Origin of the sequence: Brakhagea baltica (genome assembly GCF_052161605.1) — a bacterium.
GTDB lineage: Bacteria > Planctomycetota > Planctomycetia > Pirellulales > Pirellulaceae > JBKCUI01.
Window position 1 is genome coordinate 2,710,561 of sequence record NZ_CP197409.1, and the last position, 461,373, is coordinate 3,171,933.

Annotated in this window: 346 protein-coding genes, 3 tRNA genes, 1 rRNA gene, 2 pseudogenes and 1 CRISPR repeat array (2 of these 353 cut by a window edge); of the genes and pseudogenes, 180 read left to right on the forward strand and 172 right to left on the reverse strand. The window is 52.0% G+C overall.

Going from position 1 to position 461,373, the window contains the following annotated elements; all coding sequences use genetic code 11:
* The 4 genes from SH449x_RS10000 to SH449x_RS10015 all read left to right on the forward strand — a co-directional run.
* Nucleotides 1–666, forward strand: the end of a protein-coding gene (locus SH449x_RS10000) for a prenyltransferase/squalene oxidase repeat-containing protein (protein WP_482381197.1). Its footprint begins 1,284 nt before the window's first position; only the last 666 of its 1,950 coding nucleotides appear in the window; its start codon lies off the left edge, out of view; its stop codon occupies nt 664–666.
* A complete protein-coding gene (locus SH449x_RS10005) occupies nt 654–2,522 on the forward strand; it encodes a polyprenyl synthetase family protein (RefSeq protein ID WP_482381198.1) in 1,869 nt (622 codons plus the stop codon). Before SH449x_RS10000 ends, SH449x_RS10005 begins: the two co-directional genes overlap by 13 nt.
* Nucleotides 2,519–3,076: a hypothetical protein gene (locus SH449x_RS10010; protein ID WP_482381199.1), complete on the forward strand. Its 558-nt coding sequence runs from the start codon at nt 2,519–2,521 to the stop codon at nt 3,074–3,076. The genes SH449x_RS10005 and SH449x_RS10010 overlap by 4 nt, the downstream gene beginning before the upstream one ends.
* Before the next feature lie 68 nt (nt 3,077–3,144).
* Nucleotides 3,145–3,630 carry a hypothetical protein gene (locus SH449x_RS10015; protein ID WP_482381200.1) on the forward strand — a complete coding sequence of 162 codons (486 nt, stop codon included), beginning with the start codon at nt 3,145–3,147 and terminating at the stop codon, nt 3,628–3,630.
* Nucleotides 3,631–3,686: 56 nt separating this feature from the next.
* Here SH449x_RS10015 and SH449x_RS10020 read toward each other — a convergent pair whose 3' ends face one another.
* The 8 genes from SH449x_RS10020 to SH449x_RS10055 all read right to left on the reverse strand — a co-directional run bounded on the left by SH449x_RS10020 (nt 3,687) and on the right by SH449x_RS10055 (nt 13,369).
* Nucleotides 3,687–5,291 carry an NRAMP family divalent metal transporter gene (locus SH449x_RS10020; RefSeq protein WP_482381201.1) on the reverse strand — a complete coding sequence of 535 codons (1,605 nt, stop codon included), beginning with the start codon at nt 5,289–5,291 and terminating at the stop codon, nt 3,687–3,689.
* Between the two features lie 525 nt (nt 5,292–5,816).
* Nucleotides 5,817–6,920, reverse strand: a complete 1,104-nt coding sequence (locus SH449x_RS10025; protein ID WP_482381202.1) for a glucose 1-dehydrogenase — start codon at nt 6,918–6,920, stop codon at nt 5,817–5,819.
* Nucleotides 6,921–7,275: 355 nt separating this feature from the next.
* The gene (locus SH449x_RS10030) at nt 7,276–7,851 is read right to left on the reverse strand and encodes an RNA recognition motif domain-containing protein (protein WP_482381203.1); all 576 of its coding nucleotides are present in this window, start codon (nt 7,849–7,851) and stop codon (nt 7,276–7,278) included.
* Nucleotides 7,852–8,089: 238 nt separating this feature from the next.
* Nucleotides 8,090–9,250: an aminofutalosine synthase MqnE gene (mqnE, locus tag SH449x_RS10035; RefSeq protein ID WP_482381204.1), complete on the reverse strand. Its 1,161-nt coding sequence runs from the start codon at nt 9,248–9,250 to the stop codon at nt 8,090–8,092.
* A gap of 24 nt (nt 9,251–9,274) precedes the next feature.
* Nucleotides 9,275–10,216, reverse strand: a complete 942-nt coding sequence (locus SH449x_RS10040) for a UbiA-like polyprenyltransferase (RefSeq protein ID WP_482381205.1) — start codon at nt 10,214–10,216, stop codon at nt 9,275–9,277.
* On the reverse strand, nt 10,216–10,935 hold the full coding sequence (locus SH449x_RS10045; RefSeq protein WP_482381206.1) for a UbiX family flavin prenyltransferase: 720 nt from the start codon (nt 10,933–10,935) through the stop codon (nt 10,216–10,218). Before SH449x_RS10045 ends, SH449x_RS10040 begins: the two co-directional genes overlap by 1 nt.
* Nucleotides 10,936–10,948: 13 nt before the next feature.
* Entirely contained in the window at nt 10,949–11,794 is an 846-nt protein-coding gene (gene ubiE / locus SH449x_RS10050) for a bifunctional demethylmenaquinone methyltransferase/2-methoxy-6-polyprenyl-1,4-benzoquinol methylase UbiE (RefSeq protein ID WP_482381207.1), read from the reverse strand.
* A gap of 66 nt (nt 11,795–11,860) precedes the next feature.
* The gene (locus SH449x_RS10055; RefSeq protein WP_482381208.1) at nt 11,861–13,369 is read right to left on the reverse strand and encodes a 30S ribosomal protein S1; all 1,509 of its coding nucleotides are present in this window, start codon (nt 13,367–13,369) and stop codon (nt 11,861–11,863) included.
* Nucleotides 13,370–13,646: 277 nt separating this feature from the next.
* Here SH449x_RS10055 and SH449x_RS10060 point away from each other — a divergent pair, with 277 nt between their 5' ends.
* From SH449x_RS10060 to SH449x_RS10080, 5 genes are all read left to right on the forward strand, one after another.
* Nucleotides 13,647–14,747 (forward strand): TerC family protein, encoded by a 1,101-nt coding sequence (locus tag SH449x_RS10060; protein WP_482381209.1) that lies wholly within the window; start codon nt 13,647–13,649, stop codon nt 14,745–14,747.
* A 77-nt stretch (nt 14,748–14,824) separates the two neighbouring features.
* On the forward strand, nt 14,825–15,358 hold the full coding sequence (gene hpt, locus SH449x_RS10065) for a hypoxanthine phosphoribosyltransferase (RefSeq protein WP_482381210.1): 534 nt from the start codon (nt 14,825–14,827) through the stop codon (nt 15,356–15,358).
* A 15-nt stretch (nt 15,359–15,373) separates the two neighbouring features.
* Nucleotides 15,374–16,555 carry a hypothetical protein gene (locus SH449x_RS10070; RefSeq protein ID WP_482381211.1) on the forward strand — a complete coding sequence of 394 codons (1,182 nt, stop codon included), beginning with the start codon at nt 15,374–15,376 and terminating at the stop codon, nt 16,553–16,555.
* 1 nt (nt 16,556) lies between these two features.
* A complete protein-coding gene (locus SH449x_RS10075; RefSeq protein WP_482381212.1) occupies nt 16,557–17,660 on the forward strand; it encodes a glycosyltransferase in 1,104 nt (367 codons plus the stop codon).
* Nucleotides 17,660–18,838, forward strand: a complete 1,179-nt coding sequence (locus SH449x_RS10080; protein ID WP_482381213.1) for a lactate racemase domain-containing protein — start codon at nt 17,660–17,662, stop codon at nt 18,836–18,838. Before SH449x_RS10075 ends, SH449x_RS10080 begins: the two co-directional genes overlap by 1 nt.
* Before the next feature lie 3 nt (nt 18,839–18,841).
* Here the strand turns inward: SH449x_RS10080 and SH449x_RS10085 are convergent, their stop codons facing one another.
* Nucleotides 18,842–19,147, reverse strand: a complete 306-nt coding sequence (locus SH449x_RS10085; RefSeq protein WP_482381214.1) for a hypothetical protein — start codon at nt 19,145–19,147, stop codon at nt 18,842–18,844.
* Nucleotides 19,148–19,377: 230 nt separating this feature from the next.
* On the opposite strand from SH449x_RS10085, the gene SH449x_RS10090 reads away from it, so the two are divergent.
* The 3 genes from SH449x_RS10090 (at nt 19,378) to SH449x_RS10100 (ending at nt 24,401) form a co-directional block, all read left to right on the forward strand.
* Nucleotides 19,378–20,487, forward strand: coding sequence for a hypothetical protein (locus SH449x_RS10090; protein WP_482381215.1), 1,110 nt, complete (start codon nt 19,378–19,380; stop codon nt 20,485–20,487).
* Nucleotides 20,487–23,000 carry a tetratricopeptide repeat protein gene (locus SH449x_RS10095; RefSeq protein WP_482381216.1) on the forward strand — a complete coding sequence of 838 codons (2,514 nt, stop codon included), beginning with the start codon at nt 20,487–20,489 and terminating at the stop codon, nt 22,998–23,000. Before SH449x_RS10090 ends, SH449x_RS10095 begins: the two co-directional genes overlap by 1 nt.
* 309 nt (nt 23,001–23,309) lie before the next feature.
* On the forward strand, nt 23,310–24,401 hold the full coding sequence (locus tag SH449x_RS10100) for a dockerin type I domain-containing protein (protein WP_482381217.1): 1,092 nt from the start codon (nt 23,310–23,312) through the stop codon (nt 24,399–24,401).
* A gap of 343 nt (nt 24,402–24,744) precedes the next feature.
* On the opposite strand, the gene SH449x_RS10105 is transcribed toward SH449x_RS10100, so the two are convergent.
* The 3 genes from SH449x_RS10105 to SH449x_RS10115 form a co-directional block, all read right to left on the reverse strand.
* Nucleotides 24,745–25,674, reverse strand: coding sequence for an Rpn family recombination-promoting nuclease/putative transposase (locus SH449x_RS10105; RefSeq protein WP_482381218.1), 930 nt, complete (start codon nt 25,672–25,674; stop codon nt 24,745–24,747).
* Between the two features lie 441 nt (nt 25,675–26,115).
* Nucleotides 26,116–28,209 carry a hypothetical protein gene (locus SH449x_RS10110; RefSeq protein WP_482381219.1) on the reverse strand — a complete coding sequence of 698 codons (2,094 nt, stop codon included), beginning with the start codon at nt 28,207–28,209 and terminating at the stop codon, nt 26,116–26,118.
* Nucleotides 28,210–28,258: 49 nt separating this feature from the next.
* Nucleotides 28,259–29,227, reverse strand: a complete 969-nt coding sequence (locus SH449x_RS10115; protein WP_482381220.1) for a glycosyltransferase family 2 protein — start codon at nt 29,225–29,227, stop codon at nt 28,259–28,261.
* Between the two features lie 280 nt (nt 29,228–29,507).
* On the opposite strand from SH449x_RS10115, the gene SH449x_RS10120 reads away from it, so the two are divergent.
* Both SH449x_RS10120 and SH449x_RS10125 read left to right on the forward strand, forming a co-directional pair.
* On the forward strand, nt 29,508–32,672 hold the full coding sequence (locus tag SH449x_RS10120) for a DUF1553 domain-containing protein (RefSeq protein ID WP_482381221.1): 3,165 nt from the start codon (nt 29,508–29,510) through the stop codon (nt 32,670–32,672).
* A gap of 64 nt (nt 32,673–32,736) precedes the next feature.
* Nucleotides 32,737–34,221 carry a DUF1501 domain-containing protein gene (locus SH449x_RS10125; RefSeq protein WP_482381222.1) on the forward strand — a complete coding sequence of 495 codons (1,485 nt, stop codon included), beginning with the start codon at nt 32,737–32,739 and terminating at the stop codon, nt 34,219–34,221.
* Between the two features lie 86 nt (nt 34,222–34,307).
* On the opposite strand, the gene SH449x_RS10130 is transcribed toward SH449x_RS10125, so the two are convergent.
* Nucleotides 34,308–34,877, reverse strand: coding sequence for an alpha-ketoglutarate-dependent dioxygenase AlkB family protein (locus tag SH449x_RS10130; RefSeq protein WP_482381223.1), 570 nt, complete (start codon nt 34,875–34,877; stop codon nt 34,308–34,310).
* A 200-nt stretch (nt 34,878–35,077) separates the two neighbouring features.
* On the opposite strand from SH449x_RS10130, the gene SH449x_RS10135 reads away from it, so the two are divergent.
* Nucleotides 35,078–36,667: a methyltransferase regulatory domain-containing protein gene (locus SH449x_RS10135; RefSeq protein ID WP_482381224.1), complete on the forward strand. Its 1,590-nt coding sequence runs from the start codon at nt 35,078–35,080 to the stop codon at nt 36,665–36,667.
* 18 nt (nt 36,668–36,685) lie between these two features.
* On the opposite strand, the gene SH449x_RS10140 is transcribed toward SH449x_RS10135, so the two are convergent.
* Complete coding sequence (locus SH449x_RS10140) at nt 36,686–37,009, reverse strand: hypothetical protein (protein ID WP_482381225.1); 324 nt, start codon at nt 37,007–37,009, stop codon at nt 36,686–36,688.
* Nucleotides 37,010–37,014: 5 nt separating this feature from the next.
* Nucleotides 37,015–40,434 (reverse strand): DUF7133 domain-containing protein, encoded by a 3,420-nt coding sequence (locus SH449x_RS10145; RefSeq protein WP_482381226.1) that lies wholly within the window; start codon nt 40,432–40,434, stop codon nt 37,015–37,017.
* 207 nt (nt 40,435–40,641) lie between these two features.
* On the opposite strand from SH449x_RS10145, the gene SH449x_RS10150 reads away from it, so the two are divergent.
* Complete coding sequence (locus SH449x_RS10150; RefSeq protein ID WP_482381227.1) at nt 40,642–41,361, forward strand: zinc ribbon domain-containing protein; 720 nt, start codon at nt 40,642–40,644, stop codon at nt 41,359–41,361.
* A gap of 206 nt (nt 41,362–41,567) precedes the next feature.
* On the opposite strand, the gene SH449x_RS10155 is transcribed toward SH449x_RS10150, so the two are convergent.
* The 4 genes from SH449x_RS10155 to SH449x_RS10170 all read right to left on the reverse strand — a co-directional run bounded on the left by SH449x_RS10155 (nt 41,568) and on the right by SH449x_RS10170 (nt 47,576).
* On the reverse strand, nt 41,568–43,031 hold the full coding sequence (locus SH449x_RS10155; protein ID WP_482381228.1) for an alkaline phosphatase D family protein: 1,464 nt from the start codon (nt 43,029–43,031) through the stop codon (nt 41,568–41,570).
* 156 nt (nt 43,032–43,187) lie between these two features.
* Nucleotides 43,188–44,555: a basic secretory protein-like protein gene (locus SH449x_RS10160; RefSeq protein WP_482381229.1), complete on the reverse strand. Its 1,368-nt coding sequence runs from the start codon at nt 44,553–44,555 to the stop codon at nt 43,188–43,190.
* Nucleotides 44,556–45,225: 670 nt separating this feature from the next.
* Entirely contained in the window at nt 45,226–46,380 is a 1,155-nt protein-coding gene (locus SH449x_RS10165; protein WP_482381230.1) for a PDZ domain-containing protein, read from the reverse strand.
* A gap of 218 nt (nt 46,381–46,598) precedes the next feature.
* Complete coding sequence (locus tag SH449x_RS10170) at nt 46,599–47,576, reverse strand: acyl-CoA desaturase (protein ID WP_482381231.1); 978 nt, start codon at nt 47,574–47,576, stop codon at nt 46,599–46,601.
* 398 nt (nt 47,577–47,974) lie between these two features.
* On the opposite strand from SH449x_RS10170, the gene SH449x_RS10175 reads away from it, so the two are divergent.
* The 4 genes from SH449x_RS10175 to SH449x_RS10190 all read left to right on the forward strand — a co-directional run bounded on the left by SH449x_RS10175 (nt 47,975) and on the right by SH449x_RS10190 (nt 57,699).
* Nucleotides 47,975–49,474 (forward strand): hypothetical protein, encoded by a 1,500-nt coding sequence (locus tag SH449x_RS10175; RefSeq protein ID WP_482381232.1) that lies wholly within the window; start codon nt 47,975–47,977, stop codon nt 49,472–49,474.
* A gap of 25 nt (nt 49,475–49,499) precedes the next feature.
* A complete protein-coding gene (gene mfd, locus SH449x_RS10180) occupies nt 49,500–53,120 on the forward strand; it encodes a transcription-repair coupling factor (RefSeq protein WP_482381233.1) in 3,621 nt (1,206 codons plus the stop codon).
* A 98-nt stretch (nt 53,121–53,218) separates the two neighbouring features.
* Nucleotides 53,219–54,532: a peptidylprolyl isomerase gene (locus tag SH449x_RS10185; RefSeq protein WP_482381234.1), complete on the forward strand. Its 1,314-nt coding sequence runs from the start codon at nt 53,219–53,221 to the stop codon at nt 54,530–54,532.
* Between the two features lie 5 nt (nt 54,533–54,537).
* Entirely contained in the window at nt 54,538–57,699 is a 3,162-nt protein-coding gene (locus tag SH449x_RS10190; RefSeq protein WP_482381235.1) for a YCF48-related protein, read from the forward strand.
* Nucleotides 57,700–57,704: 5 nt separating this feature from the next.
* Here the strand turns inward: SH449x_RS10190 and SH449x_RS10195 are convergent, their stop codons facing one another.
* Entirely contained in the window at nt 57,705–58,160 is a 456-nt protein-coding gene (locus tag SH449x_RS10195) for a hypothetical protein (RefSeq protein WP_482381236.1), read from the reverse strand.
* Nucleotides 58,161–58,340: 180 nt separating this feature from the next.
* Here SH449x_RS10195 and SH449x_RS10200 point away from each other — a divergent pair, with 180 nt between their 5' ends.
* Both SH449x_RS10200 and SH449x_RS10205 read left to right on the forward strand, forming a co-directional pair.
* Nucleotides 58,341–59,309 (forward strand): sensor histidine kinase, encoded by a 969-nt coding sequence (locus tag SH449x_RS10200; RefSeq protein ID WP_482381237.1) that lies wholly within the window; start codon nt 58,341–58,343, stop codon nt 59,307–59,309.
* Nucleotides 59,310–59,311: 2 nt separating this feature from the next.
* Nucleotides 59,312–60,346, forward strand: coding sequence for a Gfo/Idh/MocA family protein (locus tag SH449x_RS10205; protein ID WP_482381238.1), 1,035 nt, complete (start codon nt 59,312–59,314; stop codon nt 60,344–60,346).
* Between the two features lie 77 nt (nt 60,347–60,423).
* Here SH449x_RS10205 and SH449x_RS10210 read toward each other — a convergent pair whose 3' ends face one another.
* From SH449x_RS10210 to SH449x_RS10235, 6 genes are all read right to left on the reverse strand, one after another.
* Nucleotides 60,424–60,945 carry an OsmC family protein gene (locus SH449x_RS10210; protein WP_482381239.1) on the reverse strand — a complete coding sequence of 174 codons (522 nt, stop codon included), beginning with the start codon at nt 60,943–60,945 and terminating at the stop codon, nt 60,424–60,426.
* 21 nt (nt 60,946–60,966) lie between these two features.
* Nucleotides 60,967–61,830 (reverse strand): type III pantothenate kinase, encoded by an 864-nt coding sequence (locus SH449x_RS10215; RefSeq protein WP_482381240.1) that lies wholly within the window; start codon nt 61,828–61,830, stop codon nt 60,967–60,969.
* Entirely contained in the window at nt 61,827–62,834 is a 1,008-nt protein-coding gene (gene obgE / locus SH449x_RS10220) for a GTPase ObgE (protein WP_482381241.1), read from the reverse strand. The genes SH449x_RS10215 and obgE overlap by 4 nt, the downstream gene beginning before the upstream one ends.
* A 184-nt stretch (nt 62,835–63,018) precedes the next feature.
* Nucleotides 63,019–63,273 (reverse strand): 50S ribosomal protein L27, encoded by a 255-nt coding sequence (rpmA, locus tag SH449x_RS10225; RefSeq protein WP_482381242.1) that lies wholly within the window; start codon nt 63,271–63,273, stop codon nt 63,019–63,021.
* 72 nt (nt 63,274–63,345) lie between these two features.
* Nucleotides 63,346–64,767 (reverse strand): hypothetical protein, encoded by a 1,422-nt coding sequence (locus SH449x_RS10230; protein ID WP_482381243.1) that lies wholly within the window; start codon nt 64,765–64,767, stop codon nt 63,346–63,348.
* Between the two features lie 209 nt (nt 64,768–64,976).
* Nucleotides 64,977–65,858, reverse strand: coding sequence for a YdjY domain-containing protein (locus SH449x_RS10235; protein WP_482381244.1), 882 nt, complete (start codon nt 65,856–65,858; stop codon nt 64,977–64,979).
* A 230-nt stretch (nt 65,859–66,088) separates the two neighbouring features.
* On the opposite strand from SH449x_RS10235, the gene SH449x_RS10240 reads away from it, so the two are divergent.
* From SH449x_RS10240 to SH449x_RS10265, 6 genes are all read left to right on the forward strand, one after another.
* Entirely contained in the window at nt 66,089–68,020 is a 1,932-nt protein-coding gene (locus SH449x_RS10240) for a hypothetical protein (protein WP_482381245.1), read from the forward strand.
* 127 nt (nt 68,021–68,147) lie between these two features.
* The gene (locus SH449x_RS10245; RefSeq protein ID WP_482381246.1) at nt 68,148–68,897 is read left to right on the forward strand and encodes a PIG-L family deacetylase; all 750 of its coding nucleotides are present in this window, start codon (nt 68,148–68,150) and stop codon (nt 68,895–68,897) included.
* A gap of 60 nt (nt 68,898–68,957) precedes the next feature.
* Nucleotides 68,958–69,030 (forward strand) — tRNA-Ala (locus SH449x_RS10250).
* A gap of 541 nt (nt 69,031–69,571) precedes the next feature.
* A complete protein-coding gene (gene mtnB, locus SH449x_RS10255) occupies nt 69,572–70,270 on the forward strand; it encodes a methylthioribulose 1-phosphate dehydratase (RefSeq protein ID WP_482381247.1) in 699 nt (232 codons plus the stop codon).
* 55 nt (nt 70,271–70,325) lie between these two features.
* On the forward strand, nt 70,326–71,720 hold the full coding sequence (locus SH449x_RS10260) for a serine/threonine-protein kinase (protein ID WP_482381248.1): 1,395 nt from the start codon (nt 70,326–70,328) through the stop codon (nt 71,718–71,720).
* A gap of 448 nt (nt 71,721–72,168) precedes the next feature.
* On the forward strand, nt 72,169–72,762 hold the full coding sequence (locus SH449x_RS10265; protein ID WP_482381249.1) for a Uma2 family endonuclease: 594 nt from the start codon (nt 72,169–72,171) through the stop codon (nt 72,760–72,762).
* A gap of 252 nt (nt 72,763–73,014) precedes the next feature.
* On the opposite strand, the gene SH449x_RS10270 is transcribed toward SH449x_RS10265, so the two are convergent.
* The 3 genes from SH449x_RS10270 to SH449x_RS10280 form a co-directional block, all read right to left on the reverse strand.
* Nucleotides 73,015–73,995: an SGNH/GDSL hydrolase family protein gene (locus SH449x_RS10270; RefSeq protein WP_482381250.1), complete on the reverse strand. Its 981-nt coding sequence runs from the start codon at nt 73,993–73,995 to the stop codon at nt 73,015–73,017.
* Nucleotides 73,996–74,130: 135 nt separating this feature from the next.
* Nucleotides 74,131–75,954, reverse strand: coding sequence for a SulP family inorganic anion transporter (locus SH449x_RS10275; protein ID WP_482381251.1), 1,824 nt, complete (start codon nt 75,952–75,954; stop codon nt 74,131–74,133).
* Between the two features lie 92 nt (nt 75,955–76,046).
* On the reverse strand, nt 76,047–77,552 hold the full coding sequence (locus SH449x_RS10280) for a hypothetical protein (RefSeq protein WP_482381252.1): 1,506 nt from the start codon (nt 77,550–77,552) through the stop codon (nt 76,047–76,049).
* Between the two features lie 257 nt (nt 77,553–77,809).
* Here SH449x_RS10280 and SH449x_RS10285 point away from each other — a divergent pair, with 257 nt between their 5' ends.
* Together SH449x_RS10285 and SH449x_RS10290 are read left to right on the forward strand one after the other, a co-directional pair.
* Nucleotides 77,810–79,366 (forward strand): MFS transporter, encoded by a 1,557-nt coding sequence (locus SH449x_RS10285; RefSeq protein ID WP_482381253.1) that lies wholly within the window; start codon nt 77,810–77,812, stop codon nt 79,364–79,366.
* A gap of 107 nt (nt 79,367–79,473) precedes the next feature.
* Entirely contained in the window at nt 79,474–80,316 is an 843-nt protein-coding gene (locus SH449x_RS10290) for a hypothetical protein (protein WP_482381254.1), read from the forward strand.
* 223 nt (nt 80,317–80,539) lie between these two features.
* Here the strand turns inward: SH449x_RS10290 and SH449x_RS10295 are convergent, their stop codons facing one another.
* Nucleotides 80,540–81,532 (reverse strand): DUF1207 domain-containing protein, encoded by a 993-nt coding sequence (locus tag SH449x_RS10295; RefSeq protein ID WP_482381255.1) that lies wholly within the window; start codon nt 81,530–81,532, stop codon nt 80,540–80,542.
* 60 nt (nt 81,533–81,592) lie between these two features.
* Complete coding sequence (locus tag SH449x_RS10300; RefSeq protein WP_482381256.1) at nt 81,593–81,760, reverse strand: hypothetical protein; 168 nt, start codon at nt 81,758–81,760, stop codon at nt 81,593–81,595.
* Between the two features lie 165 nt (nt 81,761–81,925).
* Here SH449x_RS10300 and SH449x_RS10305 point away from each other — a divergent pair, with 165 nt between their 5' ends.
* Nucleotides 81,926–82,192, forward strand: a complete 267-nt coding sequence (locus SH449x_RS10305) for a hypothetical protein (protein WP_482381257.1) — start codon at nt 81,926–81,928, stop codon at nt 82,190–82,192.
* A 189-nt stretch (nt 82,193–82,381) separates the two neighbouring features.
* On the opposite strand, the gene miaA is transcribed toward SH449x_RS10305, so the two are convergent.
* Complete coding sequence (gene miaA / locus SH449x_RS10310; RefSeq protein ID WP_482381258.1) at nt 82,382–83,350, reverse strand: tRNA (adenosine(37)-N6)-dimethylallyltransferase MiaA; 969 nt, start codon at nt 83,348–83,350, stop codon at nt 82,382–82,384.
* Between the two features lie 154 nt (nt 83,351–83,504).
* Here miaA and hisE point away from each other — a divergent pair, with 154 nt between their 5' ends.
* Nucleotides 83,505–83,960: a phosphoribosyl-ATP diphosphatase gene (hisE, locus tag SH449x_RS10315; RefSeq protein ID WP_482381259.1), complete on the forward strand. Its 456-nt coding sequence runs from the start codon at nt 83,505–83,507 to the stop codon at nt 83,958–83,960.
* The gene (gene hisG, locus SH449x_RS10320) at nt 83,957–84,820 is read left to right on the forward strand and encodes an ATP phosphoribosyltransferase (RefSeq protein ID WP_482381260.1); all 864 of its coding nucleotides are present in this window, start codon (nt 83,957–83,959) and stop codon (nt 84,818–84,820) included. Before hisE ends, hisG begins: the two co-directional genes overlap by 4 nt.
* Here hisG and SH449x_RS10325 read toward each other — a convergent pair.
* Nucleotides 84,817–85,830, reverse strand: coding sequence for a hypothetical protein (locus SH449x_RS10325; protein WP_482381261.1), 1,014 nt, complete (start codon nt 85,828–85,830; stop codon nt 84,817–84,819). The genes hisG and SH449x_RS10325 overlap by 4 nt on opposite strands.
* Entirely contained in the window at nt 85,827–89,084 is a 3,258-nt protein-coding gene (locus SH449x_RS10330) for a secretin N-terminal domain-containing protein (protein WP_482381262.1), read from the reverse strand. Before SH449x_RS10330 ends, SH449x_RS10325 begins: the two co-directional genes overlap by 4 nt.
* Before the next feature lie 321 nt (nt 89,085–89,405).
* Here SH449x_RS10330 and SH449x_RS10335 point away from each other — a divergent pair, with 321 nt between their 5' ends.
* Nucleotides 89,406–90,131 carry an RNA polymerase sigma factor gene (locus tag SH449x_RS10335; protein WP_482381263.1) on the forward strand — a complete coding sequence of 242 codons (726 nt, stop codon included), beginning with the start codon at nt 89,406–89,408 and terminating at the stop codon, nt 90,129–90,131.
* 58 nt (nt 90,132–90,189) lie between these two features.
* Nucleotides 90,190–91,236 carry an anti-sigma factor gene (locus tag SH449x_RS10340; protein ID WP_482381264.1) on the forward strand — a complete coding sequence of 349 codons (1,047 nt, stop codon included), beginning with the start codon at nt 90,190–90,192 and terminating at the stop codon, nt 91,234–91,236.
* Here the strand turns inward: SH449x_RS10340 and SH449x_RS10345 are convergent.
* Nucleotides 91,211–91,747 carry a dihydrofolate reductase gene (locus SH449x_RS10345; protein ID WP_482381265.1) on the reverse strand — a complete coding sequence of 179 codons (537 nt, stop codon included), beginning with the start codon at nt 91,745–91,747 and terminating at the stop codon, nt 91,211–91,213. The two genes, SH449x_RS10340 and SH449x_RS10345, sit on opposite strands and share 26 nt — an antisense overlap.
* Nucleotides 91,748–91,916: 169 nt before the next feature.
* Here SH449x_RS10345 and crtI point away from each other — a divergent pair, with 169 nt between their 5' ends.
* The 7 genes from crtI (at nt 91,917) to SH449x_RS10380 (ending at nt 97,397) form a co-directional block, all read left to right on the forward strand.
* Nucleotides 91,917–93,464, forward strand: coding sequence for a phytoene desaturase family protein (gene crtI / locus SH449x_RS10350; protein ID WP_482381266.1), 1,548 nt, complete (start codon nt 91,917–91,919; stop codon nt 93,462–93,464).
* Nucleotides 93,465–93,469: 5 nt separating this feature from the next.
* Nucleotides 93,470–93,964, forward strand: a complete 495-nt coding sequence (locus SH449x_RS10355) for a glutathione peroxidase (RefSeq protein WP_482381267.1) — start codon at nt 93,470–93,472, stop codon at nt 93,962–93,964.
* A 249-nt stretch (nt 93,965–94,213) separates the two neighbouring features.
* Nucleotides 94,214–94,828, forward strand: a complete 615-nt coding sequence (locus SH449x_RS10360; RefSeq protein ID WP_482381268.1) for an HNH endonuclease — start codon at nt 94,214–94,216, stop codon at nt 94,826–94,828.
* 130 nt (nt 94,829–94,958) lie between these two features.
* Entirely contained in the window at nt 94,959–95,429 is a 471-nt protein-coding gene (locus tag SH449x_RS10365; protein ID WP_482381269.1) for a MarR family winged helix-turn-helix transcriptional regulator, read from the forward strand.
* A gap of 68 nt (nt 95,430–95,497) precedes the next feature.
* Entirely contained in the window at nt 95,498–96,124 is a 627-nt protein-coding gene (locus tag SH449x_RS10370; protein ID WP_482381270.1) for an FMN-dependent NADH-azoreductase, read from the forward strand.
* A gap of 94 nt (nt 96,125–96,218) precedes the next feature.
* On the forward strand, nt 96,219–96,917 hold the full coding sequence (locus tag SH449x_RS10375) for a pirin family protein (RefSeq protein WP_482381271.1): 699 nt from the start codon (nt 96,219–96,221) through the stop codon (nt 96,915–96,917).
* Between the two features lie 27 nt (nt 96,918–96,944).
* Nucleotides 96,945–97,397 (forward strand): DoxX family protein, encoded by a 453-nt coding sequence (locus tag SH449x_RS10380; protein ID WP_482381820.1) that lies wholly within the window; start codon nt 96,945–96,947, stop codon nt 97,395–97,397.
* Nucleotides 97,398–97,460: 63 nt separating this feature from the next.
* Here the strand turns inward: SH449x_RS10380 and SH449x_RS10385 are convergent, their stop codons facing one another.
* The 9 genes from SH449x_RS10385 to SH449x_RS10425 all read right to left on the reverse strand — a co-directional run bounded on the left by SH449x_RS10385 (nt 97,461) and on the right by SH449x_RS10425 (nt 112,260).
* Nucleotides 97,461–100,460 carry a protein kinase domain-containing protein gene (locus SH449x_RS10385; protein ID WP_482381272.1) on the reverse strand — a complete coding sequence of 1,000 codons (3,000 nt, stop codon included), beginning with the start codon at nt 100,458–100,460 and terminating at the stop codon, nt 97,461–97,463.
* Nucleotides 100,420–101,334: a GGDEF domain-containing protein gene (locus SH449x_RS10390; RefSeq protein ID WP_482381273.1), complete on the reverse strand. Its 915-nt coding sequence runs from the start codon at nt 101,332–101,334 to the stop codon at nt 100,420–100,422. Before SH449x_RS10390 ends, SH449x_RS10385 begins: the two co-directional genes overlap by 41 nt.
* Nucleotides 101,335–101,371: 37 nt before the next feature.
* Nucleotides 101,372–102,727, reverse strand: a complete 1,356-nt coding sequence (locus tag SH449x_RS10395) for a tetratricopeptide repeat protein (protein WP_482381274.1) — start codon at nt 102,725–102,727, stop codon at nt 101,372–101,374.
* A gap of 195 nt (nt 102,728–102,922) precedes the next feature.
* Nucleotides 102,923–104,656, reverse strand: a complete 1,734-nt coding sequence (locus SH449x_RS10400) for a caspase family protein (protein WP_482381275.1) — start codon at nt 104,654–104,656, stop codon at nt 102,923–102,925.
* Nucleotides 104,657–104,660: 4 nt separating this feature from the next.
* Nucleotides 104,661–105,815 (reverse strand): hypothetical protein, encoded by a 1,155-nt coding sequence (locus SH449x_RS10405; RefSeq protein ID WP_482381276.1) that lies wholly within the window; start codon nt 105,813–105,815, stop codon nt 104,661–104,663.
* The gene (locus SH449x_RS10410) at nt 105,812–107,302 is read right to left on the reverse strand and encodes a hypothetical protein (protein WP_482381277.1); all 1,491 of its coding nucleotides are present in this window, start codon (nt 107,300–107,302) and stop codon (nt 105,812–105,814) included. The genes SH449x_RS10405 and SH449x_RS10410 overlap by 4 nt, the downstream gene beginning before the upstream one ends.
* A gap of 326 nt (nt 107,303–107,628) precedes the next feature.
* Complete coding sequence (locus SH449x_RS10415) at nt 107,629–108,303, reverse strand: ribonuclease H1 domain-containing protein (RefSeq protein ID WP_482381278.1); 675 nt, start codon at nt 108,301–108,303, stop codon at nt 107,629–107,631.
* 124 nt (nt 108,304–108,427) lie between these two features.
* Nucleotides 108,428–111,637, reverse strand: coding sequence for a protein kinase domain-containing protein (locus tag SH449x_RS10420; protein ID WP_482381279.1), 3,210 nt, complete (start codon nt 111,635–111,637; stop codon nt 108,428–108,430).
* A 41-nt stretch (nt 111,638–111,678) separates the two neighbouring features.
* Nucleotides 111,679–112,260, reverse strand: coding sequence for a sigma-70 family RNA polymerase sigma factor (locus SH449x_RS10425; RefSeq protein ID WP_482381280.1), 582 nt, complete (start codon nt 112,258–112,260; stop codon nt 111,679–111,681).
* Between the two features lie 215 nt (nt 112,261–112,475).
* Between SH449x_RS10425 and SH449x_RS10430 the strand changes: the two genes are divergently transcribed.
* Nucleotides 112,476–125,876, forward strand: coding sequence for an FG-GAP-like repeat-containing protein (locus SH449x_RS10430; RefSeq protein ID WP_482381281.1), 13,401 nt, complete (start codon nt 112,476–112,478; stop codon nt 125,874–125,876).
* A 405-nt stretch (nt 125,877–126,281) separates the two neighbouring features.
* Nucleotides 126,282–127,214: an SRPBCC family protein gene (locus SH449x_RS10435; protein WP_482381282.1), complete on the forward strand. Its 933-nt coding sequence runs from the start codon at nt 126,282–126,284 to the stop codon at nt 127,212–127,214.
* A gap of 29 nt (nt 127,215–127,243) precedes the next feature.
* Here SH449x_RS10435 and hemP read toward each other — a convergent pair whose 3' ends face one another.
* Complete coding sequence (gene hemP / locus SH449x_RS10440; RefSeq protein WP_482381283.1) at nt 127,244–127,471, reverse strand: hemin uptake protein HemP; 228 nt, start codon at nt 127,469–127,471, stop codon at nt 127,244–127,246.
* Nucleotides 127,472–127,645: 174 nt separating this feature from the next.
* On the opposite strand from hemP, the gene SH449x_RS10445 reads away from it, so the two are divergent.
* A complete protein-coding gene (locus tag SH449x_RS10445; protein WP_482381284.1) occupies nt 127,646–128,707 on the forward strand; it encodes a glycosyltransferase family 4 protein in 1,062 nt (353 codons plus the stop codon).
* A gap of 22 nt (nt 128,708–128,729) precedes the next feature.
* Here the strand turns inward: SH449x_RS10445 and SH449x_RS10450 are convergent, their stop codons facing one another.
* The 3 genes from SH449x_RS10450 to yajC form a co-directional block, all read right to left on the reverse strand.
* Complete coding sequence (locus SH449x_RS10450) at nt 128,730–130,385, reverse strand: CehA/McbA family metallohydrolase domain-containing protein (protein ID WP_482381285.1); 1,656 nt, start codon at nt 130,383–130,385, stop codon at nt 128,730–128,732.
* Between the two features lie 92 nt (nt 130,386–130,477).
* Nucleotides 130,478–133,714 carry a protein translocase subunit SecD gene (gene secD / locus SH449x_RS10455; protein WP_482381286.1) on the reverse strand — a complete coding sequence of 1,079 codons (3,237 nt, stop codon included), beginning with the start codon at nt 133,712–133,714 and terminating at the stop codon, nt 130,478–130,480.
* Nucleotides 133,715–133,762: 48 nt separating this feature from the next.
* Nucleotides 133,763–134,236 (reverse strand): preprotein translocase subunit YajC, encoded by a 474-nt coding sequence (gene yajC / locus SH449x_RS10460; protein WP_482381287.1) that lies wholly within the window; start codon nt 134,234–134,236, stop codon nt 133,763–133,765.
* A gap of 473 nt (nt 134,237–134,709) precedes the next feature.
* On the opposite strand from yajC, the gene SH449x_RS10465 reads away from it, so the two are divergent.
* The 4 genes from SH449x_RS10465 to SH449x_RS10480 are packed head-to-tail and all read left to right on the forward strand — an operon-like array spanning nt 134,710 to nt 138,326.
* On the forward strand, nt 134,710–135,417 hold the full coding sequence (locus SH449x_RS10465) for an OmpH/Skp family outer membrane protein (RefSeq protein ID WP_482381288.1): 708 nt from the start codon (nt 134,710–134,712) through the stop codon (nt 135,415–135,417).
* Between the two features lie 44 nt (nt 135,418–135,461).
* Nucleotides 135,462–136,334: a UDP-3-O-acyl-N-acetylglucosamine deacetylase gene (gene lpxC / locus SH449x_RS10470; protein WP_482381289.1), complete on the forward strand. Its 873-nt coding sequence runs from the start codon at nt 135,462–135,464 to the stop codon at nt 136,332–136,334.
* A gap of 58 nt (nt 136,335–136,392) precedes the next feature.
* A complete protein-coding gene (lpxA, locus tag SH449x_RS10475) occupies nt 136,393–137,226 on the forward strand; it encodes an acyl-ACP--UDP-N-acetylglucosamine O-acyltransferase (protein ID WP_482381290.1) in 834 nt (277 codons plus the stop codon).
* 38 nt (nt 137,227–137,264) lie between these two features.
* Complete coding sequence (locus SH449x_RS10480) at nt 137,265–138,326, forward strand: Gfo/Idh/MocA family oxidoreductase (RefSeq protein ID WP_482381291.1); 1,062 nt, start codon at nt 137,265–137,267, stop codon at nt 138,324–138,326.
* A gap of 8 nt (nt 138,327–138,334) precedes the next feature.
* Here the strand turns inward: SH449x_RS10480 and SH449x_RS10485 are convergent, their stop codons facing one another.
* Nucleotides 138,335–139,882 (reverse strand): DUF4912 domain-containing protein, encoded by a 1,548-nt coding sequence (locus SH449x_RS10485; RefSeq protein ID WP_482381292.1) that lies wholly within the window; start codon nt 139,880–139,882, stop codon nt 138,335–138,337.
* 251 nt (nt 139,883–140,133) lie between these two features.
* Between SH449x_RS10485 and SH449x_RS10490 the strand changes: the two genes are divergently transcribed.
* The 10 genes from SH449x_RS10490 (at nt 140,134) to SH449x_RS10535 (ending at nt 148,551) form a co-directional block, all read left to right on the forward strand.
* Entirely contained in the window at nt 140,134–140,424 is a 291-nt protein-coding gene (locus SH449x_RS10490) for a hypothetical protein (protein ID WP_482381293.1), read from the forward strand.
* On the forward strand, nt 140,421–140,927 hold the full coding sequence (locus tag SH449x_RS10495) for a hypothetical protein (RefSeq protein WP_482381294.1): 507 nt from the start codon (nt 140,421–140,423) through the stop codon (nt 140,925–140,927). Before SH449x_RS10490 ends, SH449x_RS10495 begins: the two co-directional genes overlap by 4 nt.
* 1 nt (nt 140,928) lies before the next feature.
* Complete coding sequence (gene atpB / locus SH449x_RS10500; RefSeq protein WP_482381295.1) at nt 140,929–142,257, forward strand: F0F1 ATP synthase subunit A; 1,329 nt, start codon at nt 140,929–140,931, stop codon at nt 142,255–142,257.
* 103 nt (nt 142,258–142,360) lie between these two features.
* The gene (gene atpE, locus SH449x_RS10505) at nt 142,361–142,663 is read left to right on the forward strand and encodes an ATP synthase F0 subunit C (protein ID WP_482381296.1); all 303 of its coding nucleotides are present in this window, start codon (nt 142,361–142,363) and stop codon (nt 142,661–142,663) included.
* 54 nt (nt 142,664–142,717) lie between these two features.
* Nucleotides 142,718–143,353, forward strand: a complete 636-nt coding sequence (gene atpF, locus SH449x_RS10510) for a F0F1 ATP synthase subunit B (protein WP_482381297.1) — start codon at nt 142,718–142,720, stop codon at nt 143,351–143,353.
* A 91-nt stretch (nt 143,354–143,444) separates the two neighbouring features.
* The gene (gene atpH / locus SH449x_RS10515) at nt 143,445–144,071 is read left to right on the forward strand and encodes an ATP synthase F1 subunit delta (RefSeq protein ID WP_482381298.1); all 627 of its coding nucleotides are present in this window, start codon (nt 143,445–143,447) and stop codon (nt 144,069–144,071) included.
* A 104-nt stretch (nt 144,072–144,175) separates the two neighbouring features.
* Nucleotides 144,176–145,681, forward strand: coding sequence for a F0F1 ATP synthase subunit alpha (gene atpA / locus SH449x_RS10520; protein WP_482381299.1), 1,506 nt, complete (start codon nt 144,176–144,178; stop codon nt 145,679–145,681).
* Between the two features lie 34 nt (nt 145,682–145,715).
* Complete coding sequence (atpG, locus tag SH449x_RS10525) at nt 145,716–146,612, forward strand: ATP synthase F1 subunit gamma (protein ID WP_482381300.1); 897 nt, start codon at nt 145,716–145,718, stop codon at nt 146,610–146,612.
* A gap of 72 nt (nt 146,613–146,684) precedes the next feature.
* On the forward strand, nt 146,685–148,142 hold the full coding sequence (gene atpD, locus SH449x_RS10530) for a F0F1 ATP synthase subunit beta (protein ID WP_482381301.1): 1,458 nt from the start codon (nt 146,685–146,687) through the stop codon (nt 148,140–148,142).
* A gap of 10 nt (nt 148,143–148,152) precedes the next feature.
* Entirely contained in the window at nt 148,153–148,551 is a 399-nt protein-coding gene (locus SH449x_RS10535) for a F0F1 ATP synthase subunit delta/epsilon (RefSeq protein ID WP_482381302.1), read from the forward strand.
* Nucleotides 148,552–149,017: 466 nt separating this feature from the next.
* Here the strand turns inward: SH449x_RS10535 and SH449x_RS10540 are convergent, their stop codons facing one another.
* From SH449x_RS10540 to SH449x_RS10550, 3 genes are read right to left on the reverse strand one after another with little or no spacing between them, the layout of a single operon-like run.
* The gene (locus SH449x_RS10540) at nt 149,018–149,377 is read right to left on the reverse strand and encodes a DciA family protein (protein WP_482381303.1); all 360 of its coding nucleotides are present in this window, start codon (nt 149,375–149,377) and stop codon (nt 149,018–149,020) included.
* A 32-nt stretch (nt 149,378–149,409) separates the two neighbouring features.
* Nucleotides 149,410–150,561, reverse strand: a complete 1,152-nt coding sequence (locus SH449x_RS10545) for a trans-sulfuration enzyme family protein (RefSeq protein ID WP_482381304.1) — start codon at nt 150,559–150,561, stop codon at nt 149,410–149,412.
* A complete protein-coding gene (locus tag SH449x_RS10550; protein ID WP_482381305.1) occupies nt 150,558–151,847 on the reverse strand; it encodes a trans-sulfuration enzyme family protein in 1,290 nt (429 codons plus the stop codon). Before SH449x_RS10550 ends, SH449x_RS10545 begins: the two co-directional genes overlap by 4 nt.
* Nucleotides 151,848–152,229: 382 nt before the next feature.
* Between SH449x_RS10550 and SH449x_RS10555 the strand changes: the two genes are divergently transcribed.
* Complete coding sequence (locus SH449x_RS10555; protein ID WP_482381306.1) at nt 152,230–153,576, forward strand: hypothetical protein; 1,347 nt, start codon at nt 152,230–152,232, stop codon at nt 153,574–153,576.
* A 4-nt stretch (nt 153,577–153,580) separates the two neighbouring features.
* Here the strand turns inward: SH449x_RS10555 and SH449x_RS10560 are convergent, their stop codons facing one another.
* The 4 genes from SH449x_RS10560 to SH449x_RS10575 form a co-directional block, all read right to left on the reverse strand.
* Nucleotides 153,581–154,624, reverse strand: coding sequence for a linear amide C-N hydrolase (locus SH449x_RS10560; RefSeq protein WP_482381307.1), 1,044 nt, complete (start codon nt 154,622–154,624; stop codon nt 153,581–153,583).
* Nucleotides 154,625–154,899: 275 nt separating this feature from the next.
* On the reverse strand, nt 154,900–155,730 hold the full coding sequence (locus SH449x_RS10565; protein ID WP_482381308.1) for an inositol monophosphatase family protein: 831 nt from the start codon (nt 155,728–155,730) through the stop codon (nt 154,900–154,902).
* A 44-nt stretch (nt 155,731–155,774) separates the two neighbouring features.
* Complete coding sequence (locus SH449x_RS10570) at nt 155,775–156,911, reverse strand: LptF/LptG family permease (protein WP_482381309.1); 1,137 nt, start codon at nt 156,909–156,911, stop codon at nt 155,775–155,777.
* Nucleotides 156,912–156,971: 60 nt separating this feature from the next.
* Nucleotides 156,972–158,180, reverse strand: a complete 1,209-nt coding sequence (locus tag SH449x_RS10575) for a hypothetical protein (protein ID WP_482381310.1) — start codon at nt 158,178–158,180, stop codon at nt 156,972–156,974.
* 355 nt (nt 158,181–158,535) lie between these two features.
* Here SH449x_RS10575 and SH449x_RS10580 point away from each other — a divergent pair, with 355 nt between their 5' ends.
* On the forward strand, nt 158,536–159,591 hold the full coding sequence (locus tag SH449x_RS10580; RefSeq protein WP_482381311.1) for a methyl-accepting chemotaxis protein: 1,056 nt from the start codon (nt 158,536–158,538) through the stop codon (nt 159,589–159,591).
* A 58-nt stretch (nt 159,592–159,649) separates the two neighbouring features.
* On the opposite strand, the gene SH449x_RS10585 is transcribed toward SH449x_RS10580, so the two are convergent.
* A complete protein-coding gene (locus SH449x_RS10585; RefSeq protein WP_482381312.1) occupies nt 159,650–160,126 on the reverse strand; it encodes a hypothetical protein in 477 nt (158 codons plus the stop codon).
* A gap of 37 nt (nt 160,127–160,163) precedes the next feature.
* Nucleotides 160,164–162,920 carry a 2-oxoglutarate dehydrogenase E1 component gene (locus SH449x_RS10590; protein WP_482381313.1) on the reverse strand — a complete coding sequence of 919 codons (2,757 nt, stop codon included), beginning with the start codon at nt 162,918–162,920 and terminating at the stop codon, nt 160,164–160,166.
* A 162-nt stretch (nt 162,921–163,082) separates the two neighbouring features.
* Between SH449x_RS10590 and SH449x_RS10595 the strand changes: the two genes are divergently transcribed.
* From SH449x_RS10595 to trpA, 3 genes are all read left to right on the forward strand, one after another.
* Nucleotides 163,083–164,381, forward strand: coding sequence for a cysteine desulfurase family protein (locus tag SH449x_RS10595; RefSeq protein WP_482381314.1), 1,299 nt, complete (start codon nt 163,083–163,085; stop codon nt 164,379–164,381).
* Nucleotides 164,382–164,485: 104 nt separating this feature from the next.
* Nucleotides 164,486–165,709, forward strand: a complete 1,224-nt coding sequence (trpB, locus tag SH449x_RS10600; protein WP_482381315.1) for a tryptophan synthase subunit beta — start codon at nt 164,486–164,488, stop codon at nt 165,707–165,709.
* A gap of 136 nt (nt 165,710–165,845) precedes the next feature.
* Complete coding sequence (gene trpA / locus SH449x_RS10605) at nt 165,846–166,640, forward strand: tryptophan synthase subunit alpha (RefSeq protein ID WP_482381316.1); 795 nt, start codon at nt 165,846–165,848, stop codon at nt 166,638–166,640.
* A 340-nt stretch (nt 166,641–166,980) separates the two neighbouring features.
* Here trpA and SH449x_RS10610 read toward each other — a convergent pair whose 3' ends face one another.
* The gene (locus SH449x_RS10610; RefSeq protein WP_482381317.1) at nt 166,981–167,154 is read right to left on the reverse strand and encodes a hypothetical protein; all 174 of its coding nucleotides are present in this window, start codon (nt 167,152–167,154) and stop codon (nt 166,981–166,983) included.
* Between the two features lie 851 nt (nt 167,155–168,005).
* On the opposite strand from SH449x_RS10610, the gene SH449x_RS10615 reads away from it, so the two are divergent.
* On the forward strand, nt 168,006–168,977 hold the full coding sequence (locus SH449x_RS10615) for a potassium channel protein (RefSeq protein WP_482381318.1): 972 nt from the start codon (nt 168,006–168,008) through the stop codon (nt 168,975–168,977).
* 19 nt (nt 168,978–168,996) lie between these two features.
* Here the strand turns inward: SH449x_RS10615 and SH449x_RS10620 are convergent, their stop codons facing one another.
* The 5 genes from SH449x_RS10620 to SH449x_RS10640 form a co-directional block, all read right to left on the reverse strand.
* Nucleotides 168,997–169,812, reverse strand: a complete 816-nt coding sequence (locus tag SH449x_RS10620) for a site-2 protease family protein (RefSeq protein ID WP_482381319.1) — start codon at nt 169,810–169,812, stop codon at nt 168,997–168,999.
* A gap of 65 nt (nt 169,813–169,877) precedes the next feature.
* Nucleotides 169,878–171,299: an aminotransferase class III-fold pyridoxal phosphate-dependent enzyme gene (locus tag SH449x_RS10625; RefSeq protein WP_482381320.1), complete on the reverse strand. Its 1,422-nt coding sequence runs from the start codon at nt 171,297–171,299 to the stop codon at nt 169,878–169,880.
* Nucleotides 171,296–171,796 carry a pantetheine-phosphate adenylyltransferase gene (gene coaD / locus SH449x_RS10630; RefSeq protein WP_482381821.1) on the reverse strand — a complete coding sequence of 167 codons (501 nt, stop codon included), beginning with the start codon at nt 171,794–171,796 and terminating at the stop codon, nt 171,296–171,298. Before coaD ends, SH449x_RS10625 begins: the two co-directional genes overlap by 4 nt.
* 21 nt (nt 171,797–171,817) lie before the next feature.
* Nucleotides 171,818–172,459, reverse strand: a complete 642-nt coding sequence (locus SH449x_RS10635) for a hypothetical protein (RefSeq protein WP_482381321.1) — start codon at nt 172,457–172,459, stop codon at nt 171,818–171,820.
* A 57-nt stretch (nt 172,460–172,516) separates the two neighbouring features.
* Nucleotides 172,517–173,737 (reverse strand): aminotransferase class V-fold PLP-dependent enzyme, encoded by a 1,221-nt coding sequence (locus tag SH449x_RS10640; protein WP_482381322.1) that lies wholly within the window; start codon nt 173,735–173,737, stop codon nt 172,517–172,519.
* A gap of 276 nt (nt 173,738–174,013) precedes the next feature.
* Here SH449x_RS10640 and SH449x_RS10645 point away from each other — a divergent pair, with 276 nt between their 5' ends.
* Together SH449x_RS10645 and SH449x_RS10650 are read left to right on the forward strand one after the other, a co-directional pair.
* Nucleotides 174,014–174,211, forward strand: coding sequence for a hypothetical protein (locus SH449x_RS10645; protein ID WP_482381323.1), 198 nt, complete (start codon nt 174,014–174,016; stop codon nt 174,209–174,211).
* A 7-nt stretch (nt 174,212–174,218) separates the two neighbouring features.
* Nucleotides 174,219–174,995, forward strand: coding sequence for an alpha/beta hydrolase (locus SH449x_RS10650; protein WP_482381324.1), 777 nt, complete (start codon nt 174,219–174,221; stop codon nt 174,993–174,995).
* A 50-nt stretch (nt 174,996–175,045) separates the two neighbouring features.
* On the opposite strand, the gene SH449x_RS10655 is transcribed toward SH449x_RS10650, so the two are convergent.
* The 5 genes from SH449x_RS10655 to SH449x_RS10675 form a co-directional block, all read right to left on the reverse strand.
* Nucleotides 175,046–176,113, reverse strand: coding sequence for a ThuA domain-containing protein (locus tag SH449x_RS10655; protein WP_482381325.1), 1,068 nt, complete (start codon nt 176,111–176,113; stop codon nt 175,046–175,048).
* A gap of 55 nt (nt 176,114–176,168) precedes the next feature.
* Complete coding sequence (locus SH449x_RS10660) at nt 176,169–177,830, reverse strand: outer membrane protein assembly factor BamB family protein (protein ID WP_482381326.1); 1,662 nt, start codon at nt 177,828–177,830, stop codon at nt 176,169–176,171.
* Nucleotides 177,831–177,895: 65 nt separating this feature from the next.
* Nucleotides 177,896–178,618 (reverse strand): hypothetical protein, encoded by a 723-nt coding sequence (locus SH449x_RS10665; RefSeq protein WP_482381327.1) that lies wholly within the window; start codon nt 178,616–178,618, stop codon nt 177,896–177,898.
* A complete protein-coding gene (locus tag SH449x_RS10670; RefSeq protein WP_482381328.1) occupies nt 178,615–179,202 on the reverse strand; it encodes a CPBP family intramembrane glutamic endopeptidase in 588 nt (195 codons plus the stop codon). Before SH449x_RS10670 ends, SH449x_RS10665 begins: the two co-directional genes overlap by 4 nt.
* Nucleotides 179,203–179,314: 112 nt before the next feature.
* Nucleotides 179,315–181,864 (reverse strand): ATP-dependent helicase, encoded by a 2,550-nt coding sequence (locus SH449x_RS10675; protein WP_482381329.1) that lies wholly within the window; start codon nt 181,862–181,864, stop codon nt 179,315–179,317.
* Nucleotides 181,865–181,999: 135 nt separating this feature from the next.
* Between SH449x_RS10675 and SH449x_RS10680 the strand changes: the two genes are divergently transcribed.
* Nucleotides 182,000–183,436, forward strand: coding sequence for a magnesium chelatase (locus tag SH449x_RS10680; protein ID WP_482381330.1), 1,437 nt, complete (start codon nt 182,000–182,002; stop codon nt 183,434–183,436).
* On the opposite strand, the gene SH449x_RS10685 is transcribed toward SH449x_RS10680, so the two are convergent.
* Nucleotides 183,420–184,541, reverse strand: a complete 1,122-nt coding sequence (locus SH449x_RS10685) for a serine hydrolase domain-containing protein (protein WP_482381331.1) — start codon at nt 184,539–184,541, stop codon at nt 183,420–183,422. The genes SH449x_RS10680 and SH449x_RS10685 overlap by 17 nt on opposite strands.
* 704 nt (nt 184,542–185,245) lie before the next feature.
* Here SH449x_RS10685 and SH449x_RS10690 point away from each other — a divergent pair.
* The 6 genes from SH449x_RS10690 (at nt 185,246) to SH449x_RS10715 (ending at nt 197,126) form a co-directional block, all read left to right on the forward strand.
* Nucleotides 185,246–189,217 (forward strand): PVC-type heme-binding CxxCH protein, encoded by a 3,972-nt coding sequence (locus tag SH449x_RS10690; RefSeq protein WP_482381332.1) that lies wholly within the window; start codon nt 185,246–185,248, stop codon nt 189,215–189,217.
* Nucleotides 189,218–189,389: 172 nt separating this feature from the next.
* Nucleotides 189,390–190,676: an alpha/beta hydrolase gene (locus tag SH449x_RS10695; protein WP_482381333.1), complete on the forward strand. Its 1,287-nt coding sequence runs from the start codon at nt 189,390–189,392 to the stop codon at nt 190,674–190,676.
* A 104-nt stretch (nt 190,677–190,780) separates the two neighbouring features.
* Nucleotides 190,781–193,594 (forward strand): DUF1592 domain-containing protein, encoded by a 2,814-nt coding sequence (locus SH449x_RS10700; protein WP_482381334.1) that lies wholly within the window; start codon nt 190,781–190,783, stop codon nt 193,592–193,594.
* Nucleotides 193,595–193,633: 39 nt separating this feature from the next.
* Nucleotides 193,634–194,923: a DUF1552 domain-containing protein gene (locus tag SH449x_RS10705; protein ID WP_482381335.1), complete on the forward strand. Its 1,290-nt coding sequence runs from the start codon at nt 193,634–193,636 to the stop codon at nt 194,921–194,923.
* Nucleotides 194,920–195,510 carry a hypothetical protein gene (locus SH449x_RS10710; protein ID WP_482381336.1) on the forward strand — a complete coding sequence of 197 codons (591 nt, stop codon included), beginning with the start codon at nt 194,920–194,922 and terminating at the stop codon, nt 195,508–195,510. Before SH449x_RS10705 ends, SH449x_RS10710 begins: the two co-directional genes overlap by 4 nt.
* A gap of 290 nt (nt 195,511–195,800) precedes the next feature.
* Nucleotides 195,801–197,126, forward strand: coding sequence for an endo-1,4-beta-xylanase (locus tag SH449x_RS10715; protein WP_482381337.1), 1,326 nt, complete (start codon nt 195,801–195,803; stop codon nt 197,124–197,126).
* Between the two features lie 7 nt (nt 197,127–197,133).
* On the opposite strand, the gene SH449x_RS10720 is transcribed toward SH449x_RS10715, so the two are convergent.
* From SH449x_RS10720 to SH449x_RS10755, 8 genes are all read right to left on the reverse strand, one after another.
* Nucleotides 197,134–201,201 (reverse strand): chemotaxis protein CheB, encoded by a 4,068-nt coding sequence (locus tag SH449x_RS10720; protein WP_482381338.1) that lies wholly within the window; start codon nt 201,199–201,201, stop codon nt 197,134–197,136.
* Nucleotides 201,202–201,534: 333 nt separating this feature from the next.
* On the reverse strand, nt 201,535–201,963 hold the full coding sequence (locus SH449x_RS10725; protein WP_482381339.1) for a hypothetical protein: 429 nt from the start codon (nt 201,961–201,963) through the stop codon (nt 201,535–201,537).
* Nucleotides 201,964–202,214: 251 nt separating this feature from the next.
* Entirely contained in the window at nt 202,215–202,421 is a 207-nt protein-coding gene (locus tag SH449x_RS10730) for a hypothetical protein (RefSeq protein ID WP_482381340.1), read from the reverse strand.
* Nucleotides 202,422–202,527: 106 nt separating this feature from the next.
* On the reverse strand, nt 202,528–203,613 hold the full coding sequence (locus SH449x_RS10735; RefSeq protein WP_482381341.1) for a DUF1559 family PulG-like putative transporter: 1,086 nt from the start codon (nt 203,611–203,613) through the stop codon (nt 202,528–202,530).
* Nucleotides 203,614–203,716: 103 nt separating this feature from the next.
* Nucleotides 203,717–204,097, reverse strand: a complete 381-nt coding sequence (locus SH449x_RS10740; protein ID WP_482381342.1) for a hypothetical protein — start codon at nt 204,095–204,097, stop codon at nt 203,717–203,719.
* The gene (locus tag SH449x_RS10745; RefSeq protein WP_482381343.1) at nt 204,081–204,527 is read right to left on the reverse strand and encodes a hypothetical protein; all 447 of its coding nucleotides are present in this window, start codon (nt 204,525–204,527) and stop codon (nt 204,081–204,083) included. The genes SH449x_RS10740 and SH449x_RS10745 overlap by 17 nt, the downstream gene beginning before the upstream one ends.
* On the reverse strand, nt 204,524–204,976 hold the full coding sequence (locus SH449x_RS10750; RefSeq protein WP_482381344.1) for a hypothetical protein: 453 nt from the start codon (nt 204,974–204,976) through the stop codon (nt 204,524–204,526). Before SH449x_RS10750 ends, SH449x_RS10745 begins: the two co-directional genes overlap by 4 nt.
* Complete coding sequence (locus SH449x_RS10755; RefSeq protein ID WP_482381345.1) at nt 204,973–205,737, reverse strand: TIGR04255 family protein; 765 nt, start codon at nt 205,735–205,737, stop codon at nt 204,973–204,975. The genes SH449x_RS10750 and SH449x_RS10755 overlap by 4 nt, the downstream gene beginning before the upstream one ends.
* 368 nt (nt 205,738–206,105) lie before the next feature.
* On the opposite strand from SH449x_RS10755, the gene SH449x_RS10760 reads away from it, so the two are divergent.
* Nucleotides 206,106–206,333, forward strand: coding sequence for a hypothetical protein (locus SH449x_RS10760; RefSeq protein ID WP_482381346.1), 228 nt, complete (start codon nt 206,106–206,108; stop codon nt 206,331–206,333).
* Nucleotides 206,334–206,559: 226 nt separating this feature from the next.
* On the opposite strand, the gene csb2 (SH449x_RS10765) is transcribed toward SH449x_RS10760, so the two are convergent.
* The 7 genes from csb2 (SH449x_RS10765) to csb2 (SH449x_RS10795) form a co-directional block, all read right to left on the reverse strand.
* Nucleotides 206,560–208,047, reverse strand: coding sequence for a type I-G CRISPR-associated protein Csb2 (gene csb2 / locus SH449x_RS10765; protein ID WP_482381347.1), 1,488 nt, complete (start codon nt 208,045–208,047; stop codon nt 206,560–206,562).
* A gap of 14 nt (nt 208,048–208,061) precedes the next feature.
* On the reverse strand, nt 208,062–209,327 hold the full coding sequence (gene cas7g / locus SH449x_RS10770) for a type I-G CRISPR-associated RAMP protein Csb1/Cas7g (protein WP_482381348.1): 1,266 nt from the start codon (nt 209,325–209,327) through the stop codon (nt 208,062–208,064).
* Nucleotides 209,320–210,150: a hypothetical protein gene (locus tag SH449x_RS10775; RefSeq protein WP_482381349.1), complete on the reverse strand. Its 831-nt coding sequence runs from the start codon at nt 210,148–210,150 to the stop codon at nt 209,320–209,322. Before SH449x_RS10775 ends, cas7g begins: the two co-directional genes overlap by 8 nt.
* Nucleotides 210,147–212,684, reverse strand: coding sequence for a type I-G CRISPR-associated helicase/endonuclease Cas3g (cas3g, locus tag SH449x_RS10780; RefSeq protein ID WP_482381350.1), 2,538 nt, complete (start codon nt 212,682–212,684; stop codon nt 210,147–210,149). Before cas3g ends, SH449x_RS10775 begins: the two co-directional genes overlap by 4 nt.
* 110 nt (nt 212,685–212,794) lie before the next feature.
* Complete coding sequence (locus SH449x_RS10785) at nt 212,795–212,995, reverse strand: hypothetical protein (RefSeq protein WP_482381351.1); 201 nt, start codon at nt 212,993–212,995, stop codon at nt 212,795–212,797.
* A gap of 150 nt (nt 212,996–213,145) precedes the next feature.
* On the reverse strand, nt 213,146–213,382 hold the full coding sequence (locus SH449x_RS10790) for a DUF433 domain-containing protein (RefSeq protein ID WP_482381352.1): 237 nt from the start codon (nt 213,380–213,382) through the stop codon (nt 213,146–213,148).
* A gap of 134 nt (nt 213,383–213,516) precedes the next feature.
* Nucleotides 213,517–214,356: a type I-G CRISPR-associated protein Csb2 gene (gene csb2 / locus SH449x_RS10795; protein WP_482381353.1), complete on the reverse strand. Its 840-nt coding sequence runs from the start codon at nt 214,354–214,356 to the stop codon at nt 213,517–213,519.
* 435 nt (nt 214,357–214,791) lie between these two features.
* Here csb2 (SH449x_RS10795) and cas2 point away from each other — a divergent pair, with 435 nt between their 5' ends.
* The 5 genes from cas2 to SH449x_RS10820 all read left to right on the forward strand — a co-directional run bounded on the left by cas2 (nt 214,792) and on the right by SH449x_RS10820 (nt 221,602).
* Complete coding sequence (cas2, locus tag SH449x_RS10800; RefSeq protein ID WP_482381354.1) at nt 214,792–215,082, forward strand: CRISPR-associated endonuclease Cas2; 291 nt, start codon at nt 214,792–214,794, stop codon at nt 215,080–215,082.
* 98 nt (nt 215,083–215,180) lie between these two features.
* Entirely contained in the window at nt 215,181–217,052 is a 1,872-nt protein-coding gene (gene cas4g/cas1g, locus SH449x_RS10805; protein WP_482381355.1) for a CRISPR-associated endonuclease Cas4g/Cas1g, read from the forward strand.
* Between the two features lie 368 nt (nt 217,053–217,420).
* Nucleotides 217,421–219,791: a CRISPR direct-repeat array (repeat unit 36 nt; unit sequence CCTTCCATGATCATTCGATCATGGCCTCATTGAAGC).
* 161 nt (nt 219,792–219,952) lie between these two features.
* Entirely contained in the window at nt 219,953–220,342 is a 390-nt protein-coding gene (locus SH449x_RS10810) for a hypothetical protein (RefSeq protein ID WP_482381356.1), read from the forward strand.
* Between the two features lie 293 nt (nt 220,343–220,635).
* Nucleotides 220,636–220,992 (forward strand): hypothetical protein, encoded by a 357-nt coding sequence (locus SH449x_RS10815; RefSeq protein WP_482381357.1) that lies wholly within the window; start codon nt 220,636–220,638, stop codon nt 220,990–220,992.
* A gap of 37 nt (nt 220,993–221,029) precedes the next feature.
* Nucleotides 221,030–221,602: a hypothetical protein gene (locus tag SH449x_RS10820; RefSeq protein WP_482381358.1), complete on the forward strand. Its 573-nt coding sequence runs from the start codon at nt 221,030–221,032 to the stop codon at nt 221,600–221,602.
* Between the two features lie 89 nt (nt 221,603–221,691).
* Here the strand turns inward: SH449x_RS10820 and SH449x_RS10825 are convergent, their stop codons facing one another.
* The gene (locus tag SH449x_RS10825; RefSeq protein WP_482381359.1) at nt 221,692–223,032 is read right to left on the reverse strand and encodes a Gfo/Idh/MocA family protein; all 1,341 of its coding nucleotides are present in this window, start codon (nt 223,030–223,032) and stop codon (nt 221,692–221,694) included.
* Between the two features lie 80 nt (nt 223,033–223,112).
* The gene (locus SH449x_RS10830; RefSeq protein ID WP_482381360.1) at nt 223,113–225,113 is read right to left on the reverse strand and encodes a hypothetical protein; all 2,001 of its coding nucleotides are present in this window, start codon (nt 225,111–225,113) and stop codon (nt 223,113–223,115) included.
* A gap of 315 nt (nt 225,114–225,428) precedes the next feature.
* Here SH449x_RS10830 and metK point away from each other — a divergent pair, with 315 nt between their 5' ends.
* The 8 genes from metK to SH449x_RS10870 all read left to right on the forward strand — a co-directional run bounded on the left by metK (nt 225,429) and on the right by SH449x_RS10870 (nt 232,383).
* Nucleotides 225,429–226,592 (forward strand): methionine adenosyltransferase, encoded by a 1,164-nt coding sequence (gene metK, locus SH449x_RS10835; RefSeq protein WP_482381361.1) that lies wholly within the window; start codon nt 225,429–225,431, stop codon nt 226,590–226,592.
* Nucleotides 226,593–226,618: 26 nt separating this feature from the next.
* Nucleotides 226,619–227,608 carry a lysylphosphatidylglycerol synthase transmembrane domain-containing protein gene (locus tag SH449x_RS10840; protein ID WP_482381362.1) on the forward strand — a complete coding sequence of 330 codons (990 nt, stop codon included), beginning with the start codon at nt 226,619–226,621 and terminating at the stop codon, nt 227,606–227,608.
* A gap of 50 nt (nt 227,609–227,658) precedes the next feature.
* Entirely contained in the window at nt 227,659–228,324 is a 666-nt protein-coding gene (locus tag SH449x_RS10845) for an FHA domain-containing protein (RefSeq protein WP_482381363.1), read from the forward strand.
* A gap of 53 nt (nt 228,325–228,377) precedes the next feature.
* Complete coding sequence (gene dapF / locus SH449x_RS10850; RefSeq protein WP_482381364.1) at nt 228,378–229,235, forward strand: diaminopimelate epimerase; 858 nt, start codon at nt 228,378–228,380, stop codon at nt 229,233–229,235.
* Nucleotides 229,228–229,968, forward strand: a complete 741-nt coding sequence (locus SH449x_RS10855; RefSeq protein WP_482381365.1) for a lysophospholipid acyltransferase family protein — start codon at nt 229,228–229,230, stop codon at nt 229,966–229,968. Before dapF ends, SH449x_RS10855 begins: the two co-directional genes overlap by 8 nt.
* Complete coding sequence (xseA, locus tag SH449x_RS10860) at nt 229,965–231,290, forward strand: exodeoxyribonuclease VII large subunit (RefSeq protein WP_482381366.1); 1,326 nt, start codon at nt 229,965–229,967, stop codon at nt 231,288–231,290. Before SH449x_RS10855 ends, xseA begins: the two co-directional genes overlap by 4 nt.
* Before the next feature lie 302 nt (nt 231,291–231,592).
* Nucleotides 231,593–232,078 carry a 3-hydroxyacyl-ACP dehydratase FabZ family protein gene (locus SH449x_RS10865; RefSeq protein WP_482381367.1) on the forward strand — a complete coding sequence of 162 codons (486 nt, stop codon included), beginning with the start codon at nt 231,593–231,595 and terminating at the stop codon, nt 232,076–232,078.
* A gap of 47 nt (nt 232,079–232,125) precedes the next feature.
* A complete protein-coding gene (locus tag SH449x_RS10870) occupies nt 232,126–232,383 on the forward strand; it encodes a DUF485 domain-containing protein (RefSeq protein ID WP_482381368.1) in 258 nt (85 codons plus the stop codon).
* A 19-nt stretch (nt 232,384–232,402) separates the two neighbouring features.
* Here the strand turns inward: SH449x_RS10870 and clpB are convergent, their stop codons facing one another.
* Together clpB and dprA are read right to left on the reverse strand one after the other, a co-directional pair.
* Nucleotides 232,403–235,060, reverse strand: coding sequence for an ATP-dependent chaperone ClpB (clpB, locus tag SH449x_RS10875; protein ID WP_482381369.1), 2,658 nt, complete (start codon nt 235,058–235,060; stop codon nt 232,403–232,405).
* A 122-nt stretch (nt 235,061–235,182) separates the two neighbouring features.
* On the reverse strand, nt 235,183–236,454 hold the full coding sequence (gene dprA / locus SH449x_RS10880; RefSeq protein ID WP_482381370.1) for a DNA-processing protein DprA: 1,272 nt from the start codon (nt 236,452–236,454) through the stop codon (nt 235,183–235,185).
* A gap of 576 nt (nt 236,455–237,030) precedes the next feature.
* On the opposite strand from dprA, the gene SH449x_RS10885 reads away from it, so the two are divergent.
* Nucleotides 237,031–238,527, forward strand: a complete 1,497-nt coding sequence (locus tag SH449x_RS10885) for an ISKra4 family transposase (protein ID WP_482376812.1) — start codon at nt 237,031–237,033, stop codon at nt 238,525–238,527.
* Between the two features lie 118 nt (nt 238,528–238,645).
* On the opposite strand, the gene SH449x_RS10890 is transcribed toward SH449x_RS10885, so the two are convergent.
* Both SH449x_RS10890 and SH449x_RS10895 read right to left on the reverse strand, forming a co-directional pair.
* On the reverse strand, nt 238,646–238,837 hold the full coding sequence (locus SH449x_RS10890; protein WP_482381371.1) for a hypothetical protein: 192 nt from the start codon (nt 238,835–238,837) through the stop codon (nt 238,646–238,648).
* Between the two features lie 48 nt (nt 238,838–238,885).
* Complete coding sequence (locus SH449x_RS10895; protein WP_482381372.1) at nt 238,886–239,104, reverse strand: hypothetical protein; 219 nt, start codon at nt 239,102–239,104, stop codon at nt 238,886–238,888.
* Nucleotides 239,105–240,325: 1,221 nt separating this feature from the next.
* Between SH449x_RS10895 and SH449x_RS10900 the strand changes: the two genes are divergently transcribed.
* The 5 genes from SH449x_RS10900 (at nt 240,326) to SH449x_RS10920 (ending at nt 243,210) form a co-directional block, all read left to right on the forward strand.
* A complete protein-coding gene (locus SH449x_RS10900) occupies nt 240,326–240,628 on the forward strand; it encodes a hypothetical protein (RefSeq protein ID WP_482381373.1) in 303 nt (100 codons plus the stop codon).
* Nucleotides 240,604–240,906 carry a group II intron maturase-specific domain-containing protein gene (locus SH449x_RS10905; RefSeq protein WP_482381374.1) on the forward strand — a complete coding sequence of 101 codons (303 nt, stop codon included), beginning with the start codon at nt 240,604–240,606 and terminating at the stop codon, nt 240,904–240,906. The genes SH449x_RS10900 and SH449x_RS10905 overlap by 25 nt, the downstream gene beginning before the upstream one ends.
* Nucleotides 240,907–241,080: 174 nt before the next feature.
* The gene (locus tag SH449x_RS10910; protein ID WP_482381375.1) at nt 241,081–241,332 is read left to right on the forward strand and encodes a hypothetical protein; all 252 of its coding nucleotides are present in this window, start codon (nt 241,081–241,083) and stop codon (nt 241,330–241,332) included.
* Complete coding sequence (locus SH449x_RS10915) at nt 241,329–241,694, forward strand: hypothetical protein (protein ID WP_482381376.1); 366 nt, start codon at nt 241,329–241,331, stop codon at nt 241,692–241,694. Before SH449x_RS10910 ends, SH449x_RS10915 begins: the two co-directional genes overlap by 4 nt.
* Nucleotides 241,695–241,896: 202 nt before the next feature.
* A complete protein-coding gene (locus tag SH449x_RS10920; RefSeq protein ID WP_482377360.1) occupies nt 241,897–243,210 on the forward strand; it encodes an IS110 family RNA-guided transposase in 1,314 nt (437 codons plus the stop codon).
* A gap of 697 nt (nt 243,211–243,907) precedes the next feature.
* On the opposite strand, the gene SH449x_RS10925 is transcribed toward SH449x_RS10920, so the two are convergent.
* The 7 genes from SH449x_RS10925 to SH449x_RS10955 form a co-directional block, all read right to left on the reverse strand.
* The gene (locus SH449x_RS10925; RefSeq protein ID WP_482380512.1) at nt 243,908–244,033 is read right to left on the reverse strand and encodes a hypothetical protein; all 126 of its coding nucleotides are present in this window, start codon (nt 244,031–244,033) and stop codon (nt 243,908–243,910) included.
* Nucleotides 244,034–245,245: 1,212 nt separating this feature from the next.
* Entirely contained in the window at nt 245,246–245,785 is a 540-nt protein-coding gene (locus SH449x_RS10930) for a hypothetical protein (protein ID WP_482381377.1), read from the reverse strand.
* 394 nt (nt 245,786–246,179) lie between these two features.
* The gene (locus tag SH449x_RS10935; RefSeq protein WP_482381378.1) at nt 246,180–246,611 is read right to left on the reverse strand and encodes a hypothetical protein; all 432 of its coding nucleotides are present in this window, start codon (nt 246,609–246,611) and stop codon (nt 246,180–246,182) included.
* A 365-nt stretch (nt 246,612–246,976) separates the two neighbouring features.
* Nucleotides 246,977–247,444 carry a hypothetical protein gene (locus SH449x_RS10940; protein ID WP_482381379.1) on the reverse strand — a complete coding sequence of 156 codons (468 nt, stop codon included), beginning with the start codon at nt 247,442–247,444 and terminating at the stop codon, nt 246,977–246,979.
* A 125-nt stretch (nt 247,445–247,569) separates the two neighbouring features.
* Entirely contained in the window at nt 247,570–247,989 is a 420-nt protein-coding gene (locus SH449x_RS10945; RefSeq protein ID WP_482381380.1) for a hypothetical protein, read from the reverse strand.
* A gap of 98 nt (nt 247,990–248,087) precedes the next feature.
* Nucleotides 248,088–248,642 (reverse strand): hypothetical protein, encoded by a 555-nt coding sequence (locus SH449x_RS10950; RefSeq protein WP_482381381.1) that lies wholly within the window; start codon nt 248,640–248,642, stop codon nt 248,088–248,090.
* Between the two features lie 76 nt (nt 248,643–248,718).
* Nucleotides 248,719–249,051: a hypothetical protein gene (locus SH449x_RS10955; protein ID WP_482381382.1), complete on the reverse strand. Its 333-nt coding sequence runs from the start codon at nt 249,049–249,051 to the stop codon at nt 248,719–248,721.
* A 1,178-nt stretch (nt 249,052–250,229) separates the two neighbouring features.
* On the opposite strand from SH449x_RS10955, the gene SH449x_RS10960 reads away from it, so the two are divergent.
* Nucleotides 250,230–250,481: a hypothetical protein gene (locus tag SH449x_RS10960; protein ID WP_482381383.1), complete on the forward strand. Its 252-nt coding sequence runs from the start codon at nt 250,230–250,232 to the stop codon at nt 250,479–250,481.
* Between the two features lie 186 nt (nt 250,482–250,667).
* Here the strand turns inward: SH449x_RS10960 and ltrA are convergent, their stop codons facing one another.
* The 8 genes from ltrA to SH449x_RS11000 all read right to left on the reverse strand — a co-directional run bounded on the left by ltrA (nt 250,668) and on the right by SH449x_RS11000 (nt 258,856).
* Entirely contained in the window at nt 250,668–252,119 is a 1,452-nt protein-coding gene (gene ltrA, locus SH449x_RS10965; RefSeq protein WP_482378603.1) for a group II intron reverse transcriptase/maturase, read from the reverse strand.
* A 445-nt stretch (nt 252,120–252,564) separates the two neighbouring features.
* On the reverse strand, nt 252,565–253,380 hold the full coding sequence (locus SH449x_RS10970) for a hypothetical protein (RefSeq protein ID WP_482381384.1): 816 nt from the start codon (nt 253,378–253,380) through the stop codon (nt 252,565–252,567).
* Nucleotides 253,381–253,745: 365 nt separating this feature from the next.
* A complete protein-coding gene (locus tag SH449x_RS10975; RefSeq protein WP_482381385.1) occupies nt 253,746–255,179 on the reverse strand; it encodes an IS91 family transposase in 1,434 nt (477 codons plus the stop codon).
* On the reverse strand, nt 255,122–256,048 hold the full coding sequence (locus tag SH449x_RS10980; protein ID WP_482377426.1) for a tyrosine-type recombinase/integrase: 927 nt from the start codon (nt 256,046–256,048) through the stop codon (nt 255,122–255,124). The genes SH449x_RS10975 and SH449x_RS10980 overlap by 58 nt, the downstream gene beginning before the upstream one ends.
* Before the next feature lie 489 nt (nt 256,049–256,537).
* Nucleotides 256,538–257,074, reverse strand: coding sequence for a cytochrome P460 family protein (locus SH449x_RS10985; protein ID WP_482381386.1), 537 nt, complete (start codon nt 257,072–257,074; stop codon nt 256,538–256,540).
* Nucleotides 257,075–257,187: 113 nt separating this feature from the next.
* On the reverse strand, nt 257,188–257,592 hold the full coding sequence (locus tag SH449x_RS10990) for a hypothetical protein (RefSeq protein ID WP_482377899.1): 405 nt from the start codon (nt 257,590–257,592) through the stop codon (nt 257,188–257,190).
* A gap of 269 nt (nt 257,593–257,861) precedes the next feature.
* Complete coding sequence (locus SH449x_RS10995) at nt 257,862–258,305, reverse strand: Imm50 family immunity protein (protein ID WP_482381387.1); 444 nt, start codon at nt 258,303–258,305, stop codon at nt 257,862–257,864.
* 107 nt (nt 258,306–258,412) lie between these two features.
* On the reverse strand, nt 258,413–258,856 hold the full coding sequence (locus SH449x_RS11000; protein WP_482381388.1) for an NADAR family protein: 444 nt from the start codon (nt 258,854–258,856) through the stop codon (nt 258,413–258,415).
* Nucleotides 258,857–259,798: 942 nt separating this feature from the next.
* Between SH449x_RS11000 and SH449x_RS11005 the strand changes: the two genes are divergently transcribed.
* Nucleotides 259,799–261,151, forward strand: a complete 1,353-nt coding sequence (locus tag SH449x_RS11005; protein WP_482377413.1) for an IS110 family RNA-guided transposase — start codon at nt 259,799–259,801, stop codon at nt 261,149–261,151.
* 868 nt (nt 261,152–262,019) lie between these two features.
* Here the strand turns inward: SH449x_RS11005 and SH449x_RS11010 are convergent.
* The 7 genes from SH449x_RS11010 to SH449x_RS11040 all read right to left on the reverse strand — a co-directional run bounded on the left by SH449x_RS11010 (nt 262,020) and on the right by SH449x_RS11040 (nt 267,411).
* Nucleotides 262,020–262,361 (reverse strand): hypothetical protein, encoded by a 342-nt coding sequence (locus tag SH449x_RS11010; RefSeq protein WP_482381389.1) that lies wholly within the window; start codon nt 262,359–262,361, stop codon nt 262,020–262,022.
* 140 nt (nt 262,362–262,501) lie between these two features.
* Complete coding sequence (locus SH449x_RS11015; protein WP_482381390.1) at nt 262,502–262,861, reverse strand: hypothetical protein; 360 nt, start codon at nt 262,859–262,861, stop codon at nt 262,502–262,504.
* Between the two features lie 378 nt (nt 262,862–263,239).
* Complete coding sequence (locus tag SH449x_RS11020; protein ID WP_482381391.1) at nt 263,240–264,673, reverse strand: IS91 family transposase; 1,434 nt, start codon at nt 264,671–264,673, stop codon at nt 263,240–263,242.
* The gene (locus SH449x_RS11025) at nt 264,616–265,542 is read right to left on the reverse strand and encodes a tyrosine-type recombinase/integrase (protein ID WP_482377426.1); all 927 of its coding nucleotides are present in this window, start codon (nt 265,540–265,542) and stop codon (nt 264,616–264,618) included. The genes SH449x_RS11020 and SH449x_RS11025 overlap by 58 nt, the downstream gene beginning before the upstream one ends.
* 505 nt (nt 265,543–266,047) lie before the next feature.
* Entirely contained in the window at nt 266,048–266,422 is a 375-nt protein-coding gene (locus SH449x_RS11030; RefSeq protein ID WP_482377421.1) for a hypothetical protein, read from the reverse strand.
* A 108-nt stretch (nt 266,423–266,530) separates the two neighbouring features.
* Nucleotides 266,531–267,103 (reverse strand): hypothetical protein, encoded by a 573-nt coding sequence (locus SH449x_RS11035; protein ID WP_482381392.1) that lies wholly within the window; start codon nt 267,101–267,103, stop codon nt 266,531–266,533.
* The gene (locus tag SH449x_RS11040; protein WP_482381393.1) at nt 267,100–267,411 is read right to left on the reverse strand and encodes a hypothetical protein; all 312 of its coding nucleotides are present in this window, start codon (nt 267,409–267,411) and stop codon (nt 267,100–267,102) included. Before SH449x_RS11040 ends, SH449x_RS11035 begins: the two co-directional genes overlap by 4 nt.
* A gap of 563 nt (nt 267,412–267,974) precedes the next feature.
* Between SH449x_RS11040 and SH449x_RS11045 the strand changes: the two genes are divergently transcribed.
* The 5 genes from SH449x_RS11045 to SH449x_RS11065 all read left to right on the forward strand — a co-directional run bounded on the left by SH449x_RS11045 (nt 267,975) and on the right by SH449x_RS11065 (nt 274,721).
* A complete protein-coding gene (locus tag SH449x_RS11045) occupies nt 267,975–269,027 on the forward strand; it encodes an integron integrase (RefSeq protein ID WP_482381394.1) in 1,053 nt (350 codons plus the stop codon).
* Between the two features lie 496 nt (nt 269,028–269,523).
* Nucleotides 269,524–270,879 (forward strand): sugar porter family MFS transporter, encoded by a 1,356-nt coding sequence (locus tag SH449x_RS11050; RefSeq protein WP_482381395.1) that lies wholly within the window; start codon nt 269,524–269,526, stop codon nt 270,877–270,879.
* 2 nt (nt 270,880–270,881) lie between these two features.
* Complete coding sequence (locus SH449x_RS11055) at nt 270,882–271,769, forward strand: carbohydrate kinase family protein (RefSeq protein WP_482381396.1); 888 nt, start codon at nt 270,882–270,884, stop codon at nt 271,767–271,769.
* A gap of 2 nt (nt 271,770–271,771) precedes the next feature.
* Nucleotides 271,772–273,865 (forward strand): glycoside hydrolase family 32 protein, encoded by a 2,094-nt coding sequence (locus SH449x_RS11060; protein WP_482381397.1) that lies wholly within the window; start codon nt 271,772–271,774, stop codon nt 273,863–273,865.
* A 25-nt stretch (nt 273,866–273,890) separates the two neighbouring features.
* The gene (locus SH449x_RS11065; RefSeq protein ID WP_482381398.1) at nt 273,891–274,721 is read left to right on the forward strand and encodes an SIMPL domain-containing protein; all 831 of its coding nucleotides are present in this window, start codon (nt 273,891–273,893) and stop codon (nt 274,719–274,721) included.
* A 305-nt stretch (nt 274,722–275,026) separates the two neighbouring features.
* Here SH449x_RS11065 and SH449x_RS11070 read toward each other — a convergent pair whose 3' ends face one another.
* The 4 genes from SH449x_RS11070 to SH449x_RS11085 form a co-directional block, all read right to left on the reverse strand.
* Nucleotides 275,027–276,727: a glutamine--tRNA ligase/YqeY domain fusion protein gene (locus tag SH449x_RS11070; RefSeq protein ID WP_482381399.1), complete on the reverse strand. Its 1,701-nt coding sequence runs from the start codon at nt 276,725–276,727 to the stop codon at nt 275,027–275,029.
* 30 nt (nt 276,728–276,757) lie between these two features.
* Nucleotides 276,758–278,821 (reverse strand): S46 family peptidase, encoded by a 2,064-nt coding sequence (locus tag SH449x_RS11075; protein WP_482381400.1) that lies wholly within the window; start codon nt 278,819–278,821, stop codon nt 276,758–276,760.
* Between the two features lie 71 nt (nt 278,822–278,892).
* On the reverse strand, nt 278,893–279,264 hold the full coding sequence (locus SH449x_RS11080) for a DUF3127 domain-containing protein (protein WP_482381401.1): 372 nt from the start codon (nt 279,262–279,264) through the stop codon (nt 278,893–278,895).
* A gap of 147 nt (nt 279,265–279,411) precedes the next feature.
* Nucleotides 279,412–280,050, reverse strand: a complete 639-nt coding sequence (locus SH449x_RS11085; RefSeq protein ID WP_482381402.1) for a cytochrome c oxidase subunit 3 — start codon at nt 280,048–280,050, stop codon at nt 279,412–279,414.
* A gap of 648 nt (nt 280,051–280,698) precedes the next feature.
* Here SH449x_RS11085 and SH449x_RS11090 point away from each other — a divergent pair.
* Entirely contained in the window at nt 280,699–281,490 is a 792-nt protein-coding gene (locus SH449x_RS11090; protein ID WP_482381403.1) for a hypothetical protein, read from the forward strand.
* A gap of 37 nt (nt 281,491–281,527) precedes the next feature.
* Here SH449x_RS11090 and SH449x_RS11095 read toward each other — a convergent pair whose 3' ends face one another.
* From SH449x_RS11095 to SH449x_RS11105, 3 genes are all read right to left on the reverse strand, one after another.
* Complete coding sequence (locus SH449x_RS11095) at nt 281,528–282,655, reverse strand: NAD-dependent epimerase/dehydratase family protein (RefSeq protein WP_482381404.1); 1,128 nt, start codon at nt 282,653–282,655, stop codon at nt 281,528–281,530.
* A gap of 90 nt (nt 282,656–282,745) precedes the next feature.
* On the reverse strand, nt 282,746–283,381 hold the full coding sequence (locus SH449x_RS11100; RefSeq protein ID WP_482381405.1) for a hypothetical protein: 636 nt from the start codon (nt 283,379–283,381) through the stop codon (nt 282,746–282,748).
* Between the two features lie 162 nt (nt 283,382–283,543).
* Nucleotides 283,544–286,672: a protein kinase domain-containing protein gene (locus SH449x_RS11105; protein ID WP_482381406.1), complete on the reverse strand. Its 3,129-nt coding sequence runs from the start codon at nt 286,670–286,672 to the stop codon at nt 283,544–283,546.
* Between the two features lie 89 nt (nt 286,673–286,761).
* Between SH449x_RS11105 and SH449x_RS11110 the strand changes: the two genes are divergently transcribed.
* From SH449x_RS11110 to metG, 7 genes are all read left to right on the forward strand, one after another.
* A complete protein-coding gene (locus SH449x_RS11110; RefSeq protein ID WP_482381407.1) occupies nt 286,762–287,340 on the forward strand; it encodes an RNA polymerase sigma factor in 579 nt (192 codons plus the stop codon).
* An 80-nt stretch (nt 287,341–287,420) separates the two neighbouring features.
* Nucleotides 287,421–288,641: a class I SAM-dependent methyltransferase gene (locus tag SH449x_RS11115; RefSeq protein WP_482381408.1), complete on the forward strand. Its 1,221-nt coding sequence runs from the start codon at nt 287,421–287,423 to the stop codon at nt 288,639–288,641.
* Nucleotides 288,642–288,743: 102 nt separating this feature from the next.
* A complete protein-coding gene (gene yacG / locus SH449x_RS11120; protein WP_482381822.1) occupies nt 288,744–288,893 on the forward strand; it encodes a DNA gyrase inhibitor YacG in 150 nt (49 codons plus the stop codon).
* Between the two features lie 45 nt (nt 288,894–288,938).
* Nucleotides 288,939–290,123 (forward strand): hypothetical protein, encoded by a 1,185-nt coding sequence (locus tag SH449x_RS11125; protein WP_482381409.1) that lies wholly within the window; start codon nt 288,939–288,941, stop codon nt 290,121–290,123.
* Between the two features lie 36 nt (nt 290,124–290,159).
* The gene (locus SH449x_RS11130) at nt 290,160–290,717 is read left to right on the forward strand and encodes a PH domain-containing protein (protein WP_482381410.1); all 558 of its coding nucleotides are present in this window, start codon (nt 290,160–290,162) and stop codon (nt 290,715–290,717) included.
* The gene (locus SH449x_RS11135; protein WP_482381411.1) at nt 290,714–291,463 is read left to right on the forward strand and encodes a PH domain-containing protein; all 750 of its coding nucleotides are present in this window, start codon (nt 290,714–290,716) and stop codon (nt 291,461–291,463) included. Before SH449x_RS11130 ends, SH449x_RS11135 begins: the two co-directional genes overlap by 4 nt.
* Nucleotides 291,464–291,568: 105 nt before the next feature.
* Nucleotides 291,569–293,629: a methionine--tRNA ligase gene (metG, locus tag SH449x_RS11140; RefSeq protein WP_482381412.1), complete on the forward strand. Its 2,061-nt coding sequence runs from the start codon at nt 291,569–291,571 to the stop codon at nt 293,627–293,629.
* Nucleotides 293,630–293,993: 364 nt separating this feature from the next.
* Here metG and SH449x_RS11145 read toward each other — a convergent pair whose 3' ends face one another.
* The 4 genes from SH449x_RS11145 to SH449x_RS11160 form a co-directional block, all read right to left on the reverse strand.
* Entirely contained in the window at nt 293,994–294,893 is a 900-nt protein-coding gene (locus SH449x_RS11145) for an N-acetylglucosamine-6-phosphate deacetylase (protein WP_482381413.1), read from the reverse strand.
* A 120-nt stretch (nt 294,894–295,013) separates the two neighbouring features.
* Complete coding sequence (locus SH449x_RS11150; protein ID WP_482381414.1) at nt 295,014–297,242, reverse strand: TRAP transporter permease; 2,229 nt, start codon at nt 297,240–297,242, stop codon at nt 295,014–295,016.
* A gap of 2 nt (nt 297,243–297,244) precedes the next feature.
* A complete protein-coding gene (locus tag SH449x_RS11155) occupies nt 297,245–298,297 on the reverse strand; it encodes a TAXI family TRAP transporter solute-binding subunit (RefSeq protein WP_482381415.1) in 1,053 nt (350 codons plus the stop codon).
* Nucleotides 298,298–298,651: 354 nt separating this feature from the next.
* Nucleotides 298,652–300,152 (reverse strand): 16S ribosomal RNA (locus SH449x_RS11160).
* Nucleotides 300,153–300,792: 640 nt separating this feature from the next.
* On the opposite strand from SH449x_RS11160, the gene SH449x_RS11165 reads away from it, so the two are divergent.
* Nucleotides 300,793–302,361, forward strand: a complete 1,569-nt coding sequence (locus SH449x_RS11165) for an AAA family ATPase (protein ID WP_482381416.1) — start codon at nt 300,793–300,795, stop codon at nt 302,359–302,361.
* A gap of 163 nt (nt 302,362–302,524) precedes the next feature.
* The gene (locus SH449x_RS11170; protein ID WP_482381417.1) at nt 302,525–304,003 is read left to right on the forward strand and encodes a DUF1570 domain-containing protein; all 1,479 of its coding nucleotides are present in this window, start codon (nt 302,525–302,527) and stop codon (nt 304,001–304,003) included.
* 5 nt (nt 304,004–304,008) lie between these two features.
* Here SH449x_RS11170 and SH449x_RS11175 read toward each other — a convergent pair whose 3' ends face one another.
* Complete coding sequence (locus tag SH449x_RS11175; protein ID WP_482381418.1) at nt 304,009–304,818, reverse strand: DNA alkylation repair protein; 810 nt, start codon at nt 304,816–304,818, stop codon at nt 304,009–304,011.
* Between the two features lie 133 nt (nt 304,819–304,951).
* Nucleotides 304,952–305,038 (reverse strand) — tRNA-Leu (locus tag SH449x_RS11180).
* 267 nt (nt 305,039–305,305) lie between these two features.
* Here SH449x_RS11180 and SH449x_RS11185 point away from each other — a divergent pair.
* From SH449x_RS11185 to SH449x_RS11205, 5 genes are all read left to right on the forward strand, one after another.
* A complete protein-coding gene (locus tag SH449x_RS11185; RefSeq protein WP_482381419.1) occupies nt 305,306–306,010 on the forward strand; it encodes a hypothetical protein in 705 nt (234 codons plus the stop codon).
* Between the two features lie 4 nt (nt 306,011–306,014).
* Nucleotides 306,015–308,033: a flotillin family protein gene (locus SH449x_RS11190; protein ID WP_482381420.1), complete on the forward strand. Its 2,019-nt coding sequence runs from the start codon at nt 306,015–306,017 to the stop codon at nt 308,031–308,033.
* A 12-nt stretch (nt 308,034–308,045) separates the two neighbouring features.
* A complete protein-coding gene (locus tag SH449x_RS11195) occupies nt 308,046–313,346 on the forward strand; it encodes a DNA repair ATPase (RefSeq protein WP_482381421.1) in 5,301 nt (1,766 codons plus the stop codon).
* A 455-nt stretch (nt 313,347–313,801) separates the two neighbouring features.
* The gene (locus SH449x_RS11200) at nt 313,802–313,993 is read left to right on the forward strand and encodes a hypothetical protein (protein WP_482381422.1); all 192 of its coding nucleotides are present in this window, start codon (nt 313,802–313,804) and stop codon (nt 313,991–313,993) included.
* A 9-nt stretch (nt 313,994–314,002) separates the two neighbouring features.
* The gene (locus SH449x_RS11205; RefSeq protein WP_482381823.1) at nt 314,003–314,422 is read left to right on the forward strand and encodes a type II toxin-antitoxin system VapC family toxin; all 420 of its coding nucleotides are present in this window, start codon (nt 314,003–314,005) and stop codon (nt 314,420–314,422) included.
* Nucleotides 314,423–314,521: 99 nt separating this feature from the next.
* Here the strand turns inward: SH449x_RS11205 and dapA are convergent, their stop codons facing one another.
* From dapA to SH449x_RS11220, 3 genes are all read right to left on the reverse strand, one after another.
* On the reverse strand, nt 314,522–315,409 hold the full coding sequence (dapA, locus tag SH449x_RS11210; protein WP_482381423.1) for a 4-hydroxy-tetrahydrodipicolinate synthase: 888 nt from the start codon (nt 315,407–315,409) through the stop codon (nt 314,522–314,524).
* 105 nt (nt 315,410–315,514) lie between these two features.
* Nucleotides 315,515–316,018: a Fur family transcriptional regulator gene (locus SH449x_RS11215; RefSeq protein ID WP_482381424.1), complete on the reverse strand. Its 504-nt coding sequence runs from the start codon at nt 316,016–316,018 to the stop codon at nt 315,515–315,517.
* Nucleotides 316,019–316,150: 132 nt separating this feature from the next.
* The gene (locus SH449x_RS11220) at nt 316,151–317,071 is read right to left on the reverse strand and encodes a DUF72 domain-containing protein (RefSeq protein WP_482381425.1); all 921 of its coding nucleotides are present in this window, start codon (nt 317,069–317,071) and stop codon (nt 316,151–316,153) included.
* Between the two features lie 222 nt (nt 317,072–317,293).
* Between SH449x_RS11220 and SH449x_RS11225 the strand changes: the two genes are divergently transcribed.
* Entirely contained in the window at nt 317,294–319,072 is a 1,779-nt protein-coding gene (locus SH449x_RS11225) for a hypothetical protein (protein WP_482381426.1), read from the forward strand.
* Nucleotides 319,073–319,168: 96 nt separating this feature from the next.
* On the opposite strand, the gene SH449x_RS11230 is transcribed toward SH449x_RS11225, so the two are convergent.
* The 6 genes from SH449x_RS11230 to SH449x_RS11255 form a co-directional block, all read right to left on the reverse strand.
* Nucleotides 319,169–319,597: an NUDIX hydrolase gene (locus SH449x_RS11230; protein WP_482381427.1), complete on the reverse strand. Its 429-nt coding sequence runs from the start codon at nt 319,595–319,597 to the stop codon at nt 319,169–319,171.
* Between the two features lie 57 nt (nt 319,598–319,654).
* Nucleotides 319,655–322,546, reverse strand: coding sequence for a DUF1553 domain-containing protein (locus SH449x_RS11235; protein ID WP_482381428.1), 2,892 nt, complete (start codon nt 322,544–322,546; stop codon nt 319,655–319,657).
* A gap of 5 nt (nt 322,547–322,551) precedes the next feature.
* Complete coding sequence (locus tag SH449x_RS11240) at nt 322,552–325,011, reverse strand: hypothetical protein (RefSeq protein WP_482381429.1); 2,460 nt, start codon at nt 325,009–325,011, stop codon at nt 322,552–322,554.
* Between the two features lie 169 nt (nt 325,012–325,180).
* Nucleotides 325,181–326,629 carry a DUF1501 domain-containing protein gene (locus SH449x_RS11245; protein WP_482381430.1) on the reverse strand — a complete coding sequence of 483 codons (1,449 nt, stop codon included), beginning with the start codon at nt 326,627–326,629 and terminating at the stop codon, nt 325,181–325,183.
* A 7-nt stretch (nt 326,630–326,636) separates the two neighbouring features.
* On the reverse strand, nt 326,637–329,834 hold the full coding sequence (locus tag SH449x_RS11250; RefSeq protein WP_482381431.1) for a DUF1553 domain-containing protein: 3,198 nt from the start codon (nt 329,832–329,834) through the stop codon (nt 326,637–326,639).
* 173 nt (nt 329,835–330,007) lie between these two features.
* Nucleotides 330,008–330,874 carry a response regulator gene (locus SH449x_RS11255; RefSeq protein WP_482381432.1) on the reverse strand — a complete coding sequence of 289 codons (867 nt, stop codon included), beginning with the start codon at nt 330,872–330,874 and terminating at the stop codon, nt 330,008–330,010.
* Nucleotides 330,875–331,233: 359 nt separating this feature from the next.
* Between SH449x_RS11255 and SH449x_RS11260 the strand changes: the two genes are divergently transcribed.
* Nucleotides 331,234–335,190, forward strand: coding sequence for a chemotaxis protein CheB (locus tag SH449x_RS11260; RefSeq protein WP_482381433.1), 3,957 nt, complete (start codon nt 331,234–331,236; stop codon nt 335,188–335,190).
* 59 nt (nt 335,191–335,249) lie between these two features.
* Here SH449x_RS11260 and SH449x_RS11265 read toward each other — a convergent pair whose 3' ends face one another.
* The 4 genes from SH449x_RS11265 to rlmN form a co-directional block, all read right to left on the reverse strand.
* Nucleotides 335,250–336,644 (reverse strand): glycerate kinase type-2 family protein, encoded by a 1,395-nt coding sequence (locus tag SH449x_RS11265; protein WP_482381434.1) that lies wholly within the window; start codon nt 336,642–336,644, stop codon nt 335,250–335,252.
* A gap of 89 nt (nt 336,645–336,733) precedes the next feature.
* On the reverse strand, nt 336,734–337,039 hold the full coding sequence (locus SH449x_RS11270; protein WP_482381435.1) for a hypothetical protein: 306 nt from the start codon (nt 337,037–337,039) through the stop codon (nt 336,734–336,736).
* 129 nt (nt 337,040–337,168) lie between these two features.
* Nucleotides 337,169–338,212, reverse strand: a complete 1,044-nt coding sequence (locus SH449x_RS11275) for an FAD:protein FMN transferase (RefSeq protein ID WP_482381436.1) — start codon at nt 338,210–338,212, stop codon at nt 337,169–337,171.
* Nucleotides 338,213–338,279: 67 nt separating this feature from the next.
* Nucleotides 338,280–339,401, reverse strand: coding sequence for a dual-specificity RNA methyltransferase RlmN (gene rlmN, locus SH449x_RS11280; protein WP_482381437.1), 1,122 nt, complete (start codon nt 339,399–339,401; stop codon nt 338,280–338,282).
* 165 nt (nt 339,402–339,566) lie between these two features.
* Here rlmN and SH449x_RS11285 point away from each other — a divergent pair, with 165 nt between their 5' ends.
* The 8 genes from SH449x_RS11285 (at nt 339,567) to SH449x_RS11320 (ending at nt 350,763) form a co-directional block, all read left to right on the forward strand.
* Nucleotides 339,567–340,379, forward strand: coding sequence for a 3-keto-disaccharide hydrolase (locus SH449x_RS11285; RefSeq protein WP_482381438.1), 813 nt, complete (start codon nt 339,567–339,569; stop codon nt 340,377–340,379).
* Between the two features lie 125 nt (nt 340,380–340,504).
* The gene (locus SH449x_RS11290) at nt 340,505–343,432 is read left to right on the forward strand and encodes a hypothetical protein (protein ID WP_482381439.1); all 2,928 of its coding nucleotides are present in this window, start codon (nt 340,505–340,507) and stop codon (nt 343,430–343,432) included.
* Nucleotides 343,432–344,979, forward strand: coding sequence for a serine/threonine protein kinase (locus tag SH449x_RS11295; RefSeq protein ID WP_482381440.1), 1,548 nt, complete (start codon nt 343,432–343,434; stop codon nt 344,977–344,979). Before SH449x_RS11290 ends, SH449x_RS11295 begins: the two co-directional genes overlap by 1 nt.
* Before the next feature lie 211 nt (nt 344,980–345,190).
* Nucleotides 345,191–346,186 (forward strand): DUF1559 family PulG-like putative transporter, encoded by a 996-nt coding sequence (locus SH449x_RS11300; protein ID WP_482381441.1) that lies wholly within the window; start codon nt 345,191–345,193, stop codon nt 346,184–346,186.
* 134 nt (nt 346,187–346,320) lie between these two features.
* Nucleotides 346,321–347,484, forward strand: coding sequence for an esterase-like activity of phytase family protein (locus tag SH449x_RS11305; RefSeq protein ID WP_482381442.1), 1,164 nt, complete (start codon nt 346,321–346,323; stop codon nt 347,482–347,484).
* Nucleotides 347,485–347,662: 178 nt separating this feature from the next.
* Nucleotides 347,663–348,028, forward strand: coding sequence for a hypothetical protein (locus tag SH449x_RS11310; protein WP_482381443.1), 366 nt, complete (start codon nt 347,663–347,665; stop codon nt 348,026–348,028).
* On the forward strand, nt 348,028–348,348 hold the full coding sequence (locus SH449x_RS11315) for an RHS repeat-associated core domain-containing protein (protein ID WP_482381444.1): 321 nt from the start codon (nt 348,028–348,030) through the stop codon (nt 348,346–348,348). Before SH449x_RS11310 ends, SH449x_RS11315 begins: the two co-directional genes overlap by 1 nt.
* A 1,512-nt stretch (nt 348,349–349,860) precedes the next feature.
* Nucleotides 349,861–350,763 carry a DMT family transporter gene (locus SH449x_RS11320; protein WP_482381445.1) on the forward strand — a complete coding sequence of 301 codons (903 nt, stop codon included), beginning with the start codon at nt 349,861–349,863 and terminating at the stop codon, nt 350,761–350,763.
* Here the strand turns inward: SH449x_RS11320 and folK are convergent, their stop codons facing one another.
* The 6 genes from folK to dxr all read right to left on the reverse strand — a co-directional run bounded on the left by folK (nt 350,764) and on the right by dxr (nt 358,189).
* The gene (gene folK / locus SH449x_RS11325; protein ID WP_482381446.1) at nt 350,764–351,621 is read right to left on the reverse strand and encodes a 2-amino-4-hydroxy-6-hydroxymethyldihydropteridine diphosphokinase; all 858 of its coding nucleotides are present in this window, start codon (nt 351,619–351,621) and stop codon (nt 350,764–350,766) included.
* Between the two features lie 2 nt (nt 351,622–351,623).
* Entirely contained in the window at nt 351,624–352,358 is a 735-nt protein-coding gene (locus tag SH449x_RS11330) for a hypothetical protein (RefSeq protein WP_482381447.1), read from the reverse strand.
* A 141-nt stretch (nt 352,359–352,499) separates the two neighbouring features.
* A complete protein-coding gene (locus tag SH449x_RS11335) occupies nt 352,500–353,369 on the reverse strand; it encodes a DMT family transporter (RefSeq protein WP_482381448.1) in 870 nt (289 codons plus the stop codon).
* Between the two features lie 44 nt (nt 353,370–353,413).
* On the reverse strand, nt 353,414–354,718 hold the full coding sequence (locus SH449x_RS11340; protein ID WP_482381449.1) for an outer membrane protein assembly factor BamB family protein: 1,305 nt from the start codon (nt 354,716–354,718) through the stop codon (nt 353,414–353,416).
* Nucleotides 354,719–354,773: 55 nt separating this feature from the next.
* Entirely contained in the window at nt 354,774–357,011 is a 2,238-nt protein-coding gene (locus tag SH449x_RS11345) for a site-2 protease family protein (RefSeq protein ID WP_482381450.1), read from the reverse strand.
* Complete coding sequence (gene dxr, locus SH449x_RS11350; RefSeq protein ID WP_482381451.1) at nt 357,008–358,189, reverse strand: 1-deoxy-D-xylulose-5-phosphate reductoisomerase; 1,182 nt, start codon at nt 358,187–358,189, stop codon at nt 357,008–357,010. The genes SH449x_RS11345 and dxr overlap by 4 nt, the downstream gene beginning before the upstream one ends.
* A 249-nt stretch (nt 358,190–358,438) precedes the next feature.
* Between dxr and ftsH the strand changes: the two genes are divergently transcribed.
* Nucleotides 358,439–360,535: an ATP-dependent zinc metalloprotease FtsH gene (gene ftsH, locus SH449x_RS11355; RefSeq protein ID WP_482381452.1), complete on the forward strand. Its 2,097-nt coding sequence runs from the start codon at nt 358,439–358,441 to the stop codon at nt 360,533–360,535.
* 77 nt (nt 360,536–360,612) lie between these two features.
* Here ftsH and SH449x_RS11360 read toward each other — a convergent pair whose 3' ends face one another.
* Complete coding sequence (locus SH449x_RS11360; RefSeq protein WP_482381453.1) at nt 360,613–361,620, reverse strand: helix-turn-helix domain-containing protein; 1,008 nt, start codon at nt 361,618–361,620, stop codon at nt 360,613–360,615.
* Nucleotides 361,621–361,716: 96 nt separating this feature from the next.
* On the opposite strand from SH449x_RS11360, the gene SH449x_RS11365 reads away from it, so the two are divergent.
* From SH449x_RS11365 to SH449x_RS11380, 4 genes are all read left to right on the forward strand, one after another.
* Nucleotides 361,717–363,411 carry an arylsulfatase gene (locus SH449x_RS11365; protein WP_482381454.1) on the forward strand — a complete coding sequence of 565 codons (1,695 nt, stop codon included), beginning with the start codon at nt 361,717–361,719 and terminating at the stop codon, nt 363,409–363,411.
* Nucleotides 363,412–363,432: 21 nt separating this feature from the next.
* The gene (locus SH449x_RS11370; RefSeq protein WP_482381455.1) at nt 363,433–364,410 is read left to right on the forward strand and encodes an MBL fold metallo-hydrolase; all 978 of its coding nucleotides are present in this window, start codon (nt 363,433–363,435) and stop codon (nt 364,408–364,410) included.
* Between the two features lie 125 nt (nt 364,411–364,535).
* On the forward strand, nt 364,536–364,904 hold the full coding sequence (locus SH449x_RS11375; protein WP_482381456.1) for a cupin domain-containing protein: 369 nt from the start codon (nt 364,536–364,538) through the stop codon (nt 364,902–364,904).
* Between the two features lie 16 nt (nt 364,905–364,920).
* Nucleotides 364,921–365,787, forward strand: a complete 867-nt coding sequence (locus tag SH449x_RS11380; RefSeq protein WP_482381457.1) for an SMP-30/gluconolactonase/LRE family protein — start codon at nt 364,921–364,923, stop codon at nt 365,785–365,787.
* Nucleotides 365,788–365,868: 81 nt separating this feature from the next.
* Here the strand turns inward: SH449x_RS11380 and SH449x_RS11385 are convergent, their stop codons facing one another.
* The gene (locus tag SH449x_RS11385) at nt 365,869–367,734 is read right to left on the reverse strand and encodes a patatin-like phospholipase family protein (protein WP_482381458.1); all 1,866 of its coding nucleotides are present in this window, start codon (nt 367,732–367,734) and stop codon (nt 365,869–365,871) included.
* Between the two features lie 605 nt (nt 367,735–368,339).
* Between SH449x_RS11385 and SH449x_RS11390 the strand changes: the two genes are divergently transcribed.
* From SH449x_RS11390 to SH449x_RS11415, 6 genes are all read left to right on the forward strand, one after another.
* On the forward strand, nt 368,340–369,230 hold the full coding sequence (locus tag SH449x_RS11390) for a YybH family protein (RefSeq protein WP_482381459.1): 891 nt from the start codon (nt 368,340–368,342) through the stop codon (nt 369,228–369,230).
* A gap of 40 nt (nt 369,231–369,270) precedes the next feature.
* On the forward strand, nt 369,271–370,629 hold the full coding sequence (locus tag SH449x_RS11395) for a hypothetical protein (RefSeq protein WP_482381460.1): 1,359 nt from the start codon (nt 369,271–369,273) through the stop codon (nt 370,627–370,629).
* A 148-nt stretch (nt 370,630–370,777) separates the two neighbouring features.
* On the forward strand, nt 370,778–373,138 hold the full coding sequence (locus SH449x_RS11400; protein WP_482381461.1) for an arylsulfatase: 2,361 nt from the start codon (nt 370,778–370,780) through the stop codon (nt 373,136–373,138).
* Nucleotides 373,138–374,682: a DUF1254 domain-containing protein gene (locus SH449x_RS11405; RefSeq protein WP_482381462.1), complete on the forward strand. Its 1,545-nt coding sequence runs from the start codon at nt 373,138–373,140 to the stop codon at nt 374,680–374,682. The genes SH449x_RS11400 and SH449x_RS11405 overlap by 1 nt, the downstream gene beginning before the upstream one ends.
* Before the next feature lie 304 nt (nt 374,683–374,986).
* Nucleotides 374,987–375,304, forward strand: coding sequence for a hypothetical protein (locus SH449x_RS11410; protein WP_482381463.1), 318 nt, complete (start codon nt 374,987–374,989; stop codon nt 375,302–375,304).
* Between the two features lie 37 nt (nt 375,305–375,341).
* On the forward strand, nt 375,342–376,862 hold the full coding sequence (locus tag SH449x_RS11415; protein WP_482381464.1) for an esterase/lipase family protein: 1,521 nt from the start codon (nt 375,342–375,344) through the stop codon (nt 376,860–376,862).
* Here the strand turns inward: SH449x_RS11415 and SH449x_RS11420 are convergent.
* The 3 genes from SH449x_RS11420 to SH449x_RS11430 all read right to left on the reverse strand — a co-directional run bounded on the left by SH449x_RS11420 (nt 376,831) and on the right by SH449x_RS11430 (nt 380,704).
* Entirely contained in the window at nt 376,831–378,060 is a 1,230-nt protein-coding gene (locus SH449x_RS11420; protein ID WP_482381465.1) for a DcaP family trimeric outer membrane transporter, read from the reverse strand. The two genes, SH449x_RS11415 and SH449x_RS11420, sit on opposite strands and share 32 nt — an antisense overlap.
* An 83-nt stretch (nt 378,061–378,143) precedes the next feature.
* Complete coding sequence (locus tag SH449x_RS11425) at nt 378,144–378,962, reverse strand: transporter (RefSeq protein ID WP_482381466.1); 819 nt, start codon at nt 378,960–378,962, stop codon at nt 378,144–378,146.
* Between the two features lie 269 nt (nt 378,963–379,231).
* Nucleotides 379,232–380,704 (reverse strand): L-serine ammonia-lyase, encoded by a 1,473-nt coding sequence (locus tag SH449x_RS11430; RefSeq protein ID WP_482381467.1) that lies wholly within the window; start codon nt 380,702–380,704, stop codon nt 379,232–379,234.
* A gap of 105 nt (nt 380,705–380,809) precedes the next feature.
* On the opposite strand from SH449x_RS11430, the gene SH449x_RS11435 reads away from it, so the two are divergent.
* The 7 genes from SH449x_RS11435 to SH449x_RS11465 all read left to right on the forward strand — a co-directional run bounded on the left by SH449x_RS11435 (nt 380,810) and on the right by SH449x_RS11465 (nt 387,869).
* Nucleotides 380,810–381,496: a redox-sensing transcriptional repressor Rex gene (locus tag SH449x_RS11435; protein WP_482381824.1), complete on the forward strand. Its 687-nt coding sequence runs from the start codon at nt 380,810–380,812 to the stop codon at nt 381,494–381,496.
* A 255-nt stretch (nt 381,497–381,751) separates the two neighbouring features.
* The gene (groL, locus tag SH449x_RS11440; RefSeq protein WP_482381468.1) at nt 381,752–383,446 is read left to right on the forward strand and encodes a chaperonin GroEL; all 1,695 of its coding nucleotides are present in this window, start codon (nt 381,752–381,754) and stop codon (nt 383,444–383,446) included.
* Between the two features lie 106 nt (nt 383,447–383,552).
* Nucleotides 383,553–383,849 (forward strand): co-chaperone GroES, encoded by a 297-nt coding sequence (gene groES, locus SH449x_RS11445; protein ID WP_482381469.1) that lies wholly within the window; start codon nt 383,553–383,555, stop codon nt 383,847–383,849.
* A 42-nt stretch (nt 383,850–383,891) separates the two neighbouring features.
* Nucleotides 383,892–385,511: a chaperonin GroEL gene (gene groL, locus SH449x_RS11450; RefSeq protein WP_482381470.1), complete on the forward strand. Its 1,620-nt coding sequence runs from the start codon at nt 383,892–383,894 to the stop codon at nt 385,509–385,511.
* A gap of 164 nt (nt 385,512–385,675) precedes the next feature.
* Entirely contained in the window at nt 385,676–386,830 is a 1,155-nt protein-coding gene (gene dnaJ, locus SH449x_RS11455) for a molecular chaperone DnaJ (protein WP_482381471.1), read from the forward strand.
* Nucleotides 386,831–386,894: 64 nt separating this feature from the next.
* Entirely contained in the window at nt 386,895–387,458 is a 564-nt protein-coding gene (grpE, locus tag SH449x_RS11460; protein ID WP_482381472.1) for a nucleotide exchange factor GrpE, read from the forward strand.
* A gap of 78 nt (nt 387,459–387,536) precedes the next feature.
* Nucleotides 387,537–387,869, forward strand: coding sequence for an FmdB family zinc ribbon protein (locus SH449x_RS11465; protein ID WP_482381473.1), 333 nt, complete (start codon nt 387,537–387,539; stop codon nt 387,867–387,869).
* A gap of 343 nt (nt 387,870–388,212) precedes the next feature.
* Here the strand turns inward: SH449x_RS11465 and SH449x_RS11470 are convergent, their stop codons facing one another.
* Nucleotides 388,213–388,449: a hypothetical protein gene (locus SH449x_RS11470; RefSeq protein WP_482381474.1), complete on the reverse strand. Its 237-nt coding sequence runs from the start codon at nt 388,447–388,449 to the stop codon at nt 388,213–388,215.
* 117 nt (nt 388,450–388,566) lie between these two features.
* Between SH449x_RS11470 and SH449x_RS11475 the strand changes: the two genes are divergently transcribed.
* The gene (locus SH449x_RS11475; RefSeq protein WP_482381475.1) at nt 388,567–389,355 is read left to right on the forward strand and encodes a carbon storage regulator; all 789 of its coding nucleotides are present in this window, start codon (nt 388,567–388,569) and stop codon (nt 389,353–389,355) included.
* 14 nt (nt 389,356–389,369) lie between these two features.
* The gene (locus SH449x_RS11480) at nt 389,370–390,839 is read left to right on the forward strand and encodes an NAD-dependent succinate-semialdehyde dehydrogenase (RefSeq protein WP_482381476.1); all 1,470 of its coding nucleotides are present in this window, start codon (nt 389,370–389,372) and stop codon (nt 390,837–390,839) included.
* A 148-nt stretch (nt 390,840–390,987) separates the two neighbouring features.
* Here the strand turns inward: SH449x_RS11480 and SH449x_RS11485 are convergent, their stop codons facing one another.
* Nucleotides 390,988–391,986 carry a hypothetical protein gene (locus SH449x_RS11485; RefSeq protein WP_482381477.1) on the reverse strand — a complete coding sequence of 333 codons (999 nt, stop codon included), beginning with the start codon at nt 391,984–391,986 and terminating at the stop codon, nt 390,988–390,990.
* A gap of 546 nt (nt 391,987–392,532) precedes the next feature.
* On the opposite strand from SH449x_RS11485, the gene SH449x_RS11490 reads away from it, so the two are divergent.
* Entirely contained in the window at nt 392,533–393,405 is an 873-nt protein-coding gene (locus tag SH449x_RS11490) for a sugar phosphate isomerase/epimerase family protein (RefSeq protein WP_482381478.1), read from the forward strand.
* Nucleotides 393,406–393,509: 104 nt separating this feature from the next.
* On the opposite strand, the gene SH449x_RS11495 is transcribed toward SH449x_RS11490, so the two are convergent.
* Nucleotides 393,510–394,535 (reverse strand): zinc-dependent alcohol dehydrogenase family protein, encoded by a 1,026-nt coding sequence (locus SH449x_RS11495; protein WP_482381479.1) that lies wholly within the window; start codon nt 394,533–394,535, stop codon nt 393,510–393,512.
* A gap of 78 nt (nt 394,536–394,613) precedes the next feature.
* On the opposite strand from SH449x_RS11495, the gene SH449x_RS11500 reads away from it, so the two are divergent.
* The 3 genes from SH449x_RS11500 (at nt 394,614) to SH449x_RS11510 (ending at nt 397,154) form a co-directional block, all read left to right on the forward strand.
* Nucleotides 394,614–394,695: transfer RNA gene (locus SH449x_RS11500), tRNA-Ser, on the forward strand.
* 573 nt (nt 394,696–395,268) lie between these two features.
* Nucleotides 395,269–396,804: a DUF4062 domain-containing protein gene (locus SH449x_RS11505; protein WP_482381480.1), complete on the forward strand. Its 1,536-nt coding sequence runs from the start codon at nt 395,269–395,271 to the stop codon at nt 396,802–396,804.
* Entirely contained in the window at nt 396,801–397,154 is a 354-nt protein-coding gene (locus SH449x_RS11510) for a type I restriction endonuclease (RefSeq protein WP_482381481.1), read from the forward strand. The genes SH449x_RS11505 and SH449x_RS11510 overlap by 4 nt, the downstream gene beginning before the upstream one ends.
* Before the next feature lie 33 nt (nt 397,155–397,187).
* On the opposite strand, the gene SH449x_RS11515 is transcribed toward SH449x_RS11510, so the two are convergent.
* Both SH449x_RS11515 and gnd read right to left on the reverse strand, forming a co-directional pair.
* A complete protein-coding gene (locus tag SH449x_RS11515; protein WP_482381482.1) occupies nt 397,188–398,108 on the reverse strand; it encodes a hypothetical protein in 921 nt (306 codons plus the stop codon).
* 11 nt (nt 398,109–398,119) lie between these two features.
* Nucleotides 398,120–399,595 (reverse strand): decarboxylating NADP(+)-dependent phosphogluconate dehydrogenase, encoded by a 1,476-nt coding sequence (gene gnd / locus SH449x_RS11520; protein WP_482381483.1) that lies wholly within the window; start codon nt 399,593–399,595, stop codon nt 398,120–398,122.
* A gap of 303 nt (nt 399,596–399,898) precedes the next feature.
* On the opposite strand from gnd, the gene SH449x_RS11525 reads away from it, so the two are divergent.
* The 3 genes from SH449x_RS11525 to SH449x_RS11535 all read left to right on the forward strand — a co-directional run bounded on the left by SH449x_RS11525 (nt 399,899) and on the right by SH449x_RS11535 (nt 404,325).
* Complete coding sequence (locus SH449x_RS11525; protein ID WP_482381484.1) at nt 399,899–402,358, forward strand: hypothetical protein; 2,460 nt, start codon at nt 399,899–399,901, stop codon at nt 402,356–402,358.
* A 165-nt stretch (nt 402,359–402,523) separates the two neighbouring features.
* Nucleotides 402,524–403,594, forward strand: coding sequence for a prenyltransferase/squalene oxidase repeat-containing protein (locus tag SH449x_RS11530; protein ID WP_482381485.1), 1,071 nt, complete (start codon nt 402,524–402,526; stop codon nt 403,592–403,594).
* Between the two features lie 347 nt (nt 403,595–403,941).
* Nucleotides 403,942–404,325 carry an RNA recognition motif domain-containing protein gene (locus SH449x_RS11535; RefSeq protein WP_482381486.1) on the forward strand — a complete coding sequence of 128 codons (384 nt, stop codon included), beginning with the start codon at nt 403,942–403,944 and terminating at the stop codon, nt 404,323–404,325.
* Nucleotides 404,326–404,441: 116 nt separating this feature from the next.
* Here the strand turns inward: SH449x_RS11535 and SH449x_RS11540 are convergent, their stop codons facing one another.
* Nucleotides 404,442–405,980 (reverse strand): YifB family Mg chelatase-like AAA ATPase, encoded by a 1,539-nt coding sequence (locus SH449x_RS11540; RefSeq protein ID WP_482381487.1) that lies wholly within the window; start codon nt 405,978–405,980, stop codon nt 404,442–404,444.
* 688 nt (nt 405,981–406,668) lie between these two features.
* Entirely contained in the window at nt 406,669–406,803 is a 135-nt protein-coding gene (locus SH449x_RS11545) for a hypothetical protein (protein WP_482381488.1), read from the reverse strand.
* Between the two features lie 38 nt (nt 406,804–406,841).
* Between SH449x_RS11545 and SH449x_RS11550 the strand changes: the two genes are divergently transcribed.
* The 5 genes from SH449x_RS11550 (at nt 406,842) to SH449x_RS11570 (ending at nt 410,557) form a co-directional block, all read left to right on the forward strand.
* Nucleotides 406,842–407,081, forward strand: a complete 240-nt coding sequence (locus tag SH449x_RS11550) for a hypothetical protein (protein WP_482381489.1) — start codon at nt 406,842–406,844, stop codon at nt 407,079–407,081.
* A 37-nt stretch (nt 407,082–407,118) separates the two neighbouring features.
* Complete coding sequence (locus SH449x_RS11555; RefSeq protein ID WP_482381490.1) at nt 407,119–408,426, forward strand: outer membrane protein assembly factor BamB family protein; 1,308 nt, start codon at nt 407,119–407,121, stop codon at nt 408,424–408,426.
* A gap of 30 nt (nt 408,427–408,456) precedes the next feature.
* Nucleotides 408,457–409,227, forward strand: coding sequence for an SDR family NAD(P)-dependent oxidoreductase (locus SH449x_RS11560; protein ID WP_482381491.1), 771 nt, complete (start codon nt 408,457–408,459; stop codon nt 409,225–409,227).
* Between the two features lie 26 nt (nt 409,228–409,253).
* A complete protein-coding gene (locus tag SH449x_RS11565) occupies nt 409,254–410,060 on the forward strand; it encodes an SDR family NAD(P)-dependent oxidoreductase (protein WP_482381492.1) in 807 nt (268 codons plus the stop codon).
* A gap of 65 nt (nt 410,061–410,125) precedes the next feature.
* On the forward strand, nt 410,126–410,557 hold the full coding sequence (locus tag SH449x_RS11570) for a VOC family protein (RefSeq protein WP_482381493.1): 432 nt from the start codon (nt 410,126–410,128) through the stop codon (nt 410,555–410,557).
* Between the two features lie 104 nt (nt 410,558–410,661).
* On the opposite strand, the gene SH449x_RS11575 is transcribed toward SH449x_RS11570, so the two are convergent.
* The 4 genes from SH449x_RS11575 to SH449x_RS11590 form a co-directional block, all read right to left on the reverse strand.
* Nucleotides 410,662–412,278: a hypothetical protein gene (locus tag SH449x_RS11575; RefSeq protein ID WP_482381494.1), complete on the reverse strand. Its 1,617-nt coding sequence runs from the start codon at nt 412,276–412,278 to the stop codon at nt 410,662–410,664.
* A 249-nt stretch (nt 412,279–412,527) separates the two neighbouring features.
* Entirely contained in the window at nt 412,528–412,749 is a 222-nt protein-coding gene (gene infA, locus SH449x_RS11580) for a translation initiation factor IF-1 (RefSeq protein ID WP_482381825.1), read from the reverse strand.
* A gap of 264 nt (nt 412,750–413,013) precedes the next feature.
* Complete coding sequence (locus SH449x_RS11585; protein WP_482381495.1) at nt 413,014–414,534, reverse strand: alpha/beta hydrolase-fold protein; 1,521 nt, start codon at nt 414,532–414,534, stop codon at nt 413,014–413,016.
* A gap of 116 nt (nt 414,535–414,650) precedes the next feature.
* Nucleotides 414,651–415,103 carry a ferritin-like domain-containing protein gene (locus tag SH449x_RS11590; RefSeq protein WP_482381496.1) on the reverse strand — a complete coding sequence of 151 codons (453 nt, stop codon included), beginning with the start codon at nt 415,101–415,103 and terminating at the stop codon, nt 414,651–414,653.
* 212 nt (nt 415,104–415,315) lie between these two features.
* Here SH449x_RS11590 and SH449x_RS11595 point away from each other — a divergent pair, with 212 nt between their 5' ends.
* Nucleotides 415,316–416,302: an aldo/keto reductase gene (locus SH449x_RS11595; protein WP_482381497.1), complete on the forward strand. Its 987-nt coding sequence runs from the start codon at nt 415,316–415,318 to the stop codon at nt 416,300–416,302.
* A gap of 9 nt (nt 416,303–416,311) precedes the next feature.
* On the opposite strand, the gene SH449x_RS11600 is transcribed toward SH449x_RS11595, so the two are convergent.
* A complete protein-coding gene (locus tag SH449x_RS11600) occupies nt 416,312–417,757 on the reverse strand; it encodes an MBL fold metallo-hydrolase RNA specificity domain-containing protein (RefSeq protein WP_482381498.1) in 1,446 nt (481 codons plus the stop codon).
* A gap of 137 nt (nt 417,758–417,894) precedes the next feature.
* On the opposite strand from SH449x_RS11600, the gene SH449x_RS11605 reads away from it, so the two are divergent.
* From SH449x_RS11605 to SH449x_RS11660, 12 genes are all read left to right on the forward strand, one after another.
* Nucleotides 417,895–419,055, forward strand: coding sequence for a DegT/DnrJ/EryC1/StrS family aminotransferase (locus tag SH449x_RS11605; protein ID WP_482381499.1), 1,161 nt, complete (start codon nt 417,895–417,897; stop codon nt 419,053–419,055).
* Between the two features lie 16 nt (nt 419,056–419,071).
* Entirely contained in the window at nt 419,072–419,851 is a 780-nt protein-coding gene (locus SH449x_RS11610) for a PIG-L deacetylase family protein (RefSeq protein ID WP_482381500.1), read from the forward strand.
* Nucleotides 419,852–420,420: 569 nt separating this feature from the next.
* Nucleotides 420,421–421,092 carry a FadR/GntR family transcriptional regulator gene (locus SH449x_RS11615; protein WP_482381501.1) on the forward strand — a complete coding sequence of 224 codons (672 nt, stop codon included), beginning with the start codon at nt 420,421–420,423 and terminating at the stop codon, nt 421,090–421,092.
* A gap of 131 nt (nt 421,093–421,223) precedes the next feature.
* Complete coding sequence (locus SH449x_RS11620; RefSeq protein WP_482381502.1) at nt 421,224–423,695, forward strand: DUF1592 domain-containing protein; 2,472 nt, start codon at nt 421,224–421,226, stop codon at nt 423,693–423,695.
* Between the two features lie 140 nt (nt 423,696–423,835).
* Nucleotides 423,836–425,188 carry a DUF1552 domain-containing protein gene (locus SH449x_RS11625; protein ID WP_482381503.1) on the forward strand — a complete coding sequence of 451 codons (1,353 nt, stop codon included), beginning with the start codon at nt 423,836–423,838 and terminating at the stop codon, nt 425,186–425,188.
* Between the two features lie 131 nt (nt 425,189–425,319).
* Nucleotides 425,320–426,549, forward strand: coding sequence for a hypothetical protein (locus tag SH449x_RS11630; protein WP_482381504.1), 1,230 nt, complete (start codon nt 425,320–425,322; stop codon nt 426,547–426,549).
* Nucleotides 426,550–426,609: 60 nt separating this feature from the next.
* A complete protein-coding gene (locus tag SH449x_RS11635; protein ID WP_482381505.1) occupies nt 426,610–429,552 on the forward strand; it encodes a PSD1 and planctomycete cytochrome C domain-containing protein in 2,943 nt (980 codons plus the stop codon).
* A gap of 82 nt (nt 429,553–429,634) precedes the next feature.
* Nucleotides 429,635–430,444 (forward strand): GxxExxY protein, encoded by an 810-nt coding sequence (locus SH449x_RS11640; RefSeq protein ID WP_482381506.1) that lies wholly within the window; start codon nt 429,635–429,637, stop codon nt 430,442–430,444.
* A gap of 111 nt (nt 430,445–430,555) precedes the next feature.
* Nucleotides 430,556–431,941, forward strand: a complete 1,386-nt coding sequence (locus SH449x_RS11645; protein WP_482381507.1) for a DUF1501 domain-containing protein — start codon at nt 430,556–430,558, stop codon at nt 431,939–431,941.
* A 485-nt stretch (nt 431,942–432,426) separates the two neighbouring features.
* Entirely contained in the window at nt 432,427–433,923 is a 1,497-nt protein-coding gene (glpK, locus tag SH449x_RS11650) for a glycerol kinase GlpK (RefSeq protein WP_482381508.1), read from the forward strand.
* 4 nt (nt 433,924–433,927) lie between these two features.
* Nucleotides 433,928–435,511, forward strand: a complete 1,584-nt coding sequence (locus tag SH449x_RS11655; RefSeq protein WP_482381509.1) for a glycerol-3-phosphate dehydrogenase/oxidase — start codon at nt 433,928–433,930, stop codon at nt 435,509–435,511.
* Between the two features lie 114 nt (nt 435,512–435,625).
* A complete protein-coding gene (locus SH449x_RS11660; protein ID WP_482381510.1) occupies nt 435,626–436,801 on the forward strand; it encodes an FG-GAP repeat domain-containing protein in 1,176 nt (391 codons plus the stop codon).
* On the opposite strand, the gene SH449x_RS11665 is transcribed toward SH449x_RS11660, so the two are convergent.
* Nucleotides 436,788–436,958 (reverse strand): hypothetical protein, encoded by a 171-nt coding sequence (locus SH449x_RS11665; RefSeq protein WP_482381511.1) that lies wholly within the window; start codon nt 436,956–436,958, stop codon nt 436,788–436,790. The two genes, SH449x_RS11660 and SH449x_RS11665, sit on opposite strands and share 14 nt — an antisense overlap.
* Nucleotides 436,959–436,995: 37 nt before the next feature.
* Between SH449x_RS11665 and SH449x_RS11670 the strand changes: the two are divergent.
* From SH449x_RS11670 to SH449x_RS11690, 5 genes and pseudogenes are all read left to right on the forward strand, one after another.
* A pseudogene (locus tag SH449x_RS11670) lies at nt 436,996–437,685 on the forward strand (DUF1587 domain-containing protein); the annotation flags it as partial.
* Nucleotides 437,686–437,853: 168 nt separating this feature from the next.
* A complete protein-coding gene (locus SH449x_RS11675; RefSeq protein WP_482381826.1) occupies nt 437,854–439,635 on the forward strand; it encodes a DUF1592 domain-containing protein in 1,782 nt (593 codons plus the stop codon).
* Nucleotides 439,636–439,777: 142 nt separating this feature from the next.
* Nucleotides 439,778–441,142, forward strand: a complete 1,365-nt coding sequence (locus tag SH449x_RS11680) for a DUF1552 domain-containing protein (protein WP_482381512.1) — start codon at nt 439,778–439,780, stop codon at nt 441,140–441,142.
* A 174-nt stretch (nt 441,143–441,316) separates the two neighbouring features.
* Nucleotides 441,317–441,685 (forward strand): four helix bundle protein, encoded by a 369-nt coding sequence (locus SH449x_RS11685; protein ID WP_482381513.1) that lies wholly within the window; start codon nt 441,317–441,319, stop codon nt 441,683–441,685.
* Complete coding sequence (locus SH449x_RS11690) at nt 441,678–442,997, forward strand: hypothetical protein (RefSeq protein WP_482381514.1); 1,320 nt, start codon at nt 441,678–441,680, stop codon at nt 442,995–442,997. Before SH449x_RS11685 ends, SH449x_RS11690 begins: the two co-directional genes overlap by 8 nt.
* A 375-nt stretch (nt 442,998–443,372) precedes the next feature.
* Here SH449x_RS11690 and SH449x_RS11695 read toward each other — a convergent pair.
* The 5 genes and pseudogenes from SH449x_RS11695 to SH449x_RS11715 form a co-directional block, all read right to left on the reverse strand.
* Nucleotides 443,373–443,702 (reverse strand): annotated as a pseudogene (locus SH449x_RS11695) (hypothetical protein); the annotation flags it as partial.
* A 100-nt stretch (nt 443,703–443,802) separates the two neighbouring features.
* Nucleotides 443,803–445,131 carry a DUF1444 family protein gene (locus SH449x_RS11700; protein ID WP_482381515.1) on the reverse strand — a complete coding sequence of 443 codons (1,329 nt, stop codon included), beginning with the start codon at nt 445,129–445,131 and terminating at the stop codon, nt 443,803–443,805.
* Nucleotides 445,132–445,668: 537 nt separating this feature from the next.
* On the reverse strand, nt 445,669–447,078 hold the full coding sequence (locus SH449x_RS11705; RefSeq protein ID WP_482381516.1) for a DUF1501 domain-containing protein: 1,410 nt from the start codon (nt 447,076–447,078) through the stop codon (nt 445,669–445,671).
* Between the two features lie 234 nt (nt 447,079–447,312).
* On the reverse strand, nt 447,313–449,829 hold the full coding sequence (locus SH449x_RS11710) for a PSD1 and planctomycete cytochrome C domain-containing protein (protein ID WP_482381517.1): 2,517 nt from the start codon (nt 449,827–449,829) through the stop codon (nt 447,313–447,315).
* Nucleotides 449,826–450,317: a hypothetical protein gene (locus tag SH449x_RS11715; protein WP_482381518.1), complete on the reverse strand. Its 492-nt coding sequence runs from the start codon at nt 450,315–450,317 to the stop codon at nt 449,826–449,828. Before SH449x_RS11715 ends, SH449x_RS11710 begins: the two co-directional genes overlap by 4 nt.
* Nucleotides 450,318–450,584: 267 nt before the next feature.
* Between SH449x_RS11715 and SH449x_RS11720 the strand changes: the two genes are divergently transcribed.
* Together SH449x_RS11720 and SH449x_RS11725 are read left to right on the forward strand one after the other, a co-directional pair.
* Nucleotides 450,585–451,136, forward strand: coding sequence for a sigma-70 family RNA polymerase sigma factor (locus SH449x_RS11720; protein WP_482381519.1), 552 nt, complete (start codon nt 450,585–450,587; stop codon nt 451,134–451,136).
* On the forward strand, nt 451,133–452,758 hold the full coding sequence (locus SH449x_RS11725; RefSeq protein ID WP_482381520.1) for a FecR domain-containing protein: 1,626 nt from the start codon (nt 451,133–451,135) through the stop codon (nt 452,756–452,758). The genes SH449x_RS11720 and SH449x_RS11725 overlap by 4 nt, the downstream gene beginning before the upstream one ends.
* 148 nt (nt 452,759–452,906) lie before the next feature.
* Here the strand turns inward: SH449x_RS11725 and SH449x_RS11730 are convergent, their stop codons facing one another.
* Nucleotides 452,907–454,670: a SulP family inorganic anion transporter gene (locus tag SH449x_RS11730; protein ID WP_482381521.1), complete on the reverse strand. Its 1,764-nt coding sequence runs from the start codon at nt 454,668–454,670 to the stop codon at nt 452,907–452,909.
* A gap of 470 nt (nt 454,671–455,140) precedes the next feature.
* Between SH449x_RS11730 and SH449x_RS11735 the strand changes: the two genes are divergently transcribed.
* Complete coding sequence (locus SH449x_RS11735; RefSeq protein WP_482381522.1) at nt 455,141–455,416, forward strand: hypothetical protein; 276 nt, start codon at nt 455,141–455,143, stop codon at nt 455,414–455,416.
* Nucleotides 455,417–455,438: 22 nt separating this feature from the next.
* On the opposite strand, the gene SH449x_RS11740 is transcribed toward SH449x_RS11735, so the two are convergent.
* Entirely contained in the window at nt 455,439–457,103 is a 1,665-nt protein-coding gene (locus SH449x_RS11740; RefSeq protein WP_482381523.1) for a calcineurin-like phosphoesterase C-terminal domain-containing protein, read from the reverse strand.
* Nucleotides 457,104–457,348: 245 nt separating this feature from the next.
* On the opposite strand from SH449x_RS11740, the gene SH449x_RS11745 reads away from it, so the two are divergent.
* Nucleotides 457,349–459,742, forward strand: coding sequence for a VIT domain-containing protein (locus SH449x_RS11745; RefSeq protein WP_482381524.1), 2,394 nt, complete (start codon nt 457,349–457,351; stop codon nt 459,740–459,742).
* Nucleotides 459,743–459,773: 31 nt separating this feature from the next.
* Here the strand turns inward: SH449x_RS11745 and SH449x_RS11750 are convergent, their stop codons facing one another.
* Together SH449x_RS11750 and SH449x_RS11755 are read right to left on the reverse strand one after the other, a co-directional pair.
* The gene (locus SH449x_RS11750) at nt 459,774–460,769 is read right to left on the reverse strand and encodes a 2-hydroxyacid dehydrogenase (protein ID WP_482381525.1); all 996 of its coding nucleotides are present in this window, start codon (nt 460,767–460,769) and stop codon (nt 459,774–459,776) included.
* A 7-nt stretch (nt 460,770–460,776) separates the two neighbouring features.
* A protein-coding gene (locus tag SH449x_RS11755; protein WP_482381526.1) for a 3-keto-disaccharide hydrolase crosses the window boundary here: on the reverse strand, nt 460,777–461,373 show its 3' portion. It continues 195 nt past the right edge of the window; the window shows 597 of its 792 coding nt (coding positions 196–792); its start codon lies off the right edge, out of view; the stop codon is at nt 460,777–460,779.

A 461,373-nucleotide genomic window follows, 5' to 3' on the forward strand; every position in this document is an offset into this window, starting at 1 on the left:
GGGCAGTTGCCATTTGATCGGAGCGGCTCAGATTTAACGGCCCACGCGATTCGTGCCTTGTTTGTTTGGCGGGACCAACTTCCCGAGGCCATGCAAAGATCGATCTCGACATCGATCCAAAAGGGCTGGAAATACCTCCAAAAACACCAGCAAACCGATGGTAGCTGGCTCCCTCTGTGGTTCGGCAACCAAGATCGAGTTGAAGAAGACAACCCATTTTACGGAACCGCCAGGGTCTTGCTGGCGTACTCCCAATGTGGCCGAGCCGAGGACCCGTGCGCCGTCGCCGGTGTTAAGTTCCTGCAAAGTCAACAAAACAGCGACGGAGGCTGGGGTGGCGGTGCGTCGATCTGCTACCCTAAGCCAGATGACGGAGTGTACAATCCAAATCTCACGGCCGGTAAGCAATCACACGCGAACGTCAGCACCATCGAAGAAACCGCAATAGTATTAGAAGGAATCATGGCTTGCAGTGGCAAAATGGTGGACTCTCGCATTATAATGAGGGGCCTCGAGTGGTTGTCACAGGCAATTCATTCTGGGCATCACCACACGAGCCAACCCATCGGCTTCTATTTCGCGAAGCTCTGGTACCACGAACGTCAATATCCTCTCGCGTTCTCACTCAGTGCACTAAGAAAAGGACTTGAGTTTTGTCAACGGTAACACAACCCGCTATCGCCAACACCGAGATTGCAGCCACAGGTAAGAGCGAGAAGAAAACACGCCGCAAGACCAGCCACCTCAAATTAGTACCGGAGACGAAAGAGCTTCGAGAAGCACTACGGGCTAAGTGCGCAGAGGTCGCTGGCAAACTCAACAAAGATCTGCCCCCCACCAAGGATCAGCTCGAACAGATTGCTCGACGGGCGCTCGAGGAAGCGAACATGCCCGAGGGGTATGTTGGATGGGCGATGGTCATGATTTCCTCCGAATTCTTCCGAGACTCGGTAGCATCGATTCCTCCCAGTCGCCGTTTGTTCCTGTTGCCGCACTGCCTCAAGCATGCTGAGGGATGCCCAGCAGACTACGACGAATTCGGGATGGATTGCAAAAAGTGTGGAGCGTGCAGCATCGCAGACTTTCGCACCATGGCAGAAGAGATGGGGTACAAGGTGCTGGTCGCCGAGGGATCCCCGGTTGTTCTCAAGATCATCGTCAGCGGCTATGTCGACTCGATTGTCGGTGTGGCTTGTTTGAATGTCTTGGAAAAAGCCATCGACAAGATTCTGCTTGCCGGAATTCCGTGCATGGCGGTGCCGTTGCTATCGAGCGATTGCCGCAACACCAGCGTCGATGAAGACTGGGTTCGGGATATGATCTTGACCATGGCTCCTGCTGCCGAGCAGCAAACCAAATCGTATGTTCACCTGATGCGTGCCGCGAGCGAATTATTCCAGCAACCGCAGTTGAACGATCTCGTCGGTCGGCAACGCAGCCAGCAACCGATTAGCCAAACCGCAGCTAATCCGCTGGAAGGGATCGATCCAATCGCCGCCACCGAAGCGATCGCAACTGACTTCTTAGCCCGAGGTGGCAAGTACTCTCGTCCGTTTATCACTTTGGCGGCATACGATGCTATGACAGGGGGGAACGCAACTGGTGCTGGTGGACCAAACGTCGTTCAGAATCTTTCGCGAGGTGTTCGCTGTGCAGCTATGAGCATTGAATGCTTCCACAAAGCGAGCTTGGTGCACGACGACATCGAGGACAACGATTCCTTCCGATACGGCGTTCCAGCGGTTCATCAACAGTTTGGTTTGCCCACAGCGATCAACATTGGAGATTACATGATTGGCTTAGGTTATAGGCTGATCGGTCGTGAAATCGAAACCATAGGAGCGGCTGCTGCCGCCGACATTTTGAATTGTTTGTCGTCAGCCCACATGCGACTGGCGGAAGGACAAGGAGCAGAGTTGCTTTGGCGCGACGCATCGGACAAACGGCTCGCTCCTATCGATGCCTTGAAAATCTATGCACTCAAGACAGCCCCTGCCTTTGAGGCAGCACTCTACACCGGCATACGGCTTGCCGCTGACGCCGCAGCCTATACCGAGCCAGTGAAACTTTTCGCTCGCAACATTGGTGTCGCGTTCCAAATTATCAATGATCTTCAGGACTGGTATGGAGACAATGATAACAAGCTCGGGACTGCGGGCGATATCCTCGCAGGTCGGCCAACCATTCTGTTGGCGCTGGCTTTGCAATCGTTGAATGCAGAGGACCAAGCGAAATTGTTGAGCATTCTCGATTCTGCATGCGAACTTCCGGATAATCTCCGGATTGTGAACGCTCGTGAGTTGCTCGAGAAGGGGCGTGTGTTTGAGCAAGCGGAAAAGCTCATCGAGAAGCACCGTGAGCGGGCAGTCGATATAGCTCAGGCTATTGAGCCAGAGCCATTGCGTCGTCTCATGTTGTACTTAATCGATACCGTGCTAGACCAATCAGCGATTGTTAAGGAGCAGCACGTACACGTACCAGCTCTCCACACCATTCAGATAGGATTGACTCCGGTCCAATGAGCCAGCCTCAGATGGAATTCTGCGGCGACGAGTGCTTGAGCGCGGAGTCGCTGATTGGAATCTATTACGACCAACCTCGGGATTTGGCATCATTCCGTTATCTACCGGCGCTCGAGGTTCCGCAGCCGTACCGTGGGCTACTCGCCCACGAGAATCACATGACGGTGACCGTGGAGCGATTTCACCGAGACACGGTCGATGTAGAGGTTTTGCGGGATGATTTCAAAGAGAGCGTTTACCATCGCGAGATACTTTTGAAGACGCATCATACTGGCGTCGTCGTGCAGTATGGCATTGTGCGGTTGTTCCCAAAGTTTCTTCCGGAGAAGGCACTGCAAGAAATCCTAGCTCGTCAGAAGCCACTGGGGCGAGTGTTGATTGAGCACGACGTGCTTCGGCACATTGAGTTGTTCGATCTTTTGCAAGTGCGCTGTGGACGTGTTTTGGCTGATTTTTTTTCTGTCCCGATCGGCACTAAGACCTACGGTCGAACAGCGATCCTGCATTGCAACAACGAACCGGCTATTGAACTTCTCGAGATCGTACGGCCATAATCGAGGATTAGTCTGTTGTATCCATACCAGCCCGCTGCGTAAGTAAAGGGAACAAACGGGCCGTCTATATGGCATTTCTAAGGAGTCATCGCTACTGCCGATTCGCATTGCTGATGGTCTTATCATGGACCGTAATGACGTTCACACATGAGATGGGTCATATTGTGGGTGGACTCTGTGGTGGTGGGAAGTTGACTTCTGCCAGCGTTGTGCCCTGGCGGATACCATACAGCATCTTCGATCCGGATCCGTTTCCTTTGGTCACTCTTTGGTCAGGTTTAAGTTTCGGAGCTATGATGCCGGTAATTGCGGCGACTGTGATTAATCGGCCTTCGGTCTGGTTTGTTGCCCATTTCTGCCTGCTTGCCAACGGCAGTTACATTGCGGTCGCTTGGCTAACCGGAGATAGTTACTTGGATACAGCGAGGCTATTGGCCCATGGAGCGAGTCCGCTCTCGATCGCCGTTTATTGCATGATCACCATAGGCTGGGGATATTTCGGTTTTCGAAACTCCTGCATACGAGAACTAAGTCTCACTGTTCTCGAGCGATGATCGGGCAGCAGACGCGAGATCAGCGGAGGCGGGTATACGATTTTTTCAGGGGCTGATTACCTTCCTGCAATCTGTCTTATTTCAAGCACCAATGATCCAATTCCAATTCCAAAGAGAATCAAAACGCTGAGAACAAGAAACAAATCAAAGATCTTGGAAGGAGTTAAGCCGGGACGACAGCCAGTCCATCGGAAATGCAATGCTGCATAACCAAGCATCGGTAACATAATGGCCTGAGCTGCACCACTTAGTAATACGAGCTTGGTAGCTGACTGAACAATCCAGTACATCAGCAAACAAAGAAGGGGAAAAACGAAGCTCAGGATCTTAACCATACGACGCTGCGCAGCCTCGTCCGTTTTGGCTAGTCCTATGATACCCATCGCATCCGCAAACGTCCGAGCATGACTGGCATTGGCAACATAGAATGTGGAATACAAAACAAACAATGCTCCTACCAAAAAAATACTCTTGGCCATACCACCCAAAACCGGTTCGTACATCATCGAGAGGGTAATCAGGAGCTTGCTCCCCTCAGGCACAATTCCGGCCCTATGCAAAATACCTGCTCCGAGCACAAAGAATGCAATGGTCGCTACGGTATAAATAACCATGGAGAACCAGATGTCGGCCTTCATGACACGTAGCCAGCCACGCGCGCGATTGGTCCACGCCTCCGAACCATCGTAAGTACCGGTCTTTTTCGCATAACCCTTCTCCAAACACCAATAGGGATACTGTATCAGTTCCGCTGCTCCGACACCGATGATGCCGATCGTGGCAAATGCGATCATAAGTGCGTTTTTTCGATCACCCTCGGGCAATCCGAAACTGAGCCCATCAATCCAATCTTGCGTGGAAAAACTCCAAGCCGGAATGAACTGTAGACCAATCGCATTTCCCAAGGTCACCAGCGTAAAGACTGCGACCATGACGGTTGCAAACCCCTGGATAAACCGATACCCACCCCATACCAGCATCAGCGAAGTACCGAACGCAATCGGTGCAGCCCAGATCAAATCATCGCGATAGACGAGTTTCGCTTCGAGTGCCTCCTTATCGGTTGGCTCTGGTATCGCCAGATAATCGCGTAGGAAGTTTCTACGACGTTCTAAAATTTCCGCTTGAGTCGACTCGCGCTCAGTATCCCAAGCAATCGGCAGCATGCTCGCTTCTCGTTCAGTCTTCCTAGCAACCTCTTCGATTTGCAGCTTCGTTTCTAACGCGATGATGGCTTGGCTTTCTTTCCCTTGTGCGGTGATGGGAGCGACTAAGGCCAATGCCTGTCCCACGCCACCAGCGATGCCACCTAACTGACCAATGCTCAGGAACCACATAACAAACCAATACCAGACGATCCAATTCCCCTTCCCCTCGACTCGCGGACCGGGAACGGTATTCAAAGCGGTAAGAGTTGGCATGCCATGCGCAATCGTGAACCGCCCGATTTCTATTTGAGCAAAGACCTTAATCACACAGCCTACGATGATAAGCCACAACAGGGACAGCCCTGAGTTAGCCCCGGTCATGGTAGTGGCTATCAGTTCTCCGGAGCCTACGATGGACGCCGCGATGATGAGGCCGGGCCCTAGATGGGAAACGATCCCCCAAAACGTACGAGGGGGATCGGAAATGGCGATTTCGTGCTGCGGAGAAGACATCGGCACAACGATTTGTTAAAGGTGGGAGGCGGGGCTTGTGAGTGAGCCACCCAGTATAAGTCCCCTGGCAGGGCTGTATGCGGGCACAACGACCGTCTCAACTAAAAAATCTTCTGATTAGAAGGGGTGAAGGGTGAAGGATCGGTCCGCTGACGCGAGGTGGATGGAGCCGGAGGAAGGGGGGATTTGCTCTCCATTGAGCTTGTCTCAGTGGGAGCGTGACTAAGGGGCTAGAACGTCACGGCCCCCCAACCGCCTTTGGCTCTCCACCGAGTTGACTCGGTGGGAGCGTGACTCGTCGGCTACGCAGCGGTTGTTCGGGGTGTTGGTGCGTGCTTTAGCTAACGAGTCATGCGTTCCACTGAGCAAGCTCAGTGGGGGCGAAGAACGCGCGGGCGTTGTTTGAGTCTAGCCGGGGAGTCAGCGGTCCACTGACGCGAGGTCAATGGAGCCGGAGAACCGATGGGCGGTGGAGAGAGAGGCCCTCACCGTATGGCTCGCGACATTACGCTCACATTCAGGGGGTTATTCCGATGCGACGTTGACGTAGACTTTGAGTGCAGAGTTATCCTCCACCAGCAACCGCATCATTTCTTTGTAGTTCTCAAGACCTGCCACGGGGTTAGTGAGAATCTTTTCCGAGACTCCAGGGTACATCACTTCACCCAAAGCAAGATCCTTGATGCCGGACTCAAAGTGCTCGCGATTGGCGTTGACGCTGCCAACCAGCAACTTGTTACCGAGCACCCACTCTATATTGATCTTGTCCGATGGAATCTCGGTATGATGCTTTCCTCCCGTGATACTGGTCCAAACGAGAACCCCGTTATGCCCCAAAGCTTCCATTGCGTTAAAGGCAATCTTGGAGGAGCCCGTAGCATCGATGATTAAATCGGCTTTGCCCACTTTCTTCGCTAGATCTTGAAGCGAAGTCTGTTCAGTGGAGATGTACGTCGCCTCCATTCCTTCGACAATCGAGCTCTTGAGATGCGGCCCCTTGGCACGAGCCAGTGTAAAGACTTCGAGCCCTTTAAGACGAAGCACGAGAGTGGAAAGCAAACCAATTTGGCCAGCTCCGAGCACAAACGCACGCTTGGGGCTCCAAACTTTCATCCGTCGCTGCGCTTCGAAAGCTTGTTGAATCGCTTTGGCGGCGCAACTCATCGGTTCCATGAGAACATGCAAGTGCTTTAGTCCTTTTGGAACACGGACGATATAGTCTTCATGATCGACAAAGAATTCGGTGAGATATCCATGCAAGAGGTTGATGCCTCTCTCATAGTAGATCTCTTCGCTCGTCATGTCGTAGGTACCAATCTTATCGTAGATCGATCCGCCAGGACGTCGCACTGTGGCGGTGACGTAGTCCCCTGGTTTCACCGAGCGAACGTTTGGGCCAACGGCTTGAACAACACCGAACGACTCGTGGCCCAGGACTAAATAATCATCCCCCGGAGGTGCGTTGCCGTAAAGGGCGTCATTGATTTCGCGGTCCGTCGCATCGACGCCGACCTTGAGCACTTTGACCAAGATCCCTTTGCCGTCAGGTACCTTGTCCAGGCTAGGCATAGGAACATCGCGTTCGTGGACGCTATGAGGAACTCCAGGCCGTACGGCAATCGCTTTCATGGGAAATTCGGTAAGGTGTTAGGAAGCAAGGATACTCGATGGAAACGGCGGTTGATTTTCCGCCGAGGTTGGCAAAAGAGTATAGTCACTTTCCGAGATTGCGTAATGTCGAATGAGGGTGATGGACGGTGAAGTAGGTGGAGCCCTACCAGAGGTCTCGCGCCCGTACCGCTTTAGTTGGGGGCGTTACGAGTAGAAACGAAAAACGGCCGGTTGCCCGGCCGTTTTGTATTCGATCGAGTTTTGTATTCGATCGAGTTTTGTATTCGATCGAGTTTTGTATTCGATCGAGTTTTGTATTCGATCGAGTTTTGTATTCGATCGAGTTTTGTATTCGATCGAGTTCTGTGTTAGCCTAGTATCGGTCTCTTCCACCGCCACCGCTGCCACGGCTGTTGTATCCGCCGCCATCTCCTCGGTCACGATCTCGGTAGCCGCCGCCACCTCCGCCGCCACCGCCACCACGACGTCCACCGCCGCCTCCACCACCACCGCCGCCACCGTAAGATGGCTTCGATTCTCGCGGACGAGCTTCGTTACAAGAAATTCTTCTGCCCCCGACCTCTTGGTCGTTCAAGGCCTCAATTGCCGCCTGAGCCTCATCTGCATTCTTCATTTCGACGAACGCAAAGCCTCGGGAACGTCCGGTCTCTCGGTCGTTGATGATACTAACCTTAGTCACCTCACCGAAACGACTGAATGCATCACGAACTTCGTCTTCCGTCGCGCGGAACGAAAGATTTCCCACATAAATATTAACCACGAAACCAAACCCTTTACGACAACGCCATCTTTCGCCTGCAACGGAACGGAAGACGACGAAACCAAAAACTGTGAGCAAGTCGTTAGAGAGAATTGAGCCAACACGGTTGGACCATCCCTGCTGATACTGCTCCCAAAAACCAAACCATTGGAGCGTCAACCACGTCAACTATTAATCCAAGCGTAAAAAACGCCCGAATTTGAATAGCAGGTTGGCAAACCTAAGGCAAACAATACACCGATTATCGGAACTGGAGCATACCGAGTCAACTGACAAAATTCCGAGATGTTGGGGAAAAGGGGGGAGGAAGTTTGAAGGGTGAAGTTTGAAGGGTGAAAGGTGGGGCGGAGGGATCTTTGGCAAGATCCACTACGTAGTTGCGGTGTTACGCTGGGTAGTTGCGGTGTTACGCTGGGGCTGCGAGGAGTACGGGGACGTCTTCGCCTACGGACCAACTCTTGAAATCGCTGGGGTCGCGATGGACTTTGCGGTAGACGGTGTCTCGCTCTAACGGTTCCCGACCTGCCTCGACTATCAGTTGCTTGATCTGCTCGACCGATAGCATTTCCGGCGTGGTCGCTCCTGCGTCGTGATAGATCAACTCGTGCCGGACAGTTCCGTCAATATCGTCTGCGCCGTAAGAAAGAGCGGTCTGCGCAGTCCCGATCCCGAGCATGATCCAGTACGCCTTGATGTGAGGAACATTGTCCAACATCAGGCGACTAATCGCCATAGTTCGCAAATCCATCAATGCCGACGGTTTCTTCAAATGCGATAGCTTTGTGTTCTCAGGATGAAACGCGAGAGGTATGAACGTCTGGAAGCCACCCGTCTTGTCTTGTAAATCTCGAAGCTTGAGCAAATGATCGATTCTGTGATAGGCTTGTTCAACGTGCCCGTACAGCATCGTGCAGTTAGTCTTTAAACCGACTTCATGCGCGGCCTGATGGATCTCGAGCCACTTGTGCGAGTTAGCCTTATGCTCGCAGATTTGGTCACGCACCTCTGGATGAAAGATCTCTGCACCACCACCGGGCATGCTGCCCAACCCTGCATCTCGTAAGTCTTGCAAGATGTCTTTCAAGGAATTCTTCGTCAAGAACTCAAACCAATTGATCTCAACCGCAGTCCATCCTTTGAGGTGCAATAGCGGATAAGTGTTGTGCAAGATTTCGATGATGTGACGGTACCAATCGTAGCCTCGTTGATGGTGCAATCCACCCACGATGTGCATCTCAGTACACCCGTTGTCCACCGCTTCTTGCCCCCGAGCCAAGATCTGCTCATCGCTCATGACATAGCCTTTGGGATCCCTGAGATCCGACCTAAAAGCACAAAAGCGACATCGATACACGCAAACGTTCGTAGGATTGAGGTGCGTGTTGATGTTGTAATACCCAACATTACCGTTGATTCGCTCTCGAACCAAATTGGCCAGCTCGCCCAATTCGTGCAGCGACACCTCAGGGGAATACATGAATATCCCGTCTTCCATGCTGAGCCGCCCGCCCCCCTCGACGGTATCTCGGATCCGTTTCATTCGACTGCGAACATCTGGAGCAATCATGATTGTACCTTTAATTCATCCATATTAACGAGACCACGCATCCACGCTTCCCACCGCGAGGAAGAGAATGCTGATCACTGAGTTCAGTTGAAAAAATGCTAAGTTGATTCGTTCGAGCGATCGATCCGATACCACGCTGTGCTGCCATACGAGAAGCACCGCAATCACGCCGAGAGCAATCCAAAACAGCAGCCCCAGACTCAATTCTGGTACCGCTACTGTCATACCAGCCGCGATGATCCACATCACGGCATGGCTTGCACGAGCCACCAATAAAGCGTTTCGCACTCCCAGTTTGGCTGGAATGCTGTACAGCCCCAAGTCTCTGTCGACGTCGTAATCCTGGCAAGCGTAGATGATGTCAAAGCCCCCCACCCAAAATAAAACAACACCGCCCAACCAAACCGCCGGCATCACGTCTGACGGTTGGACGAGCACTTGTTCGCCCCTCAGCGCAAGCCATGCACAGATCGGTGCCAACATCAGTGCCACACCCAACCAGTAATGAGCGAGTCGCGTAAAACGCTTCGCAAGGGAGTAACCCGCCAGAAAAAGCAGTACAGGGATCGCTGCCACCACGGGGATCGGGTTCGGCCAGAACATCGCACAACCGAAACCAAAAATGATCGCGCACAGCAACGCGAAAGCCCAAACACCTTTTCGCGTGAGCTGACCAGCAGGCAAATGCCTCGCCTGCGTGCGCGGATTTGCAGCATCGATTTTGTGGTCCAGCAACCTGTTGATTGCCATGGCGAAGCTCCTAACTGACACCATACAAATCAGAATGCCGGTCAAATGAACCCAATTCCAACTCAGAAACGTATTGTCTGGTAACGGAACCAAAAACGCCCAGACGGTTGCGAGCAATGCAAACGGTAATGCGAAAATTGTGTGACTAAACCGAACTAGCCCCAGGTACCGACTGATGATTTCTGCGAGAGTAGGCGATTTCGCAAAGGTTTCCACTATTGGCCTCCTCGACTCTCTGCATCATTTTCAGCAGGTGCGTTTTCCAAGGTCGGGCTCGGAGGCACACCCCAACGCCGGATGAGTTGATGCGGAATATCAAAATGATCAAGGATACGGGCTACGATAAAGTCCACCAGATCCAAGAGTGACTCTACGCCGTGATACCAACCAGGTGAAGCAGGCAAGACAATCGCGCCAGCTTGTGCAGCCCGGTGTAAATTCTCCAACTGGAAAACAGAAAGGGGGGTTTCTCTCGGAACTAACAACAGTTTGCGATGCTCTTTCAAATGAACATCCGCTGCTCGGACGACGAGGTTGTTGCTCGCGGCGTGAACGATGCCCGAAAGAGTCGAACCTGAGCACGGGCAAATTACCATACCGCGAGTCAAAAAGGACCCACTGGCGATCGGGGTAAGATAATCGCCGTGATTGTGTATTTGGCACACGGATAAAAATTCCGCCACCTCTGACTCAGCCAGAGGCTCCCATCGAGGCTCTCCAGGCCACGTATAATTTAATAACGCGTTGATGCACCGATCTGCTGGTGAAGCGGGTAGCCGTAGTTCCTGACGAATAACTTCGGCGCCAGACGGGCTGATCACGATGTGTGTAGGAATGCGAGCTCGTGCGGCGCATTGCAATAGACGGGCCGAGTAGACCGCTCCGCTAGCCCCCGTTATGGCTAGGACCAAAGGTAGATTGGTGGATCGGTTCATCTAGTTGTTCCACTCAATGTTTGCTAGCTTCGGAGGCAGGAGCGATAGTCGAACTTGTGTTCGCAGGCATGTGCGCGTCCGGGTTAGGTTTACTACCCAAGTAAAGGGTAACAACACCGAGTGTCATCGGTTGCATCTCGATGTTGATAAGCCCAGATTGCCGCATGATCGCAGCCAAAGCTTCCCCACTTGGAAATTGCTGTACGCTCTGAGGCAAATACTCGTATGCAGCGCGATTATTCTTCGCCATCGCTTGTCCAATACGAGGCAGCACAAACTGAAAATAGGTGTTATACAGTTGTTTGAGCCCGAACATGGTCGGTTTGGAAAACTCGAGGACTGCCACTGTTCCGCCCGGTCTCGTGACGCGAATCATTTCACGGAGTCCCAGTAGGGTATCGTTCACGTTTCGTAGACCAAATGCAACGCTTACGCACTGGAAGTAATTGTCTTCGAAAGGCAACCTTTGGGTGTCTGCTTCTAGAAAGCGGAGCACACCGTGCTCGGGCAAAGCTTTGGTGTGTTTTTCTCTGGCAATATCGAGCATTTGAGGGCAGAAATCGGTTCCGACGACCTCGGTTCCTTTGCCAAGCTTGCGAGAAATCGCGAGAGCCAGATCCCCCGTTCCGGTACAGACATCTAAAACTGGGACTCCTGGCGTGAGATTTAATCGCCGTAAAGTCTTGGCTCTCCAGCGTTTATCAATATTTAGAGACAAGAGATGATTGAGCAAATCGTACCGTGGTGCGATTTGTGCGAACATGTCCCGCACCCGTTCGGAGGATTTGTCTAAAGCCCGCTCGGCGGATTTGTCTGAAAGTGTCGAGCTTTGCATGGGACGAATACCAGTGCTGGTCATAGTGATGTTTCGATGAATCAATTCCTAATGACCGTTGAAACCGCCCTCGGGATAACAGAAGCCGTATTAAAGCTTGAGGCCGAACAGTTCCCCGCTATTTCCGCTACCGGTTCCTCCCTTGAGCGGCCCCTGGTGTTTTTTGACAGCAGGAGTTCTTGGCGCTTCTTCCGCCTCAGGCTGTGCTGCCTTTTTGTTTTCACCCTCTGGCTTGGCTTGAGTGGCGCGGAGGGAGAGACCGATTCTCTGTTGATCTTTTTCCACCGAAAGGACCTTTACCTCGACCTCTTGCCCTTCGCTGAGAACTTGGGCGGCGCTCGCGACGCGGCGATGAGCCAATTCGGAGATGTGAATGAGCCCTTCGATACCGGTGGAGAGTTTGACGAAGGCCCCAAAATTGGCTAATCGGGACACTGTGCCTTTGACAACCGAACCGATCGGAAATCGCGTATCCACATCAAACCAAGGGTTATCCTCGGCAGAGCGATAGGAGAGTCCGATCTTGCCGGTGACGGGATCAATCTTGTCGATTCGGACTTTGATTTTGTCCCCTTCCTGCAAAACTTCGCTGGGATGCTTGATTTTCTCCCAGGAAAGTTGCGTGATGTGTATCAGCCCATCCAAGCCGCCGATATCGACGAAGGCCCCAAACTCCATAAGTTTTCGGACGGTGCCCTCGCACATTTCGCCGACTTCTATGGAGGCCAATCTTTCTTGACGCTTCTCTTCCTTCTCTCGTTCGAGAACCGCCCGATGGCTCAGCACCAGATTGCCTCGCCTGGGGTTGGCTTCGGTAACAATGCAAAGGAGTTTTTGGCCGATGTAATCCGCAGCGGATTCGATACGGAAGACTGAAAGTTGACTAATGGGAATGAATCCTCGGACGTTTCCGACTTTGCATTCCACGCCGCCGGTGTTCGCGCTTTCGATTTTCGCTTCGACAACGGCCCCTTCGTTGAGGTCATCCCAGTCGTTAACAGCAACCGTTTCGCCAGGGATCGCAAGATCGTAGAGACCTTCTTCCGCGTTGAAAGCTCGTATGAGCACGTCAACTTGCAGGCCCGGTTCGGGTGGCGTTTCAAATTGGAGGAGAGGCACGACTCCTTCGTCCGGGCCTCCGAGGCTGATGAAGACGTTTTGGTTGTGGACTTTGATAACTTTACCAGGGTATCGCGCACCATCCTCGAGTCGGCGACCAACCTTTAGGTTGCGATCTCCGATCATTAGTCCGTCGAGGTCAGCGCCGGCCAAGACCTCGTTTAGCAAGGCGTCTTCGTCTTCGGATCGATCGCGGGTGCTGGGCACGGGGACCTTGGGAGTAACCGCAGGTGCCGAATCCTTGTTGGACTTGTAACGTGCGGGCATCGCCTCAGCATCTACTGCTTCGGGAGCAGATTCTTTACTGTGTTCGGGGGATGCAGCAATTTGTTCGATTGTCGTGGGATTTGGGGCACGGTCCCGTTTGCCGGGCGATTCGGGTTTTGCCGTCTGAGCTTCTCGCATCCGTCGGATCGCTTCAAGATTAATCGGGCCGCCCGCTGCTGTAGCTGGGTCGATAGGAGCATTCGAATCGGTCATAAAATCAAGTTATAAATACGAAAAGACATCGAAACAGTACTACATAAGTGTAGCATCAGAAACCCAATATGCACAGACTTGGTTCCTGATGTCTGTTTTTTAAGGACTTTTGGGGCTGGAGCCTTTCCCGGGGGACTTTGCACGTTATCCTTTGACCAGCTTGTGGGGCGGGTCTGGCTATCGCTGCATCGAGACCGACCGCTTTGAAGATCCAGAGGGACCTGGATTTCCGACCGTCTCGGGAGCCCCCGCCTAACCTTTTTTGCCAATCATCTAAATGGTCGACTCGTTGTTTGGGGTAATGATTTTCAATCAGGAAGTGGTTCCTGGTGATCTCGCGGTTGTCGGACTTTTGATCGTTTTGGAGGGATTGCTCTCCATCGACAACGCTCTCGTGCTCGGAATGTTGGCGAAACGTTTGCCCAAAAGCATGCGAGCCCGGGCACTTTCCTGGGGTTTGATCGGGGCGTTCGTTTTCCGCACTCTAGCCATTTTGTTGGCGGCATCGCTTCTGAAATATACGTTCATTAAGTTTTTTGGTGGTGCCTATCTCGTATTTATTGCAGTCAAACACTTATGGTTTGAAACCGGCGAGGACGAAGAACAGGTCGTTCTCGACACCGAGGGAAACCCCAAGCTGGTAGATGCCACCACGGGTGAGAGTCTCGATATTGCTCGCGAAGATATCGAGATTGAGCAGCGCGTCCCCGTCGGAGCCGAGTTGGTAGTCCACAATCCCGAACTGGAAGCTCTCCGCTTGGCAGAGACCAAAGCGTTGAAGGCGGGCAAAGAGTTCGAGGCTTCCTCGGCTGGTTTTTGGCTTTTTTGGCGAACGGTAATAGTCATTGAGATAACCGACATTGCATTTGCCGTAGATTCGATACTTGCAGCTTTGGCGCTCGCGGGAACGAATGAGAAAAAGCTGTGGGTCGTTATCACGGGGGGGATTCTAGGGCTGGTGTTGATGCGTTTCGCCGCTGCGGTGTTCGTCAAATTGCTGGATCGGTTTCCCAAGTTCGAGCTAGCCGCCTATCTGCTGGTCTCTGTGATCGGCATCAAACTGCTCGCCGATTGGGCTTTTAATAGCGACTGGAGTTTTGATGGTTCGACATGGCTCGGAGCATGGCAGCCATGGTTTGCATCACTGGAAGAAAAACGAGAGCAATTGGTAGCTGCCTACGAGGCTTGGCTCACGACATCATGGCCCTTTGGTATGGCTCCGCACCATGCACCGGACCTGGGTATTCGGATTGCACCGAAGCTTTTGGATTTCCACGATTTCCGTCGCCCAGAGTGTTCAGGCTTTTGGATCATTATGCTAAGTTGTTTTTGTGTTGGATTTCTTCCGAGGAAGCAACACAAATCGGCGAGCGAATGAGCATCCTAGTAGATAGGCTGGGATAGACAGACAAAACTCTGAATGGTGCTAGTTTTTTGGATTGTACGGAAAGTCCTGTGAAAATACTGCTTGATGAAAAACGAATTGGCGAGGGAATCGATGAGCTCGCTGCAAAGCTGAACAGCGACTACGCAGGTAGATCGCTTACCATTGTTTCTATCATGACTGGTAGCTTAGTCATGCTCGCGGACCTCATTCGACGACTGGAGATGCCAGTACGGATTAGCCTGATTCAGGCCAGTTCTTATAAAGGTACGACTCAATCTGGTGATCTCACAATTCAGGATCAGATGATGCTCGATATCTCAGGCCGAGAGGTGCTCCTTATCGACGACATTTTCGATACGGGAAAGACCTTGGTCGAAGTCACCAAGCGTTTGCATTCGCTTGGGCCACAGTCGATCAAGACAGCCGTATTTTTGAACAAGTCGGGGACGTCTCAGGTGGATACGACGCCAGACTACGTTGTATTCCATATTCCCAACGCATTCGTCGTAGGTTACGGCTTGGACTACCAAGACCTTTACCGAAACTTACCGTTCGTCGCCGTTCTTGAAGAGTCGGACATCGCTCAGCACTCGGTTCAATAAGCCCGGCGTGAATCTATGTCGGTTTCAGAGTCCAGTTATTCTCGGTTGCTAGTCGTCACAAGGCGTTTTTGGCCACTTTCGGATGGCAGTTGTCATCGAGTGCTAAACTGGGCGCATCAGCTAAGTGCAAAGGGAATTCGCCCTAGTATCCTGACAGCTAGATGGGGCACAGTTTGGCCAGAAACGACCGATATCCGGCACCTTGCGGTCCACAGGATATTGCCTTCTCCGCATTCCAACTGGAATGAGTCATACTTTCAAAAGAACGTCGTCCAATGGATACAACATCATGCTAGCGAGTTTGATGCAATCTACGTGGATCAAACGGATGCCTTGCTACAAGTTTTGATAAGCAAAGGTACACAATGGGGATTACCCATCATTGGAAGATTCGCACCGAGCGAATCCGCGATCGGTGCCGCTCCTGCCTCACGTTTAAGTCCCCAGGTGGTTGCGGACGTTTGCAAAAAGTGTAGCGTCGTAATGGTTACCAATGCGACCGATCATCGCTACCTTATCTCGCAAGGCGTACACCAAGGAAACATTGTCAGACTCGAAGATCCACCTTTTATCTGGCTCAACCGTTCCAGCGAAAGGAGGATTATCAGCAAGCGATCGCTGGCTAATCTATCTTCGGATTTTGTAGTCCCTAATCAGACCCTAGTCATTACCCATATTGGAGCTACCGAATGGGGCACTCTCCGTCAGGCTTTGGATTGTATTTGTGATCTGTTAGATGCTGGTGGGGCTCTGCGTATGTGGATTATCAATCCTAACCTTTCCCATGCCATGATCTACGAGTATCTTAAAGACCGAGGTTGGCATCGAGAAATCCTTATCTTTGACAGCTTCGATGATTTGGAGGAATTAGCGCACGCCGCCGATTTGTTGTGGGTCACCAACCCTGAGGAATCAGCCCAGTTTGCGTTACCAATGTTCTTGGCGGCTAGCGTGCCAGTTATTGTTCGGGAAACCGATTCCTGGCCAGCGTTGATGCAGGATTTATTGCAGGGGAGCCTGTACGGCTCGCCGACCGATTTGGCGTTAATGCTCCACGGCTGGTACGCTGACGTCAAACATGGGCAGGAGAGAGCCGCAAAAATCAGAACCAGTTTGGCCCTTCACTACGGCGGTTTGGACAATGGACTTATTTGGCGAGATTTGCTGGAGCGAGTATGCGTAACAAGGCATGCGTGACATGAATCGAATTGCATTAGTCATTCCAACGTTGGATCAAGGTGGAGCAGAGAAGCAGATCTGTTTGCTGGCGGCCGGACTGCCGCGAGATCTCTTTGAGCCCCATGTTATCGTTTTGACTCGAACTGGTCCTAGGGAGGAGTGGCTGAGAGAGCGTAACATCCCGTTGCACCTAATTAACAAGAAGCAAAAATTTGATCCATCCGCTTGGTGGAACCTCAAGAAACTACTGGTGGAGCTCGCACCTGATCTCGTGCACACCTGGCTTTTTGCGGCCAATGCCTACGGGCGCTCCGCAGCTCTGAGCGCAAGGGTCCCTGTCGTTGTCGGTTCGGAAAGATCTGTTGACCCATGGAAATCGAGTTGGCAGTTTTGGGTTGACCGCTACCTCGCCAAGAAAGCCCCTCGCATTACAACCAATAGCTCGGGAGTCATCGACTTTTACGAGAAACACGGAATCAATCGAGGCTGCTTTACCTTGATACCAAACGCGGTCGTGAAACAGGAATCGCCGTCGACAACTCGAGAGGAGGCCGCACAACGTTTGGGAATTGATCCTGCACGCAAATGGATTCTATCCATCGGTCGACTCTGGCCTCAAAAAGGGTACAAAGATCTTATTTGGTCTGCGGAAACGTTGAGAGCACTGCGAGGAGACACCACTTATATCATTATCGGCGATGGCCCGGAACGCTCACGGTTGGAACTTTATCGGGACAACGTCAAAGCAGCATCGCAAGTTGTTTTTGCAGGTGAACGATCCGACGTCGTTCAACTCCTACCCCATGCCCATTTGCTTTGGAACGGGAGCTTGTACGAAGGGCAATCGAACGTCATTCTAGAGGCCATGCTGGAGGGTGTGCCGGTGATTGCTTCTGACATACCGGGCAACCGCGACATGATCGCGAGCGGCGAGCGAGGAATGCTCTTTCCTCTGGGCGATGTGAACAAACTAGTGCAGATTTCTCATCGATTACTGGGCGAGCCCGAGACTTTGCAAAGGCTTAGTGCATCCGCAAAGCAGTTTGTTGCGGAACACCATTCCATCGAAACGATGATTGGCAAGCACGTGCAGTACTATCAAGAATGTTTGGAGAGTGCGTGATGAAGGAAACGTTGTTACAATTAGCATCAGGCGAGATTCGAGCTGAACTACATTTTCACTCAGAAGTGGAATTGGTTACGCACGGACGGAGTGAGAGTCGATCGAACTATTCCGAGCTCATTAAAATACAGCTTGATGCACCTATCGGCTATCCTCCTTTTATGTCGGGTTTGCTGGAGGAAGACAAAGTCGCGATCGCACTCGAGGATGATGTGCCCGACGGGGCTGCCGTCGTGAAGGCCACCATTGGTTATTTGTGCGCTAGAGGGGTAAATGCAGAGCAAATCTCGCTCGTGTTAGGATCAGGCAGAAGCTCACAGGTCTCCGAAATCGTGGAACAATTCAGCCTGATTTATCCAGGTTTGAGGGTTGTGGTTCACGATCCAAAGGACCAGGAATCGCATGCTTACATTGCTGCCAGCGATTCGGCGGATCCCATTTACATTCAACGAGAGCTAGTTGAGGCTGACGTCACCGTTCCAATCTATTGTTTGAGAACGTCTGAATGCCCTAATGCTAGCGACATGTTTGGAATAGCACCGAACTTCACTGACCTGGCGACTCAGAACCGCTGGAACTTGGCATGGCTCGAGGATAACGAGACGCATTTGGATATGCACAGCAAGCTAAGCTTAGAAATCGGTTGGTTGGCTGGTATACATTTCGCTATTGCAGTTATCCCTTCTGTCACCGGACAGGTTTCCGATATCATTGCCGGAAAACCAAGCGATGTGTTCGAGCAGGGGATGAAAGGTTTGCCCTCTGGAACGGAGCAAAGCTACGATTTGGTAGTGGCTGTTGTGGAGGGAGGGGACGATCAGCAGAACTGGTTGTCGGTGGCGAGAGCGGCCGCCCAAGCAGATCGGCTCTGTAATCGAGACGGACGGATTGTCGTCATTTGTGACGTCAAAAAGGTAAGTCGAGGTATTCGCGATCTCGCTCGCGATGACTTGGCAACCAGCACAAATCAGAGTTTGCTCAAATCGAATGCAGAGGACGCATTCCCTGCTGCCATACTCCGTTCCATCCGGGAGGGGAGAAGCATTTATTTGTTTTCGTCTATCAGTGCAGCGCAGACGGAAGCGATTGGTTTGGCGCACATTGGAAAACCTGAGACATTACAGCATTTGATGGAGCAGTCAGCTAGCGTCTGCGTCATACGCGGGGCTCAGTACTAAGGCTCAATCGATCTCGTATCCAGCCGAGACAACCAACCCAACCCCGTCGTCATATTCCTCAAAGCTAACCGCAGATAAGTCCTCGTCGAGGATTTCTATGGTACTGCGCGAAGATTCTTGGAACGAGTTAAGCGAGGGGTCGCTGAACGGCGAGCCAACGCGTCCGTTTGTTCGGTCTACTCGCGGAGTTTTCGTTCCGTAAGCACCGTAGTCATCGAGATGGGGTTGGCAGCACATCGTGCAACCAGACAGCACACTCAAGCAGAACGTTGCTAGCATTCCCACTTTTGATACCGCTTTGCAATTCATGTTTGTTACGCCTTTGAGACACGATGGAATTCGCTTTGGGACTTTATCGGCCCTTTTACCTGGGGGGATTAGGTAAACTTTGCGGATTCAGAAAGTTGGCGCACGAGAACTTTGATTGCGGGTAAGTTCAACTTTGACGCTTGCTCGGTCGACACAACTTAGTACCAACACACAAGAGCTTGCAACAGCAATGCTTGCAATTCGTCAGAATCCCGCATGTGTAGCAACAGATGAAAAAAAATCGCGTACTGTTTGCGACCGCTATCGTTCTGCTATGGACGATGAATACGCTCGATCTGCAGCCATTCGAATTTGAGTTGAGGTCAACGGTAGCGTTATCCAGCCACCGCGTGGATTTACTTCGCGATCTTGCCAAGCGGAAACCCGAGTCAAGCCAAAATCAGGATCGCGATAACATCAGGCTAGTGGGGGTCAACCTGGTTGATGTAAGCGAGAGTGCTCCATCCGCACCGGTAGATTCAGAGTTGCAGACCGCTAGAATCCGTGTGAGATTTCGACGGTTCACGGAAACAGAGGCGATCGAGAAGTGGCTCGAATTTCGGACCCGACCTCAAAGCTTTTCGGATGCTTGCACATCGCTGAAGACCAAGATAAACATCGCGAAATGGCGTTTGGATAGTTACGAGCATACGCAGCGAATCGTGATGGCAGATTTGAAGCGGCAGGAGGAGCAACTGGCCCTTCAAGAACCAGAACAACCGGGAAAAGTCCGTTTCGTTGGGTTTCAGAAAACGGTAGTGACCGATCCGACAGCCCAACATGTTATGAATTCCCTAGCAGCGCAGATCGAGTCCGAGAGACAAAATATAGATAAACTCTCCAAGGAGTTCGAGCGTGAGTTGATAGCCTCCCAGGGATTCTTGCAATTCTCAGGTGCACCGAAGTGGTTTCCAGTCGCCGAATCTATTGGTTGGAGACGAGGCATTGCATTCTTGCTACTTTCTTTGTCAATCTGGGGAGTCTTGCGATATTTCTCTCGAGAGAAAGCTCTCCTCCACAGGAGTTGGAATGGTTTATTTGCGATCACAGGAACGCTCACAAGGCCGTCGTTATCGATTCCTCACTTTGGCCATGTAGAGCTTGGTGTAGAGAATTCGAGTGAAGAGCTGAACTCACTGCTTTGCGATACTGCGAGAGACACTCCAACCCGCGTGCCTCACTCGATAGAGAGGCTCATTCATTTTGGCTTGGTCGGTGGCTTCACCGCCTGGGGAGGAGTATTGTTGCTCCGTTTTGTTTTCGATCCCGCATGGAGATCGCTCTTTATCACAGCCCCCCTTTCCGCTTTGACTCATTTGTTGACCGGAGTTCGGATGTGATGGGGACAGATAGGCATAAAAAATGGGGCACTTTGGCGAAAGATCGCAACCCTAGGCGATACCAACTGAGAAGGGGTATTAGTCGGAAGCTACTATTAGGTGTGCTGGGTGGGCTGGTTCTTGGCTCGTTTGGGATCTTCGGACTGTATCTCTATGCCATGAGAGATTTGCCTCCGTCAGTAAAGCTGGAGGCAGCACTTCGGTGGATGAACAAGGGGGAGATAAGCACTGCTGCTCGGATCGCAGAAGCAATCCCGCTAGCATCGCTAGAGAAGCGAACTGACAAGGCTACGAGAGCCTTTCTTTTGGGTGTTGAGGCCAGGACCAAAGTCCAGGGAATCGAACAGTACAAAGTCAAAGTGCAACTCAATGAAGAAGCGGAGAGATATCTTAAGCAGAGTCGTGATCTATCATTTCCTCCTGGGTTTGCGGGAGTTGGGAATTATCATCTCGGAATGGCTCTCTACGAATTGTCTAAGTGGAACGAAGCGGTTGAGCCTCTCCAAATCGCATACGAACGCTATCCGATCGGACGCGTCGATGCACTCGAGTGCCTGGTCGATATCGACTTGTCGCGAGAGAAGCAAGACCCACGAGGTGCTCTCGCCCGGATCACACACTGGCGATCCTTGCCGGCCTCGGGCGATTTGAATAAACAGCGTGCGGATTTAAAAGAGATACAAGCGTTGATCGCGAGCAATAAACACCGTGAAGCGATTGAGATTGGGAAAAGAATTCCCTCGGATTCAGCGCTTCGCCCAAAATGTGATCAATTGCTCGGAAAGGCATATCGAGAGTTAGCTGCGAAACAGACAGGTACCAATTCGATCGATGCCAGAAACGAGTTTCTTGCAAAGGCGAGAGCTCATCTTCAGGACTGCATTAAATCGACGGTGACAATTGTCCCAGTCAGGCGGCTAGCCAATCTAGAACTGGGCTTGGTTCAACGTGACATAGGCCAATTGACTGATGCCATCAGTACGTTCAGTATGCTTCGATTATCGTCTCCCTTTGAGCCCGAGGGGCTTGCAGCCGGCGTGGAAGAGCTGGACGCATTGGTTCAGACAGGTCGCTTCAATGAGGTGATTGCAACGCTCGACCAGATCAATAACTTGCTCTTTGATCTCAAGGTCTTTGATACAGATGCGTTACCTCTCTCGGTGGTTCGAGAACGCCTTTTGAAAATCGGAAACGAGCTCATCGATCGTAAAGCTTACTCCGTGGCAGATACATTCATTCAGCGACTCCCCAACGTCTGTAATCCCCTGGATCGTCTAAAATTAAGCAGTCGAAACTACAACAATTGGGCGTTGGAATTAGACTCGGATCCCTCAGCCGAGTTGCAAAGGCTGGAACTCTATCGAAAGTCTGGAGCTGCCTACCGAGAATTGACTCGCAAGCTCCCCTTGGATGATCAATATGATGAGTGGCTTTGGATGGCGATCGAAAACTTTCGCAAGGGGCGTGCCTACAAAGAAAGCAACGAAGCACTCAATCAGTATTTGGCGCACGAAAGTAGAGACAATCGACCCAAGGGGCATTTGATTCGAGCTCGCAATTTTACGGCGTTGGAGAAACCCGCTGAAGCAGCCAACTCTCTAATGCAGATCGTGGATAGCAACGTCAGGAGCCCGCTGATTTATGACGCCCGCTACGAGCTGGCAAAGATTAAATCGCTCTCCGAGAAATACGACGAAGCCGAACAGTTACTACTCGAGAATCTGAGTGGTGACTTGCAGCCTAGCAGTACGATTTGGCGAGAGTCGCTGTACACCTTGGGTTCGATGTTGTTCGATCTCGGGGAAAAGATGCTCATCGATACCAAAAATACGATCGAACTCAATCCTAGCCAGACCCTTAAAAACCTTTCTCAGATCGAAGCGGCACACAATACACTGAAGAAGAGCATCGTTCGTATCGAAGACTTTTTGAGACGTTTTGACAAAGATGACCGCCGGTTTCACCTACTGTACAAAATCGCAAAAGGCTATCAGTTGGCAAGCTACTGGCCGGAGATCCAGTTGAGGGAGAATACTGCTGCCAGCGAGGATTCGATTGAGAATTTAAAATCTCAACGCAAAGCGGATTTGATCAATTCTAGGAACTCCTACAAACGATTGAGACAAGAGATTACGCAAGACAACGTCAGGGACCCCAAATCTGCCAGTCAAAAGGAACTACTGAGAAACAGCTACTTCGGTGAGGCGGATCTCTACTTTTACGACGGTGCCTACGAAGATGCGATGGCGGCCTATCTGGAAGCAGCCAACTGGTTTGTCAACGAGCCTGAAGCACTGGAGGCTAGAAAACAAATCGCTGTGTGCCTTAAACATCTCGGAAAATATGCAGATAGTAGACGTTCCATTGAATACGCACGGAGCATGCTACAACGCATGCCAGCCGATAAAGACGACCGATTTCGAATGACTACAGCCATGGATCGTGCCGGCTGGGAAGCCTATCTGAACTCCATGCTCGCGGAGCTTGACAAACTAGAAGGCCGGAAACCCTAGGGGAGGTTCGGTGTGGCCTGACGAAACGGTGTTAAGCCATAAGCGAAGTGTGGCGTGGCACTTTCTGATTATCGGGTGGTGCTTGGGGCTGCGGGGAAAACGTCAACACCACGCCCATCGCAAAGCCTCTGGACGTGCCGCCCGGAACTGATGCTTCCGAAGCCCCCCTGATCGAGGGGCAATCGAGGAAGCTTTATGAGAAAAAAGGCAGTATGAAAATAGTGGTAGCCGCCCCCAGGGCTGGATATACTGGATTGGTTAGCGTTCCAGGCATGTTTTGATTTTTGTTAGATCGGGAGGAAGCTTAAAGTGAACCGCAGACCACAGCATAGGCGACTTGTCGTTGAGAGCTTAGAAACCCGAAAGCTATTAGCAGGAGACATCCTTCATAATTTTGTGTCTCCAGAGGATACAACCGGTTCGGGAGACGTCGGCCCGCTCGACGTGCTCGCGATCATCAACGAGATCAATCGGCCTGGTACCGCGAACTCGAATCTGATGCTAGATGTGGACGGCGACCAAGTGTTGAGCCCTCTGGATGCCTTGGCGGTGATTAATCATATCAATCGAGGTGCGCGTGAAAGCTCCGTACCGATCACCCAGCGTATCCAACGAATCGAAACGGCAATTCAAAAGGGAGAGTTCCCGAGTCGAATCACCGAATCTGATGCCTTCGAGATCTTGGCAACACTTAGGTCAGGCGGTAGGCCCGAGTTAGGTGATCGGGTTGTTGCAGGGCGGCTGATTCGAGAGGTGGAGCAGGCTCGTGATCCGCTCGAGCGAGAAATCGTCAAGACGGAGGTGGATCGGGCTCTGCCTGTGGCGAGTCAAGTGCTAACAAGACTCGTTGCAATTGGTGCTGCGACCGAAGTGGTAGAACAGACCCGCGATCTACTACGAGACCTTTCGCAAGACTCGGTCTCGGTGGTAAGGGAACGCATTCAAGAAACGCTTGCCGAACACAGGGTTTCGATGGAACGAGTCATCCCTGATCGGCTATCAAACTCGGAAACCGAACGTGCAGAGCGGCTTGAAGGACTCATCGCTGGGATGAAGGGCCGCTTGGAGGCCGCTGGAGTTGATAGGCAATTAATCGATCGTGCCGTCAGGTTCTATGCGGAACGGTATGAAATGGGCAAACCACTATCAGTCGAGGAAGTTGGGGCACTTCTTCGATCCCTTGGGATCGATGCCGACAGATTGTTCCCGCAAGCCGCGACTCGCCCAGTTCCGAGCGAGGTTCAGTTCGATTTTCCTAGACTCATTAGTTACTTGCAGGATATTGGGCTGGACCGAGCGAAAATCAGTGTGGTCATACGTGAAGCGGGTCTTCATATAGCCATGGGCCGGCCCATCACCGGAGAAGTGATCCAGAACTGGTTGCGTCGCTTGCAGTCTTAAAGCGTCGTTCTACCGAGACTTGGTACGGCCTAAATCACAGACCGAATTCGGTGCAACAAACTGCTCGAACACGGTATCTAACGGCTCGCTTGAGCCTCGATCGGGACTGTAGGAAATCCTAAACACCCTTTGGAAATCTTATAGGGAAAAGATTGGCCTTCTTTCAAACTTTCAACTTCACCCTTCAAACTTCTTCCGCCCGACCGCAGTTAGCGGAGAAATTACTGACTAAGTCTATCTCTTATTCTTTGAACCCGTAGCCGCTCATCGTTCCGCCAATGGTCTCGGAAGTTTTGTTCCTGTTCGCTTTTTGCGTCTCCATTTATTGCCAGCCAGCGAAAACTCAGGTTTTACGATCTCGTAATTTCGCCTGCACAGTCACAATTGCTTCGGAAAGCCGACCGATGGGCCACTGCTTTATCTCTTCTTCGGTCGCCAACGTTTCCCCAAGAATCTCTTGAAGGGCAAGTAGACGTCCCAGCAGAACTCCCTTTTCCAGCCCCTTTTCCAGCCCCTCTTCACGGCCCTTTTCCAGCCCCATCTCCAGGCCCTCCTCGCGGGCATCTAAGATGCTCGATTGCCAATCAAGGTAGCCTTTTTCTCGGGAATCGTACATTTGTTTCTCCTCCGTTATTTCTTGGATCCTACGTAGCTCTCGGGTGGCCAGCAAAAACTCCAGACCCGGTAACAACTCTCTCAACTCTTCTTCGCTGTGCTCGTGCGAATGAATTATCCAGTAACACCATTGCTCCAAGACACTTGCGGCCCCAAGCGATTCTCGCGTTCCTTTATACTTCCCTAATTCTACCGTGTGAATCTCGATCGAGTCCAGTAAAACCTTGCCCGATTCCTTTTCCGTCATGCGAAAATGGTGATGCAATCTGTCATCCGCCCAAATGGAGCCCGTCAGCAAACAAACCGCGTAAGTGGCCTTTAACGAATTATAGGCCCCGCCTGACGGCAATTGCTCCGTATAGGTTTTGGCTGCGTAATAGGTAGCACGCTTGATAAAACTGGTTATTGGTGCGATCTGAACCTCGACGACGAAAATTCGTCCCTGGGAGTCTGTGGCTTTGACATCCACGCAGATGAACTTGTCTTCTTGGAATTCTTTCAAGGAAAACGGATTGAGATACTGCACCGATTCTATGGGGCGCGGTAGATCGAGAACGGAATTGAGCAAACTAACCAGGCATATTTCATTGCCGAGTTTACCGAAGATTTTCTTGAAGGCAAAATCGATCCAAGCTCGGATTCCGATCTTCATGGACATAGGCGTTTTCGTATGGAATTGGGTGTCGAAAGGGGAATGACCAGTCTCTGATGATTGTATCACGGGCACGAAGAGGGGGGGGATCGGCTAACCGCTTCTCGAAACTCTACTACGAGTTTTTTAGCTGTCGAACCAGCAGGAGTAAGGGAACAGTAATCTTCACTAATGGACACTAATCTCGAAGCCTGTTGGATTGCGACAACGTAGGCCGTAACAAGGCTTTGCGAAGTTACGGCCCTCATTCTCCCTCGAGGGAGAGTCGAGCGTAGCTCCGAGAGGGTGAAAGGCACAGCATCGTAGAATGGCTCCGGCTGGTCAGCGATTTTAAAGCCCCCTCCCCTCGTGATCGTTTCTCGCCTCGACCTTCCCGAATTCTTCGGGAGGGTGAATAAGAAGGCAACTCCAAATGCAGGACTGGTGACGCACGAGCCAAGAATTGTGTCAAGACTGACTTAACGGACTCAAGCCAAACCAAATCATTAGGTTCCATATCCAATTTTGCGACCAGGGATTCCAAGTGGGATAACTCACCGAAATCATCGATACCAACGCACAAATCGCGAACAACCAAAGACCTGATCTGCTTGCTAGTACCCGCTCAAGCACCGGAACCGATGCCAATAGCCACAGCGGATGAAGCCAGAGGAGTTGCCGGAACGCAATTGTCGTTCCTCCGTAATTTCGCTGCCTGACATCCAGAAAGAACAAATAAAACGCTAAACACGCGAGGCTGGTCAAACTCAGTACTATGGCAAAGTACCGCTGCTCCGCGCTCGGACTCCTCAACAACACCAACATGCCGAGAAATCCGAATACCAGAATCGGCGTTAACGAAAATAAACCATGATGCCCGATCAAGCTGTGAAGTAAATAGTGCGGTGTCGAAGCCTCACCTAGGTCCAACGGGTTGTTCGGATTTCGCCAGTAACTATCGACTTTGCGTCCATCGAATTTGCGAATAAAGTCGTAATCGTACCAATTGTCCGCTTGCTTACTTTGCTCTGTGTTGACATCACCCGCGCCGTACGAATAAGGAGGCTTCCAGGACTCGTGTGCTACGTAATTAACTCCAAAATAAAGGGCGAGGACGATTGCGACCGCTGGAACTCCGAAGAGGAGTGTCGCCTTGGGTGATTTTATGAGCACGATGAGGCCGACTAAAGCTAACAAGCTAGCTGCTGGCAATTCGCAGGTGAAAGTCGCCGCTGCCCAAAAACCAACCCAGGCGAAATCTTGCCAACGGATGGAACCTCGCCAGCATCGCGTCCCGTACCAAACGGTGCCGAGCGCTGCGACGGCACCCCATAAGTGGTTATTGAGGGCGACGGCAAAGGTCGAAAGCATGGTAGCAAACACGATCGAACTTAAGGCGACCACAAACACGGAATCCGATTCCGTCCATTCGTCGAGCAAGCGTACGCACCACCACCAACCCACACCCAGAGGGATGACGTTGAAGAGGATTAATAGCACGCGTCCTACCTCGAAGGGATGGCTTTCCAGGGTGCATCCCGTTGATTTGGCGATGAGCCAATAGGGAGCCGCGACGAGGGCTGCATGCAAGGGTGGCTTGCTGGAATATAGTCTTTGCTCTCCGGCTGCGTTCATGTGACTGACCACATCGACGGAATCCCAAAGAGGTTCCAATTCTACAATGTTATTGATTTCAAAGGTGCCAAACTCAACCAACGAGCGAACCGTTAGCCATCGGCTTCGGTCATTCCCGCTGAGAAATGGGCGTTGCCGCTTACTTTCTCTGATCGCAGTTGCTACCACAGCCTCTTCGCTAAAATTGGCTCGCATCCATTCCTGGTCTTGTTGACGAAGGGCGATCGGCCAGTGGTGCTTTCGCGTTTGGTAGAGGCTCTTCAAACTTTCTACAAACGTCGGCTCCTTGAGCTCGGAAGGATCATAAGAGTTGGCCACGTCTGAGGGCAGGCTCTCCTGCACCAAAAGTTTCAGCACTCGGGGGATCGCATCCACAAAGGGTTGTGCCGCTGCGTCATCTTCCCGTTCGTAGGCGAGTGCCGCTGACCATTTGAGTTCAAGTAGTAAATCTTCGCGACGGTATTTTGTCTCCGAGATCACCTTGTTGACAAGGGCTTCGGTAGTCAATTCTTTTCGGCGTGATTCCCAGTTCTGTCGGCGAGTCTCGATCGGCCAGCGACGAGGACTACGCTCTTTGATAGATTTCGCTGCCTGGGCCGCAGAGGGACTGGATTCCAAAGCTGAAACATCGAATTGAAACTCGTCTTTGAGTGCTTGGGTGTAAAGTGTTTGCTTCTCGGTATCGCTATCGTCGCGAGCCACCACGTACAAGTGCTTTAGTTCGTCGCTAAGATCGGTACGAACCGTTTGCTCCAGTGCGAGATTGTTGAGAGAGTTTACTGAGAAGATTCGACCAACGATCTGTCCGAGTGACAACAGAATCAAAACGATGGCAATCGCCTTTCGTTTGTCGTTGCGGAACGTTGGGAGGCTCGATACCTGAGTATCTGTCGTTTCAGCCGTTGCTGGTGAGTTGGACTGAGTCATGAGGTAATGTTCCTGGCTCGATGGAAAGGCGAGGGGTTACGATTCTTACTCAGAGCTCTTCGTCATTCGTGTTAATCGTATCCCGAATGGAGAAGGCGGGCAGTCGTCGATTCGCATTCGCCACGACGAGTTCGGCCAACAAACCTGTGCTCAAGAATTGTAGGCCCGCGATAAACAAAATGATCGTTAAGTAGAAGATAGGACGCTCGTGTAAGTGGATCGGTGTCCAACCCTCGAGAACTCTGCTGAGCAGCCAAAGCAACGACAGAATGAAGAGCAACAGACCTGCCAAGCCGCAGGCCATGATTCCTATGCCTCCGAGCAAGTGCTGAGGTCGATATCGAAAACGGGTCAAGAAAACGACAGTAAACAGGTCGAGAAAGCCCTTTAGTATGCGTTCCACGCCGTACTTGGACACGCCGTGCACGCGAGGGTGATGCTGCACAGCGAGTTCGGTAACCCGGTAGCCTCGGGTGCTAACGAGTACAGGAATAAAGCGATGCATCTCTCCGTAGAGATCAATTTCGCTGAGAGCTTCCCGTCGGTACGCCTTTAAGCCGCAGTTGAAGTCGTGCAGATTGAGCTTGGTAGCTCGCCTGAGGATTCCGTTAAAGACTAGTGATGGGTAGCGTTTGTGCCAAGGATCGTAGCGCGTTTGTTTCCAGCCACTGACACAATCAAAACCGGACTCTAGCCGTTCGATAAGCCTCGGGATTTCGGCGGGGTCATCCTGCAAATCGGCATCCATGGTGATTATATAACGGCCGCGAGCCTGGCGAAAACCGGCCGCCAAACCGGCTGCCTTCCCGAAGTTTCGTCGGAATCGGAGTCCCTTAAAGCGAGCATCTACCTCGCAAATGCCCCGGATCATGTCCCAGGATAGGTCGGTCGAACCATCGTCGACGAATAGAACTTCAAAGTCCCCCAGGCCCGATTTTTCGAGGGTTTCTTTGATTTTCTGTGAAAGTTCTTCCAGTGAATTCTGTTCATTGAACAGCGGAACGACGATCGAGATCATGCTCAACAGATTTAGTGACGATAAAAGGCTGTAGTTTAACCGAGAATGCTCCGTTTCGGAGAGGAACTAGCGAACCAATTTGGATTATCTCTCTTGCTTATGGACAATTCTCGTTAAAATAGATGGTGTGGAGTAAATCAACCATCCACCCCCGCCAGTAGCTGCTGTGGTCCTCTCCGGCTCGGCTAAAAGATTGCCGAACTCCGCGTTAGCTCACAGGAGTCTGAAACCCCTCCCATTTTTGTCGCATTTTCCAACCCTTAGACTGTTTGTCTGATCTATGCGTCACCAATCGTTTGTTTTTCAATCACTCGCTATCGTCGGTCTAGCACTTCATTCGGCAGCCTCGTTTGCCGGTGGGATGGTGCAATACAACCGAGACATTCGCCCCATTCTTTCGGACAATTGCTTTGCTTGTCACGGTCCCGATGCCAACACCAGAGCCGCCGATTTACGACTCGATCAACGAGAGGATGCACTCAAGAATTCGGCGATTGTTCCAAACCACCCCGATCAAAGCGAGATTCTAAAACGTGTTGTGTCGACCGATCCTGACACAGTCATGCCGCCCCCCGAATCCCACAAAAGCCTCACGGAAGCACAGATCGATCTTTTGCGACAATGGATCGCAGAAGGAGCCGAGTATCAAGGCCACTGGGCGTTCTCTGCTCCCACCAAACCTGAGCTGCCTCAAGTTCGTAACAAAGACTGGATTCGAAACCCGATCGATCGCTTCGTGCTCAGCGAACTAGAGAAGCGAGGTTTGCAGCCTTCACCGGAGGCTGAGTTGCGAACGCTCATCCGCCGTGTTTGCTACGATCTCACCGGGCTTCCTCCTACCACCGAAGAAATCCAACAAGTCCTCTCAGACCCCAGCCCGGATCGCTATGAAAACTATGTCGAGGAACTGCTCAAACGTCCCGCTTGGGGGGAGCATCGCGGTCGCTACTGGCTCGACTATGCTCGCTACGCAGATACTCACGGCATCCATTTCGATAACTTCCGAGAGATGTGGTCGTATCGCGACTGGGTGATCAAGGCGTTTAACAACAACCAACCTTTTGACCAGTTCACCATCGAGCAACTCGCGGGGGACTTGCTGCCTGGCGCAACGTTGGACCAGCGTATCGCTACCGGTTTTAATCGCTGCAACATTACCACCAATGAAGGTGGCATTATCGATGAGGAATACTATGTTCTCTACACCCGTGACCGCGTGGAAACGACGGGTCAAGTATGGATGGGTCTCACGGTAGGCTGCGCGGTCTGCCATGACCACAAATTCGATCCCATTTCCCAAGCCGAGTTTTACCAACTGGCTGCGTTTTTCAATAATACGACCCAGGGGGCTCGTGACGGGAACATAAAGGATACGCCCCCCATCGAGTTGGTACCCCTCGACGAAGACCGCGAACGATTCTTCGCCCTGGACCCGCTTATCGCTGAAGCCAATGCCAAAGTGGCGACGCGAAGAGAGGCAGCTCGGGAATCGTACAAAGCCTACATCAACGATCCTGTTCGCAAGTCCGAGGCGGCTTGGCCAGCTATGCAGGCATCCCCAACTACGCACTTGCCCCTCGTGTCCAGCGATCCAAAGTGGCTTGATGTGGTTCACGATTCCCAATACCGACGAGTGCCGCTTGCAGCCGATGCGACTCTTGTAGAAGGACACGTTGGCGCCAAGGCTTGGCAAGTGAATAGCCTTTTTCCCACAATCGATTACGCTGGGGACCTAGAACGCGACCAAGCCTTTACGGTTTCGCTTTGGGTGAAACCAAGCAATGCCAACCAAGGGGGAGCACTGATCGCTCGCATGGACGAATCCAAAGATTTCCGGGGATGGGATATTTGGATGGAGAACGGCGCCATCGGCATGCATCTCATCAGCAAGTGGCCTGAAAACGCTCTCAAAGCGGTTTCTCAGAAGCGATTGACCGAGAATCAATGGCATCACGTTGCCGTCACATACGACGGATCGTCGACGATCGAAGGGCTCAAAATCTATATTGATGGCGAGCAATCTGGCCAAAACATTCAGGCCCGAACACTGAGCGACAGTATTCGAACGACTGTTCCATTCACGATTGGTCGCCGCAGCGCAGGCTCACCGACGACCGGTGCACAGCTTCAAGATGTTCGAATCTACAACGCTGTTCTCGATAAACCGACTCTTTCCCTATTGGGGGACTTGCTTCGGCGCAGCTATTTGTTGGCAAAAGAGACTCGGACCGAAGCAGAAGAGAACGATCTTTATGAATGGTACTTGCGCAGCGTCGATTCCGTGTACGGTGAACTTTTTCAATTAGCTAATCAACTTTCTCGCGAGAAAGAGAAGTTGAGGCGCCGCGGAACGGTCGCACACGTGATGCATGAGTCGGACAAAGAACCGATGGCCCATATTCTTCTTCGAGGGGATTATGATAAGCGCGGTGAGGTCGTAAAAGCTGCAACTCCAGCCGTTCTGCCCGCTATGGCAGACGATCTGCCTACGAACCGACTTGGTTTCGCAAAGTGGTTGCTGCAACCCGAACACCCGCTGACGACCCGGGTTACCGTCAATCGCTTCTGGCAGGAGGTGTTCGGACGGGGATTGGTGGGTTCCTCAGGAGATTTTGGAGTAACCGGCGAACTCCCCTCGCATCCGGAGTTGCTCGACTATTTGGCCGTGACGTTCCGTGAGAACGGTTGGAACGTTAAGGATCTATTCCGTACCATTGTCACTAGTTCGACCTATCGCCAATCCTCGGCCATTTCGCCAGAGCGGGCTGCTACCGACCCGAGCAATACTCTACTAGCTCGTGGACCGCGATTCCGAATGGATGCGGAGATGATTCGCGACACCGTACTTGCGACGAGTGGTTTGTTGGTCGGCAAGATTGGCGGTCCTAGCGTCAAGCCTTATCAACCCCCTGGTGTTTGGGAAGCGGTCGCCATGCCGGAAAGCAACACACGCAACTATGTAGCGGACAAGGGTGAGAGTCTTTACCGGCGCAGCTTGTACACGTTCCTCAAACGGGCCGCTCCACCTCCGAACATGGAAGTTTTTAACGCGACGGCCCGAGAAGTTTGCATCATCAAACGCGAAAGAACCAATACCCCTCTTCAAGCTTTGGTAACCTTGAACGATACGCAATTCGTTGAAGCAGCACGAATTCTGGCTGAGAAAACATTGCTTGATCCCGAAATAGCATCGGATAATTCGGCTCGTGTTCAGTCGATTTCGGAAAAGCTCATTGCTAGGCCCCTTAGAGTCGAGGAAATGCAAGTGGTTCAAGCGATCCTGAGCGATTTGCACGAATACTACCAAGCCAACTCCGAGGACGCCAAAAGCTTGCTCGCCGTTGGTGACACTCGCTCGAGCGATCAAATAAACCCGAGTGAACTCGCGACCTGGACGATGCTGGTCAACAAATTGATGAACCTGGACGAAGTGTTAACCAAGTAACGTTCTTCATACTGCTCCAAAACAGCTAACAAACCAATCAGATACCATACAAAGTGAAATAGCGATGATTCATCCACTCCTTGAAGAATACGTTCGCAGTGAAACAAGACGGCAATTCTTTCGACGCGGTGCCAACGCCCTAGGGATGGCAGCATTGGCTTCGCTCGGAGGCGGCCATGTTTTTGGTGCGAGTGACGATGATGGTTTGAGCGATCCCAATCGAGTCGGTGGACTCGGAACTCTCCCTCACTTTGCCCCCAAGGCCAAGCGAGTGATCTATCTGCACATGGTCGGTGGACCGTCACAGATGGACATGTTCGATTACAAACCACAGATGGACGAGTGGTATGACAAGGATTTGCCTGATTCGATCCGTCAGGGGCAGCGTCTGACAACCATGACGAGCGGGCAAGCACGGTTCCCTATCGCTCCCTCCAAGTACAAGTTTGCGCAGCACGGCGAATGCGGCATGTGGGTAACCGAGTTGCTACCTGAAACAGCCAAAGTGGTCGATGATTTATGCTTCATCCGATCAATGCACACCGAGGCTATCAATCACGAGCCAGCTATTACTTACATGCAGACCGGAAACATGGTAACGGGTCGACCCTGTATGGGTTCCTGGTTGTCGTATGGTTTGGGATCGATGAACAGCAATCTGCCAACATTCGTGGTCCTCGTGGCACAGCCGACCAACACCGAGCAGATCCAAGCGATCTCGGCGAGACTCTGGTCCTCGGGAGTACTGCCCGGCGAGCATGCTGGTGTGAGCTTTCGGTCGGCGGGTGATCCGATCCTTTACATCAACAATCCTGACGGTGTCCCCACGGCAGTTCGCAGAAAGACGCTCGATGGGCTCAAGCAACTTAACGAACTCAATTTCCGAGCAGTAGGTGACCCTGAGATTCACACAAGAATCCAACAGTATGAGCTCGCGTTCCGCATGCAAGCCAGCGTACCCGACTTGACCAATATCGCGGATGAACCTGAAAGCACCTTTGAATTGTACGGTGATGAGGCCAAGAAACCCGGCAGCTTCGCCAACTCGGTACTGCTTGCGAGACGCATGGTGGAAAGGGACGTTCGATTCGTTCAGATTTATTTGAACAACTGGGATCACCACGGGAATGTTGCATCCAGGCTACCATCGCAGTGCAAGGATATCGATCGCGCGACCTATGGATTGATCAATGATCTCAAGTCGCGGGGACTTCTTGATTCAACCTTGATCATCTGGGGTGGTGAGTTTGGACGAACGATTTACTCCCAAGGTGGTCTGAGCAAAGACAATTACGGACGGGACCACCATCCGCGATGCTTTACCATGTGGATGGCAGGAGGAGGAACCAAGGGAGGTACGATTTACGGCGAGACCGACGATTTTTCTTATAACATCGTCAAGGATCCCGTTCACATTCGGGACTTCCACGCGACCGTGCTGCATCTGCTTGGTATCGATCATCAACGATTTACCTATAAGAGCCAGGGGCTCGATCTCAAGTTGACCGGGGTAGAAGAGGCAAAGGTCATCAAAGAACTCCTCGCTTAGAGATACCAATTGCCCCGTACTGGGCGAGGCAACGAGGGCCCCCTTAGTGGATGAGGCAACGAGGCCATGCGTTTCTCGACGCTCAGCTACCGAGAACTCTTAATCTCTCGAAAAGTGAGATTAATCCTTTCTCCAACCTTCTGTTTCGTCTTGGGCACCTCGTGCTGCCAATGCCGCTGCATGGTTCCCGCCATAATGATCAGAGTTCCATGCCCCGTTGGGAAACTCGTCGTCTCACGAGTCGCGTTGTGACGTATCCGAAACTTGCGAATTGCACCGAGCGACAGCGACCCGATAATCTCCCCCATTTCAGGCTCGTCATCGGCATGCCAGCCCATGCTGTCAGCCCCTGAGCGATATCGATTGACCAAGCAGTAGTTAAAGGAACCCATGACCGACTCGATACGCTTCTTGATCTCCAACAAGACCTCCAGCCACGGCAAAGCAACGTTCACGACATTGGAGTAGCGGTAGTGAACCCCTGGATCGCCGTAGGAAGCAATCAATCGGGGCTGCATATGTCCGAATATACCTGGCTTTTGCTCCCAAACGCATTGCTCCATTAGTTTCTGAAAGTAGACATCGGCGAGCTCCTCGGACAGAAATGCGTTGTCCACGATCATCAATCCGCCACCCTTCAATTCGATCGTTCGCATACTAGCTCCACATTTGCTCTTTCTGGTAAAACTGTCCGTACCGTCTGGTGAAACAATTAGCACTGTCGACTATTGCGCCTCGTCAAGGAAATGCTAGCCTTCCACGATTCGGTATGGATTCGTGACTTGCTTTGGGTGTACAACGGGGCCAAATCACACGAAAAGTCTCGCTTGCCGATACTCGGTACCAGGAATTCCTCATGTCTACCGTTCCACAAAGTTCAACCCATCCAGACGACTCCAATCCCGGGAATCCCTCGGCCTCGACGTATGACGACGTTCCCTATGGCAGCTACCCCGTTTCGGCCAGCCATCCTGATCGACTATATAGCATGGCCAAGCTCTTTGGTATGGAGCCTGTTTTGCCAGAGAACGCTCGGATTCTAGAGATTGGCTGTGCTGGCGGTGGAAATCTGCTTCCCCTAGCGAGCACGTTTCCCAACGCGGAGTGCGTGGGAATTGAGCTCTCGCAGGTTCAGTGCTCGTACGCCGCAGAAGCCATCAAATTCATCGACTTCAAGAACGTCTCGATCCGACAAGGTAGCGTTACGGATATCGGTGCATCTTATGGCAAATTCGATTACATCATCTGCCATGGAGTATTTTCATGGGTTCCAGACGTTGTTCGAGATGCCATTCTACGTGTCGCTGCAGAAAATCTTTCAGATCAAGGAGTCGCGTTTATAAGCTACAACACCCTTCCGGGCTGGTATATGCGTGGCATGATTCGCGGCATGATGATTGAACACGTAAAGCACATCGAAGAACCAATCAAAAAAGTGGCGCAGGCACGTGCTTTGATCAAGTATCTCGTCGATGCGAATGCGAATGTCTATACGCCTCATGCTATCTATCTTCGCTCGGAGGCGGAGTTGCTGGCTACCGTTCCGGATAGTTACATTCTGCACGAACACCTAGAAGACATCAATCAAGCCTTTTATTTTCGTGACTTTGTCGCTCTTGCCGTCCAATCTAACTTGCAGTTCCTTGGCGAAGCAAACATAGCTTCGACGTGGATGGGAAATCTCTCAGCAGAGGCGCAAAAAGGACTCAATGCAATCAACGATGCCATATTGCGTGGACATTACATGGATTGCATCACAGGCAGATCCTTTCGGGAAACCTACTTGGTAAAGGCGTCGGCAAAAGTAGATCGCAATTTAGAAAACGAGAAGCTGAGAGGTCTCAAGTTCTCTGGAAAGTATGATCCGGTCAACGAACCGAACGTTACAGATGGCAGCACGAGCTATAAGCTCAAGAACGGCCAAACCATCCACACAAGCGATCCAATCGTCAAGGCAGCTTTCGCTGTTTTGACTGCGGCCTACCCCGAATCGCGAACTGCTGATGAAATCGTAACAGCGATGGAGACGAGCGGCAGTCCTGTCGATTCTCGCGATGGGGCAGTCAATAAAGTTCTTCACACACTCGTGAATGGTGTGCTTGGTGGATGGGTAGATTTTCGATATCTTCCAGACCGGATGCAAAAGCAGATCAGCACTCGCCCCCGTGCAACCCCCTGGGCACGGGCTCAGGCCCTTGCAAACAAGTATGTGACTACTCAGCGACATGAGTTCATGATTATTGACGAGCTTCTTAGACAAGTACTCCCCCTGCTCGATGGATCTCGAACCATTGAAGATCTCTGCTCCGAGGTGTCTGTCTTGCTCAGTACGGGATTGCTCAAAATCGAGATCAAGGGAAATACCGAATCGGTCGATGTCCCGAGGGTCTTAGTTACCAAAGCACTAGCGCAGCTCGCCAATGATTCGCTTCTCATTCCTGGTTAAGGGCCCCTGATTCGGCAATCACAACTCTTCCTCTACGGTCTCGCGAATCTTATTGACGAGATCTCGTCGGCTGAAACTACTTTCGACGAGTCTAGCAATATTCAAACCTAATTGCTTAGCAATCAGGCAAGCGATGTCCACATCGCGGACTCCTTCGAATTGGTTAACGATTCGATCACGGTAATAGATCGTTTGCGAATCATGGTCAAAGCCGCTCTCATAGGCATCGACGCAGTCCGCGACCCAAGTATCTGGAACGCGGACCCGTCGACAATGCTCAATCGACCAAATATCGTCCCCCGTACAATCGGACAGCAGCATCAACAGATGACTCCGATTCATCGACGTTATTTGTGACCTCCGACGTCGCCAATGCTACCTGTCGCGGCAAGCGAACCATCGAGCGATTTGAGGTAGGCGACGAGGTCTCGAAGCTCACGCCGATTCATATACTTCATCAACCCGGCTGGCATCGAGGAAAGTCCTTTCTTGCGGGCCGCGATCGAATCTTTGTCGATTGAGACAATCGCTCCTTGCGCGTCCATAATCTGAACCCGTTCATCATCCTCCGATTTGAGGATTCCGGAGAAGCTCTCGTCATCTTCTGTCAGGATCACAACGGTCTCATAACCGATCGCGATCGCTGCATCGGGGGCAACGATGGATTCCAACAAATAGGCAGCATCCTTTTGTGTGCCAATCTGACTGAGAATCGGACCGACTTCACCTCCGACGCCTCCAACTTTATGGCATCTCACGCATGACAAACTGCTTCTCGTAAAGAACAACTCGCGCCCGGCTGCGATGCTACCACCTTCCATACAATCCGAATAAGCTAATCGAGGATCGGATTCAATCTGTCGATCGCGCGCGTCCACATAGGCTTGAACCCGTTCCTTAGTTTTATCAGAGCCGCGACTCAATGCCGCCTCGATTGCATTGAGTTGGGTATCGACTGGTAGCTTGCCAGCCAGAATGGAATCCACTTGAGCGTCGATCAACGACTCCACCAAATCGGTGTTCAGTCGACTCTCGGTTCCTAACAAATCCCATGCGGCTTGTCGCTCTGCGGTGTCCGTAGATTGCAGAGCCTGCTTTAGATACTTAATAACATCGCTGTTCCCCAAAGCAGCGAATGACTGTAGAGCAGCCACGCGGACCGCACTGTTGGGGTCTGTCAAAAGCGACAGCCCCAATTCAACCACCCGTTCAGGTCGCAAGCGTGTGAGGGCTCGAATCGAATCGGCTCGCCGAGATGGATTGGCAGAGGAATCCTGCACGATTGCTTCCAGCAGTCTAGAGATCCCTCGAATCTCCATTTTTGCCCCGACCTTGAAGAACTCGTCTCTTACTTCATCTTCGGTAGAAGCGAGAACGGCGATGTTCTCCTGAACCAATTGCTTGACGAATTCCGCATCGCGATCTTCCAGGGGCAGGTGTCGATTGAGAATTCGCTCACGGAGGCCTGGCTTGCCCCAGTCCCCCAGAAGCCGAATAGCTTCAGTGCGTAGTGCCGTCGTGCTCAATTTCGACGACGCAAATGCGATTAGTTTGGCTGCGTTCGCTTCACCACCGATACGATAATTGGCGTGAATAATGCGCTCGACGATGGCTGGGTCAAACTCTTCTGCAATAGTCAGGTCGGCCAAGCTCGCGAGTTCACTGTGAAGGTCCGTGACGTCATAAATCGCCCGCGCGGCTTCACGGACTACGCGTACGGCCGAGTCATCCAGCATGGCGGTAATTCCAGGGTTCTTGGCCTTGCGCAAACCAACTGCGACAGCAATCCTCACGGATTCGTTGTTGTGCTTGATCCAACGGTCCAAAGAATCGCCGATAGCACCGGCAAAAGCCATGATACCAGCGTGTCGCACTATGGGATCACGATCTTCATTCTCTATCAGGACCCTTGCTACATCATCCAAACATTCTGATGCACCGATTTTCCCAACGGCCATCATGGCTTGAGTCAAAACGATCGGCGAGGGATGAGAGAGAAGCTTCTTGAGTTCCTCGACTCCAACAGAATGCTTCGAATCGGTCAGGACTTCACATGCTCGGGCGACGACTGTCTCATCGCTGTCCGCTAGTGCCCCAGCAACCGCCTCTGTAGCTGTTTCGTTCTCGCCGAGGCGTATAATTTGCCCGAGTCCCCATACCGCGTGCAATCGAGATTGGGAATCTTCGGAATTGAGCAAACCGGACAATACTTCTACTTCATTTCTAGCCGCCAACTCCCACTGTGCCTCTAGCCGGATGCGTCGATCAGGATTCTCGATTAGAGCAACCAGATCTGCCACACCTAGTTCTTTAAAGCCCGCTTTGAGAATCTCTGCAGAACGTTTGCCAGCCTCGATAGCTCCTTCGGCAGCTTTGTCAGTGTTGGATGCAAAACGATAAATCCTGCCTTTGTTCTCGCCATCCCAACCGTTCACCCAGTCGCTCAAAAACAAGCTCCCGTCTGGTGCAAAGTCTACGTCGGTCGCCAAGACGTTCCAGATGTACTCTTCATTCGTGGTGACTTCAAAGTGTGCTCCCTTTGGTGCAAGCTTGATGCGTCGGATACCACTATTGGAGGCTTGGCCACGGAAATCGCATAGGAAGAACGAGCCTTGCAAATCTGGGTTGCCATCCAATCCAACACCGGGATAGTACGCCAATCCCGAGGGGCCATCGCTCAAATTGGCAACCGGCGGCACAACGTAGGCAGGAGTTTCAGGACCGTAGGGATACCAGATCTTTTCTCGATTAAACGGGCCTCGGTCAGACAAATACTGATACATCATCCGCCAACCAGTATCCCCCCCCTGCACGACCTGCACCCAACGAGCGCGATCCCCCGAGTCGGAATTGTTGTCTCCGGTGAACAAATTACCATGATCGTCGAAGGCTAGTTCCTGAGGATTTCTCAAGCCCGTGGCGAACACCTCCAGATTTGCCCCGTCCAATTCACATCGAAACACGGCTCCGCTCTCGGGATCGTGGAGTTTGCCATCAGGCGTCTGGACCGAGTACCCTCGATCGCCAATCGAAAAGTAGAGACGCCCATCAGGCCCCATCACCAGGCCATGCATATCGTGCCCACGAAACGCAACTCGAACACCAAAACCTGTGTGCAATGATGTGCGTTCGTTCGATTGAAAATCTCCGTTGGTTTCTTTCAAAGACCAAAGGTTAGGAATGTTGGTAAAGTAAACTTGATCGTCACGGATCAAGACTCCTGCTCCGGTTCCTTCCTCGAGGCCATTGAATCCAGAGGCGAACACTGTGCTCTCGTTTGCTACTCCATCCCCGTTCGTATCGCGGAGGACGCGGATTAAATCATCATACTTTTCGTATTCGCTGGCTTTGTCACCGAGCAGTTCTCGGTGATATTCAATTCGATCTTCAACGGTCATCGCAGCGAGGTCTCTAGCCAACCACTTGTCATCGTGCCCGCGATTGTCAGTCACCCCTTTATTCTGTCGGTACGATTCGCAGACGTAGAGGTTTCCGGAACGATCCACTCCGAAAACGACTGGATTACCGAGCATCGGCTCCGCAGCGTAGAGCGTACATTCCAGGGAACTCGGGAATCGGAAGGTCGAAATTGCCGCTTGTCCATCACCGGATGCAGCAGGCAATACTGGCACTTCGGGCTTTGAGCTTGAGTCATCGTTCGTAAACGAAGGGGATTTGGCAAAAACGGGAACACAAAGCGAAAAGCCACCCAGGAGGGTCGAGAGCAGCAAGTGTCGGAACATTCGTTTGCGGGAGGATTTCTTCATGACTTGATAAGGCTCTAAACTCTAAGAACAAGTAAACTATCCATTTTAAACGCGAGATCTCAAAACGCCAAAGGCATTCTTAAGGAGTTACGCCCCAGCTATCCCGCCGGAATGTAACTGCCAATTGCGCTGAGAAACAACGGTTAACGAAAACCCATGAGTTTGCGTTCGGCAGTCTCTTGTGTGGATAGCTTTTAGGAATGGGAAATGAGAATTTTGTTTTTACATGGCTGGCAAAGTGTCGTTGGTGGCGTGAAACCAACCTATTTGCGCAACGCTGGACACACAGTCCTCAATCCTGCCTTGAGCGACGACGATTTTCAGTTGGCGCTTTTGACCTCGCAACGAGCCTTCGACGATTTTCAACCGGATGTCGTTGTGGGCAGCTCGCGCGGTGGAGCGCTGGCAATGAACCTCAAACTGGTTGACACCCCTTTAGTTCTGCTCTGCCCAGCATGGAAACGATGGGGTAGCGTGCAGACCACAAGCTCAAGGACAGCGATCTTGCATAGCAGGAGAGACGATGTCATTCCCTTTGAAGACTCTGAGCTCCTGATTTCGCGAAGCGGACTGGGAAGAGAATGTCTAATCGAAACGGGAACTGATCATCGCTTGGCAGACGACCAGTCCTTGGCCATCATGCTTTGGGTTAGCGAGCTGCTAGGTAGTGGCGGACAGTTGCCGCCACTAGAAGTGGAGTTTGACTTCGGAGCACGTGATTCCAAGGTATCGAGTTCGCAGTGCGAAGGAGCTTATGTGTGCGACTCATGCGGTGAAGAGATTGTTATTCCACTCGACATCACAGAGGGGATGTCGCAAACATACGTCGAAGACTGCCCAGTTTGCTGCAATGCGAATCGAATTCACGTTTCCGTTGTTGACGAGCAGATTGAGGTATGGGCAGAACCTGAACAAGATCGCTATTAAGGCGAGGCAAGCAGCAAATGAAAAACCACCGAATGAATTCAGGGGCGATTCGCGAAGCGACGCCCATAGTAGCGGAATGGGCGCGAGCCCTCCGATAGGGGTACCGCACTCTCACCGCCCATCAGTCCTCCCGGCCCCACACCCTCACCGTACGACTTGCGCGGTGCCGCTCCTATCCGTTGCGTCTCGAATCATGGCAGCCTGAATTAATCGAGCACTTCCAATCCAGCGCTGTCGTTTATCTGGACTTGTTTGGTGCCGTTGTACAGACTGATCACACCACTAGCCTTTATGGTTTTATTGATCAACGTACTCGGATCCAAATCGGCCCATGGACCGGTCAAGGCCGATCTCTCCAAAACGACCGTCAGGTTTTTTGGACTGCGATTGTCCTTTTCGGAGTTGATCAGAACTCTAGTACCACCTGCGATGGCCCGAGCAGAGCGGACGGCGAATTGCACGTTGGCAGCCTCGCCGACTTCGATTTGAAAGGCCTGGGCTGGAGTTACAAATCCGTCAGGAAGAGGCTTGTCCGCTGGCAAGGCTTGGAGTTGGCTTAACAGAACTCTAGCCTGAACGGCGATCTCACCGTCTTCATGCCGCAACTGCAGCTTGATCAAGGGATCTTTTAGCGACCAGTCGATTTCCACCGATCCGAAATGGTTGCCGTACGCTAACGAGGCAACTTGGTATTGGTTTGGTTCGGGGCTCCTCCAGCCGCTGTTCGCCTGATTCAAGCCGCTCGCTGTGATATCGTACAGCGGGTAGCTGATCGCTTCGGGATCGAGCGAAATTTCGCCAAGATGCCGATCGCCGCTCAAGAGGATGACGCCGCCGGCCTCCGTTTTTCGGAGAAGATCAAACAGTCTCTGTCGTTCGCGAGGAAAGTTGCCCCATTTTTCGAACGGATGATCGTTGCTCAACACTTGAATGCTGCTGGCAATCAACCGAACTTCCGCTGGCTTGCGTAGCTCTTGCTCCAGCCATTTCCATTGAGCATCTCCCAGCATGGTGGCCGACTCATCGGTCGCAGGGATATAGGGACGGGCTCGGAAACCGGGCAATGGTTGCCCACCCTTTTCTAGCTCAGAGCGAAAGTAGCGAGTGTCCAGCATGATAAACTGCACTCTCTTGCCTGGAGGGCCGACAATCTCGGAGCTGTAAACTCCTCGTTGTTTTCGAAGTTCGGAGTCCGCTGGGGTTCGGATAAAATCGTGAAACAGTTTGGCCGCGATATCTTTGTGTTCCCACTCCACACCAGCATCGTTGTTGCCGTAATCGTGGTCGTCCCAAGTCGCAAGAATCTTGGTCTGATTTCGCAAACGCTGAAAATCTGGGAGCTTCTCAAGTGCTTCGTAAGCAGCCGCGATCCGTTCTGGAGTGGCAGGCTTGAGCTGCCCACCGACGAGATCTGCGTAAATATTATCGCCTAGAAGGAGAAGACGCTCGGGCTGGTAACCAGCGATGGAGCCCCAAATCGGACATGGCTTCTGCTGATCGGCACAGGAGCCAAAGGCAATCCGTGAGACCGAGGGCTCGTCGTTCGGTGCTACCTGATAGCCTAACGAAGGTAGCGTCAACCCAGCAGCGCAAAGAATTCCCCACAGGGCAACCCCTGCCACACCCTTACTTTTGTAGAGCGTTGCGATGGAACGTTGCAATGTTTTCATCAGTTTATTTGTTCTAGAAACCAGCATTCATCTAATGTAGGAAAAAGAGTGTTGATCCGGCAGCGATTCGCGGCCCCATTTGCTCGGGACCGTATTGTAGTCACCTGCAAGTGCCTGGAACGGTGAATTCTTTGCGAAGCCGAGGTGAATCCCTGGTTACTGATTTCGCCATTGATCGGCCAGTTCCAATTCCGATTTACCGGTCAGCTTTAGCCAAATATCGGCTGTGTATCGCCCCTCTCGTGCGGCTGCGTTTAGCTCTCGAAGCAGCGATCCGTCCTGGTCGTAGGTTCGAATGACCCAGTCAATAAAATTGGCCGAGACGCGATAACTGGCGTCATGTTTGGCCTGAGCAAGGGCAGCTCGACCAAGCTTAGCTCCCTGAGATTGCGGTTCGTACAAAAACCAGCGGATATAATCAGGAATCCCCTCGACGATCCAGCCGGGCGTTGGGGAGCGACGCACGCCCCGTTCCCGCCGTCCCTGATAGCTTTGCACCACGTGCGCCATCTCATGAACCACTGCCCCTTTGGCCTCGCGATTCCTTTCTCGAGCCATCCACTCGGTGTTGAGAGTAATCATGCCACCTTGCGCGTAAGCAGGGGTGCCGTTCATCGTCGAATTAGGCTGATAGCGAAATCGTACTTTTTCGGTTGCTGTAAAGTTTTCGCTCGGCAGTAGCTCTACGATTTTAGGGTACCACTGGAGGATGATCGGCTTCAGATCCTTCTCCGTCCATTCCGCCATATTTGGGGCAGCAGTTAAGTCGACGGAATACCGGAACCGCCCATCGTCCGAAGCGAATTCGAGCAGCTCCGTCCGAGGTAGCTCGATTCGCTTCAGGTCCTTTATCTCCTCCGAGACAACATCGATTTCGCTGAAGAACGTGTTGCCGAAGGGATCTCTAGCATCGGTACTTTGGATATCGAAAAGCAAGTATCGATAGGTTCCAAGCGATTCCGAAGCGGTGATGCGGCTGGCATGTTGGCCTCCCACGACACCCTCTTCACGCGTGTCGACGTCTGCGATCTTGATCCAACCTGCCGCTTCCGGATCCACGGAATCATCCAATCGATTCCAAGAAAAGGAGTCGTTAGATCCTTCTGCTCCATAGAGTGTGTAAACCTGTGATGCTCGCACACCGGGATGCCATGAATAGACGACAACTTCCGCGAGTTCGGTTGGTTTGCCGAGATCAACAGCGAGACTCTTCGCCCGCGAACCCGATGCAAAAAAGAAATTCTCTTTGGGGCTATCTTCGGTAGAAGGAATCTTCCCATCGCTCAGTGCGACCAACCCCAGCGAGTTGCTATCGATTCGTCCCCTCGCGACGGCCCAGTTTCCTGTCGACGCCGAGTCGTTCAACGCTGGGGGAGGAATGTTCGGAAACTGAAAGAATGAGGAGTCCGAACTGCGTTCTATGATGACATCTATCGCCAGGCTTGATGTACCAGAGAGAAACGCGGCCAGTGCGCAAAGCGGAAAAATTACCGCGAGAGTCTTTCGTCGATGCTGTCTTTGCATGCTCAATTGCATTCGTACTCTGAGGGTGCTTGCTGTGAGTTGGCGCTCGATCCGTTATACCCTAAAGAATGATGATATACCTCAAAGAATTCTCGTAGTCATAATAGTTGAAAATGACTCGCAACGGCAGCACTGTTTTTCACCCTTGCTCAACACAAATACCGAGCTTTCTAATTCACAAACTACGCCTAATGAACCAGTTTCGCAAGGCGCGGAGCCTCCGGCTAGTTTCCTGTTTGAAAATCCAGTTAATCACGGACTGCGCCCGGCATTGCTGCCAGCCAGGGCGAGCAACAAAGCTGTACGTATACTCGATCCGCGAACCTCCATAATCCAAATCTTGATGCTTAATAGTAGCGGCAAAAGATTCAAATATGGGTGGGCTATTCACCAACTTTACAGCAGCAATTCTGGGTGGAACAAAGGTTATGTACTCAGTCTCGAAAGCGAAACCTCCCAAGTACCACTTACCTATGCAAACAGACTTTGCTCCAAGTTGCGACTCCACGTGTTCAGGACAGAGGTAAGCGTTCTGCAAAAGGGAGTCCCAATCCATACGACGTTTGTAATCGTGAAATAATTGGAAAACCTCTTCACTCGAAGCCGGAATTGTCTCAGTCAAAGTTTCGCGAGACATCGTCAGCCGTTGACCGTCGACCAAAGAACGCATCTAACGCTGGCGTTCGAGCTGTCGGAGTCTGGTCTCGAGCTGCTGCATTCTTTGCTGCGACTCACGCAATTCGAAGTTCAATCGATCTAGCTCGGCGTGCAACTCGGCAACATATTCGGCGCTCAGCATATCTTGCGTGATCTCTCTCGATAGTTTTGGCAGCGTCAATCCGTCAGCTCGAGAGAGGACCGCAGATCCTTGCCGGAGCGTCATGCCTCGGTAGTAGGACACGGTGATTACCTCGCCTGGAGCCGATCGGAGAACAGCTTCCATGATATCGTTGGCGCTCTGAACCTCTTTGCCGTTGAATCCAACTATGCAGTCCCCGGGTCTAAGGCCAGCCGAATCTGCCGGTGAGCCGCGTGTTACATCGGTAACAGAGGCACCGCGGTAGGCAGGGATCGCAAACTGCTTTCTAAACGCGGACGACATGTCGCTGACATTGACCCCAAAAAAAGCTTGCCCGTCTAAATTCGTTGGCTCGTAAGGAATTGGGAAGGATTGTGCACCATTGATTTTTGTCGCAAGCTCCCTATCCATAAGAACAGCCGTCAGAGTCACATTCTTTCCTTTCCGGTCGACCAGAAATTTCACAGCACTGCTGGCTGGGAAAATAGCCAGCGATTCCGCGAAGGAGTCGACCGAGGTGACGGCAGCGCCGTTGACCGCAATGACTCTGTCTCCAGGTTGAAAGCCAGCTTTCCAGGCAGGCGAGTTTTGGGTCACCGCTACGACACTTAGTCCGAATCCCCCGCCAGCCAGCGACTCGACTGTCATGCCAAGATATCCAGGATTGGCAACAGGTGCCGTTTTCATCGGCTTCGCGTCAAGAATCTCGGATGAATCGGACTCCAGGACGCTGGGCTGAGATCTTCGGTTCGGCCTGGGAGCCGGTTTTGGAGGTGGAAGCAATTCCTCCTTCCCAACGGGATCACCAATGATCAAAGGGGGTTGTGCGTTCTCCCCCGCCTTGGCGGCGTCACCGTTTTCGCCAGCCTTAGACGAGTCTCCCTTTTCGGAGGCGTCCTTGTTGGGGGCTGTTTGCTTTTGCAGCAGCTTTTCTTCTAACTGTTTTAAGAAATCCTGCGCAAAGAGAGTTGGGCATGAAATCCAGAAAACCAGAGCTACGAATCCGACTAGGCGTTTGTGAACCATTGGTTTCATCCCACTGGGCTAAATGTTGACACGCCGCAATTGACTTCGCGATTCGGGCCTGCTGTGCAAAAAGGACCTTACACAGCAAACCGACCTCGCGAGCTACCTCTTAGATAACTTAAGCCATATGCCTAGATTTTCGCAACTGCTATTCCAGAAGCAAGTATGCTCTCTTGCGATTACCAGCGAAGCCGCAGTGGGCCCCCCTAAGACCCGAACTAGTGATCGTGGATCATCGGAAGCTTTTTCGCCCGGACGACGTCTTTCGCTAGCCCTACCGACTCGAGGAGCCGGATCACCCACCAAGACATATCGAACTCGAACCAACGGTGGCCATGGTGAGCAGCGCGGGGTTGCGCATGGTGATTGTTATGCCAGCCTTCTCCGTGCGAAATGAGAGCCACAAACCAATTGTTGCGGCTATCGTCTCGCGTTTTGTAATTTTTATAGCCGAAGACGTGGCCAATAGAGTTAACGCTCCAGGTGCCATGCAAAACAACAAGTGTTCGTACGAAAACACCCCACACGAGCCAGCTCGCTGCCATCTGGATTGCTCCTGACGCTCCCACCGTTGCTAGCCCATACAAGCCACCTAATAAGGCGATGATCGCGGCGTGCAGCCAGAATATCTTGACCCAGAGCCCTCGCCGCTCCAATTTGAGATAAAAGGGATCTTTCAGTAGATCGCGAGCATATCGTTCAAAGCTGGTAACGGAGTCATGGTCCCGATTGTGATAAAGAACCCAGCCCATATGGGACCAGAAAAGGCTAGCCATCGGCGTGTGCGGGTCGGGTTGATGATCGCTATGTTGGTGATGCATGCGGTGAATCGCCACCCAGCGTGCCGGGCTATCTTGCAAATTACAGATCCCAAGCAAAGCAAAAGTGTGTTCCAACCATTTCGGACAGGTAAAACCTCGGTGGGTCAGCAGCCTGTGGTAACCCACAGTAATACCCAACATTCCGAAAACAAAGTGCCCCAGAATGCCAACAATCAGTCCTGACCAAGAGAAAAACCAAGGCACGAAGGCAAGCAGTGCCAGCAAATGCAAGATGACCAAGGGAATTAAGTACAGCCAATAAATCCGGAGGGGTTGGGCGGTCTTGGGAACGTCGACGCGACTGAGCTGTTCGGAAACATTGATGTCTGCAATGGAGTCAGCATTGCTAACGTCTACTAAGTCGCTTGTACTCATCTGGTCCTTGTCCTAACCGAATCAATTTGAGATTGTTCCGCCATTATGGAGCAACCCCTGTTCCACGTCGACTCCAACCGAAAAAAATGGGGAAAGGAAACACCCGGTTGGTCAGGACCAGTGAATCCTCCCATGTTTTTTTGATTTCTCTGTCTCGAAGCAAGACGTTCTCGCGATTCACTCCAGGGTTGTTACAATAGCCGGAGTGTCTTTTCGTTGGATTCGAGGCAGATTAGAGGGGTTGCATTGTGCCAAACGAGGCATCCGGTGTCCTGAAGTTTGAGTGTCCGAAATGCTCCAAGCGTTTACGCGCTCCTGAAAAACTGGCAGGGAAGAAACTTACTTGCCCCCATTGCGGCGCTTCAATCCTAGTCCCTGGAGTGGTACGTAGCGTCTCCGTGGAAGATGATTGGCTGGAAATGGCCCCCCCCCCTCCCCCGCCAGAATCTAGTTTGCCCCTGGAATCGCCGAGCAAGAAAGACTCAGGTGTGCCAGTTCAGCCGAGCAAAAAGAGCACGGCAACCAGTATCTTTGATGACGATCTCCCCGACCTCGCTCCTTTGGATTTTCCAACCGAAACTCCAGTCTCCGCCACCAAGAGCCCACCATCGAAATCTCAGCCAGCACCCGAACAACCCGCCAAAAGCAAGCCGTCCGAAGGGCCGGGGACTTCGAAGTCGATTTTGGATTCACTCGACGACGACATACCTCTCGCACCTCTCCCGACGGAATCGAAAAAGGCTGCCACGGAATCGAAAAAGCCCGCGACGAAATCGGCTCTCGAGGATCTCATGCTCGAGAGCGAAGCGTTGATTAAAACCAGCGATCTGGATGTTGGAGATGAATTCTCGTTCAAGTGCAAAGTATGTGGCACGTTATTGTACGTACGAGAGTCACAAATCGGAAAAATGACTCGCTGCCCTGATTGCTACTCCGAGTCGCTTGTTCCCAAACCGAATGCGCGTCCTAAGAACCTAGGGAGCGCGAGGATCAGAGAAACAAGCAGCATGTCGCTGGCTCCGGTCGATGCCAAATCGGTGCGTGATCCTAAGGCAGGCCGAGCCGAAAGCGAAGTCATCCTGGAGCGGGCGAGGGAAGAACTGGATAAACAAAAAGAAGATTTGGACGGTATCCAAGGATCGTTTGACTCGAAGCGATGGATCTCGCTCATTTTTTGGTTTTGCCAGGACCTGTCGTTGGTCATTGTCACGATTGTGCTGAGCATCGTTTGCGCTCTTTGGATGTTAGCCGTCTCCTGGATCCCTGAGGCACTAGAATTAACCGACCAGATGGCTGGCATGGTTCGAGGAATCGTTTTCTTTGTTCCGTCTATTCCTCTGGTGGGGAGCTGCATCCTCTTGGGATTGTCGATCTTTATGATGGTCGCGAATCAATTAAAAAGGCTAGACGATTGGCCGTTTAGCAGAATTGGAGATTCGCTCGGGGAACTGTTCATGTTCCTGGCTTCCGTTTCGATTGCTGCTGTGCCTGGAGGTATCATAGGTTTACCCCTTAATAGTTTGTTTGGTGGAGTTCTGGGAACGATTGTTTTCTCCTTTCTCTCCATTTGGATCTTATTTCCCTTTTTCTTCCTCAGCATGGCGAACAACAATCGAATTACGGAACCCTTTTCTCGAGTCGTATTCGATTCCCTAAAAGGTCGCGCGGATGCTTGGGGTGCCATGTACCTGCAAACGATGCTTGCCTATGGTGGCTTCTTCGTGCTCATCAATTTTGCCATGCAGCCGGGACTCATAGGTGAGGCAATTCTAGGTCTGATGCTTCCTTTGTTTGTCTTCTTTGTTATGAATCAGTACGGCCTTCTCGCGGGACGACTCAGCGACATCACCGAACTGGGATTCGAAGGGGATTTTTCGCAAGACACCTCAGAAGAGTAATCGGTTCACTCAAGGATGGTTACTCATGAAATCCCCTAAACCCAAATCTAGAACTCTCGCGGACTTTATTAAGCGGGGTGCCGATGCAGAGATCGAAGAGTCCTCGTTTCACGACGACCCTGATGCGATGGAGTCGGTTCAATTGACGTTGGAACGACATGAACAGGAAAAGAAGGCAAAGAAGTCCCCGAAGCGAACGAAAAAATCGCAATCTAGCGCAACCAATCGCTCCGACAGTGTTGACGAAGTTTCCACGGCTGAGAAGCTAGCTCAGCGAGAAGCACAGATCGCAGAATCCGCTAAACTGGATCGGGTCGATCATGCCAAGAGCGTCCGAGCAAAGGGGCCAGAGCTGCTGGACGCGATAATCGACCTACCCGATTTTCAGCGAGTAACCGGCCAGTGGAACCAAAAGGAGTCAATCTGCTGGGAAGGAGCTTGGCCGGGTGCCATCGCCCCCTTGGTTGCCGCTACTTGGAAACGTTTCCAGCGTCCGATTGTGATCATTCTCGCGCAGCACCAAGATGCCGACGGTGTGGCTCGCGACCTCGATTTTTTTCTTGAAGATAATGCAGACATTTTCCCACCCGCCTCGGATGAAATTCTCGAAGATGCTTTGCAACAGGTCGAGGTCATCCAACGCCTCCAAGTCCTTTCGCATTGGGAGTCGTACCGCACTGATCCCAAGCGGATCGCTCCACCGGTTGTGGTTACAACTCTTCAAGCGCTGATGCACAATGTCCCGAGTCGTCATCAACTGCAGAACGATCGGCGAAGCCTTAAAGTAGGGCAACGAATCGATCTGGCGGAATTGAAAAAATGGCTCGCGGAAAACGGCTACCGAACGACGACGAGCGTGCAAATGCCTGGAGAGTACACCGCGCGAGGCGGCATTATCGATGTGTTTCCTCCCGACTGCTCCGAGCCTCGGCGCATCGAACTGTTCGACGACGAGGTAGATTCGATTCGCTCGTTTGATTCGATCTCGCAACGGTCTATGGATCGCCTTGATCGCGTCGATTTGATCGCGGCCGATGAGGCCATCAAAGACGAAGCATCTTTTCTAGAGTATCTCACCGAGGATACGATGGTCGTCGTGCACGAACCGATAGCCGCCCTGCATCATGCGGAAGCTTATTTGACTCGCGTTCCCTTTCCGGATCGATTTCAACAGCCATCAGCCATTTATAGCCAACTTTGTCAATACGCATTCGCTCAGATGGCTCAGTTGGCGGGCGAGGGTTATCTAGGCTCCTTGGAGCGAGTCCCGATCCAAGACGTACAACGAATCGGGGGTGAATTGGAAACGCTCGCGCGCGATCTGGACAGTGCCATAGGATCGGATCGCACCGCATTGTTGGCTTGCGTCAACGAAGGTGAACTGGCGAGAATGCACGATCTTTTGCAGCATAGCGAAGCGTACCGCTCGCAGAGAATTCACTTGGAGATTGGACTCCTTAGCAGCGGATTTGAGATCGCACCCAAGGGGCCTTTTGTTCTCACCGTTAGCCAATTGCTGCGACGAACCACGTTGCGCAGAGCGGCCAAAAAGCATTCGTCGCGAGCCATCGATAGCTTTCTGGATTTGAAACCAGGGGATCTGGTCGTTCATCTTTCGCATGGCATCGGTATCTACCTCGGTATGGAGCTTATCGAGAAGAGTGGACAAAAGTTTGAGCATCTCGCCATTGAATTCGATGGCGGAACCAAGCTCTTTGTTCCGAGCAGCAAAATCGATTTGGTACAACGCTATGTAGGCGGCACCAAGACACGTCCCAAACTAGCCAAGATAGGTGGCCAGACATGGGGCCGTCAGAAGAAAGCTGCCGAGGAAGCCGTCCACGACATGGCAGCCGATTTGCTCGAATTACAAGCCCAGCGGCGTGGTGAATCAGGGATTTCCTTCAAACCCGATTCGGTCTGGCAAACTCAGTTCGATACTTCATTCCCCTATGAAGAAACGCCCGATCAGCTCTCCGCCATAGCTGCCACCAAGACAGATATGATGTCGACGCGCCCGATGGAGCGATTGATCTGCGGGGATGTCGGGTTCGGCAAAACCGAAGTCGCCATGCGAGCTGCGTTCAAGGCTGTGGAGAGTGGTTATCAAGTCGCAGTACTTGTCCCGACGACGGTGTTGGCGGAACAGCACTACAAAACCTTTATTGCGAGAATGGCGGAGTTTCCTTTTGAGATCGCCAAGCTGAATCGATTTGCGTCAGCCGCGCAGCAGCGAGAGACCGTCAAACGTTTAGCAAAAGGCCAGATTGATATCATCATCGGAACGCACCGCGTGGCCTCAGCCGATGTCAGGTTTTACAACCTGGGGTTGCTCATTATTGACGAGGAGCAAAAGTTTGGGGTAGAGCTCAAGGAACGCTTGAAAAGGGTTGCGACCAAGGTAGATGTGTTGACGTTGTCGGCAACTCCTATTCCCCGAACGTTGCACATGTCGCTGGTTGGAGTGAGGGATATTTCCAATCTGGAAACAGCACCTCAAGAGCGAATGGCGGTAGAAACGCGGGTCGCGAGATTTGACGAGAAACTGATTCGCAATGCGATTTTGCGTGAGTTGAATCGAGATGGCCAAATCTACTTTGTTCACAATCGAATCGAGGACATGCCCGCTCTCTACTCTCGGCTACAGAGAATCGTACCCGAAGCAAGAATCTTGATCGGCCATGGTCAAATGGAAGAGGGAGAGTTGGAGCAAGTTATGATCGAGTTCATCGAGCATCGTGCTGACATTTTGCTTTCGACCACCATTATTGAGAGTGGGTTAGATATCCCCAATGCCAACACGATGTTTATTGACGACGCCGACCGGTACGGGCTCTCGGAGTTGCATCAACTGAGAGGTCGGGTCGGTCGATACAAGAACCAAGCTTACTGCTATCTGCTGGTTGATAAGTCCAAACATTTGAATCCCGAGGCAGCGCGACGGCTTCACGCAATCGAGGAGTTTTCTCAGCTCGGTGCGGGCTTTGGCATTGCGATGCGAGATCTCGAGATTCGGGGTGCGGGCAATCTGTTGGGAACCCAGCAGAGTGGGCATATCGCTGCCGTGGGATATGAGTTGTATTGTCAGTTGCTTGAGAATGCTGTTCGAGAGCTTACCAAACAGCCACCGAAATTAAGCATTGATGTCGAGTTGAATCTGCCCATCGAAGCATATTTGCCGGCTGAGTATGTCCCTGAGATGCGACACAAGATCGACATCTACCGTCGACTGAGTCGTGTTCAGGATGTTCAGGCCATTCAAGATATCCGAAAGGAAATGGAGGATCGATTCGGCAAGCTTCCCAAGGCGGTCGAGCGGCTACTGTCGGTTGCTGAACTCAGAATGGACGCAACGATTTGGTCGATTCGCTACATTGGAATAGAGGAGGAGCACCTCGCATTTCACTTCACGGATCCCCGTCGCATTGATCAGTTGGCGAGAACCCACCAGGGCAAGTTGCGGATTGTCAATTCGACGAGCTGCTATTGGCCCTTGCGTCCTGCCCCTGCTCCCGCCGTTGCATCTATGAAACCTTCGGGGCGATTGCCAGCAAAACCCGCGCCCCCGGTTCCGCAGGAACCGATGGAGTCGATCATTAAAAGGATCGACTTTATCTCTCTTCTCCAATCCATCTTGCACGTATAGGGAGGGTTACGCTACAAGCCATCGGTTAGGAAAATTGGAGTTGCGAAATGCGCGCTGGAAATCCCATGAAACACAAACGGTGGAAAATAGGAAGGGTGATGAGTTCCTGTCGCTGGGCTTGGATAATACCGTTATTCGTTTACATCTGTGGTGCTTCGCCTATTCTTGGGCAGAATCGATATCGGCCCAATCAGCCGGCTTCGGCGCCAGCAACAACAACGCAATCTCCTGTTACCGAAAGCCTGGTCCCAGCGGGACAGCTACCGGTGGACGGCAACGGAACGGTCGCCAAGAACTTGGAACAACCGGTATTCGTCGCAGACAGAAGTCCATTGACATCGCCAACACTAGAGTCGTTTCGCTGGGAGAACGGCATGAATGATGTTGCAGATGGTCTCGAACAAGGGCTGCTCAACAGCTCTCAACCAATCGACTTTACCAAGTTTGAGGGGGGGACTCTGCTCGCCGTCGTTGATAAAGAACCAATTCTGCTGGGAGATCTAATCGATCCTAGAAAGGTTCCTGCGCATCAGAGAGAGCATCCTTCGTTTGAAGCCACTCTGAGGAAGATGCTTTCCGAGAAGATTGTCAAAAAGTCCCTAGTTCAAAGATTTTTTAACGACCAGCTAGTCGGTAAGACACTCAAAGAGAGAAGAGATATCGAAAGTAAGATGAAGACCAAGGTGACTCAGGTCTTCTTTAACGAGGTGCTACCGGGCATCATGCAGGATCAGAATTGCGAGTCGCTCGATGAGTTTTGCGACTTGGCTGAGCAACAAGGCATGAACTTGCAAACTCTCAAAGAAACGTACACTGAAACCATTTTGGCTCAGCAATGCATTCGTGAGAATGTTCCCAACAAGCCATCGGTAGATCTAGAGGAGATGAACACGTACTACAAAGAGAATCAATCAGAGTTTTATCAGATTGCTAAGGTACGATTTCAAATATTGACGGCTGCTTTTTCCAAGTACAGAAATCGCGACGAGGCGGATCAGGCCATTCGTGAAATGGGTGACGAGGTTTTTTACGGAACACCCTTTGAAACCGTCGCGAAAGCTAAGTCGTCGGGGATGAATGCTGAATCAGGTGGGTTCGTGGATTGGACAAGCCAGGGGGCGTTAAAGAGTAAGGAGATCAATGACACCATTTTCTCGATTGAACCGAACAAGCTAAGCCTCATCATTGAGGATGAAAATGGTTTGCACATTGTTCGCGTCTTGGAGAGAAAAGAAGGCCGATTGATTACCTTTGCCGACGCGCAGCCCGAGATTAAAAAGAAATTAAGTGAATCCAAACGCAATAAGCTTTACAAGGAATTTGTTGATAAAGTCAAGGCAGAGACTTCGGTATGGAGTCGATGGCCCGAGGATTACCCCAACGCCCGGTCCTTAACCGAATTGGAGTGGTAGGCTCGATGTCGCACGGGATGTACGCATGGATCTTTTTCATTCCCGTCTGGTTGGTTGCCTGTGTGGCTCGAGGATTGCCCCAGGGAATAGATTACAGTTCGTTGGCTGATGGAGAGTTGTACGACATTCAAGTCGTCACCTTAGATAGGATCGTGGCGGTCGGTGACCGCGGACTGATTCTTGGGTCCGACAATGCGGGTCGCACATGGAGTGTGCGTCACCCCCGCTCCGAGTTCATTCTCTATAGTGTTGTTTTTCGCTCCGAACTCGAGGGTTGTGCCGTTGGGGGCACGATTGACCCGTTTACTCATCGCAGCCGAGGCATCGCACTGGTTACCGCGGACGGTGGAAAAACTTGGAGTCCTAGCAAGAGCGTTTTGCCACGTCTGACTGGAGTGACGCTAGAGGGCACAAAGAACCTTGTAGCTTGGGGAGATTGGTCGACCACTGCCCAAACATCACTTTATCAATCCGCCGATGGAGGTGTAACCTGGACCCCGAACGTATCGCCATGCGGACATATCGAAAGCGTTGCAATTTTTAGGGCTGAATCTGGGGAAGACTCGCGAACTGCGAATCGCTTCGGGGGTTGGGCAAAGGGGCGTCTCGTACTCGATCGTCTAAGTCGGTGCTTCTTTTCCGAAGATGGTGTCCAATATGAGTCCGTTTTTTTGCCGGGAGTATCGTCTGACGAGCCTCTGCATTCCTGTTGCCATAGCGGAACGAAGTGGTGGATATGCGGAGAAAACGGACAAGTCTTTAGTTCAACCGATGGTAGGGAGTGGGAACGTCATCGTCTGCCTGGTAAATCATCCGACTGGAGTTTGTTGTCACTGAATCGAGTAGTCGCTCGCGGCGATGACGTTTGGATTTGCGGGAGACCTGGATCTGTAGTTTGGCATTCGGATGACTCGGGTGCTTCTTGGCGAGTCCTGCCAACAGGATACGAAGTCTCATTACGATCGATAGACGTCTTCGGGAATTCGGTGGTTGCAGTCTGCGGACCTTTAGCGACGATTAACATTTCCAGAAACCAAGGAGCAGCGTGGCGATTATCGCATCAATCCAGTGTTCGACTAAGTACCCTGAATATTGCGGGTACGTATGATCGTATCGCTTGGGATATTTTGGCCGTAGTCTCCAAGGATGCACGGCAAACAGCGGGTTGTTTGGTTGTTCACGATCAGAACCTAGAGCAGCGATCCGCCTATCGACCGGAACATGCTTCGAGAACTTCGGTTGCCGGAAAGCGAGTTGGGCTGTCGATGGTAGAGACTTTCGCGACGTTCCCCGTAAGCGATTCCGCCGCGTTACCTCGCGGGACAGATCTTGTTCATTATCCACAAGCGGGCAGCTTGTTGCAGGCACCTGAAACCAATCTCTTTCGCAAAGTCGTTCAAGTGCTTCGGTGTACAAAACCCGACTTGTTGATCAATGAGTGCGGAATATCGGGAACAGCCGTCAGCAAAAAACTGTCGCAAACCGTTGAGTTGGCCACCACGTTTGCAAGCCGCCTTGACTACGTCCTCTACTCTCCCGAATCAGGAATCCCCAACAACTCCTGGTCTGTTCAGCGTACTCTCTATCGCAGTGAACTTAGCAGCGGTAGACAGTTCCACCCTTCTACGGTGCTGAAGGGGGTGGGAATGGTGCTCGGCGAAGTGATAGGACCGGTGCTGGCTATTGCGAATTCTGCCGAGGCTGCTTCCTTAAGTGCCCATGCCGAGTATCGATATCGATCTGGAACGAATACGCCAGCCAGCCTTTTAAATCCGTTGGACGGAATTCCGTTGGACCCCCAGACTCTGCAAAAAGAAAAGTCTCATGGAGCGACCAGAGCCGCGCTCCTAGTGTCGACTGCGAATTGGTTTAATGCAAAACAAACGCTCAAGCATCAAGTAGTCAATCCATTGGTCCGCGACTCCCAATGGGAGTCCAAGCTGACCCAATCGGCCAAAATGATCGAACCTGAATCGAGGGCTATTGTTCTTTTGGAGTTGGCGAGAGAAGCTCGAAGAGCTGGCGATTGGAACCTCTGGTCTAGTTCCTTAGAGTTTCTCATCGCGCACGATAACAAATCAGCCTATGCCGAGTACGCTCAGCTTGAATTGATGCGATTCACGGGTAGCGCGGAAGTGAATCAAATGTTGCTCAAGCAAACGGGAGTTGCGGAACAAAGGATCGGGGAAGAACAACCTTCGATCTCCTTAGCGTTCCAGTCATCCCCCTTCGGAACCGAGGTGGGCGGCAGCGTAAAACCCGCTAGCTATGCCCATAGGCCACAACGAATTCCCATTGCGACTGATTCAGGCATTCCCGAGTTCTATCGTCTGCTGGCCAATCTTCCGGATGCATGGACGTCCTACCGTCTGGATCCCGAATGGGGCTGGTTGATTGCCTCGCGATTCAGGCAGTATCAACGAGCTAAGAATTCCTCCACAACGTTGGATTTGCACCAAGTGCAGGTTGAATCTGCCAATTTTTTCCCAAGCCTCTCGGATAACTTGCTGAATTGGCAACTTGTTCAGTCGCAAGAAGCCACACTCAGCCGTAAGGTAGAATTCACCCGAAACTCCCAGATTCAAAACATTCCTTCGATTGGAATGGCAGCAGACAGACCTTTCTTGGACGGAGAACGAACCGAGAGCTTCTGGCAGTCGGCCCTTCACTTAGCTCTGGCTGATCCATGGGGAGAGCCAGGCACAACAAGTTTATGGATCGCGCGGGATGACGAATTTTTATATCTCTTTAGCGAATCTATTGACGCTGATCTATCAGGCCCTAGCTCGGCAAGCTCTCATAGAAAAAGAGATTCCCTGCGTGATGATCAAAACGGTATTCGTTTGAGAATCGACCTAGACCGAGATTACTCGACATGGTTTGAGTTTGGCTGGAGCAGTTCAGGGGATATGCTGGATGCTTGTAATGATATGCTGCATTGGAACCCAGACTGGTTTGTTGCAACGAAACAATCCGACTCGGGATGGAACGCTGAAATCGCAATACCAATACGGGAGCTTGTTTCCAGCGATAATCCGTTCTCCTCGATTTTGTCGCACGTCGCTGTTAACGTCCTGCATACCATCCCCGGTCGAGGAGCTAGAGTTATCGCCCCGGCTGTATCCGATAGATTCCAGTCTGACCAATGGAGCCTAATCAAGTGGTGAATCGGCTAGGACCTTAAGAAATTGATTGCGGCGACCGTCCATACGGCAGCGAGGGTTAGAAAGAGAGCGGCAACGACACAAATCCACGCCATCCTCGATCCACGGGACGGAAAAATACCGCTGACGTCGTAGGTCGCCGGGGCAGCGTATCGGTCCCGCATCTCCTCTTCCTCAAAAAGAGCCGCTGTGGCAGACTCGAGCAGCCCGAATTGTATCGAGAATTCCAGCAGACCGAATAACATATGTCGACGCCCCATCGCATCGACTCCCACCCCTTCAAAGAACCAAATCTGTTTACCGAAACTCAAATCGGTTTCCTCGGTAAATTCCATGCACCGTAGATTCTCTACGCGTGATTGCTCTGGGCAAAACTCTCGGCGAAGCAAGCATCCGTGAGCGTACTCCGAGACTGCTTGCCAAATCTGCCTTGAAAACTGAATTTTTGGTGCGTCTGGAGTCATGAATCGAATCCTTCGACTAAAGGGGATTGATTTGCCGCAAAGCCTGCGCTGCAACAAACACGACGTCATTATACTTTTTTGACAAGTGTAAAGTGAGTATGGAACATCCGGATTTTAGCAATTTTCTGAGAATTGCTCCTACGGGTTTCCACAAGCCGCACCAGAAGTTAGGCTAGTACTATGTTTGAGCGGAAGAGCTTTAAATGGCCGATTTTCTTGGCCGTCGTCATGATTGTGTTGATCGTTGGCCTATCGATCGCATGGGTCATTTTAAACGTTTTTGGAGCCGTTACCAACGAACGTCCAGCACTTTATTGGACATTATTGGCTGTTGGTTCCGTCATGTTCGCATTGGTTCTGACCGGCGTGATCCTTTATTTAGTCTGGAGTATCCAGCAGATCGATCTCAACCGCAGACAAAGCAATTTCCTCGACGCTGTTACTCACGAACTAAAAAGCCCGATAGCATCCTTAAAGCTCTACCTGCAAACCTTGAACCGCAGATCACTACCGGAAGAGCAGCGGGCTCAATTTTATGTTTCGATGATGGAAGATGTCGAACGACTCGACCGTACCATTTCCCAGTTGTTGGAGGTCGCGAAATTGCAGCAGCACCAGTCGCTCCAGGATGCGCCAGACTGGGTCCGAGTCGACGAAATCGTCCTTTCCATATCTAGCAAGTTGTGCGACGAACATAGCTTTGATCCCGAGGAATTGCATATTGACGTTCCTGCTTGCGAGCTGAAAACCCTCCGATCCGATATCGAAATACTAGTGCGAAATTTGCTCGACAATGCAATGAAGTATGCCGGCAACCCGCCAATGGTCTCCATCTTAGGTGCCCTATCTCAAGACGGCACGGAGCTGAGGCTAGTATTCCAAGACAACGGAGCCGGAATCCCCCGGCATCTGCGTCGGGCCATCTTCAAGCGTTTTTATCGGATCGGAAACGAGCTGGAACGACGAAAGCCTGGAACAGGTCTCGGTCTGTTTTTGGTAAGATCGTTTCTCAAGCGTTTAGGGGGTTCCATTCATTTGGATGAAACCTCGAAACAAGTTGGCTCAAAGTTTGTTGTCCAAATACCAAATGTTCGCGTTCCTTCCGCTGCCCCCCCCACAGCTCCTTCCACCCTTCCACCTGGAGATTAGTCATGGCCAATCATTCTGTAATTGTTAGGCGTGCGTTTCTGCTAGCCGTCGTTTTCCTGAAGCTTACTGCAACCATGTACTCCCAAACTCCTCTGCGGATCGGCGTCATCGGTCTGGATACATCTCATGCCCCAGCCTTCGCTAAACTTTTTAACTCCGACAATGCCACAGGCCTTCTCGCAAACCAGATTGTGACGCACGCCTTTCCTGGAGGCAGCCACGACATTGAACAAAGCCATAGTCGCGTGCCAGGGTATACGAACGAGCTTTCCAACATGGGAATCAAAATCGTTGATAGCATCGACAGCATGCTGCCAGAGATTGATGCGGTGTTACTACTCAGTGTCGACGGACGAAAACACCTTGAGCAGGTGGCACCGGTATTCAAGGCTGGTAAACCAGTATTCATCGATAAGCCACTAGGTGGAACGCTAGCGGAATGCATTGCCATCAAAAAACTTGGGGATCATTACAATGCAGCATGGTTTACAAGTTCTTCGCTTCGATTTTCACCGGAAATGATCCGATATCGCGAGGATCTGAGTCGACAAGGAACGGTGATCGGCGCCACGTCTTGGGGCCCATGCTCGCTCGAAGCAACTCATCCCGATCTGTACTGGTATGGTGTTCACGGTGTGGAGGTTCTCTATACAGCTATGGGGAAAGGTTGCGAAACCGTGACGCGCATCGCGACTCCTGATACCGATGTCGCGGTCGGAGTATGGAACGACGGACGTATCGGAGATTTTCGTGGCCTGCGAGCAGGTGCATCAGGATACGGGCTGGTCGTCTTTGGCAAGCAGGCCATCGAGGTTGGGGGCAAGTACGAAGGATACGGCCCACTCGTGAATCAAATTGCACAGTTTTTTCATGATCGCACCGGCGGCGTTGATCATGGCGAATCCATCGAAATGTTTACGTTTATGGAAGCGGCTGACGAATCAAAACGTCTGGGTGGAACGCCTGTCAAACTCTCCGATGTCTATTCCAAAGCCGAGCTTCAAGCTAACGAGTTGATCAAACCTTGGCTCAAATAAGACTGCGTTGCACTGAAGCGTTGCCAGACTGCAAGCGGGATCCATCGCAGAATGGTCGCTCCTGGCCACCTTGAGTCCTATTCAGACTTTAGGTTTATGACCGGCTCTTTGATCGAACCGATGCCAGCTTTCAGCGTTTGATAAATCACGCAGTAGCGTTCAGTCAATTGAACAAGCTTGGCCAGCGCGTCGGCTGGCGCCTTGGATCGCACATCAAACGACAACTGCAATTCCGTTAACCCCACAGGAGCCGTTCGATCGACTCCTAGCGTGCCGCGAAAATCCATTTTCCCGACCGCTGTAATCTCACACGAGTCAATCTCCAGCGACATATTGGTTGCTACGGCTGAGAAAGTGACTCCGGCGCACGCCACCAATGCCTCGAGTAGCATCTCGCCCGAGCAGGCATCTAGACCTGTGCCGCCAGCCGCGACGTGTAAGCCTGCAACCGTCTCGCCAGCATGAGTGCGAAGCGTGCACTGCTGCCCATCCACTACGACTCGGCCAGTAGCCTTGAGTTCGACCAAGGCTTGTTCTGGCGACACCTTGTAGCTTTCCTTGATGGGTAACTGTTTAGCTCGGAGTTCTTCTAAATTCATCTCAACAACTTTCTTGCGTTATCAGAGCGGAGGTTGTGCTAAAGAATTGAGGTAAAGGCGTTTCAGTCCACGCAACACCATGTGATCCATTTTTTGGCATGGCGGGTTAACGTGTTTTTGCAATACATCGGCGTCACCACCTGTTACGACAACCGGAATTCCAGAATCGTTCAGTTCCTGCCTGTAGCGTTCCACAAGAAAGCTGGTTCCGCCAGCTAGACTAGCGTGAACCCCTGAGGCAATCGCTTGGGCAGTATTCTTTCCAGGTAGTAGTGGATCCTGATGGCTTACAATTCCATTTGCGAGCCAAGGCAGCTGCTCGGTACCAGCTGCCAGCAACTGCAACGATAGCCCCAGGCCTGGCATGATCGCACCACCGCGATAGACTCCGTCACCACTCACGTAATCCACCGTGACCGCAGTCCCGGCTTGAACGGTGATGACTGCGTTACCTGACGTTGATTCGTTTACCACATGCCATGCTTCCCAACTGGAAAGCAGTCGATCCATGCCGACTCGATCGGGGGCATCCACGTCTAACTGCATGGGCAAATCGGAGTAAACAATCTTGCGAAACGAATGATCATCGCCTTCTTTGCCCACAGCGACTCTCAGTAGATCCATGGCGGACTGCTTGACCGACGAGATCATCCATGAGTCCGATTGATTGCTGCCAATCGAATTTACGAGCCATCGAAATGCTTCTAGATCGTCCTGGTCACACCACCTTTGATTGGCCAGTGGCTGTTGCTGTGGTTTGTGCTTGCCCTGCACGGAAAAGCTTGCTGGCCAGGATAGTTTCCAGACGGTTTCCGTCGAAGACGGTGCGTTTGGTTGAAAGCGAATCGCTCTTAGGCCGCTATTCCCAATATCGACCAGAATCATGCCTGCGCGGGTTCCCTAGCCTTCAAACACTCTGCAATTCGAGTCACGAGCTTGTTGAGACCAACACCGGTCACAGCGCTTACGAGCAGAACATCGTCTCGCCCCGTGAGTTCCACGAGTTGCTTGTGTACATCCTCAGCCCCAGGCAATTCAGCCTTGGTCACCACCAGAATCTCTGGTCTCGCTGCGAGCTCTTCACTGTACTCAGCAAGCTCGCTCCGGATCGCTTGATAGTTTTGAATAGGATCTGACTCATCCATCGGTGTTGGTTCGACCAGATGGACCAAAATCCCAGCACGCATAATGTGCCGCAAAAAATCGTGCCCTAGCCCGTGACCTTGCGCTGCTCCCTCGATTAGACCGGGAATGTCTGCCAGAACGAAGGTGCGGTCAATGTCGACCGAGACCAAGCCCAGGTTCGGAAACTTTGTTGTGAATGGGTAGTTTGCGATTTCGGGCCGAGCGCGGGACAGTCGGCTGAGAACGGTACTCTTGCCTGCATTGGGCATTCCGATCAAACCAACATCTGCGATCGATTTGAGCTCTAAGATGATGCGACGCCGCTCCCCTTTGCCGCCATCGGTTGTATCTCGTGGCGCTTGATTAGTAGACGACTTAAAGTGAGTGTTACCCCAACCGCCTCGTCCACCGCGAGCGATGACAATTTCGTCACCTTCCTGAACCAGATCTCGGATCACGACTCCAGAATCTCGATCGATGAGCACGGTGCCAGGGGGGACGTTCAGCACCATGTCTGCACCATTTTTGCCGTGGCAATTGGAACCCAACCCGGGCCCTCCCGGAGAAGCTCGCCAATGGCGTTGGTGCGCAAATTCCGTCAATGAGTTGACACCACTCTTGGCGCGAATGAGCACGCTGCCCCCGTCACCGCCATCGCCGCCATAAGGCCCTCCGCGCGGTACGTGCTTTTCCCGACGAAACGCCATACAGCCGTTACCGCCGTCACCTGCAATAACTTCAATCTCGACGCGGTCAACGAACATACTCTTATTCCAAAACAAGAACCCGAAGCGGCAGCGAGTCAAACCTCGCACCAGCCCCGGGTTTATCAAGTAAAAACTAACACTTTGTGATTTCGACCGCCCCGAATTCGGTACGTCGGCAGTCTTAGCCGGTCGTAGCTAGCGAGCTATGACTAAGGCCCGCTCCAGGAAGGGAGCGACTTTTCTAGGACGCCTCGGCGACCTTGACGTTGATACGTCGTCCTTCACGGTCGAAGTAAACATTGCCTTCGACCAAAGCGAAAATAGTGTAATCGTTGCCGATGCCGACATTGCGACCTGGATGCCACTTTGTTCCCTTTTGGCGAATCAAAATATTACCCGGGAAAACCTTTTCGCCACCAAACTTTTTCACCCCAAGACGCTGCGCATTCGAATCACGTCCGTTTCGCGTGGAGCCCTGACCCTTTTTGTGTGCCATTTGAATCCTAAGCCAAAATCGATAGTTATTTGAAAAAACCCGCGAAACTACTGCCGCTCGGGGCAGAAAAGTTTAGCGATAGACCCACTGATAATCAAGTCGTCCTTCGAGATTGAATTTGTCGAGCGTATCTTTCATTCGCAGTGTCTTATTAAGTTCGGATGCTAAGTCCCTCAAATATAAGAGCCTTACCGACAAAACCGACCGAATTAGTTTTTCCGATGTGTCTGCAATCCGAGGAATTAGGGAGACGGCTGCTCGATAGGCATCTCGGTTTTCGGCAGCGGACAGTAACGCTCTCTCCGTTTCTTCGACCATTTCTTGCAAAACAGGCCCGGAACCACTGTCGTCAGGCAAAATCCGCATTGCCTCACCAGCGAATACCTTCGCGACAGAAAATGCCGTTTCAAGCTCCTCTGGACTCGCGTTTCGCAGAGTATTTGCAAGCATTTCCGTGTCGATTTTTTCTTCCGAAAGCTTGGCTAGACGCATTTCGATAGCTGTGATCTCCGATAGCACTTCTTCCCGATCATTGAAAGTATACGCAACTTCCAGTCGGTCCGGTCCGACGTAGGGTGGCAGCCCCAGACGAATCCGATGCTTTTCTGGTTCGAGATCATCACCCGCTCGCCAGTGGTAAATACGGAGCGTTTTGCGATCAAAATTGGCCTTGGCATCCTCGTCGACCCGAATTCGATAGGCACTAGTGAGGCCTCGCACGTCGACCGCAAAAAAGTCTGCCTTGGGATCGACATCCATCCAAATGGCAACCCCCCAAACGGGCGTTCCATCCGCAGGAATCTGAACCTGACTCATTTCGATCGGGTCGAGCAACGGCTGGCCGACACGTTCCTTGGCTTCTATAAATGTTTTCGCGATAGGCTCAATCGAGGAGTCCTGCATAAAGCCACGCTCCTTGCTCACGATCTGAAATCTCAGTAGAGTCCGAATCGGGGCGGCGGGCAGATCAACGATTCGAACCTCCGCGTTCGCATCGCTGGCCTCGGACCGTACCCCCTTGCCCGGGTTGCGAACGGAATAAACCATGTAGTAGGCGATTCGCTTTTGCAGTTCTCCCTGGGCATTGGGGATCTCAACCGCGATGCTGCGGACGGGCTTAAACGCGAAATCGAGCGACCAAACCCGCTTGGGGCGCAGCGTTACGCCACGAGAGAGTTGATAGAGGGTTTCCTCCGAAGATGCAAAGTTCGGCTTGCCTTCGGGGAAGTTTGGCTCGCCCCAAGCTAACTCAGGAAATCGACTCAGCAATTCTAGGTCGTACGGCCCCAGAGCCGTATCCTGGGCGTCGAAGGTGGCGGGGACAACTGTCAGGACCCCCGGTGCAAGCTTTCGAGGCCCCAAGCCTCCTTCATCTTGACCAGACAAGCCGAGATCGAGCGCGCCGCTTTCGCTGGGTTGTTGAGCAAATGCCGACACCCCACATCCCAGTAAAAACAGAAAAAAGCAGCGAAAGACCATGGATTTCACGTTCATCGAGCCTTGGACCCCTAACGACTACAAAACCATCCTATGCCCATAATAGCTCCCGGAGAGCCAGTAAACGCAAAGGAAACCTGCTCGGCAGTATAATTCGGAACAAGTTCAGCAGGAAACGAAAACCTGTGCGAGAATCCCGAATTGGGGACGGTGCCGGTCGCGAGTGTCGGTCGCAAGGGGTGGCGGGCCCTTCAGATGCCATTACCTTATTTGGGTGATTCTGGCTTTAGTTCCTTGCTCGATTTGGCGGGAGCTTCCAGCCATTCGAGGACAAAGTCCGGAGTCTGCTGGCTCAAAAACTCCGGCTCTACTTTGGCGTCGTCGCCGTCTCCTCCGTGCGGTTTGTCGCTGCTGAGCAAAAAGACTAGCCGCACAGGTGTGTTCCGCTTTGGAATGCGATCTGTGTAAGCGTCGAAGGAGAGAATGTCATTCCCCTGGTCGCTGCGCACCACAAGGTCCAGAGTCGACGTGCCAAAATTTGCGACGCAGACCAGCTCGCCGCTATCGGCCAAATAGTGCCGCTCCTTTGTGGTTTCATCGACATACTCCCCGCTCCCGGCAAAGACCCAGTCGGAAGTCAGATTCTCCTTGGTTCCCATTTTTCGGACCCACTTTTGGGCGATCGTAGACTGCTTTTCCCCCTTTTCATCGAACCAAAGAGCATAGATCCGAACCGTTGTTCCAGTGGCCGGCTTAAAGGGTTCGAACTTTGCAGGCGATCCAGGCTTCCCCCCAACCGCTAGCAAACCTGCATGCACAAAGCGGGATCGCGCAAAGATGGCGACCACAGACTCGTGCTCTTTGGTACCTGCCGGGCAAGCGAACATCTCCAGCGGAGCTTTTTGCTGAGCGATAAAACCATCGGCGATCACCGCTTGCTGGTCTTTGTGGATCCAAATTCGATCATTTGGGTGCAAGGCCCGCGATTCTTTGGGAGGGCCGAAGGCTTTGTTGACCTTCGCCCGCAACTCCGCCGGGGAAAGCCACGCGTCGCCATCGTCGGATTGGGCCAATGCTTGACACCCCCCTGCTACTCCAAGACAGACGGACGTCATACAAAACAGCATCCGAATCCAAATTGTGCGCATGGCAAAAATTCCTCTAAGCAACAACAGCAAGCATGGTCGATTTGCGACCAAAATAATGGGCTAGTCGTATGAAGCATCAATTGTAGTCGTTGTCTACACCCCAAAGTGCAATTTTTGCGATTTAGGAAACAGTTGCCAGATTCCCGCCCCGGAAGCTTGCATCTTGAAATTCTGCAACAACAATTGGCTCTCGACATCTTATCATTTTTCGAATTCGGGACGAGTGACCTATGGACTGGGTGAAACCCAAACAACGTGCGCGACATCGCAAGCATCAAACCGCAGGTAGCAGCGAAATTACTGCGGAGATGTGGCTCAAGCAGTTGTGCGATGAAAGCGTCGCGCTCCTGCAAGCGTCGTTGCCTATAGATGCCCGAGAACAAAAGCTGACCAAGCACCGCAGGACTGTAGAATCCTACGTCAACGCATTGAACTGGGGTGTCGGTGCATGGGAAACGACCTCAGATGAGGGATTGTCGAAGCTGCAAGATTTCGTCCACGCGTTCGGAACACACTATCGACGTCGCAAAACAGGCCAGACCAAAACGTCCGGCGACCCATTGAATCCAACCCAGGTCGCCACCGCAAAAAGCGTGGGTGTATGGATCTCTAAGCAACTCCCCAAGGCGAGCTACGATCCCTATGTTGCATTGCTGAGTGCCGGCTGGATTCACGCACTGCCCAACGTCGGCAGAGATATCCCTCCCGGTATGTGGATCGATGTGTTGCAGTCGATCATGACCCAAGTTGATCGAGCCTGGAGCCAACCTCCTGAAGAAGGCCTGTTTCCATGGCTGATCTGGAGCTGCGAGATTCCGCTTGCTCTCGCGAGGCAATTGTCTCATCTCGGTGGTAAGGATCGCATCGTAAGTGACTCGCTGAATCGTATCGCAGAGTTGCTAGAAGAGTCCGCCGAGTCACCCAATCATGTTCTCCAGCGCGGTGGCTTGGACCTGCGGGCGATTATCGGTTCGCTGGTTCGAAGCCGTTGGTCGGCGAACGAAGTGGGAGCTCGAAAATGGTATCCGCCACAACGAAAAGCACTCTCCAAGCTGATACTGCACGCCGTGTCTCTCACGGATGTTAACGGTTCGCAACTTTTATTCGATGAAGCTGATACTCGTTTTGACGCCAGCTTTTGGTTATCAGCCTATGAACTGGCCGAGCAAACGAAAAAGCTCACGACCACGATGGCTTGTGCGTTGCCTGCTCAGGTCGGTAAAGGACTTGGTGAGAGACCCGCTAGACTGTGCAAGGATGAGACGAACGACTCCATTATGTGGAAGCCGAGCCACTATTGCGATCAGACCTCGATCGTCACGATGCGTCGCACTTGGCGAGAAAAAGGAAATCGAGCGGCTCTCGATTTCTCTTCGGATGTGATCTGGCTTGATATGCTGGGTGAGGATGGATCTCGTATCTTTTCGGGTGATTGGGATCTCGGCATTGAAAAGGATGGCAAGGAATTAACGATCGAGAACTCTTGGGAAGAAGTCTGTTGGTTTAGCGACGACGATGTGGACTACTTGGAGCTCGAGTGTTCCATCGATGATGTTTGCAAAGTGCAGCGACAGATCATGTTGATGCGGAACGAGGGTATGTTCTTCACGGCAGATGCTCTAATGGCCAACACCAACGGAAACTGGAAGATGAGGTCCACGTTGGATTTGGTTGACGGGCTCTCACTAAAGCAGGACTCAGAGACGACCGAATGCCGATTGACCAGAGACCGGGCCGACAAAGAATCGGACACCGTCGCGCTGTTGCTACCCGTTTCCTTGCCCGAATGGAAGCGAGCGAAATCCAATGCATCGATTCGGCAGATCGGGGACAAACTCGAAATGACATCCCAGATCGTTGGCAATCGAATCTATGCCCCTATGGTTTTCGCACTGAAAAAGCTGAACAAGCCGCTAGCCTACACTTGGCGGCAACTGACCGTTGCAGAGGACTTGAGAATTCAGCCTCGAGAAGTCGCGGAAGCGTATCGATTGCAAATCAATCAGGAGCATTGGGTCTTTTATCGCTCCTTAACGCCGTGCACCCGCCGTACGGTTATGGGACTCCATCTGAACAACGAATTTTATGCGGGACGTTTTTCTCCCTCGGATGGACAGTTTGAAGCCATGATAGAAGTCTCGCAGGACGAATCTCAAGCGTAAGGGCGCAAGCCGTACGGTAACGTGCGATGCGAAGCGAGCAGGGAGTCGCTTTTTGCGACGGTATACAAATGGCTGTGGAAATAAGGATTGTTAGGTAGTTGCCCAAGCATCGTAAAGGAAGCGAAACATGAATGAAGCGATTACGCTAATCGACCGAGCCAAGGAGCTCGACGTTATAGTTGTCGGAGCCCACCCCGACGATGTAGAAATCGGTGTCGGCGGAACCGTAGCCTCCCTGGTGGATCATGGCTATCGAGTGGGAATCATCGATTTGACAGACGGAGAACCAACCCCCAATAGCCCAGGGCCTCACGTTCGCTTGGAGGAAGCGAGACAGGCCGGGGAAATCCTCCAAGTTCATTTGCGTAAAATCCTGCCGCTGACCAATCGCCGCTTGATGGATGGCTTTGAAGAGCGTGTGGCCTTGGCGACGGAATTTCGGCGTTACAAACCGAAAATGGTCATCGGCTTGGGCGGCAAGACCCCGCTCGCATCTCCCGACCACTTCCAAGCGGTTCAGATTACCGATGCGGCCGTTTTTTACTCCCGGTTGACGAAGTGGGACGAGCATTTTTCGGGGCTGCCCGTTCATGCGATTACAAAGCAGCTTTACTATCGATTGCAATTCGAGCCGCAGTTTGGTGGAGAGAACTTTATCACAGCCGACGTTTCCGAGCAGCTCGAGCGAAAAATGGCTAGCATAGCGTGCTACAAAACGCAGTTTCCGCCAGAGAAAGCCTACGTGTTCGAACGGGTCCGAGCGTTAGCAATGGCGGCGGGGGCGGCCATTGGAGTTCGTGCCGGTGAGGTGCTGTCCTCCGTCCGGCCGATCGGCACCAGCAACCTCGGCCAGGCCATGGATATTCAGTTGGCTTGACAACCAAACCGGCCTGGGATACCCTCATCGAACTAGTGACTGGGCGGTGCCCAGAATGCTGGGGAATTAGCTCAGTTGGGAGAGCGCTTGCATGGCATGCAAGAGGTCAGGGGTTCAAGTCCCCTATTCTCCACTCCCAGTTAAAACACGGGACCGTAGCTCAACGGTTAGAGCAGGGGACTTAAGCGGGATGGCCTAAGTCGATTCGATGCGAGAGATCTCGTGGAGTCGATATGGCGGTTTCCAAATGGGTTGCTCTCGGTATGGTTCGATTCCCGATGACGGGATCACTGCACATACGCTGCCAATCGGCTTTTTATGTGCGGAATGATCGCGGCGGTGCAACAACAATTCCGTTAGTAGAATCTGTCAAACTCGGGGAAGGCTTCGGAGCTGTATGCGTTATGGCTTCATGCTAATCCCGAGCCAAGCTGCAAGGGAACAGGGCGATCGATTTCGCTCTAGTTCGTATTGCGGAAGGTGTAGAGGCCAGACGGCAGACACTGGAGGAAAAGGGGCTTAGTACGATAAGCCCGCTTCCACGGTGAAGGTATGGTCCAGACCACAAACCCGAAAGGGGCGACGAAAGTCGTAGTCGGTAAGCATAATCCCTTGGTTGCAGGTTCGAATCCTGCCGGTCCTATTTGTGACTCCTAAGTCGATTGGAATATCGAGTGAATTCTTCTGAGTCTCTGCTATCTTCACACGCTAACGCGTTGACATCTTCGGATCCCGCGATTCCCGAGCATTTGAAGAACTACGCCGATGCAGTCGCCGGTTTGAGACAAGCTGGACACCAATTCTGGTCGCGAGGTTGGTCTCTGGGGACCTCGAGCAATTACAGCGTGCTAGTCGAAAAAGAGCCCCTCACACTTCTCCTGACAGCCAGTGGCAAGGATAAAGGGCACCTGCAAGCAGGCGATTTCGTGCTAGTCGATGAAGCGGGAACTCCAACTTTGCCTGACCAACCCAAAAGCAGTGCCGAAACACTGCTGCATTGTTTGGCGGTAAAAAAATGCCAAGCGGGAGCAGTACTGCACACGCATTCCGTATGGTCCACCATTCTCTCGGAGCACTATTTTTCGTTGCGAGGGCTCCGGATCGAGGGCTTTGAGATGCTCAAGGGGCTCGAAGGTGTTACAACCCACGAGACGACTTTCTGGCTGCCGATTTTCGATAACACCCAAGATATCCCCGCACTCGCATCCGAAGTATCAGCATACCTCGACGCCAATCCAAACCAGCTTTGCGTCGGGTACCTCATTCGACAACACGGACTGTATACTTGGGGCAAGGATCTCCCGTCCGCCGTTCGGCACATGGAGGTCATCGAGTTTCTTTTGGAGTGCATTGGCCGAAAGACCAAGCTCTAAGTCTGGCCCGTTTCAAAGGGGCCACATTCACTGGGACCATGAAGAGGTCTGACGCATGGAAAGCAAGTTCAAGCGAGCGGTCTTAGCCAGCGGTGTCGTGCCTCCAACGCAGTGGGATTATTGCCTCAGACTTTTACGACATCGACTGACCGTAGAGTCCAACACGAGAACGACCGTCGACGAAGATTGGCTGTTGCGCGAAATCTTGTTGGATCAGGGAGCCGTCACGGAGTACCAAGCGGACAAGTTGTTCGAAGGCCGCAGTAAATTGAACTTGGGTCCGTACGTTATCACGGACTTCATCGGGCAAGGCGGGATGGGAATGGTCTTTAAAGCAGTCCATCAAGTCATGGGTCGTGAGTGTGCCGTGAAGGTGCTTCCGCTAGCCAAAGCAACACAAGAAGCCCGTGATGGGTTTATTCGCGAGATCCGACTCCAGGCCAAACTCGACTGCGAGTATCTCGTTCGTGCTTACGACGCAGGCCAAGACGGTAGTGTGCACTATCTAGTTACCGAATATGTGCCGGGCATGGATCTGCGTAGGCTCGTCAAGTCGGAGGGGCCGCTGAGCCAAGAGCGAGCGGCCAAGATCATCAGACAAGCGGCCTTGGGATTGAATTACGCGCATCAGCAAGGTTTGGTGCATCGAGATGTAAAACCTGGAAACATTTTGGTGACCCCTGATTGGTTTGCTAAGGTGTCTGATGTTGGCTTGGCAGGTTTTACCTCCGAGTTGATCGATGACCCTCGAGCAGGCAAGATTGTTGGAACGGCTGATTACTTGTCCCCTGAGCAGATCAAGACGCCGCTCCATGTTGGGGCGGCCAGCGACGTGTATTCATTGGGCTGCACTCTTTACTATGCAGTGTGTGGCAAGGTCCCCTTTCCAGGTGGTGATACAGCGTCCAAGATCAGGCGTCATCTCGAGGAGACCCCGATGCACCCACGTCGTTTCGCCGCCGGGTTGCAAGACGAGTTCGTTGACATCATTGCCGAGATGATGGAGAAAGACATTACCAAGAGGATGGCGACATGCGCCGAGGTCGCGTTAAGGCTAGAGCCATGGACAGAGGATGCACCTGATCTTTTCAGTTATCCCACCATGACCCGCAGTCCTTGGGCATCACCACCGCCCCCTGTTTCCGAGCTTGAGCCTTTGCCCAGCGATGATCTTGCGCTCGACAATGGAACTCTATTGCAAGACACGAGTCTTTCGAACGGTGGGCTTTCCAACACAGGAACATCGGAGACGAGTGCAGTGAGGCGTGCGGTAAGCCCCCCTCCTCCGGCGGACAGCGCATCGTTTGGAGGGTTATCGCAAAGAACTGAGTCCGTCAATCGGGACAGTTATTCGGTCGGGATAACCATCGCCTTAACCGCAGCCGCACTAGTTCCCCCCGCCTTGCTGATCGGTGCCATAATCGGCTATTTGCTCGCCACGCGCAGTTAGCCGATCGGCCCAGTGAATTCTTTAGGCAACTCACTGGATCCCCCTCGCCCCCATCAGCCCTTCGGCTCGTCGCCGAGTTCACTCGATGGGAGCATGACTCATCGGCCACCCAGCGATGAACCGGGACGTCGGCGATTCCCCCAGCCAACGAGTCATCGGTCCGCTGACACAAGGTCAGTGTAGCCGTAGCACGAAAGAAAGTGGACTATTACAAATAAACTCAGGATCTCTGCCACCGTTCAAGGCCTATAAGGCGGTGAACGGTGATAGCAGAACGGCCCGAGGGAAAAGGATTGATCGTTCGGCTCCTCGCTAAAGACACGATCGCCAGTCCTACCGCTCCAATCCTGTTGCTTCTGACTGATAGTCATCTACAATGCAAGTCGGTAGTGCAGTTATTTTGTTTGCTTAGCAGCTAGACCTTAATGACGAATTATGGACCTGCAGGATGTCATCAATAGAGCTTCCTAAAACCCTTCCTTTTCAACCCGTTCGCTTATCCGTCTTGCGATATCACGAGTTGGTCCAGGCTGGCGCATTTTCAGAGCATGATGCAGTAGAACTATTAGAGGGAGTGGTCGTTGAAAAAATGCCCAAGAATCCTCCGCACCGACTCGCTACGCGAAAATGTGATTTGCTTCTTTCCGAACTTTGTCCTTTGGGCTGGCATGTCCAGAATCAAGAGCCCATCACACTCGCAAATAGCGAACCAGAGCCCGATGTAGCGATCGTGCGTGGTCGATTGGAAGATTATGCTGATCGGCATCCGCTGGGTCACGAAGTTGAGCTGGTCGTCGAGGTGGCGGATACCTCCTTGGTTACAGATCGCTACAAAGCAGAACTCTACGCCGAAGCAAAAATCCCCACCTACTGGCTGGTCAATTTGATAGACCGATGCATCGAGGTGATGAGCCAGCCGACAACGCCCGATGCTCGCTCTACCTATTCGAAACATCAGATATTCAAGCTGGATAAACAAGTCCCTGTGTGTATTGCAGATCAATTTGTAGGAACCGTATCAGCGAGTGACATCCTAGGTTAAGTATTCCTAGAGAGAGAAATCTACGAAGGAATCGAGGCCAAGATCCTGTATGCCCGTGTCACGTTTGATGCCGATTCGGTTCGAGAGAAACTGGCCAGGTACATGCTCTAACGTATTCCGAATCAAGAACTAGGTGCGTTTTACATTCGATGGTTTGCTGGGCTAGGCATTTGCATCAACGACCACCGATACTGAGAAAAGATTCAAGTTTGAAAGAGGTGGATTTAGCGTTTGGCGATGTTAGCCGGATAGTCATCGGTCTGCCACCAATAGGTTAGCAATCGATACTTCTATGGTCTTCACCTTCGCCTCTACTTGATCCATGGGTAGGCCTATTTCGATACCTGGTCTGGTGTGTTTTGTCTTGGTGAGCCAAGCGTGCTTGAGGATATGTTGCCGCTTAGATACTAGCTCATACAGCTTAGCACGAACCGAATCATCCTTTGCATGGAGCAGTTCGACCGGCAAGCCCCATGCCTTGGCGATTGCCTGCGCGATAACTTGATGGCCATCCGAATTCGGATGCACACCGTCGGACGCGAATGTGAAGTTCGGATCGTCTTTGCGTCTTGCGAGAACAGCCCGTTTCATAGCTGCGTGAATATCAATGACCAGGAGTTCTTCTGTTTGACGAGAAAGCAGCCAGGTCGCATACGTCTCCAATACATCATCGTATCCTATAAAGGGTTGAGGATAACTGTCCAAACCTGCTGGGAGCAATCGAGCACGGATGGGGTGATTATCGAAGAATGCCGGCGTCATTAGGATCAGCTTGATTTCGCGAGCCTTCGTTTGCTCGATCAATTTTTGGATCCCTTGCTGATAGGCTTGAAACCGAGCCTCACTTAACGGGTAATAGATACCATCGTTCATGCCGTAGCATGCCACGACGGTTGTCGGTCGAATCTCGTCCAGAACTCTAGCTAGTCGTTCGTGCAAGTCGGGGCGTGGGAACGCTCCTCCAGCGTGGCCTGGCTCCGATAGGCCGGATACGGTTTCACTGGGCAACCCTGCATTAACAAATCGGGCCTCGCGACCAGGATGATGAATCCTCCAAGCGGTCTCGAGGTGATTCACGTACTCTCCAGCGTAGGTGATGCTATCACCCAGGAAGAGAATCGTGCCATCAGATGGGGGCTGGTTACCTTGCCCCATAGAGGACAAAAAGGCAGCTATCGTCAGGCAAATAATTAGGAATCTGCCAGTGGATTTGCAAAGCCGAAGGCCACACATAAGCGGGGTCCATTTCGTTTGAGAGGTAGAGGCATTTCTGAGCAACATGAAGGAATCTATCGCCAGCATTGAGTATAACCGAAATCAATATGCTCCGTCCGGGCAGTCGGCCGATTTAGGTTACTCGATCCGCGACTAAATCATATACGACCAATCGCTACGCTGCTCGGTCGCTATGCCTCGATTGGGGCAATGCTCGCATCGCTTGTCGCCAATCTTGACGTAGGCCTTCTTGACTGCATTAAAGGTGCTAGCCCATACCTCGGCTTCCTCGCGGAAGATGTTGTCTTTGCCAACCAGCAAGTCGAGCCCGACGTTTCGCATGACTTCCGCCATGTTGGATTGAACACCGGAAAAGACCAGCGTGACGCCTCGAGACTTCATTCTCAATACAAAATCTTCCATGATCTTGATGCCTACTGCATCGGGATTGTTGGCTCGCCTAAGCCTTAAAACAACAGTCTCGAGCGTATCCGGCAAATTGCTTTCAAATTCGCGGATCTTTTTTTCCAGATCCGGCGCGCATCCAAAAAACATCTCTCCTTCGATGTTGAGGATCCGAACATAGGCACACAGAGGATCATTCTTGGTTGCTTCCCGAATGATGCGAGTGCTCGTCAAAGTTAACTCGCTGACATGAATCTTGGCCGCCCTCGGAACATACAAAGCAAACGACAGAACAACTCCGATCAGAATGCAAAACTCGATCGAAATGAAGATAGCGGACAGCGCCGTTGCCACCATGATGAACAAATCAAACCGCGTCGCTTTCACGGCATAAAGAACAGCTCTCGGTTCGATCATTCTCGAAGCGGTGAGGATCAGGACGCCACTCAAAGCCGCACGCGGGACATACTGTGCCAGAGGTGCAAAAAGCAAAATCGTGGCCGTAACCCCGGCGGCACTTATGACCCCCGACCACTGACTCACCGCTCCCGCTGCATGGTTAATATAAGACCTTGTCAGCGATCCCGAGCCGGGGAAGCAGCGGAAAAAGCTGCCGACGAGATTCGCAACACCTTCGCTCAAGCACTGCTGATTCATATCCAGCTTCTGCCCCGTCTTGGAGGCAATCGCTTTGGCCATCGCCATGGCTTCCAAAAGCCCCAAGAAGGCAATGGCGAGTGCACTGCTCGACAAGGTTCTCAGCAAATTCCAATCGATGGTCGGTATTTCAAATGCCGGTAGCTTGCGAGGAACCTGATCGAGCAACTCGACTCCCAGCTCTCGCTTGGAATCGACTAGCCAAAGCAGGGTGCCAGAGGCAACCAACGCGAGCAACAACGCAGGTAATGACCATCGAAGCCGCTTGTTGATGGCATTGATTGTGAGGACAGTGGCAATGGTAAACAGGGAAATACCAAGAGTCGGCCAATGGACGCTACCCCCTTCGGTCATGGTGCGGTAGAAGCGAACTATAAAATGATCGTGAACATCGCCCACCGATTTCAACCCACAAACCGATTTGATTTGCCCCAGCAAAAGCAAAATCGATGCACCGATGGTAAAGCCGATAATCACCGAGTGGGAGATGAACCGAGAGAGATCGCCAAAACGAAACAAGGCAATTCCGGTTTGGATCGCTCCGATCATTAACGCCATCATGATCGCCGCGTTTTGCCATTCCTGTTGGCGTTCCGCCGTTAGGCTCGAATACTCACCAAACGCCAGCGTCAGTGCGCTCAACATGGCGATCGAGATCACGTTTGTCGGCCCGTTGATCAATTGCTTGGAAGAGTCCAGCAGTGCCCCGACTGCCGTCATGACGATAGCCGTGTACAGCCCCATTTCCACTGGCAGATGAAAGATCAATGCGTAAGCCATGGCCTGAGGCACAGCCACAGCAGCGACCGTCAGCCCGGCAAAGAAATCTTTCCGCAAGCTTTGTAGGCTGTAGGTTTTGAGAGACTCAATCGCCGGCACATATTGGCAAAGAGCATCAAAGTACGTAGACGGCATTCCGCTTCACAATTCGAGTAATAAGACCAGCTTTTTTGCTTTCCCTGCAAAATGCTAGACGGGAGGATGCCTGATTGTAATCTAGAGTCCCATCATTTGGACTGCCCCAGCCAGCGGAATATGTTGTCCCAAGCGACCTGAACAATTCCCAAGTGTTCCGTGTTGTCGAAAATCTCGAACTCGTTGGTAATGCCAGCCGACTTCATTGACTTTGCGAACGCTTGAACTCCCCCCAGGCCAAAGTCTTTATCACCTCCCGCCGCATAAGTCCGCATACCCTTCCATGCATCGGGTTTAGCCACGGCTCTGCCTCCACCGAGAATCACGGCCGCTTGAGCGGTCCCTGGACTTCGATCGAGTTGACTGATCGCTTGCCCTGCTCCCATAGAATGCCCCATCACCACGATTCGATCCCGATCAATCGGAGCGAGCGCATCCAGCTTGTCGAGCAATGCCGGTAGTGATAGCAAGACTCCCATAAGGGGCTGCCTGGGTGTGACCAACAGATATCCATTATCGTCAGCCAACTGAGCAAGCCTACCCGCACCGTAGGCATCGAAGAACATGTTCTCGCTCCCCCCGGCACCGTGATACGCCACAATGACCGGCAACTTGGAGTTTTCTTGCACAGAACTGGGTAGCTGCATTCGGACGACACCCGATCGACCAGCGTCACTCATGTCCAGCCAGAATTGCTTGGGCCCCTCGCGATCCTTTAGAATCTCACCGCTACCTTCCGCAGCGAGCCCTTTTTCGAGCCACTGTAAGATTTGATGAACCGGGTAGTCGGTTTCCAACAAGCTGTTTCGAGCTGTCGATCGTAGGACGGCTGCGTTCAGCTTGAGAGTTGCCCCAAACCAATTCGACTTCCAAGCGTTCTTCTCTTTGGATTGAGTCAGGATGCTTTCCAGTCTTTCGTCTCGATTGCGAGTGGCCGAGACGATGTACCACGGTAAAGCGAGATGTTTCTCCCCCACGCTCAACATCGGTCGCAACACAAAATCTCCTTCGCCAGGAAGTGCGAGCGAGCCTTTCCAACTGCCGTCCGGAATCGAAAATGTTTCGCGGGCGGAATTGTCCTGGTTTGCTCCTCCGGAATTAACGTTTTTCCACCCCTTGTCATCAAAACGAAAGAGATCGATCGTAAGCGACAGCGACTTGGGAAATGGGGCTGCCCCTGATTCGTACGCGTCGACCAAAGACAATTCCACGGTAGGTGGCTGATCGCCCGATGATTGAATTTCAACCCAACGCTCCGCGATCTTCAGCCTCAATCCAGCGACTGCCGCGACCGCTTGCCGATCCTCTTTTGAAAGTAACGACAGTCGCGATTGATCGATTGCTCGTTCTGCTTCGGGTAGGGAAAGGGCAAAGAACAAACGAACGGCTTTTTGAAGGTCCCCGAGTGGTTTGGCTCGTTCTTGGGAGTCCGAGCAAATCGCTTCGAATGCCTCTTCAAAGGCAATCACTTGTTTGCCAAGTTGATAGCGAGCCGCTTGCCCGTGGGCGGTCGGCCAATTTGGAACCAGAAGCGAGATCGCACAGCAGAAACCAGCAAACACAGAGACGCGATGAGTCGGCATAGCAAACACAACCATTAGAAATCGGAGTCCTAAGCGGCTCGGGATGAAACAGGCTCCCTAAGCACTGAGCAAACCGTCTAGATTACCAAATCGGAGCGTTCGTCGCATTGAAAGAGGTGAAGAAGTTCAAAAAACGTGCTTTTGGGTGACTTATCCACTGTAGCGGAATGATCTGTGGCGGATTACACTTCACTCCTCAAAAGATCGTTCCTCTTACTTCCTTCATGACTCAGAGAAAAATGACAGACTCTCAACCTACTGAGAAGCCCTCCATGCTAATGTTTTGGGGCTGCTTCATCGCGTTGATTACCACCGCTTTCGCGTTTATCTCGCGGGCCTTTATGTGTAACACGGCTGAAATGTGGCCGCGAGATTTCGGACTTGATACCGTTCAAGCCGGAACGTTGTTTGGACACGGGATTTGGTCGTTTTCTATCAGCATCATTCTCTTCAGCCTCGTCATCGATAAGATCGGCTATCGAACCGCTATGTTCTTTAGCGTAGTCTGCTATTCGCTTTATGCAGCGTTCGCACTTTATGCTTATGGGATCGTCAAGGCTCCGGGGCTTGAAGGGCAAGCGTTGCTCGACGCGCAGGCCAAAGGGCTCAATTTTCTCACAATCGGCTCCATCATCCTGGGGCTCGGCAACGGAACCGTAGAGGCGTTCATCAATCCGGTCGTTGCCACGTTGTTCAATAAGGAAAAGACCAAGTACCTCAACATGCTTCACGCTGGTTGGCCCGGTGGATTGGTGATTGGTGGTCTGATTACTCTGGGACTTGGTGAAGCTGCTCAGAAGGATTGGCGACTACTGGTCTACATCATCGCGATTCCCGCGATCATTTACATGGTCATGCTGGCTAGAGCCAAGTTCCCTGTCAGCGAACGAGTTTCGATGGGAGCGACCTATGCGGAAATGCTGGGTGAGTTTGGCGTGATCGGAGCTGCGATTGCATTGTTCCTGATCTTCCGTAACTTGGGCGAAACGTTCGCTTGGCCAGCGTACGCCGTGTACACTCCGATCATTGTTGGAACGGTTATCTACGGGGTTTATTGTAAGTCGCTCGGACGTCCGATGATGATATTTTTGTGCTTGATCATGATGCCGCTTGCTACGACCGAACTCGGCACCGACGGTGCGATCACCGGTATTATGGAAGAGCCGATGAAGCTAGCTGGTTTCAGCCCGCTTTGGGTGTTGATCTATACCTCGGCGATCATGATGGTTTTGCGATTCTTCGCTGGCCCTATTGTGAAAGCGTTGTCGCCCCTTGGTCTCCTTGCTGCTTGCTCTGTCCTCGCGATTATCGGGCTTTATAGCTTATCGATGGTCAAAGGAATGGCTTTGATCTTTGCGGCAGCAACTTTGTACGGCGTCGGCAAAACCTTCTTCTGGCCGACCATGTTGGGTGTTGTTGCTGAGCAATTCCCCAAGGGTGGTGCACTGACGCTCAATGCGATCGCGGGGATTGGTATGCTCACCGTGGGTGTTCTCGGGAACCCAGTCATTGGCTTTATGCAAGAGCAATCGGCTAAGACAGCTATCGTTGCAGAGATGCCCGGTGTCTACGAGGAAGTCTCCAAAGATGCGACTTACTTCTTAGGAAGTTATCAAGCAGTTGACTCGGATAAGGTTGCGAAGCTGGATGAAGAGAAAAGAAAGCAAGTGGAAGAATTAGCGACTGGTGCCAAGCAATCTTCATTGGCCAAGATCACGATCTTCCCAGCCTTTATGTTGGTCTGCTATCTGATTCTCATCGGCTACTTTAGGTCAAAGGGTGGCTACAAGCCACAAACGATCAACGGACAGGCAGCGAGTGGACACTAGACCACAATTTCTCTTATACTAAGAATTGTGCGAGCCGAGGTGGAATCGACCTCGGCTCTTTTTATTTCTGCTTCGATGCAATCCTGCATCCATCCCAAAGTTTCGTCATGCTAGACCGTGAAGAGTTCATCGAACAATCGCACTTCTTTGGCGTCCTGCTCGAAAGGCTTGGTCAAGACGTTACGCTACAAGAACTCCTCGAACTCTGTCGCTATGAAGTTCTGGCCACGACGAAACTGCCGATGGCGATCGCATTTCTAACCGCCGAGCTCAAGCATTCCGGCGTTATGGCGCCCGGCATGAGGAAGATAAGCCATTACTTCACTCCGTTTCAGTCCTTTATTGTAGAGCAATCGGAGTCGGATAGCGGCCGGTTCGACTTCAAGACCGCACTTAAGATTCTGAAACACGAGGCGGACTATCGCGGTCGGTCCGACAATCGCCAAGGTTTCTTTTTCTATCAGTTCGAGACTTTATGTCGCAATCGGCTCAACTATGACCAAGGCTTAAAGGCGATGAGCGAAGATCCTCTTTACGATGCGAACTGGAAGGAGTGGATCCTCATCGTCAGGCGGCAGCTCGGATTTGTCGATCTAGCCGACTTGATCTACGGACGAAGCGAAGAGTTTGTCACCTATCGCAAAAGGCATCTCGGGCAGGATGCGGAGGCGGAGTATCCGATTCTTTTCGGAGAGCGAGAAGGCAAGATTGCGTTCGCGAATCGTCGCAAAGACCCTCTATTTTTGTTTGCAGCCATGCAGCGACATCTAGGTTACCCAGCGGTACCTCGTCACGAAGTCGTAACCAACACGCTCGAGATGATACCGCAGTTGCAAAGGCGAATGGAGCGTCTAGAGCTCAGGATCAAGCTTATGGAAGACGAGCAACGCCACGGTATCGACATTACCAAGTTCTACGGCGGTCGCGGCGCGGTACCACTCGATGACTAGCACACCAACCCACGTTAAGATCGAAGCCCAGTAATCTTCGCTAATCATGGATCGGTGAATGATTCTAATGACCATCCCAAATGAGCGAACTGGAATCAACAGGAACCCAAGCGAGACACTAGACCTAAGCAACTAGGTGCGCCGTACCAGATTAAATTACTTAAACCTTTACAAATGCGAACTTTCGTATTCTTTGTGATTTGAGGTCGTAAGGGAGTGGTCATTAAAAGTCATACGTCAAGCCGCCACCGACGAGCCGTTCCAGTTTGTCGTAGAAGGAGAACTGCAACGACGGTCCTCGATAATACTGCACGCCGACTTTGAGTTTACTGCCGTTGGATCGACCCATGCAATTCCAACCGCACTCGACATTCATGCTACCTCGGAAACGAAAGTCTTGCCGCATCATCGTATTGATGCCAGCGTAGGGCGCCCCAGCCCCGGAGCCTTGGCCAACAGGTGCCCATTGGGTGCCGAATTGCAGTTCCAGCGGTTTTGCACCGCCCGATGTCCCAACGGCATAAGCCACTTCACCATACCCCTGCCAATCATCCGAAAGATCGACCATGGTTCCGAAAATGGCTGCATCTCGAACGTAATTGAGCCGCGGAAAGTCGGGAAATTCGATCAGGAACTCGTCGCCAAGATGAGAACTTATATGGTAGTAACCCGCCTTGTAAGTCATATTGCCGCTTCGCCATGTGTTCAATAAACCGAAACGAAAATCGGCCCCTTCCATCATGGTGCTCGGCTCTTCAGGTAACAGACGTGTCTGCACGGCCCCCTCAAAGTCAAGCTGGTAACCGGTTGGGCCTCGTTCATCTCGACCGCCGTACCGGAGCAGCCCAACTCGTCCCCCTAGACAGGCCTCGGTTACGACCCGCTTATCGATCAAGTCGTAGAGCATGCGGCAACCCATCCGCGGCTCCTTTTCGCCTGCTAGATACGATCGATAAATCAAACCGGTTGGAAGCCATTCAAAGCGAGACTCTTCGCTCTCGCTAGTGAATTCATTGTGGTCCAAATGCGGCATCGATAGATCCCAAAACTTGCGATCGCTATCTAAAAAGTCAGAAGGGGACAAGTTCGTATCGTGAACAAACGCTCGGTCGTCCGCAAAGGAAATCCCACAGCACCGGACAGTCAGGCAGAAAATGGCAACACACAAGGCAAGGCAGCCCGATGCTTTTGGAATTCTCAGTTGCCTTGTTCCCATAAATTTTAACGCCGGGGAAGACTGTCACATCTCACAGGATGACTCCGCCAAGTGCCTATATCAAAACGAATCAGGCAGCACACCCCCAAAGTTCGATTCTGGTAACTGAACGACGGAGCGGTCAGCGACAATGTCGCGGATCGCTCCGCCGATCCGAGTCTCCGTATCCCAGTTATCCCCACAACTAATTCTGCCACCAAGCCATGAACGAATAAAAAAATCTTTCAAGATTCTTTGCCTCCTATCAAAAGTTGACCTAGATTTCCTGTTGCCAACGCAGTTTCGGTTGAACGCGGTGGCCGACAGATTTGGTCAACCAGCTTGGGAGCATTTGGTGCAGTTATGTACTCGCATAAAAATCATCTTCGATTGCCTCTCAGCAGGAATGAGTTCATGCAACTTGTTCTTAAAGCCTTTGACGCAGCCATCCCTCGTGCTGCGTCCGACGGTCATGCTGAAGAAGTGCTAGAGATAGCCACCCATCTGCGAGCTGACAGACGATACCGTTTGCTCCCATTTGGTTTGACCGATCTTAGCAGTGTGGTTCCGAGATCGAAATCGTCTTCCAGGGGAGGCTCGCCACTGTCGCTCCTAGGCTGCTCGGGGTTGGGTATCTCGTCGCATATCGGTGCCGGCAGGTCTCCACCTCAGGTCCGGTAGGCTGCCACTCTTCAACTTCTCCCTCTTCTCAACCTCGCCACTTGATGGGGCTTTCGAGTCGTGAGGTTGCAGAAGTGAGATTTGCATCGAGCAAGAATTGTCTCCTCTTTCTTGTGCGAATCTCTTCCAGCGGTCGGGGTTCTAATCCCCCCGGCCGCTGTTTTCTTCTCTGGTATCGTCAATTGCTCTCTAGTAGGCTGCGGCAATCTCAATCTGGTTGGCTTGTTGTGCCTGAGAAATATTTGAATTGACTTCTAATCGTTGCAGAAGCGGCATGGACCGGAACCAAATTTCTTGGCGACGCACAAATTGACGAGTGTGAGCTTTTACTTGATCGATAAGCATTCTTTCTGTTAAGCGTCCGCTCAGGAACTCGATCGTTTCTTTGTAGCCAACCGCTTGGGATGCCGTTCTGCCCAAAGTCCCGTGCTTCTCAACGAGAGACTTTACCTCTTCTAATAGGCCGGCCTGAAACATCGAATCCACTCTCTCATTCACTCGTGCATGCAATTCGCTCCTTTCCCAGGAAAGAACGAATGCAGAGCAGTTTTTGGGGATCGAAAATCGTTCGAACTGCGTTTGCCAGTGACTCAACGGGACCCCGGTTGCACGAGCGACCTCCAAGGCTCTTGCCGTGCGTCGCACATCGTTGGGCAGGATTTTGTGAGCCGAAAGAGGGTCTACTTGAAGTAATCGGTGTCGCAAAGCATCAATGCCGTGTGTTGCGACATCCTCGTCGACTTGTTTTCGAAAGTCCCAATCAGCAGGCGGTCCCAGAAACATTCCGCAAAGAAGCGATTTCAAATAGAGCGGAGTCCCGCCAACCAATAGGACTCTTTTCCCTCGCGAACGAATCTCTTGGGCTTTGGCGTGAGCTTCGACCACAAATTGGGACACGCTGTAATCGTCTGTAGGATCGACCAAATCGATAAGGTAATGCGGAATTCCACCCCGTTGGTCTGGGGCGGGCTTGGCTGTCCCGATGTCCATGCCTCGGTAAACTGCCATCGAGTCCACCGAAAGGATCTCAGCATTGAGCCGGTTTGCGACCTCGACCGCTAATCGGCTTTTGCCCGATGCCGTTGGTCCTGTGATGTATATGGCATCCTCGAGGGGAGGGCGGATCCAAGATTGATCGATTGTGCTTAGATTTGGCATCTTCATTTCCGCCTGTTGGAATCGACAAAACACGCAATTCCACTTAGGATTGAGTCGCGAAATACGGCCTTCAGGTCGATTCCGAATAACTCCCAGGATCGATAAGTACTATTTATTGCGAGCAACTCGAGTAGGTCTCAAGCGGGCTGAACTCATGGTCCGTTCCAGTTTAGTATTGCGAAAAGGGCTTGTTCGGGGCATTTCGAACACCAAACCTTTAAATCTGTCCCGCGAAAGCCGTTCTAACTCACCAACCGAAAACGACGTTGACTACATGCAAGACGATGTTCTCGATCGGCTTTTAAGCCAGCTAAGCGAGCGAGCTACTACGTTACCCGAAGGCTCCTATACAACAAAACTCCTTCGGGGGGGAATTCCGAAAATCGCCGAAAAAATCCTTGAGGAAGCCGGTGAGGTTATCGAGGCCGCTGGTGAGCCTGGCTCTGAGGGCCTGGAGCACACCGTACGTGAGGCAGCGGATCTCATTTACCACCTCTGGGTTTTACTGGCCTTTCGTGGAGTGGAACTGAACCAAGTTCGGGAGGAATTGGTTCGACGCGAAGGTACGTCCGGTCTCGAAGAAAAACGTCGAAGAACAGAACCAAAATGACTAACTCGAATCAGCAACTACGAATCGGTGTCCCGAGCAAGGGACGGCTCAGTGAACTCGCTACGGAACTCCTGCATCAAGCTGGCTTGAGCTTTCGGCGTCAAGATCGCTCGCTATTCGCTAGAGTTAACGGCTTCCCAGCTGACATTACCTTCCTTCGTACGGACGACATTCCTACTCTCTGTGCCGAAGGGGCCATTGACCTTGGTATCACAGGAAGCGATTTGGTTGACGAGGCGGGAGCAGATGTGGCCGTCCGGATGAAATTAGGGGTAGGCCGTTGCCGACTGGCCATGTGCGTTCCGATCCAGTCCGACATACAAACGCCAGCAGATCTCAAGGGAAAACGAGTCGCGACCAGTTTTCCTAACACGACTAAAAAGTTTCTTGATCAACACAATGCGCCGGTGAGATTGGTCAAGCTGAACGGTTCGGTCGAAATTATGGTCTCGCTCGGAGTGGCGGATGCCATTGTGGATTTGGTCGAAACCGGGAGCACATTAGCCGCGAACCAACTTCGAATCCTGACCGACATTGGCAGCTATGAAACGGTGCTCGTACAAAGCCCGAATTGTCGCGACCTGACAACAGCCGACCGAATCGTGCGGCGACTCGAGGGTGTCGTTATCGCCCGAGATTATTCGCTTCTGGAATACAATATCCCTCGCGAGAAATTAGTGGATGCAGAACAGATCACCCCTGGATTTACCTCGCCAACAGTGACGCAGTTGGAGAACTCGAATTGGTTCGCGGTGCGAGCCATGGTAAAGAGCAAAGAGATTATCGGTATCATGGAAAAGCTAGAAACGCTGGGAGCCAAAGCGATCCTGGAGACCTCCATCAACAACTGCCGACTCTAGCGTTGGATTCCGTCCTTGAGACGTTTTTCTGCCTTGAGCCAAGAACCTTGTCGAATGTTGCTGCGGTCAGGGCGTGATGACGAGAAGAGCCTGGCCTCCGACTCTCCCTCGTTGGAACCTGAACTCTTTGCAGCTGCTGAACTATCCCATCGTGGTGTCGAATTCTTAGCATCGAAAACCTGGGTGCTTGTAACGCTATTGGCCATCGAGGGGTTATTCCGTATCGAATCGAGGGAGTTGGCATCGAGCCCTTTCCGCATAGATTGAGAATCGAGCAAATGCCGTTGGAAACCCGGCGGCAACTCGATGGTCTCGATAGGTCGTATCTTTTCGGATTCCGAGGACTTGAGCTCCTTTGCCTCGGAGAAGGATGCTTGCTGAACCCCTTGATCGGAAGCCGATTTGCTCTCGTCCGCCCTCGTCCCCTTTCCATTGGTATCCGATTTCTTTGCCACTCCAGGAAGAAGTTTGATCACGGGATCGGAAATCGTGGTTCCACCCTCGACGCCTTCAAAACGTGTAATCAAGCTCAGCTTTTGAGCCGGCTCGCCAACGGCTGACCACGGAAGCCAAATGTTGTACGACGGGCCCATTGAAGTTTTGCTCATGCTGTCAGCCAGTTGTTCGGTGGTAAACACGAATTTGCGAAGTGGTTTCTGAGAATCAATCGCATCGTTGTCGGCATCAAAAGCATAGACCGCGAGACTACCCTCGACTTCAATGGGATCGGTTTTCTCTTTCTCGTAGAAGTAGACGCGACCACCAAACCCGCGCACGCCTGGTTGTCCCTGTTGATGAAGAACCGTATCAGTCCAAACGGCGAGGATGCGGTCTGGAATAACCTTGGGAGCATCCTTTTTACGTCCCCATGGGAAGACGCTTTTCTTATTCATAAAGGGTTGGCAGCCGCACACGGACGACAAAAGTATCATCGCCAAAACAACTAACCGTGGTGACATGCTTATATGTTTCATCTGCAATGATGGTGGGATTATCTTGATCAGATTCATTGTGGTTTCCCTTCGACGTAGGGACCGATGGCAACATAAGGCGAGGATGGATTCCTTGTTGAACTCTCAGAATCAGGGGCTGGTATGAGCTCTGCGGGGCGAGAGTAGGCGGGTGACTCTTCTAGAGGTGAAGTGATAACGCCTGGACGTTTGTTGGAGTCGAGGATTCCTCGTGGAGTTACCGCTGGGTAAACGACAGGGCAATCGTCATCCGCTCCAAATTGATCCAGCAGACCTGTCCGTGGGAACACGTCACCGTGAATATCGAACACATCGGCTTCACACCAACTGACGCGAGCAAACTCTGCTTGCTTCAATCGTTCCATATCACCAGCCGATCGCACAACATGTGGTGTCATGATGATGACCAATTCGGATCGCTTTGTCTCATTAAAGTCGTAACTAAAGAAATGCTTGATAATGGGAATATCCCCGAGCCAAGGAACCTGGCGATGTATAGTTCGCGTGCTTTTTGAGATCAAACCGCCGAGGATAATCGTTTCCCCGTCAGCGGCACTGACGGTTGCTTGGGCTGTGACTACGTCTACCCTAGGGGCTCGAACGATTTGCCCGTCGGGGGAAACGGAAATCGGGATGCCTTCGATGTCAGGTCCCAGTTTGGAATTCTCTGCATCGATCTCCATCACCACATTACCGTCTGGGCTTATGCGTGGGGTAACGCCAATAATCAAACCGACATTCTCGAGTTCGATATCGCTCTGCTGAAAACCTTGTACTGTGATGTTCGACCGAACGATCCGTGGAACTCGCTGACCAATTTGAATAAAGGCCTGTTGGTTGTCGAGTGTAAGCACTTGGGGGCGACTCAGGATCTCAAGCCTTCTCGTATCCTGCAAGGCCCTGAGCAAGAAGCTTATGTTCTCGCTGCTAGCGGAGAGGACCAGCCCACCAAAACCAAGGGTGTCATTGCCGCGACCTACCGAGAAATTGGAAAGACCTTGTCCACCGACTCGTCCAGAAGAATTGAGGGCACGACCGGACCCGCTATTTCCTAATGGCAAAGAGCTGTTAAAGTCGAAGCCTGGAGTGTTGGTCGCGGCGACGATCTCCTGCGTCGTATCTGTTACGACACCAGCAGGTGTAGAGGTCTGGGTGGTATTGGTTCGCGTTAACAACCCTCCCAAGAGACTTCGATCGAATAGGACCGAATCCTGAAGCCCCATCTCGATCCCGAACTCATCGGTATTACCGAGTACGATCTCAGCAATAAGGACTTGGATCATGACCTGTGGCGGCTGTTGATCAAGATCTTCGATCAGCCTGCTGATCTCGTCGTAGTAACGCGGTGTCGCACTCAAAATCAATTTGTTCTGAACTGGCTCTGGTACGATGACAACCTCCTTTTCGAGTTGCTCGAATGGGTTGCTGGCATCGGGACCGATGTTTTCTACTTGACGCTTGCTCCTCAAGAATTCATTGATGGCGAGAGCCACATCGACCGCTGGAGAATTCTTGAGTCGGTATACTGAACTCTTTCGCTGCGCGGCATCGCTTTCGTCTAATCGAAAGATAATAGCCTCAACGATTTTCAAGTCCCCTTCGGAACCGACTGCGATGATGTTGTTACCACGAACATCGACCGTAAACCGCAGCGGTAAGAGAGAGGATTCATCAGGTGAGCTAGAAAGTTGTGGAGTGGCAGCCGTTCCGCCCGCCGTCGGCAAAAGCGAACGTAATGTTTCGACTAGCGACGCCGCCGTGGCGTTTTTGATGGGAAAGATTTTAATCTTAGCCACTGCGCCGGGGCTATCCAGTTGCTCGATAAACTGCTCGATCAAAGACATGTTTTCAGGTAAACAGGAAACGATGATCGAGTTGGTGCGGTCGTTCGTAGAAACTTGGACGGCGCCCAAGAAACCGCTGGTTGCCACGCTCCGATTTTGGTCGTCGTATAGTTCGATGCTTTTGTTCCTGGTTCCGGTTGCCGTCGAGAGAGCTTGTTGAAGTGCTCGGGCTGTATCGGCGGCGAGAGTGTGTTTTAGCTGAAACACCTTGGCGACATGTTTGTCCGCATAGGGCTTAATATCGAGTTGCTCCACCAGCCTACGAATCTCGAGCAGATCTCGCGGTGAGGCGTGTACGATCAATAAATTAGAGCGACTGTCGGACGCGGACTGGATAACCGGTCCGAGCCCGGGCCGAGATCGGAAAAAGGTCTGAAGCTGCGTTTGAACCTCGGCAGCCAGGGCCTCCTTGAGAGGAATGACGGTAAAGGAACTATCAGTGGTCGATGGCTGATCCAGCTTGAGAATCAGTTCCTTCATAGCGGTCATCGATTCTCCCCAGCCGATCAACAGCAGAGCGTTAGGAGAGCCGAGTGGGGAGACCGATACTCGCCCCTGCCTGCCGCCGATGAATTTTTCTTGGGAGGTTGCAATCAATGTGGCAAGGGATTCCGAATTAACATGGTTGAGCGGAATCACTTCAATTTCAGGTCGCGAGAGTCGGCTGGCTTCATCCAGGCGTTTAATGATCTCGGCGAGGTCGGTGAGTTGACGATCACGGCCACGCAAAATCACGGCATCCAATTCCGGAAGCATTTGCAGTTGGACTCCTTCGAACTGCGGGAGCGGAAGAGAGACCGGAGCGTCTGGGTCCTGGATTTGGTTCGGCGCAGCCGTCTGTTCGGCATTTGGAATAGCGGGGATGATGGCGGGAGGTTGCCCCACGGATTCTTGAGCGGATGCCAGGGAAACTCCGCCCGCCCCATTTTGTCCATCGCCGTTTTGGAACGACCTGTCCTGTGAAGTTTCCGACTTGCGCAGCATGTTTAAGAACGGATTAGTGGGGGCGTACGAACTGCTCCCATTCCGTGAACCCTGGGCCAGTTGCAGTAAGGAGCTTTGGCCGTTGCCGTTCAGCGAGAGAACCCTGAGAGAGTTTTGTGTGGATCGATCGGAGACGGCAGTCCCTAGCCGTGCTATATCCGCAACCAGTCGCTTTGCTCCCTCCAGACGGAGGGTTCGCTGGGGCGCGAGAAATTCCACCGAGATGGTCTCGGAACCAATCTGTATCAGGATGGCGTTCAGCTTGGCAGGATGCGAGTGAACACGGCCCTGAAATAACTGCCTGAATGCTGTTTCGATAGTACCCAATTGTTCTGGAGTGAATGCTAAGTCTCGACGGACGACTGTATCAGCGGAGTCGAGCTGTTGTCCGATAAGTCGACCACTGAGAAACGTGACGCAAAGAAGGGCACAGATAGTGCCAAGCAGGCTCCGAGTCGGAAACATAGTGGCGGGGAGGGGGAAAGAGTTTGAAAGAGCGTGTTCACGTCGTATAGCGTATCTAGCGAAACCAGCAAACCCGGGTCAATGCCGTTGATGGAGCGGGGGGAAGCATGAGGCCGAAACTTTAATCTTTTTATGCAAACCCACCCCGCCAGAAGTAGCACGTCTAATGCTATCTTTACTAAGTTAGTGTGAAACCGGTCTGGTTCTTTGACTTGGGGGGCTGGGTTGGACTAGAATCAGGGATGTCTAAATGAGACGTAGCGTTTGATTCGCGGCAGCCTGATGCCCAAGTAACATGGAAGTCAGAAAGGAAATTTGCCAATGAACCGGCTGAAAAGATCCCTACTAAAAGCGAAGAACAGCTTAACCAAAGCCAAGTCCGTCCCTGCGGAGGAGAGCAGCACACCGACTTTCGGAATCGACATGGGCTGCGACACCGAATCAATTGTCAGCGATGAAGAGATCGTTGGTACTTATCTCAAGACACGTTGTCCCCAGACTTTTGAGCAGCTAGTCCGCCGCTATGAGCGAGAAATATACACCTACCTCAGGCGTTTTTTAGGTGATGCACAGGAAGCCGAAGACGTTTTTCAGGCTACTTTCCTAAGTGTCCACCTGAGAATCGAACAGTTCGAACAGGGTAGACGATTCCGACCTTGGCTCTATGCCATCGCCAGCAACAAAGCAATTGACTTTATGCGTCGGAATAAACGCCACCAGATTGGCAGTTTGAATACCGCACTATCGAATTCCGATGGTGACGAGACGTTGATGCATAAATTGGCGAGTAATCAAGCTTTGCCGGAGGAATTTGCCGAAAGAAACGAGAATGCGGCTCGCGTCAGAGAGGCACTCAGTCAATTAAACGAGCCAACACAGCAACTCATTCAACTCGCGTTCTTCCAAGAAATGAAGTACGCCGACATTTCCGAGATCCTCCGGATTCCTGTCGGGACGGTAAAGAGTCGAGTTTTTACGGCTATTCGTAAACTGAATGCGATTTGGATGCGTATGGAAGAGAACGATGGCAAACAGGACGACTCCTAGTCCCTTTTGTTTTGCCTCACCTTAGTTTGACTCCTTCGAAATTTATCGCATCACGCGCATGCATTCTCCCAGTGATCACCCAACTGACGAAGACCTCATCGGCTATCTCATGGATAGCCTCGATGATTCGGAGCTAGCTAGGATCGAGGAGCTTCTCGCTGCTAGCCCGGACGTGCGACTGAGGTTATCAGATTTGCGGGGTTTGATCCTACCCTTAGCTGGAACCAAAAATGAGGTTTTTGAACCGGACCATACGTTGGTCGGCAGGACTATGGAGTTGATTCATGTCTATGACCGTCCTGCTCAGGAACCACCCCCTAAATCCGTGATAGCTGGATTGTCTTCGGTGGTCGATGCGGCGCATCGGACTGTTCGGATGGCTTGGGTTGATAGTTTGGCGCTCATGGCGGTAGGGATCACGCTTCTGTGCATGTTGTTGCCAAGTGTTTGGTACACTCGTGAGGAGTCTAGACGATTCGCCTGCTCGAATAACCTGAGGGAGATTGGGGAATCGCTTCATCGATTTACGGACACGAATCAGCGTCACCAGTTTCCCAAGATCGAAACTCAAGGTCCCATGTCGTTCGCGGGCATATACGTAGTCAGACTTCACGAAGCGGGTCTGTTGGGATCCACACAGTTCCTCTGGTGTCCCACCAGCCCTAGAGCAACGTTCCAGGTTTCGATTCCAAGTACGGCTCAACTGATCCAAGCTCCAGTGGACCTCCACGATTCGTGGCGACGATTTGTGGGAGGCTCTTATGCTTACAACCTGGGCATACTGGACAAAGGCATATACCGAACACCGAGCTCTCATGATTCCGATGTTCCGATCTTGGGGGATCTCGTTTGTGAGGAAGATATAAAAGCCAATCTGAGGCCCATCATTCACGGTGCTTGCATTACGAATATCTTGTATTCGGACGGTAAAGTTCGGGCGGTTAGGTTACCAAGTTTAGCTCCTAGCACATCGAACGTAGCTAGCGATGTCGATCATCCTTACTTGAACCGAGCACTCATGAACGCAGCGGGTTTGGACACCAATGATTGGTGCCTTGGCCCTAGCCATCGATCGCCACTCACAGTAATGCCACTTGCGAGATAGCCTTACCAGCGTACCCGCGAGAGCGTTGCCAGCGTTGGTAGATTGACGGCCAATCGTTCTCGGTGTTTGCTGGCAAGTACATCTGTTCTGTGCAGCGATAGTCTTCCAACGGAATAGGATCCAGCGTGGCATCCCCCTCGGGCTCCGCTAGGACACGCGTGATATGAATCACCCCGCAGATCGGAAGCAATTGACGGTAGATCTCTGCCCCCCCCACCACGAATAGGGATCGGTTTCCCAACGACTCATACACCTCTTCGACGCTTTGAACCGTCTGAACTCCTTGGATCTCAAGACCGAACTGTTTGGTCAGCACGAAGGTTCGGCGTCCCGGCAACGGCTTCCCAATCGATTCGTACGTTTTGCGTCCCATCAACAAGGCGTGTCCCATCGTCAAACGACGAAAGAGTTGCAGATCAGCACGCAAATGCCACGGCAACGCTCCGCTGCGTCCAATTGTGCCATTATTAGCCATAGCAACGACCGCTTGAATCTGTGAGGCTGGGGGCATCCTGATTTACCGTGTTTCACAAAAGGAACGAGGTTAAATTCCGTGGCTGGGATTCTTGCCAAGTCATGAAAGCAGGGGAATCCCAATGCTTGCCGATCGGCTATAACATAGCTGGGTAGGATACTCGGAAACGGAACTTGCAGCCATACACGAAGCGCAACAGTAAACTATGCGAAACAAACGAGTGGTGATCATCGGGGCGGGACCTGGGGGCTTGGCTGCGGCGTTGCAGTGTGCTCACGCTGGAGCCGAGGTCACAATTCTCGAGGCTCGCTCGCAGGTGGGAGGTCGCTGTGCAACGTTGCGTGAAGAGGGGTTTTCCTTTGACACGGGGCCGACTTTCTATCTGTACCCTCGCATTCTCAAGGAAATCTTTCAGTCGGTCGGACGGGATATTGAGCAAGAGATCCCGATGAAGCGGCTCGATCCGCAGTACCGTATCTCGTTCGGAGCAGGCGGCAAGCTAGACTGCTGTCCGGATATGGATGAGATGGATCGTCAGGTAGCTGCTCTTTCCCCAGCGGACAAAGGGGCCGTAAAGCGATACATGGATCGAAACCGGACAAAGCTCGAGAAGTTCCGTCCAATTCTTGAGTCCCCCTTCAATAGCATGCTGGACTTGCTCCGACCGAGCTTGGCAGCAGCCGCAGCCTATGTGAAGCCGTGGAAGTCGCTCGGACACGATTTGGAAAGCTATTTCAAAGACCCTCGGCTGGTAATCGCCTTTTCGTTCCAGGCTAAGTATCTCGGAATGTCTCCGTTCCGATGTCCTAGTTTGTTTTCGATCTTGTCGTTCCTAGAATACGAATTCGGTGTCTATCATCCGTACGGTGGCTGCGGACGTGTGAGCGAGCGCATGGCAGAGATCGCAGAGGAAATGGGCTGTGCCGTTAAGATCAATGAGCCCGTGCAGCGACTGGAGTTCGACGGTCGAAGAGTTAAGACTGTCATTACGGATCAAGGTTCCTACGATTGCGATGCGATTGTGATCAATGCCGATTTTGCACACGCGATGAAGTCATTGGTGCCGGCAAATCTTCGCAAGCGATGGTCGGACAGCAACTTGGAAAAGAAACTGTACTCTTGTTCCACGTTCATGATGTATCTCGGCGTGGATGGGGCTTATCCTGATGAGCAGCACCACACCATTCATATCGCAAAGGATTATCAGAAGAATCTGTACGAGATCGAGCAGGCCAAGGTTCTTCCCTCGGATCCATCGATCTACATTCAAAACCCGTGCGTCACTGACGATTCACTCGCTCCACCGGGAAAGAGTTCGATCTACGTTCTAGTCCCCGTCCCTCATTTGAGTCCCAACACACCGTGGGATGCGGCTCAAACAGCCATGTATCGAGAGGTGACTTTGAAGAAGATGGAGGCCCTCGGATATCACGACATACGCCAACGAATTGTGTACGAAAAGGTTTGCACTCCGGCGAACTGGAAAAGTGACTTTCACGTGTTCCGTGGTGCGACCTTCAATCTCGCTCATAACTTGGGGCAGATGTTGCACCTAAGACCACACAACAAATTCGAAGAACTCGACGGTGTCTATCTTGTGGGTGGCGGAACACACCCCGGCAGCGGCTTGCCCGTGATTTATGAGTCGTCCCGGATCACATGCAAGCAATTGCTACCAGACCTAGGACTACCGAGCCGTTTCATTCACGAAATGGCTCCTATGTCTGAGGCGTCTGAGTTAGTGAGTGCGTAGGGCCGATGGACCAATCGATATTTACCTTTTCAGCGAGGCTCAGTGACGGTCAGGAGATTTCCATGGACCGTTATCGAGGCAGGGTTCTGCTGATCGTCAACCTGGCAAGTAAGTGCGTCTTCACACCACAGTACGGCGACTTGCAGGCTCTGCATGAAGAGTTTGGAGAACAGGGCCTTTCCGTGCTTGGTTTTCCATGCAATCAGTTTGGAATGCAGGAGCCAGGAACGGACTCGCAGATTCGCGAATTCTGTTCCCTCACGTACAACGTTACATTTGACGTGTTTTCCAAGGTAGACGTCAACGGTAGCGGTGCTCACCCCGTCTTCCAGTACTTGAAGAATGCCAGCAAAGGGCTGCTGGGAACAGAATCCATCAAATGGAACTTCACCAAGTTTCTCGTAGGGAGACGCGGAGAGGTGATCGGGCGATACAGCCCAACGACGAATCCAAAAAAGTTACGCTCTGCGATCGAAAAGGCTCTCGCCAGACCGGCGTGAATTTCTCGTCAATTTAACCAGAATTCTTGGTGCTAGTTGGTAACCTCGTGCGCCGTGCGGTATCATTGGAAGTACTGGTCGGTCCTCAGCCCATAGCGCAACCGCGATTGAGGTCGTTGTTGCGCTTTGTGCTAAGGAAGTTCGCGGCACAATGCTTTTTGGTAGGGGTTCAGTGTTGTTAGCAAAGTTTGGTGAAACTTTGCATCGCTGGATTCGTTGGTAGCGTTTTGCACAACCGGGAGGATCAAGGTGAGTGATGTCTCTGCGTTAGATTGTAGCGTCTTGGTTTTGAACCGATTCTACATGGCGGTTCGCGTTGTCGATGTACGTCGAGCGATGACGCTTCTTTATCGAGGTTGTGCCGAGGTTATCACCATCGAGGAAGACCAATACTCCAACTATGACTTTGAGAGCTGGTGCGAGCTATCGGAACTCAAGTCACTGGAAAAGCAGGAGGGAGAAGACTATCTGCGAACTCCCACCTGCGAGCTTCAGGTGCCCCGTATCGTTCGCTTGGTTTTATTTGATCGCTTGCCCAAAGCGACAGTGCGTTTCAATCGGAAGACTTTGTTTGCTCGCGATGGTTACAAGTGCCAATACTGCGGCCAGACCAAGCCGATGAGCCAGTTAAGTCTGGATCACGTCACACCGCGATCACAAGGTGGCAAGACGACCTGGGAAAATGTTGTCTGCTCCTGTTTGGGGTGTAACAGTCGCAAAGGAGGCAGAACTCCTGCCGAAGCCAATATGCGGCTCTTGACCACCCCAGCCAGACCGAACACGAACCCCGGAATTGCGGTCACGCTAAAGGATCCTCGTTATGAATCGTGGAAGACCTTCTTAACTGCGAACACAGCTGGCTAGTCGCTAACCCTGCGTGGGCTCGAGAGTTATTCAGGACCGGTCCCGTACCTCTGCAAACCACTTGACATGAAAACTATTTACATGTAAAATAAAAGCGGGAGCAATCAAGACACTCGGGCGGCGTAAGCTTATGGCAAAGACACTTAAAGACGAGTTGAAGAAACGAGGGCCGTTTGGCTCGGTGGAGCAAGAAGCAACGTTGGCGATCATGCGAACCAGCGACTTGCTCGAAAATCGCTTGGCAAGGTTGTTGCGAGAGCACGGCCTGACGTTGACCCAATACAACGTGCTGCGAATTCTTCGTGGCGAAGGTAAGCCCTTGCCTTGCTTGGAGGTTGCCAGCCGAATGATCCAAGTTGCTCCGGCCATCACTCGAGTGGTCGATCAATTGCTGGCGATGGAGCTCATTACTAAAAACCAATCGCCGACAGATAGGCGAGTGTTCGAGATTGAATTGACTCCGCAAGCGATTCGTTTAGTGAAAACGTTGGATGAACCGGTACTTAATTTGCACAAAACGTTGTTGTCCAATGTGTCCCAGGGAGATTTGAAATCCCTGATTCGTATATTGGAGATCGTTCGATCGGGTATATCGATCTAACTGTTTTCGTCAGCCTGTCGTTAATTTTGAATAGCAGTTTTGCAAACTTTGATTGAAAGGGAATCGTTATGGCCAAGTTACTCTATGTAGAGTCGTCACCGCGCAAGGAACGCTCTAAGTCTATTAAAGTCGCACAAGCGTTTATCGAGAAATACCGAGCAGTTCATCCTGGCGATGAGGTGATCACGCTCGACTTGTGGGAAAAGAAGCTACCTGAGCTTGATGGATACACGATTGATGCCAAGTATCAGGTCTTGCACGGACAGCAATTTGATCCGCAGCAACAAGCCGCCTGGCAAGCGGTGGTGGATGTTTGCGAAGAATTCAAGGCAGCTGACAAGTACGTTTTTAGCTTGCCGATGTGGAACTTTGGCATCCCTTACAAACTCAAGCATTATATTGACGTTCTCGCCCAGCCTGGCTTGACCTTTAGCTTTGATCCAGCGACCGGCTACTCCGGTTTGGTAACCGGTAAGCCTGTTGCGGTGATTTATGCTCGCGGTGGAGCTTACGGGAGCGACGCGGCGAAGGGGATGGATCTCCAAAAGGGATACATGGATTTATTGCTTGGCTTTATCGGATTCACCAACATTCAGTCAATTCTGATCGAACCAACACTCGCTTCTCCTGATGATGTTGCCAAAACCGAATCGACTGCGATCGCAGCCGCACAATCGATCGCTTCCGAATTTTGAGCGGCTTCCTTAGAGCTGCTAGCAGTTGTCGTCGATAACTGCTTTTTTTTCACCAAATAGATTACATGTAAACAATAAAACGAGGAGATAGAGAATGATTGCAGTAAGAAAATCAAGTGATCGAGGGTCAGCGGATCATGGCTGGCTCAAATCGTTCCACACGTTTTCCTTTGCCGGGTATCATGACGCAGATCATATGGGCTTTCGGAGCCTACGCGTCATCAACGAGGATCGCGTAGCTGCGGGGCAAGGTTTCGGCACCCATGCGCATCGGGATATGGAGATTGTGTCGTATGTCCTGGCCGGAGAACTCGAACACAAAGACTCGATGGGGAACGGAGAGATATTGAAACCAGGTGAGTTCCAACGTATTACAGCAGGAACAGGGATAACACACAGCGAATTCAATCCATCAAAATCCAATCCCACACACTTTTATCAGATTTGGTTACTACCGGAACGCAAGGGGCTAGATCCCAGCTACGAACAAAAGAGCTTTAATTCGGCAAGTCGACTGAATCGATGGCAATTGGTTGCGTCTCGAACAGGCGATAACGGATCGCTAATGATTCACCAAGATGCCCGAATCCTCCTGGCGGATCTCACTAACGGACATCGCTTGGATTACGCCATCCCCAACGGACGCCATGTGTGGTTACAGGTACTGCGAGGTACGTTAACTGCAAATGGACACCGGCTTGAGACTGGCGATGCGATCGCCCTCAGCGATGAAGCCCGCTTAGAAACAGCTACTGACAGCACGGCAGAAGTCTTGCTGTTCGACTTGGCATAAACTTAGATCAATATTCTCCGATAAACTATACTCCCCCATTCCGATAATCAGAGGAAAACCACTATGCAATCTCTATTGTCCCTTACCGGTCGGATCATGATCACCTTGATCTTTCTTATGAGCGCTATCGGGAACAAGATTCCAAACTTTAGTGCCGTTACCAAGTATATGGCTAGTGAGGGAGTGCCGTTCCCCTCAGTCATGCTTGTGGGCGCTATTTTGTTTTTGATTATCGGTAGCTTGTCTATAGTAACGGGTTACCGAATACGAATTGGTGCCGGGATGCTCCTGGTCTTTCTCGTTCTTGCAACCTACTTTTTTCACGACTTCTGGAATTTCGAGGGAGAAGCCTCGCAACAACAAATGATTCAGTTTTTAAAGAATCTGTCGTTGATGGGGACAATGGTTTTTCTCATGGCGAATGGCGGTGGTGCATGCTGCTTGCCCTCTAAGCAGAAGCCTGAACCCCTAGCTAGTTGATAGATTTCCAAGGAGGGGGTTAAGTGGGTAGCGAGCAACGAGGAGTGTGAAACATTAGGTCGATTATGGAGTTTGCATAGCAATTTGCAGTTCGACGAGATAGCCGCGAACGGCTTCATAGTCGGGGCGGATCTGCAATGCTGCTTGATATTCGTGGAGTGCACTGGAGCTGTCACCGGAGTATTGCAATGCAATTCCATAGTAGAATCGAGTCGCCGCATCCGTTGGATTGCGACGGGCGGCATCCGATAGGGTAACCTTAGCTGCGACGTAGTCCCCAAGCTCTATCAAAACGGCACCACGAACCCGCAGTAATCGCGGGTCATCCTGAAATGGTGCACCATGTTCCCTCAGGAATTTCAACGCTTCCGATCGCGATTGAGAACGCGCAAGCTCTCTCGCTCGGGTCTCAAAGTCTTCGAATGCGATCGAACCATCCTGCCCTTTTAGCTCCGTGTTTCTCGTCTCTGAGGTTACATCTATCGTTGTCGTGCTCGCGGAGACTTTCCCATTGGCATCCACCTCCACGATAACGCTTGCTTGCTTATCGATTCGCGAGAACCATTCGGCACCGAGTTCCGAGGAAGCCGCTGCGAGCGACTTGGCAACTGCGATCGTTTCCTTGGCCCGATCATGCTCACCGAGTCGTACCAGCACTTCAGCCAGACTCATACGTGCACCCAAACTCCTCGGACGGAGCGAAACGGCAGCGGAGAGATATCGCACTCCCTCCTCAGGGGATGCGGGAACCGTCGCAAACGCAGTTGATAAGCCAAGATAATGATTTACCCAAAAACTCTCAGGATGCTTTCGCTGTATTCGTCTTAAGGTGTCGATCGACGAGGAGTCTCGTCCGAGCAGAAACAACGTGCCCGCAAGCTGAACGGCTGAGAATACAGGCTGCTGCTCAAAAACATCATCGTCGTGCATTCTTTTAAGCCGCCCACCATCGAGAGCTAAAACAGCCTGTCGTAGCTCACCTCGCCACGGGTCGGGATCGAGCTCCCGGAGCACCTCGGCACACCAATACGCCTCCTTGCCGGTGCATTCGAGCGATACCTTTACCGGTTCGGCGATGCCTCGCGAGATGATTAATTCGATCGACGTTCCGGGAGCACCATTCAGCAACTCGTAAGTCTTTCCAAGCATCTCCTGAACTGTGAACGATTCGACTAAGTCGACCTGATCAACCTTGAGAATTCGATCCCCTTTTTGGATCGCGCCGGAACGATAGGCAGCTCCTCCAGGAACCATATCAGCTACGGTAACTCGCCCACCTTGGTGATGCAAATAGATGCCGGATCCGACCGGTGATTCATAGATCATGAAATCGAGCGATTCCACTAAACGACTTTGAAGCCACGAGGGGGCAGCCGCGAATCGGTCTACCAACCTCGATGGTTCTGTCTCTCCCATCTTGATGCCAAACTCTTCAAAGCGATCAACGATTCCTTGGAGTGTGTCGTTACGCCCGAAAGGATCGCTGCTGGACAAGGACGAGATATTGCTCCCCCCCAGTCCGTTCTCTCGAATCCGTTCAATCTCTTCCACGAATTGAAGGTTCTTTTGATTGGCTTCAATCTTCGCTCGCAAAAGTCCTGTTTGTTCTAGCAGTAGATCCGCGTCCAAACGATCTTTGGTCAGTGCATCCGCCTGTGCCAAGGCGGCAAGCGCTTCGAGCCATCCTCTTTCCGCCGTTTCGTTGCTTGAGGAGGCGTGCGTGTCTGCTCGATTCGACTGCTCCCAAAGCTCCTTCACCACCATGCTGATTCGCTCCGTCTCTCGAACCGCTTGCCAATGTTCAGACCATCGCGTACCTGTCAGGTAGATGGCAAAGCCGAATAAAGCTACGAACGCGACACAAGCTGGTATCAACCAAGACTTGTTTCGATTGGTCCACTTCTTTAGCCGATATACACGGCTTGGTGGAACCGCAGTGACCGGCTCACCCACAAGGTAACGTTCCAGATCATCTGCCAAATCCCCCGGTGTCGCATATCGTCTCGTTCGATCCGACTCGATGGCTCGCAGGGTAATCCAATCCAACTCACCACGCACCTGCGACAGCCAACGCGCAGGACTCTTAAGCCCACAAGACTCCGCGATTCGAACTTGTGTCGACCGCTCCAAGGATACAAAACGGGTTGATGGATAGTCCGGTTGAAAGGTTCGAATATAAGTTAAAAGATCAGCGATCCCGGTGAGCGCAGTCTCTGGTGGCACAAGAGGAGTCGTTCCGGTCAAGAGTTGGAACAAGATTGCTCCTAGCGAAAAGACATCGACTCGACCATCGATCGGACTACTCGATGCCTGTTCAGGACTCATGAACGCGGGAGTCCCCACTAACTCGCCAACCTGAGTATGGTACGCATCATCCCCGGCAAGTGCCGGATCGCTAAACTTTGCGATTCCAAAGTCGATGACTTTGACTGCAGGCTGGCCATCGCACATGGAAACCAAAACGTTCCCAGGCTTTAGGTCGCGATGAATGATCCCAACTTGATGAGCGGAGCTCACAGCTCTTGCGACTCGGATCACCAGTCGAACTCGATCCACCAACGCGAGATTTTCGGAACTGCAAAATACATCGACAGGAACTCCTTGGCAGAATTCCATGGCAAAGTACGGATTGCCATCCGGCGTCGTATCTGCCTCGAAGACCTTTGCTACAGCGGGATGATCCACTCGCGCTAACGCCTGGCGTTCGGCGTGAAAGCGTCGCAATGTGGCATCGTCCGCAATCCCGCGCTTGATCATCTTTAACGCGACGGTACGACGAATCGGCTGAAACTGTTCCGCTTGGTAGACCGTTCCCATTCCGCCCGTTGCAATGATGGAAACAATACGATAGTTCCCAACCGTTCTACCTATCCAGGATTCGCAGGAATCGGAACGACGATCCATCTTGGGAATTGTGGCACCCGTCAAGATACCAGTATTTGACACAGCCCTATCTGTTTCAACGGTATGGCTGGGTGGCAGAACCAGAGGTGTTGCAAAGCCCGCCAGGGTTGATTGAGCGTTAGCTACTGACACGATTTCGTCCTGCTCGTTTCGATTCATAGAGCTTTTCGTCAGCTGCCTGAACCAACTGGTTGGCATCGGTCGGTGCTTCTAAATCGCGAAACTCACTTACACCGAGGCTAATGGTGATGGGTAATGGTCCGACAGAGGTTGTGAAAGGAGACGACTCAATGATTTGGCGGCAGCGTTCCGCCATGTCGACAGTTTCTTTCTTAGAGATTCCCGTCAAAAGGATTGCAAACTCCTCCCCCCCGTAACGAGCGAAAACATCATGCTCAGCGATCACCGAATCAATCCTGTTCGCGACTTCTTTGAGAACTTCATCTCCCGCGAGATGTCCATAAGTGTCATTTACCGATTTGAAGTGATCGATATCAAACAGGATGAGAGTGAGCGGAGTCTGCCGATGGGCTGCTTTGCGAAACTCTCGTTCCAGCAAATCTAATAGGTAACGTTTGTTCAACGTGCCCGTCAATCCATCGCGGGTCATCATTGAGTAAACCGCCTCATGGTATTGAAGTTCGATATGATTACTGGACAAAAACTTAAAGATATAACCGCCCAACTGGACTCGATCTCCTGGAACGAGCGGCGAACGATCGACTCGCTTTTCATTAACAAACGTTCCGTTCGTGCTACCCAGGTCGGAAATCCAGTACCCTTGTTCTGTGCGTTCAATGCTCGCATGCCGCCGAGAGATTGAAGCGTCTGCCACAACGATGTCGGCCGAATCGTCGCGCCCTAAAACTTGCATAGCTTCGTTTAAGGGAACCAGTTGTCTTTCCAAGCTCACAGGATAAATCTGAAGCAGACACCCGGTGGAATCAGAATCCTGATCGAGCACCTGATGGTTCTGTGCAACGGTTTGCTCCCAGGGTGTGGGATATGCTGTAGGTACGGATGAAGTTGTCATAGGGATATGGTTGTTTGTGTTTATGCGAGTTCAATTTCTACTTAACGAATCGCTGAATGTTCTTCAACTGTTGTTGATAAGTCGCGTTGCCTGGCTCGTACTTGATTGCGTTATCGAGTTCCATCTTGGCAGATTCATAGTCTTTCTTCGCGATGTATACGAGTGACTTTTCGAAATAGGCTCGGCCCAAATGTTCTTTGTGTCGTGTCGCTCGGTTTAGATGGATGAGCGCTTCATCAAGCTTACCCTGTTGTATGCAAACCATTCCAATACCCATGTGCGCTTCTCCATAGCCGGGGTTGATCTCTAATGCTTTTTGGAATGCATCAATAGCTTGAGAGTATTGACGATTCGAGTAGTGATTGAATCCTTTTCCTTGCCAAAGATCTGCAGACTGGGGATTTGATTGGAGCCCCACGGCGATGGTCTGACCAGAATGGCCGTATCCCTTTTGCTTCTGAGTAATCATGGCTCGCGCCGAAGCGACATCAAAATAGGTTGGCATAATCGATTCGGCGGCATCGACATCTCGTAAAGCAGCACGAAAATCGCCTGCATTGCCGAGACTGATTGCTCGCCTGCAGAAGTAGCCCGGGATCTGATCGTTGATCTCAATGGCCTTGGTAAAGTAATCCACCGCCTCGCGGTGTAAGCCTTTTTTCTCCAAAGCGTAGCCCTTGAGAAAGTACAAGGCGGCCATCTTCGGAGTTGTTGCAATGGCGCGATCAAGTTGTGAGATACCCTCGTCAAGCTTACCTTTTGCGAAAAGATAGGCGGCTAGCATAGCTCGAGATTCCGGATGCCTCGGATCAATCTCAAGTCCGATCTTTGCCTCACGCCCCATGCCTTCCAAGTCGTGAAGATGGTGGCAAGCAAATCCACGAATCACGTGTGCCATAGGAAAGTTTGGATCGCATTGTACAGCCGTCGTTGCATCGGCAAAGGCTTTCTCATATCGTTGTGCAATTCGATGAGCATTGGCGCGTGCAATGTACGGGAGCGGATCGTTGGGCAACAATTGAATCGATCGTTCCGCAATCTCCAAAGCTTCATTTATTCGAGAGTTGTCACGAAATTGTTCAGCTCGGTAGGTGAGAATACGAGAGCGATTCGCAAGAGCACGTCCGTCGTCGGGATGGGTTTGTAAGCGTCCCTCAACGATGGCTTCCGCTTCATCGTAGCGATCCTCGCGAATTAGGTTCTGTATGATTTCAACATCGGTTTCGCTCAAGATTGCATCAATACCAACCACCGAGATGGCTTTTTCCTCTGCCGATGCGATTCCGTCAAAATCCTGGGCCGTTGCCAAGACATGTGTCCAAGGAGCTAGGGCTCCAAGAAAGGCGATTCGCATCAATTGTTGACGAACAGTAGAAAGCAAGTGGCTCGGCATAATGAATTCTCTGCTAAGGATCGGCTGAACAATAACTGAAGCATATTGCTACCCTCCCCGCTTCGTCGTGCCTCCTCAGCGACCCTCCCAAAGGGAGGGTGATTACCCTCCCTTTGGGAGGGTCGAGCGTAGCGAGGGGAGGGTAAAACGCAGGTCAAGCTGTCAGTTATTGTTGAGCCGATCCTAAATTGGTTGTTAGGGGGAAACGATCATTCGTTCCCAACGTTGAGTAGGTTCGGAACGTGTAATTTGGGTTTTAGATACGGGGCGTTTGGCATTCGCGTTGGCTGGCTTTGATAAGAACTCTCGAATCGATGGTAGATCGGGACGAGCTGGATTCAACTGAGCTGCTTTTTGAAAGTCTTCTGCCGCAGCGAGCGAATCTCCCACTCGGAACAGACTGACGGCACGTCGCAGATAGGTCTCATCATCTTGGTTGTCCAAGCGAATGGCTGCAGTGTAGGAGAGGATAGCTTTGTTGTAGTCTCCTACTTGATCCAATCCATATCCCTTTAGAAAATGGAACATGGGAACGTCGGGATAAATCGAAAGCCCTTGTTCCACAGTCTGAAATCCGTCTGCAAAGTCTTCCTTTGCGAACTGCAAACTTGCCAGGAATCCCATACAAAGGGGATGGGTGCTGCGTCTCTCAATCAACAGATCTACATCTACTAAAACCTCGCGATCACGCCCCATCGTCTTGTTAAGCATCGCACGATAGGCGTAACCTAATGGATCGTACGGATCGAGTTCGATCGCTCTCTGACATGACTCAAAGGCTTCGGGTAGTTTTTCTTGGATACGAAGAACGTTACTCAATGCTAAGTGAGTCGCAGGATTGGTCGGTTCCGCAGCGACAGCACGCAATGCGATCTCGTATGCGTCTTGTACGAGTGACGGGGTATGACGAGACTCACCCCTCTCGCTAAGGATCCTGGCCTTCTCCGCTAGTACGGAGGCGTTGTTGGGCCAACGAGTAAGAAGCTGCTCGAGAACTCTCTCTGCCTGCAGAATCTGACCTCGTATCCAGAAATCGAATGCACGTTTGACTTCACGATCTGCTAAGGATGTTGGTAGGATTTGGACAGGACCTGAAATGCGGTTCCTCAGGGCCGGTTGCTGTTTGGCACCGTAGGCTTTCCAAACGAACGTCTCAACATCCTTGGTTACAAACCGCTCGAGATCCTGTAGCGTAACCCCTCCATCGGCTCCTGCGGCAGCTCCTTCCAAACCTCGAATCACGGAGTGAAAGAACACGCCATGCGTTGCCAGCGCTGATTCCCGCTCGTATGCAAATTGTCCGGGGGAGCAACTCATAAAGACTGCTGTATTCTCAGGTGGTTCTGGCGATGGCTTAATCTCGGACATCAAGCGATTAACGGATGCTTGATCTTCACGACATGCGTCTACGAGCAAGATCTTGTTATGCGAACCCGACGTCGAGAATGATTGAAATACGTCAGCAAGGGAAATCAGGGAGGTGAGATCGCGGGGTTTGGCATCGGAAGGACAGAAGTACGATTCGTTTTCACGCACATCGGAAGCCGCTTGTATACCATGTCCAGCAAATGCGATGACGACAACATCGTCGGCGCTCTTGTCGGCAAGTACCTTCGAGAGTTGAAATCGAATGTTCTGGGCGTTGGGGAGCAAGCGTTCGTCCTGCGAGCCAGTCTTTTGCGTCATCAGCACCAAGTGCGATGGTGCAAATCCATTGGCAGAAAAGAGTCGCCCCAGTTCGAGCACATCCGCTTCGGATCCAGGTAGCGGGTTCAACTCTGGATTCTCGTACTCTCCCACTCCGATCAACAGAGCATATCGCTGAACATCTTTTGACTCGTCGGATGCACGAATTGCAAACCCATACCCCAGGGAGGTGGCTGCGAATGTTAGACCTATCCAAACTGAAAGTGTGAGGGAACGCAACATGTGACTATTCCCCCGCTCGTTGACGTAAAGCGACGGGCTGCGAACGATCGTCAAACATTGGTTTTTCGTATCGCACCGAGACAACATCGCGGACGACACCTACTTGACGCTTGACATGCGTTTTCTCATCGACGATTTCCTTGCCAAAGCCCGTAGCGCGCGTGCGTCCCTCGCTCCGAGGTCGATCCTTTTCGTCTTCCCAACAAGCGTGAAACGATACGGAAATCATGCCGGTTGCGGGCGAGGGAGCTAACTGGATGCGAGCAGCGGCACCATCCGGAAAATCGACGACTTTGAATTGCGTCGAGCGACTTGCGGTACGATCCCAACCATGAATCGTGATCGCCCCAGGCTGGGTTCCTTGACTTCGAGGTATGACCCAATAATTAGGCTTGGGATTCTGTTCGCTAAACTCGAAGACATTCACGCCATCGATAGTCACCGCCGCAGCGGCTTCATGATCCGAATGATTTAGTAAACGGATGGCATATACATCGTTACGCTCGAGTTGCACAAAAGGCCAGCGTGAGGATTCCGAATCGATACGACGAGGCACATACTTGCCTCGCTCCAACACGAGGATTTCAATGGAATACTCCGAGGTTGGAGTCGTTGCGATCTGACTGGCGACCACGTAAGACTCTGGTGATTTGACCGCTCGTTGAAATGCGACGGATTGCAGCTTAGGTTGAGTTGTTCCATGCAACGAGACGTTGAGCCCAAGTAGTCGCGGGACGGCCTCGGTGTCAAAAAGGAAACGAGAAAATTCTCCGAGGGTTGAACCGCTCTCCGCATCGATAAGGCGGGACACGAGCTTGACTCCATAGAGCCCCGAATCGTTGTCATTGTAGGGTAGGTAATTTCCTGTAAGCTCGAAACGGTAGTCAACTGGATCAAGTGACATTCCCGCCTCTTCCAGAAGCTTGGCTAGCTTCAATTGCAATTCTGGGCCAGCGGTCCCTTGGATATTGCTCGAGGCCGTGAAGCCTCCGACTGCAACGGTTCCTCCTCCGCGTTTGTCGATCATCGGGATCACTTGTTCCTTGACAAGCGACTGCAATTCAACCTCCAAACCATCGTTCGCATTGGCATGACCTTTGACGCAAAAAAGCAGATGGAGAACCATTGTGAGGAGGATCATTGGTATCGATTGACTCATGGCTCAATCCTATTGCGAGTGTAACGTGATTGGTCTTTAGCCGACGATGGCAGCCCGCCACACAGGATGGGAGTTCCTAGACGGAGATCGACCGCGACATCTTGGAAAAGGGAGGTGCCATCGAGGGCTTCCCAACGTGATCGTTTCAATTTGGCATCTGGCAGATGAATGAGGGGGGCTAGGCCGAGCTTGCGTAGAGATATTTCAAAAGGGGAGTCCTTTTGGAAAGGAGCCAAGTTAACGAGCCCGAGTTCGTATCCAGCGGAATGTTGATCGAGGTCTTCGAGATATTGACAAACAACGTGAGAGATGGGTTCGACATCTTGAGCAACACTGCCGTCCAACATTACGGTTCGCATGGCCGTGAAAAATTGCTTCTGATCGCGAAGGATGATCGCATCCAATTTTTCGGGATCGATATGGCTTCGTTTCAAATGCGCGAGGGCATCGCCAGAGAAGGAATTGATCACTGAGAAGTCGTCTCGATATCCACCCTGGATTCCTCGTTCATGGCATTGAATGCACGAAGCCGCCATTCTGATTTCAGGTGTTCCCGTTCGAGCTTGGGAATCGAATGCGATTTCTAAGGGAACGGGCGCCGTAACGAGTTCTCCATGTTTATTGAAAACGGCGAATGCGAGAAAGCTGTTTGGGAGACTAAACAGGACTTCTACGAAATCGTGTTCGAATGCAAGTCGAGGAAAGGGATTGTTCGGAGAACATGGCCCGAAGGGATAGCGAAGCAAGTCGCCTCGGCCGCGTCGGGGCAGAAAGTCAAAGGCCAGCCACAGTGCACCGAAATCGGTATCATGACGTTCGATCATCCGATTTTGTTGTGCAATTTTGGAGTGAGAGACGCTCGCACGAATCGCTTTTCCGGTTTGCAGGTTCGCTTCGGTGGATACTCCAAGACGCAGCTCGAGATCCTCGAATCTATGAGACATCCCCAGGATTGACTCGTAGATAGGTGAGTGCATCGAATGATGAACGAACCAGTCTGCACGCAGGATAGGAACATCGCATTGCGCCAGTTGCTGCAGGTCGCGAGCCGCTTGTAAAAGCTCGGGAGCGGAAACAGTCTCTAGTCTCAGCCCGTAGGGATAGTTTCTCATCAGTGCATTCCATTGTTCATGATCCTTCCAGCCCAGCTTTTTTAGATTGATGACTAGAAGAGTACCATCGGTTCCGTCGACGACTTCAGGAACGTAGAGCCGAGGCTCCCAAGTCAAGCTGTTCAGACACTTTGCAACGGCGTTTTTCGTTATCGCTAGATCGGATGAATTGTATTTTTTTGCGTTCTGGCTTTGATGGCGTAACGAGAGGAAACGGTAACCCGTTCGCTCTTTTGGGTCTGCTTCCAACAGGAATTCCCGGGCTGCAGAAAGCTCGCGGTAGACCGATGCGTCTAAAGAGTTAGTGGCCCCGTCGTAGCCTAGCAGCGAGTGAGTCCAAACACATGCGAAAACAAAAAAAATGATTGATCGCATGAGCCAATCACGAGAGACTGCCGACCAAGTGCTTCGGCGAATAGAACGCGCCGTCGGTGTATTTCGTGTTGTGAAATAGGGCATGTAAAATCCCATGCATTTTTGTTTTGATCGATTGTCCGTGGTTTCGGTTGGGCTTCGTTCGGCATTCTCAAGAATACCAATGTGCGCGAAGCGATGACGTGAAACCAGCGAAACCTAGGTCAAGGTGCTAGGGGTGGTTCGAAGAATCATCGAGCAAAAATAGAAAAACATCCTCGCATGGAAACGAATAATCGTCACAACCGAACCTTGTTGGGGGCGTAAGAGCGTGCCACCCGGACATGTCATTTGCGCCCGAAATCAGCGGGGTTTTCTCCCCAGACTTTGGTTTCCCATTTGAGTATCGGATTCGTCCAAGAGTTATTCGCCAACCACTTCTCGGCCCTGCGTACCAAATCAAACAGACGTTGATTACTCCCACTAGGAGGCAGTTCGGTTTTGCATTTGCCCTGCTTTACCCAAGAAATCCCGATGCGAGAATCGGAGTAGATCGCCGTGTTCGGTTCTTTTTCATGAAGCAGCGCAAGCGCATGAACGATTGCTAGAAACTCGCCAATATTGACGGTTCCTTCAGGATAGGGCCCCATATGAAACATATTGGTCCCAGTTGCGAGATCGATGCCTTGGTACTCCAGTTCACCGGGATTTCCTTTACAGGCCGCATCGACGCACCACGCCGTCATGTCGACCCCCAGCCCGGCGAGCTCCTCGGTTGCCACCACTGGTGTAGGGGCAGATCGCTTGGATTCGCCTTCACCCTGTCCCCAGTGCTTCTCATGGGATTCGTTCCATGCTGTCTTTGCCTTGGCCATACTGTCAAAGGACTTGTATTTCGCGCCCGAAAAGCCGTTGATTTGCTCCTGACAAGCCGCCCAGTCCAGATAGATTCCCGGTGTTCGCCCAATCCAAACGACGTAGAACTTAGGTTTCTTTTTCGACAAAGTTTCGTAGCGCTCCATTTACGTGATACTTGCATCCGAGCCGATCGCAGTGTGTTCCCCATGATGGGAATAAAATCCACTCGTTGCAATATCATCGCTTGTGAAGTACCGAGTCGTCAATCACTGAAACCCATCAGTCTAGTTAAGGTATCCGATTCTGTATCTCGCTTTTCAATTTCAACGCACGTTCTAGCACTTGGTTTCGATGGGAGGTGGAATCGCTTGCAACGTCCTGATCCTGCTCCATTAAACTTAGCGACTCGTTAACGAGCTCATGGGCCTGCGTGAATTCGTGCTTTTCCATGAGCACCTCGGCATGGTTTAGCAACGCAATCGCGAGCTTGGGCGGAAACTCAATCGATTCTGGGGAATCGTTGACCAGGTCGCGGGCGAGCCTTACGGAAAGAACGCTGATGGCTTGCAATGCGTCAAAATCGATTTCCTCCTTGGTTTCCTCGATCTCGAATCGCATTAGATGGTTGTCTAAGCGTTGATTTATCGCAGAAATGAACGCATGATCTCTTTCCAGAATCTTATCGACGACCTTATCGCAATCTGCCAGTTCCAGCTCAGCCTCCTCTACCCTCTCCAGCTTTAGGAGTGTCTGCGCCAATTCAAAATGATTCAATGCCACAGGTAGATACGACTCGGGGGAGAAATCAAGCGCCTCGGATTGGAACCGAAGAATGGACGTAGCGGCCCGCAACGGGGCAATAGCAGCTTCGAGCTGTCCCAAATCTCTAAGGATTATGGCAATGTTGCTTTGCAGCATCGCTTGCACTTGACGATATCGCTGATTCTCTGGCTCACTCGCGATCAATCTTTCCAGAACCGGAACGGTTTCTTGCCAACGCAAAACCAATTCATCGTGTAAACCTAGCTCCATATCGGGACCACCTGAATTGAGCGATGCGACCACGAGATTCCACTGATGACTGGTCACACTTGGCTCCAATTCCATCAATCGTTTCGTTTGCTCCATCGCTGATTGATAGTGGGCTTTTGCGACTGAATTGTTGCCTAGCCTCCGTTCCGATAACGCCAGATTGGTAAGCAATCGAATGCGCATTTCACGAACTCGTAGAGAGATAGCATCGTCCTCCGGAATCTTGGCAAGAAGTTCATCTGCATCGAGTAAATGCCTTCGCCCCTTTTCGGGATGCTGCATATCTAATGCGGTCGTCGCTAACGTGATATCACAGGCAGCAGCATTTCTAAGAATGGAGGGCTTGTCTCCACATCGGGCTAACAAGGCCCCGTAAGTATCCTTGGCCTCTTCTAGCATGGGCATTGCTTTATCACGCTGACCAATCCATGTATATGCATTGGCAATACCAAGAAGCGAAGTTGCATAGGTCGATAGCCACTCATCCTTTAATGTGTCGCTATCCTCCAAACCTATGTAGGGAAGTAAGTCATAAAGGGATACATCGAACAGCGGGATCGCAATTTTAGCCTCCCCAGACTCCACCAGGTAATTGGCCAGAACGATTCTTGTGTCGGCGATTAGTATTGCTCGTTGGAGTGGCGATATCTCGACATCGGGAATTTCCTCCATCAGTTTTAGAGCGGCGTTCGTTTCTCGTTCCAGCTCCTCTCGTTCTCCAATTCGCGAAGCAACTTCGGCCAATCCCGCATGAGCTTTGGCGAGTTGTAGCTTTAGACCTGCATTGTCATTGTTGGTTGACAGAAAATCTCTGTAGTAGTCGCGTGCCTTTTCTAATAGTTTTCGAGTCACTTGCTGGGAGCCTGTCGTTTGCGGCAGGAATTCTGTTTCGGTAGTCACGGCCAAAAGCAAATCATCGGCCGCAGCGATAGAGGAGCGCAGCGCGCGCAAAGCAGACTCCTTAGCCGTCCGCTCGTTGGCTTCCGAAGCGATCAATCGAGTTTGCTGAGATTGCAAAATGAGGGCGGCAATAACACTACCAACAGTAATGGCCATTAGTAATAGGGAGCAAATCGCGATTAAACTCGCAAGACTCTTGTTGCGACGCATGAAGCGAACGGCGTGAGACAACGGCGATATCGGTTTGGCCTTAATGGGTTGCCCATTGTTAAATCGCCGCAGGTCTTCGGCAAACTCCGACATGTCGCGATACCGATTTCTCGGTTCATGCTCCATCGCTCGCAAGCAAATCGTTTCAAAATCGACTGGAATCGACGGGAGAATCAGCCGCGGAGCGACCGGCCTCGAGTCAACAATTTGTCGCAGAACAGATGCCGTCGTACCTTGATAGGGGAGAACTCCCGTCAGCATTTGATAGAGCGATGCACCGAGAGAGTAAACATCACTCTGCGTTGTTATGCGACCTATATCTTGAATTTGTTCAGGGCTCATGAAAGCCGGGGTGCCCATGATGTCCCCCGTCTTCGTGGCAAGAGAGGCCTCGGAGTCGAGGAAGCGAGCCAATCCAAAATCCGCCACCTTGATCTGATTACGATCCGCGTTGAGCAGTAGATTACCGGGCTTCACATCACGGTGAATCATTCCTCGACCGTGTGCAAATGCAAGCCCCTCAGCTGCTTGAGCCACTAGCGACGCGAGCTCTGTAAAGCTATCGTTCGCACCTTTATTCTTAGCACTTGAAGCGTTCTTAGCACTTGAAGAAATCACCTGTGAGTCAGGGGTACACAAGGAACCCGCACTCCCACCAGCCATATACTCCAGCACAAGATACAAAGGTTGTGCGTTTGTCTCCCCGGAGTTCGATGTGGGCTCATCACATTGCGTCGAGTGTTCGTGAACGTTCAGTGTCCCAACGTCAAATACTCTTACGATATTTGGATGCTCTAAATCTGCAAGAATCTTTGCTTCTCGCAAAAATCTCTGTCGGTCCCGCATTGAGTTACGCGACAGCACTTTAATCGCGACCTCTCGCGATAACTTCTTATCGTAAGCTTTGTACACTGCGCCGGTCCCGCCGACCGCGAGTAGCTTTTCGACAATAAAGCGATCAATTGGTAGACCATCTATTACCTCCTTCAGACCGAGTCTGTTCGGATGATTATCGACTGTCTCGACTGACGGATCATGCACTGGATCCGTTTTACACAGAGCACCAGCTAGCGAATTGGACGCACCCAAGATTGCGTTTAACTGTTCCTGCACACGTTGAAGTTCAGGCTCTCCACAGTACTCCGATCGAATCTTGGCATGCGAAAACGATGCCAATTTGCTAAGGGATGGGTCATCCGTGAGAGTCAGTAGGATTCCCTGACAACGAGAGCACCTCTCAATATGTTCGAATTCTTCGGGCGATAATTCCTCGCGATTATTGAGCCATTGACTCAAACGCATGGTCGCTGGACATGCTAGATTCGAATGAGCATTTTCCTCATGCCTCTCGCTCATTATTGGTCTCTTGGGTAGGACGTTAGGGACTGGCTTTTAATTCACCATGTTTCATCGACTATCGCTGCAACTTCGAAGCGAAGACGATTCAAAACGCGACTCCGAGCGACGTACACTTGTTGCAAACTCACTCCAGCTAACTCCGCCACTTCGCCGACCGGCTTCTTTTGTAACCAGGAAAGTTCAAATAAAGTCCACGTGTGGTCGGTAAAGTGTGACTGGGTTCGTTCCAACGCCGTTTGAAAAGCGTGCTGCTGAAAGCTCTCGTTCCATTCGTTCTGCATGCTAGTCAAATCGAGTTTCCCTGTATCGAGCGATATGGGATTCGATTTCGTTTTGCCAATATGACGACGAAGCTCATTTAGAACGATTCGGGCCAACCAATCGCGGAAGAGGCCGAGTTGCCGGTCGTACTCGAACGAGCGAATGGCTTTCGCTACTCGCAGTAATACCTCTTGCGAGACATCGCCTGCGTCGGAAGCAGGTAACCCTCTTGCTCGGCAAAAATCGTAAATCAGCGGAGTGTACACTTCAACAAATCGGCTCCATGCAGTGGCATCGGAATGGTCTTTAAGCCGTACCAACAAGCTTGGCTGAGTTGTCTCGTCAATCTTACGGCTCAAACCTAGTTATCCTTTCTTTGTCTGGTTCTTGCGCGAAATCACAAGATTCCGAGAACGATTTTCGCGATCGAGTTGTCGAGGTTTTTTTGTAATAAGCAGAAAAATTCCATTTTCTCTGCAAGAAAAGGCAAGATCACAGGTGACACGAGCAGGTTGGAACCACTTCCGAACCAATTCCTAGTTTAACCTCCTCGCCCATTGATCGCAATTTTATTATGTCCCAGCCATTCCGATCACGAATCCGCGAGTCGCTGTCCCGCTTCCGAAAAGTGCCCAAACGGAAACTCAGCCCATCTCGCATCTGCCGATTTGAGCAATTGGAGGCGAGGCGAGTCTTGGCGGCGGCCATTTGGCACAACGCCATGCAGCCCTTCGACGTCGACGGCACGGATCGCATTGTGTCACCGTTAGATGTTCTCGTCTTAATCAACGAAATCAACAATCCCAGGTATTCTGATTCCTCTGGCAGATTGCCCCGTCAAGTTGAGGTCCCTCAGCGCGGACCTTTTTTTGATGTCGATTGTGATGGTGCCGTAACCCCCCTGGACGTGCTGAATGTCATCAACTATCTCAATAATCCAATTGGTCCAGGCGGCGAATATAGTTCCTCCGGAAGTGGGCTTTATGCCTCCGCAGCTTGCTCCCCGTTGCTTATCGAGGAGAGTGCTTTTGCGACCGAGTTCTCTCATATCCTGGTACTTCCAGACGACAGTTCTGCCGTTCGAGTGCACTTCGAGACTCCGACTTTCGATACTACTTCGAATCGGACGATTCGAGACGCATTTGAAATCGAAGTGACCGACTTAGCCGGGAATGTTATCGCTCTACCGTTTGCTCCCGATTACCGTGCGGTATTCAATTGGACCGAAGGACAACAGAAGATCTATGCTGATGGTGTTTCGCTGCTTGGGCCGAATTTGCCTGGGGAGGTTGCAGTCACGATTAATTTGGGAGGGGTCCCGGCTGGTTCACAAGTCCGTGTTACCGCAAGACTTGTCAACAACGACTTGGATGATACCTCCTCGGTGCTTCTCCGTGGCTTTGAAGTGATCGGCTCACCAACAGTCGCTCCAACCGCATTCCGCTCTTCAAGCAGCCGGCCCCTTGCCCAACCGCCTGTCGATTTTTCTAAACTCACCGATCTGACAGGAAGCCTGATTCCCAGCTATGGCCGTACCACTCTCTTCGATCAAAATACTCGGCTAGCCAGCGAGTTTGTGGCTACCAATGCAAGCGGATACACGGTTCAAGGTGATTTGATCGTCGTGATCGAGAATATCTCGACACTGGATGCTAATGTGCTGCATCCCGATGGGTTCACCCCGGATGGAAAACCGTACTGGAACCTATCGGGTGAAATGAACTCTCAGCCTCTCGGACCAGGTATGTCGATTCGCTCTCGAGAGATTCGTTTTCTAAATACCAGCGACTCTCGCTTCCAATACGAGTTGAAGACCTACGGCAGGATCAATCGAGCACCAGCTGGATTTGAATCCCTTCCCAATACTTCGATCGAGGCTGGTAAGCGATATCTTTATTCCGCGATCGCTTCTGATCCTGATTTAGACTTACTTGCATTTTCGTTGGTTTCGAGTCCAGAAAACATGTCGGTGAACCCAGTGACGGGTCAAGTGCGGTGGGACACCGAGTTGGACGACGTTGGTTCCCATCGCGTCATCCTACGAGCTACGGACCCTCATGGCTTGTTCGTCGAGCAAATGTTTTCAATTGACGTCGTCGAGTCGTTGCAGAATCGCCCACCGATATTTATAAGTGATCCCGTGACCGAGGCGATTGCATCGAGCGGATTTGAAATAACCACCGTGGCAGTTGGCCCGATGCCGAATGGGGTCAGTGTGATTAGTGGTTTCCGAAGTCCACGTTTGGTTTCTATCAACGCCGGGGACCAGACGGTCAGTGTGCATGCGGGTCAGAACAATGATCGGTTCGACGATACCACCGTCTACTCCACGGGCGAACCCCGACCTACCGGTGCTGCCATTGACGTAGGTTACAGCGTTGATATCGGCTTGCCACCGTTCCTGGTTCCTAACGATACCAATGATGTGTTGGGAATGGACCAAGGAGATCTTAACGGGAATGGGATTCTTGATTTGGTCGTAATGACCAAGCGAACCGAATCGACTAAGCCGCAAGGGCAAAGAGATACGATCGAAATCACGCGCATGTTGGGAGATGGCGATGGCAACTTCAGCCCGCCTCTCGTGATCGCCACGATTCCCATTGTACCAAACACCCAAGCCAAGCATTTGCGTGTAGCCGACATCGATGGCGATGGTCGTCTGGATGTGATTGCGATCGAGGAAACGTCATCGCGGTTGATAACCGTGCGTGGCCTTGGCAATGGCGAATTCGAGTCGGCTGTGCTGACAACGCTAGCCACATCACTCAACGACTATCGGCTGGTAGATCTCGATGGCGATGGGCAGCTCGATATCGTTGGACGCAATGCAAACGTTACTGACTTAGGTTGGATGCGCGGCGTGGGTGATGGGTCATTTGAGCCCTTTGTCCGCTTGGCAGATGGAGGTGACATCACGGTGGGTGCGAGCAACTATAGCACTCGCTCTTATGACTTCGCTGATCTCAATGGCGATGGCCACTTGGACATCGTGCTCGGTGAATACAATAGCGGCAATGTGGTTGTGTTACTCAATGACGGCGAGCAGAACTTTAGCATTGCACTTACGATCGATCCTCCCGGCGGCTTTCAGGGACCACTGGTCGTTCACATTGCTGACTTCACCGGCGATGGCGAGCTCGACATCTTCACGATCAATCATTGGCAAAGCCGCGTCGATCTGTTTGTTGGTGACGGAACGGGAACTGGTTTCACACATCAGCCGGGAGCCGATTTATACGGTTTAGCTGGAAATGCAGCCGGCAGTGATGGTCCGGTGGACATCAATGGCGATGGACATTTGGATATCGTCTTGACCAACACCGGGACCAACGATCCCACTTCGCCGCAAGTCTTGATCAACGACGGGCAAGGAAACTTCACTCGCAACGATTACCCGATGCTGAGCTTTCCAGGCCACTCGACAGAACACAATCGAACCAGCAACGATATCGCCCGGGGAGCCATGTTCGGCGATTACAATGGCGACGGTGTCATGGATTTGATCTATATGACGGCGGGAAATGATTTCAACGGGGTCGGTATTCGTTTGGGCACTCGCCCTGGCGAGTTCGGGGCCACTCGAACCATCGCAGGTCAAGACACGTTTGATTCAGACGTTCATGCTGCCGATTTCAATGGTGATGGGATCGTCGACTTGCTGTTACTCCGTTCGGCTTCGATGATGCTGGGCAACGGCGATGGAACCTTTGCCGAGCCGTTCCCGGCGGTTCAGGTGGCTCGTCCCAGTACGTTTGGAGCCGTAGCCGATTTCAATCTCGATGGTGTGCCAGACTACGTGGCCGTGCGTAACGCAAACCAGAGTCCAGCAGCCCGCTTTTATGTCGCTCTCGCCAATGGTGATGGCACATTCGATATTTCCGATGATCAACCTGCTACAGGCAGCTTTTATGGATACCAGGACATCCGCATCGAAGACTTCAATAACGATGGCTACCCGGACATCATTGCCAAGGCTGGTGTCGAGCGATTCATTGATGTCTACCTCAATGATCCAGACGACCCCGGTACGTTCACTCAGTCGTTCCGCACGGTGGTCCAAGCTCAAGGAGTCGATGCGAACGGGTTCACGAACGCTTTTGCGACCGGAGATTTCGATGGCGATGGAAACATTGACTTTGTTGCAGTCGACCAACTTCCCGGCGAGCCTCAGAAATTGGTGTTGTTTTCCGGAGATGGAGCTGGCAATTTCTCAGCCACCAAGGAGACGTTTGCCTTTGACGATGCGATGTTTCAAGTGGGATTCTACTACCCCGGTGTGCTGCAGTCTGGTGATCTAAACGGCGATGGGGTGTTGGATATCGTTTCTTTCGGTTGGCACGGAGCGATTGTCCATATGGGCAATGGCGATGGAACCTTCACCTCTATCGATCATTATCCACGTGAAGTGTTTAACCAACGTGCGAAGAACGGCTACTTGATTGATTTTGATGAAGATGGCCATCTCGATTTAATTCAATATAGCCACCAAGAAACTCTCAATATTCGCCGTGGTTTTGGAGACGGAACCTTTGGGGAACCTGAACGAGTTGGGATGATCGGTAGAGGTAGCCCGATATCCTTCGCCGACCTTGACCACGACGGTCATCTCGATATGGCCATGATGATGACCGGGGCCGGTAATTATAACAACGGCGACACCGTTCTCTTTTTCGGTGCACGCGATGGACTTGTCGATCATGTAGCCGCCGATTTAAACGGCGATGGCAACGAAGAAATCTTGGCGATCAATGAAGCCAATGATCGACTGAAAATCTTCCTGGGAGACAATCTGGGAAGGCTGACTCGTCAAGCTGATCTATTCACCGGACGTGCCCCGAAGGCTGTTACGGTGGGCGACTTGAATGGCGATGGGCAGCTTGAAATAATCACGGCCAATCGTGCCGGTCGCTCGATCTCGGTATTCACCGGTTCCATCGCTACAGGCTACAGCTCGATTGAGATTCCCGTCGGTAACGGGCCGATCGATGTGAAGACAGCTGATGTCAACGGTGATGGCCATCTCGATGTGCTGGTACTCGACGACTCGACCAATGCCTTATGGATATTGACTGGTAGCGCCGATGGGACGCTGGCTGATCCCATCGCCATTGCGTTGGGTGACAAGCCTGGTCGATTCACCATTGCCGATGCGACGGGCGATGGCGAACTGAATGCCGTTATCACCCTGCCTGACTCCAACCGAGTGATGATCCTCAGCGGGTTAAACTTCCGGCCGGACGCTCCTGCACCGATCTATATCCATTTCAATAGTTCCCCGAGCGATGTCGTCGTCACCGACCTCAATTTCGATGGCAAACCCGACCTGGCCGTCACACTGCCCAATGAAAACGTGCTGAGCGTTCACTACGGACTGGGCGGCGGACAGTTCGCTCGACCACAACGGATTGCCGTAGGCGAACAACCGACGCGAGTAACACTTGCCGATGCCGACGAAGACGGCCGGATGGACTTGATCGTCGCCAATAGCGGCGATGGAACCGCCAGCGTCATTTACAATCGCTTCGATCCCAACGAAGTCTATCGTTACAACTCCAAAGCGATCGACCCGGATGATGACCCCATTGTTTACTCGATCGTCGATGGCCCTGGTGGGTTGATTATTAACAGCGAGACAGGTGCGCTACTGTGGGCGGCTTCTCCCGATCAAGTTGGCGTTCACGATGTAACGATTCAAGCCGACGATGGTCGCGGGGGGATTGCTACTCAGTCATTTAAAATCGATGTCCAACCGGCTCGCGACAACGCCTCACCTCTATTTGCTACGGAACCGTCGACCACAATCGGTGCCAATGAAACGTTTACGTATCAAGCGACTGCTCTTGATAACGATCGCGATACCCTGCGTTATCGACTGCTGGATGGGCCTACTGGTGCCGCCATCGACCCTACGACTGGCGAAGTCACCTGGGACGCGCGGACCGATCTAGCCATCATTTTTGCTCCGCACGGTAACACCAGCACGGGACGGATTGAAGTGGCACCTTCCCCGAGCCTGCAGCCTGCCAGCCTCACGGTCGAAGCTTGGTACAACTTCCACACCCTCCCCGCTAGCAACCAACGCACCTATTTGATGACCCAAGCTGGCACGCATGGTAGAGCCTATGCGTTATACAACTTTGGAAATAGTAGCCTGCGATTTGAAATGGATTTCGGCGCACCTGTTCATAATTTCACCTACACAATACCTTTTGTTCCAACGAGCAATCGTTGGTATCACATCGCATTAACAATCGACGATGCGACTCGAACTGCAACGGTCTTTGTGGATGGCGCGGCGCTTGGATCGACAGCGATACCCAACGCTATTCAGTACAATCCAGCATCGCGCACGCAGATCGGTGACAGCAGTGCGTTTTACACGCGAGCCATCGTCGATAATTATCGCATTTGGAACGTCGCTCGCACCCCCGAAGAAATCGCCGAAGGCCTGTCGCGGCAATATGAGAACGATTCGAGGATCGTGTTGGACTATCGCTTTGATCTGCCCGACACTTTAACCGTTCGCGACTATTCACCCGCCGGTAACCACGGCTATCGTATCGCCAACGGCATGTTGCCGCCGCTGGTACCCGGACTTGCTGCCCCTGGCTCGTATGAGTTCAGCATCGGCGTTGAAGACGGACGAGGTGGGTTCGATACGCAAACGTTTACTGTAGATATTCTTCCCGAGCTGCGAGGATCGATTCGAGGACAACTTTTTGATGACCTAGATGGCGATGGTGCGCGACAAACAGGTGAACCGGTGCTGGCAGGTTGGCACCTGTTTATTGACTCCAATGGCAATGGTTTCGCCGATCCCCATGAATTGCAAACGACAACCGATGCACAAGGCAACTATCGTTTCGATGGGTTGTTACCAGGCGAATATCCGCTGCGAGTTTCCCCTGTGGCTGGATATGAATCGCAGCCAGTGAATCATGTTTCGGTGACGGCAAACGGAGTAAACGTAGCCGACATCGCGATCGAACAGTTGTCGCTTAGCCACATTCGTGGCCAACTGCGCACCGAAGACGACACCGCCATCGCTCATTGGCGCGTCTTTGCAGATCTGGATGGCAATGGGGTGCTAGATGACAACGAGCCATCCACCATCAGCGATCGCGATGGGTTCTTCGCTCTGACTGGCTTGAGCGCGGGTACTTACAACATCAGACCATCATTGCCCGCAGGCTGGTCTGACATCGCTGGCCGTGACGGTTTAACGGTCGCCTTAGCCGCCGATGAAATCGCTAGCGATAACGACTTTGTGCTCCGCCCGACAAATACCTCTGTTACTGGCGGCTTGCATTTCGTAACGGCTCCCAACACTTCTCTCGAAGCACGCGAAACATTCCGATACACATCCGTTGCCATGGGGCTGTTCAACGAAGCGATCGTCTATGACTTGTCACTAGCCCCTGAAGGGATGACGATCGATCCAGTCACGGGACTGGTCGCCTGGCGCCCGACGATCGCGCAAGTCGGCGAGCATCTAGTAATCTTACGAGCCACCAGCGCTTCACGCTCGCTAGCGCTGCAAGATTTTTACATCGATGTAGCAGCACCCAACACATCTCCGGCTTTAGCCGGTATAGAACTCCATCAGCCGCAGGGCGCTAGCCCGCGGTTCCCTTCCGCCTACGTCGACCTCGTATACGCAGTCGATCTAGTAGCCCAAGATGCCGAAGAACATGAAGTCACATTCACTCTGCTCAACGGACCAACCGGAGCAACGCTTCACTCCGCAACCGGGCAACTGCGTTGGACACCAGCGTTAAGCGACCTTGGACAGGTAGCATTTTCAGTCGAACTGCGCGATGAACTCGGTGCCAGTTCGATCTTCGACTTCTCCGTCGAAGTAGTCGACGCGCAGCCCGTATCGACACCCTTTGCAATCACGCTTCCTCGAAATCAAGTTGGTATCGGCCAAGACTACTTTGCACAAATCCGAGGTACGGACGCACTCGATCGACCACTGTCATGGTCGCTTACCTCCGGTCCAGACGGAATGTCTGTTTCACCAAGCGGAACGCTTCAATGGACTCCAGGCAATGCAGATTTTGGAAATCAAGCCGTCGAGCTACAAGCAACCGATGTCGATGGAGCATCAGAAGTAGTCCAGTTCACGCTACAAGTCGTCGGTCGACCGGTCAACGCAGCACCGCAGATCATTTCGACACCGATTATCTCGACTGTTCTCGGTTATGAATATCAATATGACGTGATAGCCAGCGATGCTGATTCCGATCCGCTTTCGTTCGCTTTAGTCGAAGCTCCGGCAGGAATGAGCATCCATCCGTCGCTGGGTACGATACGCTGGACACCTTCAAACGATCAATTGGTCGAAGCGACAGTCACCATTCAAGTCATCGATCCGGACGGTCGCACGGATTCTCAGTCGTTTAAGCTGAAGGTATCTCGTTTTGGTGGTCCACCCAAGATTACATCCATTCCGCCAACACATGCATCTGTGGGAACCGGCTATCTCTACTCGATAGCGGCTCGTGACGCCGAAGGGGACCCGTTAACCTACCGTTTATTGGCGGCTCCAAATGGAATGACGATCGTTGAAACCACCGGCGTCATTTCTTGGACACCAAGCCTAGCGCAAGTCGGCCAGCAAGACGTTGTCATTGAAGTCAGTGACGGTATCGGCGGTGCAGCAACTCAAGCGTTTGCAATTCGAGTCGGCGAAGGCATACCGAACTTGCCTCCAGTGATTCACAGCACCGCACCGCGTTTTGGTTCGGTGGGTGCGGCTTACCAGTATCAGCTTGACGCCACCGATCCCGAAGGAACCAACCTGAGCTACTCATTGGGACAAGCTCCCGCTGGGCTCACGATCAATGCTTCGACCGGACTTGTGAGCTGGAATCCATCGGCCGGCCAAGTTGGCCAGTTCATTGTCACCCTGATCGCAACCGACGCGGGTGGAGCAAGTGCAGTTGAATCGTTCCAAGTCGACGTCTTGGCTGAAAACAATGCACCAACCATTGTTAGTAATGCACCGCCAGAGGTCATGTTAGGCGTCGTCTTTACTTATCAAGTGATCGCCAACGACATCGATCGCGATCCATTGACCTATACACTGACCAGTGCTCCCGCCGGAGCGAGCATTGATAACTTTGGTAAGATCACCTGGCCGACAACTGGAGTACCGCTTGGTGATTATGATTTCTCAGTCCTGGTTCAGGACCCACGTGGTGGCCAGTCGACTCAATCGTTCCAAATCGCCGTCCTTCCAGATACGGAAGCTCCCAAGGTGAGCTTGATTGAGCGACCCAACGATGGATCAAGAAACGTCCTGCCATGGCAAGGTCCCTTTGTAGTTTACGTACGAGCCATCGATAACGTAGGAATCGCTTCGCTTACGTTGTCGGCTAACGGTAGGGATATTCCGCTTGATGCGGCAGGCACAGCCACCTTTACCTTTGAAGACTGGACCTTCCAGCGAATCAACGCCACAGCCACGGCGATTGACACCAGCGGCAACGTCACCACGCGGACAATCAGTTTTGACTATGACTTCCCAGAGGGCTGGAGCGGAGCTGGCACGGCAGACATTCCCACGGCGATCATCAGCAGTCCGAGCGATACTCAGACAGTCTTCGGTATGGTCTCGATCGAGGGAACCGCAGCTCACGAGAATTTTGCTGCCTACAAACTTTCCTATCGCCGAATCGATGAGACCAGCTACACCGAGTTCTTACAAAGCGATACACCTGTGACCAATGGTCAGCTTGGTGTCTGGGATACTAGTCTGCTGATCAACGACGAATACGTGATTCGTCTAGAAGTAGCCACCAGCGGCGGCATCGTCAACGTCGTCGAGCACAACGTAGGTTTAGCGGGCGAGCTGAAGCTCGGAAATTTCCGCTTGAGCTTTACCGACATGATCATTCCAGTAGCCGGCATCCCAATCGAGATCACTCGAATCTACGACACCCTTCAAGCAGATCGCCAAGGCGATTTCGGCTACGGCTGGCGATTGGAGTATCGCAACACCGACCTACGAGTTGGCTTACCGAAAAGTGGTCTTGAAGATATCGGTATCTTCCCCGCACTTCGTGCTGGGGTAAAAGTCTTCTTGAACATCCCAGGAGAGGGCCGAGTCGGCTTCACCTTCAATCCCGACATCCGCGTGCTTCCTGGCTTCGGCGGCAACAACCTAGTCTTAGCCAGGCCAAGATTCACCCCCGACCCAGGCGTAACAGCAACCCTAAGCACCGGCACCAGCAGTTACTTACAAGTCAACGAATACGGAGAACTCTACGCCCCCGGCGGAATCCCCTACAACCCAGCCAGCCCCAGCTTCGGCGGTGCGTATGTGTTGACGACGAGAAAGGGTATTACATACAGAGTTGACGGAGCCACCGGAAAGCTAACATCAGCTTCGGATGGGAATGGGAACCGTGTCGATTTCGAAGAATCAAGAATTTCTGGCTCAAATGGCATACAACTCGATATCGTTCGCGACCGACAGGGCCGAATTAGTTCAATATCCACGTCCGATAGTATCCGCTTGGAGTACAGGTATAAAGATGGCAATCTAGTTGAGTTTATCGATGGTGAACGAAACGCAACGTCATTTGTTTACAGTCCGACACGTCCTCACCATTTACATTCTGTGATCGATCCCTTAGAGAGGGCTGGGTTAAGATTGGATTACGACGATCATGGGCGTCTCGTTCAAACAATACTTGCGAACGGTGCGATCATTACGACGTCATACGATCCAGATAATTCGATTCGTTCTGTAATAGATCCGATGGGTAATTCTTCAATCGAAGAATACGACCCTTTCGGGAATATTGTCAAAACCACCAATGCATTATCAGGAATCGTGACGCGAACTTATGATTCTTCAGGCAACGAAACCTCGATTACAGATGAACTTGGAAGAACCACGTCGACTGTTTACAACCAACGCGGAGATGTGATCAAAATTACTGATCCAGCAGGTAATTCCATCTTTCGCACGTATTCGTCTTTCGGTGACATACAGGCTGAAACCGACCGAATGGGACATACGACAACTAATGCATTTGACGAGAGAGGAAATTTAATTCGGCAAACTAATCCGTTGGGTATTAGTTCGGATGTTGTCTACGATTCAAAAGGAAATATCGTTTTGTTAGATTCAGTCACCGGTCAACAGTTTGAGATAAAACAACTGGCCGGTATCTCCGATGCAATTCGTATCTTCGGAGTTGGCACCACGGAAGTAGTCTATGGAGCTCTTGGATTGCCAAGCCAGATTAACTTGACGGAACATGGGCACACTGAATCTGTTGTTGTGGTTGCTGTGGACCGAGATGCGAATAGTCGCCAAATTCGAAGGGAGTATGCAGACGGAGGTGTTGAACTATTCGAATACGATGCCAATGGTAATTTGATTCGCCGGACTAACCCCAACGGAAACAGCATTCGTTTTGCTTACGACGAGCTGGATCGCCTTGTCGAGACCATCTTCCCCGACTTTACAACGGAACTACGAACCTACAATCCGTTGGGGTTGGTGTTGAGCGTCACTGACAGGGGAGGTAGAGTGACCGAATTCGAATACGACACACTTGGACGACTGATAACAACTACGCATCCTAGCGATGATGTTGGACGCTCAAATGGACAAGAAAGACGTGAATATGATATCGCAGGTCAGTTGACTGCAGTTATTGATCCCCTTGGCAATCGTCGGCAATTTATCTATGACGTTCTAGGAAACAACATTGAAGAAATCGATGCGTTGGGATACTCGGTTAAACAAGAGTTTAATGCCATGGGAGACCTGACTCGACGGATAGACCAATTGGGGAACGCGATAATGTACGATCATGATTACGCAGGTCGGATCATACAAGTTATGTACGAAGATGGTAGCATCCTCAAGAACGAATACGATCCCTTTGGTAACTTGATTCGATCTGAATCAGCAAACGGAGCTGTGACACTCTTTAAGTACGATGCACAGAATGGGCTTACGAAAGTAACGGATGCTCTTGGACAAACAACTCGATACGAACGAAATGCGCGTGGGTTGATTACAAAAACACTCGATGCTCTTGGACGGGAAACAACGCTAGAGTATGATTTTGCTGGGAAGCTCGTTTCCAGAACGCTCCCCGACGGATCTAGTGACAGACTCGAATACGATCCTGCAGGAAATCTCATAGAACGAATAAGCTATTCTGGTAAGAGGACGACTTTTTCCTATGATTCCATGGAACGCATCGTTCGAATGACGTTTGATGATGAGACCGTTCGCGAATTCGAGTACTCTCCCACGGGGAAACCCGTATTGATTCGTGAAAACGAGAGTGTTGTTCAGTATCTTTATGATTCTCTTGACCGACTCATTGAGAAAACAGATTCGGATGGCCAGACCATTTCCTACGTGTATGATTTAAATGGCAATTTGCAGTCAATAGACTCAATCGGAGGATTAGTCGAATACACCTACAACGCACGCAACGAACTAGTGGCGGTGGCGTCTGAGCAAGGTATATCGTCTTATTCATATGATGCCGCCGGGCATCAAATTCTCTCAGCAATGCCCAATGGCGTTATCGAATCACGCAGCTATGATGCACGCTCAAGAATGATTAGTCAGCATTTTGAAAATGGACAAGGTAGCCTAGGTGTTATTAGAACGGAATTTGATTCTGTAGGCCGGATCACTGGTCGCTTCGATACTGTTCGTGGTATTTCAGAGTCGTTCGATTACGACTTGAACAATCAGCTCATTCGGCACATTACTGAATCTGTTGCCGGGAAAACAGATGATCTATTTTCATACGATGCGGTTGGTAATCGCTTGACTCAGCTTGACTCAAGTAAGGGGCAAACCACCTACACTTATGACAATCGCGATCGACTCGTCCGCGAGGATTCATCGGAACAAGTGGTCCTTCATTCGTACGACCTTGATGGCAATCTGATCGCCAAAGAATTCGATTCCGATATACGAATGGAACTCCAATGGGATGCAGCAAACCGACTAGTTCAAACGAACACGGTAAAGAACGCAACGAGCCAAATCGTTGAATACCGCTATTCGCCGGATGGTGAGCGTTACAGCGATACACAGGCAGGCATCACGAATCGGTGGATCGTCGATACACGACGCTCGAATTCTGCGGTCTTAGCTAAGATTTCGAGCGATAGCAACATCACTGAATTTGTAAGGCCCGCTGAGGGTCTGTCGACAATTGCGATTGTGACAAATGGAGCAGCTAAGTTTGTTGGGGAAGGAACGAATCATACGGTCTTATTTGCATCAGATTCAAATGGAGAACTAGCAGATCAGTATGCCTATTCCGCGTTTGGTGAACCAACAGTATCAGTTAGTGGGAATTTGACGCCGATTCAGTTCAATGGAGAATTTCGAGATTCGAATGGTTTAGACTATCTTCGGTCAAGGTACTACGATTCCTCGACCGGACGATTTGTGTCAATGGATGTATTCAGCGGTTTCGAAGATGTTCCAGGTACTCAGAACCGCTATTCATTTGCTCAAAATGATCCCATTTCCGGCTCCGATCCATCCGGCTTTTTCACACTCACAGAGAATCAGATAGTTGTTGGGATCATTGCTGGAATGACAGGCGCTGGTGCAATTTATGGAGGAGTGCGAGCTATTCAAACTGGCCAGGACATATGGACAAGTATGGCCTTCTACGCATTTGCAGGATTTGCACTGGGTGTGGCGGCGGTTGTCGCGGGGCCACCAGCCGCAGCGTCGGCAGCAACTACTGTAGTGGTTCCGCAGACTTTCGTGACCGCGGCCGGCCATGTATTGACCTACGCTGTAAGCCGGCAAGTGGTTTTGTCGACGATTTCAATAGACGCATTAGCCGCAATGGCAGCCAATGCATTAGCGTTCTCCTCAATTGCAGTTACCATTGACGGTCTTCTTTATGGCGTTGCTTCTTTCGGTCGGAGTATCCACGATAGTAGCGGGGCCAAAGCATAAATTGTTCGGCGCAGGTGTTACGGGCCGAATTGTTGTCGTATTTTGGCCGAATTGTGACTGTATGGTTTTTGGGGTGTTTCTGAGCCAGTTGACCGAGTTACTTGTCAACGAGCAAATTAATTGGCCCCACTATCGAGCAATAAGAATTGACCCTGGGGAGCCAGAGTTTCCTCCGCCGAACCGTTTTTCGGCGTCGGTTTCTCTGAACGGAACCGATAGGCTACCCTCAACTTCTTAGTTCGCCAGCCAAAAAGCAGCCGGTACTACGACCAGAGCGTGGCCGGTAACACGTTGCCGGTAACCAATCAAGTGTTGCTACGTCCTGGGGAGTATTTTTCCCTGGATAGCTTGCTATCCTTTAGCTTCTTGAGTCTCATGCCGCAGAGCTTTTTTGGAGTCCCAGCAATGCCTGCCTACCAGCTTGCACGATCTATCACCATCGATTGCCCCGCGCAAACGGTTTTTCAATTGGTCTCCGACTACTCGACTTGGACCAAATGGTCCCCTTGGCTTTTGGCCGATCCTGAGGCAAAAGTCACAATCTCGAGCAATCCAAACTCTGTTGGCTCCAAGTACGAATGGGCCGGAGAAATTACCGGCCAGGGAGAACTAACCACTACAGATCTAGAACAACACAAATCGATGAGAGCAGACCTTCGGTTCATCAAACCGTTTCCAGCACAAGCCAAAACCGGTTTCGAACTTACCGCAGACGGTAACTCGACCAAGCTAACCTGGAATATGCAAGGCAAGATGCCATGGTTTTTGTTTTGGATGATACCCATGCTGAAAACCTTTATCGGTATGGATTATCAGCGGGGGCTGACCATGATCAAAGATCTGCTAGAGAAAGGGTCTATTCCATCACGATTAGTATTTCATGATCGTGAGGAGGTGCAAGGATTCAAGATGGCAGGCATCGCAGGCTCTTGCCATGTAGATGAAATAGGTGCATCCATGGAGAAGTCTTTTGCTGAAGCTAAAGCAGAGTTCAAAACTCTGGGGCTGCCAACGGATGGCTCCATGATCTCGGTCTATACCAAGTTTCGGGTAGGGGCTGGTATCTTCGACTACATAAGCGGTTATATCATTCCTGAGGAGGTTGACATTCGCTCCCAAAAGCTGACTCTGTGGAAGATGCCTCCGGGTCGTGCTTATCGGATCGAGCACATCGGCAGCTTTCGACATTTAGGCAATGCGTGGAGTACCGCGAACCAAATCGTTCGAGCCAAGAAATGGAAGCAGTCTCGAGTCGGCACCTACGAGATCTATCGCAATGCCGACGCTGCTACGAACGAATCGGAACTCGTCACTGACATCTACCTACCCCTAAAATAACGCTCGGTGGCGCTCGGTCACTCTCCAAATTACTTGGTAAGAATCAGCTTGTTCTGTTTCGTCTGCCTGAGCCGGTAGAGCTGGCCGCCCCCCTCGATCCAAACTTCGTCAGAGCCACTAGCCAACTCTTCAAAGGAAAGGGGATTCAGCATCGTGCCAGGAGCGTGCACAGGACAACGCGCAGCAGGAGATCCCACCTTGTGAGAATCCCCCATCTGGGGTTCACGATCCGAAACGCCGGGAATTTCCTGAGACACGACTAAAAACCTCTTGAGTCATCCGATTTTTCACAACTATACATGCGAATAAGTTTTGCCGCGACCCCTATTGAGACACAATCTCATTAAGAAACCGGCTTTTTTCGTCTTGCCCTTAGATTGTTGAGCAAGAACTCTCTGGCAAATGCCGGTTTAGGCCGGTATTCTGCCGGAATGAAGATCGCAATGATTACCACGGGGACAGGAATCAACGGAGCCGTTAGGCACTGTTACGATTTGGCCCAGGAACTGGCCGCACGCGACCACTCTGTCCTGCTAATCCATCGCCCAGGGGCCTGGATTTCTTCGCAGCCCCAACACCCGAACGTTTCGCTATTGGAATCGACCCTAAAGAGAAAACGACACGAACTGAAACGGGTCGCTTGCATTCTCCGAGCCCAGGACTACCGACTGCTTCATACCCACCTTAGCGGCGCCAGCTTCTTTGGCGTTCTGCTGGCGCGCCTCTACGGCTTCCGATCCATCGCGACCTGCCACATGCCACACTTTCAGCCTCATTGGTGGTGGAATGATCACGTCATTGTTCCGTGTAGTAGCGTGGCTCGCTTTCAGCGATTCCTAAACTTGGTTCCAAGAAAGCGAATCTCGACGATACCGAACTTCATCAATCCACAACGTTTGCAATGTTCGCTCACTCGAGAAGAGGCCCGCTCTAAATTGGGAATATCTCAATCCGCCTTCTTACTCGGTACCATAGGTATGCTAGAAGAACGAAAGGGATTTCTATACTTGGCAGAGGCCTTCACCCGAGTGCATCATTCAGGCGTCGATATCCAACTCCTTTCCATTGGCCCCCAGACGACCGAGTACACCAAAAAGGTTCAGCAGTTTATCGCTCACCAAGCCATGGAGAACCGCATCAAACTGCTAGGTCAGCGCGACGACATCCCCCTCATCCTGAAAGCCATGGATTGCATCTGCTTGCCTAGCCTACGAGAGGTCATGCCCATATCGCTGCTAGAAGCCATGGCGACCGGCCTACCCGCTATCGCAACCAAGGTTGGTGGAGTTCCGGAGTGCATTCGCGATGGCATTGATGGCCTACTCGTTCCACCTCGGAACGTTGATGCTCTGACCAAATCGATCACCGATTTAGCCCAAGCACCCCGTCGTGTTGCATCCATGGGACACAACGCTAAACAATCGATGCAAGAACGTTTCTCTCCCGAAGCACTACTGCCTCGAATCATCGACATCTATCAACGGTACACGTAGAGTAGCGAGCAGTATCCTCACCTTAAGGTGCATTGGCTTGTTCAAGCCGCTCTCGCCAAAACGACTTAGCCGACTCGAGTACGGACTCCATTGTGGAATCCAGATTCTTCCCACGCTGGATATCTTGCACCGCACGATCTAACCATAAATTCATGAACTCGACACTCTTTTTTGAAACCCTAGTCTTGCCATCGAACTCAAAGTAAAAGGGGGCCGTGCTCGCATATCGATAGACATGGTCATGCGAGGTCACAACACGAACAACGAGCCAGCCGCTTTGCTCGATGGAGATCGGGGGGAACTCACCCCTCCGAAAGTGATCCTCAAGTTTCGCACTGTAGAGTGTTTCTCCGTTGAACACTACATCGAGGTAATCGACCGGATCCCGTACCGAAAGGGCTGCCGAGATGTCCAACTCGATCGGCTCCCCAGCCCGGGAAGTAAAAGTCGATCCGGGATACTGCTGGTTAACGGTCACTCGCAATAAGGGACCATTGGTAACCATGGTTCGCCCTAACGATACCCCTTGCCAGTATTGCTCGCGATCGAGCTCGGCTTCGCTGTGCACATAGGTCCGGTTGTATCCCAAGTGAGTCTCGCCGCTCCCGAACCCAGTAGCTCCCGTGGGGGTAATGCGAATTCCTGTATCTAGAATCTTCCACAAGATCTGCTCGGATAACAACCCAATCCCGCGGCCATCACGATACCTGATGAGATCATCCTCGTTGATCGGTGCAAAGACACCTTTCCATGAGTCTTGCTTGCCTTGAGAACCCCGTAGTTTGAACGGACCAGAGCTCTTCGGATTGGCTCCCAAATCCAGTTTGATATCCCCGTTCGGTAGATTGGTAGTATTGAGAACTTGGGCGGCTCTTATTCGGTTGCTGCTTAGGAGAATGGGTACTTCTCGAGACCACAGGTATTCCAATTCAGGTACGAAACGTTTTGTGGATTCCCAGTCCGCCAACGTCTCCATGATCTCAGGCAGCGAAATGTCTTCCACACGTAATCCCGCCTCGCCTTCAACAGTCGGGTGCAGCAGGAGGGAGCCTCCGTCATTTTGCCACCGCCGCGAAATCGTGCTTAACCCGAGACCGATTTCCGATGTTCCAGGCTGGTCGGTATTGTTTTTCGTTTGACTGCTGCGTCTTGAAGTCTGTTTGGATCCGTTTCCCTCCGGACTCAATAGCTCGCTTGGGTTGCTTTCCCAAAGCGAAACAGCCATATCGACCGCATCGGCTTTTTGCCATCTCGTAAGTCGATCGATGGGTAAGCTCGCTTGATGATCGCCGCTATACCAGCCTTCTTCAGACATATTGGTGGAGCGAGGAATCTCGATCAACACGATATCCCGAGCTCCCTTTTCAATTGTGAAGCCGCCCCGAATATCGGTAAATTCGTGGCCTCGGTGGACGACGAACTCGTATTCACCAGCCTTGGGAGCGATCGAAAAACTTTGCTCCGCCAAGAACCAACTACCCGATTTAAGAAGTGTCCGTGGCAGTCCGGCTTGCTTCTCGCCCTTAGTGAATTTCAGTCTCGCAAAGACATTCGTATCACTGTCGCGATCTCGAAAATCAAGATCGATATTCTGAGCTTGAAGGTTGAACGGAAGACTGCAGACGAGCAACGCAAAACCAGCCACCAAAAACGTCCATCGGCAGCTTGGTCGTATCATTTGGTTACAAACTCCCTCGGCCTCGAACAGCTGCAACACTTCTGGGGCTGTCGAGCGTCTCAGTGGACGCTCGACATTTCACTGGAACGTCCCTAAGCAACGGAACGCTTCGCCTTGGTCTGCTCAAATTCGATCAGCCAAAGCAGCGTCGGTGATGCAACGAAGACCGAGCTGTAAGTACCAACCAGAATACCTATGAGCAAGCAGAAGGAGAACGTATGAATCCCTTCACCACCGAAAGCGTACATCAACAACAAGGCGACTAACGTCGTGCTCGATGTCAAAAGCGTACGGCTCAAGGTTTGTGTGGTACTGGAATTCACCATGTCTGCGGTTAGACGCGGGCTCTTGCCCTTTACCTCTCGAATCCTGTCAAAGACAACGATCGTATCGTTGAGTGAGTAGCCGATGATGGTCAGAAACGCAGCAACGATGGTAAGAGAAATCTTGAAATCCTCTAGAAGCAGGAAGCTCAAAGGCTGAAATAGCCAATGGCTTAGTGCCAAAATCCCTAGCGTAATCACAACGTCGTGAACGAGAGCAATCAGAGCAGCAAGTCCATAGGAAAGACTTTGAAAACGGAACCAAATGTAAGCTGTGATCGCAATCAAGCTTAGCAATAACGCAGCCCAAGCCCTACGCTGCATTTCGGTCGCAACGCTTCCTTCGATTTGGCTGATCGATTGCCAAACTGGTCGCGATCGAACTTGTGCTTTGAGTGTCTCAGCAATAGCACTTGTGGTAGCACTATCGAGGGGCAATACAATCTCCCATTCGGAAGCCCCCAAAGATGACTCCCTATTCCAGGTTTCGAATCCAGCTCCGACAGGTCGTAGCTCAATTTGCGCTTCGACCAAGGTTACGCCGACTGCCTCGGCGGCCTTGATCAATTCTTCCATAAGCTGCTTGGAGGCGATTCTGGCACTACCTTCACCAAAGCTCCTCTTGAAGGAGAGAGAAAAGGAGGTTATAGCGGCCTGCACTTGGGCAGAATCGTCAGCGGGACTAATGGTGGAAGTCGGCTGTTGAGCGATTTCGGACGAATCTGTGATCTCTGCTGCTTGGGCTTGCGAGGATTGGGCGTCTACCGTAACTCCGCCTGCATCGCTTTCCTGATACGAAACCATTCGGCCTGCCGGATTGCGCCGCAGGGAAGATTGGCTATTGGCGTTCCCCGCCATCCGAACTTCTACGTCATACGTTACCAAACGGGCTGGAGCTTCGCTAGAAAACCCCTTCAGCAATCGCTCTGTGACTTCGCTTTGTTGCTTAATCGAGGTATCGAGTTTGTAGACGGAGTCCTTTTCTGCCTCATCCAACTTGACGCTGATGAGAGACGTTTGGATCGGGAGATTGCTTTCGTCTCGATCAAATGCGCTGGACACGATCTTCCGTACTTCTTCGGACGGTACCCCTTTCTCCAAAGAGAAAACCACTGAGGTTCCACCGTTGAAATCGATATCAAACAATCCACTTCCGCGAACGAATGCCAGAACCAAACTTAGAACACAGGCGACCGCAGAAATCGCCACCATGGGCTTAGCATAGTTCATAAACTTGACATCTTGGTTTCCAAAAATAGACCTTCTGGCATTATTGACATAGTCCGCCATGCTCAAATTCAAGAACCGAAGTTTCTCTGCGATATCGAAGATCTTGTGAGAAAAGAAAACCGCAGTAAACATGCTGCAGGCGATACCGATCACCAAGGTGGCGGCAAATCCTTTGACTTGCTCCGTCCCGACCCAGTAGAGGATAAAGCCCGAAATAAGGGTCGTTAAATTGGAGTCAAAAATCGCGTTCCAAGCTCTTTCAAAACCATTTCTGATGGCCACACGGGCAGCAGATTTCTTTTCGACTTCTTCACGGATCCGCTCAAAGATAAGAACGTTTGCGTCAACACTCATACCGACCGACAGAACCAGACCGGCAACCCCAGCCAAAGTGAGCGGTTGGCGAATCAAGATCATGACCGGGAGGATCATCAAGAGGTTAAAGCCAAGCGCCAACGTGGCAACCACGCCGCTGAATCGATAGTAAAACATCATGAACAGCACCGTTGCGACCAACGCATAGGCACTTGCTTGAAAGCCCTGCGTGATAGCTTGCTCGCCCATGTTGGCTCCGACAACGTTTCGAGCGACTGGCTGTCTACTCAAAACGCCCGGCAGGGCTCCACCATTGAGGATGTCCACCAATCGCTGAACTTCTCGCTCGGTAAAATTCCCTTCGATCAAACCGTTACTCGAAATTCGCCCATTGAGGTTGGGTGCGGACAAGATGACTTCGTCCAGAAGAATGGCCATCCGGCGAGAAAATTCTCCGGTTGGCTGATTTGCCCCCGTAAGGGCGAACATTTTATTGGAACCGCCAGTGTTCATTGTAAAGTTGACTTGGTAGCCACCGTTCTTCCCAAACCCCTTTTGAGCGCGTTGCAAATCGACACCTGTTACAACGGCAAACGGTCTACCGGCACGTTCGGTCGCAAGCAAAACCTCTAGAACTTCTACATTCTGCGATTTGAGCCATGCATCCAGCTCCCCGTCTTTTCGCGTGGGAGGTGGTTCAATGATACGGCCCGTCCGCCCATCCCGCACGATGTCCCCGTACGCGTAGCCATCGTAAACGATGATTCCTGCGTTGTTGACGGCTCCGACACGACGCCACAGACCGGCCTCGCGTTCATCGCCTGTGGATTTGTCCGTGATCGTGACGCGGCGACGCACACGGACGTTCGCGTCATCGGAATTCGCTTGGGCAACAGCGCGATCAACAATGTCTTTATGGTCGCTGCGGTTGGCGACGATTCGGAACTCCAAAATACCGGCTTGCGTGATCAACCGTTCGATCTCAGCCACTTCTGAGTCATCGACGGCAGGCAAGGTGATTTCTACTCGGTCGTCACCATTGGGCCGAATTTTGATTTCTAGGGTACCGGAGGGGTTGAGCCGGTTGCCCAAAGGAACAACGAAGTCCCGAGCGACTACTTTTCTGGGAGCGAGAAGATCTTCGCTGGAGCGATCCACCTCATAAATCAGGTTGATTCCCCCGACAATATCGGGACCGTACAAAAGCTTGCTAGCCGACGAGTCGATCTTGGGCAAAAAGATGATCGCAATTGAGCCGAGCAAAAAGAAGAAGATTGCGGTGAGGCCAAACGTCGCGTTAGGCATTCGCAGAGCTTTTGCCAGCCATTTCCCGAAAAGGAACGGGACGAGGATCGCACCAACGAAAACAGCAACGTTGAGAAGCCCGCTTCTCCAATCCGTTGCGCCCGTTGATCCATCTCCGAGAGCATTCTGGGCAAACAAATTTAGTTGTTCAAACATGGATAGTCCGTACCAATGGTCCGACTCGAAAGGGTTATATCTCAGTCGTCAGGCTTCAACACTTCGGATGGCGGTGCGATCAACGGTGATTCGAGCGTTGCTGCTTTCATCGACCCGTAGAGTGACCGTCCCAGCCTCCGCGTTAATATTCGCAACGACCCCGTGGATTCCTGAGTTCAAAACCACGCGATCGTTTTTCTTTAGGTTCGCCAACCTCTCACGCAAAGCTTTCTGCTCTCGTTTACCCGGCTTGGGTAAAAACAAAAGGAGTACGTAAAGCCCCACGAAGACCAGAAGCACCAAATTAAGCGGATTGCGAAAAAACGCCTCGCCAAATGAGGTCTCTGCGTTGTTAGGAGCGGCCTCCTCCGTATCCTTAGAGGTTTCGCCGGTGCTCGAGGAACTAGCACCGGCATCGACCTGAGCAGCCAACCCGTCCTGCGCATGCAACCAACTGCCATGAGAATCAACGATCGCAAACATGGCAGAAAATGCCAGAATGGAAGTGATGATTCGGACCATGTGATGCGGATATACGATTCTAAGTGAGGGGTTGGCCAGGATATTGAGGTGTAAAACCTTGGAAAACCAAGCAGTTTACGGCGAGAAAAAAAACGTCACAAGTCCAGACTGCAACTCTTCCGTAGACAGTTTGCCAGGATCGGTGGAAAAACTCGCGTCGAATGGCCTTCAAATAGGTCGACATGGTGGCGATCCTGCCGTTTGGAAACTGGTAAAATCTATTGGTTTTGTGCAAATGCAGCCTAAACACCGATCCGATACCGGAAAATGGCGAACTTTAAGGCCTAGCTAAAAAGAGCTGATCCGGAAAGTTAACCTGAAAAGGAATATCGCTATTTACTCAGCTTCCCCGAATTGTCAGAATCCTGGCGGACTCGGTGGATTGTCCCATCCGGCTCTGCGGCGATCGACGGAACGATTGTCGTCGAAAACAGCTGAATTTTCCAAAATCACTTAGCAAGGAGTGCTCAAAAGTGCTTTTCCGATTTTCTCTCGCGACAGTCGCGCTGTTGGGCTTTGGCACCGCTTCTGTCTTCGCCCAAGCAACCAACCAAAACCCTCCCCCCGCTCAAGCCCCCAAGACGGGCCCGGTCGCTTTGGTTGACATTGGAGCCATTATCAAGGCTCACCCAACCATGAACGCCGAAATGGAAAAGATTAAGGCGGAGATGGAGGTTGCTCACGATACCATCGAGAACCGCCGTAAAGCCTTGCTGGCCGAAAGCGAAACGATCGTCAAAAACTACGACGCCAACACTCCTGACTTCAAGCAAAAGCAAGAAGAGCTTCTGAACAAGGAAAGCAAGCTGCGAGTGGACTTCCTAGGTCAGGAAAAGGAATTTGCTGAGAAGCAAGCCAAGGTCGTCTTCACGTCCTACAGTGAGATTAACGCTGCAATCGCGTATATTGCCAATCGCTACGGATACGATATTGTTCTTCGCTATAGCAAGGAGCAAGATGAGATGGATCCGAAGAAGCCGCAGTCGGTGAATTTCGGACTCCAACGAGATGTTCTGTACCAAGCACCAGGCTTAGATGTCACGGAGTTAGTTTTGTACATATTGCGTGAGCAATACATTCAGAAGGGAATTCCCATCAACACCACAGCCCCGACCAAGGGTGCAGCACCGCAAGTTGCGCAGCCTCCAATCGGCAACAACAACAACGGATTGCGACGTTAATCTACTACCCTCCGATTTTGACACGAAACGGATTTCGTTCCAGAATGCAACTCGCAACCCTCCAGAATACGATCGAACATGTGACGCATGTCAGCGGCCGAGGCTATTGGTCTGGCCGCGCGGTTAGTTTGACGTTTCTGCCGGCCGAGCCAAATTCTGGAATTCGATTCCGTCGTGTCGATCTGCCGGGCAGACCCATGATTTCTGCACATGTCGAAAATCGGCGTGATACCCAGTTAAGGACGACGCTAGTCCAGGCGGGGTGTCACGTGGAAATGGTCGAACATGTGCTGGCCGCTCTTTATGCCCTCCAAATCGATAACTGCATTGTGGAATGCGATGCGCCGGAAATGCCCGGGATGGACGGCAGCGCACTAGCCTTTGCGATTGCGCTCGAGCGAGCTGGTCGACGACATCAACGATGTGAAGCGAAAACGATTGCCATTTCCTCTCCTATTCGTGTCGGTGACGATGGAAGCTACCTCCTTGCGATACCGTCGCAAGATCCGGGGCTCACCATCCGCTATGTACTGGATTATGGTGCGAATAGCTCGGTGCCCAGCTGCGAATCAACACTGTTGGTAGATCGCAACACCTTTACAACAGAAATTGCTCCGGCGCGAACGTTCCTAGAGGAACGAGATGCCAAGGGGCTGCAATCCCGCGGCGTTGCTACACATGTGACCTACCGAGACTTAGTGGTTTTCGGAGCGAATGGTCCTGTCGACAACACGCTTCGCTATCCCGATGAATGCTCTCGACACAAACTGCTAGACGTGATCGGTGACCTTTCCCTGTGCCAGCATCGGATCCAGGGCAAAATCATCGCTCATCGAAGCGGTCACAACCTCAATGGTAGACTAGCACAAGAGCTATTGGAATTAACAGACAAACTACAAATGAGGAAAGTGGGATGAGGTTTTCGAAAGAACTCTTTGCCTTCCTCCAACCAATGAATAGATTGGGAAATTGACCATGCCAACCATCATTGCCCACACAGCTGTTGTGGATCCTCGAGCCGAACTTGATGACGATGTGCGCATTGGTCATCACTGCGTTGTGGGGCCGAACGTCCGGATCGGTCGCGGAACCAAGCTGGAGAACAATGTGACTCTGACCGGTCACACCTCAATCGGACGGGACAACCGATTTTTTCCCGGCTGCGTGATCGGCGCAGAGCCACAAGATCTCTCCTATCAAGGTTCACCGACTCAAGTCATCATCGGAGACTCCAATGTCTTCCGTGAGTGTGTGACGGTCAATCGCGGAACGGAAAAGGATGAGGGCATCACTCGAATTGGTCATCAATGCTATTTCATGGCTAATTCTCACGTAGCTCACGATTGCATCATCGAAGACCGTGTGATCATGGCTAACACCGTGATGCTCGGTGGACACGTTCACGTTGCTCACGACGCAACCCTCAGCGGTGGCGTTGCCGTTCACCACTACGCGTCGATCGGTTGCTATGCCTTCGTGAGCGGGCTGTCGCGAGTTTTGCAAGACGTTCCACCGTTCATGCTCGCCGAGGGCTTTCCTGCGAGAGCACGTTGCGTCAACGTCGTAGCTCTAAAGCGAAAGAACTTTACGACGCCCGCAATTCGTGCCATCAGCGAAGCTCACAAGCTACTCTACCGCTCCAAGGTTGGTGTGAAACACGCCAGAGAGATTCTGCAAGTCGAAGGCAACCACTTGCCCGAACTAGAGATTCTCTTCGACTTCATCGAGAACTCCTCCCTCGGCAAACACGGTCGAGGTCGCGATCGCCGAAGTGCAGCAGCGAGCAACTCGACATCGGCTGCTGCCTAATTCCAGACGAACAATCCATCACAAATTAAATCGCAACGATGATTTCCAACTCACTTACTAAACTCCGAGTCGCAATCGTCGGCGGTGGTCACCTAGGCAGAATTCATGCCAAGCTGCTCGCGAACAATCCTGACTGCGACGTGGTGTGCGTCGTAGATCCTGATGAGAATTCTCGTAGTACAATTTCCGCCCAACTGGGCGTGCCCACGGTATCGGATCATCGAACCTTGGACGGCCAAGTCGATGGTGTTGTCATAGCGACCCCCACCCTGCTCCATCATGAAGTGGGCATGTGGTGCCTAAACCATGGTATTCATTGCCTGATTGAAAAACCTATCGCTACGAATTCGACAGAGGCTAGAGAACTAGTTGAGCAAGCAGACCGAAACGAGCTAACCCTTCAGATCGGTCATGTGGAGCGATTCAACCCCGTTTGGACTGCGGGCCGCTCTCAAATCGATCCCCATGCCATTCGATTCATAGAAGCGACGCGCGAAGGCTGCTACACGGGACGAAGCACCGATATCGGTATCGTTCTCGATCTTATGATTCACGATCTGGATCTTATCCTTAGCATTGTTCCCTCGAAAGTGGCTCAGGTAAACGCTTTCGGCTGGACCGTTTTGGGGCAGCATGAGGATATGGCTTTAGCGCAGTTGGTTTTCCGCAATGGAACCATGGCTCAACTACGAGCGTCCCGCGTTTCGGAAAGCCAGAATCGTAGCATGCAGATTTGCACCGAGAACGAGATTACGAGATTGGACTTCGCACAGGGAACGGTAACCCAAACACGTCCGCACGACGATGTGCTGTCGGGTCAAAGATTAGCTGATCAATTACCACCTGCCGAACGATCCAAAGTAAAGGATTCACTATTCACCGAGTGGCTTAACAAGTGCGAGTTTAAACCAGCCGCAGCCAATGCCATTGCGCTAGAGCACTCGGAATGGATCCGAGCCATGAGGTTGGGCCATCAGGTCACTGTCCCCGGTACAATGGGTGCCGAGGCTCTACAAGTCGCCGAACGAATCATCGAAGCCATTTCGCTGCATCGACGCGCTCCCGACGTCATTCCTGCCGCAGATCGATTCGCCGCGTAAAGCGTCACCTACAACTCATCGGCATCGAGAGAGAGTGGTTCCATGACCTTTGTGTTTCTCTCCACAGCGATGACGACCGTCTGCTCCTCAACCCCATCGCGACTTTTTGCGCTGACTCGCAATACTTGCCGTTTATCCGCAAAAGGCATTCTAAGAGAAAATGTACCGTCTGGTCGCACCTTAACTGGTTCGCCAGCGATATTCACGTGAGCATCCGGAGTGCTGTTACCAAACACGACGAGTTCCGCCTCGACGTTGAAGAAGAACTGTTTGTTTCGCTTTAAACCACCTTCTGCACCTGAGCCGAATTGAGAAAGCACATCCGTCTGCATGGTGCGTTTCAGGCGTTCTTCGAACACTTCTTTCAGATCACCACTGTTTGACTCTTCGCTGTAGCCCCCACTCATGGCAAAGATCTTTTCCGCATTCTTGGCGATCTCCGCCCAATGATCGTCTATGGCGTCCTTGGATCCCGGTTGCGGCATGGTGACCATGTTGCTTCTCGCTAGTTCGTAAAATCGACCGTTCGAAGTCAAGTAGCCCATGAGCATCTGGAACGAGGAACCTGGAGTCTCTACATCCATGTACCAGTTGCGCACGCCACCGTGTATCTCGATGTCTCGATAAACAGTCTCCGCGTTACTTGTGGTCGCCATGTCATCGATCTTGATCAGACGCAATATTGGCTTGGCCGTATGCCAATTCTCTGCAATCGAAACGCGAGCGCGATCGACACTATGCCGCGTAATGTCCCAGTGAGCATGGATCCAGAACGCGTCTCGAACCATCAGAACTAGACGATCCTTCCCTTTTTCAATCATGGGAATCGGCGTCGTCGGGACGAGCGACGGCTTGGGTGCGGGCTGAGCAAGGTCCTTGCGAAGTTCTTTTTCCGCCTGGGCACTCCGGATTTTCGCCACGATCTCGGGATTCGTGTTGGTGGGTGGCGGGGGAGGGGGTAGTTTCTTTTTGGCCTTGGGTGGTGGAGCCAAGGTTGGTTGCTGAGTGGTTATCGGCTCCGATGGAGCGACCTTTTTGCCTCCCGTTTGCTTGCCCCCCGTTTGCTTACTTCCCTTTGGTGCCCCTTGATCGACAGGCTTAGAGGTCTTGACTGCAGGTTTTGCAGTGGATTTGGTCGGAGCATGGATTTTTTTGGACTTAGTGGCGGAAGCAGCCGAGCCCCCCCCCTTCTTGGGCGTCGCTTTAGGACTTTTCGATGGCGTGGATTTTGGAGCAAGCGGCTTTGCCGTGTTCTTAGCGGCTTTGGGTTGCTTGGCAGGAGCCAACTTCTTATTGGCTGCTTTCGGAGCGGGTTTAGCGGCTACCGTTGACTTCTTTGCACCAGGCTGGGCCTGCACCGATTTCGCTTTTGTGATCGGTTTGGACTCAGACTTGGGGGATGAAGCAGACGTTTTCTTCCCACCAGCTTTCTTGGATAAGGTTGATTTGGGATTGGCCACCTTTTTAGAAGAAGTCGTCCCCTTCTTGGGTGCGCTCTTGGCGGGACCGGCGATTTTCCGGCTCTTGCTATCGGTCTTTTTACGAGCGGCAGACAACTTTGAAACTCCCAGGCAAGCAGCACAACTTATTTCCCCCCGTGTGGGGTGGCGGACCAACCACCATTCGTATCCCCAGTATGCTCGGGCAAGATGGAATTTCTAGCGATTTCGGGGAAACTTTAGGCTAGGAGGAGGCTTTCTGTGCGGGTTGGGCGGGTCTACGAGGTGTTTACTAAGGTGGCTGTGGTGAGTCTACTGATTGGTTGGCGGGATGGGACAGGTAGATGTTTGGCGACGGGAAAACCTTAATGGACGAAAGCGAAAGTCGGGAATCAGCGAGCAGCAAAGTGACTGAAAAGCAGCAAAATTCCTCTTCGGTGACGTTGAACGCGTTCAGCCGAGTGACCGCATCAGTAGGGTTGATGCTCCTTTTTGGAATCGGAGGGGGATGGCTGGATCGATGGCTGGGAGTGGGTTACCTGACCATTATCGGGTTTTTAGTGGGTGGAACGTTTATGCTGGTCGGCATGCTGTATTCCGTAAAAGCGGCCGAGTTCGAGCGGAAGCAACTAGATCAAAAGAGGAACACCCGCGAATGACAAATCCCGATTCGCATCAAGAGCAAAGCGTGCAGGCCCAGGGGCAGGCGAAGCGGCATGGTGAGCCGTGGTGGCGACGCCGGATGGTGCTTTCGTCCATGCTCGCTATAGCCCTGGCAACTTTTTTTGTGGCTTATGAATCCTTTAAGGCACCAAACCTGGCGGACGCCAGGGCCGATGCAGAGTCGACGGAATTCTCGATTCTGTTCCCAACAGTTGGCTTGCTCGCGGTTGGCATCTGCTGGTTTGCGGACTGGATTATCTGCATTTTGCAAACCGAAACCTTTGATCGCAAGAATCCGGTGGCCAGCGTTTTGGCTGGGTCGCTAGTACGCACAATGGTCATTCTCGGTGCGCTCGGATTCTCGAGTGCGACAAAATGGACCGCGCACAATTCGTTCGGGCACTACGTGGTGGGCTGTTATTTTTCTTTTCTAGCATTAGAATCCTGGCTCGCTATTCGACGCTCTGCAACTCGTAACTACTCACCCAAGCCTCTCTAGCATGGCCTCAGATATACTCCACATAAAGGATGGATATTATTTTGAATTGCCCACGGCATTGTGGCGCAGCACGCGAAAGAGCGCGGCAGAGTTCCCAAGATGGGTAGTGCGGCTGGACGATGAGTTCCAGTCCGAAGAAGCAGACCTCGTCGTCGCCAAATTGGGCGAAATGGGCGTTGACGCTGGAAACTTGACCGGCCTCAAAGCCGAATGGGAAGCTTGGAAAAAGTCCTCCCATGGTAATTATGCATGGCCATTAGACGCATACCTGGAAAAGCAACACGCACAGCTGGTTGCCAAGGCCCAGACTTGGGCAAAACGAAAAGCTCCGCAAGCGTCCGACAAAGTTAAGGCCTACTTGGCTGAGAATCCACAACCTGAGATTGAATGGTTTGTCGATCTATTGGCCGATGAGTCAAAGGCTGAACAGTGGTCGGCGTTTAAAACAGAATTAAATTCCGCTGCCCGCGTCGATAAGTTTGCTACCGAAGGGGCTGGCAAAGACTGGTCTGAAGCGAAGATTGCGACCTACAATCGCAGCTTGGACGGAAAAATTATGATCCCTCAGCCATTTGCTGAGCTTCGAAATGCCTACGACGTCGAAAGCGGTTTCGGCATCAGTCGATACATGATCATCGAAGTTATCGTTGCAATCTTGCTGGTTGTGGCGTTTCGGTGGCTGGGCAAGAGGGTTGCAAGCGGAGAGGCCCCCAAGGGCAAGTCTTGGAATTTGCTCGAGGGTTTCACCAAAGCTATACGTGACAAGGTCGTTGTTCCCGCAATGGGTGAGCATGATGCCGACCGGTTCATGCCATTCTTTTGGACCCTGTTCTTTTTTGTTCTTGGTTGCAATTTGATGGGCATGATACCTTTCGTAGGTTCACCCACGGCATCTTTTGGAACGACCTTTGCGCTCGCATTGCTGGTATTTATCCTTGGTGTTGGGATGGGGGTGAAGACGTTCGGAGTCTTGGGATACCTAAAGAACATCTGCCCGTCCCTTGGATTGCCGATATACCTCGCAATTGTCATCGTGCCGTTGCTTTGGATCATCGAGTTCGCATCGTTGTTCATCAAGCACGCTGTCTTGGCCGTTCGTTTGCTAATGAATATGGGAGCCGGGCACCTGGTTTTGCTTGGTATCCTCGGAATTGGGATCAACATAGAAGCTGCATCGATGTCGCTTCTACCTTGGTTGGGCATTGCAGGGCTTTCTGTAGCTGGCACGGTATTGCTCAGCATTATGGAAGTCTTTGTAGCGTTCCTCCAAGCATACGTTTTTACGTTCTTGGCTGCATTGTTCGTTGGAAGCGCGATGCACCATCACTAAACAGTTGAGTGAAGATCAAAGATATTGAGAGGTCGTGCGTGCGACCTCAGCAAACCTTCAGATTATCGTTTTCCCTTGCATTGGTTTCTAGGAGATAGAAAAAGTGTTTAACGTTGCTCGTATTTGTTACATGGCCTTGGGATTTGTAGCGTTGATGGCTATGCCTGCTGCGGCTGCCGAGGGCGGTGGTGGAGTTCCAGGTGCTATCGGTGCCGGTCTCGCTGTTATCGGAGCTGGCCTCGGGATTGGTTTCTTGGCCAAGGGTGCAGTGGAGTCCATCGCTCGCCAACCTGAGTCGGCTGGTACCATTCAAATCGCGATGATCATCGCTGCGGCTCTTATCGAAGGTTTGGCCTTCTACGCCGTATTCGTTTGCTCGCAGCAAAACCCATTCTCCGGATCGTAATTGATCGGTGCGGTGGTTCGTTCGATTGGTCCTTTGTTCCTGAGTTAGCGTGTCATGATCCGTCAGCTTTCCGTTTTCGTTTGTGGGTTGGTTTTTGCGATCGCATTGCTGTTTACCTGTCAATCAGCAACAGCCGCAGATGGTGCACATGGGCATGACGACATATCCCATGGACATTCCAATTCGGCCGAACTTAACAACTTGCTCGAGCTAAAGGCCAGCAAGTCGTTCTTTTCGGTTATCGTATTTCTAATCCTCTGCGTGGTTCTCTACGTCGTGGCTTGGAAACCGATTTCTGAGGGGCTCGCGAAGCGTGAGAAGATGATTGCGAGCCAAATAGCAGAGGCTCAGCAGGCATCGGTTACGGCATCAGAAAAGCTTAAGGAGTATGAGGCCAAGCTAGCTGATGCGGCCGTTCTAGCTCAAGAACTCGTAGCTCAAGCTCGCAAGGATGCAGAGTCGGTTGCAGATCGAATCAAGGCAGAGGCACAGCAAGAAGCGACCCGGTCGCGAGACCGAGCCCTAGCCGAGATTGAGTCCGCCAAGTCGCAGGCTCTTTCGGAGCTAACCAGTCGCAGCACAGACATTGCGTTCGGATTGGCACGCAAGGTGGTTGGGCGCGAATTGAATCCGTCTGACCATCAAAAGCTGATCGCAGATGCTATCGGTAATTTGCCTAGCAACAACTAAATGAAATGTCCGCGAATCGATCGAATCGATGTCGCTTACGAACAACATCCGTAATTTTCAATAACTACGTATTTCCACTGAAACGTGTCGCATGACAGAGCAAGTATCCCAAGTAGCCACGGTCTTCGATAGCGAAGAACAGCACGTGGGTCAGATATATGCCAAGGCCCTGCTTCAGGCAGCGATGTCATCGAAAAAGGTTGATGTGGTTGTTGAGGAGTTGGAGTCATTCGTCGACGATGTGCTGAGCAAGAATGCTTCCATCGACTTCTTCTTGTCCAACCCGAAGCAATCGGCCGAGAGCAAGATAGGTCTGTTGGATCGCGTGTTTGCAGGAAAGATGGAGTCGACCCTTCTCAATTTCTTGAAGGTGTTGTGCCGAAGACAGCGTATTCAATTTGTTCGGGGAGTGTCGCGGGCTGCCGTGGAACTCAGGGACGAAATCGCAGGCCGCGTAAAGGTACTTGTTACAACCAGTGAACCGCTCGATCCTAGCACAGAGTCTGCTTTAGCCACAAAGCTCAAGCAAACACTTAATAAAGACGTTCGGATCGTAAAGAAGGTTGATCCTACTATCATCGGTGGATTGATCGTGCGTGTCGGAGATACCGTTTTCGATGGAAGTGTGGATGGCCAACTGCGTGTCCTGAGACGCGAACTAACGGCTAAAGCAGATGCTTCCATTCGAGGACTAACGAATCAATTAATTAGCCAGTAAATCACTGGTTATTGTGACGGGGGGGTACATCCCCCCGATATTTGTAATCCATTATTCCAATTAATCAAAGTTTTGCGTCATACGATGCTAAAGAGGTTTGACTCATGAAGTTCAACTCGGATGAAATCGCAGCCGTCATTCAAAAAGAAATTGAGACGTTCGGCAGCCAAGTGGATGTCCGAGAGGTTGGTACGGTTCTCGAGGTCGGGGACGGTATCGCTCGCGTTTACGGACTCTCAAACGTTATGTCCGGGGAAATGGTTGAGTTCCCCAGCGGGGCAATCGGGCTAGCGTTCAACCTCGAAGAGAAGAGCGTCGGGGTCATCATCCTCGGTGACTATCTACGCATCAAAGAAGGTGACGAGGTTAAGGCTCTAGGAACCTTGCTTTCCGTGCCTGCGGGTGATGCAGTCATCGGACGAGTTCTAGATCCGCTCGGTAACCCTCTTGATGGCAAGGGACCTGTTAACGCGACCGTAAGTCGTCCCGTGGAAATCATCGCTGCGGGTGTAGCGGAGCGTCAACCAGTTCATGAGCCGATGCAAACCGGTATCAAGGCGATCGACGCCATGACCCCCGTGGGACGTGGGCAACGGGAACTAATCATCGGTGACCGAAAAACAGGCAAGACCGCGGTTGCAATTGACGCGATCATCAACCAGAAGGGTAAAGGCGTTAAGTGCTTTTACGTCGCCGTTGGTCAAAAGGATTCTTCGGTTGCATTGGTGATTGATGCATTAACCAAAGCCGGTGCGATGGACTACACGACAGTTATCGTATCAGGTGCATCCGCTCCAGCCCCATTGCAGTACGTTGCTCCTTATGCCGGTACAGCAATGGCTGAGCACTTCATGTACAACGGTGGTCACGCACTGATCGTCTACGATGACTTGAGCAAGCAAGCCGTAGCTTATCGTCAGTTGAGCTTGCTCATGCGACGTCCACCAGGACGGGAAGCGTTCCCAGGGGACGTCTTCTATTGCCATAGCCGGCTGCTCGAGCGATCGGCCAAGCTCTCCAAGGAATTGGGAGGCGGATCTCTCACCAGTCTGCCGATTATCGAAACTCTCGAAGGTGAAGTTTCGGCTTACATTCCGACCAACGTGATCTCCATCACCGACGGACAGATCTATCTGCAGCCCGACTTGTTCTTCGCTGGTATTCGACCCGCTATGAACGTCGGTATTTCGGTTTCTCGCGTGGGTGGTAACGCGCAGATCAAGGCCATGAAGAAAGTGGCGGGTGGTTTGCGTTTGGACTTGGCTGCATTTCGCGAACTTGAAGCATTCGCGCAGTTGGGTACGGAATTGGATCCTGCAACGCAGTCCAAACTGGACCGAGGATATCGAATGGTCGAGTTGCTAAAGCAATCTCAGTACCAACCGATGGACGTTGCGGAACAAGTTGTCAGCATCTACGCGGGCACGCGAGGCCACCTCGATGATATTGCCGTCGACCGAGTTAAGGATTTCGAAACCGGTTTGCTCCAGTACGTGCGTGACCGCAAGCCGGAGTTGCTCACTCAGATTCGCGATATCGCCGATTTAACGAGCGACATCGAAGAGTCGATCAAGTCTGCTATTGCAGCATTCAAGGCATCGTTCAAGTAGTCATTACCGGTCGTTACCGAAAGGTGAAAAGCAAATGGCGAACATTCGTCAGCTAGATAAACGACGAAAGTCGGTAAAAAACATCCGTAAGATCACTCGCACGATGGAGTTGATCGCGACGGCGCGTTTCAAGAAGGCGATGGATCGTGCTTCTGCTGCGACCGACTATACCAAGCGAATCACCCAGATCGTGACCGACTTGGCTGAAAGCGGCACCGAAGTGAATCACCCGTTGTTGGTTCCTCGAAAAGAGATCAACAATATCGACATGCTCGTGCTGACCGCCAACCGCGGTTTGTGCGGCGGTTACAACGGTAATGTGGTTCGTGTCGCAGCGGCTCAGCGTATCGAGTTAAAGGAACAAGCAGCTCGAGGTGAGTTGAGCGTCAGCGGCAAGCGGGGTATCTCGGCGTTGCGGTTCATGGGATTGCCCATCGAGAACACCTACACCGAATTCGATGACGAACCAGCCTTTGAGCCGGTTTCCAGAATTGCTGACGATCTCATCGAGCGTTACATCACGGGGCAAGTCGACCGCGTCGATGTAGTTTACACGAGGTTCGTTAGCGTTTCGAAACAAATCGCGACCGTCGAAACACTGCTTCCTTTTGCAAAGATTGAAACAGCAGTCAAATCCGAGGATAAGACAACTGACGAGTCGGGTGGTATTCGTGACGATTATGAATTCCTGCCGTCAGCGTCGGCTATTTTGGAAGAGGTCGTTCCGGCTAGCTTCCGGGCACGCTTGTTCAAGTGCTTTTTGGACGCGGCTGTTAGCGAACAGATTGCACGAATGGTCGCTATGAAGGGTGCCACCGAGAACGCAGGCGACTTGATCAAATCGCTATCGCGGACCTACAACAGGGCTCGTCAAAGCAAGATTACCGGCGAAATCATGGAAATCATCGGTGGTGTTGAAGCGTTGGGTTAAGAACCGGACGCATGCACGACCAAAACCAAACCATAAGTTTTTTACAACCATCGCAATTTAGCGAGAGATTTAATGAGCGTTACAACTGAACAGATCGTAGGGCGAGTTTGCCAGGTCATCGGCTCGACCTTTGACGCAGAGTTTCCAGAAAACAAACTCCCACCCATTTACAACGCGGTAAAGGTTGAGGGAGACAAGAAGGGAATCAAGATCGATCTCACGGGTGAGGTACAACAGCACCTCGGAGGCGGTAAAGTTCGTTGTGTGGCTCTCGGTAGCACCGACGGATTGATGCGAGGTCAAGATTGTGTTGACCTGGGCAGGCCAGTTTCGGTTCCTGTCGGCAATGGAACGCTCGGTCGCGTGTTCAATGTTCTGGGGGATCCGATCGACCAACGCGGCCCCGTTCCCGCAGACGAGTACTGGCCCATTCACCGCCAGGCTCCCGCCGTTTCGGAATTGTCGACCAACACCGAAGTCTTCGAGACCGGTATCAAGGTCGTCGATTTGCTAACTCCGTTCGTTCGGGGTGGTAAGGCTGGTTTGTTCGGTGGTGCGGGATTGGGTAAGACCGTTATTCTTCAGGAACTCATCGCTCGGGTGGCTAGCACCCACGGTGGATACTCTGTTTTTGCGGGTGTGGGAGAGCGAACTCGTGAAGGAACCGACTTGTGGCTAGAAATGCAAGAAGCCGAAATCGGTAAGACCGGCCGTAAAGTTATCGAGCAAACGTGTATGGTGTTCGGCCAGATGAACGAGCCACCAGGGTCTCGTCTCCGGGTTGCACTGTCTGCCCTGACCATGGCTGAGTATTTCCGCGATACAACTGGAAAAGATACGTTGTTGTTCGTCGACAACATCTTCCGTTTCTCGCAAGCAGGTTCGGAAGTGTCCGCCCTTCTAGGTCGGATGCCATCTGCTGTGGGTTATCAGCCTACGCTGGCGACGGAAATGGGTGCTTTGCAAGAGCGAATCACTTCGACCAAGCGGGGAGCTATTACGTCGGTTCAAGCGGTTTACGTTCCTGCGGACGATCCGACCGACCCTGCACCGGCGACTGCGTTCGGACAGTTGGACGCGTTCATCTATCTCGAGCGATCGATTTCGGAAAAGGGTATTTATCCCGCGATCGATCCACTCGCATCGAACTCTCGGATCTTGGATCCGGCGATCGTGGGTGAGCGGCACTATGCCATCGCTCGTCGCGTTCAGAAGACACTACAACGCTATCGAGAACTGCAAGATATCATCGCGATTCTCGGTGTGGATGAGTTGAGTGAGGAAGACAAGACAGTTGTTCGACGTGCTCGACGCATCGAGCGATTCCTCTCGCAACCGTTCTTGGTCGCAGAAGTCTTTACTGGCAAGCCAGGGGAAATCACCTCCTTGGCAGATACCATCCGCAGTTTCGAAGAGATCTGTGATGGAAAGTGGGATCACTTGCCTGAGTCCGCGTTTATGTACGTCGGATCGATCGAGCAAGTGGAAGAGCAAGCCAAGCGAATGGCTGCACAAGCTGCCAAGAAATAGGTAATGGACCATGGCTGATCAACAAGTTCGGTGCGTTGTCGTAACGCCAGAAAAGACCGAGTTGGATATCAAGTGTGACTCGCTTGTAGTGCCGCTCTTTGACGGGGAACTCGGCATCCTTTCCGACCGCGCACCGATGGTGGGGCGGCTCGGGTTCGGCATTCTCAAGATCCGCAACGGCAGCAGTGTGGACGAATGGTTCGTCGACGGTGGCTTTATCCAAGTCACCCGCGAAGGAACGTTTGTGCTCACAGACAAGCTGGTAAAGCCTGATCAATTGAGCAAGTCTCAAGCCGAGGAAGACCTCAACAAAGCGACAGCCACGAAGGCCGTTTCGCCCGAGGCTGTTGCATTGAAAGAGCGAAATGTAGCTCGCGCACGGGCCAAATACCGATTGGCCAAAAGTTAAGGGGTTGCTAAACAACCACTGTCCGGATTTCTATTTGCTGGAACGTCGTCGATGGTATGACGTTCAAACCACAGGGATCGGATAATTTTTCTGGCTTGGATCGGAGAAGTTTACGTTTCTAGCTAAATAGCCCACTGCCCACGAATGCTCCCATCTTGCCAAATGGGATTTCCGAGAGGCTTGTAGATTGTTTCCAAGAAAAGTTGATGAATGATCATCTTCCGGATCCACTCCCCTCAACACCGCCCCCGTCATCATTCTGCCTGGCGTCATTCTGTCATTTCCGACTCTCCCCGCACATTCGAACTCCAAAAGCAAAGTACCCTATTAGTGTTGATTAGCGTTTATTAGTGTTCAATCCAATGTTGGATGGCAGGAACTTGTGTCACCTCACACCTCAGATGGCTAGGAGGTTTTCTCCGTGCGACGAACGCAGTGCTCAATATCTTGCGCTTAGATCAACTCACTAGTTTTTCGCGAGATAAATCCGGAGGCCTTGGATCTTCATGTCTGGTAAGGCTTCTTGCATGTGCCGGAGTATCTTTACCTTTTGATACTCCAATTCAGACCGAACGATGTCGTTGGACGCGAAGACATGCAACTGGCCTCGTTTAATCTGACCAATCTTCGATTGGGATGCCAAGAACTCTCCGGCAGCTTGGGACCACTCCTCTTCCATTAACTGTCGCGACTGCTGGGCGGCGTAGCCACGTTCCATCATGACTCGGTCGAGAATGCTCGATACCGATTTAGGCCGCAGTCGCGAAGGCATCGGCTTGGGAATCTGATTGAGATACATGGCTTCCTTGTCAGATTCCGCACTCATTGTAGATCTCCGTTCCTTGTACTTGGGCACACTTAAGCCAGAGCGGTCGCGATCGCTTGATCCAAATCCTCTTTCAAATCGTCAACATCTTCCAACCCGACCGAAATGCGAATTAGCGAATCGACGATACCGAACTTTGCCCGCGCCGCAGGATCGTAGCTCGCATGCGACATGGAGGCTGGCTGTTCGATAAGTGATTCTACCGCACCGAGACTAACCGCGAGCCCGAATAATTTTGTGGATTCACAAACTTTTTTGGTCTGCACAAAATCCCCTTTTATCTCGAACGATACCATGGCACCGAACTGGCCACCCATTAACTTCTTCGCCAAGGTGTGCTGCGGATGGGACTCGAGCCCTGGATAGAGCACGCGCGACACAGCGGGATGACCTTCCAGCCAGCTCGCAATCTCCATGGCTGTCTTGGATTGCTCGCGCATTCGCAACGCCAACGTCTTGATGCCTCGTTGCAAGAGGAACGAATCGACCGGCGCCAGAACGGCGCCAGTTGCATTCTGAACGAAATATAGCTGTTTATGCAGTTCTTCCGTTCGGCTAGCCAGAATACCAGCGAGCACATCGCTATGCCCCCCCAGGTACTTGGTCGCTGAGTGCATGACTATATCTGCACCCAATTCAATGGGCCTCAAAATAGCGGGAGATGTGAACGTACTATCCACGCCAAGCAGCGCTCCGTGGGCATGGGCCAAGTCTGCAATCGCCGCGATATCCGGGATCGACATGAGCGGGTTACCGATGCTTTCGATCCAGATCATTTTGGTGTTAGGCTGAATAGCTGCTTCAAGTGCCGAAAGATCACATGAGTTAGCAAGCCCAACACTGATCCCGGAGCGATCGCATATCTTGTGCAGCAAACGATAGGTGCCGCCATAGATGTCGCTTCCTGCCAGAATATGATCACCGGACCTCAACAGCATGGTCGCGCAATGAGTAGCGGCCATTCCCGAGGAGAAAGCCAGAGCACCAGCGGCCCCCTCGAGACATGCGATCGTTTTCTCAACGGCGGCCCGCGTTGGCGACCCGCTGCGAGCATAGTCGAACGTGCCCCATGTGCCAGCACCGGGCTGAATGAAGGTTGTCGCCATGTGGATAGGTGTCACCACAGCGCCGGTTGCTGAGTCTGGATCGTTGCCAACATGGATGGCTTTGGTTTGGAATTTCATACCTCGAGAGCCTGCTTCAGGTCCGCGATTAGATCATCAGCATCTTCGATACCGCACGACATGCGAATCATGTTATCTGGAATTCCAAACTGAGCTCGGACCTCTGGTGGGTAGTCAAAATAACTCATAACAAGTGGTTGCTCGATGAGTGACTCGACACCTCCCAAACTCGGGGCAATGCGAGGAATTCGGCATGCATCCACCACGTCTGCGGTACTTCGCCAATCGGCGTCTTTCACTAGGAATGTGATCAAGCCACCAAAACCACGCATCGTTTGCTTAGCTATCTCATAGCTAGGATGCGACTCCAGCCCTGGGTAGTACACACGTTCGACTCTGGGGTGACATTCCAGGAAGCGAGCAATACGCAGACCGTTTTCATTGTGTCGCTCCATGCGAAGCGCGAACGTCTTGAGACCACGCTCGAGGAGATACATATTGTGAGGCGAGTTGATGCCACCCAGAATTCCACGTAGCTTTCGGACATCCTCGAGCTTCTCTTTGCTTCCGCAGATAACACCGGCTAGCAAATCGTTGTGTCCGCCCATGTACTTTGTTGCAGAATGCCAAACATAATCGACACCGTAGTCAATCGGGAGCAGGTTGTAAGGGGTTGCTAAGGTTGCATCGATAAGAGTCTCGACCTCGTGTGCCTTACCGATCGCGACAAATTGTTCCAAGTCAATGCACGACAGGTGAGGATTCGTAGGAGACTCGCTAACGATCATCTTTGTCTTCGAGTTGATCGCAGCTTCCATCGCTTCGTAGTCTCCCGTTTTTACTTGTCGGGTCACGACACCAAAACGAGCAAGGTGCTTAGCACAAAATTCACGACTTCGGTGATAGCACTGGTCAAAGAAAACAATCTCGTCGCCAGCGTTCAGCTTGGCCATCAACAGGCCAACAATCGCAGCCATGCCACTCGAATAGATGATCGCATCTTCGGCGTGATCCAGAGCTGCTAGTTTTCGCTCGACAACCTTTTCGTTCGGGTTTCCGTAGCGTCCGTACTCTTCGCGATCCTCCTTTTCTCGAATGTATTTGAGAATGCTGTCGGTCGATTCGAAAGTGTAGGTACTGCTACAGCAGATGGAATCGGTGATAGCGTCGTTCGGCTTTTGTCTGGCTTCGCCTGCGTGAACGCTCGTCGTACTCGTACCTGCTTTTTCAAAGCTGTACGGCGACCGGGACGAGGCATCGAGAGCAGCCGAAGCTGGGGTAGGTTGGTTTTGGTGGGCCACGTTCTTTGGCTCGATGGTTGCTGGAATGGTTGCTTGAGAGTTCATGGTGGGTTCAGGGATTCCTGGAGTGCTTTGCGGAAAGCCGCCCTCTGGAGAACGGCCGATCTTAGAACACTGTTGCTATCGTTTATAGAGAAACGCGAACCGGGTTTAGCATCTCAATCGCGAGACCATCCCGAAGCATAGCGTTTCATTTCGCGTCGACCTAGGAGTCTCGCATTCCAATGAAATCGCCAGAGGCAATCCTGTAGTGGCATTTTAGCAGTGAGGCTGCAAGCGGCCGCAAATCCCTAGAACATCTTTAGCCTATCCCAGATGCCCTGCTTGGGCAAGCAGTTTTATGGAGAACCGCGATATTCTCAGGAGGGAATTCACGGTAAGATAGGGTACTTGTAGTAATTTCTCCAGGAATCTCGAGCCAATCGTCATGCTTCAGCCTTTGCAAACCCGGCAGACCAATCGCCTCGGCACAGGCAATCTCGCTGCGCAGGCTCTGCTGTTGTCGATCGGGCTATTTTGCTCTGTCGGCCTGTCGCGGACAGATGGAAACCAATCCGTGGCCCCCGCTTCAGGGGAAATTGTGGCCTTAGATGAGACGCTGGATCGGCTGATCGCCGACCTGAGCAGCAGCGATTTCCAAACCCGCGAGAACGCCACCGCCGAGCTTGACCGGGTCGACGACACTCTTGTTCCGGAACTAGAGCGACGACTCGATCAGCTCCAAGATTTAGAGGCGAAAGTACGGCTTCACGGAATCGTTGTCCGCAAAAAGTTCGAGCAGCAGAGCCGAGACATTCGCACTTTTCTGCTGGAGCCAGACCCCGAACGAACTTTTGATTTTCACGGTTGGAACAGCTTTAAACGAGCCACAGGCACCTCGGACCGGCGTACCAAGTTTACGTTTCTCGAGATGCTCAACGACTATCCGGATTTGGTCCGCAAAGAGCTAAAGTCTAAAGAGGAAGCTTTTCAACAAGCCTCCTTCATTTCCAAAAAGTTATCAGAAAGTATGGCGATCCCGAGTCGTGGCAATTTAACGGAGGCCGACGGAATCGCATTAATCTACTGTGCAGTGCTCAGCGAAGATCTCATCGATCAAGATATCGAAGCGACCGGCAACAAAGTTTTCTCTCGGTATCCTTTTACCAATATCGCAGCAGCCACAAGACTCAGATCGACGATCAGTCAATTCATCGTCGACGAGTCTAACAAGATGAGTACACACGGTCGCATGTCCTCCACCGTTAACACCCTTTTCTCGAAATGGGCACTTCGGGCTAAAGATCGTACTCGAATGCTGCTCACCTGTTTCGATACACAAAACCCTACCGCTTTAGTGATAGCACGAGGTGTCTTGGATGACGCTGATGCCACGAACGACACCACTCTGTTCGAACTAGCCATGCAAGCGATCTCCAAGTTCGGTTCGCCTGCGGATCTGCCTTTATTGGAGAAATACTACGAGGACGATTCAGTCATCATCGAGCTACAGCGATTTGCAATTCCTGATGGAACGAACCAACGCTTGGAGATCTTTGAGGTACAAGCCCGCGACTTGGCGATAATCGCTTCTGCCATGGTGTATCAGTACTATCCGTTTGAGCTAGCCGAGGGATTGCGACTGCACGGGCTCCGAGGATTTGTAACCGAATCGATTGCCGTTCCGAAATCCGAGGGCGAGCGATACCGGGAGTTGCGAATGAAGCGATTCCGAGATCTGCAATCACAAGTCTTCCCGGAACTTCTCAAAAGTCGTAGCCTGATTCCGAATTAGCGTTTTATTTGGGAGCGAGAAATTCGAACATTTGAGAAGCCTCGAATTTATCTGAAACGTCCCCATAATGGTCGTAATTTGATACCAAGGTCAGCTTTCGCACAGGCTGATTAGCATCGAAGTCGATCTTCTTCGTATCGACCCAAAACACATGAGGGCTGAATACGGAATCGTAAAACAGCACCCCATTCGTTAAGTCTGTTACGGTTCGCCAAATGGTGGTGGATACATTGGGACGTTCGGGATCGGCAATTCCAAACGGTGCAGATACGTTCCGCATCACACTCATCATGGCAGCGATGGCTTCTCGATCCGTGGTCGGTTTTGGTAAATTCTTGACGTAGTAAGCTCCTCGTACGAATCGGTCGGCGGGCTCGTGAGTTCCTGGTAGCCTCTTGTCCCCTCCGAAGCCTCGATATTGCTGGAGATTTTTTAGTTGCTGATCAAAGGACGGTTGGTTCGTCATAACGACGTAGCTGCGGTCATGATAGAACTTCATCTCGCCATTGATACACTCGATCACTGCAGAGTCACCGGTCGCGTCGTTCAAAGCAATGTGAACCGTAGCGGCCTTCAAGCTCGTCGGCTCAACCGCCATCTGCAATTGATAGGGACTGGTATTAAATGACTCGACGGCCTCTGCTACGGTGGCAAACTGGTCGAGATAATACTGAACCCACATGGACATGCTCAATCCAGGTAGCGACTCGTCACGTGAGCCGACGGAGGTTTCCGGCAGATACAATAAGTGCCCAGCCAAGCCTTTCTCATTGATTCCATCTGCAGTGCCGACATCATAAGTCGTGATGACAACGCTGCCATACTTGCTCGTCCAGCGCAGAGGATTGGAAACCGCCAATCCATCCCGTTCCATGCCTCGAGGAAGTATCCACATGTTGCTGCGAATATCCTCAAACCAGTCCATGTTTCGCCCGACGATCACAGATCGGCCATTATCGTTCCACAAAATCCTGGAACATGGAATTGCCGGTGCCGCGACCATAATCGCACCGAGAACGCCAAGAAACGCTTTGAGAGATAGACGCATAACCCTTTTCCTTTTACTTTTGCTACAGAAGATCACTGAAGCTTTTTTGTGATCTCAGATCTATTCTACCATCAACTCAAACCGCCTCCGACTTGTGCAGTGAATTTCTTAAATTATTCAAATCCAACGAATCAGCAAACTGTCAAGACGTGCCCTGGCCCGTAAGCCCGATTTATTCGTTGGCCACCGTACGCAGGAACAGATAAAGCCCTGAACTTCCAGAACTTCGGTCGTTTCTTCACCGCAACCAGATGCGGAGCATTTAAGCGGATGGCCTAGGTGATTTTTAATTTCGACCATTGAGGTTGGATGACCCTCAACGCTTCATCATGCACGAGTCCATTGGTGGCACAGATGCTACCACCATGAGATATTGGAAGGGCATTGCTGTCGCAGTCGGTGCACCTGCCTCCCGCCTCTTGTACAAAGATCTGACCCGCTGCGTAATCCCATGGACTAAGCCGGTACTCAAAGAATAGTCCAAAGAGCCCGCACCCTACATGACACAAATCCAAGGCAGCTGCTCCAAATCGACGCATTCCGTGAACGTTGGCCCCAAACAAATCACCGATAGTATCAAGCGTAGTACGCATCATGAGACCACGATCATAATAGAACCCACACGCCATGACGATTTGATCTAATCGTTCTAGATTTGATACTCGCTGCCTCACTGTCCCTTTCCATGCCCCTTGGCCAGTCACAGCGGTATAGATTTCATTGGAAATAGGGTTATAAACAATTCCTAGCACCGGAGCTTGGTTCCGATAGTAAGCAATCGATACTGCGAAGTGAGGAATGCCGTGCAGAAAGTTATTCGTTCCATCGAGCGGATCGACAACCCAGAGGTGCTCTGCATTGTCAGCTATGGTCAAATTGGATTCCTCAGCAAGGATCGAGTGATTAGGAAAGCATTCCTGGATCACTTTCATGATCGCAGCCTCCGCTGCTAAGTCAGCCTCGGATGCAAAGTTTGCGACTCCCTTGGACTGAACATCTACCTTCTGACCGAATCGCGACGTGAGCTCAAGAGCACCTTGCCGCGTTGCCTCCAGAGCGATCTCGTACTCTTCAAGGGAAAACTCTGGTGCTTGAAACATTGCCATCAAAGATCCTAGTGACTCGAGAGAAAGGGAATTCGAAAGGACGTTTAACTATCCATGGCAGAAGCGGATTTTGACCAGGCCAATGGGGTAAACAGCAGAATGGGCGCCCACGCGCCAGCCGTCGCAGTCAGCAGGGTTTCGTTGGCTCCCAGGGTTCTTAGTCCAAAGGTAATTCCATAGAACAAGCCAAAGATAATCATGCACGATGCTACCATGCGAACTAAGTTCTGAGTCATACCCCTGAGGATAAACGGTAAACCGATAAGAATCTGTGTGAAGTCAAGAATTGGTTGCACGAAGCGGGAATGCAAAGTGACCTTCATTTCCGCACCATGATAGTAGCCACGGGTCCTGAGCTCACTAACTAGATCCCATGTTGACGCATACTGTCTCGCTCCTCCACCCGATAGCAAATCGAAATCGAGCTCACTAGCGATAAAGCATTGATTCGCCTGCAACCACGGTTGATCGGCAGATACCTGCAAAAAATACTTGTCCTGGATTTGGAGCGATGACGTTAAGCTCAAGGGCTCGGAGGATCGAAAATTGGTCAGTAAGAAGCCAGATGAGTGATCGGAAGTCGCTTCGAGGAATGCAGCTACGTCCGCTTCCATTTGACGTGTGAAAGCTGCCACTGGCCCCGTGAATTTGAAGACAGGATTCACGATCGATCTGTCGTTCTTCAAGAGCTGCTTACCCACAACAATAAAGCCGCGATCAAAATCTTCTGTAGGACGAAGAGATTCGTTTCGTTCTCCAATAAGATCGCGAGGTCGCTTGCTCAAAATATCAGAAAGGAGCGGAATGGCGGTTTCTCTGAGTACCGCTGAAATAAGAATCAATACCGCCGACGCGTAAAGCAACGGGACAACGATTCGTTTCTTGCTGATACCCGCTGCGAGAATGGCTGTGAATTCGTGGGTCCGATTCAGCCACGCAACAACGAACATGATCGCCAGCAAAGTAATCAGCCCGCACATACGGTCGAAGATGTTCAGCATTTGCGGACCGAAGTAGATGGTCAGTCCGCGAATAAATCCACCGTTGGCGTTACCAAAGTTCACAAACTCATCGATGTTCGTGAACAACTGAACAATGATCAGGAGCCCGGAAATCGTTAGGAAGCAAACAACGAAAACTCGCAAGTATAGAACCAGGATATACCGATCAATCTGGGTCATCGCAGGTAATTACTCCCGGTAATCGATTCGGGTGACAATCGATTCGTCGTATTGGCTCGGTTACTTCCCGAGTGCATAACCACTATACAAGGTTTTCGCCTCCAATTTGGGAACCGATATCGGGAGTGGAATGAGATCGAACGCAACACTCAGCTTTCGGAAAGTTTCTAGCTGTTCCTGGCGAGTTCCTTTGGTTAAATCCGGAATTCGATTTTGATCGACTAGCTCGAAGAGGAGCCGAGGCGTCTGGGTGACTCCGAATTGTGACTGTGTCACCCGGTCCGTCCCCTTGAAGCGATCCACCACCTGTTGTATGGCTGAATCGTAAGTGAAATTTTTGTTCTCGTCTTCTTTGCCGAGCTGGTCAAATCCCCCGATCGTCACAATACTTTCGTATCGGTCATGGAATTGATACGCTTCGTACCCAGCCCCGCGTAGTGCTTTCGTCACCAAGTACGCTTGCTCTGCAGCGGCTTCCAGTTCCGAGCGTGCATCTTCTGGTGCTGCGGAACGCCCCCAGGAAACGTAGGACGAATTGCCTTTAAAAGTTATGACCCGTACCGTAAAGTTATTTTTACAGGTCAAGAGATTATGTTCCTTTAGAAGGGGTTGCTGATTGAGGTCCTTGACGAACTTGTCAACCGTCGGCGATTTGAAGTACTCTGCAGGCAAGAGTGGGTTGCGGACCAAGAATGCGCCCTTTGCCATCGGCCCCGGATCTTTGATCTTTGGTTCTTCATTGCGCACAACAAGCTTTTGTAAAAATTTACGATAGTCCCCAGCAGCAACCGTTGAGGAATCGCCAGCCGAACTTTCCGCGCCCGGTTGCATAAAGAACTTTGGCTTGATAGTTCGAACCAGATTGAGCGTTCTCCCGATATCATCGCCTTCGATCGAGTCGAAATCACCAATCAGCACAGCACAGCTTTCGACCACCCGATTTTCCTGATACTTCATCTTTTTTTGTTCGCCATCGGGAGTGAAACCGAGGCCGTTCACCTTTTGGGTGTAGTCAAACATTTTCGGTAAGCAGTAGGCCTTGAGTCGAAACTCTTCCCGCAGTTCGGCGGCTAATTGCACTGCCTTTCGCTTGGCCCCTTCCCCTTCAAAGCTGGCTGCTAGCACCATCCAGGGGCCGTGCTCTGGTTTGAGCAATAGCTCTGCACTGCTCTTGGGACGCTGCCCGAAAACATTTGAACAGATCGAAAACAGCGAGAGCAATACTGCCCCCAATAACGCTATTCTGAACGATTTGTTTTGACGCAACATAATCTGTCCTTTTAAATTCTGCTGTAAAACACCTTGCGCAGTCCATTCGACCAAACCATGGTCCGCGTGCTAGATACCAAGAAGAAGGACCTTAATGCCAGACCAATTACCTGAGTCGTGCCATCCACCCCCAAATGAGGGGGGCGGGGGTGAACGGAGAGGTCATTTCTGACTTTATCGGTTGAAAAGTAAACGCAGTTCTATTTTGCAGGAATTACGTCACGTAACCTCCGAAGTTTGCACGAAAAAAGATCAACATCGGAGCCTTTCTTGATCTGTTGCCCCCAAACATTGTTCAAGCTCCGCTTATTGTGTTCCCCCGCTCGCCCGTGCGGAAACTTATAAGAGAATCTATATGAAAATATCGACTCGGGTGGCAGCAGATGACCGGAAAACTAAATGTCCTTCTCAGCGTGCTCTCGTTATCATTGATGAGTTAACGCGTGCAGTAAAATCCGCAATATCAGAGATTCGGGATATCAATGAAAATGCAAAACTCCTTGCGTTGAACGCTAGAATCGAGGCTGCCCGAGTTGGTGATGCCGGTTCAGCATTTGGGGTAGTTACACAAGAGATGCAGGGTTTGTCAACCAAAACGGCGTCGGTTGCGGATAAGATGGAGACTTCAACATCCCCCATCAAAGATCTTATATCCGTCATCGGTGACAATACGCGAGGTGAACGCCTTGCCGACATTGCTTTATCTAACATTGATTTGGTTGACCGAAATCTTTACGAGCGAACATGCGATGTTCGCTGGTGGGCTACCGATTCGGCACTTGTCACCGCGCTTACCACGGCGGATGAAAAAGACGCTAAGTTTGCGTCAACGCGGTTAGGAGTAATTCTCAACGCCTACACGGTTTATTTCGATTTGGTCCTGTGCAACTCGTCTGGAACCGTGATTGCCAACGGCCGGCCAGGAAAATACAACTCGCTCGGTAAAAGTGAACTTGCTTCGCGGTGGTTTAGCAGCGCGATGAACCTGAGAACCGGTGATGAGTTCGTGTTTGATGGTCCCGTCGATTGTCAACTAGTTGGCAATCAGCCTTCGCTCATCTACGCGACGGCGGTTCGTCGAGAAGGAGCGACCCATGGGAGTCCACTCGGTGCGCTAGCGGTAGTCTTTAATTGGTCTTCTCTCTCGCAAGCCATACTGAATAACCCGATGTGGGACCAATGCACCGACCGTATGTTTGTAGACGAAGAAGGAAAGGTTTTGGCGGCTTCGGACAACTTACCACGTGATTACGTGTTTCCAATCCGAAAGTACGCTGAGCTCATGAGCAAACCGCGCGGCTATACCATCGAGAAATTGGACGGGGCGAACGTGTGCATTGCTCAAGCGAAATCGCCAGGTTTCGAGACTTATGCCACCGGTTGGAGATCAGTCATCATTCAGCGGGGCTAATCTGCCTACCAAAACGATCAGCGATGAGTCAACTTAATCTTGCGAGGAAGCTTACGGATTAGAGATGCATACCGACAAATCCGCCGGACTCTTGTATGGATTTCTCCAGCATGGCTCGCCTCTTGCGGGTTTGCTCGGGATCTCCAACCCCAATGTATCGATCGAATTCAACGACAACAGCATGCTTCACCGTCTCCGTAAACCAATTCACAACGTGCTGCTCAAGCCAGGGGCAGGTCTCACTATCCAAGACAACCGACAGGTCGGCATGCTTGGTCCGCTCGTCATTCTCGTCTGTAAACACAACTCCTTCAAATTTGAATGAGATCATGCCACGAGTGGGATCGTTGGTCACGTAAAATTTACAAACGGCATTGTGCAAGAAGTAGGTGTTAAAGGTCCCGTGCTTTTGAATAGCAGCTTTGATCCGGTCGTATTTTGCGACCAAAGCAGCCGAGGCATCGATCGGAGGATCGAGCCGAACCAAGCTTCTCAGCGGAATGCAGTCAAAGGAAATGTCTACATATCTTTCCATATGGTTCAGCTATGTTTAGTGATCAGGAATTTTAGGCTTAGGTTTCGCTACTAAACGCAGCCGCCAACAAATCTTGCTCTTCGAGGGCGTGCGCTTTGGCCGAGCCTGTCGACGGACTCGCGGACTCCGCTCGAGAAATACGATGCAGTTTGAACCGCGTATCGATCGCGTCTCCCCAGTTGATCTTTACGAACTGCCAAGCCCCCATGTTGGAAGGCTCGTCTTGGTACCAATAAACAGGGGTTCCATCTGCGTACTCGGCCAAAGCCTCCATGACCTTTGCTGGATCAAGTGGATAAAACTGCTCGATTCTTACCAGAGCCACATCGTCTCGCTGAAGCCTAGTTCTTTCTTGTAGTAAATCGTAATACGCCTTGCCACTCGATAGGATAACTCTAGAGGTCGTGGTTCCCTTTGGCCGGTTATCCGGCAAAATCTTTTGGAAGCTTCCTTGTTCAATATCGTCAAGAGTCGAGACGCAGAGCTTGTTTCGTAGCAAACTCTTGGGAGTCATAACGATCAACGGCTTGCTCCATTTTGACTTCACTTGTCGACGCAACAAATGGAAGTACTGAGCAGGTGTAGAGGGTTGAGCTACGATGACATTATGCTCAGCAGTCATGAGGAGAAAACGCTCTAACCGGGCGCTGCAATGCTCAGGCCCTTGGCCCTCGAAACCGTGCGGCAGCAGCATTACCAAGCGGCTCAAACGTTTCCACTTGTCCTCGGCGCTGGCGATGAATTGATCGATCACGCACTGTGCAACGTTGGAGAAGTCGCCGAACTGGGCTTCCCAGGCAATCAGGCCCTCGGGACAGTCTAAACTGTAACCGTACTCGAAGCCGAGAACTGCCGCTTCCGAAAGTGGACTGTTAACGATCTCGATTATGGCTTGATCGGGGGCCAGATGAGCCATTGGCATATACTTTCGATTGTCTTTCTCATCGCGGAGAACAGAATGTCGATGCGAGAAAGTGCCTCGTTCGCAATCTTGACCTGTGAGCCGGACCGGATGCCCCTCAGTAACCAACGAGGCAAAGGCGATCGCTTCGGCAGAAGCCCAATCGATTGGTGAATTGCCCGCTGCGGCCGATCTTCTGTCTTCTAGAATGCGAGCTAGCTTGCGGTGAGGACGGAAATCGGCCGGTACCGAGCACGCTTTCGTCAACAAATCAGACGCGACAGCCTTGGGAATTCCAGTCGTTACCTTATCGTCAGATGGTTCAGGCCCACCGAAATATCCAGACCAAATCCCGGTCAGAGAGGTCAGGTCGTGCACGAACGGCTCGGTCTTGGCGAGTTCGAACTCTTTGGACAGGCGGTTATGGCGAACCTCGGCGATGGCATCAGCCTCTTGGCGAGTTAGCTCGTTCATGCTCAAGAGATGTTCCAAATAGCTTTCGCGCACAGGCTTTTTCGCGTCGATAGCCGCGTACATGAGGGGCTGAGTGTAACGCGGTTCGTCCCCTTCGTTATGCCCGAGTCTCCGATAGGCATACATATCGATCACGACGTCTTTCTCGAACTCGTTTCGGAAATCCATCGCCAAGTTGACAACCTGAGCGACTGCTTCCGGGTCTTCCCCGTTGACGTGGAAAATCGGTATCTGAAGCATCTTGGCAATGTCGCTCGCATAGGTGCAACTGCGAGATTCTTCAGGTTCAGTGGTGAAGCCAATTTGGTTGTTCAAAACTATGTGCAACGTTCCGCCCGTTCGGTAACCAGGCAACTCACTGAGGTTAAGGGTCTCTTGTACAACCCCTTCACCGATGAACGCTGCATCACCGTGGATCAAGATCGTCATGTGTTCGTTGCGGGTAATGTCCCCCGATCGATCTTGCTTAGCCCGACAGCGCCCCAAAGCGACAGGATTTACGAACTCCAGGTGGCTAGGGTTAAAGCAAAGCGAGATATGGATACTCTGGCCGGTGCTTGTAGTCCAGTCGCTGCTATATCCCATGTGGTACTTTACATCACCGCCGCCACGGAACATCTCCGGCTTGGGATCGTCGAACGACCAAAAGATACTTTGCGGCCGTTTGCCCATGATGTTCGCCAGAACATTTAATCGGCCCCGGTGCGCCATCGCGAGAACTAATCCCTTGATTCCATGCTGGCCGGCCTTTTCCAAAGCCCGGTCCAAAAGAGGAATCAGGCTTTCCGCTCCTTCGAGAGAAAACGTTTTGGCAGTCGAGTATTTCTTTCTGACGAACTCCTCGAAAATCGTGGCATCAGCCAGTTTGGTATAAATTCGAGTCTGCACCTCGCGCGACAATGCCAACCGGTTTTCGGTCGACTCCATGCGACGCTGAAGCCAATCGCGAATATTGCGGTTGTCGACATGCATGAACTGAGCACCGATGCTACGGCAATACGTCGTCCTCAGCTTTTCTATGATGTCCCCCACGGTTCGCCCATTGGCGTGTTCAATCGTGGGTGAAGCAAAAGGACGCCGCATATCCTCTTCGGTCAGACCATGAGACTGCGGGTCGAGCTCTGGTGGGCCCTTGCGGTTTAACCCCAACGGATCAATCTTGGCCATCAAGTGCCCGCGAACTCGATACTCCCGAACCAGCTGGTCGACCCGCTCCTGCATCCTAGCCAGCCACAATGCGTCCGGCATTTCGCCCGCACTGACGGCAGCCCCGTTGCCGGGCTCTTGGTACAGAGATTCCGATTGCGAGGCTAAGGAGAATTCTTCAAAGTACTTTCGCCAAACATCTGACACGCTGCTGGGATCTTGGATGTAGCGGACGTATAAGTCGTCGATGTAATCGAGACTGTATGTATTCATTTGAGGTTACTTTGCGAAAAAAACAGTTTTCTTGAGGGCCAATCCGTTGACTCTCTGATTATGGTTTCGGATAAGTTGGGTTACTAGGTCATTTTCATCGAAATCCTACCGGCAAACTGCGATTATCCGAGATTCGGTCTCACAATTAATGAACGAGATACAATGGCCACGGGCAAGACAATTACTGATATCTATCTCGATAACCACTCTACGACCAAAGTGGATCCGCGTGCAGTCGAGGCGATGATGCCGTGGTTTGAGCTTAGCTATGCCAATCCAGGCAGCGTATCACACGTTCCCGGGCGGAATGCAAAGGAGTTACTCGAGGAGCACTTGGGGAATATCTGCGGCTATCTAGGGGCGTGTCCGGACGAATTAATTGTGACGAGCGGAGCCACGGAAAGCACGAATCTAGCGATTCTCGGGGCGGCACTCCACCCGAGACAGAAGCGTCGCAAAATTGTGACACTCGCGACGGAACACCATGCGGTATTGGGCCCCGTGGAAAAGCTGAGTCGATTGGGATGGGAGACGGTTACTCTCTCTCCGTTTCAACACGGCCCGCTTCAAAACGGCGAGGGAACGGCGGGGGATAAGCGAGCCGGCCTCGTCGATCTGAACCGCATTGCCGATGCGATCGATTCGAAAACGGCCTTGGTTTCGATCATGCTCGCCAACAACGAGATCGGCGTGATCCAACCACTTCGCGAAATCAGCGAGATTTGCTCGAAACACGGCGTTTTGCTGCACACCGACGCCACCCAAGCGGTAGGCAAAATGCCCGTCAATATCGAGGATCTGGGAGTCGACTTGCTTAGTTTCTCTGCCCACAAATTCTACGGACCCAAAGGGGTGGGTGGATTAATCGTGTCTCAGCATAGACAGTTGGTCGAGCTCTCCCCTCAAATTGTGGGAGGTGGGCAGCAACTGAACCTTCGCTCCGGGACCTTGAATAGCCCGGGAATTGTCGGCATGGCTGTGGCTTTAGAAATCTGCATTAACGAGATGAGCAATGAGGCCGCACAAGCAATCAGCCTCCGCAACCTGCTTTGGCGATCGCTTCTCGAGAAAATCCCGGGGCTGATGCTGAACGGTCCAGACTGGTCCCTGCACACAACCGCTTCTCCACCCAACAGTTCCACTAATGCTGACGCCAGGGCACCTGGCGGAGTTTCGACCAAGGAAATCAGGCTAGCAGGCAACCTCAACGTCTGCTTCCCCAAGATTGACGGACAATCCCTCATGCTGGCGATTCCCGGATTATCAGTCAGCAGCGGCAGCGCATGCACGGCCACCCATCCGGAGCCAAGCCATGTTCTCCGCGGTATCGGCCGAACGGATGATCAAGCTCGGAGCAGTATTCGATTTGGGGTCGGGCGGTTTAATTCCGAGGACGAAATCCGGTTAGCTTCTGCTTGGATTGCCGATGCCTATCATAAGTTGCTGGCATTTGTCGCTTGACCAGTCGAGTTACCAATCGAGAATAGGGGCGACGTCTTGACTCCCGCAGATCCTACTCTATCGCTTGGCACAACAAAGCCTTACCACTTACCCCACCGAACCGTATGAGCATTGCTCCTGATCACTTAGCTGCCACGAAACAAGTTCCGGACCAGTCTGGTCGATTCGGAGACTTTGGCGGTCGGTACGTACCAGAAACCCTCACCAGGGCTCTAGAAGAGCTCGTTATTGAGTACGAGAAAGCCAAAAGGGACCCTGATTTCCAGGCAGAGTTGAACGATTTGTTGCATCGTTTCGTCGGCCGCCCCTCCCCGCTTTACCATGCCAAGCGATTGAGCAAAGAGCTTGGCGGTGCCCAGATTTGGCTCAAGCGAGAAGACCTGAACCACACCGGAGCACACAAGATCAACAACACCCTCGGGCAAGCGTTGTTGACCCTCCGCATGAAAAAAACCCGAGTCATTGCAGAGACGGGAGCAGGGCAACACGGCGTGGCATCGGCGACGGCTTGTGCTCACTTTGGATTGCCATGCGTGGTTTACATGGGGGCCGAGGACGTTCGCAGGCAGAAGCCAAACGTCTTTAGCATGCGGCTGCTGGGTGCCGAGGTCCGACCAGTGGAAAGCGGGTCACGGACATTGCGAGACGCCGTCAACGAGGCGATGAGGGACTGGATGTCGTCGGTCGAATCGACCCATTACATTATCGGATCCGTGATTGGACCGCATCCGTTTCCCATGATGGTTCGAGACTTTCAAAGTGTGATTGGGCGGGAATGCCGAGAACAATCCTTGAGTTCCATCGGCCGTCTGCCTGACGCCGTTGTGGCATGCGTCGGTGGTGGCAGCAACGCGGCCGGAATGTTTTATCCGTTCGTCGAGGATCGCGAAGTTCGCTTGATTGGTGTCGAAGCAGGCGGACGGGGAGCAACCCCTGGTGAGCACGCGTCACCGCTTTCGTACGGTAGCCCCGGAGTTTTGCATGGCTCCTACAGCTACGTCATGCAGGATGAGGATGGGCAAACGAGCGACGTGCACTCGATGTCAGCAGGTTTGGACTATCCGGGGGTAGGGCCAGAACACAGCTATTGGAAAGACACCGGTCGGGTCGACTATACATCGTGCCGAGATGACGAGGCTCTGGCTGCGTTCGACTTCTTGGCTCGCAACGAAGGTATTCTGACTGCATTGGAAACCTGTCACGCGGTGGCGAAAGCGACTGAGATTGCGAAAACGATGACACCAGACCAGCACTTGGTGATCTGCCTGTCCGGCCGTGGCGACAAAGATGCTGCCGAACTTGCACGATTGCGTGGGCAAGAGTGGTAATCTTTCGCCATCCCGATAGGATAGCCTCCTTGGGAGTCCTTACGAAAATCCTAACCCGAAGCGTGAGCGAGGGAAGATCGATTCGCTCCCTTTCCCTGAACCAGTTCCCGTTGCCGTTCCCATTGAAACTTCATTGATGACACCTATCGACCAAATGTTTCAGCGTCTCAAGTCAGAGGGACGCAAAGCCTTTATGCCCTTCATAACCGCTGGCGACCCAAACCTAGCGTTTACCCAAAAGGTTCTGCGAAAACTGAACGATCTCGGGTGCTCGATGGCAGAAGTCGGGATACCCTACAGCGACCCAATTGCAGACGGGCCAGTCATCCAAGCGTCTTATACGCGTGCACTAACCAAAAAGACCAAGCTCGCAGACATCTTCTCGCATATCGCTTTGGAAAAGCCAAACCTTAGCCTGCCGCTGGTATCGATGGTTAGCTATGCAATCATCCACCGCATGGGGCTAGAGCATTACGTAGAACACGCACAACAGGCGGGATTCTGCGGAGCCATCGTCCCAGATTTGCTCGTGGAGGAGAGTGGAAAGCTCTCCAAGGTCTGCCGTCAAAAAAACTTTGACCTCATACAGCTCGTCACCCCGACCACTCCACCAGAACGTGCCCTTCGGATCGCAGAGCAATCCTCCGGCTTTCTTTATTTCGTAAGCGTGACAGGCATCACCGGTGAGCGGCGCGAGCTTCCTGCCGGTTTAGTGGATCGAGTGGGATGGCTTCGCGAGCGATCCAGTCTTCCTATTTGCATAGGCTTCGGAATTTCCACACCAGAACACGTAAAGCTTTTAGCTCCGGTCAGCGATGGGGTAATTGTCGGATCGGCCATTGTTCGAGCACTAGAAAGTGCAGAGACTGACGAGGCGGTAGCCTTGGCAAATATGGAAGTGCTTTGCAAATCCTTGATGTCAGCAATGTAAAGAGAACAACTCCATCACCGATACACCACCAGTGTTGAAAGGGATGCCACCCACTGGCCAGGGGCGACCTAGACAACTATGGAGGGATCTGATGCGGTGGGATCATATTGACGTTGCTGACTTTGTCGACATTCTGAACGCCACCCAATACAGTCGTTGAGGTCAGCGCGGTCAATAAGGTCAATCCGGTCCCATCATTGCCAATCAGGCCATTGTTAAGCGATTCCTGCGGGCTGTATACGAAAAAAGCCGCTAGGCGGAAACCCGACTAGCGGCTTGGTCGTTTGGTTGCTTGGAGCAGATATCAACTTTTGGTTGAATGCTCTAGCACAGCAACGGTTTAGCTAGGAACCTTGGTAGAAGGCTTTGCAGCCTTCTTCTTCTTGGAAACCTTCTTAACAGCCTTCTTAGCAGCTGTCTTCTTCTTAGGTGCAGCCTTCTTGGCAGCTTTCTTAGCTACCTTCTTCTTTGGTGCTGCCTTCGTTGCTGCCTTCTTTGCTTTCTTCTTGGCCACGGATAAATCCTCCGAAAAGCGAAACCTTAGTTGTTGCAGTCGTCGCCCGCCAGAAGCAGAAGGCAGGTAACACTGTGCTCAACAACCGATACTAAAAACCTCCACCGAAACAGTTTCGACCTTTGACTTCATGTCACAATCACACAAGTGTGGTTGCAGTCGGATCTGTTTCTGCAAAGGAACAACATCCAATGACGTATTTGTATAAAAGTCGAAACCTAATGCAACATCTTTTCGACAATTTTTCCACAATAATGAAACGAATTTTCCACAGTCGTGGAAGATGCTTCGGCTTTACTGCGGTACCAACAAAACGCGCGAGAGGTGTCTCGATACGATGCTGCAACGACATCATGTTGTCCCTCGCTTCGAGGCATCAGCCCAGGCTTGAAACTATAGTGCAATGCTCGGCGGTTTGAACGTGTACCCGGTCCTAAACGACATCGTTGCGAAACGCGATTCACGCATGGCAACCTATGTTGTAACCAAGGAATTTGCTGATCTACCAACAGGTCATAACATGCCACTGCGCCGATGGGTCGGATATAGCTATCGACGAGACGACAGCCCGACGCACAAGGCTAAACTAGAATCGCAAACCGGTTCTCGATGTCGTTTTATCACGCGCCAACGAAGCTTGTTTTTGAGTCGCCGAGCCACTTTGTTTCGTAGCTCCAGCATGCCGAAATCGTCGTGTAAACGCCCTGCATGAAGGCGAAAAAAATTTCCAAATTTTTTCGCGTAAGGTAGCTCAAGTGACGTCGACTTGTTGGTAACAGCAACTTGACACGGTCGTTCGCTACCGCAGAATGACCTGTTCTGCTGTCGACTCGTAATCGGTAAACGTCAATTTGATTCGCTACATACGGTCTAACACGAAATCACGTAGACGCGTTGCCGCAACCTTGGCACCTTGGATGTTCGGTTGCGCATTTTTATTCCTGGTTGGGCTGGCAGTCCTGGTCACTCATCAGATCGACATACCGACAGTCGGCGAAAGAATGGGACTGCAAGACGTGCAAACCGACCAAGACACTGAAGTCAGCCTGTTTGTATCGGGCATAGGCTGGTTGTTGCTATTATTGTGGCCTGTGTTTTTTGCCGAGGCGATCTATTTGTGGCTCTCGCGGCCCTGGAGTCGCGTCTATAGCCCGTACCATTGGCATACCTTAGCATGTTGCCTGATACCACCTCTGAAACTCGGAGCGTGCTGGCCCGAAATGTCGGGGGCTCTATGGTTTCCTAAATGGGGTTGGCAACTACCAAACGACGAGCTTCGCAACAGACTAAAACACTTTTTTAGCTTGCCTATGATCGGCATCGCGGTGCTCATACTGCCCGTGATCGGTGTCGAATTCTTCATGCAGGAACAGGTGGATCGCTATCCCGTCCTGCGATTTTGCCTGCATTTCGGTACCGGTTTGATTTGGTTCTCATTTGCAGGCGAGTTTATCGTCATGATTTCGGTCGCAGAACGGAAACTGGTCTACTGCAAACAGCACTGGTTAGATCTGGCAATCATCCTCCTGCCGGTGATTTCCTTTTTGAGATCGCTGCGGATCCTTAGAGCCACGCGGCTTGCCAAAATGGCCAAAGTCCAGCAACTAAGCAAGATGGCCAGGATCTACCGGCTGCGAGGCGTGTCTACAAAAGCTTTCCGGGCATTGATCTTGATCGAGGTGATACACCGCCTCTTTCGAACAAGCCCCAAGAAGAGACTTCGCCGACTCTACCTCGACCGGAGGAACCTGGAACGCGAGCTGACAGCCTTGAACACAAAGATCGCCGAACTCGAACGACTTAGCCGATCGAAAGGGGAATAGATGGCGGTTGCCAATGATCCTACCACCAGCCCGAACCTCTATTGCTTGACTGCATGATCTGAAAATTGGTGTAAGCAAACGATCCAAGAAAGATCGCCGGCAACCAACTGTCACGCTGGATAAACCAAATCGCTGCCAATATGGCAACGATGACTCCGATGCATGCCGCTTCGTACATACCATCTCGTTTGCCAAACATGCCTATTAAATGCCGAGCTATCTGGCCACCATCCAATGGCAAGATGGGAAGCAGATTGAGAAACGCCCACCAGATGCTTGTTGTGACCAAGAATATCACGAAAGTGAAAAGATAAACGTTGGGAGGAACTTTTAATTCAGGAAGTTCTATTCCCAACCAACTGGCGACCAAAACGAATTCGTATACGAAGTATCCCGCCCCGACCGCAATACCTCCTACCACGAGCGCTAGCAGCAACTGGATAGCCGGTCCCGCCGCAGAGATAATCAGATTGCTACCGTGCGTGAGCCGCTGTCTAGTTCCCTGCCTCGCCCACAACAAACCAGCCCCAGGAATCGCAAGCCCCCCCATTTGGTAAAGAACGATATGACTCTCGATGCCGAAGAAGCGAAACGCTAGAGTATGTCCGAGCTCATGGATCAGAATACTCAGAAATCCAGAAGCCACCCACAGAAGAAGAATGATGGTAAACTCGGTTTCGTAGCCCCGAATGGTGTACTCACTTTGCAGGCTGAGGCAGCGATCGTACCCGAGCGCAGCAATGACGACCCAAAATAGCCAAGTCACACGGACAGGAAAACCAAACAGTCGGAACCTTACGTCATACTGACTCTCTTGCGGTTCACTAAGCAGCATGGGCTGGGCCTTTGGTATGAGTGATCTTAAAAATTTTCAAAGTCAGGAAAAATTAGCTCAAGTTTTTAGCGAAGGACCGATCTTGAAACGGATTTCCACTCCGCAGCTATCGCTTCCCATGCCACTTGGCAGGCATCCGCTACCAGATTTATCTCGCTCTCCCCAACATTCAACGGTGGGATGATGGCAATTCTATCACGCTGGCTACCTGTCACATGAACCAGAATGCCGTTTTCACGGAGCATCCCAGCGAATCGATACGCGATCTCGGTCGCCAGCGTTCGATTCCTCAGCATCTGCTGGCTATACTGCTGACTGCTCAACCGACTTGTCACACCCATTGCATCCGTCAACTGGGCTACCGCTGCTCGGCAATCGATAACCGTAGCCGATCCCGCACCGACGACTGCTTGACGACCAATTCTGCCTGCGAGATTCTCTCTCAGACTCTCGTGAAGCTCGCTGCTTGTAGCAATACAATCGCTCGAACCTAGAACCTTGAGGGTTTCTATCCCTAATCTGCATGCGAGGGGGGAGGCTGCGAACGTCTCCGATTCCAGCCCCGCTCCCAAGCTATCCATGAGACTGGCCTTTCCCAGTACGCACGCCACCGGGATCATTCCCCCACCGAGAGCCTTGCCGAGTACAAGCAAATCGGGATGCCAACCTTGACCATGCGATGCAACCAAACTTCCTAAACGCCCGAGCCCCATTTGGATCTCGTCCGAGATGACGAGCATACCGAACTCCCTCGCCAGAACTGTTAGCTTCTGGAAATATTCGCTGGGTGCAAAGTAGTACCCCCTCGAACCGATGGCTGGCTCCACGAGCAACGCAGATAACTCGTCAGCTCGCTGCTGTAAAATGGCTCGAAACCTCTCCAAGCTTTCGTCGCAGGCATCGCTCCAGGCCAAACTGTCGCCAGTAATCGCTCGCGGGAAGGGTATCGCTAGCTGCTCGTCTGATAACCTTGGATCGAGCAGTCCCGCTTGCTGAGGCGTGTCACTTATTAAAGAGGTGGCGATCGATCGGCCATGGTAACCAAGGTCAAAGGTGACCAAACGGCCGGGTCTGCACTGGTATGCAATTCGCCACGCAATTTCGATTGCCCTCGCCCCGGTTGTCGAGACCCACGCCTTAAACGATTCCCCTTTTGGATCGATCTCGCCTTGATCGTTGGTACCACGCTGTTGCAGACTATTTCGCAAACTATTGGCGGCCAACTCGCAAAGTTGCTCTTCTAGTTCGCTTCGAAGCGCGCATTCTCCACCGGTTGCAAAGCTTAATCGTGAGGCTTGATCCGTCAGAGCTGCCGCCAAGTCGGGATGGCAATGCCCCAGAACGTTGGCGGAGTAGCCTGAAACGCAATCCAAAAATCGATTTCCCTCCGAATCCCAAAGCCAGCCCCCCTGCCCTCTGATCCACGCAAGGTTTTGATGCGGATCGTGTGTTCGAATCGTTCCTAAGGGACGAAACCTCCGGCTCACTTTTTCATCTTGGCCATAAGAGGTTCAATGATCTGACTAGGCACGAATCGCTCCAGCGCGCGTCCGTGTCCCATGGCTGCAATTTGCTTGATCAATGAACTAGAAACGTGAGCAAACTCCTCGTCAGCCATGAGGAAAACGGTTTCGATCGCCGCATCAAGCTGTCTATTGGCCATCATCATGGTGAACTCGCCAGCGATATCCGTTAGGGGACGCACCCCGCGCACCATGACCTTAGCATTGACGCTCCTAACAAAATCGACCGCCAAGCCATCAAAAGAATCGATACGTACCTGCGGGAGATGGTTTGTCACCCTGCCAAGCAGATCCATGCGTTCCTGAGTGGAGAACAGAGATTGCTTTTCCGAATTGACGCCGACTGCAACGATGAGTGTCTCATAGAGCTTGGCACTGCGCTCGATAATATTGAGGTGCCCCAAGGTAACCGGATCGAACGAACCGGTGTAGACCGCGATATTGGATTGCAGCGTCACGATAAAGGTCACCGATATTCTGGGCTACTGGAAATTGGCTCGAACTTCGGCCTTGCTTAGATGCATGTAGCAAATAGCATAAAAAATCATGATGCCGATCCCGATCAAAACTCCGATACCAATGCCAACGAAGAACGCAATTTCGGTGATGCCTGCGATGTCAGGCATGTTGGGATTGTTAGCCATCTGCTCTTGCATCTGCTGTCGCATGTTCTCCTTCTGGACCTGGAAGCTAAAGTACTGAACCACCACGTTAAATGGCATCTCGATCAGTTTGTACACAATCAACGCAGCCGACACCCATCGAGTCATGTCCAGCCCGGACAACTTTCTGTTCAGTCCGCTAATTCCACCCCACACCATCCCAACCGACAATGCGCCCGAAAACAACGTCATAGTAATGGTAAGGATCGCTGCACCAGGAAACGGATTCATATCGATCTGTTGATTGGCTCCTGCGTCATCCATCATCTTTTGGATCATGGGAAGCAATGCAATCGAGACTATGCCGATAATGGACCCCACAATTCCCAAAATGCCTAGGACCAAGTAAATGATAAAAACCGCCTTCGTGAATGGCTTGAGCTTACCGTTCCCGGCAGGCTGATAAGCATTGGGGTTGGGGGAATTGAATTGGTATGGGTTGCTGGACAAGTCTTGGCTCATAAAGATGCTCGCTAAGGATAACGTGAATAGGGCGGTAGTCTGATGCACAACGAAGTTCTAGTTTTGCTGAATTCCTTGCACAAGTCGCTCGACGTCGCTCGCGTCATTGTACGCGTGGACGGCGGCGCGCAAACGACCATGCCTGACGCTTAGCATGACTTTGTCCTGAATAAGTTGGTTTCGTACCTCGTTCGGATCTCTGTCCGGCAGTTCAAAGCATACGATACCCGTTAGCTCACTGTCGTATTCTTTGGCCAAAGCCTGGTCCCGATGAACGATGGCCCCCGCACCTATCAGCTTATCCTCGAGCGACGAAGCGGTTTCCAAAACGGTCTGGCCCAACAGCCCAGGTTCTGAGTGACACCCCAGATCGAGCAACAATTGAACGCTCTTTTCCAGGCCGATCTGCCCAACGTGATTCGCGGATCCACCCTCATATCGCGAAGCATCCTTCTTGAGAACCATGGAATGCGTGTGGAACGAATGTGCCCCCTGAATCGATCCCCATCCGAGCATCATGGGACGAAGCAGCTCCAGATTCGCCTCACGTATATATAGGAAGCCAGCCCCCTCAGGACCAAGCATCCATTTATGGCCGTCCGCAGCAAGAAAATCGATCCCGAGCTCCTCAACGTTACAGGGAAATACCCCGAGCCCCTGTATGGCATCGACAAATAGCTTAGCTCCCGCCCCGTGAACCATCTCGGACAGCTTGGCTAAATGGAGTCGGTAACCAGAAACATAGCCCACCCAGCTTGCGGAAACCAATTGCGTATTGGAATCCATCAGGCTCCGAATCCGATTCAAGTCCACCACACCGTGAGAATCGACCGGAACATGCCGGACCTCCACCCCGAGCGAGCTAAGTTGGTTCCAGGGAAGTAGATTGCTTGAAAATTCGTTCTCCAGCACCACTACGTTTGGAGGCGTTCCGCGTTCCGTTCTCCACGCAAAACTGCTGGCAATCAGATTGATCCCAAAGGTCGTGTTCGGGATTAATGCGACCTCATTTTTCTTGCAATGAAGCAATTGAGCTCCCGCCGCTCGCAACCTTTGTGCTGCCGAGGCCCATTTCGGCCAACAAAGATCGCCGTCGTTTTCGGCTTCGCTCAGAAAATCCCGCATGGCATCCGCAGAGGCTTTCGGCAACGGACCAACGGCCGAATGGTCAAAGTACGCCCACTTCTGAGCAGCCGGAATCTGGCTTCTCATCAAGCTGCGGAGCTCGTCGGTCGACTGTGGCGAGGCCGGAATTATCGGTACAAGCGGATTATTCATGTCGATGTTTTGAGGCTTTTTCTAGTGAATTTGCTATTGGGGAAACGATTTTGAAGAAAAAAGGAGGAGCTTTGGGAAGGGCGGTGACAGTCGGAAATCTTCAACTATACTAGCCTCGAGTCGGTTGACTGCTAGTCGGCCAACTTGTTCATTGAGTTTTAACAGCTTGAGTCGCAATTCGATCGACGTTATGCAACCTGATCGTTCCCATTTCCTAGGCACCACTGGTATTCGAAGCACCATTGGGCATATCCTTGAACAGCACCGAGGTATTTGATGCCCAAGATTTTGTGTTTAATCGGGTTGGTTATTTCTGGGTTGGTATTTGTATTGTTCCTGGTTGATCTGATCATGACCGTCGGGGGGTTCGGATCGTTGTTCCAGTATCCTAGCTACTTTATGGCTATCGTCTTTTTGATCGCTTCTGGTACGCTTGGCTATCTCAGTTGGTCAACGTTCCGCGAACTAAAGTAAAACGATAATGAAATTTGATCCAGAGGGCTGGTCGTTCCGTCAAACCAAATTCGGAGAACTTGATACTGCCCTCATCGCTCCTGTTCATCAAGCCCCCAAAGCCCTAGTCGTTCTTTCCCATGGGTTTGGTGCGCCAGGCACAGACCTTATTAGCTTGTTCGATGCGATTCTTCATCAACTGCCCGATTCGTCGCCGCAGTGTGCCTACCTGTTTCCAGAGGGATTGGTCTCGCTCGAGGAGCTAGGTATCCCCGACGGTCGTGCTTGGTGGCCTCTAAACATGGCTCAGATGATGCAGCTAGCTGAAGAAAACAGATTTGATGCGATGCGTGATACGGTGCCTCCGGAAATCGACGCAGCTCGCAATGCCTTGGTAAGTAGCATCTCGGCTTGTCGCGAGTACTTGAAATCGGAATTCCAAACGGCTTCCGATTGCCCCATCATCCTAGGTGGCTTTTCTCAAGGTGCTATGCTTTCGGTCGATACGCTTCTCCGAGGAAACATTCCTGGAGTGGTTGGCTTGATTGCATACTCGGGCGCATTGATTTGCGAATCCCTTTGGAGGGCAGCTTCGACTTCCGTTAGAGGGATACCTTTTATTCAGAGTCACGGCCGACAAGATCCCATCCTACCGTTTGAGACAGGTCGCTGGCTGAATGAACTCTTGCTCGACCTAGGAATGTCAGGCAGCTTATTGGAATTCGATGGCCCTCACACCATCCCCAATGAATCGCTGCTTCAAACGGCCAAGCTCCTACACGCGATCGTTCTCGACGTGAAGTAGGAAGTAGCACGCAAAAAAGCTCAGCGAACACAAAGGCTGAATCCGATCGATTAGGGTAGTAGATCGGCTGGCTTGATTTTCTTGTTGCTGAAGTAGCCCGGCTCGTTCTTGAAACCAAAATAACTGGGCTTATAACCAGCAGGCAACTCAACATCCGCCTTCTCCGCAATCTGCGATTCCAACCCGACCATCCAATACGTCGCATTGATTACCAACCTTCGCAGATCCTCGCACTCAAAATCAACAGCCGACCCAATCGTCGAGCACAACAGCTTTCCTTGCTCCCCTCCCTCCAATCGATAATCCTTGGTCCAAACCAATGGCATCATGGGGTCGTTCTTGGGGCCAGCCAGCGGTGGATCAGTCGGCTTCATTCCGTCGACCACTTGCCCCAACATCAAAACACTGGCGGTCTCAGGCAAATTCACCACGCCGTACACATCGGTCGGCCCGAAAACATCGCTGACACCCTTGAGAATTGGAGAATCCTTGGCAGACTCGGGAATCACTCCGCGGGTCGCTTGGCCGTTATGCACGCCATGATGGCTGTGCCATGTCTCTCCAATGACCTGCAATCCAAAGCCACCTTTCCATTCGCTCCCACCGTTGTTCCAATTCCAATTCTTGTACTTCGATTTCGAATTGCCTGGATACGCAAACGGATGCGTCGATGTACGCAATGCGATGAACGGCTTACCCGATTTGAAGTACTTTTCGAAATGCTCCATTTGCTCATCTGGCAAGGAACGCATCCGAATAAACAGAATCAATCCATCCGCGTCATCGAGCTGCTCCAAGCCTGGTGTGTTCGAGGTGTAGTTGGGATCAACCGTCTTGGTTTCGGGATTAATGGAGAACAAAACCACGCAATCGAACCCATGCTTCTCCGCCAAAATCTTCGCGAGCATCGGGAGGGCTTCCTCACTGCGATACTCTTCATCTCCCGATACCAAAACAATCTTTTTGCCACGCCCTGGTAAATCCCCCTCTTGGTTGCCCGGCACAGTTAACCAAAGCGAATCATCCGCATAGGGCTTGTTTGCAACTACTGTCGGTGCCGAAGCCACTAGCCCCAGCCCCAAACCGATTAATGTTATTAAAGAGAGGATAGTCTTCATGATGCTTTCCGAGAGAAAATGTTGCTACCTACGGGTAGGGGAGGGAGGGATGGCGTTACTCTTTCAAGCCGACTGCGAAGAGCCGCTTTCTACTCGAGACGTACAGTATACCACCTGCGACGATCGGAGTGGTGTACATGGCGGAACCCACGTTCGATTCCGCCAGGAATTTTTTTCCCGCCGAAAGTTCAAAGACTTCAATGTCTCCGTCTTCGTCTCCCAAATAGACTTTGCTATCCGCTATGAGAGGCGAGCTCCACGAAGCGGACTCGAGGTCATGGGTCCAGTGAGGCTCTCCAGTCTTCCGGTTCACGCAATGTGCCATTCCGCTCGAATCTAAGGCAACTAGAAAATCCCCCTTGATGGCGACCGTTGCACAGGAACGGTGTAACGTGCTCTCTCGGTCGGAGGTGTCCGCTCCTCTATAACTCCACACGACGGCAGAGTTCGGGTTTGGCAACTCCTTTTCCCCCGCTTCGATATCCATTGCCTGAATCCTTCGATGCGGCACGACTCGCTCTCCCGAAGAATCGACGACCAACGTTGGGCTGACGTCTCCTCGCTTCGTCCCATCGATGGCCCACAAAACTCCCGGCCCCTCACCGTGCTCCGGATCCTCGCCAATTGCAATATAGATAACATCGTCATAAACAACCGGAGTGCCAATAGGATGAAGCCGCGTCGCGTTTCGCATGCTGTAGATAGAAGCTTTCGGATTGGTATCGAATTTCCAAAGCAGCTTCCCAGTCCCTGATCCTTCGGCATTTGATTCACCGGCTAGATCAAAACTATAAATCCAACCATCTCCCCCTGCAAAGACAACTTGTTCAACTCCCCCGACGAGCCCCACCGCAGGAGAAGACCACTGTCCGTGAAGAATATTTTCCCCAGGCGAAGAGTCTGCCCACAGCAATTCCCCGGTCTTCTTATCTAAACAAATAAAGCTTGGCGACTTGGGGGCAGGGATCTGTTTGTGTTCACCATCGATACCATTCCCTGTTACCACGAACAACTGATCTCCCCACGCCGTAACAGAACAGCTACACATATTGTGCTGGGAAATACCGAGATCCTTCATCATGTCGAATCGCCAGATCACATCGGCCTCGGTCTTGGAGGTATGCTCTTCATCTCGGACGGGGCCATCATTCTCGTCGTCATAGAACCCCTCCGTGTCCAAGCAGACGACCTCTCCTCGATTCGTGACGTACCACAAGCGATCTCCTTCCACCAGCGGCGAAGAGCAGATACCGATGTTTGGCCAATCCTGAGCCCGACCGGTGGCCAGCTTCTCACTGCTGTGCTGCCACAGGAACTGTCCATCCGACTCCCTTAAACAAAGCAATACCCCCAAGTCGATGTCTGGTGGCAATCGCTCAATAAAACCAGACCCATTGTTGGTGCCAACAAAAATTTTACCGTTAGCCACCACAGGGTTTCCATAGGTCTCAGTGCCAAGCGGGGCGGACCACAGAACATTCTCACCTGTCTCGACGTCAAATTGACTCGGCAGCGGACCACTCTCAGGAGCGTTGTTGCGATAGCTGCTGCCACCCCATTGATTCCAATCTCGAGATTTCGAGGCAGCATTCTCTGGATCTTGTTTGGGTGAATCCGAACCAAGCAACGACGTATGAGTGGCAGAAACGCCGACTAGAATAAAAGACGGGAGCAAAACTACCACAACGAGCAGATTGCGTAAAAGGTGGGACAACATGGCTGGTCGCAAATACGAGTCAATGGGGGGCTTCTACAGGAATTGGCTTCTTTGAACCATGATTCCTACACTAGTTTAACACGACACCAATTTGAAGGATCTTCCTGGAAGCGGCTCGAGGCACTCCTGGCTAAATGGATGTTGGTGTTGAGCGAACCGTAACAGCAAAAAAAGAACCCGATCTCAGGAAACTCGATCGGATTGTAGCCGTACAGTTTTGCACCTCGAATAAAAATTCGCCATCGCTCCTTAGTTTTATCAATTCGCGATATCTGACACAGCAGATCTTCGTCCGGAACCTTGGGAGGATCTTCACTCGCTTTGAGAATCGAGGTATGCCGACCGTTTACAACGACTCCCCCCTTGCTTGCATCCGCCCCCTTGTTGCTGCCCGGTGGCGGCGAGTCGAATCGAATGCGATAACAAAAATGATTGGCACGCTTTATCCCAGAACTACCTCGCGTATCAATATATAATTGCAGATAACGGCCCGTCGTCCTGGCGTCCGTGTTCGACCTAGACGCAACGGGCTGCTTCGTATCAACGAACGCTGCACTCAAGTCAAGTTCAAACATCAGCCCTCGTTCATGCCACGCGCCCCGCATCGTCCAATCGTTGGGATTTTCGATCGTGAGTTGCTCTAAGCGAGGCAACGTGTAACGCTCCGTTAATGACCAGCTCAAATCGTCCAGCAAGCCGGTTTTGCTCGACGTCACATCGAAGCGATGCATTGAAAATCCGAAGTCGAATAAGTATGCAGCATCGGAGATAATGTTGGTACTTGTCATGCCTGCTGCTCTCGGAACCGCATTCTGCGAACAAACTGAATCATCAAAATCGCATCGTAAACAGTATGCGCGATAATGGCCATAAACAAATTTTCACTCCAATAGGCAGTTATCCCCAAAATGATTCCCAGCAGCGTGGCAACCGCAACGTAGCCCCGGCTTAACGGATGAACGATTCCAAACATAAGAGAGGATAGAAAAATTGCAAAGGCGACACCCGGTGTTCCAAAGACCCCTAATTCACGAACCAACGTTCCTTGGAGCCAACCACGAAAGAGCAATTCTTCCCCTACTCCGGCTGCTAAACTCAATGCGATAAGGTGCCAAACATTGCATCCTCGTAGCAAAATCGATAGATGCTTTTCCGCGATGTCAGTTGTTTCTTGAATCCACGAAAAGCGAAAAATCTCCAAGCCATGAACGAGGAGCACCATTCCAATGCCAATAAGAAAGCCCCCCAGCAGGCCAGCCCCGAGCCTGACATACTCGGTCAGCTTGGGCATGGTCTCGTGGGGATGCACCCCTCCGAACCATGCTAATACGACCGCTAGTAGACCGATCCCCAGCTCGAACATGGCAGCCATGAAAAACTGCTGGTGGTTTGGAGTGTGTTGTTGCATCGGGTAGCAGGATGATCAGAAACGGGGAAAGTCTCGAATTGGAATCGATGACCCCTGGATTGACAACCCGCTGCCCTTACGATTCGATCAATTGGAGCGAAGACTTGTTTAACTGAAACGAGGCCTCTTTGCCGTTTTCAAAGGAAATGCGTGCCATTTTCCGCGCCCCCTTGCCGTCGATCCTTTCGACTTGGCCGATGCCATAATCTGGATGTCGCACGATCGACCCCACCTCGAACAAATCTACCTCCGTTCCTTCCTTGGTCGTCACTGTCTGCAACATCGAGGCTGATCGGAGCCCCATCGCAGGCAATTTTTTCTTGAGCTCGAGCAGTTTGTCGGAAACGTCTCCCGCAGTACTGTCGGTCTCAAAATCGTTCTCCTCTCCGATACATGCCTCAGGGGAGTCATCTTGATGAGAAAGTAAAACGGTCTTTCGTTTCTTGCTCGCCCCCAAACCTTTCGCAGTAAAACCAGAAGATGCGCCGAGCTGCTTCGATTTCGATTCGAACTCACTGTCAAACTCCCCCTTCATGCCTAACCGGGCTGCCGTTCGATTGCTGCGCTGCTGCTTTTTACTCGCCCCATCCTCCTCAAATCCGTCATGGAAGGAATCCGAATCGAACGAATCAAAATCCTCGCTTTGAAAGTCGTCGGAATTGAAGTCATCCGCTGCAAAATGAAAGTCGCTCTTGTCGATCTTCTCCATTTCCCCGCGAGGTAGCTCGAGCAGAAAGGGGCTCGCCGGTGAAACGCGATGGCTGGCAAACCCTCGCTGCTTAGCCATACTTAACTGCAACCGGTTCTTGGCTCGAGTGATGCCGACAAAAAAGAGTCTCCGCTCCTCCTCAATTTGATGCGGATCATCCTTGGTTCGGACGTGAGGTAAAACCCCATCCTCTAACGCGATAATGTATACGTTGTCGTACTCGAGGCCCTTGGCAGCGTGCAGCGTCATGAGGGTCACTTTGCTGTCGGCATCGGTCAAGTTATCCACGTCGCTGGATAAAGTGATTTGCTCCAGAAACCGCTCTAGTCCGTTCCCCTCGTTTTCGGGATCTATGTCGACGTTGTGGGCATCTGACTTTAATTCATTGATGTTGCCGGTAATGCTCTCGTCGGGGGTCTCCGACTTGCGATTCGTGATGTATTCTATGTAGTTCGTTGACGCTAACACCTTTTCGAGCATGGCCAGAATGCCATCGCCTTGCATCTCGACTAGGTCTCTGTAGAGGGCCAGGAACTGCTTGGCTCCCTGAGCTGCTTTTTTGCTCAGCAAGCCTGCTTCCGCAGCGGCTCGTAATGCCACGAGCATTGGAATTTCTCGATATTTGGCGAGCTCGCTCACTTTCGCCAGGGATTTATCACCGAGCCCGCGAGTTGGTACGTTGATGATACGATCAAAGGATACATCGTCGGTTGGGTTGTGAACCAAACGCAAGTAAGCGAGTAGGTCCTTGATCTCTTCACGTTGGTAGAATCGAAAGCCGCCGATCAGCTGATAGCTGAGCTTGCGTTTCAGTAGCGCTTGCTCGAGAAGCCTGGACTGTGCGTTGGTGCGATAAAGGATGGCAAAGTCCTTTCCTTTAGCTCCATTCTCGAGAATCTCCAAAGCAATCGAGTGTGCAATCTCGTCCGCTTCTTCGCGATCAGACACGTAGGTACAAAATCGAACGGACGCCCCTCCCTCTCGTATCGGCTTGAGGATCTTGGCTTTGCGACGCGTGTTGCAAGCGATCAAGCTATCGGCAACCGACAGAATCTGAGGAGTACTGCGATAGTTATCTTCTAATCGAACCGTGACAGCTTGTGGGTAGTCTCGTTCGAAGTTCAGAATGTTGCGGATGTCAGCTCCCCGCCAACTGTAGATCGATTGATCTGGATCCCCCGTGACATTGATATTAGGATGATCGAGCGATAAACCGCGAACGATTAAGTACTGCGCAATGTTGGTATCTTGATACTCATCAACCAGGATATACCGATGTTTCTCGTCTAGCTCGGCTCGCAAATCAGGATTGTTGCGGAGAATGCATGCGGTGTGCATGAGCAAGTCATCAAAGTCGACGGAGTTGTTGAGCTGAAGAATTTTTTGGTAGGCCGGATACAGCTTCGCAACGACTTTGTCTTGAGCTCCACTCGACATCCCCTCGAACATCTCGGGGCTGATGGCACGGTTCTTTAATGTACCAATCCGGCGAGCCAAATCTCCTACGTTGAGATGAGTGGTCGAAATGCCAGCGAGGTCGATAGCCTTTTTGAAAGCTTTGCTGGCATCGTCTGCATCGAAGATCGAGAAGTTCGGTGACAAGCCTGCTGTCTCGCCGAATCGCCTTAGAAAGCGAACGCAATAACCGTGAAACGTACCCATCCAGACCGGAGCATCTCCCACCATCGATGCGACCCGTTTCTTCATCTCACTGGCCGCTTTATTGGTGAACGTGAGTGCGAGAATCGAGTAAGGTGAAATACCTTGGTGAAGCAGGTTCGCGATGCGATGGGTGACAACGCGGGTCTTACCCGACCCTGGACCAGCTAAAATGAGCAGGGGTCCATCAACGTGTGTAACCGCTTGGCGTTGCGACTCGTTCAGGGCATCCAAAAGGTATGATGATGTCTGAACCATGGGAACCTCCTCCAATAGTGCGTTTCCTTTAATCCGGACATTATCTCCTTGATCGTGAGATTGTTCCAGTCATCCTTGCCAATCGGGTACAATTAGTGGCCACCAGTATCATTAACCATTGAAGCCAAACGACTTATGACAAATCTCGCTCAGACGGATCTTACATCGAGCTTGCCCACAAATCTTGAAGAATTGCGAGCATCCGGCTGGACGAGCCGCACGGTCAAGCAAGAAATCTACAAAAACTTCCTCGACAAGCTGGCCAATGGCGAGCCCCTCTACCCCGGAATCGTCGGATACGATGATACGGTTGTGCCGGAGCTCAACATTGCGCTGCTAGCGGGGCACGATTTGCTATTCCTCGGCGAGAAGGGGCAAGCTAAGAGTCGACTCATGCGGACATTGGTCCGTTTCTTGGACGAGTATATCCCCTACCTTGATCACCCCGATCTTATGGTTCACGAGGATCCCGAACGACCCATCACGAGTCTCGGTAAGCGAATCGTGCGCGAGAATCCTCCGTCGCAAGTGCCAATTAAATGGTGGCATCGCGATGATCGCTATGTCGAACGACTAGCCCCCGGAACGAAGTTTGCCGATGTCGTCGGTGAGATTGATCCGGCGAAACTGACATCGGGTGTTAGCATGAGCTCGGAGGAAGCGTTGCACTTTGGCTTGATTCCTCGGATGCACCGTGGGATCTTCGCCATGAACGAATTGCCAGAGTTGGATGAATTGGTTCAAGTCGGTTTGTTCAATATTCTGGAAGAGCGTGATGTACAGATTCGGGGTTATCCTATCCGATTCGATCTGGATATCTTCATCATGTTTTCTGCCAACCCGAGCACGTACAACAGAAGCGGCAAAGTGATACCGCAGCTCAAGGATCGCATCGGTTCGATCATTCAAACGCATTATCCCCTTGAGCGGTCGCACGGGATCGAGATATTGCAGCAAGAAGCAGGCTTTGACTCTGGCCCTCCCTATCCGGTTCAAGTTCCCTACTTCATGCTAGAGTTGATAGAAGAAATCACGTCGCAGGCTCGCAAGTCAAAATATGTCGACCAAGCGTCCGGGGTTTCGGCTCGATTTTCGCTAGCCAATTACCGAACCATGGTTGCGTCTGCGAGGCAACGGGCTGTGCTGCTCAAGGAGGACATCGCCGTTCCGCGCATCAGCGATCTAGGCCACCTTTACACTTCTTCTTTGGGCAAGCTAGAGGTCGATTTGATGGGAGCACACCAGATGAGCGAGAAGAAAATTCTCGATGCCCTCATCGCCAATGCCATTAAGGAAGTCTTCGAGCAGTATGTGGATTTGCATGGTGCGCAACCGATCGCGGAGATCTTCAACAAAGGTGTGCGGATCGAGGTCGGAGATCTCTTGCCTAGCAGCCACTACGCAGAAAAGTTAAAGCATGTGCCACCTGTGTGGGAGACCGCCTTTGAGGTCAACGCAGGTTCTCATCCTGCCATTCGTGCGGCGTGTATCGAGTTTGTTCTCGCAGGACTTTACAGCATGGATCAAATCAGCCGAGCCAGCAAACATGGCAAGGTTAGTTACGAGACCTAGTCGACTGCTCGGCTACCCAGGCCTCGATTAGCTTCGCGCAAAACGGATCCAACAGCCCGCCCGCTTTCGATTGATTTGTAGCAACTAGAACGGCAAAATCCTTCTCCGGGGATACCCATACAACGGCATGATTCATGGTGTTGTCCCCGGAATGCGTAAGAACCTTGCCGCCCCAGGCTCTATTTGCTACTCCCCATCCTAGAGCGTAATCGTTGCTGACTGGCTCATACATCTTGGCATAGTGTTCCTGATTCAAGTAGACGCTCTCACCGCGTCCGCCGCGAATGTGTTCCGAGATAAACTTGCCCCAATCCGCAAGCGTCATGTGCATTGTTCCAGCAGGCCCCATGGTAGGGACATTGTCAGTGGCTGGACCGTTGGAGGGAACCGGTGATCCCGATTCGAAGTGAGGCCATGGCTGATCGATTTGCCCCACCGTTCCGGTCCCGCCAAATCCAGCGGATGTCATCCCGAGAGGCTCGAACACCTCTTGCCTTACGAGCGTTTCCCAGTCTTTCCCGGTGGCCCGCTCGGCCATGGCAGCCGCGACGGTATATCCCCAGTTTGAATAATGGAACTCACCCGGCTTCCGATCGAACTTTGCTCGGATCGCATCTTGGACCACCCGAAGCCTAGCCGCCACCAGATCCTTTTCCTTGGTGTAATTGCTCGTTTTGAAGTTACCATCCAAGCCGCTCGTGTGAGAAAGCAGTTGGACTAGATTGATAGCTCGCGTCTCGTCACTCATCTCGGGCACCAAATCGGGAAAGGTTTCTCCCAAGGTTTGTTCCCAACGAAGAGAGCCTGATTGAACCAATCTCGCCATCATGGTAGCGGTGATTGCCTTGCCACAAGAACCGATATGCCACAAGCCATCTTTCGTGACCTGTTCGGCAGCTCCTCGCTTTCTAAAGCCCGCAACCTCAAGGTGCTGGATACCTTGGCTCGTGACAATAGCCACACCGATTGCGGGCAGATTACTCGTTACCCGTTGAGCTTCAATATCCGTTCCCAAACTATCTAGCTTGAACCCCTGGCCGTTAGCGTTCGAGCACGAGTAAGCAACGAAAGACACAACGAGCAAGAAGGATAAACCAGTTCGCATGGTAGCAAGTTAAAAAATGGGGGAAATGGCGGGGAGGTGCATAAGAATAATCCGTGTCGCCCCAGTTCACTATGGTATTCACTCGCGAGTCGATACTAATCTAACTCTGCCTCAAATCCATACGTGCTGGCAAACCGTTCAGCAAAGCGCTCCGACCTTTATGAGCGAATCTATTTCGGATTGCTGTGGGTCATATCGCGCCCAGTTAGTGAACCTAGAAGCCGAGCACATATGGGACCGACCAGCACTTGGTTTCGCATGTCGATTCACGATCCCCCCTAAGGCCAAAGCTTTCGAACTCAATGATAGTCCTTACTCCCTTGTCGTTACGAAGTTGACGGACCGTCAACATAAATAGCTAGACGGCTGAATATAGATGGCGAACGAGTTGGTATGCTACCTTTTCAATCTACGTCTGCGATGATCTTTTCTCCACGGCTCGCGTAGCACTTTCTTGCAAAACCTCGCCAGGAGAATATTAAACAGATGGTACGCTCCAAAACTCCGAGTTCCGTCATCCGAGCCCCCCGGTTGTAATTTTCTACGCCCCAAAATCCTTCTTTTGTGCGATTGAGCCACCTTAGACAGGGCTGATAGTTGCGAGATTCGAGCGAATCTGCTATGCTTGACGATGGTGCGTATACGCATTTTTCTTGTCTGTGCTCTTATCGAAATAGGCCATTACCGCCATGATGAAACCCGTCATGAATCGACATTCTGGGATCTCCAAGCGTCAGAATCACGCACGCTTGTCATTGCGACGATTGCTTTGCTTGTCTCTCACATCTTCTCTTCTGATCGGGCACTCGTTCGCCGCAGAAGAGTCAGATGCCGTCGCCCAAGCGAACCGGCCATTTGCGAACCCCGAAATGGTCATGCCCACGATCGATACCAAAGTGTTCACCTACACCGATGTCGGTGCCAAAATCCCGAACTACACGCCAGGCCGTCAATGGGGAACTCAAGGTGCACCGCTCACGGAAATGCAGGACCCGCTGCCAGCCGAGAAGTCCTTGAAGTCCTATTCGGTTCCGCAGAGCTTTAGTTTGTCCCTGTGGGCGAAAGAATCCAATGCCAACTGGCCCGAAGCCGCACGAGCCAACGAAGCAATGGCTGGCTTACAAGGAAAGCCTATCGCCATGTCGTGGGACGAGCGTGGTCGGCTGTGGGTGTGCGAAACCATCGACTACCCGAATGAACTGCAATCGCCCGGCCAAGGTCGCGATCGAATTAAAATCTGCGAAGACACCAATCAAGATGGAACGGCGGACAAGTTCACGATCTTCGCGGAACATTTGAGCATTCCCTCAACGCTGATCCCTTATCGCGGCGGGGTGATCGTTCAGGATGGGACCAGGACGATCTACCTGAAGGACACCGACGGCGATGGCGTAGCAGACTTTAAGCAAGTTCTCATTACCGGTTGGGCGATGGGGGATACGCACGGTGGGGTCGGGAACTTTCAGTACGGTCCCGACAACTGGATCTGGGGCATGCAGGGGTACAATAACTCGACTCCAGTCATCAACGGCGAAAAGCAAATGAGTTTCCGCCAAGGTTTCTGGCGATTCAAACCCAAATCTGGCGCGTCCGATTCGACAGCACCAGCCTTCAAAATAGATCCCAACTCAAAGAAAGCGGCAACGGTTGCCACCGACGAATTCGATGACCATACGATCCGTATCGATGCTGTCGAATTCATTCGCGCAACAAATAACAACACTTGGGGCCTCGGATTTAGCGAAGAAGGCTACGTATTCGGTTCGACAGCCAACAATTGCCCCAGCGTACATATGCCGATCCCCAATCGATACTATGATCGAGTCGCAGGCTGGTCACCCAAGACCCTAGAGAAAATCTCTCCCGATTCCAGATTCAAGCCGATCGCGGAAAAGATCCGTCAAGTTGACGTGCACGGTGGCTACACCGCCGCGGCGGGCTCTGCGATCTATACAGCTCGAAACTATCCAAGCCCCTGGTGGAACCGTATTCAAATGGTTTGCGAGCCGACCGGGCATTTGGTGGGCAGTTTTGTACTTTACAAAGACGGAGCAGGCTACAAGAGCAACAACACGTTCAACACTGTAGCAAGTGTTGACGACTGGGCAGCTCCAATCATGGCAGAGGTCGGCCCTGATGGAAACGTTTGGGTGCTCGATTGGTACAACTACATCATTCAGCACAACCCAACACCTCAAGGGTTTACGACTGGCAAAGGAGCCGCATACGAAAGCGACCTTCGCGACAAACGATTTGCTCGCATCTACCGCTTGATGTATCAAGCGAGCGAAGGTGAAAAAAACGCGTCGAGTACACTGGATCTATCCAATGCGAAACCATCGGAACTCGTGGCAGCGTTACAGGATAGAAACTTCTTTTGGCGCCGAACGGCCCAACGACTGATCGTTGAGCGTGCTTTGAATGACAAGGAGACGCTTGCGGCTCTAGTCTCCCTGGTTGACGACAACACTACCGATGAGATCGGTCTCAATCCCGGTGCGATGCATGCCATTTGGACACTCGCTGGGTTGGCCGAAGCCGGCAACTCAGAAGCTGAGCAAGCGTTGCAAATAGCGTGTCTTAAGGGCTTTACTCATCCCTCCAGTCCCGTTCGGCATGCAGCGGTTTCCAGTTGCCATCCCGAACAGCTTAAACAAGCGACTGAGCTTAAGCTGAACGAGGATACCGACCCTAAAGTCAAGCTGGCGTTGATGCTCCGAATTGCCGACGGCAGCTCGAATGATGTCGTCTCCTCGTCGCAAATCTCGGGCATGTTACTCAGCGATGCAACGATTACTGCAGATGAGATCTTGCTGGACGCATGGACCTCGGCTGCCTCGACGGATCCCGTACCAACCATCTTGGCAATCGCCAATGATCCCAAAGCGACATACAACGAGGCACTTACCTCTAGAATATCGGTATTGGCAGAACATGTTGCGAGATCCAATCCAGACGCAAATATGATTTCGGAATTGTTGGACTTGAACCCAGCTTCCAAGCTAACCGTTGCCGCCTGGGAAGGGCTCGCCCGAGGATGGCCCAAGGATCTCAAGCTTACTTTATCGGACGCGGCTCAAAAGAAATTTCACGATCGGTTTCTCGCCGATTCCACCAGTGTTGAATGCAAAGCCGCGATCCTTTCAGTCGCTGACAAGTGGTCGATTCGAGATCTAGAGCAAAGCGTCGCCACCATTCAACAGAGTTTGTTCGACATCGCCTTGGATAGCACGCTGGACAACCAAAGGCGTTTGAGTTCCTGGGAACAAGCGATTCGGTTAGCACCCAACAGCGAACGAATACTCGAGGCAACTTCCAAATTCTTGACCGCGCAACTGACTCCTGAGGTCGGAGACAAAGCGATCGAGGCACTTCAAGCAGCACGTGTTGATGGGCTAGGCAAACAATTGCTCGCGACACGACGTAAATTGAGCCCCACACTGGGAAACAGTGTCATCCGCGTATTGCTCAACCGGGGAGAGACCACAACCCTCGTATTGGATGCGATCGAACAAGGTCAAATACAGTTCGGTGATTTGCAACTAGATCAGCGTCAAGCGATTTTGAATCATCCGGATCGCGGTATCGCGCGACGAGCGGGAGAATTGATGAAAGCTCAAGGTGCGTTGGTAACGAGTAACCGCCAAGCCCTCGTCGACGAATGGATGCCGGTGACAGAAGCTAGCGGCAATGTTGAGAAAGGTATCGCAGTGTACAAAAAACATTGTGCTCAATGTCACAAACACGGCGAGATCGGTGTCGCTATTGGGCCTAATTTGACCGGCATGGCGGTTCATCCCAAGGGGGAGATTTTGATGAATATTCTCGATCCATCCCGAAGTGTAGAAAGCAACTTTAGAACCTATCAAGTTCTAACAGCGGACGGGATCGTTCTAACCGGCATGCTGGCTGGTGAGTCAGCCAACTCGATTCGTCTGATCAATTCGCAGGGCAAAGAGGAGCAAATCCTCCGCGAAGATATCGAAGAGCTGAATGCCTCGGACAAGTCACTCATGCCAGAAGGGTTCGAAGCCCTCATCACCAAGCAAGAGATGGCAGACCTGCTCGCGTTCCTCAACAATCGTGAACAGTTCACGCCCCTGACGCTGTCCACCGCCGCTACGATCAGCGGAGCAAAGGGACTGCCCGGCATGCGCGGTGGAAGCGGGGACAAGTTTGAGTTCCCACAGTATGGAACAATTGAGATCGAGGGGGTTCCCTTTGAAATCCAAGATCCTCAAGAGGGACGCGTGGCGAATATCATTGCCTTGCAATCAGACGGACCTCGCGGCCGATCTACGTTGCCTTCTACGGCAACACTGTCCTGTGCGGGGAGTGTCAAGTCAATTCACTTGCTAGCAGCGTTGTCAACCTTTGGTCCGCGTGGCAACGACTCACCGTCAACTAGTTTGATTGTGCGTTGTCGATTTGAGGATGGCACGACGGAAGATCACAATCTCGTGAATGGAAAGCATCTTGCAACCTATCGGGAAAAAGTCGATGTATCCGACTCCAAACATGCCTTGGAAGTGAATGGACGACATATTCGCTACGTCAACATTCCGATTTCCAGTGACAAGCCGATGAAAGAAATAGAATTTGTCAAAGGGGGAGACTTTTCTACTCCACTGGTGTTTGCAGTAACAGTTGAATCAGCAACCACAGACGGTCACTAGTCGATAGGATTTAAGACAATCCGCGATTACCAGACCTCGAGACAATCGTCGTGGAGCAGCCAAAACTGCGTCGCAAAATTACCCTCGCGATGCAGCCTAAACTGCCACGTTGAATCGTGCATGCTATTCGCCCAAATCGCCCATCCTCTTCTCATTTATAAAAGGTGTCATCGTGCGATTGCAATTTCGTTCGTTACTGGCCGCAGTAGCCGTCTTTTCCTTTGTTTCACAGTTTTGCGCTGCTCAGGACAATCCAGAGCGACCACGGCGAGGAGGTGGTTTCGGTGGTCCCATTCAATTGGGGTCGGATGATGTACCGTTCTACAATGCTCCTCCCGAAGGCTTCAAGAGTCCACGCGAGGGAATTCCACACGGAAAGCTGGAACTGATCGAATACGAATCTAAAACCGTTGGTACCACTCGCAAGGCGAATATTTACACACCCCCCGGTTACACTTCGGATACGAAATATCCTGTCCTCTATTTGTTGCATGGTATCGGTGGCGATGAAGGGGAGTGGGTACGTTTTGCGAATCCCACCGATCTTTTTGACAATCTGATCGCAGACAGCAAAGCGGTTCCGATGATCGTCGTGATGCCAAACGGGCGCGCTCAGAAGAATGATCGAGCCGAGGGAAACGTGATGGCCGCAGCGCCTGCCTTTGCCGTGTTCGAACGTGATTTGATCGACGATCTGATTCCTGCTATCGAATCTCGCTACTCGGTTGACACCGATCGAGAAAAGCGAGCCATTGCAGGCTTGTCGATGGGAGGCGGACAGACATTTAATTTCGGCCTCGGCAATCTAGACTTGTTCGCTTGGGTAGCTCCCTTTTCTGCGGCACCCAATACCAACCCACCTGAGAAACTGATTCCCGATGTCGAAGCAGCCAAGTCAAAGCTCAAATTGTTGTGGATCTCGTGCGGAAACAAAGATGGGTTGATTCGCATCAGTCAAAACGTACAACAGTTTTTGAAGAAGAACGATATCGAGCACGTATGGCATGTCGATGAACATGGCCACGATCCTACCCACTGGAGCAACAGTCTGTATTGGTTTTCTCAAAGCGTCTTCCAAGATACTAAGCCCGTAAGACAAACCGCCGTTACAACGCCGGAGAGCAAAGCCGGCGATTCGGACATGAAGGGACTCGTTGGTACTTGGACTGGAACGATTGACACTCTAATCGGACAACAAGAATACGTTTACACGATCGAATCTCAAGGTGACAAACTGACCGGCAAAGCGAGTATGAAACTCGATGGCAATCCCTTCACAAGCGAGATCGTCAATGTCAAGTTGGATGGCAAGAATGTCAGCTTCGATGAGAAGCTTCAGTTTAATGAAATGGAATTGGTAATCACCTATTCCGGAGAGCTGGACGGCGATCAGATGAAGTTGAGCCGCAAGGTTGGCGATTTCGCAAACGAAGAGTTTGTTGCGAAGCGCGCCAAGTAGCGACTCATAACGGAATAGCTTACAGCCGTTTCTTGTTGGCAAAGCGAACTTGAAACGGTGGATTGGCTTTCTAGTACTTGCTTTCTAAGATAGAGAGAGATGCAATGTCAAGCTTTCGCTCGAAAGGCATTGTGAGGTCCCTAGGTACCGTGGGCTATCTAGCCATTGGGTTCGCCGCTGCGTTGCTGTCGATCTGTGCGCAAAACACTTTTGTCGATCAAGCGTCGGCAAATGACCAACCATCCGCAAAGATCGATGGGTTCCTGCAATCTCATTGTGTTGCCTGTCATTCGGGCGATGCTTCCGAGGGGGCACTGGATCTAAAGACGTTGAATTGGAGTGACGAAAGATCTCTCGTATCGATGGTTCGCGTGTTCGATCGCGTTCAGCAACACGAGATGCCGCCACCTTCGGAACCTCTTCCTGGGGAGTCTGAGAGAGAGTCATTTCTGAATGAGTTATCCGCTCATTTAAAGCAACTCGATCGAGAACGCATTCGACGAGACGGTCGATCCATGACTCGGCGACTCAATCGTTACGAGTATGAAAACACTCTGAGAGACTTGCTACAACTGCCCTGGATCCAGGTTCGGGATATGCTTCCTGAAGATGGAGAGATGCACCGATTCAACAAACTGGGGCAAGCGTTAGATGTCTCGCATGTCCAGTTGGCACGGTATATGAGCGCGGCGGACTACGCATTGAAGCAAGCCATCTCGGTTAGCTATGAACGTCCCGAGTCGAGCGTAAAGCGATACTATGCTCGCGATGAGCTCTCACTATTCGGTAACTTCCAACCTCGCGAGAACGGCACACTGCCAGATCGCCTTGCCTTTCCCGTGTTGGATGCACGTGCGCAGCCCGATGTGCGAAGCGGTCGAGAGCCACGATCATCTCCGGAAACGCGGGAGCGTGAAGCGGTCGGTAAGGTAGCCAGCATCTTCAGTGATGCAGGTGGTTATAGCTGGGGCCAATTCCGAGTGCCGGCATCGGGAAGATACAAGCTACGATTCAAAGGCTATTCGATATGGGTAAGTGGCGGGGGCATCGGGCGATGGTTCTATGAGGGCTTTGGCGATCAGAAAGCACCCGTTTATCATCTACCTCTTTGGCATCGCCCGAACCTCGACGAGGTTTGGCCTGGGCGTCGCCCGGAACCGATTGGTGTTTACGCACAAAGTTCCGGCAAGAGCAGGCCGCTAGGACAGTTCGACTTTGGAACCGAGCCGACCGAATGTGAGATCGAAGTAGACTTGGTTGCCAACGAAGTGATCCAAACCGATGGTATGCGACTCTTCCGAACTCGCGTAAACGGGACCGATGAGCAGTACGTCAACCCACTGGCAACAGAATCTGGCATGCCCGGATATGCCATTCAGTGGATGGAGACCGAGGGGCCACTCGATGGTCCTGAGGTTACCAGCGGCTACCAGTTGCTGTTCGATGATTTGAAGCTCACCAGAATCGAAAGTGGATCCTCAAAGGGAATCGTCATACGAGTTCCCCCGAAACCAGCGGAAGCTTCGGCAGCACCGTCTTTTCTCGGCAGACCAAGTGGACAGAGCGGACAGGGCCCGCGCCGAGGATTTGGTCCGCCGCGATTGGTTGAAGTCACTGTTGATGTGGTTTCAGCCGCCCCTCACGACGACGCACGGCGATTACTGACTCGGTTCATGAATCGCGTCTATCGCCAACCTATTGAGCAGCATCATTTGGAGCGGTTTTTGGCGTTGTTCGAGCAGCAGTACGAACTGAGGGTTGGTTTCGCTAACGCTATGATATCGGCTTATACCGCCGTGCTCGCTTCACCGGGTTTACTCTTTATCAACGAAGAGCCGGGTCTATTGAATCATGAAGCGATCGCAACGCGACTAGGAATGTTTCTATGGAATTCGGAACCAGATCTCACCCTTAGGCATTTAGCCCGAGAGGGCGAGTTACACAAAACAGAGGTGCTACACGAGCAAGTGGATCGCATGCTCAATGATCCGAGATCGGCTCGTTTTATAGAAGCCTTCACAGACTATTGGCTCGATCTACGTAAAGTGAACGACACGTCTCCATCGACGACACTTTACAATGATTATGAATTAGACGAGCCTCTGAAAATGGCGATGATCGAAGAAACTCACTTGTTTGTGACCAAACTGATCGCCGATGACCTGCCCGCTCGCAATGTTGTCGACTCAGACTTTACCTACTTGAATGAACGACTAGCCGACCACTATCAAATTCCTGGTGTAGCCGGTGCTCAGATGCATTTGGTAAAGCTGCCTACCGATAGCGTGCGCGGGGGCCTTATGACCCACGCCAGCGTGCTCAAGGTGACGGCAAATGGTACCACGACCTCCCCCGTTGTTCGAGGTAGCTGGATCACAGAACGTATTTTGGGCCTCCCGATTTCCCCCCCTCCCGCCGTGCCTGCCGTTGAGCCAGACATTCGAGGCGCGGTTACCATTCGACAACAGCTCGAGTTGCATCGAGCAGACGCGAGCTGTGCTGCTTGCCATGCTGTAATCGATCCTCCCGGATTCGCTCTTGAAGCTTTTGATGTCATGGGAGGATTTCGCGATAGGTACCGGGCTGTAAACGAAGAGGTCCCTGCTGCAAAGGGAGTGGGGATGAATGGACAAGCGTTTTTATTCCATTACGGCCCAGAGGTCGACGCGGCTGGTGTCCTCTCGGACGGAAGCGCCTTTCGAGATGTCCGCGAGCTGAAGCAGATCCTGTTGCAAAACGAGAGGGTTTTAGCTCGCAATCTTGTAAATCAGTTCACGATCTATGCGACCGGAGCACCCATCTCGTTTGCCGATCGCGACGAAATCGAGCGTATCCTTGATGCCACCGAGTCAGAATCATGGCCTGTGCGATCCCTGATTCATGCGATCGTTCAAAGCGAATTGTTCCTTCACAAGTAAAGAGTCGAGGTTCTAACGATGCCTGAGAACAATTCTAAAATGAGTGCAATCGCTCGTCGTAACTTCTTGAAGACAACTGGCGTGCTAATCGGTTTGCCATGGCTCGAATCGATCCATTCTGCACGTGCCGCCGAGTCGACTGGCTGCTTGTCAGCGACATCACCCCGGCGATTCCTAGGGATTTGCAATAACCTTGGTTTGTTGCCAGAGGAATTCTTTCCCAAGCAGTCTGGTCGCGATTATGAACCGTCTCGATACCTCAAATTGTTGCAAACTCATCGCGACGAGTTCACCGTCTTTAGTGGTGTGTCGCATCCTAACGTAGATGGTGGTCATCCATCCGACATCAGTTTTCTCACCGCAGCCCCCCATCCAGCCAGTAGCTCGTTTCGGAATTCCATTTCGCTCGATCAAACGATTGCGGAATATGTCGGGAATCAAACTCGTTTTCCCTCTTTAACGTTGGCCGTGAACTCCGGCAATCGTAGCCTTTCGTGGACAGGCACTGGGGTTTCGATTCCACCCGAGGAAAGTGCCGCTGCATTGTTCACGCAACTGTTTTTGCAAGGCAGCCAAGCTGAAGTGAATGCGCAGATTCGCAAGCTCGACACGGGACGCAGCATTCTCGATGCGATTGCAGATCAAACGAAAGATCTCCAGCGACGGGCCAGCAGCAGCGATCGCAATCGTTTGGAACAATACTTTTCCAGTGTTCGCGATTTAGAGTCCCGTATGCTGGCCGCTCGTGAATGGGAAGGCAAAGAAAAGCCAAAAGTCGACCGAGAACCACCCACAGACCCGACCAATCCAGCTCAGTACATGAGCAAGGTTCGTCTCATGTACGAGATCGTCAAGCTCGCGTTTCAAACCGATTCGACACGCTCGATTACTTTGATGCTTAATAGTGTCGGGACACCCGTAGTGGAAATACCTGGCAAGACCATCAGCGATGGTTATCACAATCTATCGCATCATGGCAAATCGGAGGAGAAGCTTGCTCAATTGAGAACCATTGACGAGGAGCACATGAAGCTGCTGAACCAGTTATTCAGCGATCTCAAGAGTATCAGCGAGGATGGTGAATCGCTTTTGGACCGCAGCATGATCCTTTACGGATCCAACCTCGGTGATGCAAACGCTCATTCGACCACGAACATGCCTATTCTTTTCGCGGGGGGGGGATTTAAGCATGGTCAGCACCTTGTGTATGACCAGCAACAGAACTACCCACTCCCCAATTTGTTCGTCTCCATATTACAACGAATGGGAATCGAACAGGAGCGGTTTGCTTCCTCGACAGGTACCATGCGCGGATTGGAGCCAACATGATGTACCAGATCAGGTTGTGCTTGGAAGTTCACTTGATCGGATGCATCGTGATTTCAGCCTCCGTGCTAACAAACCTATGCGCCCAAGACTCCGCGCCTACTCAAGAAATTCTGCCTGCTAAGGAACATGTAATCGACTTTGAGAACGTGACTGTTGGAAAACCTACCCCGAGATGGTCCGAGCAAGGGGTGACGTTCGAGCTGGCCCATCAGCCTAAGAGGAGCAAAGCGGCAGGCCGGATCATGTTCTTCCCGCACCTCGGCACCGATCGCAAAGGTATTCTCAACGCAATGGCCAATGAAGCGATTCCCGTCCGTGCAACCTTTGACCGACCGGCAAGACTAGTAAAGGTTGTCATGTGGGGATCAACAACTAGTTCTGCATGGTTAGAAGCCTATGATTCGCAAGGAAACCTTTTAGCTAAAGAGGGGTTAGATCAGGTACCTGTTCGGAGCAAGCCCGAGGAACAGATCCCGTTTTTTGCGTTACAACTTGAGGCGGATGGTATCGCCTATGTAGAAATCAGTGGCTCGCAACCCGGGGGTTTTGTAGCCGTGGATGAGTTCCGATGGATTTACAAGGAATAGCCCAGATCAAAAACAGTCAATTATCGACACTACTCTCTGAACGCCACTGTAAACAGTTCCTCACCCTCCCAGCGAAGCGACCGGGAGGGTCGGCAATCGAGCCTTAAGCGAGATTGCCGGGGAGGGCAGTACGCCGTCTGTCTCGTGCAGACCGATGCGTCAATCCCCTCCCCAGCCACGCTTTCGCGGGCTGACCCTCCCCAAACGGCGTTTGGGGAGGGTGAAGTCGGTGACGATCAGCGAGCAGTGTCCAATTTTCCCTTTTTTCTTTCACACCAAGGACCCCAGGAATGACCTCTCGCATGCTGCGTTCAACACTTATCGTATTGCTTATGGCACCACTGAGTATCGGGCAAGATACAGAGATTCGTGACGCCAATGATGCCACCGATCAAAGTAAGCCAATTGCGGCCCTTAAAGATACTTTTCAGGATTCGTTTCGAATTGGTGTAGCCGTAAATCGATCCGTAACCATGGGAGCTGGCTCTCGCCGTTCGGCAGAGGATGTTGCTAAGGATACCGCCCTAGCTAGACAGCACTTCAATCACGTCGTCGCCGAGAACGACATGAAGTGGCAATTGATTCACCCGAGACCCGGCGCTGACGGCTATGATTTCGCGCCGGCTGACGCGTTGTTGGAGTTTGCTACCGCGAAGAATATGGAACTAGCTGGCCACACCCTGGTTTGGCACTCGCAAACCCCCAACTGGGTTTTCGAGGGAACGCACGCTGCCAAAGACCCAGGTACCGAGTTTACAGGCCCGTTTAGTGAATTAACCATTAATCCACCGATGGCTCCACGTCCCAATCCGAATCCCAATGCGCCACCGAGGCAGGGTAGACCCGGCGGGCCAGGTGGACCCGGTTTCGGCGGTTTCCGTGGCTTCGATCTGAGTGGCCCTCAAGCGTCCCGAGAAGAGTTGCTCGAGCGAATGCGTGATCATATCCACACCGTTGTTGGGCGATACAAGGGCAAGGTTAAAGTGTGGGATGTCGTGAACGAGGCAATCGCCGATAACGGTCCCGAGGTTTTGAGACGTTCACCATGGTCGGTCATCATCGGTCCAGACTTTATTGCTAAAGCCTTCGAGTATGCTCACGAAGCTGACCCGGATGCGATTCTGCGATACAACGATTACGGCTTGGAGAACCCCGCGAAACGTAACAAGCTAATCAAGCTGGTACAGTCTCTTCAGGCGAATAATGTGCCGATCCATGCGATCGGTACGCAAGCCCACTGCAACGTATCGACCACGTTTGAGACCATGGATGCAGCCATCACGGAGATGAAATCACTCGGATTGCCCATCCATGTGACCGAGTTGGATGTCAACTCTGCCGTGGGAGGGCAACGTGGCACCGGTGCGGATGTCGGAGCCAACGCGGCAACCACCCAAGGTGGATTGGTCGAAGATGCCGATGCTCGGCTAGCCAAAGCGTATGAAGGGATCTTCCGAGCGTTCTTAAAACATAAAGAAGCGATCGATGTCGTGACGTTTTGGGGCGTCAACGATGCCGTTTCTTGGCGAGCCCAGGGGCGACCATTGGTTTTCGATGGTAACAACGAGCCGAAACCGGCGTTCCACGCCATCACAGCCCTCGTTGAAAAACCGTAAAGCCTGCCTAGGCATTCAAAATAGACCGTAGCAGAACCGGATCGAGCGGCTTAATCAAATGGGTATCGAAGCCCGAAGCGTAAGCCCTTTCTACATCGGCCTGTTGACCGTATCCTGTCAAGGCGATGAGATGGGGCGATTCGCTATCGAGAACACTTCGAACGCGTCGCGCCACCTCATATCCATCGATCCCAGGTAAGCCGATGTCGATCAAGGCGAAATCGGGTTTGTGGGTCATGATGGCCATCAAACCTGATTCTCCATCCGATGCTGTTACCACTTGATGCCCATCGAGCTCCAAAATAGTTTTAAGCAGTTCTCTGATATCCTCTATATCCTCGACCAAGACGATCGCTTTCGATAGTGGAATAGGCTCCGCAGTCTTCGAATGTTCCTTGCTGAGGTCGCCTGATTCGATGGGTAGCGTTTCTGTTCGATTCGATGGATCGCTCTCTGGTTGACTGACAAGGGGGAGACTTACGACGAATGTGCTACCACAATCACGTCCTGGACTGTACGCTTCAATAGTCCCGCCATGTAGCTCGACCAATGCCTTGACCAGAGTCAATCCAACCCCCAGTCCACCATCGGAGCGATCTAGCGTCTCATCGGCCTGAACGAAAGGCTCAAAAATCTTAGGCAGGAATTCCGCCGGTATTCCTGCCCCTTCGTCTTGGACAGAAATGGTTGCCATGCCGCGATTGGCTTGCAATGATACCCGTATGGGGCTGCCTGGAGGTGAATACTTTGCCGCATTATGAATCAGATTGACATGCACCTGTACGAGTCTCGCAAAATCAGCTTGCACCCACAAGCTCTCATCGCGAACATCAAACGTCAGATTCGACGAGCGTGAGGATATTTCGGGGAGTGTCGTTTCGCGAATCGTCTCGATCAGATCGACAAGATTGAAAGTCGTGAGGGACAGTTCAATTTTCCCAAGCGAGATCCGCGTCACATCCAGCAGTTCATCCAGCAAGGAAGCAATCATCGCAGACTGTCGTTTTACGATGGCTATCGCGCGAGGGTGGGTTTCTGGAGAAGAGCGTTCATCCGTCAATAAATGGCTTGCATTGACAATCGCATTGAGCGGGTTCCTGAGTTCATGTGAAAGCATGGCTAGGAACTTTTCTCGTTGCTTCGCTTGTTCTCTAAGCTTCGCTTCAACCTCAATTCTCTCGCTCACGTCCCTCGCAATCTTGGAGATTCCAATCACCCGATTCGCCGAATCTCTCACAGCCGAAATCGTCAAGGAAACATGCACTTGTTCACCATCTCGACGAACCCTTACCGTTTCCAAGGTCCGAATCGCCTCCCCTTTTTGAACATGTACAAGGTAGTCTCCGACCTCGGCGAATCTATTGCTTGGAACCAGCAGTGAGACGTGCCGCCCCAGGACCTCTTCGGCTGAATAGCCGTAGAGCCTTTCCGCCCCCGCATTCCAGCTTGTAATGTTTCCTTGTAGATCCTCGCCTATTATCGCATCGTCAGTCGATTCCACGATGGCAGACATCCATCGCAGTCGTCCTCTCAGGTCCTCCAGGGGAGATAGATCGATGAGGACCACCACGACGCCGTCAATTTGCTTATCGACCCGATGCGGCATGATTCGCAGTAGGTAGCTGCCTCCATCCACGGTATGGACCTCTGATTCAAAACGCTCTCCGTGGTCCCGAACCTTGATAATTCGGTCCACAATATTGGACAATTGAATACGGTGAGCAAAACTGGCGATCGGCCTACCGACATCATGATCGAGCAAGTCGAATATCTGGCGGATTCGCGAAGTAAACTTGCGAATCCGCAACTCCGCGTCTAAGAAGATCGTCGCGACATCCGTATTCTCCAAGAGATGATGCATGTCTTGATTGACTTCAGCAATCTCAGCGATCTTTCTCTGATACTCTGCATTCACCGAGTAGAGTTCTTCGTTGACCGAGTGCAACTCCTCGTTCGTACTCTGAAGCTCTTCATTCGAGGCCACCAGTTCTTCGTTCGTAGCTTGAAGTTCTTCATTGCTAGTCTCCAGTTCCTCAATGGTTGCCTGAAGATTATCTTTGGTAAAGCGTAACTCGTCTTCTAATTGTTGCAACACAGCAGCAGAGATCTGCTTAGCATCCGTACTCCTCTCAGCGGTCTTAACAACAACTTCCTTTCCATTGGCTACCGACTCGAAAGTTATCAAGTACTGAGATATCTCCGATTGAGGAATTCGCAGAAGCTCAGCGGTTAGGTCAAAGAATCGCTCGCCCCCTTCGACTTGAATCGGTACGTTTGAGAATCGAACGGGAGCCTCGGCTTTTGTGGCTCGTTGCAACAACCCAACTAGAGTTGTTCGCAAACTAGATTCCACCAGTTCCAACACATCCATCGACGGACGACGACCCGGTAAACGAAGTAATTTTTCCGCTCCACCAAAACAATCCATTAACTCTCGCTGATCGTTGAGGAGAATACTAGGTGGCATAAACTTATCGAGCAGGAGATCGTAGGTTCGGAGCACTCCCGCATCGCGGCGGCTTTGGGCCATCGAGAATGTACGACTCGCGGCGACTGGTACTTCTGCGCCGTGATTGCGAAAAGGGGGAAGACGAATTTCTGTTGGTAGTCGAGCTTGTCTCCATTTTCGATAGAGCCTATGTCGTTCGTGCTTCACTTCGAACTCGCTCGCGATTTCGCTCGGAGTTTCACTGCCCCCCAAAAATAGAATCCCTCCAGTATTCAACCCAAAGTGAAAAAGCGAGAGGGCTTTCCTCTGAGCGGTAGGCTGGAAGTAGATCAAAAGATTGCGGCATGATACGAAATCTAAGTCAGTAAAAGGAGCATCCTTCAACAGGTTGTGTGGCGCGAACACTATCAATTCGCGAATCTCATTTTTGATCTGAAAGCAGTCGTCGATTCGGTTAAAGTATCGGCTGCGACGTTCGTCCGAGAGATGACTCAGGCTCTCGGCTCGATAGACGCCTCGACCAGCATGGATCAACGATTTTTTGTGCACATCCGTGGCGAAAACTTTGATCTTCGGTGATCGCCCTAGTTCCACCATAGCCTCGTGGAAGACAATAGCCAACGAATAGGCTTCTTCGCCCGTAGCGCACGCCGAGGCCCAAATCCTCACAGTTCGATCTGGACTTATCTGCCGAAGCAACTCAGGCACGACCGTTTGGCGTAGGTATTCAAACGCTTCTTCGTCACGAAAGAACTGAGTTACGCCAATAAGCAAATCTTCATAGAGTGCATTGAGCTCCTGCTTGTCATTTCTTAACATCTCGAAGTAGCGATCGATGTCGTTGGTTTCCGCCATACCGACACGACGGTTGATACGACGATGAACGGTTGAGTCTTTGTAGGAGGAAAAATCAAGGTCGTACTCTTGTCGAAACAGTTCGTAGATCGCTTCCTTACCTCGCAACCCTTCTGACAGTAGATCCTCTTTAATAGACGTTTCGAAACGTTTCTTACATTCCTGGGGATCGGTAGCGTACTGAACCAGCGTTTTGCCTATATCCTGTGGAGGAAGCACGAGATCGACGAAGCCTGTCGCCAACGCACTTAATGGCATACCATCGAATTTGGCGGTCTTTTCACTTTCGCATACGACGAGCCCACCAGCTTGGGAAATTCGTCGCACACCTCGAGAACCATCTGAGCCACTACCGGACAGAACGATACCAATCGATTGACTCCCGTACTCTGTAGCCAACGATTCAAAGAATCGATCGATCGGGAGTGCCAAACCCCTCGCAGCATCTTTATCCATCAATCGAAACCTATCTTGCTCGATCACCAACTCCTTCTTGGGGGGAAGCAAATAGACGTTATCCGCCTCGATCTCCATACCATTCTCGATACGGTGGATTTTCATCTTCGTGTCCCGCCCCAGAAGCTCGTACATCATGCTCTTAAAATCTGGTGACAAGTGCTGGATAACGACAAAAGCCATCCCCGTATCGGTGGGTGAGTTTTGAAAGAACGCCTCGAGTGATTCCAAGCCCCCCGCAGATGCTCCGATACCAACAACATGCGATGGTGCTGACCTCGCCCCTGATTTTTTTGCTTTTAGCTCATTGTCCATGATTTCCCCCGCTTCCCGCCTGAATCCTGATGGGGTTTGGCCAGCGTCTAGGCATCCCCTTAAAACCATCAGTGGTATTCACTAAAGAACCGACCGTACAACGATCGCAAAGCGACGGCTTCGCTTTGGAATCATAGAAACGCAAAAGTTAATTAAAACCAAAAAGCGATGCGTTAATTAGAAAAATTTTTCAAACTATCAGGCCGGGATTCATCACATTGGTAGAAAGGGAATCGATAGAAACATTGATAGTTACAGCGGCTTTTTTGACAACGGTCATCGTCGATCAACGGGACTTGGTGATCTGTTACATCAGCATCGAACGACTCATGTTTACATCATGGGGCTCGCCACTTCCAGATCAATAACCTCGTCGATTCCCGTGCTCCCCGCTACGTCGTTATAGAAAAATTCCAGCCGAAGCTGCCGACCTGGAAACTCGTTACTGAACCATCCTCTGACCGGCACCGGCCCGCTTTCCAGCGTTGCTTTCCACTCGTAGACGTCCGCTTCATACTCTACATCTAGAACGGTCAGGACTTCTTTGCTCTTCCACTTCGCATCAGGCAAGGGAGAGCGAAACTGATCCTCGGACATTTCCTCGGGAATTTGGTAATTTGCCGGGAAGCGAACGACGTCCGGCGGATTGACGGTAGAATCCTCCCACGGAGGATCGTTTCTCTTGCGATCTACGGTTATCTGACTCTCAACTTCTACCTGAGCATCACTAACAGAAACCAGGCGAAGGGTCGTTGTAACCATCGTGGTCCCCTCCGCATTCGTGAGGGTCTTGCGTCTGACAACTCTTGTTCCGGGAGCGAACCTTGCCCAACATTCGTAGTCGGCATTGCCGACCGATTTTGTAGCGGGAGCCGATGATACAGGGACAGGTGGCGTTGATTGGGTCTCGGATAGACAGCCGGTTGTGCCTGCAGAAATTGTTAGCAGTCCAACAAAAACCGAAGGTCTAAAACTGCGGTAGTGAAAATTCCTGATGGATCGAAATACCATTTCTATTTCTTTTTTCCTTTTGTGACTTTACTGTTGTCGACCATTCCTTGGCTTTCTTCTTCGTCGATTAAGCTATCCTGGCGCTTAATTTCTGCCTTTTGCTCTTCCGTTAATTCCGAGGTGGGCAGAATTGCACTCGAGCTGCCACCGCAACCTGAGGCAAAGAGTACAAGAACTAGCAGAACCTTAACATAATCCGATTTAGTCATCACTTGGGTCCAAAATTAAAGGAAACAAATCAACAAGCCATCACACCGGAGTGCGATGGCTTTATGTGTTGGATGAAGAGAACTTGCGGTGGCAACCGAAAATTCTTTATTCGACGGTTGCAATCACCTGACCGTCATCAATGATGTTGGTATACATGAATACGATTGGATCGACAGTATACGGAATGAACCGTACCGATCCGTCTCCGAAAACAGCATTGAGGCCAACAGCGTGCGCCGAACCAAAATAGCGACGCCAAACAGTACCGGTTCTTGCTTCTTCATTTTGAAAAGCCCGATTACGACTATCAAAATCGGAAAGAGGAGGAAAATGCCAACGTACGTGATCCTCATCCCATCCATTGTTGTTCCATCGTTCGTTGTCGCCACCGTCTGCCCCATAGCGCCCCCTAGGGATAGCTTTCTCGGACACCATCAAGCTATTCGATGTTCCATCGGTTGCATCGGCAATTTTTCGCTTGGCACCCTGCGCTCCCCAGACAATGTATCCGCGTCGACCGCTCACATTACCAAAGTTTTCACGAGTTCGCTCGTTTCTGCGAGGTTCCAACCCTAGGGGTGGTGGTGGAATTTGCGGTTGCCATATTGGAGGATTCCAAATGCTCTGCGTACCATTTTCGTGAATCTCTCCTTGGTAAAAACCGGCTGAACCTGCATAGTCAGCTCGTGAAAAACCGGCTCCGCCGTACACATCATTCTGTCTTCTCGACGGACAGTAATAGCTAGGGATGATGGCTCGCGCCACATCGTCTTCGCCATCGTAATTGACTGGCCTCGAAGCATGAAGCGGAGCGACCTCAAACCGAGCTAGGTTATAGACGTTCTGCTGTTCCATAAATGGCAGGATCTTAAACAGAAAATTCCATCCATCGGGATGGGCTGCTCGACAACAAGTCGATCCCTCGTACTGCCCTGGAGCTTCGTCATACTGCATTCCCGGCAAACGTGGATCACCGTCATAGCCACCTTGTGGAAAGTACTTATAAGCACTTTCAAAGTTCAGCATGGCCAAACCGATCTGCTTCATATTGTTACCGCATTGCATCCGACGTGCAGCCTCGCGAGCTGCTTGAACGGCAGGTAACAATAAGCCAACCAAAATTCCGATGATTGCAATGACCACCAATAGTTCGACGAGAGTAAACCCTCGCCGACGATAATGAATACTCATAAAACACCTGATTCCAAAAAAGACAGGATTCCCTCCAGCCGATACCTCACCAGCTGGCGAGCGAATCGTACAGCGCGATCATTAAGGCTTGATTAGGACGCTGTTAAAAATCGGCGTAGCGGTCTGTTTTGAGCGATTCGGCCCTCAACCGATAACCAGGACCGAGGTCGGGTTTCAGGCGAAGCAGATCATTAAAATCCATTTGCGTCTTACGATGACCGCAACTGACCGACGGAGCGGTCAGCGACGATTGTCGCGGATCGCTCCGCCGATCCGATTGCTGGATCATTTCACTGATTCTGTGTTTCCCAGTTATTTCTGCACTCACTGGGGCATCGAGAAAGAGTTCATCAAAGGACTTGCCGAGATGCATGCCGCTCGGGATACACTCGATACCGAAGCCACCGAGCTTTAGTCGATCCCGCGATGCAACGTCAAGCAACTCATCGGGGACGAATGACGAATGATTATCCTTCTGTCGCAAAGTAGCGACAACCGTCCGCTATATTCTGTGCCAACATTAGTTGTGCGGATTTTTCAGCAGGCCAACTGACCACGATGGCATGATTCGGATTCGGGGGTAATCCCTCGCTATTGTCGCGACGAATGGGATCGGGTTTCACTACCAAACCCTGTGAGGTAAAGGATTCCGCCGAAACCTCCGCCCTACCGTAGAGAGTCTTCTTCGTTTGTCTCGCAACTTGCTGACACAACTGCCATACTTCTTCGAGCGACGAACTCTGATGTCGGTTAACGGAAAGGTCGTCATGGGGATGTGGGATTAAGGCACCTGCCTTGACTCGACCTGTAGTCAAATCGCCGGACGTCGCGGCGCGAACGTATTTGCAGGAGAGGACGCAGCGCGAAAGCAATTCGTCCTGTTCGATGGCGGGCACACGATCTTCGTCAATCATGTTTTTGAGATTTTTGAAATCAAGGACAACAATGACTTCGGCCAACCATCGATGATTGCGAAGCTACCGTGATGGCGATTCGCCCCAAGCTTTGCAGCGTAGTGAATTTCGCCATCGATCACACTCAAGACAATTTGTCGATTCTTCGACTGATACCATTCCATCGCGATAGCCCCGTCAGGATGAGGTGAAAGGCTTGGAGCAGTGATGTAAGTCGGTATCTCCTCAAGCAGATGATAAACCTGACGTAAAGTGTCTCTCGATACGGGCTGACCCTTGAATCCATCCCAGTTCGACTCTTGGCACTCGCCCCAGATATCAGCCAGTTCTTCTCGCAATTGGCTATCAATACCAAATGTCTCCGAACATCGTAGGCCGCTTGATTGGAATTCTATCGACTGACTTACCGTTCGAGCTGCATCACTAAAACCGGTCGTGATTCTTGTCATTTGTTAAACTCGTCGAGGGCTTTTGGGGTGATGAGACTAAAAAACGATTTATCCTTTAGCCATTTTAGGGCAAGCAAATGGTGTGGGGAACTGTCGAGCTCGAGATGCGACTCCGATGTCATCGAGTCTATATCGATAATGAGCGCTGGCATACCGATTTTATCGTGGTTTTTGGGAGGAATTGTCCTGACTACATTCACCTGATAGGGATAATTTGGAATTCGATGGAGACTTTGGTACATAAAGCCGGATGCAGGCAAATCGGCGTTGTCCAAACACTCTGGCGGATGGCGAAGATAGACTCGCACATCGTCAAACGATTTGATCTCGATGACATTGATCGAACGGACGCTGAGCCGTTGAATTTCGCTTGGTTCTGCGCACTCACAGTACGCATCCCAAACCCTCAGCCCCTGACTGACAAATTCTTCCCAACCACAGTACGGACGGAGTCGGCTAAGGACGGCACCTTGATAATCAGTTTGCACGATCCATTTTTTGTCTTCACTTTCCAATCGAAGTCCGATCCAGGGGCGATTGACCGTTTGTTGGGTACTACCGTCTTCGACGATCATCGTTTCGATCGACTGCGAGTGAGTCGGGAAAGAAACCGGGAAGTTAGGCAGGAGATCCTTAAATCGGCTTTGCCAAGCAAGATCCTGCGGCCCAAACGAAGAGCGCGCAGTCCACTGAACCACCGATTCTACTATCGGAGACGAAGCAAGGTGCGGAAAACTCTCATCGAATAGTGGTTGATTCATTTCATTAGTTTACCGTTTTTGAAAACCCAGTGGAACTGCGACCCTAACGGACTGCAAAGCAGCTAGTGCCACCAAATAAGATGATATCAGCTTCTCACCCCGTAACTGATCTGCTCCAATCTAGGTTTAGAGAGCTTCCTTAGACGCAAACCGCTCTGCCGGAACCAATTCTCCGTAACCCTTGCAGGGATAACGACTTGCTTCCTTAGGCGCAAATCCCCAGGCCCCTTCGAATGGGTGATTTCTGGCAAATGGCAGCTTTCGCGAAAACTCGCTCATGTAAGGTTAGGCGGGTCAACTTTACATGATGGGACCGTCGTGAAAGGATGGCGTGGTCGGCATTTCAGGGCTCTGCAGCTTGGACAAAGATGAATCAACAGTCACCGAACACCGAACTAGCCTCGACTCTGGCCGATTTCGTCCTGTGGTTTCGAAAGTTGCCCATGAAGCATCTCCGCCGAGTAGGCGGAACGTGGGAACTGCGTTACACCGACGCGTTCAAGGCTCAGTCGCGTTTATTGCCGATCGTCTGCTTTCCGGACGTCGACAAAGTTTACCGATCAGCGAAGCTCTGGCCCATGGTTCATTCCCACTAGCTCAACAGCACTCGCTAACCACCCATCCGTTTCGACAGTGAGTTGACGCTGCGTCGACGAGAAAATCCCGATTTGCTCGTCCAGCGGAATGTTAGTTTCCACGCTAGTTTTAGCGAGAAACAAGAAACCCCACTGGACAAGCCACTGGTATCTAAAGTCGGTCGCTTGTAGTCAAGCTCCACTTGTAATGTTGAAATCACCAAGTTCTTGGAACTCTTAGGTAACGTCAGCAAGCTGAAGGATCAGTTACCATCAGACCAAATCCACGGAATCGGCCTGCACCCAACGCGAGCGGTCCTGTCACTTGTTTCTCAAACCGTACTCGAAGATGCACCATTGTACCATTCAATTTCGTAGGACGGAGGAACGTCTTTGCTGGCTCCACCCCCTCACGGTAGCCAAACGGTTGCCACTCAAATTCCGCTGCAGTCGTTACTCCTGCGTTTAGCAATGCCTTGTGTACTAAACGCTTCGTTTTTGCAGGATTGCAGTCGTCGAAGCCGTCCAAGATAACGGGCGTCACAGAGCTCCAACATTTACCGGCACCGGCGTACTGCTCACTTACCCAATCTTGCCGACTAGCGAGGTTGAGTATTGCACATATCTCTCCGTCCCAAACAAGTTCTTTACCAATGAGTCTTTTACGGATAAAGTTGATTCGATCTTCGCATCCGATGGGAGCTGCAATCATGACGCGGCGAATGGAACCAAATCGGGTGTGGCCATCGTACGCAGCGATCGTAGGCAGTGGTAGATATTGAAAGCGCAAATTGGAACCGGGGCCACGGTTCGCACCTCCATCCTTGGAGTGTCCGTGAACAAATGATCCTATGTCCTCCCAATCTTTGCACACCTCTGCTACAGCATGACGCACCCAGGCTGCCACATCACGCGTTCGCCGCGCTGTACCAAACGGTCGGAAACCTTTTGCATCGGGGCGAAGGATCTGAAAGATGCAGAAAGGTCTAGGTTCTGGGTCAGTCGATCGACGGTAATGACGGACTGAGAATTTTCGTAGCGGTGGAACCGGTTTGAAGCCATCGTCGCTGAGCCTATTTAAAAAATCGCTATGTTTTCGCATTAGGTCTTCAAGCGTTCCCGCCTTGGGTACTCGCAAAGCCACACCGCCAGACAGTGCCACTTTCCAACGTTCGCCACGCAAGCTTTGTGCCTCCGCATCCGAGATCACATCCGCATCCGCGGCGACCATGTCGATCCCCCACCCAAGATGCGTGATACTGCGAGCGGCTGATTTGAGGAAATCGAGATGCTGGCACGGCCCTTCAGAGAGAGTGAAAATGTAGCGGAGGCATTCGCCTTGTTTTCCGTCACCGATTCGGATATGAGTGGGAAAGACCGCCTTCATTGTCCGTAAATCCATCGGGCGATGTGGCTTGATTGGTTCTTCCCCCTTCGCCCATTTCCTCGCGGGCGCGTCCATATCGTTGTTGGGGCCCGACAAGCGAAACGGCAATCCAAAATGATGCGGCGGAGTAACAATCTCAGGGTCGCCAAGTCGTTCCATCCATAGAAGGAATGGCTGCGCACACTCTAGGAACTTTGTATTCCGCCATCGGCTCGCGGCAGCATCAACAAGGGCTTGAAACATTCGCAACGGCGACGGTGGCCACTCGGGTTCACCTCCATCCCGAAAACCGTGATACGATGGAACCGGATCAAGAAAGCGAAAAGTTACACAAAGGAACTGTGGCATTGAGAGCACCTCCGTTATTTCCCTTTGATGACTTTTGCGACATTATTGAGAACATCAATATCGAGTAGAGCTCCTACTTTGACTACATCTCCGAAGGCTGCGTCGGCCTTACCTTTTTTTATCGTGGTTTCAACGGTGGTGCCGATTTGGGTTTCGCTTCCTTTGACGGTGAAGGTCTTGACATCGGCATCCACCCAGACGACTTCCTGCTTCCTGAGTTTTTCCGGTTTGGCTTCGCTGGCTTTTTCGGCGTTGGATAGGATGAATTCTTTCTCCAGTTCGGTCTTCCTGATATCAAAGTGTTCCAAAGCTTCACGGGTGTAAGCGAGCGCCTCCTCATGGTTGAGCGTCAGTTCGATTCGTTTTCCGTCCACACCGACAACCACGAATTCGCGTGGGTTATCAATGTCAGGAACGAGATTACATCCAGCACGAAGAAACGAGTCTTGCGGTGCGGTGAGTGCCACCAGCGACAGACCAAGGATGTATCGGCGAAGCGATGTGGTTTTGTCTGTTAAAAGCAACCCATCGGCGTCCAGCACCGTCAGTCGACGAAGTGCCGCCAAGTTTACGACGGTATCACGCCGTATGGAACCATTTGAATTGAGCTGAACACCGCCCGGTGCTTTCGATGCAAGGGCGTTCTTGAATCCTTCTTCTGATCCGGCTTCTGAAAGAAGTTCTAGCTTTTCCAAATCAATAGTCATCTGAACCAGGAAGTTCGCGGAACGGGTGAGTTGCCGGACATTGAAAGCGCGGATCGTCGAAGAGAAGAGCCGCGGCAACTTCGCTTGGGTAACGCGGGAATCCCAAGCTCCGAATACTAGCGACGTGGGGGCGATCTGAGCCAGCTTTTCTGCATTACCGCGCAGAACCTCCTGAAACGCCTCCTGGAGGTCCTGTTCAAATCCAGAGCATCTGACGATTGCATCCGCCGCGCGATGATTAGCGTTCAGCAGGTTCAGTCGCAATCCTTTGGTAGGAAAGGTTACGACGATTTGCGGAACGAGATCCGAATATTGCTTCTCTGCGAAAATCGGTTCGATGCGGTTAGCTTGTGAGCCTACACTGTCCACAAGTACGACGTTCGATCCATCCTCGAAAACATCTATGTTGTATCCCCCCTGAAATTTGGTTTTGTCCTTATCGGCGCCTTGTTGAGGTGCGTAAGTCGCTGGAAAGAAGATTCCATCGGATCCTTCTACCGGCACGAGATTTTCACGAAGCACGATGGCGGCGGGGCCACTGTCTTCAAACCATTCGTCGAATTTGTCACTCATAAGAATCTCCTGACGTTTGTAGGGAAAAGGCTTTGCTCAGCGCGGCATACTGTCCGCGTGAGATAACAGATACACGAAATCGCTGTGTAGTTAGTTCTCGAATTGCTCCTGCCATAGCCGCAGCCGCAACATTGGGAGAAAAAGGATAATGCCATGTAAAGTAATCGAACCCGTCCCGATCGTCGTTCATTACGGGGCGAAAACGTTGCACGCCAACGGCTGCGAGTAACTCCACCAACGGCGATGACTCCACCTCCATTCCTTGTTCGTTGGGGGAGAACCCAACATCCAATGCGTTCCATGCTGGTCCACAGTCAAAACCGAATCGACCGCCCTGAAACAAACGATCGGAAAATGGATCGGTTGAGCTCGTGATGGATTTCAACTGCTTTACCAAAGCGGCACGTAAACCGTTCCAAATTCCCAACGATGTTTGTTGGCCAGACCAGAAGTTCCATGGTGGTTGACCCTCGACTTGTGCAGCCCCTTTCCGTATCACAACTCGCGTCCATGCATCGAGAACGAGTCCTTCTGTTTTTCCACCGTCGAATGAGAACGCTAGCGGCGCAACAATAGGGCGAACTTCGAGGTTGTTAGTCTTGATTCTTAACACTTCACGCGGCGGGGTTTCTACCAAGAAGTTCAGCACTCCTTTTAGCGTACCCTCGCACCCGATACAGAACTCCCTTCCCGCTTGCGCAAACCAGCCCTCGGCGCCCGGCCACAGCCTATCCGCTAATTCCAACATGCCACAGCACGCAAAGAACTGGCCCGGGTTTGTGGGATCGACGTTAACCGAAAAACTTGGGGTTGCAGTTTTCATCGATTGATTTCTCCTTCCGGATTTGGATTGGCACTTGCAGCCCAGTCGGCTGCTCGGAGCAACGATTCCAAATAGGCAAGCCCCCAGCGACCGTAGCGTCGCTGAAGTCGTCCAAAACGTCGGGGGACCGCCATTGCCAGTTTATCACTTGCCTGATCGGATTGATTGGGATCGAAGACTTCATCCACCGGAAAATGCGGGCGGGCGCGGCCGTGATGAGCCGCTATCAGATGCAGTACAAGTTCTCGTTCATCATCGGAAATGCCAAGCTCGGCCGACGTGGGTAGTTCATTCAGCGAACCAAACTCATGTCGATAGTTTCCTTCAAGGCGTGTGCGAGTATTGCGACCCGACTTCGCCAACCAGACCTCGGGAGCGTTTCGGTTTCCAAGCATCGATTGAAAGATTAGTCGTTTCTTTCCCTCGTCATGGAACCGAGCGGCAATTCTTAGGCAGTTGTTGAGCGAATCGCCTAGAGATAACCCATTAAGAATCATCTCCAACTGCCCTTCAACGTCAGAGACGTGGCCAGTGAGCAGCACAGGCTTCTTTGAAGTCGGTTCCCCCGTATTTCGACGCGCAAACCATTGTAAGACTTTCGGATCTTCGTCCTCATCCTCAGCGGGAATCGCCAGACTGAAGACTTCGTGAAAGTCTGACGGCACAATGCCGTCATCGTTTGAACGGCAACGTTCGGCAGTTTGGGATACATCATCAGCGAATTCCGATTCGCCGTCGAGCATTCCCGCAGAATTTAGTCCACCGCTACGCGGATCTAGAATTACGGTCATTCCATTGATGCGTTCTTTGTTCTCTTTATTCGTAAACCAGGCGAGCGTAATTATTTCCACTTCACCATTTTCGTTAACGAGCCACCCATGGTGACTTGGATGACGCTTACCTATCGTGTCTAGACTTTTGATGACGCGATAGCTTGGCTCTCGCAATCGCTCGTGAGCGAGCAATGGGTAAGCGAGCAACAATTCAGCGCGTTCAGTGTCGTTCACCGTTGAATGATCAAGCAGATGGACGTCTTCGCGCCACGCGACGTACGTTTCAGGTAAGTTCTGCTCGGCCAGACCGTGCAGATAGGGTTCGATTGATGGTCGCCCAGGGAGCTTGCCCGTAATCGTGGTAAGCGCCCAGGCGTCGAACAACATGTCGGTAGCAGGCAAGAACACGGGAGGCGGTGCGAATGCAGCGGCGCGAGCATCGATAGAAAGCTCTCCGAGAGCTTTTGCGTTCGCGCTCGCTTTCTTTTCTAGTTCGCGAAGAAGTTCAAGGGTATTTTGTCGAGGAACAGTTTGCGGATGTTTCTCATCCCAGCCGCTGGGGCCGGGATGAAAAACGTGAACTTCGCACTCATCAAACTTGCCAAACCTGTTTACTCGGCCAAAACGCTGCGCCATGCTTTCAAACGTGCTGAGGTCGCATATCAAATGGTCCGCTGAAATATTGATGCCAACTTCTCCCGCACTGGTACACGCGAGGTAAACCGTTCCTGTTGTAGAGCTTGATGGTGGATGAGGAAGGAATCTTGCGAATGTAGGATCTGCAGGAACCTCGCGACTGAAATCACCAGCCAACGCATCACGTTCTTTCCCACGCATCGTCCCGGTGAGTGTTCGAATGTTTTCTGCTGGAACCTTTGCTTTCTCCAACGCCGATTGAATTTCTAACACCGTATCGACGCTCTGGGCAAAGATCATTATGGACCGATCACTGGATTTGAATGACAACGCCTTTTCGATTAATTCGTTCGCAGGCTTCTTAGAATCCTTCAGTGCGTGGAGATGAAGTCGCTTTACCGCGTTCATGCGTTCGCTGACGATGCGATTGGAATAGTCGTCGTCTTCCAGTTTGAAAGAATCTTGCGACTTCGTTGTCGCCGTCAATTCCATAACAGAAAGCTTTGGCCATGATGTGGAAGGTTCGTGTTGCTTCTGCTGAACTTCGATCGATTCAATAAGCCTTTGGAAAGCTGGTTCGAGGTGAGCTTCGTCATGAATCAGAAGCGAATCCTGTCCCAGAAAACCAGCGTGCAATGGGCGTTTGTTACGACCAATTCCATAGCCACTGAAGAGCAATCTGCTGCCAATCATATCGACCGTTCCACAAACAATCGCCGGCCTAGAAGGATCTTCGCACCACTCGCCATTGTCCGCGAACTGTCCGCGTAGAGTGCTAATAGACAATGTACGGAACAATCGCTTCAGCGATGATAGAGATTCCTTATCGCGAATCGATTCACGATACTTAAGAACTTCGTTCGTGGTCTGGTCGACGACGGTTCGACGATTGACGACGTAGACCAACCGCCTCGGCAACGAGGCACCATCAGTCAGCGCCAGCATCCATACGGCTATAACACTTGTCTTTCCCAGTCCCGTAGGTACACAGCAGGAGCGCGGAATATCGGGCACACCGCCGGATTCTGTTTCGCAAAGTCGACGATAGAGCCGCCTCTGCCAAGGAAACGGCGCGTGCCCAGTCAGGGCTGCGAATCTCGCGTCGAAAGGTTGAGGTTCATTCACAATGTATATCCACTTGGTTTCCGCACTTTAACCTGTTTTGTTTTGTCCCGAGTTTAGACGATCTCATGACACCTTTGGTCACGCGCGAAATGCGCCTGTGAAATCTTTCTTTATTTTTCAGAGGGCCGTTCTGCATGAGCGCCGAGCCAGTCTTTGGCATTCCGAAGCCAAATGATCGACATTGTCGCGAACTCGGAATCTGCAATGGAGCACTTTCCGTCGTCTCGAAAAAACCGCCGCAAACAAATAATCCAAGAATACTCGTCCGGTAGGGCTGCACGAATATCGGCGATTTCTTGGACTCGTGTCACCGAGGCGTTGCTTGACTTTACAAACTGATGTAATTTGTGCACCTGCCTATCCAACCATTTGTTGGTCATCGACTGTCGTTGTAACATAGCTTGCGTCACTCAAGATCGCCGCCACTTCAATCGACATATTTGCATCATTCATAAATTGCATCAAACAGCTCCCGGCGCGAGGGGTACGCCCCGCTCTCTCGCTAACTCGGCTGCGTAGGCGATCGATACTTCGATATCGTCACTCGCTAACGATGGGTAGCTTGCAAGGATCTCGTCTCGTGATGTTCCGGCCGCGAGGTTGTCTAAAATGACCGAGACCATTACACGGGTGCCTTTGATGCATGCCTTGCCATAACAAACGTTTGGATCAACGGTAATGCGATCTCGCCAATTCATCTCAAAATCTCCATCGTTTTGAACCTTTTCTCGAGTTTCGGAGTGCTGGACGGCCTGCAATAGGCACTTCCGAAACACCTACGAGCACATGTGTGAATCATTTTTGAGTATATCCAATCTCTGAAAGGCAAACTTTACCCCACCGCTCTAAACAAACCCAAGCCGAAGTGGCTGCCGTAGCCGAGCGAGAGTGGACCCGAGACCGGCTCGCGGAATCGTAAACGTATGCTGTGCCCCTTCCTGACCGGGGGACTGGATCGCCCCTCTCGTCGACTTAACTCAAACCCACCAAAGTGATCTCGACCTAACCCTAAGTCGACTACCTCAACATCGTCCACTCCAAATCGATATCCTCGACTCGATAACTCTGCCCGCACTTGCCCCTCTAACGAATTCTTCCCGCGAGGCTTGATATACCTCGGTGCAACAAACGGGGTCCAACTGATCCACTCCCTCGAACCCAAAGACGCTCCCTCCTCGAACTTCCCTCCACTCATGCGACAGAAACGCTGCATCAACTGCGAGGCCTCGCGCGGAGTCTGACACCTTAATCCGAACCACACACGACCTCCTGCACCAAAGATCTCCCGTAAACTTAACAACCCTTCCAATACCCGAGGACTCATCCCCATCGGCACGTAAAAAACAACATGATCCAACTCCCCATCATCATCCAAATCCACCGGCAATACATGCGAGTGCTCATGCCGTCCAGAAAGGGGCTGACCAAAACAGTTCTGACCCGTTAACTCCGGTGCATCCACTTGTCCTCCACCGGCCACTCGCGCGACCCAAGCTCGATGAATGGACTCTCCAACTCGTAATGTCCCCTGAACCGACGGAAACTTCCCTGGCGATGTCAGCCTCATGACACGCAGGTGTCGCGATGCCTCACTAGAGTCGCAATCGAATCGCAGAATCTGACAACGATCGCTCCGTTCCCTGAATAGCGATTCGTTGTTGATGAGTGGCATGATAACAGTCCTATCTAACTTGGCGTTTCAGTTTCAATAGCTAAAGATGTCTTTCCAGACTCTGCCAAATCCTAACAATCCAAGCGAACGCGTGCAGCTCGGCTAAGCCAAAAATACTAATTTTTTCTTTTTTCAGAGATTTTTGCCGCACAGCTAGAATCCCCGGTTTTTTCAACACTTTTCGCTGAACGCCACCAACTTCACCCTCCCAGCGAAGCGACCGGGAGGGTCGGCAATTGAGCCTTAAGCGAGATTGCCGGGGAGGGTGAAGTAGGTGACGATCAGCCAGAAGCGTCGTTAATCATCCTCTTTTGTTTGCGTCTGATCAATTTTATTCTTGGTTGCTCCGTGAATCGCGAACTACTATAGATTCGTAATGGACCCTGGCGACAAGGCTGTCGACTCCCGAATCATTTATTCGCCATCTGGTCAATCATGCGCCACTCTTACATTGTCACGTACGATATCGCCGACGATAAACGACTTCGCAAAGTTTTTAAAACGATGCGAAACTGGGGAGACCATCTCCAGTACAGCGTCTTCGAATGCCAACTTACCTCCACCGAGATGATGAAACTGAAATCGGAACTCGCCGATATCATTCATCACACTTTGGACCAAGTTCTATTCATTAACCTAGGCCCGAGCGAAGGTCGAGGTGATCGGGTGATCGAATCGCTCGGTCAACCCTACCAAATCGTCGATGCCCCATGCGTCATCGTTTGATGACCGCTGGTCTTCTATTCCATGTTGCACCGCGTCGTTCTGCAACGCGCTAGCGTTTTCTCTCGATTCAAACCCTGTAACATAAAGTTGCTCTACTCATGATCTATGATGCCTCGAATGATGTGGATGATACCCTAGAACTTCTCCCAGCTCGTATGCTCAACGAGTTTGCTTATTGCCCGAGATTGTTCTACCTAGAGCATGTCGAAGGACTCTTTGCCGATAACCGCTTTACGATCGAAGGCTCGATTCGTCACAAGCGAGTCGATGGTCGCGAGGACGAATTACCTCCAGCAGGGGAATCAGATTCCAACCAGATGATTCATGCTCGCAGCGTCACCCTCTCAAGCGACCGACTCGGGGTTATGGCCAAATTGGATTTGATCGAAACCAACGGGCAATTGGCGACTCCCGTCGATTACAAGCGTGGTTCCCCAAAGAAGAACGAAGACGGGACCCTCGATGCTTGGGAGCCGGAAAAAGTCCAGCTTTGCGTACAAGCTCTCGTGCTAAAGGATAACGGCTATCAATGCGATGAGGGGATCCTCTTCTTTTGGGAAACCCGACAGCGAGTTCGAATCCCAATCGATTCCGCCCTCATCGAGAGAACTTGTCAGTTGATCGAGCAAGCACGCGAGCTCATGCATGCACCCAAGCTCCCGCCCCCGTTGATCGATAGTCCGAAATGCCCGAATTGTTCGCTGGTTGGCATCTGCCTACCCGATGAGACCCGACATTGTGCTCGCGAAGAGGGCGAAGAGACTGCGAAGCCCTCGACGCGGCAATTGCTTCTTTTCGATACAGGACTTTCAAGCGACTCCCTCTTTCATCAGGAACAAGCCAATGGTTTGGCAGACCAACCAACAGAGCAACCAGTTCGACAGATGGTAACGGGACGCTACGAACAGAAGGCCTTGTACGTCAACACACCAGGCCTATCGATTGGCAAATCGGGTGAGGTTCTAAAGATCAAAGATAAGGCCAAGGTCTTGCAGGAGGTCAGGATCAAGGATATTTGCCAGCTGAATCTTATGGGGCCGATACAAATCACCACGCAAGCCATGCAGGAGTTGCTGCAAGCCGAGATACCGGTCGCGTATTTTTCCATGGGAGGCTGGTACTATGGGCATACGCAATCGGTGGGGCTCAAGAATATCATATGGCGTCGCGAGCAGTTTCGGGCTGCGGATGACGAACGCTTTTGTTTAAGGTTGGCGAAGCAATTGGTTGTGGGCAAGATCCGCAATCAGCGAACCATGCTCATGAGAAATCACGTCGAGCCACCTCAAAAGGCGATTCAGTTCATGAAGGCTTTGATTTGGGATGCTGAGCGGGCCGATTCGCAATCGACGTTACTGGGAATAGAGGGGCTGGCGGCTCGCACTTACTTTGAAAATTTTTCTGGGTTCATCAAGGTGTCGTGTGAGTCCCCTGGAGTGAATGACCCAGGCGTAGACGATGCCGACTTGGCAACGGAGCGCACGACTGGGGTGAAGATGTCGTTTGATTTCAAGAATCGCAATCGACGGCCACCTAGGGACCCGGTGAACGCGCTGCTATCGTTAGGATATAGTTTGTTGGCCAAGGATTTATCGCAGGCTTGTGCGATCGTCGGCTTGGATCCGTATTTAGGTTATTATCATCAGCCTCGATTTGGTCGACCGTCGTTGGCATTGGATCTCATGGAGCCGTTTCGGCCGTTGATTGTGGACTCGGCGGTATTGAGTGCGATCAATCAGAGGATGGTTCATTTGGGTCATTTTCGGAGTGCCGGACAAGCGTGTGCGTTAACACCGGCGGGTCGTAAAGCGTTCTTCATGGCTTATGAGCAGCGGATGGATCAGTTGGTCACGCATCCCATTTTTGGGTATCGGGTCAGTTATCGGCGGGTGCTTGAGATACAAGTGCGATTGCTTGCGAGGGTCTTGATGGGAGAGATTCGGGAGTACCCTGTGTTTATCACGCGGTAGCGAATGTCGTTGATCGCTCCGTCGATCAAGAGTTGCGTCGATCAAAAGTTGCATCGCGTTACGGTCGCAGAGTCATTTAATCGTCATGCCAATTAGCTTTCGTTTTGTTGGCGGATTGCTATAACATACGTACGGGCGGTTGGGGGGAACGCGTGAGTTCTGGCGAGTCAGATTTTACGGGAACAGCCTCGCGAGGGGTTAGGTGTTGGCAAAACCGTGGTTGGTGCTCGCACATGGAAAACCCCAACGAATTTCCAGGTATTCCCTATAAATCTGCATGGACATTTCGGTCGAAAACTGGTATGTTAGAAGGGGTATTCGCAGAACGGCCCGCAGCCCAGCGATTTTGCTGGATTTGCGAGGGCGGGCCTTCCATGATCATTCGATCATGGCCTCATTGAAGCTGCGAGGTCAGATCTTCAGCACTTTCGAAATGGCTAATCCTTCCATGATCATTCGATCATGGCCTCATTGAAGCGTTATGAAATCAAACCACCGGGGAAGATAACCATTGGCCTTCCATGATCATTCGATCATGGCCTCATTGAAGCTAGGTAATCTTTGTAAACCATCTTTAGAGCCCTTTCACCTTCCATGATCATTCGATCATGGCCTCATTGAAGCATATCTTCGTTGTCGAGAATGACGGTTCGCTTTTGCCTTCCATGATCATTCGATCATGGCCTCATTGAAGCCGGTGCCGATCTTCACCTCCCGCGAAAAGGCTATACCCTTCCATGATCATTCGATCATGGCCTCATTGAAGCCAGAAGACATTCGGGATGTTTCAAAAGTTCCCTTCCGCCTTCCATGATCATTCGATCATGGCCTCATTGAAGCGTGGCATAGGGGGCGATCCTGTGCTGTTGGGTGGCGTCCTTCCATGATCATTCGATCATGGCCTCATTGAAGCCTAGAGGAAACGCTACGATGGATTTTGAATCCTGGGCCTTCCATGATCATTCGATCATGGCCTCATTGAAGCTGGCGTGGAATCATGCGGGATGGTGAGGAGAACGTGGCCTTCCATGATCATTCGATCATGGCCTCATTGAAGCTTTATGAATATTTTTCCGTCCTTGCCCTTATAGCAACCTTCCATGATCATTCGATCATGGCCTCATTGAAGCATCGAGTTAACTGGATGCACGATACAAAATCTCGGTGTCCTTCCATGATCATTCGATCATGGCCTCATTGAAGCACCAACTGAGAGATCGATTCGAGGGAGTGACAATCCCCTTCCATGATCATTCGATCATGGCCTCATTGAAGCCGACTCCTCTGGCGGCTTTCTCTTTAACTCCTCTTCCCCCTTCCATGATCATTCGATCATGGCCTCATTGAAGCGTAGAGGCTTTTCCGGTAGCGATTACGAAACAGCAACCTTCCATGATCATTCGATCATGGCCTCATTGAAGCCTTGCAAGGAGTACGCTGAGAAGGCGGATTTTCGCCAACCTTCCATGATCATTCGATCATGGCCTCATTGAAGCTTAACCGGTACGGACCTGACGGACGTACTTGCCGGGCCTTCCATGATCATTCGATCATGGCCTCATTGAAGCAGGTCCGTAATTTGCTCAACGTCTCCAACCTACTGAGTCCTTCCATGATCATTCGATCATGGCCTCATTGAAGCGTTACCATCCCATTCTTCGCATTGCGATTTCCCAAGCCCTTCCATGATCATTCGATCATGGCCTCATTGAAGCAATGACAACCTGGAAGCGTTACGCGCTCTGAAAACGATCCCTTCCATGATCATTCGATCATGGCCTCATTGAAGCAAGAGAGACGCGAGCAACTCGACATGATGCGACAATCCTTCCATGATCATTCGATCATGGCCTCATTGAAGCGTAGTATGAACTGAATCCGTCTTTACCGTCCCACCTACCTTCCATGATCATTCGATCATGGCCTCATTGAAGCGACCTGTATCTAACGACTAATTCGACGACTAAAAAGCCTTCCATGATCATTCGATCATGGCCTCATTGAAGCGGTGCGGCGAGTGGTTTTAACGCGACTCGCGGCGGCCCTTCCATGATCATTCGATCATGGCCTCATTGAAGCCGGTTGCTGCTTATTTTGGGCTACCGGAATAGTAATCCTTCCATGATCATTCGATCATGGCCTCATTGAAGCTGCAAAAGTATTGACGTTGAATCGACGGTCGATGTAACGGCCTTCCATGATCATTCGATCATGGCCTCATTGAAGCTGGCTGGGGAATCCCGGTCGCAGATCACATGTTGCAATCCTTCCATGATCATTCGATCATGGCCTCATTGAAGCGTGGCTCATGCTTGCGACTTGTATGAGTACAAGCCACCTTCCATGATCATTCGATCATGGCCTCATTGAAGCGTAGGCGTCACAAGCGGCTAGCACGCGAGATTGCACGGGCCTTCCATGATCATTCGATCATGGCCTCATTGAAGCACGATTGCGAATGTTGCTATCCAACGACACCGACGCCCTTCCATGATCATTCGATCATGGCCTCATTGAAGCTTGCATCAGTCGAGCACAACGCGAGACGGTAAACCGGGTCCTTCCATGATCATTCGATCATGGCCTCATTGAAGCATCGACTTCGAAAACGGCGGCAGGTATTACTTCCCGCCTTCCATGATCATTCGATCATGGCCTCATTGAAGCCATGGAGGCTGCACTATGGAAAATGGCCAGACGGTCCCTTCCATGATCATTCGATCATGGCCTCATTGAAGCGGTTCCCGATTCGGTGCGGCCAATGGCACCATCAACCTTCCATGATCGTAAAAGGATCAGTCACGTCGAGCGGGGATCGTGGACCGCCCAAGACCCAGGAATCGAGACGTTGAATGCCGATCACAGGTTAGCGGGGTACGCGTTCTTGCCCGGAGGATCGAGTGCCGTCGTCCGCGCTGGTGACGTGCCATACTCAGTCAGAGTACGCCTCTGACATCACACTATCATACCACAAGGGACTTCAACATTCAGCAGGGGTGAGAGTTCAAGCGACCATCTTTAGATACCACTGGCTTGTCCAGTGGAGCTTCATGTTTCTCGCTAATACGATGGCACCACCTGCATTACCCCCTCTTTGCTCGGCGGCTTTGCCGCCGAGCAAAGAGGGGGGGGCGGGGCCTGAGCGGTTGTGTAGCGAGAAGCGTAACAATCCACCCGGCAAGCGGGAGCCATTCCAGAGACATGACGCTCGTCGCGTTACTCCTGTGCTATCACCCGTTCATGGCCTCATTGAAGCTTGTAAAGAATTAGCTATGGCGGTTGCCAGATGAGAGCCTACCGCAATCACTTTAAAATTTCTTCCGGCTTGAACAGGAGATCGTCACATCTCCGGCCCAAAACGTAAGGAATTACCTTGCTGGCTGGAATCCTAACGATCCGCCGATCAAGTCGGCGGGATTAGAGGGCAGCGATGGGCCGACAAGTCAAATCCATGACTGGGTGTCTATCCCAGAGATTTTTCTTTCATGGGTTCCCAACGGGACTTATTATTTGGCTATCATGTCGGAACTGTTTTGCGGTCAATATGCCTTTTCGCCACCTCTTTACCACTACGCGTGCGTCTATGAACCCGAACGATCCAAACCCTTACCAACACCATGGGGCTCCAACCTATCACGACGTTCGTCAAACGTCACCGGAAAATGAAGGTGATGCGACAGGTGGAGTCATTCCCTATAAAAACCCTAAAGCACTGATCGCTTACTATCTCGGAATTCTTAGTGGCCTGCCACTGATCGGACTTCCACTAGGCATCGTGGCGTTTGTTCTGGGAATCATGGGGTTGAAAGACCGTGCGAAAAATCCCGCCATCAAAGGGTCCGTGCACGCTTGGATCGGTATCGGCTGCGGCGGAATCTTCGCGCTCTTTTGGGGAATGATCGGTCTGTCGGTTGTTGTCGCATTGATAAGCAAGAGATAACGCTCGCAAACTTTCGAACCAACCGAGCTGTTTCCTAATGAACACCATCGCTTGCGTAGTTCTTTCGTTCGCACTACTGGGTGAATTATCAGCCAAGGACCCCGACGAAGATGAATTGAGTTGCTTGATTCATCACTCTGGTGACGATGAGATTCAGATATGGGTGGTGCCGAACCGCGAGGACGTCGACCAACAAGCTCTTATCGACAAACATTGGCCGACTAGGTTTAGCTTGGAATTGGGAGTAATTGTCAAACCACCTAGAAACCTAAAATTGCGGACCTTCGCTATTTCTGAAATCGCTGCGTTGCAATCCTTGGTCACGCTCGACCTTTCCGGTGCAACCGTGTCGGACAATGACATTCAAACTCTATCCGCATTACCTAGCTTGGAATCTCTTGTTCTTGACTCGACGAACGTAACTGAGCAAGGAATCAGGCGTTTGGCCAAATTGAAAAGCCTCCGTTTTCTGAGTGTTCACGGTTGCCCGACCACAAACGAGAGTTTGGCTTTCCTTAAAGGCAGGGTGCCTGGGCTAGTCGTAGCGACCGGAATAGGAGACACCATCATTTCCATCCAAAGCACGAAGGATGTTATCAAGAAGGATTAGTTCGTGTCCTTATTGCTTTTCTTAATCGCCTCGTGCCGCCGGAGCTGTTCGTCCGGCAGGCAGTGAAGCATTTCGATCGAGCTTATAAATTAGCTAACGACAGGAATCTCAAAACCGGCGCGTTGCTTTCTAGCTTGCATCGCTGCCGCTTGATCGTCCCCTTCGATCATTTCCGTTTCTGGGTTCCACTTGAAGCTTCGCTGTAATCGTGCAGCGATCACCGACAAGTGGCACAGATTCATCGTTTGCAAGTGCGAGTGCAAATCGGAAACCGGTGTTCCACCTTCTCGAATGCAACGGAAAAAGTTCGCCTTGTGCCATTCGAACGGCTTGCCGTTGTAAAGCTTGACAATGGCTTCGTCATTGAAGACGTCTTTGTCCCACTCTTCCTGGATCGGAGTTCCCTCGATCTTGCCTCGATTGACGAAAATACGCCCCTTGGTCCCTTCGATCAGAACCCCGTTGTCGCCGCGGCTGGTTACATGGATCTCCATACCGTTCGCGAATTTGTGAACAATGTTAAAGTCGTGCGCTGTATTGTAGTAGTTGTCGACCGTGGGATTGCCATCTTTGAACTCGACAGGATGATTAGCATCAGATCCGTCGACCTCAACGGGGCCAGTTCCTTTGTCGGTCATGTTGGCTGCCCACAGGGCGATGTCGATGTGGTGAGCCCCCCAGTCGGTGAACTTACCTCCCGAGTACTCATACCACCAACGGTATTGGTAATGGCATCGCTCCTTGATGTAATCTACCGGTTCCGTTTGGCCTTGCCATAAATCCCAATCCAACTGCGGCGGTGGTGCAGACTTAGCGAATGGACCGCCAACATCTCCTCCGTTGATTCCGCAGGTGATCTTCTTGATGTCGCCAAGCAAACCATGCTGGGCCATGTTCACGGCTCGCATGAAGCGACCACGATCAGACCGTTGCTGCGTACCAACGATGAAAACGCGATCCGGGTACTTGAGAGCGGCAGCGCGGATGAGAACGTTTTCCTCGAGGGTGAGGGTCAACGGCTTTTGGCAGAAGACGTGCTTGCCCGCTTGCAGGGCTTCGATGGCGATCTTGGTGTGCCAGTGATCGGGGGTCACAATGTTGACCACCTCGATATCTTTTCGGTCGAGAAGCTGGCGATAGTCTTTGTACATATCGGCCTTGCCCTTGCCGATCTTTTCGCTGTTCCGAGCTCGCTCCATGTGGTTCGTGTCGACGTCACAGACGGCGACCACATCGCCAAAGTTCGCAACTCCCTCGGCATCGCCGGTTCCCATGCTGCCTACTCCAATGCAGCCGATAGAGAATCGGTCGTTGGCCGATAACGGACTGGCATTGGCGTTGGTACTGGTAAGGAAGTAGGGGGTTGAGGCGGCAGCGGCGGTGACTGCGGCAGTCGATTTCAGAAAGTTTCTACGCGTCGATCGAGTCATGTTTATGGCTCCAGGGGTAAAAGGATTTAAGGCTCGAGCTATTTTGACTAATGTTGAAAGGAAAATAAAGCACCATCGGACTAGTTCTTAGTCGCTTTCTTGCTCCTTCGCAACTCTTGAGCTTGACTTGCTACGTAATGTTTTAGGCTTTCGAGGTAGTATCTTCCCTCGGGATCGACGCATAGGGCAAAATGACGTTTCCAGGCGTCTCGTTGGGATTCGTTTAGCTCGGCCCAGCTCAGGAAAACAACGCTTGGATCCAGCGATAGGATCTCGATTTCGGTAAGGCTCGTATTGAAAAAATCAACTCGCCCCGATTTGCTTGGCCAGTGGACGGGCCAAGCCGTAGCGGATTCCGCACCTTGTTGCGGAAGCTTGCCCGTCGGTAAATGCTCTGGGGAAAGGGAACGATGGTTGTGCGCGATTAATTCTCGGCGGATTCCGTTGCAAAAAAGCTCATAGCCGAAACTGTTTAGCGACCCTTCGGAGGTGATGGTGAGGCTTTGAGGCTCCGAACCGGTGCCCAAAAGGTCCGATGAGCATTCAGCGGACCCCCAAAAAACAGGTTCTGAACCGAGGGTGACGGCAATGTGCAAACGATTTTCCATGAGCCAAATCCGGATGGATTCTGAGTCCAAATCACCAGCTAGGGCTGGCACCTCTTTGCCGGAGGGACTTGTGAGCATGGCGAAAGGCAATATCTCCGAAAGCTCACTCCAATGGCTAACGTGCAAACTCCAGTTTTGCCCGAGCAAGTAGTTGACTGGTTCGGATCGGGCATCAATCAATCGCCTTATTCGCGGGCCACCGTCTGTGTTCAAGGGAACCATTTTCGAGTCTACAAGGGATCGCTCTAAGAATAGCTCCGCGTCTGGGAATTGCCCCAAGTTCCCGTACCATCGCTGGGTAGCAGAGGCCATTTGAGGCTGGTTTCGGTACCTTGCCCATTTTCGGCGCAATTCCAATTCTGATGTTTTGAAGTTCGAGTTGAAACGCCACTGTTCGACCTGCGACGAGGAGTTTGGTAATGCGGAGTCCGGTGAAGCTGGAAACTGATCCAGCAGGGCGAATGAAGCCGATGAAAATAGCGCCTGTTCCAGAGTCGCGGGAGCGACCGAATAATATAACTGCGTTGCCTGGTTCGTGGCGGCATCAATCTGGAAAATGGCAATGTACAGGGGCTTTGGCTTGCCGTCTGTCGCGGGAGGAATGCCGGGGATTTCGATCTCGCAGTCGATCTGGAATCCGATTGGATTGATCGCAGTGTTTAAGCTTTTTATAGAACTTGCCGCAGCGGGTTCTGCTTGGGATGGACCTGGTTTGGAAAGAATGCTGAACGATCCATCTGGACGGATTTCGATCGCTTCGAAATCGATCGCTAGCGGAGATCTCGACCAGGCGAACAGCAAGCAATCGTAGTCGAGACTCGCGTCGACCATTTCTGGAAAGGCCGCGAAACGTGAGGAGGTTGGGGCGTTGGATCGCGGGAGCACGATCTCCCGATCCGCGACGGTACCTTGGAGGCGAACGGTTCCACCATCAAAAGACACTACGAAAGTCGATTCAGGCGTTGTCGAGGGATCCCAAGGGGCGATCAGCCTTATGGATCGCTCCCTTTGGACTGCGACCGCATTATTGGTTTCGAGGGGGAGCGGTGGAACAGCCTGGATGGCGAATGTTGTTGCTGGAAAGCTGGAAAATAGGCAGAAAATCACGAGAGTCAGCAGAGCAGCCAACAGCCTGCTTCCCGACACTTCTCGCTGATCGCCATCGACTTCACCCCCCCCAAACGCCGTTTGGGGAGGGTCAGCCCGCGAAAGCGTGGCTGGGGAGGGGTGCGATGCATCGGTCGGATCGAGATCGACGGCGTCCTGCCCTGCCCGGCAATCTCGCTTAAGGCTCGATTGCCGACCCTCCCGGTCGCTTCGCTGGGAGGGTGAGGCCCAGTTGACGGTGGCGAGCAGCGAGAAGTGTCTGATTTTCTCAATATTTGCTTGCCTCAGGCGTCCCCCACGGGCTAGGCAACTCGCGGGATCCAGCTTCAGTTGAGTTTTTGAGGTGGTATCTGCTTTAGAAGCCATTTGACTCTCGTAGGATTCGATTCCCCATTATTAATTAATGGGTCAAAAAAGGACAATTCTCGGTGATCGCCACCGACTTCCCCTCCCCGGCAATCTCGCTTCGGGCTCAATTGCCGACCCTCCCGGTCGCTTCGCTGGGAGGGTGAGCCCCAGTTGACGGTGGTGATCAGCGAGAAGTCTCCGTAAAAAAGGGGGGGGCAAGAATTCAGGTGGGATTTCCCATTACATCTTCAAGGAACCCGCCAGGGTGGCTAAACTCTCTCCTTTCCAGTTTACAGGTTTCTTCATTTTGAACCCTCCGAGGGAGGTAATTTCGTGGCGTCTGGCAAGTACATTTTTACGAGCGAATCCGTTTCCATGGGTCACCCAGACAAGCTGGCTGACCGAATCTCCGACAGCGTTCTTGATGCTTTGCTAGCACAAGACCCCATGAGCCGCGTTGCATGCGAGACGGTTGTTACCACCGGTCTGGCCTTGATCGTGGGCGAGATCACAACCAAAGCGATTGTTAACTACGCCGATATCGTGCGTCAAGCAATTTTGGACGTTGGTTACGACGACGATGAGACCGGTATTTCGGGAAAGACCTGTAACGTGATGGTGGCGCTCGACCGCCAAAGTCCTGACATTGCCATGGGGGTCGACTCATCGGACAACAAGGATATCGGTGCCGGTGACCAAGGGTTGATGTTCGGTTACGCTTGCAACGATACTCCGGAAATGATGCCATTGCCAATCGCATTGGCGCACCGCATCACCAATCGTTTGACAGAAGCCCGCTTCACCAAAGAAGTAGATTGGCTGCGACCAGACTCCAAGAGCCAAGTGTCGATTGTTTACGATGGCTTTAAGCCAGTGGGAATCAACAACGTCGTTGTGTCCACACAGCATGCCCCGTCGGTATCTCAAGAGCAGATCCGATCCTTTGTCATTGAAAAAGTGATTCACCCTTGCTTGCCAAAGGAGCTAATCACGGACAGTATCGAATACCACATCAACCCGACCGGCAACTTCGTCGTCGGCGGACCTCACGGTGATAGTGGTTTGACGGGACGCAAGATCATCGTTGACACCTACGGCGGTTGGGGACGACATGGTGGTGGTGCTTTCAGCGGCAAGGATCCCACCAAGGTGGATCGCAGCGCTGCGTACATGGCCCGTCACGTTGCGAAGAATATCGTAGCCGCCGGAATCGCAGACCGTTGCGAGGTACAAGTCGCATATGCAATCGGAGTCAGCAAGCCCGTCAGTGTACGGATCGATACGCAGGGCTCGGGCAAGGTTGCGGATGAGGTTATCTGCGAAGCGGTTAAGTCGTTCTACGATCTTACCCCACGCGGAATTATCGAGTATCTCGACTTGCGCCGCCCTATCTACGTGAAGACATCCTCCGGTGGACACTTTGGCAGAAACGATCCCGATTTCACCTGGGAAAGCACTGTCAACGCGTCCAAGCTAGCCAAAGCGGTTTTGGGGTAGTCCCAAGCTGTGGTTGCTGTTGAGGGATGAAACGTCCTGGATGGATTCCGTATTTGGTTCTCGGCTTTAAGCTCTCAGTGCTTGCTGCAATCGTTTATTGGTTGTGGCGAAATTTTCCGGAAGAGCACTGGGAGGTTTTGGTCAACCAGAAGAAAGATTGGGGGCTTCTGTTTCAAGGGCTAGCCGTAACAGCGACAGCGGTCGTCGTCTCCTTTTGGCGTTGGATGCTGCTAGTTCGGGCCGTGGGAGTCCCCATGTCAGTTGCTCAGGCGGTTCGACTCGGCTGCATCGGCAATCTTCTCAATCAAGTTAGCGTTGGCTCCGTCGGCGGCGACGTCTTCAAGGCGATCGAGGCGGCCCGGAGAGCTCAGGGAAAGCGGACCGAGGTCGTGGCATCGGTGCTGGTGGACCGCGCCGTCGGTTTACTTGGACTATTGCTGATTACAGCCACGGTTCTGCAAACATCTTCGGTTCGCAGCACAGTCATGGATGCACTCCGCTGGGGGGCATCGGTCTTTGCAGTCGTAGGATTAGTTGGGTTGCTGGCGATCGCGATGTTCGGAAAAAAGCTGCCTACCAAGCTGCTTTTAAAGCTGCCCATGGTTGGCCATCATGGGCGGAGATTCGTGGATGCATGCATGGTTTTTCAAGGCCGTTACCGATTGCTGCTGGAGGTCGTAGCATCGAGCGTCGTCGTACATGCGCTGCTAACGTTGAGTTGCGTGCTAGTATCCCATGCTTTGTACGACCAAGTGCCGAGTGTTCGCGACCACTTTACCGCAGTTCCGCCAGCCATTGCGGCGGCCACGTTGCCAATCACACCAGGCGGGCTGGGTTTGCAAGAGGCTGCCATTGATGGCCTGTTCAAGCAACTAGGCGATTTGCCTAGCGGTTATTCGCCGTTGGTTATGGCCATTTTTTTTCGTGGGTTGTTGCTCACGACCACGCTTCTTGGGGCTATTTATTATCTGACAGGGATCGGGAGTGACCGCAAGTCGGTTGAGCCGAGTACCTAAATCTATGCTATGATAAAGCATCCATTCGAAGTTTCAGGAACGAGGTTGAAATGTCTAGATTGACGCTCCGGGTTGTGCAAGGGGCAGACCGAGGAAAGGTTTTCTCTGACATGAAAACCCCTATCAGTATCGGGCGAGAAGAAGGAAATTCGATTCAGCTCAACGACGAGCGAATCAGCCGCTTTCATTGCAAGATTCAGGAAGACAACGACCATTTGGTTTTAACCGATTTGGAGAGCACAAATGGTACGAGGGTAAACGGTCAGGATTGCCAACTGCGAATTCTCAAGTTCGGGGATATCATCGCCGTCGGTCGTACGATGCTGCTTTTCGGAACTCACGACCAAATCGCATCTCGAGTTCAAGAGAGCCTGACAGCCGTGGAAAAAATCGGTGTCAAAACCATCGACGACGACGATTTGGCTGATTTCGATCTCGCTCCTGGCTTGGCAGAGTCCGTTCGGGCGCTCCGAGATTTAAACCAACCGCCGCCACTGCCCGATCGCCTGAGCCCCAGCCAAGCTGCCCAGTTGGCGGAGTTGTTTGAGTACTTCCATGCTAGAGTGGGAGAGATTGTGGAGGGGGCGAACTCTAACGAAAAGCGAGCTAAAGTCGATGTTGACTTGGCAACTTGGCAATTGCTGCTTCAAATGTACAGTCGGCTAGCGGAACTAATTCGGGGGATCGCAGACCCCGATTTTCGCCTTCCTGGGTGAAACCCGCCGCCGCAGACTGAAACACTGTTCGCCCCCACGGAGATAAGGACATCATGGCCTCGATAGAATTTACAAAAATGCACGGAGCGGGAAACGACTACGTGTACGTGAATGGATTTGCGAATACGCTTCCCGAAGATTTAGAAAAGCTCGCCATAGAGATTTCGCATCGCAGATTTGGAGTCGGAGGTGACGGGCTTATTCTGATTCTGCCGAGCGAACATGCCGATGCGCAGATGCGGATGTTCAATGCGGATGGTAGTGAATCCGAAATGTGCGGTAACGGTATCCGTTGCGTCGCGAAGTATGTCTACGATCATGGAATCGCGACTCGCGAGCAGTTGCGAATCGAGACCGGTGCAGGTGTTCTTTCTTTGCAAGTTCATGTCAAGGATGGACTCGCGGATCAGATCACGGTTGACATGGGTGAACCCAGACTAGAGGCAGACTTGATCCCAACGACCCTTGCTCCCTCGGGGCAACAGGTTGTTAACGTTCCGCTGGAGATCAAGGGGCACAAGCTCTTTGCAACGTGCGTCTCGATGGGAAATCCTCACTGTGTCATTTTTGTTCCAGAGATCGACGACGAGTTGGTGCTCGGAATTGGTCCTTTGATTGAAAAGGATGATCGATTTCCCAAGCGAGTGAACGTCGAGTTTGTTGAGGTTTTGGCTCGCGGAGAAGTGAATCAACGAACTTGGGAACGTGGTTCCGGCGAAACTTGGGCTTGCGGAACGGGCGCGAGTGCCGTCTGCGTAGCCGGTGTTTTGACGGGCAGAACAGACCGAACCATTGTCAATAATCTTATCGGTGGACAGCTCACACTCACGTGGGACGAATCGACCAACCACGTCATGATGACAGGACCAGCCAAAGAAGTGTTTACAGGACGTTGGCAAATTAATGAATAGATTCTCGCTTCGATCCATCGCGAGGCAGATTGCTATTTATTCGGTTGGTAAATGTCTCTCTGGGCTCGTCAACGCATGGGTTCATACCGTAGATTGCAAGATCGCTCGCCGCGATCCCTTGGGGGATCCTGCTATGTTCGGTTTCAAAGACCCTACGATATTCGTGATATGGCATGAATATATGCTCGTGCCGACATGTTGCAGGCAAGGTTGCGATCTTGTGCTCCTGGCCAGTCAGAGCGAGGACGCGGACTGGATTGTGGGACTGGGAAACCATTTCGGATATAGCTCTGTACGAGGTTCCTCCAAACGTGGGGGAAGCGAAGCTGCTTTGAAAATGGTCAAACAGTTGCGAGGCAAAAGCTTTGTGATAACCCCCGATGGTCCGCGCGGACCGCGGCGAGTCGCTCAGAACGGATGCTTGTACCTCGCCAGCATGCTGGGAGCACAGATCGTTCCTATAGGAGTTGGCTACGAACGCCCCTTTCGCTTTACCAGATCGTGGGATCAGTTCGCTGTACCACGCCCCGGTGCCCGCGCTAGACTGGTTCTCGGCGACATCATGCGCGTTCCCAAAAAGGTGAGCAAGGACGAGATCGAGGTCTATCACAAACGGCTTCAAGACACCTTGGTCGAGGTTACCACAGAAGCCGAGGCTTGGGTCCAGCACGGCCGCAAGCGGGAGGACGAGCACCCGTTCTACACTACCTTTAGGGAGACGTTGTGGCCATGACCGGTTTTTTGTGGAGCAACGACGAAGAGGCATTTTTTGGGAATGATCAAAATGCCAATCCCAAAAAGGGAGCTGAGAAAGCTGGCAGGAAGGCCAAGCCGGCTCCAGGCCAATCGCTAGAAGCTCCCTTGACCGTTAGCGAGTTGAACGAATCTCTCAAAAGGCTGATCGACCAGACCTTCGGGACCATCTGGTTGTCGGGCGAGATCAGCAACTTAACTCGTTCCAACGCGGGGCATGTCTATCTGACTCTCAAGGATGCGGGAGGCCAAATCGCCGGAGTGATCTGGCGATCTACTTTGGAGAGAATCGACGTCGATCTAGCCGAGGGGATGGCCGTGATCGTCCAAGGTAGGCTGGATGTTTACTCCCCGCGAGGCAACTATCAGATTGTCATTAGCCGAGTCGAACAACAAGGCCTAGGGGCTCTCCAAGCAGCTTTTCGCAAGCTTTACAAGCGTTTGGAAGCGGAGGGGCTTTTTGCCGCCGAGCGAAAAAAGCCTATTCCGAGATTTCCGTTTCGCATAGGCTTCGTCACCAGTCCGTCCGGGGCTGCCATTCAGGATTTCTTGCAAGTGCTTAAACGCCGTTGGCCCGTTGCAAGCGTTTTGATCATCCCGTCTAAGGTTCAGGGGGAGGGCTCGGCGGAGGAAATTGCGAGAGGCGTGAGAGCTGCAGCGAGAATTCGACCACAGCTAGATGTTTTGGTTGTAGGCCGGGGAGGCGGTTCGATCGAAGATCTGTGGTCCTTTAACGAGGAGATCGTCGTGCGGGCGGTCGCCGAGTGCCCTTTGCCAACTATCTCGGCGGTAGGTCACGAGATCGATGTAACACTTTGCGATTTAGCAGCTGATGTTCGTGCGTTAACCCCCACCGAAGCAGGAGAGATTATCGCGCCCAATCGCGATGACCTCCTGCAAACATTAGAAGGCGTAAGGAATCGGCTCGAGGGGCTAATCGGGTACCAATGGGAACGAGCCACCAGCCAGCTTGCCACCCTCGCTAACCGCCCCATCCTCGAGGATCCGATAAGGCTGCTAGAACGCCCTACACAGCAATTGGACGAGTGTTATCGAGATCTAGATTTGGCGATGGATCAACGTTTAGAGAAAGCTCAAATCGCTATCCAGCAACGGGCTCAAGTACTCGAAGCGTTGAGCCCATTAGGTGTGCTCGCCCGTGGGTATTCTTTGACCCAGGACGACCGAACCGGTCGCCTAATCACCTCGGCGGCAGATGTGCAGCCAGGGCAGATTCTCAAGACACGCCTCTCGGGTGGAGAAGTGAAGAGCCAAGTGACAAGTGTTGAAAATCCTAGCTGATTCGAGACTTCTCGCTTAACGCCACCTACTGGCTACCAGGCTCCGCCTGGAAACTCAATGTCTTTCAGGCTCTGCCTGATTTTTCGGGCGAATTGCATATGCTCTGGCGGCATCACTAACGAGGCAGAGCCTCGAAGACAGTGCGTTCCAAGGCAGAGCCTTGGAACGAGTTGTTGACTTGGCCGGAAACCTCATTTTTATGGACACAATGGCGGAATCAACTCTTCTCGCGGGAACTATTGGGATCTAAACTTCTGGTCCAGTTAAATTTAAGCTTGTTTACTCATTCCTGTAATTTCAACATGACAACAGATACCTGTATGCGGTTCAAGCAACTGGACCGTATCCTGGAAATCGTTCCAGGCGAAAGCATTCGAGCGTGTAAAACAGTTCGTGGTGATGAAGACTATCTACGCGATCACTTTCCGCTGTTCAAGGTCATGCCTGGGGTCTTAATGCTCGAGGCGCTGTTCCAGGCTTCTTGCTGGCTCATCCGCTCGAGCGAGGAATTTCGCCATTCTCTACTCGTCCTCAAAGAAGCGAGGAACGTCAAGTTTGCCGACTTTATGTCCCCAGGTCAAACGCTGGAGGTTTCGGCGGAGATTGTCAAACGCAGCGATAACCTGGTGACCCTCAAAGCGACTGGGACCAAAGGTGAAATCGTTGGTTGTTCAGCCAGACTCATTGTCGAACTGTCCAATCTGGGCGATGCGAATCCCGATCTTGCTGCGCTCGACGAATACATGAGGGAAAGTATGCGAAACGAGATGAAGAGGCTTCAAGCCTAGCGTAAGGTCTAGTACATGCCGGTTTACATCTGGGTGAGGTCAATGCGATGATTCATGAAAACAAAGGAGCAGTCGAAACCGAATCGCCCGAACAGCTTCGTGCTCGGCAGCGGCTCTCTCTCGGTTTGCTCGCCTTTTTTACTGCCATCTACGCCATCTTTATTGGGCTGTGCGCCTTTGCGTATGACCTAATCTCCAGCAATGAAATTGCCAAAGTTCCCATCGTGGTTTGGTACGGGCTGGGGTTAATCGTTTTAGCGATCGCTATCGCGGGACTCTATGGGCGACTAACCCGCAGCCGTTAAATTGACCGTTTCCTTGCAGCTAGGAAATAGCCTGCTCTTGCTCTGTGCCGATCACAAAGTCCCCAGCCATATAATCGACCGAGATCGGACTCATGTCGTCTGCATCCCGCTTGAGCAGTTCGCTGGCGATTCGATTTTGCAAACGCCTCTGAATCACCCGCTTCAACGGTCGCGCTCCGTAGATGGGGTCGTAGCCTTCGTCGGCAATTGCGTCGATGGCTCGATCGGAGATCGAGAATGGAACATGCTTCTCTAAGAGTTGCTTCTCCAATCTTCGAATCTGTAACCGGACGATGCGGTGGATTTGATCCTTGGCGAGGGGTTCGAATATGATAGTCTCATCGATGCGATTCAAGAACTCTGGCAGAAACCTTGCCTTCAGAGATTCTTGCACAGCCGCGTGCATGTCTTCCTCGTCTCCCCCCTCTTCAGCAACCCGTTGAATCATTTGGCTACCGACGTTGCTGGTCATGACCACAACCGTGTTCGTAAAATCGACCGTCCGGTTCTGGCCATCGGTCAATCGGCCATCATCAAGAACCTGTAGCAGAATGTTAAAGACATCGTTGTGCGCTTTTTCGATTTCGTCGAGCAGGACTACGCTGTAAGGGCGACGGCGTACCGCTTCGGTTAGTTGTCCACCTTCTTCATAGCCAACATATCCTGGAGGGGCACCCACCAATCTGCTGACGGTATGTTTCTCCATGAATTCGCTCATGTCGATCCGCACCATGGCGGTATCATCGTCGAACATCACCTCGGCCAACGCCTTGCAGAGCTCCGTCTTGCCAACACCGGTCGGGCCGAGAAAGAGGAACGAGCCGATAGGGCGGTTCGGGTCCTGCAACCCACTGCGACTTCGGCGCACTGCATTGCTAACCGCTTCCACGGCCTTATCTTGACCGACAACCCGTTGGTGTAACCGATCCTCCATGACTAGCAGTTTAGCTCGCTCGGATTCGAGCATTCTGGTCACTGGAATACCCGTCCAAGAGCTAACAACGGCAGCGATTTCGTCCGGCGTAACTTCCGTCCGGAGAAGTTTTCGTTCTTCGCTGGAGGATGCGACCTGCGGATGATCAGACTCTTCGGCTTGGAGCTCCACTCCCAGCTTACGGCGTTCCTGGTCCAGTTCGTAGAGTCTTTGGTATTCTCGTTCCTCGACAGCCAGTCCGGTTGATTGCTTCTCTTTGATTTTGGCTTCGAGCTGGCGAAACTCTCCTTCAACTTGATCCAGCTTCTTGCGAATGGAGCCAACACCAGACAAGCCTAGCTTTTCCGCTTCCCATTTTTCGCGCAGAGTCGCTAATTCTTTTTGAACCTTTTCGACTTCTGCCTCGATATCAGCCAAGGAATCCTCGGTATCTTCGTCGGATGATTCGTCGTTCAATTGGCGTTGAGCAATCTCCAACTGCCGAAGTCTTCGTTGCAGAGAATCGATTTCGACTGGAACGCTATCTCGCTCCATCGCGATTCGCGCCGAGGCTTCGTCAACCAGATCGATAGCTTTGTCTGGTAGAAAGCGATCCGAGATGTATCGGCTGGAGAGCTTGGCTGCTTCAACCAGAGCTGCATCCCGAATTTTGATACCGTGGTGCGCTTCGTATCGTGGCTTGAGTCCCCGCAGGATAGTAATCGTATCCTCTACGCTCGGCTCTCCAACATAGACAGGCTGAAAGCGTCGTTCGAGTGCTGCATCTTTTTCAATATGCTTACGGTATTCATCAAGCGTAGTGGCACCGACGCAGCGTAGCTGGCCACGTGCGAGTTCGGGCTTGAGCAAATTGGCTGCATCGCTCGACCCTTCCGCCGCTCCAGCACCGATGACAGTGTGAAGCTCGTCGATAAAGAGTATGATTTCCCCACCGGAATCTTTGACTTCCCGAAGGACAGCTTTAAGCCGCTCCTCGAACTCCCCACGAAATTTTGTGCCAGCGATCAGAGACCCCATATCCAAGGCAATTACACGGCGGTTCTTCAATGATTGTGGTACATCCCCAGCGACGATGCGTTGCGCCAAGCCTTCAGCGATCGCGGTTTTGCCCACGCCAGGCTCACCGATCAAGACAGGATTGTTCTTGGTACGACGTGACAGAACCTGTATCACACGACGGATTTCGTTGTCGCGACCAATGACCGGATCCAACTTGTTCTTGGTAGCTAACTCGACGAGATCGATTCCGTATTTCTCCAAAGCCTGAAATTTGCCTTCGGGGTTTTGGTCGGTCACTCTGTCGCTGCCTCGCACCGACTGGAGCGCCCCCATAATGTCGTTCTCATCAATGCCCATCAGTTTTAGCACATCGTTAGCTTTATTGCTGGTCCGGCACAAACCCAATAGGAAGTGCTCCGTGCTGACATACTCATCTTTCATAGATGTCGCAGCAGAAGCGGCGGCCTCGAACACTTTCTGGAGGCTCGGTCCTATTCCAGGTTGGCGGCCCCCTGAACTGCGAGGCAGTCGCTCTAACTCGCTGGTCGTTACGGATCGAATCTTTTCTAAAGACGCACCAATTTTCTTCAATAATGGCACGACCACCCCTTCGGCATCTTGGAGCAGAGCGTAGAGCAAGTGGAGCGGGTCCAGTTCCGGATTTCCGAACGAACCCGCTTTGGATTGCGCCTCGACGATTGCCTCCTGGGCCTTGATCGTTAATTTATCCATCCGGAAAGTCATAGGACACCTCTAAATCAGTTTCGGTTTCACACGGTCGCGTTGGCAGTCATCACTGCCCACCATTCCTGCATCGCAAAAACCGGACCAATCGCGATTGGATCTCCTCGGATTGAGGTCCGTAGTCAAATTCGACACACCGATCGTCCCGACGGGCGCTTAATAAGGCCTCGCATTTCGAGCACGCTGATCGTCGAAAGGACTCGTGGAATAGGAAGCCCCGAAACCCTTACCACGGCATCGATATCCATCGGTTCCGACTCAATTGACTGGAGGACTTGCTGTTCGATCTCGTTAAGTTGCAGTTCAGCGGGATGCCTAATTTTGACACCTTTATCTACCTCGACCCCTTCGACCAGAGGCCCCAGGTGCTCAAGAATCTCTTCAGCATCACAAACGAGGGTTGCGCCATCTCGGATCAATTGGTGACACCCTTTAGACATGCGAGAAGTGACCGCACCAGGCACGGCGAACACCTCTCGTCCTTGCTCCCCTGCGTGCCGGGCCGTGATTAAAGAACCGGATCGGTCCGCAGCTTCCACCACGACGATCCCCAGACTCAACCCGCTGATGATTCGGTTTCGTTGCGGAAACACTCCCGCTTTGGGCTTTGCAAAGGGATGAGTCTCGCTGATCAAGGCCCCCGTCGCAGCAATCCGATCAGCCAGTTCGCTATGTTCGGGCGGGTAAATATCGGTCACGCTGCTTCCGAGGACTGCAATCGTACGTCCCCCGACTTCCAAAGTGCTCTCGTGGCAAATCCCATCGATCCCACGAGCTAAACCGCTGACCACAGTAATGCCGCGAATCGCGAGCCCCTTGGCAAAGCGTTCTGCCATCGTGCGGCCATAGTGGGTGCAGTGTCTTGTTCCGACCATGCCAATCGAGATCGCATCCCGCCGTTCGATTTTTCCCCGTACGAAAAGCAAGAGTGGTGGATCCGACAGCTCGGTGAGGAGTCGAGGAAAATCTTCATCGCCAGGAACAAGTATTTGCACCTGCGAGGAGCCACAATGATCCTTGACACGTTCTAACAAGTCGCTGCGAGAAGCGTCCCGAATTAGTGTAGCCAGCTTGGGACCGATGCGTTTAACCTTGCCGAGTTGGGACTGTGAAGCCTGAAGCACTTCCGTGGGGCTACCAAAAAAATCGACGAGTCCGGCCAACGTGCGGGGACCAATTCCGTTGACGAGCGATAGGCGAATGTATGCGTCTCTATCCTCCGTAGAGATCGAACGCAAAGGGGCAACGGGGACCTCAAAGTCATCATGATCTTCGAAGCAAGGTCCTTCGGTTCCATCCAGATCGTCAATCGGGACTGGATCAGGTGACGGGGCTGGGAGGTGATTGGTGTCCAGATCCAGCGGGAGGAAGCCAGTGAATTCGTTGTCGGGCATCAGGTAAGCCTACAAAAAATTGAGACCAAGCAGCATAAACAATTCGTTCATTAGATTATAACATCCGGTTCATCGGCCAGGGGGTATGTAACGAAAAAGCTCTATTGAAGATCTTAAGATACCACTGGCTTGTCCCGTGGAGTTTCCTGTTTCTCGCTAATTCGACAGCACCACCTGCATCCCCCTTCCTTTTCCTCGGCAGTTTCGCCGCCGAGAGAAAAGTGGGGCGACGTTGGACTGAGCGGTGAGCTTAATCCAGTGGCCAATGCCAACGCAAGCCATTTCTAAAGGCGTCCAGTAGAGTTCCCATGTCAAGGCGGCTACGAAGGCTTGATGCTTCTTTGAAAGAGCCATCGGCTTTTTGCTTTTCACAGTTTAAATGATTAACGTCAAATCAGTTTGGGTGGGGTGTGACCGGCTCATCGTTGCTTAGTCGGTAGTGAGTCGCGATTTGCTAGCACAAGATATTGTGGCATCATTTCCGGCGACAACCAATTGGTTTCGTTTTCAGTATTGAGAGAGATAATAAGGGTAACGGCGAGCTTTTTCGTCGGTTCTCAATCACGGAGTCAAATCATGAACGAATCGTTGGATTTCCAGAATGTAGATTGTATTGTCGCACAGCTTAAAGAGCTGGCTAACACAGCTTTTCGTACGGGGCAAGCGATCGACCAAACGGAGCTTGATTTACACAAGCGACTAATGGCTCTCGGACATGCATTGATTGGAACAATCATCGAGCAAGCAGGCCAGGGAGATGTTGGACCTACCATCGAGAAGAAAGGGCGAGTCTATAATCGAATGCCCAAACGGACTCGGAGGTATCGCTCCATCTTTGGCGATTTCAGAATCGAACGCTACGTCTATGGAACAACACCCGATCAAGCGATCCAAGCCATTCCTTTGGACGAGCATTTAGGGCTCCCGCAGAATGATTATTCCTTGGTCTTCGAGTCGTGGGTCGGAACTCATGCGACCGAATCTTCCTTCCATAAAGCGGTTGGGTTACTGGAACGAATCACGTCACTCCACGTCCCAGTCGACAGCGCCGAACGGATCGGAAGCCGATTGGGAAAATCAGCGGCCTTGGTACTCGATAATCCGCCATCGATCGATCGAGCTACCGAGGCAGAACTCTTGGTCCAAACCAGTGACAACAAAGGCATCCCGATGGTACGCAAGCAAACGGAAAAAACACCTGTGGGTGCTTCTGTCGAACGCATGGGCCCCAAGCCGGGGCAGAAACAAATGGCGTGCATGGCCGGAGTGTATACCGTAGATCGCGATGTTCGAACGGCTACAGAAATCATTGATGCTTTATTCCATGAGCCTGAGTCAGGCGAGACAAGTAGATCAGAAGCTAAGCCGAAGAATCCTCGGTACTTTGGGGCGTTGACCAAGCATGATTCTAACGGAAACGTGATCGGTAAGTCCGCTGAAGAGCAAGCTCAGCAATGGCTAACTGCCAATACGCTCCGACGCCACCGAGAGGGTCAAGAGATTTTGGTTATGCACGACGGGCAACCATCACTTTGGAACTTAGCGCATGAGTACCAGGAGGGATGGAACACGATTGAAATACTGGACCTGATGCATGTACTTCCGCGAATCTGGGCAGCCGCGAAGATCATCCAACCAGATTCGCAAAGCTCGTATGTTCGCGAACAGCTGCTGCTACTGCTTAAGGGAACCGAAGGTCTAATGATCATAGGAATCAAGACTGCGATGAGACGCAAGGGCATAAAAAAAGCACAACGCGAAGAGCTTGGCAAGATCGTGAAGTATTTGGAAAACAACCGCTCACGAATCAAGTACGGTGAGTATTTGGCAAAAGGCTATCCGATATGCACTGGGTATATTGAAGGAGCCTGTCGGCATGTGCCCAAGGATCGAATGGAAAAGAGTGGGATGAGATGGAAGGAAAAAGGAGCCCAGACCATGCTGAACCTTCGCTGCATCGAAGCGAGTGAGCTTTGGGATGTCTTAGCCACAACGCACCGAACGGTAAACCTCTCGATCTACGGTAAGAAACGAGTGAACTATAGCGATCAGTTCTTGGCAATGGCGTCGTAACTAACAGAACAACCGGTCACACCCGTTTGGGTGTCGCTGCGACGAACGCTGGCCTTTCTCAACCCAGATCACGCAAAGACGCCATCTGTGCCCAAATTCCCGGTCGTATCCGTCGCCATTATTTACTCGACTGCTTTCCCCCTGCAATAAACAATCCAGTGGAGGCAACGAGCATTAAGCTTGGAATAAAGATTGGCATTCCCTCAATGCCACCCATTAGGATGAGAACCATTAATAAAACGCCAATGCCCCCGTTAACGATTCCAATACCAAAAATAAACTTCTTTTGTCGCTCTGTAATTTTGCTCATAAACTATTGTTTGTTAAGACCTAGATGACTTCGACGCAACGACAGCGTTCAGCCAGCGGCGTGAGAAGTAGTGTCCATCAGAAGATTCCCGTCGTCCTCTCCGTCGGCGAGGTGAACACGTTCCTCAAAATGATCGACAAGCCAGCCATGACCTGCTTCTTCACGGTCGCGTACTCCCTGGGACTTCGGTTCCGACACATAATACCAAGCCGACTGATTCCGATCCAGGGCACCGGACCGCCGCAACTGTGCATTGCTAAACGCCATGGCAAGTCGAGGTGTAAAAAACGAACGACGCGGGATCGTTCTGCGTAGAAGGACTGCGCTGGAACGGAAAAATGGACTAGAATCCCGAACGAAGCGTCCATTGCCAACGAGGAAACTCGTTCCGACGCAACATCTAAGCCTATTTATGTTCCTCGCGGTTTATGGTTGATGTGTAACGAATTTTCAGTGTAGCAAATCGAAGCAGTCGTTGCCAACGCATCGCGCGTATGGGCGTGTATCGTCGCTTGGGCACTCTTGCCTGAGTTTCAATTGAGATTACGGACCAGAGTGCTCATCTGACGATCTTTGCCGTTCGGAGAGTCGCCAGTTCCAAGGCAAGCGTTTGCTGCGTTGCAAGCTCGAAGATTCTACACCGCCAGAGAAAACAGAGACACAAGAGTAATGGCTGTATGTCACCCAGCTCCATCTCTGCGATTCTCTTTCCTCTCGCGGTGTAGAATTCCGTCTTCTGTAGCGATCGGGGCGCTAGATTCTTCGAAGCGTTTGTGCGACAAGCGATCTCATGGCTGCCTCTCCAATACCGGTCAAGTTCAAATGTCCAAGCAGTTTACGCGAGGACGGTTTGCCGCGACGAACGGCTAAATTCAGCCAGTGCGAGTAGGTGACTCAACGCAAGTCAAAACGGCCGACCGAGCACTTGGTTGCAATTGTACGCCCGGCACGGGCGTGAACTAATGGGGTGCAAGTCCCCTGTACGAAAATGGGAATTGCTTGGAGGACAGTATACCAAATGTAACCAAACAACTTAAGTACTAGACGAAGGCAACTGCGGGGAGGCGACAAACCGTGGAGAGGAAGCCTGCGAAGGTATGCGTAAACGCCGGGTTTGTCCGTTGTCCCAAAAGACAACAGTCCGCCACCCGGACCCTTCTCGTCGAAGCTGCGAGGCCCTGCACATCAACACGGTACAGAAACGCCATAGAGGCCTAGAGAGACCCTGAGGTGAGCCGCCGATGGACGTGCGAAACCGTTCCCAACAGACTCCAGGGTAGATGGCGAGCTTGTGCAGCGAAAGTTCACGTTCTTATCCGGGGAGAAACTGCAACGCGTACCGGTGAGTAGGGCTTGCCCGAAAGGCCGGACGACTCGAGGCGACTCGATGCTCGTGCTTGCAGAAGTCAGCAGGTGTCATAGTACCGAGCTTCCACCCCCAGTGGAAACGGGAAGGACTAACGTCACTTAACAAGGAAACACGAAACCATGACCTCAGACCGAATCAAACACACAGAACCTAGCTCGTCCGACTCTACGAGTGACGACACGATAAAGGCACGTGCTCTTGAGGCTCCCGAACGGGAGCAACTCGGTGTGGCGGTTCGGGCGACGAAAGCCTTGAGTTCTAATCCAGAAGACCTGATGGAACAGATTGTCGACCAGGCCAACGTCGAGAACGCTTGGAACAATGTTCGAGCCAACCACGGAGCCCCTGGCCCCGACGGCGTAACGCTCGCAGCATTTCCCAAAGTCTTTCGCGAACAATGGCCAACGATCCGACAACCTTAGACCAGTGGATCCGTCGCCGCGTGCGTGCCTGTATCTGGCAGCAATGGCGTAATCCACGCACTCGAGTTCGTAACTTGATCAAGTTAGGGGTTGGTCCTCGCGAAGCCCATACCCACGGCAACAGTAGTACAGGCCCCTGGACTATGTCCTTGAGCAAGGCGATTCACATCGCCTTATCACTGGCCTTCCTCAAGGAGTTAGGGTTGTCGAGTCTGGTAGAGATCTGGTTTAAGCTTGCTTCTAAGGGGCGAACCGCCGCCGCACTCCTGTGCGTTTAACAACGCGGCCGGACCCGCATGCTAGGTGGTGTGGCAGGGGTCCGCAGCAATGCGGCCCCTATGCCGATTTTTGTTCGTCGGTCTTTTCTTGCCGATTAGCATCGTAGCTATATGCCACAGCCGTTACAATTGGCATCGGGATAACTACGATCATTTTATAAGGAGCGTGACGCAATGATCTCAGAGAAAACCAAAAATCTAGCGGATCGGGCCAAGGCAATTTTTCAGTCTACATTGCGTGAGAAGCTCGAATCTGAACATTGGGGCAAGTTTGTCGCAATCGAACCAGATTCCAAAGATTACTTTGTCGCGGATTCGTTCGGTGATGCAGTTCGAGCGTCTAGGGATTGTCACCCAGATCGAATCGCATATGTAATTCGCGTTGGGTATCAGGCCGCCATTCATATCGGAGCCTTGACAAATTGAAAGGTTACGTCGACGATTCAAAACGAGCTTTGATTGAAATCAAAGTACGTTCGCAATCCATAGCTGCCAGTGACAAGGTAACTGCGTGGATAGATACCGCATTTAACGGGCATCTTGTTTTCTCAAGGGAACTTATTGATACACTGCATCTGCAGCAAGAAGCCGCTACCGAAGCAATTCTTGCAGATGGCAGCTTGGTGACTCTTGAATCGTTTATCTGTTTTGTAGAGTGGGGAAGCAAAGTAGTCGCAGCTCAAGTGATCGCAAATGATGGAAGTACACCGCTACTGGGCACGGAGCTACTCTCAGACTGTGTGCTTGTCGTTGACTACAAGACTCGCGCGATTATCGTCACGACCTGATCGACGAAAGAATCCATGTAAGTCCAAGGTGTAGCGGGTGGGAGCCATTCGTGTAAAACTGGCGACTCAAACCCGTGATCTCGTGTCGCGTGAACGACAACTGTCACAATCATTACCACCCACCACAACCAAGGATCCAATACCATGAAGATTCTCGCACTTGACCTCGGACCTGTCAAATTTGGTAGACACGGGCAACACAATGTGCTGCTTTTTCGACTCAAAAACTCGAAAGCATGAATTCCTGAACGCTACCACCGATCGAAACTACCTTGAGACCGTCTTCAAGAAGCACAAGATCGACCTCGTCGTCATGGAAGCGTGCGGCCCCTCCGGCTGGATCAATGATCTGGCTCAATCGCTTGGCCTTAAAACCCTCGTCTGTTCCACCAACGAAGACGCCTGGAAGTGGAGCAACGTAAAACGTAAGACCGACAAAGACGATGCCTTGAAGCTGGCCCGCATGGCCGCCATGAACGAACTCAAGGCGGTTCACATGCCATCAGAGTCCCACCGCGAATTCCGTTCTCTTGTGAAGTATCGCAAGACGCTTGACTCTCGCATCAACAAGATGAAGTGCAAAATCCGAGCATGGTTCGTCAATCACGGTATCTCGATCGACACCGGCGAGAAGGCATGGAATACAGGACGAGAACGGATCAACTCCTTTCGCAAACCGCTTACAGAGTGCGAACCCCACGAATTTTGGAAGGGGGAACTCGATCTCGAACTCACTCAGATGGATACTCTCACGACCGTCCTTGATGGAGTGGTCAAGAAGCTTGAGTCTATCGGTAAGATCGATCCCCGAATTATCCGTGTACAAACCATTCCAGGTGTCGGGCCACGAACCGCCGAGATCCTCGTCGCCTGCATCGACGATGCGAAACGTTTCGAAAACGGTCGACAAGTCTCTCAGTACTTCGGTTTAGTGCCTCGTCAGTACCAATCAGGCGAGACCGATCGGAATGGTCGAATCACCAAGCGAGGCAACCCCTTGGCACGAACGATCCTTGTCGAATGCGCGTGGTCCTCACTTCGCTATAACCCCTGGGCCAAACATGTCTACGACCGAATCTGCGGCAAACAAAAGACTCGTAAAAAGAAGGCTGCTATCGCATTGGCTCGCAAGATCGCTGTTCTGGCATGGGCGTTACTTCGTGATGAAAAAGACTGGGAACCAAAACGTATGATCGAAGTGACCGAGTCCTATGGCCGCATCCCTCTAGGCCTAAAAGAGAAACTACTCGAAATGCCCAAAAAGGAATGCCGTCACAAGCGAAAGAATCGAAGGATCAGCGAGGAACGCGCTGCGAAACAAGCAGCTGCCCAGGCTCCCAAGATCGCTTCACGACCAACCGAATCCACTCCCAAACGATCGTCGGTACAGAGCTCTGTCGCTAGGCCCGCTAAGCGAAAACCTAAGACCATAGCACCTAAAGGAAAGCCGACAAAAACAAAAGATAAACCAACCACGAATCCAAGGCGAACAAGAAAGCTCGAAACCGCGGTCTGATGAGTTGCCATCACTAAGCAACACACATCGTCGAACGAATAAGCCTTGTTCGCCCTCATAGCCCCAAGGCTTGGAGGACAACCAGTATCGCTGGCTGATGCACACGACATCGTCGTAACGAATCGGACCTCCAAGCCCTTTACGAACCTTTTACCCCTTCTCAGGAGAATGCCTTACACCGAGCACCGAACGAATTTGACCAAGGACAAGACCTACCCACGAGGTTGAGCACTAAACACAGTTGACGCGGTCGTCTCACATAGGACACGAGGACTCGTAAGAGACTCGCCGAGATGACCAGACACGTCGCCCTAAAGAATGTGCCAACCCCATAACGGAAGGTAGCTTGCTGCTCAGCGATGCGAAGCATCCAGAAGCCTACAGGCAAGCTGCAGCCAACCACGATGAGAATTCATAGCTAACAAGCGATGAGTGGAACCGTGCATGGATAACTGAGGGGATGCAAGCCGATAGGCTTCACAAGAGTGACAAGGCATTCACACCTCGAATAGTCGTCTAATCAACCATCCTTGAACGAATAAGCAAGTGCGAAGAGTAAAGCGAGACCTTAAGAAGCAAATCAGCAAGTTCCCGGTGTCATCCTCTGCGCCGCTTGTCGATCGCCATGCGCTCCGTTCGAAGACTCACTTCGCCGGGGTGAGCGATCGACAAGCGGCTACGACGAAGACACCTAACCTTACCTCAAAATGATGTAGCCTCGAAAAATATTAAAAACAGTGGCGACCGTCACTTGCAAACCTTGGACTTCATAGTCGCCACCGATGACCGAGTGCGAGCGGTAAACCGCTCCATCTCGATTCATCGTACGGCGAGCACTTCGGTCAATCGGTTTGTTCGCCTGATTTTTAATTACTCGGCTTATCCTTCCCGGGCGTGTTCGTTACAAATTCAGTCTCGGCAGGTCTACTTACAGGTGCCTTTACTGGCGGTGGACTAGGTGGTGCCGCAGGTACTTTAGGCTCAACTTTAGGTTCACTCATGGACAACTCAGAAAACAAAAAACGGGTACTAGATCTGTTGTGGCGTAATTTCGATGACGCGGTAACGACTATTCGTCGATTTCAAGACCGTGCAACGGTCGTAGTTGCCGCTACTACTGCATCTATAGGACTTTTACTAAATCCCTCTCAAACCGTATTACCTGTCTCAGGAAGTGCAGTTTGCGCGGCTATCGCATGTGTTCTGTTGTATGCGATTTCATTTGCTACTGCAACGTACTTATGGCTACCTAGAGTGTCCCAGAGGCCAAGCCGTACAGAGATAAATCATATCTGGGAGCATTCAATCGAAGTCACTGACGATGTTTCCGCTGCAAATTTAATGCAAGATCTATGCAAAGCTATAGTAGCTGAGCGCAAAGCATCGGATATTTACGGGCGGTGGTTAGTTGTATCTATGTTTAGTAGTGCGGCTTCGGTAGTCGCAGCTTGTATTTACGCAGTCTTGCGATAGGGAGTCCATAATGGTCAAGCGGCAAGAAGACGAACGAAAAAGGATCATTCACGTCGAGTGGGGATCGTGGACCGCCCAAGCCCCAGGAATCGAGACGTTGAATGCATCCGCTGGTTAGCGGAACACGCGTTCTTGCCCGGAGGATCGAGTGCCGTCGTCCGCACTGCTCACACGTCATCCTCAGTCAGAGACCGTCTCTGACATCGCTCTATCGTACCACAGGAGACTTCAACATTCAGCAGGGACAAGAGTGCAAGCGACCGACTTTAGATACCACTGGCTTGACCAGTGGAGCTTCATGTTTCTCGCTAATACGCTGGCACCACCTGCAATCCCCCCCCACTTTGCTCGGCGGCAAGGCCGCCGAGCAAAGTGGGGGGGGGGCGGGGGCTGAGCGGTTATGTAGCGAGAAGCGTAACAATCCACCCGGCAAGCGGGTGGCATTCCAGAGCCATGACGCTCGTCGCGTTACTTCTGAGCTAACGCCAGCGATCACCGATGTCGCGGCCAGGAAATCTACCATCTGGAATCGGCTGATCCGCGACTTCGGTGCATCGCATTGTTATGCCAAATTTGTCTTTCCGAGTTCATCATACTCCGGCCAAGCCCATCCGCCATTGAACTCCTCGACGTCGAGTTGCACAGCCCCGAATTTCGAGAGTGCAACAAACATCCCATCTTTTTTCGCGGCCATCAAAACAGCATAAATCATATTACCAATAGCCGGAACCAACGCGTCAGGGGTCTCGGTTTCTTCGTCTTCCGGATCGGAATCTTCCTCTGTTGGAGGAATGACGAACTTCGAACCGTCAAATCGAATAACCTCGACCTCTTCCCCCTCATACCCTAATTCAATTGCCTCGATCCAATGTGGCATTTTGATGACGCTTTCATGGTCATCTAAAGCGTTTGTCCAAGTTCCGTCTCGATTGTGTTCAGGTCGACGATCAGGATGAATACAAATCCAGCCGCCTTGGTCGCAATCATAACCTATCTCGATGGCGGACAAAATCGATCCATGCTCGGAGCTAAGCGAGTCTATCACCGACTTTAGTGATTTGCGAAGCTTCTCACCGTCTTGTTGAAGGTCGATCTTTGTCATGTTGTTTTGGTCCTCATTTCTTTGGCATAACGAAAAAGGATCATTCACGTCGAGCGGGGATCGTGGACCGCCCAAGACCCCGGAATCGAGACATTGAATGCATCCGCTGGTTAGCGGGACTCGCGTTCTTGCCCGGAGGATCGAGTGCCGTCGTCCGCACTGCTCACGCGTCATTCTCAGTCAGAGCCAGTCTCTGACATCGGACTATCGTACCACAGGGGACTTCAACATTCAGCAGGGACAAGAGTGCAAGCGACACACTTTTCTGCGGTCGCGTTACTTCTTAGCTAACGGCTATCGTCACCCAGTCGCGGCAAGTAACGTCTCTAAAAGTCAAAGCCCCCGATCCGCGACTTGGGTGCACGATTTTGTTCTGTCTTCTTTCGGTCGAGTCTCACCATAGAGTTGAAGTAGCTTTGGAAAGATCGGAATCAAAGTCTACCCGAATTGCAAGTCCAGGAAACATACCGTCAGTTGAAAACGATAGTACAAGCCGTCCACTATCTTCAATCCAAAGGGTCGTAAGCTCGAGTCTTTCACGAAAACTACTTTGATTGGTTGCCGGATCGTCGAGATATCCATTGTCGAAATAGTTCGTTTGAGCAGACTCTTTTCCTAAAGCAACCAACGATCCAACTGCATGGACAGCTTTGCGCAATTGTTCCTTATGTACCACAAGTTCATTGTGCGTTTTGGCGGGCAGCGAAATGTCCGCTTCAATTCCAAGCCGCTCATTGTACAGCCCCCCCTCATACCAACTCAACTTGGGATTGTATTCCATTCGCCCAAGTATCTCATCGTCGAAAAACGGTGGCAAGCTACTCATCCGAATCAGTGGGTTTGAGAGACAGAACGAAAAGGATCAGTCACGTCGAGCGGGGATCGTGGACCGCCCAAGACCCCGGAATCGAGACGTTGAATGCATCCGCTGGTTAGCGGAGCACGCGTTCTTGCCCGGAGGATCGAGTACCGTCGTCCGCGCTGCTCACGTGTCATTCTCAGTCAGAGACAATTTCTGACATCGCTCTATCGTACCACAGGGGACGTCAACATTCATCAGGGACAAAGGTGCAAGCGACACACTTTTCTGCGGTCGAGTTCCTTCTTAGCTAACGACACACGTCACCGAGTCGCGGCGAGGAGACGTTCCATTTAAAAAAACACCGACCGCGACTTCGGTGCACGTGATTGTTATCCGCCGTTCTTTATAGCGATCATCTCATCAAGGTAGCGTTGATCACCCATAGAAAACGTCGCGAAGATAGGACGGCGGTGTCCACCCTTGTAGTCATATTGTTCTTGTGCATCCCAAAGTGCAATGATCTGCGTTGGAAACAGCGGGTCGTAGTCATTGAAGGGTATCGCCTCGATCTCGTTTTCGTTTATGAATCTGAAAAGTTCTTTCGCCTCCGAGTCGAATGGGTCGACGTTGCCATACGCGACGTCGAAATTGGGAGAGTAGGCGAATCCGATGAAATGCAAGCAATCGTCATCGAAGAAGTCAAGCTGGATTGAGTTTTCGTCGTAGTAGTCCATGCTGTTGCTCGAATGTGTCAATACGAAGTTCAGCGCCGCCATGACGTTGCGGGTCATCTCGCGGCTTGTCCCGAGTACTAGCTTGCCAGCCCGAAGTCTTGAATGGATGTCGAAAACGATCATGCGGGTGTATCAGTCGGATAACGACTAAATTCAGCGAGTGCGAGGAGAAATCTCAACGCAGGTCAGTACGCCCGACCGAGCACTTCGCTGCAATTTTTTGTTCGTCCTATTCTGCCAAATCGCAATCAATAGGTCAATTCACGCATTTTAAATGCTTCGCGGACAACCGGACGTTTTAATGCAACTACTGCCCAGATGCATATAAACAATCCCAATGGAAGAAACAAGAATAGTGAAATTGCAGCACCAACGTACGACATTTTCCTCGATTCAAGTCGCTTTAGTTTCAGACCACACAAAACAAGTAGAGGTGGAAGCAGAAAAATAAGATAGACAACACTCTCTGGCCCCGGCATGCTGTGTACGCCCCGCTGAAGGATGCCAGCGCATATCGCGAAGATATAAAGCCCTGTAATCAATGCCCCTTGAGCAATCATCAACACCGCTGGCCAGTAAGTAAGCCGCTTTGCTTCAGCGTAAATCGCTTTTTCGTATGGCGGAGGCCCGTCGTTTATTGTCGATGCGTACGGATTGATGCCAGTCATGATCAGTTAGACGAACGCTACGGATCACCAAGTCGGCGCGATGATCTTTCCATTGTGAAAATGCACCTTTCGCCGACTTTGGTGCATCCGATGGTTCGTCACGATTCCGGCGTACGAGCCAAGTTGTCACGAATCCTTGCGTAGTACGGAGGGGCATCAGTTCCCGCGCGTTCTATTATGCCGTCAACAGTCGCCATCGCTCGAAGTCGTGCGTCTGGTGTTAATGTAACGCATTGCGACGACAAGTAAGCATCCTGTCCGCGGAAAACGCATGCCAAGTAGTGAGAGATGTTTTTTTCTCCGCCGCGCTGCAGAAGTTGTGTGGCAAGGCAAGACACGAATTGGTGATACACGCCGAACGCAGCCTTCGAATGCGATGTTTCCGCATCGTAGAGATCACGGATTAAATCGTCGCTAGCGGCTTCGGGCGATTGAATGAGTGATTTCGCGATTTCAATTCGGAAAGTTCGATTTTCGTCACGAAGCTCGGATCCAACTTTGCCATTGGACGCAAACGCAATTCGATCACGATCGGCAGGTGTATAGTTAGCGATGAATGACTCTAGGTTTAGCATCTTGTTTGAGCGACGAACGGTGGAAATCACCCAGTTGGCCAAAGTGATCGTGACGTTGAGGAAGCACCCGATGGCCAACTTGGGTGCATTTTTTTGTTCGGCATTAATCGCAGGAAATTATTTTGAACGAATCAGTCCATTTGCGCAAAGGCAATCAGTACTGGGCTTCTAGTTGAAACCAAATCCGCCGTTCGCCTGGGATTCCCAGCGAGTCCAGTTTTTCGTCAGTTTGCGATGCTATAAGTGAAATTTCGTCGGCAGTAAAGGAAGTGGATGATTGTCCTTCTACGCCAAATACGCCAAGGCGGCGTCCGATGAACAGGAAGTATGGTTCGCCGTCCGTCAGACGACCTATGTAAGTGTCGAGTCGTCCACTTTTAGCGAGGGCAAGCCGAGAATCATTTTGCTCGTTAAGGGAATCAGCGTCATCCGCATCGCCGACCTCATACCGAGTTCCGTAAAACGAAATAAACGCATCCGCACCCACTTTAGTCTTCCCTTTTGATCTGCTTGCCGAACGAATAAGGATCATTCACGTCGAGCGGGGATCGTGGACCGCCCAAGACCCCGGAATCGAGACGTTGAATGCATCCGCTGGTTAGCGGAACACGCGTTCTTGCCCGGAGGATCGAGTACCGTCGTCCGCACTGCTGACGTGTCATCCTCAGTCAGAGACAGTCTCTGACATCGCGATATCATACCACAGATGGAGTCAACATTCAGCAGGGACAAGAGTGCAAGCGACACACTTTTCTGCTGGTCGCGTTACTTCCTAGCTAACGAATAAGGATCATTCACGTCGAGCGGGGATCGTGGACCGCCCAAGACCCCGGAATCGAGACGTTGAATGCATCCGCTGGTTAGCGGGACTCGCGTTCTTGCCCGGAGGATCGAGTGCCGTCGTCCGCACTGCTCACGCGTCATTCTCAGTCAGAGCCAGTCTCTGACATCGGACTATCGTACCACAGGGGACTTCAACATTCAGTAGGGGCAGGAGTGCAAGCGACACACTTTTCTGCTGGTCGCGTTACTTCTTAGCTAACGAATAAGGATCATTCACGTCGAGCGGGGATCGTGGACCGCCCAAGACCCCGGAATCGAGACGTTGAATGCATCCGCTGGTTAGCGGAACACGCGTTCTTGCCCGGAGGATCGAGTACCGTCGTCCGCACTGCTGACGTGTCATCCTCAGTCAGAGACTGTCTCTGACATCGCTCTATCGTACCACAGGGGATGTCAACATTCAGCAGGGACCGGAGTGCAAGCGACACACTTTTCTGCCGTCGCGTTACTTCCTAGCTAACGGGTGCGATGACCGAGTGCGAGCGGGGGACTCTGCGCAAGCCAGAACGCTTGATCGAGCACTTCGCGTCCATCGCTTTGTTCGTCGGTAGTTTTCGGGTTTATTGACGGTTAACGTTATTCGTCCCAGGGATCTTTTAGATTCCTCGCACGAACATGCCTAACCAAAAAGAACGGCAATCCAATTGTAGCAGCAAAGATAAGGGGCAACCAGAATCCGGCTACCACCATCGGAAGGGAATTCCACATCCTCGATCCACTGTCTTTGTCTAATACGTCGAGCCAGATCCACAAAGCAAACCAGAAAAGAAAACTGGTTAGTGCGATCCCGAAAGAAACCAACAAGAATCGTCTTGAACATATATGCAGGACAACTGCCGCTGGAGATACGACAAAAAGGCATGTCGCAAGAATCGCGCCGCCAGCACCAGCTGTAGTATCAATCACGATTGCCTTCCATTTATTGCAATTGTTCATATACCCGGTGGCGAACGCAAGCATTCCAAGCATGAAAATCCACCACCGTTTTTACCGACGAACGACAATGTTGACCGAGCCCCCGTCAACACGGTCTCTAAAGTTCAAAACGGACCGACGGGGGCTTCGGGCGAGTAGTTTGGAGTCTCTTTGTTGAGGTTGTTGTTTGTGCCCATAGGTATGCTACCAAATCAATAGTAGTGCCGCACCGTCCCTTCCTCACAAATTGATACTCCGCACCCTCTCAGAACCGTACAAGCGCAGTTAACGCATACGGCTCCCAGCTATCACCTGTCTCGACAATCTTAACTCTCTATTGCTTTCTCAGCGATACGCAGCGATCAAATCTGTTAACTTTACCGGATTGCTCAATGGATTGATCTCCAGCCATCGATAGAAACTCTCCCAGGTCCACGCTTGCTTGCCGGTTTGACTGCGGCGTCGCAGCCAACGAAACAGCAAGAACTTCGTAGCCGTCCTAAACCTCATCAACCAGGGCCAATTATCATTGATACCATAGTATTGATAGTGGCCTCGTAGCTTCATCTGAACCGTGTCCCAGACAATTGCAGTCGGGGTTGTCAGGTGTCGCTTAAGCCAATCGCTCATCGCTTGAAGTTTAGCTCGGAATTTCTTCTTCGATGTTTTCCTCTTCAGTTTGAATTTACCTGCGCGGCTAAGGCCGCAATAATGTGTGAAGCCTAGAAAATCAAACGTCTTCGGGGCGCCTTCGCCCATCTCGCGGGAATCGCGAGCTGCAAAGCGACCAAATCGAATCAGTTTTGTCTTCTCGGGAGCTAAACTCAAGCCGAACCGTCCTAGCCGTTTTCCCAATGTTGACTGATAACGCTTCGCATCATCAGCGTATTGGAAACAACTAATGAAATCATCCGCAAAACGGAACAAGTGAGCTTCGCCTTTGACATGCGTCTTGACTACTTCTTCGAACCATTGGTCTAAAACGTAGTGTAGATACACATTCGCGAGCAAAGGACTTAGTACTGAACCTTGCGCTATGCCTTCATCTGTTTCGTGGAAACGACCATCGATCATGACTCCTGCGTCTAGGAACCTCTTTATCAGTTTCAGCAGTCTGGGGTCTGCGATTCGTTGGGACAAAAACGCCAATAGGTGTTGATGATCAACGTTGTCGAAGAATCCTTGGATATCTGCGTCACTGATCCAGTTCACTCGGCACGTGGAAATCACTTTGCCCAGTTCCCCTAACGCTTGGTGGCATGACTTGTTTGGTCGGTATCCGTACGAGGTGTCATAAAAATCCACTTCGTAGATCCGTTCCAGAATCATGACAAGGGCCCGTTGGACGATCTTGTCTTCGACGCATGCCAACCCTAGCGATCTCGTCTTGCCATTCTCTTTAGGGATTTCACGACGAACATTGGGTTGTGGGCGATAGCTGCCACGGTGGATTCTTTGGAGTAAATCTTGGAGATTGGACTCCAAGTTCTCTCGGTAGTCTCCGACCGATTTGCCATCTAGACCAGGGGACTTATCCTCCTTGAGTCGTGAGAAAGCCATGTGAAGCATGTCCAACGTGATCAGCGTTAGCAGATTGTTGAACGATTCTTCGGGGTGACTTGCCGCTCTTTGTGAGATGCGATCCAGTCGCTTTACCACTGCTACTTCACCGCTGAGTGTGAACAGTGTACTTCCAGATTCGCGTGATAGCTTGACCGCCTTCCCTCCTCCGGAATTACCCGTTATCGATGGTACTATTCGGTCATCCGACTCCCGCAAATCGTTTGCTTGCCTCACCTTTGGGGCTTGTTGGGCATACTCCGAACCAGTCCGACTGGATGGCGGGTGATTCGAAGAACTTGAGGGTCTCACTGGTTGCCTTGTAGACATGGTGTGTAGCGCGAATGGGCCTAACGACTCCGGGTCTTCACGCGTATCTCGCCGAGTCGATACACGCGATGTTGCCTTCCAGCATGGACACACCTTGGGCAGATTCCAACAGTTACAATCTTTCGGAGCTCAATACCATTCAGGGTGGGATAGCTAGTCCCTGCCTTTCATCCTCGCTACCTTTCTGTGTACGCTTCAGCCGGGCACTTCGGACTGGCGAGCCAGCCCTTATAGCCAAGCAGCAACACTCGATACTGAGCCCGTGGCTAGCGGCTACCCAGGTGGGATTCGCACCCACTTGTCTACAAACCATTTCCAGTACGCACGTCCAACATTTTGTTCGGCACTGGTATTACCGTTGCATCGTTGTTGCGAAATCCGATAGTGAACGACAGTAACGGATTCGATCGCCTATAGTGTAGCAATGGTCGCGGAAGAGACATACCGATTCCCTCTCTCCAAGGTGAAAGTCGATTGCCCAATCGTTCCATTTCCCTTTCAGTAATGAGCGAGTGTGCGACATCAAGCCATCAGTCAGTAGCAGCGGTTTATTCACGGTCACATATACAAATTTCTGAGCATTTAGTTGATCTTCTGTAAGATAGAAATCCCATTGATCGTCCAAGTCAACGTCCTCTGGTAGTACCAATCCATGCCATTCGAGAACTTCCAGTAGATCATGCCGTAGATTCCACCAGTGCGAAAAGTGCCCGGTTGGGGTGTAGTCAACAACGTCATCTGGCAATTCGAATCTCTCGATTACACCGTCAGTATAGAAGTCGCGAACAGGTCGCTCATTCCCAAACCATTCAAGGTGGAATTCAATTTCTTCAAACCAAGGATTAATTGGGGCCTCGAAATCGTCGATATCTAGCAGCGATTCCCTCGCAAGCGTTTTAACGTCAGTCCAAAACGTGTTCTTGTAGGTCTTCACATTTAGCCAAGGAATGGGTTTCGCACAAACCTGCTCCATCTGTGACAATTTTTTGAAAAGTCGATCAATTGACAATCGATTCCAGAACGAAACCTTCCTTTCTAGTTGCCTATTCAGTATCGCATACGAATGCGTAAAACGCTTGACGACATCGTATCGACAATCGGTTGAATTCAAATCGAGATCGGCGAGATGCCGTAAGCCGCGCTTTACCTCAAATCGTCTATCAAGCATGCCTAACCTGCCGAACGAAATGCAATCTATCCCTACCGGAGTGTAACGGAGCGGTGGGATAGATTGTGCGTTGAACTGTGTGGCTTTGCTCCGTATCCCGAGAGATTATCGCTTGACCGGACTCGGTTTGCAACCTAACTGCGGATTCTTTTCCTTTTCGCTCCTCCCCGAGCTCTGTTTAGACTCCTACGTGACCTGCTCTATCGCCCTTTAACCCGCTTGCGTTGAGATGGCGGACTTTGGACTTGGTCTTGGTACTGCTGGCTTTGTGAGTGTTTCCTAGGTGTGGACGTGCTCGAGCGGCTTGCTCGTTAAACGGCTGTTGTAATAGTCTTGTTGTTTGTGTCTCCGAGGCTTTGAGCCTGTCAGGCCGTATTCGACTCCGCTAAGCTCTCTCGCATGGCAATGATCTCGTCGAAGAGGTCCGGTTCGTCACTCCTAGACCTAATGTAAGGCCCATAAGCATGCTCCCAAGACGGTTTCGGTTCTGGTGGGAACTCGCACTCGACTTCCGTCGATGTGTACCAACCAGGGTGGTCGTTCTTTAGAATGACTTCTCTCCAACTCGGACGATCATCGCACCGAAGCACCTCCATGCACTGCTCGCAGTGCGGGCAATTCGGGGCGGTCTTGGTTTTTGGTTTTTCCAATTCCGTCTTTTCTCTTGTCGATTCTGGTTCCTCGACGGTCGCAGGATGCAATCGCTCACAGTCTTGCCGGTACTTGGTCCGTTTCGAGCAACTCCACGCTCCATAGGTCCTGACCTTGGTATATTCCTTGGGAAGAACATGCATGCACCAACTCCTGACGAACTCGACGCTCTCCAGCGATGTTGCGATTTGGCCTTCTCCTTTCCTAAGGCTACGGGCCAAGAACCAGATCCGGCCATCCTTTTCTCCCAAGATCCTGAGATCTGAGATGGGACCTCCGGTCATGTAGCGAGCCAAGTACTTGAACATCCGCTCGGCTGGCATGTCCGGTTTCGGAGGACGTTCTATAAAGACATTCCAGTTCCGTTCTGCTAAGTCGTTTAAGACTTCTGCGATATAACCTGGCTCTTCGATCCGGATCTTGTTCTTGCTGATTAAGATCTCGAGTTCGCTCAGGAACTCCTTGCGGAACTCGGCACTGAGTTCCTTGTTGTCGACTAGGAAGGGTTGTCCGTCCTTGGTCGTTTTGCAAGCCACCCATCGCGTGCCGTCTAAGCTGGGGCCGTTGCCGGGAACAGCCAAGTGCACGTGCGGATGATGCCCCAGTCTTTGATTCCACGTGTGCAAGACGGCTTGCCCGGCACTCCGAATCCCTAGCTCCTTCTCGATCTTGCGACTCAGGCATCGCCAAGCGACTTGAAACAAGAGATCGTACATCTCTTTGCGGTTACCAAGTGCTAGCGAAGACAATTCCTCGGGAAGCGTAAAGATGACTTGGAAGTAGGTGACTCCGGGAGCGACAAGCTCCCGGGTCTTATCGAGCCAATCTCGTCGCTTGGCTCCCGAGCAGTTGGGGCAGTTTCGATCACCGCAGGAGTTGTAGACCGTTTTCTCATAGTTGCATGGAACGCAGCGATACTGCCTGGTACCGAGTACCGGGGTTCGGCAGTAATGCATGCGGAGAAGCGTATTCTCTACATGCTGTGGAATCCCTCGCCCATGCTTGCGTAGCGTGCGATTGGTATGCTTGAGGATCAGGCTATGGACCGACGGAGCGGGATCGGGCCAATCGGACTCATTGTACGCTTTCCTTACGGTCTGGTACCGGTTTCGGGGGGAGCATCGCTTCGGAACGTGGGATCGATCCACTTCGGACACTGCCGAACCGGAAGCCAATCGATCGGGCTGGGGGAGTTTTCGAAGTGTTGGCGACGACAGTGTAAGTAGACCATCGTGGTCAAGAAGCTGCTGTGTCCCAGTAGCTTGCTGATGGCCATGAGATCGACACCCGCTTCGAGTAACCCCGTCGCATAGGAATGCCTCATCGTGTGAGGCGTGACGTGCTTGTTGATCTTGGCTTGGGCTGTTGCCAGCGAGCAAGCTTTCTGAACCACTGCTTTGTTGAGAGGTGTATCGTCGGTCCTGCCCGGGAAGAGGTAATCGGACGGGCGACATTCCTTCCAGTAGAGTCGCAAGGCTGTCAGTAATCGTGGCGAGATGGGCACATATCGATCCTTGGCTCCCTTGCCCTGCGTGACTTTGAGCATCATTCGCTGGGAGTCTATATCCGACACCTTCAATTGGAGCCCCTCGGCGATTCTCAGCCCAGCAGAATAGAGTGTCAGCAGGACCGTACGGTGCTTGATATTGGTGATACATGCGATGATTCTTGAGACTTCGTCCCCGGAGAGGACAACGGGTAGCTTTTTGGGACGTTGTCCGTAAGGGATTTGTTTGACGACCCAATCTCGCTTCGCAGTCACGGTGTAGAAGAATCGCAGGGCACAGACGGCTTGATTGAATTGGCTCCAAGAGGATTTCAACTCATTGATCATCCAGAGTTGGAACTCTCGGATCTCATCTGGTCCTAATTCTTCGGGGTGTTTTCCGAACCGTAGGGCGAATCGATCGACGTGATAGGTGTAGGCATCGATGGTTCGGGGTGAGAGATTGCGTAGTTGCATGTCTTCGGCCATGCGTTTGGTAAAGGCCGTAACACGTTTGTGATAGGGAGTCATAACTCGGTTCCTAATCCTGAAACAGAAAGTGAAAATGGCCAGCTAGAACGAAAGAGCTGGCTCTACAAATCAGGATGATTAGCGTTACAAATAGCGCAAGTGATTTAATCGGAATCTTCGTTACGGGTTGAAAAGTATTTGTGATTGGTAATCGTTACAACCGGAAGTGGTGTTGGGTGAGTTTGCGGATGGGGTAAGGCATAGCGCGGCCGGTAGTGGTGTGAATGAGACAAGAGAAAAGAAAAGGCTTTGTCTGCTTGCAAGCAAGAAAGCGACGCAGTCATCCGTTCTTCCGAGCACGCAAGCAGAAGGCGAGGAACAGTCTACTGCACCGAAGCTATCATCGGATATAAGAACTTGAATCCGATGGTGGTATTGAAGAGAGCAAAGCCATTTAGTTCAACGCCACCGATAACCCAGCGGCAGCCAAAAAATGTTGATTTCAGGAAACGCCCAATCCGCCGCTTGGGTTCATCGGATTGTTCGTCGCTATTGTACGAGGTATTCGCGGGTGATGTAATCGGTTTCTTTGTAGTGCGAATGGCATTCAATGCATGAATCAATACGCCCAGACGCGACCTGGCGATATGAAGTGCCATCTATGACAGTGTATTTCCAATTGCCATGATTGGCATCGTAGCCATCCGCCATCTTCTCCATCACAGTGAAAAGCAATGTTTTCTGGCTGTCGACGGTCGCTAGTTTAGACTTGATCACGAGTGATCCTTCAGGGTAGATCCCTGTTCCCGATAACATTGGCTCTTTGGCTTTGTCGTTGACATAGACATGGCAGAATGCTGTCTCAGGGTGCGCGGGCTCGTGAGGATTCAACGCGACCTCCTCGGGTGGTCGACAAAATGCGATCGTCGAGTCATGCATCTCATGTGGCCGTTCCGTGATACGTATATAACGATCCATGTTGCGGAGTCGCAATGGATCACTCGACATGCGCGTCGTAGGATTGGCGGCAACTAGTAGGCTGATCAACGCCAGGGAAACGCCAAGTATTGATAGCGTGGTTCTCATGTCTGCATTCCTGATGCGACGAACGTCGGGGTTCAGCGAGCCCGAGCGGTTGACTCAACGCAAGTCAAAACGGCTGATCGAGGGCTTCGTCTGCAACCCTTTGTTCTGCGAGATTATAGTCGATCGATTCGCACTTCCGGCCATTGTTGCGCAAGAAAGTTCTCAAGTTCATCAATTCGAGCGTCTGTCCACTGGATTCCTGGAAACCCTTTTTCGATTCGACTCGATTTCGTGCCAAAGGTAACATTTGGTCGTTCAATGAGTATTCTATGAATTTCAGTTCTTGGATACTCCTTGATCGTTCCGACGTTCCTTGTGTCCCAAGTACGCAGACATTCCGAATTGAACTCGACGTTGAATTCAAACGGTCGTACGAACCAGACAATTGCCCTTAACCAGCCGGATGTAGCGACGAGTACCAAGGAGCCCATAATGAAAGCCCACAAGTACGCACCACGAGTTACACCGACGAAGGTCAAGCCAGCAAAAAATGGCAGTGCCAACCCCGTAATGACCATTTGCACTTTCGTATTTCGATGATTACTTGGGTCAGAGAAAGCAAGTCTGTTTGACGTATGAATTACCTCGGCGACACAAGGTGATTTGGCGTATGTGGGCGGTAGGTAAGGGGTTTCCATTGGATAGCAGAACGAAAAGGATCACTCACGTCGAGCGGGAAAGCATAGACCGCCCGAGGCCGGAGAATCGAGACGTTGAGTGCATCCGCTGGTTCGTCGGATTGAACGGTGGGTCCGCCTACCATGTGCGTAACCATCGCTTCCGCCAACTAGCACAATCTCGCACCATCTGCGTTGCATGGCGATACAGACACAATCTCTGGGCGAATGCAATTAAACGTTCCGCTGACACCATAGGATGATTCGATCGTAACTTTATAGTGTTTGTTCTCCCACCCGGTTCCTGTCTCCTTAATAATGGCAAGGCCGAAAATCGCATTTTGATGATTGAAGTCGGCGATTTGAAGTTCGGTCACGCGTTCAAAGCGGAAGTGAACCTGCGAGTGATTCTTGAGGCGGTAGTACCCGTCCTCCGTAACCTCAGATGTCATTTCGAATACATGGACCAGCATTTCGACTGTCGGCCCTTGGACCTGAAGTCCGTTACAACGGTCTAATCGAATCCATAAGACTTCTGCGTCATGAAACGATGGCCAAGTTCCGAATCGGTCAACAAGTAGCTCCGCTCCATCGATCGCTGGTGTGTCATCCATAGCATTTATTGATTGATCCGACGAACGGCACGCGTCACCGGGTACGCGCGAAAGATTCTCAATTTCAAAACCGCCTGACTCGCGTACTCCGGTGCACGCGATTGTTATCAGCCGCGTTGGATTCGTGCGCGTAGTTCGACAAGCATTTGACCCAGCATATTGCGTCCGGTACCGTCGCCGCCGTCTCCCCAGTATCCGTCGTTCTTTGTGTGTTCCACAATCATAGCGTCGCCAGTGCCAAGCAGTAGTTCCCTCAGGTCAGGATGTTGTGTGAATTTTGCGTAGAGTGCCACACGCATGATATCGTCCTTCACGTCCTCCCAGTCAGAACGAAGAGGGCGCTGCCGATCACGTCCCATTCGTGCAGCCGTCATCGGAGAGTCGACGAGCCGAATCTCCTCAGCATGTTGAGTCCCAGCAAACTTTTGTGCCTGGAAGTAGTGTTCAGTCGTAGGCCATGTTGCGCCATCGAGTTCAATCGGATACGCGGCGAAATTCGAGAACGCACCATACTCGTCGTCGACCAAGTAGAAGTTGATGGTTTCAGGCATGTGCGATTTCAGTCTGATAACGACAAGGATCACTCACGTCGAGCGAGGGATGATGGACCGCGCGAGGCCGGAGGATCGAGACGTTGAGTGCATCCGCTGGTTAGCGAATTCACGCGTTTTTGCCCGGAGGATCGAGCGCCGTCATCTGCACTGCTGACGCGTCAACCTCAGTCAGAGACCGTCTCTGACTTCGCTCTATCGTACCACAGGGGAGATCAACATTCAGCAGGGGCAGGAGTGCAAGCGACACACTTTTCTGCTAGTCGCGTTACTTCTTAGCTAACGAAAAAGGATCATTCACGTCGAGCGGGTATCGTGGACCGCCCAAGGCCCCCGGAATCGAGACGTTGAATGCATCCGCTGGTTAGCGGAACACGCGTTCTTGCCCGGAGGATCGAGTGCCGTCGTCCGCGCTGCTCACGCGTCATCCTCAGTCAGAGACCATCTCTGACATCGCTCTATCGTACCACAGGGGATGTCAACATTCAGCAGGGGCAAGATGCAAGCGACCAACTTTTCTGCCGTCGCGTTACTTCTTAGCTAACGAATAAGGATCATTCACGTCGAGCGGGGATCGTGGACCGCCCAAGACCCCGGAATCGAGACGTTGAATGCATCCGCTGGTTAGCGGAACACGCGTTCTTGCCCGGAGGATCGAGTGCCGTAGCCCGCACTGCTGACGTATCAGCCTCAGTCAGACACAGTCTCTGACATCGGACTATCGTACCACAGGGGACTTCAACATTCAGTAGGGGCAGGAGTGCAAGCGACACACTTTTCTGCTGGTCGCGTTACTTCTTAGCTAAAGAATCCATGTAAGTCCAAGGTGTAGCGGGTGGGAGCCATTCGTGTAAAACTGGCGACTCAAACCCGTGATCTCGTGTCGCGTGAACGACAACTGTCACAATCATTACCACCCACCACAACCAAGGATCCAATACCATGAAGATTCTCGCACTTGACCTCGGAAAATTCAACACAATGTGCTGCTTTTTCGACTCAAAAACCAGAAAGCATGAATTCCTGAACGCTACCACCGATCGAAACTACCTTGAGACCGTCTTCAAGAAGCACAAGATCGACCTCGTCGTCATGGAAGCGTGCGGCCCCTCCGGCTGGATCAACGATCTGGCACAATCGCTCGGTCTCAAAACCCTCGTTTGCTCTACCAACGAAGATGCATGGAAGTGGAGCAACGTAAAACGCAAGACCGACAAAGACGATGCCTTGAAGCTGGCCCGCATGGCCGCCATGAACGAACTCAAGGCGGTTCACATGCCATCAGAGTCCCACCGCGAATTCCGTTCTCTTGTGAAGTATCGGAAAACGCTTGACTCTCGCATCAACAAGATGAAGTGCAAAATCCGAGCATGGTTCGTCAATCACGGTATCTCGATCGACACCGGCGAGAAGGCATGGAATACAGGACGAGAACGGATCAACTCCTTTCGCAAACCGCTTACAGAGTGCGAACCCCACGAATTTTGGAAGGGGGAACTCGATCTCGAACTCACTCAGATGGATACTCTCACGACCGTCCTTGATGGAGTGGTCAAGAAGCTTGAGTCTATCGGTAAGATCGATCCCCGAATTATCCGTGTGCAAACCATTCCAGGTGTCGGGCCACGAACCGCCGAGATCCTCGTCGCCTGCATCGACGATGCGAAACGTTTCGAAAACGGTCGACAAGTCTCTCAGTACTTCGGTTTAGTGCCTCGTCAGTACCAATCAGGCGAGACCGATCGGAATGGTCGAATCACCAAGCGAGGCAACCCCTTGGCACGAACGATCCTTGTCGAATGCGCGTGGTCCTCACTTCGCTATAACCCCTGGGCCAAACATGTCTACGACCGAATCTGCGGCAAACAAAAGACTCGTAAAAAGAAGGCTGCTATCGCATTGGCTCGCAAGATCGCTGTTCTGGCATGGGCGTTACTTCGTGATGAAAAAGACTGGGAACCAAAACGTATGATCGAAGTGACCGAGTCCTATGGCCGCATCCCTCTAGGCCTAAAAGAGAAACTACTCGAAATGCCCAAAAAGGAATGCCGTCACAAGCGAAAGAATCGAAGGATCAGCGAGGAACGCGCTGCGAAACAAGCAGCTGCCCAGGCTCCCAAGATCGCTTCACGACCAACCGAATCCACTCCCAAACGATCGTCGGTACAGAGCTCTGTCGCTAGGCCCGCTAAGCGAAAACCTAAGACCATAGCACCTAAAGGAAAGCCGACAAAAACAAAAGATAAACCAACCACGAATCCAAGGCGAACAAGAAAGCTCGAAACCGCGGTCTGATGAGTTGCCATCACTAAGCAACACACATCGTCGAACGAATAAGCCTTGTTCGCCCTCATAGCCCCAAGGCTTGGAGGACAACCAGTATCGCTGGCTGATGCACACGACATCGTCGTAACGAATCGGACCTCCAAGCCCTTTACGAACCTTTTACCCCTTCTCAGGAGAATGCCTTACAACGAGCACCGAACGAATTTGACCAAGGACAAGACCTACCCACGAGGTTGAGCACTAAACACAGTTGACGCGGTCGTCTCACATAGGACACGAGGACTCGTAAGAGACTCGCCGAGATGACCAGACACGTCGCCCTAAAGAATGTGCCAACCCCATAACGGAAGGTAGCTTGCTGCTCAGCGATGCGAAGCATCCAGAAGCCTACAGGCAAGCTGCAGCCAACCACGATGAGAATTCATAGCTAACAAGCGATGAGTGGAACCGTGCATGGATAACTGAGGGGATGCAAGCCGATAGGCTTCACAAGAGTGACAAGGCATTCACACCTCGAATAGTCGTCTAATCAACCATCCTTGAACGAATAAGCAAGTGCGAAGAGTAAAGCGAGACCTTAAGAAGCAAATCAGCAAGTTCCCGGTGTCATCCTCTGCGCCGCTTGTCGATCGCCATGCGCTCCGTTCGAAGACTCACTTCGCCGGGGTGAGCGATCGACAAGCGGCTACGACGAAGACACCTAACCTTACCTCAAAATGATGTAGCCTCGAAAAATATTAAAAACAGTGGCGACCGTCACTTGCAAACCTTGGACTTCATAGTCGCTCGCATTGACCGAGTGCGAGGAGATAAAGTCACCGTGTCAGAGCGCGTCGATCGAGCACTTCGGTCCAATGCATTGTTCGTCTCAACGCTACTAACGACTAGGATCAATTTTAGGAATGAGTATGGCATAGTCGCTTCTTCGAATCAATCGAAGATTGAGAAAGTCGCAATCAATTGTCCCAAGTTCTAGTGTGACAACTAGCCTCCCAGTCCCTGAACGCTCCTCGAGAGTCGAAGCAATCCAAGATGTTGGGAATTCGTCAATCGCTTGTTTGTAGGTCTTTGTGCCCGTCAGAATCAGGACATACTCGTTTAGGACAATAATCACGCGGTTGTTTCGCCTGTGGATTGATTCCACAGACATGTCATGAAACGATTCGCGATTCCAGCACGTCTTTAACGCAGCAATGTTGGCGTTCAGCGAGTCGTCCATTTCTCTACGCAACTTCCATCAGGTCCTAGGTGGACGAACGACCATCGTCACCCAGTCGCGGCAAGTAACGTCTCTAAAAGTAAAAGCACCCGACCCGCGACTTGGGTGCACGATTTTGTTCGTCCTCGCTTTGCGATGAACTACTCCTGACTTTTCTTTGCGTGCTGCTCCGCAGCTTGCTTCCAGATTCTGTCAAAGAACTCTCCGTCGAATCGTCGGTCTATTTCCGGCTTCATCACGGAATCGAATCCTTGAACATACTCCTCCGATTTCCCCATCGTCATTTCATGCCTGATACCGTATTGCTCACGAAGTATCCGCCAGTATTCTGGAGTTTCGTCTGAGAAACTATAAAACCCCATCGGCATAGTCTTAACAAGCTCCCCCTTTTGTATCCTCTTCTTTGCGTCCCTCACTCCGCGAGCGTTGTCATCAATCGTCACGCAACCAACGCATGATCCAAACAGTACGATTAACGTCATGAATGCAATCCGTCTCATTCAGAATCACCTTGGTTATATAAACGAACGAAATGCAATCTATCCCTACCGGAGTGTAACGGAGCGGTGGGATAGATTGTGCGTTGAACTGTATGGCTTTGCTCCGCATCCCGAAAGATTATCGCTTGACCGGACTCGGTTTGCAACCTAACTGCGGATTCTTTTCCTTTTCGCTCCTCCTGAGCTCTGTGTAGACTCCTAAGTAACCTGCTCTATCGCTCGCTAAACCCGCTTGCATTGAGAGGGCGGGCCATGCGATGGGTCTTGGTACTGCTGGCTTTGTGAGTGTTTCCTAGGTGTGGACGTGCTCGAGCGGCTTGCTCGTTAAACGGCTGTTGTAATAGTCTTGTTGTTTGTGTCTGCTATGCTTTGAGCCTGTCAGGCCGTATTCAACTCGGCTAAGCTCTCTCGCATGGCAATGATCTCGTCGAAGAGGTCGGGCTCTTCGCTCGCTTTCTTAGTCTGCGATCCGTAAGCATGCTCCCAAGACGGTTTCGGTTCTGGCGGGAACTCGCACTCGACATCCGTTGGCTTGTACCAACCAGGGTGGTCGTTCTTTAGAATGACTTCTCTCCAACTCGGGCGATCATCGCACCGAAGCACCTCCATGCACTGCCCGCAGTGCGGGCAATTCGGGGCGGTCTTGGTTTTTGGTTTTTCCAATTCCGTCTTTACTCTTGTCGATTCCGACTCCTCGACGGTCGCAGGATGCAATCGCTCACAGTCTTGCCGGTACTTGGTCCGTTTCGAGCAACTCCACGCTCCATAGGTCCTGACCTTGGTGTACTCCTTGGGAAGTACATGCATGCACCAACTCCTGACGAACTCGACGCTCTCCAGCGATGTTGCGATTTGGCCTTCTCCTTTCCTAAGGCTACGGGCTAAGAACCAGATGCGACCATCCTTTTCTCCCAAGATCCTGAGATCCGAGATGGGACCTCCGGTCATGTAGCGAGCCAAGTACTTGAACATCCGCTCGGCTGGCATGTCCGGTTTCGGAGGACGTTCTATAAAGACATTCCAGTTCCGTTCTGCTAAGTCGTTTAAGACTTCTGCGATATAACCTGGCTCTTCGATCCGGATCTTGTTCTTGCTGATTAAGATCTCGAGTTCGCTCAGGAACTCCTTGCGGAACTCGGCACTGAGTTCCTTGTTGTCGACTAGGAAGGGTTGTCCGTCCTTGGTCGTTTTGCAAGCCACCCATCGCGTGCCGTCTAAGCTGGGGCCGTTGCCGGGAACAGCCAAGTGCACGTGCGGATGATGCCCCAGTCTTTGATTCCACGTGTGCAAGACGGCTTGCCCGGCACTCCGAATCCCTAGCTCCTTCTCGATCTTGCGACTCAGGCATCGCCAAGCGACTTGAAACAAGAGATCGTACATCTCTTTGCGGTTACCAAGTGCTAGCGAAGACAATTCCTCGGGAAGCGTAAAGATGACTTGGAAGTAGGTGACTCCGGGAGCGACAAGCTCCCGGGTCTTATCGAGCCAATCTCGTCGCTTGGCTCCCGAGCAGTTGGGGCAGTTTCGATCACCGCAGGAGTTGTAGACCGTTTTCTCATAGTTGCATGGAACGCAGCGATACTGCCTGGTACCGAGTACCGGGGTTCGGCAGTAATGCATGCGGAGAAGCGTATTCTCTACATGCTGTGGAATCCCTCGCCCATGCTTGCGTAGCGTGCGATTGGTATGCTTGAGGATCAGGCTATGGACCGACGGAGCGGGATCGGGCCAATCGGACTCATTGTACGCTTTCCTTACGGTCTGGTACCGGTTTCGGGGGGAGCATCGCTTCGGAACGTGGGATCGATCCACTTCGGACACTGCCGAACCGGAAGCCAATCGATCGGGCTGGGGGAGTTTTCGAAGTGTTGGCGACGACAGTGTAAGTAGACCATCGTGGTCAAGAAGCTGCTGTGTCCCAGTAGCTTGCTGATGGCCATGAGATCGACACCCGCTTCGAGTAACCCCGTCGCATAGGAATGCCTCATCGTGTGAGGCGTGACGTGCTTGTTGATCTTGGCTTGGGCTGTTGCCAGCGAGCAAGCTTTCTGAACCACTGCTTTGTTGAGAGGTGTATCGTCGGTCCTGCCCGGGAAGAGGTAATCGGACGGGCGACATTCCTTCCAGTAGAGTCGCAAGGCTGTCAGTAATCGTGGCGAGATGGGCACATATCGATCCTTGGCTCCCTTGCCCTGCGTGACTTTGAGCATCATTCGCTGGGAGTCTATATCCGACACCTTCAATTGGAGCCCCTCGGCGATTCTCAGCCCAGCAGAATAGAGTGTCAGCAGGACCGTACGGTGCTTGATATTGGTGATACATGCGATGATTCTTGAGACTTCGTCCCCGGAGAGGACAACGGGTAGCTTTTTGGGACGTTGTCCGTAAGGGATTTGTTTGACGACCCAATCTCGCTTCGCAGTCACGGTGTAGAAGAATCGCAGGGCACAGACGGCTTGATTGAATTGGCTCCAAGAGGATTTCAACTCATTGATCATCCAGAGTTGGAACTCTCGGATCTCATCTGGTCCTAATTCTTCGGGGTGTTTTCCGAACCGTAGGGCGAATCGATCGACGTGATAGGTGTAGGCATCGATGGTTCGGGGTGAGAGATTGCGTAGTTGCATGTCTTCGGCCATGCGTTTGGTAAAGGCCGTAACACGTTTGTGATAGGGAGTCATAACTCGGTTCCTAATCCTGAAACAGAAAGTGAAAATGGCCAGCTAGAACGAAAGAGCTGGCTCTACAAATCAGGATGATTAGCGTTACAAATAGCGCAAGTGATTTAATCGGAATCTTCGTTACGGGTTGAAAAGTATTTGTGATTGGTAATCGTTACAACCGGAAGTGGTGTTGGGTGAGTTTGCGGATGGGGTAAGGCATAGCGCGGCCGGTAGTGGTGTGAATGAGACAAGAGAAAAGAAAAGGCTTTGTCTGCTTGCAAGCAAGAAAGCGACGCAGTCATCCGTTCTTCCGAGCACGCAAGCAGAAGGCGAGGAACAGTCTACTGCACCGAAGCTATCATCGGATATAAGAGCTTGAATCCGATGGTGGTATTGAAGAGAGCAAAGCCATTTAGTTCAACGGCCATGTTGACCGAGTCCCCGTCAACGCGGTCTCTAAAGTTCGAAAAGGACCGACGGGGGCTTCGGTCCAACATTTTGTTCTGAGAATTGTGTTGTAAGTTCATGCCCCACGTGCAATCAAGTGGCCACAATTGCTCCAATGTGGACCGTGATTGTATTCTGCGAGTCTGTTCATTTCAATCAGCGCGGCGGTATGATCCAAATTGTGCCATTCGCTGGACCAACCATGTCCACCAGTCATCATTTCGAACCCGGCAGAGGTTGCTCGAAATATCGAGCATGCTTCATAGTCACCCTTGCGGTGATCGGCCAACGCGAATTCATCGAAACGTTCGAGCGCTTCGAGTAAACCAATAATGGCGACATCGATTGCGTCTCGCTCGATAAAAAACTCGAATCGAATCGCCAGTCCGATGTTTCGCGAGTTAGTAATGCGGATTCCAGGTATTTCAGGAAGAAGATTTCCGTTGGTCATTTCCTCGTTGCTGTCTGCATTCTCAGAACGACACCCATCACCGAGCCCCTGCAGAGGATGTCTCTAAAGTCAAAAACGCACCGTCGGGGGCTTCGGTGCATGGGATTGTTACGCATCCCGCAGTGTCAATTTGCCGATGCGTTGATACCGATTCAGTACAGCAGTCCAATGTTCGTCAGGGCCAAGCGAGTCGCAAAAGTATCGGTACAAACGACAACAGATTGACGGTAAACGATTATACGCGTTCGATCCCCAAATCTGGAGAATCTTGCGGAAAGCTTCGTGACGGATTTCGGGATCAAGGCGTTCCAAAAACGGTACGGTATCGTGCCGAACACTGTCGGCCAGTCTGAAGTATATCTCAAGTAAACCGGACACATTTCGTCGTACTGTGTGATTCGATTTGAATTCAGCCGGAAATTTGCCGTCCGTCAAAACGGTTTCGATTGGATCAATCAATTCTGCTACGCGAGGAAGTGCTTCCATGGCTTCATTGTTTGCAAAACTAGAGCCGGGTACTTGTTGTGTGAACTGCGTATGCAATGCGTCTATCACATCGTCAACAAATGGCACGGCATCCTCAATTGCGTAACGATTCGGTTCACCGCGATCGCGCGAGTGATTTACCACTTCAAAAGCGTCGACTCGCGATCTGCGGTGCAACCGTTGGTTCGCCATCATCTGGGTTGAGAATCGCCAACGAATGCGACTGCATCAATGTATCCTGCGCCGCAACGCGGAGCAACATCGAGCATGGGGTTCTGGGCATTGGGGCAGGCGTTGGGATTCAGGCTGTAGCTGGCAATCAATTGACGCTTGCGGTCTCCGCTGACGTTTGCATCACAAGTCCGTAGCGTTTCGGGCGTTGGATGTGTCGCGTTGGACGTTGCCCGCGAATGATGCTTGAACTCGTCTTGCAGGCTTACAACATAAGTCAGCAAGGGATTCAGGTGCTGTGTCGGTGAGTTGTTGGGCTGAATGTTGCTCACCAACACATACTGAGCGGCCGCGAAAGGATGCGACAGAAGTCGGCGTTGATGTTGCGGCGTTGGCCGGTGTTGGTTGCGCTGGCGAACGAAAAAGGATCATTCACGTCGAGTGGGGATCGTGGACCGCCCAAGCCCCCGGAATCGAGACGTTGAATGCATCCGCTGGTTAGCGGAACACGCGTTCTTGCCCGGAGGTCGAGTACCGTCGTCCGCACTGCTGACGTGTCATCCTCAGTCAGACACAGTCTCTGACATCGGACTATCGTACCACAGGGGACTTCAACATTCAGTAGGGGCAGGAGTGCAAGCGACACACTTTTCTGCTGGTCGCGTTACTTCCTAGCTAACATATTGTATACGGAATTTCCCATAATTCCGCTGGGTCGCAGTTTACCATAATCCAACCAGCGTTGGCAACTTGGCTCTCGCAAAAACGGGAGGATTTTCTGACTTTCATTCACCCCACCACCCTACTGTCGCAAATGACATTGCTCGGATATGATGGTTTTGATTTTTCAAGATTATAATGAATTTGCCTTTTCCAGCATATACGGAACTCCATTTTGCACGAAGCAGAACCAAATCCTCAGACGAAAAACGCTAGCTTAATCACCCAGGTCCGCCGAATGGCTCGTACGCTTCACGTCGCAAAACGCACCGAAGAAGCCTACGTCGGATGGATCAATCGATACTTCATCTACCACCGCGATCAGCGAGGGGATTGGGTTCACCCCCTCCAATTGGGGACCCCAGAGATTAACGAGTTTCTCACGCATCTGGCGGTCGAACGAAAAGTGGCTGCCAGTACCCAAAACCAGGCCCTCTCGGCACTGCTGTTCCTGTACTCGAAGGTTCTCAAGGTTGATTTTCAACTCGATGCCGTACGGGCAAAGAAGCCTTCTAAACTGCCTGTCGTGCTATCTGCACCCGAGGTGGCTCGCATCCTGGAACTCGTCCAGCCTAAGCCTAAGAAGCTTATTTGCAGCTTGCTCTATGGATGTGGCTTGAGGCTCATGGAAGCTTGTCGATTGCGGTTCAAGGACATCGATTTCGAACGCAAGCAGATCATCATCCGGGAAGCAAAAGGGGAAAAGGATCGTGCGGTTCCGCTCCCCCAAAAGCTGGTCGCTGACCTTAAACACCAAATGGATTTGGTCAAAAAGCTTCACGAACACGATTTGCTCGTCGGTGCTGGTTGGGTCTGGTTGCCCTATGCTCTGGCGGTGAAATACCCGGAAGCTGGACGAGAGCTTGCCTGGCAGTATCTGTTCCCGGCCAAGAATCTCTCCTATGACTCGCATCCACGTGAAGCGGTCGAAGGAGTCCCGGACGAGCATGTGATCGATGGGGATCGATCTCAACTAAGACGACATCATGTGAATGAGAACTCAGTCCAAGCGGCATTAAAAACGGCCGTACAAAAAGCGGAGATCCACAAAAAGGTTTCTTGTCACACGTTGCGCCATAGCTTTGCGACTCACCTGCTGGAATCTGGCAAAGATATTCGAACGATTCAGCAACTGCTGGGGCATGCGGATGTCTCGACAACGATGATCTACACGCACGTCAGTCGGTTAGGAGCGAGCGGGGTGGAAAGCCCGTTGGATAGACTGTAGAAAGGGGACGTATCGTATAACGGAATGCCTAACGAGGCTGCGGTGAGGGGGGGCATGAGGTTGACGGCCTAGGGGCTTTAATGGCAAAGCTTGTAGACGATCGGGGCGTTGGAGCCCAACCGGAGGGCTCGCGCCCGTACCGCTACGATTGGTATCGCTTTGCGATGAGTTTCCCTAAACGGCGAACCTCCACGCCCTGCGTTCCTCAGAGCGTGCCACCCAGACCGGGGAGAGTGGGATTAACTGGGGAGTTGATGGGCGGTTGGCGTGCTGGAGCCCTACCGGAGGGCTCGCGCCCGTACCGCTACGATTGGTATCGCTTTGCGATAGGTAACAAATGATGGCTGTCAACCATTAACAGTTATCAGTTGACAGTATGTTGGGTGGTAATCTGTGCTAGACTGGACAGCGGTCAACATTGCGATCAAACCCCAGTTCGCAGTTTTGACTGGCAACTGTAACAGCAGTCTATGACTCCCTCCAACCCATCTCTCCCATGGCACAGCGATCGTTCCTCTCGGGCCTGTTTTTCTGGGCACTCACTTCTGCATTAGCCGGATTCCTGTTTGGCTTTGATACGATCGTAATCTCCGGAGCGGAGAAGAAGATTCAATCGCTGTGGGAGCTGAACAGCACCATGCACGGTCTGTGCATGAGCTCTGCTCTATGGGGGACCGTCCTGGGGGCCCTCGTCGGTGGCTGGCCGACCGATCGTTTCGGTCGTAAAACAACACTGCAAGCCATCGGGTGGCTTTACGTTTTGTCCGCCATAGGCTCAGCCATGGCACCCGAAGCATTAACTTTTATGCTGGCTAGATTCATTGGAGGTGTGGGCGTAGGTGTCGCAACCGTGGCGTCTCCGCTCTACATCTCCGAGATCTCACCTCCAGGCCACCGAGGCCGATTGGCGGGGCTTTTCCAATTCAACATCGTTCTTGGCATCCTCATCGCCTTTGTCTCAAACTACCTGATTGGCAGATATGTAAATGGCGAATTCGCTTGGCGTTGGATGCTCGGGATCGAAGCCTTGCCGGCCTTGGTTTATACCATCATGTGCTTCACGCTCCCCGAAAGCCCCCGCTGGTTGATCGTCAAAGGCCATGACAAGGAAAAAGCGATTAGCATTTTCCGACAGATCAGTCCCCATGCCTCTGATGAGGAACTACAAGAGTTGGTCCAAACCGTCGAGATGAGTGGCCATCAGCATGCTCAGCGAAAGCCATTCTTCGTTTGGGGGCTTCGAGTCCCCATTCTACTTGCATTCTTCGTCGCGTTTTTCAACCAGCTCTCTGGGATCAACGCTATCCTCTATTTCGCCCCCAGAATCTTTGAATGGACGGGATTGGCCGAAAGCTCAGCTCTTTTGCAATCTGTCGGAATTGGTATCACCAATCTTATCTTCACTTACGTTGGATTATGGCTCATCGATCGTTTGGGGCGACGCACCCTTCTATTCATAGGATCGCTGGGCTATATCGGTTCGCTGGGACTTTGCTCATGGGCATTCTACACTCAAACCTACGCCATCGTGCCCGGGTGCATCTTTGCGTTCATAGCTGCCCATGCGATGGGACAAGGTGCCGTTATCTGGGTTCTCATTAGCGAGATATTTCCCAATCGGCATCGTGCAGCAGGACAAGCATTAGGAAGTTCGACGCATTGGCTATTCGCTGCTCTGCTCACTATGATCTTCCCAAGTCTGGCGGTATCGCTGCCACCGTGGGTTCTATTCGGCTTCTTTTGCTTTATGATGGTGTTGCAGTTAATTTGGGTTCTCTTTTTCGTACCGGAAACGAAGGGAGTGCCTCTGGAAGCTATGGCAGAAAAACTCGGAATCGATAGCGAGGTCTAGAAGTGGGGTTTAGTATTGTCGGCATCGGCGAGATCTTATGGGACGTTTTTCCGGATGAAGAACGATTTGGTGGAGCTCCCTCGAATTTCGCATGCACTGCGTCGGAACTATTGAAACAACCTGGCGGCGTACGCTTCGTTGGTGCGGTCGGCCAAGACTCGTTAGGTCATCGAGCAGTGGAGTTGTTGCAATCTCGCGGCGTGCAAACCGATGCAGTCCAGGAACACTCGGCTGCGACCGGACGTGTGAACGTTCAACTAGACGCAGCGGGTGTCGCGACCTATGTTTTCGACCCCGTTTCGGCCTGGGACTTTCTACAGTGGAATACCAAACTTGCAGAGATTGCGGCCGGATGTGATGCGGTCTGTTTTGGAACGCTCGGACAAAGGGGCTCCTTAACTCGGGAGACCGTGCGACAATTCCTCCAGCAAACTCCTCGCCATGCATTAAGGATACTCGATATTAACCTTCGCGCTCCTTACTTCGACGATCCACTGATCCGAGAATCGATACCACTAGCCAATGTCCTCAAACTAAATGAGCTAGAACTGCCGATCGTCGCAAACGTTTGCGATTGCAAAGGCTCAGATCAAGACATGATATCGCAACTCGCCGAGCGGTTTGAGCTCAACACGATTGCCTTGACCAAAGGGAGCGAAGGAGCAATTCTGTACTCTCAAGGCGAATGGAGCGAGCAGCCACCGCAAACAACTCAGGTTGCGGATACAGTCGGTGCAGGTGACGCTTATACCGCTGCTCTGACGCTAGGCTTACTCGCCGGTGATCGCATCGACGATATCAATCGCAAAGCGATTCGAGTCGCCAGTTATGTTTGCAGCAACCCTGGTGCTACCATGCCTATTCCTTTCCGCTATCAAGATCTTGATTAACGATGATTTACTTTCTGCGATGCTCAGCTCTGGCCAGTCGGCTACCTTTACTGGTACTGACTTTAGTTTGCTCTCTACTGACCGTGACAAGGAGCTCGTTCGCTGAGGAACCGAAGCTCACTCGCCCCGATTTGGTGATCAACGATTTCGAGTCGTTATCGTACGATCAATGGATTGTTGAGGGGGATGCGTTTGGCAAACAACCAGCACGTGGTACGCTTCCGAATCAAACCGAAGTGACAGGCTACCAAGGTAGCGCACTAGCAAGTTCGTATTGGGGAGGGGACGTAACGACGGGGACTCTCACGAGCCCCACCTTTACAATCGAAAGAGCCCATATCGCATTTCTTATCGCTGGAGGAAACAAACCTGGCGTGGTTGGAGTCGAGTTGCTGGTCGATGGAATGGTCGCACGCCGCAGCACGGGTGATGATTCCGAGGAGCTTCTTTGGAAGGAATGGAATGTATCGGAATTTCTAGGCAAACAAGGAACGATTCGCATTTTTGATAATGCGGTGGACGGATGGGGGCATATCAGCGTTGATCAAATTATCCAAACAGATCAACCGCCGGATCGCTTTGGTTTGATTCCAAAGCTGGCGGCATATCGCAACTCAACGCGATATATGAACGAACCCTTGCGGCCTCAATTCCACTTCAGTTCCGAACTCAATTGGCTAAATGATCCCAACGGATTGGTCTATCACGACGGCGAGTATCATTTGTTCTTTCAATTCAATCCTGCCGGCAATGAGTGGGGACATATGAGCTGGGGGCATGCTGTAAGCAAAGATATGGTCCATTGGGAGCACTTGCCGATTGCACTGCCGGAAACAGATGGAGTCATGGCATTCAGTGGAAGCTGCGTGATCGATCACCGCAATACTTCGGGTTTCGGATTAGACAACAAACCACCCATGATCGCCATTTACACCGGCCACCAGCCTGGCAAGCAGGTACAAAATCTCGCGTACAGCAATGACAATGGTCGAAGCTGGGAATTTTACGAAGGCAATCCTGTTATTGACCTCGAGCTGGCTGACTTTCGCGACCCAAAAGTTTTCTGGCACGAACCATCTGCCCAATGGGTCATGGTGGTAGCCTTTGCGACCGAGAAAGTAATTGGCATATTCGGTTCGCCCGACCTCAAGAGCTGGAGTGAATTGAGCCGCTTTGGACCTGCTGGTGTCAGGCATAAACCTAATTGGGAGTGTCCCGATCTCTTTGAGCTACCAATCGAAAACGAGGCAGGCCAGAAGATGTGGGTGCTCGAAGCGGATATGGGAGACGGATCGATTGCAGGTGGCAGTGGCAGCGAATACTTTGTTGGGCACTTTGATGGAGTTCGTTTTCAAGCGATACAGCAAGCGCAATGGGTCGACTACGGACGGGATTTTTATGCACCAATCAGTTTTGACAACTTTCCTCGCACTGATGCTCGTCGTGTATGGCTGGGCTGGTTTAATAACTGGCAGACATGCTTGATCCCGACCGATCCCTGGCGAGGCTGCATGACCGTGCCACGCGAGTTGTCACTGCGCAAGCTTTCCTATAACGCGGAAGAGCCTGCGACCTACGTGCTCGTCCAAAAGCCTGCTCACGAACTGGAGACGCTTCGCGTAAAGCCACGTAGTCTCGCGACGCAGAATTTGGGTTGGCCCCCGAAGAAACTGACCTCACAAGGGGAGTTGGAGGACATGCGTTTCGAGTTGCTAACGCATTGGGAGCCAGGTAAGGCTCGCTCTCTCGGATTTCGAATTCACACTCAAGATGACGAATTCACGGAGATTGGCTATGATCGCGAGAACCTTGGTGTCTACGTTGATCGTACAAAGTCTGGCAACGTGTCATTTCATCCGGCATTCCCTGGGCGACATGATGCCCCGGCAAGATTGATCGATGGCAAAGTGGAGCTACGCATACTTGTCGATCGATCAAGTATTGAAGTCTTCATAAACGATGGCGAGGCTGTCATTAGCGATCGCATTTTCCCGGGCGGGCAGCAACCATGGATCGAGGCCTTTGTTGGAGATCCCTCGGCCAAAATTGTTGATGCGAAGCTTTGGGAGCTCAATAGCGTATGGCAATCTCGATGAAAACACTACGAAGAAAGGTGTCAAGATGATTTTCCGTTACTGTCGCATTTACTTAGGCGCACCCGTTAGTTCAAGCTATGCTTTTTTGAAAAAGGCTGCGTTTTTGTTGGCGTTAATGGGAGCTGGGTCTTTGTCTGCTCAGGACGAGTCGACGATCGATGTCAATGGTAGCGCTGAGATCTATGCCATTCCGGATGAAGTGCTCGTGTCGGCTAGCATCGATTCTCGCGGTAAGACCGTACTCGAAGCTTCGGAGCAGAACGACAAGCTGGTTCAAGCGGTCCGGGATTTTCTGAAGAAATCGGGAATCGAGGATCGACACATTCGAACAGAGTACCTGACGTTGAGACCGGAGTATCCCCAATCGCAACCAAGATACGGTGTGTCTGCCCTACCAAGTGACCCATTTTCGTCAGCGACTGGAGAGCCGGGTGCTGATCCCTTAAAACCGATTGGTTACTCGGCGGTTCGATCGTTCTCGATTGTTATTCGCGATGTCGCCAAGTTTGAGCCGATCTATAAGGGGATGCTACAGCTCGGAGTCAACCGAATCGACGGAGTGCAGTTCCGCACGAGTGAGCTACGTAAGTTCCGCGACCAAGCTCGATTGGAAGCGGTCAAAGCGGCCAAAGAAAAAGCAACCGCCATGGCCAATGAACTTGGAGTTACGCTAGCCGGAGTCAAACTCGTAGAAGAAAACAGCTCTAGATCTCTACCGTTTATGACCAACAGTGCACAGGTTGCGCTACCTGCAGGTGGAGAGAGCTCCAGCACGGGTGGTGAAATTGCCATCTCGGCTAATGTGCGAGTCATCTTTTTCCTGAGCAAGCCGGCTCCAGCCGAACTCCCACGCTAGGACGCGCGAACAGGAGCGTAACGGTGCAAGCTGTACGGTGACAGGGGATGCGGAGCGAGCCGGGAGTCGCCATGGGGCGACGAAACCCGAAGTTAACCGGCGGAGGGGGGGCCTGGCGCTGTTGATGGGCGGTGAAGAGGCTAGAGCCCTCAACGCAGGGCGATGCCCGTGCGGTTAAACCATCGCGCTGACGCTTGGGGGATGAGTAGCTGGAAGGGGGAGGTGGTTTAAGCGGCGCGGTCTGGGCCGGGTTAGAGGCATTAACGCAGGGCGATGCCCGTGCGGTTAAACGAAAAATAGGAGGCCTACGCCTTGGAGGCGATCTTGGACCACGTGTCTTTCAAAGTCACAACTCGGTTATAGACTAATTTGCCGGGTTGTGAGTCCTTAACGTCGACACAGTAGTAGCCGTTTCGCTCAAACTGAACTCTTGCGCCCAGGTCTTGTTCGAGCAAAATCGGTTCTACCTTCGCGGTCACGACCTTCATGCTGTCCGGATTGATGTTATCCAGGAAGGTTTTTCCTTCCTCTGCATGTTCAGGGTTATCACTCAGGAAGAGCCGATCATAGAGCCGAACCTCGACATCACCCGCATGAGAAGCCGATACCCAGTGAATGGTGCCTTTCACTTTCTTTTGGCTCGCAGTAGGACTACCGCTCTTGGTCTCGGGATCGTAAGTGCAGTTTAACTGTACGATGTTGCCAGATGCATCCTTGACGACTTCATTGCATTGAATGACGTACGCGTAGCGTAATCTGACTTCTCCGCCCGGTTTCAAGCGGAAGAATTTCGAGGGAGGGTTCTCCATGAAGTCTTCACGTTCGATAAAAATTTCCTTGGAGAAAGGAATCGCACGAACGCCAGCAGTCTCGTCTTCTGGATTGTTGACAGCCTCGAGAAACTCAGGCTCATCAGGATAGTTTGTAATCACAACCTTGATCGGATCGAGGACTGCCATGAATCGGGGCGCGATCGCGTTCAAATGGTCTCTGACACTGTTCTCCAAGACAACAACATCGATTGTGCCGTTGAATCGGGCCACTCCGATTCGCTCGCAGAACATTCGCAAACTTTCTGGCGTGTAGCCTCGTCGACGAAGACCGCTGATGGTCGGCATGCGAGGATCGTCCCAACCTGTCACATGCTTTTCGGTCACAAGCTGCAGCAGCTTTCGCTTGCTCATCACGGTGTAATTCAAGTTCAACCGAGCGAACTCCATCTGTCGTGGATGGTAGATTTCCAGCGATTTGCAGAACCAATCGTAAAGCGGACGGTGATTCTCAAACTCCAGCGTACAAATCGAGTGCGTTATGCCTTCCAAGGAGTCGCTCTGGCCGTGTGCCCAGTCGTACATAGGATAGATGCACCATTTGTCACCGGTGCGATGATGATGGGCACGCATGATACGGTACATCACAGGATCGCGTAGATTGAAGTTTGGCGAAGCCATATCAATCTTGGCTCGCAGGGTGCGTGCACCATCAGGGAACTCGCCGTTTCGCATGCGAGTAAACAAATCAATGTTTTCTTCTACAGTTCGATTTCGAAACGGACTCTCCGTACCGGGCTCCGTCAGTGTCCCCCGATATTGACGCATTTGATCTGCGTTGAGATCACATACGAACGCCAGTCCCTTGCGGATTAACTGCACGGACCAATCGTAGAGTTGTTCGAAGTAATCGGAAGCGTAGTGGAGATTATTCCATTCGAAACCGAGCCAACGAACGTCTTCCATGATGGAGTTGACGTACTCGTCGTTTTCCTTAGTAGGATTAGTATCATCGAACCGCAGGTTGCATGTCCCCCCGTAAGTCTTCGCCAAACCAAAATTCAGGCAAATCGATTTGGCATGCCCAATGTGGAGGTAACCATTCGGCTCGGGAGGAAACCGGGTCGCGACCTTCTTCCCAGCAAGCGTCGGTTTGGTTGCAAAGTCTTTTTCAATCTCTTGTTCGATGAAATTTTTAACTACCGGTTCTGCCGATTCCTGTTCACTCACGTTCATTGCGTCCTTGTTCGAGTTCCTTTAGCGCGCCTACTTGCCCATTTCGTCCGCTAGATGCGATGCCCCGTAAATGGATCGCAAGGATTCAAGCACGGCGGCAATGTGTACGGAAACAGCTCTACCAACCTTATCGGAATAGTAAAAATCGGCGGGCAAGCTTTCAATGTTTCCATCAAAGATGATCCCAACCATAGCTCCGTCTCTGGACACAACTGGGGAACCGGAATTTCCTCCGATGATGTCAGCGGTGCATACAAAGTTGAGAGGTGTATCCAGCTTTATCTTGGATGCAGCATCGTTCCAACTCTTGGGTAGTACCCAATCCCCTTCGGAGAGGTGTTTCTTTTCGTGCTCAAAAGCCCCTCCCATGGTCGTGCTTGCGGGAATGGATTGGCCATTGGATTCATAACCCCGTACTGCACCGTAAGCGAGTCGCAAAGTGAACGTGGCATCAGGGTAGAGTTTATCTCCCATCGCAGAAAACTTTGCTTCGGTGATTTTCGCGTATGCTTGTCGTTCACGTTCTTCTAGACCGTCTGTCGCTTCATAGACTCGACGGAACTCAGGTTCCAGGTCTCGAGCTAGCACGATCAGGGGATCTTTGGACTCAGCGATTGCAGACAAGCCTCCGGCGGCAAGTTTCTTTCTCTCATCGACCGAGAACAGTTTGGTGCCGGCTATAATTTCGGTCGCCCGCTCACGAGGATTCTTGCCAGCAAGAGCTTTCACGACAACAGGATCGTTCCCGCCGCGATCATCGATCAGTCGAGACAGTTCGTCTGCCAAGGTTGTCCGTTCGAGATCTTCGTAAAGCGGCGCTTCAGAGAAAAGGCCGAGTAAAAGAGAATCTCGCCCGCTATCGCGAAACGCTCGGAGCCGCTCTGCACTTGGTTTGGCATCTTCCGTGGCCATGAGCACCAAGTTTTCCGCGATACCATAAATCTGAGACCTAAGCGAGACAGATTTGTTCAGCCACTCAGCCCGCTTTTTCTGCACGTCGCGAATGGTGTCCCACGCATCCGCCAGCCCGCTCATTTTCGGGTCTGCGGCGATGGCTTTCTTTAGCTCTGCCTCCTCGCGTGCCTTTGCCTCCACGAAGCTGGGATCCTGAATCCCAAGCAGCATGCCAGTGTAGGCTTTTCGAGAATTCTGGATGCTGAATAGATCATCCTTGGCACGACGTTTTTGTTCAGGACCGGCTAGACCGAATTGCTGAAGCAGAATTTCTTTGCGACGAAGATAATTCATGACGCGAGGCATGGAGATGTCTCGTTGAAACTCGATCGCATCTTTCGTGAAGATCCGTCGCGTGCGGCCTGGATTTCCTGAGACGAAGACCAGATCCCCCTCCTTGGCCCCAGCAGGATCCATCTTTAGGAAGTGATCGATTTTGGCTGGCTTGCCGTCCTCGTAAACACGGAACAGGGTCACGTCCAAGTTGTATCTCGGGTATTCAAAGTTGTCCGCATCCCCCCCAAAGAACGCAGCAGCAGCTTCTGGCGCCCAAACCAATCGCACATCGGTATACTGCTTGTATCGGTAGAGATGGTACCGTCCGCCACCGTACAGGGTAACGACGTCGCTTCGGAGGCCCGTTGCATCGAGTGACTCTTTCTCGATGTTCGCCATCGCCGCTTGTCGAGCCTTGCTCGCGTCTTGTGGCGACATGTCTGGCTTGACCGCAGCGTTAACCTTTTCTGTTACATCCTCGATCGAGATTAGCTGATTCAGCTCCAAGTCAGGAGTCTTGATCTCCTCGGCCATCGATTTAGCGAGGAATCCATCTTCGTTGTAGTTATTCTCTGGCGTCGAAAGCTTGTAAAGTGTGTCCGCCGCAACGTGATGGTTGGTCAGGACGAGTCCATTTGAAGAAACAAATGACGCTGAGCCACCAGAGTTGAATCGAACGCTGGAGAGCATGAGGTGGTCAAGCCACTCCTGAGTCGGTTCGAATCCGTAAGTCTCCTTGAGCTGAGTCTTGGGGACCGCATTGAAAAGCCACATTCCTTCGTCTGCTCGAACCGTGGAAATGGATAGTCCGAGTGCAATCGCAATAGCAACCGCCTTTCGATTCCAAACTACATTCTTTAACATCAAGATGCCCCTAGAAATAAACTGAAGACTTCAAACCAATGCCAATGCGAGAACGCAAAAAATTCTAATTCTTAAAACGGTGCGTCGTCGTCCGCGCCGGCTTGAGAGAACTCGCTGTTGATGTCATCCTCGTCCATCTCTGCGGTCCGAGCCCCAGCCTTGGAAAACGTCAACGCTTCTGCACTCAAGAAATACTTAACTTCGCTCGATGGATCCTTCTGCCACTTGCGGCCACTCAGACGGTAAGTCACATCAACCTCGTCGCCGATTCTTAGATCGTCGGCTAATTCACAGCCTTCATTGGTAAACTCCAACGGGATGTAGTTGGTAAAACGCCCCGTATTTTGCTCCAGAACAATCGTTCTCTTTCGGAACCCTTTTTGACCGAAGGTTTTTGTGTCTTCGATGACATGAACGATGCCGCGTACTTTGGGATTTGACATAAGTGGGGCCTGTCGCCGTTAGAAGTGCTAAATCGGTTGCCTAAACTGAGAAACGTAGTGTAACCGATTCCTCTGTTCGCTTGCAGTCCTAGCGGCGTTTTTCCAGGGTAGAGGGATCTTTGACAAGATCCACTACGGGTGGGCCGGTTATTTGAGAGCGATGTTCGCGATAAGAAACGCAACCATCATGAAAAACCAGACGACGTCCAAGAAGTGCCAATACAAGCCGCAAAGCCTAAGGCCAATCGTTCGCTCGTGGTCGTATTTGTCTCGACAAGCATTTATGGCACAAATTGCCAGGGCCGCCACTCCACCAACGACGTGCAATGCGTGAACGAGAATCATGACGAATGTAAAAGCGTGAGCACCGTCAGTCAGGCTGCCCGACTGCAGCATTCCCTTTACAATTCCTGACATGCCCAGAGCTTGGGTCGCCGTGAACAAAAATGCCAATATCGTTGCTATGATCAGCGACGGTTTCACGATCCCTTCTCTGTCGCGTCGGGCGCTGCGGTACGCCAGTTCTATCAGCCCCGATACCCCCAGCAGAACGACCGTAGAAAGCACAAGAAGTGGCGGCAGCTTGAGCGGTGTCGCCTCTATCTCGGCCTCCGGCTTAAGTCGTAAAAAAACATAGATCACATAAAGGAAGATGCTGGCAAAAAAGAACACCCCCAAGGCCGCAAGGAAGAGCCAGGCTCCTTGAAGTGCACGTCGGTCGGCAGGTAACATTCCGTTAACGCGTCCCGAGCCACTATTTCCTTGAGTCAGTTCTGCGGAGGTCACAAATAATCCTGCGTTCTATGGTTGTGCGAAGCAAGCGGCGGCACGCGACAGACTGCTATCTGTTTAAGACCGTCGCAATCGGCCTTCAAGCAACAAACTAAGCCGCCTTAATCTCAAGCCAATTTAGCATCTTGTCAACCGATTGGACGCGACAAGCAACAGAACTCGCACCCACGGAAATGAAAGAAACAAACGCCCCCGAAAAGCACCGACCCGGGATTCGCACCGAGTCATAAGCGGGACACGCTGGAAGTGGAAACGAAAAAACCCCACCCAACCTAGATCGGTCACGCCCGAAATCCGATCACAGCTGAGTGGGGAAGTTCAATGTTTTGCAAGGTCTCGCTCGCTCGCGAGCGACCACCAATAGCGAGCTGGCTGAGCCGCTCACTGATAAGAGAAATATGCCATCATTCATCCCCAGAAGCAAGCCCCACAACAAAACTTTTTTGCCGATTCTTCATATTCCATGCTAATTCCACGTTTTCCACGCGTCTTCCTCCTTGGACATTTGGGCCAGAATTGCTCTATCTGAGATACCAGACGACCAATTGATTTAACCGATACGAACAGCCTCGCACCACGCAAACATTCTGGCTCAAGTCCGGTTTTTCTTTGCGATGGCGCAGGGTTAATTAGCATGAGGGTATGAACAAGATACCATTACACACAAACACAGAACTTCATCACGGCGTCACCGCACTAAGCCTGATTGTCTTGACAATGGGTATTCTTGCGGACTCTCCGGCGATGGGGCAATCTCCGTCACCTGAGAAAAATTTTCAAAATAATTCACACACGACCAACGATCAAGTAAAGCCGATCGCCCGCCAAACGACACCCTTCCAGCAGTCCTCGAACGCTCGCGTGGCACAAAAATCGCCCCGGGTCGACTGGACTACTCTGCCATCGACTTACACACATTCCCCACAAGGAGACCGGGTTGACCAGTTCGCTGTAGCCTCGCCAGACCCGATCTACGAGACTCCCGCTTATATGAGGTCGGGCTATCGACACACTCGCAGCACTTTGCAAGCCGGCTTTAGCTCCGACAACTACCATTCCGTAGAACAATGGGGCGCACCCGTCCGGCCCTATGGCGAGTGGAGATTCCCCAATCGCCCTTTCGCCGTACCCTATGGAATGTGGGGACCGCAGTTACCGCAAGTTGTCGGCGGCGGGCTTGGCTTCCTTCCCTGGGGAATGCCAGGTTTTCAGCAACCAAACCCTGCAGGTTCGGTTCTCCCACCCGGTGCAGGTGCAGGGGGCTTACCCCAAAACGGTTATTTTCCCGGTGGCGGATGGCCTATGCATGGCGTAGGCCCTTTTGGAGTTGGCCCCGGCAACGCCTTATCTCCGACCCAGGATGATTACTACCCACAAGCTCCTTTTCTCCAAGCCCCTCCCATGTATCACCCACTGAACAATGGGTTGGAATAGGCCCGGGCGTCTCCAGCCGTGAAGTGCTACACCTTTCTCACAAGAGCCCTAGCTCGAGGGCTTGCAGGATCCAGTTCCTTAGCGAATCCTCTGTCCGAGATCGCTGCCAACCCAATTGCTCAACCGCTTTTTCCGAGTTAACTTGCCAGCTCGCTGCACTAGCTTCGCGAATCTTATCTCGAGTCAAGGTCAGCGGTGTCTTCGTCACGGAACTAAAAATCTCTCCGGCAAACCCAAGCCCAAATCCAACCGTCTTAGGGAAAGGGATGGAAAGCACGGGGCAATTGAGAGTACTGGAAAACAGCCTCCCGAGATCTCGCAAAGAAAGGGCATCCTCAGTGCTCGCGTTATACACCCCTTTTCCATCAATGGAATCGCCGTCATCATTCGCCGCCTGAACCCGTTCACCTCTATCCGCCACTAGCAACAGTAGTTGCACCAACTCACCGACCTCAATAAACGATAGCGGACTTTGCCCACGGCCTATCATAGGATTCAAGTAAAGCCGCTTCATGGACTGAAGAAGTCGAATAAACTCCTTGTCACCCGAGCCATATACTATGCCCGGTCGCACAATGGACACGGGAAACTTATCCGCATAACTGGCCGCCACTCGCTCCCCAGCCAATTTGCTGCGTCCATAGTCGGAAACAGGCTGGGGTGAATCGGATTCCCTGCGAGCCTCTCCAAGCCTGGCAGGACCAGCAGCCGCAATCGAACTCAACGCTACAAATATGGGGCGGCAATGATGTTCGCTCAACACTTGAAGCAATCGCTCCGTGCCTTTTTCGTTAACTTGCAGCATGCTATCGAGCGTGCCAGCAAGCTTCCCCGCTAGGTGAAACACAACGTCCAATCCCTCTCGAATCTCACCGGGAAACTGCACTTGCTCCGGCTTCTCAAGATCAAATCGAATCGGAACAACTCCCGTTTCGATCAATTTTTTATCACCGGTCTCCGAACGAGAAAAACCATAGACGACGTCGACCGAGCTTCGAAGATGTTTCACGAGATTGGAGCCAATAAATCCCGTAGCTCCCGTCACTAACGCTTTTCGAAATCGCATGGCTATCGTTAAGGATTCGCGAAACAAAACTAGATCTAAGGAAAATATACCATTTCCGATGCCATCAAGCCTGACCATCCGGACAAGACACTCAGACACGACACTAGCATCTTCGTAGCGACTGCCGTTCCCGCCGCTTAGTTGCTGTTACCGCACTTGGCAACATTGATAGTAATCCGCTCACAGCGATTAAACAACGCTTAGCAACAAAACCAGTAGTGAGAGACTGAACAGAGGAAGGAGCTTTAGCTGTCTCGTACGAATCAGAGCCCATGCGCATGATGATGTCCCAATCAAGCCTGGCACGAATAACGCTTGAGGGCACTCCGCAAGCAAGCTGCCAGCTAGCCCGTGCAATGCAAGTAAAACCAAACCACCTATAGGCCATCCCCATAACCAGTACTTGAGAAAGCGGAGTTGCTTTCTTCGGTAATAGCGATCTAAGACTTTCTTCCCATAGGTTCGCTTTCCCTCGACGATTTGCTCTCCACATGATGTGCAGCAACGCGAAGCGAGTACGCGACGAGTGGATTTGGAAATATCTGACTTGCACGCAGGGCAAAAAGGCCCAATGGTGGCCAACCGCTTATCAATCCACCAACACGCAGCAAGCATAATTGCGAAAGCGGGAAGGATTAATAGAGGCGGCGTAAAGTCAGCTGCGAGCTGCCCAAAGTTGCGTTCAGACCAATTAATGATCAAATCACGAACCCATGCCAACCAAGCGAAATATGCGAGCACAAGGCTGATACCGATCGCTCCGGTTACGGTTAAGATCCTCGCTCGAAGGCGTGAAATTCGATTAATCTCGATGGTGGTGAACATTGGATTAACGGTAAAGTTTGAAAGTCAAAGGACTCGTACCGCCACGCATTATAGCACCGTTTTGCAAGATCGTATTTCGCTCCTTGATAAGGCTCGGCATGAGTCATCAGCCAGGTCCCGAGAGTATCCAGACAGCTCTATGCAGAGACTGATTGTAAAAACCTATCGCGGCATACGAATACGAACTAACTCATCGACATCAGCAAGCCCATCGCGATTGATATCGACGTCCGACATTTGCAAGTTGCTGTCGTAATTTCTGAGTTCTACCGGATCCAGCCTTCCGTCTTTATTGATATCAAAGGGTTCAATCTTTTTCCTCACCCAATCTCGCATTCTAGCGCTTGCAGCCGAACTAGTTGTAAAGGACAGCCCCTGCGGATGGGAAAGAGAGATAAAATATTTGAGGTTGAGCGTATCTGGCAACGACTTGACATTGAGTTCTTGCTTGATTGCATCGACTTGCTCCTCGCTTAGTTTGGCTGTGGTGATATCGTCGCTGCCAAATCGGCTTGCAAAGTCGCACCACTTTACAAAGTCAGGTAGGTCTCTCTCGCTAACAGTTCTATCCGCATGGGCACTCATAATCGTTAAGAGAAAAACCAAAACTCGATCTTGGGCGTAGGACTCGGATACATCAATGTTTTCCATGTCCATCATGCTGTCACTTCGCAATCCGAGGGGATCGCTTGGAGCCCATCTTCGATCAATTTTATTTTTAATTTGTCCAGCGGAGGGTTCATTTGAAGCGTAGAATTCCCAAGCATCCCGAGCTAATGGCCAAAGCGTAACCACGGTCCTGAAAAAGGAAGGCTCGGATTTCCATCCGGGCGGAACGGATGATGCTAGTTTTGCCAACTGGTACGCGGGCAAATCTCTGAATGGCCCACCTGTATCGGAAATGGGGATCCTGATAGAATACGCATATTTCGATCCGATCTCATCGGGAACCTCTGCCAATAGACTCGAAATTTTTTTACCAGCCAAGTCGAGTAGCTCAGGATTGCGGCTTTGTATACATCGGTGAATGGCCCAAACACGAGATCCGAAACTGCCACGGTTGCCCGTTAACAACCTAACGGCTGCACGTTTGTCATAGTCACCTAGGTAGCTGGTGGATTTCGTTTCATAAGTATCCCTACATTCTACAGCCAAATCATCGTAAAGATGCGCCAGCGACGGCTTTAGTGATTCCATGGCTGCAAATCGCGAGAATACACTGAGTGCATTGGGGGGGATACTCAACTCCCTCAAACCATTAGACTTTTCGGTTAGTCGAATATTGAGCATTGCAAGAAATAATTCCTGCGCATCGGTTGCGTTCTCGTCGTGCTGCTGCGAAACCCATTCGATTGTCTTTGGAAGAAATTTTAAATCGAAACGAAACGTTAGCTTGCGCAATAATGCTGCACGCTCGGTAATCGGCGTTACTTTGACCTCGTCGACAATTGCCGTATCAATACGAGGGTCCCGCCACTGCGCCATAAGTTCGAACTCCTCGCGCTCGCGAAGTGTCCCATAAAGCTCCTCGAACAATTCCTGATCCGCTTGATCTTTGAGCAAAGCGGTTGCACCGATGACTCCTACTTTCCACTTTTCGTGAGACTTCTCTCGACGTACTAATTTGAGCAATTCGGATAACGGTAAACCATCGTAAAGCGGCTCGATGGAATCCTCTTCTTGAGAACCTTGCGAGCTGTCGGAAGCGATAGGTGTCGACGGTTCTAGTCGCACTCTGGCGATGACCGTCTGCCCCGAAGCGATTACAAAGCTACCGTTCTCGATCGAGATGTTATCACTACTGCTAGCCAGTTCCAATTGGTACTCTCCAGCACGCAGCTTGGTGACGGTGTTGCCGGTCTCGATTTTAAGATTCTGTTCTGAGCCATCGTCGATGCGTCGCAGCTTGATATCCCCCTCGCTCAAGTCGGACTCGACCACCAGTTGCCCCTCCTTGGTCTCCCAGCGTATGATCACCCCGTACAAAACGAACCCGGCCAAGGCCGACAGGATCCACTTGCTCCAGTTTGCAAATCGGTTTCCTCCCCCTGTTGACCGGTTAGAGGAATCTGGATTGGCTTTCCTTACGGGATCGCTTGAGGGAGTTCTCGAATCGCTAGGCATTGACCAGGGGGCGATTCTCGAATCGGGAGGTTCGAATGATGCTTGCTCCTCGGTGTTCATTGCGGTTTGGATCAGGCCCGATAGGTTGGCATTGCCGCACATGGGGGCAAGCTCGGCAGCGACATGCTCGGCACTTTCTGGACGATCGGTCGGGTTGGTCTGCAATAGCCGATTCACTAAATCACACAAAGAAGCCGGCGCATCAGGCCGGAACTCCTGGAGCTTAGGTGGAACGTGATTGGCCAATAGTCTGAGCTTGGCAAATGGTGTCATATTGGGCGAAACCGACAGCGGTCCTCGACCGCAAAGGAGACGAAAGAGGGTGGCACCGAGGCCGTACAGGTCCGCTCGATGGTCGACACCACCTGATCGTTCCGCTTGTTCTGGAGCTATATAGTCCAAGGTCCCGAGAAACTGTCCCACCGTGGTCAGTTCGCTGATGGCACTGTCCCATTGGTCAAACATGACCAGACCGAAATCGAGTACCTTGATCGAACCGTGTTCATCCAGAATGATATTGGAGGGCTTGATGTCACGGTGAACGAATCCTTGGGCGTGTGCGTAAGCCAGGGCCATGGCTGTTTGCCTACCAATCTCGCAGACATCCGGTACCGAGAGTGCTGGAAGCCGCCGCACGAGACGGGACAGATCGAGCCCTCGAACGAGCTCCATTACCAAGTATTGCAGATCCCCATCCTGACCAGCATCAGTCGCCGAAACGATCGACGGATGATGGAGTTTACCGATGGCTAGAATTTCTCTTTCGAAGCGGGCTCGCGCGTCGATCTGGTGTTTAGGAAATCGCACCAGCTTCAAAGCGACGGGCTTGCGCAATTTGGTATGTTCGGCAATAAAGACGGTTGCCATACCACCTTGCCCGAGCGGTTCTAGCAACCGATAGGGGCCGATCTGTTTCTCGGAGCTTGGTCGTTCGGTATTGTTTGACTCGGCAATGTCGTTCGACTCGGCCATGATGCGAAGCGATTTCACCAGATCGCCAGCCTGAGCGTGCGATTCGATTTCCGCCAGCAGTTTGCCGCATCGCGAGCATTCGGCCAGATGGGCCTCGATCCCAGCGATTCGGTCGTCTGAGATTCGTCCGTTCCAGTATTCCTGAAGGGTTTCTTCGTTGCAGCACTCCGTCTGCAAACTTGTTGGATTTACCACGGAAAAGCCTTTGTATTCGTGATGTCTTATTTTGTACACTATACTAGGACGGGTGGTGTGTGACATAATTTTTCCACGTCTGCTTTTTTATGGAATCTTCGAACGCGACCCGAAACAGTTTGCTTGCCAGCGCGAGATCGCAGAGCGCTGACGCTTGGGAGCAATTGGTGCATATCTACACCCCACTTCTGCACGCATGGGCTAGGCGTTTGGGGTGCGATTCCCATGAGGCCGATGATTTATCCCAGGATGTTTTCCAAGCGGCCGCGAGGTCGCTAGATACGTTTCGCGGAGATGGGGTGACAGGATCTTTTCGTGGTTGGCTTTGGAAGATTACGTATCGCAAATGGGTCGATCGATATCGTCGGGAAAGAGGCGAAGCCTCGGCCGTGGGTGGCAGCACGGCAGCTCGCTCGCTAGAGCAGATTGCGGATGCACCCGCAGAGCCGAGCACAAGTGATTTGTTGAACACAACGTTGCGCCGAGCTACTAGCATGGTCCGAAACGAATTCCAGGACACTCACTGGCAAGCCTTTTGGCGATCGGTGATCGAAGGAGAGTCTACAGAGTCCGTCTCCGAGCGATTGGGTATGACTCCGGCATCAGTACGGCAAGCTCGCAGTCGTATTCTCCGCCGACTACGTGCCATCATGGGGGATCTTGGTTGATATTTCGATTGTTCTATCAATGGATTACAATCCCCCTCTGTTTTGGTGCAGCGTTCTGGGAAGAGAGCAGATAGCGGTTGATGTTTGAGGAATCAGATTACGAATGGTTGGCCTGCGACGAAACCATCCAGATTTGGCAAAGAATGCATGCGACGAACGAAGTCACAAGCATTGCGACAGCCGAGCCGACCTCGCTCGAAAGCAAAAGACGAATGAGGCTGCTGCGTGAGCAAGGGGAGCTTGCGGCTCTAGCCAAGAATAAATTTCCGGAATCGCATAATTGGTTTTGGACCCGAACGCTTTTGGAGCAAGCTAGTGATCGCTGGTGTGCCAACGAAACTGCGGCAGATTTTCCCAGCCATGCTGAGGTCGTGGACATTTGTTGTGGTGCGGGAGCTGACACGCTGGCTTTAGCGGCGCGGTGCAAATCGGTGAGAGCCATCGACGCAGCAGCCACGTCGGTGCACTTGTTAAAGGCCAATGCGAAGCTCCAAAATCGCTCGATCCAAAGCAGTTGTCAGTTGGCCGAAGAGGTAACGCTTCATGCGCACGATTATTTGCACATCGACCCCGATAGGCGGACCACCGGCAAGCGAGTCACGGCCGTGGAAGGTCTGCAACCCAGTTGGCCGACTGTCAGGCGGTTGGTCGAGGAGGCCGGCGGCTCATCTATTAAGGTCGCGCCTGCAACACCCTGGAGCGAGCTGGAAATATTGCCCGAGGTGGTTCGGTTTCTCTCCAGGGACCGCTCGGTAAGGCAGCAGCGTTGGCTTTGGGGGCTGGAACGCTGGCCGAGAGGGTCGATCGTTGTAAGTGTTTTGTCGGGGAATACGTGGGTTCACGAGGTATTTCTGCAATCGGAGTTGGACACAGCCTGTTCCAGAGAATCCCTTGCCACAGACGTAGCAGCATTTGTTGCAGACTACGACCCCGGTCTGAGGGCGGCTAGGGTTTCCGGTTTATTGGCAGAAAGAATTGGGTGCCAAATGTTGGACTCGGCGGGAGGTTATTTCACCGCAAACGCGTGCCATCCGCACGGAATGGTGCGTTGGTTTCGGAGTCTCGATCTCCTGACGATGGATGCCAAGAAATTGCGGGCTTATGCCAGATCGGCCGGAGTTGGGGTGTGGGAGCTTAAAAGCCGAGGTGTAGCGGTCGATTTGGACAAGCTTCGAAAGGATCTGCCGACGACTCCAGGTTCGGAGCGAACTCTAACGCTGTTGTTTGCCAAGGTTTGTGGGCGACCGCGAGTGATTGTGGCGGAACCGGTCGGAGGATGGGGAAATCCACTTTCCAATTAGATGGTTCATGGGGTATTCTTTGCAGATATGAATTCCAAGTCACAAATCGTTAGTTGTCCAACGTGCGGCAAATCGTTCAGCGCCGATCCGATTCCTCCCGATATGCCCTTTTGTTCCAAGAGATGCCGGCTGGCGGATTTGAACCGATGGATGTCCGAGGAGATTGGGATTCCTTCGGGGAGTTCCGAACCAGAAGACGACGAGGATTCCAATCCCCCTCCCCCACCGCCGCGAGAATGGCGATTCGACTAACGCTAATCCAACTTGGCGTTTTTCTAGAGAGCTTGAGCAACCACAATGAATCAGCACAACCAACTCCCGAATGAATTTCCTCCAGGCAGTGTAGGGACTCCAAGCGTTGCGATCGATTGGTACCGGGCTGCTCCCTGGTGGCGAGCTGTCTCTCCGGTTTTGAATTTGTCGTGGCGTGCCTCGCACATTTTACTTTGCTGCGCGGGTATCGTTTTGTCGCGAGTTTGTTTTGCGGCTTTGTTTTGGGTCTTTCAGCCTGAGGTGCCTGAAACGGCCATGCATGCCAATTTGGAACCCAACTTTCTAAACTTGTCACCGATTGGCGGGCTAGAACCATCAGCCGCGCCTTATTTCTTGAACGTTTGGGGATACTATCTGGCACCGCTGAACACGTGGCTAAGCCAACCGACACTACGATTGACGGCAACTGCGCTGGCCTACGTCGGGTGCCTTATCGCGATTTGGGGATTCATTGGGGGTTGTTTGACGCGACGGACCGTCGTGGAATGCGGTACGTCGAGCACCATGCCATGGATGGAGACCTTTCAGATCGTGTTCAAACGTTGGCAGTCGATTGCGTGGTCGCTGGCCATGCCGGCTTGCGCGTTGGTCATTGTCATGTTGTTCCCGTTCTTGGTAGGGGTGATCTCCAGGCTACCTTGGGTGGGTGGGGCTATCGCGTGGGTGCTTTTGATTCCGATCATGTTCGCCGTTCTGGGAGTCGCTTGGGTCTGTGCCATCACATTGCTGGGTTTTCCATTCTCGGTCTGTTCGATAGTGACCGAGCGGAGAGCAGATGCGTTTGACGGAGTATCTCGATCGGCAGCTTACGTTTTCCAACGACCGCTTCTATTCCTGTTGCTGATCACTGGGTTTCATTTACTTAGCATTGGAGCTGGGCAGATATTCGGATCGATCATTTGGGTTGGCAAATCTCTGTTGATCGCAGGGCTTGATATGGGGGCATCGATGGAGATGGTCGCCTCGCAATCCTACGTGCTTAACGGCGTTCCGAATCTGATCCTAGCGGGTTTCGCGGTCAGCTTTTTTTGGAGCGCAGCAGCCTCTATCTATTTGATCTTAAGACGCGAAGTGGATCGGACTGAGTACGACCATTTCGACCCAGTGACTAGCGATTCGGAAAGCCGATCAAAAGTAAACGACTCGGCCATGGAAATCGGCTCCGCTAGTTCAGTCCCTAATTCAGACCAGTCAACAGACGTTGGCTAACCCTTCTAAGACTCGAAAAGGACGTGATTCGCATCGATGAGCACTACGCATTCCACCCAAGATAAGCCGTCGATCGAGACACCGTCTCAACCGCTTCTTACCTATTACTTTCTCAGTTGCTTGATCGGATTTCCGGTGATCTTCATCACGTTTCCGATCATGTGGATTCGCTTCAAAACGCTGCGATACGAGCTACAAGAGACGGGAATTCGCATGAGCGTTGGATTGCTGTTTCGCAAGGAAGTTATTGTCGCCTACCGCAGAATTCAGGACATTCACGTCTCGCATAACATCTTTCAACGCTGGCTTGGAATATCCAGCGTAAGTATCCAGACCGCTTCTGGTAACTCGATGCCAGAAATTGTGGTCGAAGGAGTTCAGGCTCCAGACCAACTGCGTGACTGGCTGTACGAAAGAACACGAGGAGCCAAAACCGGCAACACCGTCGATAGAACAGCGAGCCCGAGCGATTCCGGAACAGAGATCGCCGGATCCTCCGAGCAAGTCACCGAGCTGCTACAAGGTATTCGAGACAACCTAGCGTCACTTGCCGAACAGTCCGCCGCACCGAAGCAATCAGGAGGACAGGCATGAACGATTCTTCAACAGCGAAACGGGTGAGCCAGTGGTGCTATTCCGGCGTGTGGGGGTTGCTGACCAGATTTTTCTTGGTTCCCGAACAACCACCCAATTTGCCAGCGTTTGACCAAGAGCATGTCGAGTACCATCGCCCGGCACCGTCGTTCCTGGCTTACAAGAAATTTCAGTTTTGGATTGTATGCCTCATTCTGGATATCTTCTTCATTGCGGTCTGGATTGCGTTCTCGGTTGCTCTTCCGATTTGGGGACTAATAACAGCCCCGCTCTGGTTGGCGTTAATCGTGCTACCAGACATTATCGCCTACATCGCTCTCCACCTTGCTTACGATACGACTTGGTACGTCCTTTCGGATCGGAGCATGAGAGTTCGACGAGGCATCTGGACGATTCATGAGACGACGATCACTTTTGAAAATGTTCAGAACGTGAATATTGTCCAAGGCCCGTTGCAGCGTTGGTTCGGATTCGCCAACTTGAGCGTCAGCACTGCCGGTGGCGGCAGCACCAGCGAAGCCAGCAGCATGGGTGCCCATAGTGGCTGGCTCGAGGGAATCACCAATGCACCCGAACTGCGTCAGCGGATTCTCGAAAAAGCCCAGCACAATGCGGGTTTGGGCGATGAAACCGAAGCGGAACGACACCAGCGGCTGCCCCTCGGTGGCTTTACCTCAGAGCAAATTCAGATCCTCCAAGAAATTCACGACCTCACCGCAAAATGGAAAACGCAAGTTGCGGGATAGCGATTTCTGAAACGGGGCTCTAGGGCTACAATCGGCGTTTGAATACCGGGGTATTTGGGGGGATTCGTCCCCCTTTTCATTTCGTACTGCAACCACCTGGATCGAATGTCCCAACCAAAGCTTCTTGTAACCGCGGCCTTGCCCTACGCCAACGGGCACATCCACATCGGTCACCTCGTGGAATATTTGCAGACGGATATCTGGGTCCGTTTCCAAAAACTGACCGGTCGCCGATGCATCTATATCTGCGCGGACGACACCCACGGAACAGCCATCATGATCCGTGCTCGGCAAGAAGGCCGTCCCGAAGAAGAATGGATCGCAGAGATGCAAGCGGCCCACGAGCGGGACTTTGCCGGCTTTGACATCGCGTTCGATAACTACGGGAGCACCAACTCAGAAGAAAATCGGACCCTTTGCAACGGAATCTGGGCTTCGCTCCGCCAATCCGGGTTAGTGGTCGAGGATGATGTCGAGCAACTATTCGATACCGTGGCAGGCACCTTTCTGGCAGACCGCTTTGTAAAGGGAACTTGCCCCAACTGCAAAGCGACCGATCAGTACGGAGATAACTGCTCGGCCTGCGGAGCGACCTATGCCCCTTCGGATCTGATCGATCCTATCAGCACCTTGAGCGGTTCCACGCCGGTGAAGAAGACCGCTAAGCACCTCTTCGTCAAGCTGGAGATGCTCCACGAGTTTCTAGACTCGTGGACACAGTCCAGTGAACACCTGCAGAGCGAAGTAGCCAATTACCTAAAGGGGCATTTTCTTGGAAAGCCGCTTCGAGATTGGGACGTATCTAGGCCTGCTCCCTACTTTGGTTTTGAGATCCCCGACAGTCCGGGCAATTACTGGTATGTTTGGTTCGATGCACCGATCGGATACATCGCTTCGACTTGGCAATGGTGCAAGAAGCATGGTGAATCGCTCGACGATTGGTGGAAAAGCGACGATACCGAGATTCATCATTTCATCGGCAAAGACATTACGTATTTTCATACCTTGTTCTGGCCGGGAGTTCTCAAGACGGCAGGCTACTCGCTACCCAAGTTTGTCCACATCCATGGCTTTCTGACCGTGGATGGAGAGAAAATGGCTAAGAGAAAGGGGACGCAAATCAATGCGTCGACCTATTTGAAACACTTGGATCCATCCTTCTTGCGATACTACTACGCGTCCAAGCTGGGCCCTCGATTGGACGACATCGATCTGAATCTGACCGAGTTTGTCAACAAGGTTAATTCCGATCTCGTTGGCAAGTTGGTCAATCTAGCGAGCCGCACGGCACGATTCATCGAGGCGGTCGGGCTGTCGGAGACCTACCCTGAGGATGGCGGTTTGTTCCGCGAAGCCGCAGAAGCGGGCGAAAAGATCGCCCAAGCCTACGACCAACTGGATTACGCACGGGCAACGCGATTGATCATGGAGCTTGCGGACAAAGCCAACGCGTTCGTAGAAAATGCTGCTCCATGGACTCTCAAAAAGGATCCTGAGCGACAAAAAGAATTACAGGATGTTTGTACGGTTGTTTTGAACCTCTTCCGACAATTGTGCATCTATCTCACGCCGATTCTGCCTCGCCTATCGACGCAGTGCGGCGAGCTATTGCAATCCCCGATCCAATCCTGGGACGACATCCAAAAGCCGTTAGTGGGCCGCCCCATTTCGAAATTCCAACACTTAATGCAAAGACTCCAACCAGAGAAAGTTCAAATGATGATCGAAGACAGCAAGCCCGAGGTGCCAGCAGCAGACGCCGCTTCAGAAACGCCAGTCACACCAAGCACTTTACCAACCGATTCCGGCGATGCCTTGGCTGCCGAACCGCTAGCCCCGGTTTGCACCATCGATGATTTTGCCAAAGTTGATTTGCGCGTCGCGCGAGTCATTAAAGCGGAAGAGGTGCCTGAGGCTCGCAAGCTGATCAAGCTAACGGTAAGCCTAGGCGGAGATACTACGAGAACCGTCTTTGCAGGCATCAAAGCTGCTTACACCCCTGAGCAATTGCTCGGTCGGCTGGTTGTCATCGTCGCCAATTTGCAGCCTCGCCAAATGAAGTTCGGGCTGAGCGAGGGTATGGTGACAGCCGCTGGTTCAGGCGGAACCGAGGTCTTCCTGCTCGGAGTCGATAGCGGTGCAGTTCCTGGGCAACGAGTTCACTAGACTTCGAACTTCTAATCGAACTTCTAATCGTCAAGTGTTTGTGTTTGAACTAAAATTCGGGGACGGCTAATATTCAAGGTTGTTTCGGCTTATTTCAGTAAAGTGACGGGCAAATGAAAAAGTACCGGACTAACGCAGGCTGATTCGAAAGCGAATCCCGCTGGCTCGTCCAGCGGATCGTTAGGCTCCTCGCTAAACAAACGATTGCCCATTATGCCCCTAGAATCCCGCCGACTTGATCGGCGGATCGTTAGGTTTCCGGCTAGTGAGGCATTTCCTGATCTTTTGTGTCGGGAAGGTGCCAATTCTCTTTCCGCCCAGACCACGAGAACTGAGGCCAGCAATTAAGAGTATTCGCGGCAGCTCAGCTAAACAGTGCTTTGGCGTTGCCGAAGAGCCACGCCCGTTTTGCTGACTCGCTAAACGGCAATGGAGAAATAATTCGGTCCATATCGAGCATGGTCGATGCAGAGCCGGCGAGGTACTGATGATCACGGTGCCGAGTCCGTCGGTCCTCGTCGACAAGAATCGGTTGTCCCCCGATCCAATACTCTCCGGGGGGCATTCCGGCTGCGCTCATAGAATCGCTTGTCAAAATGACTCTTTCGCGAGGCAATTTTTTAAGCCACGATTCGAGCAGCCAAACCGGCAGGTGCACGCCATCTGCGATCAAGGAAATGTAGAGTCGATCGCTCAGCGAAAACACTCGCTGAATGATGTTATCGTGACGATGCATCTCGAGCGGACAACCGTTTCCTAGATGGGTAAAGCCGGACAGTCCGCAGTCAACCGCCTCGATCAAGCAATCGATCGAAGCGTCCGTGTGCCCGGCAAAGACTTTGACACCACGCGAGACTAGAAACTTAAGCACCTCGAGTTTTGGGTCCTGCTCGGGAGCCAGCGTTACCAATCGAACGAGTCCCTGCCCGGCATCCAGTACTCGCCCCATATCTGCGACGTTCGCTACGCGAATGGCATGAGCTGCATGTGTGCCTCGAAAGCCGTCGGCGGGAGACAGAAACGGTCCTTCGACGTGTATTCCAGCAATAATTTCCGAGAGAGTCGAGGATTGGTTTACGAAGCTGGAGATACGTTGGATGCGCGAGCACATCGTATCAATATCATCGGTTATGATGGTCGGCATGAAGCGTTTGACCTTGATCGCGACAAGACGGTCCACCGCCGATTGAAATTTTTCGCAAGTCAGCTTCGAGTCGTTAAAATCAACACCGAACGCACCGTTGACTTGAATATCAAAATACATTTAGTCCCCTAAACGGTAACGCGATCTACATCAAGATACACGTTGCCATGCCTCGCAAGCCATGGATGATGTCGACGGCAAGTTCCCTAACCAAGACCAATTCCGCAAATACAATAATCGTCATTCGCTCGAACTGCGGTAATTCCAGACACCAACCACAACCAGCAAACCAGCTCCAATACCATCAAAGAGTTGAAAACGATTTCCAAAGAGACCGAATTGATCGGGAAACAAAGCACATGCCGCCGCGACGAACAACAAAACTCGCTGTCCATTGCTAAGAGGTTTAAACAGGAATCCAGCCAATGCTGATGCCAGCGCTAGAATCCCGATCACAGCCGCGAGGACAGCCACTACGACATCACCCAGCAGAGGCGGACCGCCGGTTTCCCCCATCAAGCACAACGCCGGACGATAGACGAACATAAAAGGTAGGGTGAAACCGGCCAGCGAAAAACGAAACGCTGCTACAGAAGACCGCATTACATCTGCCTTGGCGATCGAAGCCGTCGCATAAGCAGCTAACGCCACAGGCGGAGTCACCATCGCCATCATCCCAAAGTAAAAAATGAAGAGGTGAGCCGCTAGGATCGGTACTCCGAGCGAAGGGTCTGCAAACACTGGACCTATTATCGTTGCCAACAACAGATACGAAACAGCCGATGGTAACCCCATACCTAGAATCAGTGAGCAAAACATGATTGCCACCAAACCTAGGAACAGATTGCTGCCCGCTAGTGGGATGATCGCTTGAGGGACTCCCGTGCCAATCCCCGTTCGCGATACAAGACCGATCACAATCCCCACGCAAGCAGCAGCAACAATAAGAGGCAGCCCACCCTCGGCAGTGGAACGAAAACTATCACTCAACATGCCGCGCCAACTTGAAGCGAACAAACCGATGAGCATGAGACCTGCCATCGACCAAATTAACGCGTCCCCCCAATTGGCTACTGCGGGAGCGAAATACCGCGCCAACACCGTCAGAATCCCCCAAGCCAGAATTGCTCGGACTCGGTCGCCGACTCGAACTGGAGTGGCTGGGTTGATCAAAACAAAAGAAAGAACAATTGCCATCGCGTAAGTCACCGCGCGAAACGGCGAAAACCCCACCAGCAAAAAGGCCATCAACCCTCCGAGAGAACCAAAAAAGGCCAACCCCTCGATCGAAAAAAATTTCGGAGTAACGCCTGGATTCACCGCTAAGGCGTCTTGCTTGCCAGCCCCGCTATTCTGATAAAGATCCGCTAGCAACTCGGGCTTATCAACGTCCGCAGCTTTCACCAAAGCCTCGGCTTTATCCCGCTCGGTTTCAATTCGTCGAGCATAGAAATGGACGAGCAAAAAGATGGAAAGATAGTACAAAATCGCGGGAATCAATGCCGATTGAAGCACTTCCAGATAAGTGACTGCCGGGTCGCGATTGATGATTTCGAGCATCATGTAAGCGCCAGCCCCCATGACCGGCGGCACCAAAGCTCCCCCTGAGGATGCTGCCGCTTCGACCCCAGCGGCAATGTGCGGTTTGAAACCGATACTCTTCATTAACGGAATGGTAAACGTACCCGTCGTCGCAGCGTTCGCGACAGCACTTCCAGACAATGACCCCATCATTCCACTAGCGAGCACGGAAACCTTGGCTGGACCGCCCGCTCGATTTCCGAAAAGCCGCATCGCTAGACCGATAATATAGGAGGTCGCTCCGCTGGCTTGCAAAAAACCTCCGAATAGCACGAACAGAAATACATATCGGAACATGACGCCTACCGCCGTTCCAAAGATTCCTTCGGTTCTTAGGTAGGTCTGACCAATTAAGTCTTCCCAATCCTGGCCGCGATGAGGAAACAACCACTCGGGCAATGACTGCGAAATACTTTGGTGAGCATAGGCTATAAAAAGGATCGCAAGCACCGGCAACGCCCAACCAACGGTTCGGCGCGCGGCCTCAATGACCAAAACCATCCCCAGAACACCAACCCAAAGATCGCTTTGGGTATATTCCGCCGCCCGCTGACCTAAAGATGCCCCCTGTGCAAAGAGGTAAACACAACAGCCCACAGACGACACCGCCAAAATGCAATCTACAACCCGCGCCCCTAGATTATGCCGGAGCTTCGGATGCAGCGGAACTTGAAGAAAACAAAGAACCAACCCTGCAGTGACAAAGAGCGAAAGCTGCCTCAGTGGTGTTAGGATCGAAAAGTTTACTTCGATCAAAACAAATAACGATAGAGCAACTCCAACCGCAAACGACAACGGAGTCATCCAACTCAAAAGCCTAGCGTTCGGCTCCTTGATGTCACTTGAAAAACCCGCCCCCTTCGCATCCACCGGCAACTCAGCAGCCATTGTTATTCGTTAGTCTCCGGCCAAATTCCCGACTCGCGGAAAAAACGGATCGCTCCTGGGTGATAATCGGTCCCATTCGGCTTCGCAGCAGTCTCGGGTCGAATGTTAGACGCTGCTCGGTGACGTTCCGCAATTTTCCCACGTTGATCATAAATCAGCTTTACGAACTCATAAACCGTTTGCTCGTCAACGGATTCATGGGTGATAAGATGAGCCGACCCAACATTCAAGCCATGGTAATCGCTCTCTACCCCCTTGTAGGTACCAGCGGGAATAACCGCTGGCTCAAAAAACGAGTATTCGGCGATCAGCTTCTCTTTCGCTTGTTCGTCATAGGGAATCAAGCGAATCGAATTCGCCTGAGCAAGCTGCGAGATGGCTGGGTTTGGCGTTCCGCCGCCCATCATTGCCGCTGCGACAGCACCATCTCCCAAAAGATCGACTGCACTCTGCTGACTCCCAAACCGTCCGTCTATATCTTGAAGTGTCAGACCATGAGCAGCCAAAAGTGGCTTGACGAAAAATTCGAAGCCAGCACCTTCGGGCCCAAGGAAAACCGTCTTACCCTTTAAGTCGCCTACGCTTTGAATCGGAGAGTCGGCAAGAGTTACAAACATAGCAATGTTGGGAAACAATGTGATCACAGACTTAACGTCGTGCTTCTTCTCCCAGCCTTCACTACCGCGTACCGCAAAATACGTGATCGAGGAATTGGACATCGCAAACTGAAGCTTGTTCTGACTTAGCAGACGAATGTTTTCCATCGAGCCACCGGTCGATTCCGCGTTCACTCGCCAATTCAAATCACCTCGATTCTCGTTGACGACCTCGCAAACCGCACTCCCCACAGTGTAAAACGCCCCCCCCGCAGGGGCGGTGCCTACACTTATAAATTCTCGTTTGCCTGCTCCTGAACCTCCACCGTTGCACCCGATTAGACCAACAACGGTAGCTAAAAGAGTCAAGAGACACCAAACAGTACCAGGGAATCGCTTGCCCGCTTCGAGGAATCGACCTCCCCCTACCCTAAACCCGTTCCCAAAATCGCTCTGCATATTCGACCCTATAGCTGTTACGGAACAAACCAGTCAACGGGATCCTTGCGACCAAGTTGATTGGATATCATTAAACCACGCCGAGAATGAATCATCAATTGGGCTGACTTACTCAACAGCTTTGGAGATAACTCGTATTCCAATAAATCCGATGGGTCCCATAAGTCTTATACGACCTATTCCGTCCTGAAATTGCATAAAAAAACCCTGGTTGACTTTCATCAACCAGGGTCTTCTATATTGAAATCCGGTGTTTTTCATCCTGGCGTGAGGCCAGTTTAGACGAGTTTGATCTTCTTAAGACTTTGTGCTCACTATTACGATCAGCAACAAGTTGCCGATCAAAATCCTTAGAAAGGAGGTGATCCAGCCGCAGGTTCCCCTACGGCTACCTTGTTACGACTTAGTCCCAATCATCAAGTTGACCTTCGGCGCCTGCGTCCTTGCGGTTCGCTCAGCGACTTCGGGCCCCCCCAATTCTCGTGGCTTGACGGGCGGTGTGTACAAGGCTCAGGAACACATTCACCGCGGTATGCTGACCCGCGATTACTAGCGATTCCAGCTTCATGCAGGCGAGTTGCAGCCTGCAATCCGAACTGAGCAACACTTTATGAGATTTCCTTGGTCTCACGACTTTGGTTCCCTTTGTATGTTGCATTGTAGGACGTGTGCAGCCCTAGTCATAAAGGCCATGAGGACTTGACGTCATCCCCACCTTCCTCCGGTTTAACACCGGCAGTCTCTCTAGAGTCCCCGCCATAACGCGCTGGCAACTAGAGACAAGGGTTTCGCTCGTTAAGGGACTTAACCCGACATCTCACGACACGAGCTGACGACAGCCATGCAGCACCTGTGCAAAAGCTCCCTTGCGGGCACCCCAACCTTTCAGTCAGGTTCTTAAGCATGTCAAGACTAGGATAAGGTTCTTCGCGTAGCCTCGAATTAAGCCACATCCTCCACCGCTTGTGTGAGCCCCCGTCAATTCCTTTGAGTTTCAGCCTTGCGACCATACTCCCCAGGCGGAGCACTTAATACTTTCGCTACGTTCGAAAGACTGTGAGAGTCCTTCAAACTAGTGCTCATCGTTTACGGCTAGGACTACCGGGGTATCTAATCCCGTTCGCTACCCTAGCTTTCGTTCCTCAGCGTCAGTAAATATCCAGTAAGCCGCCTTCGCCACCGGTGTTCCAGATAATATCAATGCATTTCACCGCTCCACCATCTGTTCCGCTTACCCCTATATCCCTCAAGCCTTACGGTTTGGGGCGCAATTCCTCGGTTGAGCCGAGGGCTTTCACACCCCACCTACAAAGCCGCCTACGAACTCTTTAAGCCCAGTGATACCGAATAACGTTTGGAGAGCTCGTCTTACCGCGGCTGCTGGCACGAGCTTAGCCTCTCCTTCCTCCAGGGTTCTTTCAAGTTGCCCTTAATCCCCCTCGACAGCGGTTTACAACCCGAAGGCCTTCGTCCCGCACGCGGCGTCGCTCGGTCAGACTTTCGTCCATTGCCGAAGATTCTCGACTGCAGCCACCCGTAGGTGTCTGGCCAGTGTCTCAGTGCCAGTGAGGCTGGTCGTGCTCTCACACCAGCTACCCATCATCGCCTTGGTGGTCTATTACACCGCCAACTAGCTAATGGGGCATGGGCTCATCCAGGGGCAGTAAACCTTTGGTCCGTAAACATTATCGAGTATTACCGCCAGTTTCCCGACGCTATCCCCGACCCCCGGGCAGATTCCCATGTTGTCCTCTCCCTTTCGCCGCTTTCCTGTATTGCTACATTCTCGCGCGACTCGCATGCCTAATCCACGCCGCCAACGTTCATTCTGAGCCAGGATCAAACCCTTCACTTGTGTATGCTTAGACCAACCGACATTTCTGCCAGCCAGCCATTTTAAGCTAAGTTGCGGTATTGAAACCGGTCGGTGGTTTTGGTCATTTACCACCTAAAAAATCATCACAAAACTTCTCAAGAAGTGACGTTTGCTAAAAACATCTATCAAACTCATCCACCGGATTGTCAAAGATCAATTTACCACCAAAACCCAAGCCTTTTTCGCCCAGGAAGCCAGCTTTCACTCGCCAACCCGAACAACCTTTGTTTCAGTGGGCCTAACATGGTAACCGAGGTTATCGGCATCTGTCAAGGCTTTGTTTTGTTTTTCTGAAGATTCTTTTTTTCGACTCTTCGCCCCGCAGCTGACTTCCGAAGTCGTCCGCAGCGAGGAGGCGAAAAGATATAGACCCTCGCCGTTCGTCGCAAGGGGCAAAGACAAAAATCCTAGAAGTATTTTTGGGATACCGAACGGTCACAGTCCCCAGACCCGGATGCGATCAATCAAATCCTAGCGATTTCTAGGGCACAAACTAACTTCCCCCGCCCCGCTTACCCTCTTTTCCTCACGCAGAAGTACCGACAATTCCGACCCGAGTAGATAGCACTTACTTCGACAAAATGGATTTCGAACGCTCGCAAATCAGCAGAATTGCCAAATGAACCAACTCCCCAGCAATCCCCAAAGCCGTGGAACCACCAATCCCGAACCAGCTTCCAAAAAAGGAAACACCTCGGGATCGCTCGAGGAAGCTCTCGAGCGAATCTATCGATTGGCTAATCAGGCCGGTGCCCCCCCCGCAACGCCTCAGACTCCGCAAATCGCCCAAAACATCACGCCCCCCGCCCAGAGTCTCGCGCCAGCGACCGTCTCGCCTCCACCAACCTCTCCCCCACCAAGCCCTGCCGTCGTCCCTCCTCCTATTGCGACGAACATCGGCCTTCTGAAAGTCACTCATGATCCTAAAGAGCCAATGCTCCCCCTCGAACCGCAGTCCTTGGAACTGGCAGGCCTAAACGGACAAGTGGTTGAAGAAATCGCCATGCGATATCTCCTCAACCGTGGAGAATCCGCCGGTCGAGCCATCGCCGACCAACTCAAACTCCCGTTTCGACTGGTTGAACCGACCCTTAACCGACTCAAGGCTCAACAACTGACCTGCTACCTGGGCTCAACCGCCCTAAACGACTACATCCACACCCTCACCGATGCCGGTCGTGACCGTGCGCGTCGACATGTCCAAAAAACTACCTACTTCGGGGCCGCTCCTGTCCCCCTCGAACACTACATCCAATCGGTTAAACTGCAATCCGTCGAACACCAACATCCGACCAGCGAGGATCTTCGACGCGCCTTCTCCGACCTCTTGATCGCTCCCGCTCTCCTCTCCCGGCTCGGCCCAGCGGTCAACAGCGGACGAGGAATGTTCCTCTTTGGTTACCCCGGCAACGGCAAAACTAGCATCGCCGAACGTGTCACCAAGTCCTTCGGAGAATTCATCTGGATTCCAAGAGCGGTCACGATCGACGGCGAAATCATGCGTATCTTTGACCCGCTGAACCACGAGGAAGCTTTGCTGGAATCATCGAATAGCATGCTGCGCGATACCCAAATCGATCAACGTTGGGTCCGAATCCGCCGACCAACCATCGTCGCCGGCGGGGAACTCACCATGGCCATGCTCGAAGTTGCAAGGAATGCCGAAACCAACATCTGCGACGCCCCTCTTCAAGTCAAAAGCAACTGCGGTGTCTTGCTGATAGACGACTTCGGCCGGCAACGCATGAGCGTCGACGAACTTCTTAACCGATGGATCGTCCCCCTCGAAAAACGGTACGATTTCCTTAGCGTTAGCAGCGGCAAAAAAGTCCAAGTCCCCTTTGACCAACTGGTCATCTTCAGCACCAATCTTGAACCAAAAGATCTCGTCGACGACGCTTTCTTACGACGTATTCCCTACAAAATTGAAGTCACAAACCCCGAAGAACCCGCCTTTCGCAAGCTCTTCGAGATCATGTGCAAGTCGCTGCGAATCCCCCACCGGGCCGATATGATCGACTACCTGATCGAAAAACACTACAAACCTGTCGGCAGACCCATGCGAAACTGCCACCCTCGCGACCTTCTCCTCCAAGTACGCTCCTACTGTTACTTCAATTCCGTACCACCCGAGCTAAAAAAAGAATACCTCGATTTCGCCGTCGAGAACTATTTCTCAATCATGTAAGCCGAACCGGAGAAGAGGGGAAGCGAACCACAATAGTCATCGGCTAGTGACTATACTAAGTCGTAACTGATCGTGCAGTCACCGAGATCCAATTCATTAGGGCGGGAGCTGCTTTCTTATTTTTCGTAGCAGCCCCGGATTCCTTATGCAAACCGAGTTGCCAATGCTGTCGCCAACCCGCTCGAGCAGCTTATTGCTCACCCTGTGCATATTCATAAACTCATGGCTTGCCCCCCCATCTCGCTGCCACGCCGACTTTATCGTCTACAGCCTGCCAGGCGCGAAACGCCCCATCATCCTCGAAGGCAAAACGCGAGTCGTTAGCCCCACAATTTTGGAATTCACCTATCCTGGTTATTCCTCCATCACGTTCCACCCGAGAAGTGCCCGCGCGATCAAAGCCCCAACACGACGCGAAGAATTTCGAAAAGCCTACAACGCAGCAACCCACACCCAACAGGTAGAAGCTTTTCTCGAGGCCGCGAAATTTGCTCTCCAACACGGCCTCCTGAAAGAGTTCTATCAATGCTGCAGCGATGCCTACAAAATCGCACCGGAGAATCCGACACTCATCCGCTTGGCAGAAGCGAGGCGACGCATCAAAGCTCCCCTCGCATCGCACGCGGAAACAGAACGGCAATTCCGTGAAACCACCGGAAAACAAGCCATGCATGCTGCTGTCAGTCACCACTATATCATGCTGCACGACCTCGGTTCTGCCACACAACCAAACAACGCACGAGCCGAGAAACGTCTCAAATTACTCGAGCAAGTTTACGAATCGTATTTCCTCAAATTCGCATTCGATGGGATCGTTTTAGATCCTCCCAAAGAACACCTAATGATCATGCTATTCGCAGAAGAAAAGACCTACCTCCGCTATGCAACTTCACTTGATCCCGACCTGCAAAGCGCTAGCGGCTTCTGGTCTACAAAAGACAATGTTGGCGTCTTCTACGATCAAGGAACAACGGAGGAAATGAAACAACTCTTTCAACTATCCGAAGAACTCAATCAAGCCAAACTCAAGGCTCGCGGTACATCCAGCTCCCGCAGCACCGCTCAAACAGCCAACTCCCTAGACTTAATACTCCGCATCGCTCGCGAGGAAGCCGATATCGAAGTCGTTTCGCACGAGGCCATCCACCAACTCGCAGGCAATACAGGCCTCATGCCTCGCAATACAGTCGGGCTCCGATGGGCACATGAAGGGCTAGCCTCCTACTTTGAGTCTCCCGCCGCAGCTGGCCTGAGCGGTGTTGGAACTGTTAACGAAACCCGCCTGATGGGCTACAAAAAAATTGCTCGAATGCCACAGCTTGTACCGCTTGAACTGCTCGTTTCAGACCTGCTCTTCGACGCAGCCCAAACCGACAACGCAGTGCTCGATGCCTACGGCTACGCATGGGCTCTGACTCATTTCCTCATGGAGAGACATTTCGAAAAGCTCGTGGATTACTATAGAAAATGCAGTGAGCTGCAAGCTGACGAACAAGGGATGATTGAACGACAAACCCTGGTAAAGCTCTTTACCGACTCCTTCGGTGACCTCCGCCCCTTGGAATCAGAATTCCACCGCTACATGTCCACGCTCAAAACCGATATCCAACGCATGATAGAAGCACAGTCGTCCTCGAAGTAACCCAGCTAAGCCTCTTCCCTCTTCTTTACCGTTCGCAAGCCTCGGCGCACAATGTAGTTCGTATGCGGAGAATCGGACTTTTCCGACCATGCTTTTACAACTTGCCTCACCCAATCAGGCTTTGTTTTGCTGGCGTCGTTTAACCAGTTTCCAACCGAGTCCCGTACGTACTTGGACTCATCCGCATGTAAGGGATCGAGTAAATGGATCGCTAGCTCCGGGCTCTCACGAAGCAACGGACAATAGGGAGCCCATACCCCACATGGGCGAGTCACCTCGCTGGCGTACCGCCTAAGCCGCTCATTCCGACTGCCCGTCCATGGAATGAGAGCCGCGATGCAAGCCTCCGGCGATTTGATAACATCGCTTCGCAATGCTATCCACGCAACCTCCCTCAAACCTGAATTGTCCGCATCAGCAAACAACTTGATCCACGCCAGCTTTCGAGGGAACTTTAAATCGGATAGCCCGACAACTAAAGCCGCCCACTCGCGAACGACATCACTGGTATGCTTTGACATCGCTTTCCAAGCATCATCCCCTACCTTTAAGCGGTCCTGCAAGAACAATCCGATTCGTTGCGATTGCTTCAAAGCCGCGACGGACGCCAGATCCAACTTCAGTTCCGCAAGCTCACCCTTTGACGCCTCGATTATCCCGCTTTCGACCAGACCGCAGAGCAATACAAAGCGATCCACGACCAACCATTCCACGAGATTCTTTGTTTCGATTGTTCCGGCAGCCAACTCACGCCTGACAAGCTCTGGAACCTCGCTGGTTCTCCTAGCCGGTTTTCGCTGACTCAAATCTTGCATAGTCGCTGTTCCTCACAACACAATTGATTGTAATGCCCAGTTTATTACTACCTATCGCCGATGAAAGAAACGTATCGCACGCCCATCGAAAAGAATTGCCCCTCGCTACAAAGGGACTAAGACAAGGTCACAGTACCGCTGGTGGGACTCGAACCCACACGGGACAATTACGCCCCAGCAGATTTTAAGTCTGCTGCGTCTGCCATTTCGCCACAGCGGCGGCACTGCCATTCTCAAGCGGGCACATTCTAACCCTAGCGGCACAAACTCGCCAGTGACACCCGCGATTTATCCTACCTGAAAGGAAGTTTTCGAGAATACAAGTTTTTTTCCAATTACACTGCGCCTATCGCCTCCGCGAATCACGCCACGATTGAGAGAGGAAATAGACTTTAAACTTAAACTGGTTGTTGGCGGGGGCTGGCAATCCTTAGAATGAAGACCGTTGATCTTCGCCCCCCCACCAATTCAACCGTAAAGCACTGCCGTGAACGAAATCCTAGCCCCACTCATCGCCGCTCCCGTTCTCCCTGCCACCATCCTGTTGGTTTTGGTCAGCATGTGGAGTCTCGCGACCGTTCTATTGGGAATCGGACATGACTTTTCCCTCTTCTCAGGGCACATTGATGTGCCTCCAGATGGAGGAGTGGGTTCTGGCGGAACCCTTCATGAATCCGCCTCTCATCACTTAGTAGACGCCGCAGGTGTGACCGTTCTCGGACCCGTTCGTTGGCTAAACCTAAACACTGTTCCCTTTTTTCTGTGGACGCTGATCTTCTCTGCGATTTGGTGGTTTGTTTCCATCACCCTCTGGCTGGTAATGGACAGCCATCTTTTCGGTGCCCCTGGTTTCTTCGTTACAACCGGATTGTTTGCAAAAAATGTCGCCATTTCGCTTCCCTTGACCAAGTACCTGACCTATCCCTTTCGGAACATTTTTGCCGGTACCGAAGGGCTCGCACCAAGATCCCTCATCGGACACGAAGCCGAGATCTGGTCCTATGATGCCACCACCGTACATGGACAAGCTCGCTACAAAACCGACGGTGCTCCCCTTTTACTTAATGTCCGGACCGATGGTCCAACACTAGTCAAGGGGACCAAAGTCTGGATCGCGCACTACGACAACTCGTCCCGAACTTACATTGTTTCAGCCACCACTACCAACAATCAAACCTTGCTAAGTGAGTAATCTTATGGAATCGATCTTCATCGCTCAACTATCGATACAGTGGCTTGTTTATGTCGCGATCGTGCTTGGCTTTCTGGCGATGGGCTTGTTCGCCTTCTTTACCATAGCCTCCAATTTCTATATCAAGGTGGGACCGGACGAAGCGATCGTCCGAACTGGATATGGTGGCCTCAAAGTTGTCATCGACGGAGGGACCATCGTTGTCCCCGTTCTGCACCGTTACGAGAAAATGGACTTGACCCTGAAGAGCTTTGAAATCGCTCGCGAAGGCTCCGAAGGGCTCATTTGTAACGACAACATTCGCGCCGATATCAAGACCGCCTTCTTCATCCGTGTTGACAAGACCGTCGACGAGATCAAAGAGGTTGCCCAATCCATCGGTTGCAAACGAGCCAGCCAAGTGGAAACCTTGCGCGAGCTCTTCGATGCCAAGTTCTCGGAAGCCCTAAAAACGGTTGGTAAACAATTCGAATTCGTCGAGCTCTACGATAAACGAGACAAGTTCAAGAACGAAATTCTCAAAGTTATCGGTACCGATTTGAACGGCTATCGTCTCGACGACTGTGCGATTGACTATCTGGAGCAAACCCGACTCGAATTGCTTAACCCGAACAATATTCTCGATGCCGAAGGTATCAAGAAGATCACCGAGCTGACCTCGCAAGAAAAAATCAAAGAGAACCACTTCACCCGCGAACGTGAAAAGACTCTCAAGAAGCAAGACGTCGAAGCCGCAGAAGCAATTCTCGAACTCGAACGTCAACGTATCGAAGCAACCGAAAAGCAGAAACGGGAAGTTGCCGAGATCCAAGCCCGCGAGAATGCAGCAGCAGCTAAGGTGGGCGAAGAGCAACGCCTCGAAGCGGAACGAGCCAAGATTGCTGTCGACGAAGAGCTCGGCATTGCAACAGAAAACATGAACCGCCAGATTCTGGTCGCGCAGCGCAGCAAAGAACGAACCGACGCTGTCGAAATGGAACGAATCACCCGCGATAAGAACCTAGAGATCATTGAACGCGAACGAGCTGTCGGCTTGGCAGACGTGGAAAAAGAAAAAGCGCTCGAGCTCGAACGTCGCAACATCCAAGAGGTAATTCGCGAGCGTGTTATGGTCGAACGCGCCGTGGTCGAAGAGCAACAAAAGATCGCCGATACCGAAGCCTTTGCGACTGCAGAACGGGCGAAAAAGGTTGAGGTGGTCGCTGCCGAAGCTGCCGCAGAACAATCCTTGGTCAAGGAAATTAAAGCCGCTGAAGCTGCCAAGAAGGCTGCCGAAAGTTTATCAGCCAAAATTCGACTCGAAGCAGAAGCCGAACGAGATCGTGCAGAGAAAGAATCGCAAGGTCTTAAGTTATTGGCAGACGCCAGAGCGGCCGAGTACGCAGCTGAAGGTTTGGCCGAAGCGAAAGTCCTGCAAGCGAAAGCAGTCGCGATCCAAGAACAAGGACTTGCGGAAGCTCGCGTACTCCAAGAGAAGTACACCGCCGAAGCTCAGGGTATCAACGACAAAGCTGCTGCTATGAAGGAATTCGATTCCGTCGGCAAAGATCACGAAGAGTTCAAGCTCCGACTGGAAAAAGACAAGCAGATCGAGATCGCTGCGATCCATGCTCAACAACATATCGCAGAAAGCCAAGCTGCCGTTATAAGCGAAGCCCTCAAAACAGCCAAGATCGATATCGTGGGAGGAGATGGACAGTTCTTCGATCAAATTGCGACTGCTGTAAAAGGTGGCAAGTCGATCGACCGATTCGTGTTGAGTTCGCAAGTTGCAACGGATGTCAAAGAAACGTTCTTCACAGGAAGCCCAGATCAGTTCAAAGAGCGCTTGGGAGCTCTGCTGGATCAGTTCCACGTGAATGCAAGCGACCTCAAGGACTTGAGCGTTGCCGCGTTGGTCGGTCGCATACTCGCTAGCAACAGTTCGAACGGTTCGATTCCACAGTTGGTTCAAATGCTTGGCATTGCGAATCAATTGAATCTGGCAGATACCCCGATCGCACAACTCCTACCTAAAAAGTAAGCCAACCCGATCATGCAGACTAGCATTGCATCGGGCGCTTACGAAGTTCTCCGCAGTCGGCTGCGACAATCGGCGAACGACCTACGTGCCCGATTTGAAAAACTGCATGCCGCGAGAGCTGAGGTTTTCGGTAATATCGAAACCAAACTGCTCTCGACGGTCCATGTGGTAACCACACACAATTGCATCCCACAGGACTTGTTCGTTCATGGACAGACCGTGATTTTGGGAGCAAACGTTCAATTCGGTTTCAAATCAGAAATCGAACCCGAGGATGTGTTATCGATCCATAGATTCGATGGCGAGCATATGCACGCTGCATCGCTCGACATTTTGGCATCACCCGAGTTTCGCCGAGACTTTACCGAACTATATCGCTACTACAAGAACGCGACGTTCCTGCGATTCTTTTCGACACACACCCATCTGTACCTGGTCTTTCAGGTAGGCAGAAATGCCTCGAACATCAAAGCGTTTAAATGGGTCATCGACGGAGATCAGTATCGATACGTTGACAATCGAAGCGAAGCAGAAATTCGGCTCCCGTCACAACATGCCTTTACCTGGCAACGTGCAACTCGTGAAAACCATCGACACGGCAAGCACCCTCATATCTCGATTCAAGACAAGCTCTTCGTTGAGTGCATTCACGGCGACTTGACCGTCAAGATCGAAGACAATACGGAGGACGGTCTAGGGATCTACCGTGAACCTGTCGAGAACGCTGACCAAACGCTCGACGATGCGGAAACATTTTTTGCGGTCGTAAACCAACTCATACTGCTGCGTGTTCGGCCTTACTTGGAAAAGGAGTATCGTCACCTCCTATTCAATAGCAAGCTTGCATCAGTAACGCGGCTGGATGCCATCGGTTCAGCATGCGTCTATTTGCCAGACGACCACGGAATCATTTTTTCCAATGGCTTCGCCTTGCAAACGGGGCAAACGCGTCTTTTCGATCATGGACTGACTAACCTCCATTTTGATCGTCTGATCAAAGCCCCTAACGGCGAAGACTTTCTGTTTCTGTTCTATCAACCGACGACCGGAAACTTTCTTCAGCTTCAATACAATTTGATCAAACAGGATGTCGAAACTCCTCGAGTCTGCAATGGGCAAGGGTTCTGCGATGACGGTCGGATGCTGACGCTCCGAGCCAGCAGTAGTCCGCAAAAACATCACAATCTTCAGCTTTGGCAAACGCCATTCGCCTCGCCAAATTTCACACCCGAGGTTGATACTTCTTCGTTCTTGTTCAAGATCGGGAATCAAGAACTGGTCAGAGGAATGGCCGCATGTTCCGAACTGCTCACTTTGATCGACAAGGACGAGGCCTACGCAGATCTGTACGCCGATCTGGAAAAGATGGCGACCAACGTTCTCGATGGTTACTTCTGGCTAGACCGCGAAGAGGTCTGCTCGCTCGCCGAACCGGTTCAAGTCATCCGCGAGGCTGCACGAGCCGCGGTGGACGAATTCGATAAAGTGATTCGAGTAAGAGAAGAAACGGAAAAAGCGATTACTTCCTTTGAACAAGAAGCCAAGGATCTAATCGCCACCATCGATCGAAGCCGTTTCGAGCGGATCGATGACTTCGTGAACCAACTCGCTTCTCTGAGGAAAATGCGTGGCAATGCCGTATCTCTGCGCGAGCTTCGTTACTCCGACGAAGAGCGAATCGCGACCACCGAGACGGCCCTCGTTCAAACAACAGACAGACTAGGCAGCCACTGCGTTCAGTTTTTGCTCAATCCTGCATCCTTAAAAGGTTATCAGCAGCAAACGACTGAGATCGAACGCAAAATCCCAAATGTTAAGGGTACTGCCGAAGGGCGATCGCTGGATACCGATTTGGTCGCGATCGGCGAAGCTCTCGAGTTGCTTATGGAGACGGTCTCGCAACTCAAGATTGACGACCTCGCACAGCGCACAAAAATTGTCGACTCCATCGCTGACTGCTTAGCCGGATTGAATCGCGCTCGCTCGCAATTGAGGACGAGGCTCCGCGAAACGGTAGAACGAGAATTGGAAGCCGACTTTGCTTCCCAGTCCAAACTGTTGGATAACGCAACCGCCTCAGCATTGGAGAGCGCCGACACCCCGGAGAAGGTGGATTCCGCCTTGGGCCGGTTGCTGCTTCAAATCGAAGAGATCGAGGCTCGTTACGCTGAGTCCGATACACTGCTCGTTCGCTTGGCAGAGATCCGTCAAGGAGTTTGCGATGCCTTCGAAAATCGCCGTCAACAGCTGGTTGCTGCACGAACGAGGCGAGCGGATGGCTTGGTGGCCGCTGCTGAACGAATACTATCCGGCATTTCCTCTCGCTCCTCCAGGATTCTTGATCCTCAGGAGCTACAAAGTTATTTTGCTTCCGACTTGATGGTCGACAAGGTTCGCGGCATTGCGAACCAGCTTTTGGAATTGGGTGATACCGTCCGTAGAGACGATGTCCTTTCCAAATTGCGAACGATCGCCGACGACGCCGTGCGCCAGCAGCACGACAAACGCGAACTGCTATCGGGCAACGGAAAGCTGATCAAGCTCGGAACGCACACCTTTAGCGTCAACGACCAACCGGTTGAACTAACCACTGTTGCACGCAATGAGCAGCTTTGGTTGCACATCACGGGTACCGATTTCTTCGAACGGATGAACAGCCCGGAACTCGACACGAATCGTGATTTATGGGACCAGCACCTGCCCAGTGAATCTCAAGCGGTTTATCGTGGCGAATACCTGGCATATACAATCATCAGTGAATTTGAGGCTGATGCTAATCTGAGAAATCAGTGGCATGAATTTAACTCCGAGGAGCGAATCGAATGGGTGCGAACTCGCATGCAGGCTCGCTATCAAGAAGGTTACTCACGTGGAGTTCACGATCGGGATACTGCGGCTATCGTAACGTCTTATTTAGAACTGAGCCAACCGCTCGGGTTGTTAAGAACGGCCCCGAAGACCCGTGCTCTCGCGTGGTTTGTGTGGGAGTATTTGCTGCCATCAGCCAAGAAGGGGCAAATGATCGAGCTGATTCGAGCAGAGATTCTCATGGCAGAGAAACTACGCGATCGGCTCAGTGCATCGAGTCAAACTAACAACAAGGCAGCTAACTTCGGCAACAAGGTTGATGTTGCGGAGTTCATTCGCATCGAGCTTGAACGAATAAATCCTTGGGGTGATTCACTCGACATCGAAGAAGGTGCAAGCTACCTGTACCAGCAAACACGAGCTGGATTGGAAAAGGGATCGATCGTCGACGAGAGTCAATGGTTACCTGAGTTTAGCAGCCAAGCCTTACGACTCTGGGAATTGCTTCAAAGTGAGCTAGATACTGATGGCGTTCAAGGGATTGTCGCATCGATTTCGCGGGCGATACAAGAACCGATGCAAGCGTGGCGAATCGCAGCAATTGCCATCGACAAATTCCTTGGTCACCAACGCAGTCTAACCGTCGAGGCATCAGGTGATGATCCAGCCGATGACTATCGCGAAGAACTAGCGATTCTGCTTTTACTGAAATCGAGCCGAACCTCATTGCCATTGAGCATCAGTCCCAGTCGTAGCGAAGTGACAGCAAATGTCAGCGAATTGGTAGGTGATCACCCCCTGATACAGAATGGCGTTCTCAAGCTCCACGTGCATGAGTTTCGCGGTCGCTTGAAATCTTTTCACAGCTCGATTGTGCACCGTTGGTATTCACTGCATGCCGAAAAGCAAAAGCAAATCGAGCAGGCTGCTGCTCGCTTGAAAGTCAGCGACCTCAAGGCGAGGGTCTTAACAAGCTTCGTGCGTAATCAGTTGATTGACGAAGTGTATTTGCCGAGGATCGGTGACAATTTTGCCAAGCAGATTGGTAGTGCGGACGAGAACAAGCGAACTGATCGCATGGGTTTGCTTCTATTGATCAGTCCACCTGGCTACGGCAAGACGACGTTGATGGAGTATGTTGCGAGTCGTTTGGGGTTGGTTCTTGTCAAAGTCAATGGTCCAGCTCTTGGTCATGAGGTGACCTCGCTCGATCCATCGGCGGCTCCCAATGCAGCGGCACGAGATGAGGTACAAAGAATCAATCTGGCACTCGAGATGCGAGACAATACGTTGTTGTATCTGGACGATATCCAGCATTGCAACGTGGAGCTATTGCAAAAGTTTATTCCCCTTTGCGATGCAACTCGTCGTATAGAAGGTGTTTGGGAGGGCAAGTCAAAGACTTACGATTTGCGAGGGCGAAAGTTTGCCGTTGTCATGGCAGGTAACCCGTACACCGAATCGGGACAGAGATTTCAAATTCCGGACATGCTAGCCAATCGTGCGGATGTATACAACTTAGGGGAAATCATCGGTGGCAACGTTGGAGCCTTTGAGCAGTCCTACTTGGAAAATTGCTTAACGAGCAATACCTCTCTCCAGCCGCTTGCCCGTGCATCCATGAAGGACCAACGCAAGCTAATCGCAGCCGCCGCGTCTGAAACCGTAGAGCCAATGGAGTTTGAATCCAATCTTTCTCCAGATGCGGTGAGTGAAATGCACCAAGTCTTAAGAAAGTTGCATCGGGTTCGAGATATCGTTCTCAAGGTCAATCGCGAGTACATTCGGAGTGCTGCTCAATCCGATGATTATCGAACCGAGCCACCGTTCAAGCTACAAGGTAGCTATCGGAACATGAATCGCATCGCGGAGAAGGTCGTGTCGGTTATGAACGACTCGGAGCTAATGCAGACGGTCGTTTCCAGTTTTGAGCAAGATGCGCAAACCCTTTCCAAGGATGGGGAATCGAATCTACTCAAGTTTAAAGAACTTTTGGGTTCGATGACTCCTCAAGAGGAGGAACGCTGGCAAAATATCAAACGGTCGTTCTCAGAGAAGAATCGACTCAAGGGGCTGTCTGAGCAGGATTCTTCGGCGCAGTTCTTAGTTTCGCTATTGAGTCTAAAAGACGGGTTGGATTCGATACATGGCGTACTCGATTCCATGGGCAAACTGCATCGCGAATCGCTGGAATCCAAACTTCTTCAGGAGCAATCACCGGCACCCGAGGCAGAGAAATCGGTTGCGTCGAAACATCCCAGTGAGCTTATTCCGGATCCCAAGATCATTGTTCAGCACGCGGTTCCGCGAGTGATCGCGGATCTCATACGCGGTCAGTATCAGTTGCTATTTGATGGCTTAAAGCCGGTCATCGAGGGCTTAACAAACCAATCCGCTTCGAACGATCGACTTCATCAATCCATGAAAGAGGTTTTGGATTTGTACGGTCGACTCATTCAAGCGGCAGAGAAGAACAAGATTCAACAGGAAGAAAGCGGAACGTAGTTTATGCGAAAATGCCCCATGCTTACTGTGGGGCAAGTTACGTTTCTCGCTAAACACACGGATACCATTCATGCCCCACAAATCCCGCCGACTTGATCGGCGAATCGTTAGATTTAAGGCTATCGAGACATGTACGGATACTGCAACCGTTCCATGCCGACAGATCGTGAACGGTTACCCTCAAGACACTTTAAGCCTTAGATACTGATGATATTTCAGACGCCGCGGCGCGGATTAGGTGACGGCAATTCGTAGAATAATGTTGATGTATGCTGTAATAAAAAACTATTGGATGTACCAGGGCAGCCATCCAGTTCAGCATTCAACCTGGGCGTCCTGACCCGACCCCACCAGCCCTGGATGTTAACTTCGAGCTTTCATCTAACCCAAGGGTTTTGATAGACTGATTGGGGAGAGTGAAACATATCGAAGAAGTTGAATTCAGAAGATTCAGTGTGGCTACTGTGGAAGAACGCCTTGCAAAAGTGGAGCGAGAGATCGAGCTGCTACGTAAAAATCGCTCAATCGATAAGAACTGGCCGATTGCGCAAATTGATGACAGATTCCGTGACGATGAAGTCTTGAACGAAATTTTTGAACTCGCCAAGGCTGAGCGAGACGCCGATCGCAAGCAGAACTCGGAGTAAACGTTCTACCTGCTAGATACGGACCACTGGACCATTCTCCAATTGCAGAAAGGTCCGCAGTATGAAAAATTGGTGACGAAAATGGAGCACGCAGGACGTAGGTTTTGCTTCACGTCGATCGTCACGTTTCACGAAGTTATGAATGGGTGGCTTAAGTACGTCGCAAATCCCAAGTCACAAGAGTCGGACATCAATGCTTACAATCGGTTTGAAGTGTTGCTAACCGCGTTTGCAGCCAACGAACTTGTATCATTTTCCGAGAAGTCTGCAGACGAGTTTGCACGCCTTCGATCGAATGGTTGCCGAATCGGCGTGATGGATCTTCGCATTGCATCGATCGCGTTAACTCACGGAATGGTCGTTGTCACAAGCAATATTGTAGATTTCGAACGTGTTCCAGGACTTGAATTACTAGATTGGATGAGTTGACCGTAATCATAATAGTGTCACTGGCCCCAAGGAGTTTTGGATGCCCCCCAGAGGCTATGAAGCGTGCCCAGGGGCCGGTTACAAGTGTTTTGCTCGATGTTAAAGGCCAAAGTGCTTGAGCGTTTGCTCGAGCGACTTAAACTGCTCTGGTTCCAATTCTGTCATAGGCAGCCTGAGTTCGCCGGTGTCACGCCCCAACAACTTCATCGCACCTTTGACCGGAATGGGGTTGGTTGCTAGCGACAACATATCGCGGCAGAGAGGAAACAGTCGATGGTGAAGCGCCATGGCTGTCATGAAATCACCGCTGCTAGCCGCCTTGACCATCTCAATCAATGCGGTCGGAACGATGTTGCCCGCAACCGAGATGACCCCTTCAGCACCGATACTCATCATTGGGAGGGTCAGAGAATCGTCACCGCTCAAAACGGTAAGATCGGTCGTGTTGAGGATCTGCGAACATTGGTCGAGCGAGCCGGTCGCTTCCTTTACCATGGTGATGTTAGAAAGCTCAGCAAGCTTCGCGATGGTTTCAGGTTCGATGTTCTTGGCCGAGCGGCCAGGAATGTTGTAAACGCAATGCGGGATTCCCACCTCCTCAGCGATCGCTTTGAAGTGCTCATAGAATCCTTTTTGCGTCGGCTTGTTGTAGTAGGGGGCGACTTGCAAGGATGCGTCTGCTCCCTCTTTGGCAGCGCGTTTTGTCAGACGTAATGCTTCGGCCGTACTGTTGCTACCGGTACCCGCCATGACTTTGCAACGCCCAGCGGCCAATTGAATAACCTCGCCGATTACCCGCTCGTGCTCTTCGTGACTCAGCGTCGGAGACTCGCCAGTTGTCCCAACAGGAACCAAAAAGTTTGTTCCGGCAGCGATCTGAAACTCGATTTGCTTTTTGAGCGTATCCACATCCAAAGCGCCATCGCGAAACGGGGTCACAATCGCAACACCCACTCCAGCAAAATCACTACCTTTTCGATTCGTCATGCTTATTCCAGCTCCAGATTAACGTCACGCGTTCTAAGTACTCCGCGTTTTTCAGGGCCGATAGTTTAGAGAACCCTGCCGTTTTGAATACCCGTTTTGCAAAACTCACACACGGTCTTGGATCCGTCCCTTGGAACGGCTTCTGGCGCAGTCGTCGCAAACGCCGTGGATAATGAAGCGATGCTCACGGGCCCGGAACCGATGTTTTCTCGCAACTTCATTGCGAATTTTGATAAGCTCATCGCTCGTGAATTCGATCAATTTGTTGCATTTGGTGCAGTACAAATGATCATGCTGCGGGTATCCGTAATCGTGCTCGTAGACGGTTCTCCCCCCGAGCTCGAAGCTATTGAGCAACCCGGCGTCAACAAACTCTTGCAAGGTCCGATAGACAGTGGACCGAGAAACGTAGTTTGACTCCCCCTTGGCGGGCAGTTGCTCCATGAGCTGATCCGCATCGAAATGCTCATGCCGGTTAAACACGTGCTCCAACAAGAGTTTGCGCTGGCCTGTATTCCGTAACCCTTTGCTTTGAAGATACTCTTCAAAACGCTGTAGCGGGGTCATCGAGACCGAAACGGGTTGTAAGGTAGAATCTTCGGCTGACATGAAACCTTTCGGGATAACCCCCGAATCCGGCGTGTGTGGAAACGAAAAGAACGCGTCATACCCCAGCCCATACTGAAGCGGACCACCTCACAGATCATTGTACCCGCTGGTTAAGCTTTTTCGCAAACTGAGCTAGAACAATTCCAATTGGCGAACGACAGGCGTTCGACTAATTTTCGCATCATTGGGTGTGTTTATTCTAGGGAGCGAGGGTAAATCGGCGTTGATGGCTTGAATACTGCTTTCAAACAAGTGCACCAACTGCGGTGCAAAACGATCATCCGGTGCATGAGTAAAAATCCAAGGCTGCAAGCCTTGCTGAATCCAGTCATGAATTTGCTGAGCCCAAAATCGCCAGTAATCGACCACTTCGTCGGGACTATTGCGCCCGATCAAGCGAACCATCGGTCGGGTGCCCGTTACAGAGGTTCGGAATGGACTCTTGGGCTTCCGAGTTTGTGAGGCTGCCTCGCTTACATCAGATGGATCTTGCGAGTTGAGAGGCCTCGAATCGAACAAGACACGATCGATATTCAATTCTCGCAGCAGGTCCTCGAGGCGAGCCTCCTGCGGGCCTGCATCGAACCAGTCGCTATGTCGGAGCTCAACAGCCCAAGGCCAATCGCGCGGTAGCGCTCGAAGAAATTTCTCGAGTCGATCGAAGCTCCGATAGGCAAAGGATGGGCCCATTTGCAGAAACGTCGGCCCCAGCCGCCCGGCTTTCTCTAGAATCGAAAGCTTGTGCAACCAATCCTTTAGTTCGCTATCACAGAAGGAAAGCTGTTTATCGTGCGAAATGGATTTCGGAAATTTGAAACAGAATCGGAAGCCTTCGACCGTCTGATCGCGCCACTTCTCAAAGGTCGCGGTCGGTGGAACTGCGTAAAACGTGCTATTTCCTTCCACAGTCGGGAAGGAGCGGCTGTACCAGGTTAGAAACTCGGAGCTAGATGTCCCTTGGGGATAGACGACTCCGCCCCATTCTTTGCAGCCCCAGACGGGACAGCCTATGCGGTACAACCAACTGTCCCAGTTTAGATTTGCTGAATCCATGAGCGGAATTTCTAAATCTTTCTTGCTTCGATTCGCGACGGTGCAATCCTTACGATCGCTCCAATCGGAACGGGTCTAGCCCTACATTTTAGTTACGGACCAATTTGTTTTAACTTTTTGTTGACCTGGGCCTCGTTCATGGCATCCAATTACGTCAGCGGGCGGTCTGCGCCCACCAAATGCTGTCACTACTTATCATATCGTCATTAGGAAGTCGTCGAAATGCGAATGCTGTTAACGAGTTGGATTGCGGGTAGCTGCCTGACTCTTTGCGCTCACAGCGAAACTGCGAACGCAGGCACGCTCATGGATGCTCTGATCAATCGACGCCAACCCTCGCAACCAGGTCCCTATCAAGTTGGCGTTCCTGTTGCACCTGGGACAGGGGCTGTTCCCTTTCAGGCTGGAATGCCTGTCACCGCTAATTACGCTCCTCCATCTAACTACGCTGCGGTGGTCGCGAACTACGGAACCTACGCAAACCCTCAAACGATTCCTAATACACCTGCAAATTCCGGCTTTGGTCCCATCCCGGTTGGAGTGCCTCAAACGGTACCCGCGTATCTACCAACAGGTTCCTACGACACGGTCTGGAATCGAACCCCGGTCACTTACTATCGCCCAGTAACCGCGTTTGACCCGCGACTGGGTACGACCGTAACCAGTCTCCAACCGTGTACGGGATTTCAATACCAAGCGTCACGAGTTCCGATGGTGTCGCCGCAGCCGGTTCTGGGTGAATACGGTTTACAAAGAAATCAATGGCCTGGCATTACAGGACCTGGCTACAATCCAGCAGGTTTGGGAGTTACTGCCAATTATCCTGGCTACCAAACACTGCCGAACTCCGGCACTTTCGCCCCCTACGGTAACTCTGGAACCTCGATCGGCATGCCTGTCAGTTCTCTTCCGGCGACGACGTTCCCAACTGCCCCCCTGATGCCCCTGAACTCACCGGCCGGGGCGTTCAACACCAGCAACAGTATTCCCATCACGCCGGGATCGGTAACGAGCTATCCCGCTTACAACGCACCGGCTTACAGCTCCCCGACCACGTTCGCAGCGCCTACTCCCGTACAACAACCAGGTGCCACATGGACTCCATTGCCTAACTCCGGTTTGCCGGCTACCAGTAACATTGCACCGGCTACCAGCTTTTCGCCAGCCATCGGCTCCGGAACCAATGCTGCATGTGCCAACGGCATGTGTCCTATACCGAATCAAGCGCCCACTGCCATTCTGCCCCAAAGCGGAGTGAACTCCAATCTGCCGTACATCCCGGGGGCAACCAGCATCCAACCGATCGGTGAGCCGACCTTTAGCCCCTTTCCCTCGGCTGGTGTTTCACAACCTTATGGAACTTCGCAGCCCAATAGCGGATTCGCACCGAGTTCGACGGGAGTTGGCAATGGTGCCGTGTTGCCGGGAGCTGAGTCGACCTATGCACCAGGTTACTCGCCTAGTAACCAACCGGGCATGGGTGGCGTTGCGGATCCCGATTCGGTGATTCAACCTCGGTATCAGGGAGCGAATACGGTTCAAAAAGCGACGACGGACCATCTGGTGAATTCCTCGGAAGCAACCAGCAGGATGAGCCCACCGGCACCTACTGAGACACCATTGCATGGCGGGCTCCTGCCGTGGAACCGTAGCAATCAAACCGAAATCGACTCCGCCAAGCCAGCTCCCATCGATCGAAGCGGAAAGCTCGAAATTCCTTCAACGCTTCCGTCCAACGAGAACTCTCGAGGCTCGATACGTGACAACCTGCTTCGCGCTCCCAATGGCATGGACACCAAAGCGCTTTGGAACAACGACCTTATGAACCAAAACGATTTGGAAGCCAGATCGGAAACCACTCGCGATTCGGATGCTTCTCGCACTGCAAAACAAGAGGATGCGCCGATTCGGTTCATTTCCGGAGGCTCTACGGCTCGAAAAGAAGATCCCAACGCAACGACCGGGATTTACTTCCGAGAAATTATCCCATCCAACAAATAGCCCAGCCCAATTCGAAACGCTTGACGATTCCCGCTACCCTAAAACTAAGCTGTACCGGGCTACAAAATTTCTTGTTGCTCGTGGTGTGATGAAGTGCTACCTGAGCTGAATTTCGCCTCGCCCGACCGCATCCAGGAACTCAGGTAAACTACCCAGCAAATCAGATCGATGGCGCATTTCGTCGGCTTGCAACCATAGGACTTCGGCGACCTCGTCGGGATTCGGTCTGGGGTGTGACTCGGGATGGCGGCTGCACAGCATCCATTCCAATCGTGTGCCCCAATTGGTGGTCGAGGTCCAGAGATGACGCTCGACAGTAACACTTAGCTCTAGTTCCTCGTGAAGCTCGCGATGCATGGCTTGCTCAAAGCTTTCCCCCAGCTCAATGCCACCCCCGGGCAAACATAAAAGATTCGGAGCGCGAACGAATTGCGATCGTCTGATGACTAAATAACGAGAGTCTTCTTTTATGACGGCTACAACGCCATGTCGGCCACGATCGGGAGTTGATTCCTGTTGCTTCATAAAAACGAAAAATGTAGATGCTCGGGTTCGATGCGATTCTTTGGGGGTTGTATGCGTCTATTCGACCAGCCGAAAATCTAAGCTGGCGATTAACTGTTTCGCCAAATCAGCGACGCATTGTTCATCGAGATTGACCAGAATCTCGGTGGCCAAGCGTACCTCGTCATGGCTTGGGGAGCGATTCAAAAGCACCGAATAGAGTTGTAAAATGGCTGATTCGCGGTCTTTGGAATCTTTCAACACGCGAGCTGCAATCCGCTGGCATCGATCGGCAATCCAAGAACTATTCCAGAGGGCGAGGGCTTGTGGCGCAGTGATCGTTGTATTGCGAGCACCGGTTGAAAAACTGAGGTTGGGGCCATCGAACTCCTGATAAAGCTGGGGAGTCGAATTGCGAAACCATGGCCCGTAGACTGTTCGGTACGTACCAACGTGCTGGAATCCGTAATCCTCTTTGAGCGATGCAGGGAAATTGCTGCGACGTAAGACTTCTAGATCCAACTCACCGCTTGCTTGTAGCAAAGAATCTCTCATCGCCTCAGGGGGCAAGTGCTTGATGCTAACCCGTGAGAATGTCACGTTGTCGGGATCTCGTTCGAGCTGCTCGGCGGTTACTACCGAAGTCCGACGATAGGCTTCCGACGTAACGATCTCTCTCACAAGCCATTTGGTAGACCATCCGTTTTTCATGAATTGCAAACTGAGCCAGTCTAGCAATTGCTGATTGGAGGGGGGCTCACCAGTCGTGCCAAAGTTATCGAGGGTCATTACCAGCCCACTTCCCATCAGTTTTGACCAAATACGGTTGACGTAAACGCGTGCTGTGAGTGGGTTATCGCTCGATGCAATCCATTTGGCCAACTCACTACGCCCATTGCTGTTCTCGGTGATAGATGGAGTTGAGGGAGTAGTCAGAAATTGCAAAAAACCTCGCGGTGATAGGCTACCAAGTTGATGAACCGAACCTCTTATGTGAATGGCTAGATCCTTTGGCGAGGGAACTGGCTTTACTCCCATGACGGTTGGACGTTGTGCGACGATCGTTTTGAGGCTGTTCCATTGTTTCTCCAACTCAACTAACTGCGATTTCAACTCCGTTTCCGTAGCCTCAGCCTGGGCGGGAGCTATAGTCAAGGCTGGCTTTGATTGGTCGTCCAAGTTCTCGATCGAGAGGAACTGAATCGCATCAACGATTACGTGACCGTTAGCTTCAAAATTCGAGATCTCGACCTCGGCCCTACCTCCTTGTTCAAATTGATATTGGCCCAAACTGTACCAGAGGCCATCCAGCGAGGGCTTCTTGCGTTGGTTTACCAGCTTGCTGTCCTCACCGTTGGCACTGAAAATTCTCACTAGAACGTTGGATGCTCGATTGTCACCGAATGCATAGGCGATTCGAATCTCATAGGTTCCGGGTTGTAATTCGTTGGGTCTAAAGGTAGCCGACATAAGCAGGGAAGAATTATGCCCATCATGCAGATAGCCTTCATCGACGTATGCGGGATGATGGGTCGATTTTTTCCAATCCCCAACGAGCTCCGCTTGCGAATCGTCAATCACAATACCGGTTAACTGCGAGCTCTTTTTGATGGAGGACGTACCACTAAGGGCTGATAGCGACTTTTTAATTCGATCGATTTCACTCTTTAGCATGTTTGCTTGGGCTTCGGCTGCCAGGAATTGTTTTTCCGATTCCGGGTCTAGGGGCAGACGGTTGGTGATCCATCGGGAGACATTGTCGTGTTCCATGGAATTCGACGATTTAAGAATTCCCGCGATTGCGTAGTAGTCTTTCGTGGGAATGGGATCGAACTTATGGTCGTGGCAGCGAGCGCAGCTAATGGTTTGTCCGAGAAACGCTTTGCCAAGTACATCGATTTGTTCGTCGATGAAATCCATCTCTAATTGCTTTTTGTCTTGCTCCTCAAGATTGGTGTCTCCAAGCACTAACATGGAGGCGGCGGCATGTTTGCGTTGCAGATCGATCCAGTGCTCGTCTTTTATGAGATCGCCCGCGATTTGGTCGATGATGAATTGATCGATCGGGTGGTCGTGGTTAAAGGAATCGATCAAATACTCACGGTATCGCCAAGCATCGGGTAGCACAAAGCCACGGAGCGTTATGGACTCAGCAAAGCGAACGGCATCCATCCAGTGCCGGGCAAAATGTTCGCCAAAGCGGGGTGAGGCGAGCAGCTCGTCGACCAAGAGTTGATAATCGTCTGTCCCGGTTGTCTCGGAACGGGATGATCCCGAGTTTAATGTCTCCGAAACAGCGGGTGCATTCATCCCGGTAAGATCGAGAAACAGTCGGCGTTTGATAGCCTCCTGGCTCGCCAGAGTTCCGGGCATGAGATCACGTCGCGACTGAGCTTCCTCTAAAAAAGCGTCGATCGGGGACGCTGCCCTATGGCTACCCGGAACACAAAGAGAGTCATCCAGTAGCCTGTAAGCCCAATGGCTCTTGGCTTCTTCTACGCTCAGTCCGTGCTGCTTGGATGTTGCTTTTGAGGTTGGCAATCGTGGGTCGACTGCACCGGAGGATAGCCATTGCTTAAGAACCTCCAGTTCCCGATCTTTCAACTTTCCGTCAGGTGGCATCTGCAGATGCGGGTCTCGATAGTTGACCGCTTTCCAGACCAAGCTAGCTTCCCAGTCTTCGGGAGAGATGGCTTGGCCGAGGTCGCCACCTCTCATCCAATCTTCGCGGGAGTCGAGACTGAGGCCGCCGCTAGTCTCGGTTTCGTGAGAATGGCAGTCCAAACATTTATCAATTAATAAGGGCCGAACCTTAGATTCAAAAAAATCAAGCTCTTCGGACGTTTGGGCGGCCTGTACGAAGCAGGCCCCCGATAAAACGCCAACAACTGCTACGATCCTAGCTGCTATCACCCCAGGATTCGAGATTCCCTCTCGAATCTTTGTCACCCACCGTTGTAACCACAACATGCCAATTAGCCGTTAAGCAATTCGAGAATTGCTGATTCGCGTAGCTCTAAGTCTTCACTCAGAATATCATTTGCGAGCTCACTGGTAATCCGCTCAAAGAAATCGAATCGCTGTGCTTCGTCCAAGTACCCCTTGTGATAGTAGAAATTGACTTCTGAGAGCTTGCTCAGTGTTGACATCTTTTCACTTCCCAGAATGGCTGGTAAGCGTTTGTTGATGACGTAATCGGGAGTCAACTTTTCCGGAATTGGCTGCAATGCAGCTCGTTCTGTGAGTTTCCTAAAGACCGACTTGACCACATCACTCACTCCGTCGTTCTCGTTTTTGCGGCGAGCTTGAGCGACATCACGATTAATCAATGGTTTCGACTTGACGATGTTCTCAGCGTTCTTGGGTGTGTCGGCAGGAATGAGACATCGGATAAAGGCCGTGTTGGTCACGACATTGTTGCGACGATTCTGTGTTACCTCGACCTCGAAGAGAACTAGGACGTCGTAACCAGCTTCGAAAGCGGTCTCCATAAGGCTCTTTGCGTCACCAGTTCCGATGTAGTGCAGGCATGGAGCGAGAGGAGTTATGCTCCGGTCGAGCCTGATGTCCGCAGGATCGATGGTTGGCCTGCCCACGCTGGCTGCTCCGCCAGCACCCGCAGGTCCACCCATTCCAGGAGCTCCACCGTAGCCCCCCATGCCTGGCCCTCCCATTCCTGGAGCCGAGCCGTATCCGCCCATATCCGGTGCGGAGCCATAGCCGCCCATGCCTGGAGCTGCTCCGTAACCACCCATGTTGGGGGCAGCGCCATACCCGCCATCTCCCATAGTGCCACCTGGTCCGCTAAGCCCAATTTCGCCGGATCCCGGACCAGCGAGTCCGCCCGCAGGCATACCGGCGCCATCGTCTCCATCACTACCTGCACCACCAGCACCCAGCCCAGGCCTGCCGGGTCTGGTTTGCCGACGAAACTGCAAAGAGCCACCAGTAGGTCCAGAATCTCCATCACTTCCGCCAGCCGCACCAAATCCCCCCGGTCCACCGATGCCAGGTCCGCCCATGCCAGGTCCGCCCATGCCAGGTCCGCCCATACCCGGTCCGCCCATACCCGGTCCGCCCATACCCGGTCCGCCCATGCCCGGTCCGCCCATACCCGGTCCGCCCATACCCGGTCCATAGCCCCCCGGGCCGGCCATTCCACCCATGCCATCTCCATACCCCGCCATTCCTGATTGGCCAGTCGAAGCAGCCCTGCCTTTGTACTCTTCTGCTTGGAAGAGAACGCTCCATTTCCCTTCTTCGTGATGCTCCTTAAACGCATCAATAAAGTTGGTCGCCAAGGCCCCAGCAGCGTCATTAAGTGCCTTTGCACCTGTCGGGGAGCTTGTTTCTGTGCCCCCCATTCCAGGCATACCGCCCATTCCCGGCATACCGAAGCTTCCCATTCCAGATCCATCCATTCCCGGACCACTCATGCCGGGGCCGCGTCCACCGCCACGGCCGCTCCCACTGCTACCCGTGATGGACTCCCAATCTGTTCCGATGGGCTTTAGGTCCGTTACCCCATCCGGTTTTTGAAGAATCAATCCAACTGCTACTTGAATCCCTAAGGCTGGGCTGCTCTTGGTGGGGGCTGCACGGTATGCCGAAGCGACTTTCATAGCTTCCGCATCCGCGCTCATGAGACTGTGGGCGTATGCTAGTTCGTAGGCCCTGGAATAATTGCCTGCTTGAAAGGCAATCTTGGATCGTTCTTCCAAGCTTAGTTTTTTCGGTGCTGCTGGTCTGGGGGGAGTTGGCGACGAATTGCCACCCATTCCACCCATGTTCCCGGGCCCACCGGCAATGCCACCCGCATTGCCACCCGGGGCCGAACCGTACCCGTATCCCGAATTAGAAGGTGCAGAGCCATAACCACTCGAGACTCCCATTCCGGGGCCAGATAAACCGGGGCCAGATAAACCGGGGCCAGATAAACCGGGGCCGGCTGCACCGGGTCCGGCTGCCATAGGCCTGCTAGCTCCATATCCCGTAGCGGCACCGTACCCGTCGCCATAAGGAGGCGAGCCTGCCCCACCCGAACCTCCGTATCCAGAATCAGCGCCGTAGCCACCTGAGTCCCCCGTCCCTGGGCCCCCGGGACCACCCCCGCCATAGCCTGTTGCAGCGCCGTATCCGGCTCCGTAGGGTGGCGCTCCAGAACCAGACGACCCACTCGAAGGACTACCGCTTGAGGCCCCCCCATAGCCCGACTGAACGGAGTTACCTGAGCCATCGTCGGAATCATCTGCGTCTCCGAATCCTCCCCCCATCGAGCCCTGGCTTGGTGCAGACGGAGGAGGACTGTATTGTCCAGATCCTGGGCCGGCCGAGCTGCCAGTTGAATCTGCCGTTTGGCTGGGATTACTTCCACAGCCGCTCGTTGCTAGGCCAGCTACAACGATACCAACGATCTGAAGCCAAGACCTTTTCATGGTGAGCCCCTTTGGAGATCTAACAAAACTTTAGGCGAGAAGAAGGAATAATCCTCCATTATTGGTGGTTCAAGGCGAAATGTCTACTAGGATTCGACCGCTAAGATGGAACATATGGCGGAGCACATGAAGATGCTCCAGGCCAGAAAATCAAGCTCTCCCCCTTAGTCTAACCCGCAAGCAGCTTTTCTACCACGCGACCGTGGACGTCGGTCAACCGAAAATCACGACCTTGAAAACGATAAGTCAATCGCTCGTGATCAAAGCCCAGGCAATGAAGCAAAGTGGCATGAAGATCGTGAATATGGATCGGATCCGACACGATATTGTAGCCATAATCATCGGTTTCACCGACAACTGCTCCGGGCCTGATTCCGCCCCCCGCCATCCACATGCTGAAACAACGTCCATGATGGTCTCGGCCGTAGTCGTCCTGCAACGAACCTTGGCTGTAAACCGTTCTGCCAAACTCTCCACCCCAAATGACGAGTGTATCCTCGAGCAGCCCGCGTTGTTTGAGGTCTGTCACCAAGGCGGCTTGGGCTTGGTCGATGTCGTCGCACTGCTTCGGAATGTTCGATGGCAAATTTCCGTGATTGTCCCAACCTCGATGGTACAACTGAACGAACCGCACTCCTCGCTCCACCATCCGCCTAGCCATCAAACAGTTTGCTGCAAAACTGCCAGGCTTCTTGACGTGCGCCCCATAGAGCTCAAGCGTGGCTTCGGACTCATCTGTGAGGTCGGTCAAGCTGGGAACCGAAGCTTGCATGCGAAAGGCCATCTCATATTGCTCGATACGAGTGGCGATTTCCGGATCACCGTCGCGTGCCAACTGCAACTCATTCATCTCCGCGAGCCCATCGAGCATGGATCGCCTCAGGTCACGGTCCAGCCCGTTGGGATCGTTCAAGTACAGTACAGGTTCCGAACCGCTACGGAATTTCACCCCCTGGTGACTTGATGGCAGAAATCCACTCCCCCACAATCGATCTAGTAATCCTTGATTGGCATCGTTGCCGGTTCCGTGAGAAATCATTACCACGAAGGCCGGCAAGTCTTCGGCCTCACTCCCTAGACCGTAGCTCAACCAAGCCCCCATCGAGGGACGACCGGGCTGCTGCGAACCGGTTTGCATGAACGTGATCGCTGGGTCATGGTTGATGGCCTCCGTATGCATTGATCGCACGATGCAAATGTCATCGACGATCTTGCTGGTGTGCGGCAACAACTCGCTCAGCCAAACTCCCTGAGAACCATGTTGGGAAAATTTGAACTTGGGGGCTACCACCGGGAAGCTCTTCTGCCCCGATGTCATTCCGGTCAGCCGTTGCCCTTGGCGAATGCTGTCCGGCAATTCTGTTCCATGGAGCTCCGACAGCTTGGGCTTGTAATCCATCATCTCAAATTGGGAGGGACCGCCCGATTGAAAGAGATAGATAACTCGCTTGGCTTTCGGGGCAAAATGAGGAGCTTGGATCGGTCTAGCATCGCTGATGGAATGCGATTTTGCAGCACTTGGGGAATGCAATGTTGCCAACGCGGCCGAACCAAGGATCGAATGACGCAGAAACTGTCTTCGTTGGAGGCAAGCAATTTTCTGAATGATGGATTGCATGTTGGTCCTACCTCTTGGAAATGGTTTCATCAAGGTTTAATAGAGTACTGGCGACAACGGTCCACGATGCTAGCTCTACGGGATCGATCGAGCTGTCTGGTGCCGTCGCTCCAGTTGTGTTAAAGCTTTGAGCTTTAGAGGAATCGCTGCTGAATCGCTGGGTGGCTGCATCTAAGATACCGCTGAGAATTCTATGCTCAGCATCGGTCGCATGGCGAGCAACCGCACGACGCATTCCAGCATCGATTCTCGCTTTAAGATCGGTACCGCCATCCCGAATCATTTGCTCAGCTAGCAGCCGAGCGCATTCGATATACGTCGGATCGTTCAATAACACCAATGCCTGGAGCGGAGTGTTGGTCCTATCTCGCCTAGCTAAACAAACCTCACGATTAGGCGCATCGAGGGTCATCATCGATGGTGGAGGGCACGTCCGCTTCCAAAAGGTGTACAAGCTTCGCCGATAAAGTCCTTCTCCCACATCGGCAACATATTTACCTCGACGCTCCACGGTCACATCCTCCCAGAGTCCATCCGGTTGATAAGGCTTGACGCTTGGGCCTCCGATACGAGGCTGCAGTAGTCCGCTGATCCGGAGGGCGTTGTCGCGGATTACCTCTGCGGACAACCGATGGCGTGGGCCGCGAGCAAGCAATCGATTTTCAGGATCCCGGTCGAACAACTCAGGAGAGATTCGAGATTCCTGCTGATACGTGGCCGACATGACGATCAGCTTCTGCATGGCTTTGACATCCCAACCCGTTTCAATCAAGTGAAACGCCAAATAGTCCAGCAGTGCAGCATTCGAAGGAACATCTCCCGTCAATCCAAAGTCCTCGACGGTTTTGACCAACCCTGTTCCAAAATAGTTCTGCCACCAGCGATTGACCAACACGCGAGCCGTCAGTGGATTCTTTTCATGAACCAGCCAACGTGCTAGAGCCAATCGATCTTTAGGCGGTTCAAAATCGGGGGGGAGCAGTACGGCGGGCAGCTGCGGCTCGACTTTGTCTGTTGGCTGATCGTAGGCGCCTCGCTTGAGGATAAACGTCTCGCGTGGAGGATTCGTGTCACGCATCACCATGACCGCTGCGTAATCCTCCTCGATGGCGACTTTCTCTTTGTTCGCGGCCGCAATGTCAGACCTCAAGCTAGAATAATCCGGGTCAACCCGATCGAGATAAAAGCGTCGAATATACTTTTGTTGATCTTCGGATCGTTGATCTGGCGGAATCCGAATCCAATCGGCGAATCCAGCGATGGGCTCCAAGGCATGCAACTGCTTAACATTCTCCTCGGCCAGGACACTTCCAAAGACCTGGAGCTCATCGATCAGTCCTTGAAAGGGAAGGGACCGTTGACGTAGACCAATTCGAAACGGTTCCTCGGTTGCGATGGTGCCCTTAAGCGTATCGTGCGAGATATCAAGTTCTCGCAATTCCGAGTTCAGGTAGAGTTTCACACCAGCAGCGGTCTTTGAGCCATCATACGTGGCTACGAGATGATACCATTGATCCGGTGGTAAAGCTTGTTTGCTGGAAACCTTGATCGCATTTCCTGGCCAATCATGTATGAGATGCATCTCGATCTTGCCGGATGACCACAAAAGATCGTAACCTCGATGGCTTTGAGACTCGTCCATCTTAGAAAGCAGTGCCATCGTGGCGTTACCGCTAGGCTTGAACCACAAGCTAATCGAAAACGGTTGATCACTGGCGAGTTGAGCAATGTCCCCCAACTCGATCCGCGAGGACTCCCTTAGCTCGATAGCGTCCTGAATCTTGCCCGATTGCCAATTCCATTCCCCTGAGACAGAACCGATCGCACGGTTCGCAATCGACTCGTAAAGGGAATTGCCTTTTGTGCGATCTAGCGGGAATCGATATAGGGCTTGTTGAGCAAAGCGGGCTCGAAGCTCACTCTCGGGAGTCTCGGAAACAAACTGGGCAACACGAGCGTCTACCTCTGCTTCGATTTTGTTAGCCCTGGATTGCAGTGCAGCGATTTGCTCCTCAAGGGCTCGCGCCTTTGCTGCTTGTTCGGGTGAGGGCACACGGATGAAGGGTTCGGCCGCGAGGAACTTGCTGTAGCTGGCTTGCTTTTCATCTAAGGAGTTAAAGTAAGCGTAGAACTGAAAATATTCTTTTTGAGAGATAGGATCATACTTGTGATCGTGGCAGCGAGCGCATTGCATGGAAAGCCCCAAGAACACCGTTGAGACGGTATGGACACGATCTGCGACATACTCGACGCGATACTCTTCCTGAATGATTCCCCCTTCGGTGTTGTGGCCTTGATTACGCAAGAATCCTGTCGCGATCAGTTGATCTTGAGTTGCGTCAGGTAGCAAATCACCAGCAATCTGTTCGATCGCGAATTGATCAAAAGGCATGTTCCGGTCAAACGCATCAATCACCCAATCTCGCCATGGCCACATCGTGCGATCTTCGTCGTTATTGTAGCCGTTCGTATCCGCATATCGAGCGAGATCGAGCCAATCCAATGCCATCTTTTCAGCAAAGTGCTTAGAGGCAAGCAAACGATCCACTACGCGTTCGTAGGCATTGTTAGAGCGATCGTTCAGAAAGTCCTCTAGCTCTTTCATCGAGGGAGGTAACCCGGTCAGATCGAGGGAGACTCGCCGAAGCAAAGTCGCCCGGTCAGTTTGGGGGGATGGGGCGATCCCCTCTCGTTCCAAGCCCGACGCAATGAAGTGATCCATGGCATTGCGGCTCCAATCCACTCGAGCGATTTTGGGTGGGCTCGGTTTCGTGGGTGGAGTAAAGGCCCAGTGATCCGCATAAACAGCCCCTTGCTCAATCCATTTTCGAAGCAATTCCTTTTGCGCCTCGGAAAGTGGTTTTTTATTGCTCGGGGGTGGCATCATTACGTCTTCATCCGTCGCCAAGATGCGTTCAATTAGTTTGCTGAGGGCAGGCTCATTGGGAATGATAGCAGCGTGAGCGATTGCCTCATCGCGAACATCAAGCCTTAGATCCGCCGCGCGACTGGCTTCATCAGGCCCGTGGCAAGCATAGCAATGGGCCGCCAAGATAGGCCGAATATCATTCGCAAAATCAACGGCCTCGTTTCCGCTAGGTGACTGGGCCGATAGGGAATGGCCAAGCAATGAGATGGCGAAGCTGATACTTAAGCACCTAACAGAAAATAAGTGCCAGGTAGAAAACACGAGAAATCGGAACATTGGCGAGTGGGGAGTAGAGCGGGGGGAGGGAGGAATGCACGGGTGAAGCTTCCTCTCATTATACTCACCAAAGCCTCAATGTTGAATCATGTGGCAGATTGCTTAGGATTTAAAGGACCGATCGGTTCCGTCGGCCTGGAGTGGAATTCAGCCCGATTCATCGCTTGGCGTTGCTAGGTTACCAATTGCAGCTCAGCGACTAGCTTGCGAGCGTCGACCGGTTTGGTAAACCAGCGGTCAACGCCACCCACCCCTGTGCTAACTCCTGCCGCCGTTTGGTCCATGCCACTCACGCCAAAGACTCGAATTTGTGCCAGAGAGCGATCCTTGCGGATCTGCTGAATCGTGGTAGGTCCGTCGAGTTCGGGCATATTCATATCCATCAAAACCACGTCAGGACTACGATGGTCATGCAGCCATTCCAGAGCGGCATTGCCATTCGAAACGACTTGGGTTTCATAGCCATGCAGGTTTAGAAATTGGGCAAGCAATTCGGCCTCGTTGGAATTATCGTCTACGATTAATGCAAAGGGCGTTTCTGATTTTTGGTAGCTCAAGTAAGGCTGTTTGGGTTCGGCGATGCTAGCCTGGCTCTCCGATCCAAGATGCTCCTGGACCGCGTGCATACTTTGAAATAGTTCGTCGAGACTCTTTTCTACAAGTTCGGACTCTCCACGTTTCAGGTAGCTTTGTAGGAGCTGAAAATGCAGCATTGCAACGTTCAGCCGGTTTCGTAGTGCGTGGGTTCGCTCTGCGGCTGGATCGGTGTAACGCTTGAGCGGGTGACCATCTGGAGAAGTTCCCGAATTTGGCGTCCGAATTGGAACCTCTTCTTTCGGTAGATCTGAGATAGGACGAAGTGCGGCCTCGAAAATTTTCTGGGAATCCGATCCAAGCATTTCATCTCGGACCACTAATATGTCCTTGGGAGCGTCGATCCCCAGACTAACAACCCGGCCATTCACCCGATTAACTTGCACCGTAATTCCAAGCTGCGGGAAAACGACACTTTGATTCGCACTTCGTGATAGAACCAACATAACAACCTCCTAGTCAAAAACGCTCGACTTCATGTCCTAGCGACCGTGCTAATCTCACAGCCAGAAGAGGGTCGAGGGGGTGGGGAAAACCGTACGCAGTAACCTTCACTGCGAACCAAAACCGATCAATGCGGCTAAGCTAAAATCGGTGCCATCCGAAATCCGTTTCGACATGAGAAATGCTGGTATGCTTCTCCCTAGCATTCATCCATAATGCTAACCGAGCAATGTAACCCTTCAGCATGGATATCACCAAGAGCACTTCCGGAAGAATTTTGGTATGCTTTTGCTAGCAAAACTTTCGGGGGCTACTCCTTGAAGGTAACCACGTATCAACCCTTACCCCTTTTGAACAAACCATGCTTGAGGAAACGAACAGCGATGCTGATCCGTTTTTCTATGTGGTCGGAATTGGTGCCTCGGCGGGCGGGCTCGAGGCATTAGAGCGATTTTTTCAAAGCACTCCGCCCGATACTGGCATGGCATTTATCGTTGTGCAGCATTTGTCGCCAGACTTTAAGAGTCTCATGGGGGAGGTGCTTTCCCGTTGGACCGATATGCCGATTCGGACGGCGGTGGATCAAATGCCGATTGCACCCAACACGGTTTTTCTGATGCCTTCCAATACGGAGATGATCATTTCGAATGGCAAGCTACTCCTAACAGCTCGCGAGCGAACCGAGGAATTACGACTGCCAATCGATCAGTTTTTGCGTTCGTTAGCTCGCGACTTTGGGCCTCGTTCCGTTGGGATCATTTTATCAGGAACGGGCAGCGATGGGTCTCGTGGTATCAGGGACATACATCAGGCCGGTGGATGCGTCCTGGTCCAAAGCCCTTCAACCGCAAAGTTCGATGGGATGCCATGTAGCGCGATCGATACCGATGTGGCATCCGCCATCCTGCCTCCCGACGAAATGCCTTTTGCACTGCTTCGGCATATCAATCATCCGAAGGCGGAAGCGGCGGTCGAATCGGAAACACGCGCCATGGAGCCCTTGTTTCATCTGCTACGGAATGGTTACGGAATCGATTTTAGCTATTACAAACCGTCCACGGTTAACCGTCGCACGCAACATCGCATGCAGCTGAGCAAGGTCCCGGATTTGGATGAATACTTTGCTCTGGTAAAAAACGATCGCGCCGAGCTCGATGCTCTCTATCGAGACTTATTAGTTGGTGTCACCAGTTTCTTTCGAGACCCCCAGGCCTTTTCGATTCTCGAGAATCGCGTTTTCCCTGATTTGCTGGCCAAACACGGAGATCTTCAAGAGGTTCGATTATGGGTCGCGGGGTGCGCGACGGGAGAGGAAGCCTATTCGATGGCGATACTGCTCGATGAGGCTCTTCGAAAATCAGGTCGTCGGATTCAAGCGAAAGTCTTTGCGACCGATGTTCACTCCAAGTCGATAGAGTTTGCTGCTGCTGGGGTTTATCCCGCAGACTCACTTACCTCGATGAGTGAACAACGCAAGCAACAATACTTTGTACCGATAAAAGACCAATATCGTGTGACGTCGGAGCTAAGAAATCTGGTTGTATTCGCACAACATAACATTACCAAGGACGCGCCATTCACTCATATGGATTTGATCAGCTGTAGAAATCTACTGATCTATCTGTTGCCACCCGCTCAAAATAAGGCCCTCAGTCTATTTCACTTTGGACTTAAAACCGGCGGTGTTTTAATGCTCGGACCGAGTGAAAACGTTGGTGAATTGGCTAGCGAGTTTGAGTCGATTGATAATCATTGGAAGCTATACACCAAGCGCCGCGATGTTCGCTTGCCCACCGAGCTTCGCTTTCCCGTTTCCAGCGGAACCTATACTCGAAATGCAGCGACATCCTCTCATCGCGATTCTCAAACGACAGATGTCTTCCTTCAAACCTTAGAAACCACACTCGATAGTGCCGTGCTCGTCAACAGCAATCGAGAAATTGTTCATAGCTTTGGCAACTCCTCTGAATTTTTGAGATGGAAATCGGGGACTCCGTCTCTCGATTTGCTCGAAATGCTGCAGGACGAACTGCGCATGGCAGTCGGTGCAGCATTGCATCGTGCCACCAAGGAAAAGTCTGCGGTCACCCTCAACAACGTGCGAGTTCTCCAATCTCGTGAGGAACGCTTTGTGAATATCATCGTCACACCCATTCCGGCAACACGCCGAATCACTGCTCATACTCTGATCCAGTTCGCAGAAGCAGCCAATCCTATTGCCCCTACCAAATCCCTTGCTAAGGATCTGGATATCAACGAAGCGGCACAGGATCACATTTTGGGACTCGAGGCTGAATTGCGCTTCACGCGGGAGACTCTCCAGGCGACTATCGAGGAACTCGAAACCAGTAATGAAGAGCTACAGGCAACCAACGAAGAGTTACTCGCTTCGAATGAAGAGTTGCAATCGACCAATGAAGAATTGCATTCGGTCAACGAGGAGCTCTACACCGTCAACGCTGAGTATCAACACAAGATCGAGGAATTGACCGAACTGACGCACGATATGAATAATCTTCTATCGAGCACCGATGTCCATACGATTTTTCTAGATGAAAACCTAGCGATCCGTCGTTTTACCCCCAAAATGGCCGATCTTTTCCATCTAATCGATTCCGACCTTGGCCGGAGTATTCACAGTTTTACCCACTCGATCCGTTGCGAAAATCTAAGCCATAAACTGCAAGAGGTCCTCGAGAATCGAACGCAAGTCGAGCAGGAAGTCGAAAGCTCCGAAGGGGACGTCTTCCTGATGAGGATTCTCCCCTACAAAGGGGATCCAGACCAGGGAGGTGTGGTCCTCACACTTATCGATATTACGAAGGTCCGAGATGCTGAGACCCGATTCAGCAATGCGATGGAGGTCTCTCCAAACGGTATGTTGATGGTTTGCAATCGAGGCCTGATTACCCAAGTCAACACGGAATTGGCCCGTATCTTTGGGTATCAAATCCACGAACTAATCGGCAAACCACTAGAAAGCCTTCTTCCAGACAAGCATCGGAATGATCATCAGGTTTGGCGGCAACAGTATTTTCGAAACCCCTATATCCTCAGACGCATGGGGGCATTGCCTTATGTTTGGGCTAAGCATCGATCGGGAGAGTTGATTCCAGTCGATGTGCATGTGCGACCTATTTCTACTCCGTCAGGTCGTCAAGCAATCGCGTCGGTGGTCGACGTGTCGAAACATCAACAACTCGAAGAGTCTCTAAGAACGCAAGTACAACAGCGCGATCGATTTTTGGCCACTCTTTCGCATGAGTTACGAAATCCTATGGGAGCACTGATGGCTGCATCGGCCTTGATCGATCAAGCAGCTCCCTCTCCGGAAACTCTGCGGACATCCAGCGAGGTGATACGACGCAAATCGATGCAAATGGCGCTACTGCTCGATGACCTTTTGGATGTCGCTCGCGTGACTCAAGGCAAGATCAACTTACGATTGGAGCCAGTCGATCTGTGTTCCGTTTGCCGCGATACCCTCGAGGCAGTGGAACCGTTGTTAACGGAACACCGCCACTCACTCCAGACAGAAATTCCGGTGGCTCCCGTTTGGATCGAAGCGGACAAGGTTAGGATTGGCCAGATTCTTGAAAATCTTCTCACGAACGCCATTAAGTATACGGACGACGGTGGTCGTATCGGGCTCGCATTAGCGACGACAGAAAGTTCTGTCACGGTTGAAGTCAACGACAACGGTCGCGGAATGTCAGCTGAGTTCATCGAATCGATCTTTGACATGTTTGTCCAATCAGACGAGACGCTGGATCGCCGCGAAGGAGGAATGGGGGTTGGTTTGACCCTAGTCCAAGGCTTGGTCGAGATGCATGGTGGGACGATTTTCGCACAGAGTGAAGGTGTTGGACTTGGAAGTCGGTTTACGATTTCCTTACCTGTTACGGACAAACGACCTAGTTGCGATGAACCGTTGCCAGCACCAGCAACAAACAAATCGAAACGAATCGTTTATATAGAAGACGATTCTGACACCCGAAGCGTTTTCGCCGTATTATTGGAACGCTATGGCCATCATGTTATAGGTGTTGCCGGTGATGGTGTACAAGGTTATGAGATGATTCGTTCTAGTCGTCCTGAAGCCGTGATTCTCGATATTGGATTACCGGGCATGGATGGTTATCAGCTTGCCAAGAAAGTTAGGCAGGAGTTGGGCGACTCGATTTATCTCATCGCATTGACCGGCTACGGAAGAAACGAGGATCATCAATCCGTGCTTGAAGCAGGTTTTAATTGCCACCTAGTCAAACCCGTCATGATCGATCAACTCGACCAAGTGCTCGGATCGATTCCTGATTAAGGCTCTCTTAAGAAGGATGAATGGACGCCAACGATGCCTAAGCGATCGCTCTTGCGCTCTCATTGCGTTGCTGACAACGCGACTCGGAGGTCGCAGACGTTGGTTCCCGTCGGACCGGTTTCCAGTAACCCGCCAGTCTGCTCAAAGAAGCGATAAGAATCGAATCGCTCCAGGTAGGACTGTTCGTCTAAGCCACGCGTCACCATTTCCGCAACGACAGTCTTGTTGACAATTGCGCCTGCTGCTCGAGTTGGTCCATCCTCTCCATCGGTTCCGCCACTGACCAAAACCATGTTGGAACAAGCTCGCAGCTCTTCGCCTGGCTCTTGCCTCATGTGCGAAAGAATCTCTAATGCTAAATGCTGATTGCGACCACCGCGACCAGAGCTGGCATGGCTCGGTATCGTCACGGTAGGTTCCCCGCCACTGATGATGCAGTTGGGATTGCCTGGCAGCCTGGTAAGCCGCCACTGGTGTGCCAGCTTCTTTGCAACATGACTCACGTCACCCTCACTTTGAGGACTGCTTTCCATAAGATAAGCGTAACCTCGTCGAACGGCTTCGACTCCAGCAGCATCCACTGCTGTAGCATTATTCCCAATCACATAGGAATGGGTGTTCGTCGGATCAGACTTGCGCCACCCCATGACCTGCAATGCTCGGGCAGAAGCAATCGCCTGGTAGATTGAGGGGGGCAACGTGCGGTCAGGATCGAAACGTTGAACAAGCTGTGCAGCGTACGTTGGGTTCGGAAGCGGTTTGAGAATCGTAGGGCCGCCGCCGATCAAATGAACGGGATCGCCGAGGATATCGGAAATGATCAAGGTAATGATTTGAGAAGCCTTGGAGCCAGCACGTGCTAATCCGCCAGATTTGATTTTGCTCAAGCAAGCCCGTAGGGAGTTAAGCTCTTCGATGTTTGCGCCTCCCCGGCTGAGCATTCTTGTAACGGCGAGTTTGTCAGAGAGCGATACTCCATCCACAGGAGATGGCAAGAGGGCGCTCGCCCCGCCAGAGATCAAACAAATGATGAGATCCTTTGGTGTTGCCTGGCGAGCCAGGTGCAGAATCTCATTTGCCCCCAAGCAACCTTGGAGCATGGGTTCGTTCACCCCATGCGGGCGAGCGATATGCCGGTGGATTCGCGGAGTAACCGTTTTTGAAACACTGCCGTCGGGAATATTGACCCAACCCGTCAGCTCAAGGTTCTTAGGTGCAGCTTCTTGCCAAAGACTCTCCAAGCCTTCTGCCATGGATGCAGCAGCCTTGCCAGCTCCCAGCACCAGTACGCGTTCGATATCTCGTAGCGGAAATTCATCGGAATCGTTAACAACTAAATACCCCGATTCAAAGCAGAGGCTTTGCCGAACCAGCACATCCCCTTTTACCGCATTCAGTCCTGCATGCCAGATTGCCAACGCATCTTGAGTCAGCGGATCAGATGATTCGATCACGTTGTTCCGTCCATGGTGCGTTGGCTAACAGTCGGGGTTAGCTGATAAAGGGATAACTGATGAGGGCTAGCTGGTAGATATTAAGAACGCTAGTTCTTGCTAAAGCCGATCGAATTTGCGGGCTCTTTGGCCAAAGGATTCTTGATGTACTGGCAGAAACATTCCTTGCAAAGGTCAAATTGTTTTCTTTGATAGAAGTCATCAGAGAATGGCGAGGCACAAAGATCGTCTGCCGAGTCCAACATTTGTTGAAGCTCATCGAGGTGATCGGGATCGTCGACAATCTCGGTGGTTTCGTCCTCGATAGCGGCTTCGATTTCAATGTTGAGCGTGTATCTAAGCTCGAATCGAGTATCAATCTCTCGTCTACATCGATCGCAACAATAACGAATCACAGTGACACTCCTTGACAGTAGGGAAGAGGAACAAGATGCCGCTAATCCTACACCCTAAACGAGAGCCACTGCAACAGTTTTTAAAAGAAATGTTACAGGTCGAGGCGTTCCGCATGGTGTTGACACGGCTTACGCTACAATCCATTGGTCGGGCTGCAGATTGCATGTCACTATCTCAATTTGCCCCTGCCGAACGCCAGGTAACAACGCTAGGATCGATGTATCCGGATTGTTTTCACAATAACGAATTGTCGAGTCGATCCCGGCGACGTAAAGCCCAGTCGCTAAAGCATCCGCCCAACCTGCACTGGGATGAAGAACCGTTAAGCTCAACATGCCTTCGACCGGCCATCCGGTTTTCGGACTGATAACGTGTCCGTAGCGTTTACCCGCAAAATAGAAGAATTGATTGGCGGGCCCACTAGTTCCCATGGATTGATTTCTCAATCGCAGATGCCCCAGGACTCGCTCCGATTGCTCCGGATGTCGAACCATGATTTTCCAACCCGCACACACGTTAGGATCGTCAGATTTCTCGGTTTGCGGATCGTCTATCAAAGTGCCGTTGCGTTTGCGAAGTCCCACGGGAGAACGTTCGGATCCACGACAACGAATACTGCTCTTACCACCGTGGATTGCGTAGTTCTCGACCCCTGCGTCTTCCAGCATTTGGCTAGCCATGTCGATCGCCAATCCTTTTCCGATCCCCCCGGTATTCAGTTCGACGTTGTGAGTAAGCTTAACAGTAGACTCTTGTTCATCCCAAATGATGTACTGAGTGCCGATCGACTGCAACGCAGCGGTGATCTCGTCGGCGTTTGGCATTCGGCCTTGTCGACGATAGAACCCCCACGTCTTGCTCAAACGATGCGACGTGAGATCGAACCCTCCATCGGTGGCTTCCCAGATTTGTTTTGCTACCTGGAGCAGATGGATCGTTGAGGAAGAAACCGATACCTCAGTTTCCTGCGCTCGTGCGTTGATCAGGCAGATCTCGCTGGTCGGAATATAAGTGCTCCACAATTGTTCCAGATGAGCGACGAGGTCAAGAGCCTGGCAAGCCACCTCGGGGCCATGTTCCGGTTGCCCCGGATGTAGCAAAACCTCAAAGCGGCACGCCATCGCCTCTTTTGCGATCTCAAGCAAATAACCGTTTAATGTGGAGTCGTTCATGCCATAGGTCGCGGTGGGTTGCTACAAAGCCAAGATTCGCTGCGGCAATGTCCATGCTCGCATCATTTTAGTGTTGGAGCTGAACAAGCGATTGTTCTTTTTCGCGCAGTCGACGTAATTGACCGCAAGCAGCTTGGATCTCATCACCCTTTCTTTGGCGGAACATGACATTGATTCCACCGTCCATCAACGTCTTGCGGAACTGATGAATCGTGTCCGCAGCAGGGGTTTCATAGGGTAACCCAGGAACGGGATTGTAAGGTATCACGTTGAGCATGGCTGTCTTGTGTCGTAGCAGCGACACTAGCTCTCGCGCGTGATCAAACGAGTCGTTTATATCTTTGAGTAGCACATATTCAAAGGTAAGGCGACGCCCCGTGGATTCAAAGTAGCGCTGGGCTGCGTCGAGAATCTTGTCGATGCCAATAGATTTGTTTACCGGCACGAGTTGATTGCGGAGTTCATCGTTCGGAGCATGCAGGCTGATGGCCAAGTGATACGGAGAGCGATCCTCCGCCAGCTTGTCGATCGATTGAGGGATTCCGACGGTACTAATGGTGATGCGGCGGGGGCTGATACCGAGTCCGATATCGCTGTCTTTCGCGACGGAGAGTGCATCCAAAACTCTGGGCAGATTGGCCAGCGGTTCTCCCATCCCCATCATGACGATATGGCTTAATCGCTCTTCGGCAGGGAGAAGGTGTTGCAGTTTGAGCATTTGTTCGAGAATCTCGCCTCGAGACAAATTGCGTTCCACACCGTCAAGGCCGCTCGCACAGAACACACAACCCATGGCGCAACCGACTTGGCTACTAACGCAGATCGATCGACGGGGACCGTCTCGCAGAAGCACGCATTCGATTCGTCCGCCGTCCGCTAGTTGCAGGAGCAGCTTTTGAGTCCCGTCATCGGCAGATTGCGTGGCGACCGTGCGTGTCCGGAAAAAGTCAAAGCTGTTGGCCAGCTCGGATCGCAGGGACTGTGGCAGATCAGTCATGCCCTCGAACGAGGTCGCGCGACGCTGGTAAAGCCACCCCAGGATCTGTTTCGCCCGGTATTTTGGGAGCGAACGCTCCGAAAGCCAGGCTTCCAGAGTTTTTAAGTTCTGTTCCAGGATGGATGGTTTCGTGGCAGGAGGCCCCCCCTGTGTGGGGTTTTCCGTTGAATTAGCGTTGGGTTCAGTGCTCATGCCTAGTAGTCTAGTAAGCAAATAGTCTTTTATCTAATCCAAACCCTAGCCATTCGGAGGGCGAGGTACTGCATTACCGCGTGAAGTAACCAGCTTTCCCTGTATACTAGAGGTTTGGTACGCTTTCCGGTCGCCAGATTCCTCCCCACCCAGGTTGTTTCAACAATGCTATCGAAATTTTTCCGTCTTTCGTTCTTCGTCTTCGGGGTAACGCTCGGACTGTGCTCAACTCAAGGTTTTTCCCAGGAAGGTGAGGCTTCCCAGGCTGAGGAGAACTGGATTCAGCTTTTTAACGGCAAAGACCTAGAGGGCTGGATTCCGAAGATTCGGTACCACGAGGCGGGAGTCAATCACGCCAACACCTTTCGGGTCGAAGATGGCATCCTCAAAGTCGGATACTTTGGCTACACCGAATTTAACGAAACCTTTGGACACTTGTTCTACAAGGAGTCGTTCTCCCATTATCGACTCAGGGTCGAATATCGATTTGTCGGGAACCAAATCAAGGGGGGCCCCGGTTGGGCGTTTCGAAACAGCGGGTTGATGCTGCATGGTGAGAAACCAGAAGAAATGGACAAAGACCAAGACTTCCCGGCCTCGATCGAATACCAACTGCTGGGGGGAGACGGTCGGAACAAGAGAACGACTGCCAATTTGTGCACACCGTACACGAATGTTGTCATGAACGGCGAACTGATCCTACGCCATTGTACCGACTCCACCTCACAGACCTATCACGGCGACCAATGGGTAACGGCTGAAGTGGAAGTGAGGGGGAACGAGGTGATTCGTCACATCATGGAAGGAAAAGTCGTCTTGGAATACAACAAACCGGAACTGGATGACCGCGAGGCCCATGCTCGTGAGCTTATCAAAAAGCATGGAACCAAAGCACTCTCTTCCGGCACGATCTCCCTCCAGTCGGAAAGCCACCCGGTCGAGTTTCGCAAAGTCGAACTCTTGAACTTGGCCCCTTAACGTCGCGTAAGGAATGGTCATTGATTCCCCTGAACTGTATCCCAAACTAAAACCACCATCCTAAAAAGTTCTAAGTAAACGGACAACGCTTAGAGCCTTTACTCCTACCTAGACGACTGATTCGAATGACGTTGATCCAGCGATCTGTTGTTGTGATCCCCAGCTACGCGATTGAGGATATCCCAACGGGACTCGGGTCGGAGCTGGCCGCTGACTTTCTCAAGGCTTGGACCAGTCTTTGGGATCCTAGACTGCTGGTCGGGCTCAACACGTTACCCGAGTGGAAGCGGACCGATAGCTCGTCGCTGGATTTGGAGTCTGCTTTGGTGCTGGTGCCGACTGTCTGCAAGGAAAAGGTCGACCAGCCGCAGCGAGAACGATTGATGGTTGGCCAATGTGTCACTGTCGATTCGGAAATAGAAACGCTACAGCTCGATCGCGCTGGGTTGGTGGCTCGCATTATGAGCCACCTAGAAAGCAGAATACCCACCACAACGGTAACGTCAGAGAACCTCCCTTTCGCGGACGATTTTTTCGCATTGGGCTACGCCGTATTGCAAGTCCAGATGCTCGCCAAAAAGCTCCGCTACTCATGGAACCTCGATTGGGTCGCCTTCACTGAGCAAGTGCTTGCGGCAGCTCAGGCTTCGGTGCACAATGAGGCTCAAGAAACGGATCGATTGATCCAAATTTGCTTTGATACGGTTTCCCAAGAACGGGATCGCTATTGTTCTCAACAGATTCACCTTCTCGATGTTGTGTTGCTAGCTGATACAACGCTCGAGGCGAGCTTCGATCAGCAGTGGGGTGTCTCGCACCCAGTGAATTTGCTTGCCAACAATCGATTATTGAGGCTGCTCAAGGAGGGCAATCCTGCTGGATTCGGGCAGCTATTAGAACGGATCGAAGCCAAGCAAGCCGACGTGCTAGGGGGTCTAGACCGACCACTCGACGGCAACTACCAGTCGTACGACGACATGTTTCATTGCTTCGCTGACGGGCAGAGGACTTTGAGGCAACTCGGGCTACCGCAGCCCGAAGTCTTCGCGCAGTTCGAACCTGGGGTCGGCTTTTTGACCCCGGACTTGCTCGTGGAATTCGGCTATCGAGGAGCGTTGGTAAACGCATGGTCGGGGGGGAGCATACCTGACAAGGACAGTGCAAAGATTCGATGGCAATCGCACAGCGAAGGCGCTGCCATTGATGCGATCTTCGGTCACGTTATCGATGCTGCTTCGGAAGAGGCCTTTTTGCATTTTGCGGTGAACTTGAGCAAACAACTCGATTATCATCACGTCCCCACCTTGGTGCTGGCTCACTGGCCCAATCGGTATGGTGATTCCATGAGGGATCTTTTGCGAGTGATTGCCCGATCTCCTGCTCTCGGAACGTTTGAGACTGCGTCGAAGTACTTTGACACCACTAATCAGCCTTATTCGACCGACTCGTTTAAGAATCATCAGTTCAAGATAACGGTTCCGACCGATGAGTCAGAGCGAAATCAGTTAGCCATACGCTTGGGTCAGTATGCGCGTTGGAATGCCTTCGCGGAGCGTATTCGGTCGACGGCTATGCTTTGGCGACATGTTGCCAATGAAGCTAGCAAGGAACGCTTTGACGCTATTCTCAGCGATGACTGCCTGCAACATTGGTGGGAGAGTTTCGCGTCAAAGTCTCCGGATGGAGACACCACAAGTGAAAAAGCGACATCGGTGCAATCTTTGGTTCACGCTAAGGAGCGATTGCTGACCGAGATTGCTAAACTTTCCAAGTTGGAAACTGGTCCATCGCGACCAGCGAATGGTCTTTTGGTGGTTAATCCAACCAGCCATGCTCGTCGCATGTATCTGTCCGATGTGCCGGCCACCATCGATGCGGCTTCGTCGACGAGAATCTTCGGACTGTCTACGCACTCTGGATTTTCGCAATGCGTCGTGGACGTGCCGCCATTCGGTTTTGTTAAGCTTGCGGCTGCCGATTACCAGTCCGATCGAAAGCCCCCCGCACCGCTAGTGGAGAGAGGGGTGCTCAAGGGATTGTTTGGGGGGCGACAGCATATTGCCGATCGAAATTGGACATTGGTGAACGAGTTCATGGAATTGCAGATCGATCCGAAGCGAGGTCATTTGCGGTCTCTGTTTGTGCCTGGTTTGAGAGGCAGCCGTATGAGTGGCATGGCCTCCCTCGTCGAGGGCTCGCCGAATGTGGGACGAAAATGGGGAGAGTCTGATTTTCTGCCCCTCGAGGACGTGTCGCTGGAGCTTGTGGAGAGCACAGCGGTGAAGGGGTGCATTCAGGTTCGGGGAGTTTCCAGGTTGAGCACCGGCGAGAGGGTGCCTCTTGTCATTCGGTATACGCTATGGAAAGGATCTCGGGCGCTCGAGGTTCAGATAGAGGGGGGCAAGCCGGGAGGTTGTTACCCGGTTTGGCGTACCGCCTGGCACAACGACACGGCCAGTATTAATGCTTGGCAGCAGGGAGCAAAGGGTAAGTTTATGGCAACCCTTCAGTCATTGCCGGACATGATCGAAATCGATGATATCGAGCATAAAGTCTACGTCGCGACAGAGGGCGGACCCGTTCACAGCCGATTCGACGCCCGATATTTGGTGACGGAATGTTCGATGTTGAGTGGGGGAACGAAGCTAGCAATTGGTGTCGATTGGCCCAAGCCGCTAGAGACTGCGAGAGACTTTTTTGACACACCCTGGACAATTCCGGTCCATTTTTCGGAAAAAGTGGCGGATAAAGGGGCTTGGCTGGCACAATCTAGTCAGGGCAATATCCAAATCAACTGGGCTGGTGTGCTAGATACGGAAAGTACAGCGGGAATTCCTGACGAGATGGGGCTGGACGCGGTGATTTGGTTGCACGAAACCCAGGGCAAGCGGGCTCAAAGTAAGCTAAGCTTCTTTCGCAACGTCGAAAAAGCTTGGCGTTTGAATGGAACTGGCAAGGAATATACCGAATTGGAAACCGACAGAGGATCGATCAGCGTAAATGTTCGACCCTATGAGTATTGTCGCGTGGGATTACGTTGGAGTAGTTCATAGTGTCATCAGGAAGTGAATCGAAAGACTTAACCAACAAAACCATTGCGGGTTTTCGTGTTCTGCACCGACTTGGCGTTGGAGGTATGTCGGAGGTTTACTTAGCTTTCCAGGAGTCGCTACACCGGCATGTAGCCCTGAAGGTACTGCGTTCGGACTTTGTTGGCTCGGAGGATCACGAGAAGCGATTCTTGCAAGAAGCCAGGGCAGTCGCTTCGCTCATGCATCCCAATATTGTTCAGGTCTACGATGTGGGTCGATTCGAATCGACCCACTACATAGCCCAGGAGTATGTGCCGGGAAGCAATTTGCATTCGTACATTGAACGCAAGGGAGCACTGCCGCTCGCGGAATCGTTATCAATTCTATGGCAGGCAGCTAACGGGCTCCGCAAGGCGGGTTCGATCGGCTTGGTCCATCGCGACATCAAACCGGACAACTTATTGTTGACACCCGATGGAGAGGTCAAGATTGCGGACTTCGGTTTAGCTAGAGGTGGCAGCACATCGCAGAATTTAACGGCAGTGGGAGTGACATTGGGAACGCCCCTTTATATGAGTCCCGAGCAGATTCAAGGTCAAAAGGTGGATGCCAGGAGTGATCTGTATTCCTTGGGTGCGACGGCGTATCACATGCTCGCGGGGCGACCTCCCTTTTCTGGCGAGACAGCCCTAGCATTGGCGATGCAACATGTTCAGACGACCCCCAAGTCCTTGAAAGAGTTGCGGCCCGATTTGCCTGATGGACTTGTGAAAATCGTTCATCGATTGCTAGCCAAATCGCCGGACGAGCGATTTCCGTCGGCTGCTGAATTGGCCAAAGCGCTGAAGGTCGTATTAGATGAATTGCCGGGAGATACGATTGAGCGAATGATTCCGTTTTCCGGAATGGTGATTGAACATGAGAAGATCGGCAATTCCGCGATCACACAAGAGCTGGAGCGGTTAACTAAGCAGCGACGTCGGATTGCGAATTCTGTGAAGTCAGCCGCCAGGTGGGTCGCATACGCTCTAGGAATGATCGCCTTGGCGTCGTTGACATCATACGCGGTTTCTGCCGCTATGAAGATTGACTATCAGTCTCCCCAACTTGCTTCAGCTACCGTTGTCAAGCAAAGTACTATCGAAAGGCAGTACGCGTTGGCATTGATCAAGAATGACTTAAAGCATTTCTACGCGGTTAGCGAATACTTTCCCCCGGCCGATCCCGTCAGCAGGAACTATCGCTTGAAGGCGGAATTGCAGATTGCCAGAAAGGGGATCGAGGGTGAGAAGTTTGATTTGGCGGTCCGTTCGCTAAAGAATGTTTTGGAATCCGGATACCCTAATACGGATCCTATTTTGGTGACGATTGCTAATATCGAGATGGGATGGGTAATGCGTAAGCTGCAACAGCCCGAAAGTGGTAGGTATTTCGAACGAGCATCTCGCGAGTTGAACGCCATGGATTCTCGAGGGAAAGAGCTTGTGCTAAACGCACTTCCCAACAGTGTCAAGCTCGAATGGGATCAGTATGAACTCGGTTCGACAGCAGATCGAAAACTTTCGTAATAACGACGTTTCGCCGTTAAGACTTCGGTCACATTAGAATCGTCGCCGGAACCATGCACTCTGTCCTGGAATCACTGGCTGGCGTTTATTAACGCATTCTTAACACAATCTAAACGAAAAACAAACAAAAAATTCAAGACGATTTCTATAACTCTTCATCTTCGCTAAGTCGAGTCGACGTGGCAGATTAGTATCTATTTCGAGGTGTTGAGTGAAACGTACAAACAAAGCCGCAAGCCGCGGGTTTACGCTGGTTGAACTGCTTGTAGTAATTGCGATTATTGGGATTTTGGTGGGATTGCTACTGCCTGCTGTTCAGGCTGCCAGAGAAGCAGCTCGCCGTATGAGCTGTAGCAACAACTGCAAGCAGTTGGGTTTGGCTCTTCACAATTACGAATCAGCTTTCAAGCGATTGCCGCCGAGCCGAATTAATGTTTCGTCGCCGGTTCAGTTCCAAGTTTCCTGGCCACAAATGATTTTGCCGATGATTGAACAAGGCAATCTGTTCAACAACTACAACGGCAATGTAAGCTGGCACAACATCGTCAACGATCCTGCGACCACGCAGCGATTACCGTTGATGATGTGCCCCTCTGCTCCTTCGGACCGAGATGTTCCACCAGTCGCTCTCTACACGGCGATGAGTGGACGCACCAATACTCCAATCTGGGGCTATGCAGACTATGGTACCGTTAACGCGGTCCGAAACGCGGCTTTCGTATCGTCCGGCTTGCCAAGCTTGAACGCTCGCGAAGTCATGGGAGCTCTCGGGCGTGGTCCGAATGGGGTCAAGATGGCTCAAATTTCCGATGGGTTGTCGAATACCATCTGCATTGGCGAAATTGCGGGTCGTCCTAATCTTTACATCATGAATCGACGTGGTACGAATCCTCGTAGTGGTGCTGCTTTCGGCACTCGTTTCACGGCTGACGGCTGGGGCTGGGCTGATATCGACGCTGGTTTCAGTGTCGATGGAGCCAACCAACTTGGTGAACAAAACAATACTAACAGCTCAGGAGCCACTACAATCGTTGGTAACTGCTTAGTGAATTGTACCAACGATTCGGAAGTGTATGCGTTCCACACCGGCGGAGCTCAGTACGTATTCTGTGACGGTTCTGTTCAATTCATCTCGGCAAGCGTCGATGCGCGCACGCTGATCGCTTTGATGACTCGCGACCATGGTGACATTCCTGGCGATTTCTAATTCTTGAATCGCAATCTTGGGGTTGGCTAATCGACTCCATTCCATCATGAGCCCTCCTGCCAACACGGGAGGGCTTTTTTTAATGCTCGTGCTACTGAGACTCACACAAAAGACTCTACAAATCTAATCGTAAAATGAAAACAACAACTGCCAGTCTAATCGCTTCGTTCTTATTCTTTGCGTGCTGGGGTCAGTCCCAGGCACAAATCGAGTTCTTGGGATCTGTAAGGATTCCAGGTTCAGCCACCGATCTCAGTGGGTTGACTGGTGAGCTAGAGGGGGGAGTCCCTGTTAATCAACTCGGCGGATTCTCTGCTATCGAGTATTCCGGCACTGGCAATGTGTACTACGTTTTGCCAGACCGAGGAGCCGGCGATGGTGCCGTATCGTATCCCTGTCGCGTCCACAAAGTCGAATTGACCGTTGACTTAGAGAACCGCGGACTTGGATTTCAACAACTCAGTACGATCCTGCTTAGAAACAAGGACGGAGAATCGCTCATCGGAAGCGAGGCTCGCATGTTGGAGTGGGACGGCACGGGCCGCTGCCCCAGTTACGATCCCGAAGGGATTCGTGTTACAGCCGATGGGCACCTGCTGATCACCGATGAGTATGGTCCGTATGCTGATTTGTTCGACATGAATGGCTCTCTAGTACGTGAATTGGTCATGCCAGAAAAGATCGACTTGGGAACGAGGCGAAAACCTCAGAACTCCCGAGGGGCTTTCACCAATCGAGGGCTCGAAGGGGTGACATTAATTCCGAACAGCGATCGGTTCCTTGCTGTTTTGCAAAGTTGTTTGATTCAGGACGGACGAGTTGAAGGGGACAAATGTCTTGGTACAAAAGCGCGATGGATCATCGGAGAATTGAGCTCCGATAGAACGCGCGAGGTAGTTTATCCGATGACGAATGAGTCGACGGGAGTCAGCGAGGTTCTGGCAGTGGACTCGAGCCGATACCTTGTTCTAGAGCGAGACTCCAAGGTCGGTTCAGCCGCAGTCATCAAGAAAATCTACTTGGCGGATTTAACAGGAGTAACCGACGTTTCGAATATCGAGTCATTGCTCAATCCTAGTACTGCGAGTATCCGAGAGATTAGAAAGAGCGAATTTATCGATCTCTTGAATCCGGAATATGGGCTCAATGATGACACCATCCCTGGAAAACCTGAGGGATTAGCCTGGGGGCCGAGACTACCGGATGGCCGACGCTTGCTGATCGTTTGCTATGACAACGACTTTGTGGACACCTCCGACTCCATCATCGCCGCCTTTGCGATCGACGGATTGGAATAAGAGCCCAGTTCGGAATACGATTCTCGATCGCCGATGCCGCAGGCCACACCGTCATGAGTGGCAAACTCAACGATGTGGAGCAATTGTCTCAATTGTTTCGAGAACTGCATCCGAAGTCGCCAGCCTCACCTGTCCCGACAGCTCCATCTCCGAGCGAACCTACCACGACACCGGAGCCTTGCACCTCCTGAAACTGGACGGTTCCACCATCAGCACCAGAACCTACGACGGTTACGGGTTCACTTCAGCAGGCATGAGCTACGACGACGAAGATCGTCTCACAGGCTACTCTCGCGCCAGCGGAACCTTCACCCAAGCTTGGAGTCTAACTGCAGTCGGCGACGGGAACAGCATCACCACCAACGGCACGGCACAAAACCGCACCCACGGTCCCACCCACGAACTCCTTACCGCCGGTGGCCAAAACATCACCACAGATGCGACAAACTTGTTTGGCTCTTTTGCCTTACACCTTAATGCTTACACCTTAATGCTTACACCTTACCACCTACTACATTCGCCAGCTACATCGGCGAACCCGTAGTGCGCAAGGCAGCAGGAACCGGTGGCACGATCCATTATTACCATCGCAACCAAAAGTACTCCATCACCGCTATGACCACGTCGACCGCCGCAGTCGCGGAGCGCTACGCGTACACAGCGTATGGTCAACCTACGATTCTAAACGCTGCTGGAACTGTGCTTACGAGTTCTGCGGTTGGCAATCGATACACCTATACCGGTAGAGAATGGGACGCGACCTTAGGTCTCCATCATTTCCGTGCCCGATGGTTGAGCCCGCTCGCAGGGAGGTTTCTGGGGCGAGATCCGATCGGGTATGAAGGAAGCGAGTGGGGGGGATGAATTTTTGGAGTCAGCGCCGCTTTTCAGGAGCGACTATTCCGGCGAAAGCGCAACGAATAACGATGACGAACCCGCTGGTGAAGATCCAAAGTCGTTTCCTGATTTTCATCCAATTCCAGTTGAAGAGTGGCCGCGTCCGGTCGACGAGTTCGAAGATGGAACTGAAAATTGTAGATGTTCACAGAATAAGAGATAGATTTAGTCAGTAAGGTCTCCGCCAATTGCGGACGGGCGGAAGAAGGTTGAAGGGTGAAGTGGGAAGTTTGAAAGAAGGCCAATCTTTTCCTTATAGGATTTCCAAAGGTGTTTTGGATTCCCTATTGTTCCGATCGATGCTCAAGCAAGCTATGAGATACCGTTTTCGAGCACTTTGTTGCACCGAATTCGGTCATTTGCTCTCCACTGAGTTCACTCAGTGGAAGCACGACTAACAAGCTAGCAACGACGCACTCTCCCCCCCCTTCCCTTCCGTCTCGCCTGCGGCGAGACGGAAGGGAAGGGGGGGGATAAAATGGGGGTATGCGTTGCTAGCCTGCTAGTCATCGCTCCACCGACACAAGGTCGGGATGGAGGCGTGTTCTTGACTCGTGAACCACCAGTCCTCCAGCGTGAGTTGCCTTCTTAATCACCCTCCCAAAGACTTTGGGAGGACCAGAGTGGAGGGACGATCACGAGGGGAGGGGGCTTTAGGAAACGCTGACTCGTCGGGCCTTTATATGCATTGCTGTGCCTTCCACCCTCTCCGAGCTACGCTCGACTCTCCCTCGAAGGGAGAGTGAATGCTGTAACTGCGCAAAGCCTTGTTACAGCATTGCTCTTCGCTCTTCGTCGTCTTCTACCATCCTGGTATCGCTAATCGCGGTCCCTTGGACATATTCCGACAGATACACCGAGCACTGTTCTTTGGTGGCCAAGCAATCAGGAGTAATCTGCGTGTCGGCGATCCTGTTCGCGATGGATAAACTCGCGGACCACCATTGCCACCTGATGCTCTTTATCTGAGACCTGATTGAGGGATTCTTTGATGATCGTTTTGCCCGTACTAGGCCTACCCACGACCAAGCAGAGTCCACCCTGTTGGCAAAGGTGTTATCCTTTTCGACCCAAGTGGTAAACTGCTGATTAAGCTTTTGGAGCGAGGATAAATCCAGGTTGCGAATGAGGAACTGATCGAGCCATTGTCGACCAAGAGTTGCTTGGGGACATGGGCGGGTTGCAAGGCTAGCTGCGGGAAGCGAGATTCAGACCGAGATCTGACTTTTACCCAAGCACGCAACTACGATCTCAATTCGGTACGAGTTGGACGATTTCTACGACCGAAGCAAGGTCCGTAACAGCTTTGTTGAGAATTGACAGCTGGTGTAAAATGGAGGATCTTCTGGTTGCCCACACAAAAGGACCGCTGAAATTTCAACGCATTAACTTAGCCGATAGCATGGATTGATTTGTGTTAGTCATGATTTTGTTAGTAATCAAAGGGACACTTCGCAAGCAGCTCTGGGCTGGTGTTCCGTGAGACCATATATCTGGATGCTGGTTGGATCGATCTTTTTTGCCATGATGGCACTGCTTACCGAATCGCTCAAGGAGCAATACTCCTTTCCTTGGATATCGGCTATTCGCTCCGGTGTGGCAACTTGTTTGGCATTCACGCTAGCCTTCGGAGCGGGAACGAAGCTCGTTTTTTTTAAGCCTATGACATTATGGATCCGCTCTTTATCGGGTTGGATAAGCATGATGTTTTGCTTTTATGCCATGACACATTACGACGTTGAAATCGTTTTAGCGTTAACGAACAGCTATCCTATTTGGGTCGCCATTCTTTCGTGGCCGATTCTCGGAACGGTTCCCTCGAGAAAGTCATGGGTAGCCTTGATAGTGAGCTGCGTGGGTATGGGTCTAATCTACTACGGTAGCTATGATGAAAAGGATATCGTCTCTACCTTTTCCAATCCCCGGTACGCGATACCCGCAGCCATCTTAGCGAGCATCATGAGCGCGGTTGCGCTCACGAATTTGCACAAGCTAAAAGAGATTGATGCCCGAGCCATCGTGACACATTTTTCTGCTGTCGCGACTATCGGAAGTCTACTTGTGTGGCTATCGATACCGTTTCCGGCAGATCTAGTATCCGCCGATGAATGGTCCATTGCTAGATTGATTGGAGTTGGTATCGCAGCCACCGGTGGGCAGCTTTGTTTGACAAAAGCCTTTTCAACCGGAACTCCTACTAACGTCAGCATTGTTGGGCTTTCGCAAGTTGTGGTGGCCGCTCTTTTTAAGTGGATGCTGGAACGCGAGGTACCCAGCTTGCTAACTGCACTGGGGATGCTGGTGGTGATGATCGCTACGGTTTGGGTTATGCTCAGCAAGCCACGACTCAAGCCGGAGAAGATCATCGCCCCCGAAGAGTAACTATTCAAAGGGGTGCGCGATTTCGACGAAACAGTCCATCGCATCGACTGCTGCGGTAATCTCGTGAATAGCCCATGCAATATCATTGGCAGGTAGAAGGTATCGCGGACCGATGGGTAGTATCCCCTCCGGCAGGCTTGGATTATCCATGCCTAGCTTGCAAGCCCAGCCGCGTGAGTAGTCTTCCCACTGAATCGTTTCTGGATCGGGAGTGGATACCGCTACGATCGTTAGCCTAGGTGCATTTTCGGGGGTTGGGTGCAACAGCTGGTTTATTTCATGCAGGGCAATCGTTCTCCAGAGGAATGTCTGGCGTGTCGTCTGATGATCGATAGCAGTTTGAAGACGATTTGTTAAAGAAGCCTCCGGAGTTACAACTTGAACATAGCTCTCGTTCCGAATATGCTGATTCAGCTCGTCAATCGTCATTCCTGAGACCGGATCGATGATTTGGGGCACGATCTCCAGAGCGGGCTTGAGGATAAAGGATCGCATGCACATCCGTGGATGGGGGACCTTGAAGTGTGGAGTCCAGATGCACTCATCATCGTGCAGCAGAACATCGACATCGATCCTGCGTGATTCCCACCGATGTTGCCTCTGTCGCCCAAGCTCTTGTTCAACCGATTTCACGATATCCCATACTTCCCAAACGTTGCAGGGGTGTTCTACCTGAACAACTGCGTTAAGAAAGTCAGATTGCCCTGCGGGGCCGCCAACTGGTGGGGTTCGGTAAAGGTGGCTGAAGATAAATCGGCTTTGAATTGGAAACTTTTCCAGCAGCATTCGTTTGGCCGCCAGCATCGTTTCCCGAACATTTCCGAGATTTGCTCCGAGGCTAATCAGAGACTTAGGCATGCCTATCTCGTTATTTCTAGGAACTCAACGGTCCATCGCACTTTAAAGTCTTCTTCGGTGAGTTCCCGGCCTCGATTGTCTGGATTAACGTAAGGGCCACCTTTTGGTTGGTTTCTGCGTACGGTTATCTTGTACAGAGGAGATTTGGCTCGATTCTCATCGCGATAAATGAGCTTGTAATCGCAGAAGTAGGAGGTTGGCTGCTCTGATTCCAACTTAGCAAAGGCCCATTTCGGTGCTTCCGGGAGAGCCGCGATCTCTTTGTATAGAGGATTTGTGCTCAAGTTTTTCTTGCGAAAGGCAAACTTTTCTTGTTCGGACGGTTGTTGTCTTTCAAACTCTTCCGGTGGAGACGGCATGCCATTCATTAAGGAAAGCCGGTCGAAGTCTTGGGCATGAATCAGATCCAGATACGCCTCGGAGATCTTTCGAGCTTCCACTAAGTCTGCTTTGGTGCTGAAGTTGCGGGCCAATAGCCCTGTCGTTACGGAGGTAATTCCAAGAACCACTGCCAGAAGAGCCGCGATGGTCGAAAACAAGTTGTAATCATTCCGTTTGCCGAGCAAAAATGCCACCACCCCTAGTGCACTGGCAACCAATGCGACTGGGATCATCGCTAAAAAAAGCATGGACAACAAACCGACCAACGCTAAAAAAAGCGATACAACGGCGAGAACTGAGAAGGGCTTACTTTCATCTAAAATTTCGGACCCATCGGTCATGTTGACGTCAGACATTGTAATCAGTTGGAAAATGAGGTGTGTAAGGCTTGCCCACAAGTATAACCGGTTGGCAGACGCATTGGTTCGTGCTTTAGAAAAACCGCTGTCATCCTAAAGATAATCAGAGTGACTGGTTTCTGGAATCCAAAACGCATACTATCGCCGATTGAACCAATAAAGTCCCAGCAACACGAATCCTCCGCCAGCCATGGCTGGGTAAGTAAGCGTTTCGTGGAGAAAAATCGCACCCCAAAGAATTCCGAACAAGGGAATGAGATAAGCAATGGTCATGGCCCTGGTCGCTTCAATCGCTCGAATCAAATAAAAATAAATCACGAGTGCAACTCCCGTACAGACTACCCCCAGAGTCGCTGCGGCGATCCAGCTTTGCCAAGAAGGCGTCTCTGTGGGCAGGAACCAAATGGACAAAGGTAGCATCCATAGGGTTGATGCGATTTGACTACCCGCCGCCACCACGAGCGGTGACAGATCGCCGAGCTTTTTCTTGCTGTAATGTGCCGAGATGCCGTAACACAAAGCCGCTATGAGACACGCGACCACGGCTAACACGCCACCTTGAATCTGCAGTTTATCCGAGACCAACAGACACACGCCGCTAAACGCTACCATCAGCCCGAGCCACTTGGCTCTCGACAACGGTTCCCGAAAGTAAAAGACGGCAATCAATGCTCCGAAAAAAGGAGAGGTCGCATTCAGCACCGATGCTAAACCAGCCGAAAGGGTCAAGGTCCCAAAGGCAAAAAGGGTAAAGGGAACAGCCGATCCAGATAAGCCCACTATCGACATGCGAACGGGGTGACTTAGCAACTCTCGCCCACGACCTTGAACGAGCACAACACTCGATAAAAACAAACTAGCAACGAAAACGCGAAATTGAATGAGTGCGATAGGGCCGAACTCTTTGGATGCCATTCTCATGAACAGAAACGATCCTCCCCAGATCGCTCCTAACACCATCATGAGTGAGAACTCCGTTAGTCGACTAACCTTCGGTATGCTTGTCAAAAAAGAAGTTCCCTACAGCCTGCTTCTACCTGCACCATACGAGCTTACTCGCCCGAGAATCGCATGAGATACTCTTGACGCTGTCTGCCGCTCAGCTTGGCAACCCTCAAGAAAACCTGACCATCGACAATGACCGGACTAGCAAAGGCTTCATCTCCGACTTTGCTCTTGGCGATTTCCGTGTATTGCTTTGGATCCGCTTTGAAGACCCAGAGATCTCCCGCTTCATTGGGCCAGTAGATGCGATCTCCCACCAAAACTCCCGATGCACTCACGGGGCCCGCCAATCGTTGAACCCACTTTTCCTCACCCGTCTTCGCATCCCAGCAATACAACCGACCGCTATCGGTCAGCGAATACAGGTAACCATCCGCAGCCACCATCGACTGCTCATAAGCCTTTTGTCGATTTCGCCAAAGCACCTTGCCAGTTTCCATCTCGATGCCCATTGTTTCCGAGGATGGGTACCCCCCACTCGCGAACACAACGCCATCATCCCAAACTGCTGTGCCGCAGGTCGCCATAGCCGTTCCCTTAGTCGACCAAATGAGCTCACCATTCTTAGGGTTGTACGCAGAGACGCTGTCTTGACCGCTAATGAGCAAATAGTCCTTGCCCTTGAAAGAGGTAACAACCGGAGATGAGAAGGAAATCGATTCCATTCGCTTGGCGGTCCAACTCCGTTTTCCGTTGGATCGGTTCATGGAGACGATTGCAGAGGGGCCGTCATACTCATAAGCTATGATCAGATCGTCACCGTAAATAATGGGAGAGGGGGCATAACCGTACTCATACATCTTTGGGTTGTATCGATCGATTCGCTCTTCCCAAACCCGCTCCCCCTCAAAAGATAATGCGATAGCCCAAACTGCTTCATGATGAAACAAGGTCAAGTAAAGCCGCTCGCCGTCGCTGGCCATGGTCATCGAAGCTTCGGTGTTCTTTGGATGGTTCTTGCTAGGAAAGCCGCCTTGATTCAGTTGCGTTTTCCAAACCTGCTTTCCAGTCGCTCTGTCGTAGGCCAACGCGAAATGGGTCTGCGATCCTTCATCGGCGGTCTGTAAATACACTCGGTCTCCGACAACAATGGGCGAACCATGCCCACGCCCAGGAATCGAAGCGGACCAATCGAGGTTCTGACTTTCGACCAGCTTGACAGGTGCATTGGTGGTGCCAAGCGCATGTCCGTCCCTGGTGACGCCTCGCCACCAAGGCCAGTCTTTCGTCTCATCGATCTTAGGAAATGAGTCGATGGCCACTTGCCCCCAGGCATAGGAGGCACCCCAAGGGGCTAACGAGGCTCCGATCAACCCAAATAAAAAAGTGCTCGCGATAGTGCTTAATTTCATAGATTTGGACTCACGATTTGTTATGGCAAATGCTGCTTTTCAGGACAGTGGGGGGTTAGCCGCGCACCCAGGCTGAAATGTTGACGACGTCGTTGAATATGACGAGTCCCATCAAGCCGAGAAGCATGAGCACGCCGAGCAATCTCATGCGGGCTTCGAACTCCTCGTCTGCGGGTTTGCCCATGATGGCTTCATAGGTCAAAAAGACCATGTGCCCGCCATCCAATGCCGGAATGGGGAGGAAATTGATAATCGCCAAGTTCGCACTGAGCATCGTCAAAAACATCAACAGCGGCGAAATGCCTCGTGAAGCAGCATCGTTGGCTTCCACAGCAATCGCACCGGGACCTCCCAAAGCCGACAGTGGCAGCTTGCCTCGCACCAACAGCCCGAGAAACTCCAACACGTTGCCGCCACGTCTTACGATTTCAGACACCCCGAGCATAAGAGCATCCTTTGGCGAATCCACTTTGTAGTTGCTGCTCAACGGTGCGAGTTCATACCCACGATCGGGCCAACTGATGGTTTCGTCCATGTGAACGGCTACCTTAGTCGGATTTACCTTCCCATCTCGTTCAAAGAAAACCTCAACCGGCATACCCGTTCTCATCATCTGCATGAGAGCCAGAACGTAATGCATGTTGCGTGTGCTATCGATCTTCATCGCTTGTTGAAGCGACTTGGCATCCTTGAGAACTTTGGAGTAAAAGGCCTTGTCTTCATCCGAAGTTGGTAGAACTTGCGTTTGAATGATAACGTCCCCTTCTTTCAGTCCAGATGCAGCGGCCTTTGAACCACTGGCTACACCGGAGACGACGTTGCTGATGGAGTAGACCAACCCGCTGCCGGGCAACTCCATTCCAACTGGACCAAACGTAAGCTCAGAGAGTGGAATCTGGAATTTGGTAGGTACCATCCAGGAGAATTCGGTCGTGGTCCCATCGGCACGTTTGAGGGTGATGCTGGTCTCTTCTCCAGCCTTGGCCGCGATATCAAACACTAAAGCGAAAGCATCGCGAATGGGATTTCCCTCCCAAGCGATGATTTCGAAACCTGCTTCAATGCCTGCCTTCTCGGCCAGCGAATCCTTTCCCACAGCCACAACCGGTCCAGGCTTAACATAAAAGCCTAGAGTCTTCATCGGTACAGGCTTGCTCGAAACGCTAACGAGCGAGCGACTTTTGTCGGTGTCGCTGGTCGGGTTGTCCAGCCGCATCACATCGAGAGTCACCGTCTCTTTGAGTTTGGGCTCGAGATAATTGAACAGCTCGTATCCCATCGGGAACTCAGAGTAGGGACTAATCTCGAGCTTCTCTCCGTTGATGCCGACAATAACATCCCCGGGCTTGAGGTCGGTCAGAAGATTCTCATATGCTGGGTCCTCCGAGAGGTTTTTGGAAATCGCATACAATGGCCTAACCTGAGTGGTCTCGGCACTTCGCAATCCCAAAGTCAGGAAGCGAATCTTCTTGGCAGGATCCGAGTGAGCCATCGAGCCGACAAACTCGACTTTCTGCATGGCTCCGTCCCGTTGGAATCCTACTCGAACCAGCTTGTTTGGGTCGCTCAAACCGGCGAACAGCACCCGCTGTTGCATCTCGCGAAAGGACAACTCAGGGTCGATCCGATCGTTGATCTGCTGGATCTGGTCGCCAGGTTGCAAACCTGCCATCCAAGCCGGATCGCCAGGAGGGACGCGCCCCACCACAGACGGGTTGTAGGGTACACCTATGTAGAACGCGACCGCAGCCATCAGGATTCCGAAGATGATATTCATGATCACCCCGGCACTGATGATCACCATCCTCGCTCCCACGCTCTTGGCAAGAAACGAACGTGGATTGTGAACTGGCTTCTGATCTCCAGCCGGTTTGTCTTCCTCGGCTGCTTCGTCACCCGTTTGGCTGCGTTCCAATTCTGATTGCGAATTCCGGGGGTCGTCGTCTTGACCGAGCATCTTAACGTATCCACCCAGCGGAATGATCCCGATGCCGTACTCGGTTTCCCCCCATTTAAAATGGAACAGCTTCGAAGGCAATCGAATCGGTCCAATCTTAATCGGTGGATCAAAGCCGACGTAAAACTTGTCGCATTGAACCCCGAACAGCTTGGCAGCCAGAAAATGCCCGAGCTCGTGAACAAATATCACGAAGCCCAATCCCAGGGCAACTAGCATAATGTTGTAAGCGAACGTCAGCTTGCCTTGTAACCAAGATGGTTCGGACGCGAACAACGGAGCGCTGAGCAGCTCCCAGGCAGACAGGGTAGAAGATAGAAGATCTAAATTAGTCATGCAGTTTTATTCCAACGATGAACCTCTTCGCGACTCCAGCGATCGAGTTTGAGCAACTCGGCCAAATCGGGAGAGGGGGAGTAATGATGTTCATTCAGAACGATTCGACAAATCTTTGCAATATCGGTCAAACGTATTTTGCGTTCCAGAAATAGCTCTACGCAAGCTTCGTTCGCAGCGTTGAGTACCGCACCGCAAGTTCCACCTTTTTCTGCCACCTCAAAGCCCAAAGCTAGGCAGGGATAGCGTTCCAGATCAACCGGTTTCCAAGTCAGTTCCAAGGGGGCTCCCCAATCGATTGCCGGGGACGAGGCGGCTTCGCGGGCTGGGTAGGTCAGGGCATACTGGATGGGAAGACGCATGTCGGGCGGGCTCATTTGTGCGATCACGGATGCGTCTCGATACTCAACCATGGAATGTATGATGGATTGCGGATGGATGACGACCTGGATTTGATCAGCACGCAAACCGAACAGCCACTTGGCCTCGATCACCTCGAGTGCTTTATTCATCATAGTTGCCGAATCAACCGTGATCTTCCTACCCATCTTCCAAGTCGGATGGGAGAGAGCGTCCTCGACCGTCGCTTCTGAAAGCTTCTCGAGCGGCCAGTCGCGAAGGGGGCCACCACTGCCGGTCAAAATGATTCTTTGCAGGTCGCGGGTTCCCTCGGGGGACTGCAAGCACTGAAAAATCGCGCTGTGTTCGCTGTCGACAGGCAGCACCTCAGCGCCCGTCCGCTCCGCCAAAGGCATAATCAGCGAACCCGCCACAACGAGCGATTCTTTATTTGCCAAGGCCAATCGCTTGCCGGTTCGCACCGCCTCTAAAGCACTTTCCAGCCCAGCCACGCCGACGATCGCTCCGATCACGGTGTCAATCTGAGTTCCTCCCACCAGATCGATGATCGCATCAGACCCAACCAAACGTTCGGTCTGAGGGGAGGCGGCTGGCTTTGTGCCCTGCCATGCCAGCCGTTCCGCATCCTTCATGCCTCTGGTTACAATAGCGTATCGAGGCTGGACCTGCTCGATTTGGCTCTCGAGCAAATCTAGTTGCGAATGGCAGGAAATCGCGGTGACCTGGTGAGTGGCACGCAATCGCTGCAAAACATCGATCGACGCCCGCCCAATGCTTCCCGTGGAGCCTAATACTGCAACATGGCGAATCTGGCTCAATGAACTCGGCTCCAGTAGTGGGAGTCTACCCCGGGAAGTGTTTAGTTAAGTACGCACTGTCTACACGCTACGGCAAAGTCGCTAGACTCGTTCCAATCGTCGCAAAACGTTTCTGCCATGGAATTTAACTCCTAAATTCTAGGAAGAACTACCGAAATCCTCAACGCCAAAGCCTGCCCCCTCGCTACAGAGGGCGCATAATTACACCGTTTCCCAAACTTTGTAGCCGCTATTGATAGCATAAAGCGAATGCCAAAAGATCAACCAGAAAAGAAATCCCCCTCCCCGAACTCTAGCGGCAATCCGCCCACACCATGGTTTATGTACTCGGTGCTGGCCATTCTGCTCGTGCTGGGAGTGGTCGCCCTCGTCTCCAATTCGCTAACTCGAGCGATTAGCTACCCCGATCTGCTGCAGCTGGTGGAGAATACCAAGTACACCAACCGAGGGTCTCGTGAGTTGGTGGAAGGTTTTTCGGGCTCGTTCCAGTTTCGGGATGATCTCTACACATACGAAATACGCAATCTAAAGGACTTGCAAGTCGACGAGAAAGCCATCACCGGCAAGGTCGAGATGGCGAGAATCGGGTCCGGCACCCCCACCAAATTCAAAGAAGTCTCGTTTAAGTCGATCAAGGACGGCTCCGAGTTCACCAACAAACAACTACGCGAAAAGCTAGACCGGGCCAATATTCCTTGGAGCAACGCTGAAGGACCGAGCATGCTGGCTCAGTCGTTCATGTTCTTCGTGTTGCCCCTATTAGTGGTTTTTGCCCTGATCATGTTCATGATGCGCCGTATGGGTGGAGTGAATTCCCCTATGCAGTTTGGTCGCTCGCGAGGCCGACTCTACGCCCAAGAAGATGTCGGTATCACCTTTGACGACGTGGCTGGCATCGACGAAGCAGTCGAGGAAGTTCGCGAAATCGTCGACTTTTTGAAGCACCCTGAGAAGTACCAAAGACTCGGTGGTCGTATTCCTCGCGGGGTCTTGCTCGTCGGACCACCGGGAACGGGCAAGACGCTGCTGGCCAAAGCGATCGCTGGTGAAGCAGGTGTGCCGTTCTTCTCGCTCTCCGGATCGGACTTTGTCGAAATGTTCGTTGGGGTGGGAGCGGCACGCGTCCGCGACATGTTCCAGCAAGCGACCTCGAAAGCTCCCTCCATCATCTTCATCGACGAGCTCGACGCGCTCGGAAAGAGCCGTGCAGGTAACGTACCCGGCTCCCACGACGAACGGGAACAAACCCTCAACGCGCTCCTGGTCGAGATGGATGGCTTTGATGCGAACGCGGGCGTGATCGTCATGGCTGCAACGAACCGACCCGAGACACTTGATCCCGCTCTTCTTCGTGCAGGCCGTTTTGACCGCAATGTGCTGGTCGACCGACCTGACAAACAGGGCCGCGAGGATATCCTCAAAGTCCACGTCAAAGCGGTCAAGCTGGCTTCCGATGTCGAACTGCAACAAGTGGCCGCAATCACTCCGGGCTTCGTCGGTGCCGATCTCGCCAATTTGGTAAACGAAGCCGCACTTCTGGCAGCTCGCAAGGGGAAAGATACGGTTGGGCAAGACGAGTTCAATGACGGAGTCGAACGCGTGACCGCTGGTCTGGAAAAGAAAAAGCGGATCATGAGCGAAGAAGAGAAACGCCGAGTAGCATACCACGAAGCGGGCCATGCGTTGGTCGCCTACTCGCTTCCCAATACAGATCCCGTCCACAAAGTTTCGATCATTCCTCGCGGTATCGCTGCGCTAGGCTACACCATGCAGCGGCCCGAGGGGGATCGGTACTTGGTTACGCAATCCGAGCTGGAATCCCGTATGCAAGTGCTCGTCGCCGGGACCATCACGGAGGAAATCGTCTTCCGCGACATTAGCACGGGGGCACAAAACGATTTAGAGCGAGCAACTCAGATTGCCCGCGGGATGGTCATGGAGTATGGCATGAGTCGCATGGGTCGGATCAATTTCCGCGAAGGCAATCGCTCCCCCTTTCTCGCATCGGGCGGTTCGGAGTCTTTTGGCCGCGAGTACTCAGAGCAAACCGCTCGCGAGATCGATCAAGAGGTCAAGCGATTGATCGATGAGTCTATTCAGCGGGCGCGCACGATCCTCACCGAACGACGAGCTGCGCTCGAGGCGTTGGCCAACAAATTGATCGAGGTCGAGGTCATCGAATCGGAAGAGCTTAAACGCATCATCGATGCAACGCTTCCCGGCCCGCGAGTGGTACCAGGCACCCAGGTATCGGGTACCGCCGGCGCCGGAATGCCAGCGAACCTCGAGAATTCTATCGTTCCCGGAGCGGCTCGCCCTAACGAGCCCCGAGCAAGCGAAGCTTGAGTCTCGTAGGCCGCAGCTGCGCAAAGCCTCCTTGCGGCCTACTTGGTTTCGATCTCGCGATCAATCGGCACAAAGTGCTAGCCAGCATCAGTCTGTCCGCGTAACGTGTCCGATGGATGTTCGCCAAAACACTCTTTATATGCCCTTGAGAAGTCGCCGAAATGCCAGAAACCCCAACGCAGCGCTTCTTTTGTTACCGTTGTAGAGGCTTGCGATTCCGATTGGAGAGATTTCCTGACACGATGCAATCGCATTATGGTCAAATAGGACATGGGTGACATACCCAACACCCCCTTGAAAGCATATTGCAGGGTTCGTTCGCTTACACCAGCAGCCACGCAAAGGTCCGCTACGTGAATTCGTTCCCCGATGTGGACGTTAGCGTAATCTTGGGCCGTTGTCACGATTTTGCTGTATCCCTGCTGCTTGAGATCTTGCAGCGATGGCTCAACGTGCTTCGAATATCTCAACGCAGACAAAAGTTTTTCAATCAGTTCTGTTTGAGCCGCAAACTGTACTTCGGGAACGTCGAAGACCTCAGGTTGCTGACTTGCCACGCCTATGAGTCGTTGTCCACACTTAAACAATTCATCTCGGCCCGATGGCGAGGGTGTTAGCAGTTCAATATTCTGTGGAACAAGAAATACCTCATCATGTTGCCAACGCGATGCGTAATCGAGAAGAAGTTCGGGGGGCAGCAATAGGGCAATGCTTTCATAGCCTGCGGCAACCACCAACTCCGCTTCGATACCAGATGTAATTGCCAAGATCTGTTCCGGATGAATCGGCGTTCCATTTATCGTCCCCGCTGATGTCGGGGAGAATAGGGTGTAACCGATGAAACCTGGTTGCAGGCTGGTCCGAGCCCGAACGGCAACATTCGTTGAGTGATAGACAACTTGGCAATGGCCTAGCCTCACGACGATACGTTTCGCGCGAAATCTCTCGGAGCTCAACTTCAATACGTCTTGCTTGAGAATCTCGATGGATCCGCCCACCAACGTCGGATCGTTTAGCTCGGTAACGGTAACGGACGGCAATGTGGGGAAAACATCTGCTGGGGGAGAGGAGGTCGCGGTTTTCACAGTTTGCGGAATTTCGATAGACGGAAGGTACGTAGAGGGAGACTATATGCACAAAGTGGTATGTCAGTCTTAAAGATGTAAGCAGGGTGTTCTGTCGTGTTTATCCATCGGCTAATTGGTTGCTGTGTTGTCATTGCGACCTTTCTTTCTTTCCACGTCCCAAAATTGCAGGCTGTCGACAGCCCAAAGAGCCAACCCAATATTCTCTTGATCGTCACCGACGACATGGGTTATTCAGATCTGGGATGCTTTGGCGGGGAGATCCACACTCCCAATATAGACGCTCTCGCTGCTCGTGGGTTGCGAGCGACCAATTTTTATGTGGCCCCGAGCTGTTCCCCAACGCGGTCTATGCTGCTAAGCGGCACCGATAACCACATTGCGGGGATCGGTAACATGGCCGAGTGGACTGGTCCGTCGCAGCGAGGAAAGCCTGGTTACGAAGGGCACCTGAACTCCCGAGTCACCACGGTGGCCTCCCGGTTAAAGGACGCTGGCTACCACACCTATATGGCTGGTAAATGGCATTTGGGCGATAAGCCAGATCAGTGGCCAGCAGCCCGAGGATTCGGGAGGGATTTCACTCTTCTGCAAGGTGCTGGGAGTCACTGGTCCGACATGCTGGGATTGCTACCTTCCGAGCCGAAGGTGGCTTACACGCGCAACGGTCAGCTCTTGAAAGAACTGCCGCCCGACTACTATTCCTCTAAGAATCTCACCGATTTCATCATCGAGAGCATTGATGAGAATGAGCAGGACAAGAAACCTTTTTTTGCCTATCTCGCTTATCAAGCTCCGCACGGACCGTTCGCGATCCCCGAGGACTGGAGTAAGCGTTACCAGGGAAAATACGACCACGGATACGATGTCATTCGAGACGAGCGATTGGAACGCCAAAAAAAGCTGGGGATCGTAAACGCCGATGCCGTGACCTTTCCTAGGTTGCCCAACATTCCGGCCTGGGAATCGCTGACCGACGAGCAGCGACGCCTTGCAAGTCGTAAGATGGAGATCTATGCCGCAATGATTGAATACATGGACGATCAAATAGGTCGGTTGATCGATCACTTAAAGAGGTCAGGCCAGTACGACAACACGCTGATCGTCTTCATCTCCGACAATGGTTCGGCTGGCGAAGACTTGGCTGACCTTGTGACAAAATTGGCTCCTGCGGCGAAAACTTGGTTCGAAAACACTTTCGATAATCGACCTGAAAACTGGGGCAATCCTAAATCAGCCATCGAATATGGTCCGCCCTGGGCACAGGTGAGCAGCGTGCCATTCCGCCTCTTCAAGGGGGTTGTAGCCGAGGGAGGGATTCGCGTACCTCTCGTCGTCGCAGGACCTGGAGTTAAGCATAATGGCACGGTCAATGACGCGGTACTACATGTCATGGATGTCATGCCGACATTCTTGGAATCAGCAGGCAACCCGACCGTGTCTGAATCAGCGGGAGATGACATCGCTTCCATTCAAGGCAAATCCATGTGGCCTTTACTCTCCGGAATCGACAAGCGAACGCGCACCGAAAATGATTGGCTTGGATGGGAGCTTTTTGGAAACCGAGCGATTCGACAAGGCGATTGGAAGCTGCTGTATCTGTTGCCAGCGGCTGGCGGGACTGGTGATTGGCAATTATTTCATCTTAAAGAAGACCCAGCAGAGTTGAATGATCTGTCAGCAAGCCATCCCGAAAAACGACAGGCCCTTATAAAGCTATGGGATGAGTATGTTAAGCGAACAGGCTTGATTGTATCTGACGCGGGACCCTTTGCAAACCGAGAGCCTTAACCATGATAGGGGGAAACAATCATGAAGATGCATCAAGTTAGCAATTCATGCTACGCGGTGATCAACGAGAAGAATCGCGTTTGCGATGCCAACTCTGGACTCATCAATTGCGGTGGAGGAGTCGTGATTGATACTCAATCCGACTTGGCCCATGCCAGACGAATGATCGACATGTTCAGCCAGGTATGGCCAGCCATGCCTGATCGTGTCATCAATACCCACGAAGACGCGGACCATGTCTGGGGCAACCAGTTGTTCGAAGGTGCCGAAATTATTGCTCACCGTTCTGTGCCCGAACGCATGAAGCAAGTTGCCGAACCAAAGGAAAGTCAAAAACTGCTGCATGGTGTAGGCCGACTCTTGACGCGACTTTTGCTCAAGAATTTACATCCTGGGCTTGAGGCAGCTGGAGAGCAACTGTTAGAGGACTACAACTTTGACGGCATTGAACTGGTTCTTCCGACGACCTTGTTCGACACACGCTATGAGCTCAACCTCGACGGCAAAGAAGTCCACTTGATCTATGTGGGACCATGTCACCAAGTGGGCGATACGATTATTCACATGCCAGAGGAACGAGTGGTATTCGCAGGCGATGTTCTCTTCCGTCAATGCACTCCAATGGGTTGGACAGGTTCCTATGAAAAATGGTTCCAATGCCTGGATTTGCTTATAGAGCTTGATCCTGAAACAATCGTTCCTGGGCATGGTCCGTTATGTGGGATCGAAGGCCCGATGGAAATGAAAGCTTACTTGCAATATGTACGCGACGAATCGAAGATATGCTTTGATGCAGGACTAACTGCGCTCGATGCCGCCAAAAAAATTGAGTTTGGTCCCTATAGTGAGTGGGCGGCACCCGCAAGACTTTACATGAACGTCGAACGGGCTTACCGCGAATTCCGAAACGAACCACTCGATGCACCCTGGGATTCCTCAGCGACATTTGATGCGATCTATCAAGTCGCAAAAGCCAAAGGTATCGAACCAGAATTCTGAGCACGTAGTACAACGAGTTGGGATCATCCGATACAAACTCTTTTATTTAGTTTCCTCAGGAAGATCTGTTAAGTCATCCTGACCGATTTTCAGATTCATTAAATTATCAAATAAAGAAGCATTCCATGAAATTTCAAATGATCCACGCAGATGACAACGGCGAGACACATTTCGGCGTCGAGGATGTAGCCGAGCGTGAGGTACCCTTTGGACCGCCCCCGAATCCGACGGGACTGATGAGCGACTTTGGAGCTGTGGCAACGATGTTCGTATTCTCGGTCCCTGCCGGAACTGATGTCCCTGCTCACAACGCTCCTCAGCCTTACATTGCCATCATTCTATCAGGAGAGGGCGAGGTCGCGACCAGTGATGGCGAGGCTCGAAGATTCCATCCGGGAGAAGTGCTCTTCTGCAATGATCTGACCGGTAAAGGACATGTGACACGCGCCATCACAGACCTAATGGTTGCTTTTGTAAATCGTGCCTCCTCCTAAAAGAATTTAATCCCAAATGACGAACAAAGTTAGATTACTTACCGATTCGACCGCAGGACTCAAGTTCACTGAAAGTCCACGATGGTACAACAACAAAATGTGGTTTATCGATATCCACGATAAGCGTATCAAGACGGTCGACCTATCGGGTGCCGTAGAAACCGCCGTCGATTTGCCCTTCATTCCAAACGGTTTCGGCCTGACACCCGAAGGCGTTATCGTGGTCGGCGACGCATTCGAACGAAAGATTTACCGTGTCGAAGATGGATCGCTAGACCTGCTAGCTGACATCAGCGATATGACTGTGTTTTGTCTAAGCGATGGTATTGTAGACTCTCGAGGTCGTTTGTACGTCGGGGATATCGGATACAACTTCGTAGACCCAGCGGCCAAGCCGGTGGCAACGTGTGTCCTAGTACTGGTTGGGACGGATGGCAAAGCAACCGTCGTCGCCAAAGACCTTTGCTTTCCCAACGGGATTGTGATTACGCCCGATGAGCGAACCTTAATTGTTGGTGAAACGATCGGCAATCGCCTCTCCGCATTTGACATCAATGAGGACGGATCGCTTAGTAATCGACGAGTGTGGGCGCAATTGCCTTCATCCATTGGACCGGATGGTATTTGTCTCGATGCCGAGGGAGGCATCTGGTGTGCTAATCCAGAAGGCCAAGACAGTGTGGTGCGAGTCTGCGAAGGGGGTGTCGTTACAGATAGGATCAAGGTCGATACGCACGCTTATGCGGTAATGCTGGGTGGCCCAGAGCGAAAGCATTTGTTTATTTGCACATCCGCTTCTCATGATCCAGCGGAGATTCATCGCAATCCGAGCGCAAGCTTCCATGTGGTTGAGGTCAATATTCCAGGCGTTGGAGCTCCCTAGGATGGAAGGAGTTCAATTGACTTATCTATGGCTCATGGCATCCGGCGATGGCGTGATGTACGGTCAGAAAAACGAATCAGCTCACGACGATCGTAAGCTTGGTTGCGTCAGTAGCTGCTTTTCCAACTCATGCAGCCGCTGCTTGAGTTCAGGAATGATTTCATCTGCTGCAGTCGCACCTGCAGTTGCTATTTCCTTTGTGCGGTGAAACTCAGCTAGTCCATATTTGGATGTGTCTGGCTTGATCCAAAAGTCGACAGCTCGGTTGCGCATCTTTCCGATGTTATGTGCTTGCGACTCAAAGATACGAAATATCGTGTCAATCGAACCTGCCTTTCTCATTTTGGTAGTGGGCATGTCAGGCCGGTTGCCAGCAAATTCGGGGCGGACATGGCTAGATACGTCGACACCGACCACGAAATCGGCACCGTTTTCTGCCAGGACATCGGCAGGTAAATTGTTGAGTACGCCGCCGTCAACCAACGCCATCCCATCTCGCATGATAGGTGGCGAAACGACAGGAAGATTGATACTCTCTAGAATCGCTCTTACCGCGTCACCTTCTCGACGCACCACCGTTCGCGCTTGCACTAAATCTACGGTGATGGCGTGAAACGGAATCGATAACTGCTCAAGCTGCCAATCGTAGAGATATTTCCGTAGCATCCCATCCCAAGCATGGCGACGATATTGCGAGACCAAATATAGGTTCGGCCAATTCGGAAGGCATCGGAATAATTTAGAAGGTGTTAGATCGTGCTGAAAATTTCGAACGGCATCTTGGGGAGACATGCCTGATGCATAGAGAATGCCTGCCATCGCACCCGCGCTTGTACCTGACATCACGTCAAAGGATAAACCGGCTTCCTCAAGCGTCTCCAAGACCCCAAAGTGAGCCATCCCTTTCGCCCCACCACCGGCCAGGGCGATACCGATCGAAATACCCCGAAGAACTCTTACCAACCGATCTATTCCTTGAATCTCTTGACGAGCAGGCGACCCACTCGAGGAATCAACAACGACCTTCACATCGGATTTTTTAAAGGTCACTCCACTTAGCAAGGGAGCTACGGGCGAATTGGGATCCAACAACCAGACGATGCGCACGCGATCGGATGCATCTCCATGAAAAAATTTTAGAGGAGCCATCGCTTGCATCAGATTCGGCGCATCGTTAGGTTCAAGCAACCAAAGTATTTCGTCGCATCCGAATAGCGGTTTGAAATCCATTTTGTCATGCTCTGCTGCCAAGCAAACTACGATTCGCCGATCGAGTAGTGGGGGTGAAGGCTGTAACAAAGGAGAGGTCCCTGCGTCGATGTCCCGAAACGGAAGTGCTTCTGGCCAACAACCCGTCTTGGTCAAGCAGTCAGGCTGGTTCGACCACGCTTCGAGTCTTTCTCCTAATTGATGCAACTTCGCTGCAATCTTTCCTGCCAGCTCATACCCTCGCTTGGATGATGCAACGATACCTAGACGAGGTGAAGGTACATTTCGCGACGCTGCACCGGCAACAGATTTGAACCGCGCGCTAAGGGTAAAAAACAAGTTCTGCATCAGCAAAGGATACATCTTAATCCAACGAATCAATGCTTCGGCGGGCGCGACAAGAAGCTTCCCGTTGGTTCGAGCCGTTATTCGAGCGGGACGGTTAGGATTTCTTTCGAGAATGTAGATTTCACCAATGGTTTCCCCTTGGTGGACCATTCCTAAGAGATTTTCTCGTCCGCGCGGATCGGTTAGAAAAGAATCCAACTCTCCTTCGACGACAATCCAAAACTCGGTGACAGGGTCGCCCGGAGAGGCGATGGTATCGCCGGCTGCGAACGGCCTTACCGTGAATTCTTGAGCGAGCGTGGCAATCTGATCCCGTTCCAAGCCATGGCAAAAACGGACCTCGGAAAGCCAACTAACGATTTGTTCGATTTCTGCAGTGGAGGCCGTCATTGATAACCTGATATGTATGGTCGAGAAAACCACCGCTACGTAGGTAGCGAACCGCACTCCAGTGTACACCCTCGACGCTCGCACGTCGAAACAGGCTTTATTGCTTTCCCTGTGGCGAAATAGTCCTTCGAATGAATACTATCGCTGATAATGCCAGCTCACTTTGGCACACTTTCGTGCCGTGCATGACACTGGAACCGGTGAACATTGTCGTGGAGCAGTTGCCCTTGGAGATTTCGCGAGAAGTTTGTCGTGTCCCGATTCGATCCGTCCTTATGGCGCACGCCCCCTAAAGGCAGGAACTAGTTGGCTGTTATGCCGTTTTGGAGGTCGGTTTGCCGAAACCAATCCATTTAGCGGTACGATAAGAGATTGATTGCGGAATTTCGATAGACGATCGTTCTCACGTCGTTAACCATCAATCATGTGTTAGTGTGACCGAACAATAAGTGGTCTCCATCACCAAAGGTTTTGGGAACGAAACTTGCACTGAAACTCATATGTGCAGTTCATCTGTCTCAACGATGCACAAGTCATCTGTTTAATATTCACCCAACGTAGGCTCTTTCGACCCTACACCCTTCTCAGGAGATGTTATCGTGTTCATGAAAAAATTAGTCCTTGCCATAGCAATTGTGGCTGCTGGGCTAGGAGTATGCGGGGCGCAGGAAGTTCAGCGACAGGCCGAAAGTGATGCCGCTATACGAAAGGCCGTTGATGCTTATGTGGCTGCATTCAACAAACGAGATGCCAAGGCATTGGCAGCTTTGTGGTCCCCAGAGGCGGTGTACACGAACCCCTTGAGCGGCGAGGAAGTCGTTGGTCGTGATGCCATCGAGAAGCAGTTCATCGGTATCTTCGCGGAGTTAAAACAGGTGAAATTAGAAGTGAGCACATTATCGATTGGCTTTGTATCACCGAACGTCGCCGTCGAGCAAGGAACGGCCAAAGTCATTGTTCCCGAGGAAGAACCGGATTTAACGCAATACACTGCCGTCTACGTTAAGCGCGGTGAGGAGTGGCTTCTGGATCGAATGACGGAGGAAGGCCTTCCCAATTTTCTTTCGCATTACGAACACTTGAAGGATCTCGAATGGATGGTCGGGAACTGGGTCGACCAGGACGAGGAAGCAACGGTGGCTACCGAGTGCAATTGGACGAAAAACAACAACTTTTTAACAAGATCTTTCACCGTTCAAGTAGGGGATCAGATCGACATGGCCGGTATGCAATTCATCGGCTGGGACCCTGCAGAGAAAAAGATTAGGTCGTGGGTTTTCGACTCCGATGGTGGATTTGCCGAAGCGGTCTGGAAGAAACAAGGCAACCAATGGCATGTCCATCAGACAGGTGTGCTACCAGATGGTCGTAAGTCATCGTCAGTCAATATCATAACTTACATCGACGAAAACACCTGTACTTTGCAAGCGGTGAATCGTGTCGTGGACGGCGAGATATTGCCCAACATCGCAGAAGTCGAAATCAAGAAGCAATAGTTAGCACCCTACAATTCATTTCCAAACAACGAGTTCCAGTATGAAAAAAATAATTAGAGTTAGTCTCGCCGTTTTAAGTGTTGTCGCCTTTACCGCAGACTTCGCCATGGCCCAGCGCGGCCGTGGTGGTGGGGGACGTGCTGGCGGCGGCATGTCTAGAGGCGGCGGGTTCTCTGGTGGTAGCATGGCCAGCCGTCCTAGCCCAGCCATCAGCAGATCACCCTCGATGAGTCGCCCGAGCCCAGGCTATTCCGCCGGTGGAGTTCGTCCAGGAGCTGGTGCTCCGGGAGCCGGGGCTCGTCCTGGTGGCGGTACAGGCGCGCCGGGCGTTGGAACGAGACCAGGAACTGGCGCGCCAGTTGCCGGGGCTCGTCCCGGTGGCGGTATTGGCGCACCGGGCGCTGGGACTCGTCCAGGAGTGGGGGCTGGAGCAGGAGGACGCCCATCGGCCGGCGATCTACAAGGATTTCTAAATCTCGGACCATCGACTGGTGCTATTGGTGCGGGTCGACCTGGTGGAGCAAACTTGGGTGCCGCCGGCGGTGGTGCCGCTGCGGCGTTTTTGCAAGGTGGAGGCGTTGCTGGTCGGCCGTCGGCCGGGCAACTACCCGCTGCTGGCGAGCGTGGAAGCCGTGGTGAGAATCAAGCAGCGCGTTCCGAGAATCGCGCAGGCAACCAGGCGACTCGATCCGAGAATCGGGCCAGCAATCAAGCTGGGCGAGCAGAGAACAGGCAGCAATTACAAGACAATCGCGGGCAGCGAGCTGACGAATTGCGCAATCAAGTTTTGGACAATCATCCACGGCTCGACTTTTGGTCACAGTATCCTAACTGGGCGGCCATGCGAATCACTCGACCCTATCGATGGGCCACTTGGGGTGCAGTAACAGGCTGGGTAGGATACGGTGCAAGTGCTCCAGTATCCTACAACTATGGCGATAGTGTTTATTACGAGGGTGATACGGTTTATCAAGATGGGCAACCCATTGCTTCCTCCGAAGAGTACACGCAGCAGGCGGAGACCATCGTCGCGAGTGCACCGGCAGTCGCTTCAGCTGATGCAGATTGGCTACCGCTTGGCGTTTTTGCGTTGTCGCCTGACGGCCAGTCATCCGGTCCTACACCCTCGCTGTTTTTGCAGCTTGCGATCAGCAAAGAAGGTGTGATCCGTGGTACGTTGAACAACACAGCTACGGGGAAGACGCAGGATGTCGAAGGAATGGTGGACAAAAAATCTCAGCGATGCGCCTGGACGGTTGCGGGGCAGAGCCGACCCATTATGGAGACGGGCATCTCTAATCTGACACAAGATACTGCACCATCGCTAATCCATTTCAATGACGGTCAAACTCAGCAATGGCTGATGGTCCGTCTAGAAGAACCAAAGACTCCGCAGTAAAGGCCCATTGATTCACCAGCCTCTATTCGGTTGGCTTGCAACTACGTTACCTGCGGTGGCTCACAACCACCGCAGCACTTTTTTAGTTGAAGATCGTTGCAAACTCAACCTACTCGACAACACATCACTTCAGCCATAAAAGACTCTTATGAAACTCACGAGAATTTTAGCACTGTGCTGCATCACGGTCGCATGCTTCGTTTCAACATCACCGGCGCAACAAACCAACAGCTCGCCGGATCGCACTGTACTACCGATTACAGAACCATTGAGGCAACCGACGAAAGTATTGGATGTTCGCAATGCAACACCGCCGCCGCGGTTTGAAGTTAAGGCACCGCCGGGAGCACCCAATGTGCTGCTCGTGTTGATCGACGATCTTGGTTTTGCAGGTACATCGACGTTTGGTGGGCCTGTGACCACGCCCACCTTTGATCGCATCGCACGTTCGGGCTTGAGGTTTAACAATTTTCACACAACCGCCGTTTGTTCCCCAACACGCGCGGCTCTCAAGAGCGGTCGGAACCATCACGTAAACAATATGGGTGGGATCATTGAGACCGGCACCGCTTTCCCCGGTAACACAGGCCAGATACCACAGAACGTTGCCCCCTTAGCAGAAATGCTTCGCCTCAATGGATTCGCGACTGCCGCCTTCGGCAAGTGGCACGAAACAGCCGCTTGGGAAGCCAGCGCCGCCGGGCCTCTTGATCGCTGGCCCACCCACCAAGGTTTCGAAAAGTTCTACGGATTTCTAGGCGGGGAGACCAACCAATGGGCACCGTTCATTTACGATGGCACCCACCAAGTCGAGTTGCCCGAAGACCCGAGCTATCACTTCTTAACCGACATGACCGATCAAACGGTCGCTTGGATTCAATATCAAAAGGCGTTAACACCCGACAAACCATTTTTCGCGTACTATGCTCCAGGCGCGACCCATGCCCCGCACCACGTGCCAGCCGATTGGATCGCGCGTTGGCAAGGAAAATTCGATGGTGGGTGGGATGTGATGCGTGAGCAAATTCTAGCGCGTCAAATTGAACTGGGTGTGGTTCCCAAGGGAACGAAGCTCGCTCCCAAGCCAGAGGCAATTCCGGAGTGGGACACGTTGAGTGCAGATGAAAAACGCCTTTTTGCTCGTCAAGCAGAAACGTTCGCCGCTTTTGTCGAAATGACGGATTACGAAATTGGCCGTGTCATCGAAGCAATTGATCAGACCGGACAACTTGACAACACGCTGGTCATTCTCATCTATGGTGACAACGGCACCAGTGCTGAGGGTGGTCGCAATGGGATGTTCAGCGAGATGACCTACTTTAACGGCGTGCAAGAACAAGTTCCCGATATGCTCAAGTTCATCGACAAGTGGGGTGGGCCGGAAACCTATCCTCATATGGCCGCAGGATGGGCAGTGATGTTCGATACACCTTTCACATGGACCAAACAGGTTGCCTCCGATCATGGTGGGACAAAGGTTGGTACAGCAATTCACTGGCCCAAGGGGATCAAGGCTAAAGGGGAGCTGAGGAATCAATTTCACCACGTCATCGACATCGCACCAACGATTTTAGAGGCCGCTGGACTACCGGAACCCAAAGTCGTCAACGGTGTAACCCAGCGTCCGATGGATGGTATCAGCATGGCCTATTTGTTTGATGATGCGAACGACAAGGAACGGCATTCCACCCAGTATTTCGAAATGTTTGGCAATCGTGCCATGTATCAGGATGGCTGGTTTGCTCGTACCATTCATAGAGCACCCTGGGAGCCAAAAGCCCGTCGTTCCCTTGACGATGACTCTGCTTGGGAACTCTTTGATACCAAGAAGGATTTCAGTTTGGTGAACAACCTCGCTGCTAAGTATCCCGAAAAACTTAGGGAACTTCAGACGCTGTTTCTCGAAGAAGCAGAGAAAAACTTTGTCCTTCCCATTGACGATCGCTCTGTCGAGCGAGTCAATGCTGAGCTCGTCGGGCGTCCAGACTTGATGGCTGGTCGCACCTCGTTGACTCTTGCCGAAGGCATGACCGGGATGAGCGAAAATGTTTTCTTGAACATCAAGAACAAATCGAAAACCATCACAGTAGAGGTTGAAGTACCTGAGAGCGTGACGGCAAACGGCACAGTGATCGCCCAAGGAGGTCGCTTTGGTGGCTGGTCACTTTATGTGAAGGACGGAGTTCCTGGCTATCACTATAACTTCCTAGGACTAGAGCAATTCACTGTGGCTTCAAGCGAAAAATTGTCATCTGGAAAATCTACCATTCGATTGGAATTTGACTATGACGGTGGAGGAGTCGGTAAAGGCGGGGCCGCGACTTTGTTTGTTAACAACAAGAAAGTGGCCGAAGGGACGATTTCCCGAACACAGCCGATGATCTTCTCCGCAGATGAAACCGCTGATGTCGGTATCGATTTGGCGACTCCTGTCGTCGAAGCCATCGGTGCCGAACGAAAGTCTAAGTTCACTGGTCGGATTCCCAAGGTCACGATCGAGGTCAAGTGATGGATGCCAAGACACAACAGATGAGACCTCTTGCGAAACATGCGTTTTACCTATGTTTTTTGAGCGTTATTTCCAGCAGCGTGGTTTCTGACCAAGTTATTGCGCAAGAGGCAAGTACCACCAAGTTTCCCACTCCAGTTCCCCCGGGAATTGCGATACCAGACAAGGTGGAGACTCGGTTGGGAACACTCGAGTTTTTTGATGGATTCCCCAAAGATAAGACATGCGAAATACTCTTTGACAATCTTGATTTCCAACGAGCGGTTCAATCTTATCTATTGGCCATTCCTGCGGTGAACCAAGCGGCAATGCGTAGGGCGTTACTGCAATGGGGACCAGCTAATACGACCATGCCGATTTGGGAGGATCTCGTCTTTCCTCGTACAGTCGGCCTGACTTTTAATACCAGTACGCCCTATTGTTGGATGTGGATTGATCTGCATGCAGGCCCTTTGGTGGCAGAAGTGCCACCTGGGGTTCTTGGTGCTATCAATGACCATTGGTACCGCTGGGTCGTCGATGTAGGTGTGACCGGTCCCGACAAAGGACAAGGTGGCAAGTATCTCATCCTCCCGCCGAACTACGCTGGCGATGTACCGGATGGATATCATGTCGCGCAAGCCCAGGCTTTTGAGATGTTCTTGGCATGGCGGACGTTTCCCGACCAGACTGGCAATTTGAAACCAGCCGTCGCAATGACAAAAGAACGAACCAAAGTTTACCCCCTTTCACAAGCGGACAATCCGCCGGCGATGAAGTTTGTGAACATCTCTCCCGAGCCATTTGTGACGGTCGGACCGGGCGACTACCAGTTTTGGGAATTGCTAAACCATGTCGTCCAATCCGAGCCTCCGTACACCGGAGATCCTGTGATGCTTGGTTTTTTTGCTTCGATTGGGATTGAGCATGGAAAACCTTTCGAGCCCGATGCCAGAATGAAAAAGATTCTTGCCGAAGCCGCAGTGGTGGGTGATGCAACAGCGAGAGCACTCACTTATCGGATGCGTGATAAGGAGGCTTATTACTACGAAGGGAGCGCGTGGCGAACAGCTTTTCTTGGTGGTTATAGTTTTGAACGCGACGGCATCAAATTACTCGATTCGGCGTCTCAGTATTACTTCTATGCAACGGGTGTTACACCCGCAATGGAAGCCAAAATGGTTGGCTCAGGTTCTCAGTATGCGCTCGCGTTTGTTGATTCCAAAGGTCAGCCGTTAGATGGTAGCAAGACGTACAAGCTTCGCGTACCTGCAAGTGTTCCCGTCAATAATTTTTGGTCAGTAATCGCTTACGACAATCAAACCCGCTCTTTCTTGCAGACCGACCAAACTTGGCCATCAGTCACAAGCAATGATAAAGATTTTCACGTCAACGACGATGGTTCCGTTGAGATCTTTTTTGCACCCACGCGGCCCGAGGGAGCTAGAAACTTCATCCGCACCATTCCACATAAAGGCTGGAATGCGATCTTTCGACTGTACGGACCGCTAGACCACTGGTTCGATAGGAGCTGGCGGTTGGGTGAGATCGTTTTGATTGACTGACCATTGAAGGGTTAACTTTTGTAGATGTGCTGCTGAGTGAATTGCTTCCGGTAAAAGATGGTAAATTTAGCGAATGCTTCTGTAGATTTTATCTTGCAGTTGGATGAGACGTTGAATTGAACAGAACTTCGGATGGTATCTAGTCCCGTACTCAATAGTTTGCATTTTGCACAGATTAAACAGTATTTTGGGAAGGTACGTCCGCACACCACGAGTAGGAAAATAGATGACCTATCTTCCCTAATTGCTCTAATCGCATCATGTTGTAAATAGTTGCTGGCTCCCGTATGGGATTGTCGAAACCATGAGGAGTGTTCCGCCTCAGGAGGAGATGGAGTTGATCGCAAGGCCGCGAGCAAGCAATCTATCCTTCTTGAATCGATGTCAGCACTGGCATGGTCATGAATCCACTGTCGAGTCGCAGGATACAGACTATTCTGCTGGTGGTCATGATATCGATCTGCGTGGCAGGCTGTCGGATACACAACCAAGCCTGTTTTACAAAGCATCGATTTCTATCGTCGCAAAATACCGCACCTGTCATTTGGCCAACCGACGGGCCTTTAGCCCAACGTGCGGAACGCTTTCTCAAGCTCGCGAAATCTCTCAGCGAATCCGATGATGCAAGAAGTGTGGACTATCACTTTAAAGCCACCACCTTGAGTTGGTGCTCTTTAGCCAAGAACGCAGAGTTTATTACTCCATACCATCCATCATGGGATGTGTACCAGACGAGTCTCCAAGGACTCGTCGTCGACGCCGTTCGGTTTCAGCGTTTCGACCGTTGCGGAAATTTGAAGATTTATGAACCTAGTGGCCCGAATCTTATTCCCATTATCAGCTCCAGTTTGTATTGGCCAACAGAGCAATTACAGCGATTCCAAGCCCCAATCGAACCCAAGCATCCAGAACTGAATCGCTATTTTAGAAAATCTGGGTTGGGGGTGCCACTGGTTGCCTTTCGGGGCAAACCCACAGGACACGACATCGATCCGCTAGAAGGCTTTTTCCCGCAACAGTTGCCGCTGGCCTCCACCTTGGTCCTTCGAACGGTTGACCGTGCGCCGACCGAAGAACAGGCCGAGCAGTTCTTTGAAGAGTCAGAACAGTTCGTGATCGACCTAGTAAACCCCGTGAGGGTCAACTCAATTCAGATACAGTCCCGACATATTCCGATCGCCAAGGATATTAGTGCCCCTCTCGAGTATCAATTGCAAAATCGACCAACAAACCCTTTGGTGGGTTTTGTTCTTCCCGGAACTGGCAGCCAAAATGATGGGCTTAGGTGGATGGAGCCCTATCAGCCTGGAAAGATTCCCATCGTGTTTATCCATGGTCTGATGTCGGAGCCGACGACTTGGATGGATATGTTAAATCAGTTGAGGACGCTACCGTGGTTCAACGAACGCTATCAGGTTTGGGGGTTCAGCTATGCTACGGGAAGCCCATTCGTTACCTCAGCCATGAGGTTGCGAGAACAATGTCGAGAAGCCATTTCGCTCGTAGATCCGCAGGGAGAAGACCCTGCCTTGGATCAGATGGTCATGATTGGGCACAGCATGGGGGGCTTGCTCGCAAAGTTACAGATCGCCGATAGTCAGGATCGACTCTGGAATTCCATCTCGAACATTCCGTTCCAAAATATTCGGGCCACCCCAGATGCGAAACGGGAACTGGAAAGACGCTTGTTCTTTACCCCACAGCCACATGTGAAGAGGGTTATCTATATTGCGACGCCACATCAAGGCTCCTCGTTCGCATCACGTGGTACGGGCAGGCTCTTTTCTTCCTTGGTACAACCTGACGAAGAAGTCCTATCGTTTCATGAACGATTGATTCGCGATAACCCCAATGCTTTCACTGGGACTTTCAAGAAGCGAATACCGACAAGCATCGATTTGCTTGAACCGAGCGATCGTACATTACAAGCAATCTACGATCTGCCTGTACCATTTGATGTGCGACAACATTCGATTGTGGGGACAGGCGATGGACCATGGACACTAGGGCTGAACGACAGCGTAGTTCCCGTATCGAGCGCGAGGCATCGGTGCGCTGAAAGCGAACGCCAAGTAGCCGCGTGTCACACCAAGATATTGAAACATGAAGACACTATTGCCGAGGTGATCCGATTGCTCCACCAGCATCTTATGGAAGCAGAAACCCAAAGCTGGCCATGATTCGGCTGGCATCTTGTTCTGAACCATCACGATTGGCTCGAGAGCCCCATAGGCCTTCCACGCCGAAGAAAAGATATTCGGTTGGTTGGTGAATTAGGTTGACCGCCAAATACTGGATTCGACTGACACTGTCGGTCGGTTGCAACGACGAGTTATTGACATCCTCTTGGCTATACGTAACGTTCGTGAACCAACGTTTTGACCATGAGTGGTGCAAGCCCGTATACCAAGCGACCATTCCGAGTGGAGCACCACGGTCCAACGCGGCGGGTGCCAAATCCGGCAACTCACGGTAGCTTCCGATACCAGTCCCCCACAGGATCCCACCGTACATGCGATTCTTTGGGTTTAGGTCAATGAAACCTGTAGCATTCAAGCCTGAACCATTAAACTCGAGGGTTTCTCGGTCGGTAGGCTGATAGCCAATCCGACGAACAACCGAAGCGAGTTGCAATTGCATGTTATCCTCGGTGTAGCGAATCCGGGCGATCGCATCAGGTAAGATTCTCCGAGCCTCGCCAAAACTCAGAAATTGGGACTCTACATTAACTGGTGAGTCTTCGATCGCCGCTGCAATACTCCAACGTTCGTTGGGAAATTTGTGGCTCCATCGTACCTGTGCCTTGCGAGGACTGACACTAGCCACGTCACCTGTCAGATCAAGCGTGTTGGGTAATGCCGCACGATGTGCCAAGGTCGACCAGGTTTGGCCAAGAATCAGATTCCTATATTCGCCGTAAGCGTGACGTAGTCTCATTGAGTTTCCGTCCCCAAAGAAATCTCCCTCGACGAAGATCCGGATCGGCGCCTCGCCATCCAACGCTTGACGTTGCACGTCGAGGCTAAGTCTAGTTTGCCTAGCATGAAAACGGGAGTTGGTCCGCTGAGCCTCACCAATCGGGATGGTGATAGGATCAAAGAAATCAGTCGAATCAATCGCCCGAAAATCCCGAATCACATCGGTCTTTACGTAGCCACCCATCTTGGCTCGCCATGCACCGTTTTGAAACGATAGCCCCTCAAGAAAGTCTTTTGGGAAATCGTTGAAATTCAACTGCCCATGTTGCGCACGGTCTGACTCGGAAAAGAGGTTGGGATCAAAGAGAAAATTTGTGGTAGAGAAAGGTGCTAGAGGCCCGGAGGTTAAATCGTCACCGAGGATTTGCGACTCAGGGGCGAATCCTTGATCGTTTTGCATCGCTGGACAGGATTCAGAAAACAGAAAGAACACAAGCCCAAGGCAAGCACACCGAAAGCAAAATGCTGCGAGATGGTGGCACATCAAAATCGGATTCCCGTACCGACATTACATGCAAAGTTGGCAGCATCCTCGTTCAATCCCCAAAATAATCTCGTCCCGATCTCCATGTTGGGAGTAACCAGAAAATGCATACCTGGACCAAGGTAATGTTGTCGATACTCCTCTTCGCGCCCTCGGCTCAGCAAGCAGAAGTATTCGAGGTGGATATTGGCACGGTCGTTCCATATTGGTGCCTTGAGAACGACTGACGGAGCCCATTCCGTAAAACGATCTTCCTCCTCCGACAACATAAACCAACGCAGGCCCGTATCGAATTCCCATTCGTTGGCCAATGTCCAACCTCCTGCGTATTCGAGAGAAAGATCGGTATCGTTCGAGGGACCGCTGGTCGGAGTGTAGCCGGTTACCATAAGAGCGCTTGTTGGTAACCAACTGTCCGCTGTGGTCAACGCAATCTTTGCTCCATAGTTTAGGATGCCCTCTTCGCTTCTTTCGGTGCCCGCTGGAAGCAATTGGTGAAATTTTCCGATTTCATAGTTCCAGCCCATGCGCAATTCAAGCAATTCAGATACGCCATACCGCACTAAGAGGTCGGGGAACAAATGCCCTTCGTGCTCTGCGTTCTGGTCAAGAAAAGTATAGGATCCTTCTACAACCCATTTTTTATACTCAACAAGACGTGGCGACCGCGTAAACGAATCGCGGTCGGTCTCTATGGGGCTACCTTCCGTCTGAGAAGATAGGGTCTGACCTCTCAAGGGGATAGATCCAAAAGCAACCTCGAATACAACAATAATGCCGATATAAATAAAAGTTCGCATAGCAGTTTGAATCGACACTAATCATCTCCTCCATCTGGACCAAGAAAACACGTGCCAGAACGGGCAAGCGAAAACCTAGTCGTGGGAGCTATTGTGATCGGATAGCGACACCAGGATTATTTGCCCCAAACCGCAGGGGCGAAAAAGTCAACCTAGCTTATCTGTAAACACTTGTTTTGGGGCATTTTGAGCACGCTACTAAAAACCTGGCGATCGTCCGGACGCAATAGGTTTAGAGTTTTGCTTTCCTGCCATGCTTTTAATCGGAGAGGCGTCGAACCTGTCCGTTAACAGTCGACCACATTGACCGCTAAGCCACCGAGCGAGGTCTCTTTGTATTTGACTTGCATGTCGACTCCGGTTTGACGCATGGTTTCTATGACGCGATCAAGCGATACAAAGTGCTGTCCGTCTCCATATAGAACTGCCAGTCGCGCTGCATTAATCGCTTTGGTCGCACCCATCGTGTTTCGCTCGATACAAGGCACTTGGACCAATCCCGCGACGGGATCGCATGTTAGACCGAGATTGTGCTCCATACCAATCTCGGCTGCGTTTTCAATCTGTTCGATGGTTCCGTTCATGCACGCTGCTAGGCCAGCAGCAGCCATGGAGCACGCGACTCCAACTTCACCTTGGCAGCCCATCTCCGCTGCCGATAGCGATGCGTTGCGTTTGTAAAGCATACCGATGGCTGCTGCCGTTTTCAGGAAGCGGTGCATACCGACTCGGTTTGCTCCCGGCATGAAGAACATGTAATACGCAAGCACTGCCGGAACGACTCCAGCCGCACCGTTGGTGGGAGCGGTTACGATCTTGCCCCCGGCTGCATTCTCTTCGTTAACGGCTAGTGCAAATAGACTAACCCAATCGAGTTGCTGAAGTGGGTCGGTAAATGGGTAGCCCCCCTCTTTAAATTGAAGCAGATCACTAGCGCATTGCAGCGTGACAGGGGAGCGAGAAGTGAGTTGCCGGAAAATACGAGGGGCACGGCGGGGCACGCGGAGGGATCCTGGCAGCAAGCCACTGGTCTGGCAGCCTCGATCAATACATCGCTTCATGACATCCCACAGTGCATCGAGTTGTTCAGTAATCTCGGCATCTGACCTCATGATCCGTTCATTGGCATCAACGATTTGATCAATGCGTAGCCCTGAATGGCGGCACATGCCTAGGAGTTCTTCCGCCGATGTGAATGGATAGGGAAGACTAGTGGCCGCTTTGTCGGTGGCGTTGGACTTGTTGTTGATCAGCGCGAGTAATTCGGGGCGATCGTAGACGAAGCCGCCGCCGGTCGAGAAGTAATCTTCCTCGAGAAGGATTTGGCCAGGAGAGATAGAACTCTCCGAAGAGAGAAGCTGGAACTTCATCGCGTTGGGGTGTTCGGGCATCGTTTCATTTCGTAGCCAATGCACATCGCGAGCCTCCTCAAAAGCGATTGAGAAGCGTCCGGCCAGAGCAAGCTGATTCGTTGTCCGAATCGATTTGACAGCCAGAGCAATCTCTTCGGTTTGACTTTTGGCAGGCAAACAGCCCGCCAGACCGGACAGTATCGCACCATCGGTGGCGTGACCAACTCCCGTGAGGGCCAACGAACCGTATAGGCGAACTGAGATTCTGACATCTTCGGGAGCGAGGTTCTGATGAGCAGCCAGATCCGCCGCTTTGTTGGCGAATCGATTGGCGGCGACCATGGGGCCCATGGTGTGGGAGCTTGAGGGGCCAACACCAATTTTAAAGATTTCAAAGACGCTGTTCATGAGATAGGTTTCAATCGATTTCGCAGTTTGGCTCGGATCAACTATGCTGTGAGGCTTCAAAGAGTACCATCAGCGTGAGGGGAAAGAAACTCTGATGCCTTTCGAATTGTCGATTGGCCATCGCAGAGCCAGCAGTCACGGGGAGAATGCAGCATGACTTTTTCAGAAGCCACTATTAGCCGCCTCCCTCTCTATCTGCGCGAGCTCTTGCAAATGCAGCGGCAGGGAGAGCCGCGAGTCCAGAGCGGTGTGCTGGCCAAACGATTGGGGCTCAATGCGTCGCAGGTTCGTCGGGATCTATCAGGCTTTGGGCCCTTGGGCCAGCGCGGCGTTGGCTACGACGTGCGAGGGTTGATCCAGACGATTCAGCAAGTTTTGGGTAGCGATCGATCCTGGAACGTGATCTTGGTAGGGGTCGGGAACTTGGGACGGGCGTTGACGGGCTATCGGGGCTTTGCTCAGCAAGGTTTCCGGCTGGTTGGTGCGTTTGACATCGATCCGAGCAAAATTGGAGAGAAGCTAGGACGCATCAGCGTTATGCCTCTTTCGGAGCTAGAGGAGTTTGTGAGATCGGAGGGGGTTGAGTTGGCTATGATCGCGGTTCCGGCTGGGGTGGTGGGCGAGGTGACGAAGCGACTGGAGATTGCCGGCGTGACAGGCATTTTGAATTTTGCTCCTGTGATGGTCAGTAGCTCTGCCAGTCCGGTGACTGTGGTCAACGTCGACCTGGCCATTGAGCTTCAACGCTTGGCGTTTCAGGTGCTGCAGTCGCGAGACGAAACGGAAGGCTAGTCCTGTCGTTTTTGACAGCTCGGGTAGCACGGCGGGCGGATCTCTATCTCTAAGTCTATCCAGAAAAGCAACTTACGTCGATTTTACATCGCTTGGCACGGCGATTGCTCTGGTGGGTGGCTTCCCTCTCGAGACTGCCAATTCTGAAAAAACGAACGCGATCTGGTTCGGAATTGGTGTATCGGAGACGTAACCAGAAATTCTCGAGGGCGAAGACAAGTCCTCACCCTACCGACTCATTTCAAGGAGTTCAACGTGGCAAAGCAGATGGTTTTTGATGACGAGGCGAGGCAGCCGCTTTTGGCTGGCGTCTCGAAGCTTGCGAAGGCGGTTCGCAGTACCCTTGGTCCTCGAGGGCGAAATGCCGTACTCGATAAGGGATGGGGTTCCCCGAAGATTACCAAGGACGGTGTCACAGTTGCAGAAGAAATCGAGCTCGACGATCCGTTTGAGAACCTCGGTGCTCAGCTCGTTAAGGAAGCCGCCAGCAAGACCAACGACGTAGCTGGTGACGGCACGACGACTGCAACCGTTTTGGCCGAAGCGATCTTTCGCGAAGGTTTGAAGATGATTGCTTCGGGTGCTGACCCGATGTCCCTCTCGCGTGGGATTGCCAAGGCAGTGGATGCGGTCAATGCTGAGATCAGCAAGATTGCAATTCCAATCGATGCCAAGAGCAAGAAAGAGATCAAGCAAGTTGCAACGATCGCCGGTAACAACGACACCACGATCGGCGACGTTCTGGCGGATGCGTTTCTCAAGGTTGGCAAAGATGGCGTTATCGCCGTCGAAGAAGGTCGTGGCAGCGAAACCACCGTCGAAGTGGTCGAAGGGATGCAATTCGACCGAGGCTTCTTGTCGCCTCACTTCGTTACAAATCAAGATCAAGTCAGCGTGGAATTGGAAGATTGCCACATTCTGATTCACGAAGAAAAGATCACCAACAACAAGAAGATGATTCCTTTGCTCGAAGCGATCAGCAAGGCGAAGAAGCCGTTGCTAATCATCGCTGAAGACGTTGAGGGAGATGCGTTGGCGACTCTCGTGATCAACAAGATGCGAGGCATTTTGAGCGTTGCTGCGGTAAAAGCTCCCGGCTACGGCGATCGTCGCAAGGCGATCTTGGGTGACATTGCAGCACTAACCGGCGGCAAAGCTATTTTCAAGGATCTCGGCATCGATCTCGAATCCGTTAAGATCAGCGATCTTGGCAAAGCTAAGAAAGTTACCATCACCAGCGAAAACACCATTATCATTGGTGGAGCTGGCAAGAAGGACGCCATTGAAGGTCGCGTGACTCAGATCCGACGCGAAATTGAAGCGACCGATAGCGATTACGATCGCGAGAAGCTTCAAGAGCGATTGGCCAAGCTGGCTGGCGGTGTTGCTCAGATCAATGTCGGCGCTGTAACCGAAACCGAAATGAAAGAGCGAAAAGCGTTGCTCGATGACGCGAAGGCAGCAACTCAAGCCGCTCTGGAAGAAGGCATTGTACCGGGTGGTGGTGTTGCTCTGCTCCGCTGCGAAGCTGCCCTTAAGAAGCTTAAGCTTGAAGGCGACGAGCAACTTGGTGTAGCCATCATCGCTAACGTACTCGATTATCCTTTGCGATCCATTGCTAACAATGCAGGTCTTGACGGAGCGGTTGTTGTTAACCGAGTTCGTCAGCAAAAGGAAAAGACCGAGGGCTATGACGCGAATGCCAACAAGTATGTTGACATGATCAAGGCTGGTATTATCGATCCGGCTAAGGTCGTAAAGACCGCTCTCAGCAACGCAGCATCGGTAGCATCGTTGTTGCTGACGACTGAGTCGTTGGTCGCAGAAATTCCAAAGGAAGAAGAAGCTGCTGGCGGCCATCACGACCATGATCATGGCATGGGCGGAATGGGTGGCATGGGAGGTATGGGCGGCATGGGAGGTATGGGTGGCATGGGCGGCATGATGTAGTGTTGCTTTCTCCTCGCTAGACCTCCATTTATTCTCCCCCTGTGATGTAGGGGGAGGTTTCCAACAACAAATATAAAACTCACAGTTCAAATAAAGGAAAATAGATATGTCAAAAGTAAATCTCCGACCACTTGATGACCGCGTCGTTGTAAGACCACTCGAAGCAGAAGAAACCACCGCGGGTGGCATTGTTCTGCCCGATTCGGCCAAGGAAAAGCCACAACGCGGCAAGATCGTGGCAGTAGGACCAGGCAAACTTTTGGACAACGGCGTCCGCGCTGCTTTGAGCGTTTCCGTTGGTGACGAAGTGATTTTCGGCAAGTACGGTGGAAGCGAAGTCGAAGTCGACGGAGTCGAATACAAAATCCTTCGCGAGAGCGATGTTTTGGCAAAATTGGCGTAACAACCTACAAAAAATCAACTCAACGATAAGGATAAGCTAAGCGTGGCAAAACAATTACTATTTGATGATCAGGCTCGTGCACGAATGTTGCAAGGGGTCGAGAAGTTGGCAAACGCTGTCGCTGTCACCATGGGACCAACCGGTCGCAACGTGATCATCGATAAGAGCTTTGGTGGTCCCACCGTGACCAAAGACGGTGTGACTGTTGCAAAGGAAATCGAACTGGAAGATCGCTTCGAGAACATGGGCGCCAAGCTCGTCGTCGAAGTGGCTCAGAAGACCAGCGATTTGGCTGGTGACGGTACGACGACTGCTACCGTTCTCGCTCGCGCCATTTTCAAAGAAGGCCTCCGCAACATTGTTGCTGGTTGCAACCCAACTGCCATCAGGCGTGGTATCGACAAGGCTGTTGAGGCTGCTTCGGTCAAATTGCACGAGATGGCAAAGCCAGTCAGCAACCCAACCGAAGTCGCCAATGTGGGAGCGATCTCGGCCAACAACGACATGGCTATCGGAGAGCTTCTCTCCGAAGCTTTGCAACGAGTTGGCAAAGACGGTGTCATCACCGTTGAAGAAGGCAAGACTGCACAAACGACAGTCGAGTATGTCGATGGGATGCAATTCGATAAGGGGTTTGTATCCCCTTACTTCATCAACACCCCGACCGACATGAGCTGCACGTTCGAGAATGCTCTGATTCTTCTTTATGAAAAGAAGGTCAGCAACATTCGAGACCTCGTGCCTGTCCTTGAGAAAACCAGCGCAGCCGGTCAACCTTTGTTGATCATCGCCGAAGATGTCGATGCAGAAGCTCTGACACTTTTGGTCGTGAACAAGCTCCGTGGCACTCTCAATGTTTGTGCCGTCAAGGCTCCTGGATTCGGTGATCGTCGCAAAGCGATGATGGGCGATATCGCGGTTTTGACTGGTGGCACCTTTATCAGCGAAGACCTCGGTATTCAGCTTGAGAAGATTTCTCTGGAGCACTTGGGTCGTGCGAAGAAAGTGGTTGTAGACAAGAACAACACCACGATCGTCGAAGGCTCGGGGGATCGCAAGTTGGTTGATCAACGGGTTGCACAAATCCGTGCCCAGATCGAGCAGACCGACAGCGAATACGACAAAGAAAAGTTCCAAGAGCGATTGGCAAAGCTATCTGGCGGCGTGGCCGTTATCAGCGTTGGTGCTGAGACCGAAGCGGACATGAAGCAGAAAAAAGCTCGCGTGGAAGATGCACTGCACGCAACTCGCGCAGCCATCGAAGAAGGCATTCTGCCTGGTGGTGGTGTAGCCTTGCTTCGATGTCGTGAAGCGATTAGCGAAGCGGTCAATAGCCTGAAGGGTGATGAGAAGATCGGTGCTGAGATTATTCTTAGAGCCGTAGAAGCTCCTCTTCGCCAAATCGCTGATAATGCCGGCATCGATGGCAGCGTTGTGGCAGACGAAGTCAGCCAAAAGCCAGCGAACATCGGATACGATGCGAACAAGGGAGAGTACGTTGATATGCTCAAGAGCGGTATCATCGACCCAGTCAAAGTTGTTCGTACAGCCTTGACCAATGCAGCGAGCATCTCTGGTCTTCTTCTTACGACCGATTCGTTGGTTACAACCTACGACAAGGAAGACAAGAAGAAGCGAAAAGTCGAAGGTTCGATCAACTAGTTGACGTCCTGAGATTGATAAAGGACTTGCTGGTTATCCGTTAAAGGGGAAACCAGCAGGCCGAAAGCACAGTTGAACTTAAGAGGTCATTAGCGCGTGATCCACAGCGCGATGACCCTTTTTTTTGGACGCAGCCTTTTTCATTTCCACGCATCGGGTTTCACGTGTCAGAAAAACGAGATTTTTACGAAGTCTTGGGTGTCCAGCGCGGGGCCTCTCAGGATGAGATTGCGCGGTCGTATCGCAAGCTGGCTCTGAAGTATCATCCCGATTCCAACCAAGGGAACGAGGATGCGATCCACAAGTTCAAAGAGGCCGCCGAAGCCTATGAAGTTCTGGGAGATGAACAGAAACGAGCTCGCTATGACCAATACGGTCATGCTGGTTTAAACAACGCCGGTGGTGGATTCCATGATGTAGGGGATATCTTTGAAGCCTTTGGTGACATTTTTGGCGGCTCGATCTTTGGCGACTTCTTTGGCGGCGGTGGCGGTGGTCGACAAAGGCAGCGTGTTCGCAAAGGTGCGGATTTGCGATGCGATGTCGTCCTCGAGTTAGAAGAAGCAGCGAGAGGGGTTTCCAAAACCGTTTCCTTGACGCGATACGCCAGTTGCAAGGTATGCACAGGCTCAGGTGCCGAACCTGGTTCGCAACCGGAGACATGCAGGCGGTGTCAGGGACGGGGCCAGGTCGTTCAAGCGAACGGGATTCTGCGAGTACAGACAACCTGTCCTATCTGCCGAGGTTCAGGCAAAACGATCAGTAATCCGTGTAGAGCTTGCGACGGTCATGGTCTCGAGCCAAAGGAGATCAAGCTGGAGGTCAAGATTCCGGCAGGGGTCGACGATGGCATGCGAGTCAGGTTACCTGGCGAAGGGCAGCCGAGCCCGGATGGTGGCCCTGCGGGAGATGCTTACTGTTTCATTCGATTGAAGCAGCATTCGATTTTCCACAGAGACGAACACAACCTTATCTTCCAGCTTCCGATTTCGTATAGCCAAGCGGCTTTGGGAACGACGGTTGAGGTGCCGACCCTCGATGGCAAGCGATCGTTAGAGATCGGAGGGGGGACCAAGAGTGGAACGGTTTTCAGACTGCGTGGCTACGGCATGCCCGATCCGCATAGTGGAGCTCGTGGCGACCTTCTGGTCGAAGCCATTATTGAGGTGCCAAAGAAATTTTCTAAGAGGCAGCAGGAGTTGCTAAGAGAATTAGCCACTCTGGAGGATAAAGAGATAACGCCCGAAAGAAAGGGCTTTATGGATCGAATCATTGCGTACTTTGGCGTAAGTGATTCCGAACCAATGAAGTCCAACTAAACTGACGTCCGGTTTTAACGTTCATTTCCCGCTATTCGTATCGTGCAGCAGCACTCAAGTAGTTATGAGCCAAGAAGCAAATCGAAACCAACCTGATTCCGAATTACAAGATGACGCATTGGAGGCGGTTATGGACTCTGTAGACAGTTCCGAAGAAGAATCGCCGGAGCAGATCGTTGACTTGCTCGAACAGCAACTGTCCGATCTCAAGGAGCGAGAGTTGAAAGCCCAGGCCGAGTTAGAAAATTTCCGCAAGCGGATTTTGCGCGACACCGAGCAGCAGCTCAAGTACGCATCAGCGGGCTTAGTGCGGGACTTGCTCGAAGTGGTGGACAATCTACATCGCGCCACCGAGGCAGCAACTCAAGCAGGTGAGAGCGGCGGCCTAGTGGACGGCGTTAAGATGGTCTTAGGCCAGTTGACGACGGTTCTGGAGAAGCATCATTGCAAACAAATTCCAGCTCTCGGCACTCCATTCGATCCTAATATCCACCAAGCCATCTCGCAACAGCCCAGCAAAGAGTATGCGGCGGGCATGGTCGCCTATGAAGCATCGATCGGATTCATGTTACATGACCGAGTGGTTCGCCCGAGCATGGTAATTGTGTCTACCGGCGCGGAATCTTAGTGACTCCGGTGCATAAAGTCGTTCAGGTAAATCTTTGTTTTTGTCATTAAAATTAGTTTGGGTTAGGAGAGATCCATCGTGCCGACTTACGATTACGAATGTGATGCGTGTGGTCATAGCTTTGAGTTGTATCAATCGATTTCTGCTGAGCCCGAGAAGAAGTGTCCTGCTTGTGGCAAGAAAAAATTGCGACGGCTGATTGGTGCGGGTGCGGCGGTTGTGTTCAAAGGTAGCGGTTTTTATCAAACCGATTATCGCAGCGAGTCCTACAAGAAGTCCGCCGCTTCAGATTCCAAGAGTACGGAGGGCGGCTCAAAATCTGAGTCCAAGAGCGAGAGTAAGTCTGAGGCGAAAACCGAGTCCAAGCCTAAAGCTGAGAGCAAGTCTAAGCCCAAGAAGACCGACAGTTAACCGTTTTTGCACGGGCACTAACGATCCGCAGGATGAGCCTGCGGGATTCGCAAGCAAGCCAGCGTGATATCGAGATCAACCTCCCGCAAAGCGAACAGTATTCGGGAATGCACCTGGCTTGCCCAGGTGAAGCTTACGTTTCTGGCTACACATAACGGCTTCCTCACAAACTCCAAGAATGCTCCTGGTTTACCCAGGAGATCGTTACGCTTCCGGTTCGATTAGCCGAACCTGCCTCGCCGACTGGAATCCTAACAATCCCCAGGACGCGTTTGCGAGATTCGATTGCGGTGCAGCCAGTTGTTTAGAGATAGAGAACAATCGACCGCGCCGAACTAGTAGATCACGCCCCACGCTTAAAACCGCCCCTCTCCCTGGCCTGACGAAACGGAGAGAAGCTGGGCAAGCTGAGAGGTTTTCCGATGAAAACAAGTGTCCCTTGCGAAGGTATTTGTTCTGGGTGGCGATGGCGGTTTGCTCCGCATACTGCGGAAATGGTATCTGCAACGCCTTCAAATCGCAGTTTCAGAGTTGGGTTGCTGGTCTGGTTTCGCAGGAGTTGCTCGATCAATGCTTGCATTCCCAAAATTCCTAACATGACGCTTGGGGAATCCAACACCGCCATTTTTTTGTTAACATAATGGGATTAGATTATTAATCCCAATTACCTATCTCATTATCTTCAAGGGCTCACGCTATGCTGATCCTCGGTCGAAAAGCAGATCAATCGATCGTTTTCCCTTCGTGCGGAATCACTATTCGCATTCTTCAAGTGAACGGTAGAGTCGCCAAAATTGGTATCGAGGCACCCGAAAAGATTGCGATCGCCCGCGGCGAAGTCCTAAATCAATACGAACCTGCGCACCCAAGCAACTCGCTCCCTGATCCAGATTCCCTATCGCGTTTTCGCGAGCAACTGGAAGAGGTCAAGAATCTGCGACAACGAGGCTTTGACGACAAATCGGATCGATTACTCGAGCGAATTCTTTTAGAACTCAACACCCTTGACCAAACCGCATCAGTACCAGCCGATACCGTCTCCGAAGCTATCCCCTCCTACGCAATTAGTCCTAATTCTTCGCAGAGCACATTGACTACTTGCCTACTATTTGTAGGTTCACCCGCCTTGGATTATGAAGACGATCTTCAGATTCTTAGCCAACGAACAAGCCGATTCACCGCAGCAGCTGATTGCCAAGCGGTTGATTTCCAACTCAAAGCAGAGCAATCCGATTGCATCGTCTTCGATTTGGAGTCATGCGGCCCCAACATTTCCTCGAGAATCAAAGAACTTCGCGCCGGACTACCTCAACGTCCCAAAATCATTTGTATCTCGCAATATGCTCCTTCCATCTACGGGTTCGATCTACTGCGACCTGCCTTTGATGGATGGATCTGGAAGCCTTGGGACTACGATCGAGCTTGGACCCACATCCAATCCGTAATTAACCCAATGCCTCAGGGGATATTGCCTCAAGGCCTATAGCCCTAGGAATCGTAATGAGCTCAGAATCTATTTCCAACGATCTTCTCAAGTCTCGCTGCTTCGTTCACGGTCAATGGGTCTGTTCCGTTTCAGGCAAATCCTTTACCGTTATCAATCCTGCGGACGGGAATACCTTGGGTACCGTCCCCGACATGGTTGAGGACGACTTGGTCGATGCCATTGCAAGCTCACACGAAGCCTACGCCTACTGGAAGACTTCGGTCGCGGCAGATCGCTCGTCTGTTCTCAAAGCTTGGCATGCTGCGATCATTGCAAACCTCGATTCGCTGGCTCGAATCTTAACGCTAGAACAAGGCAAGCCCCTCCGCGAATCGCGTGCCGAGATTCGGTACGCAGCCTCGTTCGTCGAATGGTATGCCGAAGAAGCCAAGCGTTTGTATGGTGAGATTTTACCTCCCCATCAATCAACGAAACGAGTCTTGGTCTTGCGGCAACCCGTCGGTGTCGTTGCGGCCATAACGCCGTGGAACTTCCCCGCCGCGATGATTACTCGCAAAGTCGCTCCCGCTTTAGCCGCAGGTTGTACCGTAGTTTGCAAGCCCGCTCCTCAGACACCTCTCACAGCACTAGCCCTCGCGGAACTTGCTAACCAGGCCGGCATACCCCCTGGAGTTCTCAACGTAGTTACGACGACCGATGCCGAGATGTTTGGTCGTCTTGCGACAGAGGATCAGCGCGTAAGCAAAATCAGCTTCACCGGCTCGACCGCAGTTGGCAAAAAACTCATGGCCGCGTGCGCGAGAAATGTCACTCGCCTCTCTCTCGAGCTAGGTGGCAATGCACCCTTTATCGTGTTCGATGACGCTGATGTCGACTCAGCCATCGAAGGTGCCATGTTGAGCAAGTTTCGAAATGCCGGGCAGACTTGTGTCTGCGCTAATCGCTTCCTCGTTCACCGACGGTTGAGTCAGGAGTTCGCCAGTCGGCTTGCACTAGCGACCAGCAATCTGCAAGTCGGACAGGGACTCGATGTGAATGCGGATATCGGCCCCCTCATCGACGATAGAGCCTTGGCCAAAGTCGAGAGTTTGCTGGAGGATGCACGCAATCAGGGTGCCAGCGTGGTCTGTGGTGGCTCGCGACATAGTCTAGGTGGGAATTTCTTTACCCCGACCGTCCTTGCAGGAGTCAAGGAAGGGATGCGTATCGCTCAAGAAGAGGTATTCGGTCCTGTTGCCCCCATCTTAGAGTTCGCCACGGAGCAAGAGGCTGTAAGGATTGCAAACGCAACCAGGGCTGGGTTAGCAGCCTATTTCTACACCCGGGACCTTGATCGGTTTTGGCGAGTCTCCGAAGCTCTGGAATATGGCATCGTTGGTCACAATACGGGTTTAATCTCCACCGAGATCGCCCCTTTTGGTGGCATGAAAGAGTCCGGTTTGGGCCGCGAGGGCTCCAGGCACGGAATTCTCGACTACACCGAACTGAAATACATCTGTGCCGAGGCCAAACGGGACGAGTAAGCGGTCTGCCAATCCGCCATTGCGACCTTTGCTCGCGGAGCGGCCTTGCATCAGTACTAACCCGTTGGAGTCAGCGAGGGATGCCTCAATACAACCCAAATCGCAAGGTGAAGGATTGTATCGAGAATACCTCATGACACTTATTCTTTCACTTAGAGCCCTCCGAGTCGAACAATTGTCGGATCTTAAAGAAGTCAATCGATGCGTCGATCTTCTCTTCTGTAAAAGACTCTTCTTCGAGGAGCGAACGGTCGACGTCGTCACGAAACTTCCAATCCCGAAAGCGAAACTCGTATTGATACTCGGCGCTAATCCCTTTTTGGTATAAGTTGGCTTGCCATGGTACGAAGCGATCCTGCCCCAGATCTTTCCATTTGGTTTGCGTTCTCGCGTACAATTCGTACTTGTCCAGATCCTGTTTGGTAACGGTCGTTGGTGGAGCGGGATTTGCTTTCTTCCATTCGGCGTTCCGTCCATAGAATTCAATTTCCTCGACTAACCAAGTGGGTTCTTTTGCAAAGACGATCCTGTGTACAGCACCTGTATTGATGAACGCAAGAATCCTGGTGCGTCCATCGTGGAGCGTCTCTTCCTCTAGAACTTTGTACTCAAGACGAGTGATCGACTTGTCTCCACTATCAAGAATTGAGGAGGCGATATATGCTGATACGACAAACGGATGCTTCCACTGTGTACTGGTCTGAATAGCAGGAATCCCACCTTTCAATTGCAATCGGATGATACCTTTTTTAGGATGGCCCGACATTCGAAAATTGTACCATCCGACATTCTCATGAAGCAATTGCGCCTCCTTGTGGTCTCCAAAAACCTCCGATGCATCCAGCAGGTTATACTCCGTTGTGTCGATCCGTTTTTTTCGACCTTTATCGCCAATGATTAGACGCTGCAGAACGCGACGAGTGATAAGTCTTTTAGTCGGAGTTCTACCTTCTTCTTCGTCTAATGAAGTAGCTCGCGGTTCTAGCACAATTAGCTCGACCCTGTCCATCAGCACGGACATGCCCTCGTCGGACCATTCTTTTTCAAGCTGGTATTCCGCCAAGCGATCGTTGATGTCCTGGCCAATTGCCGGATCTCGACAAAAGCTCCAAACAAGGAGGCAAAGTGTAAGCTGGAGGTATTTCATAGGTCACCAGGGAATCTCGGTGTTGATCACCGCAATATTGCAATTCGTGTCGGTGACTTCGTATTCTACAATAGCGACGTTATCGAGTCTTCGAGATGTGCAAGTACCTGTGTCTTCATGCTACGAACTGCTGATTTGTTCAATCAAAGAGACTCAGGTGTCCCATTGACGGGTGTCCCATTGACGGGAGGCCCATTGACGGGAGGCCCATTGACGGGAGAGAAGTGAAGACATCCACAATGTTCCCATGTAAAACAAGAGCCTGTGGTGCCAGGACCCCCATCGTCCATTAGTTTTTAGATAACGCCGCGTGTGTTTGTCAAGTTTTTTTGGCGGGTAATTTTGCACAGTTTTCCAGGGGCATTAACGCGATGATTGCGGCAACCCTTCCGGGAACACATCCTAATTCGATGTTTTCGGTTATAATTCTTACTGGGGTCTATTCCACGGCCCCAACCCACATTGACTTCGCTGTATCGGCCAAAGTCGCTCAGACCTTGGCCGCCAGCGTCCCCTCTCCCCCAGCTTTCGGAAAGATTTTCAATCATGAGTCGCGTTTTTACAGCCTGCCTTCCCCTATTACTCCTAGTCGGTGTCGCGAATCTCGCATCAGCCGAAAACCCCATCCCACCTAGCACCATCACCGACGAATACCGCATCAATGGATTCGCGCTCAGTGTTCAAGCGTGGAGCTTTAACCGCTTTACCACTTTTGAAGCCATCGAAAAAACAGCCGCATCGGGTGCTAAGTGCATTGAGTTGTTTCCCGGCCAAAAGATGGTCGCTGACCAAGACGTTAAGGTCGAACCCGGTATGCCCGCCGAAGCCCTCAAAGCTCTCAAAGAGAAGCTTGCAAAACACAACATAAGAGCTACAGCGTTCGGTGTGGTCGGTGTCTCACGAAACGAAGCTGATGCTCGCAAGTTGTTCGAGTTCGCCAAGGAGCTCGGCATCACCTGCATCAACACCGAGTCAACCGATGCGATTGATACGATCGAGAAGATGGTCAAAGAGTTTGATATCCGCGTTGGGATCCACAATCACCCTCGTCGCGACAATGATCCTAACTACAAAGTTTGGGATCCAAACTACATTCTTGAGCTCGTGAAAGATCGGGATCCAAGAGTTGGGGCATGTGCGGATACCGGCCACTGGGTCCGAACAGGACTCGATCCAATCGAATGCCTCAACATCCTCAAGGGGCGGATCGTCAGCAGCCACTTTAAGGATTTGAATCAAAAAGGGGGCTCAGCTCACGACGTGCCATGGGGGACCGGAATTTCGGATGCCAAAGGGCAACTTGCGTTCCTGCGATCTTCCGGCTTCGACGGTCCAGTGTCGGTTGAATACGAACACAATTGGGATAACAACCTTCCCAACATTACGGAATGCGTTCAGTTCGTAAAGAACTACAAATAGGGACTCGCTCCTTCGCATTAAATAGACCATAGCCAAAGGGCTCGGCAAACGCGGAGCCCTTTCTCTTTAACGGTCCTCATACTACCAGTTCCAAGCAGTACGGTCTAATCGCAAACTCGGATCACAACCTTGCCAAAATGTTGAGCGGAGTGCAGATAAGCGAAAGCCTCATCGGCTTGTTCGAATGGGAACACTCGATCGACAACGGGCTCGATTATTGTTTTGGACAAGAAGTCATTCATAGCCACAAAATCTTCCTTGGCACCGACGTAAATACCATTCAGTCGGATATTCTTGGCCAGCAGGGGGAATAAGCTCGTCGAGGGTGGTCCAAATCCGGTCAGTACTCCGATCAAAGCGATATGCCCGCCAGGCGCAACAGCTTGTAATGATTGCCCCAGAGTTCCCTGACCACCCACCTCAACCACATGATCTACACCCTTGCCATCGGTCATATGCAGAACTTCTTCTCCCCAGTCAGGTGTGTTGCGATAGTTCAAGGTTTGCCATGCACTCATGGTTTTTACTCGATCTAGCTTCTCGTCACTGCTCGATAAAACGATAACCTTGGCCCCCAGTGCGGTGGCAAACTGCAAAGCGAAAACGGAAACGCCTCCTGTTCCGATGCACAAGACTGATTCGCCGCTCTGGAGTTGGCCACGGTGAACGAGCGAGTACCACGCGGTCAAGGCAGCGCATGGCAACGTGGCGGCTTGTTCGTAGCTCAAATAGTCAGGTACACGGACGATTCCGGTGGCGGGCAGATCGATCGTTTCTTGAAGCATTCCGTCGAGAGTTCCCCCTAAGTCGTTTCGGTGGTGAATCATCTCGAATCGGCCTGTCATCCAGGTTTGAAAGAAGCAGCCCGCAACCCGATCACCGATTTGGAAGTCGGAAACGTCAGAGCCGACAGCGATAATTTCGCCAGCCCCATCGGAGCAAGGTGTTCGTCCGTCGACTGGTCGCCCGGCCAGATTTTTCCAGCCCACGATGTCGCGATAGTTCAGGGAGGCGGCATGGATCCGGATACGAACCGAGTTATCGGCAGGTCCGGAGGCTAGGGATACGGATTCGGGGTTGAGGGCGTACTCATCCCCGTTCTTTCGGAATTTCCAAGCTTTCACGTCCATTTTGTTTCCTGTAAGGTAAAATTCGTCAAATTCTCGACTTGTTCGACCGATTGTCCACGATATGCTTTAGGCCGACTAGGAGGATAAGCGAATGGTTAGCGGCTTCATTGGAAATGAAGTGCCCCGTAAGGGGTTGCGGGTTCGAATCCCGTGTCCTCCGCTTTCTCGGTTGTGCTGCGTTTCTCATGCTACCGTGCTGACCCGAGAAAAATGGTTTACAGTCCGATTCGGACGGCTCCCGCACGAATCGCTGACTTCCAGCCGATAGGCAAGGATCTTGAAGCAATCCAGCGGCCAATAGTGATGGGGTCACTGGTAATCTATCTTTAAAGTGACTGTCGACGAGTCCTTGCCCCTGACGAGCCCCTGACTAAATCTGAATGGTCGGCGCGTCACGAGATTATCTCTGCTTTATTGTCTGACGGGCATACCATTAGTTTAACGAGTGTGCAGCCCCTCTCCCCGAAGCGGCGCGAGGGGAGCAAAAGAGTGGTGCAGCCCCTGTGTGCGAAGCAGCGAGAGGGGAGCAAGAATTAAAGCAAGACTGAGGGTTGATAGACCGGAGCGATCAAAAGGAGCCCAATATCGTCGAGCAACAAATTGTTGCCTTGATTCGCTAGTATGTATCGTCAGAAGCATACAGCTACACCAACGTTCGAATTCGTACCTACATCGATCGGTTCTAGTAGAATTACCATAGAGGAACGCCCTAAAACTTAACATGGGATCAGCGGTGACCAAAAAGCGTGTTTTCATCAGCAGTGTGCAGAAAGAATTCCAAGAGGAACGCTTGGGCTTGCGCGAGTATATCCAGGCTGATCCGCTGCTGGGACAATTCTTTGATGTGTTTTTATTTGAAGATTTGCCAGCCGCTGATCGTCGAGCTGATGATGTCTACCTGACAGAAGTGGCCGATTGCGATCTGTACATGGGTTTGCTAGGAAACCAATACGGTTGGGAAGATCCCAATGGACTCTCACCCACAGAACGTGAATTTAATGTCGCCTCGGAACTAGGAAAGACCAGACTTGTCTACGTTAAAGGTGCAAATGATAAAGACAAGCACTCGAAGATGCAGAGCTTGATCGGCCGAGCCGGAAGCGAATTGATCCGCCGTCGTTTTGACGATTTGGCCACGCTCAAGACTGCGGTTTATGCATCGCTCGTCGATTATTTGGTGGAACACCAATTGATTAGCGTTGGTCCGTGGGATGCCGCTCCGTGCCTCAAGGCGAAACAGGAAGATTTGGATGCGGATGCGATGGTGGCCTTTATTCGACAGGCGCGTTACGCACGCAATTTCCCCTTGGCGGAATCGACTCCACCTGCCGAGCTGCTATCGCATTTGGATTTGCTGGATGCAGCACGACCAACGAATGCGGCCGTGATGCTGTTTGGAAAAAGGCCTCAGTCATTTTTTCCCACCTCTGAAATCAAATGTGCTCATTTCCATGGGACCGAGGTCGCCAAGCCAATTCCCTCTTATCAATCGTACAAAGGGACAGTGTTTCAATTGGTCGACCAGGCGATCGACTTTGTGTTGTCCAAGATCGCAGCTCGAGTCGGGACCCGTTCCCAAAGTGCACAAGCACCCGTTACTTACGAGATCCCTAGGGATGTAGTTGCGGAGGGAATTGTTAACGCCGTGGTGCACCGTGACTATGCTAGCAACGCAAGCGTTCAAGTAATGTTGTTCGCAGATCGCCTAGAGATATCCAATCCCGGGCGACTACCCGATAGCTTGACGTTTGAGTCGCTGCGTCATTCCCATGCATCGGTGCCACGCAATCCATTGATCGCAGAGCCAATGTATCTGACCCAATACATCGAACGAATGGGTACCGGAACCGGGGATATGATCCGCCTTTGTCGGGACGCAGGGCTGCCAGAACCCATCTTTTCGTACCGCGACGGATTTGTGCTAACCATCCCTCGCCATGGCTTGGAAAAGGCAAAAGATTCTCAGTCCGGTTCGGGGAAAAGTTCGGGGAAAAGTTCGGGGAAAATGTCGGGGAAAACTGAGGGGAAAACTGAGGGGAAAACTGAGGGGAAAACTGAGGGGAAAACTGAGGGGAAAACGGTCGGACGAGCGGGGCAAAGAATCATACGATTGATCCAGAAAAACCCTCAGATTACCATCCCTGAAATGGCACTGAGCCTCGGGGTCACGGAAAGCGCTGTTGAAAAACAAATCCGCAAACTACGAGAACAAGAAATCATCGGCCGTATTGGTCCCGCCAAAGGTGGCCACTGGGAGGTATTGAAATGAGCGTTGGAAAGCCCGAACGGACAACCCAAGATCGGGTGATCGCGTTGTTCCGCGATGAACTCAAGTATCGATACCTGGGCGATTGGACCGACCGAGACGGCAACTCTAATGTGGAAGATGCTTTGCTGACAGATTACCTCCGCAAAGCCGGTTACCATGACCTACAAATCAGCCGAGCGATCTATTTGCTGCGTATCGAAGCCGATAACCACGATCGCGGTTTGTACGAGAACAACAAAGCCGTCTACAAGCTCCTTAGATACGGTGTACCAGTCAAAACCGAAGCGGGTACCCGTGAAGCACGAAGACTGGGAATACTAGCTGCAACAGAACCCAATTCGAAAAAGTGACAGACATCTAGCTAGACTAGCTAGACAATACGTCTATCTTGAATAGAAATGGTTCAGATCCAGAAAGCTGTTCTGGAATTCACGAAGGGCACTCACAATCCACTCGAACTTGGATTGAGTCGCCACTTTTATGCCTGCAAACGAACTTGGGGCCGCCGTTTCTGCCGGGCGGCGGCTTGCCAAAAAAGCATCGATGCAACAGGCATCGATCCCTGAACCAAGCCACCGTATCCAGTCGCGGGCATCGGTTGTCGGTGCAGTTAACCACAGCTTGGTCGTCGCGCGCGAATCTTTTCTAGCCCGGACGGCTGCATTCACACTCGCGACTAGATCGGCTTCGAGCTCCAACCAAGCTCCAGGCTTGAGTTGGGTGACACTGCCGGCAACGAGCTCGATGTAATCGAAACCGCTGTCGATAAGAAATCGTACATCGTCATAGACGGTACGGTTCAGCGCAATCACCGCTGCTCCCAATGGAACACCCTCAGGAACCATCTCCCGGATTGCTTTCACCTTTTTCGTCATCTGCTCGGGGGTGCCAATCTCCGGGTGAGCATTGGCCTTCCAAAACGAGTAAGCAGACGGCAAATGATTCGCATGAGGCTGCCCAAAAAACTGAAACTGTACCGTGCAAGCATTCAACAGCTCTGCGGCGTCGATCGGAGCTCCCACTCCGACTGTGGCCACTCTCATGGGAAGACTTTCCCAACCAGAACCCGGCTTCGGCTTGCTCAGCCAGGGCAATCCGTAATTGCCAAAGCTTGATACGAAATGATCGGCAATCCCATCCTCGAAATCCAAGTGATTCAAGAACCTGGAATAGGCAGGCAAGCCGAGTTCGACTTCATGCCCTTCGGGGCCGCTTAACGTCCAGCGATCCAATTGCCCCTCAGGCATAAAGAGACCTGGGGGCGAATCGAATCGCGCTGTTAGTGGGATAGGTTCATATGCCATTGCGAAACTGCTTACTCTGGCTTCTTACGCAGTTCGAGCCACTCGCTATGGAATGTTCCCTCCATGTCGACTCTTTGGTAAGTGTGTGCACCGAAGTAGTCGCGTTGGGCTTGTAATAGATTCGCTGGCAGACTGGCTAGTCGATAACTGTCGTAGTAAGCCAAAGCCGTGGTGAAGGCTGGTGCAGGTAGCCCAAGATGGGTTGCGGCCATAACCACAGCTCGCCATGATTCTTGTGCCACCTCGATCGCTTGCTGGAAATAAGGATAGATCAACAAGTTTTCAAGATCTGGCTGCGCGTCAAAGGCTTCTTTGATTCGGTCCAAGAACTGAGCTCGGATGATACATCCACCTCGCCACAGCAGGGCGCAGTCACCATAGTTCAAGTCCCATTTATGCTCCTTGCTAGCCTCTTGCAACTGAACAAAGCCTTGTGCGTACGAGCAAATCTTCGAAGCGTACAACGCCTGCTTAACCGCCTCGACAAACGCTTTCTTTTCGCTCACCAACGACTTGACTGCGTTGTCAAAGGTCTTGTTGTGGGAAGCGTTCGGAGCTGGCAAAATCTTGCTCGCTCGTACGCGTGCATCCTTCATAGCGGACAAGCAGCGAGCGTAAACGGCGGTTGTAACCAGCGTACTGGGAACCCCGAGATCTAGGGCGAGTTGGCTCATCCATTTACCCGTCCCCTTGGCACCCGCTTTATCCAGGATCTTGTCGACCAGATAGCCACCTTTGCCCTGATCATCCATGACGCTGAAGATGTCGCGGGAAATCTCAATTAGGTAACTCTGGAGTTCACCTTGATTCCAATCTGTAAAGACATCGTACAGCTCGTCGTTGGTGAGTCCGGCTGCTTCTTTCAGGAGATAGTAGGCCTCGCAAATGAGCTGCATGTCGCCATACTCGATCCCATTGTGAACCATCTTGACGTAGTGTCCGGCACCGCGTGGTCCAACCCATTCGCAACAGGGAATATCGTTGTTCGGTCCCACCTTGGCAGCGATCGATTGGAAGATCGGCTTGATAGTCTCCCAAGCCGCTTTGCTACCACCGGGCATCAAGCTTGGCCCTTTGAGTGCCCCCTCTTCTCCGCCGGAAACGCCTGAACCAACGAACAGCAAACCTTTGCTCTCAACGTACTGAGTACGACGCTCGGTATCAGCGAAATGAGTGTTGCCGCCATCGATGAGAATGTCGCCAGGCTCCAAGTGAGGGAGCAATTGCTCGATGAGATCGTCAACAGCGGGACCAGCTTTGACCAACATCATGACAAAGCGTGGGCGTTTAAGATTCTTTACCAGGTCGACGATCGAGTGGCAGCCAACGAAATTCTTTCCCGCAGCTCGCCCTTTGATCAATTCGTCCACCTTGTCTGTCGTGCGATTGAAAACGGCGACCCGATAGCCACGGCTTTCCACGTTGAGGGCAAGGTTTTCGCCCATGACAGCCAGGCCAATCAATCCAAAATCGCAAAGGTCACTCATTTGTTTTCAAAACTCTATTGGTGAGAGAACGCTCAAGACGAAATGCTAGCTAAAAGTGAAGCATCCACGACTTTTTGTGCTGGAACGCGAAACGCGATTGAAAGCAGTCTACGCGTTTGCATTCAAAAAATCTCCGGGGATTTTAGTCAGAATAGGAGATCTGAGCAACTATTGCTCAGACTGATCTTTCCGTTAGTTGGCCCGATTTGATAAGACCGCAGTTGATAAATAGATGAACCGACTGGCTCGAGAAAAGTCGTGCTTACGTTCCAAAGGTGATAGATTACGGATGGATCCAATCAAATGCACAATCCGAGAATGAGATCGATTGTACTTATATCCAGTGGTGTGATTGGAATTGGAGTCATGATCCTGTTGGCCGTGGCTCTCGCTCAACGGGACTCTCGGCAAGAAAACAAGCTAGCTCACCAAGCGGCGGGCTCGATACAGCCTAAGAAAGCTCAGGGAATCCCCATGGATCCCGAGTGGGAGGAATATGCTTGGCCCCCAGCACCTATCGTCCGAGGCAATGACTCGCCACTCGGCAGCCACAGTGGAACAGCCAGGGATCGCAACAATCCGTTTCGCTCGCCCGCAGCCGCCCTGACCGCGTTCTCCAACCAGCAGCGCAGTGGTTCGCTTGCAGAGCCTCCACCACTGCAATACCGTCCGCTTCCGACCGGTGGATTGTCCGGGGGGCCTGGATTGGATTCCTCACCTGCTAGCTTGCCAAGCCTGCCACAGAACGATCTGTCGTCCGAGCTCCCTTCTGCAAATCGCCCGAATTCACTGATGCCGGCTCCCCCAAACTCCTTGAGAAGTACTGAGGAGGAGAACGACGACGACGAACTGCCATCTCTTCCAACGCTAGGCTCTCCGTCAGCAGCCCCACCGAGGGCATCGCTATCGGACATGCAACAACTGCCTAGCAGCAGCCCTTTCCAAGGCAATAATCTTCGACCAGCCAACCCCGCAGCATCAAACGATCTCGATGATTCACTGCCGGATCTACCGTCAGCCGCAATCTTGCCAACACAAACAGCTCCGCCGGCTTTTTCCGGCTCCGCTCCGACGCCCTTCCCCGGCTCCGCTGCGCCGGTTCTACCCGGTCCGATGCCCGTGCCGCAGCAGAACACCCTGCAAACGAACGCTCCGCAAACAAACGCCCCCGCTCCGCTCCCAGACCAACCGCCCGCTGCCGTGAGGATGCAACCTCCCCGGCTGGAGGATCTCTCGCCAAGTGAGCCTGCAAGCCCCAGCAATTCTGGCTTCCCTAGCTCTGGCAGCCCAGCTGCATCAGCGACCGCCAGCCCGCAGGCTTTCGGCGAAGTTCGCACAGCCGGCCCTTTTAAAGCCTTTACCAGCCCATCCCCAGGAGTTCGGCAGCTAGAGGGGTCGCAAAACCCCAACATCGAGATTCAAAAGCGAGCCCCCGCCGAGGTCCAAGTCGGTCTACCAGCCACGATAACACTCCTCGTTCGGAATGTCGGAAACGCAACCGCCTTTGATGTGCGAGTCTCCGATTCGGTCCCGCAAGGAGCAAAGCTAACACGCACCACCCCCGAAGCGAAATCGGATGGCCAAGGCAATTTGATCTGGGAACTCGGCCAGTTCAAAGCAGGAGCCGAACAAGTTCTTACTATGGAGATCGTTCCCGAAACCGAAGGAGAGCTTGGATCGGTCGCGAGCGTACAATTTGCGGCCCAAGCCTCGGTCCGAACGATGAGCACTTTGCCTAAGCTGCATGTCAAGCAAACCAGCGCATCATCCGTCCTAGGGGGCGACTCCGAAGTGATCAAGATCGAGGTCGCCAACCACGGCACGGGAACTGCCCGAAACGTGCGGCTGGAAGCAGAACTCCCCTCGAACATGCGACATGCATCCGGCTCGACTGCGCTCGACACGGACGGTATCGACCTGGCACCTGGCGACTCCTTTCAGATGGAACTAGAACTTACCGCCGTGACAGCGGGGGCAGCCACGAGCCGAATCAAGGCCGTCTCAGACAACGCAGCACCCTTCGAATCGGTTGCTTCAATCGACGTCATCCAGCCTAAACTAGAGCTTGGTATCGAGGGACCTCGATTGAGATACCTCGAGCGTCAAGCGACCTACAAAGTCCAGGTCCAGAATACCGGTAATGCCATGGCGAAAGGCATAAGGCTCGTCGTTTATCTCCCGCGTGGATTGCAGTTTAACAGTGCCGCTAACGACGGAACCTACTTTCCAGAACAACACTCGGTGGAGTGGTATCTAGAGGAATTGAACGCCGGTCGATCGGCGACAACGGAGCTATCGGTCCTCCCCGTTCAAGAAGGAGATTTTGTGCTTCGAATGCATGGAACCGCTGCCCGAGTTCGTGCCGATGCCATCGACAAGAAGGTGCAAGTCGAAGGTCAAAGCGAATTGTATTTTAGCATTGCCGACGATAACGATCCCATCGAACGGGATGGGCTCACAACCTACATCGTCAAGGTGTCCAATTCTGGGGCCCGACCCGATAGCGATGTTTCATTGATCGTGGAACTGCCAGAAGGAGCCAGTGTAGAACAGGTTCACGCGCCAGTAGACTATCGCGTGGAGGGACGCACTGTCGTATTCGCCCCGATCGCCAACCTGCAACCGAGAGCCCAGCAAACCTATAGGCTATCGGTGCGCCACACTCGCGAGGGCTTGCTGCTAACGAGAGCCCAACTCAAGAGCCGCAACCGACCCGTTGCCGTCAGCAAGGAAGAAAGCACCGAAGTCTATATCGATCAGTAAAGCCAACCAAAAGATTCGCAGAAAAGACTTGCCAGGCCAATCCAAGACGTCGACAATCCATTGTACAAAGAATGTCGAGCATAGAATGTCGAGGCTAGCACACTGGCGAGTGCCCCTCGGTTCTCGAGATGCAAGTAGCCTAACACTTACGGAAACCAGCTAGCTATGTCGAATCGCAGGCCTACACAAGACCGCAGAAGCTTTCTTTCGGGGCTTGGACTAGCGAGTATGGGATTGGGAATCGCCCCGGCGTTTGCCACTCCGGCGCAGCGAACACCGGATCGAAATCCAGATTGGGAGAGTGCGATTCGGCGAGGGCTCGACTATTTGACCAGAACCCAATCGAGTCGGGGACAATGGAACACTCCACCGTATCCCGTTGCAATCGGGGCATTGGCTGGAACGGCCATGATTTGCAGCGGGTCCACCATAACCCAGGGACCTTATTCCAAATACATTGCACGCGCGGTCGACTACCTAATCAGTCAGTGCCAGCCGAACGGACTCATCGGAGACCCCATCAACGACTCTCGCTACACCTATGGGCACGGTTTCTCGATGCTATTTCTCTCGCAAGTGCTCGGCGAAGAGGGGCTTCAAGATCGACGGGACGATTTGGTTGAAGTTTTAACTAAGGCTGTCAAATTTTGCGGTCAAGCACAAACTCCGGACGGTGGATGGGGGTACCTGAGTGCAAAGGACGACAACAACTTTGACGAGGGGTCGACGACCATCACGCAGGTGCAAGGTCTCAGGGGTTGCAGGAACGCCGGAATCCCCGTCCCCAACGAGATCATCGAGGCCGCTAAGCGTTACATCTACAAATGCCAAAACGACGACGGCGGGATTAGCTACTCCAGCCAGCAGATGGGAAGCTCTCGGCCTGCCATTACCGCTGCGAGCCTAGCTGCCCTCTACAATGCTGGCGACTACGATAGCAAGAAAGTTCCAGAGATGCTGGCATATTGTCGAAATGCTTTGTACTCGATCACTGCTGGAGAATCGCTTTTTGGACACTGGCACTACACGTATTTGTACTACTCGCAGGTGGTCTACCGCCAAGGCGATGAGGAATGGATCCCGTTCCGAAATAGGCTCTACGATCGGATCGTTTCTGAGCAATCCAGCGACGGTGGCTGGGACGTCGAGGGAGGGATACACAAGGTCTACACGACGGCGTGCAGCCTAATCATGCTGCAGCTCGACAAAGGTTATTTACCTATCTTTCAGCGTTAACATTGCCATCATTCACAAGAATACTCGTAGAAAAAGCGATTTATCTATTGACTCCCCGGGAACATAGTCCGATAATTAAGTATCGATGAATGAACAGGTCGTCTGTGTTTCTCTCAATGGATCCGTCTTTTAGAGATCTGATAGTCTGCTGGTTTGACTCGGTAAAGTTTAGCGATTCGGCGATTTTAGATCGAACATGTGTTTCGATTACTGAATTAGCTTCTTCTTAGGTTTTCTGATTTGCTCGCGTTGTCGCCAAGATTTTGTGGTTGGTCGGTCTTTGTACCGATAGAGATTGCTTGTCTGTTGCTTGATGATCGATGTGTGGATTGGATAGGAGTGTTATTGTGACGAATATTTATGTAGGAAATCTTTCATTTCGTGCGACAGAAGCGGATTTGCGTGATGCATTCTCCCGTTACGGCGATGTGACCAAGGCGAGCATTATCATGGATCGCGAAACCGGTCGCTCCCGCGGCTTCGGCTTCGTAGAGATGGGCAATTCGCAAGAAGCCCGTGATGCGATCGAAGCTTTGAATGGAACTACGCTTGCAGATCGTGAGATCTCCTGCAACGAAGCTCGCGAGCGAGAAAGCCGACCTTCGGGCGGCGGCGGATATGGTGGTGGTGGCCGCAGCGGTGGCGGCGGCGGATACGGTGGTGGTGGCGGCGGCGGCGGATACGGCGGTGGACGTCGTGAGCAATCCGGCGGTCGCGGTGGTCGCTACTAAGCGATTCCGAAGCCCGAACAAATAAAACAACGAAAACACCGGTGATCATCGCCGGTGTTTTTTATTGGCCAACCAAGATAAGTATTCCCTACGCAGGCATATGCTCGGGCTGCACGCTAATGAAAAATATCGCGATCCAGCATGCGGTAGTTGATCGCTTCTTCGATGTGGTGCGGTTCGATCGACTCGCTGGATTCTAAATCGGCAATCGTCCTTGCAACCCGCAAGATCTTATCGTGGGCACGGGCGGATAAGCCCATATCGGTCACAGCAGCTCGCATTCGCTCGCGCTGAATCGTCCCGAGTTTGCAATGCTCACGGATTTCGCGGCTGCTCATCTTGGCATTGGAACGCGTTGTCGATTTCGCAAAACGTAGATCTTGCATTGCTCGAGCCACATCGACCTCGGCTCGCATCTCGGCGCTACTGCGACCGGGTGGACCGGCTGACAGCTCATTAAACGACACGGCTGGCACCTCGATATGAATATCGATTCGATCTAATAGGGGACCTGAGATCCTCCCCATATAGCGTTCAATCTGCGGCGCTGTGCAGTTACATGATCTGCGAGGATCCGTGCGGTAACCGCACGGACAAGGGTTTAGGGCGGCCACCATCATACACTGCGCTGGAAATGTGGTGCTCCGCATCGCACGGGATATCGTGACAACGCCGTCTTCGAGAGGCTGCCGCATCACTTCCAGCGTCTTGCGATTAAATTCGGGTAACTCATCCAGAAACAACACTCCATGGTTTGCCAAGGACACTTCACCCGGTGCGGGCGGGCTACCCCCACCGACCAAACCAGCATCGCTTATCGTGTGGTGAGGAGAGCGAAACGGACGCTGTGCCATGAGAGCTTGACCTGTTTGCAAACGACCCAATGCGGAATAAACTCGCGTGGTCTCGATAGACTCCTCCGCAGACAACATGGGAAGAATCGATGGCAATCGCTTGGCTAGCATAGTCTTGCCTGACCCAGGTGGTCCTAGCATGAGGAGGTTATGAGAGCCAGCAGCGGCGATGGTGAGTGCTCGTTTGGCCATGTCCTGTCCACGCACATCGCTAAAGTCTATGTCATATTGCGAGAACGTCGCAAACAACTCATCGAGCCTCGAGGGAACGGGATCGATGTCGAGCTGACCATTGAGGAAGCCGACTGCTTCTTGCAAGGTATGAACAGGGATGATTTCAAGCGATTCGACAACGGCTGCTTCTTGTGCGTTGACGGCAGGGACGATCATACCCTTGATGCCAGGCTGTTTAGCAGCAGCCATGGCCATCGAGAGAATTCCTTTGACGCTTCGCATGTGCCCTTCGAGAGACAGTTCGCCGACGGCTGCGTATTGGCCAAAGCGATTGGAATCGAGCTGATTGGATACTGAGAGTATGCCGAGCGATATAGGCAGATCAAAGCTGGAGGCTTGTTTCGGGAGTTCTGCGGGTGCCAGGTTTATGACGATTCTATCATGAGGGATCATGAATCCAGCGTTGTGCATGGCGCGTTCCACCCGATGGGTACTTTCGCGGACAGCTTGTTCGGGTAGACCGACCAGAACGGTTTTAGGAAGAGCAGCCGGCGAGAGGTCAACTTCTACCTCGACCGGTAGAGCTTCGATTCCAAGCAAGGAATAAGTATGGAGCTTGGCCAACATGGGAGCGTCTCAACGAAAAGGAGCTTAGCAGCGACAAACAAGTAGCAAAATCAACGGGCTGCCAGTTTAGCACGACCACGGTGGCTTGTGTTTGATGGGGGCTGCAAAAAATAATCTTCAAACCCTATTCGTTTGCGTCGGATTGGTAGCCCATCTGGCCACAGATTGGATAGGGTTGCTGACGTGCTGTCCAAAGACTTCGCGACTTCGGCACCGACGGACACGGCAGTGCACGGGTCCTTTACGATCTGGCAGGGGTCATAGCCCGCGATGACCAGCAGCGGAAGCAAGTCCATCAAACAGTTCATTCAGGAGTCTATTAAGCGTAGGATACAGTCGAGACATCCCAAAGGAGGCCCGTGTAACAAACGCACACTCGACCGACGCTCATCGCTTTGACTGCAACAGTCTTCGAGATTAGTGTTGATTAGTGAAGATTAGTGTTCCCAGCTTCTTCCAGGTTCGGCATCAATGGGAATCGAAGCAAATGCAGGGTTAAGGAACACCAATCGACGCTAATCATCAAATGGCTGCTTGGTTCCTTGGGCGGGCTCCCGACCTCGCCATGGGCGTTTGCTACGTTTATCGCCAAGCAGGTGAAGCTCCGATGAAAAAGCCTGCGGCATTCGCCTGCGGTCGAAAAGGGACGCGATTTTAGACTCTTGATATGTGGCAGTGACAAGACTTCCTACAGCGTCTCCAACGAAGAAAGCAGAGTAAGTAACGCGAATTGTTCAACCAGCTTTAGAGCTCCATCCATTTCTGGTAGAATATAGGCGATGCCAGAACTTTGAAGAATATCCAGGGCAACAGAAAGCTTCACCTTCCTCCTTTCAATACCACGACGGACAAACTGCCATTATGAAAAATGCCTTTCAACATCTGAAGCTCGTTTGCACGGCAGTTCTCTGCTCGATGTTCACCCTGAGCTCGAGTCAACTGTTTGCTCACCCTGGCCATGATCACCACGTACCACAAACCGGTATTTTGCACTGGTTGCTGGCACCTATTCACGCCGTCCCCGTTTTGCTCGTGCTCGGGCTGGTAATCACCCTCGTGGCATGGAAGCTTCAACTTTCGAGCCGCTTCGACGCTAAGTAGTCCGCTATTTCTTCCCCTCCCAACAAGGCTCCTTAACATGAGATCCCTCCTTCGACGACTGGTAATCGCTTCTACATTTGGTTTGTGTTCGTATAGTTTGGCAATATCAGAAGACTGGCAGCAGTGGCGAGGTCCAACCAATGACGGACATTCGGCAGACACGAATGTCGTAAAAGATTGGTCTTTGGACACCAACGTCAAGTGGAAAACACCACTGCCAGGTCGAGGGGGTTCAACTCCGATTATCGTTAATGGGCGAATCTACCTTACAAGTGGCGATAAAGGAGATTTGGTTGCGATGGGACTCTCCGGCGAAAGCGGAGAAGTGCTTTGGAAGACGCGCGTTACCTCTGGCGATCAACCAGCACGGGGCGACGAGGGCAACTCGGCATCGGCGTCACCAGTATGCGATGGTGAACACGTTTGGGTATTCTTCTCGAATGGGGTTTTGGCCTGCCTAACGATCGATGGCGATGAAGTTTGGAAGTTCGACGTCGGCGAGCGTTTCGGTCGCTTGGATATTCAATTCGGGTTAACCTCAACACCAGTTCTCGATGGCGACCATCTTTATCTCCAACTCATCCACGGGGCGATGAGGCGGGGGGATAATACTCGAACCGGACAAGTCATCAAGCTCGAAAAGAAGACCGGCAAGACGGTTTGGGTTAACGATCGAGTTACCAACGCAGATTTCGAATGCAAACATTCTTATGCCTCCCCCTTTCTCCATCGAGGAGAAGAAGGTGAGTTCTTGGTAGTTCATGGCGCAGATTGTATCACCGCTCACGATTTATCGACGGGCAAGGAGCTTTGGCGGTTTGGGGAACTCAATGGCCCTACGCGCTGGAATGCTAAACAAAACGATCCTACGTTCCGATTTGTCGCCTCTCCGCTCATCACGCGTGGCAGGGTGATCGTACCCACCGCCAAAGAAGGTCCGCTTGTTTCTCTCAAGCTGGATCAGCTCAAGGGTGATAGCTCAGCAAATGCTCAGGCGGTCGCATGGGTTTCCCCTAGAACGCCTGATGTGTCCATCCCTCTCGCGGTCGACAAGTATATCTATCTCCTACAAAAGGATGGGCGCTTGCAGTGCGTCGAGTGGGATACTGGCAAAGAGGTATATCTACAGCGAGTTCACTCATCACAACACCGCACAAGCCCGATTTACGCGGACGGATATCTTTATATGGCATCTAGTGACGGTACCGTTAGTGTTGTCAAGGCCGGGCCAGAGTTCGAATTAGTCTCATCGGTCAACGTTGGTGCGCCCGTCACTGCATCTCCTGTCATCAGTGATGGAACACTCTTCATCAGATCATTCGATGCGATCTATGCCATACGCTAAAAGCGTACTGGTAATCTCTGAAAGTTGACTATGGAAATCCAGCTATCCAACAAAATCGCTATTGTTACAGGAGCTGCTTCGGGAGTTGGGCTCGCAACCACACTATGTTTGCTAGAAGCAGATATCGCAGGAATCGTAGCGGTGGATGTTGCTGAAGCAATTCCACCGGAATTCTCTGCATTTACGCAAGGCTCCAAACCCCGTTTGGTTTATGTTCGAGGCGATGTTGCCATTGAAGATACTGTAACTCGATACGTCACCTCTGCGATCGAGCACTTTGGTAAAATCGATGTATTGATTAATAATGCGGGGGTGAACATCGTAAAACCTATCCATTCTCATACGGATCAAGATTGGGATTGGATAATGAACACAAACGTTAAAGCAATCTTCTTAGCAGCCCGACAAATCATCCCGATCATGCTCAAACAGCAGAGTGGGCTCATTTTGAATATTGGTTCGATTTCTGGCCTCGTTGGTCTTAAACACCAGGGGGCATATGCAGCATCGAAAGGAGCCGTGCACCAAATGACTCGGCAAATGGCGATTGAATATGCATCACAAGGCATCCGAGTCAATACACTCGCACTTGGAACCGTAGACACCCCGGTGCTTTATGCATCAGCTAATCAAACCAATGATCCAGAAGCATTTCTTGCTGGGCTTCGCAGCCAGCATCCGATTGGTCGAATTGCATCAGCGGAGGAAGTCGGACGCTTCATTACGTTTCTATCAAGTGATTTTGCTACCTTCTTTACGGGAGCGACCTTATCACTCGATGGTGGTTTCACCGCACAGTAAAACATTTCCACCAAGAAGCATTCATCATGGACTTGCAGCTTAAAGATCGTCGCGTTCTCATAACTGGAGGCGCGAGCGGCATCGGTCTAGCCACCGCTCGCCTTTTCGCAGAAGAAGGAGCGGAATTGGTTTTGTGGGATGTATCTAGCCACGTTGACGCAGTAGCCGAGACACTTCGAAGTGAAGGTGCCAAGGTCGAATCGCATGTTGTTGACATTGTCGATTCGGAACAGGTCGCGGGTGCAACACTAGCAAGCACCGAGCCAGGGCGATCGATTCATCATGTTGTGCACTGCGCAGCGATTGGTTCGGGCAAATTTGGATTTCCCTTTACCAACCTAGAACCCAGTGATTGGAAGCTTACGCTGGAAATCAACATCATGGGGATGGTGAATGTCGCGCATTCGCTTTCTCCCGTTATGATCGAGCAACATTTCGGTACCTTTGTGTTTCTGGCTTCGGTGGCCGGCCAAATCGGCTCTCAAACCGATCCACCTTACAGCGCCAGCAAGGCAGCGAATATCAATTTCGCACAGTGCATGGCCAAAGATTTGGCTAAACACAACATCCGAGTCAACACGGTTTGTCCCGGCATGGTGCAGACGCCACTTAATCGGTCGGTCTGGCAAGCCTGGTATGAACAAACTCCAGAGCCCGAGCGATTGACTTACGAGGAGTGGACTACGAACAAGATCAAAACGGTAGTACCATTAGGGCGGTGGCAGACCAGCGAAGACATCGCCACCATGATCGTGTTTCTCTCATCAGATCGAACCAAAGAAGTAACTGGCCAGACTATCAATGTTGATGGTGGTTTTGTCATGCATTGGTAGAACAGTGATTCGAACAAATAAATCAAGCCGAGCCATACCTACACTTTTGAAAGCCTTGCACCGATATGCTTACACCATTTCACCTAGCGATCCAAGTTCGTAACCTTGAGGAAGCTCGCGACTTTTACGGGACAAAGATGGGCTTCCCGGAGGGACGCAGCAGCTCCGAATGGATTGATTTTGACATGTTTGGGCATCAATTGGTCGTTCATGTGAATCCCCAGATTGGTCCAACCGGCACGATTTCGCAAATGTCAAATCACGTCGATGGACATGGAGTCCCTGTACCTCATTTCGGAGTTGTTTTGGAAGTAGAAGCGTGGGAGCAGCTAGCGGAAAGGGCGAAGACCTTTGTAGACAAATTCGTTATCGAACCTTATGTGAGATTTCGAGGTGAGCCGGGTGAGCAATACACGATGTTCTTTAAAGATCCCACTGGCAACGCACTCGAATTTAAAGCATTTCGAGATATACAAAAGTCATTGTTTGCCAAATAGCTTTGTGCAAACACTTGAGCCGTCTTCGCATTTCACCGGGCAAATGAAAAAGGGAGGTGACTTGCACCTCCCTTTGGGAACTTATGCTCGATTCGATCGGATCACTAGAATCCGCCGCCACCGGCTGTCATGGATGCCGAAACGGCTTTGATGACGTTATCTTCGAGTGTGACTCGTACGACGGCGTCACGTCCTTCATTCTTAGAGTCGATCATGATCTGATCCTTACCTGCCGAAGTTACTTCGACTGCGGCGTCCAAGCCGGGATTGGTTTCGATGGACTTCATGAACGACAGCAATTGCCCAAGTGAAAATCGCATCTTAACGGCTTCTCCAGCAGCTGAAGGCTTGGCCATGGCTCGATCAACGACTTTCTTGACGTTGCTTTCGCAGTCCTTTCCGATGGAAACAAAAACGGCGGTCGGCGTGGTGGCAAGAGTCGCTGTCACTCGCTTGCCAAAAATCGCGACAACCTTTTCGTCAGCATTCGGCGGTAAGGCGATCGATAGCTGGTGCAAATTAGCGCCGGCATGCTTGCCAGTATTCACTTTGAGGCTGATCTGATCGCCAAGTGGTGCCAAATCTTTCGCAGCATTTGCCGCGATGGCTTCCACCTTGCTACCGTCTGCTACGTTGAAGGCGGCTGCGATATTCAAATATGGCGAGGTAGTGATGTCCGCAACGGTTTCAAGCTGCCCCTTTTTGGCGGTCTCTACAAACAGATCTGCGAGTTGAGTTAGATACTCTTTTGCTTTTTCTGCTACATCTCCGTCATCGATCTGATCAACAGCGGCCTTAACAGCAGCTTCCATCGCGGTTTCAATTTGTGCAATATCTTCTGACGCCACAAGCTGCAGCGATTGCAGCATCATCATCGAGGATTCTTGAGGGACTCCAGCGAGTACAGCCTTGCTGCCCTTCATTTTAGCCAGGTTGAGAGCAAGCTTTGACCCTTCGACGAACCGAGATCCGAAATCCAGAGTCGTCTTGGATTCAGCCTTGTTTACTGCCAAGCCGATCTTGAGTGCTTCGGTGCTATCGAGAAACTCCTGGAGCTGTTCCTTGACCTGATCTGCACTTTTCAATGCTTCTTCGGCTTGTTCCTCATCCATGTCAGTCATCGCTTGCTCGACTCCAGCGTCATACTGGCTAAAGAGCATCTCAATGAGAGGCTGAGGGATGTTTCTTGGGTTTAGGTCTACGAGGACATCGTACTTCGCGACCAATGGCTTGAGAGTCTTCGTTGCCGAAATATCAAAGTTGAGAACGGCATCTTCCGTTTGGCCAACGAGCAACCACTCACCCGAGTTTTTCATATAGATCGAGTTGCCAAGGTTGAGCTCGTATAGCCCATCCCCTAAATCCTCAGGCTCACCGAATATGGCCAACTGCCCGAAGAAAATCTCGAGGTCTTTGAGAGGTAGTGCAGCGACGGGAGCAGGGTTGCCGTACTCATCAAGTTCGACGAACACGCCCATGGGACGGCTGGTGTCCAGGCCGGCAGTATACTCCGTCAATGCCGTCTTAACGGTACCAGCTGCGAAACCTCCGCCTCCCAATCGAGCGAGATGCTGGATATTAGGCACCATGGTATCGAAGGGAGCGATGGCAACTTTTACAACGGATTTGTCCGAGTCGCCAGCGTTCGCACTAGCTGCCAGCAAAACAGGGGAGGCAGCCAGGGTCATTGCTGCAATCTTGGATCGAATGGACCACTTCATACTATTACACGTCTCCTCGAGCAAAACTAGGGATGAATCGTCAGCAGTTTCTTGCACCGTAACTGTTTCTTAACCGAACCAATTCGGCGATGGATATCGGATCTTGGTTCAAAAATGTTCCCAACCTAAGAAATAGGCAAGATCCGAAAGGAAATCTTATAGTTATATGACGAAAGACGCGAGTCGCAACGAGGCTTGAGCCAGGAAATTGGAACGAATAATCCCGCGTGTTCCAGCGTGATCGGTCGACTACCGTTCTCGAAATACGATTCGACCCTTTGTCAGGTCGTAGGGGGACAGCTCCACCCGGACCTTGTCACCGGGAACAATTCGGATGAAATTCTTTCGCATTTTGCCTGCGACGTGAGCCAGCACTTCGCTGCCGGTCTCTAATTGTACTCGGAATCGCGTGTTGGCCAGAGCCTGGGTAACGGTTCCCTCTACTTCAAATGCTTCTTCGTTCTTCGCCATAAATCTTGTTAAGCCCCCAACTGCCCCTCTATCCCATTCTCGACATGGAATGGGCCATACTTCTTTGTTCGGAAAATCTGCCTTCTCGCTGCCGATCTTCGCAAGGGCACCAATGTTATAGGCTATCGAACCACCGATCGTCCACTTCAAAAGCTCCATTCCCAGTGATTTGCAGGGGATTAGAAACGAAATTTCGATCCCAATGCACAGTAGGCATTTATGTGAACGATTAGCTAAGAGCCCATCAAATGGCAACAATGTCGGCTATTTTTTCGGGGTCCCGTCAGGTTCGTAGCTCTCGAGAAACTTGTCTTTCATGGTTTCCCGCATCTTTCGCATCACCGCCTGAGGAAGTCCGTGGCCGGCCCCCGGAACGATCTCCACCTGCGCGTCGCTGCCCAGCTCCCGCAGTCGCTCGGCCATTTTCATGGTTGCTCCCTCGAGGTAAAACGTGTCGAGATCCCCCATGGCTACGTGCAGCTTGCCCGCCAGCAAAGGCTTGAGCTGCTCCCAGTTGTCCTGGATTTTCATGCTGATATCGTACTTTTTCCAATAGGAGACTACCTCGTTGTCGACCACGCCGGTTTTGGGATCCCAGGCTCTACGCGGTTCTCCTTTCTCGTCGCGAGGACTAAAAACAGCATCAAAAGATCGCATCTGCCCGCCGCGACCGAGCACTTGATCCATCTTGCAAAAATCGTCGTACCAAAGCATGACATTCTGCCCCTGTCGGGCGAGCGGCCGCCGGTTCCCGCTCGGATCAACGTAAACGCTCTGCGGGGGGAACGCATACATATCCGTGCCTTGAAAGTCTCGAAAATCAACAGGGTCTGGAGCCGTACTGAACACGCCGCCAAAGGTCTCCGGATAGCTGACTTGCAACCAAAGACTGGACCACCCTCCGCTGCTGTGCCCGCCCACAAACCTAGCTTTGGGATCAGCTATGGTGCGAAACTCGCTGTCAACATACGGAATCAATTCCTTCACCAACGCATCGCCCCGTGGCCCATTGGTATCGCTATTGGCATAAACGTGATGCCCATATTTGCACTCACCCGTCAGCATGACTTGAATGAACTCGACTTCGCTTGCTGCACGTCTCGGATTCGGATCCCTCCCCATGCCGCGTAACACTCCACCAAAACCGGTGACTTCGTAGTAGACCGGGTACCGCCGGTCGGGCGAACTCTCATATGACTCAGGTAGTATGACCGCCGCGCGATCGATGACATCCTTGCCAAAATAGGCCGACAGCAACTCGCTCTTTCTCTCAACAAACTTGACTCTCGCCGTGTCTTTGTACTCAATATCAGGAATGATCTGATCGAGCTCCAGGGTGACCGAGTCATCACTTTTGGGGTTCCATGCAACAACATTGCTGTACAAGTTACCTGGTCCTTGATGTGCAGGAGCGTAGTAGAAGTCTCTGTCCAATACCGCTTGCAAACGATAGTTTTTGTTAGGCCATTTGGAAATCACTTCCGGAAAGGCTTCGGCCAGGTCATCGAACTCAATGGTTTCGCCAGGCTTCCAATCCACAACTTCTAGGGCCGCAAAAGGTTCCGGACCGAACCAGTTCGGGCCTTGCATGGGAGAGCGTTGAGGATTGGTCGTCGTAAACACGAACAGTCTGCCAGCAATCGGCTGATCTGTAACGCTTTCAGAAAACTTTACCCGAAACTTGGGCTCAGCGGCTGACGCGGTTTCCACTAGCCCGATCAGGGCGAGAAAGAGTATCGCCAAGAAAAGCGGACCAGATCCGATCAGAGGGTGTCGATTCGTCATGGGGTGGATCGCCAAAGAGAAAAATTGCAAAGCTGCGTGCGACCCGCATTCTAGATTAAAAAAAAGGGCACGCTACCAAATAGCATGCCCCTGGCTCAAATTTCTAGCAGAGCGAATTAGCCGGACTTTCTGGCAGTCGACGTCTGTACCGCAGCCTGACTGTTGCGGAGCAATTTGGTGTATTCCTCCACTCCCTCTTGCTCGTCGAGCAAAATATCTTCCAAGAAGATCACCAAAGGCTTGTTGCCCTCAGCTAGCTCGAGTGCTTGTGTGTACATCTCGACCGCTTTGGATTCGAACGCCAAGCTGTTTTGAAGGACTTCGGTTAGATCCTTGGATTGCTTGATTTCGTTTCGCTGGGCAACGGGAACTCCACCCAGTGACACGATCTTGTTGCCGATCAAATTGGCGTGTTTGAACGATTCTTTCGCGTCTCCCTCAAACTTCTCTGCGTAAACCTCTCTCCAAGGCCCCTCGATAATAAAGGATGCCTGGGAATACTGAGCGACACCAGTCCACTCATGCTTGAGAATCTCGTTGAGATGATCGATGATTGCTTGATTACTCATACTATTTTTGTCCTATACGGTTTGAGTTTTGTTCGTGTTGTGCTCAGGAAGTATTGGCTTTTAGGACCGCATTTTCAAGCTCGAATCATAGAGCAACAGCAGAAAGGGAACAGAAATCTTGCGTAGTTGAGATTCGATGTCAAAACGACTTGTGTTATGATCCATTGGTCGGTCATTTACGCCGCGTTTTTCCTCGAATCGGGCAGAAAAAAGTGAAGTATCGGAAACTTGGTCAGACTCCTTGGAATGTTTCGGAAGTCAGTTTTGGAGCGTGGGCGATCGGTGGCTCCTGGGGCGCTGTGGACGATTCGCAATCGATGGCGACTCTGCATCGAGCACTCGATTTGGGGATTAACTTTTTCGATACCGCCGATGTCTACGGTGACGGCCATAGCGAGAGACTGCTGGCCCGCCTCAAGCGAGAGCGCCCGGAATCGGAAATCATCATTGCGACGAAAGCGGGCCGCAGGCTGCCATCGCAAACGCTAGAAGGCTACAGCAAAAGCAACCTACAAGATTGGCTAGACCGCAGCCGCAAGAATCTCGAATGCGACACTCTGGATCTGGTTCAATTGCACTGCCCGCCAAACGATCTGTATTACTCACCTCAAGTGTTCGAATGGCTCGAGGAGTTCGTTGCCGCAGGGGTTATCAAATACTACGGAGTCAGCGTCGAGAAGGTCGAGCAAGCGATCAAGGCAATCGAATTCCCAAATCTGCAAACAGTTCAAATCATATTCAACGTCTTCCGTCAGCGACCCGCCGAAGTATTCTTTCCCTTGGCACTAGAGCGACAAGTCGGGATTCTGGCACGTGTGCCATTGGCATCAGGCTTATTGACGGGAAAGCTGAAGCGAACCAGCGAATTTGCGACAGATGACCACCGCAATTTCAATCGACATGGCGAGCATTTCGATCAGGGTGAAACGTTTTCTGGCGTGGATTACGATCTTGCTCTCGATGCCGTGGAAGAACTGAAGAAGCTTGCTCCTGCTGATGTCTCTCTTAGCCAGTTGGCGCTGAGATGGATTCTCATGAACCCAGCCGTCAGTTGCGTTATTCCCGGTGCTCGACACCCTGAACAGATTGCAGAAACAGCCGCAGCGAGCGATCTTGCAGAGATTTCCGAATCGACCATGAACTCGATTCAGGCGATTTATAACAAGATGATACGCCCGAGCGTGCATCATCGCTGGTAGAGCGATCCGCTAAATACCAACCTCATCGAACAGCGATGGGATGGTCACATTGGCATATCCTTCTTGAGTCAGTAGCTCTTGAAGGGTGAGCTTAGCCTCTGCTTCACCGTGTACCAAGCAAATTTTGCGTTCGCGATTCACCGTATCCAGCAACCGCACCAGATCTTTTTGGTCACCGTGGGCCGAGAAGCCTTGAATTTGCTCCACACGAATCCACTTGTTCCAAAACCTGCCTTGGAGTTTGACAACAGGTCGATTCGACAACAACTCCGCACCTAAAGAATCGGGAGCTTGGTAGCTAACCAGGATGAGGCACGTCCGCGGATCGTCAATGTGACATCGCAAATGATCCAGGATTCGGCCCCCTTCGCACATCCCTCCAGAAGCAACGATGACACACGGTTCCTTCGAGGTGGTTCGCCACCAGGCCTCATCGCTCGATTCTAGCCACTCAATCCCATCCGTCGGCTGGGCTGTATCGGAATTTTTATTAAGCCCGTCGTTTCCAAAGTCTCGATAGACGTAGTCGAATTGTGATGCGAGCGGACTGTCGATGCAGATGGGTACGTTAGGAATTCTTCCGGATTGCCTGAGTTCTAGCAAACTGCATTTGAGGAAATTGGTTCGCCCCAGACTAAAGGCCGGTATGAGCGCCTTGCCCCCCGCCTCGATGGTTTGATTGATCAACTCGGCAAGCTTATTGAGTGTTGCGTCAAACGGTTCGTGCAAGCGATTCCCGTAGGTGCTCTCACAGACGATAAGATCCGCATCTGGAATGGAGACGGGTGTGCCGATGTAAGGAAAATCGAATCGTCCTAGATCTCCGGTAAAAACGAGCTTGCGCGGACCTGACTCGCCTCCTCTAAGGTCCATTTCAATCATGCTGCTGCCGAGAACGTGGGCTGAGTTACGCATGCATATCTTGATGTCGGCCAAGGGTTGCAATCGTTCGTCGTAATCAACCCCTTGAAACAACCGCAGCGTAGCGTCCACATCGTCGTACGAAATGAAGTGCGATTCATCAAGGACCCGTTGATCGCCCCCACCTCGATGTGCCCCTCGCCCTCGCCGACTTCCGGAATAGAATCTCGCTCGCTCCCACTCACGTTCGTGGACCCTGGCTACGTCATAAAGCACGATCTCTAGCAGTTCGAGGGTCGCGTGGGTGCACAGGATATTGCCGCGAAAACCATTCTTAACCAACAGGGGCAAGCTGCCGCAATGATCGATGTGGGCGTGGGAAATTAGGACCAAATCGACTTCGGCAGGTGAAAAAGGAAACAAATCCCGACCGCTGTGCGATTTGCTCTCTTCCTGCCCGAAACTTTTGCCACAGTCCAGCAATACCCTCGAGCGGCCCGTGTCAACCAGATGCATCGATCCGCTAACAGAGTCCGCTGCACCGTAGAATGTGAAGGTTGGTTGTTGCAAAAGTTGGTTAACGAGTCTCGGCATTCGGGAAATGATATCTTTCGTTCTCGAAACTCGCTAGGCAGAATGCATGCCTTCCGCTTGACTCGGCTCCGACTAAATCGGTATTCTGGCGAAAAATCGTCTCGATACTCGTGCCATTTTATTTCAAAGGTGCATTTATGGCAGCAGGGAAGCTTGCCGGCGTTCCGTTACTCGATGTCAATCGAGGAAACTTACTGGTCCATGAAGAGATCATGGAAGCGATCGAAGCGGTCGTGCTCAGCGGCCGATTTTTGCACGGCCCCGATGTGGGGGAGCTGGAATGCTCCGTGGCAGGTGTGTGCCAAACAAAATATGCCATCGGCTGTGCTTCTGGCAGCGATGCCCTTTTGCTAGCTCTCATGGCCCTCGAGGTACAACCTGGTGACGAGGTTATCGTCCCCAGCTTCACCTTCTTCGCAACGGCATCCGCCGTCGCTCGCCTCGGTGCGATCCCCGTCTTCGCCGATATCGATCCCCACACTTACAACATCGATCCGTCGCAGATCGAAGCTAATATCTCCTCACGAACCCGCGCTATTATCCCAGTTCACTTGTTCGGACAGTGCGCAGCGATGGACAAGATCTGCGCCATTGCCGAAGCCAAAAAGGTACCTGTCATCGAAGATGCAGCCCAAGCCATCGGTGCCGCCTATCTCGGCAAGCCTGCCGGTGCATGGGGAGATATGGGCTGCCTCAGTTTCTACCCAACCAAAAACCTTGGCGGGATGGGAGACGGTGGAATGATGGTCTGCCAAGATGACGAGCTGGCCAGCAAACTGCGGTTGTACGCCGCCCATGGTATGCAACCTCGGTACCACCACAAAGTGCTCGGTATTAACAGCCGACTCGATACGATTCAAGCAGCCATACTGCGCATCAAGCTTCGTCAACTGGAATCGTATAATGTTGCTCGTCAACAAAATGCACTGCGGTACAACGAAATGTTTACCAACGAAGGCTTGGTGGGTGAGTTCGAGCTCCCATTCCAATCACCTCATGCAAAACATATCTGGAACCAGTACGGAATTCGAATCGCTAATGGTGAACGAGACGCATTGCGACAGCATTTGCAATCCGTAGGGATCTCCACGGAAATTTACTACCCGATTCCTTTGCACCTGCAAGAATGCTTCAAAGAGTTGGGCTACTCCGAAGGCAGCTTGCCTCACACCGAAGCAGCCGCCAAGGAGATTTTGCACCTGCCTATCTATCCCGAGTTATGCGTGGAGGAGCAAGTTGCAGTCGTTCGTGGTATAAAGCAGTTCTACGGTTCCGCAGCATTGAAACTCTCCGCTTAGAATAGCCGCTTTTGACATGACACGAATATTAGTATTGGGTGCGCATCCGGACGACGCTGAGTTTTTCGCTGGAGGTTTCCTAGTCAAGCACTCGCAATCCGGTTCGGTGATTCGAATGGTTAGCGTGACCAACGGACAGTCTGGTCACCAGTCGATTCCTGAGTCCGAACTGATTGCGATTCGAAAAACCGAGGCTGCGAGCGCAGGGCAATGTATCGGTGCAAGCTACGTGACCGGCCCGTTTCCCGATGGTTCCCTCCAACCGTCACTAGAAGTGCGGCAATGGATTATCAGAGAGATTCGCGAGTTTGCACCGGATCTGGTTCTTACCCACCGTCCCTTTGATTATCATCCTGACCATCGAGCGGTTGGGCAAGCGGTTCAGGACGCATCCTACATGGTCATGGTGCCCAAAGTGGTTGCTGACGTTCCGAGGCCATCGCACGAGCCTGTCGTTGCCTACATGGTAGATTTGTTCACACGCCCTAGTCCGTTTCGCGCTGATGTTGTCATAGATGTGTCAGAACACATCGAGAGCGTCGTCGATATGTTGGCTTGCCATCAATCACAAGTTTTCGACTGGTTGCCTTGGATCGAGGGAATCAGAGCAGAAGTACCTGATGAAGAGCCTGCTCGCCGGGAGTGGCTCAAAGCATGGTTTCTGGCCAAGGCGAAGCCAAGAGTTCAAGCGTTTTGGAAATCGCAGGGTGCACCGATGCTTGTCGAAGCATTCGAGATTTCCGAATACGCAGGCAAGCCGTCACAAGAGACGATGAAGAAACTGTTTTTCGAATGAAGAAACTGCAAAGGCCGCGACCGATTTGAAACGCTGAGTCGTAAATAGAGTGCAATGGCTCCAAAGAACTCTTCGAGCGAATTTCAGGTCGCATGGGGAGGAAGGAACGCATCTACCAGACGCGATCGGATGCGCGTTGGTTCGCTTGCCGGCGGCGTTGTTCCCAATAAAGTCTTAATCTGAGCGACAAATCTGAGCCCGCTCTTCAGTCTGCTGGAAAATCAAATCTTGTTGGCAAGCAATGAGTATTTGCACGTGGATTGATGAGTTGGTAGTTTAAGTTGTCGAGAAATGTGTGGCGAAAAATGCAGGACGTAAATTGTCCCCCCATGTTTCGCCATACATTTTTCCACTGTTTACACACATCATGAAGCATTCAATTTGAAATCCATATCACCGATTTTCTGCGTTTAATGCTATTCGACTGTGTTGTCATTGCCGCGGATTAGCCGCGATTCCGGGGATTAGTTGTGACGGGCGTTCACGTCTGCCGAGACTTGACATTGAACAGATTGTCAGACAATCTATTAGAGAGTCATTCGTTTCGCGAGTTCATGCAGGAAAAAAAAATGCAAACCATTACCAGGCCCAAAATGCGTGATCAGGTTTCCGAGCAGATCAAGCAGTACATCATCGAGCGCAAGCTGATGCCGGGGGATCGATTGCCCAACGAGAACCAGCTCGCCGAGACGTTTGGCATCAGCCGTCTGAGTGTCCGCGAAGCGACGAAGACCCTCGAGTTTCTCGGCATCATCGAGTCCAAGACGGGCGTCGGGCTAACGGTGGGGCGAATCAACATGGAACGAATGACAAAACATCTGGGTTTTCACTCAGGACTGCTCGATGCCGATCCGCAGCAATTGATCGACAGTCGCGTGATCATCGAAACCGGTGTCGTGCCGCACGTCGTTCGTCGGATGGCGGATGATCCCTCTATCCTTGAGAACCTGCAAAGTCTTGTGGATCAGTTTCGTACCGCAAAGAATTTGAAGGAGTGTATCGCGATTGATATTCAGTTCCACCGAACATTGATCGAAGCCAGCGGTTTGCAGCCACTGGTTGCCTTTAACGAGTTGTTGGTCGTGTTCTTCAGGCGATTTTTCGATGCCATCAAGAAGGTCGATATCAAGGTTGGTATCGAGCATCACCAACGGCTTGTCGACTTGCTAGCTGCGGGTCGAATCGAAGAAGCAACTGCAGACTTACGAGAGCACATCGAAGACAATAAACGCCGGTTGTAGAGGCTGTCAAAAAATGTAGGGCGAAAAATTTCCGTTCCCCATTTTTAGCCCTACATCTTTCGACAGTAATCAGTCTGCAGACGAAACCCCACCTCAATACATCCCACCAATGATTCAATTCCTTATCAACTATGTTCATTACGCAAAGCATTACCAAGTCTAGTTTCGCGCTGATTACAACGCTCTTTCTGGTCAATTTCGCCTCGGCTGCCGACACTTACGAAACCTTCGTCGCAAAACACTGTATCGCTTGCCATGGGCCTGACCACCAGGAGAGTGAACTGCGAATCGACACGCTATCGCGAGATTTTGCACTGGGTGGCGACGCGCACCGCTGGGCCGAGTTGATCGAACGGGTCAATATCGGTGACATGCCGCCCGAAGGCGAGCCGCGTCCGACACAAGAGGAGATCGAGGGGTTCGTGACGCAACTCAGCGGCTTGATCCGCGAGGGGCGAGCGGCACGCATGGCGGCGCGTCCACCGGTGGCTCATTACCGCCTCAGTCGCAAAGAATACCAGAACACGATCTATGACCTGCTGGGTGTACACTACGATCCCACCGAACCAGGCCAGTTGAACGATGATACGCTGTGGCACGGGTACGAACGAATCGGGTCGGAGCTGTCGTTGTCGTCATCTCACGTCGAGCGATACTATCGCGCTGCGGAGATCGTGCTCGATCGTGCCTTTACAACAGGTGCCAGGGAGTCGCAGAAGCTCAAGAAAACTGCGGATTTTCTGCGTTATCGCTACAGTAGTAACGGCCAATACCAGAAGGAATGGCTGGAGCGGTTTGGCATTTATCGACCACTGCGTTATTTAATCTACCCCGGCTTGCCGCGCGTCCAGGAGAAACTTGACCTGGCACTCTCGCCGGATTGGTTCGAGAAGCCTCCGCAAAGCGGTCTGTATCGCGTGCGGCTCCAGGCCAGTGGAATGCGTCCGCCTGGCGGTCAGCTACCCCATTTTCGGATCGGCAAAAAGTCGTCGGCGGATGTCATCGACGGGCTTGTCGAGCTGGACATCACTGCGCCGGAAAATGAACCGCAGATTTTCGAGTTCGAAGTTCTGCTGGAAATGCCAACCGAGCTTTACTTCGACGTCGTGGCAACCAACGGTATCCCCCAAGGTCGCAGTGGAGGCGCGTTTACTTATGCGATCGCGCTCCGGCCGTCGTACATTTTCACACACAGCAGCGAAAGCCATATCCTCAATCCAACGGCTCCGCAGATGTTCGACGGGCAGGGCAATGCGATTTACTCGACCGTCTTGTTGGACTGGATCGAGTGGGAAGGACCGCTGGAATCCGAAGCCGAACGAGCTCTCCGCAAGGACCTTTTGCCACCCAATGACGCAACCTCGGAAGTGGTAGCGGAACACCTGCAGAGGTTCGCCCAGCGAGCTTGGCGGCGACCGGTTAGTCATGAAGAACTTCGCAGTTATCTGACTGCCTACCAGCAGGAACGCGAAGCGGGCGAGACAACCGCTGAGGCGTTTCGAGTTGCGATGAAAGGTGTGCTTACGTCGCGGCACTTTATCTATCTGGTCGAGGGTGCCCCCGCAGTTCGCGAAAAGCTGACCGATTGGGAACTGGCTTCTCGGCTTTCGTATTTCCTCTGGAGCTCGATGCCTGACGAAGAACTCTTCAATGCGGCGGAAGATAACGCTTTAACTGGCACCGGATTGCAAGACGAAGTCGAACGCATGTTGTCCGACAGTCGCGTCAACAGCTTCATCGAAGATTTTTCTCGCCAATGGATGCAATTGCACAAGCTGGGGATGTTCGCCCCGGACAAGGGACTATATCCCAAGTATGACGGTTGGCTGGAGGAGAGCTTACGGAATGAGCCGATCGAGTTCTTCCGCGAGTTGTTCACACAGAACATGCCGGTCGAAAAGTTCTTGGATGCCGATTGGACGATGGCGAATGCCAGGGTCTGCGATTTCTACGGCCTGCCAGAACCGGCGTCGAGCGATTTTCAAAGAGTATCGCTCTCGCCTGAAGCTCATCGCGGTGGCTTGTTGACAATGGGCGCAGTATTGGGGTTAACCTCCGACGGGACGCGGCACCGCCCGGTGCATCGCGGTGTTTGGCTGAGCGAGACCATCTTCAACAAGACTCCGCCGCCACCACCGGCCAACGTCGACCCGATTGAACCAGTGCCACCAGAAGGTAATAAAGTTACGATCCGACAAAGATTGGTAGCTCACGCGCAGAACGCCAGTTGTGCGGCCTGTCATCGCAACATCGATCCACTCGGTTTTGCCTTCGATCAATACGACGCGATTGGACAATGGCGGGCGCGCGAACGGGTGGAAGGTGGCAAAGGGCAAGATCCATTGGTAGACGCCTCCGGCGTAATGCCTGATGGTCGCAAGTTTCAAGACGCAAGCCAATTCAAGCAGTTGCTGCTGGACGACCGCGACAAATTCATGCGAGCCTTTATAGAACACCTCAGCACCTACGCGTTACGCCGTGTGCTGACCGTGGATGATGCGGATGATATCCAGTTGATCTTCGATGAAGCGAAGCAGAACCAGTACGGCGTTCGAGACATCGTGCGGGCCGTAGCGCTGTCGGCGTTGACGAGGAAGCGATGAAATTCACAACCGCAACTTCAGTCATTTAACTGTCGAAAGATGTAGGTCGAAAAATGGATTCCTACATCTTTCGCCCCACATTTTTCGACAGACATCCATACTGTAACTCAATAGCCACCTACCAATACGAGTGAGATACAATGAACTTTCTATCCCAATCCTGGCTGATCAATCGTCGTCACGCGCTTCGTGCAATGGGTACTTGCATTTCGTTGCCGATGCTCGAATGCATGACTCCGCTGCGAGCCGCAGAGTCAACCGCTTCTCCGAAACGTAGTTGCTTCATCTATTTGGCCAATGGAGTCAACACACTCGACTTCCAGGTCACCAAGGCAGGCAAAGACTACGAACTATCTCGTTCGCTGAAACCGCTCGAGCCGTTCCGTGATGTGATCACACCGATCAGTGGCATGCATCATCCGGGCGGACTGGGGCATGCTCACAGTTGCATCAAGGTCTTCTTGACCGGTGGCAAACTGGGACCGTCCGATCGCAACAGCATCTCGGTCGACCAGAAGATGGCAGAACTGACCGGGGAACATACGCGATACCCCTCCATGGAAATCGCTATCAACCAAGAGTCGCTTGCTTGGACGGCAGACGGGGTTGGCTTGCCTCCGCTGCGTCGTTGCAGCGAGATCTTCGCGTCGTTGTTTGGTGAACCCAAAGGAGGCAAGGCGGCTCAGCGCAGGAACCTGCGTCGCAAGGCCAGTGTGCTCGATGCAAACCTGGAAGAAGTCCGTCAGCTTGAGGCCAAGATGGGAGCGGCAGACAAGGGACGCATGGAACAGTACCTGGCTTCGGTTCGCGAAGCCGAGATCCGCGCTCGACGTGCCGACGCTTGGCTTGACACGCCGATCCCTGACATCGCCGAAAATGACCGCCAACGGACCAACCGTGACATTCCAGAAACGAAAGCCGGTGACTATTTCCGCACCGTGTACGACTTGATCGTGCTCGCTTTCCAGACCGATGTGACTCGCGTGGCGACCTTCAGCATGGGAGGCGAAGGGCATGCGATCTCGATTCCTGAAATCGGCATCACCCAGACGCGGCACATGCTCAGCCACCACGGTGGCGACCCGAACTACATGGAAAAGCTCACGCAGTACGATACTTTTGCGTTCGAACAATACGCTTACTTCCTGAAGCGATTGTCCGAGACGACCGATGTCAACGGTCAGCCTCTGCTCGATACAACCATGTCGCTGCTTGGTAGTGGCATGTCGTATGGTCATAGCCATGGTAACGCCAATCTTCCGTTGGTGCTGGCTGGCGGTAAGGCCATGGGGCTCAAGCATGGCAGCCATGTTGACTTCAACCAAGGGCACTTTGACGGTTATCAACTCGACAAACCAGGCGAACACTATCGCATCTGCGGTCGTCCGTTGAATCCAGACGCTCACATGAGCAACTTGCTTCTGATGATGGCCCAGCGCATGGGCTGCGAGATCGATCGATTCGCCGACAGCAACTCGGCGATCGAGGTTTGAAATTACTTTCTCTTGGGATCATGAGATTGTCGAAAGATGTAGGTCGAAAAATGGAAGTCCGAATTTTCGCCATGCATTTTTCGACAGCTCATCCGACGCTCTCACACAACTGAATAGTTAGATGCAAACATATGAATAGAATCCGAAAGCTGTTCGCTGGAACTGCTGTTTTAAGTGTGATTTTGGCGTTACTGGCAACACGCGTCGCATTTGCCGATGAGCCGTTTCGGCCTGAGGTGGGAAAATTTCCACCGGCAGATAAAGCCGTCGCTTACACCGGTGAATTGACGTTCGTCGATCATGCGAATCGTCGTGGCAGTTTACGTGTGCCAGTAGAAGATGTCTTCTTCAGACAAGCCGGACAGCCGTTTGCCATGCTACCTTACGGTACGGTCCACTACCGCGGTGCACCTGCCGATTTGCGGGATATCCCCCTGGGTACTATTTTGCATGGTCGATTTTACCTACCGCCCGACCCCAAGTTTTCATCGGTTCCGAATGTCAATCAAGCCAATCACGCGATTTTGTTAGAAGACGAACCCAGCTTCTGTTTGCGCCAGGGCAAGGCTTGGAAGTTAAAGGAGCTGGAACTACGCGGCGATGAGGGGATGGTGGTCGCGTGCCGAGTATCCAAGTCGGGCGATGAAGCAGACGAAGCAGACCAGAAATTCACAGTAGACGACACCACACGTTTTTGGCGCGGTCGAGAAAAGTTGAGACTGGATGAGGTGGTCGCTGAAGGGATCTGGCCTGCCAATGGGAAGACGAAATTGGATGATCAGCTTGTCATGCTGGGACTCACCTGGCAACCCATGAACGACTTCTGGAAAGGAGCGTTCAACGGCTACCACATTTCCGACATTTGGCTGGACGATTCCTCAATGCAGCGTGCCAGTGAATATCAGAGATTGGTCCACAAGGAGTTCATTCAAGGGCGCTGGATGCCGGGCTGGGTCGACAAGGTCGAATACGGAGACTTCGGACGCGCGACGATAACAGCGACGTTGTTCGGTGGCATGGATTCATCGCTGTATGCGGATTTCCAGGAAGGACGCGATGCTCAGATCGGTAGTGCCACAACGGAATTGAAACACGAGCATGGTGCTTACTCGCACGCCCACATGGCGATCCGCGGCCCCGTTTCGGATGTCATTCACTCGGACGGCGATATCCCGCTGGGCAGCAGCGGAATCCAGATTCGTATGAACGTGGATCTGGTCCTCGAAGGGTTCCGTCCAGGCAGAATCATCCGGATTCGCCCCATGAACTGGCCCGCCGACAGTCTTCCGCGAGAAGAATGGATCGACGAAGGCAGCATGGCAGAACGTTTACCATCGCCCGATATTTTTCCCAAGTACTAGGCCAGGACGCGAAAACACAATGTTCTCCCCTTCGACACAAGCAGTCAACGAGTTTCAATCATGACAAAACAACACCTTCTTGTTTTTCAGGTTGCCGTTTTCGGTATTTGCTGTGGTTTGGTGACTGCGGTATCGATGGCGGATGAGCCGACGGACGTGACCATCTCCGTCGAGCACCGTGATTTCTTCGAGAAAGAAGTTCGGCCGCTATTGGTAAAACGATGCTTTGAATGCCATGGGGGCTCGGAAGCCGATGGCGGCTTGTCGTTAGCTTCCGCCAATGGTTGGATGCAGGGGGGCGATAGCGGACCCGCCATTGTTCCAGGCAAAGTCGATGAGAGCTTGTTGATCGAAGCCATCAACTATCGTTCGCTGGAGATGCCACCTGCGGACCGTGGTGGGAAGTTGCCGGAAAACGAAATCGCGATCCTGACGAAATGGGTCGAGATGGGTGCTCCTGATCCGCGCACCGGTAGCGAAGTTTTAGGAGGCATGACCTTAGAAAAAGCTAAAACTTGGTGGTCATTTCAACCACTGCCAGAACTGCCACCTGCTGATCATGCTTCCGAGATCAAACACATCGACAATCTGCTGCAGCGCGAAATCGACAGTCGTGGATTGGAATTGGCTCCACGTGCCGATCGCCGCACCCTGATCCGGCGACTGAGCTACGATCTGACCGGGCTGCCACCAAGCGCGGAAGAGGTCGAAGCATTTATTGCAGACACATCGCCTGATGCCTACTCGCGAGTAATCGAACGCTTGCTCGACTCGCCTCAGTATGGCGTCCACTGGGGACGACGCTGGCTCGACGTAGTGCGCTACGCCGACAGCTCGGGTACCACCAGCGACCATCCGCTGCCCCATGCCTGGCGTTATCGCAACTGGGTGATGGAAGCGTTCCAAAAAGATATGCCCTTTGACCAGTTCGTGCGTTTGCAACTGGCGGGTGATTTGCTGACTCGCGATGCGACCCCCGAACAACACGCCGAAGGAATCATCGCCACAGGCTATCTCGCCATTGCCCGTCGCTTTGGATTCGATAGCGACGCGGACATGTTCCTGACATATGAGGACGTGATTGATAACCTGGGCAAGAGTTTTATGGGACTGACCATAAGCTGCGCCCGATGCCATGATCACAAATTTGACCCGATCAACGCCATGGACTACTACGCCTTGTACGGGATTTTCGAGAGCTCTCGATTCGCCTTCCCTGGCTGCGAGAAAAATGGAAAACCTCGCGATCTTGTTCCGTTGATGAGTCCAGACTCCCTTGAGGCGCAACTACAGGATTGGGAAGTAAAGAACAAAGAACTGGAGACGGCCAAACGAACTCAAATGGAAGCGATCAAGTCCGCTGGTGTGGCGCTTGCCGAGCTTACCAAATCGAATCGAAACGTCCTCGTATCGCAACCCGTGCCGGAAGGTGGAAGCGTTCCTTTTGAGAAAACGGTTCACGTGAGGAAGGGCGATGTACTTGAACTGACCGTTCTACCAAATAGCAGCCATGGGGCCGATACGACGCGAGTGCAATGGCAAATCACAGAGACGGATGGGAAGAAACGCTCATGGGATATTTCGGATATCGCGCCAAAAATTCTGCAAGGCAATCCCATCACTGCTGGCGACGGCGGTGAGTGGTATTTCTTGGAGACCACTTTAGGTTCGGTACTGCTCGCGGAAATGCGACGCAGCATGGAGGGCAATCCTTCGATCCAAGGTTGGAGTCTCGATGATCTGCCAGCCGTGTTCGCAAACACTTCTGGGCAACCAGTCATGGCTTGGACGACTTTAGCCGCAGAATCGCTCTTTATGCATCCGGGACACAATCGGCCGGTAACTGTCGCCTGGGTAAGCCCCATGGACGGCGAGGTCCAATTGAGTGGATTGGTTGTCGACGCGCATCCTTCTGGAGGTGATGGCGTCCACTTTGAGCTAAACCACGTCGCTTCGTCTGATTATAGTTCGGCGCTAGCAAAACTTGGTGACTTGAATAGACCACTCCCGGAAGCTCCGCCGAAACCGGAAGTGCTTGTCGCTTACGCTGTAGTCGATGGCGATGCCAAAAACACCAGATTCCAAGAACGTGGTGAACCGGAGAAACTAGGCGAAGAAGTGCCGCGTCGTTGGTTGTCGGTATTTGGGGGCGGGCAGGTTCCTGAGGATGCCGGCAGTGGTCGTCGCGAGCTGGGTGATTGGATTGCCGAACATCCCTTAACGGCTCGCGTGATCGTTAATCGCATTTGGCAATGGCACTTTGGCGAAGGCTTGGTACGGACGCCAAATGATTTTGGTACACGTGGTGACCGGCCAACGCATCCAGAATTGCTCGAGTTCCTCGCGGCCCGATTCGTTCAAAGTGGTTACAGCGTCAAAGCACTCCACCGGCTGATAGTGCAAACGGAGGCTTACCAACGAGCCAGTGCCACGCCAATAGAATCCGATCCAGACAATCGCTTTCTGGCTCACTTCAATCGTCGCCGGCTCACTGCGGAGGAGCTGCGCGACAGTTTACTACATGCATCTGGACAGCTCGATCTTTCGCTCGGGACCAACCACCCGTTTCCGGAGGAGAAAGATTGGAGTTTCTCACAGCACAACCCGTTCAATGCTGTTTATGAAACCAATAAACGTAGTGCTTTCATGATGGTGCAGCGTCAGCGAAGGCATCCCTACCTGGCTCTGTTCGATGGCGCAGATCCCAACGCGTCAACAGCCGCCCGCCGCACCACTACCGTTCCCACGCAGGCGCTGTACTTCATCAATGATCCATTGTTCCACGCGCAAGCCGCGAAGTTGGCTGAGTCGGTCCAAGAAGAAACAACGAACGAAGTACGTCTGCAGGCCCTCTATCGCAATTTGTTCCAACGCTTGCCTACGCAAGCAGAGTATGAACGAGCAAACAAATTCCTCAATAACTACCCCGGTGAAGACAATGAAACATGGCCTGCCCTGGCCAGAATCTTGCTCGCAAGCAATGAGTTCACTCACGTGGACTAGAATGACGTCCAATGAGAGCTGTCGAAAGATGTAGGGCGAAAGATGTTAGGAACGAATTTAGAAAATCTAAGATGAGCAAGTTATGCCAATCATACCATCGATCGAACTTGTACAGATCTCACAAGAAGCCTTCGGTAAGATGGCTTTCGAGGTGATGCGCCATGTTTTTTCGATCCATGATGAGTATGGTCGGTTCTTTGACGAGATCGTTTACAAGAAGGAACTATTGAGACGCCTTTGCGGTATCGAACTGGAAGTAGCTGTAAATGTTGTTCATGAATCGTTTAGTAAAACGTTCTTTGCTGATGTTATTGCTAACCGTTCAGGCCTGTTTGAGTTCAAGGCTGCCGAGAAGATTCATGCAAAACATCGAGCTCAAACGACGCATTACCTGCTGCTATTCGGCCTCCAGCACGCCAAGATCATTAATACACGTCCCGAAAAAGTAGAACATGAGTTTGTTAATTTTCAGGTCAACTTGGCTGAGTTGCGAAACCCGAGCATCGTAGACGCGGTGTATCAACCTGATTCACCCGGCGCTAGAGAATTGCGAGAGATTTTACTGGGGCTGATACAAGACTGGGGTGCAGGGTTGGATCTATCTCTGTACGAAGAAGCGGTTACGCACTTTCTAGGAGGTGAATCGAATGTGCTGTGCAGGGTTCCGGTTAATGGCACCGGTGGAGTCATTGCCCAGCAGCAAATGCGACTCGTTACCCCTGATACCGCATTCAAACTCACCGCCTTTTCCCCGAGTAGTCCCAGCCAAGAGCAATTTCGAACCCATGCGCTACGCCTACTAAAGAACACTCCCTTGAGCAACATCCAGTGGATTAACATTCACCAAACCCAAATCACGTTCAACACCCTTCACCGTAGTCGAGAAGGCTAACCAAATATAGAGCTGTCGAAAAATGAAGGTCGAAAAAATTTGATCTACACCAGTTCCCCATTTTTCGCCCTACATCTTTCGACAGCCGAACTTACGCTGGAACCCCAGATTATGACCCAATCACGACGACATTTCCTCCGATCTGCTGCTGTCGGCTCGATTCTGTTCCCTGGCATTTTGAACCAGTTACTGGCCGATGATGGAGATCCGCTCGCGATTCGCGAACCCCATTTTGCACCCAAAGCCAAGAACGTCATCTTCCTATTCATGACGGGTGGTGTCTCGCATGTCGATACGTTCGACCCCAAACCAGAATTAACTCGGCAGCATGGCAAAGAGATATCATCGGATCATCCTACCGCCAAAGGTCGGGACGACTATAAGCGAATTTACCTTAAGCGTCCGCAGTGGGAGTTTAAACCGCATGGCGAGTGCGGGACTGAAGTCAGTTCCCTGTTCCCGCACATAGGCCAGCAAGTCGATGACATCGCACTCATCCGCTCGATGTATACCTCTCACGTCGACCACTACTTTGCAACACTCGGCATGCACACTGGTTCCTTTACTGTGGCCCGGCCTAGTATCGGTTCGTGGGTGACCTACGGGCTTGGTTCCATGAATCGCAATCTGCCGGGCTTCGTGGTCATCGCTCCAAAACAGACCTACGCGGGCACACAAGTTTACTCCAGCGACTTTCTTCCAGGAGCACACCAAGGCACTCTCGTTGTCCCAGGGAGCGAACCGGTTGTGAACGTCAAACCGCGAGTGCCAACAGACCGCCAAGCATTGGAACTCGAAGTGCTACGAGAAATGAACCAGGAACATCTCGCTCAGCGTGGCGGTGACCCATTGTTGACGGCGCGCCTGCAGACGTTCGAGACAGCTTTCGGCATGCAGATGGCGGTACCTGACGCGTTTGATTTTACTGACGAGACGCAGGAAACACTGGACAGCTACGGCTTGAAGCCCGATCAGAAGAGCGGATTCGGATGGCAATGCCTGGCTGCCCGCCGACTGGTTGAACGCGGCGTGCGCTTTGTGGAGTTGATCGATACCGGTTCGTCTAATAATTGGGATGCTCACGGAGACATGCAGACTCACGAACCGCTAGCGCAGAACGTCGACCAACCGATTGCAGCCTTGATTCGCGACCTCAAGCAACGTGGCATGTTTGATGAAACGCTCGTCGTCTGGACAACCGAATTTGGGCGAACACCGTATAACAATAGCGCAGACCACAAAGGTCGCGAGCATCATTCGACGGGCTATAGTTCTTGGTTAGCAGGTGCGGGAGTCAAACGAGGCATTGTCCATGGCGCGACCGACGAGATTGGTATGTATGCGGTCGACAAGCCGGTTCACGTCCGCGACTTCCACGCCACCATCTTGCACCTCATGGGACTCGATCATGAGAAACTCACCTACCGCCATGCTGGGCTCGATTTCCGCTTAACAGGTGTCGAACACGCCCATGTGGTCAAGGAGATTTTGTCGTGATCATCGAACATGTCAGGTTAGGGCTGTCGAAAGATGTAGGACGAAATATTAGAGCTCTATTTTTCGACATACATTTTTCGACAGCAACCATTTTCTTTATGTGCAAGAAGGTGAGTTGTCTCCAGCAGATTCAAGGAGGCCAGCAGATTTCAGATGCCGCTGTAATCAAGATGCCGTTTAACGACTCATTTAAGCATATCAATCCGCATTTCAATCCGAAGTCCCTGTTTCCCATAATCTGCTGGCCTCCCTGAATCTGCTGGAAACCTAAACCGTGAACCTAAAAATCTATTATATTATTTTCCTGTTTAACATCTCAGTTTCCGCGGACGATTGGACTTCGTCGGTTAAGCTAGGATAGATTGATCGCATAGGAAATTTTGGACAGGTTTTGAGGATCGAGCAGACTTGATGTCGGTTCGCATACTATTACCTCATCTCGTTTTTCCGACCACGATTATCATCGACTCAACTAAGGTAGAACCATGCGGGCTGTTTTAGCACTCGACCAAGGAACAACCAGTTCGCGGGCGATCCTCTTCGATCGTGAAGGCAAGATTTTGGCGGTCGCTCAGCAGGAGTTCCGCCAGTATTTCCCGCAAAGCGGTTGGGTCGAACATGATCCATCAGAAATCTGGCAGTCGCAACTGGATGTTGCTCGACAAGCTCTTCAATCCGGCCAAGTTGCGGCCAACGACGTGGCGGCGATCGGGATCACCAACCAGCGTGAAACCGTCGTGGTCTGGAATCGCCAAACGGGGCAACCTATCACCCGAGCCATCGTCTGGCAAGATCGCAGAACCGCTGCCTTCTGCGATTCATTAAAAGCAGCAGGTCACGAACCTTTGTTCTCGCAGCGAACCGGCTTAGTCATCGATCCCTATTTTTCCGCGACTAAACTTCGTTGGATTCTAGATCACGTCGATGGTGCTAGACAAATGGCCGAGAAAGGTGATTTGGCATTCGGAACAGTCGATAGCTGGTTGTTATGGAATCTCTCGGGTGGTCGCTTACATGTGACCGATATTTCTAATGCCTCGCGCACGATGCTGATGAATCTTGAAACCGGCGAATGGGACGACGAACTATTGAGCTTGTTGCAAATCCCCAAATCGATGCTACCTAAGATCTGTCCTACCAGTCATCATTTTGGAGAAACAGCCGCAGATTTATTCGAATGTCCGATTCCATTAGGTTCGGCGGCAGGGGACCAGCAAGCCGCTCTATTCGGTCAGAATTGCACTCGCCACGGGATGGCCAAAAATACCTATGGAACCGGATGCTTCATGCTGATGAACATCGGCGACCAACCCCAACGATCCACGCAGCGGTTGTTAACCAGTGTTGCGTGGCGCACACCTGCTGGAACCCAATACGCTTTAGAAGGAAGTGTCTTCGTTGCGGGGGCAGCGGTACAATGGTTGCGTGATGGCCTGGGGATTATCAATTCTTCTGCCGAAGTCGAAACATTGGCGGCGACCGTCCCCGACAGCGACGGCATCTATTTGGTACCCGCGTTCGCCGGTTTGGGAGCCCCCCACTGGGACGCCTACGCGAGAGGCACCATAGTGGGCATTACCCGCGGTACCACCAAAGCTCATTTGGCCCGTGCGGCTTTGGAGGGTATCGCGTTTCAAGTCGCAGATGTATTGACTGCAATGCAACAAGACACCGGTTTGCAGGTAAAAGAACTACGAGTCGATGGTGGCGCCGCCGCCAACAATTTATTGATGCAGTTCCAAGCCGACATTCTTCAGGCTCCCGTCGTTCGTCCTCGGGTCATCGAAACCACTGCAATAGGTGCCGCTTTCCTGGCGGGCCTAGCCGTTGGATTCTGGAACTCCACTGAAGAGATTGAAGAAGTCTGGCAAGCCGAGCGAACGTTTTTACCAGAAATGTCACCAACCGAAGCTCGGCAAAGACTTGGTCGTTGGATGGAGGCCCTGGATAGATCAAGAGCTTGGGAACAACCATCAGAATAAATCCATGAAACGTGAAGCTGGAATCAAGAAACTGATTGAACGAACAACACCCTGGGATGTGTTGGTGATCGGTGGCGGTGCAACCGGTGCCAGTATTCTATTGGATGCAGCCGCCCGGGGGTTGTCTGTAATTTTGTTAGAAAAGCATGATTTCGGTAAAGGGACGTCCAGCCGATCGACCAAATTGGTACATGGCGGCGTGCGGTATTTGGCTCAAGGGAATGTATCCCTGGTTCGCGATGCATTGCGTGAGCGAACTCGGTTGCGAAACAATGCTCCGCATGTCGTCAAGGAAATGTCCTTTTTGGTCCCTTGCCGCAACCTGTGGCAGCGCTGCTGGTATGGATTGGGATTCAAAGTCTACGACCTGCTGGCTGGCCGCAGTGGTTTTCGTAAATCTCGCCTGCTTAGTCGGCAGTCCTCTCTGCAAGCGGTGCCGACAATCCGGCCCGAGCAGGCAGCCGGTGGAGTGTTGTACTCGGACGGGCAATTTGATGATGCCCGTCTACTGATCAATATCTTGCAGACCGCTGTCGAACAAGGTGGAACTGCCTTGAACTATTTTCCTGTCATCGACATTTTGAAAGACCAAAGCGGGCGCGCAAGTGGTGTGGCTGCGAACGATAGCGAATCGGGGCAAACATATCAGATTCATGCTCGAGCCATCATCAACGCTACTGGCCCCTTTTGCGATTCCTTACGAGCCCAGGATTCACCCAATGCTCAACCGCTGGTTGCCACCAGTCAAGGAATTCACCTCGTCCTGCCCAAAGAATTTCTGCCTGGCGATACTGCCGTGATTGTACCCAAGACTTCCGATGGTCGCGTGATCTTTATGATTCCCTGGTATGACCATGTGGTTGTAGGGACGACTGATACGCCGCTAGAAAAGCCGGTTGCCGAACCGACAGCCAAAAAATCGGAAATCGAATTCTTGTTAGCGACTTCAGCTCAGTATTTAACGCGGGTACCGCAAGCTTCAGATGTGCTGAGTCTATTTACCGGTATTCGACCTTTGGTTCGACCGGGAGGGGCCAAAGAGACAAAATCGACTGCTGCAATTTCTCGCGACCATACGATTTTGCGTTCAGAGTCTGGGATGGTCACAATCACAGGGGGCAAATGGACAACCGCTCGGAAGATGGCAGAAGATTGCATCGATCGAGTCATCGAATGGTCTTCGTTGTCGCAGAGTCCCTGCCAAACAGTTAATCTGCCGATCCATGGTGCAGGCTTTAATTTGGAAAATCCTTTGGCTGTTAAAAGTAGCTACGGCACCGATGCAGAGGCGATTGCGCAACTGGCTCAGGAAGATCAGGCCCTCGCCAAGCCTCTGGTGCACGGTTACAGCCTTTGCGGCGCTGAAGTTTTGTGGAGCATTCGCCACGAGATGGCTCGAACACTAGAAGACATCTTGGCACGCCGCAGTCGGCTGTTGTTTCTCAATGCCAAAGCTGCGTTACAAGCAGCACCTGCCGTTGCCGACCTAATGATGAAAGAATTACAACATGAACCTCAGTGGCAACAGCAACAGCTTGACGACTTTGCCGAGCTAGTCAAAACTTACCAGATCGATAATCAATTTTGAAAATTTAAAAGGTGGAAGACGAGTCCTTATCTAGCCGAATTCATTGGTACACCTTTATTGATTCTGTTTGGAAGCAGACTGAACACCAAGTTCCATTATCCGGAGACTACGGCTATGCGTTATTTTCTGTTTGTAATTCTGATGACCCCGTTCGTGCAGACAGCAGTGTGCGTCGAGAGAGCTCGGGCAGATGAACCGTTTCCCAAGTTTGAAAGTGTGGTGGTAGATTCCAACATAGGTCAAGTGTGCTATGCGGTGACGCTGGCCGATGTCGATGGCGATGGAAAAACCGATATTGTTGCGCTCAGCGAGGATAGCCTTTACTGGTATCAGAATCCAAGCTGGCAACGCCGGGTTATTATTCAGAATCAGACCCCGCGAGACAATGTTTGCGTAGAACCCTACGATATCGACGGCGATGGCAAAATCGATTTTGCCATAGGTGCAGGCTGGACATCGGCTGGCTCGATACATTGGGTCAACCGAAGAGACTCGCTCGACCAGCCATGGAATGTTCACTTCATCGCTGACCTGCGTTGGACGCATCGAATGCGGTTTGCTGATGTCATGGGCAAAGGCAAACCCCAATTGGTCGTATCGCCACTGAATGCAGTCACCGGGCCAGGTGTACATCTATCTGCGTTGGAAATCCCCGCCCGGCCCGAGCGGGATCGATGGCCAGCGACGGTGATGAACCACCAATTAAACCGTATGCACAACCACTGGCATGTTGACTCCGCGGCCAACGGGGCGATCCGTACCCTGACCGCCTCACGCGAGGGAATTCACGAAATCCAGTACAGTGATCAGGCGTGGCAAACCCGCCACTTGCACTCCGGTACAGAGGGCTCGGAGCCTGATACTAGTGGGGCTGGGGAAATCAAGTCAGGACGCCTGGCCGATGGTAAACCGTTTCTGGTGACTGTCGAACCGATGCATGGGACGATGCTGGTGGTTTACTTGCCGCAGGAAACACCGGAGGGATCCTGGCAGCGAATTGTGATCGACGAGGGCTTTCAGCGTGGTCATGCGATTTGGACGGCAGACATGGACGGCGATGGTGGCGACGAAATTATTTTCGGTCACAGTGACACACCAAAGCGGTTTGGCGTGAACGTGTACAAGGCTAGCTCCGAGCGTGGTGATCAGTGGACAGCTCATGTGGTTGATGCTGGCGGTATGGCCACGGAGGATCTCGTCGTTGCGGACCTGAACGGAGACGGGCGTCCCGACATTGTGGCCGGTGGCCGGGCAACGCGTAACGTCAAGCTGTACATCAATACGCCGTAGGTTCGGCCTCGCGAGCACCATTTTTCGGATTACTTTGTTTCGGATTCCTTTGCGGCATGTTTGGTCGAACAACTAGCAATCGATCATCACCTTGAAGAATGCACGCATTGCAGATTTTCGCCCCTTTGATAGCCACCTGTGCAAATTGAATTGCCATTGTTGACAGTCGACCGTCGACGGTGTAGCGTACAGGGATGAATAGCTTGCAAGAAATCCATCCGCCGAGCTACGGCACGTTTCGCAAGTTCCAAAAGCAAACCGTTGCGAATGACGTCGAGAGTCAACTACGCAAAGCCACTTTGGAAGTCCGTCGTACGGGCCGGAGCGAGACATCCGTTCCCGGCTTTACGCTAGTCGTGTGTGCACTCCTGTTCCTGGCTACCAGCGTTGGCTTGATTAGTGACGTTTCTGCTGAGGAACCTTTTGAAGTTTTTTTGGAGAAACACTGCATTCATTGTCATGGACCGCAGGCGGAAGAAGGGGACATTCGCTTCGACAAACTGTCGCGGGATTTCAAGGCTGGTATAGATTCACATCATTGGGCCGAGGCGTTGGAGAAAGTGAATAGCGGCGAGATGCCGCCTCAGAGTGAGCAGCGACCGACTCAGCAAGAAATCGCCAAGTTTGTCACGCATCTGGACGCAAGGTTGAAAGAGGGCCGGGCCGCGAGGATGGCGGCGAGGCCATTGGTGGCCCATTATAGGTTAAGCCGAAAGGAATATCAGAACACGGTCTATGACCTGCTCGGCGTGCGCTACGACCCAACCAAGCCAGGCCAACTAAACGAAGACACGCTTTAGCACGGGTTTGAGCGCATCGGGTCGGAGCTGTCCCTCTCGCCGTCCCATGTGGACCGCTATTACCGTGCCGCTGAGATCGTGCTTGACCGTGCCTTGCCCACTGCAAGCGTGGAGCCTCGTAAGGTCCGCAAGACCGCAGCGGAATTGCTTCCCGGTGGTGGGAAGAAGCAGCAGGCGGCGCTGGATCGCTTCGGCATCAAGCGACCGTTGCGTTGTTTGATCTACCCCGGTGCTTCTCCGAATGCCGGACCTGTGGCGTTCTCAACAGGGTGGTTAGGGCAAGGAATCGGCCCGGAACACAGCGGACTCTACAAAGTTCGCATAAAGGCCAGCGGAATTCGCCCGCCAGGCGGCCAGACGGCACGCCTGAGCATCGGCATTCCGGGAGATGGTGAAAACCCAATTGCCACTCGGCTCATCGGTATTGATATCACCGCACCTGAGGATAGTCCCGAGGTCTATGAGACGGAGTTGTCGCTCGAGATGCCGGTGGGACTGCGTTTCAACCTGGAGGCCAGCAATCAGCTGCAAGGACTGCACTTCCACAGGTTGTACAACAGCACGATTTTCACCCATAGCAGCGAGACCCAGGTAACGTCTCCGTCATTCCCCCAATTGTTCGATGACAAGGGGAACGGCCTCTACTCGCTGGCGATCATCGACTGGATCGAATGGGAGGGTCCACTGTTGTCAGAAGAGGAAAAAACCCGGCGTGAGGATCTGCTACCGCCCGATGACGCAACGCCCGAAGTCGTTGCGGAGCATTTGAAACGCTTCGCTGAACGCGCCTGGCGTCGCCCGGTGAATAGGGAGGAACTGGAGCGGTATCTGCATGCTTACCGCGCCGAGCGCGAGTTGGGTGAGACGCTGACCGATGCCTATCGGGTCGCATTGCAAGGCGTGCTCACCTCCAGGCACTTCATTTATCTCGTCGAAGGAGACAAGGTCGCACGCGAATGGCTCACCGACTCAGAACTCGCCTCACGGCTCTCGTATTTCCTCTGGAGTTCAATGCCGGATGACGCCTTACTGGCTGCGGCGAGAAGCGGTTCGCTGAACGTTGTAGGACGGACTTCCAGTCCGCCGGATGCGCCGACGGACAAGATGTCCGTTGCACTTGAGCAAGCAGTGGACCGGATGCTGGCCGACAGCAAGGTGAACCGCTTCATCGATGACTTTGCAAGGCAGTGGCTGCAACTGCACCGAGTGGGCATGTTCCCGCCGGATAAGAATCTCTACCCGAGCTACGAGGCGTGGCTAGAGACTAGCATGAAGGCTGAGCCGGTGGAGTTTTTCCGCGAACTGTTCGACAAGAACCTGGCTGTAGATGAGTTCATCGATTCCGACTGGACGATGGCCAATGCCCGGCTCTGCGAGTTCTACGGTTTGCCGGAGCCGAAGACAGGGGGCTTTCATCGCATTTCGCTCAAGCCCGAGGATCATCGCGGAGGTCTACTGACGATGGGTGCCGTGCTCGGCCTGACCTCAGACGGTACGCGCCATCGCCCAGTGCATCGCGGCGTCTGGCTCAGCGAAGTGATTTTCAACAAGCCTCCGCCACCGCCTCCAGCCAACGTTGATCCGATTGAGCCAAATCCGCCGCAAAGCCCTAAAGCGACGATTCGGGAGAAGCTTGCTGCACATGCACAGCACGCAAACTGTGCGGCTTGTCATCAAAGAATTGATCCCCTCGGATTCGCCATGGAACAGTATGACGCTATTGGACAGTGGCGAACACACGAACGCGTTCTATCCGGGACCGGTAAAGACCCAGTGGTCGATGCGTCGGGTGTCATGCCCGATGGTCGTTCCTATAGCGATGTCGTCCAATTCAAACAGTTGCTGCTAGAAGATCGCGATAAGATTGCACGGGCTTTTATTGAGCATCTCTGCACCTATGCACTTCGCCGCGTGTTGACTGTGGATGACGCGGATGATATCCAGTCGATCTTGGATGAAGCAAAGAAGAACCAGTACGGTGTTCGTGACATCGTACGCGCCGTGGCTTTGTCGGAACTGATGCGGAAAAGATGAAAATCCTTAATTAGATTCAGGATACCGAATGTCGAAAGATGTGTGGCGAAAAATTAGTACAGTATCTTTCGACACACATTTTTCGACAACTAACGCTGAGCCTTTAGGGCCAACACCTCCAATTTAACACGGAAAAAGAACCATGAATTTTCTCTCCCAATCCTGGCTTCTCGACCGTCGGCACGCGCTTCGTGCGATGGGCACTTGCATTTCGCTGCCGCTTTTGGAGTGCATGGTTCCGTTGCGAGCTGCCGAAGCGAATTTCGAGACTCCCCGGCGCAGTGCCTTCATCTATCTCGCCAACGGTGTGCATTCACTGAACTACCAGATCACGAAGCCGGGGAAAGACTACGAGTTTTCCCGGTCACTCAAACCTTTGGAGAAACACCGCGCGGTCATTACTCCCCTAAGCGGGCTACACCACCCGGGAGCGCTCGGCCACGACCACAATTGCATTTCCGTTTGGCTCACCGGCGGCAAGCTCGGCCCTACCGACCGCAACACCATTTCCGTGGACCAGAAGATCGCGGAGATCACGGCACCGCACACCCGTTACCCCTCGATGGATGTTGCCCTCACTGGGGCGTCGCTCGCTTGGACCGCAGACGGTGTCCGGCTGCCTGCGATGCGAAGTTGTAGCGAAATCTTCGCATCAATGTTTGAAGAACCGAAAGGGGGCAAGGCGGCCCAGAGGAAGAACTTGCGTCGCAAGGGTAGCGTGCTCGACGCTAACCTCGATGAGGTGCGACAGCTCGATCAAAGCTTGGGGGCGGAGGACAAAGGCCGCATGGAGCAATACCTCACCTCCGTCCGCGAGGCTGAGATCCGCACGCGGCGGGCCGATGCATGGCTCGACACGCCACTTCCGACCATCTCCGATGCTGATCGCAAGCGTACCAACCGCGACATCGCGGCCACGATGGCGGGGGACTACTTTCGCACCGTGTATGATCTGATGGTGCTCGCCTTTCAGACGGATGTGACCCGCGTGGCGACCTTCAGTCTAGGCGGCGAGGGAGATGCCTTCTCCATTCCCGAAATTGGCATCACCGAGTCGCGCCATCAGCTCAGTCACCATGGCGGCGATCCTGGCTATATGGAGAAGCTTACGAACTACGACACGTTTGCCATCGAGCAATACAGCTATTTCCTCACGCGACTCGCCGAAACGAAAGACCTCAACGGCAAACCACTGTTGAATTCGACGATGTCACTATTCGGCAGTGGCATGTCATACGGCCATAGCCACGGCAATGCGAATCTGCCGCTCGTGCTCGCTGGCGGATCGGACCTCGGCCTCAAGCACGGCAGTCATCTCGACTTCAATCAAGGTCACTTCAAGGGCTACCAACTCGACAAGCCCGGCGAGCACTACTCGCTCTGCAGTCGCCCGGCCAATCCGAACGCACACATGAGCAATCTGCTGCTGATGATGGCACAGCGCATGGGCGTTGAGACTGACAAGTTCGGGGACAGCAATTCGGTTGTTGAGCTTCAGTCCTCTTAATCGTAATCTTACTCTTAATCGTAATCTTACTCTTAATCTTATCCATCTACTTGTCCATCCACTTGCGAATGTGAGTTGGGTTGGGTGGTCGGATGGAGATTGGATGGAGGATTGAGGAGTAGGAGGGGGGGGGAGAGTAGGAGTAGGATTAAGATTAGGATTAAGAGTAAGAGTATGTCGAAGCAGTTTGACCATGAAAAGTTGAGTGTCTACCAACAATCCATTCGCTTTGTCGCCTGGGTTGATGATTTACTTGAGACAGTTCCTAAATCGATTGCGACGCACGATCAACTTGAGCGAGCGTCAACTTCTGTACCTTTGAATATCGCAGAAGGAAATGGGAAATTCACATCCAAGGATCGATGCAAGTTTGTCGACACAGCCCGAGGTTCAGCACTCGAATGCGCAGCTTGCTTGGATGTTTTGTGCGCGAAAAAGATAACCGATTCTAAAACAACTGATACAGGCAAAGCTTTGTTGGTCGAGATTGTTTCAATGCTTGTTGGCTTAATCCGTTCTAATTCACCAGATCGCAATGCATAATTACATTTTGTACCGTAGTCTCATTCTGTTTCGTGCAGCTTCTTTAAGCGTCCGCAGGCATCGTTGTTTTTTCGCCTGCGGCTTTGCGTTGTGGTTACTGTTCGCAGTTGTGGTTCGCGCAGACGAACCGTTCCGCCCCAAAGCCGGCGAGTTTCCTCCGATGGAGAAAGCAAAGGCCTACGACGGCCAGCTCGTGTTTGTGGACCATGTGAACCGCCGCGGCAGCATCCGCGTGACTGGCGGAGAGCTGTTCCACTCCACGGCCCCGCATCCCTTTGCCATGCTACCCTATGGAATCGTGCGCTATCACGGCGCGCCGGCGGATCTGCGGGACATCCCGCTCGGGACCATGCTCCACGGTCGTTTCTATCTGCCACCAGATCCCAAGCTCTCCTCAGTGCCGGTTATCGACCATGCCAACACCACCCCAACTCAACCTGCTGAGAACCACGCAATTCTGCTAGAGGACGAGCCCAGTTTCTGCCTCCGGGAGGGCAAGGTCTGGAGGTTAAAGGAGGTCGAGATCACGGGCGATAAGACGGGGATGATTGTCGCCCACCGCGAATCCATTACCGACGGAGAGGACAGAGAAGACGTGCGGCGAATGAGCATCGATGCGGCCACCCGCTTCTGGCGTGGCCGGGAAAAACTCGGTCTCGAGGACTTGATTACAGAAGGCGTATGGCCTGCAAAGGGAAAGAAATCCCTCGATGGTCAGGTCGTCCATCTCAGTATCGCCTGGAAGCCAGCAGGGCACTGGGAGCGACGTGTTGGAAATCGGATGCATATTTCAGACGTCTGGCTCGATGAGACGGCGATGCAACGAGCCGCCCGGCACCAGATTGAGGTGCATCGGGAGCTGATCCGCAGCCGTTGGATGCCTGCGTACGTGGATGGCGTTGAGTATGGTAAATTCGGCAGCGCCACAGTGACCCTAGCATTGTTCGGCGGCATGGATCCATCCCTCTATGCCGATTTCCAGAAGGGCATCAATGGACAGGTCGCTGCGTCGGAAGCGAATTTAAAGCATGAGTATGGGACGGTCAGGCAATCCTTGGTGGCCATATCGGGCCCCATTCTGGACGTGATGAAACAGGACAATGACGTCCCGCTAGGAAGTAGTGGGATCCAAATCCGAATCAAAGTGGACCAGATCATCGAGGGCATTCGTCCCGGGAGGATTGTTAGAATCCGACCTATGAGCTGGCCCGATGACGCGGTACCGCGGGAGGAATACACAGAGGGTCATTTGGACGAACGCTTCCCATCTCCGAACATTTTCCCCACATACGGACGAATAAGTTTGAATTGAAGGAAGACAGATAAGGATTCTTTGGATCGGAAGATGGTGGGAAAAAGTAACTGCTGTTGGCTCCCATTTCTTGCGAATCGACGTAGATCTGTGGTTGCCATTACAAGTAGGCTGCGACCTTGGCACGGTTTTCTTTTTGGCTCTGCCGAAATCAATCACGATTCCTATCGAACCAATAGTGATTCGATCGACCGTTTGGCCAACGCTCCGTATGCTCGCTGGCATCGTTTCAATCAGTTGCTTGGCAGCCGCTTCATCGCATGAGCGAGGATCGGACAAATGTTGCAATTGAGCCTGAATCTCGCTCATTCGAACGATGTGACTCGGATCGCTGATGACAAGGTAGTTCAAAGTTCGGCCTTCGTAACTGGTTCCATACCGAACGAGTTTGCAGCGATCGGGAGCAGCGGCGGCGAGAGCTTTGAGGTAGAGTTCGATTTGTTGGTGGTCTGCAATGTCCTCTCCCCAGTCGAAACCAAGTATCGATTTCAAATCGGGTATGGACGAGTCCGCGTTGACTTCTCCGATGACCTTTTTCAGTGGACCGGTAAACTCCGCTCCCGAGTACCAACTGTTGCTCGTCGAAGGTGGGGAGGCATCATCAGTCTCTTGACCGTGGGATTCTGGCTGTAGAAGAGTGAGTCCCAAGAGCCAACTTAGCCCAAAACAACACAGAACAAAAGAGGAAAAACGTTTCGTCTTCATTCGGGAACACACCGCTTACTAGGAAATGCGAACAGAACAGGGCGATCTACAAAAGACTAGCCCATTGCCGGTATCCGAGCAGCTCAAGACGGAATTCTTTCTACAGCAGCGCGATACCGTCGGGAGTGACTCTGAAGAGACGGTCGGAGACTGGGTGATTGGTCGTTGAAAAGTCATGGGAGACCGCTTTCAGTAGCGCTGCACGCTGACCACGATACTCAAATAGAATCAATGCATCGCGAGATGGGACCGCAGCCGCAATTTCACCCTCCATTTGGCTGCTGACAATTTTGTGCAGCTTTGGATGAAGAAGGTAGCTCGAGACTGCTCCTGCGGAAGGTTGCAAGCCTCCAACTGCGGGTTCATTCTCATCAATCTTCATAACTAATAACTTTGGCTCTGGGAGCGCTTCTAAGTTCTCTAAAGCAACCTGTGCAATGGTCTCAAGAGAAACATTCCAGCGCTGGATGTCATAGCTATTGATGAAACGGAATGTCGCTTTGTCGTCGAGAGCAAAGCAAATTCTTAAATCAGCAAGCCACGGAAGACTGACTAAAAACGAAGAACTGTCGGAGTCTTGGCCTTTGCGAGTCGTGCGCTCATTGGCTTCTTGAATGTATTTGTCGCTTTTGAGCATCGGTTGGATACGGCCACGCACTTCGTCCCACGACTCTTGCCCGAGGGTTTCCTGGTGGCGAGAAAGGCCAAGCGTGCCCCGAATAAACTGATCCACGATCTCGTCGAGCCGAATCGGATTGCGCTTGACTTGAGCCATAAGATTTTCGATCGAGACCTCGAATTTGTCTGTCTTTATGGTCAGACCATCATTCTGCACCTTAGCGTCAGGCAATGCAGCGGTGATCGCACGGAGGACGCGCGTGAGGATTCGACTTGCGAGCAATTCATCGTCACGGTTGATTCGTAGTGACGATAACATTCGTTCGAAAAGCGGGATGTAGACTTCCTTTTTTTCGACCGAGCAGCTTGTAGAAATGCCGAGCATCAAATCGGCGGCCAATACGAACCAACGCTGTCCCGCTTGATTCTCCTCTGGTCGATCGGCTGTGTAGTTGTTGTAGATGATTGTTGGGTCGCTACGAACGTTATTAGAGTTGACCTTAGCAAACATTGCAGCGGCAATTTGTTTGAAGCGACCTGTCTTTTCAATCTGTTCGGCTTCAATAGGCATAGGGATGCGGAAGAGCATGATTCCGGCCCAATCGTCTGTCTCCGTTGCCGAGAACTCGACCGAGCCGTCGTCTGTCTTTTCAATCTTCCAGTGCGCGGGGTAATCAATGGCGAACAGATTGTCAGGATGGCGGTATGTAATGTAGATCGGTGCAGCATCCGTGGAGTTATGTTTGCGTCGTCTGTCCAAAGCCTTTCGGGCATTCTTCAGCGATTTAATTCGATCTTGCTTCTTGTTCATAATTGCATTCCAAGGGAGTCTTGTATACAGATGCAGTTAATCGGTGAACGCCCTCACGCCGAAAGTCAATACATTACCTCATAACTTTGGCGAGACAGCAAACTTGGATCACAGACCTTTTCATCCAAATAATACCTCAAGCCAATATTGCTGCGATATCTGTGTCTTGTTTTGTTGCTCATGATTTAACTCCGTCCTGGATGTCTTGTGCCTCGCCAAAATCCAGCGTTTTGGAGACGTCGGACACAGAACTGGGGCTCGGAAACGAAATCAAGCGGCTCGGGTAAAGAGTCTCCGAGATTGCCCTAAACAGGTTCGTCCTGGGCCGAGGCTGGGACCAGATCGTCATTCAAATCATGATAGGTCGTAATGCCGCGACGGATGCACCGGAGAAGGACCATGGCAATGGACCTTCGACAAAATTAGGGTTTGCTTGCCAGAGTAACAGCGAAATGAGAGCCTATTTCGAATAGAAGACGGCTAGGCTGTGACAATAGCCCGATTCTTACTTAGAAGTGCAATCACCTTGGCGGGAGTTTATGCGAGTATATCTGTGGCTACCGATCCAGCGACGTCGGTCAGACGCATTTCGCGGCCGGCGTAGCGGTAGGTGAGTTGCTCGTGGTCGAGACCGAGCAGATGCAGGATGGTGGCGTGCCAGTCATGGATGTGCATCTTGTTTTCAATTGCTTCGTATCCATGATCGTCGGTGCGACCATACTGAAAGCCACCTTTCACACCTCCGCCGGCCATCCACATCGTGTACCCTCTGTGATTGTGGTCGCGACCGGTTCCAGAGTCGGAGTAGGGCGTGCGACCGAATTCGCCGCCCCACAGGATCAAGGTATCTTTCAGTAAATCACGACGTTTGAGGTCGGTCAATAGTCCGGCGATCGGTTTGTCTGTCTCGGCGCAATTGTCCGCCAGAGCTGTCTGGATGTTGCTGTGCTGATCCCAACTGCCATGCCCCAGTTCGATGAACCGTACGCCCGCTTCCGCGAATCGCCGCGCGAGCAAGCATTGACGACCGAAGCCATCGGTCGGGTCTTCGTTGATCCCGTAAAGCTTCAAGGTCTCGTCCGTTTCACTCGAAATATCCATCACACCGGGGACCGCATCCTGCATGCGAAAGGCGAGTTCAAAGTTTTCGATGGCTCCTTCAACCAGCGGATTGTGCTGATCGCGGCTGAGTTTCTCGCGGTTGAGTGCGCTGATAAGGTCGAGCTGATCACGCTGCTGGGATCGCGAGATGCGTTGATTCACTGCGTTGTTGATGCCGTAAGGATTGGCTTCGCCGCGACGGAGTTGATCGATGCGACGGTTGCGTTGTGAACTGTCTTGGATCGTGAACTTAGTTCCTTGAAACGCGGCTGGCAGAAACGAGCTGCCATAGTTCTGAGCACCACCGGTTGCCGTAGGCGGATTGATGGAGATAAAGCCCGGCAGATTCTGGCTTTCACTGCCAAGACCGTACAGCGTCCAAGCACCCAGCGATGGCCGCACCGACTGAAAGTTTCCGGTGTGCATTTGGATGAAGGCTTGCGCATGGGCTGGTTGGTCGCAGTGCATCGCATTGAGCAAGCACAGATCATCCGAGTGTCGAGCCACGTTGGGAAACAACTCCGAGATCCACATTCCGCTGTCCCCGTGCTGATTGAATTTCCAAGGAGATGCACACCAGGGGGAACCGTAGTTGGATGGTTTTCCATGGGCTTGCTTCAAGCGAGGTTTGTAGTCGAACGTATCGACGTGTGACGGTCCACCTCGCATGCAAAGAAAGATCACCCGTTTGGCAAGAGGGGTGAAGTGCGGCTTGGGTAGTTTCTGTTGAGACTCGGCCGCAGCTAGTCCCGCAAAAGCGAGATAACCAAACCCAGCGGAACCCATCCGCAGTGCATCGCGCCGTGTGATTGAAGTTGTTCTGTGGGAGCAAAAGCGAGAGTTCATAAGAGGTGCCGTTATTATAGATTGCGATATTGGAATGAGTATTATTCGAAATTGATGATTGCATCGCGTTCGGACTGCGAAGCAGTCCAACAACAAAGCCCGGGGTCGCGCAGCGCACCCCGGGGTTGCGTGCCAAACGCGGCACCAACCCCGAAGGGGTTGAACATGCCGCCGTGTTGAACCCCGTTGGGGTTCGTGCGCGATTTCGCGGTCGGAATGTTAATATTGCCATGTTTAATCAATCGAACTGAACTCGACCGTACACAAGATCGCTTGGCATACATGCGGAAGCTTTTTCTCATCGGTCAAATAATCCATCACAAGTATCCTTTCCGATGCTGTCGGCAGTCGGCCGAGCATTAGTAGGTAAGCATATTCAAGCCTTTGGCTGGCTGGCTGTTTCATCACGCGGTTCGAGATCGCCAATGCCTGGTTCTGCACGAATCGGTTGTTCATCAGGAAGAGCGACTGCAACGGCGTTAAAGTTGTATCGCGGCTGCCGGTGACAAGACTTGCATCGGGCGCGTCGAAAGTCTCCATCATTTCGGGTAGCACGCTGCGGACACGCGGGAGATACACCGACCGCGTGTTGGCATCGATCGCGCGAATCACGGGCTCGAAGACATTCTGCCCAACGCCCCCTTCACCTGCCTCTCGAAGGTAGGTGCCCTGCGGGCGCTCCACATCCAGTTGCCCAGACACGGCTAGCATGGCATCGCGAACTGCTTCCGCTTCCAACCGCCGCTGATTCATCCGCCAATAGAATCGATTGTCAGGGTCAATGCCGTAGTTCTGCGGTTCGTAGGTCGAGGCGAGTTGCCATGTCCGCGACAGTGCAATCTCGCGGATCAGTGCCTTGATCGACCAATTCTCTTCGATCAGTCGACTCGCCAGGTAATCCAGCAACTCTGGATGGCTCGGCGTCTCTCCGGCATGACCGAAATCATCGACCGTCCGCACCAGCCCTCGCCCGTACATCCAGTGCCAAACCCGATTGGCGATCACACGAGCCGTCAGCGGGTTCTCGGGGCTGGCGATCCATTCCGCCAATTCCAATCGGCCACTTTGACTGAGATGTATAAGACTTGGCAAACCCGGCGTACGATGTTGACGAAAACTCGCGTCTTTCGTCAACGCGTTTAGTGTCTGCTTCTTCGGCGGGCTGAGCACCTGCAGCACGCCTCGATCGACAAATTGAGCCGGCTTGTCGAGTTCACCGCGGATCAAAAGGCGAGTCGGAAGTGCGGCATCACGATCCTGAGTTCCCATCGCAAAGACACGAGGCTGACCGCGATTCGAGTAAGCTTGCAGTGCCGCTTCGGTCTCATCACGATCGGACCGATACTTGCGGAGCAGTCCCCGAAAGACGTTTTCGCCCGAGCGGATCTTCTTCATTGCATCTTCAATTGCCTGGGCGGCATCATCGCGCTGTTTGATCAGTGCCGCGTATTCTTCCGCGTTGAGTTCTGGCGTGCCTGCCGATGGTCCCATACCGGTCAGATCGATCAGGGTTGTCGCTTGTCGGGCTTGAGCCTTGAGCAAACCATAGTGCGTCTCAGTTGATCGGAAGATACCAGCAAGCGCGTAGTAGTCGGCTTGTGGAATCGGATCGAATTTGTGATCGTGACAGCGAGCACATGCGACCGTGGTTGCGATAAACGCCCGCGTCGTCGTGTCGATCTGTTCGTCAACAAGATCTGCAAAAAACCGCTGTTGATCTTCTTCCCCCACCGACTTGACGCCGATTGCCAAGAACCCCGTCGCGATGACGTTGTTCGCCCATTCCTGTTCGCTGCTGATCGGCAACAGGTCACCGGCAATCTGCTCGCGAATGAATTGATCAAACGGTTTGTCGTCGTTGAATGCGTCGATGACGTAGTCACGATATCGCCAAGCGTGCTGGTAGACATTGTTGTGATCGCCCCCTGTCGACTCAGCAAAACGAGCAACGTCCATCCAGTGCCGTCCCCAACGTTCGCCATAGCGATCAGAAGCGAGCAACTCCTCGACAAGCTGTGCCAAAGTCGCCTTTCGCTCCTCGAAAGGTTGGCTGCTGAATTGATCGTTTCGCGGAGCGAGAGACGTCACTCGAAGCCTTGAAGTCCACTTTCGCAAATCTTCAGGCGACGGTGGTAAACCCGTCAGCACGAAGTACAGTCGTCGCACCAGCACTTCCGGTGAAGCGTCGTCGACGGGAGTTAAACCTTGCTCTTGCAGCTTCGCTTCAACAAACCGATCGATCGCGGTTGTGGGCCACTCTGATGTGGTTGCCATTGGCGGAGTTGGCGATAACGGTTGATACGCCCAGAACTGTCGGCCTGCCTCGATATCGATCGCGCTGGCCACGTTTGGATTGATGGCGGTGACGCGAGGGTCGGGGGCCCCCATCAGAATCCATTGGCGAAAGTCGTCGATTGTTGTTTGCGGCAGTTTCCCTTTGGGCGGCATTTGTATGCCATCGTCGTGATACAACAACGCTTGATACAACTCGCTCTTTTCCAGCGACTTGGCAACAACCGCCGGGCCCGAGTCTCCACCGCGCTGCAACGCGTCCCGAGAGTCTACTTTCAGCCCGCCACGCGCCTTGCCCGATTCGCTCGAATGGCACTCGTAACAGTGCTTGACCAGCACCGGACGTATCTTCGACTCGAAGAAGCGAACGTCTTCCTGAGCACGCAGTTGATTTTGGTTGAGCATCAACCAGTTGAGACAGCCGAGAACGATCGCATACAACAGAGTTCTTCGTCTCATTTTGCCTCTCCCACCGCAGACGAGCGTTTCATGGGAGGACGTTTGGGGCGAACCGCGATGACTGCTTCGCCGCTGGACGTTGTGCTCGACTGATTGATGTCGGTTTCGGAAATGATCACGTTGATTTCCGTGATCTGATTGCCGTCGCTCACGATGCGGGCCGAAAGAGGAGCCTTCATTTCCTGGAACACGCGATGTTTCAGCCCGCCCGCCAGTTCTGCACCGACGCGAAATTCGAACGTCCGCCGCTCACGCATCGCTGAGGTGATCTTTGTGTCAGGAGAGACGGTCAAGATCGTTGGCTGCGTTGTTGCGGAACCGCCGCGTCGTCTTCCGCCACCGCGCATGGCTCCACCACCGCCATTGGCTGCATCAGGGACTACCGCAACTTGATTCCCGCTGACTCGTTGAATCTTTACGAATTTCTCATCGGCGTGAAGCAGCGTCGGCAAGGCCAGCAGGAAAACTGCTGAATTCCAAAATCTCATCCTTACGCTCCGGTTTTTGCATTGGTCGGTCGAAAGCCGAACATTTTCCGGCCCGCAAGTGTTCGTACGGGCAGAATCAGATTGCCCGCGAAAATACGGAATATTTACGGCATCGGAGTATGCAAGATGTTGAACCCCGTTGGGGTTCGTGGACATCGATATTTTTTTCAACGAAATCTTTGGACAATCCGTCCAATCGCGGCATTACTGTAAGATCACCGTTGGACGACGCGAAAACTTGAACCACTCAACTTGGAACCTCTGCAGTTGACTAACCCAAACGTACAACCTGACGCCGACGACGGTACAGCCGCCTTCATGGCGTTGCTGATGGAGCATCGTCACCGGCTGTACGCTCTTATCGCGAAGCAATTGGTTAATCCAGCGGATGTCGAGGATGTATTTCAAAAGACGAGTATTGTTCTGTGGAAGAAGATGCAGGATTTCGATGCCCAAGGGAGCTTCTTTCACTGGGCGTGTGGCATCGCCTTCAATGAAGTCCGTAACTTCCTCACCGTACAGCGGCGGAGTCGTCTGCATTTCGATGTCGAACTGGTTGAGCTGATGGCGCGCGAAGCGGCCGAAGAAGAATCGCTCTCGGAATCGCGGCTGGATGCTTTAAGGCATTGCCTGAGCGAACTCTCGGAGCGACAACAGTTGATCCTCCAGCAGTGCTACGCCGGTACGGAATCGATTACCGAAGTCGCACAACAACTGGGATGCGAACGAACGGCACTTTACAAGCAACTCGCCCGACTTCGCGAAAAACTGCTCGCCTGCATACGTTTACGAATTGCCCGAGAGGGAGCAGCATCATGAGCGACGAGATGCTCCAGCAATCCATCAACGCTCTGATCAATGGCACCATCACAGAGGCCGAGCATCAGTCGTTGCAAAACCATTTGAAGGAAGACGCCGCGGCCCGCGCGATCTTCCGTGAGCGGATGGATATCGAAGCAGGCTTGCGAACTTGGGCCACTGACGGTGGTGCGCAGCGTCAAGTCCTGATCAGCGATTCAGCTATTAAACAGAGTTTACGAACCGCTTGGGGGCGGCGCATTACATTGATCGCCACGGCGGCTTCGATCCTCGCAATCGCCATGTGGTGGACGCAGCGACCCGATCGAGAACATCTCAATCTGGCAGATCAGCAGAACAAGCCAACCCCGCAAGCGACTCCACCGACCGCACCGCCCTTCGGAAAATGGATCGCACAAGCGGATTGCGTCTGGCAGCAACCGCCATCGCTTCCCGATGGAATGTTGGGCGCGGGCATGATCAAGCTGACATCTGGAGCCGCCGAACTGCGATTCGATTCGGGAACGAATGTCGTGCTTGAAGGTCCTTGTGAACTGCTCGTCAACACTGCCGACTCAGCGCGACTCCTGGCCGGCACCGTTTTTGTCAACGTCACGGAAGTGTCCAATGGTTTTCTGCTTGAAACCCCTGAGGCCCAGATCATCGACGAAGGGACACAGTATGCGGTAGCGTTGGATTCACTAGCGACCGAAGTCCATGTCTTTGATGGCAGCGTGATCTGGACGCCGACCAATGTCGATGCTGACTTCGAAGATAGGATTACCACCGGTGACGCGAGGCGCTATCTTCGCAGCGAACCCAGCCGAGCGAATCACATTCCTTTTGGGCAACGGCAATTTGTGCGACGCATTGACGAACAAGTCCGTGAAGCAGCTGGCGGCGAGTTGCTCGCCTATGACGGATTCGAGAATCTTGCTGGCCAGATCCGGCGAGACCGCAGCGGTTTTGGTTGGTCCGGTGGCTGGGAATCTGCTGGCTTTGGTCGCGGACCGCTCGCCGAAGTCATCGATGCTCCGAAGGGGATTGTTTTCGGGAAAGAACGTTCGAGCCGCCGTCTTCTTTCGCTGCAAGGCGGAGAGAATTTGCGGAGGCAATTCGAAAAGCCGATTGAGTTGAGTCCAGGCGAGACAATCTTTGTGAGTCTGCTGATCAGTCGCCAATCTTCTGGCGAGCAGCCGTCCGACAAACAGCCTTCCGGCGACAGCAAGGACGACGAACAATCCGCCGCCATACAAATTGTTCTGGAACCTGATTCCGTGTCACCAAGATTCACCCGCCGCCATTCGGTGTCTTTTGGCGTCAGGTCCGACCAGCGATTGTTTCTGAATAACTCGGGCACGATTGACGAAACCGCAATGTCGCTCGCTGTCGGCGAGCCACATCTGTTTGTATTCATGTACAAGGCGGAATCAAACCGCACCACCGCAAACTTACGAGTCTACCGAGCCGATGAGCTGGTCGATGAAACTCAACCGTCTGCTTGGACCGTCTACGGAACCGCGTCGACTGGCCCGGTGAAGTTCTCTTCGATTCGACTTTCGCTGGGCATTCGAGCAGCCGCTCAAATCGATGAATTGCGAGTCAGCGATTCCTGGAACGCCGCCATCGATCTCGCCAATTGATGACCAAGATATACGATCCAAAATTCGCCACTTTGGTCTGCCTAGTGGCTCGGACTAGCCGGGAAAAAGAATCCCGAGTGAGTCGGAAGGAGAATTGCCCAGAGTCGTTAACCGGCGGCCGACGTTAGTGAGTCAAACCAACAACATTTCACCCGCCTCGAATGGTCTCTGACTGCGGCAAAAATTTGTCGGTCGTTAGGTGATATTGTGGCTCTTCGGAGAATGAAACCGTGATCAAGTCTTTGGCTTTGCGAATCATATGTCGGCATTCCTCACTGAGATGCGTGAGGTGCACTGTCTTGCCAAGCTGCTGGTATTTTTTGGCCACGACATGGATCGCTTCCATCGCCGAGTGGTCATAGACTCGCGTAAAGTAGAAGTCGATGATGACGGTGTCAGGATCTTTCTTAGCATCGAACAATTCCTTGAATTGCGTCGTCGAAGCAAAAAACAGCGGCCCGTGAAGTTGATAGACCTTGGCACCATGTTCGTTGATCTTGATGTCTGCGTTCACGTTCTTGGCATGCTTGAACGCGAAGGCCAAAGACGAAACGATCACGCCAATGATGACAGCCGACGCAAGATCGTGCATGACTGCTGTGTAGAGCGTCACAATTACCATCACTAGAAAGTCAGTGAATGGAACCTTGCGATAAAGCTTCAACGACGCCCACTCAAATGTCCCGATAACCACCATGAACATCACTCCCACGAGTGCAGCCATAGGGATCATCTCGATCCATTGCGAGAAGAACATCACAAAGGCGAGTAGGCAACAAGCCGCAAAGGCTCCCGACGTCCGTCCTCGACCGCCCGATTCAACGTTGATGAGTGACTGCCCAATCATGGCGCAACCACCCATTCCGCCGAACATGCCGCAGACGATATTGGCAACTCCTTGACCGAGACATTCTCGATTGCTGTTGCCTTGGGTCTCGGTGATTTCATCGATCAACGTGAGTGTCATAAGCGATTCGATCAAACCAACTGCAGCAAGAACAGCGGCAAAAGGAAAAATGATCCACAGAGTTACCAGAGTCATCGGTGGTAGGCTAAAGGTTTGAAAAAACAGGGTTGGCAATCCTGCGCTAATGCTGGTCGCCTTTGGGTCGATATTGCTCATGGCAGCAGTAATGGCAGTCGCTTGCTCAGGACTGACAGATGCGACTTCTAACGCAGAATGCGAGCCTGCCTGCGCGAGATGCTCTTCAGAAAACGCTGCTTTCGCGGCAGCGACTTTAGCGTTCGTTGCAAGCATGTCGCCGACAGTCATCACGACGTGGCTTTGATTCTCGGCAGCCAAATGACTTGGGAGCATTTGGTTTGATGCGATACCAATCCCACTAACGACTAGAATGGCGACCAACGACGCTGGGACAGCTTTGGTGAGTTTGGGTAGCAGCCAGATGATAGTCATCGTCAACACGACCAGGGCAATCATGAGCCACAAAGCGGGCCCCTGCATGTACTGCAGAACGCCGATGTTGCTTACGGTCTTAAAACTGCCAAATTGTGCCATGCAAATGACAATAGCTAGGCCATTCACGAATCCCAACATAACGGAATGCGGGACCATGCGAATCAGCACGCCTAGTCTGGCGAAACCAACCATCAATTGAAGTAGACCGCATAGGATCACGGTCGGAAACAAGTACTCGATGCCATGGATGGCAACAAGGCTTACGACAACGACCGCCATGGCACCTGTTGCGCCGGAGATCATGCCAGGACGACCGCCACAGAGGGCGCAAATCAACCCAATCATGATGGCGGAATAAAGTCCTATGATTGGCGAAACGCCTGCAACAAATGCAAACGCGATGGCCTCAGGCACGAGAGCGAGAGCGACGGTCAAGCCAGACAATAATTCATTCTTGACATTCTGAGGCTGCGAACGGAATAAATCGAGCATTTAAGTACAGAACTTCCTAGGAGATTGCTGCAGTCACCAGAAATCGTAACCAATAGTGGCACGGGATGACCGAGCAAATGGAGAAACGAAAACACGAACAGGACTCAACGCACCATCGATTAGGGCGGAGTGACAGAAATTTCGAACTTCGGTGTTTCGTGTCGCATAAATGAAACGTCTCCAAAAACTTACATCTGTGGGCTAGGGTAACTCGCGTTTCGTAGTGCAGCAAGTTCAATCGCTAAACGGATTGCTCGTCTACGATGTCGGGTTCGCGGCAATTATTGACCAAGGGGGAGCACGCCAGCCATAACAGGGAAGCTACGCGGGGGTGCCTCCCATTCAGAAGTGCCGAATTCTTGAAAACCATTTTGCCGCCTTCATTGTCCAGGGCCAGGTTTTACTGGTTTCGAGCAATGCTGGTTTCCACTTGAAACGCTAAAACGGCGGCCAGGGCAAACGCAATTGAGATGGGCGTCCGAGAGTTGCGACAAGTTGTCGTCATTGACCCGGTAGCCGACGAGAACTCTCAGGAGATCTTTGAAACACTTAATGCACGTGGTCCCCAACTCACTTCGACAGACTTGATCAAGAACGTCGTATTTCAGCAATTGCTGGTCGTCGGCTTGGGCGTAGTCAATTGCGTATATGGAACAAATGGCTGTATAGGCTCCACGCCCTTCGCAAAGCCTCAGAGCCTGCCACCCGAACTGCATGACCTCAGGGCGTGCCACCCGAGCGAATAGTGTGTACCCGTGGTATGCGCGATCACTCGTTTGCGTCGGCAATCACGCGAATGGAGCGAGTGTCCGTGTAGACTTGGCCATGCATATCGGTCGTTTTGACCTCGATCAGGCTTGTCCCAACCGGCAGCTTTGCGGGCAGTGGAGATCGCCACAAGTGATCGGTTGTACTCGGTTCTGGCAGGGGGCGCATTCCAGCTGGAATCTTGCCTTTTTCTGCGGGCATCATACTGGCCTCCAGTTTCTTCATGTCCGCGAAAAATGGATCTACACCGTCAAATCGCTCCATTGAGACCCACGGTCCATCGGGCATCACTCGATACTCAACCGTCGAACGCTTACTGCCATTGAATACGTTCACCACCATAGTAGTTGCAGCAGCTTGAGAGACCTTGATCTCATCGGGGAGATAGATGCTCATTTGGTGACTAGCTGGTCTTCGTGCGGCTCGATACTCCAAGTTATAGGAGTCTTTGTCGATAGTCAGGATGCAGTAACCGTTCGCGCCCCCATCGCTCATGGTCGCATGCGGAATGCCTAGCTCATCGGATGCACCTCTCCACCAACTGCCACAAACCGTCGCGTTCACCATGTGATGGTGCGGTTCTGAGCCATTCCATCCGTCCTCTTTGCCCAGAAAGTGATGTTTCAGAAAATGGGTATGAGCCGAGAAGGAAACAGATATGGGTCGGTTCTGGATCAATTGAAAGAACTCTAGCTTGTCCTCAGCATCCATAACCGGAATATGCATGAACAGAACTACAGGCTGCTCCAAAGGCACTGATGCTAAGTCATTCTTTAAAAACTCTAGTTGTGCCTTGCCAAAACCTCCTACATAGCGGCCTTTTTCGGTGGCAGTCGCTCCAATCCATTTGACATCATCCAAGGTAACAAAATGGACTGGGCCGTAGTCAAAGGAGTAGTAGGCTGGGCCAAACGTGTTCTCAAAAGTCTCGTCAGCCAATCGATCGTTTGGTGCATCGTAGTTCAGATCGTGATTTCCAAGCACGTTGTACCAAGGCTTTCCGAGCAGAGCGACCGCCTCATTATGGGGGCCATAGACGTTCAAATCGTCGAAGACAACATCGCCTAATGTAACACCGAACGCTGCTCCGTAAGCGTTATCGGCCAAGATCTGCGGCAGGACGTCGTGAGCCATAAAATCGACCTCCTGCTTATTGCGAGGTTGAGTGTCACCGAACAATATCACTTTGAACTGATCTGGTTCCTCTTGTTTCAGAAGAGGGAAATCGATAGACGCTGGCAAATCGCCGGTTGGCGCTACTCCCGGATACTGCGTTGTTGGTGATCCGTTCGGTTTGTGAATGTAGAAAAACTGTGGCAGATTGAGTTTCGATAGGGGGGGCATCCAGTTCCGAGGTTTGATCACAAACAGAATGGTGTCATCGCTGATGTCGAGGGTGTACTTGCCCTCGGAATCGGTCTTCACGACATCGACCCCATTGGAGACGCTGATGCCTGAAAGCCCCGTTTCGTCCTTGTCGCGAAGTCCATTCTGATTCTTATCCCAAAACACGTACCCCTTGGCTTGACCGGTAACCGGTAGCTCACCAAGCATACGGGTTTGAGCTTCCTGTGCGTACGAACAGGTTGAGAAACTCAGCGAAAGGCCAAACAGCGTGGCGAGAGCCCGGAAATTGGTTAATCGCACGGATTTTGATGATTTCATGGTGGAACACTCTTCTGATGCGAGTAGGAAAGTGGGCGTGAACCATCGCAATAATATAAGCAACACGTGGCAATACATCGTGAAGAACGGATGAAAGCAGCGTGTAATCTCGATGATTTTCTCCGTTATAATAGACAAGCAAATTTCAAAAATAAATTTTCTGGAACTCTCCGATCCGTCTTCACGTCCATGCTATGCCATGGTCGACCTATTTCATACTTGAACAGATTCGAGGAGCTGTGACGATGAAAATGAACTCTCGACGATTCTCTACTGCCTTGGTCGCTGTCGGTTTGTTTCTCGCAATGAGTTTGGTGGAAATCACCCGAGCTCCCGCGCAGACGATTCTCGTATTCCCCGATCTACCACACCCTCTTCCCCGAATTCCGATCCGCCCGATTCGCCCTGCCCCCCCTACCACACCAGCGGTTTCGTACTGCATCAAGGACCTTGATATACAAGCTCGCATTCGCAAACAAATCGCCGATGTGCAAGTCACACAAACTTTCGTCAATAAAAGCTCTACGACCGTTCAAGCCCAGTTTCTATTCCCACTGCCTTATGATGGTGCGATCGACCGCCTGACCTTGATGGTTGACGGTAAAGAGTTTCCAGCGAGTCTGCTAAATAAAGAGGAAGCCCGAAGACGCTATGAAGCGATCGTGCGTGCCAATCAGGATCCTGCATTGCTCGAGTGGATGGGGCAAGGCATGTTTCAGACAAGCGTCTTTCCTATTCCGCCAGGGGCCGAGCGCAAAGTCGTTATTCACTACGAACAACTCTTGCGTCAAGAACGCCAACTCACCGATTTCTTGTTTCCGCTGAGCACCGCTCGATTTACTTCACAGCCCCTTGAGCAATTGAGCATTCGAGTCGCCATCGATAGCGATTCGTCCCTGAAAAGCGTCTACAGCCCAACCCATCCTGTCGATATTCAAAGACCCTCTGCCAACTCAGCTATTGTTTCACTCAAGATGAGTAACACGGTTCCTGCATCGGATTTTCGGCTATTCTACGATTCCGAGCCAGGTCCGATTTCCGGTAGTGTTATTAGCTATCGCCCGTCTCCATCCGAAGATGGTTACTTCTTGTTTCTAGCAAGTCCGGAAATCAAACCCGCCAATGCCGAGCGGCCTCGAAAGATTGTCATGCTCGTGGTCGATAAGTCGGGAAGCATGTCAGGTCAAAAGATACAACAAGCCAAGGGAGCACTCCAATTCGTCCTCAACAATCTCCGCGAAGGTGATTTGTTCAATATCGTGGCTTATGAAACGCGAGTCGAATCGTTTCGTCCCGAGCTGCAACTCTACAACGAAACCACTCGCGCTGAGGCACTGGCGTATATCGATGGCATCTACGCCGGAGGTGGTACCAACATTTATGGAGCCTTGCGAACAACCTTTAGCTTTTTACAAGACGCATCGACTCCGACTTATGTCCTCTTCACTACCGATGGATTGCCGACTTCAGGAGAAACCAACGAGTCTAAGATTGGATTACTCGCTCGTGAATCCAATCGTGTCCGAGCCCGCGTGCTCCCCTTTGGAGTTGGTTACGATGTAAACAGCCGACTGCTAGATCGACTCGCCCGCGAACATCATGGCTCGAGCGTTTACGTTCGGCCTGAGGAGAACATCGAAGAATCGGTGGGGAGTGTTTTCTCGAAAATCAGCTCCCCCGTATTCTCACACGGAGTACTCGCCATCGAGGTAGACGCTGCGGGTGGAAACCTAACCGCCAACCGCGTTTACCCATCCGGAGAAATCGACATCTTCGAGGGGGAGCAACTCGTCGTCGTAGGCCGTTATTCCAAGCCAGGGAATGGAAAGCTAACTCTGTCGGGATTGATCAACCAAGAGAAAAAGACTTTTGAGTTTCCGATCGAACTAGCCACTAAAAGTGATAACGAATCGTATTCTTTCGTTGAGCGTCTTTGGGCCACGCGTCGAATTGGCGAACTCATCGATGAGCTTGATCTCAATGGTAAGAACCAAGAACTGATTGCGGAACTAGTAATGCTCTCGACCAAGCATGGAATCTTAACACCATACACTTCATTCCTGGCAGACGAATCGGTGCGCCCCGAGCTGGTATCAACTGCCAACGCAGCAGCTGCCACCAGTCAATTGGATCAGCTATCGGAGGTAAGCGGTGCCGGAGGAGTCGCTCAACGCGCTACCAAGCAGATGTTCAAGTCCGCCGGCCAAACGTATTCGCAGTCCGCTTTCGATGGCTACGAATCCGTGGCAAAAAGTGGGGGCATGGGAGGCGCTAGAGTTCCCGCCTCTAGACCTGGAGCAGGCTACGGAGCAACGGGAGGCTACGGTGGAGTGGGAGGATACGGCAGTCCAGGAGGCATCGCGATTCCGGCATCAGAATCTCTGTCGGGGGGGAACTCGATTACGATTACGAATTCACAAACCTTGTACCGTAGAGGTCGTATGTTGGTGACCCCCGAGACCGCTGCCTTGGATATCGAAAAGGATAGCGGCCAAATCATAAAGGTGCAGCGATTCAGCACTGAGTATTTTGACTTGGTAGCCAAAAATTCTGCTGCTGACAATCAATTGCTCAGTCAACAAACTTCCGAGGATTCCCTTTTAGTGAAGATCCGAGGAGTTTTCTATTTGATTGAGTAAGTAGCCAGGCAGGCAATCGGCAAGCGTGGTGTTAGAGTTCCGTCCCCTCAAGAAACGCTTCGCCGATCTCGAGCTTGATGATGTTCTCCGTGGTTACCCGAGCGATCTCGCTGAGAGCCTCGTGAGTCAAGAACGCTTGATGAGACGAAATCAGAACGTTTGGAAACATCAAAAGCCGCGTCAGCTCGTCGTCTTGAAGAACTTGTCCAGATAGATCATGAAAGAAGATCCCTTCTTCTTCTTCGTACACGTCCAAGGCTACGCCCCCGATATGCCCTGACTTGAGACCAGAGATCAGAGCGGTTGTATCGATCAGCTTGCCACGGCTAGTGTTCAGGATATAAACACCCCGCTTTGTCCTAGAGATCGTTTCTTCGTTAAGTAGGTGAAGCGTCTCGGGCAATAGCGGTAGATGAAGTGATAGAATATCACTTTGTGCGAGCAGAGTGTCCATGTCGACGTAGTCGATACCGTAGCTAGCAGCCCATTCAGGCATCGGAAATGGATCGTACGCGAGAACGCGAGCTTCAAAGCCCCGAAAAATCTGAGCAGTGATGCGTCCAATTTTTCCGGTTCCCATAATCCCAACCGTCCTACCACAAATATCGAACCCCACCAGGCCGCTGATCGAGAAATTTTGTTCGCGAACCCTATTAAATGCTCGGTGAATCTTTCGGTTCAGCGTTAGCAAAAGTGCAACGGTATGTTCGGCCACGGCATGGGGCGAATAGGCGGGAACGCGAACCACTTTCAAGCCGAGCTCGCGTGCGGCACTTAAGTCAACGTTGTTGTGACCAGCACAACGAAGGGCCAGAAGTTTGACATCGAGCGAGGCCAAAACCTCCAGGCTCGCGCGATCTGCGATGTCACTCACAAAAATACAGACAGCTTGAGCACCCTTGGCCGTGGGCGCCGTCTCCGGACTTAGTCGGAAATCGTAAAATCGCCAGGAAATACGATGGGAGTTTTCCGCACGAGTGAGATATTCGCGATCGTGCGGTTTCGTATCGAAGACGATAACTTCCATTGAAAATCTACTTCTTGATGGGAATTTCTTTGTCGCCGTTCCTTAGGAACGGATCGCGAACTTGCTTACCTTCGACAGGCACAATCGGTCGAACCCAAATGTTGCGAAAGCGAACTGGGTCGCCGTGATCTTGCAAGGTTATCGGTCCGACTTCGGAGTGCTTGTTGTATTGTGGTGGGCGGTGGAAAGGAGTATCACCTAGCAGTTCGAAATGATTCAGAATCAGTACGCCGTTATGAACAGCGGTGATGTAAGCAGGACTCTTTAGAGTTCCATCTTCATTAAAGCGAGGTGCGGTCCAGAACAAATCGTAGTTGTTCCATTCGCCTGGCTTGCGCATGGCGTTGGCCATAGGTGGAGTCTGCTTGTAGATTGCGCCGGCTTGACCATCGAAATACGTGGGGTTCTCATAAGAATCGAGAACCTGAACCTCATAAATTCCCATCAGGAACAGGCCGCTATTGCCTCGACCTTGTCCCGATCCTTTGGGAGGGGTTGGTGCTGACCATTCGATGTGAACTTGGCAATCGCCAAACTTAGCTTTGCTAGTGATTGTTCCGCGTCCCACAACAAGATCACCATTTTCGACCTTCCATTTATCTCC

Bases quoted from the DNA above. Each gene is read 5' to 3' on its own strand.
- SH449x_RS10010 (WP_482381199.1), top strand. From the start codon at position 2,519: ATGAGCCAGCCTCAGATGGAATTCTGCGGCGACGAGTGCTTGAGCGCG.
- SH449x_RS10015 (WP_482381200.1), top strand. From the start codon at position 3,145: ATGGCATTTCTAAGGAGTCATCGCTACTGCCGATTCGCATTGCTGATG.
- SH449x_RS10020 (WP_482381201.1), bottom strand. From the start codon at position 5,291: ATGTCTTCTCCGCAGCACGAAATCGCCATTTCCGATCCCCCTCGTACG.
- SH449x_RS10025 (WP_482381202.1), bottom strand. From the start codon at position 6,920: ATGAAAGCGATTGCCGTACGGCCTGGAGTTCCTCATAGCGTCCACGAA.
- mqnE (WP_482381204.1), bottom strand. From the start codon at position 9,250: ATGATTGCTCCAGATGTTCGCAGTCGAATGAAACGGATCCGAGATACC.
- SH449x_RS10045 (WP_482381206.1), bottom strand. From the start codon at position 10,935: ATGAACCGATCCACCAATCTACCTTTGGTCCTAGCCATAACGGGGGCT.
- ubiE (WP_482381207.1), bottom strand. From the start codon at position 11,794: ATGACCAGCACTGGTATTCGTCCCATGCAAAGCTCGACACTTTCAGAC.
- SH449x_RS10055 (WP_482381208.1), bottom strand. From the start codon at position 13,369: ATGACCGATTCGAATGCTCCTATCGACCCAGCTACAGCAGCGGGCGGC.
- SH449x_RS10060 (WP_482381209.1), top strand. From the start codon at position 13,647: ATGGTCGACTCGTTGTTTGGGGTAATGATTTTCAATCAGGAAGTGGTT.
- SH449x_RS10070 (WP_482381211.1), top strand. From the start codon at position 15,374: ATGTCGGTTTCAGAGTCCAGTTATTCTCGGTTGCTAGTCGTCACAAGG.
- SH449x_RS10075 (WP_482381212.1), top strand. From the start codon at position 16,557: ATGAATCGAATTGCATTAGTCATTCCAACGTTGGATCAAGGTGGAGCA.
- SH449x_RS10080 (WP_482381213.1), top strand. From the start codon at position 17,660: ATGAAGGAAACGTTGTTACAATTAGCATCAGGCGAGATTCGAGCTGAA.
- SH449x_RS10085 (WP_482381214.1), bottom strand. From the start codon at position 19,147: ATGAATTGCAAAGCGGTATCAAAAGTGGGAATGCTAGCAACGTTCTGC.
- SH449x_RS10090 (WP_482381215.1), top strand. From the start codon at position 19,378: ATGAAAAAAAATCGCGTACTGTTTGCGACCGCTATCGTTCTGCTATGG.
- SH449x_RS10095 (WP_482381216.1), top strand. From the start codon at position 20,487: ATGGGGACAGATAGGCATAAAAAATGGGGCACTTTGGCGAAAGATCGC.
- SH449x_RS10105 (WP_482381218.1), bottom strand. From the start codon at position 25,674: ATGTCCATGAAGATCGGAATCCGAGCTTGGATCGATTTTGCCTTCAAG.
- SH449x_RS10110 (WP_482381219.1), bottom strand. From the start codon at position 28,209: ATGACTCAGTCCAACTCACCAGCAACGGCTGAAACGACAGATACTCAG.
- SH449x_RS10115 (WP_482381220.1), bottom strand. From the start codon at position 29,227: ATGATCTCGATCGTCGTTCCGCTGTTCAATGAACAGAATTCACTGGAA.
- SH449x_RS10120 (WP_482381221.1), top strand. From the start codon at position 29,508: ATGCGTCACCAATCGTTTGTTTTTCAATCACTCGCTATCGTCGGTCTA.
- SH449x_RS10125 (WP_482381222.1), top strand. From the start codon at position 32,737: ATGATTCATCCACTCCTTGAAGAATACGTTCGCAGTGAAACAAGACGG.
- SH449x_RS10130 (WP_482381223.1), bottom strand. From the start codon at position 34,877: ATGCGAACGATCGAATTGAAGGGTGGCGGATTGATGATCGTGGACAAC.
- SH449x_RS10135 (WP_482381224.1), top strand. From the start codon at position 35,078: ATGTCTACCGTTCCACAAAGTTCAACCCATCCAGACGACTCCAATCCC.
- SH449x_RS10140 (WP_482381225.1), bottom strand. From the start codon at position 37,009: ATGAATCGGAGTCATCTGTTGATGCTGCTGTCCGATTGTACGGGGGAC.
- SH449x_RS10145 (WP_482381226.1), bottom strand. From the start codon at position 40,434: ATGAAGAAATCCTCCCGCAAACGAATGTTCCGACACTTGCTGCTCTCG.
- SH449x_RS10150 (WP_482381227.1), top strand. From the start codon at position 40,642: ATGAGAATTTTGTTTTTACATGGCTGGCAAAGTGTCGTTGGTGGCGTG.
- SH449x_RS10155 (WP_482381228.1), bottom strand. From the start codon at position 43,031: ATGAAAACATTGCAACGTTCCATCGCAACGCTCTACAAAAGTAAGGGT.
- SH449x_RS10160 (WP_482381229.1), bottom strand. From the start codon at position 44,555: ATGCAAAGACAGCATCGACGAAAGACTCTCGCGGTAATTTTTCCGCTT.
- SH449x_RS10165 (WP_482381230.1), bottom strand. From the start codon at position 46,380: ATGGTTCACAAACGCCTAGTCGGATTCGTAGCTCTGGTTTTCTGGATT.
- SH449x_RS10170 (WP_482381231.1), bottom strand. From the start codon at position 47,576: ATGAGTACAAGCGACTTAGTAGACGTTAGCAATGCTGACTCCATTGCA.
- mfd (WP_482381233.1), top strand. From the start codon at position 49,500: ATGAAATCCCCTAAACCCAAATCTAGAACTCTCGCGGACTTTATTAAG.
- SH449x_RS10185 (WP_482381234.1), top strand. From the start codon at position 53,219: ATGAGTTCCTGTCGCTGGGCTTGGATAATACCGTTATTCGTTTACATC.
- SH449x_RS10190 (WP_482381235.1), top strand. From the start codon at position 54,538: ATGTCGCACGGGATGTACGCATGGATCTTTTTCATTCCCGTCTGGTTG.
- SH449x_RS10195 (WP_482381236.1), bottom strand. From the start codon at position 58,160: ATGACTCCAGACGCACCAAAAATTCAGTTTTCAAGGCAGATTTGGCAA.
- SH449x_RS10200 (WP_482381237.1), top strand. From the start codon at position 58,341: ATGTTTGAGCGGAAGAGCTTTAAATGGCCGATTTTCTTGGCCGTCGTC.
- SH449x_RS10205 (WP_482381238.1), top strand. From the start codon at position 59,312: ATGGCCAATCATTCTGTAATTGTTAGGCGTGCGTTTCTGCTAGCCGTC.
- SH449x_RS10210 (WP_482381239.1), bottom strand. From the start codon at position 60,945: ATGAATTTAGAAGAACTCCGAGCTAAACAGTTACCCATCAAGGAAAGC.
- SH449x_RS10215 (WP_482381240.1), bottom strand. From the start codon at position 61,830: ATGATTCTGGTCGATATTGGGAATAGCGGCCTAAGAGCGATTCGCTTT.
- obgE (WP_482381241.1), bottom strand. From the start codon at position 62,834: ATGTTCGTTGACCGCGTCGAGATTGAAGTTATTGCAGGTGACGGCGGT.
- rpmA (WP_482381242.1), bottom strand. From the start codon at position 63,273: ATGGCACACAAAAAGGGTCAGGGCTCCACGCGAAACGGACGTGATTCG.
- SH449x_RS10230 (WP_482381243.1), bottom strand. From the start codon at position 64,767: ATGAACGTGAAATCCATGGTCTTTCGCTGCTTTTTTCTGTTTTTACTG.
- SH449x_RS10235 (WP_482381244.1), bottom strand. From the start codon at position 65,858: ATGCGCACAATTTGGATTCGGATGCTGTTTTGTATGACGTCCGTCTGT.
- SH449x_RS10240 (WP_482381245.1), top strand. From the start codon at position 66,089: ATGGACTGGGTGAAACCCAAACAACGTGCGCGACATCGCAAGCATCAA.
- SH449x_RS10245 (WP_482381246.1), top strand. From the start codon at position 68,148: ATGAATGAAGCGATTACGCTAATCGACCGAGCCAAGGAGCTCGACGTT.
- SH449x_RS10260 (WP_482381248.1), top strand. From the start codon at position 70,326: ATGGAAAGCAAGTTCAAGCGAGCGGTCTTAGCCAGCGGTGTCGTGCCT.
- SH449x_RS10265 (WP_482381249.1), top strand. From the start codon at position 72,169: ATGTCATCAATAGAGCTTCCTAAAACCCTTCCTTTTCAACCCGTTCGC.
- SH449x_RS10270 (WP_482381250.1), bottom strand. From the start codon at position 73,995: ATGTGTGGCCTTCGGCTTTGCAAATCCACTGGCAGATTCCTAATTATT.
- SH449x_RS10275 (WP_482381251.1), bottom strand. From the start codon at position 75,954: ATGCCGTCTACGTACTTTGATGCTCTTTGCCAATATGTGCCGGCGATT.
- SH449x_RS10280 (WP_482381252.1), bottom strand. From the start codon at position 77,552: ATGGTTGTGTTTGCTATGCCGACTCATCGCGTCTCTGTGTTTGCTGGT.
- SH449x_RS10285 (WP_482381253.1), top strand. From the start codon at position 77,810: ATGCTAATGTTTTGGGGCTGCTTCATCGCGTTGATTACCACCGCTTTC.
- SH449x_RS10290 (WP_482381254.1), top strand. From the start codon at position 79,474: ATGCTAGACCGTGAAGAGTTCATCGAACAATCGCACTTCTTTGGCGTC.
- SH449x_RS10295 (WP_482381255.1), bottom strand. From the start codon at position 81,532: ATGGGAACAAGGCAACTGAGAATTCCAAAAGCATCGGGCTGCCTTGCC.
- SH449x_RS10305 (WP_482381257.1), top strand. From the start codon at position 81,926: ATGCAACTTGTTCTTAAAGCCTTTGACGCAGCCATCCCTCGTGCTGCG.
- miaA (WP_482381258.1), bottom strand. From the start codon at position 83,350: ATGCCAAATCTAAGCACAATCGATCAATCTTGGATCCGCCCTCCCCTC.
- hisE (WP_482381259.1), top strand. From the start codon at position 83,505: ATGGTCCGTTCCAGTTTAGTATTGCGAAAAGGGCTTGTTCGGGGCATT.
- hisG (WP_482381260.1), top strand. From the start codon at position 83,957: ATGACTAACTCGAATCAGCAACTACGAATCGGTGTCCCGAGCAAGGGA.
- SH449x_RS10325 (WP_482381261.1), bottom strand. From the start codon at position 85,830: ATGAATCTGATCAAGATAATCCCACCATCATTGCAGATGAAACATATA.
- SH449x_RS10330 (WP_482381262.1), bottom strand. From the start codon at position 89,084: ATGTTTCCGACTCGGAGCCTGCTTGGCACTATCTGTGCCCTTCTTTGC.
- SH449x_RS10335 (WP_482381263.1), top strand. From the start codon at position 89,406: ATGAACCGGCTGAAAAGATCCCTACTAAAAGCGAAGAACAGCTTAACC.
- SH449x_RS10340 (WP_482381264.1), top strand. From the start codon at position 90,190: ATGCATTCTCCCAGTGATCACCCAACTGACGAAGACCTCATCGGCTAT.
- SH449x_RS10345 (WP_482381265.1), bottom strand. From the start codon at position 91,747: ATGCCCCCAGCCTCACAGATTCAAGCGGTCGTTGCTATGGCTAATAAT.
- crtI (WP_482381266.1), top strand. From the start codon at position 91,917: ATGCGAAACAAACGAGTGGTGATCATCGGGGCGGGACCTGGGGGCTTG.
- SH449x_RS10355 (WP_482381267.1), top strand. From the start codon at position 93,470: ATGGACCAATCGATATTTACCTTTTCAGCGAGGCTCAGTGACGGTCAG.
- SH449x_RS10365 (WP_482381269.1), top strand. From the start codon at position 94,959: ATGGCAAAGACACTTAAAGACGAGTTGAAGAAACGAGGGCCGTTTGGC.
- SH449x_RS10370 (WP_482381270.1), top strand. From the start codon at position 95,498: ATGGCCAAGTTACTCTATGTAGAGTCGTCACCGCGCAAGGAACGCTCT.
- SH449x_RS10375 (WP_482381271.1), top strand. From the start codon at position 96,219: ATGATTGCAGTAAGAAAATCAAGTGATCGAGGGTCAGCGGATCATGGC.
- SH449x_RS10385 (WP_482381272.1), bottom strand. From the start codon at position 100,460: ATGAATCGAAACGAGCAGGACGAAATCGTGTCAGTAGCTAACGCTCAA.
- SH449x_RS10390 (WP_482381273.1), bottom strand. From the start codon at position 101,334: ATGACAACTTCATCCGTACCTACAGCATATCCCACACCCTGGGAGCAA.
- SH449x_RS10395 (WP_482381274.1), bottom strand. From the start codon at position 102,727: ATGCCGAGCCACTTGCTTTCTACTGTTCGTCAACAATTGATGCGAATC.
- SH449x_RS10400 (WP_482381275.1), bottom strand. From the start codon at position 104,656: ATGTTGCGTTCCCTCACACTTTCAGTTTGGATAGGTCTAACATTCGCA.
- SH449x_RS10405 (WP_482381276.1), bottom strand. From the start codon at position 105,815: ATGAGTCAATCGATACCAATGATCCTCCTCACAATGGTTCTCCATCTG.
- SH449x_RS10410 (WP_482381277.1), bottom strand. From the start codon at position 107,302: ATGCGATCAATCATTTTTTTTGTTTTCGCATGTGTTTGGACTCACTCG.
- SH449x_RS10415 (WP_482381278.1), bottom strand. From the start codon at position 108,303: ATGGAGCGCTACGAAACTTTGTCGAAAAAGAAACCTAAGTTCTACGTC.
- SH449x_RS10420 (WP_482381279.1), bottom strand. From the start codon at position 111,637: ATGAGCGAGAGGCATGAGGAAAATGCTCATTCGAATCTAGCATGTCCA.
- SH449x_RS10430 (WP_482381281.1), top strand. From the start codon at position 112,476: ATGTCCCAGCCATTCCGATCACGAATCCGCGAGTCGCTGTCCCGCTTC.
- SH449x_RS10435 (WP_482381282.1), top strand. From the start codon at position 126,282: ATGCCTGCCTACCAGCTTGCACGATCTATCACCATCGATTGCCCCGCG.
- SH449x_RS10445 (WP_482381284.1), top strand. From the start codon at position 127,646: ATGAAGATCGCAATGATTACCACGGGGACAGGAATCAACGGAGCCGTT.
- SH449x_RS10450 (WP_482381285.1), bottom strand. From the start codon at position 130,385: ATGATACGACCAAGCTGCCGATGGACGTTTTTGGTGGCTGGTTTTGCG.
- secD (WP_482381286.1), bottom strand. From the start codon at position 133,714: ATGTTTGAACAACTAAATTTGTTTGCCCAGAATGCTCTCGGAGATGGA.
- yajC (WP_482381287.1), bottom strand. From the start codon at position 134,236: ATGGTCCGAATCATCACTTCCATTCTGGCATTTTCTGCCATGTTTGCG.
- lpxC (WP_482381289.1), top strand. From the start codon at position 135,462: ATGCAACTCGCAACCCTCCAGAATACGATCGAACATGTGACGCATGTC.
- lpxA (WP_482381290.1), top strand. From the start codon at position 136,393: ATGCCAACCATCATTGCCCACACAGCTGTTGTGGATCCTCGAGCCGAA.
- SH449x_RS10480 (WP_482381291.1), top strand. From the start codon at position 137,265: ATGATTTCCAACTCACTTACTAAACTCCGAGTCGCAATCGTCGGCGGT.
- SH449x_RS10490 (WP_482381293.1), top strand. From the start codon at position 140,134: ATGGACGAAAGCGAAAGTCGGGAATCAGCGAGCAGCAAAGTGACTGAA.
- SH449x_RS10495 (WP_482381294.1), top strand. From the start codon at position 140,421: ATGACAAATCCCGATTCGCATCAAGAGCAAAGCGTGCAGGCCCAGGGG.
- atpB (WP_482381295.1), top strand. From the start codon at position 140,929: ATGGCCTCAGATATACTCCACATAAAGGATGGATATTATTTTGAATTG.
- atpF (WP_482381297.1), top strand. From the start codon at position 142,718: ATGATCCGTCAGCTTTCCGTTTTCGTTTGTGGGTTGGTTTTTGCGATC.
- atpH (WP_482381298.1), top strand. From the start codon at position 143,445: ATGACAGAGCAAGTATCCCAAGTAGCCACGGTCTTCGATAGCGAAGAA.
- atpA (WP_482381299.1), top strand. From the start codon at position 144,176: ATGAAGTTCAACTCGGATGAAATCGCAGCCGTCATTCAAAAAGAAATT.
- atpG (WP_482381300.1), top strand. From the start codon at position 145,716: ATGGCGAACATTCGTCAGCTAGATAAACGACGAAAGTCGGTAAAAAAC.
- atpD (WP_482381301.1), top strand. From the start codon at position 146,685: ATGAGCGTTACAACTGAACAGATCGTAGGGCGAGTTTGCCAGGTCATC.
- SH449x_RS10535 (WP_482381302.1), top strand. From the start codon at position 148,153: ATGGCTGATCAACAAGTTCGGTGCGTTGTCGTAACGCCAGAAAAGACC.
- SH449x_RS10540 (WP_482381303.1), bottom strand. From the start codon at position 149,377: ATGAGTGCGGAATCTGACAAGGAAGCCATGTATCTCAATCAGATTCCC.
- SH449x_RS10545 (WP_482381304.1), bottom strand. From the start codon at position 150,561: ATGAAATTCCAAACCAAAGCCATCCATGTTGGCAACGATCCAGACTCA.
- SH449x_RS10550 (WP_482381305.1), bottom strand. From the start codon at position 151,847: ATGAACTCTCAAGCAACCATTCCAGCAACCATCGAGCCAAAGAACGTG.
- SH449x_RS10555 (WP_482381306.1), top strand. From the start codon at position 152,230: ATGCTTCAGCCTTTGCAAACCCGGCAGACCAATCGCCTCGGCACAGGC.
- SH449x_RS10560 (WP_482381307.1), bottom strand. From the start codon at position 154,624: ATGCGTCTATCTCTCAAAGCGTTTCTTGGCGTTCTCGGTGCGATTATG.
- SH449x_RS10565 (WP_482381308.1), bottom strand. From the start codon at position 155,730: ATGGCAATGTTTCAAGCACCAGAGTTTTCCCTTGAAGAGTACGAGATC.
- SH449x_RS10570 (WP_482381309.1), bottom strand. From the start codon at position 156,911: ATGACCCAGATTGATCGGTATATCCTGGTTCTATACTTGCGAGTTTTC.
- SH449x_RS10575 (WP_482381310.1), bottom strand. From the start codon at position 158,180: ATGTTGCGTCAAAACAAATCGTTCAGAATAGCGTTATTGGGGGCAGTA.
- SH449x_RS10580 (WP_482381311.1), top strand. From the start codon at position 158,536: ATGAAAATATCGACTCGGGTGGCAGCAGATGACCGGAAAACTAAATGT.
- SH449x_RS10585 (WP_482381312.1), bottom strand. From the start codon at position 160,126: ATGGAAAGATATGTAGACATTTCCTTTGACTGCATTCCGCTGAGAAGC.
- SH449x_RS10590 (WP_482381313.1), bottom strand. From the start codon at position 162,920: ATGAATACATACAGTCTCGATTACATCGACGACTTATACGTCCGCTAC.
- SH449x_RS10595 (WP_482381314.1), top strand. From the start codon at position 163,083: ATGGCCACGGGCAAGACAATTACTGATATCTATCTCGATAACCACTCT.
- trpB (WP_482381315.1), top strand. From the start codon at position 164,486: ATGAGCATTGCTCCTGATCACTTAGCTGCCACGAAACAAGTTCCGGAC.
- trpA (WP_482381316.1), top strand. From the start codon at position 165,846: ATGACACCTATCGACCAAATGTTTCAGCGTCTCAAGTCAGAGGGACGC.
- SH449x_RS10620 (WP_482381319.1), bottom strand. From the start codon at position 169,812: ATGCTGCTTAGTGAACCGCAAGAGAGTCAGTATGACGTAAGGTTCCGA.
- SH449x_RS10635 (WP_482381321.1), bottom strand. From the start codon at position 172,459: ATGAGCCAAGACTTGTCCAGCAACCCATACCAATTCAATTCCCCCAAC.
- SH449x_RS10640 (WP_482381322.1), bottom strand. From the start codon at position 173,737: ATGAATAATCCGCTTGTACCGATAATTCCGGCCTCGCCACAGTCGACC.
- SH449x_RS10645 (WP_482381323.1), top strand. From the start codon at position 174,014: ATGCCCAAGATTTTGTGTTTAATCGGGTTGGTTATTTCTGGGTTGGTA.
- SH449x_RS10650 (WP_482381324.1), top strand. From the start codon at position 174,219: ATGAAATTTGATCCAGAGGGCTGGTCGTTCCGTCAAACCAAATTCGGA.
- SH449x_RS10655 (WP_482381325.1), bottom strand. From the start codon at position 176,113: ATGAAGACTATCCTCTCTTTAATAACATTAATCGGTTTGGGGCTGGGG.
- SH449x_RS10660 (WP_482381326.1), bottom strand. From the start codon at position 177,830: ATGTTGTCCCACCTTTTACGCAATCTGCTCGTTGTGGTAGTTTTGCTC.
- SH449x_RS10665 (WP_482381327.1), bottom strand. From the start codon at position 178,618: ATGACAAGTACCAACATTATCTCCGATGCTGCATACTTATTCGACTTC.
- SH449x_RS10670 (WP_482381328.1), bottom strand. From the start codon at position 179,202: ATGGCTGCCATGTTCGAGCTGGGGATCGGTCTACTAGCGGTCGTATTA.
- SH449x_RS10675 (WP_482381329.1), bottom strand. From the start codon at position 181,864: ATGGTTCAGACATCATCATACCTTTTGGATGCCCTGAACGAGTCGCAA.
- SH449x_RS10680 (WP_482381330.1), top strand. From the start codon at position 182,000: ATGACAAATCTCGCTCAGACGGATCTTACATCGAGCTTGCCCACAAAT.
- SH449x_RS10685 (WP_482381331.1), bottom strand. From the start codon at position 184,541: ATGCGAACTGGTTTATCCTTCTTGCTCGTTGTGTCTTTCGTTGCTTAC.
- SH449x_RS10690 (WP_482381332.1), top strand. From the start codon at position 185,246: ATGAATCGACATTCTGGGATCTCCAAGCGTCAGAATCACGCACGCTTG.
- SH449x_RS10700 (WP_482381334.1), top strand. From the start codon at position 190,781: ATGTCAAGCTTTCGCTCGAAAGGCATTGTGAGGTCCCTAGGTACCGTG.
- SH449x_RS10705 (WP_482381335.1), top strand. From the start codon at position 193,634: ATGAGTGCAATCGCTCGTCGTAACTTCTTGAAGACAACTGGCGTGCTA.
- SH449x_RS10710 (WP_482381336.1), top strand. From the start codon at position 194,920: ATGATGTACCAGATCAGGTTGTGCTTGGAAGTTCACTTGATCGGATGC.
- SH449x_RS10715 (WP_482381337.1), top strand. From the start codon at position 195,801: ATGACCTCTCGCATGCTGCGTTCAACACTTATCGTATTGCTTATGGCA.
- SH449x_RS10720 (WP_482381338.1), bottom strand. From the start codon at position 201,201: ATGGACAATGAGCTAAAAGCAAAAAAATCAGGGGCGAGGTCAGCACCA.
- SH449x_RS10725 (WP_482381339.1), bottom strand. From the start codon at position 201,963: ATGGTTACAACGACCCTTCGCCTGGTTTCTGTTAGTGATGCTCAGGTA.
- SH449x_RS10730 (WP_482381340.1), bottom strand. From the start codon at position 202,421: ATGACTAAATCGGATTATGTTAAGGTTCTGCTAGTTCTTGTACTCTTT.
- SH449x_RS10735 (WP_482381341.1), bottom strand. From the start codon at position 203,613: ATGAGTATTCATTATCGTCGGCGAGGGTTTACTCTCGTCGAACTATTG.
- SH449x_RS10745 (WP_482381343.1), bottom strand. From the start codon at position 204,527: ATGATTGACGAAGATCGTGTGCCCGCCATCGAACAGGACGAATTGCTT.
- SH449x_RS10750 (WP_482381344.1), bottom strand. From the start codon at position 204,976: ATGACAAGAATCACGACCGGTTTTAGTGATGCAGCTCGAACGGTAAGT.
- SH449x_RS10755 (WP_482381345.1), bottom strand. From the start codon at position 205,737: ATGAATCAACCACTATTCGATGAGAGTTTTCCGCACCTTGCTTCGTCT.
- SH449x_RS10760 (WP_482381346.1), top strand. From the start codon at position 206,106: ATGAATCAACAGTCACCGAACACCGAACTAGCCTCGACTCTGGCCGAT.
- csb2 (WP_482381347.1), bottom strand. From the start codon at position 208,047: ATGCCACAGTTCCTTTGTGTAACTTTTCGCTTTCTTGATCCGGTTCCA.
- cas7g (WP_482381348.1), bottom strand. From the start codon at position 209,327: ATGAGTGACAAATTCGACGAATGGTTTGAAGACAGTGGCCCCGCCGCC.
- SH449x_RS10775 (WP_482381349.1), bottom strand. From the start codon at position 210,150: ATGAAAACTGCAACCCCAAGTTTTTCGGTTAACGTCGATCCCACAAAC.
- SH449x_RS10790 (WP_482381352.1), bottom strand. From the start codon at position 213,382: ATGAATTGGCGAGATCGCATTACCGTTGATCCAAACGTTTGTTATGGC.
- csb2 (WP_482381353.1), bottom strand. From the start codon at position 214,356: ATGCCACTCATCAACAACGAATCGCTATTCAGGGAACGGAGCGATCGT.
- cas2 (WP_482381354.1), top strand. From the start codon at position 214,792: ATGCGCCACTCTTACATTGTCACGTACGATATCGCCGACGATAAACGA.
- cas4g/cas1g (WP_482381355.1), top strand. From the start codon at position 215,181: ATGATCTATGATGCCTCGAATGATGTGGATGATACCCTAGAACTTCTC.
- SH449x_RS10815 (WP_482381357.1), top strand. From the start codon at position 220,636: ATGAACCCGAACGATCCAAACCCTTACCAACACCATGGGGCTCCAACC.
- SH449x_RS10820 (WP_482381358.1), top strand. From the start codon at position 221,030: ATGAACACCATCGCTTGCGTAGTTCTTTCGTTCGCACTACTGGGTGAA.
- SH449x_RS10825 (WP_482381359.1), bottom strand. From the start codon at position 223,032: ATGACTCGATCGACGCGTAGAAACTTTCTGAAATCGACTGCCGCAGTC.
- SH449x_RS10830 (WP_482381360.1), bottom strand. From the start codon at position 225,113: ATGGCTTCTAAAGCAGATACCACCTCAAAAACTCAACTGAAGCTGGAT.
- SH449x_RS10840 (WP_482381362.1), top strand. From the start codon at position 226,619: ATGAAACGTCCTGGATGGATTCCGTATTTGGTTCTCGGCTTTAAGCTC.
- SH449x_RS10845 (WP_482381363.1), top strand. From the start codon at position 227,659: ATGTCTAGATTGACGCTCCGGGTTGTGCAAGGGGCAGACCGAGGAAAG.
- dapF (WP_482381364.1), top strand. From the start codon at position 228,378: ATGGCCTCGATAGAATTTACAAAAATGCACGGAGCGGGAAACGACTAC.
- SH449x_RS10855 (WP_482381365.1), top strand. From the start codon at position 229,228: ATGAATAGATTCTCGCTTCGATCCATCGCGAGGCAGATTGCTATTTAT.
- xseA (WP_482381366.1), top strand. From the start codon at position 229,965: ATGACCGGTTTTTTGTGGAGCAACGACGAAGAGGCATTTTTTGGGAAT.
- SH449x_RS10865 (WP_482381367.1), top strand. From the start codon at position 231,593: ATGACAACAGATACCTGTATGCGGTTCAAGCAACTGGACCGTATCCTG.
- SH449x_RS10870 (WP_482381368.1), top strand. From the start codon at position 232,126: ATGATTCATGAAAACAAAGGAGCAGTCGAAACCGAATCGCCCGAACAG.
- clpB (WP_482381369.1), bottom strand. From the start codon at position 235,060: ATGACTTTCCGGATGGATAAATTAACGATCAAGGCCCAGGAGGCAATC.
- dprA (WP_482381370.1), bottom strand. From the start codon at position 236,454: ATGCCCGACAACGAATTCACTGGCTTCCTCCCGCTGGATCTGGACACC.
- SH449x_RS10885 (WP_482376812.1), top strand. From the start codon at position 237,031: ATGAACGAATCGTTGGATTTCCAGAATGTAGATTGTATTGTCGCACAG.
- SH449x_RS10890 (WP_482381371.1), bottom strand. From the start codon at position 238,837: ATGAGCAAAATTACAGAGCGACAAAAGAAGTTTATTTTTGGTATTGGA.
- SH449x_RS10895 (WP_482381372.1), bottom strand. From the start codon at position 239,104: ATGGCGTTTAGCAATGCACAGTTGCGGCGGTCCGGTGCCCTGGATCGG.
- SH449x_RS10900 (WP_482381373.1), top strand. From the start codon at position 240,326: ATGACCTCAGACCGAATCAAACACACAGAACCTAGCTCGTCCGACTCT.
- SH449x_RS10905 (WP_482381374.1), top strand. From the start codon at position 240,604: ATGGCCAACGATCCGACAACCTTAGACCAGTGGATCCGTCGCCGCGTG.
- SH449x_RS10910 (WP_482381375.1), top strand. From the start codon at position 241,081: ATGATCTCAGAGAAAACCAAAAATCTAGCGGATCGGGCCAAGGCAATT.
- SH449x_RS10920 (WP_482377360.1), top strand. From the start codon at position 241,897: ATGTGCTGCTTTTTCGACTCAAAAACTCGAAAGCATGAATTCCTGAAC.
- SH449x_RS10925 (WP_482380512.1), bottom strand. From the start codon at position 244,033: ATGAATCGAGATGGAGCGGTTTACCGCTCGCACTCGGTCATCGGTGGC.
- SH449x_RS10930 (WP_482381377.1), bottom strand. From the start codon at position 245,785: ATGACAAAGATCGACCTTCAACAAGACGGTGAGAAGCTTCGCAAATCA.
- SH449x_RS10935 (WP_482381378.1), bottom strand. From the start codon at position 246,611: ATGAGTAGCTTGCCACCGTTTTTCGACGATGAGATACTTGGGCGAATG.
- SH449x_RS10940 (WP_482381379.1), bottom strand. From the start codon at position 247,444: ATGATCGTTTTCGACATCCATTCAAGACTTCGGGCTGGCAAGCTAGTA.
- SH449x_RS10945 (WP_482381380.1), bottom strand. From the start codon at position 247,989: ATGACTGGCATCAATCCGTACGCATCGACAATAAACGACGGGCCTCCG.
- SH449x_RS10960 (WP_482381383.1), top strand. From the start codon at position 250,230: ATGCAGGACAACTGCCGCTGGAGATACGACAAAAAGGCATGTCGCAAG.
- SH449x_RS10970 (WP_482381384.1), bottom strand. From the start codon at position 253,380: ATGCTTGATAGACGATTTGAGGTAAAGCGCGGCTTACGGCATCTCGCC.
- SH449x_RS10980 (WP_482377426.1), bottom strand. From the start codon at position 256,048: ATGACTCCCTATCACAAACGTGTTACGGCCTTTACCAAACGCATGGCC.
- SH449x_RS10985 (WP_482381386.1), bottom strand. From the start codon at position 257,074: ATGAGAACCACGCTATCAATACTTGGCGTTTCCCTGGCGTTGATCAGC.
- SH449x_RS10990 (WP_482377899.1), bottom strand. From the start codon at position 257,592: ATGGTCATTACGGGGTTGGCACTGCCATTTTTTGCTGGCTTGACCTTC.
- SH449x_RS10995 (WP_482381387.1), bottom strand. From the start codon at position 258,305: ATGGATGACACACCAGCGATCGATGGAGCGGAGCTACTTGTTGACCGA.
- SH449x_RS11000 (WP_482381388.1), bottom strand. From the start codon at position 258,856: ATGCCTGAAACCATCAACTTCTACTTGGTCGACGACGAGTATGGTGCG.
- SH449x_RS11005 (WP_482377413.1), top strand. From the start codon at position 259,799: ATGAAGATTCTCGCACTTGACCTCGGAAAATTCAACACAATGTGCTGC.
- SH449x_RS11010 (WP_482381389.1), bottom strand. From the start codon at position 262,361: ATGGACGACTCGCTGAACGCCAACATTGCTGCGTTAAAGACGTGCTGG.
- SH449x_RS11015 (WP_482381390.1), bottom strand. From the start codon at position 262,861: ATGAGACGGATTGCATTCATGACGTTAATCGTACTGTTTGGATCATGC.
- SH449x_RS11025 (WP_482377426.1), bottom strand. From the start codon at position 265,542: ATGACTCCCTATCACAAACGTGTTACGGCCTTTACCAAACGCATGGCC.
- SH449x_RS11030 (WP_482377421.1), bottom strand. From the start codon at position 266,422: ATGACCAACGGAAATCTTCTTCCTGAAATACCTGGAATCCGCATTACT.
- SH449x_RS11035 (WP_482381392.1), bottom strand. From the start codon at position 267,103: ATGATGGCGAACCAACGGTTGCACCGCAGATCGCGAGTCGACGCTTTT.
- SH449x_RS11050 (WP_482381395.1), top strand. From the start codon at position 269,524: ATGGCACAGCGATCGTTCCTCTCGGGCCTGTTTTTCTGGGCACTCACT.
- SH449x_RS11060 (WP_482381397.1), top strand. From the start codon at position 271,772: ATGATTTACTTTCTGCGATGCTCAGCTCTGGCCAGTCGGCTACCTTTA.
- SH449x_RS11065 (WP_482381398.1), top strand. From the start codon at position 273,891: ATGATTTTCCGTTACTGTCGCATTTACTTAGGCGCACCCGTTAGTTCA.
- SH449x_RS11070 (WP_482381399.1), bottom strand. From the start codon at position 276,727: ATGAACGTGAGTGAACAGGAATCGGCAGAACCGGTAGTTAAAAATTTC.
- SH449x_RS11075 (WP_482381400.1), bottom strand. From the start codon at position 278,821: ATGTTAAAGAATGTAGTTTGGAATCGAAAGGCGGTTGCTATTGCGATT.
- SH449x_RS11080 (WP_482381401.1), bottom strand. From the start codon at position 279,264: ATGTCAAATCCCAAAGTACGCGGCATCGTTCATGTCATCGAAGACACA.
- SH449x_RS11090 (WP_482381403.1), top strand. From the start codon at position 280,699: ATGAACAAGATACCATTACACACAAACACAGAACTTCATCACGGCGTC.
- SH449x_RS11100 (WP_482381405.1), bottom strand. From the start codon at position 283,381: ATGTTCACCACCATCGAGATTAATCGAATTTCACGCCTTCGAGCGAGG.
- SH449x_RS11110 (WP_482381407.1), top strand. From the start codon at position 286,762: ATGGAATCTTCGAACGCGACCCGAAACAGTTTGCTTGCCAGCGCGAGA.
- SH449x_RS11115 (WP_482381408.1), top strand. From the start codon at position 287,421: ATGTTTGAGGAATCAGATTACGAATGGTTGGCCTGCGACGAAACCATC.
- yacG (WP_482381822.1), top strand. From the start codon at position 288,744: ATGCCCTTTTGTTCCAAGAGATGCCGGCTGGCGGATTTGAACCGATGG.
- SH449x_RS11125 (WP_482381409.1), top strand. From the start codon at position 288,939: ATGAATCAGCACAACCAACTCCCGAATGAATTTCCTCCAGGCAGTGTA.
- SH449x_RS11130 (WP_482381410.1), top strand. From the start codon at position 290,160: ATGAGCACTACGCATTCCACCCAAGATAAGCCGTCGATCGAGACACCG.
- SH449x_RS11135 (WP_482381411.1), top strand. From the start codon at position 290,714: ATGAACGATTCTTCAACAGCGAAACGGGTGAGCCAGTGGTGCTATTCC.
- metG (WP_482381412.1), top strand. From the start codon at position 291,569: ATGTCCCAACCAAAGCTTCTTGTAACCGCGGCCTTGCCCTACGCCAAC.
- SH449x_RS11145 (WP_482381413.1), bottom strand. From the start codon at position 294,893: ATGTATTTTGATATTCAAGTCAACGGTGCGTTCGGTGTTGATTTTAAC.
- SH449x_RS11150 (WP_482381414.1), bottom strand. From the start codon at position 297,242: ATGGCTGCTGAGTTGCCGGTGGATGCGAAGGGGGCGGGTTTTTCAAGT.
- SH449x_RS11155 (WP_482381415.1), bottom strand. From the start codon at position 298,297: ATGCAGAGCGATTTTGGGAACGGGTTTAGGGTAGGGGGAGGTCGATTC.
- SH449x_RS11165 (WP_482381416.1), top strand. From the start codon at position 300,793: ATGAACCAACTCCCCAGCAATCCCCAAAGCCGTGGAACCACCAATCCC.
- SH449x_RS11170 (WP_482381417.1), top strand. From the start codon at position 302,525: ATGCTGTCGCCAACCCGCTCGAGCAGCTTATTGCTCACCCTGTGCATA.
- SH449x_RS11175 (WP_482381418.1), bottom strand. From the start codon at position 304,818: ATGCAAGATTTGAGTCAGCGAAAACCGGCTAGGAGAACCAGCGAGGTT.
- SH449x_RS11190 (WP_482381420.1), top strand. From the start codon at position 306,015: ATGGAATCGATCTTCATCGCTCAACTATCGATACAGTGGCTTGTTTAT.
- SH449x_RS11195 (WP_482381421.1), top strand. From the start codon at position 308,046: ATGCAGACTAGCATTGCATCGGGCGCTTACGAAGTTCTCCGCAGTCGG.
- dapA (WP_482381423.1), bottom strand. From the start codon at position 315,409: ATGACGAATCGAAAAGGTAGTGATTTTGCTGGAGTGGGTGTTGCGATT.
- SH449x_RS11215 (WP_482381424.1), bottom strand. From the start codon at position 316,018: ATGTCAGCCGAAGATTCTACCTTACAACCCGTTTCGGTCTCGATGACC.
- SH449x_RS11220 (WP_482381425.1), bottom strand. From the start codon at position 317,071: ATGGATTCAGCAAATCTAAACTGGGACAGTTGGTTGTACCGCATAGGC.
- SH449x_RS11225 (WP_482381426.1), top strand. From the start codon at position 317,294: ATGCGAATGCTGTTAACGAGTTGGATTGCGGGTAGCTGCCTGACTCTT.
- SH449x_RS11230 (WP_482381427.1), bottom strand. From the start codon at position 319,597: ATGAAGCAACAGGAATCAACTCCCGATCGTGGCCGACATGGCGTTGTA.
- SH449x_RS11235 (WP_482381428.1), bottom strand. From the start codon at position 322,546: ATGTTGTGGTTACAACGGTGGGTGACAAAGATTCGAGAGGGAATCTCG.
- SH449x_RS11240 (WP_482381429.1), bottom strand. From the start codon at position 325,011: ATGAAAAGGTCTTGGCTTCAGATCGTTGGTATCGTTGTAGCTGGCCTA.
- SH449x_RS11245 (WP_482381430.1), bottom strand. From the start codon at position 326,629: ATGCAATCCATCATTCAGAAAATTGCTTGCCTCCAACGAAGACAGTTT.
- SH449x_RS11250 (WP_482381431.1), bottom strand. From the start codon at position 329,834: ATGTTCCGATTTCTCGTGTTTTCTACCTGGCACTTATTTTCTGTTAGG.
- SH449x_RS11255 (WP_482381432.1), bottom strand. From the start codon at position 330,874: ATGTTGGTTCTATCACGAAGTGCGAATCAAAGTGTCGTTTTCCCGCAG.
- SH449x_RS11260 (WP_482381433.1), top strand. From the start codon at position 331,234: ATGCTTGAGGAAACGAACAGCGATGCTGATCCGTTTTTCTATGTGGTC.
- SH449x_RS11275 (WP_482381436.1), bottom strand. From the start codon at position 338,212: ATGAACGACTCCACATTAAACGGTTATTTGCTTGAGATCGCAAAAGAG.
- rlmN (WP_482381437.1), bottom strand. From the start codon at position 339,401: ATGAGCACTGAACCCAACGCTAATTCAACGGAAAACCCCACACAGGGG.
- SH449x_RS11285 (WP_482381438.1), top strand. From the start codon at position 339,567: ATGCTATCGAAATTTTTCCGTCTTTCGTTCTTCGTCTTCGGGGTAACG.
- SH449x_RS11290 (WP_482381439.1), top strand. From the start codon at position 340,505: ATGACGTTGATCCAGCGATCTGTTGTTGTGATCCCCAGCTACGCGATT.
- SH449x_RS11305 (WP_482381442.1), top strand. From the start codon at position 346,321: ATGAAAACAACAACTGCCAGTCTAATCGCTTCGTTCTTATTCTTTGCG.
- folK (WP_482381446.1), bottom strand. From the start codon at position 351,621: ATGCCTAAGTCTCTGATTAGCCTCGGAGCAAATCTCGGAAATGTTCGG.
- SH449x_RS11330 (WP_482381447.1), bottom strand. From the start codon at position 352,358: ATGTCTGACGTCAACATGACCGATGGGTCCGAAATTTTAGATGAAAGT.
- SH449x_RS11340 (WP_482381449.1), bottom strand. From the start codon at position 354,718: ATGAAATTAAGCACTATCGCGAGCACTTTTTTATTTGGGTTGATCGGA.
- SH449x_RS11345 (WP_482381450.1), bottom strand. From the start codon at position 357,011: ATGACTAATTTAGATCTTCTATCTTCTACCCTGTCTGCCTGGGAGCTG.
- ftsH (WP_482381452.1), top strand. From the start codon at position 358,439: ATGCCAAAAGATCAACCAGAAAAGAAATCCCCCTCCCCGAACTCTAGC.
- SH449x_RS11370 (WP_482381455.1), top strand. From the start codon at position 363,433: ATGAAGATGCATCAAGTTAGCAATTCATGCTACGCGGTGATCAACGAG.
- SH449x_RS11375 (WP_482381456.1), top strand. From the start codon at position 364,536: ATGAAATTTCAAATGATCCACGCAGATGACAACGGCGAGACACATTTC.
- SH449x_RS11380 (WP_482381457.1), top strand. From the start codon at position 364,921: ATGACGAACAAAGTTAGATTACTTACCGATTCGACCGCAGGACTCAAG.
- SH449x_RS11385 (WP_482381458.1), bottom strand. From the start codon at position 367,734: ATGACGGCCTCCACTGCAGAAATCGAACAAATCGTTAGTTGGCTTTCC.
- SH449x_RS11390 (WP_482381459.1), top strand. From the start codon at position 368,340: ATGAAAAAATTAGTCCTTGCCATAGCAATTGTGGCTGCTGGGCTAGGA.
- SH449x_RS11395 (WP_482381460.1), top strand. From the start codon at position 369,271: ATGAAAAAAATAATTAGAGTTAGTCTCGCCGTTTTAAGTGTTGTCGCC.
- SH449x_RS11400 (WP_482381461.1), top strand. From the start codon at position 370,778: ATGAAACTCACGAGAATTTTAGCACTGTGCTGCATCACGGTCGCATGC.
- SH449x_RS11405 (WP_482381462.1), top strand. From the start codon at position 373,138: ATGGATGCCAAGACACAACAGATGAGACCTCTTGCGAAACATGCGTTT.
- SH449x_RS11410 (WP_482381463.1), top strand. From the start codon at position 374,987: ATGAGGAGTGTTCCGCCTCAGGAGGAGATGGAGTTGATCGCAAGGCCG.
- SH449x_RS11420 (WP_482381465.1), bottom strand. From the start codon at position 378,060: ATGCAAAACGATCAAGGATTCGCCCCTGAGTCGCAAATCCTCGGTGAC.
- SH449x_RS11430 (WP_482381467.1), bottom strand. From the start codon at position 380,704: ATGAACAGCGTCTTTGAAATCTTTAAAATTGGTGTTGGCCCCTCAAGC.
- groES (WP_482381469.1), top strand. From the start codon at position 383,553: ATGTCAAAAGTAAATCTCCGACCACTTGATGACCGCGTCGTTGTAAGA.
- grpE (WP_482381472.1), top strand. From the start codon at position 386,895: ATGAGCCAAGAAGCAAATCGAAACCAACCTGATTCCGAATTACAAGAT.
- SH449x_RS11470 (WP_482381474.1), bottom strand. From the start codon at position 388,449: ATGCAAGCATTGATCGAGCAACTCCTGCGAAACCAGACCAGCAACCCA.
- SH449x_RS11475 (WP_482381475.1), top strand. From the start codon at position 388,567: ATGCTGATCCTCGGTCGAAAAGCAGATCAATCGATCGTTTTCCCTTCG.
- SH449x_RS11480 (WP_482381476.1), top strand. From the start codon at position 389,370: ATGAGCTCAGAATCTATTTCCAACGATCTTCTCAAGTCTCGCTGCTTC.
- SH449x_RS11485 (WP_482381477.1), bottom strand. From the start codon at position 391,986: ATGAAATACCTCCAGCTTACACTTTGCCTCCTTGTTTGGAGCTTTTGT.
- SH449x_RS11490 (WP_482381478.1), top strand. From the start codon at position 392,533: ATGAGTCGCGTTTTTACAGCCTGCCTTCCCCTATTACTCCTAGTCGGT.
- SH449x_RS11495 (WP_482381479.1), bottom strand. From the start codon at position 394,535: ATGGACGTGAAAGCTTGGAAATTCCGAAAGAACGGGGATGAGTACGCC.
- SH449x_RS11510 (WP_482381481.1), top strand. From the start codon at position 396,801: ATGAGCGTTGGAAAGCCCGAACGGACAACCCAAGATCGGGTGATCGCG.
- SH449x_RS11515 (WP_482381482.1), bottom strand. From the start codon at position 398,108: ATGGCATATGAACCTATCCCACTAACAGCGCGATTCGATTCGCCCCCA.
- gnd (WP_482381483.1), bottom strand. From the start codon at position 399,595: ATGAGTGACCTTTGCGATTTTGGATTGATTGGCCTGGCTGTCATGGGC.
- SH449x_RS11525 (WP_482381484.1), top strand. From the start codon at position 399,899: ATGCACAATCCGAGAATGAGATCGATTGTACTTATATCCAGTGGTGTG.
- SH449x_RS11530 (WP_482381485.1), top strand. From the start codon at position 402,524: ATGTCGAATCGCAGGCCTACACAAGACCGCAGAAGCTTTCTTTCGGGG.
- SH449x_RS11540 (WP_482381487.1), bottom strand. From the start codon at position 405,980: ATGTTGGCCAAGCTCCATACTTATTCCTTGCTTGGAATCGAAGCTCTA.
- SH449x_RS11550 (WP_482381489.1), top strand. From the start codon at position 406,842: ATGAAAAATGCCTTTCAACATCTGAAGCTCGTTTGCACGGCAGTTCTC.
- SH449x_RS11555 (WP_482381490.1), top strand. From the start codon at position 407,119: ATGAGATCCCTCCTTCGACGACTGGTAATCGCTTCTACATTTGGTTTG.
- SH449x_RS11560 (WP_482381491.1), top strand. From the start codon at position 408,457: ATGGAAATCCAGCTATCCAACAAAATCGCTATTGTTACAGGAGCTGCT.
- SH449x_RS11565 (WP_482381492.1), top strand. From the start codon at position 409,254: ATGGACTTGCAGCTTAAAGATCGTCGCGTTCTCATAACTGGAGGCGCG.
- SH449x_RS11570 (WP_482381493.1), top strand. From the start codon at position 410,126: ATGCTTACACCATTTCACCTAGCGATCCAAGTTCGTAACCTTGAGGAA.
- SH449x_RS11575 (WP_482381494.1), bottom strand. From the start codon at position 412,278: ATGAAGTGGTCCATTCGATCCAAGATTGCAGCAATGACCCTGGCTGCC.
- infA (WP_482381825.1), bottom strand. From the start codon at position 412,749: ATGGCGAAGAACGAAGAAGCATTTGAAGTAGAGGGAACCGTTACCCAG.
- SH449x_RS11585 (WP_482381495.1), bottom strand. From the start codon at position 414,534: ATGACGAATCGACACCCTCTGATCGGATCTGGTCCGCTTTTCTTGGCG.
- SH449x_RS11590 (WP_482381496.1), bottom strand. From the start codon at position 415,103: ATGAGTAATCAAGCAATCATCGATCATCTCAACGAGATTCTCAAGCAT.
- SH449x_RS11600 (WP_482381498.1), bottom strand. From the start codon at position 417,757: ATGCCGAGACTCGTTAACCAACTTTTGCAACAACCAACCTTCACATTC.
- SH449x_RS11605 (WP_482381499.1), top strand. From the start codon at position 417,895: ATGGCAGCAGGGAAGCTTGCCGGCGTTCCGTTACTCGATGTCAATCGA.
- SH449x_RS11610 (WP_482381500.1), top strand. From the start codon at position 419,072: ATGACACGAATATTAGTATTGGGTGCGCATCCGGACGACGCTGAGTTT.
- SH449x_RS11615 (WP_482381501.1), top strand. From the start codon at position 420,421: ATGCAAACCATTACCAGGCCCAAAATGCGTGATCAGGTTTCCGAGCAG.
- SH449x_RS11620 (WP_482381502.1), top strand. From the start codon at position 421,224: ATGTTCATTACGCAAAGCATTACCAAGTCTAGTTTCGCGCTGATTACA.
- SH449x_RS11625 (WP_482381503.1), top strand. From the start codon at position 423,836: ATGAACTTTCTATCCCAATCCTGGCTGATCAATCGTCGTCACGCGCTT.
- SH449x_RS11630 (WP_482381504.1), top strand. From the start codon at position 425,320: ATGAATAGAATCCGAAAGCTGTTCGCTGGAACTGCTGTTTTAAGTGTG.
- SH449x_RS11635 (WP_482381505.1), top strand. From the start codon at position 426,610: ATGACAAAACAACACCTTCTTGTTTTTCAGGTTGCCGTTTTCGGTATT.
- SH449x_RS11640 (WP_482381506.1), top strand. From the start codon at position 429,635: ATGCCAATCATACCATCGATCGAACTTGTACAGATCTCACAAGAAGCC.
- SH449x_RS11645 (WP_482381507.1), top strand. From the start codon at position 430,556: ATGACCCAATCACGACGACATTTCCTCCGATCTGCTGCTGTCGGCTCG.
- glpK (WP_482381508.1), top strand. From the start codon at position 432,427: ATGCGGGCTGTTTTAGCACTCGACCAAGGAACAACCAGTTCGCGGGCG.
- SH449x_RS11655 (WP_482381509.1), top strand. From the start codon at position 433,928: ATGAAACGTGAAGCTGGAATCAAGAAACTGATTGAACGAACAACACCC.
- SH449x_RS11660 (WP_482381510.1), top strand. From the start codon at position 435,626: ATGCGTTATTTTCTGTTTGTAATTCTGATGACCCCGTTCGTGCAGACA.
- SH449x_RS11665 (WP_482381511.1), bottom strand. From the start codon at position 436,958: ATGGCAATTCAATTTGCACAGGTGGCTATCAAAGGGGCGAAAATCTGC.
- SH449x_RS11680 (WP_482381512.1), top strand. From the start codon at position 439,778: ATGAATTTTCTCTCCCAATCCTGGCTTCTCGACCGTCGGCACGCGCTT.
- SH449x_RS11685 (WP_482381513.1), top strand. From the start codon at position 441,317: ATGTCGAAGCAGTTTGACCATGAAAAGTTGAGTGTCTACCAACAATCC.
- SH449x_RS11690 (WP_482381514.1), top strand. From the start codon at position 441,678: ATGCATAATTACATTTTGTACCGTAGTCTCATTCTGTTTCGTGCAGCT.
- SH449x_RS11700 (WP_482381515.1), bottom strand. From the start codon at position 445,131: ATGAACAAGAAGCAAGATCGAATTAAATCGCTGAAGAATGCCCGAAAG.
- SH449x_RS11705 (WP_482381516.1), bottom strand. From the start codon at position 447,078: ATGAACTCTCGCTTTTGCTCCCACAGAACAACTTCAATCACACGGCGC.
- SH449x_RS11710 (WP_482381517.1), bottom strand. From the start codon at position 449,829: ATGAGACGAAGAACTCTGTTGTATGCGATCGTTCTCGGCTGTCTCAAC.
- SH449x_RS11715 (WP_482381518.1), bottom strand. From the start codon at position 450,317: ATGAGATTTTGGAATTCAGCAGTTTTCCTGCTGGCCTTGCCGACGCTG.
- SH449x_RS11725 (WP_482381520.1), top strand. From the start codon at position 451,133: ATGAGCGACGAGATGCTCCAGCAATCCATCAACGCTCTGATCAATGGC.
- SH449x_RS11730 (WP_482381521.1), bottom strand. From the start codon at position 454,670: ATGCTCGATTTATTCCGTTCGCAGCCTCAGAATGTCAAGAATGAATTA.
- SH449x_RS11735 (WP_482381522.1), top strand. From the start codon at position 455,141: ATGGGCGTCCGAGAGTTGCGACAAGTTGTCGTCATTGACCCGGTAGCC.
- SH449x_RS11740 (WP_482381523.1), bottom strand. From the start codon at position 457,103: ATGAAATCATCAAAATCCGTGCGATTAACCAATTTCCGGGCTCTCGCC.
- SH449x_RS11745 (WP_482381524.1), top strand. From the start codon at position 457,349: ATGAAAATGAACTCTCGACGATTCTCTACTGCCTTGGTCGCTGTCGGT.
- SH449x_RS11750 (WP_482381525.1), bottom strand. From the start codon at position 460,769: ATGGAAGTTATCGTCTTCGATACGAAACCGCACGATCGCGAATATCTC.